A 324,155-nucleotide genomic window follows, 5' to 3' on the forward strand; every position below is an offset into this window, starting at 1 on the left:
GGTCCGTCACCGTCGGGAACGTCATGTCCGCGTCCGACAGCATCGAGTACGCCTCGCCCGCGGCCCCGGTGACCTCGCTCAGGTCCGCGAGCAGTTCCTCGACCTCCGCCGAGCGCGTGTGCGGCTTCATCCGAAGCACATCGTCGAGGAAGTGCTCGTACTCCGCGAGCGCGGGCTCCTCGTCGATCATGTCCTCGACGTCCGACCACTCCAGCTCCTGCAGTTCGGGTTCGAGATAACTCGACGCGCTCGACGCCTCGGCCGACAGCGCCTGTGCCTTCGAGGACATGGCCTGATACTCCTGATCGCGAGTGTCCTCGTTCGAGCGCAGTCGCGCGTACGACGTGACCTTCGACACCTCGCGGAACACCGCCTCGTAGGTGTCGAGCAGCTCGCGAAGCGTCGCCGCGCTCTCGGTCGCGCGCCCCTCGTACGCCCGGAGGTCGTCGAGTCGCGCCTCCACGTCCTCGTAGGCGGCCTCCCAGGCCTCGTCGTCCGCGTAGATGGAGTCGATGCTCCACTTGTACTCCTCGTCGATCTCCGAGCGGTCGGGAACCGAACTCATGCGAGTGACTCGCCCGTGGCCGGTGGTAAGTCTTGCCAAGACGATCCGGCAGTATCGCCCGACAGCGACGCCGGCTGTACCGTTCAGTTCCGATCCGGATACGGAGCTTCGACCAGCTGTAGCTTGACTCCGGGAGCGCGCCTGAACCGCTTCGTGTCGACCGTGGACAGCCCCGCGTCCCCGAGCCACCGGTTCACCGCGTCGAGGTCGAGCGTGCCGCCGCCGAGCGTGATCAGGTAGGTGAGGTCGATCAGCGCGACGCCCACGTCGGCGATCGACGAGTCGCCGCCTCAACCGAACTGGTCGAGTATCGCGAGCCGACCGCCGGGCGCGAGCGCGGCGGCGGCGCGGTCGAGCAGCGTCGCCGCCTCCGCCGGAGAGTGCCCGTGGAGGACGTTGAACAGGAGAACGAGGTCGTAGCCCGAGTCCGCGTCGCTGTCAGCGTCGCTGTCGGTCCCCGGCTCCCCGTCGACGTCGGCGTCGGCGGCCGCCTCGCGTGCCGGCTCCAGCGCGGGAGACCGATCGACCAGCGTCACCGACGCGCCGCGGCGCGCGAGTTCGACCGCGTAGGTGCCGTGACCGCCGCCGAGGTCGAGGACGCGGGCGCCGGAAACGTCGCCGAGAGCCTCAGCGACCGGGTCGACCAACAGCGACGCCGACGAACGGAACCCCGCCTGCGTCGTCGCCCACGCCGCCTCGTCGTCGCCGAGCCAGTCGTACAGCGACTCGCCGGGGTCCCCCTCGCGGACGGCGCGCTCAGCGTGATCGCGCCAGTACGGGAGGACCACGTCGACCCAGAACCGCGCGAACGGCGCGAGGTTCGCGTCGCCGCCGTCGGTGAGCCACCGCTCGGTCGTCCGTGTCCGCCAGTATTCGTCCCCCGAGCGGCCGACGTACCCGACCGCGACGAGCGCGTCGAGCAGGCATCGCAGGGCGTCCTCCTCGCACGCGAGCGCGGCAGCGAGGTCCGACAGCGTGCGCGGCCCATGGAGGGCCGCGAACACGCCGAGCTCGTCGGCGAGCGCGACGGTATGCAGTGAGGCCGCGCCGTGGACGTCGAGGATCGCCACCGGCGCGAGGTTTGCACGAAAGGCGAGCCGTTCGAGGAACCCCGGAATGACCGGCATCAGCCGATCACCGGGTGCTGGGCGCTCATGTTCGGTGAACGGTTCGGGCGGTGATAACCACCACTACACGATCCATAAATCGAATAACGCGATATAAAATCAGCTTCGGTGGATAGGACGCCGTCGGATAGAACCGGTCCGAGAGCAGAACCACGGACACCCGCATGGATTCACTGTTCGATTGCCGAGACGGAATTCTTCGAGAGATCGGCCGTCCTCTTCACGTACTCTGGAGTCGTTGACAACGAACAGCCTCACCTCCGATGCAGAACACCTGGTTTGAAACGAACCGCCAGAGAAGTCGATCGCACATTCGCTCCGCCGATGACCGACATCGACCCGCCACCGTCGCCTGACGGTCCGACTGATCTCCTCATCGACGGGACCCGAGAGGAGGTGGTGGCGTGTCTAGATCGGATCGGCGCGGCCGACGCCGAGGCCCGAAGACGTGCGCTGCGGGCGATTCGAGATGTCGCCAGCGAGGATCCGAGCGTCTTCGACGGACTCGCGGACCCGCTCGCGTCGTTCCTGACCGACGAGGGCCGGGCGGTGCGGCTGACGACGGCGAAGCTGTTCGTCACCCTCGCCGACTCGGAACCGGGTGTCGTGCTCCCGGTCGTCGACCCGCTCGCCGAACGACTGGCCGACGAGGAGGAGTTCTACTACGTCCGAGCGCGGTGTGCGGAGGCGCTCGGCTATCTCGGTCGCGACAGCCCCGAATCGGTCAGCGACCCGGAGATCCTCGCGGACTTCCGCATCGGGCTGTCGTTCGACGAACCGGAAGTCAAGGAGAAACTGGCCAAGGCCCTGGAGTGTGTCGCGCTGGGCGACCCGAGTCGACTCCGCCACCAGGTAGAGTCGCTCGCCGAGCACCTCGACGACGACGAAGAACTCGTTCGCTACCACCTCTGTACGGCGCTGACGGCGATAGGCTGTGAGCACCCTGCGAAGCTCGCTCCGGGCCGTGACGCGCTCGCGGCCCGACTGTCGGATGACGACGAGGACCCGCACGTCCGCGGGCGGGCCGCCGAGGCACTCGGGCTGTTAACCCGCGTCTCCGACGAGCGTGGTACCGTGTCGCCAGCGATCGGCACTGACGACGACGAGTTCGTCCGCTCGCGGGTCGCGTTCCTTCAGGAGACACACGACGACTCGCCGGTCGATCGAGACGATCGCGTAGGGACGCTCGAATCGATTCGAGACGGTACCGAGAAGGCCGTCGATGCGATGAGGACACCCGACGAGTACGAATGCCCTCACTGTGGGGTTGCGCTTCCGGACGGCGGGTTACCGATGTGCCCGAACTGCGGTTCACCGCGCTGACCGACCGGCCGTCTCCCATCCGCAGGGATTAAGCGCTTTTAGCCGAGCCTAAACCGCATGGCAGAAGATGAATCGACTCCTGAAGGGGCCCGTGACTCTACCGCAGGGGACGTGAGCCGGTAGATGGCTACCGACGCCGGAGAGTTCGAAACTGAACTGGACGCCTACCGCGATCGCGTCGAGAAACCGCTGTGGCGGCTGTTCGTGGCGTACGGCCGCGGCGAGTGGCGGTGGCTCGCGGTCGGTCTCCTCACGAGCGTGTTCACCTACGCCGCGCTGCTGGTGACGCCGATCGTCCTCGGGACGACCATCGACGCGGTGTTCACACAGGAGAGCGCGTACGCGCTCCCGCTGGTGCCCGAGGCGTGGCTGCCGACGGCGCGCACCGACCAGTTCAGGCTGTCGGCGACGATCATCGGCGTCGCGCTGCTGGGCGGCGCGGTGCTCCAGTGGGTCCGCGGCGTCTCGATTAACTTCTTCGCCCACGGCGTGATGTACGCGATCCGGGTCGACGCCTACGAGAAGATGCAGCGGCTCGACATGACGTTCTTCGACAAAGCGCTGGGCGATGCGGTCCGGACCGGCGTGATCGTCCTCGGCGTCACCGCCGCGCTGGAGTGCACGAACCGGCAGCCCACCCTCGTGACGCTCGGGGCGGTGCCGCTGGTCGGCGGAGGGTAGGTTCCCGCGGACCGCGGATCGGAGGTGTTATCAATTTTTAGGCCCGCCTAAAGATGTATGTCGGAAGACGACACGGAACGCGGGGCACCGACGCGACGAGACTACGTGAAGTACGGCGGCGCGATCGTCGGCGGCGGACTGCTCGCCGGCTGTACCGGCGACGGTGCCGGGGGCGACAACACCGAGACCGACACCTCGACACCGGGAGAGTCGACAGACGGGGAGACGTCCACGTCCGAAGACGAGAGCTACTCGGTGACGATGGCGCCGATGGGCGAGGTCACGTTCGAGCGGGTGCCGGAGACGGCCGTCCTGTTCGACGACGTCTGGGCCGACCACCTCGTCGCCCTCGGACAGCACGACAAGATCGTCGCCACGGGCAGGCCAGGCGGATACTTCACCGGCTTCTACGACCAGCTTCCGGGCGTGTCCTTCGACACGGAGGGGCTCACCGCGATGTGGAGCGACGGCCTCTCGAAGGAGCTGTTCTACGAACTCGACGCGGACGTCCATCACCTCGACCCGTGCCGGTGGCTCTCGTTCGACTCGGGCTGGGACCGGGACGACTTCGAGGAGGTGACCGACACCGTCGCCCCGTTCTTCTGCAACCGGTTCAGCCGGGCTCACGCCGAGCCGCCGGAGGGGGAGTGCCGCGACTCCTACGAGTACTACAGCGTGTGGGAGCTCGCGGCGAAGTTCAGCCGGGTGTACCAGGCGGAGAACAGAGGGGAGCAGCTCCGCGCCGTTCGCGAGGAGATGGTCGCCGAGATCCGCGATCGGCTCCCGCCCGCCGACGACCGCCCGACCGTCGCGCTGGTCGTCTTCAACCCCAAGGAGCAGACGTTCGGCACCTACGAGATCAACGGCCCGGGGTTCGCCAAGGCACACTACCGACCGCTCGAGCCGGTCGGAGCGTTCGCTGACAGCGACAAGACGTACGCGAACGACTACAGCGACGTCGACCTCGAGGAGATGCTGGAGGTCGATCCCGACGTGATCATCCACCACTGGGACATCGAGCCCTCCGACCGGTTCAACGCGATGTTGGATCTGGAGGAGGACGCGGTCGGCAGCGAGCTCACCGCGATCCGGAACGACCGCGTCTACGTCGGCGGGACGCCGATGCAGGGACCGATCTTCAACCTGTTCCAGTTGGAGAACGCCGCCCAGCAGATCTATCCCGAGGAGTTCGGCGAGTTCCGGGGCGCGACGGAGACCCCAGAGGAACAGCAGCTGTTCGACCGCCAGCGGGTCGCGGACATCATCAACGGGACCGCCTGATGCGAGCGCGCGAGTGGGCTGTGGCCGCATCGTTCGGAGATCCGTCCGAGTACGGGATCCCGGATCCGCCGGCGGTTCGTGCGTGCCGTCTCGACTGCGGCGGGCTGGCCCTCTCGTCCGAAGGCGACGAACTGTTCATCGCGGCCGAACGACCGGTCCGGGTCCGGCGATAGCGAGATCACCGAGCCCACACACTGCCGCAAGCGACTCGGACTCTCCGATCGATACCGCTGTCGCGATCGGCGGCGGCACCGGCACCTCGACGGCCCCGTCGCCGCCCGCCACGGCCTCGATACGCTCGTCGTCGATTCGGCGAACCCGTCCTCCGAAGCGGCGCTCGACTGGAGGACTTCACTCCATCCCTATGCGAGCAGGCGGGGGTGGCGGGGACAACACGCAGGACGCCGATCGTCAACCGAGTCGAGGCGACGCGGCGACGAGTCCGTTCGGTACAGCTGCACTCCAGCTGACAGACTGATGAATAGTATGTGGTCCGATAGATGTCTCAAGTGCGAACGGTGAAACAGGTCTGGTCCGCCGTTCGAGGTCGGAGGGAACTCTCGAGGGAGTCCGGTCGGCCGATAGCGTGGCACCGCAGCCACCCGCGGGTTTTTGCCTCAGCTGAGCGATCTGTTCGACATGGACCTCGACGACGACCTCGCCGCGGCGGTCGGGCGCGCCTGGACCGACACCGCACCGTGGGAGTTCATCACCGAGTTGACGGCGCTGGGGAGTCGGATGGGTGCGAGCGAGGGTGAGGCGCGCGCGGCCGACCTCGTCGCCGAGACCTTCGAGGAGGTCGGACTCGACGGCGTTCGACGACAGCGGTTCGACGCGACCGAGTGGCGCCGCGGCGGGACGACGCTTCGACTCACCGCGCCCGCCGACCGCGCGTTCGACGCCATCGCGCTGCCGTACAGCCCCGCGGGCGAGGCGTCGGGCGAGCTCGTCGACGTGGGCCACGGCACGCCCGAGGAGATCGAAGCGACCGACGTGGAGGGGAAGATCGCCGTCGCCTCGACGACGACGCCCGGGAACTCGCGGTTCATCCACCGGATGGAGAAGTTCGGCACCGCCGCGGAGGCGGGCGCGGACGGGTTCGTCTTCGTCAACCACGTCCCCGGACAGCTGCCGCCGACGGGGTCGCTCACCTTCGGGGAGGAGGCGTCGATCCCGGCGGTGGGCGTGAGCAAGGAGACGGGAGCGTGGCTCACCGAGTACGCCGGCGAGGGCGGGGAGGTCGACCTGTCGGTCGACGCCGAGACCGTGCAGGGGGAGTCACAGAACGTCCTCGCGCGCACGGGGCCGGAGACCGACGAGTTCGTGCTCGTGCTCGCCCACTACGACGGCCACGACATCTCGGAGGGGGCGCTGGACAACGGCTGCGGCGTCGCGACGCTCGTCGTCGCCGCCCGCGTGCTCGCCGCCGCCGACCTCGACATCGGCGTCCGGTTCGCCGCCGTCGGCTGCGAGGAGACGGGACTGCTCGGCTCCGAGCACCTCGCGGAGACGACGGACCCGGACGGGGTGAAGGCCGTCGTCAACCTCGACGGAGCGGGTCGCTTCCGGGACCTGATCGCCATGACACACACTTCGGAGGCGACCGCGCGGGTGGCCCGGCGCGTGGGCGATCGGACGCGCCAGCCGGTGGACGTGCGCGAGGAGCCGCACCCCTTCTCCGACCAGTGGCCGTTCGTCCGGCGGGGGACGGCGGGGCTCCAACTGCACTCCGACTCCGGCGAGCGCGGCCGCGGGTGGGGGCACACCCACGCCGACACGCGGGACAAGGTCGACGACCGGTGCATCCGCGAGCACGGCGTCCTGGCGGCGCTCATGGTCCGCGAGCTGGCGGACGAGGCGACGGAGGTTCCGATCCTCGATCAGTACGACCTGGAGGACGCGTTCCGCGAGGCCGACTTCGAACCGGGGATGAGGGCCGCCGGGCTGTGGCCCGAGGAGTGGGAGTGACCGCGGCTCACTCCGACGCCGCGGCGACCACGTCGTCGAACACTCGCCCCCGAGCGAGCGCGTCGGCGCGGCGCTCGGAGAACACCGCCCGAAGCGCCGCGACCGCCTCGGGGTCGGGCTCGAACTCGACGCCGGGGTAGGTCACGTCGGCGAGCACGAGCGGCTCGGGCGCCGCGGGGGCGACACCCGCCGGCCCCGACAGGGGTTCGTCGCCGAGCACCGCCTCGACCCGGTCGAGTCCGGTGTCGCCGACGGCGACCCCGCGGACGACCGTCGCGAGCCGGCGGACGAACTCGCGTGGGAACCCCCCGGCGGCGACCGTGAGCGTCAGGAACTCGCCGGCACCGGGCGCGTTCACGTCGGCCTCGTCGACCGTGATCGAGAGGTCGCGTCGAGTCTTCGGCCCGCGCGGATCGCTCGTGAGGTTGTGGACGTCGTGCTCGCCGGAGAGCGCCGCGGCGGCGTCGCGAGCGCGGTCGCTGTCGGCGCCGGGCGCGTGGAGGTGATACCGGTACGCCCGGCGGGCGGCGTCGTGGGTCGCGTGGAAGTCGGCGGACACGCCGGCGGCGGCCCACACCCGCACGCCGGCGGGGAGCTCGCTGGAGAACGCTCGCGGCGTGAGCCACTCGGGTGCATCGAAGGCGACCGTCTGGCGGACCGCCGAGACGCCGCGGTCGGTGCGGCCGGCGGCGGCGTACCCCGGCGGGGTGTCCGCATCGTGTGCGAGGACGTCGAGCGCACGGAGCGCGTCCAGCAGCGCGTCCTCGACGGTCGGCACGTCCGGCTGTCGCTGGAAGCCGAAGAACGGGCGGCCGTCGTAGGCGACGCGGTAGGCGCGCATACGTAGCTGAACGGACGTGGGGGTGATACGATCCCCGGACCCGGCGAGTTCGCTCCGTTCAGTTCGACGTCCACACCGCCTCCAGTGGGAGCGCGACCACCGACGCGTCGCCGGTCCCGACCAGCGCGACGTCGCCGGCCCGTTCGACCGTGAACAGGATCGCGTCGTCGCCGAAGGACCGTCGGCGGGTCGCCTCGCCCGAGCCGGCGTCGACCGCGTACAGCGCACGCCCCTCGGCGAACCCCTCGACGACCGCGGTCCCCGTCGTCGCCGCGACCGGCCACGCGTACCGCTCGCCGGGGTCGACCGACCAGCGGTGTGTCCCGTCGGGGAGCGAGAAGGCCTCCGCCGTCGACCCGCCGCCGCGCGTGTATAACGCCTCTCTCGCTCCGTCGAGGAGGAGAGGATGGCCGCCGTGAACGTCCCGCCGCCACGCGACCGAACCGTCCTCCTTCAACGCCATCGTGACGTCTCCCGCGGCGTACAACCGTTCTCGCTCACGGTCGAGGAGGACGTCTCGGATCCGGCGTCGGTCGCCCCAGTCGCGCGTGCCGTCGAGGGCGTACCCGCGGAGGGGACGAAGGGACCCGTCGCCCTCGCCGAGGAAGAACACTCGGTCGGCGGTCGCCTCGACGGCGGTCCCGGCGATGCCCGTGTCGACGGCGAACCGCTCGTCCCCCTCCGGCGTGAGGCCGACGAGCCGCGTGCCCGCGGCGACGAAGACGCCGGCAGGGGAGACGGCCACGTCGCCGACGCCGGCGAACTGTCGCGACCAGCGGACCGTCCCGTCGGCGACGTCCACCGCCAGCAGGTCGCTCGTCAGCGGCTCCTCGGGCGTGTCGTGGGAGTGCTCGGGCGCGAAGAACTCCAGCGAAGTGACGTACGCCGTCCCGTCGCGGACGCCGCGAACTGCGAGCTTCCGCTCGCGGCGCAGGGGCCACGTCACCTCCCCGGTCGCCCGGTCGAGCGCGCGGAGGGCGGTCCACTCGTTCCGGTCGGCGTGGCCCGTCACCGCGAACACCCTGTCGTCGGTGACGGTAACGCCCCACTGGTCGTCGCCGTCGTTCGGCTCCGCGTAGGCTTGGCCCTCCAGTTCGCCCGGCGTCGGCGTGCGCCACAGTTCCGTTCCGTCGGCCGGGTCGAGCGCGGCGACGGCGCTCGGACCGCCCTCGTTCGACAGCGAGGCGTACACCGTTCCGTCGTGGGTGTCGAGGCCGAGGACGTGTCGCTCCTCGACCGTCCGGGTCCACGCCGGCTGCCAGTCGGGGAGGTCCTCCGGGGGCGTTCGGTCGGTCGGCGAGTCGGGTCGCGAGTCCGGCGACGCCGATCGCTCGGTCGGCGTCGGCGAATCGGTCGACCCGTCCGGTCCGGCGGTTCGATCGGCACAGCCGGCGGCAGGGAGGAGAGCCACACCGGCGAGTCGCAGCGCAGTTCTGCGGGAGACCATGCGGGGACCCCGTGTCCCGCACCTCATAAGCTTTCTACGGGAGCAGGGGGAGTCGGTCCAAGCCCGGTACGACGTGGTCGGGAACCCGGGACCGGCCGCCCGATCCGGACGGGCGTTACGCGAAGTCGTCGAACGTCGGGCGGTCGGACTCGCCCGGGAACTCGTCGACCGGCGCGGTCGTCTGGTCGCCGGAGGCCATGTCCTTCAGCGTCACCTCGTCGTTCGCGAGGTCCTGCTCGCCGACGATGACGACCGTCTCGGCGTTGATCGAGTCGGCGTAGTTCAGCTGCGCGCCGAAGCTGCGGTCGGAGACGTCCGACTCGACGACGTGGCCGCGGCCCCGGAGGTCGCGGGCGATCCGGGCGGCCGTCGTCCGGGTGTCGCCCACCTGCAGCACGTAGTAGTCCGTCTCGATGGCCGCCTCCGGAGCGACGCCCGCACGTTCTAGAAGGAGCCCGAGCGGCGCGTGTCCGGGGGCGACGCCGACGGCGGGCGTGGGCTGGCCGCCGAACTCCTCGATGAGGTCGTCGTAGCGGCCGCCGCCGAAGACGGATCGACCGATCTCGCCGGTCGCGTCGAAGCACTCGAAGACGGCGCCGGTGTAGTAGTCCAGCCCGCGAGCGGTGCGAAGCGAGAGGTCGCAGTGCTCGCCGACGCCGAGGTCGTCGGCCGCCGCGAGGACGGCCCGGAGGTTCTCGACCGCGTCCGCGAGGTCCTCGGAGCCGGACGCGAAGTCGGTGAGTTCGTCGAGGTCGGCGGGGTCGTCGACGCCGAGCAGGTCGTCGAACTCGCGCGCCTCGTCGAACCCGAGGCCCGCGTCGTTGAGCAGGTCGAGGTACTCGTTCTCGTCGACCTTCTCGGACTTGTCGACCGCGCGGATCGCCGCCCGAACGTCCACGTCGTCACCGAACGAGCGCAGCAGCGACCCGAGGATGTCGCGGTGGCTGACGCGGAACTCGAAGTCGTCGGCCGACAGGCCGAGTTCGGTCAGGGCGTCGGCCGCGGTCGCGAGCACCTCGGCGTCCGCGGCGGGTTCGGCCGACCCGAAGACGTCGATGTTCGTCTGATAGAACTCCCGGAAGCGGCCCTGCTGAACGGCCTCGTAGCGCCAGAACGGGCGCGTCGAGAACCACTTCACCGGCTTGGACAGCTCCTGCGCCTTCGCGGCGTACATCCGCGCGACAGTGGGCGTCAGCTCCGGCGCGAGCGTGACGTGGCGGCCGCCGTGGTCCTCGAAGGCGTACAGCTCGTCGACGATGTCGTCGCCGGACTTGTCCGTCCACATCTCCGCCGGCTCCAGCCGGGGCGTGTCGATCTCGCGGAAGCCGTAGCCGCGCGCGACCGACTCCAGCGTGTCGGTCACCTCGCGGCGGACGGCCATCTCGGGGGGGTAGAAGTCGCGGAACCCCTTCAGGCGCTCGTACGTTGGCATTACCGGGTACCTCGCGCGTCCGGGAGTTTAACCCCGTGGTTCGCCGTCGCGGTCGGAGCGGTCCCCCGGCCGATCCGCGCTCACACCGCGAGCAGCCCGACGCCGACGACCGCGAGCGCGGCGGCGACGAGGCGGGTGCCGAGCCGGCGCTCTCCGAGGAACACGCCGCCGAGCACGACCGCGACGACCGCCTGCGTGTTGATCACCGGCGAGGCGATGCTCGCGGGAAGGGCGGCGAACGCGACGCTCGTGAGGTGTTCGGCCGTCGCGACGACCAGCCCGAGCGCGAGAAACGTCGGCACCGGCGTCTCCCACGACCGGGGGCCGCGCCAGTCGCGGACGGCGAGCGGGAGGAGGACGAGCAACACCCCGCCGAGCACCAGCACCACGAGCGCCTCCGGCGGGAGGCCGACGCGGTCGAGGACGGCGCGTTTGGAAACGTCGCCGACGGCGTAGGCGACCGCCGACAGCAGCGCGAGCTGTGCGGGGCGAGCGGAGATCGCCCGTCGGAACGGTTCGAGCGGGTCGCCGCCGTGGTAGTTCGCGACGTACACCGCGGCGGTAACGACGGCGATGCCCGCGAACGCCAGCGCCGGGAGGTCGGCGCCGAGGAGGAGCAGCTCCAGCGGCAGGACGAACACGGGGACGACCTTGTTGATCGGCGTGACGTACGATACCTCGCCGAGCGCGAGCGCGTTCACGAACAGAACGAAGCCGACGCCGACGCCCAGCACGGCGCCGGCGAGTGCGAGTACCGCGGGCACGCCGAGGGTCGCCGGGTGCGGGAGCGCGTCGGCCGACAGCCGGGTGATGACGACGGGGGCGTACCACGCCAGCGCGCAGACGTTGACGAGGACCGTGAGCACGGTCGCGGGGACGCCCGCGACGTAGCGCTTCAGCGCGAAGAGATAGACGCCCCACAGCACCGCGGCCGCGACGGCGACGGCGATGCCGGGGGAGACGAGTGCGGACACGGTTCGGGGTCGACGGTCGGCGGTGAAAACGCCGCGGATGACGGCGCGCCGGGCGGGCGGCACCGAGGGGAAGAGTCAGTGTGGCCGACTCAGCGTTTCCCGCGCACGTACGTCTGTTCGTGTTCGGGGAACACCTCGGCGACCGCGTCGTCGCCGGCCTCCTCGCGGAGGAGGGCGCGGAGTTCCCCCTCGTAGTCGGCCTTCGGTACCTCCTCGGAGGGCCCCGACTCCACGTCGAGCGTGGCGTCGACGAGGCGGTCGACGGCGCCGCGACCGAACCCGGAGAGGGGCGAGATGTAGTCGACGCCGTGGCGGTCCTCCAGCGACTGGGCGAACGCCCGAGAGACAGAGGGGACGCGGTCGTCGCGGCGGGTGCCGTCGGCGACCGCGTCCACGTCGCGGGAGGCGACCGACTCCAGCGCGTGTTCGTGGACGCGCTGGATCCCGTTGCGGGGGAAGCCGTCCGCGCGCATCGTTTCGACGGCCTCCAAGGCGACCTCGCGGTCGAGGTCGTGGGTGTCGAACGGGAAGCCGAGCGCCTCCGCGGCCCGGCGGGCGTGCTCGTGGTCGTCGGTCACGCCGAAGTGGGCGGTGACGAGCGTCACGTCGTAGAATCGGTCGAGGACGAGCGCGGCGAGCGAGGAGTCCTTCCCGCCGCTGTAGCAGAGCGCGAGGTCCACGCGTGCGTCAGCGGCGGCGGATGTCGAAACTCTTCTGGTCCGGCTGCAGCTCGCGCAGCAGCTCCTTCATCTGGTCCTCGTCGATGCGGCCGTTCACTCGGCCGCTGCGCGCCAGCGCCGTGACCTGCTGTTTCACCTTCGCGGCGAAGTCGGGCTTGCTCATCTCGACGGCGTTGAGCCGCTGGCGGGCGCCGTCGGTGAGGTACTGCTTGAGCATCGCCTCCTGCTGGCGCTCGGCCTGCTCCTGGGCGGCCTGCTGTGCCTCCGCGTCTCCCTGCCCCTGTCCCTGTGCCTGCTCCTGGAGCTCCTGCATCTTCTGCTCGCGCAGTTCCTCCAGCCGCTCGTCGTCGGGATTCTCGCTCATGTCAAGCCGAGGTTGCCGCCGAGCGGTCAAAACGGTTGTGGGTGCCGGGAGCACGGCGATATCCGGCGGGGAACCGGCGACGACGCCGTCGCTGGCGATGCGGAGGTCGGAGAGCTCGTCCGCGTATCCGGCCGGTTACGCGTAGCGCTCGAGCTCGGGGCGGTCGAGCTCCTCGAGCACGTCGCCGGCGACCTCGTCGAGGAACGAGCGACCGTCTTCGGTGACGCGGCGACCCTCGCCCTGCGCTGTCTCGACGAGCCCCTCGTCCTCCAGCTGCTGGAGCGCGACACGGATGATCTTCCGGGAGCCGCCCTCGTGGTTCGGGGGGGAGACGACGTAGCGGTTCGAGCCGCGCTTGGCGCCGCCGTACTCGGTGGCGAGGCGCTCGACGCCGATGGGGCCGCGGTCGGCGACCTTGCGCAGCAGCGAGGCCGCACGGCGGAACCAGAAGTCCTCCTGCTGGGGCGGGAGGTCTCGGCTCTGTCCGGACTTGGTGAACTGCACCCACTCCGGCTGCTCGATGCGATCCTCCAGTCGAACGGCGACCTCGTCGTTGAGGTCCGCCGCCGGGACGTCGTAGAGGGTAACCATACGGGCGATTTCACCGTCGTTCCGTTTAAAGCCGTCGTATCACCCGCCGCGTGTGAGGCGTCCCCGCGGTCGTGCCGACGCGGTTCCGAGGCGTCGCTCGTCGATCCGTGACCGGGTTCGATCCGCGACCGGTGTCGGTCCGCGGCTGCTCGGTCGGCGACTACCCGACGCTGTCGACGCCGATCACGCTCACGACCGTCCCGCCGATGATCACCGGGACCCAGTAGACCGCACTGCGATAGATGACGACGGCGCCCAGCGCCGCCGTCGCGGGGACGGAGATCGACGGGAGCGCCGCGAGCACGGCCACGAGCACCGCCTCGATGCCGCCCGCGCCGCCCGGAAGCGGGGTGACGCCCGCGATCGCGCCCATCGGCACGACGAACAGCATCGCCGAGAACGGTACCGGCTGACCGATCGCCATGAACGCGAGGTAGAGGGCGACCATCTGGAGAACCCAGCCGAGCGTCGACGCCGCGAGCGACACCACGATGCCGGTGCGGTCGGTGGCGACGCGCTCGATGGCGCCGAAGAAGTGGCCGATACGAGACTCGACCGACTCCTCGGTCGGGGGGGAGAACACCGGGAGGAAACCGGCGATCCGGCGGATCAGCGGGACGAACGTGCCGACGACGCGCACCTCGAGCGCGTAGCGGTTGCGCCAGCCGAGGTAGACGAGCCCGGGAACGACCAGCGCGAGCGCGACGACGACGCCCGTCGCCAGCTGGAGACGGGTTCCGAACGTCGTCTCGGTGGCGAAGTACGCCGCGCCGACGAGCGCGAGCGTGATGGAGGGAACGAAGTTGAGCGTGTCGACGCTCGCGATCGCTGCGAGGCCCCGCTCGTACTCGGTGTCCGCCACCTTCGCGATGAGCAGGGCGGTGACGGGCTCGCCCCCCGCCTGACCGAACGGCGTGACGTTGTTCGAGAACATCGCGCCGTTGAACACGAGGAACGACCGAACGACCGACAGCCGGATACCGAGCACGCCGAGGACGGTTCTGAGCGCGATCGACCAGGCGACGAGCCACCCGAGCGTAGCGAGCACGACGAGCCCGACCGTCTCGATCGAGGCCCGCCGGAGCACGTCGAGGAGGTCGCCGACGCCGACCAGATACAGGAGCGCGCCGAGGACCGCGAACGCGCCGAGAAACCCCACGACGGTGGCGCGTAGCTGGTCCGAATCCATACCCGGACGGTCGCCCGGCGACCGCTTCAAGCCTCCGAAACCGTGGGGCCGCGGTGTCGCGGCTCCGCGGCGCGGTCGCCGACGCGGGCGCCCCGAAGGGAAACACCGTAGGTGTCGGCGCGGAAACGGGATGTCGATGGACGAACGCGAGGCGCTCGCCCGGTTGGCCGACACGCTCCCGGGCGCGGGCGACGACTGCGCCGTCGTCGGCGACAGGGTACTCACGACGGACATGCTCCACGAGACGACCGACTTCCCCGCCGGCGTCGACCGCTACACCGCCGGGTGGCGGGCCGTCGGCGCCTCGCTGTCGGACGTAGCAGCGATGGGCGCCGACGCGGAGGCCGCCGTCGCGGCCTACGGGGCGCCGCGGTTCGATCCCGACGAGGTCCACGACTTCGTGCGCGGCGCCCGGGAGGTGTGCGAGGCGGTCGAGGGCGAGTACGTCGGCGGCGACCTCGACAGCCACGACGAGTTCACCGTCGCGACGACCGCGCTCGGGCGGACCGACGACCCGATCCGACGCGGCGGCGCCGAGCGCGGCGACGCGGTGTGCGTGACCGGCGCGTTCGGCCGGAGCGCCGCCGCGGTCCGCGCGTTCGAGACCGGTGATGTCGAGCGTGGAAACGAGCTGTTCAGGTTCACCCCTCGCGTCGCCGCCGGGGTCGCCCTCCAGCCCTACGCGACGGCGATGATGGACTCCAGCGACGGGCTCGCGCGGTCGCTCCACCAGCTCGTCGAGGCGAGCGACGTGAGCGACCTGGGGATGGACATCACCGAGTCGTACGTCCCCGTCGCCGACGCGGTCCGCGAGGCGTTCGACGACCCCGAGCGGCGCCGGGAGGCGGCGCTGTTCTTCGGCGAGGACTTCGAACTCGTGTTCACGGTCGCGAGCGACGACGTGGAGGCGGCGCGGGCGGCCTCGCCGACGCCGATCGCCGTGATCGGGAACGTGACCTGGGACGGGATCAGGATGGACGGCGAGCCGCTTCCGGACCGGGGCTACGGCCACGGAGAGGAGTGAGGCAGTGGGTACGGGGACTGAACGGGAGGCGCCGACGACGGGCGCGCTCAGAGGGTCGTTACCTGGATCGGGACGAGCATGAAGCACAGCAGCCCCAGCGCGAACGTGAGCACGCCGACGGCGATGCGCTTCGGGCCGAGCGACGAGTCGTCGATGGGGTCCGCCGGGCCGCGGTAGGCGATGAACGCCGAGAACAGCCCCCAGAACGCCCACAGCCCCACCGACTCGTTGAGCCCGAGGTCGCGAACGAAGTAGAGGTACGCGGAGATGCCGAACAGCGCGGTGGGCACGAACGCCGCGAGCGTCTCCTGGCGCCGTCCGACCATCGCGCGGACGATGTGTCCCCCGTCGAGCTGGCCGACCGGGAGGAGGTTGAGGACGGTGAAGAACATCCCGACCCACGCGCCCATGATCACCGGGTGGGCCGTCTTCGTCGGGTCGGTGTACCCCGTCGGCTGGTTCAGCGCGGCCGCGATGAGGTCCAACAACGGCGGGTTGTTGAATATGATGACCTGCCCGCCGCCGCCGAGCACCGACTGCGGAACCGTGAACGGACCCAGCAGGAGCCCGACCACCGTGACGACGATGGTGGCGGCGAGCCCCGCGAGCGGACCGGCGACGCCGATGTCGAACAGCGCCTCCCGGTCGGGCATCTGCCCGCGCATGCGGATGATCGCGCCCATCGTTCCGAACGGGAGGATGAACGGGATCACGTACGGGAGCGACACGTCGACGCCGTGGTAGCGACCCAGCGCGTAGTGGCCGAGCTCGTGTGTCAACAGAACACCGAGAACGGCGGCGGTGAACGGCCACGCCTGTAGCACGGCGAGGGGATTCTCCTGAATTACCGGGATGGGGACGTAGTACCACGCGATCGCGCCGACGAGCAGCGTCGAAACCACCGTCGCGATCAACAGCGCGACGTTGAGCCACGGGATCCCGTCGATCCCGTCGGAGTAGGGACTCGCTACCACGACGTCGAGGCCGCTGTCGGTGGTGACGACCTGTACCTCGTAGCCGGCCTCTCTGAACGCGGGCCAGACACGACGGATCAGTTCGCGCTCGCCGACGTCGCTGACCCCGTAGTAGAGGATCCGATCGTCGTCGCGCCGGATCTCCGAGCAGTGGAAGACGGCGTCGAGTTCGGGGGGACGGGGGGCATCGGCTGCGGCCGCCTCACTCATCGGCGGACGTTCGCCGCGAACGGGCATAAGTCCTCGGCGCCGTGCGCGTCAGGGACGGTGTAACGGACAAGCGGCGTGACGGACAGCTCGGGGGCGTGACAAACAGGACGGACGACGGTGTGAACGTGGGGTGAAAGCGCGAACGGAACAGTCGGGGACCGAAACGGGGACCACCCGCGAGTCGGGGACCGACAGGGAGTCCGGTACGTCTCGTCAGTTCGTCGGCTCGATGCGCCAGGTCGTCGCCGACGTGTACGACCACTTCTCGATCGTGAGCCCGCAGGCGGAGTCCTTGAGCTTCACCATCAGGGCGCCGATCTCCTTCGCGGAGAGGCCGACCTCGTCGGCGATGAACTTGCTCTTGAAGTAGAGCTCGCCGTCCTCGGCCTTCTCGCGCAGGAACGTCGCGAGACGCTCCTCCTTGGAGGGGGTGTCGGTCGAGGCACGGTCGGTGTCGGAGGGTTGCACGGTTGCGCTCATTGTGTCACCTCGATTCACCCTACGGCCGTCCGGGGGCATATAAAGTCCAGTTCGTTGGGGGTGATTCGGGTCCGTTCAGGAGAGTTCTGCCGTGAAAGGATCGATCCGAACGTTTTACGATCGTTTGAGAGACCGTTAGACAGTTCATACTCTTCTATGAATCCGTTTCGTCTGGATCATCGGCTGTCGTACTGATCGAGGTGAATGCTTATATATTCACATCAGAGAGTGAGAAATTATCCTGAAAGCGGCTCTCGCGCGGCGACGACGCACGACCGTTCCCACTCACTCGGAGCGTTCGTGGACCCAGAACTCCTCCGACTCGGTGGTCTCCTTCTTGAAGATGGGGACCTCGTCCTTGAGCCGATTGATGCCGTCCTCGACGGTCCGGAACGCCTCGGTACGATGCCCCGCGAGCACGACGACGAAGACGATGTCCTCGCCGTCGGCGACGGTGCCGACGCGGTGGTGCATCCGCACGTCGAGGACGCCGTCGCGCTCCTCCAGTTCCCGCTCGATCCGCGCCATGCGATCGGCGGCGACGTCCTCGTACTTCTCGAACGTCAGCGCCTCCGTCCGATCGTCGTCGGGGGCGTCCTTCGCGCGGACGCGACCCGTGAAGGTCGCGATCGCCCCCGCCCGGTCGGCGTCCTCGCTGGCTTTCGCCTCGTCGACGAGGGTCTCGAGCGTGACGTGGGGTTCGGCCGACTCCACGGCCTCAACCAGTCCGTCGACGGAGAGGTCGGCCGCGTCGTCGACGCGCTCTACCACGTCGCCGGGAACGCGCTCGTCGCCGACGACGACCGTCGGGAGCCGGAGCTTCGAGACGCCGGTCACGAGCGCGTAGTCGAACTCGGGGGCGAGCCGGTCGAGCAGATCGGGGAACGTCTCGCCGGCGCCGGCGCCGGTCCACCCGCCGTCGTCGCCCAGGCGGTATGCGGCGTCGGCGTCGGTGTCGGCGGAATCGGTCACGTCGTCGCGGCGGACGGTGACCACGCGGCCGTCGAGTCGGGCAGCCAGGGAGTCGACGATGTCGGCCGATCCGGGGCCGACGAGCGAGAGCGTGCGCATGTCACAGGGAGGGCGAGCGACCGGCTTAGGCCTTCGGCTCGAACCTCGGTTCGAGCGGTTCGGCGCCTGATAGTCGGTACCGTGCCGAGATCGCTCCGGGAGCCTTAAGAGCGAAACGGAGGTAAGCGACTGCAATGAGAGTAGTCCTGTCGCTCGGCGGGAGCGTCCTCGCGCCGGAGCTCGATCCGGAGCGGGTGGCCGCGTACGCGAACGCCATCGAGCGTCTGGTCGGCGAGGGCTGTGAGCTGGGGGTCGTCGTCGGCGGCGGCGGCATCGCGCGCGACTACATCGGCGCCGCGCGGGAACTGGACGCCAACGAGGTCCAGCTCGACCAGCTCGGCATCGACGTGACGCGGGTGAACGCTCGCCTGCTGATCACGGCGCTCGGATCCTCCGTGGACCCGTCGCCGGCCCACGACTACGACGAGGCCGCCGACGCCATCCGCCGCGGCGACGTGTCGGTGATGGGCGGCATCACGCCGGGACAGACCACCGACGCCGTCGCGGCCGCGCTCGGGGAGTACGTCGACGCGGACCTGCTCGTGTACGCGACGAGCGCGGACGGGATCTACGACGCCGACCCGAACGTCGACGACTCGGCCGAGCAGTTCGCCGAGATGACCCCCGAGGAGCTCGTCGAGGTCATCGTCCCGATGAGCCGCGACGCCGGCGCCTCCGCCCCGGTCGACCTGCTGGCGGCGAAGCTCATCCAACGCGCCGGAATGCGGACCGTCGTCCTCGACGGGCACGACCCCGAGGCGGTCGAGAACGCGGTACTGTACGGCGAACACACCGGGACCGACGTGGTTCCCGCCGGCGGGGAGGAGCCGACCTACTGGGCACAGCGATGAGCGCCGACAGCGAGGACGGAACCATCGATCCGCACGAGGTCGGAAGTCGCGGTGGCGACGACGGGGGCGACGGCGACGCGCACCACGCCTTCTGGGCCGACGAGGTCGCCGACGCGGTCGAGGCGCGCGACCCCGACGAGCCGATCGTCATCAAGGGCGGCGTCTCCCCCTCGGGCATCGCCCACATCGGCAACTTCAACGAGATCATCCGCGGCTACTTCGTCGCCGCGGTGCTGCGCGAACGCGGCCACGAGGTCCGGCAGGTGTTCACCAGTGACGACAAGGACGCCCTCCGGAAGCTCCCCCGGACGCTCGCGGACACCGACGGCGACATCGTCGAGTTGGGGGACGTGAACGCCGGCGCGCTCGGGCAGAACCTCGGGAAGCCGTACACGGACATCCCCGACCCGTTCGAGGACGGGCACGACTCCTACGCCGCCCACTTCGCGGCGCTGCTCTCGGCCGACGCCGAGGCGCTCGGGATCCCCGTCGAGATGGTGTCCAACACGGAGCTGTACGCCGACGGCACGTTCGACGAGGTCGTCGAGCGGGTCCTGCGCAACGCCGACGCCGCACGCGACACGCTCGGGGAGTATCAGGACAAGGTCGACGAGGACTACGTTCCCTTCATGCCGCAGTGTTCCGAGTGCGGCATGCTCACACAGGACGTGATCGAGGTCGACGTCGACGCCCGCGAGGTCCACTACCGCTGCTCGGGCATCGAGGCCGGCGATCGCTTCATGGAGGGCTGCGGCCACGAGGGAGTCGCCTCCTTCCGCGAGGGCAAGCTCCCGTGGCGCTTCGAGTGGCCCGCTCAGTGGGAGGTGCTCGGCGTCGACTTCGAGCCGTTCGGGAAGGACCACGCCGAGGGCTCGTGGCCCAGCGGCGTCGACATCGCCCGGGAGGTGCTCGGGAACGATCCGCCCGTCCCGATGGTGTACGAGTGGTTCACGCTCAACGGCGAGTCGCTGTCGTCGTCGGAGGGGCACGTCGTCACGGTCCAAGAGGTACTGGACCTGATCGAGCCGGAGGTGCTGCGCTACTTCTTCGCGCGCAACCCGAAGAAGGCGAAGGACTTCGATATCGAGCGGCTGGACCAACTGGTCAACGAGTTCGACCGCTTCGAGCGGGCGTACTTCGGGGAGGAGGGCCCCGACGAGCGCTTCGCGGCGTTCGCCGAGCGGGCGTACCCGTTCGTCGTCGACGAGGTGCGCGAGGGACGCGTCCGTCTGCCGTACACGTTCGCCGCGGTGCTGGGCATGGTCGACGACCGCGAGTTCCGGATCCAGCTCGCGCGCGACGAGGGACACTTCACCGAGGACACGCCCGAGTGGGCCATCGAGGACGCGCTGGAGCGCGTCGAGCGCGCCCGGCGGTGGGCCGAGCGCTGCGACAACGAGTACAACTACCGGCTCCAGTCGGAGTTGCCCGACCACGACTTCGACGCCGACGTCGAGGCGGCGCTGGAGGACCTCGCCGACTTCGTCGCGGATGGCCACGACGGCGAGGCGATCCAGGGCGAGATCTACGAGACGGCCCGACGCCACGACGTGGAGGTCGGCGACTTCTTCGCAGCCGGCTACCGGCTGTTCTTCGACGAGACGCAGGGGCCGCGGCTTGGCGAGTTCCTCGGGGAGTTGGAACGCGAGTTCGTCGTCGATCGACTCCGGCGCGAGGCGTGAGAGGCGAGGCCGACCAGAGGGAGGCCTCGTAGAACGGCGTTCACAAATCGCGGAGCGATTTGTGCGCTCACGAGACCGCAGGTCTCGTGAACGGCGAGGTCTCCAGGCCGAGCCGCCCACAGGGGAGGCGAGGCCGACTCGCGCTGTCCGCCCCGGGGCGGTGGGCATTCGCGCCGAAATCGGGCGAACCCGGATCGGCCGCGAGACCAACTGACTGGTAAGTCAGCACGGGTTTCGCCGACCGAAACCCTTAGTGAGTGACGGCGAAACCGTCGAGTAATGCGGAAGAGCGGCCCGCCGCGTGGCCTCATCTCGTACATCGTGCTGGAACTCCTCGAGGAGAAGCCGCGGTACGGCTACGAGATCCTCAAGGAGATCACCGACATCAGCGGGGGTCACTGGGAGCCGTCCTACGGCTCCGTCTACCCCATCCTCTACAAGTTCGAGGAGGAGGGGTACGCCGAACGGATCGAGCGCGAGGACGAGCCCGACCGGAAGTACTTCGCGCTGACCGAGGAGGGGCACGACCACCTCGCGGAGAAGCGGACGGAGATCGGCGGGAACGCGCGCGACTTCGCGGACGTGATCCTGGGCTTCTATCACATGTACGTCGCGTTCGCCACCGACGGCCGCTTCGACGTCGACCCGTCGGACGACGACTGGTGTTTCGACGACGAGTACTCCGGCTGGATCGCAGAACAGGTGATCCGCCACCACGAGCGGGACTTCGGCGAGTTCGAGCGCGTCCCCGACACCCCCGAGGAGTTCCACGCCCGCCAGGGCGACGCCGACGCTCCCGACGGCGACGGGACGGGGGACGGCGACGTGAGCGGTGACCCCGACGACGACGAACGTCCGGAGGAGGCCGCCACCGACGGCGGGACGAACGCCTGAACGCGGCGCCGAGGCGGAACCCGGCGTCGGCTCAGAGGAACTGTGGCGCGAACACGACGACCAGCAGCGCCGTCAGCATCGTGAGTCCCACCGAGGTGGTGAGTGTCGTGACCAGCCGGTCCCGGTTCGACACCGGGAGCCGGGAGACGAGCCCCTCCGCCCCCATCCGAAGGAGTCGACCGCCGTCGAGCGGGTAGCCGGGGATGCAGTTGAAGATCCCCAGTTGGACGTTGATCCACCCGGTCCAGAAGAGGACGTTCGCGATGAGGAACACCGGACCCTCACCCAGCGGCGCGAGCGGACCGGTCACGTCGTAGAAGCCGGCGAACTCGCCGTAGAATCCAGCGAAGTTGTACGGGAGCGCCGCCGAGACGGCGCTCGCGAGCGGGAGGAGGAGCGCGGCGTACACCAGCCCCAGCGGCGTGCCCGCGATGCCGCCCAAGCCGGGCGGGAGGTCGCCGGCATCCCCGCCGAGCAGCGCGAGGTACGCCTCGGCCGGGTATCGCTCGATCCCGAGGTCGTCGACGACGACGCCGGAGACGCCACGGGTCACGACGATCCCGACGCGCGGATCGTCGTCGGTGCCGCCGAGCGCGACGTCGACCTCGCGGAATTCCCCGTCGGCGTACACCCGCAGCGTCACCGTGTCGCCGGCGTCGTACGCGTCGCCGGAGAGCGTGCGGTCGAGGTCCTCGTAGTCGAGGATCCGCTGTCCGTCGATCCGGGTGACGGTGAGCGTGCCGGAGAGGTTCGTCTGGTTGGCCAGCGCGCCGGTCTCGGAGACGTTCGTGACGTACGCGCCGAGGGGAGCGGTGACCTCGCCCTCGCTGGTGGAGAGGCGAGCGATCTCGTGCTCGCTGGCGACCTCACGGAACGCCTCGACCGTGGACACCTCGGTGCCGTTGACGGCGGTGATCTGTGCGGCGTCGCCCTCCGGATCGACCGAGAGCCCGAGCGGGTTCCCCTCGACGGCGCCGACGACGGTGACGCGCCTGTCGACGGTGACCGTCTCCTCGCCGTTGACCGTCATCTCGACGGACGGGTCCTCGGTCGCCGAGAGCGCCGACCGGAAGGCCGCGGGATCCGAGACCTCCGTCCCGCCGACCGCGGTGATCCGGTCGCCGCCCTCGATGCCGGCGTCGGACGCCGGCGCGCCCGCGTACGCGCCGCCGACCGCGAGCCCCGCCGCGGGGGTGATCGACGCGATGACGGGGCCGAACAGCAGCGCGAACGCGACGGCGGTGATCGCGAAGTTGTTCGTGACGCCGGCGGCGAACATCCGGCTTCGCGCGCCGCGGTCGGCGTTCGACTGGCTCTCCTCGTCGGGTTCGACGAACGCGCCGACGGGGATGATCGCGAGGAGGACGAGCCCGAGCGAGTCGATGTCGATGTCCTCGACGCGACACAGCAGGCCGTGGCCGCCCTCGTGGACCACGAGGGCGACCAACAGGCCGAGGACGATCTCCGGGGCGACCGCCAGCGGGAGGAAGTCGTTGACGCCCGGGATGATGAGGAAGTTCGATGGCTGGTTCGCCTGCGTCTGAACGGGGCTCTGGAGGGTCGCGAGCGCCGACCACACGAGGAACGCGAACATCGCGACCATGACGACGACGGCGATGCCGACGCCGAGGTTGCTCCAGGCGCGCCAGAACCGTCTGGGCCCCGAGAGCCAGTTGAGGAACGCGCGACCGCGTTGCGTGTGGATCGTCGTCAGCGGCCCCTGGACGCGCACGGCGTCCGGGAGATAGCCCCTCGTGTACAACGCCATGAGGACGACGGAGTACGCGAGGGCTCCCACGAGGACCCACAGGAGCGTATTCATTGTCGATGGAAGTCGGCGCGCGGTCAAAGGGGTTCGGGTCTCGTCACGGTCGCCGACGGCGACGCGTCGGCGAGCCGTTCGGTCGGCGGCGGCCGCGAGGCGGATGGCGGTCCGTCGCCGCGGTGACGCAAGCCACAAGCCCCCTCCACTCGAACTACGCACATGACGAATCCCCCCCGCACCGAGGAGGGCTGGTACGCGCTGCACGACTTCCGAACCGTCGACTGGGACGCCTGGCGCGCGGCGCCCCAGCGGGAGCGCGAGTCGGCCATCGAGGACGGCGTCGCGTACCTCGAGGAGCACGAGCGCGTCGTCGACGCCGAGGAGGGCGCCTCGGCCGTGTTCTCCGTGCTCGGGCACAAGGCCGACCTCATGATCGTCCACTTCCGCCCGACGCTGGACGCGCTGTCGGCGGCCGAGCGCCGCTTCGAGTCGACGGCGTTGGCGGAATTCACCGATCAGGCGACCTCGTACGTGTCGGTGACCGAGGTGTCCGACTACGTCTCGGACAGCTACTTCGACGACGACGAGGAGGAGACCGACGAGGGCATCCGCCGGTACATCGAGGGGAAGCTAAAGCCGGATATCCCGGACACCGAGTACGTCTCCTTCTACCCGATGAACCGCAAGCGGGAGGCCGAGCAGAACTGGTACACCCTCGAGTACGAGGAGCGCGCGGACCTGCTGTCGGCCCACGGCGAGATCGGGAAGCAGTACGCCGGGAAGATCAAGCAGGTGATCGCCTCCTCGGTCGGGTTCGACGACTACGAGTGGGGCGTCACCCTGTTCGGCGGCGACCCCGCCGACATCAAGGACATCGTCTACGAGATGCGCTTCGACGAGGCCTCGGCCGAGTACGGCGAGTTCGGGCCGTTCTACGTCGGCCGGCGCTTCCCGCCGACCGACCTGGCCGCGTACCTCGACGGCGAACAGGTCCCCACGAGCGAGCACGGCGGCGAGTCCGGTCACGGGGACTCCCATGACGCACACGGCGAAGGTGGTCATCACGGCGACGGGCATCCCGGCGGCCACGGGGACGACCATCACGGCGGACACGGCGAAGGCGATCACCACGGCGGAGACGACGGCGGCCACGGCGAGGGCAGCCACCACGGCGACGAGGACGCCAGCGATGCGGACGCCGACGAGGAGGCGTCGATCCGGTCGGAACTGGAGGACCTCGACATCTACGCGGGCAAGCCCCACGGCGAGGACGTGTTCGCGACCGTCCTCTACTCCGAGGCGGACGCCGACGAACTCTTCGAGGAGGTCGACGGCCTGCGGAAGAACTTCGACCACTACGGCACCCACGTGAAGACGGCCGTCTACACCGGGACGGAAACGGACCGTGCCGGAGTCGTGAGCATCTGGGAGACCGCCAGCGCCGCCGAGACGGCCGCGGGCTTCCTCTCGGAGCTACCCGGAATCGTCGAGCGCGCCGGCGAGGAGTCCGGCTTCGGGACGATGGGGATGTTCTACACCGTCAAGCCCGAGCACCGCGGGGACTTCGTCGAGAAGTTCGACGTCGTCGGCGACGTCCTCGACGACATGGAGGGCCACTACGAGACGGACCTGATGGTGAACCGCGAGGACGAGAACGACATGTTCATCGCCAGCCAGTGGGCCTCCCGCGACGACGCGATGACCTTCTTCCGGTCGGACGAGTTCCGGGACACCGTCTCGTGGGGCCGGGACGTGCTCGCGGACCGACCGCGCCACGTGTTCCTGGCGTGATACTGACTCCGGTCTCCGTCGGAAACCGCACGACAGCGTAGCCTCTATTCGGGGCTCCGAATATCCGAGTTGATGCTTGCGGACCGAGGTTTATACTCACCCTCCGAGACCGATCGACAATGACGGCCAACGAGGCCGCGGCCGACGCCGACGATCGACTCCGATCGCTGTACGCGGCGACGCGGGATCTCATGAGCGCGACCAGCCGGCCGGCGCTGTGTCGGACCGTGGTCGACGTGAGCGAGCGCGTCCTCGGCTACACGCTGACCGGCGTCCACCTCCGCGGCGACGACGGGCCGGGGCTGGTCCCTATGGCGTACCCCGAGTCCGTTCGCGAACGGTTCGACGACGACCCGCCGACGTACGTTCCCGGCGACGAGGTGTACGGGGTGTACGAACGGGACGATCCGCTTCGGCTCGGGGCCGTGTCCGAGCGCCGGTCGGCGTCCCACCGCGGGATCGTGGTTCCGATCCCCGATCACGGCGTGTTGATCGCCGGACGCGAGCGGGGCGGGGACGCCGACACCGCGTGTCTGGAGCTGGTCGAACTGCTCGGACAGCACGCCGCGGTGGCGTTGGACGCGATCGAACGCGAGTCCCGGCTGAACGGGCTCCACGAGACGACGAGGGAGCTGATGGAGGCACGTGACAGCGCCGCTGTCGCCGCGTCGGCGACGAACACCGCCCACGAGGTGCTCGATCTGCGCTCGAACGCGGTGTACCTCGCCTCCGGCGACGGCCGCCGGCTCGTCCCCGTGAGCGTGACCGGCGAGGCACGAGCGCTGTTCGGCGAGGTCCCGGCGCTGTCGACCGACTCGCTCCCGTGGCGGGTGTTCGAGTCGGGCGAGATGGTCCACCGGGAGGACGCACGGCTCTCGATCGGCGACGCGGCGGCCGAGTCGACGATCCGCAGCACGTTGATCGTCCCCCTCGGCGACCACGGCGTGTTCCTCGCGGGAAGCGAGTGTCCCGGTCGGTTCGACGAGAGCGACGTGGCGCTGACACGACTGTTCGCGGACACGGTCGAGGCGGCGCTGGACCGCGCCGAACGGGAGGCGCTCCTCCGCCGGCGCGAGGGCGACCTCGCCAGACAGAACGAGCGGCTCGACGAGTTCGCCAGCGTCGTCTCACACGACCTTCGAAACCCGCTCAACGTCGCACAGGGACGCCTCGAGCTGCTCGGCGACGACTGTGACAGCCCGCACATCGATCGGATGGAGACCGCCCACGAGCGGATGGACGCGCTCATCGGGGACCTGCTCGCGCTCGCACGCACCGGACGAAGCGTGGGTGACACCGAGCCGGTGTCGGTGGAGCGGACCGTCAAGGAGGTGTGGCGGACGGTCGACGGGACCGGGTCGCTCTCGGTCGCCGACGACGTCGGCTACGTCGAGGCCGACGCCTCCCGGCTGCAGGAGCTTCTGGAGAACCTCTTCCGCAACGCCGTCGACCACGCCGGGGACGGCGTCGACGTCGCCGTCGGGGCCCTCGACGGAGGATGTGACACGGCCGGTCGCGGTGCCGGCGAGTGCGAGGCCGGCGGCGACGGCGCCGCCGGTCCCGACGCTCCGTCCGGGTTCTACGTCGCCGACGACGGTCCGGGGATCCCCCCTGAACGGCACGAGGCGGTGTTCGAGCGCGGGCACACGACCGCCGACGACGGCACGGGGTTCGGCCTCGCGATCGTCGAGGAGATCGCCGGCGCCCACGGCTGGTCCGTCCGCGTGGCCGAGGCCGACGCCGGCGGCGCGCGGTTCGAGGTCGTCGTCGACGAATAGAGCGGAGTGAACGTGAACGGGTCCGGCGATACCTCTCCGCAGTATGCGGGTTTCGAGCCGAAGTGAAGGGGTCGTCAGCAGCGCGAGGACGGCGAGCGACAGCCGCCGGCGGACGGCCGTCGCGCGTGGCTCACCGGCGACGGAGGTATCCCGCGAGGCCGAACAGGCCGCCGATCAGGGTGAGCGCGGCCCAGCGCCCGCCGGAGACATCGCGGTCGACGGCGTCTCGGTAGACGAGCCACGCGAGCACGACGTGGACGGCGGCGGTGACGCCGGCGAGGCGGGCGAGCCGTCGGGCGTACTGCCGCGTGCGGTCGTCGGTCACGTCGCGGCCCTCAGTCGGCCGGCTCCGGCGGGAGCACGCCGGCGCCGCGGAGGTCGTCGCCGCCGACGGACGTGCGGAAGTCCTCCGGGTTCATGCCGTCGTCGCGGTCGATCCCGAAGTTCTCGGCGTACAACTCGTCGACACGCGTGCGCTCCTCGTCGCTGAGGCGGGGCGTGTCCGGCGCGGCGGCCCACTCGTCGATGTCGTCGATCGAGCGGAAGGTGGGGATGACGCTCGCGACCTCCTCGTCGTCGAGGAGGTACTGGATCGACGCCTGCCCCATGGTCCGCTCGCCGTCCCGTTCGAGGAACTCGATCGCCTCGATCTTCTCCCAGCCCGTCTCGAACCACGCCTGCGGTCGGTGCGCGCGGTGGTCGCCCTTGCCGAGTTCGGTGTCGGGGGTGACCTGCTTGTTGAGGAGGCCCGAGGAGTGCGGGACGCGGGCGATGAGGCTCGTGTCGGCGCCCTCCTCGCGGATCGTGTCGAGGAAGTGTCGCCCGGGCGTCTGCTCGAAGAGGTTGTAGACGGTCTGGACCGCGTCGAAGTCGAGCTCGACCGCGCGGTCGCCCTCGGCGAGCCAGCCGATCGAGGGGCCGAGCGCCCAGCCGAGCGCGTCGTACAGTCCCTCCTCGCGCATGGCGTACAGCTCCTCCAGCACATCGTCGGTCACCTCGTCGACGTTCGCGTTGTGGAGGAACAGCACGTCGAGGTACTCCATGTCGAGCCGGTCGAGGCTCCGCTCGACGGCGTTGCGGAGGTACTCCGGCGAGAGGTCCTTGGGTATCTCCCCGTGGCCGGCCTGCGCGTTGTTGTAGAAGTCGTATCCGACCTTCGTGCCGACGGTGACCTCGTCGCGATGCTCGCCGAGCGCCTCCCCGATGAGCTCCTCCGAGCGGCCGTGCCCGTACACGTCGCCGGTGTCGAAGAACGTGACGCCCTCGTCCAGCGCGTGCTGGACCATGTCGACGGCGTCCTCGTCCGAGCGGTCGCCCCACCAGTCCGTGCCGACGACCCACGCACCGAAGGCCACCTCGCTCACTTCGACGCCCGAGTCGCCGAGTTCTCGGTACTGCATACACCGAGGTTGGCACCGCCGCCACTTATCCGACCCGGTTGTCGCGTCGGCAGGGCGGAAACGGCGGACGGTCGCCGCGTCGCGGCGTCTCCGTTTTCGGTCGTTGTCGCTCGCGGGGAAGGCGGGGCCGAACCGCAGTCGGTTCCTCGCACGCCGCGGGTCGGCGCCGACTTCGCATATCCGAACCCCTATGACTCGTCGCGGCGAATCGGGCCGGTATGACCAAGCGCCACGTGTCCCTCCCGGCCGAAGCGGACGAGGGGGTCACGGCCTTCATCGAGCAGGTGGACGCCCGGCTATCGTCCGATGAGGACACCTGCGAGGTCGTCCGCGAGACGCTCGTGGACCTGTTCGGCGACCGCGACGCCTACGAACGGTGGCAGGCCGGCGGTGACGTGACGCCCGCCGAGCGCGTCCGGCTCCAGGGGTACGACCCGTGTAACGCGACGCTGGAGTCGGAGTACTACGCAGAGAAGGACGAGGACCGGTACACCCGCTCGAAGCACCTCCAGTGGCTGTGGCGACAGTTCGACGCGACGCCGATGGCCGACAACATCGCGTTCGCGCTCCGCTTCCGACAGATGCTCGCGAACCACCTGTTCGCCGACGCCGGGGACGACCTCCGGCTGTTCAAGGGGATCACGTTCACCTACGGCCACAACATCGAGATCGGCGACAACACCGTCGTCCACGACGACGTGCACCTCGACGACCGCGGGAAGCTCACGATCGGCGACCGCGTCTCGATCTCGGACTCCGCACACGTCTACAGCCACGACCACGACGTCGTCGACCAGACGCACGTCGACAACTACCACACGATCATCGACGACGACGCGCGCGTCACCTACGACTCGATGATCTCGGCGGGCTGCCGCGTCGGCAGGAACGCCGTCGTCGGCGCGAAGGCCACCGTTCAGGGCGACGTGCCCGATCACCACATCGCGGTCGGCTCGCCCGCCCGGAGCATCCGCGTGAAACCCGGGTGGGAGTCCGTCGCCGACCCGGTCGAGGACAAGTTGACCAACCGCGCCGACGAGCGGCGGGTCGAGTTCGATCTCCCCGACGACCTCGACGTCTTCGACGAGTTCCAGCGCGACCTCACGCCGCCGGACGGCGTCGACGCGCCCGACGCCGAGTGAGCGGGGAGGCCTCGACGGACCGCGAAGCGGTCCGAACGGCCGAACCGACCCACGACGGAAGCGAGGCCTCGCTACCGCCGCCTCACTCCCGGTCCTGAGGGACCGTCACGACCGGCACGTCGGCCCCGCGCAACACGAGCTGGAGGACGCTCCCGAGCACGACCTTCCCGGCCGGCGTCCGCCGGCTCGACCCGAGTACCGCGTACGTCGGCTCCAGTCGGTCGACCTCGTTGAGGACGCGCTCGGCCGGGTTCCCCTCCAGCACGTGGACGGTCACCTCATCGGGGTCGGCGACCGCGTCCGCGACGATCGATTCCACGGTCCGCTCGGCGTCGTCGAGGTTCCTCGCGGACGCGGCGTGGATCACCACCGCGTCCTCGCCGAGCCGCGACGCCAGCTCCACGCCCGCCGCGGCGACCGTCTCGCTTCCCTCCTCACCGTCGATGGCAGTCAGTACTGTCATACACGGGAGATTTCGTGTCGGTGAACCGTCAGTCCGTCCGATGAGTCCCGCTCATTGAGAAGGACCGACTGCGGGTGGATCCTCGGGGCGATCAGTCGAACACGCACGTCTCGACGTTCACTCACTCACGCCCGCGGGTCCCGGTCCGGACCTGGATACTCCCCGTCTCCCACCTCCGGATAGAGCTTCTCGGCGTCGAACAGCGCCGCGAACGCCCGCGGCTCGCGCACGCTCACCGGGAAGCGATCGTGGAGTCCCGCGCCCGCTCCGGGCGTCGTAAGTCGGTCGTCGAACGACAGCACGTGCATCGCGCCGCCGCGGAACGCCGACGCCAGCGCCGGGTGATCGCCGGGCGGCTGCGCGACCGGCTCGCGCCACTCGTCGATCCGCTCGCGCCAGTCGGCCGCGAGATCTGAGTCGGCAAGGGAAGCGATCACCGCTGCGGCGTCGTCGACGAGGGCGTCGCTGGCGACGAGCGTCGTCCACGAGTGCCCGCGTGGGCCGTCCAGCGCCTCGCGTGCGTCGCTGCCGACGAGGAGATCCGCCGCCAACACGTCCGCGTCGGCGACGATCCGTGCCGGCGAAGGGTCGGCCGGATCCGGGACGTCGTCGGTGTCGTCGCCGGGGCTGTCATCCGCGTCGCCGGCTCCCTCGCCCGCGGTATCGCCCCCGCGGTCATCGGCGTTGTCGCCGTCCGTCCCGCGCTCGCGCCGCTCGGCGAGCGCCGCCCGAATCGCTTCCTCGTCGACGCCGAACCCCTCGGCCCGCTCGAACAGCGCGGCCCACGTCTCCATATCCGATCGAGAGTCTGTGAGACAAAAAGCGGAGCCGTTTCCCTCAGGTCGCCGCGAGGCGTCGCCGGACGGCGTCGACGCCGACGCCGAGGAGGAACGCCGCGCCGACGTTCCACAGGAGGCCCACACACCCGACGAGCGCGACCAGCGCGAGCGCGCGCCGGCCCTCCACGTCGACCGCGCGGCGGCCGAGGTGGACCGCGACGACGACGAGCAGCACCCCGAGGACGGCCATCGGGAACGCCGCGACGACGCCCGCGAACGGGACGGCCGCGAGGTAGAGGCCGCCGAGCACGAGGTTCGCGCCCCCGGTGCGGGCGCCGAAGGCGTGCTTGCCCGCGAGGCCGCCGGATCCGTGACACATGGGGATCCCGCCCAGCGGGACCGCCGAGAGACACATCGCGCCCATGCTCCCCGAGAGCCGGTCGGCGGACACGTCGGCGTCGTACAGATCCGACAGGAGGAGGCTCGTCGCGACGGCGGCGTTTCCGACGGTCATCGCCAGTTGGCCGGTCGTCGCCGAGAGCGCGTCCGCCGTGAGTGCGGGCGCACCGGACGGGAAGACCGCGAGGGCGGGAAGCGTCGCCGCGGGAACGCCGGCGTCGGCGACGGCGAGCGCGAGACCGACGCCGAGGACCGCGAGCGCGGCACCCCGTCGGTAGCCAGCCAGCGCGACGACGCCCGCGACGCCGACGGCCGCGATGGCGAGGGTCGGGTCCGCGACGCCGAGGTCCACGCCGGCGCGGAGGAGCAGCAGCGCGACCGCCAGTTGGATCCCACGGATCACCGGCTCGCTCACGTACCGGCGGAGCCGGGAGAGCGCGCCGGTCCCCGCCGCGAGGAGGAGGACGACTCCCGCGAGGAGGCCGGCGGCGACGTACTCGCCGGCGGAGATGGTGCCCGCCAGCGCCAGCCCCGCCAGCGCCTTCATCGGCTCGACCGACAGCGGGAGCCCGTAGACGAGCCCCCACACGACCTGGAAGACGCCGAAGAACAGCAGCGCGTGTGCCAACGAGACCGGGGTGAGCGCCGACAGACCGACGACTATCGGGAGGACCGTAACCGAATCCCCCAACGCACCGGTCCACTCGCCGGCTTCGAACCGGAGCTCGCGTCCGGTCCGAAATCGCTCCGATATCGCCACGTTCGAGAGTTGCCAGCGTTCTACTTGAGGCTGTCCGGAAACCGGTCGGGGCCACTCCGAACGTGTTCGATAACTATATTTAGTTACATTCCGGGATCGGTCCGCCGTCAGTACACCAGTTCCCCGGAGATGAACTTCCGCGTCCGCTCGTCCGAGGGGTCCTCGAAGATGGTCTCCGTGGGACCGATCTCGGTGAAGCCGTCGCCGAGCAGGACGCCGACCCGGTCCGCGATCCGCTCGGCCTGGTGCATGTCGTGGGTCGCGACGACGACCCCGATGTCCCGGTCGCGGGCCTCGCGGATCGCGTCCTCGATCAGCCCCGTGTTCCGCGGATCCAGATCGGAGGTCGGCTCGTCGAGCAGGAGGAACCGCGGCTCGTACGCCAGCGCCCGCGCGAACGAGACGCGCTGGGCCTCGCCGCCCGACAGCGAGTCGGCCTCCTGGTCGAGCGTGTCGCTCAGCCCGACGACGTCGAGCGCCTCCTCGACCGCCCGAGGCGTCCCGTTCGACCCGAGGACCGACCGGAGCCCGTCGCGGATCCGGTCGTTCCACCCGCGGCGGACCCGCAGCCCGTACTCGACGTTCCGGGCGACGGTGGCGTCGAAGAGGCTCGCGTCCTGAAACACCATCCCGACCCGTCGGCGAAGCGCCAGCCGCCGGTCCTCGTCGGCGTCCCACACCGAGTCGCCGTCGAGTTCGACGGTTCCGGCGTCCGGTTCGAGGGACAGCGAGAGCACCCGCAGCAGCGTCGTCTTCCCGACGCCCGAGGGGCCGATGATCGCCACGACCTCGCCCGGTTCGACCGAGAGGGACGCGTCGTCGACGACGGGCTCCCCGTCGTAGGCGTGCGAGACGTTCGAGAGCCGGATCATCGGTTCACCCCCGTGTCGCCCAGTCTGACGACGATCGCGTTGACCGTCAGCACGACCGCCACCAGCACCGCGCCGAGCACCATCGCGGTCTCGTAGCGCCCCTGACGGGCCTCCAGTTGGATGGCGGTCGTCAGCGTTCGCGTCTTCGAGACCCCGTCGGCGCCGGTGATGTTCCCGCCGACGATGAGGACGGAGCCGACCTCGCTGATCGCGCGGCCGAAGCCCGCGAGCACCGCGGTCGCGATGCCGTAGCGCGCCTCCTTGATCACGACCAGCGCCGTGTCGAGGCGGGTGCCGCCGAGCACGCGAGCGGCGTCGCGGACGTTGTCGCTCACGCCGGTGATGGCCGCGAGACTGATCGCCGTGATCGGCGGCGTCGCGAGCACGAACTGGGACATGATCATCGCCTCCTTGGTGAACACGAGATCCAGCGCGCCCAGCGGCCCCCGATTGGAGACGGCGAACAGGACGAGCAGCCCGACGACGACGCTCGGGAACCCCATTCCCGTGTTTATCACCGACTTCACGAACTGCTTTCCGGGGAAGTCGGTGAACCCCATCGCGAGCGCGGCCGGGATGCTGAACAGCGTGCTCAGCGCCACCGCGATCACGCTCACGTACAGCGAGACGTAGACGACGCTGGGAACGTAGCCGTCCCGAAACGGGAGATCGAGGAACCCCTGAAGCAGTCCGACGACCGGTTCGAGCGGCACGCTTACTCGCTGTCCGAGCTATTACTCCAGCCTTCCGGAACGTACTGCTGGAAGTTCGGGTCCTCGGAGACCGCCTCGGGGAAGAACAACTGTTCGCCGTTGACCTGATAGTTCGAGATCGCGTCCTGGGTTCCGGGGCTCGTGATCCAGCCGATGTACGCCATCGCGAGGTCGTAGTTCGCGTTCTCGTGCACACCGGGGTTGACCGCCATGATCCCGTACGGGTTCGCGAGGATCTCCGGGCCGTCCTCGATGGGACCCTGCACCAGAACGACGAGATCGATCTCCGAGCGCTGGGAGATGAACGTCCCGCGGTCCGAGAGCGTGTACGCGCCCTGCTGGGTGGCGACGTTCAGCGCCTCGCCCATTCCGGTGCCGGTCTCCTGATACCAGTCGCCGCCGGGGTCGACCCCCGCGGCCTCCCAGAGGTTCAACTCCTTCGTGTGGGTTCCGGAGTTGTCGCCCCGCGAGACGAACGTCGCCCCCGCGTCCGCGATGGTCGCAAGCGCCTCTGTCGCGGAGTCCGCCCCCTCGATTCCCGCGGGGTCGTCCTCGGGCCCGACGATCACGAAGTCGTTGAACATCAGATCGCGACGATTGATCCCGTAGCCGTTGCGCATGAACTCGTCCTCGAGCCCGCGGGCGTGGACCATCACCACGTCCGAGTCGCCGTTGCGGGCCGTCTCCAGCGCGGCGCCGGTCCCCTGCGCGACCGCGTCGACGGTCGCGCCGTACAGGTCCTCGAAGTCGGGGTGGATCTCGTCGAGCAGCCCCGTGTCGTACGTGCTCGTCGTCGTCGTGAGCGTCAGCGTCTCGCCGGCCACCCCGGGGCGCTGGTCGTCGCTCCGTCCGCCGCCGAGCCCCACACAGCCCGCGAGCGCGCCCGTGGCGCCGGTCGCCGTCGCGGCCAGAAACGCCCGCCTGCTCGCCGCCCCCTCGCGGCCGCCGGGACGTTGTTTCGACATGGAAACAACGATCGCCCACGACCGTATATACTTGTGGGAATCGGTTACCTCAAATCGTATACACACAAATTCGAAACCGTTTTTGATTTCAGCGCCCCGACAGCACAGCCGTGATCGAATAGAACCGCCGCACGCAACGGTTTTCCGCCGAGTCGCCGAACCGGTCGTCGATGCGATCGAACGACGGGAGCGACGGGGACGGGTCCGGCGGCGACGGCGGCGCGGCGGGGTTCGAGGCGAGTCTCGTCGCCGCCGGCGTGACGTTCGACGGACGCGACGCGACGCTGTTGCGCGCGATCGCGGACGCGGGATCGGTGAGCGGCGCCGCGAGCGAGCTCGGCAGGTCCCGGGCGCGGGCGCTCTCGCGGCTGGAGACGCTGGAGGACGCCTTCGGCGACCTCGTCGAGCGGCGCCGCGGCGGCGCAGACGGCGGGGGAAGCAGGCTGACGCGGGGCGCGAGGGCGCTGCTCGCGCGGTTCGACCGCCTCGCCGCCGCACTCGCCGGGACGGCCGGCGCCGCGGAGTCCGTGTTCGAGGGGGTCGTCGAGGGGCGGGACGGCGAACTCGCGGTCGTCGACACCGACGCCGGGTCGCTGCGGGCGCTCGCGGTCGGCGACCCGGACCCGGCGGCGGGCGACCGCGTGCAGGTGAGCGTCCGCGCCGACGCCGTGACGCTCCACGACCCCGACGGGACGCCCTCCGCGGACGCGACCAGCGCGAGAAACCGGTTCCCGGGCGACGCGATCGGGGTCGACCGCGGGGACGCCGTCGTGGATGTCCGCGTCGACGTCGGCGCCGAGGAGCCCCTCGCTGCGCTGGTGACGGTGGACAGCGCCGACCGCCTCGGGCTGCACGAGGGCGGTGCGGTGGTCGCCTCGTTCAAGGCGACGGCGACGCGGGCGACCCGGTCGAAGGCCGCCGGCGACGCGGACGAGCGGACCGAGTAGGGCTTCGGAACGGAACTCAGAACTCGGCGCGCAGTTCCTCGAACTCGGCGAGGCGGTCGTCGAGCGCCGCCCTCGCCTCGTCGTCGATCGGGCGGTGGGGCGAGCGGGCGTGCCCCGCCGGCGCCCCGCGCTGACGCATCGCGTACTTCAGTCCGGGGATGCCGTACTCGCCGGTGACGGAGTGATCCAGATCGACGCACGCGGCGGTGAGTTCGCGAGCGCGCCCGTCGTCGCCGGCCTCGTGGGCCCCGTAGATCGCGGTCGTCGCCTCCGGCGCGATGTTGGCGAGCGCGAGCACGCCGCCGGTTCCGCCGGCCGCGAGCGCCTGTCCGAGGACGCCGCCCGAGCCGACCATGAGGTCGAAGTCCGCGTCCGCGGTGCGCTCGCGGATCCGCTGGAACGCCGCGATGTCGCCCGAGGAGTCCTTCATGCCGGCCACGTTCGGATGCTCGGCGAGCCGGCCGACCGTCTCCGGGTCCAGACCCGTGTCGGTGAACACGGGGACGGAGTAGAGGTACACCGGGATCGGCGACTCGTCGGCGACCTCCCGGTAGTACGCCTCGAGCGTCGCCTGATCGTGGCCGTAGTAGAACGGCGTGACCACGAGCGCGGCGTCGGCCCCGACGTCGGCGGCGGACTCGGTCGCCGCGAGCGTCTCCCGCTTCCCGGGGCTGCCCGTGCCGGCCAGCACGGGCACCGAGGCCTCGTCGGCGACGACCTCGATCGTGCGGGCGCGCTCCTCGGCGGTCATCAGTTCGGCCTCGCTGTTCGACCCGCAGGGGACGAGGAAGTCGACCCCGCGGGACTCGACCCAGCCGACGAGGTCCCGCAGGGCGGCCTCGTCGAGGGCTCCGTCGGCGTCGAACGGCGTGACGAGCGGCGGTCCGGTACCGTGCATACGAGGTGGGTCGACAGCCCGCATCAAGAGCGTTCCCGTCGACTCCAGAGGACGCCCGTCGAGGGGCACGACGCCGCGGCCGGGATCGGGTCGTGCGGGCGTCTGACGCACCGCTTCCGTCTGACGCGTCTTTATGAGACGGGAGACGAAGTCGCCCGATGGGCGCGAGAACGTCCGCCGACGGCCGATCCCCATCGCGAACCGGATCGCGACGGCGCGTCGCTTCGAACGCCTCACACGCTCGATCCGGAATCCGCGCCGCGGGCGCGTGGACCCCCCGACGTTCGCCCGTCAGGGCTCCGCCCTGCCTCTTTCCCCCTCTCCGGACGGTCCGCAGACCGCCGAGCGACGGCTGCCTCGTCGTCGATACGCTCGATCGGCGACCGTCCCGTCGCTCAGCCCTCGAGCAGCGCCGTGCGAACGTCGTCGATGCGCTCGGTCTCGGCGAGCACGGCGAGTCGGTCGCCGGCCTCGACGGCGGTGCCGGGCAGCGGGATCGTCAGCGGCTCCCTGGCGCGACCGTGGGCGTACACGCGCCCCCCGTCGACGGCGAGGTCGTTGACGTGTCTGCCGATCACGCCGGAGTCGTCGTCGACCATGATCGTCACGAGCTGGAGCCGCTCGGTGAGGTCGCTGATGGCGTTGAAGTCGCCGCCGAGCATGGCGGTCTTCGCGCCGGCGGCGCCGAGACGCTCCGGGTAGATGATCTCGTCGACCGCGCGCTCGAACTCGTCGTAGATCTCCTCGTGGAAGTCCTCGGAGACGCGCATCACGGTCCGACAGTCGCTCAGCTCCGTCGCCTCCATGCAGATCTCGAAGTTCAGCTTCGGGTCGCCGGTGATCGCCCCGACCGCGTCGGCGTCGGCGACGCCGGCCTCGGCGAGCACCGACGGGTTCGAGCCGTCGCCCTCGACGACCCGGATCCCGCGGGACTGCGCGCGCTCGACCTTCACGTGGTCGTTATCGACGACTGTCACGTCGTGTCCCTCCTCGTCGAGCACCCGCGCGGTACGGGCGCCGACCCGGCCGTACCCCACGATGACGATGTCCATGTCATGCTATGCTACGTCATACCACATAGCGCTGTCGCCGAACGGGGCCGACGAAGCCCTCCCACGGAGCCCCCACGCTAACACGGGACACGTCTCGCTTTTGCGTCTCCGTCGCCTGCGTGTGGCTATGATGGCGACGACCCACGTCCTCGCGGGCGTGGTCGTCGGGCTCGGGACGCTGGCGCTCGTGCCGGAGGCCGGACCGGTGGTCCTCGCGGGGGCGCTGGGCGGGCTCGCGCCCGACCTCGACCTGCTGGGCGACCACCGGAAGGACCTCCACTTTCCGGGGTACGGCAGCGCCGCCGCCGCGGTGGCGGTCCTCGTCGCGGCGGCGGCCCCGTCGCCGGCGACGCTGTCGGTCGCGACGTTCCTCGTCGCGGCCGCGGTCCACGCCGTCTCGGACGTCGTCGGCGGGGACCTCACGCTTCGCCCGTGGGAGGCGACGGGGGATCGGGCCGTGTACGAGCACGTCCGCGGGAGGTGGCATCGGCCGCGGCGGTGGATCCGCTACGACGGCGCCCCGGAGGACTTCCTCGTCGGCGTCGCGCTCGCGCTCCCGGCGCTGGCGACGCTCGACGGTCCCGCCCGCTGGGGGATCGCGGGCGTGCTCGTCGTCTCCGCGGGCTACGCGCTCGTGCGTCGGTCGCTGGTCGACGCCGGCGAGCGCCTCGTCGCGGCCGCGCCCGACCCCGTGCTCGCGGCGGTCCCGGAGACGCTGATCGAGGACCTGCGGTGACGACCGGTCCACGGCCGGCAGCCTGATATCCGTCCGAGCGAGTGTTCAACCCAGTAGTGTCGTCTCTCTCGTCTTCGATCGTCACGGCCGGGTTCGACGCGCTCCCCGTCGAGATCGCCGTCATCTCGGCCGACGGAACGATCGTGCTGGTGAACGACGCCTGGCGTCGGTTCGCCGACGAGAACCACGGGAGCCATCCCGACTACTGGGTCGGTGAGAACTACCTGGAGATCGGAGAGCAAGCGTTCTCCGACCCGTACGCGAGCGATTCAATCGAGGGGCTCCGCGCGATACTCGGCGGAGTCGATGAACCGTTGCGGGTCGACTACCCGTGCCACTCTCCCGACGATCACCGGTGGTTCGCGCTCGAGGCCGCGGCGTTCACCCTGGACGGGGACCGGTACGCGCTCGTCGTTCACCACGATATCACCGCACAGAAGCTCGCCGAGCAACGGTCCGCGGCCCGAGAGAAGCAGTTGGAGACGCTGGTGGGCGTGCTCAGCCATGACATCCGGAACCCGCTGAACGTGATCGAGGGGTACGCCGACCTGCTGGCGGCGGAGATCGAGGGAGACGAACGTATCGACGCCATCCGGCGAGCCGCGCTCCGGATCTCCGAGATCGCGGAGGCGACGTTGGCGTTCACGGAGAGCGGTGCGCTGTCGACGGTCGAGCCCGTCAGAGTGTCCGACCTGGCGCGGGACGCGTGGGAGATGGTGGCGACCGCGGACGCGACGCTGACGGTCGAGCGAACGGCCACCATCCACGGCGACCGGTCGCTCCTCCTGCAGTTGCTCGAGAACCTCTTTCGCAACGCCGTCACCCACGCCGGCCCCGATCCCGCCGTCCGGGTCGGGTCGCTTCCGGACGGCTTCTACGTCGAGGACGACGGCCCGGGGGTTCCCGAGGACCTCCGCGATCGAGCCGTGGAGGCCGACTTCTCGACGGCCGGAACCGGCGGACTGGGGCTGGCGATCGTACAAGCGGTCGTCCAGGCACACGGCGGAACGCTGACGATCACGGACGCCGATGGCGGCGGCGCGCGCTTCGAGATCAGCGGCGTCGATGTCGCACCCGAACGGGCGACGCCCGAGTGACCAGCGGCGACGACACCGGCGACGGCGGTCTGGGTACTTTTTGCGCCGGCGTCCCCAGCCGACGGCATGGAGAAGGTATCCCTCGCGGACGGGTTCGACTCCTTCGAGGAGCCGTGGTCGCCGCGCCTCGCCGCCGAGTTGAACGGGCAGGCCGTGAAGCTCGCCCGCCTCGACGGCGAGTTCGTCTGGCACAGCCACCCCGACGCCGACGAGCTGTTCTGGGTGATCGAGGGCGGCCCGCTGGACGTCGAGTTCCGCGACGCCCCGACCGAGACCCTGTCGCCCGGCGAACTGCTCGTCGTCCCCGCGGGCGTCGAACACCGACCCGTCGCGCGCGAGGAGGCCGAGGTGGCGCTGTTCGAGCCGTCCGGCACCGAGAACACCGGCGACGCCGGCGATACGGGCGACGACCGGGCGAACGACGTGACGGAACTGGAACCGGGCGTGAGCCGAGGACGGATCGGCGTCGAGATCGGGGACGGTGAGAGCAGAAACGGCGGGGAGAACGACGAAGCCAGTCGGTGACACGGGGGCGAGAAGGCGCCCGGTAACATCGATGTCAGCGATCGGCTAAGTGGCCGGCGACCGTACCACTGGTATGGCAACAGACGACCACGACACCGAGGTACCCGCGGACCAGTCGGACGTCCCCGTGACCGCCGAGCGACCCGACGACAGCGTGCTGCGGACGACCGGCACCGACCACATCACGCTCATCGGGAGCAACGAGGAGGAGACGGTGAAGTTCTACCGCGACGTGCTCGGGATGCCGCTGGTGATGCGCCAGCCGAACCTCGACGCGCCCGAGGTGACGCACCTGTTCTTCGACAGCGGCGACGGGCGCATCATCACGTTCTTCGTCGAGGAGGACCGCGAGAACGCCCCCGGCCAGCGGCCCGGCGTCGGCGCGGTCCACCACCTCGCCTTCTCGATCGAGGCCGAGGAACTGCCCGAGATCAAGTCGGCGCTCTCGGAGCACGGCCACCGCTACAGCGAGTTCGACCGCGGCGCGTTCCACTCGCTGTACACCCGCGACCACAACGGCCTCACCATCGAACTCGTCGTCGACAAGTACGAACTGCCCGACGACCGCCGCGGCGAGGTGATGGCGCTCGCGCAGTCGAAGCGCGTCGCCGCCGGCGCGAGCTACGTCGACGACGAGCACATGGAGGCGGCCATCGACGAGCTCGGGCTCGACGTGGTGCGAAACGAGGTCCCCGACGCCGCGACGGGAACCGGGATCGACGGATAGGACCACTCGATCGAGAGATCGGTCGGTGTATCGATCACGGCCCCGCCGACTGCATACCGTTCTCGACCGGCACTGACCTCATCGTCCCCGAGCCGACTGGCTCGCCGCGGGCGGGCAAGCCGCCGCGCTCGACGAGATCTTAAGTAGCGAGAGTATCGCAGCCGATTTATCCGGACCGCATAGACTCAAATGAGTGTCATATTAGACAGAATATTTATAGGATCGGCTGGGTGGTACCGCCAAGGCACGCCGGCGGGGTCGCCGTCGGTCGATCCACTGACACATGTCCCACGAACCAACCTACGCGCCGGAGGAGGGCGGCGCGACCGGACGGAGGAGTCGGATCGTCGACCTGTTGACCACGTACGGCGAGCGCGCCGGAAACGCGCTCGTGTACAGCTCCGCGTATCTGGCGGCGATCGCGATGACCGAGGTGGCGATCGCGATGGTGTTGCTGTCGCTGCCGCCGAACCCGGCTCCCGTGGTCGTCGGACTGGTGACGTTCGCGGTGTACACGAACGACCGGGTCGCCGACGCGGACACCGACGCGGTCTCGGACCCCGATCGGTCGGCGTTCGTTCGGCGACACCGCGGCACCCTCTACCTGTTGGCGTCGGTGGCGTACGGCCTCGCCGTTGCGATCTCGGTGCTCGGCGGTCCCGTCGCCCTTGCCGTGACGCTGCTTCCCGGGGCGTTCTGGGTGGCGTACGCCGCCGACTGGGTTCCGAACCTCGCCCCGAGGCTCCGCCGACTGAAGGAGGTGCTCGTCGTCAACTCCCTCGTCGTCGCGCTCGCGTGGGCGACGACGGTGACCGCCCTTCCGGTCGCGTTCACCGACGCGGCGGTCACCCCGGCGACGGCAGTGGTGTTCGCGTACTTCCTGCTCCGGTCGTTCGTGGACACCGAGATCCCGAACGTCGGGGACGTCGAGGCCGACCGCGCGACCGACGTGGCGACGCTGCCGGTCGCGTTCGGCGTCCCGGCGACGCGACGGGCGCTGTACTGCGTCGACCTGTTCACGGTCGGTCTCGTCGGCGTGGCGGCGTCGACGGGCGTGCTACGGGCCGGACCCGCGGTCGCGCTCGGCGTCGGGGTGGCGTACTCGCTGGTCGTCACCGGCCTGCTCGGTCGCGCGGACGACGACGCGGTCGCGCTCGCCTCGGAGTGCGAGTACCTCGTCGTCGCGGCCGCGCTGGTCGGGCCGCTTCTCATCGCGTGAGCGGGCCGTCCCCCGATCTGCGGGATCGTCGCGCGGCGCGTGACGACGGAATTTATTACGGTTCCCCCCACAGCAGGAGGGGACGTGCTCTCGCCCGGAACGCTGACGGCGGTGATGCTGCTCACCGTCGTCGTGGGGACGACCGCCGCGCTCCTCGCGTGGCGCGAGCGACGGGAACCCGGCGCGGTTCCGTTGACGGCCATGTCGGCCGGACAGGTGTGGTGGTCGGTGTTCTTCGTCCTCGAACACCGGGCCGACACCCTCGCGGCGAAGGCGTTCTACTCCGACGTTCAGTGGGTCGGGGTCGTGGTGATCCCGGTCGCGTGGCTCCTGTTCGCGCTGGAGTACACGGGGCGGGATCGCTACGTCCGACCGCGGTACGTCGCGCTGTTGTCGGTCGTTCCGGTCGTCACGGTCGCACTCGCCGCGACGAACGACTACCACGACCTGCTGTATCTCGACACCGAACTCGTCACCGAGGGCGGCCGGCAGGTGCTCGATCGGGTCGGCGGTCCCTGGTACTGGGTCGTCACCGGCTACACCTACCTGCTCGGGTTGCTCGGGTCGATCCCCCTGTTGGGACTGGTCCGCAGCGACTCGCTCCCGTTCCGCGGCCAGAGCCTCGGGCTCCTCGTCGGGACGCTCGCCCCGTGGGCGAGCAACGTGCTGTTCCTCGCCGGCGCCGTCCCGGTCCCGAGCCTCGACCCGACGCCGGTGTTCTTCGCGGTGTCGGGCGTCGCGTACCTCGGCGCTATCACCCGCTTTCGCCTGCTCGGGACGAGCCCCTCGGCGAACCACCGCGCGCGACGGCTGGTGTTCGAGCGCATGCGCGAGGGCGCCGTCGTCGTCGACAGACACGACTACGTCGTCGACATGAACGAGCAGGCGGCGGCGATCCTCGACGTCGAGCCGCGGGACGTGCTCGGTGAACCGGCGGCCGAGGTGATCCCCCGGTACGAACACCTGCCGGAGGAGGGGCGCTCCTCACGCCACCTCACCCTCGGGGAGGGCCTCCGGAGCCGGCAGTACGACGTGACGGTGACGGCGGTCGCGGACTTTCACGGCCGCTCGCTGGGCGGGGTGATCTCCTTTCACGACGTGAGCGACCACCTCCGGCGTCAGCAGCGTCTGGAGGTGCTCAACCGCGTGCTCAGACACAACATCCGGACGGAGACGAACCTCATCTACGGGAACGCGGACCTCATCGACGCCGAGGGCGCGCACGTCGAGGCGGTGAAGGACGGCGCGATGCGGATCGAGGCGATCAGCGACAAGGCGCGCGACGTGATCGACATCTTCGAACGGGGCCGCCAGTCCGGGCGGTCGCTGACGCTGTCGGCGGTGCTGGAGGAGTGCGTCGAGGCGGTCCGCGAGGACCACCCGTCGGTCGCGGTCGACCTCGAGGTCGATCCGGGCGACGACCCCGCGGACGGCACGGCCGTCTCGGTCTCCCCGGTGCTCACCTCGGTGCTGATGAACGTCGTCGAGAACGCCGCCGAACACAACGACTCGGCCGACCCGTGGGTGGGCGTGCGGGCGACCTGCGCCGACGAGGGCGTGGAGATCAGGGTCGCCGACAACGGTCCGGGGATCAGCGACCACGAACGGGCCGCCCTCGAGCGGGGGAACGAGACGCCGCTGGAACACGGCAGCGGCCTCGGACTGTGGCTCATCGCCTGGGGGACTGAACTGGCCGACGGCGACCTGACGATCGACGACCGCGAGGGCGGCGGCACCGTGGTGACGGTGCGCGTCCCGCGGATCGCGTCGGAGGGGGAGTGACGGCGTCGTCGCCGAACACGCGAGGGACGACGCGGCGGCTGACGGCGTGAGAACGTGAGAAGCCTAGGGCGGGATTTGAACCCGCGCTCTCGTCCTTACCAAGACGGTGATACGTTTCGTGGCCTGAGAACGCCGATTTGACCGTCCTCAGCCAACACGTTTTTAGTGTGTCTTTCAGACCTCGTCGCCGTCCTTGTATTTGCTGTATATCCGGTTGCTGGCCGGGCTCCTCGTCAACTTAGTATTATCGCGCACCCCCTTCAAACACCGGGCAAGCAGTCTATCGGCCTGCTTGATACCACTAGCATCGACAACGTCTCCAATACCCATTCAAAGCTGCCGTAGTGGACTACTCCTCTATGTCGTCGATGACTACTTGTCGCTGTCCTGCCTGATCAGCTTTCCTGCCTGCACGAAGCAACTGGTTCAAAGCTTGTCGACAGTCCCCGCTTTTCTGTGCAACCTGAGAGGCAATCTCTTCTACTACTTCATCAGGTACTGTGCCGGGACGGAATGCCTGCTCAACACGCTTTTCCAGTATTTCGATCAGTTCCTGTGTGCTGTAAGGTTTGAACTGGAGTGTCTGGCAGTTCAATCGGCTGCGGCTGCGCGGATCTAACTTCAGCGTCGAGGGCTGCTGGTTTGACACCATTACAATACCTAACTGATTTTCACTGTCTTCGTTCAGCATTTGCAAGTCGTAGATGACTTCGGTTCGTTCCTGTAGTTGGTCGAACTCGTCTAATGCGACTGCTACTCCACGGTTCTTGCTCAACCATTCCTGTATTTTGGAGAGTAGTTCGTCGACCGGTTTTCCTTTCCGCGGTGCTGGATAACCCAGCTGAATCAATAACTCCGTCAACAAGGAGGGACGGGTGTTGTACTGCCAGCAATTGATGTAAACCGCTTTGGAGGTGGTCTCATCCTCCATCCGGTCGAAGACATGGCGTACACAGGTGGTCTTTCCGATACCGGCCGGACCATAGACTAACAGGTTCTCAGGGCTACGCCGACGCGTAACCGGTTTCACCGCCTCCACAATCCGATTTATCTCCCTGCGTCTTCCTACCGGTTTCTCCGGTTGAAAACCTGTACCGAGATAGGTTTCGCTTCTAAGTATACTGCGTCCGTCTTCTTGTTTTGATTCAAACGTTGCCAATAGAATACACCCCCTCGCAGTTTTCCCAGCGAGTAAATTCTACTCTGGATCAACCATATTCAAAAGAGAGGTCCGGCACCCCGGTTCACTTGATACCACTAAAACAAAGCGTTGTAACCGGAACTCGTGGAACACTCTCGGGTTTAAATAAATCAGTGATCTCCAGTCTTTTCATTTGAACCAGGGTATCGCTAAACCTGTGTAAAACAACAATTCACAAATCCTGTTTTGATGACACGTGAACTAATCTCCGACCTTGAGCCACTGCAACCAGAATCCGTTCCTGCAGACTTCGTCGACCGTGAGAACACGAAAACCGCTCTCTCCAACCTGATCGGTCCGGACAGCAGCAGAAATATTCATCTCCAAGGACCCAAGGGAACCGGTAAAACCCATCTCACACTTCTCCAACTCAACCAACTTGACCAAGCAAACACATGCTATATCGACTGTAAAAACAGTGATACACAGTACAAAACCCTGAGACAGATACTTCAATCACTAACCAAGGAACCCGTCAATACTGGGTACCACACATCCGACCTACAGAGAAAGATCGAGGAACGGACCGGAGCTGTACACACCGTGATTGTTCTTGATGAAATCGAATTCTTACTGGAGAACGACGGTGACAGCCTTCTCTACTTCCTCTCCCGAATGAAAAACCAATCCAAGGTCAACGTCATCACCATCTCCAACCAGAATCTGAATCTGCAAAAACAGGTAGAGGAAAGAACATTCAGCAGCCTCCAACCATACCCCATTCAACTGGAACCGTATACCGGCGAAGAGGTCTACGACATACTCCTTGAACGAGCACAGAAATCATTGAAACCCCAAACCGTTCAGAAATCAAGTCTAACCTACATCGCCTCAACAACCACCAACCCTCGACTCGGGATCCAATGGCTGAAAACCGCAGCACAACAGGCGGACAAAATCATCACCGAAACACACGTCCAACAAGTCCAAGAGAAAGCCGTTAACGAATACATCAACCAGATCCTCAGTTCTTTCACCGAACACCACCGGCTACTCTTCCAAGCAATCCAAGAGCTCGCAGAAGACACAGACACCAAAATACGGACCGGAGCCGTCTACAAACGTTACCAAGAACTCTGTCAATCCCAAGAACAGGAATCATTGAGCAACCGCCGTATCAGCGACCACTTAAAACAACTCGAACACCTCAACCTGATCAAAGCAGAATACCACTACGGCGGCAGCAAAGGTAAAACACGAGAAATCCGTCTCAAACAACCAACTCCATAGAAATTCAGCTATCTACAAACAGGACAGACACCTTCACGACCGACCTCAGTCCCAAAACAAAAACCGCATTCACCACATTCTACCAATTCTGTCTCAGTTGAAAACTGCGGAGACTCCGTAGGCGTACCTCCAAAATCAATTCCGCCAGTAGACTCAAACCCTATATCAGACAAAGCCTCTTCAAGCATCTCCTCAGCAAGATCATACAGCTCACCTTGTTGAACAGAATGCGCATATCCACGCTGTTCACCAGTCATAAACCGGTCTAACTCAGCAATAAACCCACAATAAGGACAACGCAGATTCCGGAAACCACTGTCCTCATATCTTTCTCTGTCAACAGTGAAACGTCCTTGACAGCGAGGACACTCCCTCCCAATCATTCCCCCGTCGTCGGGGAATTCGATCGAAATTTGTTTCGAGACTCTCATTGGACCTCCTCTGCGTCTTCCCAAGCACTATCAAATTTCTCCAAATCTGATTCTACATTTACTGGACGCATCTCACTGATGGTATGATGCTTCGTACCGGAATGAGCAAAGGTATGACCCCAAACCCAGCCTTCACTGCGATCAACAAACAGAAGCCGGTCGTGGAAAGGCCACTCACCACTCCGATAATCCAAGTATCGTAGCTCCGTGCCACCCGTCCGATCCTCGGATAACTGATTGAACTTCTCCCTATTCTCTTCATCAATTTCTTGGTCAGTACATAGGACCTTGATATCAACAACATCAGGTACGTCACACAACATTTCAGTATACAATTTGCCCTGAGCAAACGGGTCAACAACAAGAACTTCCTCTCCCGCTAACTCTACGATATCTCTGAAAAGATTGAATGCAGTCTCCTCATCACCCTTCTCAACTGAATACTGTGCCCACTGGGTCAACTCCTTTGAACGCGGAATCGGAATACCATCATCCCGATACTCCTCAAACATATTACGTCCCTGTGCCGTGATCTCAAGATAATCCCCGGCTTTATTTTCGATCAGGTCTTTTTGATTCAAATAATATATATTTACTTTGAACTCCTGTTCGTCTACATCCAGTTCATCGAGAATATCACTACGGCCAACACCGTAACTGGAACTGGTAATGTTCTCTCGATCATGGATATACAGTTTCCCCAAAATTACGTAACGAAGATCATCTTTCAAAATCGTGTCATACCCTTTTTCATCCAACCTCTCGATCCCGGCGGCAGTGATCTCTACAGAATTAATCGGGTTTCCGAGTCCACCTTTAGTTTCAACAAGCCGGTCATCATCCATCCGCGATAAATGATACACAACGTCCTCAACGTCAAAATTCAAGCTGTCACATATCTCTTCAAAACCAGCACGATAACGAATACTCTGACTATGTATCCTGTATACCTTGGCAAGAATCTCACGACGAATCCGTCCATCACTACCTGAGGCCATACAAGACCGACTATACATTATAATAATAAGAAACTAACCAACAATCAGTATACAGTAGAATTTTCCAGCAGAAGCCCGTCCGCGAGCGTTAGAATAGTTCGTCAAGCAGGTTTTCGCTACTTAATTCATCGATACTGCGGAGTAGATCTCTCCGTTCTTGTTCCAGCTCCTGTTTATCACACCAGTGCTGCTGCTTCTCGTTCCGTAGTTGCCGATAAAACAAGGTGATTTGATTCTTCAATTGGCTTCTTTCAGCAGCCTTTCCTCGTCTCTGCTTGTACAAGTCTTCTAATCGATTTTTGTACCAATCAAGTTTCGACTCCAGTTCGTCGACGACTTCCCTGTGTACCTGATTTCGTTCCTCTAACTGCTGTTCGATCCGCTTCAGTTCCTCTTCCAATCGATCCTGCTGCTGTTCTTTGCTCTCCTGTAGTAGCTCTTTCAGCTCAAGATCCCAGTCGTCATCCAGGTAATCCATAAAAAATAATTGGTATTAGGGAGTGTTACTGGTTATTCCTCGCCGGGTTGCAGTAGACTCCGGTATTCCTTTGCCTTCTCTCTGTAGAACTGGGGTAGTTGTTCGATCTCGTTGTCGGTCCAGTTCTGTACTTTTTTGAGTAGTTTGTCGGCTTCTGATAGTTCTCTTGGAGTGGCGCGTCCCATCACTGGTTTGGTGGAGATCTGAATCTTTAGATTGGGAAGGGTTAGGCGGTGTTGCAGATGCATTCGTGGCTTTCGCCTGCTAATTGGAGTACATGACTGTGGACGGCTTTGGCGAGTTCCAGCATTTTCCTGGCTCGTTCTTCGGTTGCGATTCCTTCTCTGTAGTATGTGTCTGATCGGTTGTTTCGCCAGAGGTTGGTGAGTTTGCCGGCGAATTCCTTGGTGTAGAGCCCTGCGTCTTCTCCCATCTGGTAGACGTTTTCGTGGTTGATGTATTCGTCTTCGTGAAGCAAGCCTGTGTCGAGAAGGTAGAACTGTATGGTTCGTTCTATCGCAGAGAAACTGGCTTCGATTACAACGGTGTAGTATCCGTCTTCTTGTTGGAGGAACTGTGCGGCATCGATCATGCGACATGCTTTCTTGAGTTGTAACAGGGTGGGGTCGTCGACGTCGAGTCCTTCTTCGAACTGGTTGCCTGGTCTTTCGAACAGGGTTGTGGCTTCGTCCAGTAGGTCTTCTACGTCGCTGTCGTCCATTTAGAAGACTGCCTCCTTGATTTCGTCCAGTTTACTGGTGGAGTGGAGTATGATGCCTTCTGAGAAGATCTGCTGTAGTTTCTCGCCGTAGTTTTCCGCAGACTCGACGGATTCTACTAGGAGTTGGATTTCGTATCGTTGTCCGTCGAACTTCTTGTTCTCGACTTCTTGTCTAAGGTCTTGGAGTGTGCGTCGGGATTCGAGGAGGTCGTCTTCCACGATTACTTGGATGTCGATGTCGCTGGCTCTGTCTGCTTCTCCTCGTGCGACGCTTCCGAACAGTATGATTCCAACAGTGTTGATGTCGGTTTGTTTTATTTGTTCGAGTAGTGTTTTGACGGGGTTTCTGAATTCTTTTTGAGGTATTTGGAGCAGTGGGTCGTCGGGTTTCTGGATTTGGTCTTGTTGGATCTGTATCAGTGAGCTTCGCCCTTGTTTTGTTTTGGTGATGAGGTGGAGGTTTTCTAGGATTTTGACGGCGTTGTCTACTGATTTTCCGCCGTGTCCTGTGGTTTCTCGTAGTTGTGTGATTGTGAATTCGGTGTGAGGGTTGTTGTAGAGCAGTTCGAGTATGTCGTCTGCTGCTTGGTATCGGAATACTTGTTTTTCGGGTAGGGGTAGTGGGAGGAACACACCCGAAGTTTCGTCACTCATAGTGGTACAAGTCACTCTTAGTGACTAAAGTTTTTATAGGTGATGGGAGAGTACTCAGTCTTCCAAACTTTTCAGCTTCTCCAAAACACCATTCTCCTCCAGTTCAGACAGACGCTCCAGTACTTCCTGCTTATCTTGTTTCTCCGCCTGCTTCTTGAGACTGAGAGGTCGCCCACATTTCCTGCATTGACTGTGCTCATTCTGATTCTCGGTACCGCAGAACGAACATGAAATCGGTTTATCCTCCTCTGAGTCGGTTTCAAGCCCGTACTGATCTCGGATCGCCTGGTTCACATCGTCGTTGTTCAAGTGGACATAGACCTTGGCTCGGTCGCTTCCAGGGGTCCAGCCAGCAAACTTGTTCAACTGCTCATACCCCATGAATGTCGCTACCTCTGTCAATCGGGTATGACGCAGGTTGTACGGACGACGCTTGGATTCAGGGATATCAGCCCGTTCACATGCTTTCTTGAAACGACGGAGGAAAGCAGCGTATTTCATCGGATCCGCGGCATCCGGTTCATAATTACAGTTGTCACTATGGGTTTGCGGAGTATCACCGCAGTTCCGGCAGGCTTGCTGTTCCAATTTTACCCATAGAGGAGCGTTCACATCCTCTATATCTCCGATCTCACCTCCCAACGGATGCAATGAAACCCATTCACGGAGAGCACGGCCAGACCGAACCAGTTGGTTTGTCCGATCAGGAGTACCTTTCAATCCTTCCAAGAAAATGAACTCGCCTTTCTCATTCACAGTGAAATCCCCTATGTTACGAGAAAGCAGTTCGCCAGGACGTGCTGCTGACTCGTACAGTACGTAGACCATTGCTCGGTCACGAGTGTTGTTAAAGCTGCTAAGCAGTCGTTTCAACTCCTCTTTCGTGAACAGGTCTTCCCGGGTAACAGAGGTGGGCTTACTGCTTTGATGGACTGAAAAGAATTGGACCTTGTCCGGGTGTTCTCCACTGTTTTCTACTTTGTACAGCTTCTTGATCGAGGCTCTGAACTTGTGCTTTGTAGGTTCAGCGTAGTCGCTTCGGTTGATATTAGCGACTAATTCCTTGAGTTCGGATTCGGAGGCACCACGGATTTTGAAATCATACGGTGCGAATTTTTTCAAGGCGGTCTTCCAAGCATAGATAATCCGTCGTTGCTGGCTGTCTCCTATTCCTTCGGCAGCACAGTGGTTGATAAGGCTGTTTACGGCTTGGTAGTTTTCTTGGCCGACTTCGTCTTCCAGTTTTTGAAGTGATCTATTGATATCGATGTATTCTGTAGTAGTCATGGTTGTGTTTCACGTCTCGAAGATGGAAGGAATGAGAGGAAACACACCACTTCATTTGGGGTTCAATGGACAGCCCGACATCTAAACCAAGGGTCAAGTGGTCTGTTCCGGAAGCCGGGACAGGTTTCTTTTGGACCCTGTCTCGGTTGGAGTCCACTCAACCGTTGATTAGGTGGACGAAGAGTCCAAGCTATTATTGGTTCAGTGGTCTTCGTTGAGTGGCTTTACGCCTCTCCTTCCTTCGTTTGAGTTTTCAAGTGAAAATTGATCTAGAATCTTTAAATAAGTTAAATATTTGATAATTAGATATGGAATTCTCGATCCGATCTATGAGTATTTTACTTAAACAAGAGACCGATAAACGAGTATCTGAATCCGCAGCAAATCAGCTTGGAGAAGTTCTAGAGAAATTCAGTGAAGACATCGCCAGCGACGCAATATCTCTTGCTGCCGAAGAGGGCTACCAAACAGTCAAACAAGAACACATCAAAACTGCCCTGGACCAATACCTAGATCGAGAGATACAGCAGTCGTATTTCTCTTAATACAGATATCCAAGATGATATATTTCGATACGGCGAAACTGTAGAACTCCCTACAGCTGTGGAAGCTGCTCGCTGTTGAACTCCCGAAACAGTCGAAACACGATTCTATCATCTTCTAAATTGTTCTCAGCTAATCTCTGCCGTAAACCTTCCCGAACTTCCTTGTTACGGCAGGCGATCCAGACGCTGTCGAAACGGTCCAAGTGTTCTTCAACATGTTTGATTTCTCGGGGATTATCTCCCATCGCGACCTCAACCACTAACTCCGTGTTTCCCATGTTGACGTAGACATCCGCATCGAATTTCTCGAAGAACGCAGACCAGCCCATTTCTTCAAACAAATCTTTGATCCGATGCTGCCAAAACCGGTGTACAACTCCGCCACGACCCCTTCGCTTCACCTCCAACCCCAGTTCACTTTCTGCGTAGTTACGGCCTTTCTCAGTCAACTGCAACAGCTTCCGCTTACCCTTCTGAGTGTGGACCTTTCTCTCAACTACAACACCGTTGTCGACAAGCATATTCTTCACCTTGTTACCCTTGTAACTACTCGGAAAATCACCATATCGGTCGGTCAAGCCACGGAATGGATTCTCCACTACGTCCTTGAGGAACCGGTCTGCATCACCACTCAAATCTAGTTCTCCTTGTGGGTCCTCAACGATCTCCGGATTCTCGACCTCATCTGAACGACCGGGAGCAACTAGTGATTTGAAATCCGGTGTCAAGCTCCGAGGTTCATATGAAAGACTGGTCCAGTTATCAGCTTGTCTTCGCTCCAAGTCTTCATCCGAAACCTGCTTCTCCAAACTGTAATCATCCAAACTCACCGGTACCGGACTACCGTTACCAACCTGGACAACCGCTTCACCAGTACCCAATCCCTGGGCAAACTCTCGCTGCCGCTCAGACAGGTTCAAACTGTCTGCAACCTCGTCAAACTGCCGCCGATCATCCATTGGCAGCAGGAACTTGGTGTACGTGTTAGCCTTGATAGAATCCGTCAACTTACCAGGCTCCTGATCGCCCACAACCAATCCTTCACCGAACTCCCGCATCTTCGCCGTCAACTCATCAATTTCAGGGATGCCAGAAGCACTCTGCCTCTCCTTGTAAACCGAGAAGACTTGTTTCCCTTCATCCAAGAAGAACAGATGCCGCAAACCACTGTCTCGCTGGTTACTGGCTAACCTGTATTCAAACACGTAGGCAAACAAGACTTCCATCAAGAAATTCTGGACATCACGACTCAGTCCGTCAAACTCAAACACCACATCCCGCTTCAACAACTCCTCCAAGTCGTAGCCCTGACTACAATCAAAAACCGTTCCCGCAGTAAGAGTCATCGCCTCCAAACGATTCAAAACCGTATCACGATAATTCGACGACTTCCGCATATAACTCATAGAATCAGCCTCAATCAAAGCCTGGAGCTCAAACAAACTCGGGTAAGGCGGAGAAACACACTCGAATAGATTGTACGCCTGGTAGAGCTTGATCACCGACTTCAGCAAATAATTCTTAGAACCACTCAACAACGCCGTAGAGTGGCTAAACATTTCACTGAATACCTGAGCCCATCTTCTCGGAGGTACTCCTTCAGGCGGCCGTAACGGATTCAAACGCAGCTTAGACCACGGCAACACCAACAACTCATGGTTCTGTGAGAGATGGCGGTAGTCCTGCTTTAGATCAAAGAACCAGACCGGCACACCCACCTCTCGATACAGATTATAGAACAACGTCGTCTTCCCCGAACCACTCTGACCCACCGCCAACAAATGCTGATTCAAACCCTCTTCATCTAAGCGAACCGGGAAGCCGCTATAGCTTCGTCCCACCTCCACACCTCCGGATAACATCTCAGAGCTGCTGAACGGGAACTCTTGATTCCGCAGATCCTGAACCGCCGCTAACCGTCCAGCACAGTTCAACAAGAACTCATTATCCGAAGCAACAGCTGCCTCCACCAAATCACGTAGCTCACCGTCAACACGATTCTCCTCCAACAAACGCAGCAAAGACTCCTTCCTCACAAAGACAACTCTACAACAAGAACAAAATTCAGTCTAAGCGAACACCACGTCTCCTATGCCGCAGCCCCGCCATAGAAAGCCTCAGCCTGCGAAACAATCGGATCAACCAAGCCATCATACTTGTACAAACTCAAACCATTACTTCGCAGAACAGCCTTAACCTCCGTCTTGATCTCAGCACGGATCTTCTCACGATTCGTCCAGTCCACCTCAGTACTATCCTTCAAATTCTGCTTCAACTCACGAGCAATAGTCTTCAACGTCTCCTCATCGATTTCAGAATCCGTATTCGAGGAGATAGCCGAGTAGAAAGCATACTCCTCGTCACTCAAGCCAAGCTCATCCTGCTGATCATCCGTCTCCTGAATCCTATCAGCGTAATCCCGCAACTCATCGATAACTTGCTGCGTTGAGATGAAGCCCTCGTTGTATTCGTTAATCGTCTCCTCCAGTTCCTCCTCGAAGGATTCGTACTTCGCTAAGTTCGTCTGCTTCCGGGTCGTGATCTCATTTTCCAATAGCTGCCGAAGCATCTTCACCTGCAAGTTCTCGAATTCGACCTCCTCGACATCCTCCAAGAACTCATCGCTCAACACCGGCTTCTCCTTCTCCCACTTGTCAAAGCCAGTTACCTCTATCAAATCCTCAATACCGACGCCCTCAGCAACAAGCTCCTTCATGGCCGAATCCACGTCCTCGACCTCGTCCGGATTACCGGAGTTATCGATACTGTTGATAGCACCTAAGACAGCTTCAAAGAACGCTACGTCTGCCCGGATATCACTTGCCGCGGAATGAGGCGAAACCAATGAATGAGCCTTCTTTAACCCCTTCATCGATTCACGGAACTTATCCTCACGCTCCTCAGTAACCAATACCTCGTTCTGTGCCTTGTACAGCAATCGCTGGCGATCCGTCTTGTTCAGCTGCGGCCAATCATTGTATTCGATAGCAGCGAAGAAGTCGGCAACCTCCTGATGCTTCTCCCGCATCACTTGGACCGCTTCCTCAATATCCAGCATCGCATCATTCCGGACCTCAGACGTGTACTTATCCAACGCCTGCTTCAACCGCTCACTGATACCGATATAATCAACGATCAAACCACCAGGCTTGTCCTTGTACACCCGGTTAACCCGGCCGATAGCCTGCAACAGGTTGTGGTTCTTCATCGGCTTATCGACGTACAACGTGTGCAGATGCGGGGCGTCAAACCCGGTCAACCACTTATCACAGACAACAGCGATCTCGAACGGGTCATCAGGATCTTTGAAACGCCGCTTCAACTCATCATTCGAAATCGGGTTGTCGATATAGTCTTCTGCACCGGACATGACTACCCGTGTCTCAGGTGCATCCGAGTTCTCCCTGATCTTCTCAGCCAAGTTCATCGCTGCCTGACGACTGATAGCAACCACCATCGCCTTCCCCTCGATCTCACGATTATTGTAGTGGTCTACAATGTCGTCAGCAATCATCTCAGTCCGCTCCTCACTGTTCTCAATAACCCGGCGGAGCTGAGTCCACTTCTTCTTCATCTCATTCTTCAACTCGTCCGACTTCGACTCCATCAACTCGTTAAACCGGTCCTCTATCTCCGGATCATTAACCTGGAGCTTCGCCAAACGACTCTCATAATAAATCGGGACTGTGGAACCATCCTTCTCAGATTCCTTAATCGTGTACTGGCTGATATAACCGCCAAACGTGTTCGTTGTCGACCGATCCTCCTTCTCAATCGGAGTAGCAGTAAAGCCGAGATGTGACGCGTTCGGCAGCCCGTCACGGACATTCGTCGCTAAACTCTTATACTGAGTTCGGTGGGCCTCGTCCGCAACCACGATCACATTCTCACGGTCGTTGACCTCCGGATACTGTACTTCATCATCCGTGGTCTGGAACTTCTGAATCGTCGCGAAAATGATGCCGCCAGCCTCCCGATCTAACCGGTCACGAAGCTGAACCCGGTTATCACTGTCTGCCCATTCAGCATCCAAACCGTGCTTCCTGAACTCCTTATACAGCTGATCATCCAAATCATTCCTATCCGTGAGATAGACCAGCGTCGGGTTCTCCATCTCGCTTACACGCCGAATCTTCTTCGCATAGAACACCATAGAGAGCGATTTCCCAGACCCCTGAGTATGCCACACCAAGCCGATACGATCCTCATCAGGATTCGGAACTACCTGCCGACTGCTCTCCACCGCGCTATTCACTGCATAGAACTGGTGGTACGCAGCCAGCTTCTTACCCAGCTTTCCATCCTCATCAGCATACAATACAAAATTCTGGATAAGATCGAGAACCCGTGACTTATCGAACGCACCACGGATCAACACCTCAGACGGAGGCAAATCCCCGGTAGCATCCTCTTCCTCATCGATATACCGCCACGGAGAGAACCACTCCCAGCCAGCAGACAGACAACCCAGCTTCGCATTATTCATATCTAAAATCCCGATCAACTCATTATAGTGAAACAGGTCCGGAATATCGTTCACATACCGGTCTGTGACCTGCTTGTACGCATTACCCATCGACGCCTGCGGATTCGTCGGATCCTTCAACTCCAAGACACCCAGAGGTAGCCCGTTGACAAACACGATGATATCCGGCCGGCGCTGCGGACCCTCGCCAATCTGAATAACCACCTGATTAGAGACCAGAAAATCGTTCGCCTCAGGGTTCTCAAAGTCAATTACGTCTACAAAATCACCGCGAGTCTCACCGTTGACCTCGTACTCAACCTGAATCCCGTTAACCAGTTTCTCGTGGAAATTCTTGTTATTCTTTAGCAGTTTCGTCGAGTTGAAACCGAGAAGCTGAGAAATCGCATCCTCGATCGCCTCATCCGGCATAGACGGATTAAACTCCTGAAGCTTCCGCTCAAGACGGCCACGCAGAACTACGTCTGAAAGCGACTGCCGCTCAGGATCATCACTATTCGGCCCCAATTCAGAACCGTGTTTGTAGTCATATCCAATATCCTGGAAAGCCTGTAGGGCCGGCTTCTCCGCCAACTCCATCTCATTCAAAGACATACCACATCAGACCTCACTATCAACCTCTAAATCATCCAAGTTAATGTCATTAACCCTGACCTCACCCGACATCAACTTCGGAAGCAAAGAATCCCTGAGTTCGGAAAGTTCTTGGTTTTCTTCTACGTTATCGTTGATCATTTCTTTCATCGAGGAAGTTAATGTATTGAATCGCTCAATATCTTTCTTCGGCGGGAGTGCCACAGGGAAGTTCTGAATATCTGTTTTATTGATTGAGTTAAATGTTGTTCCTGATTTGTACTTTTCCCAATTTGGCTTATTTGCTTTCAGCAAATGGTATAGATATTCGTTTTCAAACTCAGCCATTCGTAGAGCAGTAACCCCACGCCCTACAACGCATTTTTCACCTGCCCTATTTACATCACCAACCGGTGCTCGGATACTGATTAATACATCATCTTCTTGAGCTACCTTCTTTTTTTTCGTACACCATCTCTCTACCTTGGGATATCTAAGTCCGAAATTTTTGCTACCTTGGAAAAACGGCAACCCTTCCCCCTCTTCATTGTAATGTTCAGATTTCGGTGAATTACCTAGTATGATCTCGGCAAATTCAGATATGGTTTTTACTTCGAAACTCTCAGGAATCCGCCCTATATCAGAATTTTTGAAGTCATCATATGGAGAGAAGTCAACAAACCAATTCCTGAAGATAGTTTGTTCTATCTCTTCCAATACAGAATTTATTTCCCTATTTGTATTTATTTTCTTGTCTATATTTGTGAGAATAGTTGCGATCGTCTTCTGTTCTTCAATCGGAGGTATAGCAATAGTCTCCTCGTAGAATTCATCTCGATTTAAACCAGGAACGGCAGAACCGCTCTTCAGCCGATCAAGATCAAAATCTAAGAAATTATAATAGAGATATCGGAGATCCACCTCAGATATCTTTAGAGAATCTGGATTAATATAGTAGGCAGTATCGATCACATTGAAATTAGTGTCGCTCCATTCAATCCCGAGATTCACTCCCTTTCTGCCAACAATAATTCCAGGAGCATCAACGTGATATTCTGAGTGCCATCCTGAACGACCATTTGAGCCAAAAACAGGATATGGCCCTTCTTCGCGTTCTTTTTTGGGTAAAGAGCTACCGTATTCTAATTCAAGCAATTCGCCGATCGGAGAGATTTTCCAGGAATTTGGCTTCTCTACACCCTGTCTTTGTAGGATGTACGGCTTGCTGAGGCCTTCTACTTTTTTTATTTCCGACAGAGTCCGCTGTTCGGAGTTCAAAATCCCACCTCTTGAAGGCTTTTATCTATCTTCTTCTGCAATTCTTCTGATTTTTGGAAGTTCTCACGAAGGTCAGCAGCGAGTCTCTCCATTTTGTTTTGGAATATCTCTGTATCTTCACTATCCGTTTCGACACCAACGTATCTGCTGGGTGTTACAATATATCTATTATCAGCTATTTCTTTTGTTTGTACTACTTTACAGAACCCGGTATCATCCTCATAATTATTTGCCTGATCTTCTCCACGATATGCTCTTACGGTATTGGCTATCTTTTGTATATGATTCTTCTCCAACCGATTTTGGGTTCGGTTGACAGTTTCATAGAGATCTCTTGCATCAATAAACAGGGTCTCATTCTTTCTGTCACGATATTTATCTTCTCTCTTCCCTTTGCTGAGAATGAATATACAGGCCGGTATACTAGTTGTATAGAATAGCTCCTTCGGAAGGGCAATAACAGCATCCAGTAGGTCATCTTCTACAATACCTTTCCTAATTTCTCCTTCGTTATTTTGAGCAGACATTGCGCCGTTTGCCATGACTGTGGCTGCCATCCCGGTGTCGTTGAGATGGTGGATCATGTGCTGGATGAAGGCGTAGTTGGCATTGTTGGAGGGAGGCACCCCGTATTTGAATCGAGGATCGTCATCCGCTATCTGGTCCTTGCCCCATTCGCTCATGTTGAATGGAGGATTGGTGAGTATGTAGTCTGCTTCAAGTCCTTTGTGTTGGTCATTGAGGATGCTGTCTCCTTGTTTGATGTTACCGTCTAGACCGCGGAGGTAGAGGTTCATCTTGGAGATTTGGAGGGTGCTTTCCTTGATTTCTTGGCCGTAGATAGAGATCTTGTCGGTGTCTCCTCCGTGGCTTTCTATGAATTTCTGGCTCTGGACGAACATTCCGCCTGAGCCGCTGAATGGGTCGAAGATCCGGCCTTCGTAGGGCTCTAAGATTTCGACCATTAGTTCGACGACGCTTTTGGGAGTGTAGAATTCGCCTCCTTTCTGCCCGCCTTCCATCGCGAACTGCTTAATGAAGTATTCGTAGATACGGCCGAAGACGTCCTCATCCTTGTCTCCGTTCCCTGCTTCCATGTTCAGATCTGCAAACAGATTGATCAGACCTTCTAAGGCGTCAGAAGAGTTGTCGGAGAGAGAAGATCGGGAGTATCCTTTCGGGAGAATTCCTTTGAGACGCGGATTTTCGTCTTCTATTGCACGCATTGCGTCGTCGATCTTCTTCCCGATCTGAGGGTTAGTGGCGTTGTTGACGAAGTACTGCCAGCGTGCTTCTTCAGGGATGTAGAATACGTTTTCTCGGTTGTACTCGTCCTTGTCCGAGAGAATGTACTCCCGTTCTTTCTCGTCTTCGGTATAGTATCGAGAATCGGAGTCGCGGGTTTTCTCTTCGAGTTCCTGTCGTCGCGCCTCAAAGGAGTCAGACATACTCTTGAGGAAGAGCAGACCGAGCGCAAAGTCCTTGTATTCAGAGGGGTCGACAGGTCCTCTCAGTTTTTCTGCAGTTTCCCAGAGTTTCTTTTCAAGCTCACCGTTAGAATTCCCCGCAATAGCCATGCACAGTAGTGCTAAGGAAACACTGATAATGGTTGTGTTGAACCAGAGGCCACCGACAACGAACTAACCTATCTGCAGAATCTGAGCTTGGAGATGTGATTCAGACTTTTTCGCTTCTTCCCTGCTTATTGTACCGCTAATAATTGATTTGCCGCTTGCAAATATGAGCATCACTGTTCCGAGTTCCGGTGGTCGATAAATGACGCCAGGAAACTGCTCAGGTTCATACTCAACGTTCTCAAGGCCTAAATGGATCGCTAAAGTTTCTAATTGGATCTCAGTTCCGAAGTCCGCGAGATAGACAGCGTTGTTCTGCCTGAACGGCACTTCATCAAACTCTACACCGATCTCTTGTAGAGCATCTAGTAGGTCTTCCTTGGCTTCAAACAAAGCTTCACGACTTTCTGTCCCTCTAATTTGGAAACTTCCCGTACGATATAGAGTGAATGCCGGACCTCCCTCTTCTAAACGTATCGTAACCGTCGAGTCGCCGTGAGTATTGGCCTCTATATCGAACTCAGCAGAGAGAGCCTCAATTATCTCTGATAGCTCTATTTCCCTACCAAGTTCTCCACTACCCATCGTACTCACTACATGCATCCAGGTTACTTCTTCAGAGAGGACCGCTCCTCTTTATTCCACTCGTTTTCAGCCCCTTCTGTTTTCTCGCTATATTACCAGTCTGACAACCCGAACTGTTCGGTCAAGACCTCGATTGCCTCCTCGACTTTCTTAGATTTCCGCAGCTCCGGACCGGTGTACTGTTCTTTCCAATATTGCAGATCAAACCAATTCTCGTTACCAGTCCTGCTGTAGGGAGCGTTGGTTGAGTCTTGTCCGTGCTGTTTCGACGTACTCGTGTTTTTGTTCTATTCCAAGGTATTGTCTTCCGAGCTGCTGAGCTACCACACAAACCGTGCCGGAGCCGGCGAACGGATCAACGACCAGGTCTTCTGGCTTGGTCCACCACTTGATTAGTGTGGAGATGACTTCTTCTGGTTTCTGTGTCGGATGATCGGTGTTGGGTCCACGGTTCTGTATTGAGGAGTGGATTACGTTGTGGTGTTGTCCGCGTTGGTCCTGGAAGCCGTGTCCTTTGCCTTCGTTGACAGTGGCTATGATGATTTCTTCGACTGCTTCCTGCCATTTCACGCCGTAGAGTTGAGGTACAGGGTTGGTTTTGTGCCAGTATGCTTTCTGCCGGAATTCGAGCCCTGCCTGGGTGAGTGCGGCGAGTAGTTCGTGGGTTCTACGGTTGTTGTAGAAAGTGATCAGGGTGCCGTTGTCGTTCAGTATCCGGGCGATTTCCGGTACCCAGTCATTCGGTGTGATCTGGTTGTCGTCCCATTCGCCGAAGTCATGAGAGATACTGGATCGGCTTGGAAAATCGGCTTCGAAGTTTGAGGAGAGGTTGTACGGCGGATCAGTCAACACCAAATCCACCGACCCAGTTTCTACCTGCTTCAAGATTTCTCGGCAGTCACCATGCACTACCTGCCCTGGCTCGATCTCAGAAGTCTTGGATCCCGCTTTGACTGGTTAAGACCTCCACAGCATCCTCGATTTTCTCGACACGGGCTTTGTACAAGCTGAAACCCTCGTACATCTCCTGAGTGTTTGAGTTGCTTCGTGTGTCCAGATAGTCTTCTGCCTCGGTTGTTGAACCGAAGAACGGGTCGGCCTCCTCACCGTTCACCTCCGTATGGTACAATGCGGCCCCCGTATCCGGATTCAACCAATAATAAACCGTGTTCCGTCGGCCATCCGTATGCAGATTCGATTTCCCACCATCCAACACGACCTCCTCATCACCCTCTAATTCCTTCAAGGATTTTCTGTAATGGGCTTCTGGAAAGTAGTTCTCCAGTTTGAATCGGAGCATGCCGGAGAACGTGGTGCCTCCGGTCAAGTTCATCCAGTACGGCTTCTCCTCTTCCACAAACCGCTTCTCCTCCAGTATTTCTTCAACAGATTCTATAATCCATCACCTCTCTCATCGTTTTCAAGCAAGGCGTTGAGCTCTGTCTCGTACAGCTGCGAAACCTGGTAGCCGCCGTCCGGAAACAACTCCCCATCCGGATCATCGTCGAACTCGTCGTCAACACGGTACGCTCCTGCCTGCTTCAACTGATCCTTAGTGAAGTAGCCGTACTCCCACTGATCGAAGGTATTCGGGCTTTTCACACGGCCAAAATACAGGTCGTCTTCGGTTTTGTCGTACGCCTCCCACTTCCAGTTAGGAAGGAACGCCGCCTCCCAAGCAGCTAACGGCTCCTCATCACTGTAATCATCTGCCACAACAGATTCCACCTTATGCGCCGAGGCCGTGCAGCCCGCGTAGCTCTCTCAAGGTTTCAACTTCGCCATCCCAGTACGGTTCCGCGCCACCTCGTTCAATCAACTGGCGGCTTCGAGACTCAACCGCAACCCGGCCAACCTGCTCAGGGTCAGGGATACTGTTCGAACCATTCTCCAACAGTTGAGCAGCCGATTCAAACCCGTCAGCCAACCGGTGCCGCGAAACACTGTCATCCGTGTAATGGGTTAGTACACGAGTTGCAGCATTGTACGTCTCCCAAAGCGACGGACTATCCGGATCATCTACCTCCTCATACAAACCGTTCAACAAGTCAGGAACCGGGTTATCCAAGAACCGGCCGACACCAGACTCCAGTAAGACCAATAGGGCCTCCTCCTGGTTCATGAACTCCCTGTTCTGAGCCTGAGCTAACCGGTGCTCAACTTCAGCGGGGCTCTCAGCTACAGCATCAACCGCGTTATACGCCAATCCGGGATCGAACGGATCGCCGTGAGTCTGCTCAAAACCTAGTTCAGATACAAACGCGGTCATACCGTTACTGCAGACCTCACGTTCCGCACCGACATCATACTTCAAACCGTGGAAACCACTGTGTCCGCTTCTAACCTGTAAACCTAGTTTGATCGGGTCATCTTGGTCTGCGTAAACCGTTGTCCCGTCGAAATCGATGTCAGCTATCATCTTATGCGCGGTCGGGGAAACAGAGACACTGCCGCTCGGAGAGATACCGTGGCGATCAACCGCATCACCAACCGTCTCCAAGACATCCCCGTACTGGATAACGTTGTAGAAGTCATCGTTACTGGACACTACACCTGTGGTCCGACCATCATCCGTCCACAAACTATCCCTGTACGGCACACTTTCCCACTCATCACTCTCAGTGTGATGTGCGTAGACGTCATGCCGACTTACTTCAGGAAGCTCTTCTGCGGTTTCATAGAGTTGTTCTAAACTGTCGAAGCTGTACTGTTCTCCTTTGATCTCGAAATCACCCTTACAAAACCATACATAGGGAGAAACAATGTACCGGATAGGACAGACCCCGTTTCAATTGGAACTTCTTCGTATTGCCGACTTCCGGCTACTAAGACTAGGGTGGACACCGGACAAAGCAAAGCTCCCGTAGTAGAACCCAAATATGGACTCTAACAGACCGCGGGGAGTATTGACACTGAAGTTTGTCACCGTCGGAGAGAGCCCTGCCGCACTCCCTGGATTCTCTCGATATTCAACTTCTTGAAGCCTGTTCAACGCAGCTACTACTGCGTCCTCACCCACCTCGTCCACAGCATATCGATCAGCACGGAACTCCCGGCTACGGAACTCCAAGACACCGAACAGCACATTCCGACCAGTGAAGATAAACGAAGCCAGCAAACCAGCCAAAAGCGCCAACCAAGCATCACTGTAGTGGAAATGACCTTCCTCGTGGACAACAACCGCCTCCAACTCACTCTGGCTAAGCTCATCCACCAATCCCTGAGAAACCACAACAAAACGCGTGAAACCCAAATGTACAGCACCCGCCGTACAAACCTCAGAATCCACAATACGCAGAGGAACACTCCGATCTAAACCCAGATCCACAGGCTCCGACTTAACCGCAAGAACAGCATTGTCGTAGAGAAAACTGGAAAACTGATAGACAACACCACCCATATAATAAAAAATCGGGGCTACAGCCGTCAAAACCACTAAATAGACGGCGAATTGACCGGTTTCAGCTGCGAAATTCAATCCACTCACCATTAGATATCCTGAGTAGAGTGCAAAAATGATAGACCAAGAGACCACGAGAAATGTAGTGACCACAAGCTTGGACAAGGGGATCTCTATCTGTTTTCCCAAATCTAAATGCGTAGAGACAATTCGATGAGTCAGTTGGACTCCATTGTATGTGGCGTAGATCAGGAATAAGAATAGTCCGATGAGAAGTGAAGAGAAGAGAATAGGCGAACTGTTGAATACACTACTAAAGTCGCCAGAAACAACCACCAGACACAGTGTTTCGATTAATAGAAACGCAAAAATACTGATACAGTATGCCAATACAATCTTCGGAATAGCTTTGATGAGATCCCGGATTTTCCGCTGCCACCTGGTCGTCCGCTCTACAACAATATCTTGATACTCCCAATAGAACCGCGATAAAAATAGGAATATAAATGGACAAAATATCTTATAGAACGAATCGATCACCGATAGAGGAGCCAGTAATACGACCCCAATTAACAACGTTATCAACTGATTGGCGTAGAACCGGTTATCGCCTTTATCAAAAATGTCTCTTACAGGGCTTTGATCAGCACCATATCCACTCAGCGAATATAGGATAGAAGCGGACAAGATCACAACTCCGAAATTAAGTAACACAAATATACCCGAGAGAAGCTCAACGATGGTCAGACCAAATAATAATACAGAGCTCGTGAATACGAGTGCCGCAAAAAAGTAGACAGAAGCATACTTCTTTTCGATCAACCGATAACTGCCCTCCGTGGGAATAAGCCTCCAATTGAAACGGATACCGAACAACAGCTTTGACTCCAGTTTGGTGAATTCAAGATCCTCTTCTGAGCCGGTTTCTACAGCATCATTCGGTAGTTCCGAACGAATTTCTAGCGGGGTGAACTCTACATCAGCTTCGGATTGCTGAAGAAGTAGCCGTTCGGTCATTCAGTGAAATTTAGGTACTTGTTCGATTTCCCTGAGCTGGTCTGAGTCCGAGAACCGTTGGTTGAACTGATCTTCAGTCAGAACGTAACACGACTTTTTGCTTCCTTCAGTCATTCTGTCGTGGAATACGAAGTGAAGCCAACCGTCCCGTGGTAAATCAATCTTTTCCGCTGCTCGTGGCTTCATTTTGGGTTCCCCTCTGCCTTTGAAGTCATCGAAGAACGCTTTCGGAATCCCACAGGTATACTCACTGTCTCCTGCCCGGAAGTTACGGGATTCACCACTGTATTCGTAATTGGGTTCCTCTAGCTCTTGGCGTGTAGCGATAAGAACTCCAACTGTTTTTTCGTAGTGCCAAAGCACAGGAAAACCCGGTTTCAAAATAGATTCTTCACGGAAAACTCGGTCCGGGATACGAACATACCTACTGCCGCTGCCTTTGATCTTAGAAACGCCCGCGTGCGTCCACGACCGGTCGTCTTCACGCATATTTAGGTTACAGACCGATAGTACGGGAAGCCGTTGGTAAATAATGGTATGGTGGAAAACAGGTAAAGAAGAGAGGAGTTCGAGAGGAAGGGAGGAGGTGGTTACTCCAAGTATGACTGTACTGGCTGTCTTACTGACTCGTTGATTCTGTATGCCTCCTCTGCTGCAGCACCCATCTCCTCAAAAGCAGATTCAAGACTTTGTTCGTCGTAGTCCCAAGGAACATTCAAAGATAGAAGATCGTAGTTGAGGTTGTCCCCCGACGCTGTAGACAAGTATTCCGATTCTGTGTGTTGTTCTGCGATAGCGTTGTATACTTTTGAAAGCTGGCTCTCGAAGGAGTCTTCTGCCGGCATTCTGTTGCTGTGAGGTTCCGGAATAACTGTTTGCCTTAGTCGTCCGGTCAAAGCTGCATCCCATTCTTCAGAGGGCATCATTGTTCTGAGGATGCTGTCTGTGCTATTGTGTACGTAATCCAGTTCGGATATTCTTCCTTCTGATGCTGTTTCAGCTGCATCCTCTTGTGAAAGCCTAGAGTCCTGTTTTACATCCCATTCGGCCAGGTCTTCGATTGTATTGGTTAGTGTTTGGAAGTATTCTGCGTCGACTTCTCCGAATCCATCAACAAATATCATAATTGTTACCTTTTGGTGCTAACTTTTTTAAATGTTCTTCCGGGTGGGAGGCGAATTCCAACACCATACCCAACCAGTGAAACGCCGGGCAGTAGTCGAACACAGGCATAAATCACAGAATCTGCAATCATCACAGAATCCGGATTTTCCACCGAACAGCCCAGATCAAAAGACCCCTCAAAAATAGACAATTCGGACATATATAATACTCGACTAACATGTCAGCCCCCAAATCTCGGACTTGCAATGCCCCGAAAAATCCAGTTCGTGACTGCGATCACGGCACTGATCCTGACCGCATCCGCGCCCGCATCAGCAAGCCACGGCACGTTGAAATGTGAGGTCCCGTCATCGCTCCTTCCGTTGTTCGACCTGCTGCACACCCTGACTGATGTTGCGTTCTTAATGGGTGTTGGACTGGCCACCTTGGGATTCACTGTTGCTGGTATCCTGATTGCTGGCCCGTTCGGTGACGACTACACTCAGCACGGTAAGAGAACGGTGAAACGCGTGTTCATCGGGACCGTGCTGTTGCTGTCGGCAGGAATGATTGTCTCGTTCCTGACCAGCCAGATGGGAGGTACCTTCTGCACATGAACCCGTTCAAAACTCTGGTAGTCGTATTGCTGATCACCGGATTAGCAGTACCAGCAACCGCTACAACACCCACCCCTGAGAACGATGAAGAATCCGAAGAGGATGATTCGGATACTGTTATCGACTTCTCCGGGTTGAGCTCAGCTATTGATGACCTCGTCGATGAATTAGCCGACTTCACCGGGTCCTGGGATGCTACACTCGAGGACCTGCTGATCGCGGTGTTGTTTAAACCGTTTCAGACCTTGGCACAACAACTGGTTCGACAGTTCACACTCGTACTGACAAACACACCGACGATCTATCCCAACCCGGTCGTCGAGGAAGTCCACCGAGACACATTACTGGTGGCCTATGCCGTTGCCGGTGTAGTGCTTCCTGCGACAGGGATTCTGTATATGTATGGCTCCGTTCTCGGTGTGAGCTACCGCGAGGTCCGAATGATCTTACCGCGGTTCATCACCGCACTAGTCTTCGCCACGATCTCACTGCCCCTGCTTCAGTACACGGTCGAGTTCTCGGATGCGTTGGTGTACGCGTTCGCACCAACCGGATTGACGATGTCCACAACCCAGCTCGCCGGGTTATCAGTGGCACTGGTACTGGTCTGGGTGATAAACGCGTCTCTCCTACTCGTATTAGTTGCCGTCTTCATCATTCGGAACGTCTACATCCTGTTCGTAGCCGCGATCAGCCCATTACTGGCCTTAGCCTGGGCGTTCCCGACTACCAAGCGATACGCGGATACGTTCATCTCCGGGTACTGGACCGCGTTAGCGATGGCACCGCTCGACGTACTTGTACTGAAATTCATTTTCTCACTGTTAAACGCTCAAGGCAGCGGAGTACAAGGAGTATCCAACTGGGTTCTAGGTGTCGCCGGGTTCACCCTGCTGCTCTGGGTTCCTTACCAGTTGTACGGAGCAAGCCAGGCGATCCTCGGTCAAGCCTACATGGTCTCACGAGGGGTCAAAACACGGGTCAAACAAAGAAAACAGGCGAGGAAACGGGAGGAGTACCGTGAGAAACGCTTGAAGCAGGGACGACACGAGAACCGTCGAAAGCGGAGCAAGTTCCGATTTGAGGATGAGGAGGACGATGATGATTAAGTTCAGTATTCCGCGGAATACCGCTACACCGGTCAAGTTCCTTGGCTACTTCACGGTCAAAGACATTGCCCGGTTGCTGATTCCGACAGCGATCATAGCCGGGTTCACGTACAACCCTGTTGACTTGATCAGTACACTGCTCGGTGTCCTTGCAGGGTTGCTTATCGGGTTGTCACTGGTGTTTCTCCAGATCGAGGGAGACACCGTTGATGTTCACTGCTACCACTTCCTGCGTCAGAGACTGGTGGAGAAATTCAGTGAACCTGTTGAGATAGACAGTGTAAGCGACGGGTATGTGCTGACCTCCACTGGTACTGCTGTTGGAGTGGTGAAGGTCCAGCCTGTACCGCTTAGCATGCAGGGTGAAGCCCAGCAGAAAGCCTTGCACAGCATCCTCACAGAGCTTTACGAAACGATCTCCTTCCCCATCGAGGTCCACTCCCGGCAGCTACCACTAAAACTCGATACCTACATCGAGAAAATCGCTGACAACAACCAATCCAGTCATCTCCAAGACTACACTCAGTACCTCGAAAACCTGAACCAAGGGAACGCCACAACCACCCACCACTACATCGTCATCCGGGCAGACAAACCCGGTGAAACCCAGCTCCGAGAGATACTTCAGAACATCCGGGAACAGTACCCAGAGTTAGAACCGGTCTTCGAAAAAATAGAACCCTACATCGAACTTGAAGCCGAGACAGAATCCGATAATTCAGAAACAGTAGCAAAACTGAACCACAGGCTCGACGTCGTCGTCGATCAACTCAACCGGGGAAGCTTAGAAGCCCAGCAAGTCACCGGATTAGAACTCCAGCAATACGCATACAGCTTCAACAAACAACCAAGCCACGACACCCAGACCTACCAACTCCCCTACTCACAGATAGGAGGCTACCGTCGACTACTCTACCTCACCGAATACCCGGCCTCCGCAGAACTCGGCTGGCCAGTCACACTGCTAAACCAATCTAGCAACGGCCGAATCGACATCATACAGAGAATCGAACCCCGGGACCAGTCCAAAACAGTTCGAAAACTGGAAAGACATATCGACCGGTTAGACGCAGAAATCAACTCACGGCTCGGAGGCGGCCTGATCAAGGACATCGCAGAACTCCGGACCCGACGAGAAGACGCTGAAAACATGGTTAGCTTAGCTGCTGACAACAACCAGTCCCTGATCGACTACAGCACCTACATCATCGCCCACGGAGACACACCACAGCAGCGAAAACACGCATACACCCAGGTAAAAACCCGACTCGACACCCTGCTTGCAGAATACCAGTCACCGGTTTTCCGGACCGATCAAGCGGTTAAAACAGAGTCAATCCTCTACAACGACCTCTTGAACCAGTCCCGGATCATGCCGAGTAGTTCAGCAGCCAGCGGCTTCACATTCGCCACCTCCAACCAGAACGAAGGCTCCGGGATCATCTACGGAACCTCAACTGAAGACCAATCACCAGTCCTCCTCGACCTCTGGAACTGGAGCAGCCACAGCCTTGCCATCCTCGGAAAGACCGGGTCCGGCAAAAGCTTCTACGCCAAAACACTGCTTCTACGCTGGAAACTCGCCTACCCCGACCTCGAACAAGTCATCGTCGTCGACCCGAAAAACGAGTACGGCAAAGTCATCAAACAGCTCAACGGCTCCACAACCACTCTCAACGACGAGAAGGATTACCAGTTCAACGAAGGGGTACAGGGCTTCCAAGTCGAAACCCGTGGCGGCGAAGATAACGCTGAGAACCTGGTAAAACTAGTTAGAGAGATCTACAGTCACACCTCCCAGAACACGGGTAAGACATTCGTCATAATCGACGAGGCCCACAACATTCTACGCCGGAAAAAGGGACGGGAAGCACTCGAACAGTTCGTCCGTGAAGCGAGAGACACCCAGACCTCGGTCGTGATGATCTCGCAGAACGCCGATGACTTCGCATCCAACCTGGAGGGTCGAAACATCCTGAAAAACTTGGAAGCCACCTTCCTGATGCGGCACAGCGAGGTCGCAGAAGACGTTATAGAATTCTTCCAGCTCTCCACTCAGGAGACCACTGAACTACAGAAACTGAAGACAGGTACCAAGTCGGACTACAGCGAGGCATTGATGAAAATCAGTGACCGCCTCGACTCCAAAGTCCGTATCACCGCCACTGACACCGAATACTCCACGATCACAGAAAGGGAGGGCGAATAATGGGTGTCTTCGACTTCCTGCGGTCAAACCACGTAACCCTGAACGAGGAAGAAGCAGAACGGCTGCAAAATCCTTCGAAGCCTTGGTACAGTGTCGAGGTTCTCCCACCCCGGAACCAAGACACGCCATCGACCTTGCCGTACTTCGTCTCCGGCATACTGGAAATACAGAACAAGTGGCTTGGACTCAGGAATACCTCGCCCACAGTCAGCTACGAAATACGGAGAGCACAGAACAACCAGTTGCGGTTCCAGTACTCGGTACCCACCAAACGACTTGAGCGTAAAGTCCGAACCCAGTTAGCCGATGAAATACCTGAGGTCAAGTTCAGGGATGGAGTCAACGGGCTACCGGTCTACAACGGTGAAACACTGGGTGGTGGTCTGCTCCACCTCGGAGACAGCGACTGGTACACGTTGAACACTGAGCATGATTCACCGCCTATCAACGCGGTTACAGCGCTTCTGCACCGGCACTCGATGCAGAACACTAAGTTCGTAATCCAAGTCCTGTTCCAGCCAATCGCAGCCAAAACACTCCGGAAGTGGTGGTGGCGGAAAAAGGCTGTTCAGCAACGCAACTACCTCAAAAAAGAGAAACAAGGTATCTGGGGGTCGACCCAACCCACCCGCAGAGAAAAGAGTCAAGCACACAGCATCAACAAGAAAATCGGGAACGCCCGATACTGGACCAGTATCCGCTTCCTGATCATCAACGGAAAGGAGTACACACCAAGTCGAATCAAAGAACTGGCAGGCGGGTTCAACCGATTCGAGAACCCGGAAACCAACCAGTACTTCAACACGGTTACTTTCCAACCCCTGTTGGAAAAACGGCTTCTCAGCTACGCAGAAACCGTTCGTAACCGAGAATTCGGTGGGTGGAGCCGGAAATTCCGTACCACCCAAGGAGAGCTTGCCAGCCTCGTCACAATCCCTGACCGCAACCAAGAGAACATTCAGACAGCTCAGCCATGAAACCCGGAGAAGCCAAACAACTCATCGAACGTACCGGTCAGCTCCAAACCACCTACCTCGGCAGCCGAACATCCACCCTCGGAGTCGAGGAGAACGTCGGTATCGAAGACCAGTACAGACGGACACACGTCCTCAACATCGGAGCAACAGGCGGCGGCAAAACACAGCTCATGACCCACGCTGCACTCCAAGACGCATACAAAGACACTGGGTTCGCCGTCATCAACCCGAAAGGCGGACTCATCGACGAACTCATCGAGAAGCTGCCGGAAGACCGGCTCAACGATATTATCTACATCAATCCCGGGAAGGAGCCTGTTCCCGGAATCAACGTCCTGCAGCCACAGATCAACGAGGACATGACAGAGGCACAGGTCGAAAACCAGAAAGAGATCATCGTCTCCGACCTCATCGACCTGTTCAAACGTCAAAGCGAAAACTGGGGTGACAGATTCGGACGAGTACTCGAAACACTGCTCCGAGCACACATCAACCTGAACATCCAGAAAAACAGTGAGAAGACGCTTCTACACGTCTTCAAAACCGTAGTCAACGACGAAGCTCTTGAAGAACTGATCGACGAAACACAAGATCCTGTTGTCCGAGAGGAACTTGTCCGGGTCCGCGAAGACCTCAGTTCCAGTCAACTCGAACCGCTGCAACGTCGACTGAACGACTTCGTGATGAATCCGACCATCAGGAAGGTTATCGCAGCCAAACAGTCCAGCTTCGATATCAAGGACGCTATCGACAACCAGCGGATCATCCTTGTCGAAGTCCAGAAAGGCGATGTCGGCGGACAAGTCTCCCGATTGGTTGGCAGCATCATCATCACCAAGATCTGGGCGGCCGCACAAAGCCGGATCAGCCAACCCGAGGAACAACGGGACCCGTTCCATCTCTACGTCGATGAACTCGACAACTTCGCTGGCGAAGGAAGCAACTTCACCACTATACTCTCTGAGGCACGGGAATACAGGCTTGGCTGCTGGCTCGCCACACAGTACCTCGACCAATTACCCACAAGGATGCAGCAGGCAGTTACCAACAACTGCCGGACCAAGATCGCCCTACACCCCGGTGACGGAGAAAACACAGCGAGCATCACCCGGATGTTCAACAACATCAACCAATCCCAGTTGAAGTCACTGGGGAACTACCGAGCCGTCATCCAGAAACCAGGACAAAAACAGCAACAGAACGCCGTTATCTTCGACACCTACCCGCCCTGGGAACCTGAAAACACTCGTGACATCAACCGTGTGAAACGGCGGCAGACACCGGCTAAGAAGACGAAGCAGGTCGAACTTGAGGTAGAGCAGTCACTTGGAAACTCTGCAAACGCTGGCGGCGACGAACACTTGGAGATGCTGGCCGCAGCCAAAGAGGAATTGGAAACTCGTGGCTTCCAGGTCAATCTGCTGTACCAGGACAGCGGTGATGAGAAACCCGACGGCCACGTCTTCCTGCCTGACAACGACATCGCACACTTAGAGGCTGAACTCTCCACGTTAACCAAGCCCGCAAAAGTCCTGGAAAACCTGCGGCGAGGCATCAAAGAAAACCGGGAGGTGTTCTTCGTCGTGAAGAACGGTGATGCAGCGAAACTGGAGAACATTATCTCCGACCCGGTGAACCGTCGAGGCAGCGAACACACCGACAGCAATGGGGGATTCAGCTACTACAAGGACAGCGACGGCCAACCTGTGAAAGACACCGAACAACTGCAGAACGCGGAATACCGGGTGCTCGAGCTCGACGGAGACAGTCTGCAAGAGATAGAAGAACCCGAGACAGACTGCCCGCAGATCGACGACGGATTCGATGAAGAAGAGCTCGAAGACTTCTGCCTGTACCGAGAAGAGGACGGATACTGTTCCGAACTGGGCCAAGAATGCGTGATCACCACTAATGACTGACGTACAAAACCAGCTACGGGACAAAGACAAGGCCGTACTCAGAAACATCGCCGACGGAAACAACGACGTCCAGAAAATCACGGCAAACACGACCTTGGAAAACCACCACGTCACCTACGCCTTCCAGAAACTCGAAGAACTAGAGCTGCTCGAAATCTCAAAACCAGACGGAAACGTCGAACGAATCATCAACGGACAGAAACGCGTCTTCCAACACCCAAAACAAGCCGAACTAACCAATGAAGGAGAAACCGCTGTCGACACTCTGGACGAAGACTCAGGCAGCCACTACAATGATCTGACCCACAAAGAGCTTGTTCAGAAACTCAATCAGCTAGAAGCTCGTATAGACTCTCTTGATCGAGCATTGGATACATTCAAAGATCAGATCCAACAGAAACTATAGTTCGATTAAACGTCAGTCTGGTATGGTTCGTCTTTTGCGTCCTGAACATCTTCATCCTCCTCTATCTCAGAGCCAGAGCGACTCTTATTCACCCTAGCAACTTCTCTAAGCGATTCTCTGCGATCGTCAAATCCGTCACGCAGCTTCGATAGACCGTTACTCAGACCTCTTGAGAATCGTCTTCCCTTCTCCGTGATTCTAAACCGGTGAGGTTCCTCATCTTCGTCAACTTCTGCCATATCAAGATCTTCATATGACTGCATCCGACTGGAAAAACCGGGATCCAGCGGTCCGTGCTCCTCTCTTCTGAACGCCCAGTCTTCAGAACCAGACTCAGAGTTCCGGTACTGATAGAGGGATTTGTGGAACTTCAACCGGCCCTCAATCTCACCGCCGAAATCATCCAACATCATCAGCCGGGGATGAAACATCTCATCATCTTCGTCGCTCATGTGAACTCACCCAGTCGAGTCTGAAGCGCCTCACGACTCAACACTTCCACATTCTCAAACCGGCCATCCAGAGAATCATCCGAACTCGTCGCAATCACCTGTTTGTCCATACTCAGGATATATTCAATAGCCGCTTCCCGGTTTTCTGGTTCTTGAAGATTAGAGAACGGTTCGTCGAGAACCACTGTATCCCACTCTGTAGCCTCGCTTTCAGTTGCAAACATGGCTAAAGTACAGGCAAACGAAATATTGAGTAAGTGGAGCTCTGATCCGCTCAAGTTCCCACCTCTATCGTATTCTCTCACGTTGTTTCGACCAGGGAACTGGATAGTACCTTCTGGATCAATATCGATCTCCAGCTCAAGGCTGGAATTCATCTCATTGTATATCTCCTCCCACTTCTCACTGAACTCCTGAATACCTGCCTCAAAGCTCTCCTGCGTCAATTCCTCCACCTGCTCCGACGCAGACACCAGAGATTCTTGGTATGCTTCCAACCTGTCTTCTGCATTCTCCTGCTTCTCCTGCAACCTCTGCTCCTCAGCTCGTGCTTCCTCCAAGCTCTGTACTACGTTCTCCAGTTCCTCTTCGACATGGTCCCGAAGCAGATCTAAATCATGGTCGAACCGATCCAATCTGCGTTTGACAAACCCGTCAAGATCTCCGATCTCAGGCCTATCATCTCTAATCTTCTCGATGTCTTGGTCGACTTGATCCCGCTGGCTCTGTAGCTCCTCAATCTCGGTCTCAAGCTCAGAAAGCAAATCATCAGAACGGTTGATTCGCTCGCTAATCTGCTCTTTCAGTCCTTCAAGCGAATGATCTCGACCGCAGTAAGGGCAATTACCTGTCTGAATACGGTTCTTAGCCTTCTCGGTGGTAATACGGCGGTCGCACGTTGGACAGACAAAATCGTTGACCGCTTCAGCAATAATCTGGTTGACCTCTGAATCGTAGTTCTGCTGCTTCCGTTTCTTACGATGCAGCTTTCGTAGCTGTTTCCTCAAGCCTTCTTTCTCCCTGAACAGTTGGTCCAACCGGGACTCAAGATCCTCATCACGTAGAAGCCGCTCACTGAGATCAGCTAACTCTCCTGAATCAATTTTGGACTCGATATCTTCGTACTTCTCTTTCTGGGACTCAAGACTCTGGATCTCGCGTTGGATCTCCTCTAAATTCTCGGTTGCACGTCGCTTCTCGTCTTCTGTCTCAATAACTAGCTCTTCCAGCTGCTCTTCTGCGTCTTCAAACCTGGACAGACGCTGTCTCAATTCATCATTGGTAACCGCTCTAATTAGAGATATCCGGTCATCCTTACCCAAATCGTCTAGAGGCATCTTGCCTAGGTGAGAATGGACAAAGTGTGACTTGATGAGATCAGTATCTCCTAATAGCTCAGAGAATTCGTCGGATGCATCACCACCCGTCAGTACTTCTCCTCCGTTTTCGAACTCCGCCCTTGGATTACCTCTGAAGAATCGTGTTCCGTTGGTGAATCTTAGTTCAACTTCGTTCTGTCGGCCTGTCGCTAAATCGACTGTATGGCGAGCACCGAGGAGATTGTATAGTATGGCGTTGAATGTAAGCGTCTTCCCGGTGCGGCTGCCGCCTCGGAAGAGGAATGAGTCGCCTTGGACGTTCTGAACAGTTTTCCCGCGGTGTTCTCCGCTGGCGAATTCCTCGATATCCAGAGTCTTAATTCTCATTTGTTAATCATACAACTTCACTGAACTTTTAACTACTTGTCGGAGGTTACGTAACTCTCTGATGCTGAACAAATAAAGGACGATCAGAGACCCTCCTACAGCTCCTGCAGACTCCAGAGCCCCGAACTCATAATAAACAATGAACGGAAGAGAGAGCGCAATCCCAATACCAGTCAAAATCGTGACTAAATGCTTGTGAGCCCTCTCATCCATGCCATCAATCGACTCTTTCGTCTCCGCGTCTGAATCCCAGTAGAACTCCTCGTCGCCAGTCCGCTCGTCAATCGCTTTGAATGCTTCCTCGATCTCCTTACCAACGAAAAACTCCATCAACTCATCATTGAATACCGAGCTCAAGAACACCAGTATGACAGGCGGAGCTGCCGCTAAAGCGTAAAGAGAGTACAAAGTGGGATCCCCCACGAACAAGTATAGGACACCAGCAGAGTACAGATACAGGATTAAAGCCCCAATCCCGCTCTGCTGAATCCTGTCAACCGTCGACATAACAAACAATTCCGAACCAAACAGTTAGGAAACTTTCCCCTTACTCTCTCAAAACCAAATGTCAAATATCAGTATCACCAGTACAGGGCCACAGCTTTCGCCTCAATTCGGAACACATCATCTTCATCCGAGGAACTCCCTACGTTATCACTCCGAGCCGAATTCATAGCATCGGACCGCAACTCCTGACGTTTTTCTTCACCGATAGGATCTAGACCGAACATCTCGACGAATGCGTCTGTGTAGGCGTTAAGAACCCTCTTACGTTGCGCTGTTTGACTGATTTCATCACCAAGATCAACAGTACCCATCGCCTCTACAATCAACTGCTCCTGTTCCTCCTCAGAGACATCTTGACCATATTCATCCCCCAGAGATTCAGTATACTGGTGGATGTCTTGGCTCCACTGCATAGTTGAGTCATTAGACCAGTCAGTGAAATCTTGGAGCTCGGATAACTGGCTTCTTGTCTCCTTTAGACCCCGCCGGAACTCTTGGTTCAAATTCTTCGCCGCGGGTTTTGAGAGACTGTTAATTGCACGAGTAACTTTCAGTGGATACCAACGGTCAATATCCACGTCTTCCACTCTACAGTAGATCACGAAACGATCGTTATTGAACAAGGTCTGTATCGGATCTACCCACAGACTATCCAAGTTCAGCAGCGTAACGATGGCTAAATCCTCTGCTTCCTCTTCCTCATCGCTATCCAGTTGATCACTACGTTTGATCGTCTTCTCCTCTTCATGATCCTTGACGACTTTGTAGTCCACAGCCTCACCGACAACTGGAATACGATTACCAAGACTGCTACCGATCAACTCCAGCATTTCCTCCGTCTCAGAATCAATCTGATCTTCAAACGAATCAGCGAAATAACCGATAGTCCTGTACAGCCTGAACAGGAGGTTTGCTGAAAGGTTCACTCGGAGCTCAACTACATCACCACGGCTCAAATCGGATGCGGCAAGGCCTGAAAACGGTTCTTCCGCAGGTTCATCTTCTATTGGTATTTGATCCAATGAGAGCTTCTTCTCTACTACATTGCTCTTGTACAGTCTCGTGAACTTTGACTGAATCAGGTCATAGTTCCGCGTCTCAATTTTTGTCTCCTGCTGCTCACTCTGCTCTGAAACTTTTGCGTTGACGGAGGCAGGGCCAGTCGATACCGAACCACCAACACTAGATCCAGAACGTCTTCTACGCATCTCTTCGTCGACTGTCTCAGATACAATACCGCCTTCCCCTGTTGAAGCCAGTAAACTCCTCACACTAATCTCGTCAAGGTAAACGAATTCACGGAGATCATCAAACTGGTTTTTAGCAAGCCAGCGCTGTAGCCAAGCAATCCCTGAGTGTAGTCTTTGACGGATTTTTAGATAACTCATTCCTGTTCCCTCACTTCTTTTATCTGCTGGCGTTTGGCCTCGCGTTGCTCATCAAATCTCTCAAGCGCAATCAAGAAATCCTCATGGTGAACCTGCGGCCGGTCATCCTTGACAGCGATGAGTCCGGCTTTCTTTACGATAGATTCTAGGTCGGCTCCCGACCATCCACGAGTCCGCTCTGCTATATCCTGAAAATCCACAGAAGAAGAGGCTGGCATATCGTCTGAGTGAACTTCGAGGATTTTTCTTCGTTCTATGGTGTCTGGTAGAGTGAATTCGATCTCCTCGTCAAATCGTCCTGGCCGGCGTACCGCTGGATCAATTACCTCAATCAAGTTGGTTGCACCAATGACGATAATATCTCCTCGATCCTCTAATCCGTCGAGCTCGCTTAGGAACTGTGCAACGATCCGACGTTCAGTCTCATCTGCACGATCCCGGCGTGGTACGACACTGTCGATTTCGTCAATGAAAACTACCGCAGGCTCGTCTTCCTCCTCTGCCTTCTTTTTGGCAGCTTCGAAAATATTCCGGATTTGACGTTCGCTTTCACCGTAGTATTTACTCACAATTTCTGGGCCGCCGATATGGAAGAATGAATCAGATGAACCCCATTCGTTTGCGGCTGCCTTTGCCAACATTGTCTTACCCGTGCCTGGAGGCCCGTAGAACAGAATTCCGAATCGTCCCTCAAGATCAAACTTCTCCATCTCATCGGGTTTTTCTATTGGTAAGCTCACAGCCTCTATTAGTCGATCTTTGGCGTCCTGCAACCCGATTACATCATCAAATGAGACTTCTCCGATGTTCTCGGGTTGGTATAAACCCTCAGCTTCCTCATTTTCTTCTTCCTCGTCTTCGTCAGATCCTAGGTTCAGATTGATCGCATCGACTTCGAGGTCTGGTTTCGATTCAATTTCAATCGGCTCTTCACCCATTACACCGCCAAAAGACTGGGACGGAGTTACCGCGATAGTATATCCTTCTTCTACAGTTTCCTCAGGGCGCTCAATTTCAATCAGTCCATTTTCAGTTCGTACTGCAAGTTTATCGTCAAACACCGCCTCAACAACAGCCACAGATTTTCCTCGGTCATAACCTCCCTTTTTGACTACTTCGACCACCTCCTCTCCTCTATAATTGACTTCTTCAACAGCTACTATATCGCCGACTTCTGCATCCCCTGTATTGTCCGGCAACGTATCTTTCCCAGCCCCGTCTAGAAATCCTAAAATGAGATCACCATTATCTGCGATCTCGTTAACGAGAGCCAAGTCCCTATCGCTCATAATGAAATATCATATCTCGTACTTTCTTGAATCTACTTGATGAACTCCGCTACTCAAGAGGTCTCACTCAGGCCACTAACGCGGTAGGACAACTTAGTTAACATCTTCCTCAGAAGTGTGAGTATAGATCGATGGGAGCACCGACAGGAGAAGATGGTTTAACAAGAGCAGTCGAGTTCGTACTGCCTTCAGCAGGAGTTATTATAGCGGTCGCATTGACTAAGGAGTTTCTTGGTGGGGCTGCAGCAGGCCTGATCTATCTTCTTCTATGGGGGGTTATTCTGTTCGGGATATACACATCTGCCACCTACTGGAATATTTCTTATACGGCTAGTTTCGTGGTCTCTGGCGCCGTTCTCTGGATAATAACGCCTGGTGTGATCTCTGAGATGATACACCCGGTATTCGGAGTGATTGGTTCAGTGATGGGTCTGGTGTTCTTCATGGGGATGGTGGTCTTGTTGGTGAGGAAGGCTGGACTCGATGATGTTCTAAGCGAATTGTAGATAACCCGGGTTGGGATTGAGGCTTTGAGTCAGGGTAGAATACTCTGGACAGGTCCGGAAATCAGGTCTGAGTCAGGTTTGATCTCTATCTGTTTGCTTGGACTACCGGGTTTGGATCAGGTTTGAAACGTGGAACGACTTACTGCTGTATCCGGGTTTTCCACGCAACAAGAGAGGAGAGGGTGGGGAGATGAGGGAGGGGGTTAGTCTATGTTGTTGACTGCGTCTTGTTGTCGGGTCGTACTACTGTGTTCGTATTTTTCCGTGGTGCGTTTGGATTTGTGGCGGCATTGTTGGGCGGCGACTGCGAGTCCTTCTTGTTCGGCGATGTAGGTGGCTGTGCTGTGGCGGATGCTGTAGGGTGTGAGGTCTCGGTTTTCTAAGTCGAGTTCTGCTTCGGATGCGATTTTGCGGAAGACGTCTCTGAAGCTGTCTTTGTTGTACCTGTTTTCGTACATGGTGAGCCAGAGTGCGTCTCGGCTGTCGTACTTCTCCCGCGTCTCCCTCTCGTCGAGCCAGCGTTTCAAGATCTGAGTGGTTTCTTCTTTGAGTGCGACTATCCAGTTCTCCCGGTTCTTACTGGATTCTTCTCGTGGTATCCGTAGTACTCCGTTTTCGGTGTCGACCCAGTGAACATTACTGCGCTTAATCTCGATAGGACGTAGACCCGCATCGAGTGCGACATGGATCATCGAGGTGTATTTGAAGGAGTTGGCTTTCTGCCAGTCCTTCATCGTGACTTCTTCTTTCGGTTTCTGCAGCCGCTGAGAAAGATACGTCTTCCATTTGTCGCGTTCGCTGGGTGTTACACTGTTGTAGTGGGGTACACTTCCGTACTCCATGGATGCTTCCCTCATTTTCCGCCGATCTTCTTTGGTTAGGTAGTCACGTGGAGTATACGTTGTACTGGGATCGCTGTACTCGATCTCCGGCTCCCATTCGACGTCCTTGTTCCGGGCTTCTCGTTTCCACTTGAACAAGGAGTATACGGCTTTCTGGTAGTGGTTTTTCGTAGATTCTTTCATCTCCTCGGTGGCGAGGTGACGCATCCAGGTATCCGCGTCGTCCGTAGTCAGTTCCTGGGTGTACCGGCCTCGACGGTTCCAGATAAAGCGGTAGAACAGGTCTAAGCGGTTCATCCTGTTCTTTGTCGTTGAGTGGCTGTAGCCCGTGGCTTTGTCCGGGTTTTTGCCGAGGGCCAGCATCCATTCACAGAGTTCGCGTCGGTGCTCGCGGTAGGTAACTTCCTGTCTCGGGTTTAGATACTCGCGCGCGTCTTCGGAGACGAGGACGATCCCGTCTACTTTGTTGTCTTCACTGTGCGTCATTCTCGACACCTCTGTCTAGAAACTAGATCGTTTGCGCGACAAGTTTTAAATATATAATGTAATATGCCTGTCTTTTCTTGAAAAACGCGTGACTGCGTCGGGGTACCCAGAATAGGACCGGGTACTCGTTCTTGCGTGGTGCTCATTGTTTCACCGACGAAGAACCCGGTAACTACCGGACGTAGCAACGAGAGACAGCCTAGGGCGGGATTTGAACCCGCGCTCTCGTCCTTACCAAGGACGCGCTTTACCGCTAAGCTACCCAGGCGCGGTTACGGATAGCCGGGAGTCGTCTTTAGGCGTTACGATCAGACGCCGCGGGGGACACGCAGTATCACGGGACGCCGACCGGGTCGACCGTGGGTTCCGAACCCCCCTCACGAGTCCGCCGAGGACGCCACGCGCTCCTCGTCCGCGAGGGCGGCGATCCGATCGCCCGTCGACTCGGGGAGCGCGCTCACTGGGGGCATGCGGTCGTCGTCGTCGGCGGCGAGCTCGGCGGCGTACGACAGCAGGTCCGCCGGCGCGGACGCGCCGACGGCGGCCGTCCCGGCGACGACCGCGAGCTCGAACACGTCGGCCTCGAGGTTGCGGTCCAGCGCCGCCGCGTTCTCGGCGTCGGCCTCGCGGCGGAGCGTCTGGTCGCGGCCGAACGACCGGACCGTCTCGACGGCCTTCCCCGCGGCGGCGGTCCTGGCGAGGAGGTAGAAGCCCCGCGAGACGGAGACGTCCGCCGCGAGCACGTCGAGGTCGGCGTCGATGTCGCCGGCGGCGTCGAGGTCGACGCCGGCCCACGGCTCCGTCTGTGAGAGCTCGCGGGTGAGCCGCAGTCCCTCGTAGATCAGCTGGACGCCGGCGGCGTGGTCCTCGACGCCGGACAGGTCGACGTCGGGGTCGAGCGCGCGGGCCGACAGCAGCGTGAGCGCTCCGGGCGTCATCTCCGCGTCGTCGAAGCGGTCGGTCAGCGCGCTCCGGAGCGCCGCCGGCTCGACGTCGGCGACCGACCGCTCCGCGGCGGCCCGAGTCCGCACGGCGTCATCCATCGACACGCGATAGACCGGGCACACGCAAAGACCTTTGGAAACGGGGGGCTATCGCGTCCCGTGATACGCGCCGAACGGGCCGACGACGGGGAGTACCGGACCGTGACGATCGACCGCCCCGAGGCGCGAAACGCCCTCACGCCGGAGGCCCTCGACGCGCTGGAGCGGGCCGTCGTCGACGCGACGGAACCGGTGGTGCTGCTTCGGGGCGCCGGCTCCGCCTTCTGCGCCGGCGCCGACCTCGGCGTCGTCGAGTCGCTCGAGGACCCGGCCGCGTTCGCGGGGCACGGGCAGCGCGTCGCCGACGCGATCGAGTCCGCCGACCCGGTCGTGATCGCCGGCGTCGACGGGGCGGCCCGCGGCGGCGGCGTGGAGCTGGCGCTCGCGTGCGACCTCCGGGTCGCGACGTCGGAGGCGACGTTCGCCGAGTCGGGGGTCTCCATCGGGCTGTTCGGCGCGTGGGGCGGCACCGCCCGCCTCCCGCGCGTCGTCGGCGAGGGCGTCGCGCTCGACATCGCCTGCTCCGCGCGGGTCGTCGACGCCGAGGAGGCGCGGGAGATCGGTCTCGTCTCTCGGGTCGTGGACGATCCCGCCGCCGTCGCCCGGGAGGTCGCCGACAACGACCCCGGGGCGCTCGGCGCCGTGAAGCGGCTCGTCCGCGCCGGCGCCCGCGGCGCGGAGACGGCGGCCGACGAGCGGGCGGCGTTCGAGCGACTTCACGCGGAGCGCTTCGGGGAGTGACCCGGCACCACAACAGTTGAAACCTCCCGGGCGTGTACCTCGGGTATGACCGACGGACACGACCTCGCGGAACGCTCCTCGCTCTCCAGACGCCGGACGCTCGGCGTCGTCGGCGCCGGCGCGGTCGCCGCGCTCGCCGGCTGTCTCGGGGGCGGCGGCGGCGACACCTCGCTGCCCGAGAACGGCGACCCGGACCTCCTCGCGGACGTGGAGTCGTTCCCCAACGAGGGGAACGAACACGTCCAGCGCGGAACCGAGGTCGACTACGGCACCCGGCCGCCCACCTCCGGGCCCCACTACGGCGGGGTCGTCGAGGCGGGGTTCTACGAGGAGCCACAGCCCATGGGCGACATCGTCCACACGCTCGAACACGGCGCGATCGTCGCGTACTACGCGCCGGACGCGCTGACCGACGAGGCCCGATCGAACCTCCAGTCGTGGGCGAACGCCCACACCGGCACGTGGAAGAGCTTCGTCGCGATGCCGTACCCGTACGACGACCCGGAGGCGCCGTACGCCCTCACCGCGTGGCGTCACCTCCTCCGGATGGACGAGTACGACGCCGACGTCGTCCAAGCGTTCGCCGCCGAGTACATGGGGCGCGGTCCGGAGAACCCGGTTCGGTAACGGAGTCGAGAGGACGGTTCGGCGACCCGACCGCTCACGCCGTGGTTCGACGCTCCGGGGTCGACGCCGGCCGGTCGGGACCGACGCTGGCCCCGCCGAGGAGGTACAGCGGGACCGCCGCGACGACGAACGCGACGGCCGCGAGCGTCAGCAGGACGGGACCGATCAGGAACAGCGTCCCGCCCAGCGCTGTCAGCGGGGCGAGCGCGAGGAGCGCCACGAACAGCGCGACCGCCAGCACGACGACCGTTCGGGTGCCGTCGCTCCCGCTCGCGTCCGCACGCCCGAGCGCCGCGACCGCCGGCAGGAGCGCCCCGCCCAGCGCGAGCGTGGCGTGGAGGTCGCCGCCGAACGCGCGGGCGCCGCCCGCGGCGACCAGCGCGCCGAGAACGACGCTGACGCCGAGCAGCCGACGGACGCTGAGCGTTCGCCGTGCCGCAGGGACGGCAACGGCCGCTCCGAGTCCGAGCGGGACGGTTCCGACGGCGACGCCGAGAAGGAGGTTCCCCGTGACGCCGAGGAGTGCATCGCCCTCGGCGACGACCGTCGCGACGACGACGGCCGCCCCGCCGACGGCGACGCCGGCACCGAGGCGCCGCGGGTCACGGTCGCGGGCGGGACCTGCGATCCGACGGAGCGCGATCAGCCCGCCGACCGCGACGCCGCCGGGGACGAGGACGAACGCGAGGAGGTTGCGGGCGACGACGCCGGCGAGCGTCCCCAGAACCGCGAGGCCCCCGACGAGTCCCGGGGCGGGCGTTCCAGCGGGAGCGAAGACGACGAACGGCCCGTCGCGCACGTCCGGGAGCGCGGTCGCGGTCATCCGGCGGCCGTCGATCTCGCCGAACCCGCGGGCGACTGTGGTTCCCTCGGGGCCGACGACGGTCAGTTCGTCCGCGCCCAGATCTGTGTAGATGTACGCGCCGGGGTCGTCGCGGAAGTAGGTCAGCAGGCTCGTTCCGAGCGGCCCCTCCTCGACGACGCCGGACGTGCGGTACCGGATCAGGAACGCGCCGTCGCGCACGTCGGCCGCGAGGAGCCGGTGGTCGATCCCGCCGCCGTAGCGGACGCCGAAGCTGTCGCCGGCGACGGCGCGGGCGAGCGACTCGTTCTCGGCGAGGCGGTTCAGCGCGGACTCGTCCGTCGGGACGACGCGGACCCGCCACGTCGCGGAGTCGTTGCGGTGGACGCGGACGGTCGCCTCGCTCTCGGCGACGGCGGTTTCGAGGCCGTGTTCCGCGGCGGCCTGAACGAACCCGTCGTCGCACGGCGGACACGCCGAGACCGGGGCCGGGCTGGCGAGCGCCGGGACGGCGACGCCGCCGGCGACCAACAGGGCCGCAATCACGAGCGCGACGGCCGTACGGAGGGAGGGGGGACGGAAGCGGGACACGCCGGGCAGGTCCGCTCCAAGCGGTAAATCCTTTCTCCCGGAACCCGGGCAGTCGGGGTCAGGTGGAGGAGAGGGAGACGGAAATGGAGAGGAGATCGACGCGACCCCGACGCGTCCGGCGACGCTACAGCGACAACTCGGCGGGCGCGGGCGGCATCGCGCGCTTGTGTTTCGAGGACTCGTACAGCTCCTCGACGCGGGCGACCTCCTCGGCCGTCACGTCGAGCGCGCGGACGGTCGCGGCCGTGGACAGCGGTCCGTCGACGTGGAGCGCGAGCACGGCGTCGAGAGTGTCGTAGTCGAGGCCCAGCTCCTCCTCGTCGGTCTGTCCCGTCCACATCTCGGCGGAGGGCGTCTTCATCACCAGATCCCGGGGGACGCCGGCGTGGGCGGCGAGCTGGCGTACCTGCTGTTTGTAGAGGTTCCCGATCGGGTTGCAGTCGACCGCCTGATCGCCGTACTTGGTGAAGTACCCCGTGAGCGCCTCGCTGCGGTTTCCAGTCCCGAGCACGAGGCGCCCGTCGGCGTTCGCGGCGAAGTAGTTGAGGACGGCCCGAACGCGCACGCGGACGTTGCTCTCGGCCATCCGCTCGTCGGACGCCCCCGGCAGGGCCTCGTAGAACGCCTCGGCGATGGGTTCGATCTCGATCACGTCGTACTCGATGCCGAGGTCCTCGGCGACGCGCTCGGCGTCGCTCATGTTCTCGTCGGTGTTGACCGACCCCGGCATCACCAGGCCGCGGAGGTACTCGGCGCCGAGGGCGTCGACCGCGAGGTACGCGACCGTCGTCGAGTCGATCCCGCCGGAGAGCCCGAGCACCGCGCCCTCGGCGCCCGCGGCGTCGACCTGTTCGGCGATGAAGTCGGTGACGTGTCCGTGCACCCGGTCGAGTTCGTCGTCGGAGAGGCGAAGATCCAACGGGGTCGATTCCTCCTCCAGCAGGACGGATTCGCTCATCGCCGCAGGGTAAGTCGTCATCGAACAAATAGCTCCCTCGTGTCCGCGGATCGTGGACGCGTGTCCAGTTCCGTGGCGACGCCGGCGACCGATTAGTTGAAGTGTTGCGATGGGAAAGAACCTAACACACACGAGCGCCTCGCTGGTCGGGGACCCCGGGCAGACGAGCGCCGTTGGTGAGCGATTCCGGAGGAATCGCGAGCCTCGGGGCGCGAGTGAGTGAAACGAACGAGCGCGCCGTTGCGTTACGGAGCGAAGCGACGTAACGCTCGGGGCGAACGCACGAAGTAAGTGAGCGCCGTTGGTCCAGTGGTAGGACATTAGCTTCCCAAGCTAATAGCCCGGGTTCAATTCCCGGACGGCGCACTCCTCCCGACACTCGAACAGGACAGCGACGGCGTCGTCGGCCGTGACGCCGATCGGCCCATTTCACCGGCGCCAACCTATATCATCCCGACGGGACCACAGCGACGTATGCCACACCGAACCGGCGTCTCCCACGCCGTCGCCGCGCTGGCGGCGATGGTGTCCGCCTCGTACCTGAAGGACGTACTGAAGCACCTCGTGAGCGCCCGCGACCTCGTCGCGTACGCCAACGCTGTGGGGGTCCAACTCGCCGACCAAGTCGGCGTGGCGAGCGCGACGGACACGGTGGCGGGCGTGGCCGCAGTGGGACTCCTGGTCGTGCTCACCTTCGTGTGGGGGTGGGCCTACCACCACAGCGTGATCGGGTAGCGATCGTCGTCAGCGAGTCCGCCGGAACAACCGTTTCAGGTCACGCGGGCCAGTCCGCCGGGTCCGTATCGATCCGATCGCGCAGCGTCGCGGCCGCGTCGGCGTCGTAGCGGAGGACGCGACGCCACCACGGACCCCTCCCCGAGTCGTTCGAGAGCTCGGTGACCAGCCGGTTCGCGTCGGCGCCGCCGGCGGGCGTCGACAGCGGGACCGCACCCTCGAACAGCCGCGAGCCGTCGGGGTCCCCGCGGACGAGCACGGCCGCGTCGAACGACTCCCGCCGGGCGTGCGCGTTCGAGGCGAACCGGTCCCGGGTCGCGGCGTCGGCCTCCCGGTACTCGTCGCCGTCGAGCAGCTCCGCGACGCGGAACTCCCCGATCAGAAAGCAGCCCCACTCCGGCGGGAGCCAGTCGGCCCGGTCGTCGCTCTCGCCCCCATCGTGGACGGTCAACGTCGCGTAGAACAGGAGTCGAGCGCCCGGCTCCAGCCCCGAGATCGGCCCGGCCTTCACGCCGTGCGGGTCGCCGTAGGTGTACGCCTCGCGGCCGAGCGCGCCCGCGAACTCCGGGTCGAGGTGAACCGGGAGATCGACCGCGTCGTCGGGGACGTACGCCGCGAGGTCGAGGTCGTCGTAGGTGGGGGCCGGCTCGGCGGTCGGCTCACGTTCGGGGATCGGGACGTAGACGAACGAGCCGTCCGGATACACCGGCCCGCGGCGACCCGGGAGGTTCGTGTTGGCGGCGACGTTGATGGCGACCGCGCGGGGCATGCGATCGCGTTGCGGCGGCGACGGCTTAGCGTCGGCGCTCGCGGCGTTCGGCCTCTCGCTTCGGTCGGGTCTCGTCCGCTATCAGTCGCTGCGCCCCTGAGACCTGCGCGAGACGACGTTCGCTACGCTCGCGCTGCGACTCGCGCGGTTCGCCTCGCTATCGCTCGGCGAACCACTCCCCGAACTTCTCCAACGCCCGCCCGCGGTGGGAGATCGCGTTCTTCTCGGCTGCGTCCATCTCGGCGAGCGTCGACCCGTCGTACTCGAAGATCGGGTCGTAGCCGAAGCCGCCGTCGCCGCGCGCCTCGACGATCTCGCCGCGAACGACGCCCTCGAACAGCTTCACCGGGAGCGGCTCGGTCTCCTCGCCGTCGCGCTCGGCCCCGGTCGCGGCCGCGGCGACGCGTTCGTCGCGGTCGACGGGGTCCGGACTGGCCTCGAACGGCTCGCCGTCGCAGTACGCGAGCACGCAGCGGAACGCGGCGCGGCGGTCGTCGAGCTCGGCGTCGACGAGGCGTCGAACCGCCTCGACGCCGAGGGTGTCCTCGGCGTACGCGGAGTAGGGACCGGGGAAGCCGTCGAAGCCGCGAACGAACAGCCCCGCGTCGTCGACAAGGACGGGCTCGCCGGCGTGGCGGTACGCCTCGCGGGCGCCGCGGGCGGCGATCGGCGCGAGATCGGCGGCCTGGATCTCGGGGTAGTCGAAGTCGAGCTGGGAGACGGCGTCCCCGAGGTACTCGCGGGCCTCGCGGACCTTCCCGGGGTTCGTCGTGACGTAACGGAGCACACTCACGCTCGGGTCGCCCGCGGCAAAGCGGCGTCGATGCGGACGGCGCCGGCGGCGGCGTCACGGTGGCATGCCGGGACGGTCGGAGTGGAGCAGGTGCGCCCTGGAGCGGGGGACCGGAGGGTCCGTCACCCCGTCACAGATCACGGCGAGATGCACCACCCCCGAGAGCCTTTTGCCCCGCCGGAACGCACCTGCCCGCAATGAGCGACGAACGGCCCGACGGCGCCCGCGATCGGGCCGAATCGCTGTGGCATCCGGCCGACCGCGAGGCCGAGGTGGGCGAGCCGGTCGTCCGCGGCGACCCGGCCGTCACCGGCGAGCGCGCCGAGCGGGCCGCGCGCTTCGACCCCGACGACCCCGAGAGTCTCGAACGGGCGGCCGACACGGTTCGACGGTTCGCCAGCGAGGCCGTCGCCGGCGACGACAACGTCGTCATGCTTCGCGGGGCGGCCGCCTGCGCCGCGCTCGTTCGCGGGCACGGATCGTACAAGGCCGCCGCCGAGGCCGCCGGCGACGGCGTACAGGTGTCGTTCATCCGCAAGTGGGCGCGCGTCCACGACCTGCCCGAGTCCGTCCGCCGGCACGTCGCCCGCGGGCACATCGCGCCGACGGCCGCGAAACATATCGCGCGCGTCGCCGGCGACGCACGCTTCGATCTCGCGTGGGCCGTGCTCGATGCGGACCTCACCGTCCGCGAGGTGCGCCGCGCGGCCAGCGCGATCAACGACGGCACCTCGCCGGAAGCGGCCCTCCGAGCCGAGGGCGTCGCCGCGGGCAGGCTCGAGGTCGACCTCCCGCTCGACGTGTACCGTCGGCTCCGCGACCGCGCGTCCCTCGAGAACCGCGAGCCCGGCGACGTGATCGCGGACGCGCTCGACGGATACCGGGACCTCTGAATCTCTCTGGAACGTCCGAGCTATCGCGGAACGTCGTTTTGTCGGGCGTTCGCCTCACCACGGCCATCGATCCCGTTGCCGCCGAGAAAGCGCTCGGCGGTGTCCCGGATCACGTCCCGTGCCGTCTCCACGTCCGCCCAGCGAATGGTCTCGTCGGGGAAGTGAGCCTGATCGATGTTCCCGGGACCGAACACGACCGTCGGAATCCCGGCGGCGATGTAGTGGCGGTTGTCCGCGCCGTACGTCGCCCCGGTCGGGGCGGTGTCCGACAGACCGGAATCGGTCATCGCCGCCTGCAACGACCGGACGACCGGCTCGTCGGCGTCGATCTCCGCGGGCTCGAACATGATCGAGAAGCGGTCGAACTCGGGCGGGTGCTCGGAGAGCCAGTCGTCGTCCGCGACCACCTCGGCGAGTCGCGTCTCGAACGCCGCCTCGACCTCGTCGACCGTCTCGCCGGGCGCGACCCCGATCCGCCACTCGGCGGTCAGCGTCCCCGGCACGGTCGACGCCCACGATCCCGCCTCGACCCGACCGCAGACGATCGGCCACGGAACGTCGAACGCCTCGTACAGCGGGTGAGTGACGCGCTCGCACCGTTCGGCTTCCAGTTCCGTGAACGCCCCCCTGATCCGCTCGAACAGCGGGAGCGTGTCGACGCCGTTCCACCGCGTCGCGGCGTGGGCGCTCCGGCCCGCGATCCGCAGGCGCTTCATCACGGTTCCCTCCGTCGCGGTGACGGGGCGGAGCTCCGTCGGCTCCGCGACGAGGCCGGCGTCGCGGTCGAACGGGTACGGCGAGTCGAGCGCCGCCGCGGCCGCGCCGAGACCGCCCTCCTCCTCGCCGGCGACCGCCTCGACGACGACCCGACCGTCGAGGTCGAGGTCGCCGGATCCGACCGCCTCGCGGAGGTCGACGGCGGCGTGGACGCAGGCGGCGACGGCGGCCTTCATGTCGACGGCGCCGCGGCAGGTGAGCGTCTCAGCGCCGTCGTCGGCCTCGCCCCACACGGGGTCGAACGGATCGCTCGTCCAGAGGTCGTCGTCCGCGGGCACCACGTCGAGGTGGCCGTTGAGCACGATCGTCCGACCGGCGTCGGGATCGCCGAACTCCACCACGCCCGCGACGCTCGGACGTCCCGTGGCGTCGATTGCGGCGGGGTCGTCCGGAAACGACGGGTGTCCCGCGAGTCGTTCGGGGTCGGCCTCCCACGTGTACGTCTCGAAGCCGGCGTCCGCGAGCCGGTCGCGGAGCCACTCTGCGGCGGGCGCCTCGGCGCCGTCCGTCGTCTCGAATTCGCACAGTCGGGTCGTGAGGTCCCGCAGGTCCGGAACGGTCATGCGGCGTCGATCGACGGCCGGCGACAAGGGCGTGTGGGTGGCGGCGCCGCGGGCATCGATGACTTCGCCGGCGTCGACGTTCGTAAACGCTTATGAGCGCACGACAGTAAGTCCGGGCGAGGGCTGGTAGCTCAGTTAGGGAGAGCGTCCGGCTTTTAGCCCGTTCGAACAGCGCGTGCGTGCGGGGAAGTCACCGGACGGTCGGGGGTTCGAATCCCTCCCAGCCCGCTTTCTCTGGTAGTCCACCACTGAGTACCGTCTCTTCGTACACTTTCGCTTCGGGGCTCATCCTAAATTAGGTCTACTACCACGTGTAGTTGTGACAGACATTGAACCGCCGCCACCTGGTGTCGAGCCCCCAGAGGATACCGAGTGGGAGGACTTGACTGCCTTCCAGCGCTGGTATCTGAAAAACAAGGATGACCACAAGGAGACGGTGAGGTCACGGAAGCAGGAACTGGTAAGATGGGTCAAAGACCTCCGTGCAGATTTCAAGTGTCAAGAGTGTGCTGAATCCCACCCCGCTTGTGTTCAGTTACACCACACAGAGGCGAATGAGCACGGTTTGCGTCTGAGTAATATGGCGCGAGAAGGGTACAGCAAACAAACTATCCGGAACGAAGTCGACAGGGGAAGGGTTCTCTGTGCAAACAGTCACAGAAAACTTCATTACGAGCGTGGAGACGGGCCGTGGACTTCAGCAAAGGAACGCTGAATCCACCGTTGTGTCGGGGTGATCGGAACTATTGTTCCGCCTATCCCTCCCCGTGATACGTTCCGTCGTAGCGACCCTCGTGGTCGGCGGCCGCGAGGACGAACTGCGCCACGCGGGCGCCGGGTTCGATCTCGATCCGGTGGCCGACCTGAAGGAGCCCCTCCCCCCGGCCCTCGTAGCCGGCGTCCCACACCGCGGTGTTCAACATACAGGAGTTGCGAAGCAGCGTCGACCGCGGGTAGACGAAGCCGACGTGGTCGTCCGGGATCCGCAGGCGCTCGCCGTACTGGAGGACGTACGCGCCGGGGTCGAGCCGGTACAGGCCGTCCTCGGGATCGATCTCCGTCCGGTCGCCGACGCGTTTCCCCTCGCGGGTGATTCGCCCGGCTTCGCGCTGTTCGTACAACGCGTCGACGGTCAGGTCGACGCCGTTCGGCTGGATCTGGTCGTCGTCGACGGGGTCGACGTGGTCCGCGACGGTCCGTCCCGACTCGAACATACCCGAGGGAGAGACAGGCCGACCGAAAAGCCCGCCGGTCGACAACCGACCGGCGAGAGCTGAATCCGACCGTTCACGAACGGCGATTCAGAGAGATCATTCGAACAGATGCGGAGGCAATACTCGCGCCGACTGTGCAATAATTACCGGACGGAGCGGTGGTCTATCACGAACGTCGGGGTGGAAACTCGCCGGATTTATATCCGCCGAGCGAGGATACGCGGACGATATGGGACAGACAATTACGGAGCAGATTCTCGGCGATCACCTCGTCGAGGGCGAGCTGACACCCGGCGAGGAGATCGGGATCGAGATCGACCAGGTCCTCACGCAGGACACGACGGGGACGATGGTGTGGCTGCAGTTCGAGGCGCTGGACCTCGACGAGGTCCAGACGGAGCTGGCCGCGCAGTACTGTGACCACCAGACGTACCAGTTCGACTTCAAGAACACCGACGACCACCGCTTCCTCCGCTCGGCCGCGGGCACCTTCGGCGCGTACTTCTCCCGCCCCGGCAACGGCATCTGCCACCAGGTCCACAAGGAGAACTTCGCGGCCCCCGGCAAGACGCTGCTCGGCTCGGACTCGCACACGCCGACCCCCGGCGGACTCGGCCAGTTCGCCATCGGCGCGGGCGGCCTCGACATCGCGGTCGCCATGGGCGGCGGCCCCTACTACGTCGAGATGCCCGAGGTCGTGAACGTGCAGCTCGAGGGCGAGCTCCCCGACTGGGCGACGGCGAAGGACGTCGCGCTCCACCTGCTGGGCGAGCTGACCGTCAAGGGCGGCGTCGGCAAGGTGCTCGAGTACACCGGGCCCGGCGTCGAGAACCTCACCATCCCCGAGCGGACGACCATCACGAACCTCGGCACCGAGCTGGGCGCGACCTCCTCGATCTTCGGCACCGACGAGAAGACGAAGGACTGGCTCGCGCGCCAGGACCGCGAGGAGGAGTACGTCGAGCTGACGCCCGACGAGGACGCCGAGTACGCCGAGACCATCGAGGTCGACCTCTCCGAGCTGGAGCCGCTCATCGCCAAGCCGTCGATGCCCGACAACGTCGTGCCCGTCCGCGAGGTCGCGGGCGAGGACGTCGAGCAGGTCATCATCGGCTCCTGTACGAACGGCGCCTACGAGGACATCCTCCCCGGCGCGAAGATGCTGGAGGGCCGCGAGGTCGCCAAGAAGACCGAGATGATCGTCGCGCCCGGCTCCAAGCAGGCCTCCGAGATGCTGGCCCGCGAGGGCTGGACCGCGGAGATGATGGCCGCCGGCGTCAACTTCTCCGAGGCGACGTGTGGTGCCTGTATCGGCATCGGCCACGTGCCCGCCTCCGACTCCGTCTCGCTGCGCACCTTCAACCGCAACTTCGAGGGCCGCTCGGGCATCGAGGACGACTCGGTGTACCTCTGCTCGCCCGAGGTCGCGACCGCCGCGGCCATCACCGGCAAGATCGTCGACCCGCGCGACCTGGCCGACGATCTCGGCGACCTCGAGGCGCCCGGCCTCGAGATGGGAACGAAGTACGGTCCCGGCATGGGCGAGTCCGACCCGGACATCATCAGCCCCGACGAGGCCGTCGACGACGGCCTCATCAAGGGCCCGAACATCGGCGACGTCCCCCTGAAGGACGAGCTCGCCTCCGACATCGAGGGCGAGGCGCTCCTGAAGATGGAGGACAACATCACGACCGACCACATCATCCCGGCGACGGCGGACATCCTCAAGTTCCGCTCGAACATCGAGAAGCTCTCGGAGTTCACCCTGAGCCGCGTCGACGACACGTTCGCACAGCGCGCGCTGGACGCCGACGGCGGCTTCCTCGTGGCCGGCGAGAACTACGGGCAGGGCTCCTCGCGTGAGCACGCGGCCCTGTGCCCGATGTTCCTCGGCGTCGAGGGCGTGCTCGCGGAGAGCTTCGCCCGCATCCACAAGGCGAACCTGTTCAACTTCGGGCTCGTCCCGCTCACCATCGACTCGGAGACGTACGAGCGGATCGATCAGGGCGACGACATCGAGATCGTCGACGACGTGGGCAAGGGCGTCCGCAACGGCCAGACCGAGTTCACGGTCCGCGTGAACGACGACTGGGAGGCGACGGCGCACCTCGACGCCTCCGAGCGCGAGCGCGACATTCTCGCCGCCGGCGGCAAGCTCTCGTGGACGAAGCAGCAGCACGACTCCGGCAGCGGCGCGGCGCCGGCTGACGACTAAGAACCGCTTTTTCGGATGAGGGTTTCCTCGGCCGCCTCCGGCGGCCTGCGGGAACCCTCATTGAAAACCCGTTCATCACAAAACTGCCGCTCGCTCGGGCCTGACGGCCCCCGCTCGCGGTACGATACGTCGGCCGCACCGGACCACGGTCACCGATTCGGCATCGCGGCTTCGCCCCTCGTCCGCCAGTTGACTTATCCCTGCGAACTCCAAAGGCCGGGTCGTGACCACCTCGCGCGGCTCGGCCCCCGGCGACGGCACCGACGGCGAGGCTCGGATCCGCCCGGCCGATCGGGCGGACCTGCTCGGCGTGTTTCGCATCGAGAAGGCCGTGTTCACGCAGCCGTGGCCGTTTGCCGCGTTCGAGGGACTGCTCGACGCGCCCGGCTTCCTCGTCGCCGAGGGCGACGCGGACGGGCACCGCGGCGACCGGGGGAACCCCGACGGCGCCGCGAGCATCGACGCCGGCGACGTGCTCGGCTACGTCGTCGGCGACGTGACGCCGAACCACGGCCGGGACATCGGCCACATCAAGGACCTCGCCGTTCGTCCCGACGCACAGGGCGATGGACTCGGCCGCCGGCTGCTCCGGGCGTCGCTGTCGGAACTGGCGGCGGCGGGCGCCGGCGGCGTGAAGCTGGAGGTCCGCGAGACCAACGACCGCGCGCAGTCGCTGTACGCCGACGAGGGATTCCGGCCGGCGCGGCGGATCCCGCGGTACTACGGCGACGGCGAGGCGGCGTTCGTGATGCGGCTGGATCTGGGCGAGTGGGTCCGCGAACGCAACGCCGACGGGACGTAGGTCGTCGATCGGCCGGTGTCGCGGCCGGCGGCGATCCAGGGGGGTTCGCCGCCGCTTCGGGGGCGATCGCGGACGGCAGCCGTTTTCACGCTCGGCACCCCAGTCGAGGTATGGGATACGCCTGTCCGGTGTGCGAGACGCCCCAGCGCGACGGCGAGCACCTCGCGAACCACCTGGCGTTCACGGCGATGCTCCACGGCGACGAGCACGAGGACTGGCTGGACGAGCACGTCGACGACTGGGGCGACCGCACTCCGGTGGACCTGGCGTCCTCGGTGACCGAGTTCGCCGAGGAGACGGAGTACGACGAGGTGTTCGAGGACACGACCGGTTCGGGGTCGACCGGCGGACACGGGCACTCCCACGACCACGGAGGTCAGGATCGCCCGGACGTCGCCGGCGGCGGTAGCATCGCCGAGGCGGTGACCGACGAGGCGGTCGAGTCGGTGCTCTCGGAGGCGCGAGAGCTCACCGAGGAGATGTACGGCGCCGACGCGTCGGAGAGCGAGAGCGCGGGGAGCGACGACGGTGAGGCGGCGGATTCCACGGACGAGGGACACGGCGACGGGGAGTGAGCCGGCCGCTATCCGGCGGTCGACACGCGTGAAAAACGGACTTCGGTCGGCCGGCGAGTGCTCCGGCCGTTCGTCGCCTCAGAACGAGGAGAGCCCCTGCCTGACCTTCCGGACGAGGTCCTTCTGCTGCAGATAGCCCGCCGCCGCGAACATGGTCGGTGCCCACAGGCCCACGAAGATGCCGCCCTGCTTGTCCCCTTTGACGTAGAACTTGTACCAGGCGAACAGCACCGATCCCGCCCCGAGGGCGGCGATCGGGTCGCCCCCGGACATGGGCACCGAGTCCGACACCTCCTCGGCCTTCTTCTCGATCTTCTCGCTCGAATCCGCCTGCTGCTGTTGGAACAGGTCCATAGCGTCCGTACCGAGGTTCGGAACGCGACTCAGTGTTGTGCCGTCACCTGCAAGCCCGTTTTCATGTCCCCCGTCTCCCGACCGGCGGCGTCCGACGGGTCGGCGGTCGGTCGCCCGAAGGGAACGACTCTTGGCTCGCACGCCCCCAGCGACGGGCATGGACACCGAAGGAACGCTCGCGCCGGCGACGCCGGCGGACGCGCGCGAGGAGTACGCCACGCTCGTGCCCGCCGCGAAGGTCGCCGTCCGCGAGGCGACGAAGGCGATGTCGTTCGACCGCGAGGAGTACGCCGAACGCGTCACCGGCGAGGTGATCGAGACCGTCCGCGACGCCCTGTTCGCGTCGCTGCTTCGCGTCCACGTCGGCACGCGCGAGGAGTACGAGGCGTGGCTCGACGACCACCCGGAGTACGAGTCCGACATGGCCGGCAGCGACAACGTGGACAACGTCGTCTGGCACCCGGTCGCGTTCGCGCCAGACGGCGACGGCCCCAAGCCCGTCGTCGCGGCGACGTGGCAGGCGGAGCGCGAGGCCGCGCTGGGAACGCTCCGGCGGCGCGCGTTCGGCCGCGCGTACCGACCGGTCGTCACCGGCGACGACGAGGACGGAACCGAGCCGGAACCGACCGACGAGGCGGGGGAGCCGTAACCGGTTTTCGCCGTCGGCCCCTACCGCGCCCATGCGACCGGCTACGCGGACGTTCCTCGCGGCGGTCCTCGTCGTGCTCGTCGGACTGCTCGCGCTCGGGGCGCTCCCCTCGTATCTCGGCTCCGGCGACCCGTACTACCTGGAGGCGACCCCCGTGGCCGAGGCCGACGGCCCCGCCTACGAGTTGAACGCGACCGAGGGCGGCGTCGCCGAACGGCGGTTCCAGTACTTCCTCTCGGCGGTCGAGTCGACCGACGGGCGCTCGAAGGCGTATCAGCGGGGCCCGTACGGGCTGAAGGAGGAGTTCAGCCACTCGCCGTTCGACGAGGTGGCGACGTTCCGGGAGTTCGCGCCGGCGGACGCCGTCGACGGCGACGCGGTCCTCGTCCGGTACAACGATACGCGTTACCGCGTAACCGTCGTCCAACCGTGAGCGACGACACCCCTGCCGACGGGAACTGGACCTCCGACGAACCCGACTTCGGCGACGGCCGCCGCCACGACTGGCCGGGCGAGCCCGACTGGCCCGTGCTGGAGACGGTCGTGGAGTACGAGACCGGCTGGCAGACCGCCGGCTACGACCTGGTCGAACACCCCGACGGCTCGACGAAGAAGTACTACTGGTCGGAGTTAGCGACGGCCGTGGTCGTCGTCGCCCGCGCCGGCGACGACCTCCTCGTGGTCGAGCAGTACCGCCCGACCGTCCGCAACACGCAACTGGAACTCCCCGCGGGCATCGTCGAGGGCGGGGAGTCGTACACCGAGGCCGGCCGGCGGGAGCTCCGCGAGGAGACCGGCTTCGACGCCGGATCGCTGTCGCTGCTCGGGGAGGTGCAGTGCACGACCGGACTGCTCCGGCACACGCGCGGGTTCGTCTTCGCGGAGGGGCTGGAGCCGGTCGGACAGGAGTTGGACGACAACGAGTACATCGTTCCGCGAACCGTCCCCGTCGACGAGGCGGTCGACGTGGTTCGATCGCCGCCGACGAACGACGCGACGCTCGAGGGGGTCCTGCTGGCCCGCGAGGAGGGGTTGCTGTAGCGACAGCGTCTCGGGCCGGACGCCGCGACTGTCGACCCCACGGTCTCGACGGAGCGTCACGGATCGCCGGCGGCGGAGCCCTTTTCACCGGGCGACGGCACCCCACGGGCATGGACGGCGAGATCACACCGGAGGAGGTCGAGCGACTCCTCGCGGACGGCGCGGACGTCCGCGTCGTCGACATCCGCTCGCCGGGGGCGTACGCGCGCGGACACATCCCCGGCTCCGAGAACGTCCCGTTTCAGGAGCTCCCCGACCGGGTGGAGTCGCTGACCGGGAGCGAGCACATCGTGACGGTGTGCCCGCACGGGAAGGCGAGCGTACAGGCCGCCCAGCTGATCGGCTCGTTCGAGGGGACGGCCGACGCCCGCGTCGAGAGCATGGCCGGCGGGCTGGAGGCGTGGACCGGCGACCTCGACGACGGGGGCGACGGAACGGAGGCGGCGGCCGACGAGGGGTCGCAGTCGCCGTTCTGACCGCCCGATCTCACTCTCCCGATCGACGACGACCGACACCGAGCAGCGCCGCGAGCGCCACCAGCAACGCCGTCGCGGCCGTGACGGCGCCGAATCCGGGCGTCCGCGTCGAGGAGGTGTCCGTCGCCGTCGCCGTCGATGGCTCGCTCACCGTCACCGTCAGCGTCCGGTTCCCGACCGTCACCGTGCGCCGTCCCGGCTCGTCGAACGCGACCGGGATCGTGAGCGTCGCGGTCGCGTCCGGGGCGACGCGGACGCGTTCCGTCCCGACCGGCTCCCCGTCGACGCGGACCGTCACCTCGCCGTCGGCCGGAACCGCCCCCTCGGCGACGACTTCGGCGGTGAGGAGCACCGACTCGCCGGCCTCGACGGCCGTCCGGTCGGCCGACAGCGAGCCGACCCGCGGGGTTGACGGCTCGCGCACCCGCACCTCGTACGTCCGGCCGTCCAGCGACAGCTCGTACGTCCCGGGCTCGGCGGCCGTCCACGAGGGCCGCACGGTCGTGTTCGTCCCCGGCTCCAGCGTCCCGTTCGCCGCGTCGACGGTCCGGTTGTCGACCGTCAACGCCACGCGGTAGTCGCCGGCGGCGCCGCCCCTGTTCGTGACGGTCGTCGGCACGGTCACCGTCTCCCCGACGGCGACGGTCGCGGGCGACGTGCGGAGGTCGCCGTCACGATACGGACCGCCGATCTCGACCGCCGCCGGCGGCGCGACGTCCATCCACGGCGCGAGGGTGCCGAACGCCGCCTCGTGGCTGTCGGCGTCCCACACCGCCGGCGCCGCGTCGGTGCGGGCGTAGCGGTCGGACGCGTCGCCGACCGACTCGTTGGCGGCGGCGACGACCAGCTCGCGGAGGCGGTCGCCGGTGACCGGTTCGCCCTCGGCGTTCAGCCGGGCGAACACCGTCGCGAACGTGGATCCCCCGCCGCTCGACAGCCGGATCCGACGATCGAGGTCGCCCATCACGAGCGAGCCCTTCCGGTACGGCGTGGCGGAGGAGGCCCACGTCTCCGGGTCCGACAGCACCGCGCCGGCGTGGGGATCGCGGGTGCCCCGCTCGAGGTGGTCGGCGTACTCGCCGAATCCGATGTGCCCCTGTTCGAGCGCCAGCGCGGCGGCGTAGTAGTCCGCGCCGCCCTCGATCGTCCAGCGCGTCTCGGCGGTCGTGTCGTACGACTGGCGCGTGTGGACGTACTCGTGGAGCCACGGGTTGTCGGCCTCGTCGAGGGGTCTGTCCGCGGCCACCCACATGTCGGCGTCGCCCGTCTGAAGCCCCTGTACGGCCCACTCGACGCCCGTGGGCGCGGCGACGACGAACACCGACTGGTCGCGGTCGCCGACGCGGAGCGTGTCGGAGGCCGACGAGAGCGAGTCGAGGACGGCGTCGGGAGACACGGTCATCGCGTCGGTCGAGCCCTCGGGGATCACGAGCCGGAACGTCTGCCCGTGGGCGGTCCGCTCGCGCACGGAGTACTCGCCGAGGAAGGCGACGCGGTCGCCGACTGCGCCCGGGCCCGCGGTGGTCGTCTCACGGCTGAACCCCACGGTCTCGCCGCGGTAGCGCCACGAGACGCCGGGACCGGGGATCCGCACGAGCGCCCACGGCCCGGCGTCGGCGAAGAGGTACCGCTCATCGGCGGTCGCGGCGGTCGCGTCCGGCGTGTCCGTCGTGGCAGTCGCGTCCGTTGCGGCCGTCGCGGCGGCAGCAGCCGTTGCGGTCGTCGCGCCTGCCGTGGGCGCCACGGCCGTCGCGGACCCGGCCCCTGCCGGCGCGGTCGCCGTCGCCGGACGGTCGTCGCCGGTGACCGCGTGTCCGTGCGTGTCGAATCGGGCCGAGGCGTCGGTCTCGTTCGCCGGGAGCCGGTAGCTGATCGTCGGTTTCGCGGTCTCGCCGTCCCACTCGTACGTGTCGCCGTCGGTGGCGGCGAACCCGGTCGTCTCGACGCCCCGGGCGCCGGGAGCGAGCGTCGTCTCGACCTCGGTGACGCGGTCGGGGATGTCGAATCGAAGGGTGACGCCGATCTCGCCCGGCGTCTCCGGCGTGAGCGCGAGTCGCGTCGTGAGGTGGATGTTGTCGGTCGCCGTCGTCCCCGTCGACGCCGGCGGGGCATCGGCGGCGTCGACGCTGGACGCCGCTACCGGTAAGCCGTCGGGCGCGACCGACGGCGCGTCGGCACCGTTCGACGGACTCGCGAGCGGCGCCGCGCTGGCCGGGCCGGCGAATGCGAGTACGAGCGCCACGACTACGACGGCGGATCGACTCCCCCCTGACATCGTTCGTGGGAGGGCGCTACATCATAAAAGCGGATCGCTCTACGGGACGGCGTTTTCCGGTCCCGCGACTCTCGCGGGAGAAACCGAGAGAACGAAACGCGACTGCTCGAGTGCGGGTGTCAGGTCGGCCCGGAGGTCACGCGACGTTGAACCCCTTGTCGCGGAGGAACCCCTCGACGCGGCCGCTGTGGTTCCCCTGCAGCTCGATGGCGCCGTCCTCGACGGTGCCGCCGCAGGCGAACTTGGACTTCAGATCGCTCGACAGCGAGTCCATGTCCACGTCCTTGGGATCGAACCCTTCGATGACCGTTACCTCCTTGCCGTACCTGCGCTCGTCGATGCGGATCGAGATCTCCTGGGACTCCTTGGCGACGTCCTCGCAGACGCAGAGTTCCTCAGGCAGTCCGCACGTCGAGCATACCTCGGACATTTCCGGTCGAACGTACAAGAGCGCCGTATTAAATCCTGTCGGGTGTTCGCACGCGGACCGGGACGCCACGGGCGTGCGGCCGATCGGACGCGAGAAGCGACGGCAACCCGGATCCGGCCGGTCACCGCGGCGTGCCGGCCCCGCCCAGCCGTCGCAGGACGGGCGCGTGTTGGCGGATCAGGTCGTCGACCGCCTCGACGGCCCGCCGGGCCTCCGCCTCGTCGACGCCGCCGCCGTAGCGGGCGCGTTCGTACGCGTCGGCGACGGCGCGGGCGCGGTCCCCGAACCGCTCGCCTGCGAGGGCCTCGACGTACTGGCGCGGCGTCTCCCCCGGCCGGCGCGGACGGTAGACGATCGACGCCAGATACTCCAGGCGTCGGAACGCCCGTTCGGCGTCCGTGTTCGGGTCCGCACGCGACTGATGGAGCAGCCAGACGGTCCGCCGAACTCGGTCCGTCAGTCCGAACCGGCGCGCGCCGGCGACGAGTCCGACCAGCGAGGCGACCCCGACGGCGACGTCCTCCCGGGTGGGGGTCCACCCGCCGTCGCCGGCGTCACCGGACCCGCCGCCCGCAGGCGTCGCATTCGCGGTGAGGCCGCCGGCGGCGGTGGCGATCGTCGCGTTTTGGATCCCGCGATCGCCGGGGTCGATCGCGCCGATGTCCGGGGTCGAGCCGGCCGACGCCGTGGAGGCGGAGCCGGGCGTCGCGGTCGCCGTCTCGTAGCTCCCGTCCTCCGAACCCGCGGCGTCGACGTTCTCGGCGCCCTCCTCGCGGGCGGTCTCGACGCTCGCCTGTTCGGCGCTCTCGCGCGGTCCCGACGGCGTCGGGTCGAACCGGACCCAGCCGTGGTCCGGGAAGTACACCTCGACCCACGCGTGCGAGTCGAGGCCGCGGACGACCCACTCGTCCTCGCTCACGCGCTGCCCGGGCGTGTAGCCCGTGACGAACCGCGCGGGCACCCCCTGCGTGCGCAACATCGCGACCATCGTCGTCGCGTAGTAGACGCAGTAGCCCGCGTCCATCTCGAACAGGAAGCTGTCGGCGGTGTTCCCCTGCGGGGCCGGCACGTCCAGCGAGTACTCCTTCGTCCGTTCGAGGTATCGCTCGACGGCGACCGCCGCGTCGTACGGGTTCGACGCGTCGGCCTGCGCGAGCACCTCGGCGGTTCGGTCGCCGACGCGATCGGGGGTGCTCTCGGGCAGTTGGGTGTAGCGCGAGGAGATCCCCGACGGGTAGTCGGTCCCCGCGCGGCGCAGGTCGCCGGTCGTCGCGGTCGGCCGCTGGCTGACGACGGTGTACGTATCGTTCTCCAGCAGCGTCGTGCCCGGCTTGAGCCCGTCGTGGTCGGTCACCTGCGCGGTGTCGGCCGCCCGGCCGCGGAGCTCGACCGGCTTCCACGCCGCCGGCAGCGCGTCGAGCTTCCCACGGGCGGTCACCCGTTGGACCAGCCGCTCGCTCTCGCCTGGCGGCTCGCCGAGCGAGCCGGACGTGTACGGCGTGGTATCGCCCGTCCTGACCCACCTCCCGCCGGTGTACCGGTCGTACGAGCCGACGCGCCAGTACGCGGACTCGTCGGCCTCGACGGTGAACCGGACCTCGGGGGAGAGACGGATGCTCCCGAGCACACCGACGGAGTCGGTGTTCGCGACCAGGCTCGACTCGACGGTCGGCGAGTCGCCGCCGGGGAACACCGGGTTCGACGCGCTCCCGGGGACGACGGTGACGACGGAGGTGACGACGACCATCGCCGCGACGACCACCGCGATCGTGTCCCACTGCGCGAGCACGCCCGCCCGTCCGGCGGCCGCGAGTTGCGAGAAGCCGACCGCGAGGGTGAGCCCGACGGCGGCCGTCAGGCCGACGCCGGCGCTCGCGTCGCCGGTGAGAACGAAGAAGCCGGTCGTGGCCGCGCCGACCGTCGCCGCGGCGGCGTGGCGTCGGCGCACGAGGAGGTACGTCGACAGGAACGTCGGCACCGGAACGAGGAACAGCGCCCACGCGCCGGCGTTGAGCAGCCGCAGCACAGACAGCCCCGTGAGCAGGGCGATCACGTCGGCGGCGACGCGGCCGACGGTGAACAGCGCGCGCGCCGACGGCGGCACCGACAGGAAGTAGCCGATCAGCGCGAGCGCGAGGCCGGCGGCCGTGAGGCCGAGGGCGGTCCGCTGGCGGAGGAAGCCCCCGAGCCACGCCGCCGCCGCCGCGACGACCGCCACCTCCATCAGGAGGAACGTCGCGCCGCCGACCACGTCCACGACGTGGTAGAACACCGCGAGGAACGACGCGATCGCGAGACCCACGCCCAGCGCGGCCGGGGACCGAACCGCCGCGGCGACGGAGTAGCTGCCGGGACCGCCTCCGCCCGCGTCGTCGCCGCTCCGGCGGTCGGCGGCCCCGTCGTCGCCGGTTCGACCGGCGCCCATGCCGCCGAACCGGTCGCCGACGGGGGTGCTCACGCGGTCACCTCCCCGTCGGCCGTGCGCCCGGTTCCGCGGTCGGAGTCCGCGCGCGGGTCCCGCCGCGAGACGCCGTAGGTCACGGGTCGGTCCGAGCGGAAGTCCGCGAACTCGTGGTCCTCCCCGCCCACGGAGACGCGCACGCCGTCGGCCTCGCCGTACACCGTCACGTCGGCGTCCGCGTCGGCGACGCGGCCGGGGCCGATCACCGCGAGCCGTTCGAGCAGTCGCACCTGACTGCCCCGCTCGCCCGTGACGGTGAGCGTTCCGTCGGGCAGCGAGACGTCGACCGGAACGCCGTCCTCGACGAGCGCGAGCGCGAGGCTCGCGGTCGCCTCGGCCATGCCGTCGTCGGCGCCGGGGGCCGCGGCGGCGCCGACGGCGACCGAGACCGCCTCGGTCTCGGCCTCCGCGGAGAACTCCTTGACGATGAGGTCGTCGCGCTTGGCGGTCGACTTCCAGTGGACGTCCCGCAGCGAGTCGCCGCGGTCGTACTCGCGGAGGCGGTCGAACTCGCGGCGCTCCTCGTGGACGCCCGTCTCGTGGAGCGCACGCAGGTCGCGACGGGCCCAGCCGGCGATGGCGTGGACCTCGGGGTAGACGAGCACCTCGCTCGTCGTCGTCGACAGGTCCGTCTCCGCGAGCCCGAGCGCGTCGCGGGCGGTCACCGCCGCCGGACCGAGCCGGTGGCGACCGCGCGACTCGTAGGTCACCTCGTACTCGACCGGAACCGCGCCGACGACGGTCTCGAAGACGAGCCGGTCGGCGTCGATGCCGCCGCCGACGCGCTCGCGGACGGCCCCCGCGAACGGGCGGTCCATCCCCGCCTCGGCGCTCGGACGGGGACCGTCCGGATCGCCGAAGAACAGCCGGACGGGGTAGGTCCGCCCGACGTGGTCGTCCGGCGGTACGTCGCGCGCGACCGCCGGCGGCTCGACCCAGCGGAGCTGGAGGTAGGCGGCGCTCAACGCGACGACAGCGGGCACGACGACGGCGTTGAGCGAGCGCGGGCCGAACGCGAGCCCGGAGACCACGGCGACGACGCCGACCGCGACGACCGCCTTCCCGCGTCGGGTGAGCCGCATCGTTACTCGACGGCCACCGACGAGAGGGCGTCCTCGACCACGTCGAGTCCGGACTCGCTGCCCGTCCGGGGACGGACGCGGTGGGCGAACACCGACGGCGCCTCCGTCTGCACGTCGTCGGGGACGACGTAGTCGCGACCGTCGACGACCGCCCGCGCCTGCGAGGCGCGAACCAGCGCGATGCTGCCGCGGGGACTCACCCCGAGCTGGGCGTGCTCGCGGGTGTACGTCGCGAGGTCGGTGACGTACTCGCGGACCGGCTCGGAGACGCTCACCTCGCCGACGGTCGCGCGAGCGCGACGCAGTTCCGCGGTCGTCGCGACCGACTCCAGCGACTCGATCGGATGCTCGCCGGCCGTGCGACCGAGCATCTCCGTCTCGTCGGCCCGGTCCGGGTAGCCCAGCCGGAGCTTCTTCATGAAGCGGTCGATCTCCGCCAGCGGGAGCTCGTAGGTCCGCCCCGGCTCCACGTCGTTCTGCGTCGCGATGACCGTGAAGGGGTCGGGGAGCCCGCGAGTGACGCCGTCGACGGTGACTTGCCCCTCCTCCATCGCCTCCAGCAGCGCCGACTGCGTCTTCGGCGGCGCGCGGTTGATCTCGTCGCCGAGCACGATGTTGGCGAACACGGGGCCGGGCCGGAACTCGAACTCGCCGGTCTTCTGGTTGTACACGTTGATGCCGGTCACGTCCGACGGGAGGAGGTCGGGCGTGAACTGGACGCGCTTGAACTCGCAGTCGACCGAGGTAGCGAGCGAGCGCGCGAGCATCGTCTTGCCGACGCCGGGCACGTCCTCCAACAGGAGGTGGCCTCGGCCGAGCACGGTCACGAGGATGTGCTCGACGGCGGCGTCGTTGCCGACGATGACACGGGAGACGTTGTCGGCGACGCGGTCGACGAGGTCCGCCGCCTCCGACACGGGGAGCGGGGCGAGTCCGTCCGACCCGCCCGGTTCCGCGCCGTCGCGGTCGACCGCCGTCGCAGCGTCCGCCTCGTCGTCGGCCTCAGGATCGGTCTCGGGTTCCGCCTCCGCGTCGCTCACGCGGCACACACCTCGGCGGAGGAGTACACCCGGATACGAGCCGTCTGGGTGCCGTTCACAGCCCATGTCAGGGGCCGGACGGACCTAACTCTGCCGCATGCGGACGTGTGTCACATCGGAGCGACGGCGCCGCGCTCCGGACCGGTGTCGAGCGCTCCGGATCCGAACGCAGCCGACCGGAGCCGACCGGAGCCGACCCGATCGCTTCGGGTGGAACCCGTCCGACGGTCGTCCGCCGCGCGGCCGGCGGGACGACTGAGAAAACGTTAGGGTGGTCCGATCCCGAGAGGGATCCGATCCGGTTCGATTCATGTCAGACACCCCATACGGTTCGTACGGAGCCGGCTTCGTGGAGCGCGTCGTCGAGGCGGCCGACGGCGTCGAGGCGACGCTCGACGCCGACGCCGGCGCCGAACAGGTCGCGGCGTCGCTGTGTGCGGCGCTGTTCGGCGACGTGCTGGGACACGACCCGGCGGCGTACGAACTGGACGGACGCGTCGCTCGCGTCCGTGACGGCGACGGCGCGGTCGCGGTCACCTTCGCCGCCGTCGGTCGCGACGCCGCCGACGCCGGGGCGGCGGTGGTCGCGGCGTTCGAGGCCGCCAGCGACGAGCCGACGGCGCGATACGTCGTCGCCGGCGGCGTCGACCGACTGCTCGTCTTCGAGCGGGTCGGCGACGGGGCCGTCCATGTGGACGATACCGACGGCGACGCCGGCGGGGACGGCGTGGACAGAGAGACCGTGGACGGGGAGGACATGCGGACCGTCGCGGGGGTGACGGCGGTCACCCACGCCGAGATCCCGCTCGCGAGGATCGTCGCCGCCGGCCGGCAGGGCCGCCTCTCACAGACGCTTCGCCCCGGCCAACAGCTCGCCGTGGCGAAGCTCACGGCGCTTCGCGCCGGGGAACTGTCGGCCGTCGGCGCCGGGGACCCCGACGGGACCCCGACCGATCGCGAGGACGACGGCACCGCGTCCGAACACGAGGCGACCGACGACGGGCCGGGGGCGATCGCCGAGACCCTCCGGGACCGCCTCGACGACCTCCTCGCGCCGGCGGTCGAGGCGGCCCACGCACGCCTCGTCGACGACCTCGACGGCTACGACGACCGGGCGGCGGATCTCCGGGAGGAGGTCCGCGACGCCCGTCGCGGCGACGGCGACGAGACCGCCGCCGGTCCCGCACGGCGACGACTGCTGGCGCACGAGTGCGCCCACGCCGGCGCGCGGGCCCTGCGTGCCGCCTACGGCACGTGGGTCCGCGGCGCGGGGCGGACGGGGTTCACCCCCTCGGAGAACCGTCGGGCGTTCGCCCGCGTCGTCGCGTTCCAGCTCGTGGAGGAGGCGCTGCTGGACCGGACCCTCGCGGGAGCGGGGGTCCTCGACGCGACGCTGACCGGGGATGCCCTCGGCCGCCTGACGGCGTTTGCCGACGACGTGGGCGTCGACCGCGACGCGGGCGACCTGTTCGCGCTGGCCCGCGAGCGCCGGGCGACGGTGTACGACCGACGTGCGCCGGACCTGGCCGGGTGGGCGCTCGACGACGACGGCGTCCGCGAGGCGCTGTCGCGGACCGTCGACGCGCTCGACGTCGCCCTCGCCGACCTCGACGGCGAACCCGACCCGGAATCCGACCCGGACCCGAACCCGACCCGTGCGGCGACCGCGTACGACCGCCTGTTGTCGGCGGCGGATCTCCCCGGAGTCGACACGGACCCCCACGGCGCCGACCGGAACCCTGCCGCTCCGGATCCGCTGTCGGACCCACTGCCGGACGCCCTGCTCGACGCCGCCGGCTATCTCGACTCCGTGGCGGGGGCAGACACCGCCGTGGGCGAGCCGACCGACCTCGGCGGCGACCTCCTCGACCCCGCCGTCGGCGACGGTCGATACCTGCTCGCGGCCGCCGCGCGACTGCGATCCGAACTCGCGGACGTCGATCCCGCCGAGCGACTGCGGGCCGTCCGCGAGCGGCTGACGGGCGCGAGCCCGGATCCCCTCGCGTGTCGCGTGACCGAGACGCGGCTGCTGTTGCAGCTGCTCGACGATTACCGGGCGGCGCGGCAGGAGGGCGACGGGTTCACCCTGGACTCGCTTCCGGTGTACCGGACGGATCCGTTGATCCGCGACGAGCACGACCCCGCCGCGCTCGCACGCGAGGACTACGACTACGTGGTCGGCGCGCCGCCGGCGACGCTGCGGCGCGACGTGGCCGACGGCCCGGTCGCCGACGCGTACGCCGGGTACGAGACGGCGTACTACACCTACGACACCTCCGCGCTGTACGTCGAGCGCGCGAGCGAGTGGCTCGCCGAGAACGGGACGCTCGCGCTCCGGGTCGCGGGGCGCTTCCGCGACACGCGGTGCGGCGAGAAGCTCCGGGAGCGCCTGCCCCAGTGGTACCGGCTGGAGGAACTCAGGGAGGTTCCGGGGGAGGCCGCGGGCGGGACGCCCGTCCTGCTGGTCGCGCGGCGCTTCCGGAGGAACGAGCCGTTCACCGACCCCGAGGAGTACGAGCCGCCGACGTACGGCTTCACGTACGCCGAGGGGCTGGACGACGAGGGCGTCCGCCGGTCGTCGAGCCGGCTGACCGCCGAGCACTGGGACTGGGACGCCGACGGCGACGACGACGAGATCGGGATCTGAGCGGCGTCGGGGAAGCCGAACCGATCGCCTCGGTGCGAAACCCTTTCGCCGCTCGCCCGCCCCCCTCACAGTCGAGAACATGGTCACGGGAGCGCCGGCGACGATGCTCGACCGCCGGGAGGAGCTGACGCCGATGCTCGCGCAGTACGTCGACGTGGCCGAGCGGTACGACGACGCGGTCGTCCTCTTTCGCGTCGGCGACTTCTACAAGGCGTTCTGCGAGGCCGCCGACGAGGTCGCCCGGATCTGCGAGCTCACCCGGATCGAGCGCGAGGACTCCACCGGCACCTACACCGCCTGCGGCATCCCCGTCGACAACGCCCCGAAGTACCTGAAGCGCCTGCTGGACGCCGAGTACCGCGTCGCCGTCGCCGACCAGGTCGAGGACCCCGAGGAGGCCTCCGGTCTCGTCGAGCGCGCGGTCACGCAGGTGCTCACCCCCGGCACCGTCGTCGAGGAGGAACTGCTCGCGGCGGGGTCGAACACCTACGTCGCCTGTGTCGCGACCGCGGCGGGCGGATCCGAGAAGGAGTCCGAAGGGAACCCCGCCTACGGCGTCGCCCACGTCGACGTGTCGACCGGCGAGTGCGCCGTCACCGCCGGCGACGCCGCCGCGGTCGACGAGGAGCTCGCGCGGATCGGCCCCGCCGAACTGCTGTGCGGCCCCGGGGTCGACCCCGCCGTCGTCGACGGCGCCGACTGCATGCGCACTGAGCGCGACCCGGAGACGTTCGAGCCCGACGCCGCCCGCGCCGTGCTCGACCGCTACGCCGAGTCGGAGCGCTTCGACGCCGCCGAGCGCGTCGCCGCCGGCGCGCTGTTGTCGTACGCCGAGTACACCCAGGGCGACGACGGCCCGCTGGAGTACGTCCGTCGCGTCCGACGGTACGACCCCCGGCGCTCGCTGCGGCTGGACGCGACCGCGCTCAGGGGGCTGGAGCTGTTCGAGAACCACGTCGGCTCCGGCCGGACGCTGTTCGACACGATCGACGAGACGCGCTCGGCGCTGGGACGGAGGCGCCTGCGCGCGTGGCTTCGCCGGCCGCTCGTCGACCGCGAGGCCATCGAGGCGCGCCACGACGCGGTCGCGGCGTTCGCCGAGCGAACGCTCGTTCGCGAGGACGTGCGCGAGGCGCTCTCGGCCGCCTACGACCTCGAACGCCTCGCCGGGCGGATCTCCCGGGGGCGGGCGGACGCCCGCGACCTCCGGTCGCTCCACGACACGCTCGCGGCGGTGCCGGCGATCCGCGACGCCGTCGCGGACGTGGAGGCGCTCGCCGAGGTACGCGCCGATCTCGACCCGCTCGACGACCTCCGGGAACTGATCGACGCCGCCGTCGTCGAGGAGCCGCCACAGGAGATCACCGACGGCGGAGTGATCCGCGCGGGCTACGACGACGAACTCGACGAGGTCCGGTCGACCGCCCGCGAGGGACGCGAGTGGATCGCGAACTTAGAGGAACGCGAGCGCGAGCGCACGGGCATCGACAACCTGGAGGTCGGCTACACGCAAGTCCACGGCTACTTCATTGAGGTGACCAACGGGCAACTCGACAGGGTTCCCGACGACTACACCCGCCGCCAGACGCTGAAGAACTCCGAGCGGTTCTACACGCCCGAGCTGAAGCGTCGCGAGGACGAGATCCTCGGCGCCGAGGAGCGCGCGGACGCCATGGAGTACGAGCTGTTCGCCGACCTCCGCGACCGGGTCGCCGAGGAGTCCGACCGGATCGGCGCGCTGGCGGACGCCGTCGCCCGCGTGGACGCGCTTTCGGCGCTCGCGACCGCCGCCGTCGAGCGCGACTACGTCCGGCCCGAGATCGTGGCGGGCGCCGACGCGACCGGCGGCGACACGGGCGACAACGACGACGGTATCCACCTGAAGCGCTCCCGACACCCAGTCGTCGAGGAGACCGAGCCGGAGTTCGTCCCGAACGACGCCGACCTCCCGCGGGGGACCGTCGCGCTGATCACCGGCCCGAACATGAGCGGGAAGTCGACGTACATGCGGCAGGTCGCGCTCGCGGTCGTGCTCTCGCAGGCGGGGTCGTTCGTCCCCGCCGAGACGGCCCGGCTCCCCGTGGTCGACCGCGTGTTCACCCGCGTCGGCGCCAGCGACGACATCGCCGGCGGCGAGTCGACGTTCATGCGCGAGATGCGCGAGCTGACCGACGTGCTCCACGACGCGACCGGCGACTCGCTGGTCCTGCTCGACGAGGTCGGCCGCGGCACGTCGACGACGGACGGCCGGGCCATCGCCCGCGCCGCCGTCGAGTTCCTCCACGACGAGGCCGGCGCGACGACGCTGTTCGCGACCCACTACCACGAGCTGACGGACCTGGCCGACGAACACGACCGGGTCGTGAACCGCCACTTCGCGGCGACCGAGCGCGACGGGGAGGTCACGTTCCTCCACCGGATCCGCGAGGGCGCCGCCTCCTCGTCGTACGGCGTCGAGGTCGCCGACCTCGCCGGCGTCCCCGACTCGGTCGTCGCCCGTGCGCACGACCTCGTCGCCGCCGACCGATCCGACGCGGGCGACCGGTCGGCCGCCGGCGACGACACCGTCGAGGCGACGCCCCAGCGAACCCTCGACGAGATCGCGACGAACGGGCACGACACGTCGTCCCCCCCGGCGGCGTCCGGGTCGCCCCGCCACGACCCCGCGGTCGCCGGCCTCCTCACGGACCTCCGCGACCTCTCTCTCGCGGAAACGACGCCACTGGAGGCGCTGAACAGCCTCCACGAGTTCCAGCGGCGTGCCGAGGAGGCGGGCGACGTCAACCGCGACGGCTACGACGACGACGGCGCCGTACCCGGTGGTGGGGGACAGTGAGCCGCGACACCGAGGCCGACGCACCCGCGGTCCGCGAACTGTCCGAGGACAGCGTCGAGCGCATCGCCGCCGGCGAGGTGGTCACCCGCCCGGCCCGCGTCGTCGCCGAACTCGTGGAGAACGCGCTCGACGCCGGCGCCGAACGGATCGAGGTGGCCGTCGACGGCGACGGGACCGACCGGATCCGCGTCGCCGACGACGGCCACGGCATGAGCCGAGAGAACGCCGTTCGCGCGGTCGAGCCCCACACGACGAGCAAGATCCGCTCGGCCGACGACCTCCGCGAGGCGGCGACGCTCGGCTTCCGCGGCGAGGCGCTCGCCGCGATCGCCGACGCCGGCGACCTCGAACTCGTGACGAGCGACGGCTCGGCGGTCGGAACGCGAGTGACCGTGGCGAGGGACGGAAAGACGGTCGAGGACGCCGGCCGCGCCCGCGGCACCACGGTCGTCGTGACGGACCTGTTCGGCGACCGGCCCGCGCGTCGGGAGTCGCTGGCGTCGCCGGCGCGGGAGTTCGGTCGGATCTCCGAGCTGCTCACCTCGTACGCGCTGGCTCGGCCCGACGTGGCGTTCTCGCTCGAGCACGACGGCCGGGAGACGGCGTCGACGCCAGGGACCGGGCTCCGGGACGCGTTGGTGGCGCTGTACGGCCGCGAGACCGGCGGCGAGTCGACGGCAGTCACCCACCGAGCCGGGGTCGACCTCGTCGACCGAGCGGCGGACCTCTCGGTCGAGGGACGGCTCTGTTACCCCTCCACGACGCGCTCGACGCGCGATCACGTCCACGTCGCGGTGAACGGCCGGCCCGTCCGCGCCGACGACCTCCGTCGGGCCGTCGCTCGCGGGTACGGGAGCCTGCTCCCGAACGGCCGGGAGCCGGTCGCCGTCGTTCACCTCGATCTGCCCGCGTGGGCGGTCGACCCGAACGTCCACCCCGCGAAGGAACGCGTCGCGATCCGCGGCGGCGACGCCGTCGCCGACGCGGTCGAGTCCGGCGTCCGGGAGGCGCTGACGACCGCCGACCTCCGCAGGTCGGGGGAGGTCGCGATGGACCTCGACTCCTCGCTCGCGCCCGTCGAGGCGACCGAGTCGGATTTCGCCGACGCGACGGTGCTCGGTGTCCTCCGCGACCTGTACGTCGTCTGCGAGTCGGGCGGGGACCTGGTGGTGGTCGACCAGCACGCCGCCCACGAGCGCGTCAACTTCGAACGTCTCCGGGCGTCGCTCGCGGAGGAGGCGGTTCCGTCGGCCGAGTTGGACCCGGCGGAGACGGTGACGCTGGACCCGCCGACGGCCGCCGCCGTCGAGGAGCACCGCGAGGAACTGGCGACGCTCGGCTTCTCGGTCGACCCGTTCGGCGGGACGACCTACCGCGTGACGGCGGTCCCGGCGCCGCTGGGGCGCGTCGCCGACGCGGGGACGCTCCGCGAGGTCGCCGCCGACCTCCGCGAGTCGGGCGGACGCGGCGGCGCGGACGCCGTCCGGGACGATCTGCTCGCGGATCTGGCCTGCCACCCGTCGCTGAAGGCCGGCGACGCGCTCGACCGCGAGACGGCGGCGCGGCTGGTCGAGCGACTCGGCGAGTGCGAGCAGCCGTACGCCTGTCCACACGGCCGGCCGACGGTGCTGTCGGTGGCGGCGTCGACGCTGGCGGACGGGTTCGAGCGGCACGGCTCGCGGTGAAAACGGCCCGCGTGGCCGGAACGGGGTCGGCGCCGAGGGTTCGCGCGCGTCACCACTCCTTGCAGTCGACGCAGACGTAGTCGCCGTCGTCGCGCCACCGGCGCGTCACCCGCTCGCCGCAGGCGCCACAGGACGCGCCGTCGGGTGAGTAGTCGTACGTCGGATCGGCGGGATCGACCGCGTCGGCGGGAGGGTCGGCCGCGTCGTCGCCCTCGGCGCCGGCGCTATCGGCGGCGTCGTCGGCTGTGTCGCCCGGATCGCCCGGATCGTCCACGTCGTCCACCGTGTCCGTGTCGTCCGAACCGGTCGAGTCGGTCGACGCGAACTCCTCCAGCGAGTGGTCCTCCGACACGGTCGTTCGGTCCACCGGCGCGAAGTTAACTCCGGCGAGCGACGCCGCGGCGACGGAGGGGGAGGCGGGACCGCCGTCCACGGCCTCACACACATCAACGCTCAAGTCCCCGCGGAACCGAGCGCCGGGTATGGTAACCGTCATCGACTTCATCGTCCGGCTGGTCACCAGCGTCATCGACCTGATCGTCATCTTCGTGACGGACGTGGCGCTCCGGGACCCGCTGTCGTTCGTCTCGTTCCTGTTCGGCGCCGCGTTCGTCGGCGGAGCGTCCGCCTTCCTCGGCTACCTCGCGCTCGGCGCGCTCGGCTACGAGTTCGGCATCGGCAACCTCCCGGCGAAGAGCCGGCAGGTCCGCGGCCGGCGCTGACCCGACGCGACCGACACGACCCGACGCGACCGACACGAAACGATCTTCTCCGCGGTTCTACTCCGTCGCGCGAGCGGCCGCCTCGGCCGCAAGTTCGATCGCCGTGTCGAGATCCGGCCCGAGCGGCGACCCGACGACCAGCGAGTCTGCGTGCTCCAGCACCGCGGCCATCCGGTCCGCGACCGCCGCGGCGTCGCCGGCCATGCAGAACGCGTCGACCATCGCGGGCGTGACCAGCTCGAACGCCTCGGAGAACTCGCCGGCGGAGATCCGGTCGCCGATGTCGCCGGCCAGATCCGCGTCGATCCCGTGGCGGTCCAGCACCGGGGGGGCCGCGCCGGCGGCGATGAACGCGACCGGGGGACGGGCGGCCTCCCGCGCCTCGTCCGGGTCGGCGGCGACGCTGACGGCGGCGTACGCCGCGAGGTCGAACGCCCCGCGCGAGTCCGGACGGTCGGCCTCGCCCTGCTCGACCTGCTCGCGCGCCCACGCGAGGTCGTCCGGGTGCGAGCCGTTGAACAGCAGGCCGTCGGCGTGTTTGCCCGCCATCCGGCACATGTGCGGCCCCTCGCCGCCGACGTACACCGGGATGTCGGCGCCCTGCGGGGGCTCGTAGTTCAGTCCGGCGTCGTCGGCATCGAACGTGGATCCGCCGTCGACGCGCTCGCCGGCCCACAGCTTCCGTGCGGTCTTGAACGCCTCCAGCACGGGGCGAAGGCCCCGATCGTCGTCGAGCCCGAGGTTGCGCAGAGTGGAGGGGTCTCCGGGACCGATACCGAAGACTGCGCGGCCGTCGCTGGCCTCGTCGAGCGTCGCCACCTTCGACGCGAGCGTCGCCGGGTGGAACTCCAGCGGGTTCACGACGCCGGGGCCGAGGCGGGCGTCGTCGGTCGCGGCGGCGAGCCGCGAGAGCACCGAGAACGCGTCGCGGTTGTTGTAGTGGTGAGAGACGAACAGCGAGTCGAAGCCGGCGTCCTCCGCGAGCGTCCCCAGTTCGACCATCCGATCGACCGGGTGCTCGGGCGCGAGTTCGATGCCGAGCATCGGTTCCGTCGCGTCCGCCTGCTCGCCGCCGGCGTCGGCGGAGTCACTCATCGAACTCCCACCCCCGGACCGCCTGGCGGATCAGGTCGCCGTCCACGTCGCGGAAGTGCGCGTCGCTCTCGCCGTGATCGCCCCACTCGAAGTCGCGGACGACGACGACCGGGGTTCCGCCGTCGCCCTCGCCGGCGACGAGGTTCGCGGCGGCGGCGAGTTCGTCGGCGACGTTCTCGACGGTGACGCCGAGTTCGCGGCCGTCCCTGTCCGACTCGCCGCGCCAGTCGCGAGCGGGCGCCAGTCCGGCCCAGCCGACGGCGACGCCGCGCTGGCCGTGTCTGAACGGCCGGCCGCAGGTGTCGGTGACGAGCACCCGGTCGGCCGGCAGCCCCTCCCGAATGCGCTCGGCGGACTCCGACGGTCGCCTCGGCAGGAGGAGGAGGTCGTGCTCGGGGACGTTCGAGCGGTCGATCCCGGCGTTGACGCCGACGTGCCCGAAGCGGGACTCGGTGAGCAGGAACGGCGCCTCCATGATCACCTCGGTCGACTCCTCCAGCACGGCCTGCGCGAACCGGGGGTCCTTCTCGTCGCCGCTGATCTCCTCCAGGCGGGCGGCGATCTCCCGCGCTCGCGGGCCGGCGGGGAAGTCGTCGAGGTCGAACGCCCGGCCCTCGGCCTTCGAGACGATCGTCGAGGCGACACACACCACGTCGTCCGGGCGGAGGTCCACCCGGCCGCGGATCAGCGCCGCGAGGTCGTCCCCCTCCCGGATCTCGGGGAGATCGGGGACGGCGAATAGCTCCATACGACACCTCCGGCCGTCCGCCGCAAAAGCGCGCCGGTGGTGGTACACGTGTCCGGTGTTCGCGTCGATGACGAGGTTGCGGCCGAACGACGCGCCGATGACGATGGGAAGGAGTGATACGCGCCGACCGGATACACCCGGCCGGGCGGCCGTGACGAGGGTTACCCCCACCGAGCCCCGTGTGACGAGGGATTCACCCGAGCCGCCCGATCCCATCCGTCGAGCCGCGGCTCTGCGGCGTACACGGGGGAGTTCGTTGCGTGCTACATCGCGAGTGAGTGCCCCCGTCCTCCTCCGAGAACGTTCGCTGCGAGCGTCGCGTCGGCGACCTACTCGGTCGAGTCGGTCTCGGCGGCCCCCTCGCGAGCGCCGAGGTGGCTCCGCAGGGTGTCCACGTCCTTGTTTCCCGCGCCGGTGTTGAGGAGCACGACCGTGTCGTCCTCGCCGAGGTCGCCGCGCTCGGCGAGCTCGAAGGCTCCGGAGACGGCCGAGGCGCACGTCGCGCCGACCTCGATACCCTCCGTCCGCGCGACCTCGATCGCCGCGTCGAGGATCGCCCCGTCGCTCGTGGCGACCGCGCCGCCGCCGGACTCCGCGATCGCGTCGAGGATCCACGTCGACGCGCCCGGATCCGGGACGGCGATCCCGTTACAGGCCGTGGTGATCTCCTCCCACGCCTCGTGTGCCTCGGCGCCGTCGTCCCACGCGCGGACGACCGGCGCACAGCCCTCGGCCTGCGCGGCGTACATCCCCGGCAGGTCGTCGGTGAACCCCAACTCGCGGAGCTCGAGGGCGGCCTTGTGCATCCCGATCAGGCCGACGCCGCCGCCGGTCGGGTAGACGACCGCGTCCGGCACGTCCCAGTCCAACTGCTCGATCGTCTCGTAGGCCATCGTCTTCTTCACGTCGTGGCGGTACGGCGTCACGAACGTCTTCGTGGAGTACCAGCCGGCCTCGTCGCCCTCGGCGCCCGGCTCCATCGCCGCGGCGTACTCGGCGCCGGCGTCGGTGATCTCGCCCTTCGCGATCCGGAGGTCGCCGCCGTGGACCTCGGTCATCGCCTTCTGCGTGAAGCCGGCGCGGTCGGGGAGGAACACGTGCGAGTCGAGTCCCGCCCGGGCGGCGTAGGCGCTTGCGGCCTGCCCGGCGTTGCCGGCGCTGTTGAGCGCGATCGACTCGGCGCCGTGCTCGACGGCGGCGGTGACGGCGCCCGTCTGCCCGCGGTCCTTGAACGTCCCCGTCGGGTTGCGCCCCTCGTCCTTGATGTAGACGGCGCCGACGCCCATCCGCTCGGCGAGCGTCGGGCACTCGACCAGCGGCGTCGCCCCCTCGCCCATCGAGACGGCGACGTCCTTCGGGAACGGGAGCAGCTCCTCGTAGCGCCACAGCGAGTCGAACGGACGCGACTCGATGTCCTCGCGGGAGAGGTCGACCGCGTCGAGGTCGTACTCGGGGTCGGTGATGCCGCCGCAGTCGGGGCAGCGGTGGGTTACCTCGCTCGGGTCGTGGCGGGCGTCGCAGTCGATACAGCGCAACGCGACGAAGGCGTCGGTGGTTCGCACACGCGCCGTCTCGGCGGGGCGAGACTAACCGCTTGTGCATCCGGCGGTCCGCGGGGTGAAACGGGATCGGTCCCCGAGCGCGCGGCGGTCGCCCCTACTCGACGCGCCGCACGATCCCGCGGACCTCCTCGCGGTACGCGTCGGGCGTGAGGCCGAGGTCCACGTCGACCGTGACGGTGATCGCCTCCGAGAGGTCCCGATCGACCGTCCGGGCGAAGTTCTCCGCCGGGTACGCCCCGCCGGCGATCAGCAGGCCGCCGTCGTGGATCCACGACGCGAGCAGCCCCTCGACGGCGACGCTCCCCTCCTCGATGGTGACCGTCTCGCCGCGCACGTCGAACGACAGCGCGTCGAACTCGAAGGCGGCGCTGTACTCCGTGAGCGAGGCGTCCTCGCCCGTCTCGACGGTGAGCGTTCCCGCGTCGCTGCCCGAGACGTCCGTGAGTCCGGCCGACGAGAGCTGCGACTCGAACTGGCCGCGCGCGACCTCGCCCGCGCGGTCGGCGAGTTCCTCCCGCGCCGACTCCAACGGGATGTCTGCGAGGTTCGGCGAGAAGGCGATCCGGCTGGCGAAGACGTTCGAGAGCGGCGCGTCGATCGCCCCCAGGGTCCGCTCGGAGACCGCGGCGCGCAACGCCGCGTCGTCGTACACGCGGGTGACCGCCGTCGCGGTCACGTCGACCCCGCCGACGGTCCGCGAGAGCACCTCCTCGGTGTCGGCGCGCGTTCGCTCCCATCCCCCCTCGTCGAGCCGGTCATCCGGTGTCCGCGGCGGTCGGACGGTCCCCGACGCGGTCCCGCAGCCGGCCAGCCCCGCGACGCCGGCGGCGGCGGCCCCCGCGAGGAATCGTCGTCTGTCCATGGTCGTCGGGGCGCCCGTCCGACACAAAAGCGCGTCGTCGCGCGTATCACCCCCGATAGCGGCCGATCCGTTCCCCGTCCGCGGCGCCCGCGAGCGTACGAGCGCTTTTGCCCGTCCGGTCCCGCGGTCCGGTATGGAGTTCGGCTTCGAGCTGGCGCTGTGTGCCCATCTGGAGCACGCGACCGACTGGGTGCTCGCGCGCCAGCTCGGCGGCGCCGTCGCGGCGCCGGGGAGCCGCGTCGTCGACGTCGTCGGCCTCGTGCCCGGCCCCGCGTTCGACGACCGCGCCCGCATCACCGACCGAACGATCCCGCCGAAGGCGGTCGAGTCGACGGCGGGCGTCGGGGAGGCGGTCCCCGTCGCCGAGGCGGTCGACGCGCACCCCGACCGCGCCCGCGGGATCGCCGACGCCGCCGTCGACTGCGGCTTCTTCGCCGAGGAGCGCCGCGGGGGCACGCGCCACGTCCGGAAGGCGACGCGCTACCCCGACGACTGGTTCGACGAACTCGTGGCCATCGAGAACAAACCCGACCTCGGCCGGCCGGGCGACCTCCGGCGACAGCTTCGGGTCGACACGAGCCTCGCGCTGTTCGACCGCGTCGTGCTCGCGACCGAGAGCCACGTCACCGGCGCGCACCTGAACCGGATCCCCGAGACGGTCGGCGTCTGGCGCTTCCACCCCGACACGGGCGACCGCGAGGTGGTCCGCGAGGCGACGAGCCTCGACCCCGACGCCCCGGGCGTAGAGCTGCTCGCCGAACACCCCGGTCGGACGGACGTGGCGGTCGTCGACCCCGCCGAGAAGGCCGCGAAGCGGCGACGGATCGCGGAGCGGGCCTACGGCAAGGGGTGGCGGACGTACGCGTTCCCCGGCTGCGGGAACTGCGAGGCGACCGAGGACGGTCGCCCGCGCTGCGCGCACTTCGACCGCGTCGTCGACCCCGCGAGCGACTGCGGGGAGTCGTGCTCCGGGTGGACGGCGGACGACGCGGCGGCGACCGCCGCGGACGGCGACGCGCTCCGCGCGGAGCGCACGCCGTGGGTCCGTGACCCGCCCGGGGTGGTCCGGCGACAGACCGGGCTGGACCGGTTCGGGTAGCCGACGGCGACGCGCCGGTGGCCGCTGCTGTGAGGATTCGGGAAACAGTCGCATCTTTTCACACCGTCCTCGAAACGGACGGCCGTTCGATCGATCAGGGGGGGACGACAATGGATCAGGGGGGACGTCCGATCACGACCGACGCGGCGCTTCGACTGCTCGCGGAGCGACAGCGACGCGCCGTCGTCCGTCGTCTGGCCGACGCGGAGGAACCGGTCACCGTGGAGTCGCTGGCGGCGTCGCTCGCCACGACGACGAGCGACGTCGCCGGCGTCCGGATCGGGTTGCGACACAGCCACCTCCCGAAGCTACACGACGCCGACGTGATCGACTACGACGCCGAGGACGGGACGGTTCGGCGCGGCCCCCGCTTCGACGCGGTCGCCTCGCTCCTCCGGACCGTCACGGCCCACCGAGAACTCGGTGACGGATCGGACCGGTCCACGAGCGAGTGACGACGGCGGGCGTCATCGGAGGTCAGCCCGACCGCGCTATCGGTTCACTCGTCCACGGAGTCGAGCGCGATCACGCCGTCGCGGCCGACGCTGACGACGACGCCGGCGTACTCGAACTCGATCCGGAGCGACGACGACGCGTCGCCGCTCACCAGCGCCTCGAGGGCGTCGACGTCGACCGACCGTTGCAGCGGCGGGAGCCTCGTCGAGGGGAGCCCAGTCGCCTCCGACACCGCGGAGACGATCTCGACGCACGGCTCTGTGTCGCCGCACCAGACCGCCTCGCTCATCGTTCTCTAACCGTTGTCGGCGCGACGCCTGGTCGAAAGCCACGATCGTAGTCGTCCATCGTGGAGGGGATACCCCGTCAGCAGGGATAACGTTGTTGTGAATTTTTGAGTAACAAAGCCGATCGCGGGCCGGCGCGTCCAGACGCGGTCGGTCGTCGAGCCGAGCGTGCCGCTCGCGGGCCGACTCGGCGGCCTATCGAGAACGACCCGAGGTGGGAGTTCTCGGCGCGGGGCGACAGCGAGGTTGGGACCAGAACTGCGACCCCGCGCCACGAGGAACGAGTGATGGGCCGCATATAGTTTTGTTGTGATTAATCGAGTGAATTCTATTCCGAGAGCTAACAGCAGAGAGGACACACCCACGAAGCCGATTGATATGTGTAACTCGAACGATCACAACCGAGCGTCGAACGCGGACGGGTGATCGAGGTCGGCTCGCGTCGCGAGGCTACTATATTCCCGGAACGAGAAGCGGGCGTGTCGTACCGAGGTTGGGACCCATGAACGACAGCACCCATCGACGGCAGGCGATCGAGTTGTTGCAACAACTCGGGCTCAAGGAGTACGAGGCGAGGTCCTTCGTCGCGCTGGCGCGGCAGCGACAGGCCACGGCCAAGGAGATCAGCGACACCTCGGAGGTGCCCCGAACGCGCGTCTACGACGCGATCCGCGTGCTGGAGGCGAAGGGGCTCGTCGAGACGCAACACACCAACCCGCAGGTGTTTCGGGCGGTGTCGATCGACGAGGCGATCGGGACCCTACAGACGGAGTACGAGCGACGGACCGAGTCGCTGCGCGACGCGCTCGACGGGCTCGAACCGCCCGACGACGACGAGGGGACGGAGGTCACCCACGAGGTGTGGGCGCTGTCGGGCGAGCAGGGGATCACGAGCCGAACGCGGCAACTCGTCGAGGGCGCGGAGCGGGAGATCGTCGTCGTGATCGGCCACGACGGAGTGGTCACGCCCGAACTGATGCGGCGGCTCGACGCCGCACACGACCGCGGCGTCGACCTGCTCGTCGGCGCCGCCTCGGCGGAACTGGCCGCGACCGTCCGGGAGTCGCTCCCCGATGCCGAGGTGTTCGTCTCCGGGCTCGACTGGCTCAGCGGGGCCGCCACGAGCGACGACACCACCGAGATCAGCCGCCTCGTGCTGGTCGACCGCGAGGCGATCCTCGTGAGTTCGTTCACCGCCGGCGCGGCCGGCCGCGACCACGAACTCGGCGTGTTCGGTCGCGGGTTCGACAACGGGCTGGTCGCGATCGTCCGTCGGCTGATGGCCACCCGCCGCGGCTTCGGCGAGGAGGCGACGCCGGAGGACTAGCCGTCGTCCGGGCGAGTCACGACGGGATCGCGTCGAGACCGAACGCCGGCCCGCGGGAGCGTCGCCTCGCGTCAGTGGATGTCGGTGCGCTCGAACCGCCACAGGCCGAGCACCAACGGTGTCACCGCCCACGCCGCCAGCACGACGAAGCCCATCCAGTCGTCGAGGTACCACGCGCTCCCCTCCGGATAGAATGTTATCTCCCCGTACTCGGGAACGAACACCTGCACGGCGTGCATGAACGCCGTCGAGGGGTTCGCCAGCCCGAGGAACTTGAACCAGTCGGGGAGTCCCGTTTCCGGGATCTCGTTGCCGTAGATCACCAACTGCAGCATCAACAACAGCACGTCCCACCCGAGGAGGAACAGCGCGTAGAGGCCGCCGGCGCCGGCGAACGCGTTCATTCGGGTGCGCATCGCCGCCGAGAACCCCGTCGCGAGCGCGACGTACACCGCGCCGTAGAACACCGTGAGTACGGTGTACAGCGCGAACACCCGTAGGTCGAACGACTCGTACGTCGCCAGCGCGATGCCCCCGGCGACCGCGTAGCCGACGCCGATCGCGACCGTGATCACCCCAGTCCGACCGATCACCTTCCCGAGAACGGCCTCCGCGCGGGTGTTCGGGAGCCCGAGGAGGAGCCGGAGACTGCCGTCCTCGCGTTCACCCGCGAGGGTATCGTACGCGAGCAGCAGCCCGATCAGCGGGACGAGGAACACCGTCGGCTGGCGCATGCTGTTCAACAGGGCCAGCGTGTTCGGGTCGACCGCGCTGTCGCGGTAGATCGGGGGGATCCACTGGATCGCTGCCAGCAACGCGCCGAACGCGACGAACACCGCCGTGGTCGACAGCAGCGCGAACGACCGGATCGAGTCCTGGAAGTCCTTCCGGACGACGGCGCGGAGGGCCATACGCGCCCGATGCGAGCCGGGAAAGTTTAGCGTGTTGATACGAACGCCGCCGCAGCGGTCAGCGCCGCCGAACCGCCGCGAGCGCGAACGCCGCCGCCAGCGCCATCAGGGCCGTCAGCGCCGCGCCGGCGCCGAATCCCGGCGTCTGGACGAACGACTCGTCGGGAACGGTCGTCCACTCGCGGTCGGTCCCGTCGGCATCGTCGCCGTCGGCGCTCCCGGCCGAACCGCCGTCCGCGCCGTCGTCGGGCGTCGCCGTCGCGGCGTCGCCCAGCTCGCCGCCGGTCCCCCACAGCTCGTCCTCGGGGACGAGCCGGTCGCGCTCGACGCCGGTGAGGTGCGCGTAGCACGACTCGATCGCCTCGGTGTCGAAGACCGTGCCGCCGGTCATGGTCTGGTCGCCGGTCGCGCCGATCTGGCGCGTCGTCGGGCCGTCGGAGCCGGGGTCGGTGCCGACGCGCTCGGCGTCGTACGGCTGCCACGGGGTGTACACCTCCCAGACGACTTCGCCGCGCGGGGTGACCTCCAGCACGCGATGGCCGCGGCGGTCGGTGACGAGCGTGTTGCCGTTGGGGAGCCGGTCCGCGTCGCGCGGCTCGTGGAGGCCGCCGCCCGAGAGCGACCACGTGCGCTCCCACTCGCCGCCGTCGGTCCGGCTGTACTCGACGACGCGGTCGTTCTCGGAGTCGGCGACGATGACGGTCGTGCGGCCGTCCTCGCCCTCGATGAAGTCGGGGTTGTGCTGCTCGTTCAGGACGTCGTAGTCGTCGTCCTCGCCGAGCGTCCACTTCACCTCCTTGGTGTCGCGGTCGATGGCGATCACCTGATCGAAGTTGCGGACGGAGACGAGCAGCGTGTCGTCGCCGATGGGGTCCACGTCGTTGACGTGGGTCCAGTCCGTGCCGTACGGACCCCCACCGTCCTCGGGGAAGCGGTCGGCGTGCTCGTCGAAGCGCCACTGCCAGACGATCTCGCCGGAGTCGTCGAAGATCACCACGCGGTTGCGCTCGTCGCCCTTGTCGACGGTGACGAACTCGCCGTCGCCGAGGTAGTCGACGTCGTGGGCGTCCTCGACGTTCTCCAAGTCGGTCCTCGATGTGGTCTCGCCGGTCGCGGGGTCGATCCGCTCGATCACCGTGTGGCGGTTCTGCGTCGTCGCCATCAGCAGCTCGCCGTTCGGGAGCGGGTCGACGTCGTAGGACCACCAGCGGCCGTCGGCGGTGTCGTTGTGGACGCCGACGACCGAGCCGTTCGGTGCGAGGCCGACCAGCAGCGCGGCGGTCTTGTCGCCGGCGCGGGCGCCCTGGATCGACACGAGCGTCGTCGTCTCGGGGCGGCGGTCCTCGTCGATCGTGCCGACGCAGGGGTTGAGGCCGTCCGACTGGGCGGCCGGTGCGCCGGGTCCGCCGACGGCGCGGGCGCCGTCGGCCGCACCGCCGGGGGCCGCCGCCCCGACGACGGGTGCGACGCCCGCGATCACGAGGACGAGTGTCGCGAGGAGCGCGAGCCCGCCGGTTCGGCCGCCTCTCATTCGCCGGCCTCCAGCCGCACGAGCACGTCGTGGTTCTCCTTCGGGAACTCCTCGCTGGACCGCCCGTCCCGGTTCGACGTGATCGCGTACAGCTCGCCGTCGACGCCCTGCTCGACGTGTCGGATCCGCCCGAGTTCGTCCGTCAGCATCGGGTGGGCGGTGGCGGTGAACGCGTCGTCGAGCCAGTCGGCGTCGAATCGCCGGCCCGTCTCACCCAGCGGCGGCAGCTCCGCCTCCGGGGGCGACAGCGTGACGACGATCAGCTGTTGGCTGCCCAGCCCGCCGATGATCAGCCGGTTGTGCCAGGAGGGGACGGCCTCGCCCGTGTACCACAGCGCTCCCGTCGGCGCCCACGTGCTCCCGCCGGTGTTGGCGAGCGGACGCCGCACGTCGCTGTCCTCGGACAGCCCGCGGTACTCGTCGGCGTTCCTGACGTCCGGCCAGCCGTAGTTGCCGCCCGGGACCAGCCGGTTGACCTCGTCGCGGCCGGCGGGCCCATGCTCGGTTGCGACGGGCGTGCCGTCGGGGAGCCAGACGAGCCCCTGCGGGTTTCGGTGGCCGTAGGTGAACACGCGCGGGTCGCCGCCCGGGATGTCGGGGTTGTCCGGCGCGGGCTCCCCGTTGACGGTGACCCGGAGGACGGAGCCCGGGAGTTCCCCGGGGTCGGCCGCCAGCGCCTCCTCGCCGGCGTCGCCGGTGGTGATCCAGAGGTATCCCCGAGGGCCGAACGCGATGCGGCCGCCGTTGTGGAAGTTGTTCGCGGCCATGTCGCCGACGACGACCCGCTCGGTCGCGGCGGGGTCGTCGGCCGAGAGGTCGAACCGCGAGACGCGGTTGACCCGCTCGTCCTCCCCGACGCTGGCGGTGTAGTAGACGTACAGCACCTCCACGTCCGGGTAGTCGGGGTGGACCGCGACGCCGAGGGTGCCCCCCTCGCCGCCCTCGACCCACCACTGCTGTTCCTGCGGCTCGGCGGCGATCGAGCCGGCGTCGATGGCGTCCTCCGGGGCGAACACCGTGTCGAGGTCGCCGCCGGCGACGCGGCTGACGCGGCCGACGCGCTCGGTGACGAACACGTCGCCGTTGCCCGCGACAGAGATGTCCCACGGCACCTCCAGGTTCTCCACGAGGACCGTCCGTTCGACGTCGCTCGTCGGCGCGTCGGTCGGTGCTGTCCACTCCTCGGGCGTGAACGACGCGTCGGGCTCGGGGACGGGCGTCGGCTCCGGCGTCGGGGTGCCGCTCGCCGTCGTGTCGGCCGGATCAGCCGTGGCGTCGCCGTCGGGCGAGCCGTCGGAGGGGGGCGAGCCGCTACAGCCGGCGAACAGCGCCGCACCGGCGACCGCGAGGGTCCGACGACGGGACCAAGTGTTCGACATGTTCGTGGGAAGCGAACACGCGCGCAAGTGTCTTCGGGTCCTTTCACGGTCGCGGGTCGGTGAACGGCTGTCCGCGGTGGGTCCGGAGGCGGGACGGCCGAGCCGGGCGCGACGGCCCGGCGTGTGTCGGTGTCCTACCCGCGGAGCGACTGGACCGGCGGCTCCCACGCCGCGCGGTAGGCGGGGTACAGCCCGCCGACGAGCGCGACCGCCACGCCGAAGGCGAACGCACCCAGCGCGACCAGCGCGTTCGTCGGAACGAGCACCGCATCGAGCGGGAGCTCCGTGTTGAGCGCGACGATGACGACGCCGACGGTGCCGAGCAGGACCCCGACGGCGCCGCCCCCGACCCCGAGCAGCGTCGCCTCCACGAGTAACGTCCGCAACACCTGGTCGCGGTGGATCCCGACGGCGCGCAGGACGCCGATCTCCCCCCGCCGCTCGGAGACCGTCATCAGCATGACGTTGAAGATCGACACGCCGGCAACGACGAGCGAGACGCCCGCGACCGCCAGCAGGAACCCGTTGAGCAGCGCGAAGAACTCCGTGATCCGGTCGAGCACGCTCGTCAGCGAGAACACCGAGACGCGCCGCTCGCGGGCGTTGAGTCGGTCTCGGACCCCGCGGGCGACCGCGTCGGCGTCGCCGCCGGAGTCGGCCTGCACGACCACCTGCGAGAAGCCGTCGGTGGCGAACTCGCCGGGCGGAAGGACGACCGCCGAGTCGGCCCGCAGGGGCGTGATGCTCGACTGCGGGGGGAGCACCGCGACGACGCGGTAGGTGTTCGACTCGATCGTGACCTGCGACCCGACGCGGAGGTCGAGCGCCCCGGCCACGTCCGCGCCGACGAGCGCGCCCTGCCGGTGGTAGTCGGGCACGCCCGGCGCGTCGCCGAACAGCGGCCGAGGGTTCGTCGTCCCGTACACCTGCGCGACCGTCCGGCTCCCGCCCGCGCTGACGGTTCCGCCGGTCGACTTCAGCGGGATCACCGTCCCGCGGCCGGCGGCGGCGCGTTCGACGGCCGCGAGGTCCCGACCGTCGAGCGTCTCCTCGCCGGACTCGGCGGCCGGGCTGACGATCACCTGGTCTCCGAGCCCGCCGAGTTCCTCAGTCGCGGCCGTCTGGAGCGCGGTGCCGAGCATCCCCAGCGCGACGACCGCGAACACGCCGATGACGATCCCCAGCGCGGCCAGCCCCGCGCGGAGGCGCTGGCGCGAGAGGTTGCGGAACGCGAGCGAGACCGCCGGGAAGCGGCGGCCGAGCGCGTCGCCCGCGCGGGCGATCCGGGCGACAGCCGGGTCCGGAACCGCGACGCGCGCCGCCGCCGCGGCTCCGCCGGCCGCGCCACGGAGGCGGCTCCCGAGTCGTGCGACCGCCGCGACCGGGGCGAGTCGCACGAGTCGCCGGATCCGGTCACGCATCGTCGAGCACCCCGTCGACGAGTTCGACGGTCCGGTCGGCGTACCCGGTCACGAGATCGTCGTGGGTGACGGCGACGACACCGACGCCGGCGGCGGCGATCTCGCGGATCTCCTCGAGCACGGAGACGCCCGTCTCGCGGTCGAGGTTGCCGGTGGGCTCGTCCGCGAGCAGCACGTCGGGCTCGTTGATCAGCGAGCGCGCGATGGCCACCCGCTGCTTCTGCCCGCCGGACAGCTCGTCGGGGGTGTGGTCCAGCCGGTCGCCGAGGCCGACGCGTTCGAGCAGGTCGACCGCGCGGTCGGTGTGGTCCTCCGAGAGGAACGCCGTCGGGAGGCGGACGTTCTCGACGGCCGACAGCGTCGGGACGAGGTGGAAGTCCTGGAAGACGAACCCGATCGTCTCGCGGCGCACGTCGGTGCGCTCGCGCTCCGAGCGGCCGGCGACGGGGGTCCCGTGGAGTTCGACGCGACCCTCGGTGGGGTCGTCGAGCAGACCGAGGAGGTTCAGCATCGTCGACTTCCCGGACCCGGAGGGACCGACGACCGCGACGACCTCGCCGCCGGCGACCGCGAACTCGACGTTCGACAGGGCCGTCACGGTGCCGCCACCGCCCTCGTAGCGCTTCGTCACGTTCGCCAGCCGAAGCGGAGGGGTCGCGTCGTCCGCGTCCGCGGCGTCGGCGTCGACGTCGGTCCCGCGGGCGACCGTGTCGGTCGGCGGTACGGCGGCGTCCGCCGCGGCGCCGAACGACGAGCGGGAGTCGTCGGAGGACACGTCGACGGCGTCGGCGGATCGGGCGGCCGGGTCGGTGTCCCCTGACCGGTCGCGACCGTCGGCGTTCACCGATCGGCCGGGGACCTCGGTGTCCGCCGATCGGCCGTCGCTATCGGCGTCCGCTGACCGGCCGGCGGCCTCGGTGTTCGCGTCGTCGGTCATACGTACCGTCGGACGACGAGTCCGATCGCCAGCGGGATCGCGAACCCGACCGCGAGCAGGAGTCCGCCGACGGGGCCCGACACGCCGAGCGCGCCGAACGATCCCGCCCCCGTGGACGACCGGCTCGCCGGGAGCGGCACCTCGATCACCTCGGTGACGCGGTCGTCGCCGGCGGTGTACGCCACCCGAACGGGGATCGACGTGGCGTTCGCGGCGTCGACGCGACCGGTCACGCTGAACGGCGCGAACTCGCTGGCGTCGACGGTGCCAACGAAGTAGCTCCGCTGGGGGTACGCGGGGGTGGCGGACCGGGACTCCGCGACGCCGACGACGACGCCGGACACCTCGCCGCCGCCGACGTTCCCGAGGTTGCCGCCGATCGTGACGCGCCCGTCGTCGTCGAGGCTGACGTTCAGGCCGGTCAACTCGACGGCGCCGCGCTTCGGCCGGAAGTCGTAGTCCGCGGCGGCCTCGCGGCGCTCGCCCGCGAGGTCGTATCTGGCGACGAAGTCGATATCGCCCGCGGTCTCGACGGCCGAGAGGTCGACGGTCACGGTCGCCTCGGCGCCGGGTTCGAGCGCGTCCGCGACCGCGACGCGACCGACGGCGGAGACGAGCGTGCCGTTGTCGCCTCGGGGGACGAGCACGACCCGTTCGATCGCGGCGTTGCCGAAGTTGGTCACGGTCACGTCGAGTCGGTCACCGTCCGCGTCGTCGTCGCCGTCGCCGCCGGTCGACGGCTGGAGGGCGCCGCCCCCGCCGCCGATGATCCCGGCGATCCCGCCCGCACCCCCCGCCGCGGCGTCGCCGGCGGCGTCGCCGGTCGCGGTCGAGACCCGCACGCCGACGTCGGCGGTCAGGGGGTCGACCGTCACCGCCCGGTCGTGCGTGACGGTCGCGCGGGTGCCCGCGGCGGTCGTGTAGTCGACCCGGACGCGGATCGACCGCTCGCCGGCCTCCATCGGTCGCACGGAGAGGTTGAGCGATTGGCTCGCGCCGGCCGCGAGCGTCGCGACGGTCCGGCGGACCCGCTCGCCGTCGGTCGGTTCGACGACCGAAACCGTGAGATCGCGCAGGGGAGCGGTCGTCGGATTCGAGACCGTCACGTCGACGGCAGAGTCCGCGCCCGCGACGGCGTCGGCGACGGTCGCCTCGACCAACGGCGCGCCGCGCTCGACGGCGAGCGAGAGCGGGCGGCTGGCCGTCGCCGTCTCGTCGTCCGCGTCGGAGACGGTGGCGACGACCGAGAGGTCGTACCCGCCGGGCTCGTCGACGACGAGCGTGACGGGGACGGCGATCGTCTCGCCGGGGGAGAGCGTGCCGAGCCCCGTCGCCGCCCCGAGGACGGTGCCGTTGGAGTCGCGGACGGCGACGCGGTCGAGATCGGCGGCGGAGGCGCTCGCGCCCGAGAGTCGGATCGTCGCCTCGACGGTGACCGGCGCCCCCGCGGTCGGGGTCGCGGGCGTGACGGTCGCGTCGGTCACCGCGACGCGGGCGTCCGGCACCGCGCCGGCGACGCCGACGAACGGGGCGAGGACCGAGGTGGCGAGGAGCGCGGCGGCGACGAACGCGGCCGCTTCGGTCGAACGATCGTTCAATATAACGCGGTTAGGGGTCGGAGCCGCAAATACCTTCCCCGGGGCAGAGCGGGCCGGACACGTCGACACGACGGCGACCCGGACTCACAGGTCGTACGTCTCGCCGTCGACCGCGAGCGGCTCCGCGAACGCCTCCTCGGGCGGGTAGTAGTGCGCGAGGTGGACCAGCCGCGTCTCCGCGGCGTCGAGATCGTCGGCCAGCGCCAGCGCCCCCTCGCGGGTCATGTGTTTCGTGCCGAAGGTGTACGGCGTGCCGTCGGGGCCCTCGTCCTTCCCGCCCATCGGGTGGTACTCACAGAACGCCGCCGGAACGATGCCGTCCGCGAGCAGGAGGTCCGGGTCCGAGAGCGCCGCTCGCGAGTCTGCGGGCACGTCGTAGCTCGTGTCGCCAGACAGCGACAGTTTCGCGCCCGTCTCGGGGTCCTCGACGCACAGCCCGTAACAGACGAGCGGCGGGTGGTCGACCGGGACGAGCGTCACGTCGAGACCGCACACGCGGACGGACTCGAACGGCGTCACGTCCTCCACGGTCACCCGGTCGAGGTAGTCGTACTTCGAGCGGATCGTGTCGGCGACCGACTCGCCGGTGACGGGGTCGACCTCGTCGGCGGCGTACACCGGGAGGTCGTCGAACAGCCGGTAGGCGTTGCCGAGGCCGTCGAGGTGGTCGAAGTGGATGTGCGAGACGATCGCGGCGTCCGGCAGCGGCACGTCGTGGGTGAGGAACTGCTGGCGGAAGTCCGGCGAGCAGTCGATCAGCAGCGACTCGCCGGTGCGCTCGTTCTCGACGTGCACCGAGAAGCGCGAGCGCTCGATCCCGCGTTCGCGGGCCTCCTCGCAGGTGTCGCAGTCGCAGCCGACGGTGGGCGTGCCGGTGGTGTCGCCCGTGCCGAGAAGCGTGACGCGCATCCGGCGAGTCAGTGCTCGTGGTCGTGATCGTGATCGGAGTGATCGTGACCGGCGCCGCCGTCCCCGACGACCTCCGCGCCCTCGCCGTCGATCATGTCCATGTTCTTGAGGTTGTCGCGCTCCTCGAAGTCCTGGACGGCGTCCATGATGTCCGCCTGCGTGATCTCCATGCGGTCGTCGGTGAGCGCCTCCAGCACGGCCTCACGGAGCACGAGTCGGAGGTCGCTCCCGGTGAGCCCCTCGGTTCGGTCGGCGACCTCGTCGGGGTCGAACTTCGCGATCTCCATCTGCCGGGTGATGACCCGGAGGATGTCCGAGCGCATCTGCCGGTCGGGCTTGGGGAAGTTGACGATCTCGTCGAACCGGCGCCACGCCGCGGCGTCGAGCTGGTCGGGGTGGTTCGTCGCCGAGATGAGCAGCACCTCGTCGCGCACCAGCGACACCTCGTCGATGCTCTTGAGCAGCGTGTTGACGGCGCGCTTGAGCGCGGCGTGCTCGTCGGACTTGCGGGTCTTGGCGACGGAGTCGAACTCGTCGATGAACAGGATACACGGCGCCAGCCGCTTGGCGACCTCGAACGTCTTCTCGACGTTCTTGGCGGTCTCGCCGAGGTACTGGCTCGTCACCATCGACAGCTTCACCTCGACGAACGGGAGGCCCAACTCGTGGGCGAGCGCGCGGGCGGCGGTCGTCTTGCCCGTGCCCGGCGGGCCCACGAACAGGAGCTTGCCGATCTCGCGCAGGCCGATGTCCGCGAGGTACTGCCGGTGCTCGATCGCCTTCATCAGCTTGCGGATCTCGCCCTCCTGGTCGGTCGTGAGCACCAGGTCCTTCAGCGTCATCTCGATCTCCTCGGGCGCCTTCACCGTGACGAGGTCGAGCATCTCGGCGTCCTCCTCCTCGTCGAAGTACTCGCCGAGGAGGGCGTCGATCCACACCCGGTCGGCGCGAACGGGACGGTTCTCGTCGCGGGCCTCGTCGTGGGTCACCGAGAAGTCGGCGTCGTGGTCGACCTCGGGGTCCTCGGCGATCGCCGCGAGCACGGGGTTGCTCAGGAGGTCGTCGTCGTCGACCCGGTCGAGGATCCACTCGACGGCCATCTCGGGCTGGGACAGCGACACCTCCCCGGAGAACTCCTTTCGCTGGGTGAACAGGAGGTCGGAGATCGCCTCCCAGGGGCGCTCGACTCCGGTCGCGGTCTTTGCGGTCGATTCGGTCACGTGGAGCGGACGCTCCACGCCGCCCGGTCCCTCCTCGTCCTCCGGGGATTCGCTCCAGAAGACACGGCGGTACCGTGGCGGTAAATCGTCGGCGTCGAGGTCGCGGTCCTCGTTGTACCGGTGGACGGTTACGAGAAGCTCGACCACGTCCTCTGCCGGGTCACTCATCCCCCAGGGATTGCCGCCGGAAGCTGTTAAGCGCGTCGAAGCGGCGGAAACCGGGTGTGTGAGACGCACGCACGACTCGGGGTAAACCCTCGGCCACGCTCCGCCAGTTCTCCCGGATTTATCAGTCGGGACCGCGGAATGAGTACCATGGCAACACCCGTCATCGCGGCCGCGTACCGGACCCCGTTCGGGAAGCAGGACGGCGTCTTCGCGGACACCCGCGGCGAGGACCTCTCCGTCACGCTCATCGACCACATCCTCGAGGAACACGACCTCGAACCCGACGACGTGGACGACCTCATGTGGGGGGTCGCCCAGCAGCGCGGCGAGCAGGACAACAACGTCGCCCGCGTCATCGCGCTCCTCTCGGAGCTGGGCGAGGGGACGCCCGCGACGAGCATCAACCGCTGGTGCGCCTCGTCGATGCAGGCGATCATCTCGGCGTCGGACGCCGTCGCCGCGGGCAACCGCGACTGCATCGTCGCCGGCGGCGTCGAGAGCATGAGCCGGGTGCCGATGGACGGCGACTCCTACCAGCACCTCCACCCCGAGCTGTCCGAGAAGTACAACGTCTTCCAGCTCCAGATGGGGATGACCGCCGAGAAGGTCGCCGAGGAGTACGAGGTGTCCCGCGAGGCGCAAGACGAGTTCGCCGCGCGCTCGCACCACCGCGCCGCCGAGGCGACGGAGTCGGGGCGCTTCGACGACGAGATCGTCCCCGTCGAGACGGAGGACGGCGTCGTCACGGAGGACGAGGGCATCCGCACGGACACGTCCGCGGAGGCGCTCGCGGACCTGCCGCCCGCGTTCACCGGCGACGGCAGCGTCACCGCGGGGAACTCCTCGCAGATCACCGACGGCGCGGCGGCGACGCTCGTGTGTTCGCGGGAGTTCGCCGACGAGCACGGGCTCGACGTGCTCGCGGAGGTCGGCACGAACAACGTCGCCGGCGTCGACCCGACCGTCATGGGTATCGGCCCGGTCCCGGCCACACGCGGCCTGCTGGAGCGGGCGGACGCCGACATCGACGACTACGGGCTGGTCGAGGTGAACGAGGCGTTCGCCTCCCAGTGCGAGTACACCCGCCGCGAACTCGGGATCGACGAGGACAGCTACAACGTGAACGGGGGCGCCATCGCGCTGGGGCACCCGCTCGGGGCCTCCGGCGCCCGCCTGCCGGTGACGCTGATCCACGAGATGATCAAGCGGGACGTGGACCGCGGGCTGGCGTCGCTGTGCGTCGGCTTCGGGCAGGGCGCGGCGATCGAGTTCAGTCGGTAGATCGGTTGCATGCGTTTTTCTTGGCCGCGTGAGGGAGAGTGACTACGCCGATCCGGGATCCGGGTGTGGCGACGCAACGGTAGCTGTCACGACCACGGCGACCGGATCACATCCACCGGATCAGGATCGCTCACACGGACCCGACACGGTTTAGGCGGAACCACCGGAACCGACAGACAATGATTTCGAGGCAGTACCTCCGCGAGCACCCCGAGGAGGTTCGCGAGGGGATCGAGAACAAGGGGGTCGACGTCGACCTCGACCGGATTCTCGAACTCGACGAGGAGTGGCGCGACCTGAAGGGCCGCGGCGACACGCTGCGCCACGAGCGCAACGAGGTCTCGTCGCGGATCGGCCAGTTGAAACAGGAAGGCAAGGAGGAGGAGGCCCAGGACGCGATCGACGAGAGCCAACAGCTCAAGGCTGAGCTCCAGGAGATCGAGGACCGCGCCGACGAGCTGGAGGAGGAACTCCACGAGGCGATGCTCCACCTCCCGCAGATCCCCGACGACGACGTGCCCGTCGGCGAGGACGAGTCGGAGAACGTCGAGCGCCGGCGCGAGGGGTTCGACGACCTCCGGGACCTCCCCGAGGAGGTGATCCCGCACTACGATCTGGGCGAGGACCTGGACGTTCTGGACTTCGACCGCGGCGCGAAGGTGTCGGGCGGCGGCTTCTACTTCGCGAAGGGCGAGGGGGCGATGCTGGAGCACGCGCTCATCCAGTTCTTCCTGGAGGTCCACCGCGAGCAGGGCTACACCGACGTGTTCCCGCCGATCCCCGTGAACTCGAGGTCGATGGAGGGCACCGGCCAGTTCCCGAAGTTCGTTGAGGACGCCTACCGCGTCGGCGACGAGAACGCCGACGAGATCGACGACGACGACCTCTGGCTGCTCCCGACCGCGGAGGTCCCGGTGACGAACATGTATCGCGACGAGATCCTGCTGGACGACGACCTCCCGGTCAAACACCAGGCGTACTCGCCGAACTTCCGCCGCGAGGCGGGCGAACACGGCACCGAGACGCGCGGGATCGTCCGCGTCCACCAGTTCAACAAGGTGGAGATGGTGAACTTCGTCCGTCCGGAGAACAGCGAGGAGCGCTTCGAGCGCCTCGTCGAGGAGGCCGAGGAGGTGCTCGAACGGCTCGGACTCCCGTACCGGATCTTGGAGATGTGCACCGGCGACCTGGGGTTCACGCAGGCCAAGAAGTACGACATCGAGGTGTGGGCCCCCGGCGACGACATGGACGACGGCCCCGAGCAGGGCGGCCGATGGCTGGAGGTCTCGTCGGTATCGAACTTCCGCGACTTCCAGGCGCGGCGCGCCGGCCTGCGGTTCCGACCCGAGCGCCACGAGTCGGCCGAGTACCTCCACACGCTCAACGGCTCGGGAGTGGCGGTTCCGCGCGTCGTCGTCGCCATTCTGGAGTACTATCAGAACGACGACGGCACCGTCGACGTGCCCGAACCGCTCCAGCCGTACATGGGTGGCAGGGAGGTCATCGAGGGCAGCGAGAAGGTCGGCGAGAGCGCCGTCGGCGCCGGCGAGCGGGAGTAGCCGGCGGTCCGGGGACCGGCACCGGAACCGGCGTATCGTCCTCCGCAGCCCCGTTTCTCAGTCGGTGTACGTCGTGAGGTGATCGACAACCGCGTCCGCATCGTCGTTCGCGAATCGGAACACGTCGACGAATCCGAACAGTTCCTCGCCGTCGTCGCCGAGGAGTCGTCCGCGGGCGACGACTTCGGGAGACGCCGTGTCGGCGGACGCGTACACCGCGTCGACCCGGTGTTCCGTGTTCGTCCGCGGGCGCTCCTCGCGCATGAATCGAACAAACGGCTCCCGTCCCGACAGCGTCCGGTCCGGTCGGTCGTGGACGAACCCGGACGCGAGCAGGGCCGCGAGCGCGTCGTAGTCCGCGGCGTCGACGGCGCGGTAGTACGTCCGGACGGCATCCTCGCGTGACACGCCTCACTCGCGGGCACCGACGGGCTTGAATCGGTCGGCCGGAGGGACGGCGCCGACCCGCCGGCGCGAGGAACACGCCGCCACCGCTCCGGGGCGCTTATTCGCCCGCGCGGCCTCGCTCCGGGCGTGGACCTGCACGTCCGGTACGAGGGAGACGACGACCCCGACAAGTGCACGGCGCGCAAGCTCGCGCGCTTCGACCTCGCGGCGCTGCACCGCTCGGACGCGGCGACGCCGTACGGGGTCGTGCTCAACCCCCACGCCGAGCGCGCGCTCTCGCCCGCCGACCGGGACGTGGCGGACGGGGAGACCCTCGTCGCGCTCGACTGCTCGTGGGAGTCGGCCGGCGAGGCGATGTTCTCGCTGCCGGGCGAGCACCGCGCGCTCCCCTACCTCGTCGCCGCCAACCCCGTGAACTTCGGTCGCCCGATGCAGTTGACGACGGTGGAGGCGTTCGCGGCCGCGCTCCACATCCTGGGCGAGCGCGACCAAGCCGAGGAGGTGCTCGCGAAGTTCACTTGGGGCGAGACGTTCCTCGAACTCAACGAGGAGCCGCTCCGGCGGTACGCCGAGTGTGCCGACTCCTCGGAGGTCGTCGCGATCCAGCAGGAGTACCTCGATCGGTGAACGGCGGCCTCCAGTTCGGTCCCGCGATCAGCGTTACTCCGCCGACAGAACGGCCCCGATAGCGCCGGCGATAGCCGAGTCGATCGCGAACACGAGCGTGATCACGAGGCCGAGGACGAACACGCCGGCGCCGCCGACGAACCCGCCGAGGGGACCGCCGCCCGCGAGCCCGAGCACGCCGCCCAGCAGCGCGAACAGCAGCGTGTAGGCGATCCCGGTCACCGAACCCGCGAGCAGGCCGTGGTACGCGCCGCTGCCGAGGCCGCCGCCGGCGAGGTAGCCCGCGACCGCGCCGCCGACCAGCCCGGCGCCGAGCTGCCCGACGATCGGGACGGCGGTTCCGAACGCCGCGAGCACGAGGAACACGAGCGCGCCCCACGCGACCGCACGCCAGTCTGTCATACCTCGACGGACGCGCGGCGCGGGTATCTACCTGTCGTCGGCGTCGTCGGCTCGATCGCGGTCGTCGGTCCGGTCGAAGGCGTCCGCGCCGTCGATGAACCGACCCCCGTCGTCCACGTCGGCCCCCGGGTCGTCGTCCCCCTGGACCGCGTACTCCGGGAGGTCGGCGGCCTCGACGTCGCCCGAGAGCAGATCGGCGGGATCGATCTCCGCGAGCTGGTCCGGATCCGGGTCCGGATTCGAGCGCGGATCCGACTCCGTGGCCGCATCCGGATCTTGGTCCGGATCGCTGTCGGCAGTGATCGTGTCGTCGCCGGCGAGGTCGCCACGCTCGTCCTCGTGTCCCGCCCCCTCTCCGTCGTCCGTTCCCGCACCGTCACCGTTCGGCCCCTCGTCGGCCTCCCGAACGGCCGCGAGTTGGTCGGTCGTCGGGACGAACAGGCGGTCCGTCTCGGGGTCGTACGGCCCGTCGGGGACGCCGTCGCGCGCCTCCGCCCGGAGCCCGTCGGCCGCCTCCGGCGCCGGATCCGGCGCGGCGGCAGCGTTCGACCGGACGCGGTCGGGGTCGACGCCGCGGACGGCCGCCCACTCGTCGGGGTCGGCGCCCGCGGCGTCGACGGCCCACGCATCGAGCGCGGCCGCCGGCGACGACCCGGACTCCAACAGGCCGATCAGCGAGCGCAGCGTGCTCGTCTCGACCTCGCGCCACCAGTCGGGCTTCTCGACGTAGACGGGGTAGAAGAACGGCGTGTCGCTGGCGTCCGCTAGGTCCCGGGGGAACGAGACGGTCCGGTCGTGGACCTCCTGGAAGACGGTCATGTTGACGGCGGCGACCGCCGCGAGCAGGTCCGCGTCCATCTCGTAGCCGGCGGCCTCCAGCTCCGACCGGAGGTCGGCGAACGCGAACGCGAACCACGCGGCGTCGGCGTCGTCGGTCAGCAGGTGGTTCGGGGTCGCGTCGTCGCGGGCGCGGCGGTACTGCTCGACGAGGCGGTCCTGGACCGCGTCGTGGAGGACGCGCAGGCCGATTCGAACGTCGTCGACGGTGAAGTCGGTGCGCTCGGCGACCTCCTCGATGTAGGCGTCGGGAACCGCCGGGCGATGCATTGTGGGGGGATGCGTCGGTTTCCGGGTTAAGGGTTCGTGTCTCGGGATCGATTCGGCCCGGTTACAGCGACTCGGCGACGTCCTCCGCGAGGTACGTGAGGATCAGATCCGCGCCGGCGCGCTTCATCGAGAGCAGGGACTCGCGGGCCGTCGCCTCCAGATCCAGCCACCCGCGGTCGGCCGCGGCGTGGAGCATCGCGTACTCCCCGGAGACGTTGTAGGCGGCGACCGGGACGTCGAACCCCTCGCGCACGTCGCGAACGATGTCGAGGTACGGGAGGCCGGGCTTCACCATCAGCACGTCCGCGCCCTCCTCGGCGTCGAGGCGAGCCTCCCGGAGCGCCTCGCGGCGGTTCGCGGGGTCCATCTGGTAGTGTCGACGGTCGCCGAAGGCGGGCGCGCCGTCGGCGGCGTCGCGGAACGGCCCGTAGAAGGCGGACTCGTACTTCACCGCGTAGCTCATGATCGGCACCTCCGCGAAGCCCTCGCCGTCCAGCGCCTCGCGGATGGCGCCGACCATCCCGTCGGTCATCGAGGAGGGCGCGACCATGTCCGCGCCGGCCTCGGCGTGCGAGACCGCCGTCTTCCGGAGCAGGTCGAGCGTCTCGTCGTTCCGCACCGTCAGGGTGGGGTCCTCCGCGGCGCTCCCCTCGACGATCCCGCAGTGGCCGTGGTCGGTGTACTCACAGAGGCACACGTCGGTGATCACGTATGCGTCGGTTTCGGCCGCGATATCGCGGACGGCGCGCTGGACGACGCCGTCGTCGGCGTACGCCCGGGAACCGACCTCGTCCTTCGACTCGGGGATGCCGAACACCATCACCGCCTCCACGCCCGTCGCCAGCACCTCCTCGACGCGGTCGACCGCCTCGCTCACCGGGACGCGTTCGTGACCGGGCATCGACTCGATGGCGACCCGCTCGTCCGTCGTCGCGTCGACGAACACCGGCGCGATCAGGTCCGACGCCGAGAGGTCCGTCTCGGAGACGAGCGACCGGACGCCGTCCGTCCGGAGCCGTCGCGGCCGATCGGTTGGGAACATGGATGAGCGTCGGCCCGCGTGGGAAGTAAACCCGACGCTCGCGGCCGTCGGCGACGGCACCGCCGCCGGCGACCGTCGCCGCCGCACAAGGTATCACACAAACCCTATATTCGGAGACGGGAAATCGGAGTCCGTGACGCTGTCGCCCCTCCAAGTCGGCGCGATGCCGCCGTGGCTGGAGTCGATGCTGGCCTCGGAGTACGCCTACCTCGCGCTGTTCGCGGTGTTCGTGCTGGAGGGGGCCATGCTGATGTACTTCATGCCGAGCGAGCTGATCGTCCCCGGGTCGCTCATCCTCTTCGGCCACTCCCCGGGAACCGTCGTCGCGGTGGTCGGGATCGCGGTGCTCGGTGCGACGGTCGGACAGGTCGCGCTGTTCACGCTCGCTCAGCGGGGCGGGCGCGAGTGGCTTCTGCAGAAGCGGTGGTTCCGCGTGAGCGAGGACAGCCTCGACCGCTTCGACGGGTGGTTCGATCGCTGGGGGCCGGTCGTCGTGCCCGTCTCGAACGCGCTGTTGTTCACCCGCGGAATGCTCACCGTCCCCGCGGGGCTGGCGGAGATGGACCGGCGACGGTTCGTCGTGCTCTCGGCGCTCGGCACGCTGGTGTTCGAGTCCGCGCTGGCCGGGCTGTACGTGTTCGGCGTCGACCTGCTGTGGTGAGGAGGGAACGGGTCGCGGGGATCGACGGCGTCCGGTTCAGGGCTCTCGATCGGTCTGTGTCACGTCGACCTGCTCCCGGAGCGCCTCGAGTCCCTCGCTGTCGGCGAGCTCCTCGACGCGGTCGCGGAAGTGCGACTCGCATAGGCCGACCGTGACGCCGTCGCGCTCGGCGCCGTACGCCGCGTCCCGATCGCAGTAGTGACACTGCATACCCGATCGAGGGGCTGGATCGTACTTAACCCCGCGCCTCCGGCAGTCGTTCCCGCACCGCGTTCCACCGTCGCGCGTCGAGCCCGTCGACCGCGAGCTCCTCGCCGTGGGCGTCCGTTCCCCCGGTCAACAGCAGGTCGTGCTCGCGCGCCAGTTCCTCGACGGTCTCGGGGTCGTCGGCGACCGCGTCGGCGTACGGATAGAAGCGTTCGACGGCGTCGAGGTCGTGCTCGACGCAGAGTTCGAGCGCGCGTGACGGGTCGCCGTAGCGGAACGGGTGCGCCAACCCCACGACCGCGCAGGCGTCCCGGAGCAGGTCGACGCCGCGCTCGACGGGCGTGACGGCACGAGGAACGTAACAGGGGCCGTCGCTACCGATCAGGTCCCTGAAGGCGCCCTCGTAGTCGTAGTCGGCGTCGCTCTCGTCGATGGCGCGGGCGATGTGCGGTCGGCCGAGGCCGGCGCGCGGCTCGAGGCCCAGGTCGACGCCGAGACGGTCCTCGACGCGCTCGATGATCCGCCGACCGCGTTCGCGACGGTCCGCCTGTAACCGGTCGCACTCGGCTCGCAGGTGGGGGTCGTCGTCGACGCCGTACCCGAGGAGGTCGACGCGCTCGCCGCCCCCGTCGCCCGCGTTCGTCTCGACCCGCAGTTCGATGCCGCGGACGACCGTCAGGCCGTCGCGGTCGACGACGGGCGCCTCGAGTTCCGGATGGATCCGGTCGTGGTCGGTGACGGCGACCGCGTCGAGGCCGACCGTTCGCGCCGTCGAGACGAGCGTCTCGAGCGTGAACGTTCCGTCGGAGACGGTCGTGTGCGCGTGGAGGTCCGCGACTACCATTGCCGGAGCGGAGGTGCGCGGCGCGCAAGGTCGTTCCGGTCGCGCATGCGGGATCTCCCGGCAGGAAGAACGTAGCCTACGGCGACGACCGTGTGAGAGGATCGTATTATAATACATTATATTCTACCGTTCTCACGAAGGTCGTACATGGACAATCATTACATACTCGGCTCGTGTTCGACCAGTTGATGCGCCTGAACGGCACGGACGACGAGCTATCCGCCCACGAGTACCCCGCGACGAGCGGCGAACTCATCGACGCGTACGGCGACACCCGTATCGAACTGCAGGACGGGAGCGAGACGATCGGCGCGGTACTCGGCCGTCTGGGCTCGGAGACGTTCCACTCCGCCGACGACGTGTGGACGACGCTTCGCGGCGGCGTCGGGCACGAGGCAGTCGGCCGCCGGTTCTACAGCGACCGCGACGCGCCGGCGGTCGGCGAGGACGGACCGGATCAGATCTCGTTCTGAGCGGACCCCCGCGGCGGCCCGCCACCGCCGCGGCACCGATCGCTGCCATACCTCCGGCTCCGGACCGGCTCAGTCACCGTACTCCGGGGCCACTCCTTCCGTGAGAACGCCGCCTCAGACCCACTCCAGCGCCGCGTCGAGTTCCAGCGGAACGCTCCCCTTTCGGTACGCCTCCGTCGAGCCGTCGGGGCGCGAGCGGAACACGACCGCGGGCCGGTGCCCCACCTCGGGCCGCTCCCCGCGCACGGCGAACCAGTCGTCGTCGGGGAACGACGAGCAGTCGACGAACAGCGTGACGCCGCCGCCGTGCGCCTCCAGCTGTCCGCTCGTCTTCGTCTGAACGGTGTCGCGCACGGCCGCCGACGGGGTCCCCGCGGCACGCTTGTTCGGCGTGACCGGGCGGGTGACCTCGACCAGCGTCGAGCGACCGTCCCCGCGGGTCGCGCGGAAGTCGATGACGTGGTCGGTCGACACCTCGATCTCCGGCTCGATGTCGTAGCCAGCGTTCACGAGCAGGCGCGCCACGTCGAACTCGCCCATCGTCGCGATCATCCGGGTGAGGTCCATGTACTCGCTGGTGCCGAGCTTGCTCGCCATCTCCTCGCGGTCGTCGTCGAGCACGCCCGTCGCGAGGAACTGCTCGTAGAAGCCGAGCGCGTCGAACCGGTCGGCGTCCGGGAACCCCGCGGCGTGCTCCCGGAAGAACTCGCGCGTCGTCTCCGCGCCGTCCTTCGAGCACAGCACCGGAAGGAAGTACCACGCGAGGTGCGGGAAGTCCTCGAGCCACGGGTCCTCCTCGTAAAGCACCGCGAGGAGTTCGCGTTCGGCCCACCGCGTCACCGGGAACGGCACGTCCGCGAGCGCGTACTTCTCGGTCCGCCACAGCGACGAGGGCGTCTCCGTGTTCCCCAGCCAGTAGGCGCCGGGACCGCCGCCGACGCCCGTCGGCCCCTCGCCGTCGTCCGTCCAGCAGAACAGCGCGAGGCTCCCGTCGTCCATGTCGAAGCGCCGAGCCTCGTAGCCCGCGGGCGGCGCGAACCACGGGTCGCGCTCGGTCGCCCCGAGGTTCGAGTCGAGCGGTCGGTAGAGGTCGTCGCGGACCCGGGACGCCGACCACGACCCGGGCGCGTATCTGAACCGTAGGGGACGTGCCACACCCGATATCGACCGTCGGTGGGTTTGAACCCACCGCTCGCGCGGCAACCGGACGACAGGACACCGGCGAGCTGTGAACGATCGATACATATATCACACAGAATTTGCTATGTGATATCGTACCATGTCAATGGGTGCCTACGACGAGAAGGAGCACGAACGCCGCGAGGAGAAGACGCGCGTCGACGGTGACTTCGCGGAGGAGCGAAGCGAGTACCGCGGCAGGGTCACCTACGACTCCGGCGAGTCGACCGAGGCACTCCTCGACCAGTTCAGGACGATCAAGGACGAGTAACCCCCGACGGCGGCCCCCGACCGGTCGACTTCTCCGCGGGATCCGACGGCCACAGCGACGGCCGGCTCGACCGCGGCGGTCTCGCGGTCAGCCGTCCCAGTCGGCCGTCTCGGGCGCCCCGCGGTCGACCTCCACGCGGTCGGGGTCGGGCGCGTCGACGTCGGCGACGGCGTCGCCGCGGGGTCCCGCGGCCGCTCGCCACCCCTCTGCGGCGGCGCCCACCCACGAGTCGGCCGCGAGCACGCGCTCTCGGGCCCGTTCGTATCGGTCGGCGCTCACCGCGGCCGTCCCCGGCGCCGAGGCAGCCGCGCAGGCGACGAACGTCGCGCGGTCGGCGCGGGTCGCCGCGTCGTCCACGAGCCGTCCGACAGCGCCCGAATCGGCGAGCGCGTCGGGATCGTGGTGCAGGAACACCGACGAGCCGAGGGCTCCCCGACTCAGCGGCGGCGGCGGGAGGTCCCCGGGAACCGCGTCGTCGACGAGGCGCTCGCCCGCCTCGCCGTGGACGCGTTCGACGCGCTCGCACTCGGTCTCGGCGTCGAGTTCGAGGTTGTGCCCGGGGTACGTTCGACAGCGATCCGGGTAGCGATCGGTGTCGTGGATCCGGCACTTCAGCGTGTCCGGGTCGAGGAACGCGCAAGTGTCGAGCCAGACCCGGTCCCCGTCGAACGGCGCGACGGGCTTCGGGAGCTTGCGGATGCCGACGAGGAAGGCGGGTCGACCGCCGATCCCGGCGACCTCGTGCCCGCCGACCGTGGCCGTCCGGTCGCCCTCGGCCGCGAACAGCCGCGGGACGAGCGCGTCCCCGAGCCCCGAGTCGACGAACCCGCGGATCTCGTCGCGAGAGAGCGGAACGAGGTGGTACGCGTCGTCGAGCGCGCGGTAGCGGCCCTCGCGCTCGCGATCGTCAGGCGCGCCGAGCGGCCGCCAGTCGAGACAGCAGCCGGCACACCCCTCGCAGTTCACGTCCATGCCGTCGCTAGTCGACGCCGCCTCCGAGCAAGAAGCTGTCCCCGACCGATACCGCGCCGGCGACGGTCGGCGGTCGGCCGTGTTCTGCGGCGTCCGGGTCCGATCCGGGCGCGGGAGCCGGGGGCTTATCGCCGCGGCCCTCCGAGCGGTCCCATGAGCAAACAGCGCTGTGACGGCTGCGGCCGGCGCGTCCGTCTCGGCGGGGGGATCGGGGACCTCTGGTCGTTTCAGACCGGGAGCACCGACGGCCTGACGCTGGAGTTGGCGGACGGCTCCGAGCACTTCCTGTGTTACGACTGCATCGAGGCGCTGCCGGACGACGAGGAGGTCACCCGCGCACACGTCGAGGCGCTTCCGGCGGATGGCGACGAGTGACTATCCCGACGCGCACGCCACCCGGGTCGCGATCGTCGCCGGATCGCCACGGTGCCACCATCCGACACGCTTACCCGCCGGCCGCCGATTCGGTCTGACGACCGTGGACCCCGACCGGATCGGCTCCGAGTTCCCCGCGCCCTCCTACCGCGGCGCCCAGAAGGGGGCGCTGTCGGACATCGCGGACGCGTTCGCCGCCGGCAACCGCGTCGTCCTCGTGCGCGCGCCCACCGGCAGCGGGAAGTCCCTGCTCGCGCGGGCCATCGCGGGCGCCGCCCGGAGCGTCGAGGAGGCGAGCCCCTCGGAGGCGACGGGCGCGTACTACACGACGCCGCAGGTGTCCCAACTCGACGACGTGGCGGAGGACGACCTGCTCGACGACCTGAACGTGATCCGGGGGAAGTCCAACTACACCTGCATCCTCCCCGGCGAGGAGGACACGCCGGTCAACCGCGCCCCGTGTGCCCGCCAGCGCGGCTACGACTGCTCGGTGAAGCATCGCTGTCCGTACTATTCGGACCGGGCCATCGCCTCGAACCGCCCCATCGCCGCCATGACGCTGGCGTACTTCATGCAGACCGCCGGCTCGGACGTCTTTCGGAAGCGGGACGTGGTCGTCGTCGACGAGGCGCACGGCCTCGCGGAGTGGGCGGAGATGTACGCGACGATCGACCTGTCGCCCGAGACCGTTCCCGTGTGGGACGACGTGGGGGTTCCCGACGTCCACAACGACGAGGTCGGTCCGCTCGAACGCACCGCTCGGTTCGCGAAGGCCCTGCTCGGCGTCTGCTCGGACGAAAAGGACGAGCTACTCCGGCAGGGCGACCTGACGCCCGAGGAGGCCGCACGCCGCGACCGCCTTCAGGAGATGATCTCGGATCTGAAGTGGTTCCTCGAGGACTACCGCGACACGGAGTCGGCGACGACGTGGGTCGTCGACCAGCCCGACGGCGAGGGCGGGGCGCTGACGATCAAACCGCTGGACCCCGAGAAGTACCTCAAACACACCGTCTGGGACCGCGGTAACCGCTTCGCCCTGCTCTCGGCGACGATCCTGAGCAAGGAGTCCTTCTGCCGCGGCGTCGGCCTCGACCCCGAGGAGGTCGCGCTGGTGGACGTGCAGCACACCTTCCCCGTCGAGAATCGCCCGCTGTACGACGTGACGCAGGGGAAGATGACGTACGAACACCGCGACGAGACGCTCCCGAAGGTCGCGCGGCTGTGCCTGCGGCTGATGGCGAACCACCCCGACGAGAAGGGGTTGATCCACGCCCACAGTTACGCCATCGCCCGACAGCTCACCGAGAGCCTCGACCAGTTCGGCGTCGGCGCGCGCGTCCGCCGCCACGACAGCGACGACCGCGACGCCCAACTGGAGGCGTGGAAGGCCAGCGACGACCCCGAGGTGTTCGTCTCCGTGAAGATGGAGGAGGCGCTGGACCTGCACGGCGACCTGTGCCGCTGGCAGGTGCTGTGCAAGGCGCCGTATCTCAACACCGGCGACTCCCGCGTCGCCGCCAGACTGGAGGACGGGCAATGGCCGTGGTACCACCGCGCCGCGCTCCGCACCGTCATTCAGGCGTGCGGCCGGGTCGTCCGCGCGCCCGACGACCACGGCGCGACCTACCTCGCGGACTCGAGCCTCCTGGACCTCTTCGAGCGCGCCGAGGCCGACACGCCGCCGTGGTTCCGCGACCAGATCGACCGCATGTCGACCCCCGACCTCCCCGAGTTCGACCCCGACGCCGCGATGGCCGGGATGGACGCCGACCCCGGGCCCAGTTCCGGAGCCGGCCACGGCGTCGGTCGGGGCCGGTCGAGCGCGTCCGACGGAGCGACCCGGTCCGGCGGATCGAACCGAGCCGGCGGCGGATCGAGCACGTCGAAGGGCTTCAGCGGCGGATCGGGCGGATCACGTCGGTCCACGTCCTCGCGCTCCGGGTCGACGCGGTCCTCGGGAACCGCGGGGGGCGACGCCGGCGGGGACGACGGCGACGACGAGGACGACCCGATGGCGGACCACCCGCTGTCGGACGTGTGGGGGGAGTAGTCCCTTCGATCCGCGCGACGGTCCGAGTACGTCCTTATATCACGTAGTTCGAGCGCCGGGCGGTATCGCACGTACCATGGCATATTATCTCACGAAGGATTATGTATTCCCTTGTAGTAGCGGGAGCCATGACGATCCACGGTGTCGACACCGCCCTGACGCTGTTCAAGGCCGGAACGCTCACCAGAACGCAGGCCGCCCGCAAGGCGGGCGTCGACCTCGATCGCTTCGACGAGCTGTGTGTGAAGCGCGGCATCGCTTCCGCGGGACCGTCGCTCGACCCGAGCGGCCCCTCCCACGTCGACGCCGACTGAGAACTCGGTTCGCTATTCCGCCGCGTTCGACTCCGACGGCACCACGTACAGCCCCGCGTCGGTCTTCACCGCGTCGACGGTCGCGGCGTCCTCGTCGACGCTTGGGGGACGCGCGACCGTCACCGCCTCGTACGTCTCCGGATCGAGGACCTGTACTGCGTTGTCGTCCTCGACGGCCACGACGGTCGTCTCCACGGCGTCGTCGACGTGTCCGATCGTCTCGGCGTCGGGCGTCTCTCCCTCCTCGAACCGCGCCTCGTACGGCTCGCCGGTCGCCATGCGCAGGCCCTTGAGATTCCCCTGGACCGAGCGCACGAGCACCGGGCCGTCGCCGTCGTCGGGGTCGATCACGTCGCCGGGGCGGAACTTCGGTAGGCGAACCGCGAACGTGACGCGGTACACCTCGTTGCCGTCGCCGTCCTCGGTGACCAGCGTCGGCGCCTCCGAGTAGCTCCCGCCCAACTCCTCGGTGATCTGGGTCGCGACGGCCTTGCCGAGCTTGTTCGTCGAGAGCTTCACGTCCTTGCCTTCCGGCTGGTCGACGACCTCGGTGACGAACGACTCGCGGTCGCCGTCGGCCTCGCGCTCGGCGACGAGCGACTCGGCGATCTCGACGGCCCTCGACTGCTCCTCGGGGTCGGGGACCCGGTCGCGACCGCGGATCTGGACCTCGGCGGCGTAGCTGCCCCCGGAGATCCGCCCGCACCGGTCGCAGGTCCCGCGGCTGATCTTCACCGGGACGACGACCGTCTCCTCGACGTGGGTCCCGCGGACGACGCCCGAGAACGTGCAGTGCATCCGGATCGTGTTCTGGTCGACCTGCTCGGGCTCGACGCCCCACTGGATCTGCTCGGCCTTCAGGTGGACCGCCAGCGCCTCCGACACCTCGTCGACGGCGACGTCGGTGTAGTCGCGCGCGCCGACGTCGACCCAGCGGTTGCCGCGATGGATCGCGCCGCAGTGCGAGCAGACGGTCACCTCGACGCGCTCGGGCGCGTCGACCAACTCGAAGTCCTCGAAGTAGCAGGCGTCACAGAGCACGCGGTCCCGCTCGCGCGGCTCGCCCGGGAGCGGCTCCTCGCGCTCCGGAACCGAGTCGCCGCAGCGCGGGCAGAAGTCCCGCGTGTCGCGTGTCTCGCTCATTGGACCCACGGTACACATCAGAGCCGGTTAAGCGGCGCGACTGGCCGCCCGTCCGCCGCCCCGGACGCGACGCGCCCGGCGTGCCGGATCCCCCGAACCGGTCACTCTCCCTCGTAGGTCGACTCCCACTCCGGGGCCGCCTCCGCGCCGTTGTCGGTCTCCGGTTCGAGCATCTCGGCGACGGAGTCCAGCCCGAGCAGCTCCCGGTCGTCGTCGTCGAACTCCAGCGAGTCGAGCCCCGCCGAGTCCTGCACGTCCGACCCCGAGAGCTGTTGGCCGTAGCGACCCAGCAGGCTCGTCAGCTCCTGCGGGATGACGAAGGTGGTGGACTCGCCCTGCCCGACGGACGCCAGTGTCTCCATGCCCTTGTCGACGATGGCGCGTTCGCCCATCGACTCGGCGGACCGGGCGCGCAGGACGGTGGAGATGGCGTCCCCCTGCGCCTCCAACACCGAGGCGACCTTCTCGCCCTGCGCCGAGAGGACGTTCGCCGTCCGCTCGCCCTCGGCGGTCTCGACGGCGGCGCGGCGCTCGCCCTGCGCCTCCAGGATCATGGCGCGGCGGCGACGCTCGGCGGAGGTCTGCTCCTCCATCGCGTCGAGGACGCCCCGGGTGGGTAACACCTCCTTCACCTCGACCATCTCGACCTCGACGCCCCACTCGTCGGTCGGACCCTGCAGGCTCGTCCGGATCCGTCGGTTGATCTCGTCGCGCCGCGAGAGCGTCTGGTCGAGCTCCATGTCGCCGATGACCGCCCGGAGGGAGGTCTGTGCGAGCAGCGCGGTCGCCCGGCGGTAGTTCTCCACGTTGAGGAACGACCGCTCTGCGTCGACGACGCGGATGTACACGACCGCGTCGGCGGTGACCGGCGAGTTGTCACGGGTGATCGCCTCCTGGGTCGGCACGTCGATCGTCTGGACGCGCCTGTCGAACCGGTAGGTACGGGAGACGAACGGGGGGATCAGGTGGATCCCGGGGTCGAGGAGCCCGCGGAAGGAGCCGAGGACGGTGAGCGCGCGCTGCTCGTAGGCCTGGACGATCTCGACGGCCGAGAGCAGCGTGACCAGCGCGAGGACGAGCACCATCGCTCCGAGGGCGTACATCATCGGGAGGAGGATCCACGCCAGGACGGCGAGCGCGACGCCGAGGCCGATCTGGAACCGGCCGTCGTCGGGGAGCAGCTCCGGGAGGCCGACCTCGCCGGCGCTCACGCGACCCAAGGTTCGAAAGAACCGACCGCCGGCGTCGTTCATGGCTCCGAGTTGGACGACAGGCTACTTACAGGTTTCGCGGGATCGAACGACGTCGGGTCGACGTCGGGGGTCGAGGAGGAGTCGGATCCGCCGGTCGGAGGAGGGGAGTCGAGTCGAAGGCGTACGATATCAGCGGAGCGTGAGGTACCGCCCGTCGTCGACGCGGCGGTCACCGTCGTCCTCGGGGGTCTCGGTCGGAGTCGCTGTGCCGTCGTCGGAGGAACCGGTTCCGTTCCCTCGCGTCTCGTCGTCGCCGGACTCGTTCCCGCTCCCGTCGCCGGCGTTCTCCGACCCGCTCCCGGTATCGGCGTTCTCGGATCCGGTCCCGTCGCCCGCGTCGCCGGAGCCGTTCCCGGTATCGGCGCTCCCGGCGGACCCATCGCTTGCGTTCTCCGACCCGTTCGCGCCGTCGGCGGCGTCGCCGGCGTTGCCACGGTCGTCGGACCCGTTCGTGTCGCCCCGGGCACCCGGCGGGCCCCCGTCGGTCCCGTTCTCGGCGCCCGCGCCGGCCCCGGTCGTTCGGTTCGCGTTGCCGCGGTCGTCGGGCGGACCGGCGGCACCCTCGCCGCGGTCCTCCCCGTTCCCGCCGTCGTCAGGCCCGGCGTCGGCGGGCGGACCGCCGGTTCCGTTGCCTGAGCTCCCCGGTGGACCGGCGTCGCTCGGCGGCCCGGCGTTCTCAGGCGGGCCCGGATCGCCGGTGAGTCCCTGTCCGGTGTCGGCGCCGCCGATCCCACGTGCGGCCTCCGCGACCTCCCCGCCGCCCATCTCGGAGGCGTTCCGTCGCAGTTCGGCGATCTCGGAGGCGTTCACGCCGCGATCGCGCAGCGTCTCCTCGGGGATCCCCTCGGCGGCCGCGGCGGTGGCGTTCAGGCGGCGTTCGAGCGTTCGGATCTGTGCGCCGATCTGTGCGAGCCTGGAGCGGTACTCGCCGCGCGTGATCTCGCCCGACTCGTACCGCTGTTCCAGCGTCTCACGGCGCTCGCGGAGGGCCGAGAGCTGTCGGCGAGCCTCCTCGGTCTCCCCGGCGACGACGGCCGCCTTGGAGCTGTTCGAGTCCGCGTTGGCGAGGCGCCGGTCGAGGGATCGCTGGGCGACCTCGCCCTCGACCTCCGCTCCCTGCACCCCCACGACGCCGGCGAACGTCGCCCCCGGCTGCTCACTCGACGACTCCTGAGCGAACGCGGCCGTCGCGGGGACCCCCGCGACGACGAGCATCGCGACCGCCAGGAGCACGGTCGTCCGTCTCATATCTCCGGCAACGGGGTCCACCCACTAATAGCGTCGACTCGCTCGTTCCGGATTCACCCCGGTTAAGCGACGTTAAGTCGCCGCAGTCGGGGAGTTCTCCGCGAAGGCCGCCGAGCCGTCAGGCGCCCGACTCGTCGCCGCCGCGATCCGTGTCTCCGGGGTGGGGTTCGTCGTCGGCCTCCGGAATGCGGAGGACGTTCTCGCGCCCGAGCCGGAAGCTCTCGATGTCCCCCTCGTCGCGGAGGTCGCCGACGACCTGACTGGTCCGAGCGGCGCTCCAGTCGAGCGCGTCGGTCACGTCGGCCTGCTTCATCCGGCCGCCGTTGTCCGTTACGAGCCGGATGACGCGCTCGTGCGGGCTGAGGAGGTCCTCCGGCGGGGTCGTGGCGTCCGCGTCCGTCGTCTCCTCGTCGGCGTCGTCGCCGGTATCCCCCTCGACGGCTTTCGAGTCGTCCCCGCCCCCGTTCGACCCGCCCTCGCTCGGTTCGTCCGCCGCGGCGTCGGCGGTCGTCGCCGCGGCGCTCCCGCCGGACGCGGCCGTCGCGTTCGAGTCGCCCGAAAGCGGGCCGAGGTCGTCGCCGGCGCCGATCGGGAGGTCACCGCGGCGACGGAGGAGGACGGCGCCCGCGATACCCGCCAGCAGGACGGCGGCGGCCGCGAGGTAGACGGGGCGGACCGGCAGCGCCGACGCCGGCGCGAGAACCACGCGGGGCTGGTCCGGCCCGAAGTTTCGCTCGCCGCGCCACGTCGCCGCCGTCTCCGAGCGCTGGTCGGCCTCGGGCGACACCGAGCGGGCGTCGTACTCCTCGGGCCACGCGATCGTGAGAACGGTCCCCGAGTCGAGGTAGAGGCCGGTCAACGCGTCGCCGGCGACGACGCGCTGGCCCTGCGTCGCGGCGAACCCCTCCCACGTGAACGTGTAGGCGACGACGCCGTAGTCGGTGCTGGTCGGGAAGGCGTCCCGCTGGGCGGTCACCGAGAAGTTCGTCGCGGCCATCTCGCGGCCGGTGGCGTTCTCGGCGGCCGCGACGGTCGTCGCCATCCGTCCCTCGAAGCGGGCGACGTACGAGGACGTGTTCTCGCGGATGTCCGTCTGGAGGCTCTCGAAGGCCGCGGTGGTGTTCTCGTCGCTCAGCTCGATGCGGTACGCGATGCGCCACTGAGCGTCGCCGTCGGGACCGACCTCCGCCCGGAGGACGACGGTATCGGCGGCGATGTCGCCGGTCTGGGCGAACCCGTCGCCGAGACCGCGCTGGGACGCCGCGGGCGAGTCCAGCGCGGCGGGGGGAGCGGCAGCGGCGGCGGAGGAGCCGGGAGCGGGAGCCGCCGCGACCGCGATCGCCGGGGCGATCCCGGCGACCGCGAGGACGAGCGCGAGCGCGATGGCCACGGCGGGGCGTCGCATATCCTCTCTCACCGCCGGCCCGCCCAAAACGGTTTTCGTCGGCGGCGAGCCACGGGGTGATATGCCACTCGACGTGGAGGACCTGCTGAAGATCGTGTTGCTGCTCGTTATCCTCTGGCTACTCCTCGAGATCCTCTCCGAGGTGGTCGGCCTCGCGCTGGGGCTGCTCGGCTCGTTGGGCGGGATCATCGGCGTTCTCATCGTCGTGCTCATCGTGCTCTGGCTGACGGACAGCCTCTGAGCCGTGTACAGCGTCAACGTCCCCGTCCCCGGGGCGGTCAGGCGGCTCGCGGCCTCGCTGGAGCCCGACCTCGCGGGGTTCGCGTCGATCCGAGACCGACACACGCTCGTGGTCAAGCGCCTCGACGGCCGCGACCTGAACGACCTCCATCGGATCCGCGAGCGCCTTCGGCCAGCGCTGCGGGGCGTCGCGCCGTTCGAGGTACGCGTGACCGGCGTCGACGCGTTCGAGAACCCACCGTTGGGGGACGCGCCGGTCGTCTACCTCGCCGTCGAGGCGGTCACCGGGAGCGCCAGCGAGACCGGCGACGGCGGCGACAGCGACGTCGGGACGGATCCGCTACTCGCACTCCACGACCGCCTCGTCCGGGAGTTCGGCGCGATCGAGGGACTGGAGGAGTCGGACTACGTGTCCCACGTCACGCTCGCACGGGGGTGGGACGGAGTGGGCGATCCGACCGACGTGGTCGAGCGCCTGCGCGAGCGCGACTTCGACGACGTCCGCTGGACCGTCGACGAGCTGGGGATCTGGACGCGCGAGTACAAGGAGATCGCCGCGCGGGTGCCGCTTCGGGGGTGAGTCGGAACGGCCGTCGAGCCGGGGTCCCCCGTCAGCGCGAGGAGACCCGCAGCGGCATCGGGTGGTCGGGATGCATCGTCAGCGACCCGCGGAGGTCCAGCTCGGGACCCTCGTACTCGAAGTCGAACGCGCGCCCGACGGTCGCGAGGATGAGTTTCGCCTCCAGCAGCGAGAACTGCTTGCCGATACAGTGTCGCGGGCCGGCGCCGAACGGGTAGTAGGCGAACCGGGGGCGATCGCGGGCGCGTTCGGGTGCCCAGCGGTCGGGGTCGAACGCCAGCGGGTCGTCGTACCACCGGTCGGAGCGGTGGATCACCCACTGCGGGAGCATGATCAGCGACCCCTCGGGGATCCGATAGCCGGCGATCCGGGTGTCGACCTTCGACTCGCGGAACAGCGTGTAGACGGGGGGGTACAGCCGCATCGCCTCCGAGAGCACGCGGTCGGTGAACTCGAGCCCCCGCACGTCCTCGCTCGTCGGGGCGCCGTCGAGGGCGTCCACCTCGCGCTGGAACCGCGCCTTCGCGTCGGGGTGTCGCGAGAGGAGATAGAAGGTGTACGTGAGCGCGAGCGCGGTCGTGTCGTGGCCCGCGAGGAGCATCGTCATCAGCTCGTCGCGCAGGTCCCCCTCGGTCTGCTCGCCCCGGTTGTGCGCGCGAAGCAGGATCGACAGGAGGTCCATCGGCATCGGGGAGTCGACGGCCTCGCCGGCGGGGTCGGGGGCGGTCTCCTCGGTGCCGCGGCGGCGCGCGACGAGGTCGTCGATGACGCCCTCCAGCGTCGAGACGGCGCCGTGGAACTCGCGGTTCTCCCGCGTCGGCGCCCACGAGGGGATGACCGCCCGGATCGCGTTCGGTTCGAACCGCTGGCCGAGCGGCTCGAGGTTCTCCTGGACGGTTCGAACCCGCTCCTCGGTGATGTCGGTGCCGAACATCGCGGTGACGATGACCCGGACGGTGAGCCGGGCGAGCTCGAGCTGTACGTCGACCCGGTCGCCGTCGCTCCAGCCGGCCATCGCCTCCTCCGTGTGGCCGACGATCGCGTCGTCGAGGCCGGCGATACGGCGCGCGTGGAACGCGGGATTGGCGAGGTCACGCTGTCGCTGCCAGCGGTCGCCCTCGCTCATGAGGAGCCCGTCGCCGAGTAGGTCGTCGACGGCGTCGTCGAGGGTCGGCTTGCCGAAGGCCGCCCAGTCCGAGACGAGCACGCGCTCCACGTCGCGGGGGTTGGTGAGCATGTACGTCTCCCGCGGGCCGAGGTCGAGGCGGACGACGTCGCCGTAGGCGTCCGCCACGTCCGTCATGAACGAGAAGGGGTCCCGGGAGTACCGTCGGCCGTTGCCGAACAGCGGCTCGCCGCGAGGACCGGGCGGTCGTGTACTCATGGACAGTAACAGGGGAGCGAGCCGGAAATACCCTCGGGCGAGCGCGGGCGCGCGTGCGAGGCGGAGCCGGGGGTCGCTCGTGTTCCCTCCGCGGTTGGCGGCTCGGCACGGAGACCTCGCCGTTCACGAGACCTGCGGTCTCGTGAGCGCACAAATCGCGCAGCGATCTGTGAACGCCGTTGTGCCGAGGTCTCCCGTCGGTCGACCTCGCGCTAGTCGTCGGCCGCCGCCAGCGCCTCCGTCTCCTCGTCCTCGCCCGCCTGCCGGGCCCACAGGGCCGCGTAGTCGCCGTCGGCGGCGACGAGTTCGTCGTGGGAGCCCTGCTCGGCGATGCGTCCCTCCTCCATGACGACGACGCGGTCGGCGTCGCGGATGGTCGACAGCCGGTGGGCGATGACGAACGCCGTCCGGTCGGCGATGAGCCGGCGGAGGCTGCGCTGGATCAGCTCCTCCGTCTCGGTGTCCACGTCGGAGGTCGCCTCGTCGAGGACGATGATCTCCGGGTCGTTCAGGAGGGCGCGCGCGATGGCGATCCGCTGGCGCTGGCCGCCCGACAGCTTCACGCCGCGCTCGCCGATCTGGGTGTCGTAGCCGTTCGGCAGGTCCGTGATGAACTCGTGAGCCTCCGCCGCCTTCGCGGCCTCGACGATGCGCTCGCTCGGGCCGTCGTCGACGCCGTCCGCGGTGGCGCCGCCGACGTTCGTGTCGGCCTCGACGTCGCTGACGGCGGCCTCGCTCCCCTCGTCCAGCGCCGAGAGGTCGCCGTACCCGATGTTCTCGGCGGCGGTTCCCGAGAACATGTAGGGGTTCTGCTCGACGATGCCGACGTGCTCGCGGAGCGCGGCGAGGTCGTACTCGCGCACGTCGACCCCGTCGACCTCGACGGCGCCCGAGTCCACGTCGTAGAAGCGGGGAATGAGCTTGAGGAGCGTCGACTTCCCGGCGCCGGTGGTGCCCGCGAGCCCGATCGTCTCGCCCGGATCCACGTCCAGATCGATGCCGGAGATGACCTCCTCGTCGTCGGTGTAGCCGAAGCGCACCTCGTCGAAGGTGACCCGTCCCTCGACCGACTCGGGGACGTAGGGGTCCTCCGGGGAGGTCACCACGGGATCGTGCCCGAGCAGGCCGAACACGCGCTCGGCGCTCGACTTGGCGAGCTGGTACTTGTTCGCGGTCTTGCCGACGCGGCGCATCGGGGAGTAGAGCCGCCGCAGGAGGAGGAAGAACAGCGCGACCGACCCGGCGGTGAGCGTCGCGGGGTCGGTGTTGCCGAGGCCGTACCGGATGATGTCGCTGCCGGCGATCCAGAGGATGGCGACGAAGACGATTCCCGTGAGCAGCCGGAGGCCGGAGAAGAACGCCCGCCGCGCGCGGATCGCCTCGACCTTCTCGTCGTGATACCGCTCGCTCTGGGCTGCGACGCGGTCGAACTCGAAGTCGTGACGGTTGAACGCCTTGATCACGCGGGCGCCGCCGATGTTGTTCTCCAGCCGGGAGTTCAGTCTGGAGACCGTCTCGCGGATGCCGCGGTACTTCGGCTCGATCCACGTGAGGAAGCGCCCGGAGGCGAGGCCGATGATCGGCACCGGCGCCAGCGCCACGAGCGCGAGCTTCGGCGAGTACGTGTACATGATCGCCGCGATGCCGCCGACGGTCGCGACGACGCGGATCCCCTGTCGTATCTCCGTGTTGAGGAACTGCTCCAGCCGGTTCACGTCCTGATTCAGCACGGACATCATCGCGCCGGTCTGGTGGTCCGCGAAGAAGCCCAGCGAGAGGTGCTGCATGTGGTCGTACGTGTCGTTCCGGAGGTCGCGTTGGACCTTCTGGGCCGTCGACTGGAACAGGTACCGCGAGGCGAACCGCGTCACCGACCGGATCAGGTACGCCAGCGCCGCGATGACCACGAGCCGCTGGAGGAACGCCAGCCGCGCGGCCTCCCCCGAGATGGTGCCGCCGGGCAGCAGGCCCGCCTGCGCGAGCAGCCCCGGCTCGCCGCTCCCGAGGATGACGCGGTCGATGGCGGCCGCGACCAGAAGCGAGGGGAGCAGCCGGGCGAGTCGAGTGGTGATCGCCGCCACCAACCCGACCGAGAGCCGGGGCCAGTACGGCACGCAGTACCGGAGCAGCCCGGACATCGGGTTGCCGTCCACGGACTCGCGGATCTCCGCGAAGTCGCCGTGTTCGTCCTCCGCGTCGCTCATTACGAATCGAAACACGCCGCCGATACAAAGGCTCACGGGACTCGGAACCGCCGGCGAGACCGGACGACGCGTCGCCCCGGCGTCGCTACTCCCCGTCGAGCAGCCGAGTCTGATCGATGGGAACCGCCGCGAGTCCGCCGGCGTTGCCGTTGCCGTAGGCGTACAGCACGACGCCCGCCTCCACGTCGACCGCGCGCTTGAGCGTCCCGTTGAAGTCGTCGTCGCGGAAGCGCACGCCCACCAGCCTCGAGAGCGGGTCGTCGTCGCGTTCGCCGCTCTCGCCGTCGCTCTCCCCGTCGTGGTCGGCGGTTCCGGGAACCGGCTCGAACGTCGGGCCGTCGGCGGCGTCGGCGTCACCGTCGATTTCGTCGTCGCTCATGTCCGTGTCGCGGTCGAACAGACCCATGGCCGGGGGGTCGCCGCGTCGTGTGAAAAACGTGATGTGATCCCGTCGGCGCGTCCGACCTACCGGTTCAGCGTGTGGATCGCCTGCCCCATCGCGTTCTCGGCGGCCTCCATGGTCGCCTCCGCCAGCGTGGGGTGGGTGTGGATCGTCGCGGCCACGTCCTCCAGCGTCGCGCCCATCTCGACGGCGAGCGCGAGCTCGGCGATCAGCTCCGAGGCGTCGGGGCCGACGATCTGCGCGCCGAGCACGAAGCCTGTCTCCTCGTCGGCGACGACCCGGACGAATCCCTCGGTGTGGGTCGTCGTGAGCGCGCGCCCGGAGGCGTTGAACGGCATCTGCCCGACAACGGGGTCGAACCCCTCCTCGACGGCCTCCTCCTCGGTGAGCCCGACGGTCGCGATCTCGGGGTCGGTGAACACCGCAGCGGGTACCGCCTGATAGTCGAGCGCGGCCGGCTCGCCGGCGGCGACCGCCGCGGCGACGGTCCCCTCCTTGCTGGCCTTGTGCGCGAGCATCGGCTCGCCGGCCACGTCGCCGACGGCGAGGATCGAGTCCACGTCGGTGCGGGCCTGATGGTCCGTCTCGAGGAACCCGGCGTCGTTCGGTTCGACCCCGGCGTTCTCCAGTTCGAGCGTGTCGGTGACGGGCGAGCGCCCGACCGCGACGAGGACCTGTTCCGCGAGGTACTCCGACTCCTCGCCGTCCTCGGTCTCGGTCGTGACGGCGACGCCGCCCTCGGCGGTCTCCTCCCAGCCGCTGGCGCCCTCGCCGAAGTGGAACTCGACGCCGAGCTCCTCCGCCCGCGTGCGGACGATCCGCTGCACGTCCTCCTCGTAGCCGGGGAGCACGTCGTCGAGCATCTCGACGACCGTCACGTCGACGCCGAGCTTCGCGAGCATCGTCGACAGCTCCATCCCGATGTAGCCGGCGCCGACGACGACGAGGCCGTCCGGGAGCGACTCCATCCCCAGCAGATCGCGCGAGGAGAGCACGCGCTCGCCGTCGAACTCGAAGCCGGGGATCTGGATCGGCCGCGACCCCGTGGCGACGATGGCGTGCTCGAACTCGATAGACTCGCTGCCCTGTCCGGAGCCCTCGTGTGCGACCCGGAGCTTGTGCTCGTTGGCGAACGTCGCGGTCCCCTCGACGAGGTTGACGCCGTTGGCCTTGCAGAGCTTCTCGACGCCGCCCGTGAGGCGGTCGACGACGCCGTCCTTCCAGCGCTGCATGCGCTCCACGTCGACGGCGGGGTCGGCGTAGATCCCCATCTCCTCGGCGTTGCCGGCCTCATGGGCGACGTCCGCGCCGTGGATGAACGCCTTCGACGGGATGCAGCCGTGGTTGAGGCAGACGCCGCCGTAGGCGTCCTTCTCGATGAGCGTGGTGTCGAGCCCCAGCTGTGCCGCGCGGATGGCGGCGACGTAGCCCCCGGGACCGGCCCCGATGACGGCGACGTCCGTTCCGGTCGAGATGTCTCCGACGACCATTACGCGGGTGTTGCCGATCCGGGATGATAAACTGGCAGGAATTGCGGCCGCGGCGCGGGCGGGACCGATCGGCCGGGCGGGCCGAGACGGACGGCGATCGAGACGAGTCCTCTACAGGTCGGAACGGGCGACGGCCGTGCGGCGGCGTCGTTACTCGGGTTTGAACCGGCGGCGCGCCTCCTGAACCTCGTCGTGGCCGCCGATGATGGTGACGCGGTCGCCGATCTGGAGCATGAAGTCGGCGTCCGGCACCCGCGTCTCGCCGTCGCGGGCGACGAGCGCGATCAGGCTGCCGCCGGGGAGTTTCGGTCCGATGTCCTTGATCGTGACCCCCACCATCTCCTCGCTGGTGACCTCGGTCTCGAGCACGTCGCCCGACTCGCCGATCTCGCCCATCCAGTTGGCGAGCGCCGGACGCTCGATGTAGTTGTCGATGGCCTGCGCGGTCGCCAGCACCGACGAGACGGTGGTGACGCCGAGCTCCTCGAACGCCTCGACGTTGTCGGGGTTGTTCGCCCGCGCGAGAACCGTCTCGGGGTCGAACTTCGACTCGGCCAACTGCGCCACCAACAGGTTCGCGTCGTCGTCGCCGGTGGCGGCGACGACGATCCGGGCGTTCTCCGCGCCGGCGGATTGGAGCACCTCCGTGTCGGTGCCGTCGCCGATGTGGACGGCGTGGCCCTCGTTTCGCGCGATCTGTACGACCTCCTCGTCGTTCTCGATGATGACCACGTTCTCGCCGCGGTCCTCGAGGCGGTCGGCGAGCGTTCGGCCCACCTTCCCGCCCCCGATGATGAGTACTCGCATTGGTATGACGTCGAGCTTCTTCGCGATCTGTTTGGCGAACCCGCCCTCCAGCACCACCGTCGCCATGATGACGAGGAAGACGGTGCCGACGAGGGCGTTCGCCGCCTCCGTCATTCCCGAGTTCGCCAGCTCGACGGCGAACAGGGTGGCGACCGACGCCGGGATGATGCCGCGCGGACCGACGAACGACATGAAGATCCGCTCGTTTCGCTGGAAGCTGCCTCCGACTGTCGACAGCATGACGAGCGCCGGCCGGATGACGAACATCACCGCGGCGACGACGACCAGTCCGCCGAGTCCCAACTGGATCAGGCTATCGAACTCCAACAGCGCCGCAAGCGAGATGAACACGAACGAGAGGACCAGCAGCGTGATGTCGCCCTTGAAGTCCGTGATCTGTTCCTCGTAGGGGATGTCCGCGTTGCCGAGCAGGATGCCGGCCACCGCGACCGCCGCGATCCCCGCCTCCGTCCGCACGAGGTTCGCCTCGCCGTAGGCGACGAGCGCGCCGGCCAACACGAGGAGGCGCGCGTTTCGAGGGGCGTTACCCGGCGAGAGATCGACGTACCGGAGCGCGTAGTAGACGACCGCGGCCACGGTCACGCCGACGACGACGCCGACCCCGAGCCGTTCGGCGAACAGTGCGACCAGTTCGGCGGGGTCGGTCGTGTCGGAGGCGATCGCCTCGAAGATGACGACCGCGAGGATCGCCGCGGTCACGTCGTTGACGATCCCCTCGGTGTCGAGCGCGGTGGCGACCTTGTCACGAACCGGAACGACCTCCAGAATGGGGGCGATCACCGTGGGCCCCGTCGCCACGAGCAGTGCGCCGATGAGGGCGGCGACGAGCCACTCGACGCCGATCGCGAACCGCACGACTGCGGTCGTCGCGACGAACGCGATGGCGGCGCCGACCGTGACGAGCCGCACCGACGCCGCGGGCGCCTGTCGGAGCTCGTCGATCTTCAGATGAAACGCCCCCTCGAACACGATGATCGCGACGGAGAGGCCGACGATGGTCGACAGCCCCTGCAGCCCGAACGTCTCCCGGGTGACGACCCCGAGCCCCTCGGGGCCGAGTGCGATCCCGGCGGCGATGAGGAAGATGATGCTGGGGAGCTGGAAGCGGTCGGAGAGTATCTGTGCGGCGACGCCTGTCGCGATGATGACCGCGACGATCGCGATCAGCTGTCCGGCGCCCGCCGACATCCGCTCACCTCCATGGTCTATGCTCGGGGAGCGACGATAAAAAGCCGGCTACTGCGGCGAGGTCGGTAGTCCGCGTCGGGAGGGACCGGCGGGTCAGGTCTGACGGAGGCGCTGTACTCTGATCGGCACACAGCGGACGCCGGCGCCGCTCACGAATCCGCGTACATGCTCCCGATGTCGTCCGCGTACCGCTCGAGGATGTTGCGCCGCTTCTTCTTCATCGTGGGCGTGAGCAGGTCGTTCTCCTCGGAGAACTCCTCGGCGACGACCCGGAACTGCTTGATCGTCTCGTGGGCCTCGAAGTCCTCGTTGACGCGATCGACCTCCGTCTGCACCAGTTCCCGAACCCGATCGTCGCGGCACAGCGCGTCGGCGTCGGCAGGGAGGTCGTACCCCTTCGCGTCGCCCCACTCGCGCACCGCGGCGAGGTTCGGGACGATGATCGCGGAGACGAACTTCCTCGAGTCGCCGATCACCATCGCCTGCTCGACGTACTCGGAGGCGGCGAAGGAGTCCTCGATGGCGCCCGGCGGGACGTACTTGCCCGTGGAGAGCTTCATGAGCTGTTTCGCGCGTTCGCGGAACGTGATGTAGTCGTCCTCGCGGACCTCGACCACGTCGCCCGTGCGGAACCAGCGCTCGCCGTCGATCTCGACGAACGCCTCCGCGGTCGCCTCCGGGAGGTTCCGGTAGCCCCTGAAGACGTTCGGTCCGCGGACGAGCAGCTCGCCGACCTCGCCGCCGCTCCCGTCCACGGCGTCGGTGCCGCCGACGCCGCTCACCGCCTCGTCGATGCGGACGTCCACGTCGTGGACGGGCGGACCGATGGTGCCGACCTTCGGCTCCTCGGGCGGGTTCACCGCGAGGACCGGCGCCGTCTCGGTGAGGCCGTACCCCTCCAGGATGGGGACGTCCATCCCGTGGTACAGCTCACAGAGGTCCGCCGACAGCGACCCGCCCCCGGAGATGAAGAAGTCGACGTTGCCGCCCAGGGCCTCCTTCACGGTGGAGAAGACGAGGCGGTCCGCGAGCGCGTAGCGGGTTCGCAGCCCGAGGCCGGGGTCGTCGGCGCGGTGGTGTTCGCGGCCGACGGCGGTCGCCCAGTTGAAGATCCGCTCCTTCACGCTCGACTCGGACGCCTGTTCGCGGATCGCGGCGTACAGCTTCTCGTAGACGCGGGGGACGCTCGTCGCCGTCGACGGGCGAACGAGCCCGAAGTCCTCCCGGAGGGTGTCGGGCGACTCGGCGTACGCCACCGTCGCCCCCGCCGCGTACATCATGAAGTGCCCGGCGAGGCGCTCGAACACGTGCGCGAGGGGGAGAAACGACAGGGTGACGCTCTCCTCGTCGACGACGGGTACGTCGTCGGGCTTGTCCGGGCGGTCGCCGAACCGTCGCATGCACTGGTCGACGTTGGCGAGGAAGTTCCGGTGGGTGAGCTCGGCGCCCTTCGGCGTGCCGGTGGTGCCCGAGGTGTAGATGAGGCTCGCGAGGTCGTCGAGGTCGCGGTCGATCACCCAGCCGTCGCCGGGATCGACTTCGGCGCCGAGGTCGTGGACCTCCCCGAGCGTGTACACGTCGTCGCGCTCGTGCGCCTCGCCGTCGACGAGGACGACGAACTCCAGATCGAGGTCGTCCTCGACGGCGAACACGCGCTCCAGCAGGTCGCGGTTCTCGACGACGACGCCTGAGGCGTCGGGGTCGTCGAGGAGGTGGCGGACCTGGTTCGACGACGACGACTTGTACACCGTCGTGACGACCGCGCCCGCGCCGAGCAGGGCGAAGTCGCTGTGGGCCCACTCCATGCGCGTGTTCGAGAAGATCCCGACCCGGTCGCCGGCGGCGACGCCGAGCTCGCGAAACCCGGCCGAGAGCCGGCGCACGAGGTCGCGCATCTCGGCGTACGTGAGGTCGGCGTACTCGCCGTCGGGGGCGCCGTCGACGACGCCCGCGCGGACGAGCGACCGATCGTACACCCCGCCCTTGTATCGCTGTGCCACCCGATCGGCGTGCTCGCGGGCGCTCGCGTCGAACGTCGCCGCCAGCGAGTCCCGGGTTACCTCCGGGTCGTACTCGCGCTCCGCCTGGCGCCAATCCATGTCACTTCCTGCCGCGCCGGCCGTAATAAGTCGGTCCCCTCGCGACGCCCGTTGTTGTGCGTTTTTCCGCCGTCGCCGCAGCCAGCCGCGCTGTCGACGGGGCCGGACTCCCGCCTCAGATCGTCTCGTCTCGCTCCTCCATGTAGTCGAGGTAGCCGAGCACGCCGCGGGTGTTCATCCGCTGTTCCTCCCGCGCCTTCCGCTCGCCCCACACGTCGATGAGCTCCTGGGGTGCGTGTTCTGCGAAGTGGTCGAGGACCGCCTCGTCGTCGTCCAGCGACTCGCGCCGCCGACGAACCGCCTCGACCCACTCGGCGAGCGTGCGCTTGTAGCCGGCGAGCATGTCGTCGTCGAACTCGCGGGGGCCGAAGTGACCGAAACAGAGGTATCGCGGGTCGATATCGCGGATCATGTCGGCGTCCTCCTGACAGCCGTGGAGGTCGAACTGGGACGGGGGCGAGGTCTGCTCGATGGCGTCGAGTTGCGGGACGTAGATCCCGGCGGCGTCGGCGGTGAACACCACGTCGTCGCCGGGGTCGTGGAAGACGACCTGGTGGGGGGCGTGGCCCGGCGCGTAGTGCACGTCGAGATCCCGGTCGCCCAGGTCGATCGTCTCGCCGCCCGAGAGCGACTCGATCCGTTCCTCGGGGATCGGCTCCGGCTCGACGTAGAAGCGCCACTGGTCGCCGACGGCGGCCTTCGTGCCCGCGACGAGCCGCCCCGGATCGACGAGGTGCTCGACGGCGGACTCGTGGATCATCACCGTCGCGTCCGGGTAGCGCTCGGCGAGGAATCCTGCGCCGCCGGCGTGGTCGAGGTGAACGTGCGTGGGGAGAATGAACTCGGGCGTCATCCCGAGGTCGTCGAGCGCGTCGAAGAGGAACTCGCGGTTGGTGCCGAGTCCGGTGTCGATCACCGCGGGACGCTCGGCGTCGAGGAGGTACACCGAGCCGTAGTTGGCGGTGTCGTACATGTCGGTGTCGAGGTAGTACAGGTCCGCACACCCGGGGACCGGAGCGTACTCGCCGGGCTCGATGTCCGTGGCCATACACGAACCCGCGTCAGTCGATGCCAAAAGGATTCGGGAGCCGTCGCCGTACACCGCGTCGGACACCGTGGAACGCTCAGGCTCGCGAGCCCGCGGCTCGGGGACCGAGCCACGCGGAGGGCGAGGCGGAGAGCGGTCGGGGATCGAGCGGGGTCGCGTGCGGCGGGGACGGCGCGGCGGGGGCGACACGACGTCGAGCGGCGCCGGTGTCCGTCCCGGGGCCGGCGTCGGTCAGGCGTTCACGTCCGGGCCGTCGTCGACGAACCGGACCGTGAACCGCTCGTAGCCGCCGTAGGCGGTCTCGAGGGAGCCGAGCCACCAGTTCCATCGTTCGACCAGGTCGTGGTCGTCGGGGGCGTCGACCATGTTCTCGATGACGTCCTCCACGGTGAGCTCGTGGCCGCGGTCCGCCTCGATCGCGCCGGAGTCGGCCAGGTCCCGTGCCTGACGGGCGACGGTCCGGCGGGTCGCCTCGGTCCCCCCGAACTCGCGCTCGAGGGCCGCCGTGAGTTCTCTGCTGTCCACACCCTCAGTTGGTGGTCCAGCGGTTTTAGTTAGTCGGGTGCGTGTCAGACACTCGCACGACCGCCGTCGGACGGTAATCGTCCGCCTACCGTGGAGTTAGTCGGGAGCCCGGCGCCGTCGCTGGCGAGCGCGAGAGCGGCTGAGGGGAGTAAGCCCCCTTCTGTTCGGCCCGACATTCGGCTGAGCGTCCGCGTCGGTCGCGGGGCGCGTGCCCCGGTCGCTCGCGCGGTCCGCGCGAGCACCCGGACTACCATCGGGGCGGCCGCCGCGCGGCGGCCGCCCGTCGACGCGGGCTTGCACCGGCGAGGATTCGCCGTTCCATCCGTTCCCGCCCGTCTCGCGGCGAGGCCGCGGTCCTCGGTGGGTTCACTCCCTCCCCTCTCGGGTCGGTTCGCGCGTCGCGGCGGAGCCGTGAACGCCGGCGACGACCGGTGGTCGCCGCGCGCACCTCATGGGTCGGGGCGGGGGGTCTCGTTGCTGTTCCAGAGCCAGTCGTCTCCGACTCCGGGCTTGCGCCCGGTCGCCCGTCCGGGGGTGGGGGGACTTTCCTCATGCGCCGTCGCCCGGGGGGTCGGGCGCACGGGGGTCGGGCTCCCTCTGCCGATCCGGAGTACGCCGCTCCCCCGGATAAAGCGTTCGGGGAGAGATCGGGCGCGTGTGAGTCGGCCGTGATCGGTCGGCTCGTCGGTCCTCCGACGATAGGGTGGTAGTAACCCGCACGAAGAGGGAAGCCTTCAAGTCGGCACGGGCCCCAGCAGAGGTATGTCCGAAGCGAAGGCCGTGCAGCTCACCTACGAGGACGGTGCACGCGCGGTCGAACTGGCTCGGGAGTCGGTCGAGGCGTTCGTACTCCAGGGCCAGCGCGAACAGCCGGGCAGCATGCGCGACGCCTTCTACGCCCGGACGGGAGCGTTCGTCCGGCTCCAGTCCACCCGCGGCCGCGGGCGGATGCGAGGCTGCGCCGGGTCGTATCGAGGCAAGGATCAGCTCGGTCACGCCATCGTCGAGGCGGCGATCAAGGCGGCCTCCGACGACACCGGCGGCTCCGAACTGGAGCCGAAGGAGCTCGACTCCGTGGTCGTCTCCGCGTGCGTCGTCTCCGGCGTCACGCTCACGAACGACCCCGTGGAGGACCTCGAACTCGGCCGCCACGGCGTCGCGATCGACCACAACGGCAAGCACGGTTGGCTGTACCCGACGATCCCGGTCGAGAACGGCTGGAGCAAGGAGCGGTTCCTCTCGCGCGTCTGCCGCAAGGCCGGCCTCTCGCCGATGGCCTGGCAGGAGGAGGACACGATGGTGACGCTCATCGACGGACAGGTGTTCCGCGAGCGCCCCGACGGCGGCAGCGTCGAACAGCTGTAGCGACGGTCCAACGCGGCGATGACTGAGCGAGGTTCACGTTCTCCGCGAGCCGTGCGGCCGCGTCGGCGGTTCCCCGAAGCCGTCAGTCCCCGCCGAACGCGACCCGGTCCGCGTCGGCCGACGCCCGTCCGGCGGCGTCGTCGATGTCGAACTCCCGGACGATCTCGCCGTCGCGGATCAGCGGCTCCATGAGCGACTCGCCCCCCTCGGGGCCGTCGCGGCCGCGGAGGCCGACGTGGTGGCCCCCGTCGGGCGTGCGGTACACCTCCTTCACCCCGGAGAGCTTCCCTCGCTTGGCGACGGGTTCCCCGTCGACCTCGACGATGTCGAGCGCGAAGTCGACCGGGTCGGCGTTGGAGACGTAGCCGCCGACGCCGAAGCCGTCGGCCACGTCCCGGAGGCTCCGGAGTTCGGTCGGCCCGAGTCCGCCCGAGAGGAACACGTCCACGTCGCCGTGGCCACGGGCGTCGAGCTCCCACTGTACCTCGCGGACGATGTGGCGGAAGTCGCCCCGGCGGGAGCCGGTGGTGTCGAGACGGACGCCGTCGAGGCGGTCGCCGAGGGTCTCGACCGCCCGGATCACCTCGTCCTTCTCGTCGGAGAAGGTGTCACACAGCGCGATCCGCGGGACCGACTCGGGGACGGCCTCGTCGAAGGCGCGCCAGGCGTCCTCCTGGTTGCCGCGGCCGAAGCAGATGAGCAGCGCGTGCGGCATCGTCCCCGACGGCTCCCGGCCGAGCACCTCGCCGGCGGCGACGTGCGAGAAGCCGTCGAGCCCGCCGACGAGCGCGCTCCGCTCGACCATCGCGGCGATCGAGGGGTGGACGTGGCGCGCACCGAAGGAGAGCACGGTCGACTCGGGAGCCGCGCGGCGACACTCCAGCGCCGCCGTGGCGACCCCGGAGGCGTGCGAGAGGAAGCCCAACAGCGAGGTCTCGAGCGCCGCGAACTCCAGATACGTTCCCTCGATTCGCAACACCGGACCGCCGTCGAACAGCGTTCCCTCCGGGACCGCGTCCACGTCGACCGCGTGGTCGGCCAACAGCGCGGCGGCGTCCTTCACGCCCGCGAACAGCTCGAAGTCGCCGTCGGGGAACTGGTCGGCGGTCACCTCGGCGACGACCGTGGGGTTGCGGTCGGCGTGGCGAAGCGTCTCGACGGTCCGCTCGAAGTACGCGTCCGTCGCCGACCCGTCGCGGACGGCGTCGGCCCCGACGATGTCGAACCCGGGGGACGGGGAGGTCATGTCCCCGGGTTCGCCGGGACGACGCAAAAAGTCACGCCATCCGCTGGACGCGGTGCGGGCGTCGGGGCGGTCAGTCGGGCGGGTCGTGGACGGCGTCCAGACCGGCCACGGTCGGCGCGTTCGTGATCACGACCCTCCGGCCGTCGCGCTCGATCCGGAAGGCGTCGGCGAACGGGCCGTCGGGAATCCGATACGCGCCGGCCTCGCGGTCGACGACGCGGGCGCCCAGGCGGAGTTGGAGCATCGTGCGGTACGACCGACGGAACTCCCTCGCCTCGGCGTCGTCGTCGAACCGGATCGCCCAGACGTAGCCGTAGGCGGCGTCGTCGCCGTCGCCGCGGCGGTACGGGACGAGACGGTCGCCCGCCCAGCCGTCGGCCGGCGCCGCGGTGTAGTTGCGCGTCGAGTACGGAAGGTCGCCCGTCCGGTACCCGTCGGCGGCGTAGTCGTTGTACCAGAACATGGCGAACAGGCCCGCCTCGCCGAGCCGTTCGCTCGGCCGGCCGAGGTCGAACCGCGACCAGCGGTCGCCCGAGCGGTCGGGGACCGCGACCTCCTCGGGGCGGTCCTCGGGGTAGCGCTCGGGGTGGATCGTCTGCTCGGTCGAGACGGGCCGGTCGTCGTAGGCGGCGTTCACCGCGGCCCACCCGCCGCGCTCGCGAAGGCGGTGGACGAACGCCGGACCGTCGGCGTACGGCTGGTAGACGTACGCGAACAGCCCGCGGTTCACCGGGTCGCTCCCGCTCTCGCCTCCCCCGCCCGCGCGCTCGGGTCGCGGGACGCACGCCCAGCCGGCGGGGCCGGCCGCGCTCTCGTTGCCGGGGCCGGCCGCACACCGATCGAGATACAGCGTCTCGACGTAGCGGGCGTCGCCCTCGGTGAGGCCGTTGTGCGCGAGCCCCGCGTCACGCGAGCGCGTGCCGACGAAGCCGAAGTGCTGGTCCTGGAGCGCGTGGACGAGCTCGTGGGCGAGCGTCGCGCGGTCGATCCGGGGGTCCTCGGCGTCCGAGACGACGACGATCCGGTCGTCGGACGGCGTGTAGTACCCCTGAACCGATCCGCCGTACAGCGCGTCGAACTCCCGGGCGACGTCGCGATCCTCGCCGACGATCAGCGCCGCCTCCCACACCTGGTTGTGCCACGCGCCGTACCCCTCCGGTCGGTCCCCGGAGAACACCGACCGCTCGCGGTACTCGGCGCGGGAGATCACCTCGACCGGCACCGACTCGCGGAACTCCAGCCCGCGGACCCGCTCGATCCGGGCCATCGTGCGGGCGACGAACGCCTCGCGCTCGGCCGGGGAGAGCCCGTCGCTCTGGTTCACCTCGATCGACTCGTTCCACCAGACGCCCGCCTCCCAGCCGAGGCGGTCGCTCGGCGGGTCGTCGGGGTACGACCAGTCGTCATCGTCGTCGGGCGCCGGGCCCGCGGTGGGTGCGCTACAGCCGGCGAGCACGAGCATCGCAGCCAGCAGGACGGGGAGCACGGGACGCACGGTCGTCCGGGGAGGGAGGGGACCCGGCGCGAAAAGCGTTCGGCCGAAGGAAGCGGGACACGGCACGGACTCCCGGCGGGGAAGCGATGACCCGCGCGGGCAGCCGCGTCAGCGTCGCCGTCGGGCCAGGATCCCCGCGACCGCCACCGCGACGGCGGCGACGCCGAAGCCGAAGCCGGCGCCCCCGACCTCCGTCGTGCCGGACGTGTCGTCGCCGGCGTCGGCGTTGTCGCCGGTGTCGTCGCCGGCGTCATCGCCGTCGGCGGCGGTTGCCGTTGCCGTCGCGTCCGTCCCGTCGCCGTCCTCCGGCGTGTCCGCCTGCGCCGGTTCGAGCGTCGGCCGGATGTCCCGGACGTCCTCGACGGTTGGCCCGTTCACGATCGTGACTCGCTCGCCGTCGAGGCGGACGAGGAACGCGTCGGCGAAGGGACCGTCGGGGACGACGTAGTAGCCCCGGTCGGTCTCTCGGACGTCGTGGGCTTCGAGCATCCGGAGGTACGTGTCGTGGAACTCCTGTGCGTCGGTCTCGGTGTCCCACTCAGTGATCCACACGTAGCCGTACTCGGCGTCGTCGCCCTCGCCGGTACGGTACGGGAACAGCCGGTCGTTGGCCCACCCGTTCGAGGGTTCGGAGTCGTAGTTGTACGTGTCGTACGGACCGCTCGTCTGGAACAGCCCGTTCGGGTTGATCGTGTCGGCCTGGTACTCGCGCGCTTGGTACCAGAACATCGAGTAGATGGACGCCTCACCCACGGTGTCGGAGCCGTTCTGCCCGAGCCGCGGGTTGTCGCGGGGGAACGTACTCCAGCCGTTCGTTCCCTCGTCGGTGAACTCGATGGGTCGCGGCGTCTCGTCGGTCCGGTGGATCACCTGTTCCGAGGAGACCGGCGGGTCCTGGAAGCGCTTCTCGAAGGCGTCCCAGCCGCCCTCCTCGATGATCTCGTTGACGTACACCGGCCCGTCCGAGTAGGGGTTGAGCAACGTCAACAGGATGCCGAGGTTGGGACCACCGCCGCCGCCACCGCCGCCACCGCCGGCCTGCGGCGTGTCGACGCACTCCCACTCCTCGCCGCAACGCTGTGCGTAGTTCGTCTCGATGTAGTTCGCCTCGCCCTCGACGACGCCGTCGATCGCGAGGTCACCGTCCTGAGTGGAGGCCCGGTAGGTCTCGTTCGTCAGGTCGTAGCGCTGGTCCTGCAGGGCGTGGACCAGCTCGTGGATCAACGTCGCGTTGTTGATCGTCGGCGAGTCCGGCGAGTCGGTGACGACCGTGATCTCGTCGCGCGTCGGCGAGTAGAAGCCGAGCACCGACGACCCGGTGGTCTCGCCGATCGCGTCGCCGGAGCCGGTCGACTCGCCGACGATGAACAGCCCCTCCCACACCTGGTCGTTCCAGCGGTTGTACTCGGTCCGGTTGGCGTCGCCGCCCCCGCCGCCGGAGCTCCGATTGCGGTACTCCTCGCGGGTGATGACCGACACCGGAACCTCGCCGTCGAACTCCGCCTCGCGGAGGTACTCGACGCGGGCCATCGCACGCGCCACGTACGCGTCGAGTTCCTCGTCGCTCAGCCCGTCGGACTGGTCGACGTCGATGCTCTCGTTGTGCCAGTAGCCGTCCTCCCACCCGATCACGTCGGAGTCCGGATCCGGCGGGGCCTCCTGTTGGGCCGCGGTCACGCTTCCGTTCACGAGCCGGTCGGTCCCCGAGTCCGCCGCGGGGGACGCCGCCGCGGCGAGCGGCGGCGCCGCGGCGGTACACACGAGCGCGAGCGCGAGCACGAGGGCGCCGAGTCGCGAGAGCGGGGACGGGGCCGATCGTCGCATATCTCCGCATTGGCCCGGGGGGTGAAGTACCTTGTCCGGCCGTCGGACGCGGAGCGCCGACGCCGCACCCCGACATCGCCGATCGGTTTTACGATCCCGGGACCAACAGTCGGGTATGAGTTCCGGACAGGACGCGTTCGATCCCTCCCGAACGGCCGTCGTCGTCGTCGACATGCAGAACGGCTTCTGTCACCCCGACGGAGCCCTCTACGCCGAGCCCAGCGAGGCGGCGATCGAGCCCGTCCGAACGCTCGTCGAGCGCGCCGGCGACGCCGGCGCATCCGTCGTCTACACCCGAGACGTCCACCCGCCCGAGCAGTTCGAGGACGCCCACTACTACGACGAGTTCGACCGCTGGGGCGAGCACGTCGTCGAGGGGAGCTGGGACGCGGAACTCGTCGAGGACCTCCCGACGGAGGACGCGGATCACGTCGTCGAGAAGCACACGTACGACGCGTTCCACAACACCGAGTTGGAGGGGTGGCTCGACGCCCGCGGCGTCGACGACCTGGTGATCTGCGGGACGCTGGCGAACGTCTGCGTCCTCCACACCGCCGGCTCTGCCGGCCTGCGCGACTACCGGCCGGTCGTCGTCGAGGACGCGCTCGGGTACATCACCGAGGACCACCGCGAGTACGCCGTCGACCACGCCGACTGGCTGTTCGGCGAGACGGCGGCGCTGGCGGACGTGACGTTCGCGTAGCGGATCGCGCGTTCGCGTACCGTCCGTCCACCAGCCACCGGCCACCGACCGGCGACCGCGGCGGCGACCCGATCCGGGACGGGCTACTCCTCGTCCGTCGGTTCGCCCCAGTCCTCGGGGTACAGGGTCCCCGGGTCCGAGAGCGAGAACACGACGCGTTCGGAGTCGTCGAGCGGGCGGAGGTAGGCGCGCAACTCGCCCGCGGCCTCGGCGCGCTCCAGCATCGGCTCGGCCTGTCGTTCGGCGTAGTACAGCGGGAACGCGACCGCCTCGCCCGCGGCCTCGGCCTTCATCACGACGACGAGGAACACCACCTCCGACTGCTGGGCGCGGTAGGCGTCGTACTCGTCGAAGGCGGCCGCGGTCCCGTCGGTCCCCGTCAGTTCCTCGACGAGCTCCTGTGCGGCGGAGAACTCGTCGCCCGGGAGGAGCACGTCGAACCCGGTTCGGTCCACCTCGATCCCGGTACCGTCGGTGGAGACGTTGGGCAGGGGCGTCACGTCGCCCGGGTGGAGTTCGAGCACGTCCCAGCCCGCCTCGCGGTACTCCTCGGCGGTGGCCTCCATGTCGGCCATCACGTCGTCCCAGAACTCGGTGTATCCAGCGAGCGGGTGGCTGCCGGCCATACACCACCGGCGGCGGCGCGGGGGGAAAACCGTTGTCGTGTGGAGCCGCGACGGCGACGGCCGAGCGCTGGACGTGTCGCCGGCGACGGCTACCGCCGGACGTTCTCGCCGATCGCGTCCCCGAACGCCTCGTCGTCGCCGCGAGCGTCGTAGGCGACGTGTCCGCGGACGAGCGTCAACTCGGGGAAGACGGCCTCGCGGCCGTCGAACGGCGTCCATCCGCACTTCGAGTGGAGGTCGTCGCCGCGGATCTCGCGGGTCGAGTCGAGGTCGACGAGCACGAGGTCGGCGTCCGCGCCCTCCGCGACCCGCCCCTTCCCCGGCACGTCGAAGATCGCCGCCGGGTTCGCGGCGACGAGGTCGCGCACGCGCTCCAGATCGAGGGTGCCCTCGCGAACCTCCCGCAGGAGCAGCGGGAGCATCGTCTCGACGCCGGGCACGCCCGAGGGTGCGTCCCGAACGCTCGCGTCCTTCTCCGCTCGGGTGTGGGGCGCGTGATCGGTGGCGACGATGTCGACGGTGCCGTCGGCGACGCGCTCGAACACCGCCTTCCGTCGTTCCTCGCTCCGGAGCGGCGGGTTCATCCGGCCGAAGGTGCCGAGGTCGTCGAGGTCCGCGCGAGAGAGGAACAGGTGGTGCGGCGTCACCTCGCAGGTCGCGCCCGCGTCGCCGGCGGCGTCGATCCCCTCGGGCGTGGAGGTGTGGGCGATGTGGATGGCGGCGCCGGAGTCGGCGCCGACCGCGAGCGCGCGCTCGACGGCGGCGGCCTCGGCCTCGGCGGTTCGGTAGGCGCTCCAGGCGTCGACGTCGGCGTCGCGGCCGACTCCGTCGCCGGCACGCTCCAGCGCCGCCCGGTCGAACAGGTCGGCGTCCTCAGCGTGGACGGTGACGACCGTGTCCTCGGCCGCCGCGCGGGCGACGGCGTCGGCGAACAGGTCCGCCTCGATGCCCATGTCGCCGGTGGAGTCGGCCAGGAACACCTCCCCGAGCGCGAACAGCGGGCGCTCGAACAGCGAGTCGGGGTCCCAGTCGGCGGTGACGCCCCCGTTGATCCCGAAGTCGACGAGCGACTTCGCCGCGAGGTCGATCTTCTCGTCGACCGCCGCGCCAGTCACCGTCGGCGGGTCGGTGTTCGGCTGGTCGACGACGGTGGTGACGCCGCCGGCGGCCGCCGAGCGCGACCCGGTGTGCCAGTCCTCCTTGTGGGCGAATCCCGGCTCGCGGAAGTGAACGTGCGCGTCGATGGCGCCCGGGAGGAGGTGTCTCCCGTCGCAGTCGACGATCTCGTGGGCGTCGGCGGGGTCGAGCGTGCCTGCGTCGGCGACCCGCGCGATCGTCTCCCCCTCGACCAGCACGTCGCGGACGCGGCCGTCCGCGAGCGTGGCGTCGGTGAACAGCGTACTCATTGGCGGAGATGCGCGGTGGCCGGGCGTAAGTTCGGCGGATCAGTCGTCGCGCGCCGAGAGATCGGCCACGTCCCGTACTTCTGCCTCGCGATCGGCGACGAACTCGGCCTCGATGGCGTCGCGGACCGCCTCCGGATCGGCGGGACCGCCCGCCTGCGCCACGGAGCCGACCGACTCCGGGTCGAACGGCACGTCGAGCGCGTCGTAGACGGGGGCGAGCACCGCCCGGATCGGCCCGCGCTCGGCGACGGTCACGCACCCCGAGACGAGCGCGGCGTTCTGCCGGACACGCTGGGCGATACCGGCGACCTTGCCGCCGCCGACGACGCGGACGGAGTAGTCGCCCGGGCAGTACGAGGCCGGCGGCTCCCCCCGTTCCACGTCGGCGCCGGCGTCGCGGAGGGCGGCGACGAGCGTCGCGACCGCGTCCCCGTAGCGGTCGTTCAGGCCGGCCCGAGCGTCGTCGAGCGGGATCGCGTGGGCGAACGCCAGCGTCGACTCGGCGTACGCGACCGCCCGGCCGCCGACGGAGCGCTCGACCGGCGGGAACCCGTGCTCGCGGGCCGCCGCAGTCGCGCGGTCGTAGCCGTCGGCGCGGGCGTCGCGGCGCCCGAACGCGAGCGATCGGCCGGGCGTCCACACCCGGAGGGAGGGGACGCCCGACTCGCCGGCCGCCGAGAGCATCGCGGCGGTCGCGGCGCGGTCGGTATCGCGGTCCGATCGGCGGCCGCGATACACCCGGACGCGACCCTCGCCGCCTCGGCGCTCGTCGGTCACGCCCGTCGCTCGGAGTCGGGTCGCCTAAGCGCTTGCGTCGCCTGCGGCGAGTATGGAGGAGTCGCCGGGGGATCTGTCGCGGGCGGACGGCGGCGACCGGGACACGCCGGCGCCGGTCGCACTCCCCGAGTTGGTGCTCGCTCGCTACCGGATGTTCTCGCTGTACAACTCGCCGTATCCCGCCCACGACAGCGCGTGTGCGGTGGACCTGTACCCCGAGTCGAACGCCGGTCTCTCGCCCGTCGCCGGCGAGGTGCTCGACACCCGGACCGTCGGCTGTCCCGACCGCGAGTACGCCGTCGACCACGACCACCTGATCGTGATCGACGCCGGCGACCACGTGGCGCGCGTGCTCCACGTCGATCCGGCGGTCAAAGCGGGCGACCGGGTCGCCGTCGGGGACCCCCTCGGGGAGATGGTCCGGTCGGGCTTCTTCGGCCGCTGGGTCGACAACCACGTCCACCTGGAGTTCCGCGAGCACGGGAGGAATCCGTATCGCGCGTCGGGGTCGCTTCCGCTCGTCGCCGACGCGGACGTGACGGCGCTCCCGTGGGACGGCACCGGGACGGTCGTCGAGACGGGCCCGAGCCACGCGGTGCTCGACGCGCCGACGGCGCCCCCCACGGACGGCGTCGCCGCGGACTTCACGGCCGTCACGACCGACGATGGCCGCCCGCTCGACGGCGGCCTCGCGCACTACACCGGGGGCGGTGTGCTCGACGGGGACATCGACGGTGACGGCGGGACGGACGGGGAGCCGGTATCGTTCCTCGGCGACGAGGTCGGCGACCGGACCGGTCGCCACGTCGATTGGGCCGACGTGGACGTGCTCGCGAACGGCGAGCGGATCACGGGGCTGTCGCTGTTCGCCGCCCGAGCCGACGCCGCCGCGGGCGTGAAACTGGTGACCCGACCCGAAGCTGGCGACCCGACGTTCGCCGTCGGCGACGAGGTCGACGTGCGGATCGCCGAGAGCGATGACCCCGTTCGCCTCGGGTGATCGACGGCGGCCGGGACGGCGGGAGTCCGCCTCACGGTCTCTGACAACGCGTTCATTCCTCCCCGGCTCGGCACGAAGACCTCGCCGCACGTGGCCGTGGCCTCGAACCTCCGGTTCTCGGCTACGCTTTCTCTGTGGGCGGCGCGCCCGCGAGCGCGCCGCCGAACACCGTGGTCCTCGGCCTCACGGCCTCGGACCACGCTTTCGACGGTCTTTTCTCTCACCGCCGAGCAGTACCCCGTAATGGCTGAGTTCAAGATCGTCGTCGGCGACGACACCGGCGACACGCGGCAGTTCGACGTGGACGGGCAGGACGCGAACCGATTCCTCGGTCGCGAGATCGGCGACGAGGTCGACGGCGCGGCCGTCGACGTCGACGGCGACCTGACGCTGACGGGCGGCTCCGACAAGGCCGGCCGGCCGATGCGCGAGGAGGTTCCCGGCAGCGAACTGAAGGAGCTCCTGCTCGCGGGCGGCGTCGGCTACAAGCCCTCGCGCGACGGCGAGCGCAAGCGCGTCACCGTCCGCGGCCGCCAGATCTCCGAGGAGACCGTCCAGATCAACGCCCGCGTCGAGGGCTCCATCGCCGAGGCGCTCGGCGAGGACGAGCCGGAGGAGGACGAGGAGGCCGACGCCGACGCGGACGACGACGAGGAGTAACGCGGTCACCGTTTTCAGGTTCATGAGCGACAGACTCGCCAGCGACGCCGACGACGTCACCGCGTTTCGCGCGCGCCTCGCACGGTCGGGCGGCACGAGGCTCCCCTGCCTGCGGATCCCCGAAGAGGCCGCCGTCTCCGCCGGCGACGAGATCCGGCTCGTTCTCGACGGCGACCAGCGCCACGCCGAGGTGACGAGCGACTCGAAGGGGCTGCTCGTGCGCGGCGCCTACGACGACCGCAAGCGCATGCGCGAGGCGACCCGCGGGACCGGCGGCGACGTCGAGAACCGGCTGGTCGAGTGGGCCCGCGAGCACGACCGCGACCCCGGCGACCCGGTCGACCTCGACGAGGTCGATCCGGGCTACCTCTACGGGCTACGCGTCCCTGGCGAGCGCGCCGTCTACACGGTGACGAAGCGCCCCGACAAGGGGTTACAGGACATCGCCGATTCGCTGTACGACGAGTAGCCCGGGGAGCCGACGCCCGCCCGCGTCGTCACCCGTCGAGGAGCGGGACGCCGGTCACCTCGAACCGGGCGCCGCCGGCGTCGCTGGCCGTCACCGCGATGTCCCACCCGTGCGCACTGATCACCTGATCGACGATCGAGAGCCCGAACCCGGTCCCCTTCTCGGTGGTGGAGTAGCCGTTCTCGAGGACGGGCTCCCGCTCGGTGGGCGGGATCCCGACGCCGTCGTCCTCGACGAAGAATCCCCCGTCCGACAGCGTTCCGACGGTCACGCCGACGCGTTCCTCGTTGTGTTCGATCGCGTTTCGAAGCAGGTTCTCGGCGGCCTCCTTGAGCCGAATCGGATCACATTCGATCGTCGCCGTGTCCTCGATCGCGAGCGTCGCCTCGGCCATCGCGACGTTGTCCTCGGCGGCCCGGACGACCTCGGCGAGATCGACCGGTTCGGTGTCGCCGATCTCGTCGCCGGTGCGTGCCAGCGACAGCAGGTCCTCGAGCAGCTCCTCCATCCGGACGACCGCCCGGGCGCTGGCCTCGAGGTGCTCGTTGTCGAACTGCTCGCGGGCCAGGCCGAGGTGGCCGTCCGCGATGTTGATCGGGTTCCGGAGGTCGTGTGCGACCGTCGAGGCGAAGCCGTCGAGCTGCTCGTTCCTGCTGGCGAGGTCCTGTTCGTGCCGCTTCCGGTCGGTGATGTCCCGCGTGAACCCCGTCAGCCGCTGGATCGAGCCCTCGTCGTCCGTGATGGGGACGCAGTGTGACTCCAGCCACACGACCACCGACTCGGACTTGTGGACGCGGTACTCGACGCTCTGGGAGTTCCCGGAGGAGGCGCGTTCCATCGTCTGCCGTACGCGGTCGACGTCGTCGGGGTGGACGTGGTCGAGGAACGATTCGGGGTCGGCGTACAGCTCCTCGGTAGGCTGTCCGAACAGCCGCTCGTGGGCCTCGTTGATGAACAACAGCTCGTCCCAGCCGGGGGAGAACATCCAGAGGGCGTCGTTCGCGACCCCGGCGAGGTCGCGGAGCCGCTCGTCGGTTCGTCGGGCGCGCTGCTCGGCCCGACGACGGTCGACGTACGTGGTGATCTTCCGCGCCAGCAGTTCGTGTTGGCCCCCGATCGCCTCCTCGATGACGTAGTCGGTGACGCCCGCGGAGATGGCCTCGCTCGCGACGCGCTCGTCCCCGGTCCCGGCGAACATGATGAACGGGACGTCCGGGTCGATCTCGCGGACCGACCGAAGGAACTCGATACCCGTTCCCCCCGGCATCGCGTAGTCGCTGAGGATGCAGTCCACGTCGCCGTCGCCGAAGCGGTCGAGTCCATCGGCCGTCGTGGTCTCCGTCACCACCGTCAGTCGGTCCGACTCACGCTCGAGTCCGATGACGAGCAGCTCCAACAGGTCGGGCTCGTCGTCGACGTAGAGAACGGTGATCTCGTCGTTCTCTTGGTTCATTGTCGAAGCGTTCTCGGCGGACACGTAAACCCGTTCACCTACAGATATCACCGATGGTAGTGGGGGGCGGCCGGTCGAGCGGCGCGACCGCGCCGGTTCCGACCCGCGACGGACGACCTTATCCCACTCGCGCGCCGATTCGGGGTATGACCGACGACGCCGACGATGGCGCCGACGCCGCGGACCGTGCCGTGAACGACGGGAAGCTCGCGGAGTTCCTCGCTGGCGAACGCCTCGAGGACGTGGCGATCTATCTCACGCACGATCACCTCGACGAACAGGGGAAGATCGCCAACATGGGCCAGGCCGTCGACGAGGGAGTCGTCCTCGTGCTCCCCGGCGAGGACGGACGCCAGGCGTTCGCCGCCGGCACCGGCATGGACCCGATGGAGTTCGCCAAGGGCGCGATGGACCGCGACGGGGTCGTCTACCCCGATCTGGGCGGCGGCGAGTGTCCGGACGCGGCCGAGGATCCCGAGGCGACCCATCGAGCGGAGTTCGTGTTCGCGTTCGCCGAGGAGCAGAACGAGGGCGTCGGCGGTCTGTACGCCGAGGGCGACGTGATGCACGCGTACGCGCACTGCTCGTGCGGCACCGACTACTCGCACAAGTGGGTCATGAGCGAGTACAGCGAGAACCCGACCGTCGAGGACTGAGACAGGAAGTTCCGGGCGATTGGCGCCGAGGTCGAAACGGGTCGGGCCGGGAGACCCCGCGGCGTCGTCGAGGGCCGTCGCTCACGAGTGTAGAGCGACGGGGTAGGTCAGTCGACGGTACCCGCGGCGGGGTGACCCACCTGGGTGAAAGGTGCCGCCTGACCGTGCCGTCCGCTCAACGGAGCGGCCGCGCGTACAAAGGGACTCCGATCGAAGCGGCGTCGAGCGGGACCCGGCCCGATCCGCCGATACCGGGTGAGCGCCGTCTCGACGGCCGCCGATCCGCTACGGCGACTTACTCGGCCGCGTCGGCCGCGTTCTCCGCCGCCGCCTCGTCGGCGACGGACTCGAACGCCCGAAGGATAACGCGTTTCGCCGTCGCCCCCTCGGTCGTCCAGTGGTGTCCGTAGTCGAGCATGTCGTCGTAGACGTCGGGCTTACAGCCGGCGGCCTTCGGGTGGCCGCCGCCGTTGACCCGGCCGGCGACCTCGTGGCAGCGCTCGAAGTCGTCGGAGCCGCGGATCGACGCCGAGCCCGAGGGCTTGACGACGACCGCCGCGTCCATGCCCTGCTCGCGCAGGGCGTCGGCGACCTCGTTCTGTGAGCACCGGCCGTAGGTGACGCCGACCGACCAGTCGCCCACCTCGTGTTCGACCGCGCGGTCGACGGCCTTCTCGATCAGCAGGCGCTTCTCGACGCGGCGCTCCTCGACGTACTCCATCGCGACCGGCGGCAGGTCGACGCCGTGGGCGCCGACGATCGCCGCGTACTCCTCGCCGCCGGTCCAGTAGGCGAAGTCGGCGAGGTCGTCGGATCGCTCGTCCTCCTTCAGCCAGAGGTCGTGGTCGCGGGTGACGACCGCCAGTTCGTGGAAGCGGTCGCCGAAGTCGTAGTCGAGCGACCGGAGCGTCACGTCGGTCGAACACTCCTCGTCGCTCTCGCCGACGACCAGATCGATCCCCAGATCGCGAACCGACGCCGCCAGCTCCTCGTCCCACTGGTGGTGGTCGAACCAGCGGACGGTTCCCGCTCGGTCGACGACCGCGCCGAGGTCCTCGGCGATGTACTCGAACGCGTCGGGGCAGATGTCGCAGACGAACACGTCGGTTCCCTCCTCCAGGAACTCCGCGACGTAGCCGAGGTCCTCCTCGAAGGAGTGGGGGCCCGAGGGAAGGAGCGCGACCGACGACTCCGGGCGGTCGTCCTCTCGGTCTTCCTCGTCCTCACCTTCCTCGTCGGTCCCGTCGAGCTTCGCGCGGCGGCGCTCCTCGAACGGCGTCGGGTCGAGGGCGGCGTCGTACGCCTCGCGGATCAGCGCGATGCAGCCGAGTCCGTCGGCGTCGGAGTCGGTGATCACGACCGCCTCGGCGCCCTCCATGGCCTCCCTCGCGCGCTCCTCGGATCGGTCCTCGTCCAGCGAGTCCGGATAGAAGAAGCCCGTCCCGGGGAGCCGCGACTTGCGCTCCAGCGGGAGGGTGTCGCTCTCGATGAGTTCGTCGTCCATATTCGGGGGTCGCGGTGAGCGGTGAAAACAGCGGTGGTGTGCGACGTGACCCGGTCGAGGCGGAGCCTTCGGAGGCGAGAACGGCGTCGGTCCGTGGTCGCGGGTGGCGGCGGCCGCTACCGTTTTCCGAGCGGGCGTGTCGGTCATCGACGATGGCCGACCCCGATCTCGTGGCCCACCTCGTGGACCTCAAGTACCTCCTCGTCGCGCTCGTCGTCGCGACCGTCGCCGCGGAGGCCGCGGCGACCGGATACGACGGGAACTGGGCGGCGGTTCCGATCGCCGCGGCGATCGCCGTCCTCCCGGTCGCGCTCGTGTACTTCGTGTTCGAGTCGCCGTCGCGGGTGGACGACGCCGGTTCGTAGCCGACCGCCGGGGCGCCCCCGGCCTCAGGCCGGCGCGTCGCCGTACCCGTCGGCGTCCTCGCCGGCCAGTTGTCGAACCGTGAGCACCGGGACGGGACAGGTCCGAACGACCCGCTCGGCGACCGAGCCGATGAGGAACCGGTTCTCGCCGTGGCGCCCGCGGGTGCCGGAGGCGACCAGGTCGGCGTCGATCTCGCGGGCGTAGTCGGCGATCTCGTTGGCGGGGCGGCCCTCGCGGACGACGGCGGTCACGTCGCGGCCGGCGCGCTTCTGCACGTCGACGATGGCCTCGCCGCCGCGCTCCTGGAGGGCGTTGCGCATCTGCTCGCGCACCGGCTCCGGCGAGGAGTCGACCTCGCCGCTGTCGACGACGTACAGCGCGTGTACCGCGGCGTCGAACCGCTCGGCCAGGTCGAGCGCGACCTCGACGGCACGCGAGACGCTGTCGGAGCCGTCGGTGGCGACGACGATGGTGTCGAATCCGGGCATCGTACCGTCGTTCACCCGGCGCGTGCTTAAAACTCGGCGCTCCACGGCACCGTTGCGCCCCCGAGCGAGCAACCGATACCTCCGGTTCGAACAGGGAACCGGTGCTCCGGACAGGGATCTGACCCGCCCGGAGATGGCACACCGCTCACGCGGCGCCGACGACCGTTCTCGGGGTCGATACGGCGACGACGATCGTTTAAGTTCTTCCGGTGTCTCTGGGCGACAGAACCAGGTTCCCATGGCCGACACTCCCGACCCGATACGAGTGCTCCACGTCGACGACGAGCCGGAGTTCACCGAGCTGGTCTCGACGTTCCTCGAGCGCGAACACGACCGGATCGAGGTCCGCGGCGCGACCGACGCCGAGGCGGGGCTGGACGTGCTGGCCGACGATGACATCGACTGTGTCGTGTCCGATCACGACATGCCGGGTAGGGACGGGATCGAGTTCCTCCGGGCGGTCCGCGAGGACCATCCCGATCTGCCGTTCCTGCTGTTCACCGGCAAGGGAAGCGAGGAGATCGCGAGCGAGGCGATCTCGGCGGGCGTGACCGACTACCTCCAGAAGGGGGCCGGCAGCGACCAGTACGCGCTGCTCGCGAATCGGATCGTGAACGCCGTCGAGGCGACCCAGTCGCGTCGGATGTTGACCGAGCGGACCCGCCGGTTGGAGACGCTCATCGGAAACCTCCCGGGACTCGTCTACCGCTGTCGCAACGAGCCGACGTGGCCGATGGAGACTGTCGACGGCGAGGCCGAGGCGCTGACGGGGTACACCGCGGCGGAGCTGGAGTCCGACGACGTCGAGTGGGGTACCGAGATCATCCACCCCGACGACCGCGAGGCCATGTGGGACGCCGTGCAGGAGGAGCTCGCGGCCGACGGCGCGTTCGAGGTCACCTATCGGATCCGAACACGCGACGGGGATACGAAGTGGGTGTGGGAACGGGGCCGCGGCGTGTACGCGGACGACGGGAGCGTGGAGGCGCTCGAGGGGTTCATCACCGACATCACCGAGCGGAAGGAGCGGGAGGACCGCCTGACACAGACGACCGCCCGGCTGGAGGCGCTGTTCGAGGAGTCGCCGGACATGATCAACGTCCACGACGCCGAGGGGAACGTCCTCGACGCGAACCCCCAGTTCTTCGCGGAGACTGGATACACGGAGGAGGAGGTCACGTCGATGAAGGTGTGGGAGATCGATCGGACCCTCGATCGGACCACCGCACACGAGATCTGGGCGGACATGGAGGTCGGCGATCGACGCGAACTCGACGGGGAGTACACCCGGAAGGACGGGTCCACGTTCCCCGTCACGATCCACGTCAGACGGCTCGACCTCGCCGGCGCCGACCGGTTCCTCGTGAGCAGTCGCGACGTGTCCGACCGCCAGCGCCGCGACCACAAGCTCAAGCGCCTCCGGGAGCGCTCGCGCGCGCTCAACTACACCCAGACGGTCGAGGAGACGGCGCAGTTGGCGACGGACGCCGCCGACGAGATCATCGGCGCCGAGTTGAGCTCCGTCCACCTCCTGAACGACGCCGGCGACCGACTGGAGCCGACCTCGGTTGCCGACACCGTCGAGGCGGCGTTCGACGAGCTTCCGACGTACGATCGATCGGCGACGCCCGGCACTCGGGCGCACTTCGCGTGGGAGGCGTTCCGGGCGGACGAGTCGACGTACGTCCGGTCGGTGTCCGAGACGGACCGGATAACGGAGGAGACGCCCGCCGAGAGCGTCCTGTTCCATCCGATCGGCGACCACGGCCTGTTCATCATCTCGTCGACGACCGCCGACGCGTTCACCGAGACCGACGTCCTCCTCGTCGAGATCCTCGCGAACTACCTCGAGGCCGCACTCGATCGCGTGGTCCGCGAGGGAACGCTCAGGGACCGCCAGCGCCGGCTCGAACTGCTGCACGACGCGACACAGGATCTCATCCGGGCGGACTCGCGGCAGGCGATCGCCGATCGGGTCGTCGAGGCCGCCGAGGAGATCCTCGGCTTCAGCGTCATCGTGGTTCGGTTCCTCGACTCCGACGCCGGCGAGTTGGTTCCGGTCGCCGAGTCCGACGCGGTCGCGGACGTGATCCCCGAGCGCCGACCGTTCGCCGACGACTCGGGCAGCCTCAACTGGGCCAGCTTCGAGGCCGACGAGGTCCGGGTGTACGACGACATCGAGGCCGACACCGGGGCGGTCGACGCCGGGAGCGGTCTCCGGAGCCTCATGCTGCTCCCAATGGGCACTCACGGGACCGTCTCCGTCGGCGAGACCGCCCCGGACGCGTTCGACTCGACCGACGAGTTCCTCGCCCGGATCCTGACGACGGCCGCGGAGACGGCGCTCGACGAACGCGAGCGCGAGCGCCGCCTCCGCGAGAGCCGCGACGAGCTCCGCCGACAGAACGAGCGGCTCGAGGAGTTCGTCTCCGTCGTCAGCCACGACCTCCGGAACCCGCTGAACGTCGCGACCGGCCGGCTGGCCCTCGCCCGCGACGAGCCCGCCGACGAGCACTTCGACGCCGTCGAGCGCGCACACGACCGGATGGAGGCGCTGATCGAGGACCTCCTCGCGCTGGCTCGCGAGGACGACACGGCGGCGGACATCGAGCCGGTCGATCCCGGGTCGACGGTCCGCGAGTGCTGGGCGAACGTCGAGACGGGCGAGGCGTCGCTCGTCGTCGAGCTCGATCGGCCGATCCTCGCCGACGCCCGACGCCTGAGACAGCTGTTCGAGAACCTCATCCGCAACGCGGTCGAACACGGCGGCGACGGCGTCACCGTCACCGTGGGCGAGCTGGACGGCGGCTTCTTCGTCGAGGACGACGGCGTCGGGATCCCCGCCGACCGGCGCGAGTCGGTGTTCGAGGCGGGCTACTCGACGAGCGAGGAGGGGACCGGGTTCGGGCTCCGGATCGTCAAGCAGGTCGTCGCCGCCCACGACTGGGAGATCCGCGCGACCGAGGGTCGCGACGGCGGCGCCCGGTTCGAGGTGACGGGCGTGGCGTCGGTCGACGAGTAGGGATCGCTTCCGGGGCTCGGCCGGCGGATCGAACGGAACCACGACACCTAAGCCGCCGACCCACACAACACACGATACTCGTGCCCCGGTTCGCGTACCCCTGTCCCGGCTGTCGCACCACGAACAGCCTGCACGACGCCGGCTGCGACTTCGAGGGGACCGAGTGGCACCACGTCGAGCAGGCGTACACGGACCTCCTGACGGTCCTCGTGGACGGCCCCGTCAGCGAGTCCGCGCTGCAACACGCCGTCCACGACGAGTGGTCCGGCCTCCACCGCGCCGCGCTGGACCTGCTCCGGCGCGAGGGGCGCGTCGAGGAGAACGGCGACACGCTGGAGCTGCTCACCGCCGAGCGCTACCGCGAGGAGGTGTCCGAGCCCACCCGCGAACCGATGGCGACCATCTACCGTGAGGGGAGCTACCCCGGCTGCCACGACAACGCCGTGTTCGCGCTCGTGGCGTGGTACGAGATGGTCGGCCTCTCGTGGGCGGAGACCCGGGAGAACGTCGTCGAGTGGCTCCACCGCTCGGGGACGTGGGAGCGCGGCGGCTTCGAGGAGTCGAGTCCCGAACAGCTCGTCGACAGCAAGCGCCACGTGTACGAGGCCGGCTACGGGTGGAAGGAGAAGGCGCAGGCAGCGAAGCGCGTGATCGAGCGTCACGGCTGAGTTCGGGGAGGTGCCCGGCGGCCGCGCCGCGGAACGCCGCCGCGGCGCGGTCGGCGGGCGTCGGCGGGAGCGGATGCGGACCCGGCGAACGTCCCGCCGTGAGAACTCACCACGGCGGATAAGTCCCCGCCGGCCGTCGGTCCGGTGTGCCCGCGTCTCCCGACCAGTCCCCGGCCGGTGACGACGACGACGACGATGCCGCCGGCGGGTCCCGCCGCGCGGTCGCGGTCGTGATCGCCGTCGTCTTCCTCGACCTGCTCGGCTTCGGCGTCGTCATCCCGATCCTTCCCTTCTACGTCCGCTCGTTCGGCGTGAGCGACGTGTTCATCGGGCTCATCGCCGCCGCCTACTCGCTCGCGCAGTTCCTCGCGGCGCCGACGCTCGGGCGGATCTCCGACGAGCGTGGCCGGAAGCCGGTGATCGCCTTCTCGGTCGCGATGGCCGGGGTCGCGTGGCTGGTGTTCGGCTTCGCGACCGAGATCGGTTCCGTCGCCGGCTCCGCGGCCGCCGTCGCGACCCTGCTGCTCTCGCGGACGCTCGCGGGCGCCGCCGGCGGGAACATCTCCGCCGCACAGGCGTACATCGCCGACGTGACCCCGCGGGAGCGGCGGGCCGGCGCGCTCGGGCTCGTCGGCGCCGCCTTCTCGCTGGGGTTCGTGTTCGGCCCCGCGCTGGGGGGCGTCGCCGCGAGCGATCAGGTCGTCGCCGCCGCCGACGCGCTGCTCCCGTCGGTCGTTCCGACGACGCGGTTCACGCTCCCGAGCTTCCTCGCCGCGGGGCTGTCGTTCCTCGCGGCCGGCGCCGCCGTGGTCGTCCTTCGAGAGCCCGAGCGTACGCGACGGGGCAGCGCAAGCCGACGGTCGCTGGTCGGCCAGTTCCGCTCGGCGCTCGCGGACGACGCGCTCCGGCCGCTGGTCGCGTCGTACTTCGTCACCTCGGTCGCGTTCGCCGGCATCCAGGTGATGTTCATCCCGTTCGCCGCCGACTTCTACGGCTACGACGCGACCGCCGCGGCCGTGTTCCTCACGTACATCGGCGTGCTCGGCACGATCAATCAGGGCGCGCTCGTCGGGCCGTTGGAGCGCCGCCTCGGCGCGGTCCGGCTGGCCGTGATCGGCGGCACCGCGCTGGCGGCGTCGCTCGCGATCCTCCCGTTCACGCCGGAAGTCGGCGGCCTGCTTCCGCTGCCCGGCGGGACCGGCGACGGCCTGTTGACCGGGCCGGTCCTCACCGGACCGACCGTCGCGCTGTTCGGGGTGGGCGCGCTGCTGTCGTTCGGCAACGGCTCGCTGAACGTCTCGCTGTCGACGCTGGTGTCCGAGCGGGCGAGCGACGAGACGCAGGGGGCGGCGTTCGGCGTCACCCAGGGGGCGGGGAGCCTCGGCCGGACCGTCGGCCCGCCGACGGCCGCCGCGGCGTACGTGCTCGCGTACTGGTCGCCGTTCGTCGCCGGGGCGGTGCTGCTGGTTCCGGTGGTGTGGGTGCTGTCTCGCGGTGGGGTGACAGAGTCGATGGAAGCGTGGTGAGCGGCCGTTCGGGGGCGCTCGCGGAGGCCGCCGGAAACGGATCTCGAAGCCCGCCGGGGACCGGATCAGGACGGGTCCCGCCGCGCTCGGCGGCCGAGCGGGAACGTCCCCGGGGATATTACTCCTCGGGCGGCGACCGTCCGGTATGCACCCGGGGCGACCCTCCACCCCGCAGCGAGCGACGAGTCGACTCTTGAGCACCCTCGCGACGGCGGCCGCGATCGGCGCCGCCGCGGCGATCCCCTCCCCGCGACCGTTCCTCGACGTCTTCGCGGCCCTGACGGCCGCGGGCGCCGCCGCGGCCGCCATCGTGGGGTCGGGCGCCGCGTGGACCGACAGCGGGCGGCTGTTGTGGGGCGCCGCGCTGGCGATGACCGGCGTCGCGCTCGCGGCCGTGGTCACCGTCGGCTTCGCGTTCGCGCCCGCCGCCGCGTGCCTCCTGAGCGCCGCCCTCGTGTCGGGGGCGGTCGGCGTCCCGCGCGCCGCCCGGGACGAGCCGACCTGAACCGCCCGACGTGGTTGGCGGCCTCCCGATCCACCGACCGACTGATCCGCCGACGGCAGCTCAGCGAACCGAGTCGACCGCGGCCGGAACGTCCGCGGGACCGTCGACGTGGACCGCCTCCCATCCGCGCTCTCGGGCGCCGGCCACGTCGGACTCCTCGCCGTCACCGATCATCACCCGACGGTCCGCCTCGATGAGCGCCTCGGCTCGCTCGAACGGCTCCGGGGCGGGCTTGTGTGCCCCGGCCTCGTAGCTGACGACCGTCGCGTCGACGTGGGTGACCAGCCCCGAATCGCGGAGCTTTCGGCGTTGCCACTCGGGAACGCCGTTCGTACAGACGCCGACCGCGACGTCGTCTGCGGCCGCGAGCGTCGAGAGCGTCTCTCGGACCGCGGGCGGCGTCTCGACGGCGTCGTACTCCGCGTCGCGGACGGCCGTAACGAACGACTCGGGAGCGGCGTCGGCGTCGACGGTCGCGAGCGCGTCCGCGGCCGCCCGGCGATACGGCTCGGGCGTGAGGTCGCCGAAGTACTCGAAGAAGGCGTCGTTGTAGGCGGCCGCGAACGCGTCGGCGTCCCCGATCCCGACCGCCTCGCAGGCGGTCGCGAGCACCCTCCCGTAGTCGGGGAACGAGACGAGCGTGCCGTCGAGGTCGAACCAGATGGCGATCGTCACGCGCTGGAGCGCGGTCGAATCGGCCGAAAAGTCGTCGATCCCGATGCGAGGGATTACTCGCTCTGGATGCGCGGCGCGAGCATGTACGTGACCTGCCCCATCCCCTCGCCGAACTCGTAGTGCAGCTTCACCGGGAACTCCTCGCCGAGCTCGACGCGGACCTCCGCGTCCTTCGGGATGGCCTTGTTCATGTCCTTGAGGTAGTCGAGGCTGAACAGCGAGTCGGCCGGACCGGCCTGCAGGTCGATGAGGTCCTCGCGGTCGAGCCGGAGGTCGACGTCGTCGGTGTCGCCCTCGGCCTCGATGAAGAACGCCTCCTCCGCCTCGTCGACGCGCAGGCGGATGTGGTCGGACACCATGTCGGCGGCCGTGATCCCGCGGGCGATCTGGGCGCCCTCGACGACGATCTCCGCCGGGAGGTCCAGATCCGGGATGTCCGGCTCCTGTCGGATGGAGTCGGGATCGATGAGCGCGAGCGTGTAGCTCAGCCCCTCGATGTGGATGTGGAGCTTGCGGGTCTCCTCGTCGAGTTCCAACTGAATGAGGTCGCCGGAGTCGGCCATCCCGGCGATGTCCTCGAGCCTGTTGAGGTTGACCCCGATGACCCCTCCGTCGGCCTCGTAGGACTCGAACGCGGCGGCCTCGAGCGTGAGGTCGACCATGCCGACGTTGGCCGGGTCGACGGCGCGGATCGCGAGTTCGTCCTCGTTGAGCCGGATCTTGCACTCGTCGACCAGCACGCTCACCGAGTCGAGCGCGTCGCGGAGGGTAGACGCGCTCACGATGGCCTTGAACATATATCCCGGGCTACGAGTGTGCCCGTAAAAATACCCGCGGTTCCCGCTCCGGATCGGAGCACGTTCGCGGTCCCGTTCCGCACGGAGCGTCGAGTCGGAGCGCGATCGGTCACCTCGGGCCCGTTCGGGATCGGCGGGAGGCCGAGTTTCCGGGGGTCCCCGGTAGCTGTGGCACCGGCGAAGACCGGGACGGTATCGCGATGCCGTCCATCGGGCGTTCGATCGGGACGGGGACGGTCTGAAACATAGTTTGAAGGAACGGCACTGTGAAGCGGTAGCCAGTAACATGAGCGAATCAGGAGGCGGCGTGCTGGTGTCGACGTATCGAGAGCGGTTCGGGAACCCGTTCACCACCGACGAGGTGTACGGGTACTGGCTGTTCGTCGCCGGGACCGTCGTCGCGGTCGTGGGGATGGCGGTGTTCCTCACGTCGATGGGGGCGGGGCGGACCGGAACCCGGGGGATCGCGTACCTCCTCTCTGGTGTCGGACTCGCGACCGCCTTCTCCGGGCTCGTGGTCGGTCAGTCGTTCCACCGAACCGCGAAGCTGCTGGTGTACGTCGGGCTCCTCGTCTGTCTCGCCGCGATGGCGTGGTTCCTGACCGTCTTCCCCGGACAGTGGGCGCTCGGCTCGGGGAGCGCGCAGGGGGTCGTCGCGGTGTACACCCTCGGGCTGGCGCTCATCACCCTCTCGGGCGCGCTCGCACCCATCTCGGTCGGGCAGAGCCGCGCGCGCCAGGCCGTCGAGGAGCAGTTGGCCGACGCCCGATCCGACGACGTGGCCGACGACCGGCGGATCGAGGAACTGGAGGCGGCGGTCGCCGAGCGCGACGACCGGATCGACGCCCTCGAGTCCGAGCTGACGGAGTCCCGGGCGGAGGCCGAGAGCGCGGCCGCGGAGGCCGAGTCCGCCCGCGAGGAGACCGCGGCTGTACGCGAGGAGACCGCCGCCGCACGCGAGGAGACGGCGTCGGTGCGCGACGACCTGAACGCGGCGGCCTCACACGTCAACGCGCTCTCGAAGAGCTCGGCGACGTTCGACGTGTACCGCGACAAGTCCGGGCAGTGGCGCTGGCGGCTCGTCCACCGCAACGGCAACATCATCGCGACCTCCGGCGAGGGGTACAGCTCCGACCGGACCGCCCGCCGCGGAATGCGCAGCGTCAAGCGCAACTCGCTGGGCGCGGCGGTCGTCTGGCAGCGCGACGAGGAGGACCCCGAGCCGATCGTCGAGCCGGTCGCCGAGGAGCCGAACGCGCAGTTCCGACTGTACCGGGACACCGACGACGAGTACCGCTGGCGGCTCCGGCACGACAACGGCGAGACCATCGCGGCGGCGACCCGCGGCTTCTCCTCGAAGTCGTCGGCGAGGGACGGGATCGAGTCGGTTCGGTCGGCCATCGGTCCCGCCGACTACCTGGAGTTCGATCCGGCGGGGATCGAGGTGTACGAGGACGCGGCCGGCGAGTTCCGCTGGCGACTCGTCCACCGGAACGGGAACATCCTGGGCGACTCCGGCGAGGGCTACGCCAGTCGGTCGAACGCCCGCCGAGCCGCCGACCGCGTCCAGGACGTGGTCGGTGACGCCGCCGTCGACGCCGACTCCGGCGTCCGGTTCGAGACGTTCGAGGACGCCGAGGGCGGCCACCGCTGGCGGCTCGTCGCCGCCAACGGGGAGGCCATCGCGGACTCCGGCGAGGGGTACAGCTCCCGGTCGAAGCTGACGGACGCGATCGAGCGCGTTCAGGAGTACACCCCCGACGCCGACCGACTCACGATGGCCACCGCGGCCATCGAGGTGTACGAGGACGCCGGCGGCGAGTTCCGCTGGCGCCTGCGTCACCGCAACGGGACGATCCTCGGAACGTCGGGCGAGGGGTACACGGGCCGGTCGAAGGCCCTCGACGCCGTGAACGGCGTGAAGCGACACGCGCCGAACGCGCCGATCGAGGAGGAGATCGAGGAAGCCGGCGACGAGGTAGAGTCCGCGGGCGACGAAGAGTAGGCCACGGCGGCGGAGCGGGGCCGAGTCGGGGGCGACTCCGGTGACGGTCGCCCCCGAGTCCCGCGAGTCCGGGCCGCACGGACGCGTTAGTTGTACTCCGAGAGCGTCGTGCGCCGCTTCTCCGCGTCCGGGACGTTCGTTATCAACACCTCGGCGACCTCCCCACGGTTGTCCCCGTCGCTGTTGATCGAGCGGGTCGCGCCGACGACGGTCACGGTGAACTGATCGTACTCCTCGTACAACTCCGCGACCGGCGGCGAGTTCGAGATGACGACCGAGACGCCGTTCGCGTCGAGGTCGACCGCGAGGTCCCGAAGCCGTTTCTGGTCGTCCTTGTCGAATCCCTCGGCGTGGTAGTCGGTGAAGTTCGCCGTGGTCGAGACGGGCTCGTAGGGCGGATCGAAGTAGACCAGATCCCCGGCGTCCGCCTCCCCGCGGACGTACTCGAAGTCCTCGTTGTGGATCGTCGTGTCCCGCAACACCTCGTGGAGCGTGCGGATCCGCTCCGCCTGCACCCAGTCGGGGTTCGCGTAGCGGCCGACGGGGACGTTGAACTCGCCGCTGTTGTTCTCGCGGTAGAGCCCGTTGAAACACGTTCGGTTCAGATAGAGGAACAGCGAGGCCTCACGGAGTCGCTGGTCGTCGGTCTTGTCGTCGACCTCGTGGAGGTCGTTGAACTCGTCGCGGGCGTCGTAGTAGTAGTCCTCGTCGTGTTCGTGCGTCTCGTTCTCCGCGATCAGGTCCTCGGGATCGCGGTCGCGGATGACCTCGTACAGCGTCACCAGCCGGTCGTTGAGGTCGTTGATCGAGCCGCGTTCCGGCTCCAGGTGGAAGTAGACGGCGCCGCCGCCGACGAACGGTTCGTGGTAGCGCTCGAAGTCGGCGGGAAACTGAGCCGTGATCTCGGAGAGCAACTGGCGTTTGCCCCCCGCCCACTTGAGGATCGGCTCGACCATGCTGTTGGTGCCACTCGCTCGCGGCCGTTCTTAAACGCTGGCAAGCGCCGCGTCGGCGGGCCGAGCGTGGACGCCACCCGCGGCGCGGCGGGAGATATCGGCGGCTACGCGGTCGGCGACATGGAATCGAGGTTCGAGACCGACTCGTACGCCGCAAGCGCCGCGACGCCGAGCGCCAGCCCGCCGAGCGACTCGCCCCAGGTGTGGGCGCCCGCGAGGGGACGGGCGACGACCATCCCGAGCGCGACGAGCACGAGCGGCGCCGCGCGCCGGTCGACGAGCGCGAGGAAGCCGGCCGGAACCACCGCGTACAGGACGTGGCTCGACACGTCCCACAGGGGCGTGATCAGGAGGTGCGGGACGGTCACGGCGACGAGCAGGAGCGCGTAGTCGGGGACGATCGACCCCCAGTCGGCACGCCGCCACCAGCCCCAGACGACCGAGAGCCCGACCCCGAGCCCCACGCTTCCGGTGGCGTCCGTCGTCCACGCGGGCGCCGCGGCGAGGAGCCGTGGGACCCCCAGGTAGACGACGAACGCGACCGCCCAGCCGAGTCCGAGGACGGCGATCCGGGCGGCGATCCCGGTCCACGACCGCCGGGTCGACCGCCACCACTCGTAGCAGACGGCCGTCAGTCCACACAGGAGCACGAACAGCTCGGGGGCGAACACCGCGGAGTACGTCGACGCGATCGACGCGGACATACGGTGTCGGCGGCGGCGGAAGCGTGGTGGTCGTTTCGATCCGCGGCCGGGTTCACTCCCCGTTCCGGTCCCGCATGACCTCCTCGGCGGGGCCCGTCCGGGCGTCAGTGCCGAGCTTCACGCCCGCGTTCAGGCTCGTCTGGATCCCGGTCTTGACCCCGTCGCCGCAGACGACGCCGTACTTCCGTCGGTCCGTCGAGACCAGCTCCCCCTTCACCATCGTCCGCACGGGCTCGTCGTCGTGTCTGAGGTTCGCGACGGTCGTCCCCGCGCCGAAGTTCACGTCGCGGCCGAGCACGCTGTCGCCGACGTACGAGAGGTGCCCGACCGTCGCGCCCTCCATCAGCACGCTGTTCTTCACCTCGACGGCGTGCCCGATCTTCGCGTCCGAACCCACGAGCGTCGCCCCCCTGACGTACGCGTTGGGCCCGACGCTCGCGCCGGCGCGGACCAGCGCCGGTCCCTCGATCACGACGCCCGCGTCGACCGTCGCGCCCGCCTCGACGACGACGTCCCCGCGCAGGTCCGCGTCCGGGTGGACCTCGCCGTCGACCCGCCGGTCGAGCTCGCCGATCCGCCACTCGTTGGCCGCCAGCAGCTCCCAGGGGCGGCCGACGTCGAGCCAACGGTCGAACGGGACCGCCGAGACGGCGAACTCCTCGCAGGCGCGTTCGAGCACGTCGGTGAGCTCGAGCTCCCCGCGCTCGCTCTCCCCGACATCGAGCCAGCCCTGGGCCTCGGCCGGGAACAGATACGCCCCGGTGTTGATCAGGTTCGAGGGCGGATCGGCCGGTTTCTCGATCACGCCGGTCACGCGGCCGTAGCCGTCGGTCCCGTCCTCGGTTCCTTCCGTCCGGAGCACGCCGTACGCGCTCGGGTTGTCGACGCGGTAGGAGCCGACGGCCGGGGCGTCGTCGTACAGCTCCCGAAGCGACGCCTCGTCGTACAGGGCGTCGCCGTTGAGGACCGCGAACGGCCCCTCGTCGAGGTGCGGTTCCGCCGCGCGAACGGCGTCGGCGGTGCCGCGTTGTTCCGGCTGTTCGGCGTACTCGACCGGGATTCCGGCGTACTCCTCGCCGAAGAACCCGCGCACGTCGGCCGACTCGTAGCCGACGACGACGACGAGCCTCGAGGCGCCGGCGGCGGCGGCGGTCGCGGCGGCGTGTGCGACCAGCGGCCGGTCCGCGACCGGGAGCATCGGCTTCGGCCGACGGTCGGTCAGCGGGCGCATCCGGGTGCCGATCCCCGCCGCGAGAAGGACAGTCTGCATACACGTGGGACCGTTCGCCCGGATATTAAACGGTCGTCCGCCTCCGGACCGTTAGTTCATTATGTCCTTCGCCACTGACGTGTAACAGTGAGCGCGACGATCGTCACCGTCGACGACGACGAGACGACGCGGCAGCTCCTCCGGCACCGCCTGGGCCGGGAGGGGTACGACGTTCACGTGTTCCCCGACGGACAGGCGGCGGCCGAGGGGTTCGGCGACCTCCCGAAAGACCCGGACCTGCTGGTGTTGGACGTGATGATGCCGCGGCTGGACGGGAAGCGCCTGCTGCGGCGGATCCGGAACGGCGAGACCGCCCTCGACGCCGAAACCCCGGTCATCATGCTCACCTCCCGCGCCAGGGAGGCCGACGTGCTCGACGGCTTCGAGTCGGGCGCGAACGACTACCTCGCGAAGCCGTTCAGTCCGTCCGAGCTGGTCGCCCGCGTCCGGAGACAGCTCCCCGGGTGATCGCGCCGATGGATCCCGTTCGTTCCTTCCTCCGCTCCTCCCTCCGCGCTCGCCATCGACACGCCACGTCAGGGCCGCTCCAGACCGGATCGCTCGGCGGCATCGACGAACGGCTCGTGCTCTGGGTCGGCGTCGTCATCGGGTCGCTGCTCGTCGCCGTGTTCGTGCTCACGGTCGCGGTGTCGGGGTACGAGGCGTGGCTCCGACGGCGGCGCGAGGCCGTCCGCGACGACGTCCGGAGCGGCCTGCTCGATCGCCTGTACGACCCCGACGAGCCCGGCTGGGAGGCGTGGGTCGAGGGGATGAACGGCCCCGAGCGGCACGTGGCGACGGACTTGCTCGACGAGTACCTCCGGACGCTCGAGGGCGCCGACGCCGACCGACTCCGCGGCCTCGGGGACGCGCTGGGGATCGGTGAGCGCTCCCGCGGCCGGCTCGACGCGCGCGACGAGTACGCCCGGCTCCGGGCGCTGGGGTGGCTCACGCTCCTGCGGGACGTCCCCGAGTCGGTCGCCGCCGGCGAGCACGACCCCGCGACCCCGCGCGAGCGCGCCGCCGTCGCCAGGCTGCTGTACGAGACGGACCCCGAGGCGTACGCCGATCGGGCGGTCGACGTGCTCCTCGCGGACGCGCGCGAGCCGTTCCCGGCGTTCGGGACGGACACGCTCTACCGGCTGGCGACGACGGATCCGACGGCGGTCGTCGAGCGCGCCGCCGCCGACTACGGCCGGTGGTCGCCGGACCTCCTCGCGCAGGTGCTGGTGGTCTGTCGGGCCGTCGAGACCGGACTGGCGGGTGCGGACCTGTCGTGGATCGTCGCGCTACTGGAGCACGAGGCCGAGGCGGTCCGGGTCGAGGCGGCGCTCACCCTCGCGCGGTTCGGCTGGCGAACGCCGATCCGGGAGGAGGCGTTCCTCAGGCGGGCGACCGACGACGACTCCCCCCGTGCGCGCGGCGCCGGCTACGCCATGCTCGGCGCGTGGGGCGACGAGCGGTCCGTCGCGGTACTCGGGGCCGCGCTCCGCGAGGAACCGAACGACCGGGCTTTGCTCGCGGGCGCGGAGGCGCTCACGGACGCCGGCGTCCCCCGCGAGGAGGTCCCCGAGCGGGCGCGACCGGCCTGGGAGTGGGTCCGCGAGCAACGACGGTACGACGACCGCGCTCGCAACGTCGACCCCGGGGACGGGGAGGTGGCTGTGTCCTCCGACGGCCACGGGACACCCGACCGCGAGGAGTCCGAACGGGCCGAGATCGATGCGTTCGAGCCGGGTCCGACCGAGGGGCCGCCGGAGGGGGGTACCTGAGCCGTGCACACCCTCAGACACCTCGTGCTCGCCGTACTCGCGACGACGGGGACCCTCGTCGTGGGCTACTACGCGGTCGTGAACGTCTTCTATCTCCTGATCCACGCGCTCGGGCTGCTGGAACTGCGTGACGACGTCCGCGAGGCGTCGTACGACCCGCCGTACCAGCCGTTCGACAGTCCCTCCTACCCCGGCGTCGGGCTGCTCGTCCCGGCGTACAACGAGGCGGCGACCATCGCCGAGAGCACGCGCTCGATGCTCGCGCTCAACTACCCGGACATGGAGCTCGTCGTCGTCAACGACGGGTCGACCGACGACACGCTCGAGGTGTTGAAGCGGGAGTACGACCTCGAGCCCGTCGACGCCGAGGTGCCGCTCGCCGTCCCGTCCGAGCCGATCCGTGCGGTGTACCGCTCGACGATCTACGAGGAACTGCTCGTCGTCGACAAGGAGAACGGCGGCAAGAGCGACGCGCTCAACGCGGCGCTGTGGCTCACGGAGAAGGAGCTGTTCTGCGCGGTCGACTCGGACACCGTGATCGACCGGGAAGGGCTGTTGCAGATCGTCAGACCGTTCCTCGCGGAGCCCTCCCGAGCGGTCGCCTCCGGCGGCACCATCCGCGTCGCCAACGAGTGCGTCGTGGAGGGCGGCGTCGTCGAGGAGGTCAACCTCCCGAGGACCGGCCTCCCGGGGCTGCAGGTGATGGAGTACCTCCGCGCGTTCTACTCCGGCCGGCTCGGAATGAACCGGCTGAACGGGCTCATCCTCATCTCCGGCGCGTTCGGCGTGTTCCGGACGGACCTGGTCCGCGACATCGGCGGGTACGACCACGACACCATCACCGAGGACTTCGACGTGGTGATGCGGCTCCACAAGCACCTCTCGGAGCTCGACCGGGAGTACACGGTCGATTTCGTCCCCGAGCCCGTCGCGTGGACGGAGGTTCCCGCCTCCCGGACGGTCCTCAGCAGACAGCGCCGGCGCTGGTACCGAGGGATGCTGGAGACGGTCGTCACACACCGCGACATGCTGTTCAACCCCCGGTACGGGCCCGTCGGCCTGCTCGTCCTCCCGATGTTCGTCGCCGCCGAGGTGTTCGGGCCGCTCATCGAGGGGATCGGCTACGTCCTCCTGCCGCTGGCGTGGTACGTCGGCGCGCTCAACGTCGAGTTCTTCGTCGTCTTCTTCCTGTTGACCACCGGGTTCGGGGTCTTCCTCTCGTGGTTCGGGATCTTCTCGGAGGCGTGGAGCTTCAACCGCTACGAGAAGCCGGGACAGATACTTCGACTCCTCTGGTACGGCGTCCTCGAGAACTTCGGCTACCGGCAGTGGAAGACGGCCGTCTCCTGGCGGGGGCTCGTCGAGTACCTCCGCGGGAACACGGAGTGGGGTGCGATGGACCGAGCTGGATTCAGCACGGGCGCGGACGACGGGGACGGCGACGGCGGCGAGGAGAACGACTGACTCGATGAGGACCGGAAGTGGGGGAGGCCCCCCGGATCCGGCTCGGCGGCGCGGAGGCGACCGCCGCGGTTTCGATTCATGTCCGATCGAGTTCACGATTTCATCCACAACCGATATTCTCGTCCCGTGAGAAACGCGGCCCATGACGGACGACCCCGAGCCGGCCGCCGACGAGTACTTCGCGGACCTCTACCGGCTCGCCGGCTCGACCGATATCCCCCTCGAGGAGAAGATCGAACGAGCGATCGAGATCGGGCGCGATCGGCTCGGCGCCACCCACGGCGTGCTCTCGTACACCGGCGACGGGCAGTACGAGGTGCTCGACTCGACGATCGAGTCGGGGAAGTACGCACCCGGAGGCGTGAGCGAGCTCGCGACCACGTGGTGCCGTCACGTCGTCGACGAGCGCGACGTCCTCGGGTTCGGCGACGTGGACGACAGCGAGTACGCCGACGACGTCGCCCGCGAGAGCACCGGGCTCCACTGTTATCTCGGCGCCCCGGTCGTCGTCGACAACGAGTCGTTCGGAACGCTGTGTTTCTCCAGTCCGGAGCCCCGCGACGCCGACTTCACCGAGACGGAACGGCGGTTCGTCGCGCTGCTCGCCAAGTGGGTCTCCTTCGAACTTGAGCGGGACAAGCACCACCGCGAGCTCCGCCGACAGAACGAGCGCCTCGACGAGTTCGTCGGGATCGTCGCCCACGACCTCCGGAACCCCCTCTCGACGGCGATGGGCTACACCGAGCTGGCGCTGGAGGAGGCGGAGGGACAGCAGCGGGAGTTCCTCGAGACCGTCGACGGCGCCATCGATCGGATGGAGGCTCTCATCGCCGACCTGCTCGAACTCGCCCGAAACGGGTGCGACGTGGGCCAGCGGGAGGCGGTCGATCTGGCGGCGCTGGCCCGGGACGCGTGGAACCACGTCTCGACGCCGGAGGCGTCGCTCACCCTCCGGACGGACGCGACCGTCTACGCGAACCGCTCCCGGCTGCAGCAGCTGCTGGAGAACGCGTTCCGGAACGCCGTCGAGCACGCCGGCGACGACGTGACCGTCACCGTCCGCGACACCGACGACGGCTTCGCCATCGAGGACGACGGCCCCGGTCTCCCCGACCACATCGAGGGGACGCTCTTCTCCGAGGAGGTCGAGCGGGAGTCGGGAGCCGGCCTGGGCCTGCTCATCATCGAGCGGGTGGTGAACGGGCACGGCTGGAAGGGGTCGGTGCACTCCGACGACACCGGGACCGTGTTCGAGTTCCACGGCGTCGGCCGGGCGACGCCGACCGCCGTCCTCCCCGAGCAGACGGCCTGATCGCGGGCCGCCACCGCGGTCCCGCGGAACCTGTCCTCGTCACACCGAGACAGGGATCACCGTTCCCGAGATCCTCCCCGTGTGTGACCAGCTGGACCCGCAAAACGGGTGCGTCAACCCTTTCAGCGCACGCAGCATTCTTCAGTGTATGACTGAGCCGATCTCGCTCGCGCGGGTGGCGACCGAACACTCGGGCGGGCCGAACGCGTCGGGGAGGGTCGCGAGGTAACGATGGCCGGCAAGGACGACTACTACAACCGGGCGAAACAGGAGGGCTACCGCGCACGGTCGGCCTACAAGCTCCGCCAGATCGACGACGAGGTCGACCTGTTCGATCACGGCGACACCGTCGTCGACCTCGGCGCCGCCCCCGGCGGGTGGCTCCAGATCGCCGCCGAGGCGGTGACCGAGGCCGGTCGCGTCGTCGGCGTCGACCTCCAGCGGATCGACGACCTCGACCACCCGCACGTCGAGACGGTCCGCGGCGACATGACCGAGGAGCGAACGCGCTACTACCTCCGGAAGGCGCTCGGCGTCGACCCGGACGGCCGTGACGCGCCGTCCGGATCCGCGGACCCGGACCCGGACGACGGCGTCGAACCCGAGCGCCCCGTCGACGTGGTGGTCTCGGACATGGCGCCGAACATGACCGGCGAGTACCAGCTCGATCACGCCCGCTCGATCCACCTCTCCCGGCAGGCGTTCGACACCGCGCTGGAGCTCCTGAAGCCGGGCGGCGACTTCGTCGTGAAGGTGTTCGACGGGCCCGACCTCGCGGACTTCCGCGACGACGTGGCCGCCGAGTTCCAGTACGTCCGGGCGTACACTCCCGAGGCGAGCCGGAAGCGCTCCTCCGAGCGCTACCTGATCGCCCGCGGACGCACCGACTCCCCCGTCTCCGAGGGCGACCGGCTCACCGTCGAGGTGACCGACGTGGGCGAGGAGGGCGACGGGGTCGCCCGCGTCGACGGGTACACGCTGTTCGTTCCCGGCGCAGAGGCGGGCGAGACCGTCGAGGTCGTCGTCGACGACGTGAAGCCGCGGTTCGGCTTCGCCGAGCGCGTCGATTGAGGACGGCGCGGACGGCGTCCCGGACGGAACGATCCGTCGGGCCGATCACAGCGACTTCGCCGCCTCGATCTTCACGCGGTGGAACTCTCCCGGCCCGTACGGCCGGTCGAACTCGAAGGTGACCGCCGCCGGATCGTTCGCGAGCAGCACGTCGTTCCTGCGCTCCCGGACGACCGTGGTCCCGTTCGCGGCGAGGAGTTTGACTGCGACGTCCGCGGTGAGGCTGTCGCTCGATTTGTTCACGTAGACGGTGATGCCACTCGCGCCCGTTCCGTCGTACATGAGGTCGTAGCCGTCGACGACGATCGAGTCGGTCCCCGTGCGTCCGAGCACCTGCTCGGTTCGACTGTCGTCGCGGAGGACGGGCAGGCCGGCGGAGGCGACCCCCACGGACGCGACGTCGGCGAGGACGAGGACGACGACGGCGAGGATCCGGGCGTTCACGGTCGTTCCGGTCACGACGGGTCAGTCCGCTCGATAGTGACCTCGACCCGGTCGACGTCCGAGACGGCGTAGTCGGACCCCAAGTCGATCGTCGTGTTCGTCGTCGTCTCGGCCGCGAACTGCTCGCCGGTCACGGTCGAACTCGCGACCGTCGTCGACCCGTTCTTCAGCGCGAGGTGGACCGCGCCGGTGTGGTCGGTCGTCCCGGTGTTGTTAACGGTGACCGTGACGCCGGTGACGTTGATCCCGTCGTAGGTCAAGCGTTGGGCGTCGACCGTCAGGTCCGTCGACCCCGAGATGTCCCCCCTGACCGGAACGATCGGGTCGGGGTTGCGGTCGAGGACGGTGACCGCGGTCGCGGTGCCGACGCTGGTCACGACCACGAGGAGGAGCGCGAGTTTGATCGAGATGACCGCGTTGAGACTCGTCATGAGGGAACCCATATGTACCTCCCCTATTAGATGTGATACCTGAGTGCGAAGGTATTTCGACCGATCCCGCGACGTGACGAACATGATCGGAGGGGACGGGAAAGGGTCGATGGTAGAGCTGGAGTTCGACATCAGCGACGCCGGGTTCTTCCTCGTGGAGGCGTCCGAGGCCGAGGAGTGCGATCTCAGGCTGGAGGAGATCATGCAGCGGTCGGACGGCACCGTCGTCGAGTACCTCTCCGTCTCGGGGGCCGACCCCGACCGGGTGGCGCGGCTGGCGGGCGAGGCGGACGACATCGAGGACGTCCGGTTGGTGTACGCCGACGACGAGAGCGCGCTGTTCGAGTTCGTCTCCACGTCGGCCATCGCCACCACGCTCGCCAACGACCGGACGCACGTCAGCGACATCGAGGCGACCGCGGGCGACGGCCGGCTGGTCGTCGAGGTGCCGCCGCACGTCGACGCGACCGCGGTCGTCGACAGCTTCCTCACGAGCTACCCCGACGCCGAGTTGCTCGCGAAGCGAACGCTCGACCGGAAGTCGCCGCTCATCACCCCGGCACAGGGCCGGGAGGCGGCGCTCCACGGGCTGACCGACAGACAGTTGCAGTCGCTGCGGACCGCATACGCGATGGGCTACTTCGAACGCCCCCGGGAGACGACGGCCGCGGAGGTGGCCGACGAACTGGGGGTCACGGACTCGACGTTCGGTCAGCACCTCCGGGTCGCAGAACGGAAAGTGTTCGACGAGCTGTTCGAGCCGGACCGACGGTAACGAACCCGCCCGCCTCAGACACCGACGCCCGCGGTGTCGGCGTCGCCGTCGCGCACGAGCGCGACCGCCGCGTACACCAGCGGCGTGTCCACCAGCGCGATGAGGAGCTTGAGGACGTACTGTCCGACGACGAGCGACACGAGCACCGGTGTGGGAAGCGCCACGCCGATTCCGAGGACCGCGGGCGCGACCGCGAACGCGACGAGCGTGAACACGACCGTGTCGATGAGCTGGCTCGACGCCGTCGACCCGACGTTGCGCAGCCACAGCGCGTCGCCGTCGGTGAACTCGCGGATGCGGTGGAACGCGATCACGTCCCAGTTCTGACTGATCACGTAAGCGGCGAGCGAGCCGAGCACGACGTTGCCCGACAGCCCGAGCACCGTCTCGAAGGCTGCGGGGTCGACGGATCCCTGTGCCGCGGGCGTCGCGATGGTCGCGAACACCAGCGCCAGCAGGACGAAGTTCATTCCGAACGCGACGTTCACAACCTTCCGGGCGTACTCCTTGCCGTACAGCTCCGAGAGGCAGTCGGAGGCGAAGAAGGTGACCGCGTACGCGAGCGTCCCGCCCGGGGCGGTGACGGCGCCGAGCACGGGCAGCGAGACCGCGAGCAGCTTCGCCGAGATCACCTGAGCGGTGACCAGCGCCGACACGAACAGCGCGGTGAGCACGACCGCGGCCACCGGGACCTCTAGCCGGCGCGGCTCCGCGGCGGCGACGCCCTCGCCGCCGCTCATTCGGTGGCTTCCTCCGCTCCGTTCTCCCCCGATTCCTCCTCGGCCAGGCGACCGTGACGCGCGTCGATCTCGTCGAGCACGTCCAGCGTCTTGCGCACCGAGGCGCGGACCGCGTCGCTTCGGTTCACGAACTTCCCGTCGTCGCCGACGTGTTCGTCGAGGTCCGCGAGCAGCTCTCCGGGCATCTCGACGCTTATCTTGGGCATACCACTATCACCACTCGGACAGGTCCGTCGGGACTCGGACAACCGTGCTGCGGTCGCTGTGACGTTCAGGCATCGTAGTATTCTCTGTCGAATATCTGAATCGGACCATTAAAACGGTACTGCTTACGAAGCTCACGTTGGTCCGGCGATCGAACGGCGTCGGATCGTCACCCGCCGAGCCTTCCGTACGATGGCCTCGGTGCCTCACCGATGCCGGAGTGACGTCGCGACAACTCTCACTATAACTTTCACTACAGGAGTGTACTCTCGGACAATGGAACTCGGCGCCGAACTGCGGGAGCAGGGGCGGGGGATGGCGGGGGCGCTCTTGGTCCTCGGCATCTCCTTCGCCTACACTGTCGAGACCTGGCGGCTGGCCGTCGATATCCCGGTCACTCATCTGATCGGGTTCGTCGTCGCCGGCCTCGCGATGGTCGTTTTGATCACGCGCAGCGTCGGCTTCAGATCCGAAGAGGGCACCGAGGCGGGAGGCACCGATACCGGACTGCGTCGAAACGGCGGGTCGCCCCTCTGGGTCGAGTCCGCCGAGATCGTCTTCCAGAGCCTCTTCATCGGGTATTCGACCCTGGCTTTGCTCGGGGTCATCGATCTCCGAACGCCGGTTCGCGTGGTGGTCCGGATAGGACTGATACAGGTCGTCCCGCTCGCGGTCGGCGCGGCGTTGGCCAACGAGTTACTCAGCGGCGATCAGGACGAGATACCCGAGGCGGGGTTCCCGCAGAACCTCGGCGTGTTCGCGCTGGGGGCGATCTTCTTCGCCGCCCCCATCGCGCCGACGGGCGAGATCGGGCTGATCGCCGCGCAGATCGACTGGACGCGGGTCGGTGTCCTCCTCGTCGTCACGCTCAGCGTGGCGTATCTGATGCTCTATGAACTCGAGTTTCGCGGCCAGTCCCGACGGCTACAGGGTCGTTCGCGCTGGCGACGGGTCGGCCAGACCAGTATCGTCACCGCGGTGGGACTCCTCGTCGCCTTCGGGCTCCTCGTCGCGCTCGGCGGCATCGAGAGCGAACCGGTCGCGACCTGGGCGCGTCGGACGGTCGTCCTCGCGTTTCCCGCCACCGTCGGCGCGAGCGGCGCACGGGTGGTCCTCGGATGACGTCCGACGAGGCGTCCGAGACGGACGTGTCCGACACTGACGACGACACCGCGCCCGAGGAGGTGATCGCCGGCGGCGACCTCCTCGAGGCCGGCATCATGGTCGTCAGCGCCCTCCTGATCGTCGGACTGCTCGGGTATATCGCGTCGCAGGCCATCGTCGCACCCACCGCCGCCGAGCCGACCGCCACCATCGACTCCGTCGAGCGAATGCCGCCCGAAAGCCCACAGGCGGGGCGCGTTCGCGTGACAGTCGGTCTGGAAAACGACGGGGAGACCGGCCTCGGTTCGGTCGAAGTGGCGGTTCGGTGCGGAAGCGTCGAGCGCTCTCTGGTGTTCACGCACGTTCCTGCGAGGGGCCACCGGACAGGGACCGTCATTTGTCCACGGGGAACGACCCCGGATGCCGACGTCGTGGCTTGGATCGAGGCGTGAGCGTGCAGTCGCCGCCCGACGTTTCCGGCCGAACGACTCCTCGAACGGCGGAGATGGGATGACCGGGAGCGATGAGAACCGAGGAGCGCGGATAACACGAACGAGTGGTGAGGGGGGATCGGTGTCGGGGTCGTCCTGAGCAGCGGACTCCCACCCGCATTGGCGATACGAAGACGGCCTCGGTGGCGGCCCGGCAGGAATCAGCGGGTCAGATCCACGGTCGGCTCGGCGAGGTTTCGTCGGCCGCCGAGGGTCAGCACCCAGAGGATCAGCAGGCCGATGCCGTAGGCGGCCATCATCGGGATGGTCACGAGGAACATCGTGAACACGTCCGCCGGGGTGAACAGCGCCGCCGCGAGCATGAGCGCGACCGTCACCTCCCGCCAGCGCGAGCGCATCGCCTGGTAGGACACACCCGTCGTGTTGAGGAGGACCATGAGGATGGGGATGTCCGCGAGGAACCCGATCCCGACGGTGGTGAAGAACACCAGCCACGCGAAGTTGCTGATGCGGTAGCTGATCACCATGCCCGCCGCCAGCGCGTCGCTGACGAGCCACGAGATGACTGCCGGCGCGATGACGGAGTAGCCGAGCGCGAGCCCGCCGAGGAGTCCCGCCAACAGCGCGGCCACCCAGCCGAACACGACCTGTCGGCGGCCGCGGACGAAGCCGCGGTCACGCAGCGCGGGCCACGCGTAGTACGCCGCGAAGGGGAGGACCGCGACCGCGCCCGCGATGGTCGATATCTTCACCTCGAAGATGAGCGCCTCCACCGGGTGGAGCACGATGACCCCGAAGTTCTCGGCGCCGACGCCGACGATCTCCTCGGGGATGCGGTTCACGAAGTTGTTCTTCACGTCGCCGATCCCGCCGAGGTAGAGGAACGCGAACACGCCGGCGAGCGTGACGCCGAACACCGACACCAGAACGAACAGCCGCGAGCGCAGCGAGGCGGCGATGAACGCGAGGTCGTCGTAGTAGCCGCCGATGTCATCCTCGTCGCTCTCGCCGTCGGTGAGCCCCTCGAGGAACGTCCCGGTCGCCCGCGAGGCCCGGTCGCCGGCGTCGTTCGAGAGGCCCGGGATCGACGGGCCGCCCGAGCTCCCGGAATCGCCGGTCTCCGACGAGTCGGCGGCCTCGCGGGCCGACTGGATCTCGTCGAAGCGGTCCAGCACCGCGCGCGCCTTCGCCGAGTCGCCGGCGCCGGCCGCGCGGTCGGCGAGGTAGTTCGCACGGCGCTCCGAGATGCCCGCGAACACGGCGTCCGGAGCGCGACGCACCTCATCGGCGGTGAGCACCTCGATGTCGACAGCCGTCGGATCCGTGCCCGCGACGTACGCGAAGTAGACGGCCAGCAGCACGCCCAACAGGACCGCGAGCGCGATCCCGCCGGCGACGAACGCGACGAGCGCGGCGGTGCCGCTCACGCCGACGGCCGCGAGGACCGCGGCTGCACTCGTGCCGTACTCGACGAGTATCGAGTCCGCGAGCGCCGGTCGCTCGACGAGCACGTACCCGACCGCGGCGACGATCCCCGCGATCCCGAGCAGGACGTTCCACAACGACCCGAACCGGCCGCGCCAGTCGACGAAGCCGGCGCCGCGACGGAGCGCCCCGGCGACGCCCGCGTCGCCGGCGAACAGATCGCGGGGCGGGCCCGATCTGGCGACCCCGTCCCCGTCGGCGGCGTCCCCCTCGGTCGCGCCGGCGGTTCCCGCCGCCGCGGCCTCGTCGAACCGGTCGAGGATCGCCTGCGCCTTTCCGGGCTCGTCGGCCTCCATTGCGGCCGAGGCGGCCTCGAGCGCCTCGGGCTCGGTCATGCCGTCGAACGCCTCCGGCGGCGCGGCGCGAACGCCCGCCTCGTCCAGCGCCATGAGGTCGATCGCGTCGGGGTCGCCGGCGCGGTCGCCGACGACAGCCGTGGCCTCATCGAGTTCGACGTACACGAAGTACGCCAGCGCCACGACCGCGACGGCGACGCCGACGCCGGCCGCCAGCGCCGCCAGCGCCGGGGGCGCGAGGCCCGTCGCGAACCGATAACTCGTCAGCCTCGTCCCCGCGACGAGGCCGTTGACCGCGGCCGCGCCGCCGCGGGCGTAAAACAGGTACACCGCGGCGGCGGCGGCGACGCCGACGCCCGCGAGCACGTTCCAGTGGCGGCGTGCGGTCGCGACGGCGTCGATCCGTTCGCTCCCCCGCTTGGCGGTGACGACGACCTTCGCGAGGTACAGCGACGCCCCGTACAACAGCAGCAGCGGCGCCGCCCACATCACCTGGGTAAACGGGTCCGGCGGCGAGAACACGGCGCCGAACACGAAGATACCGACGACGGCGTAGCGCCACTTCTCGCGGAACGTCTCGTAGGGAACGATCTCGGCGTACGACAGCGCCGTGATGGCCAACGGCATCTGAGCGGCGAAGCCGAAGGAGAACGTGAGCAGCGCGATGAACTGCGCCCACTTCACGATGGAGTACGTCGGGAGAATGCCCGCCGAGAGCGCGTTGTTCGCGAGGAACGCGAACATGAACGGGAAGAACACGAGGTAGCCGTAGGCGACGCCGCCCGAGAACAGGCCGACCGCCAACACCGCGATGAGTACGAGCTTCCAGCGGGCGACCGGCGTCTGCGGCCAGGCTCCCCGCTCACGGAGGGCGTCACGGGAGAAGTACAGGAGCGGCGGGATCCCGACGACGATCCCGACGATGAGGCCGATCTTCGCCTGAAGGAGGATCACGTCGAAGGGCGTCTGCGCGATGATCTCGACCTCCTGTCCGGCGGCGTCGCTGAGCTGCGCGCGCGTGACGGACTTCAGGAAGTCCCAGACGTACAGCCGGAGGGCGTAGAACGTCCCCATGAATCCGGCGAGGAAGACGAGGAACACCTTCTGGAGGTCCTTCTGGGCGGACCGAAGCATCGCGCCGGCGGCGGCCCTGCCGTCCGCCAGCGTCTGTTGGGTGTCCTCGTCGAGCGCGCTCGACATACCGCATGAGAGCGACTTGCCGGTTATCAACCTTTTCAAGAGACGCGTCGTGCCGGCGGCGAGACCTAGGGGGCATCGGGTCGACAATCGGTCGATCGTGGGACCGCGACCGCCCTCGGTGACGCCATCAGAAAAGGCCTATAACGGACCGGGGGCGAACCTCACCCATGACCGCGGACTCGGATCCGCCGGAGGAGCCGTCGCCCGATGCCGACGGCGACCGCGACGCCGGGACTGCCGAGTCCGACGAGCCGTCCGAGTCCGCTGAAGCGTCCGAGTCCGAGGAGGACTCAGGGATCGACCGTCGAAGCCCCTTCGAGGACGGCGACGACGCCGACGATACCGGGAAAATCGACGACGACACCGGCGACAGCAACGACGACACCGACGACACGGATCGGGATCCCGACGGGGCCGCCGATCCCGAACGGGGGGATCTCGAGCCGACGCCGATCTCCGGCGACGCTCCCGATATCGACGACACACAGCCGGTTCCCGACGCGGTCGCCGGCGAGCGCTCGGGTGAGGACGGACAGTCGGCCGCCAACGGCGGGAGCGGACAGCCGGCCGCCAACGGCGAAGGGGCCATGACCGCTGCCCAGAAGGGGATGGAGGCGGTGAACAAGGGCGTCGGCGCGCTCGGCGGCGAGAGCGGCGAGGGCGGCGGCCCGGACTCCGACCAGGAGATGCCGCTTGCCGAGCACATCGAGGAGATGATGCGCCGCCTCGGCATCGTGTTCGGCATCGCCGGCGTCGTCGTGGTCGCGGTGCTGCTGATCGGCACCGTCTCGCCGACGGTCCCCAGCGCCGAGCAGATCATCGAGTTCCTGTGGGACACCCACGTCGGGTTCGAGCAGAACCAACCGCGGGTCTACGGTCCGCTGGAGTTCCTGCTCACGAAGCTGAAGGTGGCCTCGCTCGCGGGGCTGCTCGTGGGACTGCCGGTGTTCGTCTACGAGACGTACCGGTTCATGCGTCCCGGCCTGTATCCCCACGAACGACGCTACTACCTCGCGGCGGTGCCGACGAGCCTGATCCTCGGGCTCGTCGGCGTCGCGTTCGCGCACTTCATCGTCCTGCCGGTCATCTTCGACTACTTCATCAGTTACACCGAGGGGAGCGCGGAGTTGGCGTTCAGCCTCCGGGAGACGTTCAACCTCATCCTGCTGTTGATGGGGTACATGGCCATCGTCTTCCAGATCCCGCTGTTCATCCAGCTGGCCATCATGATGGGGCTGGTGACCCGCGAGTGGATGGAGGACCGCCGGCTGCTGTTCTGGTCGGCGTTCGTCGGGCTGGCGTTCATCCTCTCGCCGGACCCGACCGGGATGGCGCCCATCATCGTCGGCGCGACGATGATCGGCCTGTTCGAGGGGACGCTCGCGCTGTTGCGCTGGACCGGGAACTAGCCGCGGCCACGCCGATCGCCACTCGCTCCGTTTTTTCGACCGACCACCGCCTCGCTCCGGGTACGGAACCGATCGCCGTGAGCGGCCGCGTCGGCCACGTCGGTTCCCGACGACGAGAGCCGAAGGCCCAGCCTGACGGACGCTCCGGACGACAGGTGCCGTCGTCGGTCGCCACGAGCCCATCCTGATCTCCCCCGGGGCAACACTTATATTAGCAGATGATTATATTAGCATATACTGAAATGAGTAACCAGGCACCGAAGACCGGGACGGACGACGGAGCGCGCGACGGGACGGCGGGGTGTTGCACCACGGAACACGCCCTGCGGGAGGACGAGATCGCCGCCGACGTCGAGACGCTGTCGGCGCTGGGCAACGACACGCGCTACGAGGCGCTCAGGCTCATCGCGGGCGCCGAGGACGACGTCTGCGTGTGCGAGCTGGAGCCGTCGCTCGGTGTGAGCCAGAGCGCGGTGAGCCAGGCGCTCTCGCGGCTGTTCGGCGCCGGGTTGGTCGAGCGGCGCAAGGAGGGCCGGTGGCGGTACTACAGCGCGACGCCGCGCGCGGAGCGGCTCCTCGACGTGCTCGACGAGACGAGGGGGGTCGGCGATGACTGACGACGACGACGCGCCGACGACGGACGGCACCGGCATCGACCCCGCACGGCAGCGAGCCGCGGTGCGGAAGCGATACGGCGAGATCGCCTCGGCGGCGTCGTCGTGCTGCGGCGACGTCGCCGGCGACTGCGGGGAGTCGAACGATCCGTCGATCGGGGGAGAGACGGAACTCGGTTACAGCGAGGACGACCTCGACGCCGTCGCCGCGGGCGCGAACCTCGGCCTCGGCTGCGGCAACCCGACCGCCATCGCGAGCCTCGAGCCGGGCGAGACCGTCCTCGATCTGGGCTCCGGCGGCGGCTTCGACTGCTTCCTGGCGGCACGCGAGGTCGGCGACGGGGGGCGAGTCATCGGCGTCGACATGACCCCCGAGATGGTCGAGCGCGCTCGCGAGAACGTCGAGACGAACGACGCCACGAACGTCGAGTTCCGCCTCGGCGAGATCGAACACCTGCCGGTCGCCGACGGCGTCGTCGACGCGATCCTCTCGAACTGCGTGGTCAACCTCTCGGCGGACAAGCGGCGGGTGTTCGCGGAGGCGTACCGCGTGCTCCGGCCCGGCGGCCGCCTCGCCGTCTCGGACGTGGTGGCGACCGCCGACCTGCCGAACGACCTCCGGGACGACCCCGCGTCGGTGAGCGCCTGCCTCGGCGGCGCGGCCGCGATCCCGACGCTCGAATCGATGCTCGCCGACGCCGGCTTCGTCGACGTCGCGATCGAGCCGAAGGACGAGAGCGAGTCGTTCATCCGCGAGTGGGACCCCGACCGCGATCTCGCCGACTACCTGACCGCGGCGACGATCGAGGCGCGAAAGCCGACGAACGATCTCGAGTCCGCGAGCGAAGGGACGGCGGCGTGACCGCCGTCGCGATATCACACTACGGACGCCACCTCAGACACCAACCATGCACAGAGCACCCGATCCGAACGGTCGTACAGGAGTCGAACAGTCGAGTTGGGGAAGCGTCCTCGCGGGCTACGCCGTGATCGCGGGAGTTCTCGCGTCCCTGTGGGCCGTCAGCAACCCGATTGCCGCCCTGACAGTCCTCCTCGCCGCCGTCGCCGTGCGCCGCGGAGCCCCCCGGGCGGCCGCCGCGGTCCGCTGCGTCCGTGTCTGTCGCGAGTTCACCGTCGATCTGGGCGGACGCCTCCGGATCACCCTCACGAAGCCCCCAGTCGACGATGTCTGATCGACCCCGCGAGGAGTCGGCCGGAGCGCCGGACGAACGGAGATATCCGGGCGACCGTACCGTCCTGCTGGCGGAGACGGACGCCGCGGACCTCGACCGCGTCGAGGCGTTGCTGGCGGCCAACGGTCTCCCGACGAGCGACGTGCGAACTGGATCCGGACGGTTCTACCTCGCTCGCGACGGCGACGCGGTCGTCGGGGCTGGAGGCCTCGAACGGGACGGCTCCGACGCGCTCCTCAGATCGGTCGTCATCGAGGAGTCGAGCCGCGGCGAGGGGTACGGTACGGCCCTGTGTACCGCCTTGGAGGAGCGCGCCCGGACGGAGGGCGTCGAGACGCTGTACCTGCTGACGACGACCGCGTCGGACTTCTTCGAGCGACTCGGATACGAGGCGGTCGACCGCGAGTTGGTCCCGTCCACGGTTCAGTCGACGACGGAGTTCGCCGACCTGTGTCCGTCGTCGGCGACCTGTATGCGAAAGTGGATCGGGGAGCGGCCGACCGAGTGACGAGCGATCCGCGTCCCTCCCCCTCCCCGTCGGGCGCGACGCCGAGTTCCCGGGCCACTTTTTCGGCTCCCTGTCCATCCACGCTCGATGGGAACGATCCTCCTGTGTCGCCACGGCGAGACGCCGTGGAACCGCGATCGGCGCGTTCAGGGCTGGGCACCGACGGAGCTGACCGAACGCGGCCGCGAGCAGGCGGACGCGCTGGCGGCGTTTCTCGACGCCGAGTACGCCGTCGACCGGATCGTCGCCTCCGACCTGGAGCGCGCCGCCGAGACCGCCCGCGCCATCTCGCGGGCGACGGGCGCGGACGCGACGTTCGACGACCGGTGGCGCGAGCGCGACTTCGGCCGGTTTCAGGGGCTCACCTACGACGACCTGTTCGGCACGTACCCGGAGTATACCCTCTCGGAGATCGGGTATGCGGCCGCCGAGACCGTCCCGGAGAGCGGCGAGTCATTGCTCGACATGTGGGAGCGTGTGGGGGCGGCCTTCGCGGACCTCCGCGCGGGGATCGGCGACGACGAGACTGTCGCGGTCGTCGCCCACGGCGGCCCGCTGTACGCCGTCACGGGCGATATCAAGGGACTCGACGTGGTCGCCGCGGTGCTCGATCAGGATCAGGGGAACTGCGCGGTCAACGAGATCCGGGTCGGACGCGACGCCGGCGGCGGAGTCGCGGCCGGCGGATCGGCGACGGTCGAGTTGGTCCGGGAGAACGTCACGTCGTTCCTGCCGGAGGCGACCACCCAGGAGAACTACTGAGGGGTGCGACGGCCGTCCGCGGTGATCGGAGTGGTCGCGGTGAGGACGACCCTACGACGTCGGGTAGTCGCGCGCGAACACGTCCTCGACGACCGGCTCGCCCTCCGTGTTCACCGCCCTCGCGTCCCCGGCGCCGTCGGCGTCGGCCTCGCTCGCGGGACTGACGCTCCCGGTCTCGTACCCCTGAAGGTCGAGCGTGACGTGGTCGAAGCCGAGGTCCAGCATGTGGTCGCGGGCGGCGGCGACGAAGTCGGGGTTCAGCGCGGTCTCCAGCTCGTCGGCGCCGACCTCGATGCGCGCGAGGCCGTCGTGGTCGCGGACGCGGAACTGCGAGAAGCCCCACGTCCGCAGCAGGCGCTCGGCCTTCTCGATGCGGGTCAGGCGCTCCTCGGTCACCTCCAACCCGGTCGGGATCCGGGAGGAGAGGCACGCCATCGAGGGCTTGTCCGCCACGTCGAGGCCGTAGTGCTCGGCGATCTGGCGGACCTCGTCCTTCGTGATGCCAGCCTGCAGGAGCGGGGAGACCACGTCGAGTTCCTCGACGGCGTCGAGGCCCGGTCGGTGCCCCTCCCCCGGGTCGGAGGCGTTCGTGCCGTCGCAGACCGTGCCGATGCCGCGGTCCGCCGCGGCCTCGTACATCCGCGAGAGGCGCATCGTCCGGCAGTGATAGCAGCGATCGTCGCCGTTGGCGACGAAGTCCGGATCGTCGAGCTCGGAGAACTCCACGATCGTGTGGTCGATGCCGATGTCGTCGGCGACGCGGGTCGCGTCGTCCAGTTCCTCGGCCGGAAGCGTCTCGCTCTTGGCGGTACAGGCGATCGCGTCGTCGCCGAGGGCGTCGCGCGCGAGCGCCGCGACGACCGACGAGTCAACGCCCCCCGAGAACGCGACGAGCACGCCGTCGCGTTCCGCGAGTTGCTCCCGCGCGGCCGCCGCCTTCGCCGCCACGTCGTCGTCCATGGCTCGGCCGAGGGGGCGGTGACGCAAAAGTCGTCCGAACGGGGCCGAGGCGGCGGCACGAACGTGTTCGCGTCGATCGCGTTCCCGCGGTCCTTCCCCGATCGAGCGCGCCCTGCTCACGGCTCACTGTGTTCGCCGTTCGCGTTTCCGAGGCGGTCGCTCCGCTCCCGCCTCGCCCCGTCACGGGTCGCTCCGCTCCCCGCTCGCGTTCACGTGGCCTCGCTGGCTTCGCTCGCTCGGCCATGCACTCCCCGGCACGGTTTTGACCCCCGCCGCGCTACCGGGCGACGAATGGAGTTCACGTCGGTCCCCGGCGTCGGCGAGAAGACCGCCGACGCCCTCGCGGAGCTGGACGGCGCGGAGACGGCGCTCCGGCGCGGCGACGTGGCGACGCTCGCCCGTGCTCGCGGGCTCACCGAGGGCCGGGCGGCCGCTATCGCCCGCGGCGCCATCCGAGAACGCCACGACGACCCCGGCGGCTGGCTGGCGACCGATCGCGCCCGAGAGGTGTACGAGGACGCCCTCGGCCTCCTGCAGGAGCGGGCGGTCACCGACTACGCCGAGAAGCGCCTCCGCACCCTCTACCCCTCGCCGACCGAGTCGCGCATCGAGGAGGTGCGCGGGTGGGCCGCCGAGGCGGTCGAGCGGGACCCCGACGAGGCGGTTCTCGACGCGTTGCAGGACGTCGAGCAGCCGACCGAGCCGCGCGGGCTCCGCGTTCGCGAGCGGGCGCTCGCGACCGCCGACGCCGAGCGCTACGCCGCGGTGAAGGACGCGTTCCCGGAGCTGTCCGTCGAGGTCGTCGAGGACGCGCGCGACCTCGCGGAGCTCGCCCGGTCGTACGCCACCGTCGTCGCGGTCGACGAGGCGTTCGCCGGCGTCGACGTCGAGGGCGACGTTCGAGTGATCACCGATCCCGAGCGCCACCCGGAGGAGGTCGTTCCCGAGCGCCTGCTCGCGTTCTTCGCGGAGAACCGCGCGGAGCTGCTGGCGGCGCTCGACGTCCACGAGGCGGCCGACATCGACCCCGCCCTCGACCCCGAAGCGCTGCGGGACGCGCTCTCGCGGCTGGACGACGACGGCACCGTGCGGGGCGACGAGGAACTGGAGCGGCTGTCGAACGCCGTCGACGACCTCGACGCCGCGGTGTCGACGGCCGAGTCGGTTGCCAACGACCACCTCCGCGACGCCATCCGCGAGCAGGACGTGACCATCGAGGGCACCGACTTCCTCTCGTTGGTCGAGCAGGGCGCCCGCGTCGACAGCCTGCTCTCGCGGGAGCTGGCCGACGAGTACGACGACGCGATCCGGAGCGCACGCGAGCACCTCGCGGACGCGCTCCGGTTGGACGAGAGCGAGGCGGAGTTCACAGAGCGGATCTTCGCGGGCGATCCGACCTTCCCGACCGAGCACAACGAGGAGCCGCTGAACCGGCTGCGGACCGAGCTGAAGACGGCTCGCGACCGACGGGCGGCGGCGCTCAAGTCGGGGTTGGCGGGGGACCTGGCGGCGCTGCGCGAGCCCGCCGACGACCTCGTCGCCGAGGCGCTCGAACTCGACGTGGAGCTGGCGGTCGCGCGCTTCGCCCGCGACTTCGACTGCGTCGTCCCCGATATCGACGACGAGGGTACCGGGTTCGCGATCGACGGCGGGCGCTCCCCGCTGCTCGACGTACCGTTCGCGGAGGCCGAACCCGTCGACTACGCCGTCTCGGGGGTGACGCTCCTGTCGGGCGTCAACTCCGGCGGGAAGACCTCGACGCTCGATCTCGTCGCGCTGATCGTCACGCTCGCACACATGGGGCTGCCAGTTCCAGCCGGGTCGGCCCGCGTGGGACGCGTCTCGGAGTTACACTACTACGCGAAGTCGCAGGGGACGCTCGACGCCGGCGCGTTCGAGGCGACGCTGCGTGACTTCGGCGACCTCGTGTCGGGCGCGTCCGGCCGGCTGGTGCTCGTGGACGAACTGGAGTCGATCACCGAGCCCGGCGCCTCGGCGAAGATCATCGCGGGCATCCTCGAGGCGCTCGACGAGCAGGGCGCCACGGGCGTGTTCGTCTCCCACCTCGCGCGGCAGATCCGGGAGGCCGCCGCCGTCGACGTCGCGGTCGACGGGATCGAGGCAGTGGGGCTCGATGACGGCGAGCTGGTGGTGAATCGCTCGCCGCGGAAGGACCACCTCGCTCGATCGACGCCGGAACTGATCGTCGAGAAGCTGGCGCGGGAGGCCGACGGCGGGACCGGTGGCACCGCATCCGGGGGTGACGCCGACCCCACGTTCTACGAGGGGCTGCTGGAGAAGTTCTGAGCGGAGGAGCAACGAGGGGAGCGCGGACGAACGGGGATCGACCCGAGCGGTGACGGCGGCGTCAGGCGTACAGGTCGGCGGGGGAGTCGTGTCCGTCGTCGCCGAGGTCGCGAAACAGGAGTTCGTAGTCCTCGTGGTCGAGCCGGTCGTGCAGGTCGTCGATCCCCGACTCCAGCGCCTCGCGACGCCGGACGAGTTCGCCGTACTCGCCGTCGACCTGAGCGATGCCAGCCTCCTCGAGGGCGGCGAGTTTGTGCATCACCGCGAAGTACTGGCGGACGCGGTCGTCGTATCGGGCGACCCGGACGAGCCGGTCGACCGCGTCGCGGAGGTCGTCGAGGTCGACCGGCTTCTCCAGGTAGGCGTCGATCGGGAGGCCGACCACGTCGAGACCGACGCCGACGCCGGAGACGGCCGCAACGCGCACGTCGACCCCGGACGCGCGGATCCGTTCGAGCGTGTCGTCGCCGTGTAGCCCGGGCATCCGTCTGTCCAACAGGACCACGTCGACCGAGTCGTCGAGCACGTCGAGCGCCTCCGATCCCGACGCCGCCGTCGACACGTCGTACTCGTCAGCGAGCTGATCCGCGTACAGCTCTCGGACCTCCGCCTCGTCGTCGACGACGAGCACGTGCGGGCGCTCCTCCTCGGCCGGGGGTGCAGTTCTCTCGTCCCGCACAGACTCCTCCGTCATTGACTCCCCCAACGGTCGGTTCCCTCCTCAATCCCGTCGACCCGTTCGCCGGATTAAGCCGGATTCACCCGACAGGAACGCCGGACAGGGCGGTGAAACTGCGGCCTCGTCGCCTGCTGGATGGTCCACGGATCGCGGTCGATCACCGGGTCGACGACCGGAGCGATACTGAACCGGATTCCGACGATATCCCATCCGACACGTCGTCTCGAATTCAGTTTCACTTTCACTCCGGCACCGGGGAACGATTAAGTGATCGGGCGAGCGAGAGTCCGGTATCATGGGCGGGGACCCCGAGGACGGGATGCTGTCGTGGGACGAGTCCGTCTTCCGGGACGAACACGTCTTCGAGATCGACTACGTCCCCGAGACGTTCCGCCACCGCGAGAGCCAACTGGAGTCGTTGAAGTACGCGCTCCGGCCGGCCGCACGCGGGTCCCGCCCGCTCAACACCGTCGTCCGCGGGCCGCCCGGCACCGGCAAGACCACCTCCGTTCAGAAGCTGTTCTCGGAGCTGCGTGCCCAGACGGACGTGCGAACCGTTCGGGTGAACTGCCAGGTCGACTCGACGCGATACGCGGTGTTCTCGCGCATCTTCGAGGGCATCTTCGACTACGAGCCCCCCTCGTCGGGCATCTCGTTCAAGAAGCTGTTCGGGCAGATCGCCGACCGCCTCGTCGAGGACGACGAGGTGCTCGTCGTCGCGCTCGACGACGTGAACTACCTGTTCTACGAGAACGAGGCCTCCGACGCGCTGTACTCGCTGTTGCGCGCGCACGAGGCCCACGCGGGCGCGAAGGTGGGCGTCATCTGTATCTCCTCGGACCTCTCGCTGTCGGTCATCGAGGAGCTGGACTCGCGGGTACAGTCGGTGTTCCGCCCCGAGGAGGTGTTCTTCCCGAAGTACGACGTGGACGAGGTGGTCGACATCCTCCGCGAGCGGGCGAGGCGCGGCTTCCACGACGGCGTCCTCGGCGACACCGAGCTCGACCGCGTGGCGGAGCTGACCGCCGAGTCGGGCGACCTCCGGGTCGGCATCGACCTCCTGCGCCGGGCCGGGCTCAACGCCGAGATGCGCGCCTCTCGGACGATCAGCGTCGAGGACGTGGAGGAGGCGTACGACAAGTCGAAGTACGTCCACCTCTCGCGCAGTCTCCGCGGACTCTCGGAGTCGGAGACGGCGCTCGTGGAGGTGCTCGCGGAGCACGACGGCGAGCAGGCGGGCTCCGTGTACGAGGCGTTCCACGACCGGACCGACCTGGGCTACACGCGCTACTCCGAGATCGTCAACAAGCTCGACCAGCTCGGGATCGCGGAGACGGAGTACGCCGAGGTGGAGGGCCGCGGGCGCTCCCGTTCGATCTCGCTGGCGTACGACCCCGAGCCGGTGCTGGAACGGATCGAAGGGTAGCCGGGAACCGGCGAGGGGACCGGACGACCGGGACGGAACCGCCGGATACGCCGTCACACACATCCGAAAGACATACTCGGCGGACGCGACACCCACCGGTATGGACGCCTACGACCGGATCACCCGGAACGCGACCGAGGTGGTCACCGAGGAGGAGGTACGCACGCTGGCCGAGGACCCGGAAGGCAAGCGGGTGTACGTCGGATACGAGCCGTCTGGCGTCCTTCACATCGGGCACATGCTGACGGCGAACAAGCTCATCGACCTGCAGGAGGCGGGCTTCGAGGTCGTCGTCCTCCTCGCGGACGTCCACGCCTACCTCAACGACAAGGGGACGTTCGCCGAGATCCGCGAGACGGCCGAGCGCATGCGCGACCAGTTCCTCGCGTACGGTCTCGACGCCGAGTCGACGGAGTTCGTCTACGGCTCGGAGTTCCAGCTCGACGAGGAGTACGTCCTCGACACCCACGAGCTGGAGGTGTCGACGACGCTCAACCGCGCCCAGCGCGCGATGGCGGAGATCCAGGGCGGCGACACCGCGAAGGTGAGCCACCTGGTGTACCCGCTGATGCAGGCGCTCGACATCGTCTACCTCGATCTCGATCTCGCGGTCGGCGGTCTCGACCAGCGGAAGGTCCACATGCTCCACCGCGAACAGGTGCCCGGGATGGACGGCGAGAGCGACCACACGTACGAGGCGCGGCCGTGCATCCACACGCCGATCCTCGCGGACCTCGACACCGGCGTCGGCAAGATGTCCTCCTCGTCGGGCACGACCATCTCGATGGAGGACTCCGCCGAGGACATCGAGGAGAAGATCAACGGCGCGTTCTGTCCGCCGACGCGCGACCCCGAGCCGGACGACGAGGGCAACGAGCGGGAGAACCCGGTGCTCGAGATCTTCGAGTACTCGGTGTTCCCGCGCTTCGAAACGGTCGTCGTCGAGCGCCCCGACGAGTACGGCGGAGACCTCGAATACGACGACTACGAGTCGTTGGCGGCGGATCTGGAGTCGGGGGAGCTCCACCCCGCGGACGCGAAGGGCGCGCTCGCGAGCCACCTGAACGAACTGATCGCTCCGGGGCGGGAAGTGCTGCGGGAACTGGACGGGTGAACGGTCGCGAAAAACGATCCGCTCGCTCGTTCACGGCCACCGCGACGGCGGCCGGGGCGGTCGACTACGCCGGCAGCGACCTTACCCCTCCACGGGGATCGTCGTGCCGGTCGCCGTCGCGTCAACGACGGCGGGAAGCGTCACCTCGAGCACGCCGTTCTCGTAGCGGGCCGAGATGGCGTCCTCGTCGATCTCCCGCGGGAAGCGGAAGCGTCGGTGGTACGTCTTCCGGCGTCCGCGCTTCTCGTCGACGTGCTCGGCCGCGACGTTAAGGACGCCCTCGTCCCACGCGAGATCGATCTCCTCCCGGTCGAAGCCGGGCATGTCGATCGTGAGGACGAACTCCTCGTCCTCCTCGTACAGTTCGTAGTCGGTGCCACCGAAGCCGCCCTCGCCGAAGACGCGGGACGGCAGGTCGAGGTTCTGCATCCAGGAACTCGCCGTGTTCGTCGGGAGTGCCATGGTTGTTCACCTCGAATGCAGTCGATCGTTGTTTGTGATTCGTAAAGAATGTTTTGCCTAATGAGAGGTGACGGTGAGTGGTCGACTCGGACGAGCCCTCGACGCGACTCGATCGACGACCCCCGCCGGGGTCGGATCACTCGAGGTCGAAGCGATCGGCCCGCATGACCTTCGTCCACGCGTCCACGAAGTCGCTCACGAACTTCTCCTCCTCCGCCTCGCTTGCGTACACCTCCGCGATGGCGCGAAGCTCGGCGTTCGACCCGAAGACGAGGTCCACACGCGTGCCCCTCCGCACGAGTTCCCCCGTCTCGCGGTCGTACCCCTCGTAGACGTGCTCGGCCTCCGAGGACTCCTCCCACTCCGTGTCCATGCCGAGCAGGTTCACGAAGAAGTCGTTGGTCAGCGTCCCCGGTCGGTCGGTGAAGACGCCGAGGTCGGAGCCACCGTGGTTCGCGTCCAGCGCCCGCATCCCGCCGACCAGCACCGTCATCTCGGGCGCCGTCAGGTCCAGCAGCTCCGACCGGTCCACCAGGATCTCCTCCCCCGGCCGCTCGGCCTCCTCCCCGCGGTAGTTGCGGAAGCCGTCGGCCTTCGGTTCGAGCGCCCCGAAGGAGTCGACGTCGGTCTGCTCCTGGGAGGCGTCCGTCCGACCCGGCTCGAACGGCACGTCCACGTCGTGGCCGGCCTCGCTCGCCGCCCGCTCGACGGCCGCGTTGCCGCCGAGCACGATCAGGTCCGCGAGCGACACCTCGGTCCCGTCCGAGCGCGAGCCGTTGAACTCCTCGCGGATCCCCTCGAGGGTGTCGAGCACCGTCGAAAGCTCCTCGGGCTCGTTCGCCTCCCAGTCGCGCTGGGGTCGGAGGCGGATCCGAGCGCCGTCGGCGCCGCCGCGCTTGTCGCTCTTGCGGAACGTCGACGCCGACGCCCAGGCGGTCTTGACCAGTTGAGGGACGGTGAGAGCCGAGTCGAGGACCGCCTCCTTCAGCTCCTCTGCCTCCGTCTCGCCGATCAGATCGTAGTCAGCATCGGGAAGCGGATCCTGCCACAGCATCTCCTCGTCGGGGACCTCCGGGCCGAGGAGCCGGGACGGCGGACCCATGTCGCGGTGGATCAGCTTGTACCAGGCCTTCGCGAAGGACTCCCGGAACAGCTCGGAGTCCTCCCGGAAGCGCTCGAGCACCGCCCGGTACTCCTCGTCGTGCTTCAGCGCGACGTCCGTCGTCAGCATCATCGGGGTCTGCCTTCCCGAGGGGTCGTGCGCGTCGGGCACGGTGTCCGTGAGCGCCTCGTCCGTCGGCGCCCACTGCCACGCGCCGCCGGGACCGCGGTCGGGCTCCCACTCGTAGTCGAGCAGGTTGTCGAGGTAGCCCATGTCCCAGTCGATCGGGGCCTGCGTCCAGGGTCCCTCGATGCCGCTGGTGATCGTGTCGGCCCCCCGCCCGGACTCGTGGTCGCTCTCCCAGCCGAACCCCTGCGACTCGATGGGAGCCGCCTCCGGCTCGGGCCCGTGAGCGTCGGGGTCGTCCGAGCCGTGGACCTTCCCGAAGGTGTGGCCGCCGGCGATGAGCGCGACCGTCTCCTCGTCGTTCATCGCCATCTGTCCGAACGTCTGGCGGATGTTGTGCGCCGACCCCTCGAGGTCCGGCTCGCCGTTCGGCCCCTCCGGGTCGACGTAGATGAGTCCCATGACCGAGTTACCGAGCGGGGGCCTGAGGTTCCCCTCCTCGTCGAAGCGCTCCGGGGAGGACTCCTCCATCTCCTCCTCAGGCCCCCAGTCGACGGCCTCGTGGGGCCGGAAGGCGTCCTCGCGCCCGCCGCCGAAGCCGAACGTCTCGAACCCCATCGACTCCAGGGCGACGTTCCCGGTCAGCACCAGCAGGTCGGCCCACGAGAGCTTCCGTCCGTACTTCCGCTTGACCGGCCAGAGCAGCCGACGGGCCTTGTCGAGGTTCGCGTTGTCGGGCCAGCTGTTGAGGGGCGCGAACCGCTGTCCGGCGCGGGAGGCGCCGCCGCGACCGTCGGAGATGCGGTACGTGCCGGCGCTGTGCCACGCCATCCGGATCATCAGCGGCCCGTAGTGGCCGTAGTCTGCCGGCCACCACTCCTGAGAGGTCGTCAGCACGTCCTCGATGTCCGCCTTCACCTCGTCGAGGTCGAGTTCCCCGAACGCCTCGGCGTAGTCGAAGTCCGGGCCCCGCGGGTCCCGCTGGCTGTCGCTGTGGTCCAGGACCTCCAAGTTCAGTCGGTTCGGCCACCAGTCGCGGCTGGTCCTGTTCATCGTCCCGAATCGTCGGCTGCTCGCACCGAAGTCCCCCGCTCCGATAGGAGCGCCTCGCGATTCTCCGAAACGTATTTATGTTTCAAAAAATCGGTCGCCGCGATGCCGAACGGGCCGGCGGCGCCACCGGTCGGTCGATGGCCGGACGGGAGCCGGTCGATTGTCGGGCGCCGTCCCCCCGATCGCCGCTCAGGCGAAGCCGAACTGTCGGAGCAGATTGGTCGCGAGCCCCTTCACCACGAGGCCGGTGCCGGCCAGCACCAGCGCGAGGCCGACCGCGACGATCGGCGCCGACCACGCGACGAGCGCGAGGCCGGCGAACAGCAGGACCGCGCCGGCGACGCCGGCAGTACCGAGTTTGTCGATCACACCCGGTCGTCTCGGTAGCTCCTGAAAAGGCCGGCGGGTTCCGGGCGGGCGGCACCCGCCCGTGGATCGGCTTCGCTCGCAGTTCGCTGTCGAGGCCTCACGCTGTTCGACCGCGCTCGTTCCCCGTACGCTGTCGAGGCCTCACCACGTTCTGCCTCGCACCCGCCGAGTTTAACTGTCGGACGCGAGAACACAGGAGTATGAGCGACGGCGACGGGACGGGTCGCAAGAACCTCCGAATGCCCGACGACGACGAAGTGTTCGCCGAGGTGACGGAGATGCTCGGCGCCAACCGCGTGAAGGTCCGGTGCAACGACGGCACCGAACGCACCGCGCGGATCCCCGGACGGATGCAGAAGCGGACCTGGATCCGCGAGGGCGACCTCGTCCTCGTCAGCCCCTGGGACTGGCAGGACGAGAAGGCGGACATCGAACACCGCTACGAGAGCCAGGACGCCGACCAGCTGCGCGACGAAGGCCACATCGCCTGAGTCGACCCCGGTCGCGGCGACGCGACGGCGCCCTCGGGTGCCGGTGCTTTTCACTCCCGAGCGCGTACGTCCCGAGAGATGACCGGAGAGTTCGGGTTCGTCGAACCCGACGAGGCGGACGCGCCGGGCGATGAGTGGGAGGACCTCGACCTCGAGGACATCGCCCAGACTGAGGCCGACAAGATCGCCCGCAGACAGGACGACGAGTTCGACGAGTTCCGCAAACGGATCAAGAACACCGAGCAGTTCAAGGTCGAGGCGTCGGTGTTCGACGACGCCACGCTCGCGGCGCTGTACAAGCTCACCCGCGACGGCCACATCGCCGCGTTCGGCGGACCCATCTCCACCGGGAAGGAGGCGAACGTCTACGAGGCGCTCGGCGCCGACGACCGGGAGGTCGCCGCGAAGGTGTACCGCATCAACACCTCGAACTTCCGGCAGATGCGCGACTACCTCGAGGGCGACCCCCGGTTCGAGGGGATCGGCTCCGACAAGAAGCAGGTCGTCGTCGCGTGGGTTCGCAAGGAGTTCTCGAACCTCTCACGGGCCCGCAAGGCCGGCGTGCGCGTGCCCGAACCGATCGCCGTCCAGCGCAACGTCCTCGTGATGGAGTTGGTCGGCCACGCCGACGACCGCGCGCGCCGGCTCGCGGAGGTCGACGTGGAGAACCCCGAGACCGCCTTCGAGGTCGTCCGCGAGTACATGCGGCGCCTCTACTCGGCGGGGCTGGTCCACGGCGACCTCTCGGAGTACAACCTCATCATTCACGACGGCGAGCTGGTCGTCATCGATCTGGGACAGGCGGTGACGGTCCACCATCCGAACGCCGACGACTTCCTGAAGCGCGACTGCCGCAACGTCGCCTCGTTCTTCTCCAGACAGGGCCTCGAAACCGACGCGGACGACCTCCACGAGTACGTCACTACGCCCGAGGCGGAGCCGGCCGCCGAGCCCGATCCCGCGACGGACCCGAACCCCGCGGACCGGACCCCCGAGGACTCGAACCCCGCGGACCGCGGCGGCGACGGGGAGTAGTCAGGGGACGCCGCCGTCGGACGGTCGACGGTTCGAGCGTGTGACCCGCTGACGCGGCGGGTTCCCGAGGGAACGCTTAACCGCGTCGGGGCGAAGATCCCGTGTATGCAGCACGTGAAGGTTCCGCAGGACCGCATCGGCGTGCTCATCGGCGAGGGCGGCGAGACGATGCGGGAGATCGAGGACCGCGCCGAGGTCCGACTCGACATCGACTCCGAGTCGGGCTCGGTCGCCATCGACAGCGTCGGCGACCCGGTCGCCGGACTGGTCGCTCCCGACATCGTCCGCGCGATCGGACGCGGGTTCACCCCCGAGGTCGCCCTCTCGCTGTTGGAGCACGACCTGCGACGGTTCGAGTTGGTCGATCTCGCATCGGAGACGCGAAACAAGAACGACCTCCAGCGCCAGAAGGGCCGCCTCATCGGCGAGAACGGCCGTACGCGGGAGCTGATGGAGGACCTCTCGGGCGCCGAAGTCGTCATCAAGGGGACGACCCTCGGCGTCATCGGCCAGCCCGAGGAGGTCGAGGCCGTCCGCCGCGCGACGGGAATGATCCTCGACGGCGCCCCCCACGGGGCCGTCTACTCGTTCCTGGAGCGCAAGCACAACGAGATCCACGGCGCGCCGGACCTCTCGACGCCGACGGGGAACGCCGAGGAGCCGCGGTAGTCGCGGAGGCGTCGCCCCTCGCCGCCCGATCCCGCGGACCGCCCGATCCGGTGCCGTCCGTACCCGTTCTCACACCGCCTGTAGCCGCGGCGCCACGAACGCCTCCACGCGTCCGCCGCCGTCCGCGACCTCGTACTCGACGCCCAGCGGCGCCTCCCGCCCGAGGGTAACGCGCACGTCCGCTCCCGACGGGACCGCACGCTCGATGCACTCCAAGTACGACAGCGAGAACAGCGACTCGGCCTCGCCTCCCTCGAACGCGGCCGCCTCCTCCGCGGGCACGACGAACCGCACGTCGTCGGTGTCGCCGTCGGCCGACGCCACGAACGCTCCTTCGCCGGGATCGACTCCGAGCGTGAGGTGGTCGGCGACCATCCCCGCGGCCGCCACGAACCGCCCCACGGTCTCGCCGGGGAGCGTTAACGCCGCGGTGTGTTCGAAGCCCAGTTCATCGATGTCGGGGGGACCGCGGACGCTCTCGGGATCGAACAACCCCATCGCGTACTCCAGTTCCCCGGCGACGACGTGGAGTCGGCGTCCGTCCGGGTCGAACGCGAGCGTCACCGGGTCGTCGTCGTCGGCCATCCCGAGGACCTCCCGGAGCCGGGTCACGTCGACGCCGACGGTCGTGCCGTCTGCCTCGTAGGCCGTCGTCGCCGACGCCGACAACTCCACCTCCACGGCCGCCACCGTCGCGGGGTCCATCGCGGCCGCCCGGATCCCGTCGGGGCCGAACGTCACTCGACACTCGTCGACGAGCGAACCGACTGCCGAGAGGAGCGGGCGGAGGGTGTCGGCTCGGACGCGAACTCGAACGGGAGCGCCGACGGAGGACCCGGACGGGTCGGCGCTCGGGGAGAACTCTGTCGTGGGGTCGTCGTCCGCCATGGCGGATCACGGACCTGTTTCCCAATAAGTATTTTTCCGCCATATCCGGTAGATACCCGGATACCGAGTATGAATCTATATGTCTTCAGAATCCATACTTCGATTTGGAGTATGCCTGACGATCGAGATCGCGGGATCCTGACTCCCGCGGATCGGCGGTACCTGCGCGGGGAGACGGAGTTCGCGAGCGTACAGTCCGAACGCAACGCGCGAGCGCGCATTCGTGACAGGATACACGCCGCGCTGTACGACTTCGAGGTGCTAGTCGGGGGGATGAGCGAACGGGACCGGGAGTTGGTGTTCGCGGATCGCCTCGACCGCGAGGGGACCGCCGCGTTCGACGCGCTCGTGTCGGCGCTGGCGTTCCTGTACCGGGGCGTCGAGGACACCGAGCTCGACTTCGAGACGGTGTTGTCGGAGGGGGTGAACCTCGCGGAGGCGAGCGAGGAACGGGCGGCGACGGTCGATCTCGACGTGACGTTCCACGCGCTGAGCGTCGCGGAGGTGCGGCGGAAGATGCGCGCGGGCGAGCCGCTGTCGCTGACGGAGCTAGCGTTCGCGGACACGCGGACGGAGGTATCCGCCGACGAGTTCGCCGAGTACCTCCGCGGTACCGAGGGGACCGTCGACGACGCCGGCGTCGACGATGGGCGGATCCAGTCGCGAGTGACCGACTTCTAGGCCTCGCCGGATCCCACCGAACGGAGCCAGATCGGTATATAAATCATTCATGACAAGCAGTCACATGCGGTTGGATCGGCTTCGTGAGAGCCGTTGACGGACCGTCGTCGATACCTTTTTATAGAATCGGAAACAATCAGAGAGTGACTCATGTCTCAACGCCAGCGAATGGGCAACCAGCCCATGATCGTACTCTCGGAGGACAGCCAGCGAACGTCGGGCAAGGACGCCCAGTCGATGAACATCACGGCCGGCAAGGCCGTCGCGGAGTCCGTTCGGACCACTCTCGGCCCGAAAGGAATGGACAAGATGCTCGTCGACTCCTCGGGCGGCGTCGTCGTCACGAACGACGGCGTGACCATCCTGAAGGAGATGGACATCGACCACCCGGCGGCCAACATGATCGTCGAGGTCTCCGAGACCCAGGAGGACGAGGTCGGCGACGGAACGACGACCGCCGTCGTCATCGCCGGTGAGCTGCTCGACCAGGCCGAGGAGCTCATCGACTCGGAGGTCCACCCGACGACCATCGCGCAGGGGTACCGCCAGGCCGCCGAGAAGGCCGGGGAGGTCCTCGACGACCGCGCCATCGACGTCACCGCGGACGACCGCGAGACGCTCGAGAAGATCGCCTCGACGGCGATGACCGGCAAGGGCGCCGAGTCCGCCCGGGACACGCTCGCCAAGCTGGTCGTCGACGCCGTCCTCGCCGTCCGCGACGACGACGGCAGCGTCGACACCGACAACGTCTCCGTCGAGACCGTCGTCGGCGGCTCCATCGGCAACTCCGAGCTCATCGAGGGCGTCATCGTCGACAAGGAGCGCGTCGACGAGAACATGCCCTACGCGGTCGAGGACGCGAACGTCGCGCTGTTCGACGGCGCCATCGAGGTCAAGGAGACCGAGATCGACGCCGAGGTCAACGTCACCGACCCCGACCAGCTCCAGCAGTTCCTCGACCAGGAGGAGAAGCAGCTCAAGGAGCTGGTCGACAAGCTGACCGCCGTCGGCACGGACGTCGTCTTCGTCGGCGACGGAATCGACGACATGGCCCAGCACTACCTCGCGCAGGAGGGCATCCTCGCCGTCCGCCGCGCGAAGGACTCCGACCTGCAGCGGCTCGCCCGCTCGACGGGCGGCCGCGTCGTCGCCAACCTCGACGACATCACCGAGGACGACCTCGGCTTCGCCGGCTCCGTCGCCCAGAAGGACATCGGCGGCGACGAGCGCATCTTCGTCGAGGACGTCGAGGACGCCCGCTCGGTCACGCTCGTCCTCCGCGGCGGCACCGAGCACGTCGTCGACGAGGTCGAGCGCGCCATCGACGACTCGCTGGGCGTCGTCCGCACGACGCTGCAGGACGGGCAGGTGCTCCCCGGCGGCGGCGCGCCCGAGACCCAGCTGGCGCTGGAGCTGCGTGACTTCGCCGACTCCGTCGGCGGCCGCGAGCAGCTGGCCGTCGAGGCGTTCGCCGACGCGCTGGAGGTCATCCCGCGCACCCTCGCCGAGAACGCCGGCCTCGACCCGATCGACTCCCTGGTCGACCTGCGCGCCCGCCACGACGGCGGCGAGTTCGGCGCCGGTCTCGACGCCTACACGGGCGACGTGATCGACATGGAGGCCGAGGGCGTCGTCGAGCCGCGTCGCGTCAAGACGCAGGCCATCGAGTCCGCCACCGAGGCGGCGACGATGATCCTCCGCATCGACGACGTCATCGCGGCCGGCGACCTGAAGGGCGGCGGCACCGACGACGGCGATGACGACCCCGCCGGCGGCATGGGCGGCGGCATGGGCGGTATGGGCGGCATGGGCGGCATGGGCGGCGCGATGTGAAGTAGGCCCCCAGCCAACACCACACCCCACGACGCCGACACGCACCGCCTCCCGACCGAGACTCGATTCTTTCGACGCCGCGACCCGGAAGCCGCGGCTGTCCGTGTCGCGATCGCGCCGAGAACAGTTCCGGACTCGGACCGTCTCACCCTCGGCCCCGGGTCCGTTCCGCCTACAGCCCCGGCACCACGCCGCCGAGCACCAGCACGAGCGCGACGGTGAGCACGAACAGCCCGAGCGAGAACACCCGCAGGCGCGCCCGACGGCTCCGGGCCACGTCAGGGACGTCGCCGTCCGCACTGCCGCCGCCACCGTTGCCGCCGAGACCGAGAATACCGCGCTGTTGCTCGCGTCCCCGGTCGGCCTCGGGGGGACGCATCCCGCCCGTCTCCGAGAGGGTGACGCCCGCCAACGTCGCCGCGGCGACCATCGACAGCGCGAGGACGACGAGCCCCGCGTCCCACCCGACCAGCCACGCGAGCCCCACGGCGGCCGCGACGCTGCCGACGGGGTAGGCGACCCCGACCCGCGCGTACGCCAGCGCACGCCGCCGGTCCATGTGCCTCGGTCCGGCCGGCGGACCGATAGCCGTTGCGCTGTCGACCGCGGCAGCGCGGGGTGTGCCGGAACCGGGCGCCCGCGATGGCTTTTCCTTCCCGTGTCGACACCGGGTGGTATGAACAGAGAATCGGACGACATCGCGGGCGGGCACGACGGCCGGGCGGTGGGCCGAGGGTCGGCGTTCGGTCGCGACGACGCCCGCGCGGTCGCCGACGCCCACGCCGACGCGCTCGCGTCGCTGGCGGCCGACCTGATCGGCGACGGCCGTCCCGTGACCCGAGACGCCGTCGGCGACTGGCGAACGCTGTTCCCGGGCGCGGTCGTGACGCCGACGGACGACCGCTACGACGAGGCCCGACGCGTCTGGAACGGGTTCGTCTCGGCGTTCCCGGCCGCCGTCGCGTACCCCACGACCCCGAAGGGCGTCGCCCGCGTCGTCACCGCCGCGCGCGAGGCCGGACTCGGGATCGCGACGCGTTCGGGCGGGCACTCCTCGGTCGGGACCTCGACCGGCGACGGCGTCCTCGTGTGCGACGTGGGCGCGATGCGGGAGGTGACGGTCGACCCGGACGCGGGGGTCGCCGTCGTCGAGCCGGGCACCACCATCGGCGAACTCGACGCGGCGACGACCGAGCACGGCCTCGCGACGCCGCAGGGCGTCGCCCCCGGGGTCGGCGTGACCGGCCTGACGCTCGGCGGCGGCACGGGCTACCTCTCGCGAGCGCACGGGCTCGCGTGCGACCGGCTCGTCAGCGTCGACCTCGTCACCGCCGATGGCGAGCGAGTCACCGCGAGCCCGGACGCGAACTCCGACCTGTTTCGGGCGGTCCGGGGCGCCGGCGGCGACTTCGGCGTCGCCGTCGAGCTGGCGTTCGACCTCGTGTCGGTCCCCGACGAGGTGGCGATGTGCGACACGTGGTTCCCGGTCGACGACGCCGACGGGATCGCGGCGTTGCTACGGGCGTACCGACGGCTGCACCGGGACGCGCCCCGGGAGACGAACGCCTCGCCGTACGTCGCGCGGGTGCCCGACGAGCCGGGGTTCCCCGACGACCGCGCGGGCGACCTCGCGCTGTGCGTCCTCGGCGCGCACGCCGGGGATCCCGACCCCGGGGAACGGGCGCTCGCGCCGTTTCGCGACCTCGCGCGCGAGACCGGGCGCGAACCGGGGGACGAGACCGAGCGTGAGGCCGAGTCCGGGACCGGGGCAAATCGCGAGGGTGAGGCGGCGGCGCCGCTGTTCGACCACGCCGAACGAGTGCCGTACCGGGAGCTCCAGCGGTACCTCGGGGGCGAGTCCGGCGCCGGCGACCGCTACTACTGGAAGTCGGTCGCCGTCGAGACGTTCACCGACGACCTCGTCGACCTCGTCGCCGAGCGGATGGCCGCACTGCCGGGCGAGGCGGACACGGAGCCGGACAGCACCGTCGTCGTCTGGCCGATGGGCGGCGCGATCGCCGACCTCGACCCGACGGAAACGGCAGTGCCCGAGCGGGACGCCGAGGTGGTGCTCAACTTCGAGGCGCAGTGGGCCGACCCGGCCGACGACGACGAGCACGTCTCGTGGGCGCGCGGGTCCGCCGAGTCGGTTCGCGAGGTCGGAACGGTGACGGGGGAACTGCCGAACTTCTCGGGGACCGAGCGCGGCGAGGCCGCCGCCCGCGACGTGTACGGCGACAACTACCGGTGGCTTCGGGGGGTGAAGCGACGACGGGACCCCGACGGAGTGTTCTCCCCGAGCGGCCGCCTGTGACGTGATCACGAAGCGTTCGATTCAACACTGATAGCCGGAGAGACGCCGTTATCCGTCCCGAGCACGTAGTTCCGACATGGACACTCCCTCCACGCGAACCAGCCGACCGCCGCCGAAGAGCACGCTGTTTTGCCCCGAGTGCGACCACGCCGCCCCCGTCGGGGAGGACTGGATCGTCGAGGAACACCGCGACGGCGTCGAGGCGCTGACGTGCCCCGACTGCGGCGCGACCCTGACGGTCCGCCGGACGGCCGACCCGATCGCCGCGTGACGTCACTGAACGGTGACGTACACGAGGAACGCGATCGCAGCCGTCTCCAGCGCCTGTAACGCCAGCATCGCCTCGACGGCCGCGGGGGGCAGCGCCAACCCGGAGAAGTAGTAGTACAGCGCGAGCACGTTCTCAGCGAGCAGCAGCAGGGCGAACACGAGCGATCCGAGCGTCTCCCGCGAGCGGATCTCGCCGTACGTCCGTGCCCAGACGGCGACGAGCGTCGCCAGCAGGACGACGTTCAGCCCGGCCGACGCGCGGGCCAGATCGAGCGTCAGGCTCATCGGTACCTCCGGGGTGGGCGCGATGCGCCGGTAGTGAGTGTGTGATCAGTCATGCGTCGAGTTGGTCGGTGATCTCCTCGACGGTGTCCCAGTGATCCCGGGCGCGGTCCGTCGGCAGGTAGACGGCGCCGTAGTCCGAGCCGCTGTTTCGAACGACGTCGTTGCGCGAGAGCACGTCGAGGTGGTGTCTGACAGTCTTGTACGCGAGATCCAGCTCCGTCGCGAGTTGGTTCGCGTTTCGCGGGCGCTCGTCGAGCGCCTTCAGAATGCGCGCTCTGTTCGGTCCCCCCCGGGTCCCGGCCAACACCTGCCACAGGACCGCCTCCATCGGACAACCACAGAGCCGCCCGTCACCTAAATACACCGGCGGGGCCGGCGGCCGCCGGGTCTCGGATCGACGGCCGCGGCGGCCGCCCGTCTCGCGATCAGTCGTCGCTCTCCTCCCCGTCGTCTCGACCGCGCCCCCGTCCGGGGACGTCCTCCGGCGGCCCGCGCTCGACCTCGTCGGCACCGTCGTCCCCGCCGTCCGCCTCGTCGTCATCGTCGCCGCGGGGCGGCGCGCCGGCGTCGAGCGTCGGCAGGAGCCCGAACGGCTCGGCGGCGGGCTCGTCCTCGGCCGTCAGGTAGCCGAGCGCGAACACGGTGTACGTCGACCGCCCCGCGAGTTCGACGTCCTCCGCCTCGAACACGACGTCGCCGTCGTCGTCCGCCGTGTCGGGCCGGATCTCCACGTCGTACTCCCCGGCGGGGACGACCGCGTACCCGCTCGAGTCCCCGAAGGCGACGCCGTCGAACAGCGTGAGCACGCCGTCGTTCACAGTCACGTCGACCGCTGGCGCGTCCGGCGAGGCGTGGACCGCACGGACCCGCGCCTCGTCGTCGTCGAGGTTCGCGCCGTTCGTGTCCGCCAGCACCGAGACCGTGAACTCGGTGTCGTCGTCGGACACCTCGCCGAGCGCGACGGCGGTGTAGTCCTCGGCCGCCAGATCGACTTCCGCGGGGCCGAACACGGTCGTGTCGGTGCCGGAGACGTTCACGGCGACCTCGTACTCGCCGGCCGGCAGTTCGAGGTAGTCGGTGACCTGCCGGAACTCGAGGCCCTCGACGGCGACCGCGCCGTCGACGAGCACGTCGACCGCCGGCGCATCCGGCGAGGCGTGGGCGATCCGGAGACCCGCCTCGTCGCCGCCCCGTTCGGTTCCCTCGTCCGCAGTCACGGCACCGGCGCCGCCGACGAGCAGCGCGGTGCCGGTCGCGATTCCCCCCAGTACGGTCCGTCGAGTCGTGTCGGTCATTGATGACCAGCCTATATTCCGGCTTCGTAGCCAATGAATTATTTTCCCGAAAGGGACCCAAATTCGACCAAAGAGGACGACGGTCGGTCGACGGGACCGGCCACGACGGGGACGCCGGAGGCGTGCCCGACGGATCGCCGACACGGTGGGGTTGAAACCGCGGGCGGTCGTGGGAACCCGTATGCGCGCAGCAGTGTTTCACGGCCCCGGAGACATCCGGGTCGAGGAGGTCGACAAGCCCGAGATCGAGGAGCCGACCGACGCCATCGTCCGCGTGACGCACACCGCCATCTGCGGGTCGGACCTGTGGTTCTACCGCGGGGAGAGCGACCGCGACGCCGGCACCGGCGTCGGTCACGAGCCGATGGGCATCGCCGAGGAGGTCGGCGAGGACGTGCGCTCGGTCGAGCCGGGCGACCGCGTGCTCGCGCCCTTCGCCATCTCCTGTGGCTCGTGTGAGTTCTGTCGCAAGGGACTGCACACCTCCTGTGTGAACGGCGACTCCTGGGGCGGCGACAACGGCGGCGGACAGGGGGAGTTCGTCCGCTCGACGCACGCCGACGGCACGCTCGTCCGGGTTCCGGACCGCTACGCCGACGACGAGGCGGTCCTCGAGTCCCTGCTCCCGCTCACCGACGTGATGGGGACGGGGCACCACGCCGCTCTCTCGGCGGGTGTCGAGGCGGGCGAGGACGCCGTCGTCGTCGGCGACGGCGCCGTCGGCCTGTGCGGCGTCGCGGCCGCCCGCCGGCTGGGGGCCGAGCGGGTCGTCGCCGTCGGACACCACGAGGACCGGCTCGACATCGCCGAGGAGTTCGGCGCGACGCACACGGTCGCCGAGCGCGGCGAGGCGGCCGTCGAGGAGGTGCTGGACATCACGAACGGCGGCGCGAACCACGTGCTCGAGTGCGTCGGCGCCGCCTCGGCGATGGAGACGGCCGTCGAGGTCGCCCGCCCCGGCGGCACCGTCGGCTACGTCGGGGTTCCGCACGGGATGGAGGGCGGCCTCGACCTGTTCCCGTTCTTCGGCGACAACATCGCGCTCCGCGGCGGCGTCGCGCCCGTCCGTGCGTACGCCGAGGAACTGATGGCCGACGTGCTTCAGGGCACGCTCGACCCGTCGCCGATCTTCACCGAGACCGTGGGCCTCGACGGCGTCCCCGAGGGATACCGCATGATGGACGAGCGCGAGGCGGTGAAGGTGCTGGTCAAGCCCTGGGAGTGAGTCGAGACCGGGTTTCACGTCAAGTGCTACCGCGTGCCAAACGCTAAGCCCCGGGGCGCGAACGTGCCCGCATGGAGGTCGCAGAGCGGCCCACGTTCGAGTCCGAGGTGAGCAAGCGGATCTACGAGTACGTCGAGCGCCACGGCACCGCGAACCGCCACGTCGTCCAGCGGACCGTCTCGGCGCCGGCCGAGGAGTTCGAGCGCGAACTCGACCGGTTGGAGTCACGCGGGTACCTCGACGACGACGGCGGGACGCTCCGCGTCGCGCTCGACGTGGGCGCGGTCGAGGAGTACGAGACCGCCGACACGTCGTTCACGATCCGCCCCGCCCGTCAGAACGACTTCGAGGGACTGGTCGCGGCGATCCGCGCGGTCACCGACGAGGAGACGTACGTCGTCGCCGAGAGCATCGCGGAGCAGTTGCTGTACGAGGAGACGGTGACGCGACACAACTCGGTTGAGTCGCGAGTGTTCTTCGTCGCCACGGTCGGTGAGGACCTCGTCGGCTGGACCCACCTCGACCTGCCGCAGGTATCGCGAGTTCGCGAGACCGCGAAACAGACCGTCGGTGTCGCTCCCGAGCACAGGCGGGTGGGCATCGGTGGGAAACTGCTGCAGCGCGGGCTCGATTGGGCCGAGGCTAACGGCTTCCGGAAGGTGTACAACAGCGTTCCGGTGACGAACGCCGCCGCTCTGGAGTTCCTCGGCGACCACGGCTGGGAGACCGAAGCGATCCGCCGCGACCACTACACCATCGACGGGGAGTACGTCGACGAGGCGATGATGGCGTACACCTTTTGAGACCGGACGGACGGAACGATCACCCGCCTGGAGCCTCTCGTTCTGCCGCGGCCCGACACAGTCGTCAGTCACGGTCGCGCGATCGTGTCATACCGATCCACCCCGGCGGACGAAGCCGCCAATAAATTGTAGACGCGGCCAGCACACCCGTTGTTGATGTGCCCGACAGGAACGAGTGGTCTGCCGCGACTCGACGGAGGACCGTATCTATCACGCGGTGATCACTGATGTCGGTTCGAGTCAACTGGCGCCAGAGCGTCGCGTTCACCGGGACCGTGATCAAGTATCTCGCGGTCGCCATGCTCGTTCCCCTGGCGATCGGCCTCCTCTACGGCGAGGACACGGTCGTGTTCCTCCTCTCCATCGGGATCGCCGTCGGCGTCGGCCTCCTGCTGGAGCGGCTCGAGGACGACCCCCAACTCGGTGCCCGCGAGGCGCTTCTGTTCGTGGCGATCGCCTGGGGTGCCGTCGCGGTCGTCGGCGCGATCCCGTACGTCCTCGCGGGGTACGGGACCGACTCCGCGCTCCGGCTCCCGGTCAACGCGCTGTTCGAGTCGATGTCCGGCTTCACCACGACCGGCGCCACCGTCACCGCCGAGATCTCCTTCGAGCAGCACTCCCACGCGCTGTTGATGTGGCGGCAACTCACCCAGTGGCTCGGCGGCATGGGGATCATCGTGCTGATGGTGGCGATCCTCCCGGAGGCCGCGGTCAACGGCGCGCAACTGATCGACTCGGAGGCTCCCGGGCCGGAACTCCAGAAGCTGACCCCGAAGATCGCCGAGACCGCGCGGCTGCTCTGGTTGTTCTATCTAGGCTTCACCGTCCTCTACGTGTGCATCCTCGTTGCCCTCCACTACGCGGGGATGGCGCCGAACATGGACGTCTACAACGCGGTCGCCCACGGCTTCACGACGCTCCCGACGGGCGGGTTTTCGCCGCAGGCGGACAGCATCGCGGCGTTCTCGCCGGCCGTCCAGTGGGTTGTCATCCCGTTCATGCTCGTCGCGGGGATGAACTTCGCGCTGTTCTACCTGCTGCTGCAGGACGAGTACGCGGCGTTCCTCCGGGACCGTGAGCTCCGGGCGTATCTGGGAGCCAACGCCGGCGTGGCCGTGATCCTGTGGGGGCTCCTGTTCACGGGGTCGGCGCCGCCGCTGGAGCTCGGCGGCGTCACGCAGGGCGCGCTGGAGAACTCGCTCCGACAGGCCACCTTCCAGGTCGCCTCGCTGTTGAACTCGACGGGGTACGCGACCAGCGACTTCGCACAGTGGGGGACGACCGCACAGGGAGTCCTGTTGTTCGCGATGTTCATCGGCGGGTCCGCCGGGTCGACCGGGGGCGGCGTGAAGATCGTCCGCTGGATCGTGGTGATCAAGAGCATCCGGCGGCAGCTGTTCACGACATCGCACCCGGACGCGGTCAAGCCGGTCCGCCTCGGGGGACACGTCATCGACGAGGGAGTGATCCAGGCGATCTACGGCTTCACGCTGTTGTACCTGCTCACGTTCGGCGTTGCGACGGTGTTGATCCTGCTGGACGCTGGACGTGTGGGCCTCGAGATGACGGTCTTGGAGGCGGTCAGCGCGAGCCTGGCGACGCTCGGAAACATCGGGCCGGGGTTCGGCTTCCTCGGGCCGTTCGGCAGCTATCTCGACTTCCCGGCGACGAGCAAGCTGCTGATGATCTTCCTGATGTGGATCGGGCGGCTGGAGATCATCCCGGTGTTCGTGATGTTCACCGGCGCCTTCTGGAACAGATAACCGGGTCCCGTCGAGGTTTCTCGTTTCGGACCGCTCGGCGGCCGGGGGCGGCTACCGATCCGGTATCTGCATAATACGACCGTTTCAGACGCTCAAGACGCTTCTTGACAGTAGCGCCGAAACGAATGGTACGGAAGCGGGCGACGAGGGATTTGAACCACGTGAACACCTCGCTTCGCTCGGTGTTCTCTGTTTCAAATCTCTCGAGACACTGTTCGCACTCACGGGCGCTCGCACACGCTCCGCGGTGCTCGCAGTGTGGTTCGCGCAGAAGCGGGCGACGAGGGATTTGAACCCCCGACCTCTTGGTCCGGAACCAAGCGTTCTGTCCGCTGAACTAGCCGCCCTCACACTCCCGTACCCCGGCCCGGCGAATAAGCCTTCGGAACCGTCACGAGCGCACGACGGGCGAGCCACGGGCTGGCGAGGACGGAGGCGACGGGTGAAAACGGGTCGGCGGTGGAGCGGGCGCGGTACGCTACGGCGCCTCGCCGGTCTCGATCGTGAAGTCGTCGCGGGGGTACGCGACGCAGGTGAGGGTGTACCCCTCGTCGAGCTCGGCGTCGTCGAGCATCTGCTGGTTGTCGTGTTCGACGTAGTCCTCGGCGTTGCCGCCGGAGGTGATCTGGCCGGCACACGAGACGCACTGGCCCTGTCGGCAGGCGTACGGCATGTCCCAGCCCTCGTCCTCGCCGGCCTCCAGAACGGTCTCGTTGTTGGCGACCTCGATCGTGTCGCCCTCCTTCGTGAACTCGACCTCGAAGTGCTCGATCTCGTCCTCGGGAACGTCGCCGGGGCCGGACGATTCCTCGGCCGCCGCGCCCTCCTCCAGTTCGCCCTCCTCGCCGGCCGCGACCGCGCCGGCGGGGGCGCTCCCGCCCCCGATGGCGCGGCTCCCCGGCTCGGGGAACTCCGTCTCCTCGACGGTGGAGGCCCGCCGCTCGATGACCTCCTCGGAGATGTCCGCGGTGGCCTCCCAGCCGGTGCCGCGGGCGGCGTGCAGGGCGACGAAGACCAACACGAGGCCCGCGCCGAACCCGATAGCCACGGGGTCTACCATGGATCCGGCTTGGAAGCGGGGGGTAACAAGGGTTGTGATCGCCCAGCGCGCGAGCGAGCCGTCGAACCCGGAGACGGCGAACGTGTTCGCGGAGCGACCGCCCGTCTACTCGTCCCGCCGCGGGACCTCGTGTCGACCGAACCCGTACCGAAGGCGGCTGGCGAGACGGCGGCCGAAGCGCTCCTCGCGCGAGTCGAAGCGCTCGGCGAGCGCCTGATAGATGAGCGGCACGGGAACCTCCTGTTCGAGCGCCTCCTGCACCGTCCACGTGCCGGTCGACCCGCCCTCGATACGGTCGGCCACGTCGCCCAGATCGTTGCCCTCCTCGCGGAACGCCTCCTCACACAGTTCGAGCAGCCACGAGCGGATGACCGCGCCGTTGTTCCACGTGCGCGCGACGGCCTCCAGATCGAGGTCGTAGCGGCCGCGATGGAGCAGTTCGAACCCTTCCCCGTACGCCTGCATCAGCGCGTACTCGACGCCGTTGTGGACCATCTTCACGTAGTGGCCCGAGCCGGCGGGCCCCATCCGGTCGTGGCCCGCGGAGCCGGTGGCGACGGCGTCGAACACGGGCGTCAGTTCCTCGTAGGCCCACTCGGGGCCGCCGACCATCAGGGAGAAGCCCAACTCGGCGCCGGCGGGGCCGCCGGACGTGCCGCAGTCGAGGTACGCCGCGTCGGTCGACTCCGCGCGGCGGGTGGAGTCCTCGAAGTACGAGTTGCCGCCGTCGACGACCACGTCGTCGCCCGTGAGGTGCGGTTCGAGTTCGTCGAGCGTGGCGTCGACCGCGTCGCCGGCGGGCACCATCAGCCAGATCCGGGCGCCGGCGTCGTCCCCGTCATTGTCCTCGCTCCCGCCGCCGTCGAGTCGGTCGTACAGATCCGCGACGGAGTCGGCCGGCTCCGCGCCGGCCTCCGCGGCCGCGGCGGTCGCCTCCGCGTCGAGGTCGAACGCGACCACGTCGTGGCCGGCGTCGAGGACGCGGTCGACGACGATCTGCCCCATCCGACCCAGCCCGATCACGCCGAGTTGCATGCTCATACCGGCGCGTCGGCGAGGTCGGGCGTAGGCGTTGCGGTGTGTCGAGCGGCGTTCCGAGGCGTGGTCGCTCGCCGAGACCGTGCCCCGACCGCCCGAAAGCGCCGCACTTACGCGCTCGCCGTCCGCAGTCGGCGACATGGACGACCGAGTGCGCGAGCACGCCGAGGTACTCGTCGACTGGAGCGCCCGCGTCGAGGCGGGCGATCAGGTCGTGATGGACGTCGCCGAGGGCGCCCACGACCTCGCGGTCGCGGTGGCCGCGGAGCTGGGGAAGCGCGACGCGACGCTGCTGACGACGTACGGGTCCAGCGAGGTGGGCCGCGCGTTCCTCCGCGCCGGCGACGACGACCGCGAGTTCGCACACAGCGAGCCGAAGCTGGCGATGCTGGAGGCCGCTGACGTCTACCTCCGCATCGGCGGCGGCCGCAACACCACGGCGATGGCGGACGTGGACGGCGACCGTCGGCAGAAGGCCCGGAAGGCGACCACGGCGACCCGCGAGGCCCGGATGGACACCGACTGGGTCTCCACGGTCCACCCGACGCGCTCGCTCGCCCAGCAGGCCGGAATGGCCTACGAGGAGTATCAGGACTTCGTGTACGACGCCGTCCTCCGCGACTGGGAGTCGCTGGCCGACGAGATGGCGAACATGAAGGAGGTCCTCGACGAGGGATCGGAGGTCCGCATCGAGACGGAGCACACGGACCTCACGATGTCCATCGAGGGGCGCACGGCGGTCAACTCCGCCGCGTCGGTCGCCTACGACTCCCATAACCTCCCCTCGGGCGAGGTGTTCACCGCCCCGCACGCCACGGAGGGGGAGGTGTTCTTCGACGTGCCGATGACCATCGACGCGACGCGCGTGAAGAACGTCTCGCTCACGTTCGAGGACGGCGAGGTGGTCGACTTCGCGGCCGAGCAGGGCGAGGACGCCATCGCGGACGTGCTCGACACCGACGAGGGTGCCCGCCGGCTGGGCGAACTGGGGATCGGGATGAACCGCGGCATCGACCGCTTCACCGACTCGATCCTGTTCGACGAGAAGATGGGCGACACGGTCCACCTCGCGCTGGGGCGTGCCTACGACGCCTGTCTCCCCGAGGGTGAGTCGGGCAACGACTCCGCGGTCCACGTCGACATGATCACCGACGTGTCCGAGGACTCGCGCATGCTCGTCGACGGCGAGGTCGTCCAGCGAAACGGCACGTTTCGGTGGGAGGAGGGGTTCGAGTCAGCATAGGTCGATCCGCGCCGCCACGGATCAGAACTGCGGCGGTGGCACCGCGAACCGAGACGCGCCGGACCGTCGCGCTTAACCTCCAGCCGCCACCACGACCAGCCGACCATGGAGCCGCGCCACGCCCGGTACCCCTTCTTCGCGTCGGCCCGCGAGGCCGTCCGCGAGTCGGGCGTCGATCTGGCCGCGCTCGTCGCCGACGGCGACCCCGCCGTCGACCGCGGCCGCGAGCGGGTCGAGCGCGCGCTCACCGAGGGCACCGTCGAGGCGACGGAGCCGCGCGAGTGGGACACCCGCGACGAACTGCTCTCGTACCCGATCGCGCGGATCCTCGTCTCGCTGCTCGACTCCCGCGCGGCCGTCGAGAAGTACGCCGAGGCCGAGGCGGCCACCGCCCACCGCCGATTCACCGAGGACCTCCACCAGGCCCGCGACGACGGCGCGCGACCGGATCCCGCTCGCGTCGACCAGCCGGCCCTGCTGCGGGAGTTCGATCTCGACGGCGCCGTCCGCGTCGAGGACCCGAAGCCCGGACAGGTCGAGGGGAAGTGGCTCTGGCTCGGCGTCGGCGCGTACCTCTCGTACGTCGACCCCGGCTGGGGCGACGACTGGCGGCTCGTCAACCGCGAGCTCGTCGACGGCGAGGTGCGAACCGAACGCGAGGAGCTGTACCGCCTGCTCCGGGAGGCCGTCGAGGACCGCGTCGGCGACGGGCTCCCGTTCGAGGGCGTCGGCGACGAGCTCGCCGACGAGTTGGAGGCCGAGATCGGCGACCTTCGCGACCTGCTTGCCGACCGGAGCGTCGCCGCCGACCTCGACGTGGTGGCGCCGGAGCACTTCCCGCCGTGCGTCGGGAAACTGCTCGGTCGGGCACAGGGCGGCGACGACCTCGACCCGTACGAGCGGTTCTCGCTGCTCGCGTTTCTCGCCGGACTCAACCTCGACGCCGATGAGGTCGTCGCGCTGACGGGGCTGGACCCCGGCCTCGTCGCCGACCGCTTCGCGTACCTCCGCGACGACTCCGGCGCGCAGTACCCGCCTCCCTCGTGCCGGACGCTCGGCGAGTACGGGGTCTGCGAGAACGAACACAACCACCGGAGCGTCGCGCCGCACCCGCTGGAGTACTACAGCCGGAAGCTTCGCGAGGCCGACGAGGTGGTCGACTGGCGCGACAGGGAACACACGGACGTCGGCGACGCCCCTGCCTGAACGAGGGTCGCTCGACCGACCGTCGCCGGAACGGCGGCTCCGAATCGGCGGTCGATCGGTCGCTACTCCCCGCGATCGAGAAGAACGCCGGCGACGGCCATCAACGCGATGAACAGCCCGATCGCGGCGACGAAGTAGTACGCGCCGACGCTCGAGAGGTTGTGGCCGTCGGTGTACTGGATCCCGATGGCGACCAGAAGGGCGATGAAGACGACGACTGCGCCGACGGAGACGGCGATCATGCGGCGCATCTCGGCGTCGATTTCCATGCACCGGCGTATCCGTGGACCCGGCAAAAGGGCTTCGAAGCGTTCGTCAGGCGCCGGATCCCGCGAACCCCCGGCGGCGGACCGACCGAGCCCTTAGGGTCGCTCGACCCGTAGATCCGTCGACAGATGACTCCCCCACTCACCGCCCACGAGCGACCGGAGCGAGGCCACGACCGGGAACGCGACGACGACCGCGGGAGCCACGGGACGCGCGGACGAGGGACGCTTCCCGAGGACGTGCCGGACAGCCCCGATGGGCCCGACGGACCGGGTAGTCTGTACGCCGTCGACGCCGCCCACCCACGTGACTCCGGGCGGGCCGCGCGCGCCAGGACGGAGCCGATGGCCGTGTACGCCCTCCGCGACGAAGAGCGGTACCTCGTCGACACCGAGGGCGGCACCTACGTCGTCGATCTCGGGAGCGACGCCTGCACCTGCCCGGACCACGCGATCCGCGGGAGTCGCTGCAAGCACCTCCGACGCGTCGACATGGAGGTCGGCATCGGCCGCATTCCGGCGCCCGGCGAGCGCGTCGCCGCCTGCGCCGTCTGCGGCGACGGGGTGTTCGTTCCCGCCCGCGAGACGGGCGCGTTCCTCTGTGGCGACCACCGCCCCGCCGTCGGCTCGTTCGTCCGCGACCGCGAGACCGACAAGCTGCTCGTCGTCACGGGTGTCACGACCGATCGCGCCGACGAGCGCGAGACCGGCGACGGGAGACGGATCAGCGACTACGAGACCAACACCGACTACGGCGACCACGAGCCCGTGATCGAGGCGGTGTACGCCGGCAACGCCCCCGCCAGCCCCGGCCCGCTGGACGTGTCCGGGCGCAAGCGCTACGGCTTCCCCGCCTCGCGGCTCCGGCGGCTCGATCCTTCGGAACGGCCGGAGACGCCCGTCATCGGCATCCGAACTGATCGAGACGACTGACCAAGCCGGCGGCTACAACATCTCCTCGGCCTCCTCAACCGAGAGGACGCCCTGCTCGACGGCGTTGAGCACCTCCCCCACGCTGGTGTCGGACTCGGTGTCCTCGCTGGCGGTCAGCAGGTCGTCGATCGTCTCGCCGTCCGCGAGCGCCGTCTCCTTCTTCACCCGGTAGTTCCCGCCGTCGGTGACGTAGAGGTCGCCCGGATGGAAGAAGTACCAGTCCTCGCGGTCGAACCGCACCCCGATCTTCGGCGAGGCGCCGAAGTTGCGCGAGAAGTAGATGAGCGCCTCCACCTCCTCGCCGCGGAGGTAGATGGGGTCGCCCGAGGAGGACTTCGCCTCGACCGCGTAGAACACCCGGCCGTCGCCCGCGAGCACGTCCGGCAGTTCGCGGTCCGTGGAGGAGCCGCTCGCGGGCGCGCGCATCACCGCGAAGCCGGCGTCGTGAAGCCTGTTGACGAGTTCGCGTTCCCGGCGGTCTCCCTTCGGGTTGCCCGGCATGGGAGACGGTGGACCGCTGGCGGGCATAACCCACACGGTCGCGCGGGACCCCGGAGTGAAAGTGAACGTCGGGGGCGGGACGCGACGGGACGCGGCGGCGACGGCGGGTCGTCAGTCCCGTCGAGCGATCACGGACTCGCCCGCACGAACCGCCTCTCCCCGGCTCACACGGACGTTCTCGGCGGTGTAGCCGGACGGGAGCACCACGTCGGCCCGCGAGCCGAACGCGATGTAGCCGATCCGTGCGCCCCGTGTGACCGGGTCTCCAGGCGAAACGTAGGGGGTTATCCGGCGGGCGAACCAGCCCGCGATGAGCGCGCCGTCGACGTGCCCGGCGTCGCCGTCCGGCTCGGCGTCAGCTCCGTCTTCCGTGGCGTCGCCCGCCCCGCCGGCGTCTTCCCGCAGCGTGTACTCGAAGCGCTCGTTGCGCTCGGACTCCTTGACGAACGCCGGCCGGTGGGCGGCGCCGCGGTGGTCCAGCCGCGTCACTTCCCCGTCGGCGGGCGCGCGACAGACGTGCACGTCGAAGGGGCTCATGAACACGCCGACGCGGACGCGGTCGCCGTCCTCCCGGATCACCGAGACGTGTCCGTCGGCGGGGGCGAGGACCCCCTCGCCGGCGGGTTCGCGGTCGGGGTCGCGGTAGAAGTACGCCGAGAACGCCCCGACACCCAGCAGGAGCAGCCCCAGCGGCGGCACGAGGAACAGGAACGGGACCGCGAGCGCGAACGGGACGAACACGCGTCGCTCGCTTCCGGGGGCGAGATCCGGGATCGGGACGGCAGTCGGGATCGATATCACGCGTCCGCGGGGTCTCGCACGCCGGTCTCGGTCGTCGTCCGACCCGCACCCCACGCCGCGAGCAGGTGGGTGAGGTGGATGCGGTCGTCGCTCCCCTCCACGAGGTCGAGGTCGATCTCCCCGGCGAGGGCGTGAAGCCGCGCGACCGCCTCGGGGGAGGCCTCGGACTTCGAGCGCGCGACGCGGAGGATCTCCCGCAGGAGGTCGCCGCCCTCGTACCCCTCGTCGTGCAGGAGGTCGTCGAGCGTCGACCGAGCCTCCTTCAGGTCGCCCGTCCGTGCGGCCGACAGCGCCGAGCGGACCTCCTCGTCGGTCCCGACCTCGCCGAGCGTCTCGTAGGCGGCGCTCATCGTCACCTCGTCGTGTTCGACGGCGGTCGTCTGCGCCGAGAGGACCGCCTTTCGGAGGTCGCCGGCGGCCGCGCTGGCGACGAACTCCAGCCCGTCGTCGTCGTGAGCGACGCCCTCCGCCTCGCAGATCCCGCGGAGGACCTCGATCGTCTCGTCGGTCGCCGGCGCGCGCACGGGCACCGGGAAACACCGCGAGCGGATCGGCGGAATGAGCTTCGCGGGCTGGCGGGTCGCGATGACGAACTGCGTGGTCCGATGGTACTGCTCCATCACGCGGCGCAGCGCCTGCTGGAAGTCCTCGCGGATCGCCTCGGCGTTGTCCAGCAGGACCGTCTTGTACGTGCCCGACATCGGCGCGTTCGCCGCCGACTCCTTGAGTACGCGGTTGATCATGTCGCGTTTGGCCATCCGCGAGCGCCCCTCCAGGAACGAGGCGAAGCGGGGGTCCTCGCGGATCTCCTTCTTCGTTCGGCCGAAGAAGTCCGCGACGTTGATCTCGATGAGGTCGTTGTCGGGGTCGTCGTGGGCCGCCGCCGCGAGCGCGCGCACGGCGGCGGTCTTGCCCGATCCCGGCGGACCCTGCAGCACGAGGTTCATCGGCTCGTCCACCGCCCGAGAGAGCCGCTCGCGTACGTCCTCCTGCGGGAGGTCCGCGAGCTCGGGAGCGTGTGTGTCCGTCCACAGCGGGCCGTCCATTACCAGCCGATAGCGGTCCGGGCGGCTTGAACCCTACCGTTCGCGGGGGCGACGCTCCTCGGCGGGGTCAGACCGGGGAACGGCGCCGTCGCTGCGTGTCGAGCGTGTCACGAAAAGCGGCGGTCGGAAACCGGATCGACCCGCGCGGTCGACACGGCGGTGCTCGCGTCGCCCGCGGTCGGTTCGCGGGCGGTCGTCGTTCAGTCAGCGGTCACTTCCTTCAGTCAGCGGTCACTTCCCTCGGCGTCCGGTCGGCCGGAGCGTCGACCGTGATCGCCCGGTAGACGCCCCACAGCAGCAGGACGACCAGACCGAGGATCACCAGTCCGGTTCGGACCACGGGGTCAATGGCGGGAGTCGCGATCACCTCGCCCGCCTCGTTCGTCAGCGGAGCGGCCCCGTACGGCTGGCCCGCGAGAACCTCGATGAGGCCGAGGACCACGACGCCCAGCAGCATCAGGGCCGCGCCGACGGCCAGCGCGACCTTGTCGACGATGTCGAATTGTTGAGTCATGTGTGTCACCTCCTTAGCCGAGCAGGTACCGCAGTTTCGGGTTCGCCTTCACCAGTCCCGTCTTCTCGAGGATCCCGTCGAGGCCGTAGTACCGCCCGGCCCCGAGGACGATCATCGTGACGAACAGGAGCAGGCCCATGAAGTCGCTGTTGACGACCCCGTGGCCGAAGCCCGCGTTCCCGATCCAGAACAGGGTCATGAAGAACGCCCCGCCGAGCGCGGCGAGTCGGACGAACGCCCCGGCGATCAGCGCGAGCCCGATGAGCGTCTCGAACAGCGGGACGCCGGGCGCGATGAGCCACGCGAGGTTGTTCCCCATCCAGACCGGGATCGGTCCGAGGGCGGTCCCCGTCATCTCCTGCATGTACATCGGCCCGTACGTGAAGTTCAGGCCGTCCTCGATGAGCTTCGTCACGCCGGCGTGGAAGAACCACCAGCCGGTGATGACGCGCAGGAGCGCGATCCAGTACGCCGCGATCGGCCCGCCGACATCGAAGCCGAAGTTCTCGGCCAGCGGGTTGGTTTCCGAGTATGCCATGGGTCTCACCTCACAGATGTGAATTGGACGGCCGTTACGGTATAAACGAGAGGTGGTTCCCAATCGGTGAAAGCCGCCGAAAGTCGGCGCGAGCGTTGCCGTACTGCCTGATCGTTGATCGGCTATCGGCGCTCAGACCGCGGAAGCGCGTAGCGCCGCAGCGTCGGACTCGTCATCGGTCCCGTCAGCGTCGTCCCCGCCGGTCGTCTCGAACTCCCGCTCCAACTCGGCCTCGTCGTCGCCGGCGGTCACCTCGACCGTCAGCTCGGTCGCGTTGGCGTCGACCGCGAACGTGACCGTCCCGTTCACGTCAGTGCTGTACGTCTCGGTGGTCTCGTCGCCGTCGACCTCCTGCGTGACCTCGACCGTGGCGTTCTCGACGGTCGAACCGTTGCGCGTCACCTCGACGGTCGCGTTCTCGCCCGCGGTGACGTTCCCCGCGAACGAGGCGCTCAGATCGGCCGACTCGGACACCTCCTCGCTCTCCTCGGAGTCATCCTCCTCGGTCTCGAACTCGCGTTCGAGTTCCGCCTCGCCGTCGCCCGCGGTCGCCTCGACGCTCAGTTCGCTTGCGTTGGCGTCGACCGCGAACGTGACCGTTCCGTTCGCGTCGGTGGTGAGCGTCTCGGTGGTCTCCTCGCCGTCGACCTCCTGCGTGACCTCGACCGTGGCGTCCTCGACGGCCGAGCCGTTTCGCGTCACCTCGACGGTCGCGTTCTCGCCGGCCGTGACGTTCCCCACGAACGAGGCGTTCAGCTCGGCGGACGCCTCGTCGGAATCGTCGTCCGAGTCCGTCTCGTCGACGTCCTCGATGGGCACCTCGTCACTCGTACCGGACTCGCTCACGACCGGCTTGAGGATGTACTTCCCCGAGTTGCCGGCCTTGAACACCGACATGTCGTAGACGAAGTCGACCTCCTCGCCGTTGCCGACGGTGAACTCCTTGTTGAGCTGGAGCTTGCTCGACGGCAGCTTCACGTTCGCGGAGTCGCCGTTCTCAAGCGTCGCGTCGACCTCGTCGACGTAGACGAACACCTTCGTGTACGTGCCGTTGTCGACGCCGAAGGTGCCGAGCCTCGTGGCGTTCGTGCCCGGCAGCGTCGTCAGGTCGATCGTCCGGTCGTCGACGTCCTTCTCGACCCACCCGCCCGACTCGCCGCCGCGCTGGAGCCCGACCTTCGTCACGGTGACGTTGAGGTGGGCGAAGTCGCCCATGGCGTTCTCCTCGTCGCTGAGGTAGAAGTCCATCGAGGACTGCCCCGACGAGTCGTCGCCGGTGTCCTCGCCGCGGTCGGACTCGTCGTCGGACTCGGCCTCCTCCGTCTCGGTGGCGTCGTCCGACTCGTCCGCGTCGTCAGCGTCCTCGGCCTCCTCGCGCTCGTCGTCCTCGTCGACGTCGCGGATCTCGACCTCGTCGCTCGTGCCGGACTCGCCGGCGACCGGCTTGAGGATGTAGCCGTTTGGACCGCGCTCGAACACGGTCACGTCGAAGACGAAGTCGACCTCCTCGCCGTTGCCGACGGTGAACTCCTTGTTCAGTCGGAGCTTGTTCGACGGCAGCTTCACGTCCGCGGAGGAGCCGTCAGTGAGGGTACCCTCGACCGAACTGATCTCGACGGACACCTTCGTGTACGTGCCGTTGGGCACCGGAACCGACCCCAGCTTGGAGGCGTTCGCGCCCTGCAGCTCGGTCAGGTCGAGGGTGACGTTGTCGACCTCGTAGGTCACCTGCTCGCCCCCGTCATCCGCGTCGTCGGACTCGGGCGTCTCGGTCGGTTCGGTCGTCTCCGTCTCGTTCTCGTCGTCCGCGTCGCTGTCGTCGGACTCGGCGTCCTCGGTGTCGTCGGCGTCATCCGTGTCGGCCCGAACGAGCGTGACCTCGGTGATCGTGACGTTCAGGTGTTCGAACTGGTCGATCGCGTTCTGCTGGTCGCTGATGTAGAAGTTGACGGTCCCCCCGTCGTCCCCGCCGTCGGCGGTGCCGGCGTCGCCCCCGGAGGGCCCGGAGGGAACGCCGCCGGCGCAGCCGGCGAGGATCAACATCAGGGCCGCGGCGACGGCGGCCCAACCGGTCGTGTGTCGGGTCATTGCGATCGGTCGTTGCGCCCCCGGCGGCATATACCGGGACGGTCACAAACCCGAATTCTCCTGGATTCATCCGAATTAATCGCGGGACAGCGCAGGATTCAGTCACGCCCTGTCGGACCGACGGACGACGGGTGAACGGTCCCGCCGGGCGCACGCCGCTTCGACAGCGTTTCACCGTCGGCACTACCACTCCCGGGTATGATACGGGTCACCTTCCTCGGGACGAGCGGCGCGGTACCCACGGTGGCGCGTGCGCCGAGCGCGCTGTACCTGAACCGCGAGGGCGACGAGTTCCTCTTCGACTGCGGGGAGGGAACCCAGCGGCAGATGATGCGCTTCGGTACCGGCTTCGGCTTCTCGCACCTGTTCGTCACCCATCTCCACGGCGATCACGTGCTCGGGATCCCGGGGCTGATCCAGAGCCTCAGTTTCAACGATCGCGAGGCGCCGCTGGCGATCCACGGCCCGCCCGGGTCGAAGCGCCACCTCACGGAGCTGGTCCACGCCGCCGGCCACGACCCGAGCTTCCCGGTCACCGTCCACGAGGTCCGCCCGGGCGCCGTCGCCCTCGACCGCGAGGAGTACGAGATCCGGACGTTCGAGACGGACCACCGCACCTCCTCGGTCGGCTACGCGCTCGTCGAGGCCGACCGGAAGGGTCGGTTCGACCGCGAGAAGGCCGAGCGGGAACTGGACATCCCGCCCGGCCCCGCGTACGGCAAACTCCACGACGGCCAGCCGGTCGAGTTGGACGACGGTCGCGTCATCGAGCCCGAACAGGTGGTCGGCCCGCCGCGTCCCGGTCGGCGGATCGTCTACACCGGCGACACTCGCCCGGTCGACGCGACCGTCGAGGTCGCCGAGGGGGCGGACCTCCTCGTTCACGACGCGACGTTCCTCGACGAGGACGCAGAACGCGCCCGACAGACCGCCCACTCGACGGCCGTCGAGGCGGCCCGGATCGCCGACCGTGCGGGCGCGAAGCGACTCGCGCTCACTCACGTTTCCTCGCGATACGCGGGGCGAGCACGGAACCTGGAGCGAGAGGCGCGAGAGGCCTTCGACGGGGAGGCGTTCCTCCCCGATGACGGCGACGAGATCGAGGTTCCGTACCCCGAGACGGACGAGGAGTGACCCCGGCGCGGAGTTTTTACGCGCCAGCCGCCAACACGCGGCCGTGAACGCCCGGACGAGCGCGCTCGACTCCCTCGTGTTCGGGGTCGACATCCAGAGCGGCGACATCCGGGGCGACGCACCCTCCTACGCGCTCGTCGTCTTCGACGGCGAGTCGATCGAGCGGGACGTCGTCTCCCACCGAAAGCTCCGACGACGGATCGAGGCGGACGAGCCCGCCGTCATCGCCACCGACAACGCCTACGAGCTCGCCGCCGACAAGGACGACCTCGTCCGGTTCCTGCGTGCGCTCCCGCACGGGACCTCGCTCGTGCAGGTCACCGGCGCCGAGCGGCCGGAACCGCTCTCGCGGGTCGCCTCCCGCCACGGCGTCCCCTACGGCAAGAAGCCGATGCAGGAGGCGGAGGCGAGCGCCCGCCTCGCGGCCGCGAACGTCGGCTACGAGGTGACCGCCTTCACCGACACGACGACGGTGAAGGTGGCCCGCGGCCGCTCGACCGGAAAGGGCGGCTGGAGCCAGGACCGATACACGCGCCGTATCCACGGGAACGTGAAGCGGCAGGCCCGCGAGGTGGAGTCCGAGTTGGAGGACGCCGGCCTCGAGTACGAGGTCGACATCACCGAGAAGTACGGCGGCTACTCGAACGCCGTCTTCTCGGTGGCGGCGCGGCCGCAGGACATCCCCGTGAGCGCCCATCGATCGGGCGACACCCGCGTCGAGATCGAACGCGAGCGGCGCGACGGCATCGAGTTCGAGCCGCTGGTGAAGCGTCGCGACCGCGTGATCGTCGGCATCGACCCGGGGACGACGACCGCCGCCGCCGTCATCGGCCTCGACGGCACGGTGTTCGACGTGCACTCGACGCGGACCGCCGACACCGCCGAGGTGATCGAGTGGCTCGTCGAGCGCGGCCGCCCCGTCATCGTCGCCGCCGACGTGACGCCGATGCCCGAGACCGTCGAGACGTTCCGTCGGAGCTTCAACGCCGCCGGGTGGACCCCGGACAGCGACCTCCCGGTCGACGAGAAGCTCCACCGCACCCGCGACGAGTCGTACGACAACGACCACGAGCGCGACGCCCTCGCGGCGGCGCTGTTCGCGTTCGACAGCCACGAGGACCAGTTCGAGCGCGTCGGCCGGAAGGCGCCCGCCGGGATCGACCGCGCGGAGGTGATCGCCCGCGTCGTCGCCGACGAGCAGTCCGTGGAGGGCGCGCTTTCGGACCTGCGCGACGACGACGGCGAGGAGACCGAGGAGTCCGGACCGGAGCCGCGCGAACTCACCGACGAGGAGAAGCGCATCCGGGATCTGGAGTCGCAGGTCGACCGGCTCCAGTCGCACGTCGACGACCTCAAGGACGAACTCGACGGGAAGGAGGAAGAGATCGAGGAGTTGGAGGAGGAGCTGTCGGACGCCCGCCGGGAGGAGCGGCTGGAGGCCCGGCGCGACCGCGAGGTCACGCGGATCCGGCGCGAGAACAGTCGGCTGGAGCGCGAGCGCGACGAGGCCGAGGAGACGGTCGAGGAGCTGGAGGACAAGCTCGCGCGCATGAAGACGCTGTGGAAGCTGGATCACGACGACTTCGCGGACGTCTCGAAGGGGCGCGATCTGGTCCCCGTGAAGGCGGTCGAGCAGTTCACGAAGCGCGCGATCGAGCGCGCCGACGAACAGTACGGGCTCGCCGCCGGCGACGTGGTGTACCTCCGCGACGCCTCCGGCGCCGGGCGCACCACGGCCGAGCGGCTCGCGGAGACGGAGCCGCGGGTGATCCTGCGGAACGGGGGGCTCTCCGACGCCGCCGAGCGGGTGCTGTTCGACCACGAGATCCCCGTCGGTCCCGCCGACGACGTGACGATACAGGAGGTCGACGAGCTGGCGGTCGCCCGCGAGAGCGACGTGGAGGCGGTGATCGACGACTGGGAGGACCGCGCCGCGGCGCGGGAGCGCGAGCAGACCGAGGCGATGGTGGACGAGATCATCTCCGAACATCGGGCGGGCGAGGGCGAGCGAACGTAGTGAGCGAGCCCTCGAAGCGAACGGAGAGCGGAGCGACCCGTGAGCGGGCGAGGCCGAGTGAGTGAGCGGAGCGAACGTAGTGAGCGAGCCCTCGAAGCGAACGGGGAGCGGAGCGACCCGTGAGCGGGCGAGGCAGAGTGAGTGAGCGGAGCGAACGTAGTGAGCGAGCCCTCGAAGCGAGGAGATCCGTGGGCGGAGTGAGCGAATCGACTACCGATCACCCGCTCTCGAAACGGTCCGTCGCCGGCGACGCGACCGTACCCGACATGTCGACACCACTGAACGAGTCCGTCGAGCGTGAGCCGTCCGTAGGTCCGGCGTCAGTCGAGCGTCAGACAACCGAAAACGTCACTCGCGTTCACGGAGTTCATCGAATCGACAGACATCGCGGCGATTACCCCTTCGTTTCGACTGGAACGATAGTCAGTACCACGGGACGAGTAAACGTTCGCTCCGGTCGCGTCGCCGGCGAGGGCCGGTGGCTCAGTTGATCCGATCGACCTCGTAGTCGCGGTCGCGGATCGCATCGAGGAGCTGCCCGGCGTGCTCGCGGCCCGACGCCGCGACCTCGAAGACGAGATACGCCTCGCCGACGCGCAGGTCCTCGACGGCGCGGTCGTGGCGAACGTGGCGGACGTTGGCGCCGCGATCCGCCAGCACCGTCGAGAGCGTCGAGAGCTCGCCGGGTTCGTCCTCGATGCGGACGCGCAGACGGAGGAGCTGGTCGCGGTCGGTCATCGCGTGTTCGAGCACGGTGTCGAGCATCGACATGTCGATGTTGCCGCCACACAGCAGCGGGACGACCGTCTCGTCGGCCACGTCGATGCGGCCGGACAACAGCCCGGCGACGCTCGCGGCGCCGGCGCCCTCGACCAGTTGCTTGGCCCGTTGGAGGAGCGTGAGGATGGCGTGGGCGATCTCGTCGTCGCTGACGGTGACGACCTCGTCGACGTGGCGCTCGATCAGGTCGTAGGTGAGGTCGGCGACGCCGCCGGTGGCGATGCCGTCGGCGATGGTGCGGGTGTGCTCGCGGTCGACGGGCTCGCCCTTGTCGAGGCTGTCGGGCACGGTCGCGGCGTCCTCGGCCTGTACGCCGACGACGCGGACCTCGGGGGCGACCGACGCGAGCGCGGTGGCGACCCCCCCGATGAGCCCGCCGCCGCCGATGGGGACGATCACGGTGTCCAGATCGGGCACCTGTTCCGCGACTTCGAGGCCGAGCGTGCCCTGCCCGGCGACGATGGCGGGGTCGTCGTAGGCGTGGACGAAGACGGAGCCGGGCTCCTCGGCGAGGTCGCGGGCGTGCGCGACCGCAGCCTGGAACTCCCGGCCGTGGAGGACGACCTCCGCGCCGTAGCCGCGGGTCGCGTCGACCTTCGCCTGGGGGGCGTCCTCGGGCATCACGACGACGGCGGGGATGCCGGCGTTCGAGGCCGCGAGCGCGACGCCCTGGGCGTGGTTGCCGGCGCTGGCGGCGACGACGCGCTCCGCGTCGCCGTGCTCACGGCTCGCGTCGCTCGCCGTTCGCTCCGAGGGCTCACTCCGTTCACCCTCGCCCGCCTCAACGATCTCGTGGAGCTTGTTCGAGGCGCCGCGGGTCTTGAACGAGCCCGTGCGCTGCAGGTGCTCCATCTTGAGGCGCACGTCCGCGCCGCTCATCTCCGAGAGCGAGCGGGACCGCTCGACGGGCGTCTCGCGGACGATGTCGGGGTCGAACCGCTCGCGCGCCCGCCTGACGTCGGTGATCGTGACGGAGGAAGTCATTCGTTGCTGGCGGTGTCGCCGGCGCGGTGCAAAAGTTGCGCGGATCGGAAGCCGATGTGGGGAGAACCGAGCTACTCCAGCAGCAGCAGGCTCGGGTTCTCCAGCCGCTCCATCACGAAGTTCGTGAACTGCCCCGCCTCGGCGCCGTCGATGACGCGGTGGTCGATCGACAGCGACAGCGGGAGCGTGTGGGCCGCGCGGACCTCGCCGTCCTCGGCGACCGGTCGCTCGTCGATGGCGCCCAGCCCCATGATCGCCGTCTCCGGGTAGTTGATGATCGGCGTGGCGTACTCGCCGCCGATGGCGCCGAAGTTGGTGATCGTGAAGGTGCCGCCCTGCATCTCCTCGCGGGAGACCTTGCGCTCGCGAGCGCGCGAGGCGAGGTCGTTCACCTCCGCGGCGAGTTCGACGATCGACTTCTCGTCGACGTCCTTCACGACGGGGACCATCAGGCCCGCGTCGGTCGCGACGGCGATGCCGAGGTTGTACTCCTTCTTCAGGAGGATCTCCTCGTCGTCCTCGCGGAGTTCGGAGTTGAGGTACGGGAACTCCTTCAGCCCGGCCACGAGCGCCTTCATGACGAACGGCATGTAGCTGAGCTTCACGTCACGCTCGGCGGCGCGCTCCTTCAGGTCCGCGCGCACGTCGACTAGCTCGTCGACGACCGCCGTGTCGTGGTGGGTGACGTGTGGTGCCGTGTACTTCGAGTTCTCCATCTGCTGGCCGATGGTCCGGCGAACGCCGCGGTACGGCACCGACTCCGGCTCGCGTGAGGCGGACGCGCCGTTGCCCGCCGCGGCGGACCGGGCGGGCGCGTCCGCTCCGTCGCCGCCGGCCGCGGCTTCCTCGGCCTCGGCGGCCTTCGCTTCCTTCACCGCCTGCGCGTACCCCTCGACCTGCTCGGTCGTCACGAACGCCTCGCCGTCGCGCGTCTCGTCGGTCGGCACGTCGTCGAGGTCCACGCCGGCGTCCTCGGCGGCCTTGCGGGTCGCGGGAACCGCGAGCGTGCGGTCGCGCCCTGCGGCTTCGACGGACGAGGGCGCGGAACCGGCGGCGACCTCGGCGGTCGCTCCGTCGGCGTCGTCCCCGCCCTTCCGGGAGACGGCGGACTTCTTGCCGCCGATGTCGACCTGCTTCGGACCGGACGAGTCGCCGCCGGCGGCACCGGCGTCCTCGGACTCGCCCGTCTCCACGTGTGCGCGCACGTCGCCCTCGGTGACGCGGCCGCCGGGACCGCTCCCCTCGACGGCGGCGATGTCGACGCCGAGTTCCCGAGCGAGCCGGCGCGCGGACGGCGGCGCGAACACCCGGCCCGAGGACGGTTCGGGCGCCTCGTCCGTCGCTCCCGCGTCCGAGTCGGTCGTCGCCGGCTCGTCGGCTGTTGGCCCGTCGCTCGCCGCGTCGGCGTCGGTGTCGGCGGACGCCTCCGGGTCAGTCGCCGCCGGCTCCTCTCCGGCCGGCTCGCCGGATGCGTCGTCGCCCTCCTCGGGCACGTCGTACGTGACGATCACGTCGCCGACGGGGACCATCTGGCCCTCCTCCGCGTGCAGTTGCTTCACTGTCCCGTTGTACGGGGACGGCACCTCCACGAGCGCCTTGTCCGTCTCGACCTCGGCGACCGGCTGGTCCTCGGTGACCGTGTCGCCGGGGGCGACGAGCCAGTTGACGAGTTCCCCTTCGGCGACGCCCTCGCCGACGTCGGGGAGTTTGAACTCCTTCTCGGCCATGGGTCAGAACTCCGCGGCCTCCTTGATACCGTCGGCGACTCGCGCCGCGTTCGGCAGGTAGTAGTCCTCCAGCGCGTACAGCGGGTACGGCACGTCGTAGCCGGTGACGCGCTTGACCGGCGCCTCCTGATACAACAGCGCCTCCTCCTGGAGGGTCGCGGTGATCTCGCCCGCGAGCCCGCCGGTCTTGGGCGCCTCGTGGACGACGCACGCGCGGCCGGTCTTCTTGAACGACTCGACGATCGACTCCCGGTCCATCGGGGAGACGGTTCGCAGGTCGACGACCTCGGCGTCGATACCCTCCTCGGCCAGTTCCTCGGCGGCCTCCATGGTCGGCCGAGTCATGGCGCCGTAAGTGAACACGGACACGTCCGAGCCCTCCCGTCGGGTGACGGCCTCGCCGATCGGCACCTCGTAGTCGCCCTCGGGCACGTCGCCGCGGAAGGCGCGGTAGATGAGCTTCGGCTCCATGAAGACTACGGGGTCGGGGTCGCGGATCGCCGAGATGAGCAGCCCCTTCGTGTCGTACGGGGTCGAGGGGATGACCACCTTCAGCCCGGCCTCGTGGGTGTAGAACGCCTCCTTCGACTCCGAGTGGTGCTCGGGCGCGCGGATGCCGCCGCCGTAGGGCATGCGCAGCGTCATCGGGAGCGTGTAGCGGCTCCGCGAGCGCGTGCGCAGCCGGGCCATGTGACTCACGATCTGGTCGAACCCGGGGTAGGCGAACCCGGAGAACTGGATCTCGGGGACGGGTTTCAGCCCCATCGCGGCCATGCCGACGGCGGTGCCGATGATGCCCGACTCCGCCAGCGGCGTGTCGATGACGCGGTTCTCGCCGAACTCGTCGTACAAGCCTTCGGTCGCCCGGAAGACGCCGCCGTTCTTGCCGACGTCCTCGCCCATGACGAGGACGTCGTCGTCCAGTTCCATCTCGGTCGCGAGCGCGTCGCGGACCGACTGTACCAGCGTCAGGTTCTGCGTGGCCTCTTGCTCTTGCGTGCTCATGATATCACTCCTCCACGAACGCCTCGTCGCCGTACTCCTCGCGCAGTCTCGCGAACTCCTCGGCCTGTCGCCGCAGCTCCGGCGGCTGCTCGGCGAACACGTGCTCGAACATCGACTCCGGGTCGGGCCGCACGGTCGACTCGGCGGCGTCGATCGCGTCGGCGACCTCCTCGCGGACCGACTCCTCGACGGCGGCGACGCGCTCGTCGTCGAGGACGTCCTGATCCCGGAGGAACCGCTCCAGTCGAGGGATCGGGTCCTTCTTCTTCCACTCCTCGACCTCGGCGTCCTCGCGGTAGACGCTCGGGTCGTCGGCGGTCGTGTGGGCGCCGAAGCGGTACTGGACCGCCTCGATCAGCGTCGGGCGACGCTCCCCCTCGCCGGGGTTCTTGGCCTTCTCCAGCGCCTCCGTCGTCGCCTTGTACACCGCGAGCGGGTCCATCCCGTCGATCTGGACGCCCTCGAAGCCGTAGGCGACCGCCTTCTGTGCCAGCGTCTCGCTCGCGGTCTGCCGCTCTCGCGGGACCGAGATGGCCCACTGGTTGTTGTTGCAGAAGAACACGTTCGGCGTGTCGAACACGCCGGCGAAGTTCAGCCCCTCGTGGAAGTCGCCCTCGGAGGTGGCGCCGTCGCCGAAGTAGCAGAGGAACCCCGTGTCCGTCTCGCCGTCGCCCTTGAGTTTGTCCGCCCAGGCCATCCCCGTCGCGTGCGGGATCTGGCTCGCGATCGGGACGGCCGGCGTGAAGACGTTCGCGTCATCGGGAATGAGGCTTCCGCGCTCGTCGCCCATCCAGTACAGCAGCGTCTCCTTGAGCGACAGTCCGTGGACCATCGCGGCGCCGTGTTCGCGGTAGGACGGGACGAGCCAGTCGTCCTCGGCCAGCGCCATCGCTGAGCCGATCTGCGCACCCTCCTGACCGGACAGCGGCGGGTACGTTCCCATCCGCCCCTGTCGCTGGAGCGACACCGCCCGCTCGTCGAAGTGGCGGGCGAGTTTCATGTGGCGGTACATCGCGACGAACTCCTCCTCGGGGAGGTCCGGGACGTCGCCGACGACGCCGCCCTCGTCGTCGAGGACCTGAACCATTCCGTCGTCGGGGTCGCGCTCGAGCGTGCTCACGGTACCCACCTTCGCATACCAGAACGCTGTCCGCCCCGCCTGATAGTGTTTTCGTAAATAGTTTACTGTGAACAGAAATACTGCCAAGAATTGGCAGGGCGTCGACTGTCCCCCCGTCTTTCCGAACGCCCGTTCGTATCGATTCGCTGATTCCCGATACTGGTTTGCGAACGGCCGAAAAGGGGTCGTGATTCTTGACAATCGTTAATGGGGGCTCGAACGGTCGGGCGGGGATCCGTCGCGGCGGTCCGTGTCAGTCGGCGGCGTGTGCGGCCTCGCGCGCCTCCTCGACGCTGGCGCCGTCGCGGACGAGCGCCTCGACGAAGAACTCGCCCGCCTTGTACGACGACCGGACCATCGGCCCGGAGGCGCAGTAGAGGAAGCCGAGCTCCTCCTCGGCGACGCGGGCCCAGGTGTCGAACGCGTCCGGGTGAACGTACTCGAACACGTCGAGGTGCGAGCGCGAGGGCTGGAGGTACTGCCCGAGCGTGACGATGTCGACGCCGACCCCCCGCAGGTCCCGCAGCGTGCGGTACACCTCGTGGTCGTACTCGCCGAGCCCGAGCATGACGCTCGTCTTCGTGCGGATGTCCGAGGTTCGGTCGACGCGCTCCAGCACGTCGAGGGTCTGCTGATAGTTGGCGCGACGGTCGCGCACGGGCCACTGGAGGCGCTCGACCGTCTCGACGTTGTGGGCGATCACGTCCGGTTCGGCGTCGATGATCCGGTCGACCGCCTCGGGGTCGCCCCCGAAGTCGGGGATGAGCACCTCGACGAGGATCGAGGCGTCGCGACGCTTGATCTCGCGGATCGTCTCCGCGAAGTGGCGGGAGCCGCCGTCGGCGAGGTCGTCGCGGTCGACGGAGGTGAGCACGACGTAGTCGAGCCCGATCTCCGCGACCGCGTCGGCGACGTTCGCCGGTTCGTCGGGGTCCAGCGGCTCCATTCCCCCGGTCTTCACGTCGCAGAAGTTGCAACCGCGCGAGCAGCGGTCGCCCATCAGCATGAACGTCGCCGTCCCGGGACCGTCGCCGGGGCCGCTTCCTCCCGACCAACACTCCCCGAGGTTCGGACAGTTCGCCTCCTCACACACCGTGTGGAGGTCGCGGTCGCGGAGGACGGACTTGATCTCGGTGAAGCGCCGACCGGACGGCGGGCGCATCTTCAGCCAGTCCGGCTTCCGCCGCCGACTACTCATACCTCACCGTTCGTCGCGGGGGGCAAAAACGTGCGGTATACCCCCCGATCGGGGCGTGGTCGGGAGACCGCCGGGACCGGCGCCGCGTCCGAACCAGCGGGTGAACGGGGTTGCGTGTCTTTTCCACGCATCGGATGTGATAACAGATTGAACCGATAGGGATTTATTATATCGCCAAGAGTGTGGAACAGACCCACGAATGTTCGACGTCTCCCCCGAGGAGATCACCGACGGACGATTGGGGAGAGCGCTCACGTTCCTCTCGATCCCGATCGTCGCTCAGCAGCTCGCGGTCACCGCACAGAGCATCGTCGACGTGCTCTGGCTGGGCCGCCTCAGCGGCGAGGCCGTCGCCGCCGTCGGCCTCGTGGCGCCGTTGATCGGGCTGATGACGGCGGCGGTCAACGGCGTGTTCACCGGCGAACACGTGCTCGTCTCCCAGCGCATCGGCGACGACGATGAACGGGGCGCCAGCCGAGCGGTGTTCCACGGGCTCGTCGCGGGCGTCGCGGTGATGCTGGGGATGGTGCTGATCACGAACGCGTTCGGCCGCCAGCTCACGGCGCTGTTCGATCCGGGAACCGAGGTCGCGCGGCTCGGCGCGATCTACCTCGGGACGATGGCCGTGGCGTACACCGTTTCGACCGTCAGCGACGTGTTCGAGTACGGGTTCATCGGCGCCGGCGACTCCCGCACCCCGCTGCTGGTGAACCTCCTGTCGATCGGGATCAGCATCGGGCTCGACCCGGTCCTCATCTTCGGCTACGGCCCGATCCCGGGGTACGGGATCGCGGGCGCCGCCTACGCGACGGCGATCGGCTTCGGCGTCGGCGCGCTCGTCATGATCGCCGCCGCACGCTCGGGACATCGGGGCTTCACGTTCCATCTCAACGCCGTCTCGCTCGACCTCGGGGAGTTCCGCGAACTCCTCACCGTCGGCGTCCCGAAGATCGGTCAGGGCGTCGCTCGACAGGTCGCCCGGCTCGTGGTCGTCGCGATCGTCTCCATCACCGGCGGCGCGGCCGCGCTCACCGCCTACACGATCGGCGCACGGGTCGCGACCGTCGTGTTCGTTCCAGCCGCCGCGATCGGCTCGGCCGGCACGACGCTCGTCGGACAGAACCTCGGCGCAGACAAGCCGGCCCGCGCGACGCGGGCGACGTGGCTCGCCGTCGGCATCGGTGCGATCGGCCTCGGCGCGATCGGCGTCGTCCAGTACCTCCTGCCGGAGGCCGTCGCCACGCTGTTCGTGCCCGGGATCGCGGGCGAGGCGCTGACGCTGACGGTCGCGTACCTCCAGATCCTCGCGCTCGGCTACTGGGCGCTCGGGACGATCTGGACGGTCGAGGCCGGGTTCAACGGCGCCGGCCGCACGGACGTGAGCATGTACGCGACGATGCTGCAGTACTGGGGCGTTCGGGTGCCGATCGCCGCGATCGGCGCGTTCGTCCTCGGGTGGGGGGCGCTCGGCCCGTTCTGGGCGGTGACGATCTCGAACGTCGTCGCCGCCGTCGGGCTCGTCGGCTACTTCCGCCACTCGACGGGGGAGGGACTCCACGAGCGGGCGGCCGACAGCGCCGGCGGCGACGGCGAGACCGGGGTCGCGGCCGGCGACTGAACCGTCCGAGCGCGTCCGGGTGCGTCCAGGTGCGCCCGAACGCGTCCGGGCCGAACAGGTGGCCGGACCGGCCCGAGGATCAGAAGCCGTCGTCGCCGGGGGCGATCCCCTCGTCGTCCTCCGCGGGCGGCTCGATCCCGACCTCCTCCGGGTCCACGTCGAACTCCCGGCGGAGGTCCTGCATGCGGTCGCGGATGTCCGCCGCCAGCTCGAACTCCAGGTTGCTCGCGGCCTCCTCCATGCGCTCCTCCAGCGCCCGAATGCGCGCCTGCGCCTCCTCCTCGTCGGCCACGTCGTCGCCCGAGACGCCCGAGGTGTCGGTCTTCGACCCGGGGAGGTTCGTCTCGCCGATCTCCTTGTCGATCGTCCGAGGCTCGTAGCCGTGCTCCTCGTTGAACGTCCGCTGGATCTCGCGGCGGCGGTTCGTCTCCCCGATGGCCGCCTCCATCGCGCTCGTCGTCTCGTCGGCGTAGAGGATCACCTCGCCCTCGACGTTGCGGGCGGCACGGCCCATCGTCTGCACGAGCGTCGTCTCCGACCGGAGGAACCCCTCCTGGTCGGCGTCGAGGATGGCGACGAGCGAGACCTCGGGGATGTCGAGCCCCTCCCGCAGGAGGTTGATGCCGACGAGCACGTCGATCTCGCCGAGCCGCAGGGAGCGGATGATCTCGTGGCGTTCGAGGGTGTCCGTCTCGTCGTGCATGTACGCCACCTCGACGCCGGCCTCCTCGAGGTACTCCGTGAGGTCCTCGGCCATCCGCTTCGTCAGGGTGGTGACGAGGGTGCGCTCGCCGCGCTCGATCCGGTCGTCGATCCGGTCCATCAGGTCGTCCACCTGCCCCTGGGCGGGCTCGATCGTCACCTCGGGGTCGACGAGGTGGGTCGGCCGGACGATCTGTTCGACGATCTGATCGGACCGCTCGCGCTCGTAGTCGCCCGGCGTCGCCGAGACGTACAGCTTGCGGTCGGTCTTCTCCTCGAACTCCTCGAAGGTGAGCGGACGGTTGTCGTAGGCGGTGGGGAGCCGGAACCCGTTGCCGACCAGCGAGTCCTTGCGTGACTTGTCGCCCTCGTACTGCCCCTTGATCTGCGGGAGCGTCTGGTGGGACTCGTCGACGACGGTGAGGAAGTCGTCGGGGAAGTAGTCGAGCAGCGTGTGCGGCGCGTCGCCGGACTCCCGGTCCGAGAGGTGGACGGAGTAGTTCTCGATGCCCGAGCAGTAGCCCGTCTCCTGGAGCATCTCGATGTCGAAGGTGGTCCGCTCCTCGATGCGCTGGGCGGCGACGAGGTCTCCCTGTCGCTCGAAGTGCGAGACGCGTCGCTCCATCAGCTCCCGGATCTCGGAGACCGCCTGGTCGATCTGCTCCTCGGGGATCGAGTAGTGCTCGGCGGGGTGGATCATCACCGCGGGCTCCTCGCTGACGACCTCGCCGTCGACGACCGCGACCTTGCGCAGGCGGTCGATCTCGTCGCCCCACAGTTCGATGCGGACGGCGTGGCGACCGTACATCGGGAACACCTCGACGGTGTCGCCGCGCACCCGGAAGGTGCCCTGCTGGAAGTCCACGTCGTTGCGCTCGTAGTTGAGGTCCACGAGCGTCGCGAGCAGCTCGTCGCGACCGATCTCCTGGCCGACTTCGAGTTCCAGCGCCATCCGCCGGTAGTTCGCGGGGTCGCCGAGGCCGTAGATGGCCGAGACGGAGGCGACGACGATCACGTCGTCACGCGTCAGCAACGACCGCGTCGCGGAGTGCCTGAGGCGGTCGATCTCGTCGTTGATGGACATCTCCTTGTCGATGTAGGTGTCCGTCTGCTCGACGTACGCCTCCGGCTGGTAGTAGTTGTAGTAGGAGACGAAGTACTCGACGGCGTTGTCGGGGAACAGGTTCCGGAACTCCTCGTACAGTTGGGCCGCGAGCGTCTTGTTGTGGGCGATGACGAGCGTCGGGGTGTTCAGCTCCTCGACGACCCACGAGACGGTGTTGGTCTTCCCGGAGCCGGTGACTCCCAGGAGGGTCTGCTCGCTCATCCCGGACTCGAACCCGTCGACGAGCTGGCGGATCGCGTCGGGCTGGTCGCCCGCGGGGTCGAACGGGGCGTCGACGCGGAACGGCTTCTCGGCCTCGGGACGGTCCGGCGAGAGGGGTCCCTCGGATTCGCTCATTGGCGGTTTGTGGGGGTGGAGACACTTGACGAGCGCGGTCGAGTGAGTGAGGGAGCGGAGCGACCGACCGAACGAGACCGCGGCCAACGACGACGAGGTGTACGCGGCCGAGTGTAACGAGGCCGCGTAGCCCGAGTCGTCCACAAAGAGAGCCCAGTCGACTGACCGAACGAGACCGCGGCCATGGGGGAGCGTGATCGGGGCCCGTCACGGACGCCGGCGACGTTCGCGAGCGCCGAAACGCATACCACCCGAAACCGAGAACCCGCAGACATGACGCGACAACTCCTCGTGGACGCGGCAGAGCACGCCGAGCGCGCGGCCGAAGCCGTCGACGACGGGACCGCCGAGCGACTCGCCGGCGTCGCCGACGACCTCCGGGCGGTCGCCGACGAGAGTCGGTCCGGCCCGGATCACGGCTGGATGGCGAAGCGGATTAACACGCTCCGAGAGGCCACGAGCAACGCGGACGAGGGGGTACGCGAACACGCCGACGCGGCGATCGAGTCGATCAGCGAGTACCGCGAGGGCGTCCCCGGCGTCTGAGTCGAGGCGGGACGCGAACGCGGATCGGGACCGCGATTTATCACCGACGACGACAACGTCCGGCCATGAAGGTCGGACTCATCGCCGTCGGACAGGCGGGCGGCAAGATCGCCGACGCGCTGCTGCGGTACGAGCGAAACGCCGGCGTCGACATCGTCGCCGACGCGGTCGCGGTCAACACCGCCCGCGCGGACCTCCTCGGGTTGCGCGAGATCGATCCCGAGCGGCGCGTGCTCATCGGCGGCGACCGAGTGAAGGGTCACGGCGCCGGGGCGGACAACGAACTCGGCGCCGAACTCGCCCGCGACGACATCGACGAGGTCCGCGACGCCGTCGACGCGATCCCGACGAGCGACGTGGACGCGTTCCTCGTGGTCGCCGCGCTCGGCGGGGGAACCGGATCCGGCGGCGCGCCGGTGATCTGCCGGGAGCTTCGGCGGATCTACGAGGAGCCCGTCTACGCCCTCGGCGTGCTCCCCGCCCGCGACGAGGGCGGCATCTACACGCTCAACGCGGCCCGGTCGCTCAAGACCGTCGTCGAGCACGCCGACGGAACGCTGCTGTTCGACAACGACGCCCACCGCGAGTCCGGCGAGAGCCTCGCCGGCGGCTACGGTCGCGTGAACGACGAGATCGCTCGGCGACTCGGCGTCCTTCTCTCGGCCGGGGAGGCGCGGGATCCGACCCCCGAGAAGGTGGTCGACGCGAGCGAGATCATCAACACGCTCGGACGCTCGGGCGGGGTGGCGTCGCTCGGCTACGCCTCGGCGCCGCTGGAGCGCAAGCGCGGGCTGTTCGGCGGCCGAAAGCAGATCGCGGAGGACGCGCTCGCGTCCACGACGCGCGTGACCGCGACCGTCCGGCGGGCGGCGCTGGGCGGGCTGACGCTTCCATGCGAACTCTCGAACGTCGAGCGGGCACTCGTCGTCGTCAGCGGACCGCCGGAGACGATCTCGCGCGAGGGAGTCGAGGACGCGCGCCGGTGGCTGGAGGAGGCGACCGGCACGCCGGAGGTGCGCGGCGGCGACTACCCGCTTCGCGACACCGACCACCTCGCGGCCGCGGTCCTCCTCGGCGGCGTCACCGAGGCGCCGCGGCTGGCGGAGGTGCGCACGGCGGCTATCGAGGCCCAGCGCAACGTCGCCGACATCGCGGAGCGATCCGGGCTGTCAGCGGGCATCTGGGACGCCGAAGGGCTCGATCCGCTGTTTTGAGTCTCCGTCGAGTCGACGGACGGTCTCGAGCAACCGGCGACCGATCCACGGCCGACCTCAGCAGACGTTCTTCGGCTTGACGCCCATACCCTCCAGCGTCGCGACGTAGTCGTCGTAGGCGGCCTCGACGACGGCGTCGGCGGCGTCACGGGCGACGGCCCGGTCCTCGTCTCCGTCGCACACCGCCGAAAGCACGTCGAGTGCGTCCTCGAGGTTCTCCGCCAGGTCGTCGCGGATCCCGCGGAAGTCGTTCGAGGACGCCGGGTCCGCGTCCCCCACGAAGAAGCCGACCGTCTGTTCGGCGCGGGTGTGGGCGACGACCAGTCGCCCGTACAGCCCGCCGACGCGTTCGACGGTGTCAGTCAGGTCGGCGAGCGCGTCGTACTCCGGATACTCGTGGGGGTCGTCCGCCTCGGCGTCGAAGTCGGCGTCGGCCACGTCCCGGTGCCCGCGGGCGTCCTCGGCGACGTCGCCGAACAGCGCCGCGGCGTCGCCGTTGGCCTCGTCGGCGCTCCACGACTCGAAGGTCCGCCCGGCGAGCGCGAACTCGGCGGCGACGGCGGTGCGGACGGCGTCGGCGTCCATCTCGCCGCCGGCGAGCGCGTACAGCGACTTCGAGGATCCGAGCCGCGAGAGGGGCGTTTCGTTGTCGTCGCGGAACTCCTCGGAGAAGGCGTCTGCGTCCATGCACGAGCGTACGCCCGTGTGGCGCTTGAATCCCCCGCCAGCGACACGCTTACCAATCGCGCCGGAGAGTCGGAAATATGTCACGTCCCTCCGACGAGTCGCGATCCGTCTCGACCGCCCTCAGCGCGGCCGGACGGCTCCTCCGCGATCGTCCCGCCGCGGTCCTCCCCGCGTACCTCCTCTCGATCGGCCTCACCGCCGCCGCCCGCGTCCCACTGACGGTCGGGATCGGCGTCGCCGCGGCGTCGCTCGCGGCGACCGATCGGCTCGAACCGCTGGCGCGTGCCGCCGTCGAGTTCCAAGAGGCCGCCCGCGAGTCCGCCTCCGGGACCGGGTCCGACCCCGCCTCGATGGGGGGTGTCCCCCCGGAAACGGCCGCGGAAATGGCCGACGCCGCGGCCAACGTCGTGACGCCGACGGTCGTCGCTGCGATCGGGGCCGGGGTCGTCGGCGCCGTGATCGTCGGCCTGCTCGCGGGCGCGCTCGGGTCCGCGGTGACGTACGGGACCGTCCGGGCCGGGCTCGACGGGCGCGCGCCGCTCGTCGCCGGCGTCCGGTCGGCCGGCCGGTGGCGGACGTTCCTCGGGCTCACCCTGGTGCGCGCGGCCGTCGCGCTCGTCGCGGTGGGGCTCCCGCTGTTCGTGGGGCTGTCCCTCGCGGTCTCGCCGACGGCGATCGCGGGCGACGCCGCGAGCGTGGCCGCGGTCCTGGTGACGGTCGCGCTCGTGGGCCTCGGCGGCCTGCTCGTCCTCCTCGCGTACTTCCTGCTCGCGTTCGCGGAGCCGGCCGCGATCGTCGACGACGTCGGAACCGTCGACTCGATCCGCGCGAGCCTCGGGTTCGTTCGCGCCCACCCGGCGCACGCGCTCGCGTTCGCACTCGTCGCCGTGGGCGGCTACGTCGCGGTCGCCGTCGCGGTCACCGTCGCGAACGCCGCGGGGGCGGGGAGTCTCGGCGGGATCGTGTTGCCGCTGCTGGTCGCGCCGCTGCTCGAGGCCGGGTCGACGGCGCTGTACGCGGGCGGCGACGGCCCGGACCGGGTCGACCGACCGGGGGTCGGCGTCCGGATACGGCGGGTGCTCCGACGGGGGTGGAGCGAGCTCGCTCGCTTCGTCCGCGGCCGTCCGCTCCCGGTGCTCGCCGCGCTCGCGACGCTCGCGGGCGGGATCGCCGCCGGGTACGTCACGACCGCGAAGTACGGGGTGACCGCGTCCGGTCCGAGCGACGTGGCCGGCGTGTTCGGCGCGGTCCCGATCGGGCCGTTCGTCACCATCGCGGCCAACAACTGGCTCGTGAGCGCGGGGCTGGCGTACGGCGGCGTGGCGTTCGGCGTCCCCGCGGTGTCGGGGCTGCTGTTCAACGGGGTCCTCGTGGGCGCGCTCGCGGGCGTGTTCGACCGGACCGCGTTCCTCGCGCTCGTGGCGCCACACGGCGTCCTCGAACTCCCGGTTATCGCCGTCGCAGGGGGGCTCGGCCTCCACCTCGGCGGCGTCGGCTGGCGCGCGGTTCGGGGCCGAGCGGCCGCCGAGGCCGTCGCCGACGAACTGGAGCGGGCGGCGTACGTACTCGTCGGGATCGGGGTCCTGTTGGTCGTCGCCGCCGCCATCGAGGCGTTCATCACGCCGCGGATCGCGGCGGCGATCCTCGGCGGGTAGCGGCGTCGTCGACGGGGGGAGCCGCCGGTGACCCGTATCAGCGGTGAGATATCCGCGCACACCTTTTTATCGTCGCGTCTCACGAACGCGTCCATGGGCGATCCGTCCCTCGGTGAGTTGCTCCTCGACCACGCGCAGGACACGGTCGCCGTGGTGACCGAGGACGGGACCGTCACGTACGTCAACGCCGCGGTCGAGGCGACCCTCGGCTACGAGCCCGAGGAGCTCGTCGGCGAGAACGCCTTCGAGTACGTCCATCCTGACGACTCGCCGATGGTGCGCCGGGAGTTCTACGCGATGTGCCGGGCGGACGACTACGACGAGACGACCATCACGTACAGGTATCGAACCCGCGACGGCGACTGGGTGTGGCTCGAGAGCCGGATGTCGAACCTGACCGACGAGCGTGTCGACGGCTACGTCGTGAGTTCTCGTGACATCACCGACCGGATCGCGGCCGAGGAGACACGCGAGGAGGCCGCCGCGCGGTTGAACACGATCGCGTCGGTGTCGAGCGACGTGCTCTGGCTGTTCTCGGGAGACTGGTCGGAGGCGCTGTTCGTGAACGGCGCCGTCAGGGACATCTACGGGATCGGTCCCGAGCGGCTGTACGACGACCCGGTGGCGTTCCTCGACGCGATCCACCCGGACGACGTGACGCGGGTGATCGACGCGATGGAACGTCTCAGCGACGGAGAGTCGGTCGACATCGAGTACCGTGTCAACGCCCGCGAGGACTTCAGCCGGTGGGTGTGGGTCCAGGCGGTGCCGATCGTCGAGGACGGGGTCGTCACCCGGATCGCGGGGTTCAGTCGGGACGTCACCGAACGCCACCGGCGGGAACAACACCTGGTCGTGATGGACAACCTCCTCCGACACAACCTCCGAAACGACCTCAACGTCATCCTGGGGGCGGCCGAACAGATCGCCGCCGATCACCCCCAGACCACGCCGCTGACCGAGCAGATCCGGACGACTGGCAACCGGCTGCTCCGGACCGCGACCAAGGAACGGCGGATCATCGAGTTGCTCGTCGACCGGCGGTTCCGCGAGCGGGTCGACCTCGGCGAGGCGATCGAAACCGCCATCGAACGCGCTCGGCATCGCTACCCGAACGCCGTCGTCGACTACTCGCTGGAGTTCGACGACGACGAGCTGCCGGTCGTTCCCTCGCTGACCAGAACCGCTGTGGCAGAGCTGATCGAGAACGGGATCGTTCACTGCGACGACGAGCGGCCGCGCGTCGACATCGCCGTCAGCGGCGAGGACGGGACCGTGGAGGTCGAGATCACGGACGACGCCGCCGCGCTCCCCGACGTCGAGGTGAACGTACTGACCGGCGCCCACGAGTTCGGCAGGGACCCGATCAACCACAGCGGAGGGCTCGGCATCTGGCTCGTCTACTGGTGCATCGAGCTCTCGAACGGGGACATCACGGTCGAACACGCCGACGAGAACGGGAACCGTATCCGTCTCTCCGTTCCGGCGCGCACGGGCGAGACGCGGGAACGAACCGCGGAACCGTCCTCGACGTAGTGACGGTGATGGCGGGGAATAGCTGCGACACCGCTCTACGGTGACTTGAACGGCCCGAGGACCGCCCCGGCGTCTTCCGAGGCCTCCCTACGGTCGGCCTCGCTTCACTCGCCGCCGGGCTCGCTGCCCTTCACGATCGGCGCGCGGACGAGGTTCCCCCACTCGGTCCAGGAGCCGTCGTAGTTGACGGTCTGGTCTGCGCCCACGAGCTCGTGGAGCGCGAACCACGCGACCGACGAACGCTCGCCGATGCGGCAGTACGCGACGATCTCGTCGTCGCCGTCCGCGAGCACGTCGTCGTACAGCTCCTCCAGTTCCTCCTTGGTCTTGAACGTCCCGTCGTCGTTGGTGACGGAGGCCCACGAGATGTTGCGAGCGCCGGGGATGTGGCCGCCGCGCTGGGCGGTCTCCTGCAGGCCCGGCGGGGCGAGGATCTCGCCGCTGTACTCCTCGGGCGAGCGAACGTCGACGAGGGGAACGCCCGCGCCGATGGCGTCGTCCACGTCGTCGCGGTACGCGCGGATGGACTCGTCGGGCTCGTCGGCGGTGTAGGTCGTCTCGGGGAACGACGGCACCTCGTCGGTGGTCGGATAGTCGTTCTCCAGCCAGTACTCGCGGCCGCCGTCGAGCAGCTTCACGTCGTCGTGGCCGTAGTACTTGTACTGCCAGTAGGTGTAGGCGGCGAACCAGTTCGAGTTGTCGCCGTAGAGGACGACCGTCGAGTCCTCGCTGATGCCGTGTTCGGCGTTCAGCGCCTCGAAGTCCTCCTTCGTGAGCACGTCGCGCTGGGTCTGGTCCTGGAGGTCCGTCTCCCAGTTGAAGCCGATGGCGCCGGGCGCGTGTTCGGCGTCGTAGGCCTCGGTGTCGACGTCCACCTCCACCAGTCGGTGCGCCGCGTCGTCGGACTGGAACTCGTCGAGGCGTTCCTCCACCCAATCGGCGTCGACGAGTACGTCCTTCGCGTAATCTGACATTGCAAACGTGGGTACGCCTCCCTCCCGTATAATACCCGCAGCCCCGGCAGAGGCGGCCAATCGTCTCCTGAACCGGAACATGTTGCCACGTTATTTGTCGACCACAGCGGGACACCTGTCACCGGGGACGGACCGCGACTGCCGGCAGGGCGAGGGCGATCCGGAAGCGGCAACAATCTCTCTTTTCTCTGACGCGCTGCGGGCGTCGCCGGGTCGGCCGGCCTTTTGTTCGCGCCTCTCGAACGGCGGGTATGAGCGACACCTTCGTCCCCGCCGCGTGGCTCGCGGACGAACTGGACGATCCCGACGTCCGCGTCGTCGACGTGCGCGATGCGTGGGAGTACGACGGCATCGGCCACGTCCCGGGCGCCGTCTCGATCCCGTTCGACGAGTTCCGGTCGGAAGCCGGCGACGAGGGGATGCTCCCCGGCGCCGACCGCTGGGCGGACCTCCTCTCGGCGGCCGGGATCGAGGAGGGCGACGAGATCGTCGCCTACGACGACGAACACGGCGTGTTCGCGGCGCGGTTTCTCGTGACCGCGGAGCTGTACGGCCACGATCCCGGGCGGCTACACGTCCTCGACGGCGACTACAGCGCCTGGAGCCGCGAGCGCGAGACGACCCGCGAGGCTCCGGATCCCGAGCCGACGGACTACGAACCCGGCGACCCCGTCCGGTCGCCGCTCGTGGGGTTCGAGGCGGTCGAGAATCGGCTCGACGGCGACGCGGTGATCGTCGACACCCGCGATCCCGACGAGTACGCCGCGGGCCACCTCCCGGGCGCGGTGAACCTCGACTGGCTCGAACTGGTCGACCCCGACACCCGGGGACTGAGATCTCGCGGGGACCTGGAGTCGATCCTCGCCGACCGCGGGATCACTCCGGACCGGGAGGTTCTCCTGTACTGCAACACCGCTCGGCGGATCAGTCACACGTACCTCGTGCTCCGCCATCTCGGGTACGAGGACGTGCTGTTCTACGAAGGGAGCCTCACCGAGTGGGAGGAGCGCAGCGGGGAGATCGTGACCGAGTAGCCGCGCACGTCAGGGTGCCGGCTCGTCGTCGGTCTCCGGCGGCGTTCCGTCGGCCGACGGCTCCGGGTTCGGATCCGCACTCCTCCCGGGGAGCTGTTGTTGGGTGCTCACCCCGTTGTCCGAGAGCAGGCGCACCGTCTCCGCCAGCAGCGCGACGACGAGCGGCCCGACCACGAACCCGACCGGTCCCAGCGTGAGCAGGCCGCCGACGAAGCCGACGAAGTACACCGAGACGGGGAGGTCGGTGGCGCCGCCGGCGAGCCGCGGGCGGATCACCGCGTCGGGAACGAAGCCGACGAGGACGATCCCGACGACGAGGACGATCGTCGCGCGGAAGGCGTTGCCCGCGACGAGGTCGACGACAGCCAGCGCGGCGATGACGATGCTCGGCCCGAGCACCGGGACGAACTGAAGCACGCCCGCGACGACCGCCAGCGCGAACGCCGAGTCGTACCCCAGCGCCACGAAGGTGACCAGCCCGAGGGCGAACGTCGCCACGGCGGTCGCCCCCTGGAGGACGTAGATGGCCCGCAGCGTCGACGCCGTGCGGCGGTGGAGCGCGAAGAGCACGTCGTGGTACTCCCCCGGGCACAGCCGCAGCGCGGCCACGCGCGGCGCGTTCGGCTTCAGCAGGAGCCCGTACACGAGGATGACGAACACGACCAGCTTCAGCGCGATGACCGGGGCCGCCGCCGCCAGCGAGATCGCCAGCCCCCGGAGGGTCGACTGCGCGGTCTGGAACACCGGTGCCGTCTCCAGCACGTACGTGAACGCCCCGAGGTCGATGACGATCCGGTCGGGGATCGTCCCGAGGAACGCGAGCAGGTCCATCCGCCGTCGATACAGCACGTACGCCAGCGGCATGGCGAGCGCCACGACCCCGAGGAAGCCCGCGGCCGTGGCGGCGCCGGCGGCGATCCGCCGGGAGTAGCCGTACCCGCTCACCAGCTCCCGGAAGGGGTACAACACGTACGCGACGGTGATCGCGAACACCACCGTCGAGAGGACGCTCCGGAGAACGAAGGCCGCGAGGACGAGGAGACCGGCCAACAGCGCCGCGATCGCGGTGCGTCGACTGGGCTGCATACGCCTACGCCACACTGCCGGTACAAAGTCGTTGTCCGTCCGCACCCGTTCGATTCCCGCCATCGGGCTCGACCGCGAACCGCGGAGGTTAATTATCTCCGAGTGTGACCACCCGGTAATGACAGACGCGAACGGACGAAGCAGACGGCGGTTCCTCAGGGCGGTCGGCGCCGCCGGCGTCGCCGGGCTTGCCGGGTGTTCGGCAGAACCCACCGGCGACGAGGCGACCAGCGAGCCGCCGGCCGGGACCGACGACGACCAGACGACGACCGCGGCCACGACGACCGGCGAGCCGACCGAGTCGATGGCGGACACGCTGGTCGTCGCGACGTACCCGCCGTTCGTGAACGCGCCGTCGACCAGCCCGGGGGCGTGGCTGAAGCGGGAGTTCGAGTCCGAGTTCGACGCGACGCTCGTCTACCAGACGCCCGACTCCGAGCTCAACTACTACATCGAGCGCGCGGTACAGGGCGTCGACTTCGAGGCCGACGTGTACGTCGGACTCGACACCGGACAGCTCATCGACGTGGACGGACAGCGCGGCGAGGGGCAGTTCACGGACCCGCTGTTCGCCGAGGCGGGGGAGATCGATGGGATCGACACGATCCGTGACGGCCTGCAGTTCGACCCGCAGGGGCGGGCCGTCCCGTTCGACACCGGCTACATCTCGATGGTGTGGAACGCGACGATGGACGACGGCGAGTTCGTCGCCCCCGAGACGTTCGAGGAGCTGACCGAGCCCGAGTTCGAGGGCGACCTCATCGCGCAGAACCCGACCACCTCGACGACCGGCGAGGCGTTCATGCTCCACACCATCGACGCCTTCGGCGCTGACGGCTACCTCGACTACTGGGAGCGCCTCCAGGACAACGGCGTCACCGTCCTCGGGAGTTGGTCGGACTCCTATTCCGCGTATCTGAGCGAGGAGGCGCCGATGATCGTCTCCTACTCCACCGACCAGGTGTTCGCCTCGGCGGAGGGGCAGGACCTCGACAAACACCAGATCCGGTTCCTGAACGACCAGGGCTACGCCAACCCGGAGGGGATGGCCCGGTTCGCCGACAGCGACGCCCCCCGCCTCGCCGAGGCGTTCATGGAGTTCATGCTCCGGCCGGAGATCCAGGCCGGGATCGCCCAGCGTAACGTCGCGTTCCCGGCGATCGCGGACGCGCCGCTGCCCGACGACTACGCGCAGTACGCCAAGGAGCCGCCCGAGTCGGTCACCTTCACGTACGACGAACTCGAAGCGAACCTCGGCACATGGACCGACGAGTGGGCGCGGCGCTTCGCCGGCGGGTGAGCGACGCCCGGCCCGGTCGACTCCTCCGTCGCGCCCGGGCCGCCGGCCCCGCGGCGCTCGCGGAGCGCTCCGCGTTACCCCTGCTGGCTGCCGTCACGGCCCTCCTCCTCGCGGTGTTGTTCTACTACCCGGTGGCGACGGTGTTCGTCGACGCCGTCGTCGAGGACGGCCGAGTCACCTTCGGCCCGCTCGTCGAGGTGCTCACCGACGAGTTCTACCTCGTGCGCGTGCTGGGGTTCACCGCGTATCAGGCGCTGCTGTCCACCCTGCTGAGCGTCCTCCTCGGGCTGCCGGGGGCGTGGGTGCTCGCCCGCTTCGAGTTCCGCGGCCGCGACACGCTCCGGTCGGTGACGATGGTTCCGTTCGTCGTCCCGTCGGTGCTCGTCGCCGCCGCCTTCTACGCCACGTTCGGCGCGAAGGGAACGCTCAACGCCGCGCTGTCCGCGGTCGGGCTTCCGGAGCTCGATCTGCTCCCGTCGCTGGGGGCGATCCTCGTCGCGCACGCGTTCTACAACGCTCCGCTCGTGACGCGGGTCGTCGCCGCCGCGTGGGAGTCCGTCGACGCCGGCGCCGTCGAGACGGCCCGCTCGCTGGGCGCCTCACGGCGGCGCGCGTTCCGCGACGTGGTGGTTCCGCAGCTGCTCCCCGCACTCCTGACGGGCGCGACGCTGACGTTCGTGTTCACGTTCGCGACGTTCGCCATCCCGCTGGCGCTGGGCGGCTCGCAGTACGCCACCATCGAGGTGTTCATCTACTCGGCCCGGCGGCAGCTGGAGTACGGCCGCGCCGCGTCGCTTGCGGCGCTGGAGACCGGCGTCTCGCTGTCGCTGATGGCGCTGTACCTCCGGTACGAGCGCGCGCAGGCGGCCGAGCGCCGCGGGGTCCGGACGCTCGCACGCCGGCCGCTGTGGCCCGACTCCTGGAGCCGCGAGCGCGCCGCGCGTCGGCTCGCGATCGCCGGCTACGCCGTCGTCGTCGCGTTCGTGTTCGTCGCACCGCTCGCGAGCATGCTCTACGCCAGCGTCAGCGTCGACGGGCGGTTCACGCTCGACGCCTACCGGTTCCTCCTGGAGCGGCAGGCGACCGGCGCGACGTTCCAGGTGAAACCGTTCCCCGCGATCGTCAACTCGCTGGTGTTCGGGGCGGCGGCGCTCGCGGTCGCGCTCCCGCTCGGCGTCGCGATGGGCGTGCTCACGACCCGGCGGTTCCGCGGGCGCTGGCTCGTCGACGCGCTGTCGATGGCGCCGCTCGCGGTGTCGGGGATCGTCGTCGGCCTCGGGCTGCTCCGCGGGCTCGTGTTCGGGTTCGAGGCGTTCGGCTACCGGTTCACCGTCACCGGCGCCGTCGCCATCGTCGCCGCCCACGCGGTCGGCGCCTACCCGTTCGTCGTGCGGACGGTCGCCCCGCCGCTGGACCGCCTCGACCGGGCGCTCGTCGAGTCGGCGCGGGCGCTCGGCGCCTCTCGCGCACGAACCGTCCTCGACGTCGAGCTGCCGCTCGTGTGGCCGGGCGTCGTCGCCGGCGCCGCGTTCGCGTTCGCCATCTCCATCGGCGAGTTCGACGCGACCGTCATCCTCGCCGAGGGCGGCGGGACCTACACCATGCCCGTCGCCGTCGAGCGGTTCATCGGCCGGCGGCTCGGTCCCGCGACGGCCATGGGGACGGTGTTGCTGGCGGTGACGGCCGCCTCGTTCGTCGTCATCGAGCGCGTCGGGGGTGAGTTCCGTGGGTGAGGCGTCCGGGCCGGCCGAGCGGTCCGATCCGGCGGTTCGGGTGGAGGACCTCCGCGTCGAGTACGGGTCGACGACCGCGCTCGACGGCGTCGACGTGACCGTCGAGGAGGGCGAGTTCTTCACCCTCGTCGGCCCGTCGGGGTGCGGAAAGACGACCACGCTCCGGTGTCTCGCCGGCTTCGAGGAGCCGACCGCGGGCTCGATACACATCGCCGGCGAGTCGATGGCGGGCGTTCCACCCGAATCGAGGGGGATCGGCGTCGTGTTCCAGAGCTACGCGCTGTTCCCGCACATGAGCGTCGGCGAGAACGTCGCCTACGGCCTCCGCTTCTCGGGGCCGCCGGAGGGGACCACGAAACACGAGCGCGTCGAGGAGCTGCTCGAACTCGTGGACCTCCCGGGGTTCGCCGACCGCGACCCGGACACGCTCTCGGGCGGCCAACAGCAGCGAGTGGCGCTCGCGCGGGCGCTCGCGCCCGAGCCGCGGCTCCTCCTGCTCGACGAGCCGATGTCGGCGCTGGACGCACGCCTGCGCGAGCGCCTCCGGGTGCAGGTGCGGGAGATCCAGCGAGAACTGGGCATCACGACGGTGTACGTCACCCACGATCAGGAGGAGGCGCTCTCGGTCTCCGACCGCGTCGCCGTCGTGGACGGCGGCCGGATCGAGCAGGTCGGCCGGCCCCGCGAGCTGTACGACGCGCCGGCGACCCGGTTCGTCGCGGAGTTCCTCGGCGACAACAACGTGTTCGCTGGGTCGGTCGTCGCCGGGGGCGACCGCGTCCGCGACGCGGCGGCCGCCCGGGACGACGGCGGCGACCCCCTGCGCCTCCGCGTCGACGGAGGCGGGACGCTCCCCCTCCCGAGCGACGTGGCGGAGGATGCCCGTGACGGCGACCGCCTCGTCGTCTGCGTGCGCCCCGAACGGATCCGGGTCCACGCTTCCGGCGACGGCGACCGCGAGGGCGAGAGAGCCGGTGATCGCGTCGGCGGCAACGGTGGGACGGGGAGGGGGACGGGGGCGGACCCGGATGGGGCGTTGCTGGCGACGACCGTCGAGAGCACCGAGTTCCTCGGCGACGCGACGCGACTCCACTGCGACTGGAACGGCGTCGCCGTGACCGTCCGAACCGACGGGAGCCGGTCCTTCGACGTCGGCGAACCCGTGACCCTCGGTGTCGACCGCGCGGACGTTCGGGTCGTCGAGCGCTCGTGAGCGGTGGCGAGCTGGTATATAACTGAGCCGGTGGGTCCCCGGCTGAGGGAACCACCCTCCGGGTTCCTCCGGTTGAAGGTCGTTGTCTCAGGTGTAGGAGGAACGAACATGTCGACAACCACCGCAACCGAGACGAGATTCGACTTCGGGACCCACCGCGTCGGGAACGTGGGCGCGTACTGGCTGGTCGCCCTGCGCCTGATCACCGGCTGGTGGTTCCTGCAGGCGGGCGTGACGAAGCTGATCGCTCCCGAGCCGTTCGCCGCGGGCGGGTGGCTGGCGAACGCGACCGGAGCGAGCCCCGTCCACGGTCTGTTCGTGTGGGTGGCGAACACCCCGTGGCTGCTCGCGTTCACCGACGTGGCCGTTCCCGTGGGCGAGGCGCTCATCGGCCTCGGCCTGGTCCTCGGCGCGCTCACCCGGCTGGCCGCGTTCTTCGGCGGCGTCCTGATGGTGCTGTTCTACCTCGGGAACGCCGACTGGGCCCACGGCTACGTCAACGGCGACCTGCTCGGCCTGGTCGCGTTCGTGACCGTCGGCGTGTTCGCCGCCGGCCGCGTGCTCGGGGTCGACGGTCTGCTGGCCGAGCGGTTCGACCTCCGGAAGGACGGGCTGCTTCGCTGGCTCCTGTGAGCCGTCCGGCGGTCGCCGCTCTTCTCTTTGAGGCAGTCGTCGTCAGGGGACGACGCCGACGGTGAGCAGCGTCCCGAACTCCCGGTAGCGCTCGACCATGGCCTCGCGGGAGTCCCAGTTCTCCGTCGGGAACTCCCCGGCCGGCGGGATGTCGATCTCCGTGTCGGCGACGTTGTCCTGTTCGGCGACGTGGAGTCCGGCCTCGCGGAAGGCGTCGCGGTACTCGGACGCGTCCCAGCGGGTCATGTCGACCGAGATGTGTTCCTGCCAGTCGTGGCTGTGGACGTTCTCCTCGTAGTAGTTGACCGCACAGTGGAACGTGCCGCCCGGTCTCAGGACGCGAGCGACCTCCCGGAGCGTCTCGATCGGGTCTGCGCTGTAGTAGAACGCCTCCATCGTGAACGCGTGGTCGAGGGAGTCGTCGTCGAACGGGAGGTGCCCGAAGTCGCCGACGACGAATCCGAGATCGGCGGCCGGCGAGGCGTCGAGGGCGTACTCGCGGGCGTTGTGTGTCATCTCGGGGGCACCGTCGAGGCCGTACCCGCGGGCCATTCCGGTCGAGTCCGCGAGCGCACGAAGCGCGTACCCGCTCCCGGTACCCAGATCGAGCACGCGGTCGCCGTCCTCGACGGGCATCCGCGCGAGCACGTGCTTCGCGGTGTGCCAGTGTCGCTCCTCCATCCCCTTGTCCCGGCCGTCGGCGGCCCAGGCGTCGAACTCCTCTCGAACGCTCATGGCCGCGCGTTCGCGCCCGGCGTGTAATACCCCGGCGGTGTCGGCCGAGGTGAGTGTCACTGTGGCGTGTAAGGGGTGGCCACGGCGACTGAGTGAAACTGCGGCGATGCAGTGAAGCTGCGGTGGCGGGGTGAGGCTTTAGGGTGGACGCGGGCCAAGCGGGGGGTATGCACGTCCGGGACGCGGTGGAGGCCGACGCCGAGGCGCTGGGGGCCATCGCCGACGCGCCGTCGGACGCGATGCGGGGGCTGGTCCACGACCGGACGGTCCGCGTCGCCGTCGACGAGGAGGCGGCGACCGACCCGAACGAGGACGTCGACGCGGATCCCGACGACCTCCTCGGGTTCGTCAGCTTCGACGTCCGCGGCGACGCCGTACACGTCACGCAGTTCGGCGGCACCCGCGAGGCCGCCGAACGGCTGCTCGCCGAGCCGCTTCGCTTCGCGGCGAACGAGGGACTGGCCGTCGAACTGCTCGCGATCGAGGGCGAGGACGATCTCAGGGACGCCGCCGAGAGCGCCGGGTTCGAGGCGACGGGGCCGGGACCGCGGTTCGAGGGGAAGGCGACGACGCGTTACCGAGTCGAGCGGCCGTAGTACGGGAACGCCGACGGGAGGCGAGCGGAGGCGAGAGCCGACCCCCTCGTCGATCAGTCGTCGATCAGTCGTCGCTCGGGACCTCGGGATCGCTGAGGGAGGCGTCCGGCTGGAACACGACGCCGGGGTCGAGTTCCTCGAGCGACTCGCCCGTCCGGACGCGGTCGGGCCAGTCGTGGTTCGCCAGCGCGCCCGTCCCCAGCGTGATCAGGTCGGCGCCGTCCGCCAGCGCCGCCCGCGCGTTCTCGGGGTCGCCGAGGCCTCCGTTGGCGATCACGGCGACACCGTCGTCGACGTGTTCGACGGCCAACTCCGCGAGTGTCCGGTCGGTGTCGGGAACCTCCGGCGCGGTCGCGTCGCCGCCGGTCACGTGGACGTAGTCGGCGCCGGCGGCCGACAGCGCGGCGAACAGCGCCTCGGCGGTCTCCTCGCCGTCGGGCCAGACCCGCTCCTCGTCGGTGACTGCGGCCTGTGAGGCGCGGACGCCGACGACGAACTCGTCAGGCGTGGCCTCGTCGATGGCCGCGGTGACCTCGGCGGGGAAGCGCGCGCGGCTCTCCGGCGAGCCGCCGTACTCGTCGTCGCGGTCGTTGACGAGGGGGTCGACGAACTCGTGGAGGAGGTAGCCGTTGGCGGCGTGGACCTCGATGCCGTCGAAGCCGGCGTCGACCGCCCGTTCGGCGGCCGCGACGAACCCCTCCCGGACCTCGTCGAGCCCCTCGGCGTCGAGCGCGTCGGCCTGGGGGAACTCGCCGGAGCCGCCGTACAGCTCGGCCATCTCGCCCGGCGGGCGGTAGTCCGACGGGGCGACGGAGTCGTAGCCGTAGCGGTTGCCTTGCGCCTGTGCGCCGGCGTGCATGAGCTGTGCGAGGATCGGACTGCCCTCCTCGTGGACGGCGTCGACGACCGGCTTCCAGGACTCCGCCTGCTCGTCGGTCGCGAGCCCGGGCTGGTTGTCGTAGCCCTGACTGTGGGTCGCGTCCGGGTGGACGCCCTCGGTGAGGAGGAACGAGAAGCCGCCGCGGGCGAAGGAGGCGTAGTAGCGGGCCATGCGCTCGGTCGCGTGGCCCTCGTCGGTCGCGCTCGTGCGGGTCATCGGCGCGAGGCCGACGCGGTTGTCGAGGGTGTGGCCGTTCAGTTCGAACTGGTCGAACAGAGCGTCGTCATTCATCACCCTCACGTACCGCGGTCCGGGTGAAAAGGGGCCGGCGGACGTGCGCGGATCGCCACACGACAGGTGGGGTAGCGCGTGACACGATCACGGAACGGATGCGACGAAGGACCCGGCTCGCCGCCACTCACCCCGCGAACGAGTCGGGGTCGGACCCCTGTCGCACCGCCGTCGTCTCGTCGGTTTCCACGTTCACGATCATCGCCTGACCGCCGTAGCCGTGCGTTCGGTCGTGGCCGCGGACGACCACCTCGCGCACCCCGTCCGGGATCGGGACCGTCGCCGACCGGGTGAACTCCCGCGTCCCGTGGGCGTGGAGGAGGTCGCGTCGGCCGAGGCGCTCGCCGTCGCAGGTCTCGACCTGCCACCAGTTCGCGTAGCCGTCCTCGCCGTCGTCATCGTGGTACAGCGTCACGTCGAAGCGACACTCCCCACCGTCACAGTCGACCGAGACCGCCGTGACGTTGGCCTCGCGGAGGTCGAGGTCGCCGTCGGCGGTCGCGGGTCCGTCGGAGTGCTCCGTGGTCGTCGCGACGGCGGTTCCGTCGGTGTCGGCCGTCGTCGCGGGGGCGGAGTCTGTCGTCGTCTCGGGAGTGGTGTCCCCGGCGTCGGTGTCCGCCGTCGACGAGTTGTCGCCGGCGCCGTCGAGACAGCCGGCGAGCGCGAGGGCCGACGCGCTCGCCGCGGCGACGACCAGTTCCCGGCGGGATGGGAACGGAGGCATACCGGCGCGTACGTCGTCCACACGAAAGAACCCTCTCGCAGTTCGGGATGGCGCGAACGCGGTGCGGTCGCGGGTCGCCAGTTCACTCGCCGCGAGCGAGGAGGACCCCGTGAAGAGCGGTTCAGGCGAACTTCCGGACCGTCATGTCGAGCGTGTCGAGATCGAGGATGGGGGCGTGAGCGACGTCGGGGTCGATGTTGACGGACTTCTGGAAGTCGGTCTGGGCCTGCCAGCACCCGGAGTTGACCGCGAGGACGTTGTGGTACTTCCCCCAGCCGAGCTTGTGGACGTGGCCGGTGTGGAACACGTCCGGCACCTCGTCGATGACGAGGTAGTCGCGCTCCTCGGGGGCGACGCGGGTCTTCCCGCCGAACTGCGGGGCGACGTGGCGCTTCTTGAGGAGCTGGTACATCGCCTTGTGGGGTTCGTCGTAGCTGGCCTTCTCCTCCGGCAGCTCGGCGATCACCTCGTCGAGGGAGACCCCGTGGTACATGAGGACGTTCACGCCCTCCACGTCGACCATCGCGGGGTTGCTCACGATCTGGGGGTCGTGCGCGCTCATGATCCCCCGGAGCTCCTCGTCGAACCCCGGCTGGGGCTCGGCGAGCCGGACGGCGTCGTGGTTCCCGGGGATCATGACGATCTCCATGTCGCCCGGCACCTGCTTGAGGTGCTCGGAGAACGTCTCGTACTGCTCGTAGATGTCGATGATGTCGAGCTCCTCGTCCTGATTCGGGTAGACGCCGACGCCCTCGACCATGTCGCCCGCGATGAGCAGGTACTCGACGTGTTCGGCCTCCTCCGTGTGAAGCCAGTCGGCGAACCGACCCCAGGCGTCCGCGAGGAACTCCTGAGAGCCGACGTGCACGTCCGAGACGAGCGCCGCCTGCACGTGGCGGTCGGCGGTGTTCGGGCGGTGGGTGCGGGGTACGTCGGGGAAGTGGATCGCGTCGACGAAGACGATGCCCGCGTCGTCCGCGAGCGTTCCGGTGACGGCGATACACTCGTCCATGAGGAGTTCGTCCACCAGGTCCGCGATGTCGCGGTCCTTCATCACGAGACACGGGAACGTTCCGGTGGTGTCCTCCAGTTCGACCAGCCAGTGGCCCGACGCGGTCGACCGAATGTCGTTGACGAGGCCGATGAGCTCCACGTCGGCGCCGCCCCCCATCGCCTCGATGGAGTCGGCAGGGCGGTGGTTGACGCGCCCCCGAAGCTGTCCGGAGAGGCGCTCGTATCGGTCGCGGAACACCCCGACGAACTCGTCGTATGCTCCCGTTCCGGTCGACGCGCCGGTCATGTCGTTCGCGACGACGGGCGCCTGTGGGGATCGGTCGACGACCGTGTTCCCCTCCGTTTCGTCCGGAACGGCTCCGGTTCCGTGTGGCGATCCACCCCCGGACACTCCAGTCGAAACGGAGGGGTCCGAATTGACGGCGTCGTTCGTCGGTTCCGACGACGCGGCGGCGGCCGACTCGGTCGAGCGGGCCGCGCCGTCGACCTGTTCGGGGTCCGGAACGGGCTCGGCGTCGAGCGCCTCCCGGACGTGGTCGACGGTGAGAACGAGTGCGTCCTCGGGCGCGGTCTCGATGGCCGCCTCGAGGGCGAGTTCCGGCGTCGACGACTCGGCGATGAGCGTGACGGCCTCCCGCTCGGCGTTGTACCCGCGGCGAGTGAGCGCCTGCACGACTCGGGAGGACGTCTCCAGCGGCACGACACGAGGTCGGCCGGGCGCGGGCAAAAGGATAGCGGATGGACGCACGGCGACGACGTCGGCAGTTCGGCCCGCGATCGCGCCAGTGGGGAACGGATCCCGTATCAGGCGGCAGCCGTCGCCGTCCGGTCGTCAGGGCGTCGGTCGGCCACGCTTCGAGGGCGCGGTAACAGAAAGTTCAACACCGAGCGCCGGGTTCGAGTGAATAATGAGTGACGACGGGCGGTCGCCCGACGACCCGCTGTCACGGTTCCTTCACGCCGAGACGGGTGCGTCGGTGTTCATCCGTGAGGTCCTCACGTCGGTACTCGCGGTCGCGCTGATCGGACTCCTCCTGTTCGCCGCGTCGGGCGTCTGGCCACCGATGGTCGCCGTCGAGTCGGGCAGCATGGAGCCGCACATGGAGCGCGGCGACCTCGTGTTCATCACGGAACCCGATCGGTTCTCCCCCGACTTCGCGCACGGCGACACCGGGGTCGTCACCCACGAGACCGGCGCCACGGAGGGGTACGCCACCTTCGGCGAACCCGGGTCCGTGATCGTGTATCGCCCGCCCGGGTCGGGCGGCTCGCCGATCATTCACCGTGCCCGGCTACACGTCGAGGAGGGCGAGAACTGGGTCGACCGCGCGAACCCCGAGTATCTCCCCGCGACCTCGTGTGAGCGGGTTCCCTCCTGTCCGGCCCCGTACGACGGGTTCATCACGAAGGGCGACGCGAACGCCGAGTACGACCAGGTGAGCGGTATCGCTCCCGTCGTGAAGTCCGAGTGGATCCGCGGCGTCGCACGCGTTCGCGTCCCCTACCTCGGATACGTTCGGCTGGTCTTCTCGGAAGTCGTGCTCGTACAGACGGACGGCCCCGGGCTGGCGACCGCCGCCGCATCGGGTGTCGAGTACACCCCGAACCAGCGCTCGAGTACGAGTTCCAACACCACCGTTTCGCGTGGAACCGTTATTTGATCAATATCGACGTACTGGAATGGGTCTCGGAGTCGAAATAGAGGGGGTGGGAACTGTTCCCGATGCCCCGTGAGTCGCGCGGTCGGTCAAACATGCGGACGTACCGGGTGGCATGTGTCACCTACGCGTGTGGCACCGATTGAGATATGGCACCGAGACGTGTGTCGACTGTTCGAGTCCGGTCGACGAGAGTCCCGACGAGTGAGCGTTCTCCGAGAGCTCAGTTGTCGAAGCGGGCCTGAACGAACGGCTGGACGTCCTCGATGTCGCCGAGTCGGGAGTCCGAGAGCAGGACGGCCTCGGTTTCGTCGATCGGGACGGACAGGGAGATCTCCTTCGTCCGTCCGTAGCGACCCTTCGAGACGACGACCGCGTTGACGATGCCGAGCATGTCGAGTTCGGAGATGAGGTCGGTGACGCGACGCTGCGTGAGCACGTCGGCGTCGATCTCCTCACAGAGCCGCTTGTAGATGTTGAACACCTCGCCGGTGTTGACGTTGTGAACGCCGTTCTGTTCGAGGAGAATGATGGAGAACAGGACGATCTTGCTCTGGGTCGGGAGCGTGCGAACCACCTCGACGACGCGATCCAGCTCGATCTTGTCCTGGGCCTGTCTGACGTGCGCCTCCTCCACGAGGTCGGCCTGCGAGCGTTCGGCGAGCTCGCCCGCGGTGCGCAGCAGGTCGAGCGCGCGGCGAGCATCCCCGTGCTCCTGGGCAGCGAAGGCGGCACACAGCGGGATCACGTCCTCGGTGAGGGCATCGGGCTTGAACGCGATGTCCGACCGGTGCTGGAGAATGTCCCGCAGCTGGTTCGCGTCGTACGGCGGGAAGACGATCTCCTCCTCGCCGAGGCTCGACTTGACGCGTGGGTCGAGGAAGTCGGTGAACTTCAGGTCGTTGGAGATCCCCATGATCGAGATCCGGGAGTTCTCCAGTTCGGAGTTCATCCGCGAGAGGTTGTACAGGGTGTCGTCGCCGCTCTTCTCGACGAGCTTGTCGATCTCGTCGAGCATGATGACGACGACGCGCTCGTGGTAGTCGACGGCGTCGAAGAACGTGGAGTAGACCCGGTCGGTCGGCCAGCCGGTCATCGGTACCTCCTCCATCTCCTCGCGGTCCGATTCGAGGTCCGCGATACGATCGTCGACATCGGCGACGGAGCCGAACTCGGTTCCCTCGAGCGCTCCCTCGTCGTCGGTGGCAGCCGAGCGGAGGTCGCGGAGGTCGTCGAGGCGGTCGCCGATCACCCGGTCGTTCTTCTCGATGAACTTGTTCGCGAGCTGTGCGAGCACGCGATACTGGGTGTCGGTCACCTCGCAGTTGATGTACTCGACCTCGCAGGGGACGTCGTACTTCTGGCTGGTCGACTCGAGTTCCTGTGAGACGAACTTCGCCGAGGCGGTCTTTCCCGTCCCCGTCTTCCCGTAAATCAGGATGTTCGACGGCGTCTCCCCGCGCAGCGCGGACACGAGGATCGTCGCCATCTTGTTGATCTGGTCCTTTCGGTGGGGGAGCTCGTGGGGGGTGTACGAGGGACGAAGCACCTCCTTGTTCTCGAAGATGGGCTCGCCGGAGAGGAGGTCGTCGAACAACCCGGTGCTGGCTTCGTCGTCCTCGTCGGCGAGCACCTCGTCGACGTCGAGGTCGACGTCCGTTCGCGATCGGGATCCGGACCCGAAGTTGAACGACGTTCCACCCGCGCCGGCGTCAGTGTCGCCGCCGGGGTCTCGGTCAGCGTCGCCGCCGGGGCCTCGGTCAGCGTCGCCGCCGACGCGCCCGTCGGTATCGTCGTCACGGTCACCGCGTCCTCCCTCGTCGGTGTCAGCGGCGGTGGTTCCGGTGGAAACGGGGTCGGGTGCTGTTTCGGATCCGGGTCCGACTCCGAGATCGGGTGCCGAGTCAGAGCCGGTGCCGTCGCTCTCCGGATCGGACGACCGCCCCTCGCTTCGGGTGGAGTCGTCGTTCTCGTCGGAGTGCGCCGCGACATCCGACGGGTCGTCGGTTCCGTCGTCGTTCGAACTGTGTTCCGGCTCGTCGTCCCGTGTCATTCGTTCGTTGTACCCCCTTGTTTCGACTGGAACACGCACCGGGCACCCGCCGTATCACCGGTTCTCTCGGCGGATATCGGCTGTGTTGAGCCCGGATCGCCGATCGGGCGTGTCCAGATGATGCAACCGAAATGGATGGACAGCCCGTTAAAAAACGTTACTGTTCGGTCGAGTCGACGTCGGACGTTCGGTGTCGAACGGCGTCGTTCGAGGGGTGAGATCGGTGTCCGGCGGGCGGGTATCGAGTACACGATCGATCTCGGGTCCGGATCCCGATCGCGAACGGACTCGAGCTGCCGGACGATCGGCCTGATCGAGAATGGCCAAGTAAGACCGATCCTACCGGAAGCGATCCAACACGGTGACGGCTCTACTCACTTTGGCGTTCACCTACTCAGCGCTCGACCGGAAACGCTCCGCGATCGGGGACGCGGATCTCGACGGTCCGAACGAGTCCGCGTTCGTAACCGGATTCGACTAGAAACGGTCCCGACGAACACAGGGAGGTATTCGGTTCCGTATCCCTGGTGAGGGCGGGTTCCGCGACCCCCCCACCCCTTCGTTTCCGGTGGAGACGACAACGAGGAGAGGGTGGCCAAGGGCATCTCGATCACGGTGTCTTTATTACGAATAAACTCGAACAGTATCCGCACGACTAGCAAATATATTTTGTTTAGGGTGTGGTGGTATCTAGAAAACGCGCGTCGGACGTCCCCCTCTCCCCGATCCCGGAAGTTCCACCTGAAATGGAGGGGTGGGGGTGATCTCTCCCGACGTGTATCCGACTGTCCCTCCCATCGACGCCCGTGAGAAAGTGTAGGAAGAGTGCCAACAACAGCGCGTTAAATCGCACCGTCCACGGGAGACACGTCGGTGAGTCCACCCCTCGAACACAGGACTGGTGTCCCCCTGCTAGCGATCTCCCCTAGCGTGCACTCCGTCGCCGTCGATTCCGGTCGGCGGACATCTGGACTACGGGCGAGCTTCGGTCCGGGAGCCCACTGGCCGAGGGGGACCATCCCTCACTGCGGTTGCCACCCACCACCCGGGTGCCTTCCCGTTACCTGTCTGGAGAGGTCGGTTGTCGACAAGAAACCTTGGCGTACCCCGTCTGACGTAGTGCTTAAGTGGCGCGGATGGTTTGAGGTGATAACGCCCTCCACACGATACGGAGGGAAACGGAGGCCAGGATGGGTCTGCTCACCAATCTCAGGGACAGTATTACACGGGTCACCGATCGGCTCTTCGCCGACGACGAGCCCAAACGGATCGGGATATACGGCCCGCCGAACGCGGGCAAGACGACGCTGGCGAACCGGATCGCCCGCGACTGGACCGGCGACGCCGTCGGTCCCGAGAGTCACATCCCGCACGAGACGCGTCGCGCGCGAAGGAAGGAGAACGTCGAGATCGAACGGAACGGCAAGACCGTCACCATCGACATCGTGGACACGCCGGGCGTGACCACGAAGGTGGACTACAAGGAGTTCCTCGATCACGACATGGAGAAGGACGACGCCGTCAAGCGGTCGCGCGAGGCGACCGAGGGCGTCGCGGAGGCGATGCACTGGCTCCGCGAGGACGTCGACGGCGTCATCTACGTCCTCGACTCCACCACGGATCCGTTCACGCAGGTCAACACGATGCTCATCGGGATCATCGAGAGTCAGGACCTCCCGGTGCTCATCTTCGCGAACAAGGTCGACCTCGACGACGCCGACGTGAAGCGCATCGCCGACGCGTTCCCGCAACACGAGACGGTGCCGCTGTCGGCGCTGGAGGGGGATAACATGGACGAAGTGTACGAGAAGATCGCGGAGTACTTCGGATAATGCCCGAAGCAACCGCTCCCGACGACGGCGACGGCGTCCGTATCGACCTCATCAGCGGCGCCCGGATGGAGGGACTCACCTCGATGGAGAAGATCCGGCTCATCCTCGACTCCGTCCGCGACGGCGACATCGTCGTCCTCGAGGCGGGTCTCTCGCCCGAGGAGGAGTCGAAGCTCATCGAGGTCACGATGACCGAGATCAGCCCCGACGACTTCTCCGGCATCGAGATCGAGACGTACCCGTCGACGCAGCAGCCGAACCAGGGGCTCATGGGTCGGCTCCTCGGCAAGGAGGAGGCCGCCAAGAAGCTGACCGTGATCGGCCCGGCCAACCAGATCGAGACGCTGCACAAGGACGAGGACCTCATCAGCGCGCTCGTCTCCCGCAAGTAGCGATGCCGCACCAGTGTACCAACTGCGGACGGACGTTCGCCGACGGGTCGAAGGAGATGCTCTCGGGGTGCCCCGACTGCGGCGGCAACAAGTTCCAGTTCGATCCGACCGGCGAGGCCGAGACAGCTCCACCCGAAACGGAGGACACCGCGACCCGAAGCGCCTCGACAGCCTCGCCCGAGGGAACGAGCGCGGACGACCCGGGGGTCACGGATGACGTGGCTGAACCGAACACGTCGCCCCCGACGGCACCCGATACGGAGGACGGCGCGCAGGCGAGCGCTCGCTCCGATGTCGTCTCGCCGGACGAGCTCGCCGCGGCCGCCGAGTCGACCGAACCGGCAGCCGATCGAGCCGAACAGGGGGAGACAGCCCCGTCACCTGCCGACACCGATCCGTCCGACACGGACGCGTCGGACTCGAACCTCGACGCCCTCCGGCAGAAACTCAACGACCAGTTCGAGTCCATCCGTATCGTCAGTCCGGGCCAGTACGAGCTGAACCTCATGGAGCTGTACGACCGGGAGGAGTACATCATCTCGCTTCGCGAGGACGGCCGATACGTCATCGAGATGCCCGAAGGCTGGGACGACCGCTGAACACGGGCCCGACCGTCCCGTTCTACCCGAAACCGTTCCCGTTCGGTCCGGACGACTCGCCCGGTCCGACTCGGCCCCCGTCGATCTACTCGAACCGACTCCTGTACTCGACTGGAACCCCTGTATTCGAACCGGACCCCTTCAGCCGAATCGAACCCCCACTCGAACCGCATCCTCCACTCGAACTGTTCCCTTACACTTGAACCGCACCCTCCACTCGAACTGCCTCCCTCCACTCGAACTGCCTCCCTCCACTCGAACTGCCTCCCTCCACTCGAACTGCCTCCCTCCACTCGAACTGCCTCCCTCCACTCGAACTGCCTCCCTCCACTCGAATCAGCTTCGCCTTTCGATACTCCCTTGCTGACGGGGTTGCCTATCCGTGATAGATGCTGTCCGCGCTTCGTGAGCGCCTCCGATCGGCGCTGTTCGCGTTCCCCTCCGTGTTGGCGGCCTTCGGGCTGATCGATCGGAAGAAAGGCCAGGAGGCGTTCGATCTGGCGGTCCCGGTGATGGTGACCGGCGGGCTGCGGACACTCCTCCGCGTCGCCGACTTCCTGATGGTCGGGATGTACGCCGGCGGCGCGGCGATCGCCGCGCTGGAGTTCGGCTTTCAGTACTACTTCGTTCCGTTCGGCCTCGCGCTCGCGCTCACGTCCGGGACGATCAGCGTCGTCTCTCGGTTCCAGGGCGCCGACGAGCCCGCGGAGGCGAACTTCGCGATCAAGCAGTCGCTGTGGCTGGCGATCGCGCTCGCGGTACCGATCACCGTCTTCACGCATCTCTACGCCGAGGAACTGATCGGCGTCCTCAGCAACGACCCACGGACGATCGCCCTCGGCGGGGACTACCTCCGCGTCGTGATGTACTCCGTGGGGTTCCGCTTCTGGTCGATGATCGCCGCCCGAGCGCTCGCCGGATCGGGCGACACCCGAACGCCGATGTACGTCCGCCTCCTCACGCTCCCGACGAACGTCGGCCTCAACGCCGCGCTCATCTTCGGCCTCGGCCCGTTCCCGGAACTCGGCGTCGTCGGCGCGGCATGGGGGACCGTCGCCGCGACGACGCTCGCGGGCGTCGTGTTCGCGTGGGCGCTCCTCTCGGGCCGGTACTCCGTTCGGCTTCCGATCCGCGGCAAGCAGTGGGACACCGGGATCGCACGCGAACTCGTCCGGGTGAGCCTCCCCCTCGCGGGGACGAGACTCTCGCGCACGTTCGGTCGGTTCCCGTTCCTGTTCCTGTTGGGTGTGCTCGGGACGGACGTCGTCGCGGCGTACGCGATCGGCCGGCGGGTGATGCTCCTCGCGTTGATGCCCGCGTGGGGCTACTCCACGGCGGCATCGACGCTCGTCGGCCAGGCGATCGGCGCCGGCGACCCCGAGGAGGCCGACGAGTACGGATGGCAGACCCTGCGGCTCGCACTCGTCACCCAACTCCTCATCGGCGCGGTCATCGCGGTGGCCGCCCGTCCGATCGCGGCCGCCTTCGGCTCGGAGAACCTCGCGCTCACGGTGACGTTCGTCCGCGTGTTCGGCCTCGGCGTCGCCGGCTTCGCGGTCTCGCGGACGATGCGCGGCGGACTCCGAGGCGCCGGCGACACGCGCTGGCCGTTCTACGGCGGACTCATCAGCACGTACGTCGTCAGGCTCCCGATCGCGGCGCTCGCGCTCCCCGCGGGATACGCCGCCACGTTGTTCACCGGGCCGCTCGCGGCGACGCTCGGGATCGCCCCGCTGGTCGTCCCGCTTCCGGGAATGGGTCTCGGGCTGGTCGCGGTGTTCGCGGCCATCCTCGGCGACATGTACGCGCGGGCCGCCGTCAACCTCGTTCGCTACTACAGCGACGCGTGGAAGACTGTCGCTCGCGAGTCCGAGGTCGGGGCGTCGGCGGACTGATCGCGGATCGCGACCCCGATCGTCGGCGCAGGCGCTTCGAACCTGTACTCGTGACCGAGACTTCGCGTCGGTCCGCGTGTCTCGCCGTCCGCTGACGGCGACGGAATGAAGCCTTTATGCACCACGCCTTGCCACGTCGAGACATGAGCAAGGCGACGAAGATCGTGCTCGGTACCGTCGGCGTGTCGGCCGTCCTCGCGGTCGGCATCGTCCTCGTTCTCGCGTTCGGGTAGATGGCCGGGTTCGAGCGACGAACGCTCGCGCCGTCCGTCGCGGCCGTCCGCGAGTCGTACGCCCCGGACAGCGTCGTCCTCGACGCGGGCGCTGACTTCGAGACGCTCCCGCCGGAGGCCGCCGAGGAGCTCGGCCTGCTGGTCGACGCGCTCGACCCCACGGCGTATCCCGCCGAGTGGCTTCCGGACGACGCGCCGCCGCAGCTGCGACGGTACGCCGGATCGGACTTCACCATCGGAATGCCCGACGACGGCACGGTCGTGTGGACGCGGCAGACGACCCCGCCGACGGTCATCGCGAAGAAACGCGCGGAGGGCACCCCCGAGGACTTCCTCGCGTTCCTGTTGGCGGAGGCGTTCGTCGAACTGTCGCTGGACGTCCCCGAGCACTTCCTCCCCTTCTTCGGCGAGTCGTATCGCGATCTCGCGGCGGCGACACCGCTCGGACCCAACGAGACGTATCAACTCGCGGCGGCACTGTTCGACGCCTGGGTCGGCATCCAGACGCGCGAGGTGTTCCGGTCGTGGGCGGACGACACCGACATCGACGCCGGTACCGAAGCCGACGCGGGCACCGAAGCCGACGCCGGCACCGGCACTGACACCGACGCAGGGACCCACACGGATACTCCGTCACACCCGGAGATCCACTCCGCGTGGGTCGACGCCGGGGACCGCCTCGTCGACCGTCTGGAGGACCTTCCGGCGGCGGTCGCCCGCGGCGACCGGTCGTTCACCGCGGCGACGGAGTACGCCTGTGCCGCGGTGAAGCACGACCTCGACCTCCCCGCGCCGTTCTCGGCGCTGGACACCGCGGCGTACCGCGACCACGGCGCAGAGTACGCGGTTCGGTGGGCGGAGAAGACGTTCGAGAAGCTCGACGAGTGACCTCCCGAGGGAAGAGGGACTACTCCTCGGGAAGCTCGACCGTCACGGTGCCGTCGTCGGTGAGATCGATCACGACGTCGAACAGCTCGCGGAACCGTCGGATCTCGTCGTCGTCGTGGACCTCCCGCGAGAGGTGGAACAGCCCGACCGCGTCGTACTCCCCGAGCAGGTCGAGCATTCGACCCGTGGCGTCGTGGACGCCGTCGACGTCGGCGTAGTAGGCGAGTTCGGTGAGCGAGTCGACGCTGATCCGCCGTTTCCCGGCGTGGGCGGCGAGGAAGCTCTCCACCTGCGCGACGACGCCGTCGAGGTCGTCGGGCGCGGCGACGTAGTGGAAGTGATCGGAGCTGCGCCTCGAGTAGCCCCGCTCGACGGAGATCGTATCGAGGATCTCGGCGCGCGACTCGTCCACGTCGTAGTGTTCGAGCTTCTGTTCGACCTCCCGGGCGGTGGTTCGCGTGGAGACGACGAGGAAGTTGTCGGTGTCGGCCTTCAGGAAGTCCGTGTCGATGCGATCGGTCTCGCCGATGCTCGGATGCAGAAGCAGCACCCCGGTTCCGCCGGGGATCGTCGTGTCGACGTCGCCGACGGCGAGCGTGTAGTCCATGTCCCAGACAGCGACCGCTCGAACTTAAATTCCGCTGCGCCCCCGACTCCGCCGGCCGTTCAGTCCTTGACCAGTCGAACCGTCCCGACGCTCAGAACTCGGATCGACACTCAGAACTCGGATCGACACTCAGAACTCGGATCGACACTCAGAACTCGGCTTGGACGATCTCGAGCACCTCTTCCCGGTCGTCCCAGGAGACGAAGATGGCGACGGAGGTGGCGGAGGTGATGATGTCGTGGACGTTGATCCCGGCCTCCGCGATCGGGCCGACGATGTCCGAGACGACGCCGGAGCGGTTCGGGAGCTCCCCGCCCATGACGCGGATGACGGCGTATTCGCCCTCCGTACTGACCGAGGACAGCGAGCCGTCGCCGACGACGACCTCGTCGTGGAGCGCCGCCTCCGCGCGGTCCGAGGCTCCCGTGTCGACGTAGAACGTCACCGAGTCCATCCCGGAGGCGACGGCGTCGATGTTGATCTCCTGTTGACGGAGCGCCTCCGAGAGGTCCGCCAGGATCCCGGGCCGGTTGCGGATCGCGCGTCCGGCGACGGTGATGCACGACAGCGGATCCTCGCGCATGTCTATGAGGTTCTCGAAGGTCCCCTCGATCCGGGTGCCGCCGCCGAGGAGGTCGCCGTGCTGGTAGTGGACGACGCGCACGTCGAGGTCCTCGTCCTTGTACACGAGCGCGGACGGCGCGATCACCTCGGCGCCGCGGAACGAGAGGTTCCGCAGCTCGTCGACGGTGATGCTCGCGACGTTGCGCGCGCCCTCGACGACGTGCGGGTCCCCGGTCATGACGCCCTCCACGTCGGTGACGATGACGACCTCGTCGGCGTCCATGTACTTCCCGAGCATCACCGCGGTCGTGTCCGATCCGCCGCGGCCGAGCGTGGTCACCCCCCCGTCGATGGTCTGGGCGAGAAAGCCCGTGATGACCGGAACGACGCCGTCCATCTTCGCGGCCAACGCGGCGGCGCGCTCGCTCGTGGCCTCGACGTCGACCTCGCCGACCTCGTCGGTGATGACGGGCCACTCGTCGCGCCCCGGTTCGAGGAACATCGCGTTCACGCCGCGGGCGGCCAGCGCCGCCTTCAGCATGCGAACGGAGGTTCGCTCCCCCATCGAGACGATCTCGGCGCGGTCCTTGTCGCCGACCTCGAAGGTGATCTCGTCGAGGAGGTCGTCGGTGGTCGACCCCATCGCGCTCGCGACGACGGCGATCTCGTGGCCCTGTTCGACGGCCGCGGCGATGGAGTCGGCCGCCCGCTCCACGCGGTCGCCCGAGCCGAGCGAGGTGCCGCCAAACTTGGCGACGACGCGCATCAGACGCGCACCCCTACGCGAGGCGATCGGTGAACATCGGCGTGTCGGTGGTTCATGGCGCCCGGTAGCACGGGTTCGCGTTTAACGCTGTCCTCTCTCGCAATGGTCGCCGCGGGAACGTCGACGATAACGACCACACTCCGTCGACGACACGGCTCCGCCTCGTCGACGACACAGCCCGGACCCGTCGGCGATCGGACGGGAGCGGTGTCGTGTGCCGTCCACCGAGGGATGTCGTCGCGGGGTGTCGTGGTCTCGCCCGCCGTCGTCGGGGGAGTTTTCACACCCGATGCCGACGGAGGGGTATGGTCGGCCGGAACAGACGGTACGCGTTCGCGGACTCCGCCCAGCAGATCGTCGGCGGGTTCCTCCTCGCGGGGCCGTTCGTCGTCACCGAGGAGGTGTGGGTGCTCGCGGGGAGCATGGAGTGGTTCCAGGCTCTCGGCACCGTCGCCATCGTCCTGGGGATCGGCTACGGCGCGCTGTACAAGGCCGACGACGACCGGGATCCCGACCGGGAGGCGGAGGTCGCCGGGGTCCCCGTTCGGTTCATCTCGCTGGTGGCCGTGTCGTATCTCTCCGTGCTGATCCTCGCGCTCGCGTTCGACGCCCCCGAGACGTTCCTCGCCGAGGAGTACGGCTCGGGGACGATGGCGCAGGCGGCGGTGACGCTGAAGGCGGTCTCCGTGGGTTCGGTGTTCTCCGTGGTCGGCGCGGCGACCGCCGACTCCGTGTTCTGAACCGAGGAACGACTGAACCGAGTTTCAGTACCGCACGTTACTGAAACCGCCTTCCGAGAACGCCTTTCTCGACGCCTCGAGTAGCGCCGATATGGGCTCGCTGGTCCGCCGCTACTACCTCTACCGCGCGTCGCTCTCGTCGGGATTCTACGTCCCCGTCTCGGTCGTGTATATGGAGTCGAGGGGGCTCGGCCTCCCGGAGATAGGTCTCGTACAGGGAACGTTCCTGTTCTCGATGGTCGTCTGGGAACTCCCGACTGGCTACCTCGGTGACCGCCTGGGCCGCCGGACGGCGCTTGCCCTCGGGAGCGTCGTGACCGTCGCCGTGATGGCGGGGTTCGCGCTCGCGGACTCGACGCTCGGGTTCGCCGCCGTCTACGCGCTGTGGGCGGTCGCCTGGACGTTCAAGACCGGAACCGCCGACGCGTGGCTGTACGAACTACTCGCGAGCGGCGGCGACGAGGACGAGTTCTCCCGAATCACCGGTCGCGCCGACTCGACGCTCCGGCTGGTTTCGGGCGGCGCGGCGCTGTCGGCCGGTCTGCTGTACACGCTCGACCCGGCGCTCCCGTTTCTCGCCAACGCGGCGCTGGCGGCGATCGGACTGCCGGTGTTGTTCACGCTCCCGCGGACGCATGGAGCCGACGGTAGAGGCCCAGAGGACCCGGACGACGGAGTCCCCTCATCCGATGAGGACCCGTCGCCCGATAGAGATCCGTCGCCGATCGGCGTTCGGGAAGCCGCCGGCGTCCTCCGGGAACAGCTCTCGCGGCCGTCGATCCGCTGGATCGTCGCGTACGCGGCGCTGTTCAACCTCGTGTTCTCGGTGACGCGCGTGTTCGAGCAGCCGGCGATGCGCTCCGTCGGCGTCCCGGTCGCGGGGCTGGGCGTGCTGTACGCCGGATTCAAGCTCGTTTCGGCGGTCGCATCGAGCGTGACCGGCGCGGTCCACGACCGGCTGGGAACCCGCGGGGTGTTGTTCCTCCTCGTCCCCGTCGTCGGCGTCACCTACGGCGCGTTCGCTCTCCTCCCGGTGTTGGTGGTCCCGGCGCTGTTCGTCCGTCGCGGGCTCCAACGGATCACCCGTCCGGTTCGTACCGAGTACGTCAACGACCGGGTGGAGGACGTGGGACGAGCAACGGTGCTGTCGGGCGTCTCGATGGCTCTCACCCTGGTTTCGGGCACAGGGAACGTCCTCGGCGGGCGGATCGCCGAGGCGGTCGGGCCGGTACGGTTCCTCTCGACGGTCGGCGTCGTCGTCTCGCTGGCGGGCGGGATCCTCTGGATCGGGACGCGTCCGATCAGGGACGCCCCCGCGGATACCGCCGCGTCGTGAATCGGCACGTCCGGTATCACTCGCTCCGAACTCACCGGACTCGGCTTTCCCGGAGAGACCGGGATCGATGACGGGGGGGTACAAGCGCGGTCGGCGGTCACGTGCCGTACTTGCGTTGGAACTCCTCGTCGGACTTCGTGAGATAGATGAGCGCCTCGATGAGCGCGGCGAAGTACGGGATAAGCGTCCACGACAACAGGAGGTACACGATCCCGCGACCGGTGTTCCCGAGGTAGAAGTGGTGTGCACCGAGCCAGCCCAGGAAGATGGCGAGCAGCGCGGCGCTGGTTCTGTCCTTCGACCCGGACGCGGCCGCGTTCGACTGCCGAACTCCGCACTCGGGACAGAGCTCGGCCTGTTTCTTCACCACGGCGCCGCATGCGGTGCAGTATCTCTCGTCGGCACCGGCAGTTGTACTCGGGTCCCTCCCAGCACCGCCCGTTCCGTCGGTGGCGCCGGTTGAAACCGCGGTTTCGACGGCTTCCGGCGGGGGGTTCCCGGGCCCAGTGTCTTCGTCGCGCGGTTCGGATCCGCCGCTCTCGTCCGTGGGATCCGGATCCCCGTCGCTGTCGCCGTCGCCCCTCCGGGCGCCGGAATCGGCATCGGGGTGGTTTCCGGATCGGCTCCGATCGACGGCCGAAGCGCCGCCGGTTTCCGACGCGCCCTCGTCGGTCACGTCCGGCTGTTCGGTCCCACCGGTCGCCGTCGTGGCGGTGGCGGCACTGTTCGTGTGGGATCCGTCGTCGGAGTCGGTGTCGTCGTCGCCGAACCCCCAGCCGTCGTCGGCGGACGACGTCGAGGAATGGGCGGCGTCGCCGCCGGTGTCGACTGTATCGACGGTGTCGGTCGCGTCCGCGTCGTCCGTTCCGTCGTCGAACGACCAGGCGTCGCCACCCTCGGTCGAGTCTCCGCCGAATCCCCAGTCGCCGTCGTCGCCACCGAACGCGTCGTCGCCCGTCTCGGCCGCCGCGAACGAGTCGACCCCGCCGCCCCCGGCGCCGCCGGTCGCCTCCCGACCGCCGTCGGTCGAGAACGAGATCGATCCCGCGGCGATCGTCGCGGAGACGCCCCCGGCCCCGTCCCCCGGATCGAACCGCTCGGCGGCCTCCGGTCCGTCCTTGACCTGAACGGCGACCTCGACGGTGCCGGCGGCCGACTCCGACCACTCGCGCCGCTCTCCGGGGGCGAGCGTCACCCGATCGACGAACAGGACGTCCCCGCCGGCCCGACAGCCCACGTTCGCCGTCGTCCGCGACCCCGTCCGGTTGACGACGGCGATCGCGAGGTCGTCGGGGAGTCTCTCGTCCATCCAGTCCATTCGTGGTTGGCGATCCGGTCGGACGGTCTTAATTCCCCGACATGGACGGGAGGCGTCCGGACGCGGCCGGTGTCGGCGGTCGCGGCTGGCGCCTCACCGACCCTCGGCGAGTCGACTCCCGATCCGTTCCGGGAGTCCGGCGTCCGCGACCGCCGACGCGACGGCGTCGGTGTCGTACTCGACGCGCCGCTGCTCGACCGTCCGCTCGTCGACGTCGAGGAGCGCGTAGGCGGCCCGGGGGTCGCCGTCGCGCGGCTGCCCGACGCTCCCCGGATTGACGACGACGCCCTCGGGGAACACGCCGTGGTGCTGCACGTGGGTGTGTCCGAGCACCAGCGCGTCGAGGTCGCCGTCGTCGACGTCGAGCCGGTCGGCGGCACGGTCGATCAGGCCGCCGGCGAACTCCCGGGTCCGCGTGTAGTGGTCGGGATCGTCGGGGTGCCCGTGGACGACGGCGACGCGCCCGTCGGCCACCGTCCGACGCTCGGGAAGGTCGTCGAGCCACGCGATCACCCCGTCGTCGAGCGCCTCCCGCGCGTGGTCGACGCCGGCGCGGGCCATCCCGTTGAACCCGGGCGCCGAGCCGGCGGCGACCGCCCGGTCGTGGTTTCCCTGTACGGTCGGGATCGCGCGATCGCGCACCGCGGCGACACACTCGGCGGGCCAGGGGTTGTATCCGACCACGTCGCCCGCGCAAACGATCCCGTCGACGGGCGGCATGTCGTCGAGCACCGCCTCCAGCGCGATCCGGTTGCCGTGGATGTCGGAGAGAAGGCCCAGTCGCATGCGGACCGCTATGGCGTCGGGATAGGTAGGTCCGGTGCCGCGGGTCGGTCACCCGAGACGTCGGGCCAGATCGCGAAGTTCCGTGGCGCGGCGAACGTCGTCCCGACGGACCTGCTCACCGAGTTCGGGCTCGTCGAGCGCCTCCAGCGCCCGGATCGCTCGCTCGATCCCCCGAATCTCCGTCACGAGTCGTTCGCCCTCCTCGACCGGGATCTCCCCGTCCTCGATCCGACGTTTCCGGCGGATCCGTGCCCGACGAAGCGAACTGAGCGTTCCCTCGATCCGCTCGCGCTGGGATTCGGGAACTGTCTCTAGTTGATCGCACTCAAACACGAACGACCGGAGATCGACCGACTCTCCCTCGATCTCGATCTGTTCCGGGACACGCTCGCCGAGCGTCCCCGAGGCGCGACGAAGTTTTCCGAGAAGTCGGTCGCGCTCGTGCTCGTTCACCGTTCACCGACCTCCCGGTGTCCACGAACGACCGCCGATCCGACACACACGGGGGTGCCCGCTCCTTCGAACTGTGACCGCTGCCCCATACTCGTGAACTACCCCGTGAGATCAAAACCGTTTGGAGCAGCGAGATACTCCAAACGATCTGACACCACCACGTTTAGCCCTCCCGGGGTCGTAGCGAGGTCGATGTCTCCCGCACCGCCGGAGTCGACCGCCTTCATCGACCTCGTGAGCGACTCCACTCGTCGATCGATCCTCCGTGCGCTGGCGGACGCACATGCCGAGGCGCCGACGGACCCGTGGCTTGCGTACAGCGACCTCCGGGACGCTGTCAGCGTTCGAGACAAGGGAAACTTCAACTACCACTTGGACCGGCTCGACGATCTGATCGTCTCGGGCGAGAGAGGGTACCGGCTGTCCCGGGTGGGGATGGCAGTCGTCTCGACACTCGCCTCCGACAGATTCGACACCGGCTGGACGTGGGGGCCGGTCGACGCTCCCGGCGCGTGTTACCGCTGTGGCGACCCGCTCGAACTCCGATACGACGACGGAATGCTCCACGTGACTTGCGGTGACGGGAGCCACGCGATCCCGCTGTCGGTATGGCCGAGCCTCCTCGCGGGTGCCGGCGACGATGGTCACGATGCCAACGCCGATGACTGGGGGTCCGACGAGGTGGTCGAACGGGTCGCCCTACTGGTCAACCGATACGGGGAAGAGCTCCGCCACGGAATCTGTGCGGACTGTCACGGACGCGTCGATCCAGCCGTCGAACCCCATCCGGAGGAGGATTGTTATCATCTCGCCGGTCGCTGCGAGCGGTGCGGCTTCGCACACGGCACGTACGTCGGCGCGAGCCTGATCCGACACCCGGCCGTCGTCGCGTTCACCCGAGAGCACGGCGTCGAGGTCCGCACCTGCCCGTGGTGGACGTTCGACTGGTGTGCGCCCGGAAGCGAGACAGTGGTCGAAACCGACCCGCTCCACCTTCGCATCGATATCAGACTCGGCTCCGAGGAACTCTCACTCGTCGTCGACGACGAGGGATCGGTCGTCTCGACCGTGCGATCGTAGCGACGTTTGGGCCTTACAGCCACAGTTCGGAGACATCATTTCGCTTCGCTCGCGGCTCACTGCGCTCGCCGGTCCCTGTCGCGGTCTCACGTCATTCGACCGCGCTCGCTCCCTGTGAGCGAAGCGGCACGGGACCGCCCCGCCGTCCTGCCGAGGACTCGTTCGCTCGCTCCCGCTCGCTTACTCGTCCTCGCTCTCTGTGGGCGGTTCGGCCCTTCGGACCTCACCGCCGCTGTCCCGAGGAGTTCGCCTCACTCCGTTCGGCTCACTCCTCGCTCCCGTTCTCCACGGCGAAGGAACTCCCGCCGTCGCCGACGTGGGCGCCGGCGGCGCAGACGGCGTGTTCGTAGTCGAGTCCGTACGCCGTCCGTGCGGCCGCCACCGCGGTCCGGGGCTCGAACTCGAACGCCCGGGGCTCGTTCTCCTCGTACGTCGCCACGAGGTGGGGCTCGTCGACCTCGCGGACCAGCAGCGCGTCGCGGCGGACGATCCCGATATAGCCGGCGTCCTGCTCGATCACGCCCGCGACGCGCGGGGTGTCGTAGTCGTCCTTCTCGTAGTCCATCGCGTGCAGCGCCTCGACGAGCGCGTCGCGGGCGGGGTAGCCGCGGTCGTACTTCTCGGCGATCGGGTCGACGTGTGAGCCGTTGCCGATGACGGCACCCTCGCCGGCCGATCGCGCGCAGTTGTACGAGACGTACGGGTTGTCCGTCGCCGCCGCCTCGGCGGTCGGGACCACGGTGAGCGTGTCGTCGTCGCGCCGCGTCACCTTCCGGTTCGGGAACGACCGCGAGGAGACTCGGTACGCGCCGACCTTCGGACCCACGACGACGAATCGTCCGATGTACATACACGACCGTGTATCATGAGTCGATAAGTAGGTGGTGATATATCCACGTGTACGGTGAAACCCGCCGCTCCACGCCTCGCCCGCCACTGAATGAACGTTCAGAACGTTTATCGGGGAGGGCGACGTGAACCGATCGAAACCCGTGCGAACTCCCTCAACTTCCGTCGTTGCCGTCTGTCTGGTCCTCGTCGTCGGCGGGGTCGCGGGCGTCGCCGCGCCCGCTGTCGCCGACACGTTCGTGACGATGACCTCCGACATCTCCACGGAGGACCCGGTCCCCGAGGAGGCGTTCACCGTCACGACGACGCTGACGAACGACGACGACAGCGACGACACGTACCGCATCACCGACCTCTCGGTCGCGGAGGTCTCCGACCGCAACTACGACGAGGACGACGAGGAGTTGTCGGTTCTCGACGTTTCGGACCCGCTCGGGCCGGGCACCGAGCGGACCTACGACTTCTCAGTCACGCTCGATGACACCGGCGAACAGACCGTCTACGTCCACGCGACGCTGCTCAACTCCCGCGGCGACCGCAAGTACATCGTCCAACCGGTGACCGTCGACGTCGACCGACCCGACCCGCAGCTCGAACTCGACGTGAGCGACGCCGTCGTCGGCGCCGAGCGGACGGTGAACGTCACCGTCGCCAACGGGCTCAACACGTCGGTCAGTCAGATCGACGTGCGTGTCGACTCCTCCTCGGACGCGCTCGCGTTCCGGACGACGGGCCGCGTTCGCCCGATGCTCGCCGACGGCGACACCGCCGTGTTCGCCTTCCCGGTGCGGGCGACCGAGGCGGGCCAGTTCCCCGTCGACGTGACGCTCAGGTACACGCTCGATGGCGACCGCCGAACCGTCACCCGGACGTTCGGCGGCGACTTCTCCGAGCCGCAAAACCCCGGGGAGATCCGGCTCACCGGGGTGAGCGTGACACGCGGCCCCGACGGCGTGCTTCAGATCGCCGGCAGCGCCGCGAACGTCGGGAGCACCGACGTGGAGAGCGTCCTCGTCAGCGTCGTCGACGGCGACGGGATTCGGGCCGCCGACCCGCAGCCCGACTACTTCGTCGGCGGCGTGGAGGGGAGCGACTTCGCCTCGTTCGACCTCAACGCCGAGCTGACCGGCGACCGAACCACGGTGCCGGTCCGCGTCGAGTACGTCGTCGACGACGTGCGGGGCTCGTACACGACCGACGTTCGCGTGAGCCAGTCCGTGCTCGCGACGCCGACGCCCGCGCCGCAGAGCGGCGCGCTCGGCGGCCTCCCGCTGCTTCCGGCCGCGCTCGCCGTGCTCGTCGTCGTGCTCGGGGCCGTGCTCGTGCTCCGTCGCTGATGGCGGGACCCGACGACGCTGACTCCGACGAGAGGGAAACGAACCCGGTCATCTCCGGGCACGACGTGGTGAAGGAGTACGTCACCGGCGGCGAGACCGTGCGCGCGCTTCGCGGCATCGACTTCCGGGTCGACCCCGGCGAGTTCGTCGCGATCGTCGGCCCCTCGGGGTCGGGCAAGTCCACGCTCCTGAACATGCTCGGCCTGCTCGACGTGCCGACGAGCGGGCTCGTCGAGCTGAACGGACTCGACGTGGAGACGTTCGGCGACGCCGAGCGCACTCGAAAGCGCAAGGAGACGATCGGCTTCGTCTTCCAGAGCTTCCACCTCATCCCGACCCTGACGGCCGTCGAGAACGTCGAGGTACCGCGACTGTTGGATCGAACCCCCCGAAAGACCCGCGACGCCGCAACCGACCTGCTCGAACGCGTCGGGCTCGGCGAACGGCTCGACCACTACCCCGACGAGCTGTCCGGCGGGCAGAAGCAGCGCGTCGCCATCGCTCGCGCGCTCGTGAACGAGCCACGGCTCCTGCTGGCGGACGAGCCGACCGGGAACCTCGACCGGGACACGGGCGACCAGATCCTCGCCGAGTTCGACGAGATCACCGACGAGGGCGTCGCCGTCGTCACCGTCACCCACGACGACTACGTCGCACAGTCCGCTGACCGCGTCGTCAACCTCATCGACGGCACCGTCCGCGAGGACGAGGAGGCGGTCACCGGATGAACTTCCTCGACCGGCTGTGGGGGGCGTTCCCGGCGTTCCTCATGGCGCGCCGGAACGTGGCCCGGGCGAAGACGCGCTCGGCGCTCGCGGTCGCGGTCATCCTCATCGGCGTCGTCGCCATCGGCGCCATCGGCGCCGGCGGCGTCGCCTTCCAGGAGTCGCAGTTCGAGACCCTCGGCTCCATCGGGGCGGACATTCAGGTGTTCGCCGGCGAGGACAACGAGAACGGCCACCTCACCGCCGCCGACGTGGGGCGGATCGACCGGGTCAGCGGCCAAGCCGAGATCGTTCCGCTGAAACAGGCGAACGCCGACGTGATCCGGGGCGGCTCGACCGCCGGAAGCGCGACGCTGTACGGCGTCGAGGAGCCGTCCGCGCTGTACGAGGTCAGCGAGGGATCGATCCCGCAGAACTGGCGGAAGGGCGTGCTCGTCGGGTCGACGCTCGCCGACCGGTACGACCTCCGACCCGGCTCGAAGGTGACGCTCCGCCGCACCGTCACCGAGGACGGGGAGACGGTCCGCCGGACCGAGGAGTATCGCGTGACGGCCGTGCTCGCACAGGCGGGACAGGCCGACATCGCCAACCCCAACGAGGCGTTCGTGCTCCCGCCCGGCGAGTTCGACGACGACGTGTTCGCGCAGGTGATCGTCCGCTCGGACGACGCGACGACGGCCAACGAGACCGCGATGCAGATCAAGCGGACGTTCAACGGCCGCAGACAGATCGTCGCCGTCTTCGAGCGCGGCGACATCGCCGAGCAGATCGACGAGGCGTTCCGGCTGATCAACCTCTTCCTCGTCGGCATCGGCGCCATCTCGCTGGTCGTCGCCGGCGTCTCCATCGCCAACGTGATGCTCATGTCGGCGATCGAGCGCCGCGAGGAGATCGGCGTGTTGCGCGCGGTCGGGTATCAGAAGCTCGACATCGTCCGGATCATGCTCGCGGAGGCGACGCTGCTCGGCGTCGTCGGGTCGCTGCTCGGCGGCGCCGTCACGCTCGGGATCGTCGCGGTGATCAACGACGTCCTGTTGGGGGACCCGTTCGCGTTCCCGCCGGGATCGCTCCAGTACGTCGTCGTGGGAATGGTCTTCGGCGTGATCGCGAGCCTGCTCGCGGGGATCTATCCCGCGTGGACGGCCGCCCGCGAACGGCCCGTGGAGGCGCTCCGTGGCTGACCGTGACGCCCTCCGGTCGTCACCGTTCCGACGACGGTTCCGCCGGCTTCGGGGAGTTCATTACCGTTCGTCCGTGAGGGGTGTCGAGGGATGAGCGACGGCACCAACGGCGGATCCGACGCGGGGGACGGCACCAACGGCGGATCCGACGCGGGGGACGCGGACGGCGTGGGTGATGAATCGGACGTGGACACGCTCATCATGGACGCGACGTACCGCGCCCTGTGTGAACACGGCTACGCCGAGTTGAGCGTCTCCCATATCGCCGCGGAGTTCGAGAAGAGCAAGTCGCTGCTGTACTACCACTACGACTCCAAGGACGACCTGATCGCGGGGTTCCTCCGGTTCGCGGGCGATCACTTCCTGACGATGCTCGACGAGGCCGAGCGCGAGGCCGACTCCCCGGTGCAACGGATCCACGCGTTCGTCGACATCTACCTCGGGGCGGAGATGGAGGACCTGATGGCCGAGGCTCAGCGCGCGATCATCGACCTCCGGGCACAGGCGGTCTCGGAGCCCCGCTTTCGCGAGGAGTTCACGCGCATCGACGACCACCTGCGCGAGCGACTCGCGGTCGCGATCGCCGACGGCGTCGAGTCGGGAACGATCGACGGGACGATCGACCCCGACGAGGCGGCGACGTGGCTCCTGTCGACGCTCACGGGCGCGATGCTCCAGCGCCACACCGCGGACTACGACGTGGTCACTCCGGTTCGGGAGATGCTCCACGGCTACGTCGACGAGTTCACCCGCGCGTCTCCCGAGGCCGATCACGGCGACCCGGCCGACGGCGACCCCGACACCTCGCGGGAGTGACCGGCGAGCACAGGCTTTTCACGCCGGCGGAAGTGTCATTTGTCATGGCAGACGACTCGACCGAAGACTCGCCGGCGTCGACGACCACCCGCAGCCTCTCGCGCCTCGGCCGCGTACTGTTCGGCCTCGGTCTCGCGTTGCAGGCCTCGGAGGACTTCCGCGACATGGAGGACTCGATCGAGTACGCCGAGTCGGCGGGCGTGCCCGTCCCCGAACTCGCGGCCCCGTTCGCCTCGGGGATGATGCTGGTCGGCGGACTCGGGATCGCCCTCTGGCGACTTCCGCGGATCGCGACCGGCGCGGTCGTCACGTTCCTCGCGGCGGTGACGCCGACGATGCACGACTTCTGGAACGAGGAGGGCGACGCGAGCGGCGAGCGACTCGCCTTCTTCGGCAACCTCGCGATGTTCGGCGCGGCGCTGGCGTTCCTGCGGGAGGCGTACCGGTCGTAAACGCCCGATCGGGGTCCATTCAGAGTGATTCGCGAGCCGGTGCGTCCGCAGTCGGCCGGTTTCGACTTCGCAACACTCATAACTCCCAGCGACGTACGACCGATGCCGAGAGTCGGACGCGGATCGGCGACGTATCAGTCCATTGGGGTAGCTGGCCAATCCTGTTGCCTTCTGGGGGCAACGACCCTGGTTCGAATCCAGGATGGACTACTTCTCTCCCGACGCTTCCGGTAGAACACGTTCGTACCGCAGTCGCGGGGTTTCCACACGAAACGAGGGGGTCTCTCCCGTTCTCGATCCGGCGTCGCTCTTCGTGGGTGCGACCGTCCTCGGCACACCGGCCGCTGTCGGTCCCCCCCGTGCCCTCGTTGTCTCGCCGTCCCCGATCGATTTACGTTCCCGACGTCACGTCCGCGCATGGTCGCTCTCGATCCGCTCTCGCTCCCGGTCGTCGGGGCGGGCGTCATCCTCGTGTTGCTCGCGGTCTCGGCGTTCTTCTCCAGCAGCGAGATCGCGATATTCAGCGTGGAGCGCTACCGCGTCGGCGCGCTCGCCGAGGGAGGCGGGAACGGCGCCGTGCTGGAGGCGCTGCGCTCGGACCCCCACCGGCTGCTCGTAACGATCCTCGTCGGAAACAACGTCGTCAACATCGCCATGTCGTCGGTGGCGACGGCGATCCTCGTGGCGGCGTTCCCCGCCGGCGTCGCCGTGACGGTGTCGACGGTCCTCCTCACGGTCGTCGTGCTGGTGTTCGGGGAGATCGTTCCCAAGTCCTACGGGGTGGCGAACGCTGAGTCGTGGGCGCTGCGGACGGCGCCGACCGTCCGAGGCTTCCAGCGGCTCGCCGGCCCGGTCGTGACGGGTTTCGACTTCGTGACGCGCCGACTGAGCGCCGTCGTCGGCGGCGAGCCGGCGATCGAGGCGCCGTACGTCACCCGCGACGAGCTCGCGGCCCTGGTCCGCTCGGCCGAACGGGGCGGCGAGATCGACGCGGAGGAACGCGGCATGGTGGAGTCGGTACTGGGGCTCCACGAGATCACCGCCGGCGACGTGATGGTCCCCCGCGAGAACGTCGTCGCCGTCGACGTGACCACCTCGATCCGCGACGCGGCGACGCTGGCGGCCGACGAGCGGGTGACCCGGCTCCCGGTGTTCGACGGGTCGCTGGACGACACCCGCGGGATCGTGGACCTCCGCGATCTCGAACGGACGCTCGCCCTCGACGAGTCGGTTCCCGTCGAGCGGCTCGCGACGCCGACGCTGTCGGTGTCGACGTCCGAGCCGATCGACACCCTGCTGGAGCGGATGCAGGACGAGCGCGTCCGGATGGCGCTGGTCGTCGACGAGGACGGCACGGCCGTCGGCCTCGTGACGGTACAGGACGTACTGGAGGAGGTCGTCGGCGACCTGTTCGACGTGGGGACCGAGGCCAGCGTCCGCGCGGTCGCCGACGGCGTGATGGTCCGGGGAGACGTGTTCCTCGACCGTCTCGACGCCGTCTTCGGGACGACGCTCTCGACCGACGCGCCCGCGGACGCGGGAACGCTCGCCGGCCTCGTGTACCACCGGCTCGGTCGCGTTCCCCGCTCGGGGGAGCGAGTCGACCTCGGGGGGATCGACGTGACGATCGAACAGATCGACGGCGAGCGCGTCCGGCGGATGTTCGTTGAGCGAACCGGGTCGACGGGACCGCCGTCGGTCGGGGAGGGGTCTCCGGAATAGTCTTACTCCCGGCGGCGGACTCACGGGCACATGCCGCTTCTCCAGGGGACGGCGGTCGCGATCGCCGTCGACCTCGGGCTCGTGGCGGCGGCCGTCGCCGGCCTGTGGGTCGGGGCGAACTGGTTCGTCGCCGGGGCGACGAGGCTTGCCCGTCGCCTCGGCCTCTCGGGGCTGGTGATCGGGCTCACGGTCGTGGCGTTCGGAACGTCCGCGCCCGAGTTCGCGGTCACGGTCGACGCGGCCGTCGCGGGCAACCCGGACATCTCCGTCGCGAACGTCGTCGGGTCGAACGTCGTCAACCTCGGGTTCGTCCTCGGCGGCGCGGCGCTCGTCCGGGCGCTGCCGACCTCCCACGACCTGGTGTGGCGCGACTCGGTCGTGCTCGTCGGCGTCACAGCGCTCGTCCTCGGGTTGCTGTGGGACCTCCGGCTCGAACGGGTCGAGGGGCTCCTCCTGCTCGGCCTCCTCGTCGGGTACCTCGCCGTGCTCGTCCGGTCCGGGTCCGTCGGCGGAACCGTTGACACGGCCACGGTGAGCTCGTTCGAGCGGACGGACGCCGCCCGGCTCGTCGTCGGGCTCGGGATCGTCGTCGGGGCGGCCCACCTGTTGGTCGGTTCGGCGGCCGATCTCGCCGGGGCGGCGGGGGTTTCCGACTGGGTTATCGGCGCGACGGTGGTCGCGCTGGGCACGTCGGCCCCGGAGTTCGTCACCTCCGTCGCGGCCGCACGCCGGGGACGCGCGGGACTGTCCGCCGGGAACCTCGTCGGCAGCTGCGTGTTCAACTTCCTGGGCGTCCTCGGGGTCGCCGCCGTCGTCGCCCCGCTCCCCGTGAGCCCCGCGGCCGTCTCGGGAACGACGTGGCTCCTCGCGACGGTCGTCCTCGTCGCAGTGCTCTTCGGCACGCGCCGCGTGCTTTCGCGCCCCGAGGGAGCGCTCCTGGTCGGAGTGAACGTCGTCAACTGGGTCGTCGACTTCCTTCGGTAGCTCCGAACCGTCCGGTACTCGCCCGGTTCGGGGGCCTCGATCGGCCATCCAGCGGGCTACTTCCGCACGTCCAGCAGCGCGACACGCTCGTGGATCACGTCCGAGATCGACCCGGCCGTCGCCGCCAACTCGGTGTCGTCGATGTCGAAGTACTCGTGAACGAGGTCCTCGTCGTAGTCGCCGAGCGTGTCGGCCGGCGTCACGTGGTCGCGGACGGCCGCCGCCGCGGCTTCGACTCCGCTGGCGTCGTCTCCGGCCTCTCGCTCGGCGGCCACCAGCACCACGACCGGCCCCTCGCCCTCGCTCACGCCCATCGTCAGCGCGCGGTCGATCTGCCGGCGGCCGGCGGCGTACAGCATGACCTCGACGCCGCGGTCGCGGGCGACGTTCTCGCCGCGGTCGATGGCGCGGTCGGCCAACTCCAGCGCGCGTTCCAGGTGCACGCGGTCGACGACGTAGCGGGCGTCGAACGCCTGCACGGTGCAGCCGGTCTCCTCGCCGATCGCTGTCAGTTCGCCCAGGAACGCGTCGAGGTCCTCGATGGCCGCGGTCCCCTCGACGAGCTTCACGAGAAATCACCGAAGGTCGCCTGTCCGCTCCCGTCGTCGTCCGCGTCGCTTCCGGCGGTCGCGGCGGCCGAGGCGGTCGCGTCCTTCTCGACGCCGTCCATCGAGGGGTCCTGTCGGCCGACCGCCTGCAGGACGTTCTCGGCCGTCTTCTCGCGCCCGCGCAGCGCGCCGAGCACGACCGACTTGTCGGCCTCGCGCAGCTCCGCGCGCGTCTCGATGCCGGCCTCGAACAGCCGCCGGGCGCGCTTGCGGCCGACGCCGCGCACGCCAGCCAGGTCGAGCAGCTCCTCGCCCACGCCGTACTCCACGCGTTTCTTCGCCTCGCGAACGTCGAGCACCACGTCGAGGTCGAGCTCGTTCGCCAGCTGCTCCGCGGCACCGAGGAGCCACTCGGCGGTGTCGACCTTCCCGCGGATGTCGCCCGGGCCGACGCCGTAGCGCTCGGTGATGACGTCCTCGTCCAACTCGCTCGCCCAGTCCTCCAGCAGGCGCGCGGTCTTGAGCGCCGCCAGCCAGTCCTCCCACGCCACGTCCTCGAACTCCGAGGGCGCGTGCCCGAGGAACTCGTCCTCGCGCGCGTAGAACTGTTCCTCGTACGTCTCGCGGTCGCCCGACTTCAGGTACAGCTGGTACATGTCGGGCGTCCGTGCGACGAGGTGATACAGGCCGAGCGGGGTGATCGTCGGGTCGTCGCTGTCGGCCGACGCGGAGCCGTCCGCTCCGTCGGCGTCGCCGTCGGTGTCGTCCGTGTCGCCGTCGGCGACGAGGTCGCTCCCGGTGACGAAGCCGGCGTCGGCGGCGTCCTCGGGTATCTCGGCGGCGTCGTCGGCCACCTCGCCATCTTCCGCTGGGCGGCTCCGGCGGTTCGCGGTCACCGCGTCGGCGCCGCCGGAGTCGATCCCCTCGCGAAGGCCGTCGACGATCTCGGCGGCCGACATCGGGTCGAGGTAGAGCCGGGAGACGGTGTGCCCGATCCCCGTCGCGGTGAGCGTTCCGTCCTCGCGCTCGAGGAAGTCGTTGACCACGAGGTACTCCAGCACGCGGTCGGTTACCTCGGCGAGGCGGGCGTCGTCGCCCGTCTGGCTCGCGTACAGGGTGCGATCGAGGAACTCCAGCAGGCCCTCGCGCGTCGTCGCGAACCCGGAGGCGACGGTCGCGAGGACGTGCGTGCGGAGGGCGGGCTCGGCGGCGAGCTTCGAGCGGACGTCCTCCGGCTCGGCCCAGACGTAGCGCTCGAACAGTTCGTCCATGGTGTCGCGGTCCCTCGCCAGCAGGACGGCCTCGCCGTAGGGGTCGAGTCCCGGTCGCCCGGCACGGCCCATCATCTGGTGGACCTCCAGGGTGTCCAGCGGTTGCATCCCGCCGAACTCGCCGTCGTATCGCTTCCAGTCGCGGACGACGACGCGGCGGGCGGGCGTGTTCACCCCCGCGGCGAGGGTGGGGGTCGCGCAGATGCACTTCACGAGGCGGTCGCGGAAGGCGTCCTCGACGAGACTCCGGTGCTCGCTGGCGAGTCCGGCGTGGTGGAAGGCCGCCCCCTTCCGGACGCAGTCGGCCAGATCGTCCGACGTGTCGGTGTCGGACACGTCGCGGATGTCCTGAGCCAGTTCCTCCAACGCCGCCCGCTCGTCGGGGTCGAGCCGGTCGGCGGTCACGTCCGCGAGGCGCTTGGCCGCGCCCTCGGCGTTGCGCCGGGAGTTGACGAACACGAGCGAGGAGCCGCGCTGGCCGTCGATCTCCTCGTCGAGGGCGTCGGCGACGAGCGCGGCCGTCTGCTTCTGTCCCTTCCCGACGGGCACCTCGCGCTGGCTCCCGTCGTCGAAGTTGATCGCGTTGCCGTAGTGGACGCCCATCTTCAGGTCGATCGGGCGCCAGTCGGACTCGACCAGCTCGGCGTCGAGCCAGTCGGCCACCTCGTCGGCGTTGCCGACCGTCGCCGAGAGCGCGACGACCTGCAGGTCGCGGTTGATCCTCCGGAGCTTCGCGAGCGTCACTTCGAGGGTCGGGCCGCGGCCGGAGTCGTCGACGAGGTGGACCTCGTCGGCGACGACGCAGGTGAGGTCGTTCACCCACGGCGCGCCGTTGCGGACGAGCGAGTCCACCTTCTCGCTGGTCGCGACGATGATATCTCGACTCGCGAGCCACTCGCCGTCGGACTGGTAGTTGCCGGTGGAGACGCCCACGTCGATCCCGAACTCCTCCCAGCGTTCGAACTCCGTCTTCTTCTCGCTGGCGAGGGCTCGGAGGGGGACGATGTACAACGCCTTTCCGCCGCGCTGGACCGCCGACAGCATCGCCAACTCGGCGATGAGCGTCTTGCCCGAGGCCGTCGGCACGGAGGCGACGACGCTCGCGCCGTCGGCGACGCCCTTCTCGACGGCGTCGGCCTGCGGCGGATAGAACTCCTCGATCCCCTCCGCCTCCAGCGCCTCGGGGACGCCGTCGGGCAGGGTCGAGAGATCGGAGGGTCTCATTACCCGAGGTAGCGGGGTTCTCGGGTTTAACTTGTCGGAGAAGTCGTCGGATCGTGGCGTGACGGGCCCAGTGTGGCCCGTGGATACGGCCGGACCGTGGCGCTACGGCTCGTGAACGTGCCCGCACTCGGGGCACTTGACCTCCTCGCCGCGGACCTCCGCGCTCGCCTCGCGCACGTCGCGCATCACCGACGAGATCTTGTCCTCGGCGGCCAACTCCTCCTCGACGGCCAGATCGGCGCCCTCGACCTCCAGGAGGAACTTCGCGACCTCCGTCGACTCGTACATCACGTCGTCCAGGTCCTCGGCGGTGAAGAAGCCCGACATCGCGCCGTAGAGGAACGTCGCGCCGGCCTTGCGCACCTTCTCCTCGAAGGAGGCGCGCGCCTGGTTCACCGCCTGCGGGGTGTACGTGTCGGTCATGAACGGAACCAGCCGGGGGAGGTTCTCGCCGATCTTCGTCATCTCGACGCCCGTCTCCGTCCGGAAGTCCGAGCACAGCCGCGCGATCGCCCACTCCCGCGCCGTCACGTAGGTCCGGTCGCGCAGGAACTCGTTGACGCGGTCGTACTCCGCGCGCTCCATCTTCTGGAAGCGGTCGTACTTCGCCACGTCGTCGGGCACAGCCTGACGTGCCCCCGAGTCCGACGACTCGGAGCCGTCGTCGGGCACGTCGGCGGCCTCCTCGGCGGGATCGCCGGTGTCCTCGCCGGCGTCGCCGTCGTCCCCGACGTCCGGCCCGGGAACCGATCCCGATGCGTCGTCGTCGACCGCCCGGTCGCCGTCGGTCGCGGCCGCCTCGTCCGTCGCGGTCGCGTCCTCCGCGGTCGTTCCCTCGGTCGTCGCCTCGTCGTCCGGGGACGCGCCGCCGACCTCCTCGCCGGCGCCCTCGCCGCCGTCGGTGGCCCGCCCGTCGCCGTCCTCGGCCGCCCCCGCGTCGGGGGCGCCGCCGGCCTCGTTCCCCGCGTCCTCGGTCATGGCGCCCCGTAGCCGAGCGACCGTGAAAAACCCGTCCCCCCACGCGTCCTCCGCCCGTCCGAGAACCGGCGGACGTCTCGGCACCGAGGAGCCGCCCGGCGGCACGCTTTTGTCCGGGCCCCCCGACCGTCGGCGCATGAAGGTACTGCTGGGCGTCGGCGGGAGCGACGACTCCCTTCGGGCGCTCGAGGACACCGTCGAGCGCGCTCGGGCCGCCGGCGACGACCTCACGGTCGCGGTCGTCGAGAACCCCCGCTCCGAGCGCTCCCCCGAGGAGGTCGACGACCGGGTCCGAACGGTGCTCGCGGACGCGGGCCTCGACGCCCCCGTCCGCCACGTCGAGGGCGACGCGGGCAGCCGACTCGTCGCGATCGCCGAGGAGGAGGACTTCGACATGATCGCCATCGGCGGCGGCGAGACCAGCCCGATGGGGAAGATCAACCTCGGCAGCATCGCGCAGTTCGTCCTGTTGAACTCACACGTCTCGGTGAAACTGGTCCGATGAGCGGCGACCGCGTCTACCCCGACGAACCGGCCGGGCCGTTCGAGGCGCCGCCGCTGTCGTTCGTCGACGGCGAGGATCGCGACATCGAGATCCGACCGTATCCCGACGACGCCGACGGCGAGTCCGGCGAGGACGAGTTCGAGGCGCTCGTGGAGATGTACACCGAGTTCGATCCGGCGGACCGCGCACAGGGGATCCCTCCGGGTCGGGAGTCGGACGTGCGCTCGTGGCTGGAGACGATCCTCGGCGACGACGGGTACAACGTCGTCGCGTGGGACGACGACGCCGTCGCCGGCCACGCGACCCTCGTTCCCGACGGCGACGCCTACGAGCTCGCCATCTTCGTCCTTCAGGCGTACCAGGGCGCCGGCATCGGCACGCACCTCATGGAGGCGCTGCTCGGCCACGGCGCGGCCAACGGCGTCGACAGGGTGTGGCTCACCGTCGAGCGGTGGAACCGCGCGGCGGTCGGCCTCTACAAGAAGGTCGGCTTCGAGACGAGCGACGCCGAGTCGTTCGAGCTGGAGATGACCGCACTGCTGGCGGATCCGGCGTAGCGGTTCACGGGTCGGCCTCGGCGTGGGTGGCGATCGCCCGTCGCGTCCGGGCGCGTTCCGTCGCCGCGTTCACACCGACAGCACGGGCTGGCTCGCGTACAGCAACACGTACTCGGCGGCCTTCTCCAGCACCTCCCCGGGCTCGCCGGTGAGCGGCTCGCGAGGGATGACGACGAAGTCGGCGTCGATGTCCTCGGCGGTGTCGAGGATGACCGACCCGGGATGGGTGGTCTTGCGCTTCGTCGAGAAGCCGTACGCGATGGACGAGGACACCTCGACGCCCTCCGCGCGGGCGAGATCCCGGACCGTGTCGGTGAACGCCTCGGTGTCCTCGGCGATCTCCGACCGATCGACGACCTCCTCCTCGATGGCGCGGACGACCTCCTCGCCGAGCACGTACACGGCGTGGACCTGCGCGTCGTACCGCTCGGCGACGGCGACGGCGTACTCGACCGCCGTCAGTGACTCGTCGCTCCCGTCGACCGGGACCAACACGCGTTCGACGGCCAGGCTCATACGGGTTCCTGCGGCGGTTGGCGTGAAAGGTGTTCCCCTCGGGCGCGCCGCGATCCCTCGCCGTCCGCGGGTTCGGGACGTGCGTTCCCCGCCGTCGCGACGATCGGTCGCCCCGGGGACCTACGTGGCGACGGATGACTCAGGCACCGGAGGGTCACTCCGGTGTCGACGGACTACTCTCCCTCCGGCGGGCTACTCCAGCGCCGACAGCGAGAACTCGAAGGCGGCGACGGGCACCTCCATGTCCCGGTCGACCAGCACCTCCGGGTGGAGTTCGCCGACGACGCCGACCGAGTCGCCGTCGACGACGACATCGGCGACGCGGCCGTCGAGGAAGCTGGGGTGCTCGGTCGCCGGCGTCTCCAGGTCGGCGTCGAAGTCATCGCAGACGGCCTGCAGCCGCGCCTTGGCGTCCTCGTAGGTGGCGTCGGTGCGCGCGAGCACGCCGGCGACGCGGCGGTCCTCGGCGACTCTGGTGTTCACGTCGTCGTCGCGGTGGGCGACGAAGCCGACCTCCGCGAGGTCCTGCGGGTAGCTCCGGTGGGTGTTGTTCTCCAGCACCTGCACCAGCGAGGGGAGCGCCCACGTCCGGAGCTGGGTGTAGTCCTCGCTGTACGGGCTGGTGATCTCCGCGCGCGGCTCGGCGCCCAGCGGCGCGTCCGCCAGGTCGGCGCCGGTGTCGCGCTCGTCGATGCGCATCCGGTCGTAGTTCTCACCGGCCGAGGTCATGTGGAAGTTCAGCATGTCCTCGAAGCCGAGGCCGATGAGGCTCGTGCGAACCGCACGCTCGAGCCGTGAGCGCTCGTGGCGGCCGCCGATGGTGCCGATGTCGGGGTACGTCGGCTCCAGTTCGTTGAAGCCGTACGCCCGGCCCACGTCGTCGACCAGATCCAGCGGGTGGAGCACGTCGACGCGGTACGGCGGAATCTCCACGTCGTAGACGGTCTCCTCCTCACCCAGACTGTAGGCGGCGTCGAGGCCCGACCGTTCGAACAGGTCGACGACCGCCTCGCGCTCCAGCTCGACGCCGAGCATCGTCTCGATACGGTCGTGGGTGACTGACTTCTCGTCGGTGTCGAGGTCCGGCCGGATCAGCTCCGGGCCGTACTCGTCGGGGTACGTCGCGCCGTCCGCGTAGTCGATCTGCACCTCCTCGACGGTGCCGCCGCGCGCCGAGAGGGCGTAACAGAGGACGACGCACATCTTGTCGATGGTCCACTGGTCGGTCCCGGTCAGCTCGATGAACAGGTCGCGGGAGTCGGTGTCGACCTCCGTGCGCTTCCCGTTGATCACCGGCGGGAACGAGAACAGCCCCAGCTCGTCGTAGATGGCGGGGTATCGGTCCAGATCCTCCACGAGGTCGGCGTACGTCTCGCCCGTCTCGTGCTCGGCCAGCACCTCCGCGGGCGTCAGCTCGGCGTTCGCGTCCAGCGGGACGAACCGGTCGCCCTCGGGGTCGACCCCGCGGTAGGTGATCGTCTTCTCGGTCGCGGCGAGATCCGCGGTCGCGGCGTCGATGGTCCCCGACGGCTCGCTCTCCTCGGTGAGCGCCTGCCCCTTCAGCATCGTGAGGTCGTGGACGCCGATGGCGCCCTTCGCGCGCCCCCGTCCCATCGTCGCGTGCAGTTTCTCCTGTAGCTGGATCAGCGACTCCAAACCGGACTCCCCGAGTTCGACGCCGCGGACGATCGCGCCGGTGACGTACGGGCGCTCCTCGGGCACGGAGGGGTCGACCTCGATGGTCCAGTCGGCGTCGTTCACGTTCGGGACGTAGACGCCGCGGTCGGCGCCGTACTGGTAGCGCAGCGAGCGCGCCACGCCCTCGACCGAGAGCCGATCCAGGCGGTCGGGACCGAACTCGAACTGGAGCAGTCCGTCGTCGGTGTCGCCCTCGTACTCCAGCCCGAGCGCGAACAGGTCCTCCTTGAACTCCTCGTCGCTCTTGTCCTCGCCGGTCAATCCTCGAAGCTCGTCCGTGTCGATGTCGACGACTGGCATCAGTAGGTCACCTCCGCGTTCCGCAGGAACTCAAGGTCGGCAAGAGTGCCGTGCAGGTCGCGGATGTCCTCCGCGCCGGTCGTGAGCATGGCGAGGCGTTCCAGCGCGAGCCCCCACGCCATCACGTCACAGTCGATGCCCAGCGGTTCGAGCACCTCGTCGCGGAACATGCCCGAGTTCCCGATCTCGATCTCCTCGCCCGTCTCGGGGTGCTCGCCGAACAGCTCGAAGCTCGGCTCCGTGTAGGGGTTGTAGTGCGGCTTGAACCGGATCTCCTCGATGCCGAACTGCCGGTAGAACTCCTCGAAGGTGCCCATCAGGTCGCGCACCGAGAGGTCCTCGGCCATCACCCACCCCTCGATCTGGTAGAACTCCAGCAGGTGGGTGGCGTCGAGCGTGTCGTTGCGGTACGCCTTCTGGACGGAGAAGTACCGCTGAGGCGGCTCCAGGTCCGCGTCCGCGTAGCCGGAGAGGTAGCGCATCGACAGCGACGTGGTGTGCCCGCGGAGGGCGATCGCCCGCGCGAAGTCCTCCGACCACGGCGAGTGGTAGCCGTCGCCGTCCTCGCCGACGCCGTCGCGGTGGGCGTCCTCGACGCGGTCGACCAGCGCCTCCGGGAGGTCCGCCACCGGCGGCACGTCGAGCGCGAAGCGGTCCCAGTGGGTCCGTGCCGGGTGGTCCTGCGGCATGAACAGGCAGTCGTTGATCCAGAAGTCAGCGTCGGCGTGGGGGCCGTCCATCTCCTGAAAGCCCATGCCGACGAGCACGTCCTTCACGCGCTCGGACATCCCGCGGAGGACGTGCTCGCGACCGCCCTCGACGGCCGGCGCGTCGGCCTCGACGTTGTACTCCGCGAACTCCACGTCCTTCCACTCGCCGCTCGTCAGGAGTTCGGGCGTGAGTCGGTCGACCGTCTCGGCGGCCTCGACACCTTCCATCAGCGCCGTGACGCCCTCGTCGGTGAGTGCCACCGAGCGGACGGTGCGCTCGTCGAGTTCGACGAGCCCCCGGCTCTCCAGTCGGTCGAGCACGTCGTCGTCGTCGACGGCGTCGCCCGTCGCGAGCGCCGCGAGCGCGGCGGCCTCGGTGTCCGCGTCGGGGTCGGCGTCCGCGTCCGCGGAGACCTCGCCGGAGTTGACGACGCCGTACCCCTTCCGGGCGTAGTTGGCGAGCGCGATGTCGACCTCCGGGCCCTCCAGCCCGGCGGCGCCGACGGCCTCGCCCATCCCGACCGTGCCGCCGGCCTCGCGGGCGGCGCGGAACAGGCGGACCTCGGGGAGCCCCTCGTCGCGGTACGTCTCGCCCTCGTCGGTGAGCCGCGCCGACTCCTCGACGCGCTCCTCGACGGCGACGAGCCCCTCATCGCGGAGGTCGAAGGCTGCGCGGGTCGCCGCCTCGGGCTTCAGGTCCGTCTGGTCTGCGAGCTGTTCGATCGGCCTCGCGTCGGTCGCGCTGGCGGCCTCCAGCAACGCGACCTGCGCCTGTGGGAGTCGCATTCGGTTGTGTTCGTGTCCGTGTGGTCGGTGGTTAGTCGTGTCGTTCCGGTCCGGCTCACGCCGTCGACGCCGGACGGACGCGGCTCGGACGGTGGCCTGCGCCGGAGACCCGGTTCGGTTTCGCGCGATCGGACCCGTCGGGAGCCGACCGCGATCCGCCGGGGTCAGCGGCGCGGGAAGAAGAACGTGGCCCCGTCGCCGGCGACGGTCGTCGACGGTTCCCGCGGGGGCGTGGCGGATCCGGTCGCCATACCCGCGCTCCCGCGCCGGCGGACAAAAGCGTTCGGGCGGCGACTCGCGCCGATCGCACGTCCGGGACATCGTCGATTCGTCCCCATCGCCGACACCGGCCACCGCCGATGCCAGCTACCACGTGACTCAGCACGACTTATGACCTCAGCGGGCGAACACGTCAGTATGGTATCCTCGCGATCGTCCTCGCTCACCTCCGGCGACACACTGAAACACGCGGCCATCGGCGCGGTCGTCTCGCTCGTCACGTTCTTCCTGCCGTTCTCGCCGGCCATCGGCGGCGGGGTCGCGGGCTACCTCCACGGCCCCGACCGCGAGGCCGGCGCGACGGTCGGCGGGCTCTCGGGCGTCCTCGCCGCGATCCCCGGCGCCGTCATCGCCACCCTCATCGCGTCGGTGTTCGTCATCGCCGGGCCCGGCCAGCGGTCCGGGCTGCTCGTCGCGTTCGTGTTCTTCCTCGTGATCCTCGTCGTCTCGGTCGCGTACGGCGCGGTCGTCGGCGCGGTCGGCGGCTTCGTCGGCGCGTACCTCAACGAGGAGTTCTCGGGACCGACCGAGACCGAGACCGAGCGGTTCCGCGACCCGACGACGCTCCGTGAGGGCGCCGGATCCGACGGTCCCGACGACGACCCGGACCCGGATCCGGAGCTGACGGGGTTCGACGAGGCCGACGACGGCTCCGACCGGAACTGAGCCGCTCGCGGCGGCCTCACGCGACGTTCCGCTCGACCCGCTCGTCGCCGCGCTCGAAGCGTCCCCTGTCGAGCCCGGACACGTCGACGGTCGACGACTCGCCGTCGAGGACCAGCTCCGCGACGACCGTCGCCGTGGCCGGCGCGTGCTGGAACCCGTGTCCCGAGAATCCCGCGGCGGTGACGACGCCCGGAACCGATTCCTCGACGATGGCGTGGTGATCGGGCGTCACGGCGTACAGGCCGGCCCACCCGCCCGCGAGGCGGCTCTCGGGGCCGAAGTAGTCGGCCACCCCGCCGACGCGCTCGACCGCCTCGACGGCCCAGTCGGTGTCGGGCGTCTCCGAGAAGCGGTCGGGGTCGGCCACGACCGGGTCGGCCTCCGCGAAGTGGCCGCCGACGAGCGCGCGTCCGTCGCGCTCGGGGCGGAAGTGCGCGGTCGTGTCCGCGTCGATCACGAGCGGGTCGGACACGGGAACCGGGTGCTCCGGTTCGACGACCGCGGTCTGTCTGCGGTGGGGCACGATGGGGAGGTCGTAGCCCGCGGTCTCGGCGAGTCGCGGCGCCCACGCGCCGGCGGCGTTGACGGCGTAGTCGGCCTCGACGGAACCCCCGCTGCCGTCCGCCAACTCGACCCGGACACCCGACTCCCTGGGGTCGAGCCCCGCGACGGGCGTGTTCGTCCGGATCTCGACACCCTCCTCGCGCGCCCCGCGGGCGTACCCCTGCAGCGCGAGGTGTGGGTCGGCGAAGCTGTCGTCCGGGCAGTACGTCCCGGCGACGAACTCGTCGGCGCGGAGGCCGGGACACAGCTCGGCGGCCTCTCCGGGAGCGACAGTCCGGCTCTCGACCCCGTGCTCGTTCTGCATCGATACCTGATCGGCGAAGGCGTCCGCGGTGTCGCCGTCGCGAGTGAGAAAGAGGTAGCCCGTCCGCCGGCGCTCGATGTCGACGCCGAATCGCTCCTCGAACTCGTCCCACACCTCGACGGAGGCGACCGAGAGCTCGACGTTGACGCGGGTGGAGAACTGCCCGCGGATCCCGCCCAGCGCGCGGTCGGTGCTGCCGGCGCCGAGGCTCCCGCGCTCGAACAGCGTCACGTCGACGCCGCGGACGGCGAGCTCGTACGCGCTCGCCACTCCGACGATCCCGCCGCCGACGACCGCGACGTGCATGTTCCGATCCATGGCACCTCGTCACATGAACGTTGCCGCCGGATCCGCGGGCGGACGGTCCGATGACGGTCCGAAGCCGCGAGGAAACACCGAAGTCCGTCGCCCGCGACCCGTCGCCCATGCACGTGTTCGACGACGACGCGGTCGCGGACCTCCTCGCGCTCGACGACCTCCTCGGGGTCGTCGAGCGGGCGTTCCTGAAGCAGGGCCGCGGCGAGGTCGAGCGTCCCGACCGGCCGCACTTCCCGGTCGGCGAGGGACTCGACGGCCGCGACGAGCCGGCGGGAACCGGGCTCGCGATGCCGGCGTACGTCCACGGCGACCCCGCGTACGCGACGAAGCTCGCCTCCGTGTTCCCCGGCAACGCCGCCCCCGAGGTCGACCGACCGACGGTGCAGGCGCAGGTGCTGCTCACTGACGCGTCGGACGGTGAACCGCTCGCGCTGTTCGCCGGGGAGCGGATCACGAACGCCCGGACGGGCTGTATCGGGGGGTTGGCGGCCCGGGAGCTGGGTGCGGGTACGGGACCCGTCGACCTCGCGGTCGTCGGCGCGGGCCAGCAGGCGCGCTGGCAGACCCGTGCTATCGAGGCGGCCCGCGGCGTCGAGCGGGCGCGGATCTACTCCCCGACGCCCGATTCGCGTGCGGCCTGTACGGCAGATCTCCGCCACGAGGGGATCCCCGCCGAGGCGGTCGATTCGGCGGAGGCGGCCGTTCGCGACGCCGACGTGGTCGTCACCGCGACGACGAGCGAGACGCCGGTGTTCCCGGGCGACGCGCTCGCCGACGGGGCGCTCGTCGTCGCCGTGGGTGCCTACGAGGCGTCGATGCGGGAACTCGACCGAACCACGTTCGAGCGGGCCGACCGGGTGTTCGCGGACGTGCCCGAGGAGGTCGCCGCCGTCGGCGACATCGTCGACAACGACGTCGCGTCCGCGCGGCTGCTGCCGCTGTCGGCGGTGTTCGAGGGCGACGCGGGACGGGAGTCGGCCGACGAGGTGATCGTCGTCGAGAGCGTCGGCTCGGCGGTGTTGGACACGGCGACCGCGAACTACCTGTGGAGGGAAGCGAGCGAGGAGGGCGGGGTGGAGATCGCGTTCTGAGCGCGGAGTGACGGCCGAGGCGTGAGGGCTACCGGGGGGAGCCCGCCGGCTACTCGCCGCCGCTCTGTATCGCCGTGATCGTGAGCCCGTAGGTCGTGCCGCACTCCTCACAGACCGCGACGGTGCTGACTTCCACGTCGCCGCCGCGCGTGAAGTCCGACACCTCCTCGCCGCACTCACACTCGAACGTATACTCCATTCACCCCTACCTCTCACGAGGTGTCAATACGTCTTTCGGTCGACAACTCGGATCCGATACTCGGCTGCCGGTCGGCATCGCCGGCTCGGGCCGCGCGGCCTCCCTCCGGCCGGCCGCGCTACTCCTCGTCGCCGGGGATCCCCCGCCGCGACCCGTCCACGTCGAGGTCGATGTCCAGGTCCGCGAGCAGCTCCTCCGCCTCCTCGCGCTTCTCCTGATGGTCGGCGAGGAACTCCCTCATCAGCGTCGCCGCCTGCTCCTTGCAGCCGCCGCAGAGCCGCTCGCCGCCGACGCACTCCTCGTACACCTCCTCGGCGAAGCCGTCGTCGTCGTTCGCGAGCAGATACGCGTACAGCTCGTACACCGGGCACTCGTCGGCCTTCCCGCCGAGCTCGCGCTGCTTGTCGGCCGTCTCTCGGCCGCCGGTCGTCGCGGACTTCACCTTGTCGTACCCCTCCTCGGGGTCGTCGAGCAGCGAGATGTGGCTCGCCTCGATGGAGGAGGACATCTTCCCGCCCGTCAGGCCGGTCATGAAGCGGTGGTAGATGGACGACGGCGTGTAGAAGCCGAAGCCGCCGTTGTCGACCTCGACCTCGCGAGCCAGCTCCTCGGCGTCCTCCCGGTCCAGCTCGAAGGAGTCGATGTGGGCGTCGAAGACGCGCTTCTCGCCGGGCACCGCCTCGATGAGCGCCTCGAAGGCGTCCTCGTCGGCGTTGCGGTCGAGGAAACGCGTCCGGGGGCGGAGCGGCTCCATGCCGGCGTTCTCCAGCTTCTCGACGGCACCGGCGCGGGCGGACTCGAACTCGGCGTCCACGTCCGCCTCGGCGAGCCACGCGGCGGCGTCCTCACAGCGCGGCGTCTCGGGGTCCTCGGCCCACTCCTCGCGCCGGTCGTAGGCCCGCCCGACGAGCACGCGCTCTGCGGCGTCGAACTCGGGGCTGGCGAACGCCTCGGTGACCCTGAAGTAGCGCGTCTTGCGCGCGATGTCCCGCGAGAGCCGGACGTGGGGGTCCTGATCGGGGCCGACCGGAATGACGGTCGGCTTCGGCTCGTCCAACTGCGGGTAGAGGATGTCCGCCATCTGGGTGACGACCGACTGCATGTGCGAGACGGACGTCTCCCCGTCGAAGCCGTAGATGGACTCGAACTCCGCGAAGCGGGCGTTCGACCCCAGCTCGAACGCGAGGTCCTGCAGCCGGCGGTTCGTCGACTGGCGGTACAGCTCGCCGTCCTCGGGGTCGAACCCGAGCGCGAGCAGCGAGAGGAGGTAGTCGCGGGCGTGCTCGTCGATCTCCTCCCAGGTCAGCCCGCGGGCGGAGTGAGCTTCGAGGTCCGCGATCAGCCCGTAGGTGTCGGCGCCCTGCTCCTGGTGGTAGATCAACTCGTCGAACACGAGCTTGTGGCCGATGTGCGGGTCGCCGGTCGGCATGAACCCCGAGAGAGCCGCGGCGGGTTCGTCGTTGGCGAGCGCGCGGGCGACGGCGCCGTAGTCGCGGTGGCCGAAGATGACGCCCCGGCGCATGAGGTAGTGCGGCTCGGGCACCTCGTCGATGATCGCCTCGAACTCCTCGATGCCGAACTCCTCGAACAGCTCCCGGTAGTCGGCGACGGTCGCCGAGCCCCACGGGTCGAGCGCGACGCCGCCGTCGGGCACGGCCCGACGCCCCTCGGTGCGCGAGCGCTCCGCACCGCCGTCCGTTCGCGCTCGATTCTCCTCGCCGTCGGCTTCGTCGGTGCCCCGTTCGGGGCTGGTGTCGTCGTCGCTCATGGGGTGAGTCGCTCGACCGTCAGGTAGTCGTTCGAGTCGTCGCCGGCGAGCGCAAAAACCATTCGCTTCCGCACGCCGCCGGCGAGGCGCACGTCCAGCGCGAGCTCCCGCGGGTGGAAGCGGTGGTCGGGCGTCACCACCCGAACGAGACACTCGGAGTGGGGGAGCTCCGCCACGGACTCCACCGCGTCGTAGGTCCGGAAGTCGGCGCCGAACTTGTACCCCGTCTTCGGGACGACGCCCCGGTCGCGAAGCTCGCGGTACACCGAGAGGCGCCGGTCGAACCGCTCGCCCTCCACCTCGTGTCCCCGCTCGATCACCGCGTCGGCGTCGATGTCGACGGCGCCGCGCGTGGCGAGGTCCGCGGCCTCCAGCAGCGACAGTTGGAGCGCGTCCACGTCGGCGTCGTCGCGGCCGGAGACGGGCTGGCCGTAGAACGCCGACTCGTACAGGGCCGCCGGCGGCGACCAGCAGACGACGCGGTCGTCCAGCAGGTCCGCCTCGACATCGGCGGGCAGGTCGTACTCGGTTCGGCCGTCGAAGCCGCCGCCCGCCTCACAGCCGAAGTACGACACCTCGCTCTCCTCGTCGACGACCGCGAGCGTTCGGCCGACGAGGTCGGCGGTCGTCAACTCCTCGCGCTCGCCGACGACGCGGACGCGGTGGGCGACGGGCCCGCCGGGCTTCTCGCCCCGTTCGAACACGAGGATGTCGGCGTCGGCGCCGCCGTCGTTGCCGGCGTCTCCACCGGGGCCACTCGCGCTGCCGGGCCATCCATCGCGGACGGGCGCGAGGTAGAATCCCCGTTCGCGGAGGTCGGCGTACACGAGGAACCGGGCGGCGAAGCTGGGTTCGCTCGCGACGCTGTCGCGGAAGAACGCCCTGAAGTCCATCCCCGACACCGAGTCGAGGTCGCCGCGATACAGCAGGTGTGCCGCCTCCACGCGTGCGAGGGTCACGTCCGGGCCGTCGGCCCGCCCGTACCCCCGGGCGTCGTGGAAACGCTGGCGGGCGTCGCCGCGGGCGCGGACGACGTCGCCGTCGAGTGTCGCGTTCATTGTGTGTACGGGCGGGTGGTCGGCGTATAGGGGCTGTGATCGTGTGTCTCGCCGTGTCACGGCGTGTCGAAGCTGTCACTGCCGCGGGTGCGTCGCGTCGTCGACGGTCGGTCAGGGGCTGTGCTCCGGGTCAGCCGGCCGGTCCGATTCGCAGGTGCCGTCGAGACAGCGCACCCCGGTCGCGGTCTCGAAGCGCGGGAGGCCGCAGGTACACTCGCCGGCGAACACGCCAGCGGGCACCGAGAACGCCGTCTCGCAGTCGGGGTAGCCGTCGCACCCGAGGAACGCGCGGCCGCGGTGCTCCCGGACGCGGAGGTCCCGGCCGCAGTCGGGGCAGTCGAACCGGCGGTCCAGCGCCTCGCGGACGGCGTCGGTCATCGAGTCGCAGGCGTAGTCGATACACAGTCGGAGCAACTCGCCGCGCTCGACGGTCATCAGCGGGAGCCCGCAGTCGTCGCAGGTGTCGTCGTCGTGGACCGTCGCGCCCGAGGGGAGGCCGTACCCCTCGTCGCAGCCGAGACAGACCACGTCGCCGCCGGCGCGGACCAGCGCGGCGCCGCAGTCGGGGTCGGGACATTCGCCGACGGGGACGCCGGCGTCGCTGACCGGCAGCTCCGCCACCTCGCCGGCGTCGTGCGAGCGCACCGTGAGGGTGCGGCCGGCGTCGTGGGCCGTGACGGCGAAGCCGTCGTCGTCGGTCTCGACCGTGAGCGAGTCGGGACGCGTGAGCCACGCGACGGGCTGGTAGCCCGAACGGTCGTGGACCAGGAGCGTGCGGTCGGGCTTCGCGAGGACGACGACGCGCCCGCGCTGGGTGCGGGTGTCCCCGGTCGTCGTCTCGAACCGCGTCGTGCAGTCGCCCGCGAGGACGGTGGAGGTCGCTGCCATGGGGGTACTGGTACCGGTTTCCTATTTGGACCCTCGCAGTGTCGAGCGGAGTTCGGAGGGCGTCGACCCGGATCGAGAGGATCCGGCGTCGCCGTCGCGGGCCGGAACGCCCATCCCGTCGGGCGCGGACGGTCGGGTATGTCCGAGTCATCCGGCGGCGACGCCGCCGACTCGCGAAGCGGAACCGACTCCCCCGACGCCACGGACGCCGCGGACACGACCGACTCGGCGTCGGACGCGCCGGATTCCGCGCCCGGATCGGCCGCCGCGGCGCCGCCCGAGGGCGCCGCAGTCGTCGTCTGCTTCGACATGGACGGCGTCCTCGTCGACTCCGAGGACTACTGGCACGTCGCCGAACGCGAGGAGATACTGCCGCGCGTGCTCGCTGACGGCTCCGACTCCCCCGAACTCGACGAGGTGACGGGGATGTACTACGGCGAGATCTACGACTACCTCGCCGAGCACTACGAGGTGGTCGTGGACAGGGACGAGTTCATGACGCTGTACGACGAGACGGCGGAGTCGATCTACGGCGAGCGCGTCGAACTCCTCGACGGCGCCCGGGCGTTCGTCGACGAACTCCGCGACGCGGGCGTTCCCGTCGCGCTCGTCTCGTCGTCGCCACGCGACTGGATCGAGGTGGTCCTCGACCGGTTCGCGCTCGCGTTCGATCTGATCGCGCCCGCCGAGGAGTTCGACGGCCCGGGTAAACCCGAGCCGGGGCTGTACGAGGAGGCGATCCGCGATCTGGGCGGGACGATCGACCGCGCGGTCGCGGTCGAGGACTCCGAGAACGGCGTGCTCGCGGCCGCTCGATCGGGCGCGTACACGATCGCCGTCCGAGACGACCACAACGCCGCAACCGACCTCTCGGCGGCCGACGAGGTCGTCGACCGGGACGACCCGGAGGCGCTGTTCGCGTCGGTCCGTCAGTCCACGCGGACGATCCGCGAGTCCGTCTCGGGGAGCAACGGCAACTCGGGGTAAACGATCTCCACCTCGTACCGCATCTCCGCCTCGCCGGGCGCGCCGAACACGCCGACCGGGACGGTCGTCTCGTCGCTGAGGTAGAGCGTCTTCTCGGTCATCTCGACGCCGTTCGCGGTGACGCGGATCCCCGCGCGGGCGCTCCCGCCGACGTTCCGAACCGTGACCTCCAGCATCTCGTTCTCCCCGGTTCCGATCGCGTCGGGGAACGCGCCCCACTCGACGACGGCGTTCGGGAGGTCCTCCGCCTGCCGTACCACGCGCTCGGCGACTCCCTCCGAGAGGCCCGCGCGGGTGAGCCGCTCGGTCCCGGCGGCGATCACGTCCGCGGGGGTGGTGAGCCCGCCCGCCGACAGCGACTCCGCGCGTCCCTCGCCGACGCCCTCGATGGCGGTGAGGCCGACCGCCTCGCGCTTGACGCCGTGCTCGACCCGCGCCTCGACCCGGCGGACGAGGTTCGCGGCGCGCGGACCGGCCACGGCGTCGGCGAACTCCCGCAGCGCCGCGAGCAGGCGCAGCGCGTTCTGGCGGATGATCCACGCGTCCGACCGGAGGTCCGAGGGCGTCGACCCGTGGACCGCCGCGTGGAGGATCGCGAGCACCTTCCGGTTGCCGCCCTCCAGATCGGTGTCCACGTCCGAGAGCACGCGGTCGACGGCGTCGGCCTCCGACGAGCGCGAGGAGGCGGAGTCGAACTCGGCGGCGGCGGCGACCGTGCGGAGGACGGCGTTCTCGTCGATCGCCTCCCGCTCGCCGAGCCCGGCGAACCGCTCGGCCGTCTCCATCCGCAGGTAGTACTTCGAGGCCAGTCGGCCCAGCGTGGTCGCCGCCACTCCGAGCTGGTCGTCGGTCTCGACGAAGCCGCGGTCGACCAGCGAGTCCAGCGTGTCGCGGACGCTGTCGCGGATCCCCTCGAAGTCGTACGCCTCGGGCTCGGTGCCCGCGCGGACGTAGTAGAACGTCGTCTCCAGCCACGACATCACGTCGTCGAGCCCGGAGATCGTCCCGAGGGCGATCTCGGCGTTCAGATGCGAGTCGAGGTCCTCCGCGAGGCGGGACTCGATCTCCTTGCCCTCCCGCAACAGGGTCCGGTACTTGTCGGCGTCCGCGCGGTCGCAGACGACCCAGCCGTACCCCACGTCGTCGTATCCCGGTCGCCCGGCGCGCCCGAGCATCTGGAGCACGTCGAGCGGGCTGATGTCGACCTCGCCCTCCAGCGGGTCGTGGTACTTCGTGTCCCGGATGACGACACAGCGGGCGGGGAGGTTCACGCCCCACGCGAGCGTCGAGGTGGAGAACAGCAGCTGTATCTTCCCCTCCTTGAACCACCGCTCGACGCGGTCCTTGTCGTTCTTCGAGAGCCCCGCGTGGTGGAAGGCGACGCCGTCGACGACCGAGTGCCGGAGCGTGTCGTTGTCCAGTTCCTTGGCCGCGGTGTGGAAGTCGTAGTCGCCGCGGGCGCCCATCTCGAGGTCGCGCTCGCCGATCTCGTCGCGGGCCTTCTTGGCGGCCATCACGGTGTCCTGCCGGGAGGAGACGAACACGAGCGCCTGCCCCTCCTCGCGGATGTGCGGCTCCGCGAGGTCGAGCGCGCGGTACAGCCGGCGGTACTTGTCGGCGAAGGAGTTGTCGCCGTGGGTGTACGTCTTCACGCCGGTCTCCAGATCGACCGGGCGGTACTCCTCGCCGAACTGGAAGGTGGTCTCCGGCGGCGCGTCGAGCCACTCGGCCACGTCGCCGACGTTGGGCATCGTCGCCGACAGAGCGACGACGCGGGGGTCACAGAGGCGGCGCAGCCGGGAGACGGTCACCTCGAGGACGGCGCCGCGCTTGTCGGAGTCGAGCAGGTGGACCTCGTCGATGACACAGCAGTCCACGTCGTTGATGAAGTCGTAGCGGGCGGACTCGTGTTTCCGCGTCGCCGAGTCGGTCTTCTCGGGCGTCATCACGAGGATGTCGGCGCGCTCGGCGCGGCGGGGGTTGAGGTCGCGCTCGCCGGTGACGACGTACACGGAGTAGCCGAGCTCCTCGAAGCGGTCCCACTCGGCCTCCTTCTCGTTGGTGAGCGCCCGGAGGGGCGCGATGAACAGCGCCGTGCCGCCGTCCTTCAGCGTCTCGCAGATCGCGAGTTCCGCGAGCGCGGTCTTGCCGGAGGCGGTCGGGGCCGCGGCGACGACGTTGTCGTCGCGCTCGAGGATGGCCGGCAACGCCTCCCGCTGCATGCGGTTGAACTCCTCGAAGCCGAACGCGTCGGCGAACTCCGGGACGGCGTCTGCGACCTTCATTCGTTGGATGTCGTCATGGGCGGTTGGATCTCGGGGTGGCGCGGTCCGCGATCGGTCGGGACTGAGGGATCGGATCGAGCCGGGTCGTGTCGGCGGACCGCGCCGGCAACTACGAGTAGGTCGGGGCGCTTCGGCGGATGAACCTTTCCCTCTGCGGTTGATCGGGCGTGGTCGTGTTCGTGTGAGCCGGATTCATGGAAGCATTCGTCGTATTCGAGGTCGGGTCACTCCGTCTCGTACCGCGAGCGAGGGCGAAGCCCGAGCGAGCGGAAGTTTTGGCATCACCAGACGCCCCCGGCGTCTGGTTAGTAGTCGGATTCCTGCGGAATCCGACGACATGAACGGGTTTTTCTGAGAGGGGTTCCCGCAGGTCGCCGGAGGCGACCGAGGAAACCCCTCTCAGAAAAGAGGTTCGTTAGAAGTCCTCGACGTGCGGCCGCAGATCCAACTCCAGCGTCCACGCGCTGCGGTCCTGTTGCACGAGGTGCCAGTAGCTGTCGGCGATCGCGTCGGGATCGAGGTACTCCTCGGGGGTGTCCGTCTCCACGCCCGGCGTGAGGATGCCGCCGTCGATCACGACGTGGGCGACGTGGATCCCCTCCGGGCCGAGCTCTCGCGCCATCGACTCCGCGAGGCCGCGGGCGCCGAACTTCGCCATCGAGAAGCCGACCGCGCCCTCGCGCCCGCGCACGGCCGTGGTCGCGCCCGTGAAGACGATCGTCCCCGCCGTGCCGTCGTTGTCCGCCCCGGCGCGCATGTCCTTGACCGCCTCCCGCGAACAGAGGAAACCAGCGCGCGGTCCGACCTCGTACGCCCGGTCGAAGGCGTCGAGGTCCGTGTCCATCAGCCCCGTCCAGCCGGCGGCGCTGGCGTGATTCACGAGCACGTCGACGGGGCCGAGATCGGCGCGGATCCGGTCGAACGCCGCCTCGACGTCGGTCGGCTCCGCGAGGTTCGCCGGCGCCGCGACCGCCGCCGTCGGCAGGTCGTCGGCCAGCTTCCGGATGTAGCCCTCGCTGCGGGCGATCAGCCCCAGGTCGCACTCCTCCGCGGCGAACCGCCGCGCGATCGACTCGCCCAGTCCCGGGCCGACGCCCGCGATGACTGCCGTGGTCATGATCGCCGTGTCGCTCGGGCGGGGCATAACCGTTGGCCGGGGGTCGAGGTCGCCTCCGCGGCACCACGGCACCGCGACCGCGCTCGACCGTGTGCCGCTCCCTCCCACAACCGAGTCGCTTAACAGGCGTTCCGGGGAAGTACGTGTGAAATGCCCAGTGGGGACTACGACCCGGAGACCACAGAGCCCGAGTGGCAGCGGCGCTGGGTCGACCAGGAGACGTACGCGTACGACGAGGAGGCCGCGACCGACCCGAACACCGTCTTCTCCATCGACTCCCCGCCGCCGACGGTATCCGGCGACCTCCACATGGGCCACCTGTACGGGTTCACCCTGCAGGACTTCGTCGCCCGATTCGAGCGCATGAACGGGGAGACGACGTTCTTCCCGTTCGGCTACGACGACAACGGCATCGCCTCCGAGCGGCTCACCGAGGACGAGCTCGACATCCGCCATCAGGACTTCGAGCGCCGGGAGTTCCAGCGCAAGTGCCGCGAGGTGTGTGCCGACTACGAGGCACAGTTCACCGAGAACATTCAGGGACTCGGCGTCTCGGTCGACTGGAACCACACCTACCAGACGATCGAGCCGCGCGTCCAGCGCATCTCCCAGCTCTCGTTCGTCGACCTGTACGAGCAGGGCCGCGAGTACCGCGAGAAGGCACCCGCGATCTGGTGTCCAGAATGCGAGACGGCCATCTCGCAGGTCGAGACCGAGGACGACGAGCAGGACAGCCACTTCCACGACATCGCCTTCGGCGTCTCTGGGAGTGACGAGGAGTTCACCATCTCGACGACGCGGCCGGAACTCCTCCCCGCCTGCGTCGCCGTCTTCGTCCACCCCGACGACGACGAGAACCAACACCTCGTCGGCGAGTCCGCCGAGATCCCGCTGTTCGGCCACGAGGTCCCGATCCTCGCGGACGAGGGCGTCGACATGGAGACCGGCTCGGGGATCGTCATGTGCTGTACGTTCGGCGACCAGAACGACATCGAGTGGTACCAGATCCACGACCTGGACCTGCGCGTCGCCATCGACGAGTCCGGCCACATGACCGAGGTCGCCGAGGGGTACGAGGGGATGCACTCGACGGAGGCCGGCGAGGCCATCGTCGAGGACCTCGACGACGCGGGCGCGCTGCTGGACCGCCGCGCCATCTCTCACACGGTCAACGTCCACGAGCGGTGCGGCACGAGCATCGAGTTCCTCGTCACCGAGCAGTGGTACATCCGGATGCTCGACAAGGCCGACGAGTACCTCGAGGCGGGCCGGGAGATGGAGTGGTTCCCGGAGAAGATGTTCTCCCGGTACGAGCACTGGGTCGAGGGGCTGCAGTGGGACTGGCTCATCTCCCGCCAGCGCTCCTCGGGGATCCCGTTCCCGGTGTGGTACTGCGACGACTGCGGCGAGGAGATCATCGCCGACAAGGCCGACCTCCCGGTCGACCCGCTCTCGGACGACCCGCCCGTCGACGCCTGTCCGGAGTGCGGTCACGACGAGTTCGTTCCCGAGGACGACGTGCTGGACACGTGGGCCACCTCCAGCCTGACGCCGCTCATCAACGCGGGCTGGGACTGGGACGGGGAGGCCGAGGAGTACACGATGGAGCACCCGGAGCTGTACCAGTTCGACATGCGCCCGCAGGGCCACGACATCATCAGCTTCTGGCTGTTCCACACCCTCGTCAAGTGCTACGAGCACACCGACGAGGTGCCGTTCCACGAGACGCTGATCAACGGGATGGTGCTCGACGAGAACCGCGAGGCGATGTCCAAGTCGAAGGGCAACGTCGTCCTCCCGCGGGAGGTGCTCGCCGAGTACCCCGTCGACGCCGCCCGCTTCTGGGCCGCCGGCTCGGCCATCGGCGACGACCTCCCGTACAACGAGAAGGGGCTGCGCGCGGGCGAGAAGCTCCTCCAGAAGCTGTGGAACGCCTCGAAGCTCGTGGAGTCCCTGGTCGGCGACGCTCGCGAGGAGCGGCCCGACCTCGAACACGACGACCTCCGGGAGCTCGACCGGTGGCTGCTCGCCGAGCTGGACGAGCTCGCCGAGACACTCACCGAGCAACTGGAACGACGGGAGTTCTCGAAGGCCCGGGACGACCTCCGCGGCTTCTTCTGGCACACGTTCTGTGACGACTACCTCGAGGTCGCCAAGACGCGCGTCCGGGAGGCCGAGGACGACGACCCCGCGGCGCGGTACACGCTGTCGGTCGCCCACGAGCGCTTCCTGAAGCTGTTCGCCCCGATGCTCGCGCACGTCACGGAGGAACTGTGGCAGGACATGTACGCCGAGGACCGCGCGGGCGACGACTTCGACTCCGTCCACCTGCGCGACTGGCCCGAGCCGCTGGGCGTCGAGGCCGACCACGAGGCCGGCGTCGCCGCGATGTCCGTCGTGGGTGCGCTGCGCCGGTACAAGAGCGAGCGAGGCCTCCCGCTCAACGCCGAGTTGGACCGCGTCGAGGTGTACGGCGAGGGCGACCTCGCGGCGTTCGCCGACGACGTCCGCGGCGTGATGAACGTCGGCGAACTCGCCGTCCTCGACGAGGAGCCCGAGGTCGAGTCGGTGATCGTCGGCATCGACCTCGACTACGCGCAGGTCGGTCCGAAGTACGGCGAGCAGGTCGGTGACATCGAGGCCGCGCTCGCGCAGGACGACTACGAGATCGTCGACGGCGAACTGCACGTCGCCGGCGAGACGCTCGGCGCGGACCTGTTCGAGGTCGACCGCGAGCGTAGATACTCCGGAACCGGGGAACTGCTCCAGCCGGAGGACGCGGTCGTTATCGTCCACGGCGACGAGTAGTCGGCGCGCGCCCTCGTCGACCCAAACCGTCTTCTCGCCGCGGCCGGACGCTCACCCGTGAACAGACGTGCCCTCTCGCTGGGCGGCTTCGTCGTCGCCGGCGTCTCACAGGTTCTCCTCGGCGCCGCCATGTACGCGGGCGGCGACACCCCCGCGAACCCGCTGTTCTCGGTACTCGGCGGACTGCTGGTCGCCGGCGTGTTCGCCCGCGCGCTGCTCCGCGGCGACGACCTGAACGGCCTCGCGACCCGGCCCCTGTTCGTCGCCGTCGGCGTCGCGTCCGGCGTCGTCTCGGCCGTACTCACGCTCGGGGTGCTGATCGGATGAACCCGGACGTGCGCGTCCTCTCACTCGGCGGGTTCGCGTTCTCGGGTGCGTGCCAAGTCGCGGTCGGCGTGGTCGAGTACGCGAACGGCGCGCTCTCGGATGCCGGACTGTCGATCCTCGTCGGCGTCGGCGTGCTGTGGATATTCGGGGGACCGCTGGTCCGAGGAGACGACCTGAACGGGGTCGGCTCCCGGCCGGCGTTCGCGGCCGTCGGCGTCGGCCTCGGAGTGGTCTCGGCGGCGGTCCTGCTCGTCACGCTCGGCGTCTGACCGGCTACAGGTCCGCGCCGACCGCGTCGGCGACGGAGTCGAAGCCGTCGCGCTCCAGCAGCCTCGCCAGTCCCTCGTTGATGTCGCGGGCGACGCTCGGTCCCTCGTAGACGAGGCCGGTGTACAGCTGGACGAGGCTCGCGCCGTTCCTGATCTTCGCGTACGCGCCCGCGGCGTCGGAGACACCGCCGACGCCGACCACCGGCACGTCCGTGCGCTCCGCGATGAACCGGACCATGCTCGTCGCGCGCGCCTCGAGCGGCTTGCCCGAGAGCCCGCCCCGCTCTGCCCGCTGGGGGCTCCGGAGGGCGTCGGGGCGATCGGTCGTGGTGTTCGTCGCGATGACACCGTCGAGACCGAGGTCGTCGACGACGGCGAGCGCTTCCTCGACGGCGGGTTCGGGGAGGTCCGGAGAGAACTTCACGAGCAGCGGGTCGGCGCCGGCGTCCGAGAGGGTCCCGAGGATCCGCTCCAGGGACTCGCGGTTCTGTAGCGAGCGCAGGCCGGGGGTGTTCGGGGACGAGACGTTGACGGCGACGTAGTCCGCGTGTGCGCCCACGCGCTCGTACGTGTACAGGTAATCGTCGGCGGCGTCCTCCAGCGGAGTCGACTTCGACTTGCCCACGTTGACGCCGAGGGGAACCTCGGGCGCGGGCTCGCGGTCGAGGCGATCGCCGACCCGGTCGGCTCCCTCGTTGTTGAAGCCCATGCGGTTGACGATGGCGTCGTCCTCCCGCAGTCGGAACATCCGCGGACGGGGATTCCCCGGCTGGCGCTCGGCGGTGACGCCACCGACCTCGACGTGACCGAAGCCGAGTGCCGCGAGGGCCCGCGGAACCCGGGCGTTCTTGTCGAAGCCGGCGGCGACGCCGACCGGCGTCGGAAACTCGACGCCGAACGCGTCCGTCTCGAGCCGCTCGTCGCTGACGGCGTATCGATCGCGGAGAAGCGTCTGGATCGGTGTTCCCTGAACGGCGCGCAACAGTCGCTGAGTGGTCTCGTGGGCGGTTTCGGCGGGGAGCGCGTACAGCGCCGGCTTCGCGAGATCGTAGGCCCTCATTGCGGTGCTCGCCCGTGTCTCAGAGCGGGCACGCTCTTGAACTGCGGGGGTTGTCCGGACTCAGAAGTCGTGTTCTACCTCGTCGGGGTCCGCCTTCTGAATGATGATCTTGCCGTCGCGGACGCGAACGAACACCTCGTCGCCGATATCCATGCCGGCGACCGCGAGCTCGTCCTCGTGCAGGTTCACGTGGACGTTGTGGTACTCGCCGTTCTCGTCCTTGGCACCACTCGGACTGAGCGTCTTCTTCCGGACCATCGGCTTCGGTACTCCGTGGGTCCCCCGACGAGACACATAAGTGTTGTTTACGACCGTCCGGTTCCGGATCCGCGGGACGGACGCCGCTGCGGGCACGCCGTTGAGAGCTGAAACCACCAGTCAACTGTGGCGGTCAGGCGCCGCCGCCGGCCCCGAGGACTCCGCGCTCGCCGCACCGAGCATATGAACCTTTTCCCGATGATGGGATTATTTCCCCGATACGTTTATCATACAGTGTGTGTTCGATTCACACGGAGGCGAAAAACCATGGTACGTGAGGACGGTAAGCGGAACTTCGCGCTACGCGAGGGTGACGGCACCGAGGAGAGCGTCTTCTCCGGCAACACGCCGCGACAGGCTGCGCTGAAGGCCGCCCGCCGGCTCGAACCGGCGAGCTCCGAGGACGCGGCCGAACGAGTGGAACTCCGGCTCCGAGAGAAGGGGACCGACAAGGTCCACATCTACGAGGGATGGTCCTGGCGGGAGTCCGCGCCGGACAACAAACCCGACTGGATGCCTTCCGAGATCACCGAGGCGAACGTGTCGAAGAAGGGCATCGAGCACCTCGAGAGCTGATCTACGCACTGTCCGTTCTTTGATACTCGGTCCGCCAGTCACAACACCGGGACTGATCAGGCCCGTCCGTGGCCCTCGGTCGACCGCTCATCCGGCTGACCACGGGCGACATCATAGGCAGTTGATGACTATGCCGTTCCGTGAAACCGCATGACGCGGCGGGATCGAGACGACGGCCTTTTATGTTCCCCTGCCATTCGAAGAAATGCGAAGGTCGCACGGGACGCCCCGGGCGACACGGCACACCCCTTCGGGGTGTGTCGAAGTTCGTTCCGATGCCCTTATCAACGGCAAAGGCATCGGATGCAATGCGAAGACACGACGCGAGTCGAGGCGGTTCAACCCCGCCGCGGTTCGCCTCGTCGACGGGCTTCGAAGGGGTTAAGTCCCCTGGCGAAGTACGTTGATATCCGCAAGAGATGAGGATTCCGCCCCTGCGGTCCGCCGCAAGACGGTATCTGATGTGAGCCTCGATAGTTCGGTGTCACCCGATCGGTGTCGCCGAACATGGACCACGCAATGGTGAAGTCGCGCTTCGCGCGTGACTTCCCGCCACCCCCTCCCCTCACGGGGAGGAACATTCCGGTTGATCCTGCCGGAGGCCATTGCTATCGGAGTCCGATTTAGCCATGCTAGTCGCACGGGTTCAGGCCCGTGGCGAATAGCTCCGTAACACGTGGCCAATCTACCCTACGGACCGGAATAACCTCGGGAAACTGAGGCTAATCCCGGATACTGCTCCCATGCTGGAACGCCGGGAGCCGGAAACGTTCCGACGCCGTAGGATGAGGCTGCGGCCGATTAGGTAGACGGTGGGGTAACGGCCCACCGTGCCATTAATCGGTACGGGTTGTGAGAGCAAGAACCCGGAGACGGAATCTGAGACAAGATTCCGGGCCCTACGGGGCGCAGCAGGCGCGAAACCTTTACACTGCACGACAGTGCGATAGGGGGACTCCGAGTGCGGAGGCATAGTGCCTTCGCTTTTCTGTACCCTAAGGCGGTACAGGAATAAGAGCTGGGCAAGACCGGTGCCAGCCGCCGCGGTAATACCGGCAGCTCGAGTGATGGCCGATCTTATTGGGCCTAAAGCGTCCGTAGCCGGCCGGGCAAGTTCGTCGGGAAATCTACCAGCTCAACTGGTAGGCGTCCGGCGAAAACTGCTCGGCTTGGGACAGGAAGACCCGAGGGGTACGTCCGGGGTAGGAGTGAAATCCCGTAATCCTGGACGGACCACCGATGGCGAAAGCACCTCGGGAGGACTGATCCGACGGTCAGGGACGAAAGCTGGGGTCTCGAACCGGATTAGATACCCGGGTAGTCCCAGCTGTAAACGATGTCTGCTAGGTGTGGCGCTGGCTACGAGCCAGCGCTGTGCCGTAGGGAAGCCGAGAAGCAGACCGCCTGGGAAGTACGTCCGCAAGGATGAAACTTAAAGGAATTGGCGGGGGAGCACTACAACCGGAGGAGCCTGCGGTTTAATTGGACTCAACGCCGGACATCTCACCAGCCCCGACTGTTCGAATGAAGACCAGTGTGATGAGCTTGTCAGACGATCAGAGAGGAGGTGCATGGCCGCCGTCAGCTCGTACCGTGAGGCGTCCTGTTAAGTCAGGCAACGAGCGAGACCCGCGTCCCTAATTGCCAGCAAGACCCTTGAGGTCGTTGGGTACATTAGGGAGACTGCCGCCGCCAAGGCGGAGGAAGGAACGGGCAACGGTAGGTCAGTATGCCCCGAATGGGCTGGGCTACACGCGGGCTACAATGGTCGGGACAATGGGTTCCTACCCCGAGAGGGGACGGTAATCTCAGAAACCCGGTCGTAGTTCGGATTGTGGGCTGAAACTCGCCCACATGAAGCTGGATTCGGTAGTAATCGCGTGTCACAAGCGCGCGGTGAATACGTCCCTGCTCCTTGCACACACCGCCCGTCAAAGCACCCGAGTGAGGTCCGGATGAGGCCTGGGTTGCCAGGTCGAATCTGGGCTTCGCAAGGGGGCTTAAGTCGTAACAAGGTAGCCGTAGGGGAATCTGCGGCTG

Annotated in this window: 306 protein-coding genes, 5 tRNA genes, 1 rRNA gene and 1 pseudogene (1 of these 313 only partly in view); 141 read left to right on the top strand and 172 right to left on the bottom strand. The window is 68.0% G+C overall.

The genetic code is table 11. From position 1 onward, the window contains the following. The 3 genes from pepF to GRX01_RS01405 form a co-directional block, all read right to left on the bottom strand. Positions 1-565, bottom strand: the beginning of a protein-coding gene (pepF, locus tag GRX01_RS01395; protein WP_159662673.1) for an oligoendopeptidase F. 1,238 nt of this gene lie to the left of the window's left edge; 565 of the gene's 1,803 nt are visible here — the first part of the coding sequence; its start codon is at positions 563-565; its stop codon lies beyond the left edge, outside the window. 83 nt (positions 566-648) lie between these two features. Continuing rightward, a complete protein-coding gene (locus GRX01_RS01400) occupies positions 649-831 on the bottom strand; it encodes a hypothetical protein (protein WP_159662675.1) in 183 nt (60 codons plus the stop codon). A gap of 24 nt (positions 832-855) precedes the next feature. Further along, entirely contained in the window at positions 856-1,692 is an 837-nt protein-coding gene (locus tag GRX01_RS01405; RefSeq protein ID WP_159662677.1) for a methyltransferase domain-containing protein, read from the bottom strand. Between the two features lie 324 nt (positions 1,693-2,016). Between GRX01_RS01405 and GRX01_RS01410 the strand changes: the two genes are divergently transcribed. From GRX01_RS01410 to GRX01_RS01425, 4 genes are all read left to right on the top strand, one after another. Next, a complete protein-coding gene (locus GRX01_RS01410) occupies positions 2,017-3,015 on the top strand; it encodes a HEAT repeat domain-containing protein (protein WP_159662679.1) in 999 nt (332 codons plus the stop codon). A gap of 123 nt (positions 3,016-3,138) precedes the next feature. Further along, positions 3,139-3,696: an ABC transporter transmembrane domain-containing protein gene (locus tag GRX01_RS01415; protein WP_159662681.1), complete on the top strand. Its 558-nt coding sequence runs from the start codon at positions 3,139-3,141 to the stop codon at positions 3,694-3,696. A gap of 57 nt (positions 3,697-3,753) precedes the next feature. Beyond that, positions 3,754-4,977: an ABC transporter substrate-binding protein gene (locus GRX01_RS01420; protein ID WP_159662683.1), complete on the top strand. Its 1,224-nt coding sequence runs from the start codon at positions 3,754-3,756 to the stop codon at positions 4,975-4,977. A 639-nt stretch (positions 4,978-5,616) separates the two neighbouring features. Beyond that, positions 5,617-6,945 carry a M28 family peptidase gene (locus tag GRX01_RS01425; RefSeq protein ID WP_159662685.1) on the top strand — a complete coding sequence of 443 codons (1,329 nt, stop codon included), beginning with the start codon at positions 5,617-5,619 and terminating at the stop codon, positions 6,943-6,945. A gap of 7 nt (positions 6,946-6,952) precedes the next feature. On the opposite strand, the gene truA is transcribed toward GRX01_RS01425, so the two are convergent. The 8 genes from truA to GRX01_RS01465 all read right to left on the bottom strand — a co-directional run bounded on the left by truA (position 6,953) and on the right by GRX01_RS01465 (position 14,463). Beyond that, positions 6,953-7,786: a tRNA pseudouridine(38-40) synthase TruA gene (gene truA / locus GRX01_RS01430; RefSeq protein WP_159662687.1), complete on the bottom strand. Its 834-nt coding sequence runs from the start codon at positions 7,784-7,786 to the stop codon at positions 6,953-6,955. A 58-nt stretch (positions 7,787-7,844) separates the two neighbouring features. Further along, complete coding sequence (locus tag GRX01_RS01435; RefSeq protein WP_159662689.1) at positions 7,845-9,233, bottom strand: outer membrane protein assembly factor BamB family protein; 1,389 nt, start codon at positions 9,231-9,233, stop codon at positions 7,845-7,847. 115 nt (positions 9,234-9,348) lie between these two features. Beyond that, positions 9,349-10,665 carry a histidine--tRNA ligase gene (hisS, locus tag GRX01_RS01440; RefSeq protein ID WP_159662691.1) on the bottom strand — a complete coding sequence of 439 codons (1,317 nt, stop codon included), beginning with the start codon at positions 10,663-10,665 and terminating at the stop codon, positions 9,349-9,351. An 80-nt stretch (positions 10,666-10,745) separates the two neighbouring features. Further along, the gene (locus tag GRX01_RS01445; RefSeq protein ID WP_321167849.1) at positions 10,746-11,639 is read right to left on the bottom strand and encodes an EamA family transporter; all 894 of its coding nucleotides are present in this window, start codon (positions 11,637-11,639) and stop codon (positions 10,746-10,748) included. Positions 11,640-11,728: 89 nt separating this feature from the next. Further along, complete coding sequence (locus tag GRX01_RS01450) at positions 11,729-12,319, bottom strand: DUF7411 family protein (RefSeq protein WP_321167850.1); 591 nt, start codon at positions 12,317-12,319, stop codon at positions 11,729-11,731. 7 nt (positions 12,320-12,326) lie between these two features. Further along, positions 12,327-12,683 carry a DNA-binding protein gene (locus GRX01_RS01455; protein WP_159662693.1) on the bottom strand — a complete coding sequence of 119 codons (357 nt, stop codon included), beginning with the start codon at positions 12,681-12,683 and terminating at the stop codon, positions 12,327-12,329. A 135-nt stretch (positions 12,684-12,818) separates the two neighbouring features. Beyond that, positions 12,819-13,274 (bottom strand): 30S ribosomal protein S19e, encoded by a 456-nt coding sequence (locus GRX01_RS01460; RefSeq protein ID WP_159662695.1) that lies wholly within the window; start codon positions 13,272-13,274, stop codon positions 12,819-12,821. Positions 13,275-13,434: 160 nt separating this feature from the next. Continuing rightward, positions 13,435-14,463 (bottom strand): lysylphosphatidylglycerol synthase transmembrane domain-containing protein, encoded by a 1,029-nt coding sequence (locus tag GRX01_RS01465; RefSeq protein WP_159662697.1) that lies wholly within the window; start codon positions 14,461-14,463, stop codon positions 13,435-13,437. Positions 14,464-14,599: 136 nt separating this feature from the next. Here GRX01_RS01465 and thiL point away from each other — a divergent pair, with 136 nt between their 5' ends. Further along, positions 14,600-15,487 (top strand): thiamine-phosphate kinase, encoded by an 888-nt coding sequence (gene thiL / locus GRX01_RS01470; protein WP_159662699.1) that lies wholly within the window; start codon positions 14,600-14,602, stop codon positions 15,485-15,487. 47 nt (positions 15,488-15,534) lie between these two features. Here thiL and GRX01_RS01475 read toward each other — a convergent pair whose 3' ends face one another. The 3 genes from GRX01_RS01475 to GRX01_RS01485 all read right to left on the bottom strand — a co-directional run bounded on the left by GRX01_RS01475 (position 15,535) and on the right by GRX01_RS01485 (position 18,222). Next, positions 15,535-16,671, bottom strand: a complete 1,137-nt coding sequence (locus GRX01_RS01475; protein WP_159662701.1) for a site-2 protease family protein — start codon at positions 16,669-16,671, stop codon at positions 15,535-15,537. Between the two features lie 213 nt (positions 16,672-16,884). Further along, entirely contained in the window at positions 16,885-17,151 is a 267-nt protein-coding gene (locus tag GRX01_RS01480) for a DUF7123 family protein (RefSeq protein WP_159662703.1), read from the bottom strand. Between the two features lie 285 nt (positions 17,152-17,436). Further along, the gene (locus GRX01_RS01485) at positions 17,437-18,222 is read right to left on the bottom strand and encodes a molybdopterin synthase (protein WP_159662705.1); all 786 of its coding nucleotides are present in this window, start codon (positions 18,220-18,222) and stop codon (positions 17,437-17,439) included. Between the two features lie 134 nt (positions 18,223-18,356). Between GRX01_RS01485 and pyrH the strand changes: the two genes are divergently transcribed. The 3 genes from pyrH (at position 18,357) to GRX01_RS01500 (ending at position 21,649) form a co-directional block, all read left to right on the top strand. Next, a complete protein-coding gene (gene pyrH, locus GRX01_RS01490; RefSeq protein ID WP_159662707.1) occupies positions 18,357-19,073 on the top strand; it encodes a UMP kinase in 717 nt (238 codons plus the stop codon). Continuing rightward, the gene (gene lysS, locus GRX01_RS01495) at positions 19,070-20,755 is read left to right on the top strand and encodes a lysine--tRNA ligase (protein WP_159662709.1); all 1,686 of its coding nucleotides are present in this window, start codon (positions 19,070-19,072) and stop codon (positions 20,753-20,755) included. Before pyrH ends, lysS begins: the two co-directional genes overlap by 4 nt. Before the next feature lie 279 nt (positions 20,756-21,034). After that, complete coding sequence (locus GRX01_RS01500; protein WP_159662711.1) at positions 21,035-21,649, top strand: PadR family transcriptional regulator; 615 nt, start codon at positions 21,035-21,037, stop codon at positions 21,647-21,649. Positions 21,650-21,680: 31 nt separating this feature from the next. Here the strand turns inward: GRX01_RS01500 and GRX01_RS01505 are convergent, their stop codons facing one another. Beyond that, complete coding sequence (locus GRX01_RS01505; protein ID WP_159662713.1) at positions 21,681-23,471, bottom strand: site-2 protease family protein; 1,791 nt, start codon at positions 23,469-23,471, stop codon at positions 21,681-21,683. Positions 23,472-23,633: 162 nt separating this feature from the next. Here GRX01_RS01505 and GRX01_RS01510 point away from each other — a divergent pair, with 162 nt between their 5' ends. Continuing rightward, positions 23,634-25,205 (top strand): heme-binding protein, encoded by a 1,572-nt coding sequence (locus GRX01_RS01510; protein WP_159662715.1) that lies wholly within the window; start codon positions 23,634-23,636, stop codon positions 25,203-25,205. Positions 25,206-25,324: 119 nt separating this feature from the next. Next, a complete protein-coding gene (locus GRX01_RS01515; protein ID WP_159662717.1) occupies positions 25,325-26,983 on the top strand; it encodes a sensor histidine kinase in 1,659 nt (552 codons plus the stop codon). Positions 26,984-27,113: 130 nt separating this feature from the next. Here GRX01_RS01515 and GRX01_RS01520 read toward each other — a convergent pair whose 3' ends face one another. After that, positions 27,114-27,308, bottom strand: a complete 195-nt coding sequence (locus tag GRX01_RS01520) for a hypothetical protein (RefSeq protein WP_159662719.1) — start codon at positions 27,306-27,308, stop codon at positions 27,114-27,116. A gap of 10 nt (positions 27,309-27,318) precedes the next feature. Continuing rightward, positions 27,319-28,383, bottom strand: a complete 1,065-nt coding sequence (locus GRX01_RS01525) for an aldo/keto reductase (protein ID WP_159662721.1) — start codon at positions 28,381-28,383, stop codon at positions 27,319-27,321. Positions 28,384-28,601: 218 nt separating this feature from the next. Here GRX01_RS01525 and GRX01_RS01530 point away from each other — a divergent pair, with 218 nt between their 5' ends. Then, positions 28,602-29,525: an acyltransferase gene (locus tag GRX01_RS01530; protein ID WP_159662723.1), complete on the top strand. Its 924-nt coding sequence runs from the start codon at positions 28,602-28,604 to the stop codon at positions 29,523-29,525. Between the two features lie 82 nt (positions 29,526-29,607). On the opposite strand, the gene GRX01_RS01535 is transcribed toward GRX01_RS01530, so the two are convergent. The 6 genes from GRX01_RS01535 to GRX01_RS01560 form a co-directional block, all read right to left on the bottom strand. After that, positions 29,608-29,988, bottom strand: a complete 381-nt coding sequence (locus GRX01_RS01535; RefSeq protein ID WP_159662727.1) for a universal stress protein — start codon at positions 29,986-29,988, stop codon at positions 29,608-29,610. A gap of 125 nt (positions 29,989-30,113) precedes the next feature. Next, entirely contained in the window at positions 30,114-30,782 is a 669-nt protein-coding gene (locus GRX01_RS01540) for a DUF7384 family protein (protein WP_159662729.1), read from the bottom strand. A gap of 43 nt (positions 30,783-30,825) precedes the next feature. Then, complete coding sequence (locus GRX01_RS01545) at positions 30,826-31,926, bottom strand: putative sulfate/molybdate transporter (protein WP_321167851.1); 1,101 nt, start codon at positions 31,924-31,926, stop codon at positions 30,826-30,828. Positions 31,927-32,033: 107 nt separating this feature from the next. Continuing rightward, positions 32,034-32,798, bottom strand: a complete 765-nt coding sequence (locus GRX01_RS01550; protein WP_159662731.1) for an amino acid ABC transporter ATP-binding protein — start codon at positions 32,796-32,798, stop codon at positions 32,034-32,036. Next, positions 32,795-33,511: an ABC transporter permease gene (locus GRX01_RS01555; protein ID WP_321167852.1), complete on the bottom strand. Its 717-nt coding sequence runs from the start codon at positions 33,509-33,511 to the stop codon at positions 32,795-32,797. Before GRX01_RS01555 ends, GRX01_RS01550 begins: the two co-directional genes overlap by 4 nt. 2 nt (positions 33,512-33,513) lie before the next feature. Then, positions 33,514-34,476, bottom strand: coding sequence for a substrate-binding domain-containing protein (locus GRX01_RS01560; protein ID WP_159662733.1), 963 nt, complete (start codon positions 34,474-34,476; stop codon positions 33,514-33,516). Positions 34,477-34,646: 170 nt separating this feature from the next. On the opposite strand from GRX01_RS01560, the gene GRX01_RS01565 reads away from it, so the two are divergent. After that, positions 34,647-35,423, top strand: coding sequence for a TOBE domain-containing protein (locus tag GRX01_RS01565; protein WP_159662735.1), 777 nt, complete (start codon positions 34,647-34,649; stop codon positions 35,421-35,423). A gap of 16 nt (positions 35,424-35,439) precedes the next feature. Here GRX01_RS01565 and GRX01_RS01570 read toward each other — a convergent pair whose 3' ends face one another. Both GRX01_RS01570 and GRX01_RS01575 read right to left on the bottom strand, forming a co-directional pair. Further along, on the bottom strand, positions 35,440-36,321 hold the full coding sequence (locus tag GRX01_RS01570; RefSeq protein ID WP_159662736.1) for a dihydrodipicolinate synthase family protein: 882 nt from the start codon (positions 36,319-36,321) through the stop codon (positions 35,440-35,442). A 395-nt stretch (positions 36,322-36,716) separates the two neighbouring features. Next, on the bottom strand, positions 36,717-37,373 hold the full coding sequence (locus GRX01_RS01575; protein ID WP_159662737.1) for a potassium channel family protein: 657 nt from the start codon (positions 37,371-37,373) through the stop codon (positions 36,717-36,719). A 127-nt stretch (positions 37,374-37,500) separates the two neighbouring features. Between GRX01_RS01575 and GRX01_RS01580 the strand changes: the two genes are divergently transcribed. The 6 genes and pseudogenes from GRX01_RS01580 to GRX01_RS01605 all read left to right on the top strand — a co-directional run bounded on the left by GRX01_RS01580 (position 37,501) and on the right by GRX01_RS01605 (position 43,459). Next, complete coding sequence (locus tag GRX01_RS01580; RefSeq protein WP_201289470.1) at positions 37,501-38,109, top strand: metal-dependent hydrolase; 609 nt, start codon at positions 37,501-37,503, stop codon at positions 38,107-38,109. Between the two features lie 56 nt (positions 38,110-38,165). Further along, a complete protein-coding gene (locus GRX01_RS01585; RefSeq protein WP_321167853.1) occupies positions 38,166-39,206 on the top strand; it encodes an ATP-binding protein in 1,041 nt (346 codons plus the stop codon). A gap of 66 nt (positions 39,207-39,272) precedes the next feature. Further along, positions 39,273-39,608, top strand: a pseudogene (locus GRX01_RS01590) (cupin domain-containing protein); the annotation flags it as partial. A 196-nt stretch (positions 39,609-39,804) separates the two neighbouring features. Beyond that, the gene (locus tag GRX01_RS01595) at positions 39,805-40,458 is read left to right on the top strand and encodes a VOC family protein (protein ID WP_159662739.1); all 654 of its coding nucleotides are present in this window, start codon (positions 39,805-39,807) and stop codon (positions 40,456-40,458) included. Between the two features lie 283 nt (positions 40,459-40,741). Continuing rightward, a complete protein-coding gene (locus tag GRX01_RS01600; RefSeq protein ID WP_159662740.1) occupies positions 40,742-41,677 on the top strand; it encodes a UbiA family prenyltransferase in 936 nt (311 codons plus the stop codon). Positions 41,678-41,761: 84 nt separating this feature from the next. After that, the gene (locus tag GRX01_RS01605) at positions 41,762-43,459 is read left to right on the top strand and encodes a histidine kinase N-terminal 7TM domain-containing protein (protein WP_321167854.1); all 1,698 of its coding nucleotides are present in this window, start codon (positions 41,762-41,764) and stop codon (positions 43,457-43,459) included. A gap of 349 nt (positions 43,460-43,808) precedes the next feature. On the opposite strand, the gene GRX01_RS01610 is transcribed toward GRX01_RS01605, so the two are convergent. Then, the gene (locus GRX01_RS01610; protein ID WP_159662741.1) at positions 43,809-44,618 is read right to left on the bottom strand and encodes a Cdc6/Cdc18 family protein; all 810 of its coding nucleotides are present in this window, start codon (positions 44,616-44,618) and stop codon (positions 43,809-43,811) included. A gap of 231 nt (positions 44,619-44,849) precedes the next feature. Here GRX01_RS01610 and GRX01_RS01615 point away from each other — a divergent pair, with 231 nt between their 5' ends. Next, positions 44,850-45,890, top strand: coding sequence for a Cdc6/Cdc18 family protein (locus GRX01_RS01615; protein ID WP_159662742.1), 1,041 nt, complete (start codon positions 44,850-44,852; stop codon positions 45,888-45,890). Between the two features lie 8 nt (positions 45,891-45,898). Here GRX01_RS01615 and GRX01_RS01620 read toward each other — a convergent pair whose 3' ends face one another. The 6 genes from GRX01_RS01620 to GRX01_RS01645 form a co-directional block, all read right to left on the bottom strand. Further along, on the bottom strand, positions 45,899-46,321 hold the full coding sequence (locus GRX01_RS01620) for a hypothetical protein (protein ID WP_159662743.1): 423 nt from the start codon (positions 46,319-46,321) through the stop codon (positions 45,899-45,901). Continuing rightward, complete coding sequence (locus tag GRX01_RS01625) at positions 46,318-47,319, bottom strand: hypothetical protein (RefSeq protein ID WP_159662744.1); 1,002 nt, start codon at positions 47,317-47,319, stop codon at positions 46,318-46,320. Before GRX01_RS01625 ends, GRX01_RS01620 begins: the two co-directional genes overlap by 4 nt. A gap of 88 nt (positions 47,320-47,407) precedes the next feature. Continuing rightward, positions 47,408-47,797, bottom strand: a complete 390-nt coding sequence (locus tag GRX01_RS01630) for a hypothetical protein (protein WP_159662746.1) — start codon at positions 47,795-47,797, stop codon at positions 47,408-47,410. A 226-nt stretch (positions 47,798-48,023) separates the two neighbouring features. After that, positions 48,024-48,518, bottom strand: coding sequence for a hypothetical protein (locus GRX01_RS01635; protein WP_233740805.1), 495 nt, complete (start codon positions 48,516-48,518; stop codon positions 48,024-48,026). After that, on the bottom strand, positions 48,519-49,172 hold the full coding sequence (locus GRX01_RS01640; RefSeq protein WP_159662748.1) for a nucleotidyltransferase domain-containing protein: 654 nt from the start codon (positions 49,170-49,172) through the stop codon (positions 48,519-48,521). A gap of 54 nt (positions 49,173-49,226) precedes the next feature. Next, the gene (locus tag GRX01_RS01645; protein WP_159662750.1) at positions 49,227-50,459 is read right to left on the bottom strand and encodes a tyrosine-type recombinase/integrase; all 1,233 of its coding nucleotides are present in this window, start codon (positions 50,457-50,459) and stop codon (positions 49,227-49,229) included. Between the two features lie 308 nt (positions 50,460-50,767). Here GRX01_RS01645 and GRX01_RS01650 point away from each other — a divergent pair, with 308 nt between their 5' ends. Then, the gene (locus tag GRX01_RS01650; protein WP_159662752.1) at positions 50,768-51,004 is read left to right on the top strand and encodes a histone; all 237 of its coding nucleotides are present in this window, start codon (positions 50,768-50,770) and stop codon (positions 51,002-51,004) included. A gap of 50 nt (positions 51,005-51,054) precedes the next feature. Here the strand turns inward: GRX01_RS01650 and GRX01_RS01655 are convergent, their stop codons facing one another. The 12 genes from GRX01_RS01655 to GRX01_RS01710 all read right to left on the bottom strand — a co-directional run bounded on the left by GRX01_RS01655 (position 51,055) and on the right by GRX01_RS01710 (position 65,041). Further along, complete coding sequence (locus GRX01_RS01655; protein ID WP_321167855.1) at positions 51,055-53,040, bottom strand: ATP-binding protein; 1,986 nt, start codon at positions 53,038-53,040, stop codon at positions 51,055-51,057. A gap of 53 nt (positions 53,041-53,093) precedes the next feature. After that, positions 53,094-56,084 (bottom strand): type I restriction endonuclease subunit R, encoded by a 2,991-nt coding sequence (locus GRX01_RS01660; protein WP_159662754.1) that lies wholly within the window; start codon positions 56,082-56,084, stop codon positions 53,094-53,096. 6 nt (positions 56,085-56,090) lie between these two features. Continuing rightward, positions 56,091-57,341, bottom strand: a complete 1,251-nt coding sequence (locus tag GRX01_RS01665; RefSeq protein ID WP_159662756.1) for a restriction endonuclease subunit S — start codon at positions 57,339-57,341, stop codon at positions 56,091-56,093. After that, positions 57,338-58,918 carry a type I restriction-modification system subunit M gene (locus GRX01_RS01670; protein ID WP_159662758.1) on the bottom strand — a complete coding sequence of 527 codons (1,581 nt, stop codon included), beginning with the start codon at positions 58,916-58,918 and terminating at the stop codon, positions 57,338-57,340. Before GRX01_RS01670 ends, GRX01_RS01665 begins: the two co-directional genes overlap by 4 nt. Positions 58,919-58,981: 63 nt before the next feature. Further along, positions 58,982-59,509, bottom strand: a complete 528-nt coding sequence (locus tag GRX01_RS01675) for a transcription factor (protein WP_159662760.1) — start codon at positions 59,507-59,509, stop codon at positions 58,982-58,984. Between the two features lie 207 nt (positions 59,510-59,716). Beyond that, positions 59,717-60,352: a DNA methyltransferase gene (locus GRX01_RS01680; RefSeq protein ID WP_159662762.1), complete on the bottom strand. Its 636-nt coding sequence runs from the start codon at positions 60,350-60,352 to the stop codon at positions 59,717-59,719. A 76-nt stretch (positions 60,353-60,428) separates the two neighbouring features. Then, the gene (locus GRX01_RS01685) at positions 60,429-60,857 is read right to left on the bottom strand and encodes a hypothetical protein (RefSeq protein ID WP_159662764.1); all 429 of its coding nucleotides are present in this window, start codon (positions 60,855-60,857) and stop codon (positions 60,429-60,431) included. Positions 60,858-60,892: 35 nt separating this feature from the next. Then, on the bottom strand, positions 60,893-61,216 hold the full coding sequence (locus GRX01_RS01690) for a hypothetical protein (RefSeq protein ID WP_159662766.1): 324 nt from the start codon (positions 61,214-61,216) through the stop codon (positions 60,893-60,895). 13 nt (positions 61,217-61,229) lie between these two features. Next, positions 61,230-62,048: a DUF932 domain-containing protein gene (locus tag GRX01_RS01695; protein WP_321167856.1), complete on the bottom strand. Its 819-nt coding sequence runs from the start codon at positions 62,046-62,048 to the stop codon at positions 61,230-61,232. 240 nt (positions 62,049-62,288) lie between these two features. Continuing rightward, a complete protein-coding gene (locus tag GRX01_RS01700; protein ID WP_159662768.1) occupies positions 62,289-63,917 on the bottom strand; it encodes a M48 family metalloprotease in 1,629 nt (542 codons plus the stop codon). Further along, positions 63,918-64,406, bottom strand: a complete 489-nt coding sequence (locus tag GRX01_RS01705) for a hypothetical protein (RefSeq protein ID WP_159662770.1) — start codon at positions 64,404-64,406, stop codon at positions 63,918-63,920. A 101-nt stretch (positions 64,407-64,507) separates the two neighbouring features. Next, a complete protein-coding gene (locus GRX01_RS01710) occupies positions 64,508-65,041 on the bottom strand; it encodes a hypothetical protein (RefSeq protein WP_159662772.1) in 534 nt (177 codons plus the stop codon). 246 nt (positions 65,042-65,287) lie between these two features. Between GRX01_RS01710 and GRX01_RS18720 the strand changes: the two genes are divergently transcribed. The 6 genes from GRX01_RS18720 to GRX01_RS01740 are packed head-to-tail and all read left to right on the top strand — an operon-like array spanning position 65,288 to position 72,258. Then, complete coding sequence (locus GRX01_RS18720) at positions 65,288-65,638, top strand: pilin (protein ID WP_201289471.1); 351 nt, start codon at positions 65,288-65,290, stop codon at positions 65,636-65,638. Then, positions 65,635-66,747, top strand: coding sequence for a hypothetical protein (locus tag GRX01_RS01720; protein ID WP_159662774.1), 1,113 nt, complete (start codon positions 65,635-65,637; stop codon positions 66,745-66,747). The genes GRX01_RS18720 and GRX01_RS01720 overlap by 4 nt, the downstream gene beginning before the upstream one ends. After that, positions 66,740-68,956 carry an ATP-binding protein gene (locus GRX01_RS01725; RefSeq protein ID WP_159662783.1) on the top strand — a complete coding sequence of 739 codons (2,217 nt, stop codon included), beginning with the start codon at positions 66,740-66,742 and terminating at the stop codon, positions 68,954-68,956. The genes GRX01_RS01720 and GRX01_RS01725 overlap by 8 nt, the downstream gene beginning before the upstream one ends. Further along, the gene (locus tag GRX01_RS01730; protein ID WP_159662785.1) at positions 68,956-69,933 is read left to right on the top strand and encodes a hypothetical protein; all 978 of its coding nucleotides are present in this window, start codon (positions 68,956-68,958) and stop codon (positions 69,931-69,933) included. The genes GRX01_RS01725 and GRX01_RS01730 overlap by 1 nt, the downstream gene beginning before the upstream one ends. Then, entirely contained in the window at positions 69,930-71,852 is a 1,923-nt protein-coding gene (locus tag GRX01_RS01735) for a type IV secretory system conjugative DNA transfer family protein (protein WP_159662787.1), read from the top strand. The genes GRX01_RS01730 and GRX01_RS01735 overlap by 4 nt, the downstream gene beginning before the upstream one ends. Further along, the gene (locus GRX01_RS01740; protein ID WP_159662789.1) at positions 71,845-72,258 is read left to right on the top strand and encodes a hypothetical protein; all 414 of its coding nucleotides are present in this window, start codon (positions 71,845-71,847) and stop codon (positions 72,256-72,258) included. The genes GRX01_RS01735 and GRX01_RS01740 overlap by 8 nt, the downstream gene beginning before the upstream one ends. Before the next feature lie 5 nt (positions 72,259-72,263). Here GRX01_RS01740 and GRX01_RS01745 read toward each other — a convergent pair whose 3' ends face one another. From GRX01_RS01745 to GRX01_RS01765, 5 genes are all read right to left on the bottom strand, one after another. Next, a complete protein-coding gene (locus GRX01_RS01745) occupies positions 72,264-72,710 on the bottom strand; it encodes a hypothetical protein (protein ID WP_159662791.1) in 447 nt (148 codons plus the stop codon). Further along, positions 72,707-74,416 (bottom strand): hypothetical protein, encoded by a 1,710-nt coding sequence (locus tag GRX01_RS01750; RefSeq protein ID WP_159662793.1) that lies wholly within the window; start codon positions 74,414-74,416, stop codon positions 72,707-72,709. Before GRX01_RS01750 ends, GRX01_RS01745 begins: the two co-directional genes overlap by 4 nt. Before the next feature lie 3 nt (positions 74,417-74,419). Then, positions 74,420-74,923, bottom strand: coding sequence for a hypothetical protein (locus GRX01_RS01755; protein ID WP_159662795.1), 504 nt, complete (start codon positions 74,921-74,923; stop codon positions 74,420-74,422). 74 nt (positions 74,924-74,997) lie between these two features. Further along, on the bottom strand, positions 74,998-76,311 hold the full coding sequence (locus tag GRX01_RS01760; protein WP_159662797.1) for a DUF6414 family protein: 1,314 nt from the start codon (positions 76,309-76,311) through the stop codon (positions 74,998-75,000). Further along, complete coding sequence (locus GRX01_RS01765) at positions 76,308-77,600, bottom strand: ATP-binding protein (protein ID WP_159662799.1); 1,293 nt, start codon at positions 77,598-77,600, stop codon at positions 76,308-76,310. Before GRX01_RS01765 ends, GRX01_RS01760 begins: the two co-directional genes overlap by 4 nt. Before the next feature lie 131 nt (positions 77,601-77,731). Between GRX01_RS01765 and GRX01_RS01770 the strand changes: the two genes are divergently transcribed. Next, positions 77,732-78,106, top strand: a complete 375-nt coding sequence (locus tag GRX01_RS01770; protein ID WP_159662801.1) for a hypothetical protein — start codon at positions 77,732-77,734, stop codon at positions 78,104-78,106. 203 nt (positions 78,107-78,309) lie between these two features. Here the strand turns inward: GRX01_RS01770 and GRX01_RS01775 are convergent, their stop codons facing one another. From GRX01_RS01775 to GRX01_RS01785, 3 genes are all read right to left on the bottom strand, one after another. Next, complete coding sequence (locus tag GRX01_RS01775) at positions 78,310-79,434, bottom strand: tyrosine-type recombinase/integrase (protein ID WP_159662803.1); 1,125 nt, start codon at positions 79,432-79,434, stop codon at positions 78,310-78,312. Positions 79,435-79,630: 196 nt separating this feature from the next. After that, positions 79,631-79,702 (bottom strand) — tRNA-Thr (locus tag GRX01_RS01780). 109 nt (positions 79,703-79,811) lie between these two features. After that, positions 79,812-80,477, bottom strand: a complete 666-nt coding sequence (locus GRX01_RS01785; RefSeq protein ID WP_159662805.1) for a DUF7114 family protein — start codon at positions 80,475-80,477, stop codon at positions 79,812-79,814. Positions 80,478-80,537: 60 nt separating this feature from the next. Between GRX01_RS01785 and GRX01_RS01790 the strand changes: the two genes are divergently transcribed. Continuing rightward, a complete protein-coding gene (locus GRX01_RS01790; RefSeq protein ID WP_321167857.1) occupies positions 80,538-81,218 on the top strand; it encodes an enoyl-CoA hydratase/isomerase family protein in 681 nt (226 codons plus the stop codon). Positions 81,219-81,263: 45 nt separating this feature from the next. Next, complete coding sequence (locus GRX01_RS01795; RefSeq protein WP_159662807.1) at positions 81,264-81,845, top strand: DUF3105 domain-containing protein; 582 nt, start codon at positions 81,264-81,266, stop codon at positions 81,843-81,845. A 34-nt stretch (positions 81,846-81,879) separates the two neighbouring features. On the opposite strand, the gene GRX01_RS01800 is transcribed toward GRX01_RS01795, so the two are convergent. Together GRX01_RS01800 and GRX01_RS01805 are read right to left on the bottom strand one after the other, a co-directional pair. Beyond that, a complete protein-coding gene (locus tag GRX01_RS01800; protein ID WP_159662809.1) occupies positions 81,880-83,238 on the bottom strand; it encodes a hypothetical protein in 1,359 nt (452 codons plus the stop codon). Between the two features lie 124 nt (positions 83,239-83,362). Continuing rightward, positions 83,363-84,196 carry an NAD+ synthase gene (locus tag GRX01_RS01805; protein WP_159662811.1) on the bottom strand — a complete coding sequence of 278 codons (834 nt, stop codon included), beginning with the start codon at positions 84,194-84,196 and terminating at the stop codon, positions 83,363-83,365. A 295-nt stretch (positions 84,197-84,491) separates the two neighbouring features. Between GRX01_RS01805 and GRX01_RS01810 the strand changes: the two genes are divergently transcribed. Both GRX01_RS01810 and GRX01_RS01815 read left to right on the top strand, forming a co-directional pair. Further along, positions 84,492-84,562: transfer RNA gene (locus GRX01_RS01810), tRNA-Gly, on the top strand. 108 nt (positions 84,563-84,670) lie between these two features. Next, positions 84,671-84,931: a hypothetical protein gene (locus tag GRX01_RS01815; RefSeq protein ID WP_159662813.1), complete on the top strand. Its 261-nt coding sequence runs from the start codon at positions 84,671-84,673 to the stop codon at positions 84,929-84,931. Positions 84,932-84,971: 40 nt separating this feature from the next. On the opposite strand, the gene GRX01_RS01820 is transcribed toward GRX01_RS01815, so the two are convergent. After that, positions 84,972-85,700, bottom strand: a complete 729-nt coding sequence (locus tag GRX01_RS01820; RefSeq protein ID WP_159662815.1) for an Nmad3 family putative nucleotide modification protein — start codon at positions 85,698-85,700, stop codon at positions 84,972-84,974. A gap of 157 nt (positions 85,701-85,857) precedes the next feature. Beyond that, a complete protein-coding gene (locus GRX01_RS01825; RefSeq protein WP_321167858.1) occupies positions 85,858-86,487 on the bottom strand; it encodes a non-canonical purine NTP pyrophosphatase in 630 nt (209 codons plus the stop codon). 203 nt (positions 86,488-86,690) lie between these two features. Between GRX01_RS01825 and GRX01_RS01830 the strand changes: the two genes are divergently transcribed. Continuing rightward, a complete protein-coding gene (locus tag GRX01_RS01830) occupies positions 86,691-87,386 on the top strand; it encodes a DUF7119 family protein (RefSeq protein WP_159662817.1) in 696 nt (231 codons plus the stop codon). Between the two features lie 20 nt (positions 87,387-87,406). On the opposite strand, the gene GRX01_RS01835 is transcribed toward GRX01_RS01830, so the two are convergent. Then, positions 87,407-88,726 (bottom strand): M20/M25/M40 family metallo-hydrolase, encoded by a 1,320-nt coding sequence (locus GRX01_RS01835; protein ID WP_159662819.1) that lies wholly within the window; start codon positions 88,724-88,726, stop codon positions 87,407-87,409. 120 nt (positions 88,727-88,846) lie between these two features. On the opposite strand from GRX01_RS01835, the gene GRX01_RS01840 reads away from it, so the two are divergent. After that, positions 88,847-88,954, top strand: a tRNA-Lys gene (locus tag GRX01_RS01840). Between the two features lie 527 nt (positions 88,955-89,481). On the opposite strand, the gene GRX01_RS01845 is transcribed toward GRX01_RS01840, so the two are convergent. Next, positions 89,482-89,940 (bottom strand): deoxyuridine 5'-triphosphate nucleotidohydrolase, encoded by a 459-nt coding sequence (locus tag GRX01_RS01845; RefSeq protein ID WP_159662821.1) that lies wholly within the window; start codon positions 89,938-89,940, stop codon positions 89,482-89,484. 229 nt (positions 89,941-90,169) lie between these two features. Here GRX01_RS01845 and GRX01_RS01850 point away from each other — a divergent pair, with 229 nt between their 5' ends. The 3 genes from GRX01_RS01850 to GRX01_RS01860 all read left to right on the top strand — a co-directional run bounded on the left by GRX01_RS01850 (position 90,170) and on the right by GRX01_RS01860 (position 93,532). After that, the gene (locus tag GRX01_RS01850; protein WP_159662823.1) at positions 90,170-92,155 is read left to right on the top strand and encodes an aconitate hydratase; all 1,986 of its coding nucleotides are present in this window, start codon (positions 90,170-90,172) and stop codon (positions 92,153-92,155) included. Between the two features lie 223 nt (positions 92,156-92,378). Then, positions 92,379-92,957, top strand: coding sequence for a GNAT family N-acetyltransferase (locus GRX01_RS01855; RefSeq protein WP_321167859.1), 579 nt, complete (start codon positions 92,379-92,381; stop codon positions 92,955-92,957). A gap of 110 nt (positions 92,958-93,067) precedes the next feature. Beyond that, positions 93,068-93,532 (top strand): DUF5810 domain-containing protein, encoded by a 465-nt coding sequence (locus GRX01_RS01860; RefSeq protein ID WP_159662825.1) that lies wholly within the window; start codon positions 93,068-93,070, stop codon positions 93,530-93,532. Between the two features lie 78 nt (positions 93,533-93,610). Here the strand turns inward: GRX01_RS01860 and GRX01_RS01865 are convergent, their stop codons facing one another. After that, complete coding sequence (locus GRX01_RS01865) at positions 93,611-93,886, bottom strand: hypothetical protein (RefSeq protein ID WP_201289472.1); 276 nt, start codon at positions 93,884-93,886, stop codon at positions 93,611-93,613. A gap of 157 nt (positions 93,887-94,043) precedes the next feature. On the opposite strand from GRX01_RS01865, the gene GRX01_RS01870 reads away from it, so the two are divergent. From GRX01_RS01870 to GRX01_RS01885, 4 genes are all read left to right on the top strand, one after another. Then, positions 94,044-94,535 carry a DUF5809 family protein gene (locus tag GRX01_RS01870; protein ID WP_159662827.1) on the top strand — a complete coding sequence of 164 codons (492 nt, stop codon included), beginning with the start codon at positions 94,044-94,046 and terminating at the stop codon, positions 94,533-94,535. A 31-nt stretch (positions 94,536-94,566) separates the two neighbouring features. Continuing rightward, entirely contained in the window at positions 94,567-94,968 is a 402-nt protein-coding gene (locus GRX01_RS01875; protein ID WP_159662829.1) for a hypothetical protein, read from the top strand. Next, positions 94,965-95,576 (top strand): NUDIX hydrolase, encoded by a 612-nt coding sequence (locus GRX01_RS01880; protein ID WP_321167860.1) that lies wholly within the window; start codon positions 94,965-94,967, stop codon positions 95,574-95,576. The genes GRX01_RS01875 and GRX01_RS01880 overlap by 4 nt, the downstream gene beginning before the upstream one ends. Positions 95,577-95,686: 110 nt before the next feature. Further along, entirely contained in the window at positions 95,687-96,052 is a 366-nt protein-coding gene (locus tag GRX01_RS01885; RefSeq protein ID WP_159662831.1) for a rhodanese-like domain-containing protein, read from the top strand. 10 nt (positions 96,053-96,062) lie between these two features. On the opposite strand, the gene GRX01_RS01890 is transcribed toward GRX01_RS01885, so the two are convergent. From GRX01_RS01890 to GRX01_RS01910, 5 genes are all read right to left on the bottom strand, one after another. After that, a complete protein-coding gene (locus GRX01_RS01890) occupies positions 96,063-98,327 on the bottom strand; it encodes an Ig-like domain-containing protein (RefSeq protein WP_159662833.1) in 2,265 nt (754 codons plus the stop codon). 136 nt (positions 98,328-98,463) lie between these two features. Then, positions 98,464-98,757 (bottom strand): stress response translation initiation inhibitor YciH, encoded by a 294-nt coding sequence (gene yciH, locus GRX01_RS01895; protein ID WP_073307091.1) that lies wholly within the window; start codon positions 98,755-98,757, stop codon positions 98,464-98,466. A gap of 121 nt (positions 98,758-98,878) precedes the next feature. Continuing rightward, the gene (locus GRX01_RS01900) at positions 98,879-101,215 is read right to left on the bottom strand and encodes a DUF3488 and transglutaminase-like domain-containing protein (RefSeq protein WP_321167861.1); all 2,337 of its coding nucleotides are present in this window, start codon (positions 101,213-101,215) and stop codon (positions 98,879-98,881) included. Further along, entirely contained in the window at positions 101,212-102,300 is a 1,089-nt protein-coding gene (locus GRX01_RS01905) for a DUF58 domain-containing protein (RefSeq protein WP_159662835.1), read from the bottom strand. Before GRX01_RS01905 ends, GRX01_RS01900 begins: the two co-directional genes overlap by 4 nt. Before the next feature lie 2 nt (positions 102,301-102,302). Next, positions 102,303-103,340, bottom strand: a complete 1,038-nt coding sequence (locus tag GRX01_RS01910; protein ID WP_394351351.1) for an AAA family ATPase — start codon at positions 103,338-103,340, stop codon at positions 102,303-102,305. A gap of 310 nt (positions 103,341-103,650) precedes the next feature. Between GRX01_RS01910 and GRX01_RS01915 the strand changes: the two genes are divergently transcribed. From GRX01_RS01915 to mutL, 3 genes are all read left to right on the top strand, one after another. Next, on the top strand, positions 103,651-105,987 hold the full coding sequence (locus GRX01_RS01915; protein WP_159662839.1) for an Eco57I restriction-modification methylase domain-containing protein: 2,337 nt from the start codon (positions 103,651-103,653) through the stop codon (positions 105,985-105,987). 103 nt (positions 105,988-106,090) lie between these two features. Continuing rightward, a complete protein-coding gene (gene mutS / locus GRX01_RS01920) occupies positions 106,091-108,823 on the top strand; it encodes a DNA mismatch repair protein MutS (protein ID WP_233740807.1) in 2,733 nt (910 codons plus the stop codon). Beyond that, entirely contained in the window at positions 108,820-110,508 is a 1,689-nt protein-coding gene (mutL, locus tag GRX01_RS01925) for a DNA mismatch repair endonuclease MutL (RefSeq protein WP_321167862.1), read from the top strand. The genes mutS and mutL overlap by 4 nt, the downstream gene beginning before the upstream one ends. A 49-nt stretch (positions 110,509-110,557) precedes the next feature. Here the strand turns inward: mutL and GRX01_RS01930 are convergent, their stop codons facing one another. Continuing rightward, a complete protein-coding gene (locus tag GRX01_RS01930) occupies positions 110,558-110,965 on the bottom strand; it encodes a DUF7573 domain-containing protein (RefSeq protein ID WP_233740808.1) in 408 nt (135 codons plus the stop codon). A 25-nt stretch (positions 110,966-110,990) separates the two neighbouring features. On the opposite strand from GRX01_RS01930, the gene GRX01_RS01935 reads away from it, so the two are divergent. Further along, complete coding sequence (locus tag GRX01_RS01935; protein ID WP_159662843.1) at positions 110,991-111,230, top strand: hypothetical protein; 240 nt, start codon at positions 110,991-110,993, stop codon at positions 111,228-111,230. 57 nt (positions 111,231-111,287) lie between these two features. Here GRX01_RS01935 and GRX01_RS01940 read toward each other — a convergent pair whose 3' ends face one another. The 4 genes from GRX01_RS01940 to GRX01_RS01955 all read right to left on the bottom strand — a co-directional run bounded on the left by GRX01_RS01940 (position 111,288) and on the right by GRX01_RS01955 (position 115,497). Continuing rightward, positions 111,288-112,274, bottom strand: coding sequence for a 5,10-methylenetetrahydromethanopterin reductase (locus GRX01_RS01940; protein ID WP_159663273.1), 987 nt, complete (start codon positions 112,272-112,274; stop codon positions 111,288-111,290). A 43-nt stretch (positions 112,275-112,317) separates the two neighbouring features. After that, positions 112,318-113,073, bottom strand: a complete 756-nt coding sequence (locus GRX01_RS01945) for a coenzyme F420-0:L-glutamate ligase (RefSeq protein ID WP_159662845.1) — start codon at positions 113,071-113,073, stop codon at positions 112,318-112,320. A gap of 329 nt (positions 113,074-113,402) precedes the next feature. Further along, entirely contained in the window at positions 113,403-114,635 is a 1,233-nt protein-coding gene (locus tag GRX01_RS01950; RefSeq protein ID WP_321167863.1) for a threonine synthase, read from the bottom strand. 94 nt (positions 114,636-114,729) lie between these two features. Then, positions 114,730-115,497 (bottom strand): DUF6517 family protein, encoded by a 768-nt coding sequence (locus tag GRX01_RS01955; RefSeq protein WP_159662847.1) that lies wholly within the window; start codon positions 115,495-115,497, stop codon positions 114,730-114,732. A gap of 133 nt (positions 115,498-115,630) precedes the next feature. Here GRX01_RS01955 and GRX01_RS01960 point away from each other — a divergent pair, with 133 nt between their 5' ends. After that, complete coding sequence (locus tag GRX01_RS01960) at positions 115,631-116,596, top strand: DUF5787 family protein (protein ID WP_159662849.1); 966 nt, start codon at positions 115,631-115,633, stop codon at positions 116,594-116,596. A 110-nt stretch (positions 116,597-116,706) separates the two neighbouring features. After that, positions 116,707-117,051: a DUF7344 domain-containing protein gene (locus GRX01_RS01965; RefSeq protein ID WP_159662851.1), complete on the top strand. Its 345-nt coding sequence runs from the start codon at positions 116,707-116,709 to the stop codon at positions 117,049-117,051. 44 nt (positions 117,052-117,095) lie between these two features. Here GRX01_RS01965 and GRX01_RS01970 read toward each other — a convergent pair whose 3' ends face one another. Beyond that, a complete protein-coding gene (locus tag GRX01_RS01970; protein WP_159662853.1) occupies positions 117,096-117,341 on the bottom strand; it encodes a HalOD1 output domain-containing protein in 246 nt (81 codons plus the stop codon). A gap of 500 nt (positions 117,342-117,841) precedes the next feature. Between GRX01_RS01970 and GRX01_RS01975 the strand changes: the two genes are divergently transcribed. Then, positions 117,842-118,666, top strand: coding sequence for a TrmB family transcriptional regulator (locus tag GRX01_RS01975; RefSeq protein ID WP_201289473.1), 825 nt, complete (start codon positions 117,842-117,844; stop codon positions 118,664-118,666). 71 nt (positions 118,667-118,737) lie between these two features. Here GRX01_RS01975 and GRX01_RS01980 read toward each other — a convergent pair whose 3' ends face one another. From GRX01_RS01980 to GRX01_RS02015, 8 genes are all read right to left on the bottom strand, one after another. Beyond that, on the bottom strand, positions 118,738-119,577 hold the full coding sequence (locus GRX01_RS01980) for an ABC transporter permease (protein WP_159662855.1): 840 nt from the start codon (positions 119,575-119,577) through the stop codon (positions 118,738-118,740). Between the two features lie 58 nt (positions 119,578-119,635). Continuing rightward, complete coding sequence (locus GRX01_RS01985) at positions 119,636-121,108, bottom strand: aryl-sulfate sulfotransferase (RefSeq protein ID WP_159662857.1); 1,473 nt, start codon at positions 121,106-121,108, stop codon at positions 119,636-119,638. Beyond that, positions 121,105-122,487 carry a PQQ-dependent sugar dehydrogenase gene (locus GRX01_RS01990; protein WP_159662859.1) on the bottom strand — a complete coding sequence of 461 codons (1,383 nt, stop codon included), beginning with the start codon at positions 122,485-122,487 and terminating at the stop codon, positions 121,105-121,107. The genes GRX01_RS01985 and GRX01_RS01990 overlap by 4 nt, the downstream gene beginning before the upstream one ends. A 134-nt stretch (positions 122,488-122,621) precedes the next feature. Further along, positions 122,622-123,908 (bottom strand): ABC transporter permease, encoded by a 1,287-nt coding sequence (locus tag GRX01_RS01995; protein ID WP_159662861.1) that lies wholly within the window; start codon positions 123,906-123,908, stop codon positions 122,622-122,624. Then, positions 123,901-124,548 carry an ABC transporter ATP-binding protein gene (locus GRX01_RS02000; protein ID WP_159663279.1) on the bottom strand — a complete coding sequence of 216 codons (648 nt, stop codon included), beginning with the start codon at positions 124,546-124,548 and terminating at the stop codon, positions 123,901-123,903. Before GRX01_RS02000 ends, GRX01_RS01995 begins: the two co-directional genes overlap by 8 nt. Before the next feature lie 293 nt (positions 124,549-124,841). After that, complete coding sequence (locus GRX01_RS02005; RefSeq protein WP_159662863.1) at positions 124,842-126,443, bottom strand: CARDB domain-containing protein; 1,602 nt, start codon at positions 126,441-126,443, stop codon at positions 124,842-124,844. Positions 126,444-126,527: 84 nt separating this feature from the next. Beyond that, on the bottom strand, positions 126,528-127,352 hold the full coding sequence (locus tag GRX01_RS02010; RefSeq protein ID WP_159662865.1) for an MBL fold metallo-hydrolase: 825 nt from the start codon (positions 127,350-127,352) through the stop codon (positions 126,528-126,530). A gap of 8 nt (positions 127,353-127,360) precedes the next feature. Next, complete coding sequence (locus GRX01_RS02015) at positions 127,361-128,740, bottom strand: ATP-binding protein (RefSeq protein WP_159662867.1); 1,380 nt, start codon at positions 128,738-128,740, stop codon at positions 127,361-127,363. A 147-nt stretch (positions 128,741-128,887) separates the two neighbouring features. Between GRX01_RS02015 and GRX01_RS02020 the strand changes: the two genes are divergently transcribed. Then, complete coding sequence (locus GRX01_RS02020; protein ID WP_201289474.1) at positions 128,888-130,021, top strand: thiolase family protein; 1,134 nt, start codon at positions 128,888-128,890, stop codon at positions 130,019-130,021. Between the two features lie 179 nt (positions 130,022-130,200). Next, the gene (gene serS / locus GRX01_RS02025; protein WP_159662871.1) at positions 130,201-131,580 is read left to right on the top strand and encodes a serine--tRNA ligase; all 1,380 of its coding nucleotides are present in this window, start codon (positions 130,201-130,203) and stop codon (positions 131,578-131,580) included. Positions 131,581-131,637: 57 nt separating this feature from the next. Here serS and GRX01_RS02030 read toward each other — a convergent pair whose 3' ends face one another. Continuing rightward, a complete protein-coding gene (locus GRX01_RS02030) occupies positions 131,638-131,988 on the bottom strand; it encodes a nuclear transport factor 2 family protein (RefSeq protein ID WP_321167864.1) in 351 nt (116 codons plus the stop codon). A gap of 126 nt (positions 131,989-132,114) precedes the next feature. Between GRX01_RS02030 and GRX01_RS02035 the strand changes: the two genes are divergently transcribed. Further along, complete coding sequence (locus tag GRX01_RS02035; RefSeq protein ID WP_321167865.1) at positions 132,115-132,615, top strand: DUF367 family protein; 501 nt, start codon at positions 132,115-132,117, stop codon at positions 132,613-132,615. Between the two features lie 33 nt (positions 132,616-132,648). Here GRX01_RS02035 and GRX01_RS02040 read toward each other — a convergent pair whose 3' ends face one another. From GRX01_RS02040 to hemB, 3 genes are all read right to left on the bottom strand, one after another. Then, complete coding sequence (locus GRX01_RS02040; protein WP_159662873.1) at positions 132,649-133,017, bottom strand: DUF5518 domain-containing protein; 369 nt, start codon at positions 133,015-133,017, stop codon at positions 132,649-132,651. Between the two features lie 27 nt (positions 133,018-133,044). After that, entirely contained in the window at positions 133,045-134,124 is a 1,080-nt protein-coding gene (locus GRX01_RS02045; RefSeq protein WP_159662875.1) for a hypothetical protein, read from the bottom strand. 61 nt (positions 134,125-134,185) lie between these two features. Beyond that, positions 134,186-135,166, bottom strand: coding sequence for a porphobilinogen synthase (gene hemB, locus GRX01_RS02050; RefSeq protein ID WP_159662877.1), 981 nt, complete (start codon positions 135,164-135,166; stop codon positions 134,186-134,188). 163 nt (positions 135,167-135,329) lie between these two features. Between hemB and GRX01_RS02055 the strand changes: the two genes are divergently transcribed. Beyond that, entirely contained in the window at positions 135,330-135,827 is a 498-nt protein-coding gene (locus GRX01_RS02055; protein ID WP_159663283.1) for a DedA family protein, read from the top strand. Between the two features lie 36 nt (positions 135,828-135,863). Here the strand turns inward: GRX01_RS02055 and GRX01_RS18725 are convergent, their stop codons facing one another. Continuing rightward, positions 135,864-136,037 carry a DUF6757 family protein gene (locus tag GRX01_RS18725; RefSeq protein ID WP_201289475.1) on the bottom strand — a complete coding sequence of 58 codons (174 nt, stop codon included), beginning with the start codon at positions 136,035-136,037 and terminating at the stop codon, positions 135,864-135,866. A gap of 25 nt (positions 136,038-136,062) precedes the next feature. Next, positions 136,063-136,878, bottom strand: coding sequence for a PHP domain-containing protein (locus GRX01_RS02060; protein ID WP_159662879.1), 816 nt, complete (start codon positions 136,876-136,878; stop codon positions 136,063-136,065). A gap of 188 nt (positions 136,879-137,066) precedes the next feature. On the opposite strand from GRX01_RS02060, the gene GRX01_RS02065 reads away from it, so the two are divergent. Then, positions 137,067-137,351, top strand: a complete 285-nt coding sequence (locus GRX01_RS02065) for a DUF5789 family protein (RefSeq protein ID WP_159662881.1) — start codon at positions 137,067-137,069, stop codon at positions 137,349-137,351. Positions 137,352-137,465: 114 nt separating this feature from the next. On the opposite strand, the gene GRX01_RS02070 is transcribed toward GRX01_RS02065, so the two are convergent. Beyond that, positions 137,466-138,506, bottom strand: a complete 1,041-nt coding sequence (locus tag GRX01_RS02070) for a DUF5784 family protein (protein ID WP_321167866.1) — start codon at positions 138,504-138,506, stop codon at positions 137,466-137,468. A gap of 124 nt (positions 138,507-138,630) precedes the next feature. Between GRX01_RS02070 and GRX01_RS18730 the strand changes: the two genes are divergently transcribed. Then, entirely contained in the window at positions 138,631-138,801 is a 171-nt protein-coding gene (locus tag GRX01_RS18730) for a DUF5786 family protein (RefSeq protein ID WP_201289489.1), read from the top strand. Positions 138,802-138,888: 87 nt separating this feature from the next. Here GRX01_RS18730 and GRX01_RS02075 read toward each other — a convergent pair whose 3' ends face one another. Further along, the gene (locus tag GRX01_RS02075; RefSeq protein WP_159662885.1) at positions 138,889-139,773 is read right to left on the bottom strand and encodes a YkgJ family cysteine cluster protein; all 885 of its coding nucleotides are present in this window, start codon (positions 139,771-139,773) and stop codon (positions 138,889-138,891) included. Between the two features lie 153 nt (positions 139,774-139,926). Here GRX01_RS02075 and GRX01_RS02080 point away from each other — a divergent pair, with 153 nt between their 5' ends. From GRX01_RS02080 to GRX01_RS02090, 3 genes are all read left to right on the top strand, one after another. Continuing rightward, a complete protein-coding gene (locus tag GRX01_RS02080) occupies positions 139,927-140,148 on the top strand; it encodes a DUF7561 family protein (RefSeq protein ID WP_159662887.1) in 222 nt (73 codons plus the stop codon). A 103-nt stretch (positions 140,149-140,251) separates the two neighbouring features. Then, the gene (locus tag GRX01_RS02085; protein ID WP_321167867.1) at positions 140,252-142,198 is read left to right on the top strand and encodes an ATP-dependent DNA helicase; all 1,947 of its coding nucleotides are present in this window, start codon (positions 140,252-140,254) and stop codon (positions 142,196-142,198) included. A gap of 128 nt (positions 142,199-142,326) precedes the next feature. Next, positions 142,327-142,512 carry a hypothetical protein gene (locus tag GRX01_RS02090; RefSeq protein ID WP_159662891.1) on the top strand — a complete coding sequence of 62 codons (186 nt, stop codon included), beginning with the start codon at positions 142,327-142,329 and terminating at the stop codon, positions 142,510-142,512. 12 nt (positions 142,513-142,524) lie between these two features. Here the strand turns inward: GRX01_RS02090 and GRX01_RS02095 are convergent, their stop codons facing one another. The 4 genes from GRX01_RS02095 to GRX01_RS02110 all read right to left on the bottom strand — a co-directional run bounded on the left by GRX01_RS02095 (position 142,525) and on the right by GRX01_RS02110 (position 147,561). Then, positions 142,525-143,655 (bottom strand): 60S ribosomal export protein NMD3, encoded by a 1,131-nt coding sequence (locus GRX01_RS02095; protein WP_159662893.1) that lies wholly within the window; start codon positions 143,653-143,655, stop codon positions 142,525-142,527. 101 nt (positions 143,656-143,756) lie between these two features. Continuing rightward, positions 143,757-144,761 (bottom strand): SPFH domain-containing protein, encoded by a 1,005-nt coding sequence (locus GRX01_RS02100; RefSeq protein WP_159663285.1) that lies wholly within the window; start codon positions 144,759-144,761, stop codon positions 143,757-143,759. Positions 144,762-145,037: 276 nt separating this feature from the next. Next, positions 145,038-146,156 carry a hypothetical protein gene (locus tag GRX01_RS02105; RefSeq protein WP_159662895.1) on the bottom strand — a complete coding sequence of 373 codons (1,119 nt, stop codon included), beginning with the start codon at positions 146,154-146,156 and terminating at the stop codon, positions 145,038-145,040. Between the two features lie 118 nt (positions 146,157-146,274). Next, entirely contained in the window at positions 146,275-147,561 is a 1,287-nt protein-coding gene (locus GRX01_RS02110) for a helix-turn-helix transcriptional regulator (RefSeq protein WP_159662897.1), read from the bottom strand. A gap of 61 nt (positions 147,562-147,622) precedes the next feature. Here GRX01_RS02110 and GRX01_RS02115 point away from each other — a divergent pair, with 61 nt between their 5' ends. Together GRX01_RS02115 and GRX01_RS02120 are read left to right on the top strand one after the other, a co-directional pair. After that, entirely contained in the window at positions 147,623-147,802 is a 180-nt protein-coding gene (locus tag GRX01_RS02115) for a DUF7554 family protein (protein ID WP_159662899.1), read from the top strand. A gap of 3 nt (positions 147,803-147,805) precedes the next feature. Then, on the top strand, positions 147,806-148,381 hold the full coding sequence (locus GRX01_RS02120) for a 2'-5' RNA ligase family protein (RefSeq protein ID WP_321167868.1): 576 nt from the start codon (positions 147,806-147,808) through the stop codon (positions 148,379-148,381). A 31-nt stretch (positions 148,382-148,412) separates the two neighbouring features. On the opposite strand, the gene GRX01_RS02125 is transcribed toward GRX01_RS02120, so the two are convergent. The 8 genes from GRX01_RS02125 to GRX01_RS02160 all read right to left on the bottom strand — a co-directional run bounded on the left by GRX01_RS02125 (position 148,413) and on the right by GRX01_RS02160 (position 159,550). Then, entirely contained in the window at positions 148,413-149,765 is a 1,353-nt protein-coding gene (locus GRX01_RS02125) for a cytochrome P450 (RefSeq protein WP_159662910.1), read from the bottom strand. A 212-nt stretch (positions 149,766-149,977) separates the two neighbouring features. Further along, on the bottom strand, positions 149,978-151,969 hold the full coding sequence (locus GRX01_RS02130) for an ABC transporter ATP-binding protein (protein WP_159662912.1): 1,992 nt from the start codon (positions 151,967-151,969) through the stop codon (positions 149,978-149,980). Between the two features lie 85 nt (positions 151,970-152,054). Then, positions 152,055-152,375 (bottom strand): hypothetical protein, encoded by a 321-nt coding sequence (locus tag GRX01_RS02135; RefSeq protein WP_159662914.1) that lies wholly within the window; start codon positions 152,373-152,375, stop codon positions 152,055-152,057. 59 nt (positions 152,376-152,434) lie between these two features. Next, positions 152,435-153,862, bottom strand: coding sequence for a dihydrolipoyl dehydrogenase (gene lpdA, locus GRX01_RS02140; RefSeq protein ID WP_159662916.1), 1,428 nt, complete (start codon positions 153,860-153,862; stop codon positions 152,435-152,437). Positions 153,863-154,012: 150 nt separating this feature from the next. Beyond that, on the bottom strand, positions 154,013-155,878 hold the full coding sequence (locus tag GRX01_RS02145) for a cation:proton antiporter domain-containing protein (RefSeq protein ID WP_159662918.1): 1,866 nt from the start codon (positions 155,876-155,878) through the stop codon (positions 154,013-154,015). Between the two features lie 149 nt (positions 155,879-156,027). Further along, entirely contained in the window at positions 156,028-157,977 is a 1,950-nt protein-coding gene (locus tag GRX01_RS02150; protein ID WP_159662920.1) for an AMP-dependent synthetase/ligase, read from the bottom strand. Between the two features lie 115 nt (positions 157,978-158,092). After that, complete coding sequence (locus GRX01_RS02155; protein WP_321167885.1) at positions 158,093-159,013, bottom strand: MBL fold metallo-hydrolase; 921 nt, start codon at positions 159,011-159,013, stop codon at positions 158,093-158,095. A 243-nt stretch (positions 159,014-159,256) separates the two neighbouring features. Then, positions 159,257-159,550 carry a hypothetical protein gene (locus GRX01_RS02160; RefSeq protein ID WP_321167869.1) on the bottom strand — a complete coding sequence of 98 codons (294 nt, stop codon included), beginning with the start codon at positions 159,548-159,550 and terminating at the stop codon, positions 159,257-159,259. Positions 159,551-160,312: 762 nt separating this feature from the next. Here GRX01_RS02160 and GRX01_RS02170 point away from each other — a divergent pair. Further along, a complete protein-coding gene (locus tag GRX01_RS02170) occupies positions 160,313-160,915 on the top strand; it encodes a TIGR00296 family protein (RefSeq protein ID WP_159662924.1) in 603 nt (200 codons plus the stop codon). Between the two features lie 82 nt (positions 160,916-160,997). Here the strand turns inward: GRX01_RS02170 and GRX01_RS02175 are convergent, their stop codons facing one another. The 3 genes from GRX01_RS02175 to GRX01_RS02185 all read right to left on the bottom strand — a co-directional run bounded on the left by GRX01_RS02175 (position 160,998) and on the right by GRX01_RS02185 (position 165,480). Then, positions 160,998-162,161, bottom strand: a complete 1,164-nt coding sequence (locus GRX01_RS02175; protein ID WP_159662926.1) for a nicotinate phosphoribosyltransferase — start codon at positions 162,159-162,161, stop codon at positions 160,998-161,000. 70 nt (positions 162,162-162,231) lie between these two features. Continuing rightward, entirely contained in the window at positions 162,232-163,623 is a 1,392-nt protein-coding gene (locus GRX01_RS02180) for an Hvo_1808 family surface protein (protein WP_159663291.1), read from the bottom strand. Between the two features lie 141 nt (positions 163,624-163,764). Then, positions 163,765-165,480, bottom strand: coding sequence for an Hvo_1808 family surface protein (locus GRX01_RS02185; protein WP_233740809.1), 1,716 nt, complete (start codon positions 165,478-165,480; stop codon positions 163,765-163,767). A gap of 115 nt (positions 165,481-165,595) precedes the next feature. On the opposite strand from GRX01_RS02185, the gene GRX01_RS02190 reads away from it, so the two are divergent. After that, positions 165,596-166,183: a cysteine hydrolase family protein gene (locus tag GRX01_RS02190; protein WP_159662928.1), complete on the top strand. Its 588-nt coding sequence runs from the start codon at positions 165,596-165,598 to the stop codon at positions 166,181-166,183. A gap of 83 nt (positions 166,184-166,266) precedes the next feature. On the opposite strand, the gene GRX01_RS02195 is transcribed toward GRX01_RS02190, so the two are convergent. From GRX01_RS02195 to GRX01_RS02205, 3 genes are all read right to left on the bottom strand, one after another. Then, the gene (locus GRX01_RS02195; protein WP_159662930.1) at positions 166,267-166,809 is read right to left on the bottom strand and encodes a DUF7529 family protein; all 543 of its coding nucleotides are present in this window, start codon (positions 166,807-166,809) and stop codon (positions 166,267-166,269) included. A gap of 89 nt (positions 166,810-166,898) precedes the next feature. Further along, the gene (locus GRX01_RS02200) at positions 166,899-168,215 is read right to left on the bottom strand and encodes a dihydroorotase (protein ID WP_159662932.1); all 1,317 of its coding nucleotides are present in this window, start codon (positions 168,213-168,215) and stop codon (positions 166,899-166,901) included. Between the two features lie 39 nt (positions 168,216-168,254). Further along, a complete protein-coding gene (locus GRX01_RS02205; RefSeq protein ID WP_159663293.1) occupies positions 168,255-168,899 on the bottom strand; it encodes a lipoate--protein ligase family protein in 645 nt (214 codons plus the stop codon). Between the two features lie 145 nt (positions 168,900-169,044). On the opposite strand from GRX01_RS02205, the gene GRX01_RS02210 reads away from it, so the two are divergent. From GRX01_RS02210 to GRX01_RS02220, 3 genes are all read left to right on the top strand, one after another. After that, entirely contained in the window at positions 169,045-169,992 is a 948-nt protein-coding gene (locus GRX01_RS02210) for a hypothetical protein (protein ID WP_201289477.1), read from the top strand. A gap of 243 nt (positions 169,993-170,235) precedes the next feature. After that, complete coding sequence (locus tag GRX01_RS02215; RefSeq protein WP_159662934.1) at positions 170,236-170,652, top strand: 30S ribosomal protein S6e; 417 nt, start codon at positions 170,236-170,238, stop codon at positions 170,650-170,652. Positions 170,653-170,674: 22 nt separating this feature from the next. Continuing rightward, positions 170,675-171,121: a DUF7112 family protein gene (locus GRX01_RS02220; RefSeq protein ID WP_159662936.1), complete on the top strand. Its 447-nt coding sequence runs from the start codon at positions 170,675-170,677 to the stop codon at positions 171,119-171,121. Positions 171,122-171,149: 28 nt separating this feature from the next. On the opposite strand, the gene GRX01_RS02225 is transcribed toward GRX01_RS02220, so the two are convergent. Further along, positions 171,150-172,574: a sensor histidine kinase gene (locus GRX01_RS02225; protein ID WP_159662938.1), complete on the bottom strand. Its 1,425-nt coding sequence runs from the start codon at positions 172,572-172,574 to the stop codon at positions 171,150-171,152. A 146-nt stretch (positions 172,575-172,720) separates the two neighbouring features. On the opposite strand from GRX01_RS02225, the gene GRX01_RS02230 reads away from it, so the two are divergent. After that, complete coding sequence (locus GRX01_RS02230; protein WP_159662940.1) at positions 172,721-173,230, top strand: DUF5807 family protein; 510 nt, start codon at positions 172,721-172,723, stop codon at positions 173,228-173,230. A 295-nt stretch (positions 173,231-173,525) separates the two neighbouring features. On the opposite strand, the gene GRX01_RS02235 is transcribed toward GRX01_RS02230, so the two are convergent. Next, positions 173,526-174,734 (bottom strand): DHH family phosphoesterase, encoded by a 1,209-nt coding sequence (locus tag GRX01_RS02235; RefSeq protein ID WP_159662942.1) that lies wholly within the window; start codon positions 174,732-174,734, stop codon positions 173,526-173,528. Positions 174,735-174,886: 152 nt separating this feature from the next. Between GRX01_RS02235 and GRX01_RS02240 the strand changes: the two genes are divergently transcribed. After that, entirely contained in the window at positions 174,887-175,099 is a 213-nt protein-coding gene (locus GRX01_RS02240) for a hypothetical protein (protein ID WP_159662944.1), read from the top strand. A 24-nt stretch (positions 175,100-175,123) separates the two neighbouring features. Here the strand turns inward: GRX01_RS02240 and GRX01_RS02245 are convergent, their stop codons facing one another. Then, complete coding sequence (locus tag GRX01_RS02245; RefSeq protein WP_159662946.1) at positions 175,124-175,588, bottom strand: universal stress protein; 465 nt, start codon at positions 175,586-175,588, stop codon at positions 175,124-175,126. A gap of 238 nt (positions 175,589-175,826) precedes the next feature. Here GRX01_RS02245 and GRX01_RS02250 point away from each other — a divergent pair, with 238 nt between their 5' ends. The 4 genes from GRX01_RS02250 (at position 175,827) to GRX01_RS02265 (ending at position 181,309) form a co-directional block, all read left to right on the top strand. Beyond that, positions 175,827-178,610 (top strand): hybrid sensor histidine kinase/response regulator, encoded by a 2,784-nt coding sequence (locus GRX01_RS02250; RefSeq protein WP_159662948.1) that lies wholly within the window; start codon positions 175,827-175,829, stop codon positions 178,608-178,610. A gap of 80 nt (positions 178,611-178,690) precedes the next feature. Then, a complete protein-coding gene (locus GRX01_RS02255) occupies positions 178,691-179,278 on the top strand; it encodes a DUF7474 family protein (RefSeq protein ID WP_321167870.1) in 588 nt (195 codons plus the stop codon). Between the two features lie 146 nt (positions 179,279-179,424). After that, on the top strand, positions 179,425-180,804 hold the full coding sequence (locus GRX01_RS02260; RefSeq protein WP_321167871.1) for an MFS transporter: 1,380 nt from the start codon (positions 179,425-179,427) through the stop codon (positions 180,802-180,804). A gap of 193 nt (positions 180,805-180,997) precedes the next feature. Next, positions 180,998-181,309, top strand: coding sequence for a hypothetical protein (locus GRX01_RS02265; protein WP_159662950.1), 312 nt, complete (start codon positions 180,998-181,000; stop codon positions 181,307-181,309). Positions 181,310-181,369: 60 nt separating this feature from the next. Here GRX01_RS02265 and GRX01_RS02270 read toward each other — a convergent pair whose 3' ends face one another. Beyond that, a complete protein-coding gene (locus tag GRX01_RS02270; RefSeq protein ID WP_159662953.1) occupies positions 181,370-181,984 on the bottom strand; it encodes an HAD-IA family hydrolase in 615 nt (204 codons plus the stop codon). 53 nt (positions 181,985-182,037) lie between these two features. After that, positions 182,038-182,781, bottom strand: coding sequence for a DNA polymerase sliding clamp (locus GRX01_RS02275; protein ID WP_159662955.1), 744 nt, complete (start codon positions 182,779-182,781; stop codon positions 182,038-182,040). A 286-nt stretch (positions 182,782-183,067) separates the two neighbouring features. On the opposite strand from GRX01_RS02275, the gene GRX01_RS02280 reads away from it, so the two are divergent. Further along, the gene (locus tag GRX01_RS02280) at positions 183,068-184,786 is read left to right on the top strand and encodes a YegP family protein (protein ID WP_159662957.1); all 1,719 of its coding nucleotides are present in this window, start codon (positions 183,068-183,070) and stop codon (positions 184,784-184,786) included. A gap of 86 nt (positions 184,787-184,872) precedes the next feature. On the opposite strand, the gene GRX01_RS02285 is transcribed toward GRX01_RS02280, so the two are convergent. The 3 genes from GRX01_RS02285 to glmU all read right to left on the bottom strand — a co-directional run bounded on the left by GRX01_RS02285 (position 184,873) and on the right by glmU (position 187,716). Then, a complete protein-coding gene (locus GRX01_RS02285; RefSeq protein ID WP_159662959.1) occupies positions 184,873-185,742 on the bottom strand; it encodes a DNA adenine methylase in 870 nt (289 codons plus the stop codon). A 104-nt stretch (positions 185,743-185,846) separates the two neighbouring features. After that, the gene (locus GRX01_RS02290; RefSeq protein ID WP_159662961.1) at positions 185,847-186,446 is read right to left on the bottom strand and encodes a hypothetical protein; all 600 of its coding nucleotides are present in this window, start codon (positions 186,444-186,446) and stop codon (positions 185,847-185,849) included. Between the two features lie 52 nt (positions 186,447-186,498). Beyond that, a complete protein-coding gene (glmU, locus tag GRX01_RS02295) occupies positions 186,499-187,716 on the bottom strand; it encodes a bifunctional sugar-1-phosphate nucleotidylyltransferase/acetyltransferase (protein ID WP_159662963.1) in 1,218 nt (405 codons plus the stop codon). Between the two features lie 87 nt (positions 187,717-187,803). Between glmU and GRX01_RS02300 the strand changes: the two genes are divergently transcribed. From GRX01_RS02300 to GRX01_RS02320, 5 genes are all read left to right on the top strand, one after another. Further along, the gene (locus tag GRX01_RS02300; RefSeq protein WP_321167872.1) at positions 187,804-188,184 is read left to right on the top strand and encodes a response regulator transcription factor; all 381 of its coding nucleotides are present in this window, start codon (positions 187,804-187,806) and stop codon (positions 188,182-188,184) included. Positions 188,185-188,192: 8 nt separating this feature from the next. Further along, the gene (locus GRX01_RS02305) at positions 188,193-189,488 is read left to right on the top strand and encodes a HEAT repeat domain-containing protein (RefSeq protein ID WP_159662965.1); all 1,296 of its coding nucleotides are present in this window, start codon (positions 188,193-188,195) and stop codon (positions 189,486-189,488) included. Between the two features lie 3 nt (positions 189,489-189,491). Further along, a complete protein-coding gene (locus GRX01_RS02310; protein WP_394351354.1) occupies positions 189,492-190,952 on the top strand; it encodes a glycosyltransferase in 1,461 nt (486 codons plus the stop codon). A 142-nt stretch (positions 190,953-191,094) separates the two neighbouring features. Further along, on the top strand, positions 191,095-192,264 hold the full coding sequence (locus GRX01_RS02315) for a sensor histidine kinase (RefSeq protein ID WP_159662967.1): 1,170 nt from the start codon (positions 191,095-191,097) through the stop codon (positions 192,262-192,264). 231 nt (positions 192,265-192,495) lie between these two features. Next, positions 192,496-193,335, top strand: coding sequence for a 23S rRNA (uridine(2552)-2'-O)-methyltransferase (locus GRX01_RS02320; protein WP_159662969.1), 840 nt, complete (start codon positions 192,496-192,498; stop codon positions 193,333-193,335). A 45-nt stretch (positions 193,336-193,380) separates the two neighbouring features. Here the strand turns inward: GRX01_RS02320 and GRX01_RS02325 are convergent, their stop codons facing one another. Beyond that, on the bottom strand, positions 193,381-193,794 hold the full coding sequence (locus tag GRX01_RS02325; RefSeq protein WP_159662971.1) for a hypothetical protein: 414 nt from the start codon (positions 193,792-193,794) through the stop codon (positions 193,381-193,383). Continuing rightward, the gene (locus GRX01_RS02330; RefSeq protein ID WP_159662973.1) at positions 193,791-194,210 is read right to left on the bottom strand and encodes a hypothetical protein; all 420 of its coding nucleotides are present in this window, start codon (positions 194,208-194,210) and stop codon (positions 193,791-193,793) included. The genes GRX01_RS02325 and GRX01_RS02330 overlap by 4 nt, the downstream gene beginning before the upstream one ends. An 82-nt stretch (positions 194,211-194,292) precedes the next feature. On the opposite strand from GRX01_RS02330, the gene GRX01_RS02335 reads away from it, so the two are divergent. Beyond that, complete coding sequence (locus GRX01_RS02335; RefSeq protein ID WP_159662975.1) at positions 194,293-194,985, top strand: helix-turn-helix domain-containing protein; 693 nt, start codon at positions 194,293-194,295, stop codon at positions 194,983-194,985. A gap of 14 nt (positions 194,986-194,999) precedes the next feature. On the opposite strand, the gene GRX01_RS02340 is transcribed toward GRX01_RS02335, so the two are convergent. Both GRX01_RS02340 and GRX01_RS02345 read right to left on the bottom strand, forming a co-directional pair. Then, positions 195,000-195,725: a queuosine precursor transporter gene (locus GRX01_RS02340; protein ID WP_159662978.1), complete on the bottom strand. Its 726-nt coding sequence runs from the start codon at positions 195,723-195,725 to the stop codon at positions 195,000-195,002. Continuing rightward, positions 195,722-195,931, bottom strand: coding sequence for a ribbon-helix-helix domain-containing protein (locus tag GRX01_RS02345; protein ID WP_159662980.1), 210 nt, complete (start codon positions 195,929-195,931; stop codon positions 195,722-195,724). Before GRX01_RS02345 ends, GRX01_RS02340 begins: the two co-directional genes overlap by 4 nt. 274 nt (positions 195,932-196,205) lie before the next feature. Here GRX01_RS02345 and GRX01_RS02350 point away from each other — a divergent pair, with 274 nt between their 5' ends. Together GRX01_RS02350 and GRX01_RS02355 are read left to right on the top strand one after the other, a co-directional pair. Further along, a complete protein-coding gene (locus GRX01_RS02350; RefSeq protein ID WP_159662982.1) occupies positions 196,206-197,051 on the top strand; it encodes a DUF2391 family protein in 846 nt (281 codons plus the stop codon). Next, a complete protein-coding gene (locus GRX01_RS02355; protein ID WP_159662984.1) occupies positions 197,048-197,485 on the top strand; it encodes a hypothetical protein in 438 nt (145 codons plus the stop codon). The genes GRX01_RS02350 and GRX01_RS02355 overlap by 4 nt, the downstream gene beginning before the upstream one ends. Positions 197,486-197,685: 200 nt before the next feature. On the opposite strand, the gene tatC is transcribed toward GRX01_RS02355, so the two are convergent. Further along, positions 197,686-200,466: a twin-arginine translocase subunit TatC gene (gene tatC, locus GRX01_RS02360; protein ID WP_159662986.1), complete on the bottom strand. Its 2,781-nt coding sequence runs from the start codon at positions 200,464-200,466 to the stop codon at positions 197,686-197,688. Positions 200,467-200,633: 167 nt separating this feature from the next. Here tatC and GRX01_RS02365 point away from each other — a divergent pair, with 167 nt between their 5' ends. The 6 genes from GRX01_RS02365 (at position 200,634) to GRX01_RS02390 (ending at position 204,952) form a co-directional block, all read left to right on the top strand. Further along, positions 200,634-201,875, top strand: a complete 1,242-nt coding sequence (locus GRX01_RS02365; RefSeq protein WP_159662988.1) for a twin-arginine translocase subunit TatC — start codon at positions 200,634-200,636, stop codon at positions 201,873-201,875. A 242-nt stretch (positions 201,876-202,117) separates the two neighbouring features. After that, entirely contained in the window at positions 202,118-202,492 is a 375-nt protein-coding gene (locus GRX01_RS02370; protein WP_159662990.1) for an ArsR/SmtB family transcription factor, read from the top strand. Beyond that, complete coding sequence (locus tag GRX01_RS02375; protein ID WP_159662992.1) at positions 202,485-203,351, top strand: arsenite methyltransferase; 867 nt, start codon at positions 202,485-202,487, stop codon at positions 203,349-203,351. Before GRX01_RS02370 ends, GRX01_RS02375 begins: the two co-directional genes overlap by 8 nt. 46 nt (positions 203,352-203,397) lie before the next feature. Beyond that, on the top strand, positions 203,398-203,682 hold the full coding sequence (locus tag GRX01_RS02380) for a hypothetical protein (protein WP_159662994.1): 285 nt from the start codon (positions 203,398-203,400) through the stop codon (positions 203,680-203,682). Next, positions 203,675-204,190 carry an arsenic resistance N-acetyltransferase ArsN2 gene (gene arsN2 / locus GRX01_RS02385; RefSeq protein ID WP_159662996.1) on the top strand — a complete coding sequence of 172 codons (516 nt, stop codon included), beginning with the start codon at positions 203,675-203,677 and terminating at the stop codon, positions 204,188-204,190. Before GRX01_RS02380 ends, arsN2 begins: the two co-directional genes overlap by 8 nt. An 87-nt stretch (positions 204,191-204,277) precedes the next feature. Then, complete coding sequence (locus GRX01_RS02390; protein ID WP_159662998.1) at positions 204,278-204,952, top strand: histidine phosphatase family protein; 675 nt, start codon at positions 204,278-204,280, stop codon at positions 204,950-204,952. A 51-nt stretch (positions 204,953-205,003) separates the two neighbouring features. Here GRX01_RS02390 and larE read toward each other — a convergent pair whose 3' ends face one another. After that, a complete protein-coding gene (gene larE, locus GRX01_RS02395; RefSeq protein WP_159663000.1) occupies positions 205,004-205,912 on the bottom strand; it encodes an ATP-dependent sacrificial sulfur transferase LarE in 909 nt (302 codons plus the stop codon). 291 nt (positions 205,913-206,203) lie between these two features. Between larE and GRX01_RS02400 the strand changes: the two genes are divergently transcribed. Continuing rightward, the gene (locus GRX01_RS02400; RefSeq protein WP_159663002.1) at positions 206,204-208,219 is read left to right on the top strand and encodes an endonuclease MutS2; all 2,016 of its coding nucleotides are present in this window, start codon (positions 206,204-206,206) and stop codon (positions 208,217-208,219) included. 61 nt (positions 208,220-208,280) lie between these two features. Here GRX01_RS02400 and GRX01_RS02405 read toward each other — a convergent pair whose 3' ends face one another. Continuing rightward, positions 208,281-208,913: a response regulator gene (locus tag GRX01_RS02405; RefSeq protein WP_159663004.1), complete on the bottom strand. Its 633-nt coding sequence runs from the start codon at positions 208,911-208,913 to the stop codon at positions 208,281-208,283. Positions 208,914-209,193: 280 nt separating this feature from the next. On the opposite strand from GRX01_RS02405, the gene GRX01_RS02410 reads away from it, so the two are divergent. Further along, the gene (locus GRX01_RS02410) at positions 209,194-210,324 is read left to right on the top strand and encodes an ORC1-type DNA replication protein (protein WP_159663006.1); all 1,131 of its coding nucleotides are present in this window, start codon (positions 209,194-209,196) and stop codon (positions 210,322-210,324) included. Between the two features lie 100 nt (positions 210,325-210,424). After that, positions 210,425-211,438 carry a tyrosine--tRNA ligase gene (locus GRX01_RS02415; protein WP_159663008.1) on the top strand — a complete coding sequence of 338 codons (1,014 nt, stop codon included), beginning with the start codon at positions 210,425-210,427 and terminating at the stop codon, positions 211,436-211,438. Positions 211,439-211,519: 81 nt separating this feature from the next. Here GRX01_RS02415 and GRX01_RS02420 read toward each other — a convergent pair whose 3' ends face one another. The 3 genes from GRX01_RS02420 to GRX01_RS02430 all read right to left on the bottom strand — a co-directional run bounded on the left by GRX01_RS02420 (position 211,520) and on the right by GRX01_RS02430 (position 214,550). Continuing rightward, a complete protein-coding gene (locus GRX01_RS02420; RefSeq protein ID WP_159663010.1) occupies positions 211,520-211,900 on the bottom strand; it encodes an Hsp20/alpha crystallin family protein in 381 nt (126 codons plus the stop codon). A 136-nt stretch (positions 211,901-212,036) separates the two neighbouring features. Beyond that, complete coding sequence (gene katG / locus GRX01_RS02425; RefSeq protein ID WP_159663012.1) at positions 212,037-214,181, bottom strand: catalase/peroxidase HPI; 2,145 nt, start codon at positions 214,179-214,181, stop codon at positions 212,037-212,039. A 189-nt stretch (positions 214,182-214,370) separates the two neighbouring features. Next, positions 214,371-214,550, bottom strand: coding sequence for a DUF7470 family protein (locus tag GRX01_RS02430; protein ID WP_159663014.1), 180 nt, complete (start codon positions 214,548-214,550; stop codon positions 214,371-214,373). A 200-nt stretch (positions 214,551-214,750) separates the two neighbouring features. Between GRX01_RS02430 and eif1A the strand changes: the two genes are divergently transcribed. The 3 genes from eif1A to GRX01_RS02445 all read left to right on the top strand — a co-directional run bounded on the left by eif1A (position 214,751) and on the right by GRX01_RS02445 (position 216,745). Beyond that, the gene (eif1A, locus tag GRX01_RS02435; RefSeq protein WP_159663016.1) at positions 214,751-215,041 is read left to right on the top strand and encodes a translation initiation factor eIF-1A; all 291 of its coding nucleotides are present in this window, start codon (positions 214,751-214,753) and stop codon (positions 215,039-215,041) included. 78 nt (positions 215,042-215,119) lie between these two features. Then, complete coding sequence (gene rio1, locus GRX01_RS02440; protein ID WP_159663018.1) at positions 215,120-216,076, top strand: serine/threonine-protein kinase Rio1; 957 nt, start codon at positions 215,120-215,122, stop codon at positions 216,074-216,076. A 105-nt stretch (positions 216,077-216,181) separates the two neighbouring features. Beyond that, the gene (locus GRX01_RS02445; protein WP_159663020.1) at positions 216,182-216,745 is read left to right on the top strand and encodes a KH domain-containing protein; all 564 of its coding nucleotides are present in this window, start codon (positions 216,182-216,184) and stop codon (positions 216,743-216,745) included. A gap of 69 nt (positions 216,746-216,814) precedes the next feature. On the opposite strand, the gene GRX01_RS02450 is transcribed toward GRX01_RS02445, so the two are convergent. Beyond that, a complete protein-coding gene (locus tag GRX01_RS02450) occupies positions 216,815-217,633 on the bottom strand; it encodes a hypothetical protein (RefSeq protein WP_159663022.1) in 819 nt (272 codons plus the stop codon). Positions 217,634-217,744: 111 nt separating this feature from the next. Here GRX01_RS02450 and GRX01_RS02455 point away from each other — a divergent pair, with 111 nt between their 5' ends. Then, positions 217,745-218,314: a hypothetical protein gene (locus GRX01_RS02455; protein ID WP_159663024.1), complete on the top strand. Its 570-nt coding sequence runs from the start codon at positions 217,745-217,747 to the stop codon at positions 218,312-218,314. 183 nt (positions 218,315-218,497) lie between these two features. After that, positions 218,498-220,147, top strand: a complete 1,650-nt coding sequence (gene thsA, locus GRX01_RS02460) for a thermosome subunit alpha (protein WP_159663304.1) — start codon at positions 218,498-218,500, stop codon at positions 220,145-220,147. A gap of 172 nt (positions 220,148-220,319) precedes the next feature. On the opposite strand, the gene GRX01_RS02465 is transcribed toward thsA, so the two are convergent. Continuing rightward, positions 220,320-220,706, bottom strand: a complete 387-nt coding sequence (locus tag GRX01_RS02465) for a hypothetical protein (protein ID WP_159663026.1) — start codon at positions 220,704-220,706, stop codon at positions 220,320-220,322. A gap of 117 nt (positions 220,707-220,823) precedes the next feature. On the opposite strand from GRX01_RS02465, the gene GRX01_RS02470 reads away from it, so the two are divergent. Further along, positions 220,824-222,461 carry an FAD-binding oxidoreductase gene (locus GRX01_RS02470; RefSeq protein ID WP_159663028.1) on the top strand — a complete coding sequence of 546 codons (1,638 nt, stop codon included), beginning with the start codon at positions 220,824-220,826 and terminating at the stop codon, positions 222,459-222,461. 76 nt (positions 222,462-222,537) lie between these two features. Next, entirely contained in the window at positions 222,538-222,732 is a 195-nt protein-coding gene (locus GRX01_RS02475) for a hypothetical protein (protein ID WP_159663030.1), read from the top strand. Between the two features lie 2 nt (positions 222,733-222,734). Here the strand turns inward: GRX01_RS02475 and GRX01_RS02480 are convergent, their stop codons facing one another. From GRX01_RS02480 to GRX01_RS02490, 3 genes are all read right to left on the bottom strand, one after another. Then, a complete protein-coding gene (locus GRX01_RS02480) occupies positions 222,735-223,016 on the bottom strand; it encodes a hypothetical protein (RefSeq protein ID WP_159663032.1) in 282 nt (93 codons plus the stop codon). A gap of 49 nt (positions 223,017-223,065) precedes the next feature. Next, the gene (locus GRX01_RS02485) at positions 223,066-223,344 is read right to left on the bottom strand and encodes an ArsR/SmtB family transcription factor (RefSeq protein WP_159663034.1); all 279 of its coding nucleotides are present in this window, start codon (positions 223,342-223,344) and stop codon (positions 223,066-223,068) included. A 97-nt stretch (positions 223,345-223,441) separates the two neighbouring features. Beyond that, positions 223,442-224,311 carry a DUF4397 domain-containing protein gene (locus tag GRX01_RS02490; protein ID WP_159663036.1) on the bottom strand — a complete coding sequence of 290 codons (870 nt, stop codon included), beginning with the start codon at positions 224,309-224,311 and terminating at the stop codon, positions 223,442-223,444. 181 nt (positions 224,312-224,492) lie between these two features. Between GRX01_RS02490 and GRX01_RS02495 the strand changes: the two genes are divergently transcribed. From GRX01_RS02495 to GRX01_RS02505, 3 genes are all read left to right on the top strand, one after another. Beyond that, on the top strand, positions 224,493-225,536 hold the full coding sequence (locus tag GRX01_RS02495; RefSeq protein WP_159663038.1) for a zinc-dependent alcohol dehydrogenase family protein: 1,044 nt from the start codon (positions 224,493-224,495) through the stop codon (positions 225,534-225,536). Positions 225,537-225,607: 71 nt separating this feature from the next. After that, complete coding sequence (locus GRX01_RS02500) at positions 225,608-226,339, top strand: GNAT family N-acetyltransferase (protein WP_159663040.1); 732 nt, start codon at positions 225,608-225,610, stop codon at positions 226,337-226,339. A gap of 227 nt (positions 226,340-226,566) precedes the next feature. Continuing rightward, complete coding sequence (locus GRX01_RS02505) at positions 226,567-228,102, top strand: TrkH family potassium uptake protein (protein WP_159663042.1); 1,536 nt, start codon at positions 226,567-226,569, stop codon at positions 228,100-228,102. 274 nt (positions 228,103-228,376) lie between these two features. Here the strand turns inward: GRX01_RS02505 and GRX01_RS02510 are convergent. The 3 genes from GRX01_RS02510 to GRX01_RS02520 all read right to left on the bottom strand — a co-directional run bounded on the left by GRX01_RS02510 (position 228,377) and on the right by GRX01_RS02520 (position 230,197). Beyond that, positions 228,377-228,449, bottom strand: a tRNA-Arg gene (locus tag GRX01_RS02510). A 131-nt stretch (positions 228,450-228,580) separates the two neighbouring features. Beyond that, positions 228,581-229,162, bottom strand: a complete 582-nt coding sequence (locus GRX01_RS02515) for a 2Fe-2S iron-sulfur cluster-binding protein (protein ID WP_159663044.1) — start codon at positions 229,160-229,162, stop codon at positions 228,581-228,583. Positions 229,163-229,267: 105 nt separating this feature from the next. Beyond that, a complete protein-coding gene (locus GRX01_RS02520; protein ID WP_159663306.1) occupies positions 229,268-230,197 on the bottom strand; it encodes a decarboxylating 6-phosphogluconate dehydrogenase in 930 nt (309 codons plus the stop codon). Between the two features lie 142 nt (positions 230,198-230,339). Here GRX01_RS02520 and GRX01_RS02525 point away from each other — a divergent pair, with 142 nt between their 5' ends. Both GRX01_RS02525 and GRX01_RS02530 read left to right on the top strand, forming a co-directional pair. Then, positions 230,340-231,443 carry an aminopeptidase gene (locus GRX01_RS02525; RefSeq protein WP_159663046.1) on the top strand — a complete coding sequence of 368 codons (1,104 nt, stop codon included), beginning with the start codon at positions 230,340-230,342 and terminating at the stop codon, positions 231,441-231,443. A 105-nt stretch (positions 231,444-231,548) separates the two neighbouring features. After that, on the top strand, positions 231,549-232,649 hold the full coding sequence (locus tag GRX01_RS02530) for a DNA primase (RefSeq protein ID WP_159663048.1): 1,101 nt from the start codon (positions 231,549-231,551) through the stop codon (positions 232,647-232,649). A 62-nt stretch (positions 232,650-232,711) separates the two neighbouring features. Here the strand turns inward: GRX01_RS02530 and GRX01_RS02535 are convergent, their stop codons facing one another. Continuing rightward, positions 232,712-232,918 (bottom strand): DUF7472 family protein, encoded by a 207-nt coding sequence (locus GRX01_RS02535; protein WP_159663050.1) that lies wholly within the window; start codon positions 232,916-232,918, stop codon positions 232,712-232,714. Between the two features lie 126 nt (positions 232,919-233,044). Here GRX01_RS02535 and GRX01_RS02540 point away from each other — a divergent pair, with 126 nt between their 5' ends. Beyond that, positions 233,045-233,848, top strand: a complete 804-nt coding sequence (locus GRX01_RS02540) for an SWIM zinc finger family protein (protein ID WP_233740810.1) — start codon at positions 233,045-233,047, stop codon at positions 233,846-233,848. 12 nt (positions 233,849-233,860) lie between these two features. On the opposite strand, the gene hjc is transcribed toward GRX01_RS02540, so the two are convergent. The 6 genes from hjc to GRX01_RS19675 form a co-directional block, all read right to left on the bottom strand. After that, positions 233,861-234,349, bottom strand: coding sequence for a Holliday junction resolvase Hjc (gene hjc / locus GRX01_RS02545; protein WP_159663052.1), 489 nt, complete (start codon positions 234,347-234,349; stop codon positions 233,861-233,863). Positions 234,350-234,460: 111 nt separating this feature from the next. Continuing rightward, entirely contained in the window at positions 234,461-235,150 is a 690-nt protein-coding gene (locus GRX01_RS02550; protein WP_321167873.1) for a protein sorting system archaetidylserine decarboxylase, read from the bottom strand. Next, positions 235,147-236,196 (bottom strand): AAA family ATPase, encoded by a 1,050-nt coding sequence (locus tag GRX01_RS02555; protein ID WP_159663054.1) that lies wholly within the window; start codon positions 236,194-236,196, stop codon positions 235,147-235,149. The genes GRX01_RS02550 and GRX01_RS02555 overlap by 4 nt, the downstream gene beginning before the upstream one ends. A 220-nt stretch (positions 236,197-236,416) precedes the next feature. Beyond that, positions 236,417-236,710, bottom strand: a complete 294-nt coding sequence (locus GRX01_RS02560; RefSeq protein WP_159663056.1) for a hypothetical protein — start codon at positions 236,708-236,710, stop codon at positions 236,417-236,419. A 13-nt stretch (positions 236,711-236,723) separates the two neighbouring features. Beyond that, complete coding sequence (locus GRX01_RS02565; RefSeq protein WP_159663058.1) at positions 236,724-237,248, bottom strand: DoxX family protein; 525 nt, start codon at positions 237,246-237,248, stop codon at positions 236,724-236,726. Between the two features lie 132 nt (positions 237,249-237,380). After that, positions 237,381-239,336 (bottom strand): DUF4382 domain-containing protein, encoded by a 1,956-nt coding sequence (locus GRX01_RS19675; protein WP_159663060.1) that lies wholly within the window; start codon positions 239,334-239,336, stop codon positions 237,381-237,383. A gap of 198 nt (positions 239,337-239,534) precedes the next feature. Between GRX01_RS19675 and rnz the strand changes: the two genes are divergently transcribed. Together rnz and GRX01_RS02580 are read left to right on the top strand one after the other, a co-directional pair. Further along, positions 239,535-240,470, top strand: coding sequence for a ribonuclease Z (gene rnz / locus GRX01_RS02575; RefSeq protein ID WP_159663062.1), 936 nt, complete (start codon positions 239,535-239,537; stop codon positions 240,468-240,470). A gap of 43 nt (positions 240,471-240,513) precedes the next feature. After that, a complete protein-coding gene (locus tag GRX01_RS02580) occupies positions 240,514-242,487 on the top strand; it encodes a DUF460 domain-containing protein (RefSeq protein ID WP_321167874.1) in 1,974 nt (657 codons plus the stop codon). A gap of 483 nt (positions 242,488-242,970) precedes the next feature. Here the strand turns inward: GRX01_RS02580 and ilvA are convergent, their stop codons facing one another. The 5 genes from ilvA to lipA all read right to left on the bottom strand — a co-directional run bounded on the left by ilvA (position 242,971) and on the right by lipA (position 249,301). After that, complete coding sequence (ilvA, locus tag GRX01_RS02585; protein WP_159663066.1) at positions 242,971-244,251, bottom strand: threonine ammonia-lyase; 1,281 nt, start codon at positions 244,249-244,251, stop codon at positions 242,971-242,973. A 71-nt stretch (positions 244,252-244,322) separates the two neighbouring features. After that, complete coding sequence (locus GRX01_RS02590; RefSeq protein ID WP_159663068.1) at positions 244,323-245,978, bottom strand: dihydrolipoamide acetyltransferase family protein; 1,656 nt, start codon at positions 245,976-245,978, stop codon at positions 244,323-244,325. A 3-nt stretch (positions 245,979-245,981) separates the two neighbouring features. Further along, positions 245,982-246,983 carry an alpha-ketoacid dehydrogenase subunit beta gene (locus GRX01_RS02595; protein ID WP_159663070.1) on the bottom strand — a complete coding sequence of 334 codons (1,002 nt, stop codon included), beginning with the start codon at positions 246,981-246,983 and terminating at the stop codon, positions 245,982-245,984. Between the two features lie 4 nt (positions 246,984-246,987). After that, positions 246,988-248,103: a pyruvate dehydrogenase (acetyl-transferring) E1 component subunit alpha gene (gene pdhA, locus GRX01_RS02600; protein WP_321167875.1), complete on the bottom strand. Its 1,116-nt coding sequence runs from the start codon at positions 248,101-248,103 to the stop codon at positions 246,988-246,990. Positions 248,104-248,356: 253 nt separating this feature from the next. Next, the gene (gene lipA, locus GRX01_RS02605) at positions 248,357-249,301 is read right to left on the bottom strand and encodes a lipoyl synthase (RefSeq protein ID WP_159663072.1); all 945 of its coding nucleotides are present in this window, start codon (positions 249,299-249,301) and stop codon (positions 248,357-248,359) included. 199 nt (positions 249,302-249,500) lie between these two features. Between lipA and GRX01_RS02610 the strand changes: the two genes are divergently transcribed. Then, positions 249,501-250,919, top strand: coding sequence for an MATE family efflux transporter (locus GRX01_RS02610; protein WP_159663074.1), 1,419 nt, complete (start codon positions 249,501-249,503; stop codon positions 250,917-250,919). Between the two features lie 79 nt (positions 250,920-250,998). Here GRX01_RS02610 and uvrB read toward each other — a convergent pair whose 3' ends face one another. Beyond that, the gene (uvrB, locus tag GRX01_RS02615; RefSeq protein WP_159663076.1) at positions 250,999-253,083 is read right to left on the bottom strand and encodes an excinuclease ABC subunit UvrB; all 2,085 of its coding nucleotides are present in this window, start codon (positions 253,081-253,083) and stop codon (positions 250,999-251,001) included. Positions 253,084-253,356: 273 nt separating this feature from the next. Between uvrB and GRX01_RS02620 the strand changes: the two genes are divergently transcribed. Both GRX01_RS02620 and GRX01_RS02625 read left to right on the top strand, forming a co-directional pair. Beyond that, a complete protein-coding gene (locus tag GRX01_RS02620; RefSeq protein WP_159663079.1) occupies positions 253,357-253,629 on the top strand; it encodes a DUF7553 family protein in 273 nt (90 codons plus the stop codon). 65 nt (positions 253,630-253,694) lie between these two features. Continuing rightward, the gene (locus tag GRX01_RS02625) at positions 253,695-254,843 is read left to right on the top strand and encodes a tubulin/FtsZ family protein (RefSeq protein WP_159663081.1); all 1,149 of its coding nucleotides are present in this window, start codon (positions 253,695-253,697) and stop codon (positions 254,841-254,843) included. Between the two features lie 57 nt (positions 254,844-254,900). On the opposite strand, the gene GRX01_RS02630 is transcribed toward GRX01_RS02625, so the two are convergent. Beyond that, complete coding sequence (locus tag GRX01_RS02630; RefSeq protein ID WP_159663083.1) at positions 254,901-255,530, bottom strand: transcription antitermination protein; 630 nt, start codon at positions 255,528-255,530, stop codon at positions 254,901-254,903. A gap of 77 nt (positions 255,531-255,607) precedes the next feature. Here GRX01_RS02630 and GRX01_RS02635 point away from each other — a divergent pair, with 77 nt between their 5' ends. Then, a complete protein-coding gene (locus GRX01_RS02635; RefSeq protein WP_159663085.1) occupies positions 255,608-257,185 on the top strand; it encodes a stage II sporulation protein M in 1,578 nt (525 codons plus the stop codon). A 93-nt stretch (positions 257,186-257,278) separates the two neighbouring features. Continuing rightward, complete coding sequence (locus GRX01_RS02640; protein ID WP_201289478.1) at positions 257,279-258,721, top strand: PAS domain-containing sensor histidine kinase; 1,443 nt, start codon at positions 257,279-257,281, stop codon at positions 258,719-258,721. 104 nt (positions 258,722-258,825) lie between these two features. Here GRX01_RS02640 and GRX01_RS02645 read toward each other — a convergent pair whose 3' ends face one another. Further along, positions 258,826-259,695, bottom strand: coding sequence for a sulfurtransferase (locus GRX01_RS02645; RefSeq protein ID WP_159663087.1), 870 nt, complete (start codon positions 259,693-259,695; stop codon positions 258,826-258,828). A gap of 251 nt (positions 259,696-259,946) precedes the next feature. On the opposite strand from GRX01_RS02645, the gene GRX01_RS02650 reads away from it, so the two are divergent. Next, positions 259,947-260,729 (top strand): sulfurtransferase, encoded by a 783-nt coding sequence (locus GRX01_RS02650; RefSeq protein WP_159663089.1) that lies wholly within the window; start codon positions 259,947-259,949, stop codon positions 260,727-260,729. Between the two features lie 9 nt (positions 260,730-260,738). On the opposite strand, the gene GRX01_RS02655 is transcribed toward GRX01_RS02650, so the two are convergent. Further along, on the bottom strand, positions 260,739-261,815 hold the full coding sequence (locus GRX01_RS02655; RefSeq protein WP_159663091.1) for an AI-2E family transporter: 1,077 nt from the start codon (positions 261,813-261,815) through the stop codon (positions 260,739-260,741). Between the two features lie 118 nt (positions 261,816-261,933). Here GRX01_RS02655 and GRX01_RS02660 point away from each other — a divergent pair, with 118 nt between their 5' ends. The 4 genes from GRX01_RS02660 to GRX01_RS02675 all read left to right on the top strand — a co-directional run bounded on the left by GRX01_RS02660 (position 261,934) and on the right by GRX01_RS02675 (position 266,694). Continuing rightward, positions 261,934-263,115: a thiamine ABC transporter substrate-binding protein gene (locus tag GRX01_RS02660; protein ID WP_159663093.1), complete on the top strand. Its 1,182-nt coding sequence runs from the start codon at positions 261,934-261,936 to the stop codon at positions 263,113-263,115. Then, on the top strand, positions 263,076-264,848 hold the full coding sequence (locus tag GRX01_RS02665) for an ABC transporter permease (RefSeq protein ID WP_159663095.1): 1,773 nt from the start codon (positions 263,076-263,078) through the stop codon (positions 264,846-264,848). Before GRX01_RS02660 ends, GRX01_RS02665 begins: the two co-directional genes overlap by 40 nt. Further along, positions 264,832-266,061 carry an ABC transporter ATP-binding protein gene (locus GRX01_RS02670; protein ID WP_394351360.1) on the top strand — a complete coding sequence of 410 codons (1,230 nt, stop codon included), beginning with the start codon at positions 264,832-264,834 and terminating at the stop codon, positions 266,059-266,061. The genes GRX01_RS02665 and GRX01_RS02670 overlap by 17 nt, the downstream gene beginning before the upstream one ends. A gap of 108 nt (positions 266,062-266,169) precedes the next feature. After that, a complete protein-coding gene (locus tag GRX01_RS02675) occupies positions 266,170-266,694 on the top strand; it encodes a DoxX family membrane protein (RefSeq protein WP_159663097.1) in 525 nt (174 codons plus the stop codon). A 42-nt stretch (positions 266,695-266,736) separates the two neighbouring features. Here the strand turns inward: GRX01_RS02675 and GRX01_RS02680 are convergent, their stop codons facing one another. Then, the gene (locus tag GRX01_RS02680; protein WP_159663099.1) at positions 266,737-267,429 is read right to left on the bottom strand and encodes a class I SAM-dependent methyltransferase; all 693 of its coding nucleotides are present in this window, start codon (positions 267,427-267,429) and stop codon (positions 266,737-266,739) included. Positions 267,430-267,596: 167 nt separating this feature from the next. Here GRX01_RS02680 and GRX01_RS02685 point away from each other — a divergent pair, with 167 nt between their 5' ends. Beyond that, complete coding sequence (locus GRX01_RS02685) at positions 267,597-268,025, top strand: hypothetical protein (RefSeq protein WP_159663101.1); 429 nt, start codon at positions 267,597-267,599, stop codon at positions 268,023-268,025. A gap of 64 nt (positions 268,026-268,089) precedes the next feature. On the opposite strand, the gene GRX01_RS02690 is transcribed toward GRX01_RS02685, so the two are convergent. The 3 genes from GRX01_RS02690 to GRX01_RS02700 all read right to left on the bottom strand — a co-directional run bounded on the left by GRX01_RS02690 (position 268,090) and on the right by GRX01_RS02700 (position 271,634). Beyond that, complete coding sequence (locus GRX01_RS02690; protein ID WP_159663103.1) at positions 268,090-269,196, bottom strand: NADH:flavin oxidoreductase; 1,107 nt, start codon at positions 269,194-269,196, stop codon at positions 268,090-268,092. 127 nt (positions 269,197-269,323) lie between these two features. Continuing rightward, positions 269,324-269,920 (bottom strand): hypothetical protein, encoded by a 597-nt coding sequence (locus GRX01_RS02695; RefSeq protein WP_159663105.1) that lies wholly within the window; start codon positions 269,918-269,920, stop codon positions 269,324-269,326. Between the two features lie 121 nt (positions 269,921-270,041). Further along, positions 270,042-271,634 carry a DNA-directed DNA polymerase II small subunit gene (locus GRX01_RS02700; protein ID WP_321167877.1) on the bottom strand — a complete coding sequence of 531 codons (1,593 nt, stop codon included), beginning with the start codon at positions 271,632-271,634 and terminating at the stop codon, positions 270,042-270,044. Between the two features lie 208 nt (positions 271,635-271,842). On the opposite strand from GRX01_RS02700, the gene GRX01_RS02705 reads away from it, so the two are divergent. Continuing rightward, complete coding sequence (locus GRX01_RS02705; protein WP_201289479.1) at positions 271,843-272,595, top strand: S26 family signal peptidase; 753 nt, start codon at positions 271,843-271,845, stop codon at positions 272,593-272,595. A gap of 220 nt (positions 272,596-272,815) precedes the next feature. On the opposite strand, the gene GRX01_RS02710 is transcribed toward GRX01_RS02705, so the two are convergent. After that, positions 272,816-274,645, bottom strand: coding sequence for a Cdc6/Cdc18 family protein (locus tag GRX01_RS02710; RefSeq protein WP_159663107.1), 1,830 nt, complete (start codon positions 274,643-274,645; stop codon positions 272,816-272,818). A gap of 1,190 nt (positions 274,646-275,835) precedes the next feature. Here GRX01_RS02710 and GRX01_RS02715 point away from each other — a divergent pair. The 6 genes from GRX01_RS02715 (at position 275,836) to GRX01_RS02735 (ending at position 280,484) form a co-directional block, all read left to right on the top strand. Then, complete coding sequence (locus GRX01_RS02715) at positions 275,836-276,477, top strand: Era-like GTP-binding protein (RefSeq protein ID WP_159663109.1); 642 nt, start codon at positions 275,836-275,838, stop codon at positions 276,475-276,477. Further along, a complete protein-coding gene (locus GRX01_RS02720) occupies positions 276,477-276,869 on the top strand; it encodes a DUF2073 domain-containing protein (RefSeq protein WP_159663111.1) in 393 nt (130 codons plus the stop codon). Before GRX01_RS02715 ends, GRX01_RS02720 begins: the two co-directional genes overlap by 1 nt. Positions 276,870-276,871: 2 nt before the next feature. After that, the gene (locus tag GRX01_RS02725) at positions 276,872-277,468 is read left to right on the top strand and encodes an OapC/ArvC family zinc-ribbon domain-containing protein (RefSeq protein WP_159663113.1); all 597 of its coding nucleotides are present in this window, start codon (positions 276,872-276,874) and stop codon (positions 277,466-277,468) included. Positions 277,469-277,857: 389 nt separating this feature from the next. After that, the gene (locus GRX01_RS02730) at positions 277,858-279,363 is read left to right on the top strand and encodes an MATE family efflux transporter (RefSeq protein ID WP_159663115.1); all 1,506 of its coding nucleotides are present in this window, start codon (positions 277,858-277,860) and stop codon (positions 279,361-279,363) included. 143 nt (positions 279,364-279,506) lie between these two features. After that, positions 279,507-279,596 (top strand): hypothetical protein, encoded by a 90-nt coding sequence (locus GRX01_RS19680; protein ID WP_449271446.1) that lies wholly within the window; start codon positions 279,507-279,509, stop codon positions 279,594-279,596. After that, positions 279,597-280,484, top strand: a complete 888-nt coding sequence (locus GRX01_RS02735; protein WP_159663117.1) for a DUF7089 family protein — start codon at positions 279,597-279,599, stop codon at positions 280,482-280,484. A 19-nt stretch (positions 280,485-280,503) separates the two neighbouring features. Here the strand turns inward: GRX01_RS02735 and GRX01_RS02740 are convergent, their stop codons facing one another. Next, on the bottom strand, positions 280,504-281,091 hold the full coding sequence (locus GRX01_RS02740) for a DUF7090 family protein (RefSeq protein ID WP_159663119.1): 588 nt from the start codon (positions 281,089-281,091) through the stop codon (positions 280,504-280,506). A gap of 148 nt (positions 281,092-281,239) precedes the next feature. After that, entirely contained in the window at positions 281,240-282,421 is a 1,182-nt protein-coding gene (locus GRX01_RS02745; RefSeq protein WP_159663121.1) for an aspartate kinase, read from the bottom strand. A 305-nt stretch (positions 282,422-282,726) separates the two neighbouring features. On the opposite strand from GRX01_RS02745, the gene GRX01_RS02750 reads away from it, so the two are divergent. Together GRX01_RS02750 and GRX01_RS02755 are read left to right on the top strand one after the other, a co-directional pair. Continuing rightward, the gene (locus tag GRX01_RS02750) at positions 282,727-283,161 is read left to right on the top strand and encodes a DUF2391 family protein (protein ID WP_159663123.1); all 435 of its coding nucleotides are present in this window, start codon (positions 282,727-282,729) and stop codon (positions 283,159-283,161) included. 91 nt (positions 283,162-283,252) lie between these two features. Then, positions 283,253-284,497 (top strand): MFS transporter, encoded by a 1,245-nt coding sequence (locus tag GRX01_RS02755; RefSeq protein ID WP_159663125.1) that lies wholly within the window; start codon positions 283,253-283,255, stop codon positions 284,495-284,497. A gap of 97 nt (positions 284,498-284,594) precedes the next feature. Here GRX01_RS02755 and GRX01_RS02760 read toward each other — a convergent pair whose 3' ends face one another. From GRX01_RS02760 to GRX01_RS02770, 3 genes are all read right to left on the bottom strand, one after another. Beyond that, on the bottom strand, positions 284,595-285,815 hold the full coding sequence (locus tag GRX01_RS02760) for a TM2 domain-containing protein (RefSeq protein WP_201289480.1): 1,221 nt from the start codon (positions 285,813-285,815) through the stop codon (positions 284,595-284,597). A 93-nt stretch (positions 285,816-285,908) separates the two neighbouring features. Further along, on the bottom strand, positions 285,909-286,601 hold the full coding sequence (locus GRX01_RS02765; RefSeq protein WP_159663127.1) for a metallophosphoesterase family protein: 693 nt from the start codon (positions 286,599-286,601) through the stop codon (positions 285,909-285,911). Between the two features lie 48 nt (positions 286,602-286,649). Further along, positions 286,650-287,054, bottom strand: coding sequence for a DUF5788 family protein (locus tag GRX01_RS02770; protein ID WP_201289481.1), 405 nt, complete (start codon positions 287,052-287,054; stop codon positions 286,650-286,652). A gap of 192 nt (positions 287,055-287,246) precedes the next feature. Here GRX01_RS02770 and GRX01_RS02775 point away from each other — a divergent pair, with 192 nt between their 5' ends. Next, positions 287,247-288,134: a DUF7351 domain-containing protein gene (locus tag GRX01_RS02775; RefSeq protein WP_159663129.1), complete on the top strand. Its 888-nt coding sequence runs from the start codon at positions 287,247-287,249 to the stop codon at positions 288,132-288,134. Between the two features lie 265 nt (positions 288,135-288,399). Here the strand turns inward: GRX01_RS02775 and GRX01_RS02780 are convergent, their stop codons facing one another. Next, on the bottom strand, positions 288,400-288,984 hold the full coding sequence (locus tag GRX01_RS02780; RefSeq protein WP_159663131.1) for an IMP cyclohydrolase: 585 nt from the start codon (positions 288,982-288,984) through the stop codon (positions 288,400-288,402). Positions 288,985-289,126: 142 nt separating this feature from the next. On the opposite strand from GRX01_RS02780, the gene GRX01_RS02785 reads away from it, so the two are divergent. From GRX01_RS02785 to GRX01_RS02820, 8 genes are all read left to right on the top strand, one after another. Further along, positions 289,127-290,320, top strand: a complete 1,194-nt coding sequence (locus GRX01_RS02785; RefSeq protein ID WP_159663133.1) for a hypothetical protein — start codon at positions 289,127-289,129, stop codon at positions 290,318-290,320. Further along, complete coding sequence (locus GRX01_RS02790) at positions 290,320-291,048, top strand: ABC transporter ATP-binding protein (RefSeq protein ID WP_159663135.1); 729 nt, start codon at positions 290,320-290,322, stop codon at positions 291,046-291,048. The genes GRX01_RS02785 and GRX01_RS02790 overlap by 1 nt, the downstream gene beginning before the upstream one ends. Continuing rightward, entirely contained in the window at positions 291,045-292,226 is a 1,182-nt protein-coding gene (locus tag GRX01_RS02795) for an ABC transporter permease (RefSeq protein WP_159663137.1), read from the top strand. The genes GRX01_RS02790 and GRX01_RS02795 overlap by 4 nt, the downstream gene beginning before the upstream one ends. Positions 292,227-292,316: 90 nt before the next feature. Next, complete coding sequence (locus GRX01_RS02800) at positions 292,317-293,042, top strand: TetR/AcrR family transcriptional regulator (RefSeq protein WP_159663139.1); 726 nt, start codon at positions 292,317-292,319, stop codon at positions 293,040-293,042. A gap of 44 nt (positions 293,043-293,086) precedes the next feature. Beyond that, the gene (locus GRX01_RS02805) at positions 293,087-293,494 is read left to right on the top strand and encodes a DoxX family protein (RefSeq protein ID WP_159663141.1); all 408 of its coding nucleotides are present in this window, start codon (positions 293,087-293,089) and stop codon (positions 293,492-293,494) included. Positions 293,495-293,630: 136 nt separating this feature from the next. Continuing rightward, positions 293,631-293,704 (top strand) — tRNA-Gln (locus GRX01_RS02810). Positions 293,705-293,911: 207 nt separating this feature from the next. Further along, positions 293,912-295,216: a hemolysin family protein gene (locus GRX01_RS02815; RefSeq protein ID WP_159663153.1), complete on the top strand. Its 1,305-nt coding sequence runs from the start codon at positions 293,912-293,914 to the stop codon at positions 295,214-295,216. A 30-nt stretch (positions 295,217-295,246) separates the two neighbouring features. Further along, a complete protein-coding gene (locus GRX01_RS02820; protein ID WP_159663155.1) occupies positions 295,247-296,200 on the top strand; it encodes a calcium/sodium antiporter in 954 nt (317 codons plus the stop codon). 56 nt (positions 296,201-296,256) lie between these two features. Here the strand turns inward: GRX01_RS02820 and cgi121 are convergent, their stop codons facing one another. From cgi121 to GRX01_RS02835, 3 genes are all read right to left on the bottom strand, one after another. Then, entirely contained in the window at positions 296,257-296,769 is a 513-nt protein-coding gene (gene cgi121 / locus GRX01_RS02825) for a KEOPS complex subunit Cgi121 (RefSeq protein ID WP_321167878.1), read from the bottom strand. Then, the gene (locus GRX01_RS02830; RefSeq protein WP_159663157.1) at positions 296,766-299,243 is read right to left on the bottom strand and encodes an ATP-dependent DNA helicase; all 2,478 of its coding nucleotides are present in this window, start codon (positions 299,241-299,243) and stop codon (positions 296,766-296,768) included. Before GRX01_RS02830 ends, cgi121 begins: the two co-directional genes overlap by 4 nt. Positions 299,244-299,345: 102 nt before the next feature. After that, positions 299,346-300,221: a DUF5806 family protein gene (locus GRX01_RS02835; RefSeq protein ID WP_233740811.1), complete on the bottom strand. Its 876-nt coding sequence runs from the start codon at positions 300,219-300,221 to the stop codon at positions 299,346-299,348. A gap of 136 nt (positions 300,222-300,357) precedes the next feature. On the opposite strand from GRX01_RS02835, the gene GRX01_RS02840 reads away from it, so the two are divergent. Both GRX01_RS02840 and GRX01_RS02845 read left to right on the top strand, forming a co-directional pair. After that, on the top strand, positions 300,358-300,726 hold the full coding sequence (locus GRX01_RS02840) for a universal stress protein (protein WP_159663159.1): 369 nt from the start codon (positions 300,358-300,360) through the stop codon (positions 300,724-300,726). Then, positions 300,723-301,283, top strand: coding sequence for a GNAT family N-acetyltransferase (locus GRX01_RS02845; protein WP_159663161.1), 561 nt, complete (start codon positions 300,723-300,725; stop codon positions 301,281-301,283). The genes GRX01_RS02840 and GRX01_RS02845 overlap by 4 nt, the downstream gene beginning before the upstream one ends. A gap of 69 nt (positions 301,284-301,352) precedes the next feature. Here the strand turns inward: GRX01_RS02845 and GRX01_RS02850 are convergent, their stop codons facing one another. From GRX01_RS02850 to pheS, 3 genes are all read right to left on the bottom strand, one after another. Next, positions 301,353-301,799: a universal stress protein gene (locus GRX01_RS02850; protein WP_159663163.1), complete on the bottom strand. Its 447-nt coding sequence runs from the start codon at positions 301,797-301,799 to the stop codon at positions 301,353-301,355. 192 nt (positions 301,800-301,991) lie between these two features. Continuing rightward, positions 301,992-303,797, bottom strand: a complete 1,806-nt coding sequence (gene pheT / locus GRX01_RS02855; RefSeq protein ID WP_159663165.1) for a phenylalanine--tRNA ligase subunit beta — start codon at positions 303,795-303,797, stop codon at positions 301,992-301,994. Continuing rightward, positions 303,797-305,293, bottom strand: a complete 1,497-nt coding sequence (pheS, locus tag GRX01_RS02860) for a phenylalanine--tRNA ligase subunit alpha (protein WP_159663167.1) — start codon at positions 305,291-305,293, stop codon at positions 303,797-303,799. Before pheS ends, pheT begins: the two co-directional genes overlap by 1 nt. 417 nt (positions 305,294-305,710) lie before the next feature. On the opposite strand from pheS, the gene GRX01_RS02865 reads away from it, so the two are divergent. Continuing rightward, positions 305,711-306,238 (top strand): DUF5518 domain-containing protein, encoded by a 528-nt coding sequence (locus GRX01_RS02865; protein ID WP_159663169.1) that lies wholly within the window; start codon positions 305,711-305,713, stop codon positions 306,236-306,238. Positions 306,239-306,254: 16 nt separating this feature from the next. Here GRX01_RS02865 and GRX01_RS02870 read toward each other — a convergent pair whose 3' ends face one another. Further along, positions 306,255-307,412, bottom strand: a complete 1,158-nt coding sequence (locus GRX01_RS02870; RefSeq protein WP_159663171.1) for an NAD(P)/FAD-dependent oxidoreductase — start codon at positions 307,410-307,412, stop codon at positions 306,255-306,257. A 62-nt stretch (positions 307,413-307,474) separates the two neighbouring features. On the opposite strand from GRX01_RS02870, the gene GRX01_RS02875 reads away from it, so the two are divergent. Next, positions 307,475-308,515, top strand: a complete 1,041-nt coding sequence (locus tag GRX01_RS02875; RefSeq protein ID WP_394351362.1) for an ornithine cyclodeaminase family protein — start codon at positions 307,475-307,477, stop codon at positions 308,513-308,515. A gap of 49 nt (positions 308,516-308,564) precedes the next feature. Here GRX01_RS02875 and GRX01_RS02880 read toward each other — a convergent pair whose 3' ends face one another. From GRX01_RS02880 to GRX01_RS02895, 4 genes are all read right to left on the bottom strand, one after another. Continuing rightward, positions 308,565-308,714, bottom strand: coding sequence for a hypothetical protein (locus tag GRX01_RS02880; RefSeq protein WP_159663173.1), 150 nt, complete (start codon positions 308,712-308,714; stop codon positions 308,565-308,567). A 118-nt stretch (positions 308,715-308,832) separates the two neighbouring features. Then, on the bottom strand, positions 308,833-310,482 hold the full coding sequence (locus tag GRX01_RS02885) for a tryptophan--tRNA ligase (protein ID WP_159663175.1): 1,650 nt from the start codon (positions 310,480-310,482) through the stop codon (positions 308,833-308,835). Continuing rightward, positions 310,479-311,540, bottom strand: coding sequence for a tRNA-intron lyase (gene endA / locus GRX01_RS02890; RefSeq protein WP_159663177.1), 1,062 nt, complete (start codon positions 311,538-311,540; stop codon positions 310,479-310,481). Before endA ends, GRX01_RS02885 begins: the two co-directional genes overlap by 4 nt. 111 nt (positions 311,541-311,651) lie before the next feature. Further along, the gene (locus tag GRX01_RS02895) at positions 311,652-312,428 is read right to left on the bottom strand and encodes a topoisomerase DNA-binding C4 zinc finger domain-containing protein (RefSeq protein WP_159663179.1); all 777 of its coding nucleotides are present in this window, start codon (positions 312,426-312,428) and stop codon (positions 311,652-311,654) included. Positions 312,429-312,566: 138 nt separating this feature from the next. On the opposite strand from GRX01_RS02895, the gene GRX01_RS02900 reads away from it, so the two are divergent. Continuing rightward, entirely contained in the window at positions 312,567-313,415 is an 849-nt protein-coding gene (locus GRX01_RS02900) for an HAD family hydrolase (protein ID WP_267903180.1), read from the top strand. On the opposite strand, the gene GRX01_RS02905 is transcribed toward GRX01_RS02900, so the two are convergent. Together GRX01_RS02905 and GRX01_RS02910 are read right to left on the bottom strand one after the other, a co-directional pair. Then, the gene (locus tag GRX01_RS02905; RefSeq protein ID WP_159663181.1) at positions 313,358-315,700 is read right to left on the bottom strand and encodes a DEAD/DEAH box helicase; all 2,343 of its coding nucleotides are present in this window, start codon (positions 315,698-315,700) and stop codon (positions 313,358-313,360) included. The genes GRX01_RS02900 and GRX01_RS02905 overlap by 58 nt on opposite strands. Before the next feature lie 415 nt (positions 315,701-316,115). Next, positions 316,116-316,820, bottom strand: coding sequence for an SDR family NAD(P)-dependent oxidoreductase (locus GRX01_RS02910; RefSeq protein WP_394351364.1), 705 nt, complete (start codon positions 316,818-316,820; stop codon positions 316,116-316,118). Positions 316,821-316,967: 147 nt separating this feature from the next. Between GRX01_RS02910 and GRX01_RS02915 the strand changes: the two genes are divergently transcribed. From GRX01_RS02915 to GRX01_RS02925, 3 genes are read left to right on the top strand one after another with little or no spacing between them, the layout of a single operon-like run. Further along, a complete protein-coding gene (locus tag GRX01_RS02915; protein WP_159663185.1) occupies positions 316,968-319,625 on the top strand; it encodes a valine--tRNA ligase in 2,658 nt (885 codons plus the stop codon). Positions 319,626-319,682: 57 nt separating this feature from the next. After that, on the top strand, positions 319,683-319,952 hold the full coding sequence (locus GRX01_RS02920) for a hypothetical protein (RefSeq protein ID WP_159663187.1): 270 nt from the start codon (positions 319,683-319,685) through the stop codon (positions 319,950-319,952). Further along, positions 319,949-320,221: a hypothetical protein gene (locus tag GRX01_RS02925; protein ID WP_159663189.1), complete on the top strand. Its 273-nt coding sequence runs from the start codon at positions 319,949-319,951 to the stop codon at positions 320,219-320,221. The genes GRX01_RS02920 and GRX01_RS02925 overlap by 4 nt, the downstream gene beginning before the upstream one ends. A gap of 4 nt (positions 320,222-320,225) precedes the next feature. Here the strand turns inward: GRX01_RS02925 and GRX01_RS02930 are convergent, their stop codons facing one another. Next, the gene (locus GRX01_RS02930) at positions 320,226-321,281 is read right to left on the bottom strand and encodes a quinone-dependent dihydroorotate dehydrogenase (RefSeq protein ID WP_159663191.1); all 1,056 of its coding nucleotides are present in this window, start codon (positions 321,279-321,281) and stop codon (positions 320,226-320,228) included. A 60-nt stretch (positions 321,282-321,341) separates the two neighbouring features. After that, positions 321,342-321,539 (bottom strand): hypothetical protein, encoded by a 198-nt coding sequence (locus tag GRX01_RS02935; RefSeq protein ID WP_073310087.1) that lies wholly within the window; start codon positions 321,537-321,539, stop codon positions 321,342-321,344. A gap of 267 nt (positions 321,540-321,806) precedes the next feature. Here GRX01_RS02935 and GRX01_RS02940 point away from each other — a divergent pair, with 267 nt between their 5' ends. Next, positions 321,807-322,115, top strand: a complete 309-nt coding sequence (locus GRX01_RS02940) for a non-histone chromosomal MC1 family protein (protein ID WP_159663193.1) — start codon at positions 321,807-321,809, stop codon at positions 322,113-322,115. Between the two features lie 579 nt (positions 322,116-322,694). After that, positions 322,695-324,155: ribosomal RNA gene (locus GRX01_RS02945) — 16S ribosomal RNA — on the top strand; the annotation flags it as partial.

It is taken from the genome of Halobaculum saliterrae (assembly GCF_009831625.1).
GTDB lineage: Archaea > Halobacteriota > Halobacteria > Halobacteriales > Haloferacaceae > Halobaculum > Halobaculum saliterrae.

Excerpts from the sequence above, each read along its gene's own strand:
- GRX01_RS01815 (WP_159662813.1), top strand. The coding sequence starts at position 84,671 with ATGCCACACCGAACCGGCGTCTCCCACGCCGTCGCCGCGCTGGCGGCG.
- GRX01_RS01620 (WP_159662743.1), bottom strand. The coding sequence starts at position 46,321 with ATGAGAGTCTCGAAACAAATTTCGATCGAATTCCCCGACGACGGGGGA.
- GRX01_RS02720 (WP_159663111.1), top strand. The coding sequence starts at position 276,477 with ATGCCCGAAGCAACCGCTCCCGACGACGGCGACGGCGTCCGTATCGAC.
- GRX01_RS01980 (WP_159662855.1), bottom strand. The coding sequence starts at position 119,577 with ATGGCCCTCCGCGCCGTCGTCCGGAAGGACTTCCAGGACTCGATCCGG.
- GRX01_RS01630 (WP_159662746.1), bottom strand. The coding sequence starts at position 47,797 with ATGGATTACCTGGATGACGACTGGGATCTTGAGCTGAAAGAGCTACTA.
- GRX01_RS01820 (WP_159662815.1), bottom strand. The coding sequence starts at position 85,700 with ATGCCCCGCGCGGTCGCCATCAACGTCGCCGCCAACACGAACCTCCCG.
- tatC (WP_159662986.1), bottom strand. The coding sequence starts at position 200,466 with ATGTCGAGCGCGCTCGACGAGGACACCCAACAGACGCTGGCGGACGGC.
- GRX01_RS01420 (WP_159662683.1), top strand. The coding sequence starts at position 3,754 with ATGTCGGAAGACGACACGGAACGCGGGGCACCGACGCGACGAGACTAC.
- GRX01_RS02780 (WP_159663131.1), bottom strand. The coding sequence starts at position 288,984 with ATGTACATCGGACGATTCGTCGTCGTGGGTCCGAAGGTCGGCGCGTAC.
- GRX01_RS02795 (WP_159663137.1), top strand. The coding sequence starts at position 291,045 with ATGAACTTCCTCGACCGGCTGTGGGGGGCGTTCCCGGCGTTCCTCATG.
- GRX01_RS01805 (WP_159662811.1), bottom strand. The coding sequence starts at position 84,196 with ATGAGCGAATCCGTCCTGCTGGAGGAGGAATCGACCCCGTTGGATCTT.
- GRX01_RS19675 (WP_159663060.1), bottom strand. The coding sequence starts at position 239,336 with ATGACCCGACACACGACCGGTTGGGCCGCCGTCGCCGCGGCCCTGATG.
- GRX01_RS02535 (WP_159663050.1), bottom strand. The coding sequence starts at position 232,918 with ATGGAAATCGACGCCGAGATGCGCCGCATGATCGCCGTCTCCGTCGGC.
- GRX01_RS02280 (WP_159662957.1), top strand. The coding sequence starts at position 183,068 with ATGAGCGAATCAGGAGGCGGCGTGCTGGTGTCGACGTATCGAGAGCGG.
- GRX01_RS02840 (WP_159663159.1), top strand. The coding sequence starts at position 300,358 with ATGAAGGTACTGCTGGGCGTCGGCGGGAGCGACGACTCCCTTCGGGCG.
- GRX01_RS02765 (WP_159663127.1), bottom strand. The coding sequence starts at position 286,601 with ATGCGACTGGGCCTTCTCTCCGACATCCACGGCAACCGGATCGCGCTG.
- GRX01_RS02010 (WP_159662865.1), bottom strand. The coding sequence starts at position 127,352 with ATGCGCGTCACGCTTCTCGGCACGGGCGACACCACCGGCACGCCCACC.
- GRX01_RS01535 (WP_159662727.1), bottom strand. The coding sequence starts at position 29,988 with ATGACAGTACTGACTGCCATCGACGGTGAGGAGGGAAGCGAGACGGTC.
- GRX01_RS02685 (WP_159663101.1), top strand. The coding sequence starts at position 267,597 with ATGCACGTCCGGGACGCGGTGGAGGCCGACGCCGAGGCGCTGGGGGCC.
- GRX01_RS01870 (WP_159662827.1), top strand. The coding sequence starts at position 94,044 with ATGGACACCGAAGGAACGCTCGCGCCGGCGACGCCGGCGGACGCGCGC.
- GRX01_RS01755 (WP_159662795.1), bottom strand. The coding sequence starts at position 74,923 with ATGTCGACGGTTGACAGGATTCAGCAGAGCGGGATTGGGGCTTTAATC.
- GRX01_RS02710 (WP_159663107.1), bottom strand. The coding sequence starts at position 274,645 with ATGACACGGGACGACGAGCCGGAACACAGTTCGAACGACGACGGAACC.
- GRX01_RS02065 (WP_159662881.1), top strand. The coding sequence starts at position 137,067 with ATGCGCCTGAACGGCACGGACGACGAGCTATCCGCCCACGAGTACCCC.
- GRX01_RS02485 (WP_159663034.1), bottom strand. The coding sequence starts at position 223,344 with ATGGAGGCGGTCCTGTGGCAGGTGTTGGCCGGGACCCGGGGGGGACCG.
- GRX01_RS02865 (WP_159663169.1), top strand. The coding sequence starts at position 305,711 with ATGGTATCCTCGCGATCGTCCTCGCTCACCTCCGGCGACACACTGAAA.
- GRX01_RS01960 (WP_159662849.1), top strand. The coding sequence starts at position 115,631 with ATGGAGTTCGGCTTCGAGCTGGCGCTGTGTGCCCATCTGGAGCACGCG.
- endA (WP_159663177.1), bottom strand. The coding sequence starts at position 311,540 with ATGAACGCGACACTCGACGGCGACGTCGTCCGCGCCCGCGGCGACGCC.
- GRX01_RS02610 (WP_159663074.1), top strand. The coding sequence starts at position 249,501 with ATGTTCGACGTCTCCCCCGAGGAGATCACCGACGGACGATTGGGGAGA.
- GRX01_RS02555 (WP_159663054.1), bottom strand. The coding sequence starts at position 236,196 with ATGGACGGCCCGCTGTGGACGGACACACACGCTCCCGAGCTCGCGGAC.
- ilvA (WP_159663066.1), bottom strand. The coding sequence starts at position 244,251 with ATGACTTCCTCCGTCACGATCACCGACGTCAGGCGGGCGCGCGAGCGG.
- GRX01_RS02235 (WP_159662942.1), bottom strand. The coding sequence starts at position 174,734 with ATGGACGACGAACTCATCGAGAGCGACACCCTCCCGCTGGAGCGCAAG.
- GRX01_RS01425 (WP_159662685.1), top strand. The coding sequence starts at position 5,617 with ATGGACCTCGACGACGACCTCGCCGCGGCGGTCGGGCGCGCCTGGACC.
- GRX01_RS02745 (WP_159663121.1), bottom strand. The coding sequence starts at position 282,421 with ATGCGCGTCGTCGCCAAGTTTGGCGGCACCTCGCTCGGCTCGGGCGAC.
- GRX01_RS02705 (WP_201289479.1), top strand. The coding sequence starts at position 271,843 with ATGAGTGACGACGGGCGGTCGCCCGACGACCCGCTGTCACGGTTCCTT.
- GRX01_RS02505 (WP_159663042.1), top strand. The coding sequence starts at position 226,567 with ATGTCGGTTCGAGTCAACTGGCGCCAGAGCGTCGCGTTCACCGGGACC.
- eif1A (WP_159663016.1), top strand. The coding sequence starts at position 214,751 with ATGAGCGACGGCGACGGGACGGGTCGCAAGAACCTCCGAATGCCCGAC.
- GRX01_RS02870 (WP_159663171.1), bottom strand. The coding sequence starts at position 307,412 with ATGCACGTCGCGGTCGTCGGCGGCGGGATCGTCGGAGTGGCGAGCGCG.
- GRX01_RS01640 (WP_159662748.1), bottom strand. The coding sequence starts at position 49,172 with ATGAGTGACGAAACTTCGGGTGTGTTCCTCCCACTACCCCTACCCGAA.
- GRX01_RS02190 (WP_159662928.1), top strand. The coding sequence starts at position 165,596 with ATGAGTTCCGGACAGGACGCGTTCGATCCCTCCCGAACGGCCGTCGTC.
- GRX01_RS02695 (WP_159663105.1), bottom strand. The coding sequence starts at position 269,920 with ATGCCTCCGTTCCCATCCCGCCGGGAACTGGTCGTCGCCGCGGCGAGC.
- GRX01_RS02305 (WP_159662965.1), top strand. The coding sequence starts at position 188,193 with ATGGATCCCGTTCGTTCCTTCCTCCGCTCCTCCCTCCGCGCTCGCCAT.
- GRX01_RS02200 (WP_159662932.1), bottom strand. The coding sequence starts at position 168,215 with ATGAGTACGCTGTTCACCGACGCCACGCTCGCGGACGGCCGCGTCCGC.
- GRX01_RS01795 (WP_159662807.1), top strand. The coding sequence starts at position 81,264 with ATGACCGACGGACACGACCTCGCGGAACGCTCCTCGCTCTCCAGACGC.
- GRX01_RS02145 (WP_159662918.1), bottom strand. The coding sequence starts at position 155,878 with ATGTCGGCGGGCGCCGGACAGCTGATCGCGATCGTCGCGGTCATCATC.
- GRX01_RS02115 (WP_159662899.1), top strand. The coding sequence starts at position 147,623 with ATGCCACTCGACGTGGAGGACCTGCTGAAGATCGTGTTGCTGCTCGTT.
- GRX01_RS02215 (WP_159662934.1), top strand. The coding sequence starts at position 170,236 with ATGGCTGAGTTCAAGATCGTCGTCGGCGACGACACCGGCGACACGCGG.
- GRX01_RS02135 (WP_159662914.1), bottom strand. The coding sequence starts at position 152,375 with ATGGGTCTGTTCGACCGCGACACGGACATGAGCGACGACGAAATCGAC.
- GRX01_RS02635 (WP_159663085.1), top strand. The coding sequence starts at position 255,608 with ATGTCACGTCCCTCCGACGAGTCGCGATCCGTCTCGACCGCCCTCAGC.
- GRX01_RS01710 (WP_159662772.1), bottom strand. The coding sequence starts at position 65,041 with ATGATATTTGTTGATGGATTCGGAGAAGTCGACGCAGAATACTTCCAA.
- GRX01_RS02475 (WP_159663030.1), top strand. The coding sequence starts at position 222,538 with ATGGACACTCCCTCCACGCGAACCAGCCGACCGCCGCCGAAGAGCACG.
- GRX01_RS02650 (WP_159663089.1), top strand. The coding sequence starts at position 259,947 with ATGAGCGACACCTTCGTCCCCGCCGCGTGGCTCGCGGACGAACTGGAC.
- GRX01_RS01850 (WP_159662823.1), top strand. The coding sequence starts at position 90,170 with ATGGGACAGACAATTACGGAGCAGATTCTCGGCGATCACCTCGTCGAG.
- GRX01_RS01565 (WP_159662735.1), top strand. The coding sequence starts at position 34,647 with ATGCGATCGAACGACGGGAGCGACGGGGACGGGTCCGGCGGCGACGGC.
- larE (WP_159663000.1), bottom strand. The coding sequence starts at position 205,912 with ATGGACGACGACGTGGCGGCGAAGGCGGCGGCCGCGCGGGAGCAACTC.
- GRX01_RS01595 (WP_159662739.1), top strand. The coding sequence starts at position 39,805 with ATGGCAACAGACGACCACGACACCGAGGTACCCGCGGACCAGTCGGAC.
- GRX01_RS02415 (WP_159663008.1), top strand. The coding sequence starts at position 210,425 with ATGGACGCCTACGACCGGATCACCCGGAACGCGACCGAGGTGGTCACC.
- GRX01_RS01975 (WP_201289473.1), top strand. The coding sequence starts at position 117,842 with ATGAACGACAGCACCCATCGACGGCAGGCGATCGAGTTGTTGCAACAA.
- GRX01_RS02815 (WP_159663153.1), top strand. The coding sequence starts at position 293,912 with ATGGTCGCTCTCGATCCGCTCTCGCTCCCGGTCGTCGGGGCGGGCGTC.
- GRX01_RS02340 (WP_159662978.1), bottom strand. The coding sequence starts at position 195,725 with ATGAGCGGCGGCGAGGGCGTCGCCGCCGCGGAGCCGCGCCGGCTAGAG.
- GRX01_RS02620 (WP_159663079.1), top strand. The coding sequence starts at position 253,357 with ATGACGCGACAACTCCTCGTGGACGCGGCAGAGCACGCCGAGCGCGCG.
- GRX01_RS01550 (WP_159662731.1), bottom strand. The coding sequence starts at position 32,798 with ATGATCCGGCTCTCGAACGTCTCGCACGCCTACGACGGGGAGCCCGTC.
- GRX01_RS01935 (WP_159662843.1), top strand. The coding sequence starts at position 110,991 with ATGGTAACCGTCATCGACTTCATCGTCCGGCTGGTCACCAGCGTCATC.
- GRX01_RS02075 (WP_159662885.1), bottom strand. The coding sequence starts at position 139,773 with ATGGACGTGAACTGCGAGGGGTGTGCCGGCTGCTGTCTCGACTGGCGG.
- GRX01_RS02095 (WP_159662893.1), bottom strand. The coding sequence starts at position 143,655 with ATGAGCGAGACACGCGACACGCGGGACTTCTGCCCGCGCTGCGGCGAC.
- GRX01_RS02715 (WP_159663109.1), top strand. The coding sequence starts at position 275,836 with ATGGGTCTGCTCACCAATCTCAGGGACAGTATTACACGGGTCACCGAT.
- GRX01_RS02925 (WP_159663189.1), top strand. The coding sequence starts at position 319,949 with ATGAACCCGGACGTGCGCGTCCTCTCACTCGGCGGGTTCGCGTTCTCG.
- GRX01_RS02110 (WP_159662897.1), bottom strand. The coding sequence starts at position 147,561 with ATGCGACGCCCCGCCGTGGCCATCGCGCTCGCGCTCGTCCTCGCGGTC.
- GRX01_RS02225 (WP_159662938.1), bottom strand. The coding sequence starts at position 172,574 with ATGAACCAAGAGAACGACGAGATCACCGTTCTCTACGTCGACGACGAG.
- GRX01_RS02375 (WP_159662992.1), top strand. The coding sequence starts at position 202,485 with ATGACTGACGACGACGACGCGCCGACGACGGACGGCACCGGCATCGAC.
- GRX01_RS01775 (WP_159662803.1), bottom strand. The coding sequence starts at position 79,434 with ATGACGCACAGTGAAGACAACAAAGTAGACGGGATCGTCCTCGTCTCC.
- thsA (WP_159663304.1), top strand. The coding sequence starts at position 218,498 with ATGATCGTACTCTCGGAGGACAGCCAGCGAACGTCGGGCAAGGACGCC.
- GRX01_RS01945 (WP_159662845.1), bottom strand. The coding sequence starts at position 113,073 with ATGGAGCTATTCGCCGTCCCCGATCTCCCCGAGATCCGGGAGGGGGAC.
- GRX01_RS01740 (WP_159662789.1), top strand. The coding sequence starts at position 71,845 with ATGACTGACGTACAAAACCAGCTACGGGACAAAGACAAGGCCGTACTC.
- GRX01_RS01875 (WP_159662829.1), top strand. The coding sequence starts at position 94,567 with ATGCGACCGGCTACGCGGACGTTCCTCGCGGCGGTCCTCGTCGTGCTC.
- GRX01_RS02845 (WP_159663161.1), top strand. The coding sequence starts at position 300,723 with ATGAGCGGCGACCGCGTCTACCCCGACGAACCGGCCGGGCCGTTCGAG.
- GRX01_RS02905 (WP_159663181.1), bottom strand. The coding sequence starts at position 315,700 with ATGAAGGTCGCAGACGCCGTCCCGGAGTTCGCCGACGCGTTCGGCTTC.
- GRX01_RS02525 (WP_159663046.1), top strand. The coding sequence starts at position 230,340 with ATGGACGACCGAGTGCGCGAGCACGCCGAGGTACTCGTCGACTGGAGC.
- GRX01_RS02055 (WP_159663283.1), top strand. The coding sequence starts at position 135,330 with ATGCCGCCGTGGCTGGAGTCGATGCTGGCCTCGGAGTACGCCTACCTC.
- GRX01_RS01970 (WP_159662853.1), bottom strand. The coding sequence starts at position 117,341 with ATGAGCGAGGCGGTCTGGTGCGGCGACACAGAGCCGTGCGTCGAGATC.
- GRX01_RS01885 (WP_159662831.1), top strand. The coding sequence starts at position 95,687 with ATGGACGGCGAGATCACACCGGAGGAGGTCGAGCGACTCCTCGCGGAC.
- GRX01_RS01845 (WP_159662821.1), bottom strand. The coding sequence starts at position 89,940 with ATGTTCGAGTCGGGACGGACCGTCGCGGACCACGTCGACCCCGTCGAC.
- GRX01_RS02230 (WP_159662940.1), top strand. The coding sequence starts at position 172,721 with ATGACCGACGACGCCGACGATGGCGCCGACGCCGCGGACCGTGCCGTG.
- GRX01_RS01725 (WP_159662783.1), top strand. The coding sequence starts at position 66,740 with ATGATTAAGTTCAGTATTCCGCGGAATACCGCTACACCGGTCAAGTTC.
- GRX01_RS02515 (WP_159663044.1), bottom strand. The coding sequence starts at position 229,162 with ATGGTAGACCCCGTGGCTATCGGGTTCGGCGCGGGCCTCGTGTTGGTC.
- pheS (WP_159663167.1), bottom strand. The coding sequence starts at position 305,293 with ATGCGACTCCCACAGGCGCAGGTCGCGTTGCTGGAGGCCGCCAGCGCG.
- thiL (WP_159662699.1), top strand. The coding sequence starts at position 14,600 with ATGGACGAACGCGAGGCGCTCGCCCGGTTGGCCGACACGCTCCCGGGC.
- katG (WP_159663012.1), bottom strand. The coding sequence starts at position 214,181 with ATGAACAGGACCAGCCGCGACTGGTGGCCGAACCGACTGAACTTGGAG.
- GRX01_RS02175 (WP_159662926.1), bottom strand. The coding sequence starts at position 162,161 with ATGACCTCCCCGTCCCCCGGGTTCGACATCGTCGGGGCCGACGCCGTC.
- GRX01_RS02500 (WP_159663040.1), top strand. The coding sequence starts at position 225,608 with ATGGAGGTCGCAGAGCGGCCCACGTTCGAGTCCGAGGTGAGCAAGCGG.
- GRX01_RS01510 (WP_159662715.1), top strand. The coding sequence starts at position 23,634 with ATGACGAATCCCCCCCGCACCGAGGAGGGCTGGTACGCGCTGCACGAC.
- GRX01_RS02735 (WP_159663117.1), top strand. The coding sequence starts at position 279,597 with ATGGCCGGGTTCGAGCGACGAACGCTCGCGCCGTCCGTCGCGGCCGTC.
- GRX01_RS01415 (WP_159662681.1), top strand. The coding sequence starts at position 3,139 with ATGGCTACCGACGCCGGAGAGTTCGAAACTGAACTGGACGCCTACCGC.
- arsN2 (WP_159662996.1), top strand. The coding sequence starts at position 203,675 with ATGTCTGATCGACCCCGCGAGGAGTCGGCCGGAGCGCCGGACGAACGG.
- GRX01_RS01955 (WP_159662847.1), bottom strand. The coding sequence starts at position 115,497 with ATGGACAGACGACGATTCCTCGCGGGGGCCGCCGCCGCCGGCGTCGCG.
- GRX01_RS02420 (WP_159663010.1), bottom strand. The coding sequence starts at position 211,900 with ATGGCACTCCCGACGAACACGGCGAGTTCCTGGATGCAGAACCTCGAC.
- GRX01_RS01435 (WP_159662689.1), bottom strand. The coding sequence starts at position 9,233 with ATGGTCTCCCGCAGAACTGCGCTGCGACTCGCCGGTGTGGCTCTCCTC.
- GRX01_RS02875 (WP_394351362.1), top strand. The coding sequence starts at position 307,475 with ATGACGGTCCGAAGCCGCGAGGAAACACCGAAGTCCGTCGCCCGCGAC.
- GRX01_RS01745 (WP_159662791.1), bottom strand. The coding sequence starts at position 72,710 with ATGAGCGACGAAGATGATGAGATGTTTCATCCCCGGCTGATGATGTTG.
- GRX01_RS01635 (WP_233740805.1), bottom strand. The coding sequence starts at position 48,518 with ATGGACGACAGCGACGTAGAAGACCTACTGGACGAAGCCACAACCCTG.
- GRX01_RS02835 (WP_233740811.1), bottom strand. The coding sequence starts at position 300,221 with ATGACCGAGGACGCGGGGAACGAGGCCGGCGGCGCCCCCGACGCGGGG.
- GRX01_RS02805 (WP_159663141.1), top strand. The coding sequence starts at position 293,087 with ATGGCAGACGACTCGACCGAAGACTCGCCGGCGTCGACGACCACCCGC.
- GRX01_RS02850 (WP_159663163.1), bottom strand. The coding sequence starts at position 301,799 with ATGAGCCTGGCCGTCGAACGCGTGTTGGTCCCGGTCGACGGGAGCGAC.
- GRX01_RS02895 (WP_159663179.1), bottom strand. The coding sequence starts at position 312,428 with ATGGCAGCGACCTCCACCGTCCTCGCGGGCGACTGCACGACGCGGTTC.
- GRX01_RS18730 (WP_201289489.1), top strand. The coding sequence starts at position 138,631 with ATGTCAATGGGTGCCTACGACGAGAAGGAGCACGAACGCCGCGAGGAG.
- GRX01_RS02245 (WP_159662946.1), bottom strand. The coding sequence starts at position 175,588 with ATGCCCGGATTCGACACCATCGTCGTCGCCACCGACGGCTCCGACAGC.
- GRX01_RS02285 (WP_159662959.1), bottom strand. The coding sequence starts at position 185,742 with ATGGTCGAGCCGATCCTCAAGTGGGCGGGGGGCAAACGCCAGTTGCTC.
- truA (WP_159662687.1), bottom strand. The coding sequence starts at position 7,786 with ATGCGCGCCTACCGCGTCGCCTACGACGGCCGCCCGTTCTTCGGCTTC.
- GRX01_RS01785 (WP_159662805.1), bottom strand. The coding sequence starts at position 80,477 with ATGGATGACGCCGTGCGGACTCGGGCCGCCGCGGAGCGGTCGGTCGCC.
- lipA (WP_159663072.1), bottom strand. The coding sequence starts at position 249,301 with ATGAGTAGTCGGCGGCGGAAGCCGGACTGGCTGAAGATGCGCCCGCCG.
- GRX01_RS02250 (WP_159662948.1), top strand. The coding sequence starts at position 175,827 with ATGGCCGACACTCCCGACCCGATACGAGTGCTCCACGTCGACGACGAG.
- GRX01_RS02370 (WP_159662990.1), top strand. The coding sequence starts at position 202,118 with ATGAGTAACCAGGCACCGAAGACCGGGACGGACGACGGAGCGCGCGAC.
- GRX01_RS02480 (WP_159663032.1), bottom strand. The coding sequence starts at position 223,016 with ATGAGCCTGACGCTCGATCTGGCCCGCGCGTCGGCCGGGCTGAACGTC.
- GRX01_RS02790 (WP_159663135.1), top strand. The coding sequence starts at position 290,320 with ATGGCGGGACCCGACGACGCTGACTCCGACGAGAGGGAAACGAACCCG.
- GRX01_RS02680 (WP_159663099.1), bottom strand. The coding sequence starts at position 267,429 with ATGAGCGTTCGAGAGGAGTTCGACGCCTGGGCCGCCGACGGCCGGGAC.
- GRX01_RS02100 (WP_159663285.1), bottom strand. The coding sequence starts at position 144,761 with ATGATGTACGCCCTCGGAGCGATGGTGCTCGTCCTCGCGCTGGTCACG.
- GRX01_RS01625 (WP_159662744.1), bottom strand. The coding sequence starts at position 47,319 with ATGGCCTCAGGTAGTGATGGACGGATTCGTCGTGAGATTCTTGCCAAG.
- GRX01_RS02760 (WP_201289480.1), bottom strand. The coding sequence starts at position 285,815 with ATGGACTGGATGGACGAGAGACTCCCCGACGACCTCGCGATCGCCGTC.
- GRX01_RS01865 (WP_201289472.1), bottom strand. The coding sequence starts at position 93,886 with ATGGACCTGTTCCAACAGCAGCAGGCGGATTCGAGCGAGAAGATCGAG.
- GRX01_RS02040 (WP_159662873.1), bottom strand. The coding sequence starts at position 133,017 with ATGACAGACTGGCGTGCGGTCGCGTGGGGCGCGCTCGTGTTCCTCGTG.
- GRX01_RS01405 (WP_159662677.1), bottom strand. The coding sequence starts at position 1,692 with ATGCCGGTCATTCCGGGGTTCCTCGAACGGCTCGCCTTTCGTGCAAAC.
- serS (WP_159662871.1), top strand. The coding sequence starts at position 130,201 with ATGATTTCGAGGCAGTACCTCCGCGAGCACCCCGAGGAGGTTCGCGAG.
- GRX01_RS02775 (WP_159663129.1), top strand. The coding sequence starts at position 287,247 with ATGTCTCCCGCACCGCCGGAGTCGACCGCCTTCATCGACCTCGTGAGC.
- GRX01_RS01410 (WP_159662679.1), top strand. The coding sequence starts at position 2,017 with ATGACCGACATCGACCCGCCACCGTCGCCTGACGGTCCGACTGATCTC.
- GRX01_RS02730 (WP_159663115.1), top strand. The coding sequence starts at position 277,858 with ATGCTGTCCGCGCTTCGTGAGCGCCTCCGATCGGCGCTGTTCGCGTTC.
- GRX01_RS01890 (WP_159662833.1), bottom strand. The coding sequence starts at position 98,327 with ATGTCAGGGGGGAGTCGATCCGCCGTCGTAGTCGTGGCGCTCGTACTC.
- GRX01_RS02355 (WP_159662984.1), top strand. The coding sequence starts at position 197,048 with ATGACGTCCGACGAGGCGTCCGAGACGGACGTGTCCGACACTGACGAC.
- GRX01_RS02495 (WP_159663038.1), top strand. The coding sequence starts at position 224,493 with ATGCGCGCAGCAGTGTTTCACGGCCCCGGAGACATCCGGGTCGAGGAG.
- GRX01_RS02170 (WP_159662924.1), top strand. The coding sequence starts at position 160,313 with ATGTCCGAAGCGAAGGCCGTGCAGCTCACCTACGAGGACGGTGCACGC.
- GRX01_RS02445 (WP_159663020.1), top strand. The coding sequence starts at position 216,182 with ATGCAGCACGTGAAGGTTCCGCAGGACCGCATCGGCGTGCTCATCGGC.
- GRX01_RS01460 (WP_159662695.1), bottom strand. The coding sequence starts at position 13,274 with ATGGTTACCCTCTACGACGTCCCGGCGGCGGACCTCAACGACGAGGTC.
- GRX01_RS02490 (WP_159663036.1), bottom strand. The coding sequence starts at position 224,311 with ATGACCGACACGACTCGACGGACCGTACTGGGGGGAATCGCGACCGGC.
- GRX01_RS02740 (WP_159663119.1), bottom strand. The coding sequence starts at position 281,091 with ATGGACTACACGCTCGCCGTCGGCGACGTCGACACGACGATCCCCGGC.
- GRX01_RS02590 (WP_159663068.1), bottom strand. The coding sequence starts at position 245,978 with ATGGCCGAGAAGGAGTTCAAACTCCCCGACGTCGGCGAGGGCGTCGCC.
- rio1 (WP_159663018.1), top strand. The coding sequence starts at position 215,120 with ATGACCGGAGAGTTCGGGTTCGTCGAACCCGACGAGGCGGACGCGCCG.
- GRX01_RS01765 (WP_159662799.1), bottom strand. The coding sequence starts at position 77,600 with ATGAGCGATAGGGACTTGGCTCTCGTTAACGAGATCGCAGATAATGGT.
- GRX01_RS02540 (WP_233740810.1), top strand. The coding sequence starts at position 233,045 with ATGACTCCCCCACTCACCGCCCACGAGCGACCGGAGCGAGGCCACGAC.
- GRX01_RS02725 (WP_159663113.1), top strand. The coding sequence starts at position 276,872 with ATGCCGCACCAGTGTACCAACTGCGGACGGACGTTCGCCGACGGGTCG.
- GRX01_RS02465 (WP_159663026.1), bottom strand. The coding sequence starts at position 220,706 with ATGGACCGGCGGCGTGCGCTGGCGTACGCGCGGGTCGGGGTCGCCTAC.
- GRX01_RS18725 (WP_201289475.1), bottom strand. The coding sequence starts at position 136,037 with ATGCAGTGTCACTACTGCGATCGGGACGCGGCGTACGGCGCCGAGCGC.
- GRX01_RS01660 (WP_159662754.1), bottom strand. The coding sequence starts at position 56,084 with ATGTCTTTGAATGAGATGGAGTTGGCGGAGAAGCCGGCCCTACAGGCT.
- GRX01_RS02900 (WP_267903180.1), top strand. The coding sequence starts at position 312,567 with ATGTCCGAGTCATCCGGCGGCGACGCCGCCGACTCGCGAAGCGGAACC.
- GRX01_RS01720 (WP_159662774.1), top strand. The coding sequence starts at position 65,635 with ATGAACCCGTTCAAAACTCTGGTAGTCGTATTGCTGATCACCGGATTA.
- hjc (WP_159663052.1), bottom strand. The coding sequence starts at position 234,349 with ATGCCGGGCAACCCGAAGGGAGACCGCCGGGAACGCGAACTCGTCAAC.
- GRX01_RS01540 (WP_159662729.1), bottom strand. The coding sequence starts at position 30,782 with ATGGAGACGTGGGCCGCGCTGTTCGAGCGGGCCGAGGGGTTCGGCGTC.
- GRX01_RS02455 (WP_159663024.1), top strand. The coding sequence starts at position 217,745 with ATGCCTGACGATCGAGATCGCGGGATCCTGACTCCCGCGGATCGGCGG.
- pyrH (WP_159662707.1), top strand. The coding sequence starts at position 18,357 with ATGAGAGTAGTCCTGTCGCTCGGCGGGAGCGTCCTCGCGCCGGAGCTC.
- GRX01_RS02520 (WP_159663306.1), bottom strand. The coding sequence starts at position 230,197 with ATGCAACTCGGCGTGATCGGGCTGGGTCGGATGGGGCAGATCGTCGTC.
- GRX01_RS01515 (WP_159662717.1), top strand. The coding sequence starts at position 25,325 with ATGACGGCCAACGAGGCCGCGGCCGACGCCGACGATCGACTCCGATCG.
- GRX01_RS02060 (WP_159662879.1), bottom strand. The coding sequence starts at position 136,878 with ATGGTAGTCGCGGACCTCCACGCGCACACGACCGTCTCCGACGGAACG.
- hisS (WP_159662691.1), bottom strand. The coding sequence starts at position 10,665 with ATGCCAACGTACGAGCGCCTGAAGGGGTTCCGCGACTTCTACCCCCCC.
- GRX01_RS02660 (WP_159663093.1), top strand. The coding sequence starts at position 261,934 with ATGACAGACGCGAACGGACGAAGCAGACGGCGGTTCCTCAGGGCGGTC.
- GRX01_RS02315 (WP_159662967.1), top strand. The coding sequence starts at position 191,095 with ATGACGGACGACCCCGAGCCGGCCGCCGACGAGTACTTCGCGGACCTC.
- GRX01_RS02595 (WP_159663070.1), bottom strand. The coding sequence starts at position 246,983 with ATGAGCACGCAAGAGCAAGAGGCCACGCAGAACCTGACGCTGGTACAG.
- GRX01_RS02630 (WP_159663083.1), bottom strand. The coding sequence starts at position 255,530 with ATGGACGCAGACGCCTTCTCCGAGGAGTTCCGCGACGACAACGAAACG.
- GRX01_RS02410 (WP_159663006.1), top strand. The coding sequence starts at position 209,194 with ATGGGCGGGGACCCCGAGGACGGGATGCTGTCGTGGGACGAGTCCGTC.
- GRX01_RS02380 (WP_159662994.1), top strand. The coding sequence starts at position 203,398 with ATGCACAGAGCACCCGATCCGAACGGTCGTACAGGAGTCGAACAGTCG.
- GRX01_RS19680 (WP_449271446.1), top strand. The coding sequence starts at position 279,507 with ATGAGCAAGGCGACGAAGATCGTGCTCGGTACCGTCGGCGTGTCGGCC.
- GRX01_RS02345 (WP_159662980.1), bottom strand. The coding sequence starts at position 195,931 with ATGCCCAAGATAAGCGTCGAGATGCCCGGAGAGCTGCTCGCGGACCTC.
- GRX01_RS01560 (WP_159662733.1), bottom strand. The coding sequence starts at position 34,476 with ATGTCGAAACAACGTCCCGGCGGCCGCGAGGGGGCGGCGAGCAGGCGG.
- pheT (WP_159663165.1), bottom strand. The coding sequence starts at position 303,797 with ATGCCAGTCGTCGACATCGACACGGACGAGCTTCGAGGATTGACCGGC.
- GRX01_RS01505 (WP_159662713.1), bottom strand. The coding sequence starts at position 23,471 with ATGAATACGCTCCTGTGGGTCCTCGTGGGAGCCCTCGCGTACTCCGTC.
- GRX01_RS02645 (WP_159663087.1), bottom strand. The coding sequence starts at position 259,695 with ATGTCAGATTACGCGAAGGACGTACTCGTCGACGCCGATTGGGTGGAG.
- GRX01_RS01940 (WP_159663273.1), bottom strand. The coding sequence starts at position 112,274 with ATGCTCGGCATCGAACTCGCGCCCGAGCACCCGGTCGATCGGATGGTC.
- GRX01_RS02240 (WP_159662944.1), top strand. The coding sequence starts at position 174,887 with ATGGCCGACCCCGATCTCGTGGCCCACCTCGTGGACCTCAAGTACCTC.
- GRX01_RS02275 (WP_159662955.1), bottom strand. The coding sequence starts at position 182,781 with ATGTTCAAGGCCATCGTGAGCGCGTCTACCCTCCGCGACGCGCTCGAC.
- lysS (WP_159662709.1), top strand. The coding sequence starts at position 19,070 with ATGAGCGCCGACAGCGAGGACGGAACCATCGATCCGCACGAGGTCGGA.
- GRX01_RS02180 (WP_159663291.1), bottom strand. The coding sequence starts at position 163,623 with ATGCTCGTGCTCGCCGGCTGTAGCGCACCCACCGCGGGCCCGGCGCCC.
- GRX01_RS01480 (WP_159662703.1), bottom strand. The coding sequence starts at position 17,151 with ATGAGCGCAACCGTGCAACCCTCCGACACCGACCGTGCCTCGACCGAC.
- GRX01_RS01990 (WP_159662859.1), bottom strand. The coding sequence starts at position 122,487 with ATGTCGAACACTTGGTCCCGTCGTCGGACCCTCGCGGTCGCCGGTGCG.
- GRX01_RS01575 (WP_159662737.1), bottom strand. The coding sequence starts at position 37,373 with ATGGACATCGTCATCGTGGGGTACGGCCGGGTCGGCGCCCGTACCGCG.
- GRX01_RS02820 (WP_159663155.1), top strand. The coding sequence starts at position 295,247 with ATGCCGCTTCTCCAGGGGACGGCGGTCGCGATCGCCGTCGACCTCGGG.
- GRX01_RS02335 (WP_159662975.1), top strand. The coding sequence starts at position 194,293 with ATGATCGGAGGGGACGGGAAAGGGTCGATGGTAGAGCTGGAGTTCGAC.
- GRX01_RS02940 (WP_159663193.1), top strand. The coding sequence starts at position 321,807 with ATGGTACGTGAGGACGGTAAGCGGAACTTCGCGCTACGCGAGGGTGAC.
- GRX01_RS01905 (WP_159662835.1), bottom strand. The coding sequence starts at position 102,300 with ATGCGGCTCACCCGACGCGGGAAGGCGGTCGTCGCGGTCGGCGTCGTC.
- lpdA (WP_159662916.1), bottom strand. The coding sequence starts at position 153,862 with ATGGTCGTCGGAGACATCTCGACCGGAACGGACGTCGCCGTCATCGGG.
- GRX01_RS02675 (WP_159663097.1), top strand. The coding sequence starts at position 266,170 with ATGTCGACAACCACCGCAACCGAGACGAGATTCGACTTCGGGACCCAC.
- glmU (WP_159662963.1), bottom strand. The coding sequence starts at position 187,716 with ATGCAGACTGTCCTTCTCGCGGCGGGGATCGGCACCCGGATGCGCCCG.
- GRX01_RS01485 (WP_159662705.1), bottom strand. The coding sequence starts at position 18,222 with ATGCGCACGCTCTCGCTCGTCGGCCCCGGATCGGCCGACATCGTCGAC.
- GRX01_RS01760 (WP_159662797.1), bottom strand. The coding sequence starts at position 76,311 with ATGAGTTATCTAAAAATCCGTCAAAGACTACACTCAGGGATTGCTTGG.
- GRX01_RS01525 (WP_159662721.1), bottom strand. The coding sequence starts at position 28,383 with ATGCAGTACCGAGAACTCGGCGACTCGGGCGTCGAAGTGAGCGAGGTG.
- GRX01_RS02830 (WP_159663157.1), bottom strand. The coding sequence starts at position 299,243 with ATGAGACCCTCCGATCTCTCGACCCTGCCCGACGGCGTCCCCGAGGCG.
- GRX01_RS02205 (WP_159663293.1), bottom strand. The coding sequence starts at position 168,899 with ATGCTCTCGGCGGCCGGCGAGTCGGGCGTCCCCTCCCTCCGGGTGTGG.
- GRX01_RS02565 (WP_159663058.1), bottom strand. The coding sequence starts at position 237,248 with ATGGCATACTCGGAAACCAACCCGCTGGCCGAGAACTTCGGCTTCGAT.
- GRX01_RS02800 (WP_159663139.1), top strand. The coding sequence starts at position 292,317 with ATGAGCGACGGCACCAACGGCGGATCCGACGCGGGGGACGGCACCAAC.
- GRX01_RS02690 (WP_159663103.1), bottom strand. The coding sequence starts at position 269,196 with ATGAATGACGACGCTCTGTTCGACCAGTTCGAACTGAACGGCCACACC.
- GRX01_RS02560 (WP_159663056.1), bottom strand. The coding sequence starts at position 236,710 with ATGACTCAACAATTCGACATCGTCGACAAGGTCGCGCTGGCCGTCGGC.
- GRX01_RS01860 (WP_159662825.1), top strand. The coding sequence starts at position 93,068 with ATGGGATACGCCTGTCCGGTGTGCGAGACGCCCCAGCGCGACGGCGAG.
- GRX01_RS01670 (WP_159662758.1), bottom strand. The coding sequence starts at position 58,918 with ATGGCTATTGCGGGGAATTCTAACGGTGAGCTTGAAAAGAAACTCTGG.
- GRX01_RS01465 (WP_159662697.1), bottom strand. The coding sequence starts at position 14,463 with ATGGATTCGGACCAGCTACGCGCCACCGTCGTGGGGTTTCTCGGCGCG.
- GRX01_RS02150 (WP_159662920.1), bottom strand. The coding sequence starts at position 157,977 with ATGGATTGGCGCCAGGCGGAGCGCGAGTACGACCCGGAGGTAACCCGG.
- hemB (WP_159662877.1), bottom strand. The coding sequence starts at position 135,166 with ATGTTCCCAACCGATCGGCCGCGACGGCTCCGGACGGACGGCGTCCGG.
- mutS (WP_233740807.1), top strand. The coding sequence starts at position 106,091 with ATGCTCGACCGCCGGGAGGAGCTGACGCCGATGCTCGCGCAGTACGTC.
- GRX01_RS02330 (WP_159662973.1), bottom strand. The coding sequence starts at position 194,210 with ATGACGAGTCTCAACGCGGTCATCTCGATCAAACTCGCGCTCCTCCTC.
- GRX01_RS01455 (WP_159662693.1), bottom strand. The coding sequence starts at position 12,683 with ATGAGCGAGAATCCCGACGACGAGCGGCTGGAGGAACTGCGCGAGCAG.
- yciH (WP_073307091.1), bottom strand. The coding sequence starts at position 98,757 with ATGTCCGAGGTATGCTCGACGTGCGGACTGCCTGAGGAACTCTGCGTC.
- GRX01_RS01580 (WP_201289470.1), top strand. The coding sequence starts at position 37,501 with ATGATGGCGACGACCCACGTCCTCGCGGGCGTGGTCGTCGGGCTCGGG.
- GRX01_RS02665 (WP_159663095.1), top strand. The coding sequence starts at position 263,076 with ATGGACCGACGAGTGGGCGCGGCGCTTCGCCGGCGGGTGAGCGACGCC.
- GRX01_RS02400 (WP_159663002.1), top strand. The coding sequence starts at position 206,204 with ATGGAGTTCACGTCGGTCCCCGGCGTCGGCGAGAAGACCGCCGACGCC.
- GRX01_RS01500 (WP_159662711.1), top strand. The coding sequence starts at position 21,035 with ATGCGGAAGAGCGGCCCGCCGCGTGGCCTCATCTCGTACATCGTGCTG.
- GRX01_RS01770 (WP_159662801.1), top strand. The coding sequence starts at position 77,732 with ATGGGAGCACCGACAGGAGAAGATGGTTTAACAAGAGCAGTCGAGTTC.
- GRX01_RS02365 (WP_159662988.1), top strand. The coding sequence starts at position 200,634 with ATGACCGCGGACTCGGATCCGCCGGAGGAGCCGTCGCCCGATGCCGAC.
- GRX01_RS02015 (WP_159662867.1), bottom strand. The coding sequence starts at position 128,740 with ATGAGTGACCCGGCAGAGGACGTGGTCGAGCTTCTCGTAACCGTCCAC.
- GRX01_RS01700 (WP_159662768.1), bottom strand. The coding sequence starts at position 63,917 with ATGACCGAACGGCTACTTCTTCAGCAATCCGAAGCTGATGTAGAGTTC.
- GRX01_RS01570 (WP_159662736.1), bottom strand. The coding sequence starts at position 36,321 with ATGCACGGTACCGGACCGCCGCTCGTCACGCCGTTCGACGCCGACGGA.
- GRX01_RS01965 (WP_159662851.1), top strand. The coding sequence starts at position 116,707 with ATGGATCAGGGGGGACGTCCGATCACGACCGACGCGGCGCTTCGACTG.
- GRX01_RS02220 (WP_159662936.1), top strand. The coding sequence starts at position 170,675 with ATGAGCGACAGACTCGCCAGCGACGCCGACGACGTCACCGCGTTTCGC.
- GRX01_RS01530 (WP_159662723.1), top strand. The coding sequence starts at position 28,602 with ATGACCAAGCGCCACGTGTCCCTCCCGGCCGAAGCGGACGAGGGGGTC.
- GRX01_RS01645 (WP_159662750.1), bottom strand. The coding sequence starts at position 50,459 with ATGACTACTACAGAATACATCGATATCAATAGATCACTTCAAAAACTG.
- GRX01_RS02130 (WP_159662912.1), bottom strand. The coding sequence starts at position 151,969 with ATGAGCGACGCGGAGGACGAACACGGCGACTTCGCGGAGATCCGCGAG.
- GRX01_RS01995 (WP_159662861.1), bottom strand. The coding sequence starts at position 123,908 with ATGCGTGACCGGATCCGGCGACTCGTGCGACTCGCCCCGGTCGCGGCG.
- GRX01_RS02020 (WP_201289474.1), top strand. The coding sequence starts at position 128,888 with ATGGCAACACCCGTCATCGCGGCCGCGTACCGGACCCCGTTCGGGAAG.
- uvrB (WP_159663076.1), bottom strand. The coding sequence starts at position 253,083 with ATGAGCGAATCCGAGGGACCCCTCTCGCCGGACCGTCCCGAGGCCGAG.
- GRX01_RS01615 (WP_159662742.1), top strand. The coding sequence starts at position 44,850 with ATGACACGTGAACTAATCTCCGACCTTGAGCCACTGCAACCAGAATCC.
- GRX01_RS02915 (WP_159663185.1), top strand. The coding sequence starts at position 316,968 with ATGCCCAGTGGGGACTACGACCCGGAGACCACAGAGCCCGAGTGGCAG.
- GRX01_RS02450 (WP_159663022.1), bottom strand. The coding sequence starts at position 217,633 with ATGGCGGACGACGACCCCACGACAGAGTTCTCCCCGAGCGCCGACCCG.
- GRX01_RS01650 (WP_159662752.1), top strand. The coding sequence starts at position 50,768 with ATGGAATTCTCGATCCGATCTATGAGTATTTTACTTAAACAAGAGACC.
- GRX01_RS01475 (WP_159662701.1), bottom strand. The coding sequence starts at position 16,671 with ATGAGTGAGGCGGCCGCAGCCGATGCCCCCCGTCCCCCCGAACTCGAC.
- GRX01_RS02185 (WP_233740809.1), bottom strand. The coding sequence starts at position 165,480 with ATGCGACGATCGGCCCCGTCCCCGCTCTCGCGACTCGGCGCCCTCGTG.
- GRX01_RS02755 (WP_159663125.1), top strand. The coding sequence starts at position 283,253 with ATGGGCTCGCTGGTCCGCCGCTACTACCTCTACCGCGCGTCGCTCTCG.
- GRX01_RS02195 (WP_159662930.1), bottom strand. The coding sequence starts at position 166,809 with ATGGCCGGCAGCCACCCGCTCGCTGGATACACCGAGTTCTGGGACGAC.
- GRX01_RS01750 (WP_159662793.1), bottom strand. The coding sequence starts at position 74,416 with ATGAGAATTAAGACTCTGGATATCGAGGAATTCGCCAGCGGAGAACAC.
- GRX01_RS02125 (WP_159662910.1), bottom strand. The coding sequence starts at position 149,765 with ATGAGTACACGACCGCCCGGTCCTCGCGGCGAGCCGCTGTTCGGCAAC.
- GRX01_RS02405 (WP_159663004.1), bottom strand. The coding sequence starts at position 208,913 with ATGACGGAGGAGTCTGTGCGGGACGAGAGAACTGCACCCCCGGCCGAG.
- GRX01_RS02935 (WP_073310087.1), bottom strand. The coding sequence starts at position 321,539 with ATGGTCCGGAAGAAGACGCTCAGTCCGAGTGGTGCCAAGGACGAGAAC.
- GRX01_RS02930 (WP_159663191.1), bottom strand. The coding sequence starts at position 321,281 with ATGAGGGCCTACGATCTCGCGAAGCCGGCGCTGTACGCGCTCCCCGCC.
- GRX01_RS01705 (WP_159662770.1), bottom strand. The coding sequence starts at position 64,406 with ATGCGTGAAGACGACCGGTCGTGGACGCACGCGGGCGTTTCTAAGATC.
- GRX01_RS02080 (WP_159662887.1), top strand. The coding sequence starts at position 139,927 with ATGAGCAAACAGCGCTGTGACGGCTGCGGCCGGCGCGTCCGTCTCGGC.
- GRX01_RS02210 (WP_201289477.1), top strand. The coding sequence starts at position 169,045 with ATGGAGGAGTCGCCGGGGGATCTGTCGCGGGCGGACGGCGGCGACCGG.
- GRX01_RS01985 (WP_159662857.1), bottom strand. The coding sequence starts at position 121,108 with ATGAGAGGCGGCCGAACCGGCGGGCTCGCGCTCCTCGCGACACTCGTC.
- GRX01_RS01730 (WP_159662785.1), top strand. The coding sequence starts at position 68,956 with ATGGGTGTCTTCGACTTCCTGCGGTCAAACCACGTAACCCTGAACGAG.
- GRX01_RS02290 (WP_159662961.1), bottom strand. The coding sequence starts at position 186,446 with ATGTCCGCGTCGATCGCGTCGACGTACTCCGCGGTGTTCGCCCCCGAG.
- GRX01_RS02625 (WP_159663081.1), top strand. The coding sequence starts at position 253,695 with ATGAAGGTCGGACTCATCGCCGTCGGACAGGCGGGCGGCAAGATCGCC.
- GRX01_RS02350 (WP_159662982.1), top strand. The coding sequence starts at position 196,206 with ATGGAACTCGGCGCCGAACTGCGGGAGCAGGGGCGGGGGATGGCGGGG.
- GRX01_RS01600 (WP_159662740.1), top strand. The coding sequence starts at position 40,742 with ATGTCCCACGAACCAACCTACGCGCCGGAGGAGGGCGGCGCGACCGGA.
- GRX01_RS02045 (WP_159662875.1), bottom strand. The coding sequence starts at position 134,124 with ATGCATCGCCCGGCGGTTCCCGACGCCTACATCGAGGAGGTCGCCGAG.
- GRX01_RS01830 (WP_159662817.1), top strand. The coding sequence starts at position 86,691 with ATGAGCGACGAACGGCCCGACGGCGCCCGCGATCGGGCCGAATCGCTG.
- GRX01_RS02750 (WP_159663123.1), top strand. The coding sequence starts at position 282,727 with ATGGTCGGCCGGAACAGACGGTACGCGTTCGCGGACTCCGCCCAGCAG.
- GRX01_RS02885 (WP_159663175.1), bottom strand. The coding sequence starts at position 310,482 with ATGAGCGACGACGACACCAGCCCCGAACGGGGCACCGACGAAGCCGAC.
- GRX01_RS02530 (WP_159663048.1), top strand. The coding sequence starts at position 231,549 with ATGGAGCCGCGCCACGCCCGGTACCCCTTCTTCGCGTCGGCCCGCGAG.
- GRX01_RS01735 (WP_159662787.1), top strand. The coding sequence starts at position 69,930 with ATGAAACCCGGAGAAGCCAAACAACTCATCGAACGTACCGGTCAGCTC.
- GRX01_RS18720 (WP_201289471.1), top strand. The coding sequence starts at position 65,288 with ATGCCCCGAAAAATCCAGTTCGTGACTGCGATCACGGCACTGATCCTG.
- GRX01_RS02390 (WP_159662998.1), top strand. The coding sequence starts at position 204,278 with ATGGGAACGATCCTCCTGTGTCGCCACGGCGAGACGCCGTGGAACCGC.
- GRX01_RS01835 (WP_159662819.1), bottom strand. The coding sequence starts at position 88,726 with ATGACCGTTCCGGACCTGCGGGACCTCACGACCCGACTGTGCGAATTC.
- GRX01_RS02320 (WP_159662969.1), top strand. The coding sequence starts at position 192,496 with ATGGCCGGCAAGGACGACTACTACAACCGGGCGAAACAGGAGGGCTAC.
- rnz (WP_159663062.1), top strand. The coding sequence starts at position 239,535 with ATGATACGGGTCACCTTCCTCGGGACGAGCGGCGCGGTACCCACGGTG.
- GRX01_RS02090 (WP_159662891.1), top strand. The coding sequence starts at position 142,327 with ATGACGATCCACGGTGTCGACACCGCCCTGACGCTGTTCAAGGCCGGA.
- GRX01_RS02470 (WP_159663028.1), top strand. The coding sequence starts at position 220,824 with ATGAACAGAGAATCGGACGACATCGCGGGCGGGCACGACGGCCGGGCG.
- GRX01_RS02880 (WP_159663173.1), bottom strand. The coding sequence starts at position 308,714 with ATGGAGTATACGTTCGAGTGTGAGTGCGGCGAGGAGGTGTCGGACTTC.
- GRX01_RS02655 (WP_159663091.1), bottom strand. The coding sequence starts at position 261,815 with ATGCAGCCCAGTCGACGCACCGCGATCGCGGCGCTGTTGGCCGGTCTC.
- GRX01_RS02105 (WP_159662895.1), bottom strand. The coding sequence starts at position 146,156 with ATGAGACGGACGACCGTGCTCCTGGCGGTCGCGATGCTCGTCGTCGCG.
- GRX01_RS02640 (WP_201289478.1), top strand. The coding sequence starts at position 257,279 with ATGGGCGATCCGTCCCTCGGTGAGTTGCTCCTCGACCACGCGCAGGAC.
- GRX01_RS01915 (WP_159662839.1), top strand. The coding sequence starts at position 103,651 with ATGTCAGACACCCCATACGGTTCGTACGGAGCCGGCTTCGTGGAGCGC.